Source organism: Gorillibacterium sp. sgz306347 (genome assembly GCF_059735245.1).
Window position 1 is genome coordinate 1 of the sequence record NZ_JCAPET010000001.1, and the last position, 335,921, is coordinate 335,921.

326 protein-coding genes, 2 tRNA genes, 1 other RNA gene, 3 pseudogenes and 2 other annotated features are annotated in these 335,921 nt (G+C 58.9%); of the genes and pseudogenes, 282 read left to right on the forward strand and 50 right to left on the reverse strand.

Annotation, left to right across the window (positions count from 1 at the left end; all coding sequences use genetic code 11):
- Window positions 1–170 precede the first annotated feature (170 nt).
- The 14 genes from AC6I6H_RS00005 (at window position 171) to AC6I6H_RS00070 (ending at window position 17,194) form a co-directional block, all read left to right on the forward strand.
- Window positions 171–1,064, forward strand: coding sequence for an ABC transporter permease (locus AC6I6H_RS00005; protein WP_497949060.1), 894 nt, complete (start codon window positions 171–173; stop codon window positions 1,062–1,064).
- A gap of 6 nt (window positions 1,065–1,070) precedes the next feature.
- Complete coding sequence (locus AC6I6H_RS00010; protein ID WP_497949063.1) at window positions 1,071–1,967, forward strand: carbohydrate ABC transporter permease; 897 nt, start codon at window positions 1,071–1,073, stop codon at window positions 1,965–1,967.
- Window positions 1,968–2,036: 69 nt separating this feature from the next.
- A complete protein-coding gene (locus tag AC6I6H_RS00015) occupies window positions 2,037–3,713 on the forward strand; it encodes a type 2 periplasmic-binding domain-containing protein (protein ID WP_497949067.1) in 1,677 nt (558 codons plus the stop codon).
- Between the two features lie 83 nt (window positions 3,714–3,796).
- Window positions 3,797–5,590: a cache domain-containing sensor histidine kinase gene (locus AC6I6H_RS00020; RefSeq protein ID WP_497949071.1), complete on the forward strand. Its 1,794-nt coding sequence runs from the start codon at window positions 3,797–3,799 to the stop codon at window positions 5,588–5,590.
- Complete coding sequence (locus AC6I6H_RS00025; RefSeq protein ID WP_497949073.1) at window positions 5,587–7,197, forward strand: response regulator; 1,611 nt, start codon at window positions 5,587–5,589, stop codon at window positions 7,195–7,197. The genes AC6I6H_RS00020 and AC6I6H_RS00025 overlap by 4 nt, the downstream gene beginning before the upstream one ends.
- Before the next feature lie 21 nt (window positions 7,198–7,218).
- Window positions 7,219–10,032: a DUF8487 domain-containing protein gene (locus tag AC6I6H_RS00030; protein ID WP_497949077.1), complete on the forward strand. Its 2,814-nt coding sequence runs from the start codon at window positions 7,219–7,221 to the stop codon at window positions 10,030–10,032.
- A 233-nt stretch (window positions 10,033–10,265) separates the two neighbouring features.
- Window positions 10,266–11,111, forward strand: a complete 846-nt coding sequence (locus tag AC6I6H_RS00035) for a transketolase (RefSeq protein ID WP_497949081.1) — start codon at window positions 10,266–10,268, stop codon at window positions 11,109–11,111.
- Complete coding sequence (locus tag AC6I6H_RS00040) at window positions 11,108–12,046, forward strand: transketolase family protein (RefSeq protein ID WP_497949086.1); 939 nt, start codon at window positions 11,108–11,110, stop codon at window positions 12,044–12,046. Before AC6I6H_RS00035 ends, AC6I6H_RS00040 begins: the two co-directional genes overlap by 4 nt.
- 11 nt (window positions 12,047–12,057) lie before the next feature.
- Window positions 12,058–12,786, forward strand: coding sequence for an SDR family NAD(P)-dependent oxidoreductase (locus tag AC6I6H_RS00045; RefSeq protein ID WP_497949089.1), 729 nt, complete (start codon window positions 12,058–12,060; stop codon window positions 12,784–12,786).
- Window positions 12,787–12,846: 60 nt separating this feature from the next.
- The gene (locus AC6I6H_RS00050; RefSeq protein ID WP_497949092.1) at window positions 12,847–13,323 is read left to right on the forward strand and encodes an adenylyltransferase/cytidyltransferase family protein; all 477 of its coding nucleotides are present in this window, start codon (window positions 12,847–12,849) and stop codon (window positions 13,321–13,323) included.
- Window positions 13,323–14,309, forward strand: a complete 987-nt coding sequence (locus AC6I6H_RS00055) for an HAD family hydrolase (protein ID WP_497949096.1) — start codon at window positions 13,323–13,325, stop codon at window positions 14,307–14,309. The genes AC6I6H_RS00050 and AC6I6H_RS00055 overlap by 1 nt, the downstream gene beginning before the upstream one ends.
- A gap of 20 nt (window positions 14,310–14,329) precedes the next feature.
- Entirely contained in the window at window positions 14,330–15,826 is a 1,497-nt protein-coding gene (locus tag AC6I6H_RS00060; RefSeq protein ID WP_497949098.1) for a glycosyltransferase family 9 protein, read from the forward strand.
- The gene (locus tag AC6I6H_RS00065) at window positions 15,823–16,299 is read left to right on the forward strand and encodes a hypothetical protein (protein ID WP_497949100.1); all 477 of its coding nucleotides are present in this window, start codon (window positions 15,823–15,825) and stop codon (window positions 16,297–16,299) included. Before AC6I6H_RS00060 ends, AC6I6H_RS00065 begins: the two co-directional genes overlap by 4 nt.
- Window positions 16,274–17,194, forward strand: coding sequence for a GNAT family N-acetyltransferase (locus AC6I6H_RS00070; RefSeq protein ID WP_497949102.1), 921 nt, complete (start codon window positions 16,274–16,276; stop codon window positions 17,192–17,194). The genes AC6I6H_RS00065 and AC6I6H_RS00070 overlap by 26 nt, the downstream gene beginning before the upstream one ends.
- Window positions 17,195–17,320: 126 nt before the next feature.
- Here the strand turns inward: AC6I6H_RS00070 and AC6I6H_RS00075 are convergent, their stop codons facing one another.
- Complete coding sequence (locus AC6I6H_RS00075) at window positions 17,321–18,058, reverse strand: hypothetical protein (RefSeq protein ID WP_497949104.1); 738 nt, start codon at window positions 18,056–18,058, stop codon at window positions 17,321–17,323.
- A 268-nt stretch (window positions 18,059–18,326) separates the two neighbouring features.
- On the opposite strand from AC6I6H_RS00075, the gene AC6I6H_RS00080 reads away from it, so the two are divergent.
- Together AC6I6H_RS00080 and galU are read left to right on the forward strand one after the other, a co-directional pair.
- Window positions 18,327–20,522 carry a bifunctional alpha,alpha-trehalose-phosphate synthase (UDP-forming)/trehalose-phosphatase gene (locus AC6I6H_RS00080; protein ID WP_497949106.1) on the forward strand — a complete coding sequence of 732 codons (2,196 nt, stop codon included), beginning with the start codon at window positions 18,327–18,329 and terminating at the stop codon, window positions 20,520–20,522.
- A 48-nt stretch (window positions 20,523–20,570) separates the two neighbouring features.
- Window positions 20,571–21,443: a UTP--glucose-1-phosphate uridylyltransferase GalU gene (galU, locus tag AC6I6H_RS00085; protein ID WP_497949108.1), complete on the forward strand. Its 873-nt coding sequence runs from the start codon at window positions 20,571–20,573 to the stop codon at window positions 21,441–21,443.
- A gap of 90 nt (window positions 21,444–21,533) precedes the next feature.
- On the opposite strand, the gene AC6I6H_RS00090 is transcribed toward galU, so the two are convergent.
- Window positions 21,534–21,986 (reverse strand): DUF2798 domain-containing protein, encoded by a 453-nt coding sequence (locus tag AC6I6H_RS00090; RefSeq protein ID WP_497949110.1) that lies wholly within the window; start codon window positions 21,984–21,986, stop codon window positions 21,534–21,536.
- A 127-nt stretch (window positions 21,987–22,113) separates the two neighbouring features.
- Between AC6I6H_RS00090 and AC6I6H_RS00095 the strand changes: the two genes are divergently transcribed.
- Window positions 22,114–22,527, forward strand: coding sequence for a MarR family winged helix-turn-helix transcriptional regulator (locus AC6I6H_RS00095; RefSeq protein WP_497949112.1), 414 nt, complete (start codon window positions 22,114–22,116; stop codon window positions 22,525–22,527).
- 127 nt (window positions 22,528–22,654) lie between these two features.
- Here AC6I6H_RS00095 and AC6I6H_RS00100 read toward each other — a convergent pair whose 3' ends face one another.
- Window positions 22,655–23,155, reverse strand: coding sequence for a hypothetical protein (locus AC6I6H_RS00100; protein WP_497949114.1), 501 nt, complete (start codon window positions 23,153–23,155; stop codon window positions 22,655–22,657).
- A 159-nt stretch (window positions 23,156–23,314) separates the two neighbouring features.
- Between AC6I6H_RS00100 and AC6I6H_RS00105 the strand changes: the two genes are divergently transcribed.
- The gene (locus AC6I6H_RS00105; RefSeq protein WP_497949118.1) at window positions 23,315–24,028 is read left to right on the forward strand and encodes a copper resistance CopC family protein; all 714 of its coding nucleotides are present in this window, start codon (window positions 23,315–23,317) and stop codon (window positions 24,026–24,028) included.
- A gap of 636 nt (window positions 24,029–24,664) precedes the next feature.
- Here AC6I6H_RS00105 and AC6I6H_RS00110 read toward each other — a convergent pair.
- Entirely contained in the window at window positions 24,665–27,385 is a 2,721-nt protein-coding gene (locus AC6I6H_RS00110; protein WP_497949121.1) for an alpha-mannosidase, read from the reverse strand.
- A gap of 142 nt (window positions 27,386–27,527) precedes the next feature.
- Here AC6I6H_RS00110 and AC6I6H_RS00115 point away from each other — a divergent pair, with 142 nt between their 5' ends.
- From AC6I6H_RS00115 to leuS, 22 genes are all read left to right on the forward strand, one after another.
- Window positions 27,528–28,643 (forward strand): GntR family transcriptional regulator, encoded by a 1,116-nt coding sequence (locus AC6I6H_RS00115; RefSeq protein ID WP_497949123.1) that lies wholly within the window; start codon window positions 27,528–27,530, stop codon window positions 28,641–28,643.
- Between the two features lie 644 nt (window positions 28,644–29,287).
- Entirely contained in the window at window positions 29,288–30,289 is a 1,002-nt protein-coding gene (locus AC6I6H_RS00120) for an aldose 1-epimerase (protein WP_497949125.1), read from the forward strand.
- An 85-nt stretch (window positions 30,290–30,374) separates the two neighbouring features.
- Window positions 30,375–30,578 carry a hypothetical protein gene (locus tag AC6I6H_RS00125; protein WP_497949127.1) on the forward strand — a complete coding sequence of 68 codons (204 nt, stop codon included), beginning with the start codon at window positions 30,375–30,377 and terminating at the stop codon, window positions 30,576–30,578.
- 138 nt (window positions 30,579–30,716) lie between these two features.
- Complete coding sequence (locus tag AC6I6H_RS00130) at window positions 30,717–31,583, forward strand: DUF421 domain-containing protein (RefSeq protein ID WP_497949130.1); 867 nt, start codon at window positions 30,717–30,719, stop codon at window positions 31,581–31,583.
- 28 nt (window positions 31,584–31,611) lie between these two features.
- A complete protein-coding gene (spoVAC, locus tag AC6I6H_RS00135; RefSeq protein WP_497949133.1) occupies window positions 31,612–32,076 on the forward strand; it encodes a stage V sporulation protein AC in 465 nt (154 codons plus the stop codon).
- A 3-nt stretch (window positions 32,077–32,079) separates the two neighbouring features.
- Window positions 32,080–33,102, forward strand: coding sequence for a stage V sporulation protein AD (spoVAD, locus tag AC6I6H_RS00140; RefSeq protein WP_497949135.1), 1,023 nt, complete (start codon window positions 32,080–32,082; stop codon window positions 33,100–33,102).
- Complete coding sequence (gene spoVAE, locus AC6I6H_RS00145; RefSeq protein ID WP_497950212.1) at window positions 33,102–33,452, forward strand: stage V sporulation protein AE; 351 nt, start codon at window positions 33,102–33,104, stop codon at window positions 33,450–33,452. Before spoVAD ends, spoVAE begins: the two co-directional genes overlap by 1 nt.
- Window positions 33,453–33,716: 264 nt before the next feature.
- A complete protein-coding gene (locus AC6I6H_RS00150; protein ID WP_497949138.1) occupies window positions 33,717–34,676 on the forward strand; it encodes an AAA family ATPase in 960 nt (319 codons plus the stop codon).
- A 6-nt stretch (window positions 34,677–34,682) separates the two neighbouring features.
- Complete coding sequence (locus AC6I6H_RS00155; RefSeq protein WP_497949142.1) at window positions 34,683–35,921, forward strand: DUF58 domain-containing protein; 1,239 nt, start codon at window positions 34,683–34,685, stop codon at window positions 35,919–35,921.
- Entirely contained in the window at window positions 35,918–38,182 is a 2,265-nt protein-coding gene (locus tag AC6I6H_RS00160; protein WP_497949145.1) for a DUF4129 domain-containing transglutaminase family protein, read from the forward strand. Before AC6I6H_RS00155 ends, AC6I6H_RS00160 begins: the two co-directional genes overlap by 4 nt.
- A 134-nt stretch (window positions 38,183–38,316) precedes the next feature.
- Window positions 38,317–38,808: a YqeG family HAD IIIA-type phosphatase gene (locus AC6I6H_RS00165; protein WP_497949149.1), complete on the forward strand. Its 492-nt coding sequence runs from the start codon at window positions 38,317–38,319 to the stop codon at window positions 38,806–38,808.
- A gap of 45 nt (window positions 38,809–38,853) precedes the next feature.
- Window positions 38,854–39,996 (forward strand): ribosome biogenesis GTPase YqeH, encoded by a 1,143-nt coding sequence (yqeH, locus tag AC6I6H_RS00170; RefSeq protein ID WP_497949152.1) that lies wholly within the window; start codon window positions 38,854–38,856, stop codon window positions 39,994–39,996.
- A gap of 56 nt (window positions 39,997–40,052) precedes the next feature.
- Entirely contained in the window at window positions 40,053–40,916 is an 864-nt protein-coding gene (locus AC6I6H_RS00175; protein ID WP_497949154.1) for a shikimate dehydrogenase, read from the forward strand.
- Between the two features lie 45 nt (window positions 40,917–40,961).
- Window positions 40,962–41,252, forward strand: coding sequence for a ribosome assembly RNA-binding protein YhbY (yhbY, locus tag AC6I6H_RS00180; RefSeq protein ID WP_497949159.1), 291 nt, complete (start codon window positions 40,962–40,964; stop codon window positions 41,250–41,252).
- Between the two features lie 30 nt (window positions 41,253–41,282).
- Window positions 41,283–41,894: a nicotinate-nucleotide adenylyltransferase gene (locus tag AC6I6H_RS00185; RefSeq protein ID WP_497949161.1), complete on the forward strand. Its 612-nt coding sequence runs from the start codon at window positions 41,283–41,285 to the stop codon at window positions 41,892–41,894.
- On the forward strand, window positions 41,860–42,441 hold the full coding sequence (gene yqeK, locus AC6I6H_RS00190) for a bis(5'-nucleosyl)-tetraphosphatase (symmetrical) YqeK (protein WP_497949163.1): 582 nt from the start codon (window positions 41,860–41,862) through the stop codon (window positions 42,439–42,441). Before AC6I6H_RS00185 ends, yqeK begins: the two co-directional genes overlap by 35 nt.
- The gene (gene rsfS, locus AC6I6H_RS00195; RefSeq protein WP_497949165.1) at window positions 42,438–42,779 is read left to right on the forward strand and encodes a ribosome silencing factor; all 342 of its coding nucleotides are present in this window, start codon (window positions 42,438–42,440) and stop codon (window positions 42,777–42,779) included. Before yqeK ends, rsfS begins: the two co-directional genes overlap by 4 nt.
- A gap of 2 nt (window positions 42,780–42,781) precedes the next feature.
- On the forward strand, window positions 42,782–43,708 hold the full coding sequence (locus AC6I6H_RS00200) for a CvfB family protein (RefSeq protein ID WP_497950216.1): 927 nt from the start codon (window positions 42,782–42,784) through the stop codon (window positions 43,706–43,708).
- Between the two features lie 439 nt (window positions 43,709–44,147).
- A complete protein-coding gene (locus AC6I6H_RS00205; protein ID WP_497949169.1) occupies window positions 44,148–45,107 on the forward strand; it encodes a class I SAM-dependent DNA methyltransferase in 960 nt (319 codons plus the stop codon).
- Window positions 45,100–45,681: a hypothetical protein gene (locus AC6I6H_RS00210; RefSeq protein WP_497949171.1), complete on the forward strand. Its 582-nt coding sequence runs from the start codon at window positions 45,100–45,102 to the stop codon at window positions 45,679–45,681. Before AC6I6H_RS00205 ends, AC6I6H_RS00210 begins: the two co-directional genes overlap by 8 nt.
- A 540-nt stretch (window positions 45,682–46,221) precedes the next feature.
- Window positions 46,222–46,479, forward strand: a binding site (T-box leader).
- 77 nt (window positions 46,480–46,556) lie between these two features.
- Window positions 46,557–48,260 carry a 2-isopropylmalate synthase gene (locus AC6I6H_RS00215; RefSeq protein WP_497949174.1) on the forward strand — a complete coding sequence of 568 codons (1,704 nt, stop codon included), beginning with the start codon at window positions 46,557–46,559 and terminating at the stop codon, window positions 48,258–48,260.
- A 370-nt stretch (window positions 48,261–48,630) separates the two neighbouring features.
- Entirely contained in the window at window positions 48,631–51,075 is a 2,445-nt protein-coding gene (gene leuS / locus AC6I6H_RS00220; RefSeq protein WP_497949177.1) for a leucine--tRNA ligase, read from the forward strand.
- A gap of 105 nt (window positions 51,076–51,180) precedes the next feature.
- On the opposite strand, the gene comER is transcribed toward leuS, so the two are convergent.
- Window positions 51,181–52,011 carry a late competence protein ComER gene (comER, locus tag AC6I6H_RS00225; RefSeq protein ID WP_497949179.1) on the reverse strand — a complete coding sequence of 277 codons (831 nt, stop codon included), beginning with the start codon at window positions 52,009–52,011 and terminating at the stop codon, window positions 51,181–51,183.
- A 331-nt stretch (window positions 52,012–52,342) separates the two neighbouring features.
- On the opposite strand from comER, the gene AC6I6H_RS00230 reads away from it, so the two are divergent.
- The 8 genes from AC6I6H_RS00230 to AC6I6H_RS00265 all read left to right on the forward strand — a co-directional run bounded on the left by AC6I6H_RS00230 (window position 52,343) and on the right by AC6I6H_RS00265 (window position 62,339).
- On the forward strand, window positions 52,343–53,179 hold the full coding sequence (locus AC6I6H_RS00230) for a ComEA family DNA-binding protein (RefSeq protein WP_497949182.1): 837 nt from the start codon (window positions 52,343–52,345) through the stop codon (window positions 53,177–53,179).
- Window positions 53,180–53,260: 81 nt separating this feature from the next.
- Window positions 53,261–53,779, forward strand: a complete 519-nt coding sequence (locus AC6I6H_RS00235; RefSeq protein ID WP_497949184.1) for a deoxycytidylate deaminase — start codon at window positions 53,261–53,263, stop codon at window positions 53,777–53,779.
- Window positions 53,780–53,889: 110 nt separating this feature from the next.
- Window positions 53,890–56,454, forward strand: coding sequence for a ComEC/Rec2 family competence protein (locus AC6I6H_RS00240; protein WP_497949186.1), 2,565 nt, complete (start codon window positions 53,890–53,892; stop codon window positions 56,452–56,454).
- Window positions 56,455–56,758: 304 nt separating this feature from the next.
- Window positions 56,759–57,307, forward strand: a complete 549-nt coding sequence (locus AC6I6H_RS00245) for an RNA polymerase sigma factor (RefSeq protein ID WP_497949188.1) — start codon at window positions 56,759–56,761, stop codon at window positions 57,305–57,307.
- On the forward strand, window positions 57,304–58,506 hold the full coding sequence (locus AC6I6H_RS00250) for an anti-sigma factor family protein (protein ID WP_497949190.1): 1,203 nt from the start codon (window positions 57,304–57,306) through the stop codon (window positions 58,504–58,506). Before AC6I6H_RS00245 ends, AC6I6H_RS00250 begins: the two co-directional genes overlap by 4 nt.
- Before the next feature lie 220 nt (window positions 58,507–58,726).
- Window positions 58,727–59,713, forward strand: coding sequence for a DNA polymerase III subunit delta (gene holA / locus AC6I6H_RS00255; RefSeq protein ID WP_497949192.1), 987 nt, complete (start codon window positions 58,727–58,729; stop codon window positions 59,711–59,713).
- A gap of 1,124 nt (window positions 59,714–60,837) precedes the next feature.
- Window positions 60,838–61,182: a hypothetical protein gene (locus AC6I6H_RS00260; RefSeq protein WP_497949194.1), complete on the forward strand. Its 345-nt coding sequence runs from the start codon at window positions 60,838–60,840 to the stop codon at window positions 61,180–61,182.
- Between the two features lie 65 nt (window positions 61,183–61,247).
- A complete protein-coding gene (locus AC6I6H_RS00265; RefSeq protein WP_497949196.1) occupies window positions 61,248–62,339 on the forward strand; it encodes a hypothetical protein in 1,092 nt (363 codons plus the stop codon).
- A gap of 612 nt (window positions 62,340–62,951) precedes the next feature.
- On the opposite strand, the gene rpsT is transcribed toward AC6I6H_RS00265, so the two are convergent.
- Window positions 62,952–63,224 (reverse strand): 30S ribosomal protein S20, encoded by a 273-nt coding sequence (gene rpsT / locus AC6I6H_RS00270; RefSeq protein ID WP_497949198.1) that lies wholly within the window; start codon window positions 63,222–63,224, stop codon window positions 62,952–62,954.
- A gap of 158 nt (window positions 63,225–63,382) precedes the next feature.
- On the opposite strand from rpsT, the gene gpr reads away from it, so the two are divergent.
- The 21 genes from gpr to AC6I6H_RS00375 all read left to right on the forward strand — a co-directional run bounded on the left by gpr (window position 63,383) and on the right by AC6I6H_RS00375 (window position 86,716).
- Window positions 63,383–64,387, forward strand: coding sequence for a GPR endopeptidase (gpr, locus tag AC6I6H_RS00275; protein WP_497949200.1), 1,005 nt, complete (start codon window positions 63,383–63,385; stop codon window positions 64,385–64,387).
- Window positions 64,388–64,508: 121 nt separating this feature from the next.
- Window positions 64,509–65,270, forward strand: coding sequence for an HAD family hydrolase (locus AC6I6H_RS00280; protein WP_497949202.1), 762 nt, complete (start codon window positions 64,509–64,511; stop codon window positions 65,268–65,270).
- 193 nt (window positions 65,271–65,463) lie between these two features.
- A complete protein-coding gene (locus AC6I6H_RS00285) occupies window positions 65,464–66,753 on the forward strand; it encodes a stage II sporulation protein P (protein WP_497949204.1) in 1,290 nt (429 codons plus the stop codon).
- A complete protein-coding gene (locus AC6I6H_RS00290) occupies window positions 66,750–67,310 on the forward strand; it encodes a hypothetical protein (protein ID WP_497949206.1) in 561 nt (186 codons plus the stop codon). Before AC6I6H_RS00285 ends, AC6I6H_RS00290 begins: the two co-directional genes overlap by 4 nt.
- A gap of 114 nt (window positions 67,311–67,424) precedes the next feature.
- Window positions 67,425–69,236 carry a translation elongation factor 4 gene (gene lepA / locus AC6I6H_RS00295; RefSeq protein ID WP_497949210.1) on the forward strand — a complete coding sequence of 604 codons (1,812 nt, stop codon included), beginning with the start codon at window positions 67,425–67,427 and terminating at the stop codon, window positions 69,234–69,236.
- Window positions 69,237–69,252: 16 nt separating this feature from the next.
- Window positions 69,253–70,413 carry a radical SAM family heme chaperone HemW gene (gene hemW, locus AC6I6H_RS00300; RefSeq protein WP_497949213.1) on the forward strand — a complete coding sequence of 387 codons (1,161 nt, stop codon included), beginning with the start codon at window positions 69,253–69,255 and terminating at the stop codon, window positions 70,411–70,413.
- Window positions 70,414–70,484: 71 nt separating this feature from the next.
- Window positions 70,485–70,958 carry an N-acetyltransferase gene (locus AC6I6H_RS00305; RefSeq protein ID WP_497949216.1) on the forward strand — a complete coding sequence of 158 codons (474 nt, stop codon included), beginning with the start codon at window positions 70,485–70,487 and terminating at the stop codon, window positions 70,956–70,958.
- Window positions 70,959–71,115: 157 nt separating this feature from the next.
- On the forward strand, window positions 71,116–72,147 hold the full coding sequence (gene hrcA, locus AC6I6H_RS00310) for a heat-inducible transcriptional repressor HrcA (protein ID WP_497949218.1): 1,032 nt from the start codon (window positions 71,116–71,118) through the stop codon (window positions 72,145–72,147).
- 86 nt (window positions 72,148–72,233) lie between these two features.
- Window positions 72,234–73,781: a TCP-1/cpn60 chaperonin family protein gene (locus tag AC6I6H_RS00315; RefSeq protein ID WP_497949220.1), complete on the forward strand. Its 1,548-nt coding sequence runs from the start codon at window positions 72,234–72,236 to the stop codon at window positions 73,779–73,781.
- Between the two features lie 117 nt (window positions 73,782–73,898).
- Entirely contained in the window at window positions 73,899–74,501 is a 603-nt protein-coding gene (gene grpE, locus AC6I6H_RS00320) for a nucleotide exchange factor GrpE (RefSeq protein WP_497949222.1), read from the forward strand.
- Window positions 74,502–74,547: 46 nt separating this feature from the next.
- Entirely contained in the window at window positions 74,548–76,392 is a 1,845-nt protein-coding gene (gene dnaK / locus AC6I6H_RS00325) for a molecular chaperone DnaK (RefSeq protein WP_497949224.1), read from the forward strand.
- An 18-nt stretch (window positions 76,393–76,410) separates the two neighbouring features.
- The gene (gene dnaJ, locus AC6I6H_RS00330) at window positions 76,411–77,535 is read left to right on the forward strand and encodes a molecular chaperone DnaJ (protein WP_497949226.1); all 1,125 of its coding nucleotides are present in this window, start codon (window positions 76,411–76,413) and stop codon (window positions 77,533–77,535) included.
- Window positions 77,536–79,032: 1,497 nt separating this feature from the next.
- Window positions 79,033–79,203: a YfhD family protein gene (locus AC6I6H_RS00335; protein WP_497949228.1), complete on the forward strand. Its 171-nt coding sequence runs from the start codon at window positions 79,033–79,035 to the stop codon at window positions 79,201–79,203.
- Entirely contained in the window at window positions 79,193–79,564 is a 372-nt protein-coding gene (locus tag AC6I6H_RS00340; protein WP_497949230.1) for a hypothetical protein, read from the forward strand. Before AC6I6H_RS00335 ends, AC6I6H_RS00340 begins: the two co-directional genes overlap by 11 nt.
- A gap of 113 nt (window positions 79,565–79,677) precedes the next feature.
- Complete coding sequence (gene prmA, locus AC6I6H_RS00345; RefSeq protein WP_497949232.1) at window positions 79,678–80,643, forward strand: 50S ribosomal protein L11 methyltransferase; 966 nt, start codon at window positions 79,678–79,680, stop codon at window positions 80,641–80,643.
- A 3-nt stretch (window positions 80,644–80,646) separates the two neighbouring features.
- On the forward strand, window positions 80,647–81,360 hold the full coding sequence (locus AC6I6H_RS00350) for a site-2 protease family protein (protein WP_497949234.1): 714 nt from the start codon (window positions 80,647–80,649) through the stop codon (window positions 81,358–81,360).
- A 119-nt stretch (window positions 81,361–81,479) separates the two neighbouring features.
- Entirely contained in the window at window positions 81,480–82,253 is a 774-nt protein-coding gene (locus AC6I6H_RS00355) for an RsmE family RNA methyltransferase (protein ID WP_497949236.1), read from the forward strand.
- A gap of 5 nt (window positions 82,254–82,258) precedes the next feature.
- Entirely contained in the window at window positions 82,259–83,590 is a 1,332-nt protein-coding gene (mtaB, locus tag AC6I6H_RS00360; protein WP_497949238.1) for a tRNA (N(6)-L-threonylcarbamoyladenosine(37)-C(2))-methylthiotransferase MtaB, read from the forward strand.
- Between the two features lie 25 nt (window positions 83,591–83,615).
- Window positions 83,616–84,050 (forward strand): NUDIX hydrolase, encoded by a 435-nt coding sequence (locus AC6I6H_RS00365; RefSeq protein ID WP_497949240.1) that lies wholly within the window; start codon window positions 83,616–83,618, stop codon window positions 84,048–84,050.
- Window positions 84,047–84,727, forward strand: coding sequence for a deoxyribose-phosphate aldolase (deoC, locus tag AC6I6H_RS00370; protein WP_497949242.1), 681 nt, complete (start codon window positions 84,047–84,049; stop codon window positions 84,725–84,727). Before AC6I6H_RS00365 ends, deoC begins: the two co-directional genes overlap by 4 nt.
- 291 nt (window positions 84,728–85,018) lie before the next feature.
- Window positions 85,019–86,716: a methyl-accepting chemotaxis protein gene (locus AC6I6H_RS00375; RefSeq protein ID WP_497949244.1), complete on the forward strand. Its 1,698-nt coding sequence runs from the start codon at window positions 85,019–85,021 to the stop codon at window positions 86,714–86,716.
- Between the two features lie 69 nt (window positions 86,717–86,785).
- On the opposite strand, the gene AC6I6H_RS00380 is transcribed toward AC6I6H_RS00375, so the two are convergent.
- Entirely contained in the window at window positions 86,786–87,733 is a 948-nt protein-coding gene (locus AC6I6H_RS00380; RefSeq protein WP_497949246.1) for a Na/Pi cotransporter family protein, read from the reverse strand.
- 86 nt (window positions 87,734–87,819) lie between these two features.
- Between AC6I6H_RS00380 and AC6I6H_RS00385 the strand changes: the two genes are divergently transcribed.
- From AC6I6H_RS00385 to serS, 7 genes are all read left to right on the forward strand, one after another.
- Window positions 87,820–89,184, forward strand: a complete 1,365-nt coding sequence (locus AC6I6H_RS00385) for a class I SAM-dependent rRNA methyltransferase (RefSeq protein WP_497949248.1) — start codon at window positions 87,820–87,822, stop codon at window positions 89,182–89,184.
- Between the two features lie 208 nt (window positions 89,185–89,392).
- Entirely contained in the window at window positions 89,393–93,268 is a 3,876-nt protein-coding gene (addB, locus tag AC6I6H_RS00390) for a helicase-exonuclease AddAB subunit AddB (RefSeq protein ID WP_497949250.1), read from the forward strand.
- Window positions 93,265–97,254, forward strand: a complete 3,990-nt coding sequence (locus AC6I6H_RS00395) for a UvrD-helicase domain-containing protein (RefSeq protein WP_497949253.1) — start codon at window positions 93,265–93,267, stop codon at window positions 97,252–97,254. Before addB ends, AC6I6H_RS00395 begins: the two co-directional genes overlap by 4 nt.
- Window positions 97,251–98,531 (forward strand): exonuclease SbcCD subunit D, encoded by a 1,281-nt coding sequence (locus tag AC6I6H_RS00400; RefSeq protein ID WP_497949255.1) that lies wholly within the window; start codon window positions 97,251–97,253, stop codon window positions 98,529–98,531. The genes AC6I6H_RS00395 and AC6I6H_RS00400 overlap by 4 nt, the downstream gene beginning before the upstream one ends.
- 3 nt (window positions 98,532–98,534) lie before the next feature.
- Window positions 98,535–102,101, forward strand: coding sequence for an AAA family ATPase (locus tag AC6I6H_RS00405; RefSeq protein WP_497949257.1), 3,567 nt, complete (start codon window positions 98,535–98,537; stop codon window positions 102,099–102,101).
- Window positions 102,102–102,137: 36 nt separating this feature from the next.
- Entirely contained in the window at window positions 102,138–102,758 is a 621-nt protein-coding gene (locus tag AC6I6H_RS00410; RefSeq protein ID WP_497949261.1) for an NUDIX hydrolase, read from the forward strand.
- Between the two features lie 434 nt (window positions 102,759–103,192).
- Window positions 103,193–104,503 (forward strand): serine--tRNA ligase, encoded by a 1,311-nt coding sequence (gene serS / locus AC6I6H_RS00415; protein WP_497949264.1) that lies wholly within the window; start codon window positions 103,193–103,195, stop codon window positions 104,501–104,503.
- Window positions 104,504–105,314: 811 nt separating this feature from the next.
- Here serS and AC6I6H_RS00420 read toward each other — a convergent pair.
- A pseudogene (locus AC6I6H_RS00420) lies at window positions 105,315–105,870 on the reverse strand (IS30 family transposase); the annotation flags it as partial.
- Between the two features lie 331 nt (window positions 105,871–106,201).
- Here AC6I6H_RS00420 and AC6I6H_RS00425 point away from each other — a divergent pair.
- On the forward strand, window positions 106,202–106,534 hold the full coding sequence (locus tag AC6I6H_RS00425; protein WP_497949268.1) for a PadR family transcriptional regulator: 333 nt from the start codon (window positions 106,202–106,204) through the stop codon (window positions 106,532–106,534).
- Window positions 106,531–107,889 (forward strand): FtsW/RodA/SpoVE family cell cycle protein, encoded by a 1,359-nt coding sequence (locus tag AC6I6H_RS00430; RefSeq protein WP_497949272.1) that lies wholly within the window; start codon window positions 106,531–106,533, stop codon window positions 107,887–107,889. The genes AC6I6H_RS00425 and AC6I6H_RS00430 overlap by 4 nt, the downstream gene beginning before the upstream one ends.
- A gap of 124 nt (window positions 107,890–108,013) precedes the next feature.
- On the opposite strand, the gene AC6I6H_RS00435 is transcribed toward AC6I6H_RS00430, so the two are convergent.
- Entirely contained in the window at window positions 108,014–109,795 is a 1,782-nt protein-coding gene (locus AC6I6H_RS00435; protein WP_497949276.1) for a putative bifunctional diguanylate cyclase/phosphodiesterase, read from the reverse strand.
- 246 nt (window positions 109,796–110,041) lie between these two features.
- Here AC6I6H_RS00435 and AC6I6H_RS00440 point away from each other — a divergent pair, with 246 nt between their 5' ends.
- From AC6I6H_RS00440 to rnpB, 24 genes are all read left to right on the forward strand, one after another.
- On the forward strand, window positions 110,042–110,380 hold the full coding sequence (locus AC6I6H_RS00440) for a histidine triad nucleotide-binding protein (protein WP_497949280.1): 339 nt from the start codon (window positions 110,042–110,044) through the stop codon (window positions 110,378–110,380).
- 123 nt (window positions 110,381–110,503) lie between these two features.
- Window positions 110,504–110,677 carry a 30S ribosomal protein S21 gene (gene rpsU / locus AC6I6H_RS00445; RefSeq protein ID WP_005547957.1) on the forward strand — a complete coding sequence of 58 codons (174 nt, stop codon included), beginning with the start codon at window positions 110,504–110,506 and terminating at the stop codon, window positions 110,675–110,677.
- Between the two features lie 601 nt (window positions 110,678–111,278).
- Window positions 111,279–111,722, forward strand: a complete 444-nt coding sequence (locus AC6I6H_RS00450; protein WP_497949316.1) for a GatB/YqeY domain-containing protein — start codon at window positions 111,279–111,281, stop codon at window positions 111,720–111,722.
- A gap of 212 nt (window positions 111,723–111,934) precedes the next feature.
- Window positions 111,935–112,216: a sporulation protein YqfC gene (gene yqfC, locus AC6I6H_RS00455; protein WP_497949317.1), complete on the forward strand. Its 282-nt coding sequence runs from the start codon at window positions 111,935–111,937 to the stop codon at window positions 112,214–112,216.
- 11 nt (window positions 112,217–112,227) lie between these two features.
- Window positions 112,228–113,442: a sporulation protein YqfD gene (gene yqfD / locus AC6I6H_RS00460; protein ID WP_497949318.1), complete on the forward strand. Its 1,215-nt coding sequence runs from the start codon at window positions 112,228–112,230 to the stop codon at window positions 113,440–113,442.
- A gap of 173 nt (window positions 113,443–113,615) precedes the next feature.
- Window positions 113,616–114,587, forward strand: coding sequence for a PhoH family protein (locus AC6I6H_RS00465; protein WP_497949319.1), 972 nt, complete (start codon window positions 113,616–113,618; stop codon window positions 114,585–114,587).
- A gap of 65 nt (window positions 114,588–114,652) precedes the next feature.
- On the forward strand, window positions 114,653–116,914 hold the full coding sequence (locus AC6I6H_RS00470; protein ID WP_497949320.1) for an HD family phosphohydrolase: 2,262 nt from the start codon (window positions 114,653–114,655) through the stop codon (window positions 116,912–116,914).
- A gap of 3 nt (window positions 116,915–116,917) precedes the next feature.
- Entirely contained in the window at window positions 116,918–117,442 is a 525-nt protein-coding gene (gene ybeY, locus AC6I6H_RS00475) for an rRNA maturation RNase YbeY (protein WP_497949321.1), read from the forward strand.
- Window positions 117,439–118,146 carry a diacylglycerol kinase gene (locus AC6I6H_RS00480; protein ID WP_497949322.1) on the forward strand — a complete coding sequence of 236 codons (708 nt, stop codon included), beginning with the start codon at window positions 117,439–117,441 and terminating at the stop codon, window positions 118,144–118,146. Before ybeY ends, AC6I6H_RS00480 begins: the two co-directional genes overlap by 4 nt.
- Before the next feature lie 64 nt (window positions 118,147–118,210).
- On the forward strand, window positions 118,211–118,645 hold the full coding sequence (cdd, locus tag AC6I6H_RS00485) for a cytidine deaminase (protein ID WP_497950219.1): 435 nt from the start codon (window positions 118,211–118,213) through the stop codon (window positions 118,643–118,645).
- Between the two features lie 9 nt (window positions 118,646–118,654).
- Window positions 118,655–119,551: a GTPase Era gene (era, locus tag AC6I6H_RS00490; protein WP_497949323.1), complete on the forward strand. Its 897-nt coding sequence runs from the start codon at window positions 118,655–118,657 to the stop codon at window positions 119,549–119,551.
- Between the two features lie 195 nt (window positions 119,552–119,746).
- Window positions 119,747–119,905, forward strand: a complete 159-nt coding sequence (locus tag AC6I6H_RS00495; protein ID WP_497949324.1) for a YqzL family protein — start codon at window positions 119,747–119,749, stop codon at window positions 119,903–119,905.
- A gap of 34 nt (window positions 119,906–119,939) precedes the next feature.
- Window positions 119,940–120,689 carry a DNA repair protein RecO gene (gene recO / locus AC6I6H_RS00500; protein WP_497949325.1) on the forward strand — a complete coding sequence of 250 codons (750 nt, stop codon included), beginning with the start codon at window positions 119,940–119,942 and terminating at the stop codon, window positions 120,687–120,689.
- Window positions 120,690–120,952: 263 nt separating this feature from the next.
- A complete protein-coding gene (locus AC6I6H_RS00505; RefSeq protein ID WP_497949328.1) occupies window positions 120,953–121,633 on the forward strand; it encodes a DUF559 domain-containing protein in 681 nt (226 codons plus the stop codon).
- Window positions 121,634–122,989: 1,356 nt separating this feature from the next.
- Window positions 122,990–123,880, forward strand: a complete 891-nt coding sequence (glyQ, locus tag AC6I6H_RS00510) for a glycine--tRNA ligase subunit alpha (protein ID WP_497949333.1) — start codon at window positions 122,990–122,992, stop codon at window positions 123,878–123,880.
- The gene (glyS, locus tag AC6I6H_RS00515) at window positions 123,873–125,948 is read left to right on the forward strand and encodes a glycine--tRNA ligase subunit beta (protein ID WP_497949337.1); all 2,076 of its coding nucleotides are present in this window, start codon (window positions 123,873–123,875) and stop codon (window positions 125,946–125,948) included. The genes glyQ and glyS overlap by 8 nt, the downstream gene beginning before the upstream one ends.
- A 9-nt stretch (window positions 125,949–125,957) precedes the next feature.
- Entirely contained in the window at window positions 125,958–126,794 is an 837-nt protein-coding gene (locus AC6I6H_RS00520; RefSeq protein ID WP_497949340.1) for a pyruvate, water dikinase regulatory protein, read from the forward strand.
- A 78-nt stretch (window positions 126,795–126,872) separates the two neighbouring features.
- Complete coding sequence (locus AC6I6H_RS00525; RefSeq protein ID WP_497949342.1) at window positions 126,873–127,322, forward strand: YaiI/YqxD family protein; 450 nt, start codon at window positions 126,873–126,875, stop codon at window positions 127,320–127,322.
- 64 nt (window positions 127,323–127,386) lie between these two features.
- The gene (dnaG, locus tag AC6I6H_RS00530; protein WP_497949344.1) at window positions 127,387–129,237 is read left to right on the forward strand and encodes a DNA primase; all 1,851 of its coding nucleotides are present in this window, start codon (window positions 127,387–127,389) and stop codon (window positions 129,235–129,237) included.
- 27 nt (window positions 129,238–129,264) lie between these two features.
- Window positions 129,265–130,395: an RNA polymerase sigma factor RpoD gene (rpoD, locus tag AC6I6H_RS00535; protein ID WP_497949346.1), complete on the forward strand. Its 1,131-nt coding sequence runs from the start codon at window positions 129,265–129,267 to the stop codon at window positions 130,393–130,395.
- Between the two features lie 101 nt (window positions 130,396–130,496).
- A complete protein-coding gene (locus AC6I6H_RS00540) occupies window positions 130,497–131,315 on the forward strand; it encodes a hypothetical protein (RefSeq protein WP_497949349.1) in 819 nt (272 codons plus the stop codon).
- Window positions 131,316–132,083, forward strand: coding sequence for a tRNA (adenine(22)-N(1))-methyltransferase (locus AC6I6H_RS00545; protein WP_497949351.1), 768 nt, complete (start codon window positions 131,316–131,318; stop codon window positions 132,081–132,083).
- Window positions 132,050–133,171, forward strand: a complete 1,122-nt coding sequence (locus AC6I6H_RS00550) for a Nif3-like dinuclear metal center hexameric protein (protein WP_497949356.1) — start codon at window positions 132,050–132,052, stop codon at window positions 133,169–133,171. The genes AC6I6H_RS00545 and AC6I6H_RS00550 overlap by 34 nt, the downstream gene beginning before the upstream one ends.
- Window positions 133,172–133,242: 71 nt before the next feature.
- An RNA gene (gene rnpB / locus AC6I6H_RS00555) (RNase P RNA component class A) lies at window positions 133,243–133,658 on the forward strand.
- Between the two features lie 61 nt (window positions 133,659–133,719).
- On the opposite strand, the gene AC6I6H_RS00560 is transcribed toward rnpB, so the two are convergent.
- From AC6I6H_RS00560 to AC6I6H_RS00570, 3 genes are all read right to left on the reverse strand, one after another.
- A complete protein-coding gene (locus tag AC6I6H_RS00560) occupies window positions 133,720–133,974 on the reverse strand; it encodes a hypothetical protein (protein WP_497949360.1) in 255 nt (84 codons plus the stop codon).
- A 120-nt stretch (window positions 133,975–134,094) separates the two neighbouring features.
- The gene (gene tgl, locus AC6I6H_RS00565; protein WP_497949364.1) at window positions 134,095–134,946 is read right to left on the reverse strand and encodes a spore coat transglutaminase TGL; all 852 of its coding nucleotides are present in this window, start codon (window positions 134,944–134,946) and stop codon (window positions 134,095–134,097) included.
- Between the two features lie 118 nt (window positions 134,947–135,064).
- Window positions 135,065–136,933, reverse strand: a complete 1,869-nt coding sequence (locus AC6I6H_RS00570) for a S8 family peptidase (RefSeq protein WP_497949368.1) — start codon at window positions 136,931–136,933, stop codon at window positions 135,065–135,067.
- Between the two features lie 191 nt (window positions 136,934–137,124).
- On the opposite strand from AC6I6H_RS00570, the gene AC6I6H_RS00575 reads away from it, so the two are divergent.
- The 6 genes from AC6I6H_RS00575 (at window position 137,125) to thiI (ending at window position 141,957) form a co-directional block, all read left to right on the forward strand.
- Entirely contained in the window at window positions 137,125–137,631 is a 507-nt protein-coding gene (locus AC6I6H_RS00575; RefSeq protein ID WP_497949371.1) for a DUF3907 family protein, read from the forward strand.
- 122 nt (window positions 137,632–137,753) lie between these two features.
- A complete protein-coding gene (locus AC6I6H_RS00580) occupies window positions 137,754–137,963 on the forward strand; it encodes a DUF1540 domain-containing protein (RefSeq protein WP_497949374.1) in 210 nt (69 codons plus the stop codon).
- Between the two features lie 86 nt (window positions 137,964–138,049).
- Entirely contained in the window at window positions 138,050–138,580 is a 531-nt protein-coding gene (locus tag AC6I6H_RS00585; protein WP_497949376.1) for a hypothetical protein, read from the forward strand.
- A gap of 140 nt (window positions 138,581–138,720) precedes the next feature.
- Entirely contained in the window at window positions 138,721–139,485 is a 765-nt protein-coding gene (locus AC6I6H_RS00590; protein ID WP_497949378.1) for a lytic transglycosylase domain-containing protein, read from the forward strand.
- Between the two features lie 90 nt (window positions 139,486–139,575).
- Window positions 139,576–140,712, forward strand: coding sequence for a cysteine desulfurase family protein (locus AC6I6H_RS00595; RefSeq protein WP_497949381.1), 1,137 nt, complete (start codon window positions 139,576–139,578; stop codon window positions 140,710–140,712).
- Window positions 140,713–140,748: 36 nt separating this feature from the next.
- Window positions 140,749–141,957 (forward strand): tRNA uracil 4-sulfurtransferase ThiI, encoded by a 1,209-nt coding sequence (thiI, locus tag AC6I6H_RS00600; protein WP_497949384.1) that lies wholly within the window; start codon window positions 140,749–140,751, stop codon window positions 141,955–141,957.
- A gap of 50 nt (window positions 141,958–142,007) precedes the next feature.
- Here the strand turns inward: thiI and AC6I6H_RS00605 are convergent, their stop codons facing one another.
- Complete coding sequence (locus tag AC6I6H_RS00605; protein WP_497949387.1) at window positions 142,008–142,298, reverse strand: 4a-hydroxytetrahydrobiopterin dehydratase; 291 nt, start codon at window positions 142,296–142,298, stop codon at window positions 142,008–142,010.
- 95 nt (window positions 142,299–142,393) lie between these two features.
- Here AC6I6H_RS00605 and AC6I6H_RS00610 point away from each other — a divergent pair, with 95 nt between their 5' ends.
- The 4 genes from AC6I6H_RS00610 to AC6I6H_RS00625 all read left to right on the forward strand — a co-directional run bounded on the left by AC6I6H_RS00610 (window position 142,394) and on the right by AC6I6H_RS00625 (window position 146,452).
- Window positions 142,394–143,062 carry a TerC family protein gene (locus tag AC6I6H_RS00610; RefSeq protein ID WP_497949390.1) on the forward strand — a complete coding sequence of 223 codons (669 nt, stop codon included), beginning with the start codon at window positions 142,394–142,396 and terminating at the stop codon, window positions 143,060–143,062.
- 261 nt (window positions 143,063–143,323) lie between these two features.
- Window positions 143,324–143,812 (forward strand): hypothetical protein, encoded by a 489-nt coding sequence (locus AC6I6H_RS00615; protein ID WP_497949394.1) that lies wholly within the window; start codon window positions 143,324–143,326, stop codon window positions 143,810–143,812.
- Between the two features lie 152 nt (window positions 143,813–143,964).
- Complete coding sequence (gene typA / locus AC6I6H_RS00620) at window positions 143,965–145,800, forward strand: translational GTPase TypA (RefSeq protein WP_497949399.1); 1,836 nt, start codon at window positions 143,965–143,967, stop codon at window positions 145,798–145,800.
- A 199-nt stretch (window positions 145,801–145,999) separates the two neighbouring features.
- Entirely contained in the window at window positions 146,000–146,452 is a 453-nt protein-coding gene (locus AC6I6H_RS00625; RefSeq protein WP_497949402.1) for a pyridoxamine 5'-phosphate oxidase family protein, read from the forward strand.
- 55 nt (window positions 146,453–146,507) lie between these two features.
- On the opposite strand, the gene AC6I6H_RS00630 is transcribed toward AC6I6H_RS00625, so the two are convergent.
- Window positions 146,508–147,089, reverse strand: a complete 582-nt coding sequence (locus AC6I6H_RS00630; RefSeq protein WP_497949407.1) for a YhcN/YlaJ family sporulation lipoprotein — start codon at window positions 147,087–147,089, stop codon at window positions 146,508–146,510.
- An 84-nt stretch (window positions 147,090–147,173) separates the two neighbouring features.
- Between AC6I6H_RS00630 and AC6I6H_RS00635 the strand changes: the two genes are divergently transcribed.
- Both AC6I6H_RS00635 and AC6I6H_RS00640 read left to right on the forward strand, forming a co-directional pair.
- Complete coding sequence (locus AC6I6H_RS00635) at window positions 147,174–148,505, forward strand: PhoH family protein (protein ID WP_497949411.1); 1,332 nt, start codon at window positions 147,174–147,176, stop codon at window positions 148,503–148,505.
- Window positions 148,506–148,668: 163 nt separating this feature from the next.
- Window positions 148,669–149,979 carry a sugar ABC transporter substrate-binding protein gene (locus AC6I6H_RS00640; RefSeq protein ID WP_497949415.1) on the forward strand — a complete coding sequence of 437 codons (1,311 nt, stop codon included), beginning with the start codon at window positions 148,669–148,671 and terminating at the stop codon, window positions 149,977–149,979.
- 117 nt (window positions 149,980–150,096) lie between these two features.
- Here the strand turns inward: AC6I6H_RS00640 and AC6I6H_RS00645 are convergent, their stop codons facing one another.
- On the reverse strand, window positions 150,097–151,170 hold the full coding sequence (locus tag AC6I6H_RS00645; protein WP_497949418.1) for a hypothetical protein: 1,074 nt from the start codon (window positions 151,168–151,170) through the stop codon (window positions 150,097–150,099).
- A 118-nt stretch (window positions 151,171–151,288) separates the two neighbouring features.
- A complete protein-coding gene (locus AC6I6H_RS00650; protein WP_497949424.1) occupies window positions 151,289–152,263 on the reverse strand; it encodes a hypothetical protein in 975 nt (324 codons plus the stop codon).
- A gap of 312 nt (window positions 152,264–152,575) precedes the next feature.
- Here AC6I6H_RS00650 and AC6I6H_RS00655 point away from each other — a divergent pair, with 312 nt between their 5' ends.
- From AC6I6H_RS00655 to tnpA, 65 genes are all read left to right on the forward strand, one after another.
- Complete coding sequence (locus AC6I6H_RS00655) at window positions 152,576–153,220, forward strand: RsfA family transcriptional regulator (protein ID WP_497949428.1); 645 nt, start codon at window positions 152,576–152,578, stop codon at window positions 153,218–153,220.
- A gap of 127 nt (window positions 153,221–153,347) precedes the next feature.
- Window positions 153,348–154,301, forward strand: coding sequence for a ketopantoate reductase family protein (locus AC6I6H_RS00660; RefSeq protein ID WP_497949431.1), 954 nt, complete (start codon window positions 153,348–153,350; stop codon window positions 154,299–154,301).
- Between the two features lie 288 nt (window positions 154,302–154,589).
- A complete protein-coding gene (locus AC6I6H_RS00665; protein ID WP_497949434.1) occupies window positions 154,590–156,296 on the forward strand; it encodes a peptide ABC transporter substrate-binding protein in 1,707 nt (568 codons plus the stop codon).
- Between the two features lie 119 nt (window positions 156,297–156,415).
- Window positions 156,416–157,354 carry an ABC transporter permease gene (locus AC6I6H_RS00670; protein ID WP_497949437.1) on the forward strand — a complete coding sequence of 313 codons (939 nt, stop codon included), beginning with the start codon at window positions 156,416–156,418 and terminating at the stop codon, window positions 157,352–157,354.
- A 2-nt stretch (window positions 157,355–157,356) separates the two neighbouring features.
- A complete protein-coding gene (locus tag AC6I6H_RS00675; RefSeq protein WP_497949440.1) occupies window positions 157,357–158,274 on the forward strand; it encodes an ABC transporter permease in 918 nt (305 codons plus the stop codon).
- Between the two features lie 16 nt (window positions 158,275–158,290).
- The gene (locus AC6I6H_RS00680) at window positions 158,291–159,325 is read left to right on the forward strand and encodes an ABC transporter ATP-binding protein (RefSeq protein ID WP_497949444.1); all 1,035 of its coding nucleotides are present in this window, start codon (window positions 158,291–158,293) and stop codon (window positions 159,323–159,325) included.
- Entirely contained in the window at window positions 159,318–160,283 is a 966-nt protein-coding gene (locus AC6I6H_RS00685) for an ABC transporter ATP-binding protein (RefSeq protein ID WP_497949446.1), read from the forward strand. Before AC6I6H_RS00680 ends, AC6I6H_RS00685 begins: the two co-directional genes overlap by 8 nt.
- Window positions 160,284–160,679: 396 nt before the next feature.
- Window positions 160,680–161,372: an antiterminator LoaP gene (gene loaP, locus AC6I6H_RS00690; protein WP_497949450.1), complete on the forward strand. Its 693-nt coding sequence runs from the start codon at window positions 160,680–160,682 to the stop codon at window positions 161,370–161,372.
- Window positions 161,311–162,144 (forward strand): electron transfer flavoprotein subunit beta/FixA family protein, encoded by an 834-nt coding sequence (locus tag AC6I6H_RS00695; RefSeq protein WP_497949455.1) that lies wholly within the window; start codon window positions 161,311–161,313, stop codon window positions 162,142–162,144. Before loaP ends, AC6I6H_RS00695 begins: the two co-directional genes overlap by 62 nt.
- Window positions 162,110–163,147 (forward strand): electron transfer flavoprotein subunit alpha/FixB family protein, encoded by a 1,038-nt coding sequence (locus AC6I6H_RS00700; protein WP_497949458.1) that lies wholly within the window; start codon window positions 162,110–162,112, stop codon window positions 163,145–163,147. The genes AC6I6H_RS00695 and AC6I6H_RS00700 overlap by 35 nt, the downstream gene beginning before the upstream one ends.
- Before the next feature lie 106 nt (window positions 163,148–163,253).
- Window positions 163,254–163,958 carry a hypothetical protein gene (locus AC6I6H_RS00705; RefSeq protein ID WP_497949460.1) on the forward strand — a complete coding sequence of 235 codons (705 nt, stop codon included), beginning with the start codon at window positions 163,254–163,256 and terminating at the stop codon, window positions 163,956–163,958.
- Between the two features lie 20 nt (window positions 163,959–163,978).
- Window positions 163,979–164,908, forward strand: coding sequence for an MDR/zinc-dependent alcohol dehydrogenase-like family protein (locus tag AC6I6H_RS00710; RefSeq protein WP_497949462.1), 930 nt, complete (start codon window positions 163,979–163,981; stop codon window positions 164,906–164,908).
- A gap of 28 nt (window positions 164,909–164,936) precedes the next feature.
- Window positions 164,937–166,079 carry a DegT/DnrJ/EryC1/StrS family aminotransferase gene (locus tag AC6I6H_RS00715; RefSeq protein WP_497949465.1) on the forward strand — a complete coding sequence of 381 codons (1,143 nt, stop codon included), beginning with the start codon at window positions 164,937–164,939 and terminating at the stop codon, window positions 166,077–166,079.
- Entirely contained in the window at window positions 166,076–167,572 is a 1,497-nt protein-coding gene (locus AC6I6H_RS00720) for a class I adenylate-forming enzyme family protein (protein ID WP_497949469.1), read from the forward strand. Before AC6I6H_RS00715 ends, AC6I6H_RS00720 begins: the two co-directional genes overlap by 4 nt.
- Complete coding sequence (locus tag AC6I6H_RS00725; protein ID WP_497949474.1) at window positions 167,569–169,230, forward strand: B12-binding domain-containing radical SAM protein; 1,662 nt, start codon at window positions 167,569–167,571, stop codon at window positions 169,228–169,230. The genes AC6I6H_RS00720 and AC6I6H_RS00725 overlap by 4 nt, the downstream gene beginning before the upstream one ends.
- A 38-nt stretch (window positions 169,231–169,268) precedes the next feature.
- Complete coding sequence (locus tag AC6I6H_RS00730; protein ID WP_497949480.1) at window positions 169,269–170,894, forward strand: B12-binding domain-containing radical SAM protein; 1,626 nt, start codon at window positions 169,269–169,271, stop codon at window positions 170,892–170,894.
- Between the two features lie 28 nt (window positions 170,895–170,922).
- A complete protein-coding gene (locus AC6I6H_RS00735; protein ID WP_497949484.1) occupies window positions 170,923–172,569 on the forward strand; it encodes a B12-binding domain-containing radical SAM protein in 1,647 nt (548 codons plus the stop codon).
- Between the two features lie 12 nt (window positions 172,570–172,581).
- Entirely contained in the window at window positions 172,582–174,081 is a 1,500-nt protein-coding gene (locus AC6I6H_RS00740; RefSeq protein ID WP_497949489.1) for a class I adenylate-forming enzyme family protein, read from the forward strand.
- The gene (locus AC6I6H_RS00745; protein WP_497949492.1) at window positions 174,078–175,001 is read left to right on the forward strand and encodes an NAD-dependent epimerase/dehydratase family protein; all 924 of its coding nucleotides are present in this window, start codon (window positions 174,078–174,080) and stop codon (window positions 174,999–175,001) included. Before AC6I6H_RS00740 ends, AC6I6H_RS00745 begins: the two co-directional genes overlap by 4 nt.
- On the forward strand, window positions 174,998–176,179 hold the full coding sequence (locus tag AC6I6H_RS00750) for a glycosyltransferase (RefSeq protein WP_497949497.1): 1,182 nt from the start codon (window positions 174,998–175,000) through the stop codon (window positions 176,177–176,179). The genes AC6I6H_RS00745 and AC6I6H_RS00750 overlap by 4 nt, the downstream gene beginning before the upstream one ends.
- Window positions 176,180–176,208: 29 nt before the next feature.
- Window positions 176,209–177,096 carry an FkbM family methyltransferase gene (locus tag AC6I6H_RS00755; RefSeq protein WP_497949501.1) on the forward strand — a complete coding sequence of 296 codons (888 nt, stop codon included), beginning with the start codon at window positions 176,209–176,211 and terminating at the stop codon, window positions 177,094–177,096.
- A 17-nt stretch (window positions 177,097–177,113) separates the two neighbouring features.
- A complete protein-coding gene (locus tag AC6I6H_RS00760; RefSeq protein WP_497949506.1) occupies window positions 177,114–178,178 on the forward strand; it encodes a methyltransferase in 1,065 nt (354 codons plus the stop codon).
- Entirely contained in the window at window positions 178,156–179,334 is a 1,179-nt protein-coding gene (locus AC6I6H_RS00765; protein ID WP_497949510.1) for a U32 family peptidase, read from the forward strand. The genes AC6I6H_RS00760 and AC6I6H_RS00765 overlap by 23 nt, the downstream gene beginning before the upstream one ends.
- A 24-nt stretch (window positions 179,335–179,358) precedes the next feature.
- Window positions 179,359–179,661 (forward strand): hypothetical protein, encoded by a 303-nt coding sequence (locus AC6I6H_RS00770; RefSeq protein ID WP_497949514.1) that lies wholly within the window; start codon window positions 179,359–179,361, stop codon window positions 179,659–179,661.
- Window positions 179,654–181,504, forward strand: a complete 1,851-nt coding sequence (locus AC6I6H_RS00775; protein ID WP_497949519.1) for a hypothetical protein — start codon at window positions 179,654–179,656, stop codon at window positions 181,502–181,504. Before AC6I6H_RS00770 ends, AC6I6H_RS00775 begins: the two co-directional genes overlap by 8 nt.
- A 21-nt stretch (window positions 181,505–181,525) precedes the next feature.
- On the forward strand, window positions 181,526–181,813 hold the full coding sequence (locus AC6I6H_RS00780; protein ID WP_497949524.1) for an acyl carrier protein: 288 nt from the start codon (window positions 181,526–181,528) through the stop codon (window positions 181,811–181,813).
- 84 nt (window positions 181,814–181,897) lie between these two features.
- Window positions 181,898–183,637: a hypothetical protein gene (locus AC6I6H_RS00785; RefSeq protein WP_497949528.1), complete on the forward strand. Its 1,740-nt coding sequence runs from the start codon at window positions 181,898–181,900 to the stop codon at window positions 183,635–183,637.
- On the forward strand, window positions 183,634–186,225 hold the full coding sequence (gene uvrA / locus AC6I6H_RS00790; RefSeq protein WP_497949532.1) for an excinuclease ABC subunit UvrA: 2,592 nt from the start codon (window positions 183,634–183,636) through the stop codon (window positions 186,223–186,225). Before AC6I6H_RS00785 ends, uvrA begins: the two co-directional genes overlap by 4 nt.
- A 30-nt stretch (window positions 186,226–186,255) precedes the next feature.
- A complete protein-coding gene (locus tag AC6I6H_RS00795) occupies window positions 186,256–186,516 on the forward strand; it encodes a phosphopantetheine-binding protein (RefSeq protein WP_497949537.1) in 261 nt (86 codons plus the stop codon).
- 235 nt (window positions 186,517–186,751) lie between these two features.
- Entirely contained in the window at window positions 186,752–187,915 is a 1,164-nt protein-coding gene (locus AC6I6H_RS00800; RefSeq protein WP_497949539.1) for a DegT/DnrJ/EryC1/StrS family aminotransferase, read from the forward strand.
- Between the two features lie 2 nt (window positions 187,916–187,917).
- The gene (locus AC6I6H_RS00805) at window positions 187,918–189,063 is read left to right on the forward strand and encodes a DegT/DnrJ/EryC1/StrS family aminotransferase (protein WP_497949543.1); all 1,146 of its coding nucleotides are present in this window, start codon (window positions 187,918–187,920) and stop codon (window positions 189,061–189,063) included.
- A 22-nt stretch (window positions 189,064–189,085) separates the two neighbouring features.
- On the forward strand, window positions 189,086–193,588 hold the full coding sequence (locus AC6I6H_RS00810) for a non-ribosomal peptide synthetase (protein WP_497949547.1): 4,503 nt from the start codon (window positions 189,086–189,088) through the stop codon (window positions 193,586–193,588).
- A 13-nt stretch (window positions 193,589–193,601) separates the two neighbouring features.
- Window positions 193,602–194,030, forward strand: coding sequence for a VOC family protein (locus tag AC6I6H_RS00815; protein WP_497949551.1), 429 nt, complete (start codon window positions 193,602–193,604; stop codon window positions 194,028–194,030).
- A 34-nt stretch (window positions 194,031–194,064) separates the two neighbouring features.
- Window positions 194,065–195,219, forward strand: coding sequence for an NAD(P)/FAD-dependent oxidoreductase (locus tag AC6I6H_RS00820; RefSeq protein WP_497949556.1), 1,155 nt, complete (start codon window positions 194,065–194,067; stop codon window positions 195,217–195,219).
- Between the two features lie 33 nt (window positions 195,220–195,252).
- Window positions 195,253–195,975, forward strand: coding sequence for a hypothetical protein (locus AC6I6H_RS00825; RefSeq protein ID WP_497949562.1), 723 nt, complete (start codon window positions 195,253–195,255; stop codon window positions 195,973–195,975).
- 79 nt (window positions 195,976–196,054) lie between these two features.
- Entirely contained in the window at window positions 196,055–197,236 is a 1,182-nt protein-coding gene (locus AC6I6H_RS00830) for a M28 family peptidase (RefSeq protein ID WP_497949567.1), read from the forward strand.
- Window positions 197,237–197,261: 25 nt separating this feature from the next.
- A complete protein-coding gene (locus tag AC6I6H_RS00835; protein WP_497949572.1) occupies window positions 197,262–198,722 on the forward strand; it encodes a B12-binding domain-containing radical SAM protein in 1,461 nt (486 codons plus the stop codon).
- A complete protein-coding gene (locus tag AC6I6H_RS00840) occupies window positions 198,722–200,092 on the forward strand; it encodes a saccharopine dehydrogenase C-terminal domain-containing protein (protein ID WP_497949577.1) in 1,371 nt (456 codons plus the stop codon). Before AC6I6H_RS00835 ends, AC6I6H_RS00840 begins: the two co-directional genes overlap by 1 nt.
- Entirely contained in the window at window positions 200,089–201,411 is a 1,323-nt protein-coding gene (locus AC6I6H_RS00845) for a Rossmann-fold NAD(P)-binding domain-containing protein (protein WP_497949581.1), read from the forward strand. The genes AC6I6H_RS00840 and AC6I6H_RS00845 overlap by 4 nt, the downstream gene beginning before the upstream one ends.
- A gap of 19 nt (window positions 201,412–201,430) precedes the next feature.
- Window positions 201,431–202,855, forward strand: coding sequence for a B12-binding domain-containing radical SAM protein (locus AC6I6H_RS00850; protein WP_497949586.1), 1,425 nt, complete (start codon window positions 201,431–201,433; stop codon window positions 202,853–202,855).
- 61 nt (window positions 202,856–202,916) lie between these two features.
- Window positions 202,917–203,714, forward strand: coding sequence for a MerR family transcriptional regulator (locus tag AC6I6H_RS00855; protein WP_497949590.1), 798 nt, complete (start codon window positions 202,917–202,919; stop codon window positions 203,712–203,714).
- A 30-nt stretch (window positions 203,715–203,744) separates the two neighbouring features.
- Window positions 203,745–204,734, forward strand: a complete 990-nt coding sequence (locus AC6I6H_RS00860) for an ABC transporter ATP-binding protein (protein WP_497949597.1) — start codon at window positions 203,745–203,747, stop codon at window positions 204,732–204,734.
- Entirely contained in the window at window positions 204,731–205,507 is a 777-nt protein-coding gene (locus AC6I6H_RS00865; protein ID WP_497949602.1) for an ABC transporter permease, read from the forward strand. Before AC6I6H_RS00860 ends, AC6I6H_RS00865 begins: the two co-directional genes overlap by 4 nt.
- Window positions 205,508–205,764: 257 nt before the next feature.
- Window positions 205,765–207,393: a bacillithiol biosynthesis cysteine-adding enzyme BshC gene (gene bshC, locus AC6I6H_RS00870; RefSeq protein ID WP_497949606.1), complete on the forward strand. Its 1,629-nt coding sequence runs from the start codon at window positions 205,765–205,767 to the stop codon at window positions 207,391–207,393.
- Between the two features lie 292 nt (window positions 207,394–207,685).
- Window positions 207,686–208,954, forward strand: a complete 1,269-nt coding sequence (locus tag AC6I6H_RS00875; RefSeq protein WP_497949612.1) for an adenosylhomocysteinase — start codon at window positions 207,686–207,688, stop codon at window positions 208,952–208,954.
- 150 nt (window positions 208,955–209,104) lie between these two features.
- Window positions 209,105–209,542: a division/cell wall cluster transcriptional repressor MraZ gene (gene mraZ, locus AC6I6H_RS00880; RefSeq protein ID WP_497950222.1), complete on the forward strand. Its 438-nt coding sequence runs from the start codon at window positions 209,105–209,107 to the stop codon at window positions 209,540–209,542.
- A 39-nt stretch (window positions 209,543–209,581) separates the two neighbouring features.
- Window positions 209,582–210,544 (forward strand): 16S rRNA (cytosine(1402)-N(4))-methyltransferase RsmH, encoded by a 963-nt coding sequence (rsmH, locus tag AC6I6H_RS00885; RefSeq protein WP_497949617.1) that lies wholly within the window; start codon window positions 209,582–209,584, stop codon window positions 210,542–210,544.
- 54 nt (window positions 210,545–210,598) lie between these two features.
- On the forward strand, window positions 210,599–211,015 hold the full coding sequence (locus tag AC6I6H_RS00890; protein WP_497949621.1) for a hypothetical protein: 417 nt from the start codon (window positions 210,599–210,601) through the stop codon (window positions 211,013–211,015).
- Between the two features lie 21 nt (window positions 211,016–211,036).
- A complete protein-coding gene (locus tag AC6I6H_RS00895; RefSeq protein WP_497949626.1) occupies window positions 211,037–213,361 on the forward strand; it encodes a penicillin-binding transpeptidase domain-containing protein in 2,325 nt (774 codons plus the stop codon).
- A 120-nt stretch (window positions 213,362–213,481) separates the two neighbouring features.
- The gene (locus tag AC6I6H_RS00900) at window positions 213,482–215,413 is read left to right on the forward strand and encodes a stage V sporulation protein D (RefSeq protein WP_497949632.1); all 1,932 of its coding nucleotides are present in this window, start codon (window positions 213,482–213,484) and stop codon (window positions 215,411–215,413) included.
- A gap of 62 nt (window positions 215,414–215,475) precedes the next feature.
- Entirely contained in the window at window positions 215,476–216,957 is a 1,482-nt protein-coding gene (locus AC6I6H_RS00905) for a UDP-N-acetylmuramoyl-L-alanyl-D-glutamate--2,6-diaminopimelate ligase (protein ID WP_497950226.1), read from the forward strand.
- The gene (locus AC6I6H_RS00910) at window positions 216,954–218,381 is read left to right on the forward strand and encodes a UDP-N-acetylmuramoyl-tripeptide--D-alanyl-D-alanine ligase (RefSeq protein ID WP_497949637.1); all 1,428 of its coding nucleotides are present in this window, start codon (window positions 216,954–216,956) and stop codon (window positions 218,379–218,381) included. The genes AC6I6H_RS00905 and AC6I6H_RS00910 overlap by 4 nt, the downstream gene beginning before the upstream one ends.
- A gap of 202 nt (window positions 218,382–218,583) precedes the next feature.
- Window positions 218,584–219,546 (forward strand): phospho-N-acetylmuramoyl-pentapeptide-transferase, encoded by a 963-nt coding sequence (gene mraY, locus AC6I6H_RS00915; RefSeq protein WP_497950229.1) that lies wholly within the window; start codon window positions 218,584–218,586, stop codon window positions 219,544–219,546.
- A gap of 4 nt (window positions 219,547–219,550) precedes the next feature.
- A complete protein-coding gene (gene murD, locus AC6I6H_RS00920; protein WP_497949640.1) occupies window positions 219,551–220,948 on the forward strand; it encodes a UDP-N-acetylmuramoyl-L-alanine--D-glutamate ligase in 1,398 nt (465 codons plus the stop codon).
- A 129-nt stretch (window positions 220,949–221,077) separates the two neighbouring features.
- Window positions 221,078–222,175, forward strand: coding sequence for a stage V sporulation protein E (gene spoVE, locus AC6I6H_RS00925; RefSeq protein WP_497949644.1), 1,098 nt, complete (start codon window positions 221,078–221,080; stop codon window positions 222,173–222,175).
- A 5-nt stretch (window positions 222,176–222,180) separates the two neighbouring features.
- The gene (murG, locus tag AC6I6H_RS00930) at window positions 222,181–223,296 is read left to right on the forward strand and encodes an undecaprenyldiphospho-muramoylpentapeptide beta-N-acetylglucosaminyltransferase (protein ID WP_497949648.1); all 1,116 of its coding nucleotides are present in this window, start codon (window positions 222,181–222,183) and stop codon (window positions 223,294–223,296) included.
- Window positions 223,297–223,534: 238 nt separating this feature from the next.
- Window positions 223,535–224,449, forward strand: a complete 915-nt coding sequence (murB, locus tag AC6I6H_RS00935) for a UDP-N-acetylmuramate dehydrogenase (protein WP_497949654.1) — start codon at window positions 223,535–223,537, stop codon at window positions 224,447–224,449.
- Between the two features lie 34 nt (window positions 224,450–224,483).
- Window positions 224,484–225,770: a UDP-N-acetylglucosamine 1-carboxyvinyltransferase gene (gene murA / locus AC6I6H_RS00940; RefSeq protein ID WP_497949659.1), complete on the forward strand. Its 1,287-nt coding sequence runs from the start codon at window positions 224,484–224,486 to the stop codon at window positions 225,768–225,770.
- A gap of 135 nt (window positions 225,771–225,905) precedes the next feature.
- Window positions 225,906–226,667 carry a cell division protein FtsQ/DivIB gene (locus tag AC6I6H_RS00945; RefSeq protein ID WP_497949665.1) on the forward strand — a complete coding sequence of 254 codons (762 nt, stop codon included), beginning with the start codon at window positions 225,906–225,908 and terminating at the stop codon, window positions 226,665–226,667.
- A 247-nt stretch (window positions 226,668–226,914) separates the two neighbouring features.
- Window positions 226,915–228,150 carry a cell division protein FtsA gene (ftsA, locus tag AC6I6H_RS00950; protein WP_497949670.1) on the forward strand — a complete coding sequence of 412 codons (1,236 nt, stop codon included), beginning with the start codon at window positions 226,915–226,917 and terminating at the stop codon, window positions 228,148–228,150.
- Between the two features lie 79 nt (window positions 228,151–228,229).
- A complete protein-coding gene (gene ftsZ / locus AC6I6H_RS00955) occupies window positions 228,230–229,345 on the forward strand; it encodes a cell division protein FtsZ (protein ID WP_497949675.1) in 1,116 nt (371 codons plus the stop codon).
- A gap of 196 nt (window positions 229,346–229,541) precedes the next feature.
- Window positions 229,542–230,450, forward strand: a complete 909-nt coding sequence (gene spoIIGA, locus AC6I6H_RS00960) for a sigma-E processing peptidase SpoIIGA (RefSeq protein ID WP_497949677.1) — start codon at window positions 229,542–229,544, stop codon at window positions 230,448–230,450.
- A gap of 76 nt (window positions 230,451–230,526) precedes the next feature.
- Complete coding sequence (gene sigE / locus AC6I6H_RS00965) at window positions 230,527–231,249, forward strand: RNA polymerase sporulation sigma factor SigE (RefSeq protein ID WP_497949682.1); 723 nt, start codon at window positions 230,527–230,529, stop codon at window positions 231,247–231,249.
- 117 nt (window positions 231,250–231,366) lie between these two features.
- Window positions 231,367–232,149 carry an RNA polymerase sporulation sigma factor SigG gene (gene sigG / locus AC6I6H_RS00970; protein ID WP_497949688.1) on the forward strand — a complete coding sequence of 261 codons (783 nt, stop codon included), beginning with the start codon at window positions 231,367–231,369 and terminating at the stop codon, window positions 232,147–232,149.
- 969 nt (window positions 232,150–233,118) lie between these two features.
- Complete coding sequence (gene tnpA, locus AC6I6H_RS00975; RefSeq protein WP_497949693.1) at window positions 233,119–233,550, forward strand: IS200/IS605 family transposase; 432 nt, start codon at window positions 233,119–233,121, stop codon at window positions 233,548–233,550.
- A gap of 251 nt (window positions 233,551–233,801) precedes the next feature.
- Here tnpA and AC6I6H_RS00980 read toward each other — a convergent pair whose 3' ends face one another.
- Window positions 233,802–234,122, reverse strand: a complete 321-nt coding sequence (locus AC6I6H_RS00980) for a YfjL-like protein (protein WP_497949699.1) — start codon at window positions 234,120–234,122, stop codon at window positions 233,802–233,804.
- Window positions 234,123–234,211: 89 nt separating this feature from the next.
- Between AC6I6H_RS00980 and AC6I6H_RS00985 the strand changes: the two genes are divergently transcribed.
- Entirely contained in the window at window positions 234,212–235,375 is a 1,164-nt protein-coding gene (locus AC6I6H_RS00985) for a C39 family peptidase (RefSeq protein ID WP_497949704.1), read from the forward strand.
- A gap of 220 nt (window positions 235,376–235,595) precedes the next feature.
- Window positions 235,596–236,019 (forward strand): annotated as a pseudogene (locus AC6I6H_RS00990) (ImuA'/RecA-like NTPase); the annotation flags it as partial.
- A gap of 252 nt (window positions 236,020–236,271) precedes the next feature.
- Here AC6I6H_RS00990 and AC6I6H_RS00995 read toward each other — a convergent pair.
- The gene (locus AC6I6H_RS00995) at window positions 236,272–237,510 is read right to left on the reverse strand and encodes an ISL3 family transposase (protein ID WP_497949709.1); all 1,239 of its coding nucleotides are present in this window, start codon (window positions 237,508–237,510) and stop codon (window positions 236,272–236,274) included.
- 295 nt (window positions 237,511–237,805) lie between these two features.
- The gene (locus tag AC6I6H_RS01000) at window positions 237,806–238,918 is read right to left on the reverse strand and encodes an IS4 family transposase (protein ID WP_497949715.1); all 1,113 of its coding nucleotides are present in this window, start codon (window positions 238,916–238,918) and stop codon (window positions 237,806–237,808) included.
- A gap of 336 nt (window positions 238,919–239,254) precedes the next feature.
- Here AC6I6H_RS01000 and AC6I6H_RS01005 point away from each other — a divergent pair, with 336 nt between their 5' ends.
- The 9 genes from AC6I6H_RS01005 (at window position 239,255) to AC6I6H_RS01045 (ending at window position 247,016) form a co-directional block, all read left to right on the forward strand.
- The gene (locus AC6I6H_RS01005) at window positions 239,255–239,587 is read left to right on the forward strand and encodes a YlmC/YmxH family sporulation protein (protein WP_497949720.1); all 333 of its coding nucleotides are present in this window, start codon (window positions 239,255–239,257) and stop codon (window positions 239,585–239,587) included.
- 141 nt (window positions 239,588–239,728) lie between these two features.
- Window positions 239,729–240,682: a peptidoglycan editing factor PgeF gene (pgeF, locus tag AC6I6H_RS01010; RefSeq protein WP_497949725.1), complete on the forward strand. Its 954-nt coding sequence runs from the start codon at window positions 239,729–239,731 to the stop codon at window positions 240,680–240,682.
- Window positions 240,679–241,365, forward strand: coding sequence for a YggS family pyridoxal phosphate-dependent enzyme (locus AC6I6H_RS01015; RefSeq protein WP_497949730.1), 687 nt, complete (start codon window positions 240,679–240,681; stop codon window positions 241,363–241,365). The genes pgeF and AC6I6H_RS01015 overlap by 4 nt, the downstream gene beginning before the upstream one ends.
- Window positions 241,366–241,377: 12 nt before the next feature.
- Entirely contained in the window at window positions 241,378–241,809 is a 432-nt protein-coding gene (locus AC6I6H_RS01020; protein ID WP_497949735.1) for a cell division protein SepF, read from the forward strand.
- A gap of 13 nt (window positions 241,810–241,822) precedes the next feature.
- Complete coding sequence (locus tag AC6I6H_RS01025; protein ID WP_497949740.1) at window positions 241,823–242,104, forward strand: YggT family protein; 282 nt, start codon at window positions 241,823–241,825, stop codon at window positions 242,102–242,104.
- A 12-nt stretch (window positions 242,105–242,116) separates the two neighbouring features.
- Window positions 242,117–242,890 carry a YlmH family RNA-binding protein gene (locus tag AC6I6H_RS01030; RefSeq protein WP_497949745.1) on the forward strand — a complete coding sequence of 258 codons (774 nt, stop codon included), beginning with the start codon at window positions 242,117–242,119 and terminating at the stop codon, window positions 242,888–242,890.
- Between the two features lie 96 nt (window positions 242,891–242,986).
- Window positions 242,987–243,475, forward strand: coding sequence for a DivIVA domain-containing protein (locus tag AC6I6H_RS01035; RefSeq protein WP_497949749.1), 489 nt, complete (start codon window positions 242,987–242,989; stop codon window positions 243,473–243,475).
- A 90-nt stretch (window positions 243,476–243,565) separates the two neighbouring features.
- Window positions 243,566–243,793, forward strand: a binding site (T-box leader).
- Between the two features lie 73 nt (window positions 243,794–243,866).
- Window positions 243,867–246,626, forward strand: coding sequence for an isoleucine--tRNA ligase (gene ileS, locus AC6I6H_RS01040; protein ID WP_497949754.1), 2,760 nt, complete (start codon window positions 243,867–243,869; stop codon window positions 246,624–246,626).
- Between the two features lie 60 nt (window positions 246,627–246,686).
- Window positions 246,687–247,016 carry a DUF5665 domain-containing protein gene (locus AC6I6H_RS01045; protein ID WP_497949759.1) on the forward strand — a complete coding sequence of 110 codons (330 nt, stop codon included), beginning with the start codon at window positions 246,687–246,689 and terminating at the stop codon, window positions 247,014–247,016.
- Between the two features lie 216 nt (window positions 247,017–247,232).
- Here AC6I6H_RS01045 and AC6I6H_RS01050 read toward each other — a convergent pair whose 3' ends face one another.
- Complete coding sequence (locus AC6I6H_RS01050) at window positions 247,233–247,985, reverse strand: TraR/DksA C4-type zinc finger protein (RefSeq protein WP_497949763.1); 753 nt, start codon at window positions 247,983–247,985, stop codon at window positions 247,233–247,235.
- 148 nt (window positions 247,986–248,133) lie between these two features.
- Here AC6I6H_RS01050 and lspA point away from each other — a divergent pair, with 148 nt between their 5' ends.
- The 4 genes from lspA (at window position 248,134) to AC6I6H_RS01070 (ending at window position 252,302) form a co-directional block, all read left to right on the forward strand.
- Window positions 248,134–248,652: a signal peptidase II gene (lspA, locus tag AC6I6H_RS01055; protein WP_497950232.1), complete on the forward strand. Its 519-nt coding sequence runs from the start codon at window positions 248,134–248,136 to the stop codon at window positions 248,650–248,652.
- On the forward strand, window positions 248,627–249,571 hold the full coding sequence (locus AC6I6H_RS01060) for an RluA family pseudouridine synthase (protein WP_497949767.1): 945 nt from the start codon (window positions 248,627–248,629) through the stop codon (window positions 249,569–249,571). Before lspA ends, AC6I6H_RS01060 begins: the two co-directional genes overlap by 26 nt.
- A gap of 84 nt (window positions 249,572–249,655) precedes the next feature.
- The gene (locus AC6I6H_RS01065; protein WP_497949772.1) at window positions 249,656–250,810 is read left to right on the forward strand and encodes an aminotransferase A; all 1,155 of its coding nucleotides are present in this window, start codon (window positions 249,656–249,658) and stop codon (window positions 250,808–250,810) included.
- A gap of 220 nt (window positions 250,811–251,030) precedes the next feature.
- Window positions 251,031–252,302 carry a DNA recombination protein RmuC gene (locus tag AC6I6H_RS01070; RefSeq protein WP_497949777.1) on the forward strand — a complete coding sequence of 424 codons (1,272 nt, stop codon included), beginning with the start codon at window positions 251,031–251,033 and terminating at the stop codon, window positions 252,300–252,302.
- A 136-nt stretch (window positions 252,303–252,438) separates the two neighbouring features.
- On the opposite strand, the gene AC6I6H_RS01075 is transcribed toward AC6I6H_RS01070, so the two are convergent.
- A complete protein-coding gene (locus tag AC6I6H_RS01075; protein WP_497949782.1) occupies window positions 252,439–253,590 on the reverse strand; it encodes an N-acetyldiaminopimelate deacetylase in 1,152 nt (383 codons plus the stop codon).
- 10 nt (window positions 253,591–253,600) lie between these two features.
- Complete coding sequence (gene dapD / locus AC6I6H_RS01080; RefSeq protein WP_497949787.1) at window positions 253,601–254,311, reverse strand: 2,3,4,5-tetrahydropyridine-2,6-dicarboxylate N-acetyltransferase; 711 nt, start codon at window positions 254,309–254,311, stop codon at window positions 253,601–253,603.
- Between the two features lie 460 nt (window positions 254,312–254,771).
- Here dapD and pyrR point away from each other — a divergent pair, with 460 nt between their 5' ends.
- From pyrR to AC6I6H_RS01130, 10 genes are all read left to right on the forward strand, one after another.
- Window positions 254,772–255,317, forward strand: coding sequence for a bifunctional pyr operon transcriptional regulator/uracil phosphoribosyltransferase PyrR (gene pyrR / locus AC6I6H_RS01085; RefSeq protein ID WP_497949789.1), 546 nt, complete (start codon window positions 254,772–254,774; stop codon window positions 255,315–255,317).
- A 58-nt stretch (window positions 255,318–255,375) separates the two neighbouring features.
- The gene (pyrC, locus tag AC6I6H_RS01090; protein WP_497949791.1) at window positions 255,376–256,683 is read left to right on the forward strand and encodes a dihydroorotase; all 1,308 of its coding nucleotides are present in this window, start codon (window positions 255,376–255,378) and stop codon (window positions 256,681–256,683) included.
- Between the two features lie 93 nt (window positions 256,684–256,776).
- Window positions 256,777–258,012, forward strand: coding sequence for a glutamine-hydrolyzing carbamoyl-phosphate synthase small subunit (gene carA, locus AC6I6H_RS01095; protein ID WP_497949794.1), 1,236 nt, complete (start codon window positions 256,777–256,779; stop codon window positions 258,010–258,012).
- Window positions 257,996–261,226 (forward strand): carbamoyl-phosphate synthase large subunit, encoded by a 3,231-nt coding sequence (gene carB / locus AC6I6H_RS01100; protein WP_497949796.1) that lies wholly within the window; start codon window positions 257,996–257,998, stop codon window positions 261,224–261,226. Before carA ends, carB begins: the two co-directional genes overlap by 17 nt.
- 186 nt (window positions 261,227–261,412) lie before the next feature.
- Complete coding sequence (gene pyrF / locus AC6I6H_RS01105) at window positions 261,413–262,111, forward strand: orotidine-5'-phosphate decarboxylase (RefSeq protein ID WP_497950235.1); 699 nt, start codon at window positions 261,413–261,415, stop codon at window positions 262,109–262,111.
- A 7-nt stretch (window positions 262,112–262,118) separates the two neighbouring features.
- The gene (gene pyrE, locus AC6I6H_RS01110) at window positions 262,119–262,751 is read left to right on the forward strand and encodes an orotate phosphoribosyltransferase (RefSeq protein ID WP_497950240.1); all 633 of its coding nucleotides are present in this window, start codon (window positions 262,119–262,121) and stop codon (window positions 262,749–262,751) included.
- Between the two features lie 206 nt (window positions 262,752–262,957).
- Window positions 262,958–263,569 (forward strand): phosphatidylglycerophosphatase A family protein, encoded by a 612-nt coding sequence (locus AC6I6H_RS01115; RefSeq protein WP_497949799.1) that lies wholly within the window; start codon window positions 262,958–262,960, stop codon window positions 263,567–263,569.
- Window positions 263,570–263,753: 184 nt separating this feature from the next.
- A complete protein-coding gene (locus tag AC6I6H_RS01120; RefSeq protein ID WP_497949803.1) occupies window positions 263,754–263,924 on the forward strand; it encodes a hypothetical protein in 171 nt (56 codons plus the stop codon).
- 83 nt (window positions 263,925–264,007) lie between these two features.
- A tRNA-Met gene (locus AC6I6H_RS01125) sits at window positions 264,008–264,084 on the forward strand.
- Window positions 264,085–264,129: 45 nt separating this feature from the next.
- Window positions 264,130–264,203: transfer RNA gene (locus AC6I6H_RS01130), tRNA-Ile, on the forward strand.
- Between the two features lie 162 nt (window positions 264,204–264,365).
- Here the strand turns inward: AC6I6H_RS01130 and AC6I6H_RS01135 are convergent.
- Window positions 264,366–265,586 carry an MFS transporter gene (locus AC6I6H_RS01135; protein ID WP_497949806.1) on the reverse strand — a complete coding sequence of 407 codons (1,221 nt, stop codon included), beginning with the start codon at window positions 265,584–265,586 and terminating at the stop codon, window positions 264,366–264,368.
- Between the two features lie 74 nt (window positions 265,587–265,660).
- Complete coding sequence (locus AC6I6H_RS01140; protein ID WP_497949808.1) at window positions 265,661–266,254, reverse strand: TetR/AcrR family transcriptional regulator; 594 nt, start codon at window positions 266,252–266,254, stop codon at window positions 265,661–265,663.
- Between the two features lie 251 nt (window positions 266,255–266,505).
- On the opposite strand from AC6I6H_RS01140, the gene AC6I6H_RS01145 reads away from it, so the two are divergent.
- The 5 genes and pseudogenes from AC6I6H_RS01145 to AC6I6H_RS01165 all read left to right on the forward strand — a co-directional run bounded on the left by AC6I6H_RS01145 (window position 266,506) and on the right by AC6I6H_RS01165 (window position 275,366).
- Window positions 266,506–267,711, forward strand: a complete 1,206-nt coding sequence (locus AC6I6H_RS01145; RefSeq protein ID WP_497949810.1) for a response regulator — start codon at window positions 266,506–266,508, stop codon at window positions 267,709–267,711.
- Window positions 267,711–268,724 (forward strand): HEAT repeat domain-containing protein, encoded by a 1,014-nt coding sequence (locus AC6I6H_RS01150; protein ID WP_497949813.1) that lies wholly within the window; start codon window positions 267,711–267,713, stop codon window positions 268,722–268,724. The genes AC6I6H_RS01145 and AC6I6H_RS01150 overlap by 1 nt, the downstream gene beginning before the upstream one ends.
- A pseudogene (locus tag AC6I6H_RS01155) lies at window positions 268,721–270,133 on the forward strand (glycosyltransferase family 2 protein); the annotation flags it as partial. The gene AC6I6H_RS01150 and the pseudogene AC6I6H_RS01155, both read left to right, overlap by 4 nt.
- Before the next feature lie 2,429 nt (window positions 270,134–272,562).
- A complete protein-coding gene (locus AC6I6H_RS01160; RefSeq protein ID WP_497949817.1) occupies window positions 272,563–272,925 on the forward strand; it encodes a response regulator transcription factor in 363 nt (120 codons plus the stop codon).
- The gene (locus AC6I6H_RS01165; protein ID WP_497949819.1) at window positions 272,922–275,366 is read left to right on the forward strand and encodes an ATP-binding protein; all 2,445 of its coding nucleotides are present in this window, start codon (window positions 272,922–272,924) and stop codon (window positions 275,364–275,366) included. Before AC6I6H_RS01160 ends, AC6I6H_RS01165 begins: the two co-directional genes overlap by 4 nt.
- A 6-nt stretch (window positions 275,367–275,372) precedes the next feature.
- Here the strand turns inward: AC6I6H_RS01165 and AC6I6H_RS01170 are convergent, their stop codons facing one another.
- Window positions 275,373–275,567, reverse strand: coding sequence for a hypothetical protein (locus AC6I6H_RS01170; RefSeq protein WP_497949824.1), 195 nt, complete (start codon window positions 275,565–275,567; stop codon window positions 275,373–275,375).
- A 261-nt stretch (window positions 275,568–275,828) separates the two neighbouring features.
- Here AC6I6H_RS01170 and sdaAB point away from each other — a divergent pair, with 261 nt between their 5' ends.
- Entirely contained in the window at window positions 275,829–276,524 is a 696-nt protein-coding gene (gene sdaAB / locus AC6I6H_RS01175) for an L-serine ammonia-lyase, iron-sulfur-dependent subunit beta (RefSeq protein ID WP_497949829.1), read from the forward strand.
- Window positions 276,521–277,429, forward strand: coding sequence for an L-serine ammonia-lyase, iron-sulfur-dependent, subunit alpha (gene sdaAA / locus AC6I6H_RS01180; RefSeq protein WP_497949834.1), 909 nt, complete (start codon window positions 276,521–276,523; stop codon window positions 277,427–277,429). Before sdaAB ends, sdaAA begins: the two co-directional genes overlap by 4 nt.
- Window positions 277,430–277,611: 182 nt before the next feature.
- Here sdaAA and AC6I6H_RS01185 read toward each other — a convergent pair whose 3' ends face one another.
- The 3 genes from AC6I6H_RS01185 to AC6I6H_RS01195 form a co-directional block, all read right to left on the reverse strand.
- A complete protein-coding gene (locus AC6I6H_RS01185; RefSeq protein WP_497949837.1) occupies window positions 277,612–277,779 on the reverse strand; it encodes a Spo0E family sporulation regulatory protein-aspartic acid phosphatase in 168 nt (55 codons plus the stop codon).
- Between the two features lie 249 nt (window positions 277,780–278,028).
- On the reverse strand, window positions 278,029–278,190 hold the full coding sequence (locus AC6I6H_RS01190; RefSeq protein ID WP_497949840.1) for a hypothetical protein: 162 nt from the start codon (window positions 278,188–278,190) through the stop codon (window positions 278,029–278,031).
- A 71-nt stretch (window positions 278,191–278,261) separates the two neighbouring features.
- A complete protein-coding gene (locus AC6I6H_RS01195) occupies window positions 278,262–278,465 on the reverse strand; it encodes a hypothetical protein (RefSeq protein ID WP_497949845.1) in 204 nt (67 codons plus the stop codon).
- Window positions 278,466–278,709: 244 nt separating this feature from the next.
- On the opposite strand from AC6I6H_RS01195, the gene AC6I6H_RS01200 reads away from it, so the two are divergent.
- Both AC6I6H_RS01200 and AC6I6H_RS01205 read left to right on the forward strand, forming a co-directional pair.
- Entirely contained in the window at window positions 278,710–279,495 is a 786-nt protein-coding gene (locus AC6I6H_RS01200) for an SDR family oxidoreductase (protein WP_497949847.1), read from the forward strand.
- A gap of 305 nt (window positions 279,496–279,800) precedes the next feature.
- Window positions 279,801–280,628 (forward strand): alpha/beta hydrolase family protein, encoded by an 828-nt coding sequence (locus tag AC6I6H_RS01205; protein ID WP_497949852.1) that lies wholly within the window; start codon window positions 279,801–279,803, stop codon window positions 280,626–280,628.
- Between the two features lie 37 nt (window positions 280,629–280,665).
- Here AC6I6H_RS01205 and AC6I6H_RS01210 read toward each other — a convergent pair whose 3' ends face one another.
- On the reverse strand, window positions 280,666–281,412 hold the full coding sequence (locus AC6I6H_RS01210; protein WP_497949857.1) for a restriction endonuclease: 747 nt from the start codon (window positions 281,410–281,412) through the stop codon (window positions 280,666–280,668).
- Window positions 281,413–281,585: 173 nt separating this feature from the next.
- Here AC6I6H_RS01210 and AC6I6H_RS01215 point away from each other — a divergent pair, with 173 nt between their 5' ends.
- Window positions 281,586–281,744: a hypothetical protein gene (locus tag AC6I6H_RS01215; protein ID WP_497949862.1), complete on the forward strand. Its 159-nt coding sequence runs from the start codon at window positions 281,586–281,588 to the stop codon at window positions 281,742–281,744.
- A gap of 585 nt (window positions 281,745–282,329) precedes the next feature.
- Here the strand turns inward: AC6I6H_RS01215 and AC6I6H_RS01220 are convergent.
- From AC6I6H_RS01220 to AC6I6H_RS01230, 3 genes are all read right to left on the reverse strand, one after another.
- Window positions 282,330–283,448: a tyrosine-type recombinase/integrase gene (locus AC6I6H_RS01220; RefSeq protein ID WP_497949867.1), complete on the reverse strand. Its 1,119-nt coding sequence runs from the start codon at window positions 283,446–283,448 to the stop codon at window positions 282,330–282,332.
- Window positions 283,449–283,721: 273 nt separating this feature from the next.
- Window positions 283,722–283,988, reverse strand: a complete 267-nt coding sequence (locus AC6I6H_RS01225; RefSeq protein ID WP_497949872.1) for a hypothetical protein — start codon at window positions 283,986–283,988, stop codon at window positions 283,722–283,724.
- A 28-nt stretch (window positions 283,989–284,016) separates the two neighbouring features.
- Window positions 284,017–284,217 carry a hypothetical protein gene (locus AC6I6H_RS01230; RefSeq protein WP_497949874.1) on the reverse strand — a complete coding sequence of 67 codons (201 nt, stop codon included), beginning with the start codon at window positions 284,215–284,217 and terminating at the stop codon, window positions 284,017–284,019.
- Window positions 284,218–284,311: 94 nt separating this feature from the next.
- On the opposite strand from AC6I6H_RS01230, the gene AC6I6H_RS01235 reads away from it, so the two are divergent.
- The 30 genes from AC6I6H_RS01235 to AC6I6H_RS01380 all read left to right on the forward strand — a co-directional run bounded on the left by AC6I6H_RS01235 (window position 284,312) and on the right by AC6I6H_RS01380 (window position 307,798).
- Window positions 284,312–284,524, forward strand: a complete 213-nt coding sequence (locus AC6I6H_RS01235) for a hypothetical protein (protein ID WP_497949879.1) — start codon at window positions 284,312–284,314, stop codon at window positions 284,522–284,524.
- A gap of 593 nt (window positions 284,525–285,117) precedes the next feature.
- Window positions 285,118–285,651, forward strand: a complete 534-nt coding sequence (locus AC6I6H_RS01240; RefSeq protein ID WP_497949884.1) for a hypothetical protein — start codon at window positions 285,118–285,120, stop codon at window positions 285,649–285,651.
- The gene (locus AC6I6H_RS01245; protein WP_497949888.1) at window positions 285,629–287,464 is read left to right on the forward strand and encodes a phage terminase large subunit family protein; all 1,836 of its coding nucleotides are present in this window, start codon (window positions 285,629–285,631) and stop codon (window positions 287,462–287,464) included. The genes AC6I6H_RS01240 and AC6I6H_RS01245 overlap by 23 nt, the downstream gene beginning before the upstream one ends.
- 18 nt (window positions 287,465–287,482) lie before the next feature.
- Window positions 287,483–287,728: a DUF6148 family protein gene (locus tag AC6I6H_RS01250; RefSeq protein WP_497949892.1), complete on the forward strand. Its 246-nt coding sequence runs from the start codon at window positions 287,483–287,485 to the stop codon at window positions 287,726–287,728.
- A gap of 14 nt (window positions 287,729–287,742) precedes the next feature.
- Window positions 287,743–289,344, forward strand: coding sequence for a phage portal protein (locus AC6I6H_RS01255; protein WP_497949896.1), 1,602 nt, complete (start codon window positions 287,743–287,745; stop codon window positions 289,342–289,344).
- Window positions 289,292–290,392: a head maturation protease, ClpP-related gene (locus AC6I6H_RS01260; RefSeq protein ID WP_497949899.1), complete on the forward strand. Its 1,101-nt coding sequence runs from the start codon at window positions 289,292–289,294 to the stop codon at window positions 290,390–290,392. The genes AC6I6H_RS01255 and AC6I6H_RS01260 overlap by 53 nt, the downstream gene beginning before the upstream one ends.
- On the forward strand, window positions 290,392–290,778 hold the full coding sequence (locus AC6I6H_RS01265) for a head decoration protein (protein WP_497949903.1): 387 nt from the start codon (window positions 290,392–290,394) through the stop codon (window positions 290,776–290,778). Before AC6I6H_RS01260 ends, AC6I6H_RS01265 begins: the two co-directional genes overlap by 1 nt.
- A gap of 3 nt (window positions 290,779–290,781) precedes the next feature.
- Window positions 290,782–291,816: a major capsid protein gene (locus AC6I6H_RS01270; protein WP_497949906.1), complete on the forward strand. Its 1,035-nt coding sequence runs from the start codon at window positions 290,782–290,784 to the stop codon at window positions 291,814–291,816.
- A 14-nt stretch (window positions 291,817–291,830) separates the two neighbouring features.
- A complete protein-coding gene (locus AC6I6H_RS01275; protein ID WP_497949909.1) occupies window positions 291,831–292,013 on the forward strand; it encodes a DUF7210 family protein in 183 nt (60 codons plus the stop codon).
- The gene (locus AC6I6H_RS01280) at window positions 292,010–292,330 is read left to right on the forward strand and encodes a hypothetical protein (RefSeq protein ID WP_497949912.1); all 321 of its coding nucleotides are present in this window, start codon (window positions 292,010–292,012) and stop codon (window positions 292,328–292,330) included. Before AC6I6H_RS01275 ends, AC6I6H_RS01280 begins: the two co-directional genes overlap by 4 nt.
- Window positions 292,327–292,920 carry a phage tail protein gene (locus tag AC6I6H_RS01285; RefSeq protein WP_497949916.1) on the forward strand — a complete coding sequence of 198 codons (594 nt, stop codon included), beginning with the start codon at window positions 292,327–292,329 and terminating at the stop codon, window positions 292,918–292,920. The genes AC6I6H_RS01280 and AC6I6H_RS01285 overlap by 4 nt, the downstream gene beginning before the upstream one ends.
- 2 nt (window positions 292,921–292,922) lie before the next feature.
- Window positions 292,923–293,378 carry a hypothetical protein gene (locus AC6I6H_RS01290; protein WP_497949919.1) on the forward strand — a complete coding sequence of 152 codons (456 nt, stop codon included), beginning with the start codon at window positions 292,923–292,925 and terminating at the stop codon, window positions 293,376–293,378.
- Between the two features lie 2 nt (window positions 293,379–293,380).
- Window positions 293,381–293,752, forward strand: a complete 372-nt coding sequence (locus tag AC6I6H_RS01295; RefSeq protein WP_497949922.1) for a hypothetical protein — start codon at window positions 293,381–293,383, stop codon at window positions 293,750–293,752.
- Entirely contained in the window at window positions 293,742–295,202 is a 1,461-nt protein-coding gene (locus tag AC6I6H_RS01300; RefSeq protein ID WP_497949926.1) for a phage tail sheath family protein, read from the forward strand. The genes AC6I6H_RS01295 and AC6I6H_RS01300 overlap by 11 nt, the downstream gene beginning before the upstream one ends.
- A 17-nt stretch (window positions 295,203–295,219) precedes the next feature.
- A complete protein-coding gene (locus tag AC6I6H_RS01305) occupies window positions 295,220–295,732 on the forward strand; it encodes a phage major tail tube protein (RefSeq protein ID WP_497949930.1) in 513 nt (170 codons plus the stop codon).
- Window positions 295,733–295,740: 8 nt separating this feature from the next.
- Window positions 295,741–296,076 carry a phage tail assembly protein gene (locus AC6I6H_RS01310; RefSeq protein ID WP_497949934.1) on the forward strand — a complete coding sequence of 112 codons (336 nt, stop codon included), beginning with the start codon at window positions 295,741–295,743 and terminating at the stop codon, window positions 296,074–296,076.
- Between the two features lie 181 nt (window positions 296,077–296,257).
- Window positions 296,258–298,930 (forward strand): phage tail tape measure protein, encoded by a 2,673-nt coding sequence (locus tag AC6I6H_RS01315; RefSeq protein WP_497949938.1) that lies wholly within the window; start codon window positions 296,258–296,260, stop codon window positions 298,928–298,930.
- Window positions 298,927–299,130, forward strand: a complete 204-nt coding sequence (locus tag AC6I6H_RS01320) for a tail protein X (RefSeq protein ID WP_497949942.1) — start codon at window positions 298,927–298,929, stop codon at window positions 299,128–299,130. Before AC6I6H_RS01315 ends, AC6I6H_RS01320 begins: the two co-directional genes overlap by 4 nt.
- A gap of 3 nt (window positions 299,131–299,133) precedes the next feature.
- Window positions 299,134–300,162, forward strand: coding sequence for a phage late control D family protein (locus tag AC6I6H_RS01325; protein ID WP_497949946.1), 1,029 nt, complete (start codon window positions 299,134–299,136; stop codon window positions 300,160–300,162).
- A 2-nt stretch (window positions 300,163–300,164) separates the two neighbouring features.
- Complete coding sequence (locus tag AC6I6H_RS01330) at window positions 300,165–300,371, forward strand: hypothetical protein (RefSeq protein WP_497949950.1); 207 nt, start codon at window positions 300,165–300,167, stop codon at window positions 300,369–300,371.
- Window positions 300,368–300,763, forward strand: a complete 396-nt coding sequence (locus tag AC6I6H_RS01335; protein WP_497949955.1) for a phage tail protein — start codon at window positions 300,368–300,370, stop codon at window positions 300,761–300,763. The genes AC6I6H_RS01330 and AC6I6H_RS01335 overlap by 4 nt, the downstream gene beginning before the upstream one ends.
- Window positions 300,760–301,086, forward strand: a complete 327-nt coding sequence (locus tag AC6I6H_RS01340; RefSeq protein ID WP_497949958.1) for a GPW/gp25 family protein — start codon at window positions 300,760–300,762, stop codon at window positions 301,084–301,086. Before AC6I6H_RS01335 ends, AC6I6H_RS01340 begins: the two co-directional genes overlap by 4 nt.
- Window positions 301,083–302,213, forward strand: a complete 1,131-nt coding sequence (locus AC6I6H_RS01345) for a baseplate assembly protein (RefSeq protein WP_497949962.1) — start codon at window positions 301,083–301,085, stop codon at window positions 302,211–302,213. The genes AC6I6H_RS01340 and AC6I6H_RS01345 overlap by 4 nt, the downstream gene beginning before the upstream one ends.
- Window positions 302,206–302,757, forward strand: a complete 552-nt coding sequence (locus AC6I6H_RS01350; protein WP_497949965.1) for a phage tail protein I — start codon at window positions 302,206–302,208, stop codon at window positions 302,755–302,757. Before AC6I6H_RS01345 ends, AC6I6H_RS01350 begins: the two co-directional genes overlap by 8 nt.
- A gap of 13 nt (window positions 302,758–302,770) precedes the next feature.
- On the forward strand, window positions 302,771–305,482 hold the full coding sequence (locus AC6I6H_RS01355) for a phage tail-collar fiber domain-containing protein (RefSeq protein WP_497949969.1): 2,712 nt from the start codon (window positions 302,771–302,773) through the stop codon (window positions 305,480–305,482).
- 14 nt (window positions 305,483–305,496) lie between these two features.
- Window positions 305,497–306,078 (forward strand): hypothetical protein, encoded by a 582-nt coding sequence (locus tag AC6I6H_RS01360; protein ID WP_497949973.1) that lies wholly within the window; start codon window positions 305,497–305,499, stop codon window positions 306,076–306,078.
- A 50-nt stretch (window positions 306,079–306,128) separates the two neighbouring features.
- Entirely contained in the window at window positions 306,129–306,263 is a 135-nt protein-coding gene (locus AC6I6H_RS01365; RefSeq protein ID WP_497949977.1) for a CD1375 family protein, read from the forward strand.
- Window positions 306,264–306,338: 75 nt separating this feature from the next.
- On the forward strand, window positions 306,339–306,731 hold the full coding sequence (locus AC6I6H_RS01370) for a hypothetical protein (RefSeq protein ID WP_497949981.1): 393 nt from the start codon (window positions 306,339–306,341) through the stop codon (window positions 306,729–306,731).
- The gene (locus AC6I6H_RS01375) at window positions 306,731–307,510 is read left to right on the forward strand and encodes a peptidoglycan recognition protein family protein (protein ID WP_497949984.1); all 780 of its coding nucleotides are present in this window, start codon (window positions 306,731–306,733) and stop codon (window positions 307,508–307,510) included. The genes AC6I6H_RS01370 and AC6I6H_RS01375 overlap by 1 nt, the downstream gene beginning before the upstream one ends.
- A gap of 3 nt (window positions 307,511–307,513) precedes the next feature.
- On the forward strand, window positions 307,514–307,798 hold the full coding sequence (locus AC6I6H_RS01380) for a holin (RefSeq protein ID WP_497949987.1): 285 nt from the start codon (window positions 307,514–307,516) through the stop codon (window positions 307,796–307,798).
- 41 nt (window positions 307,799–307,839) lie between these two features.
- Here the strand turns inward: AC6I6H_RS01380 and AC6I6H_RS01385 are convergent, their stop codons facing one another.
- The 13 genes from AC6I6H_RS01385 to AC6I6H_RS01445 all read right to left on the reverse strand — a co-directional run bounded on the left by AC6I6H_RS01385 (window position 307,840) and on the right by AC6I6H_RS01445 (window position 314,431).
- On the reverse strand, window positions 307,840–308,031 hold the full coding sequence (locus AC6I6H_RS01385) for a hypothetical protein (RefSeq protein ID WP_497949991.1): 192 nt from the start codon (window positions 308,029–308,031) through the stop codon (window positions 307,840–307,842).
- 38 nt (window positions 308,032–308,069) lie between these two features.
- Window positions 308,070–308,909 carry a GAF domain-containing protein gene (locus AC6I6H_RS01390; RefSeq protein WP_497949994.1) on the reverse strand — a complete coding sequence of 280 codons (840 nt, stop codon included), beginning with the start codon at window positions 308,907–308,909 and terminating at the stop codon, window positions 308,070–308,072.
- 217 nt (window positions 308,910–309,126) lie between these two features.
- The gene (locus AC6I6H_RS01395) at window positions 309,127–309,471 is read right to left on the reverse strand and encodes a hypothetical protein (RefSeq protein ID WP_497949998.1); all 345 of its coding nucleotides are present in this window, start codon (window positions 309,469–309,471) and stop codon (window positions 309,127–309,129) included.
- Window positions 309,464–309,769 (reverse strand): hypothetical protein, encoded by a 306-nt coding sequence (locus AC6I6H_RS01400; protein ID WP_497950003.1) that lies wholly within the window; start codon window positions 309,767–309,769, stop codon window positions 309,464–309,466. The genes AC6I6H_RS01395 and AC6I6H_RS01400 overlap by 8 nt, the downstream gene beginning before the upstream one ends.
- A gap of 371 nt (window positions 309,770–310,140) precedes the next feature.
- Window positions 310,141–310,473 (reverse strand): hypothetical protein, encoded by a 333-nt coding sequence (locus AC6I6H_RS01405; RefSeq protein ID WP_497950008.1) that lies wholly within the window; start codon window positions 310,471–310,473, stop codon window positions 310,141–310,143.
- Between the two features lie 574 nt (window positions 310,474–311,047).
- Window positions 311,048–311,266 (reverse strand): hypothetical protein, encoded by a 219-nt coding sequence (locus AC6I6H_RS01410; RefSeq protein ID WP_497950012.1) that lies wholly within the window; start codon window positions 311,264–311,266, stop codon window positions 311,048–311,050.
- Window positions 311,267–311,311: 45 nt separating this feature from the next.
- Window positions 311,312–311,767 carry a hypothetical protein gene (locus tag AC6I6H_RS01415; RefSeq protein ID WP_497950016.1) on the reverse strand — a complete coding sequence of 152 codons (456 nt, stop codon included), beginning with the start codon at window positions 311,765–311,767 and terminating at the stop codon, window positions 311,312–311,314.
- 83 nt (window positions 311,768–311,850) lie between these two features.
- Window positions 311,851–312,417: a CRISPR-associated protein Csx16 gene (locus tag AC6I6H_RS01420; protein ID WP_497950019.1), complete on the reverse strand. Its 567-nt coding sequence runs from the start codon at window positions 312,415–312,417 to the stop codon at window positions 311,851–311,853.
- Window positions 312,418–312,507: 90 nt separating this feature from the next.
- On the reverse strand, window positions 312,508–313,128 hold the full coding sequence (locus AC6I6H_RS01425) for a hypothetical protein (protein ID WP_497950023.1): 621 nt from the start codon (window positions 313,126–313,128) through the stop codon (window positions 312,508–312,510).
- A gap of 46 nt (window positions 313,129–313,174) precedes the next feature.
- Complete coding sequence (locus tag AC6I6H_RS01430; protein WP_497950027.1) at window positions 313,175–313,438, reverse strand: hypothetical protein; 264 nt, start codon at window positions 313,436–313,438, stop codon at window positions 313,175–313,177.
- Window position 313,439: 1 nt separating this feature from the next.
- Window positions 313,440–313,688 carry a DUF7667 family protein gene (locus AC6I6H_RS01435; protein ID WP_497950030.1) on the reverse strand — a complete coding sequence of 83 codons (249 nt, stop codon included), beginning with the start codon at window positions 313,686–313,688 and terminating at the stop codon, window positions 313,440–313,442.
- A 106-nt stretch (window positions 313,689–313,794) separates the two neighbouring features.
- A complete protein-coding gene (locus tag AC6I6H_RS01440) occupies window positions 313,795–314,007 on the reverse strand; it encodes a hypothetical protein (protein ID WP_497950032.1) in 213 nt (70 codons plus the stop codon).
- Between the two features lie 43 nt (window positions 314,008–314,050).
- Window positions 314,051–314,431 carry a hypothetical protein gene (locus tag AC6I6H_RS01445; RefSeq protein WP_497950035.1) on the reverse strand — a complete coding sequence of 127 codons (381 nt, stop codon included), beginning with the start codon at window positions 314,429–314,431 and terminating at the stop codon, window positions 314,051–314,053.
- Between the two features lie 145 nt (window positions 314,432–314,576).
- Here AC6I6H_RS01445 and AC6I6H_RS01450 point away from each other — a divergent pair, with 145 nt between their 5' ends.
- Entirely contained in the window at window positions 314,577–314,774 is a 198-nt protein-coding gene (locus tag AC6I6H_RS01450) for a hypothetical protein (RefSeq protein WP_497950040.1), read from the forward strand.
- Window positions 314,771–314,929: a hypothetical protein gene (locus tag AC6I6H_RS01455; protein ID WP_497950044.1), complete on the forward strand. Its 159-nt coding sequence runs from the start codon at window positions 314,771–314,773 to the stop codon at window positions 314,927–314,929. Before AC6I6H_RS01450 ends, AC6I6H_RS01455 begins: the two co-directional genes overlap by 4 nt.
- A gap of 34 nt (window positions 314,930–314,963) precedes the next feature.
- On the opposite strand, the gene AC6I6H_RS01460 is transcribed toward AC6I6H_RS01455, so the two are convergent.
- Entirely contained in the window at window positions 314,964–315,173 is a 210-nt protein-coding gene (locus AC6I6H_RS01460; RefSeq protein ID WP_497950049.1) for a hypothetical protein, read from the reverse strand.
- Window positions 315,174–315,284: 111 nt separating this feature from the next.
- Between AC6I6H_RS01460 and AC6I6H_RS01465 the strand changes: the two genes are divergently transcribed.
- From AC6I6H_RS01465 to AC6I6H_RS01485, 5 genes are all read left to right on the forward strand, one after another.
- Window positions 315,285–315,506, forward strand: coding sequence for a helix-turn-helix domain-containing protein (locus tag AC6I6H_RS01465; RefSeq protein WP_497950054.1), 222 nt, complete (start codon window positions 315,285–315,287; stop codon window positions 315,504–315,506).
- A gap of 2 nt (window positions 315,507–315,508) precedes the next feature.
- Entirely contained in the window at window positions 315,509–315,661 is a 153-nt protein-coding gene (locus AC6I6H_RS01470) for a hypothetical protein (protein WP_497950059.1), read from the forward strand.
- An 81-nt stretch (window positions 315,662–315,742) separates the two neighbouring features.
- Window positions 315,743–315,982 (forward strand): YolD-like family protein, encoded by a 240-nt coding sequence (locus tag AC6I6H_RS01475; RefSeq protein WP_497950063.1) that lies wholly within the window; start codon window positions 315,743–315,745, stop codon window positions 315,980–315,982.
- Complete coding sequence (locus AC6I6H_RS01480) at window positions 315,979–316,335, forward strand: YolD-like family protein (RefSeq protein WP_497950066.1); 357 nt, start codon at window positions 315,979–315,981, stop codon at window positions 316,333–316,335. The genes AC6I6H_RS01475 and AC6I6H_RS01480 overlap by 4 nt, the downstream gene beginning before the upstream one ends.
- Complete coding sequence (locus tag AC6I6H_RS01485) at window positions 316,319–316,546, forward strand: hypothetical protein (protein WP_497950072.1); 228 nt, start codon at window positions 316,319–316,321, stop codon at window positions 316,544–316,546. The genes AC6I6H_RS01480 and AC6I6H_RS01485 overlap by 17 nt, the downstream gene beginning before the upstream one ends.
- A gap of 37 nt (window positions 316,547–316,583) precedes the next feature.
- Here AC6I6H_RS01485 and AC6I6H_RS01490 read toward each other — a convergent pair whose 3' ends face one another.
- From AC6I6H_RS01490 to AC6I6H_RS01505, 4 genes are all read right to left on the reverse strand, one after another.
- Entirely contained in the window at window positions 316,584–316,925 is a 342-nt protein-coding gene (locus AC6I6H_RS01490) for a hypothetical protein (protein WP_497950075.1), read from the reverse strand.
- A 21-nt stretch (window positions 316,926–316,946) separates the two neighbouring features.
- Window positions 316,947–317,288 carry a hypothetical protein gene (locus tag AC6I6H_RS01495; protein WP_497950078.1) on the reverse strand — a complete coding sequence of 114 codons (342 nt, stop codon included), beginning with the start codon at window positions 317,286–317,288 and terminating at the stop codon, window positions 316,947–316,949.
- Between the two features lie 244 nt (window positions 317,289–317,532).
- Window positions 317,533–317,742, reverse strand: coding sequence for a helix-turn-helix domain-containing protein (locus AC6I6H_RS01500; RefSeq protein WP_497950082.1), 210 nt, complete (start codon window positions 317,740–317,742; stop codon window positions 317,533–317,535).
- A 188-nt stretch (window positions 317,743–317,930) separates the two neighbouring features.
- Window positions 317,931–318,368, reverse strand: coding sequence for a helix-turn-helix domain-containing protein (locus AC6I6H_RS01505; RefSeq protein WP_497950088.1), 438 nt, complete (start codon window positions 318,366–318,368; stop codon window positions 317,931–317,933).
- Window positions 318,369–318,528: 160 nt separating this feature from the next.
- Here AC6I6H_RS01505 and AC6I6H_RS01510 point away from each other — a divergent pair, with 160 nt between their 5' ends.
- The 31 genes from AC6I6H_RS01510 (at window position 318,529) to AC6I6H_RS01660 (ending at window position 335,766) form a co-directional block, all read left to right on the forward strand.
- Entirely contained in the window at window positions 318,529–318,747 is a 219-nt protein-coding gene (locus AC6I6H_RS01510; RefSeq protein WP_497950092.1) for a helix-turn-helix domain-containing protein, read from the forward strand.
- 64 nt (window positions 318,748–318,811) lie between these two features.
- On the forward strand, window positions 318,812–319,042 hold the full coding sequence (locus tag AC6I6H_RS01515; RefSeq protein ID WP_497950096.1) for a hypothetical protein: 231 nt from the start codon (window positions 318,812–318,814) through the stop codon (window positions 319,040–319,042).
- The gene (locus tag AC6I6H_RS01520; protein ID WP_497950100.1) at window positions 319,036–319,998 is read left to right on the forward strand and encodes a ParB N-terminal domain-containing protein; all 963 of its coding nucleotides are present in this window, start codon (window positions 319,036–319,038) and stop codon (window positions 319,996–319,998) included. Before AC6I6H_RS01515 ends, AC6I6H_RS01520 begins: the two co-directional genes overlap by 7 nt.
- Complete coding sequence (locus AC6I6H_RS01525; protein ID WP_497950105.1) at window positions 319,991–320,425, forward strand: hypothetical protein; 435 nt, start codon at window positions 319,991–319,993, stop codon at window positions 320,423–320,425. The genes AC6I6H_RS01520 and AC6I6H_RS01525 overlap by 8 nt, the downstream gene beginning before the upstream one ends.
- Entirely contained in the window at window positions 320,422–320,616 is a 195-nt protein-coding gene (locus AC6I6H_RS01530; RefSeq protein WP_497950107.1) for a hypothetical protein, read from the forward strand. Before AC6I6H_RS01525 ends, AC6I6H_RS01530 begins: the two co-directional genes overlap by 4 nt.
- Window positions 320,613–320,921, forward strand: a complete 309-nt coding sequence (locus AC6I6H_RS01535) for a hypothetical protein (protein WP_497950109.1) — start codon at window positions 320,613–320,615, stop codon at window positions 320,919–320,921. The genes AC6I6H_RS01530 and AC6I6H_RS01535 overlap by 4 nt, the downstream gene beginning before the upstream one ends.
- A 34-nt stretch (window positions 320,922–320,955) precedes the next feature.
- Window positions 320,956–321,117 carry a hypothetical protein gene (locus AC6I6H_RS01540; RefSeq protein ID WP_497950111.1) on the forward strand — a complete coding sequence of 54 codons (162 nt, stop codon included), beginning with the start codon at window positions 320,956–320,958 and terminating at the stop codon, window positions 321,115–321,117.
- Window positions 321,118–321,364: 247 nt separating this feature from the next.
- A complete protein-coding gene (locus AC6I6H_RS01545) occupies window positions 321,365–321,580 on the forward strand; it encodes a YjzJ family protein (protein WP_497950113.1) in 216 nt (71 codons plus the stop codon).
- On the forward strand, window positions 321,567–322,331 hold the full coding sequence (locus tag AC6I6H_RS01550) for a recombinase RecT (protein WP_497950117.1): 765 nt from the start codon (window positions 321,567–321,569) through the stop codon (window positions 322,329–322,331). The genes AC6I6H_RS01545 and AC6I6H_RS01550 overlap by 14 nt, the downstream gene beginning before the upstream one ends.
- Window positions 322,312–323,124: a PD-(D/E)XK nuclease-like domain-containing protein gene (locus AC6I6H_RS01555; protein ID WP_497950123.1), complete on the forward strand. Its 813-nt coding sequence runs from the start codon at window positions 322,312–322,314 to the stop codon at window positions 323,122–323,124. Before AC6I6H_RS01550 ends, AC6I6H_RS01555 begins: the two co-directional genes overlap by 20 nt.
- Before the next feature lie 77 nt (window positions 323,125–323,201).
- A complete protein-coding gene (locus tag AC6I6H_RS01560; RefSeq protein WP_497950127.1) occupies window positions 323,202–323,471 on the forward strand; it encodes a hypothetical protein in 270 nt (89 codons plus the stop codon).
- Window positions 323,472–323,641: 170 nt separating this feature from the next.
- Window positions 323,642–324,118: a hypothetical protein gene (locus AC6I6H_RS01565; protein WP_497950133.1), complete on the forward strand. Its 477-nt coding sequence runs from the start codon at window positions 323,642–323,644 to the stop codon at window positions 324,116–324,118.
- A 209-nt stretch (window positions 324,119–324,327) separates the two neighbouring features.
- A complete protein-coding gene (locus tag AC6I6H_RS01570; protein ID WP_497950138.1) occupies window positions 324,328–325,167 on the forward strand; it encodes a hypothetical protein in 840 nt (279 codons plus the stop codon).
- Window positions 325,168–325,177: 10 nt separating this feature from the next.
- Window positions 325,178–326,473, forward strand: coding sequence for a replicative DNA helicase (locus AC6I6H_RS01575; RefSeq protein WP_497950144.1), 1,296 nt, complete (start codon window positions 325,178–325,180; stop codon window positions 326,471–326,473).
- Entirely contained in the window at window positions 326,473–326,847 is a 375-nt protein-coding gene (locus AC6I6H_RS01580; RefSeq protein WP_497950150.1) for a hypothetical protein, read from the forward strand. Before AC6I6H_RS01575 ends, AC6I6H_RS01580 begins: the two co-directional genes overlap by 1 nt.
- A gap of 50 nt (window positions 326,848–326,897) precedes the next feature.
- Window positions 326,898–328,691 (forward strand): DNA cytosine methyltransferase, encoded by a 1,794-nt coding sequence (locus AC6I6H_RS01585; RefSeq protein WP_497950155.1) that lies wholly within the window; start codon window positions 326,898–326,900, stop codon window positions 328,689–328,691.
- 408 nt (window positions 328,692–329,099) lie between these two features.
- Window positions 329,100–329,336, forward strand: a complete 237-nt coding sequence (locus AC6I6H_RS01590) for a hypothetical protein (protein WP_497950160.1) — start codon at window positions 329,100–329,102, stop codon at window positions 329,334–329,336.
- 14 nt (window positions 329,337–329,350) lie between these two features.
- Window positions 329,351–329,941, forward strand: a complete 591-nt coding sequence (locus AC6I6H_RS01595; RefSeq protein WP_497950165.1) for a RuvC family protein — start codon at window positions 329,351–329,353, stop codon at window positions 329,939–329,941.
- A 75-nt stretch (window positions 329,942–330,016) separates the two neighbouring features.
- Complete coding sequence (locus tag AC6I6H_RS01600; RefSeq protein ID WP_497950169.1) at window positions 330,017–330,823, forward strand: hypothetical protein; 807 nt, start codon at window positions 330,017–330,019, stop codon at window positions 330,821–330,823.
- 27 nt (window positions 330,824–330,850) lie between these two features.
- Window positions 330,851–331,291, forward strand: a complete 441-nt coding sequence (locus AC6I6H_RS01605; protein WP_497950174.1) for a hypothetical protein — start codon at window positions 330,851–330,853, stop codon at window positions 331,289–331,291.
- Window positions 331,292–331,339: 48 nt separating this feature from the next.
- A complete protein-coding gene (locus AC6I6H_RS01610) occupies window positions 331,340–331,528 on the forward strand; it encodes a hypothetical protein (RefSeq protein WP_497950176.1) in 189 nt (62 codons plus the stop codon).
- 35 nt (window positions 331,529–331,563) lie between these two features.
- Window positions 331,564–331,890 (forward strand): hypothetical protein, encoded by a 327-nt coding sequence (locus AC6I6H_RS01615; protein WP_497950179.1) that lies wholly within the window; start codon window positions 331,564–331,566, stop codon window positions 331,888–331,890.
- Window positions 331,887–332,039 carry a hypothetical protein gene (locus AC6I6H_RS01620; RefSeq protein WP_497950182.1) on the forward strand — a complete coding sequence of 51 codons (153 nt, stop codon included), beginning with the start codon at window positions 331,887–331,889 and terminating at the stop codon, window positions 332,037–332,039. The genes AC6I6H_RS01615 and AC6I6H_RS01620 overlap by 4 nt, the downstream gene beginning before the upstream one ends.
- Before the next feature lie 13 nt (window positions 332,040–332,052).
- Window positions 332,053–332,358: a hypothetical protein gene (locus AC6I6H_RS01625; RefSeq protein WP_497950186.1), complete on the forward strand. Its 306-nt coding sequence runs from the start codon at window positions 332,053–332,055 to the stop codon at window positions 332,356–332,358.
- A gap of 65 nt (window positions 332,359–332,423) precedes the next feature.
- A complete protein-coding gene (locus AC6I6H_RS01630) occupies window positions 332,424–333,029 on the forward strand; it encodes a hypothetical protein (protein WP_497950188.1) in 606 nt (201 codons plus the stop codon).
- Between the two features lie 560 nt (window positions 333,030–333,589).
- The gene (locus AC6I6H_RS01635; protein ID WP_497950191.1) at window positions 333,590–333,853 is read left to right on the forward strand and encodes a hypothetical protein; all 264 of its coding nucleotides are present in this window, start codon (window positions 333,590–333,592) and stop codon (window positions 333,851–333,853) included.
- Window positions 333,854–334,142: 289 nt separating this feature from the next.
- Window positions 334,143–334,739, forward strand: a complete 597-nt coding sequence (locus AC6I6H_RS01640) for a dUTP diphosphatase (RefSeq protein ID WP_497950195.1) — start codon at window positions 334,143–334,145, stop codon at window positions 334,737–334,739.
- Window positions 334,714–334,881, forward strand: coding sequence for a hypothetical protein (locus tag AC6I6H_RS01645; protein WP_497950198.1), 168 nt, complete (start codon window positions 334,714–334,716; stop codon window positions 334,879–334,881). The genes AC6I6H_RS01640 and AC6I6H_RS01645 overlap by 26 nt, the downstream gene beginning before the upstream one ends.
- On the forward strand, window positions 334,878–335,042 hold the full coding sequence (locus AC6I6H_RS01650; protein WP_497950201.1) for a hypothetical protein: 165 nt from the start codon (window positions 334,878–334,880) through the stop codon (window positions 335,040–335,042). Before AC6I6H_RS01645 ends, AC6I6H_RS01650 begins: the two co-directional genes overlap by 4 nt.
- 23 nt (window positions 335,043–335,065) lie before the next feature.
- Window positions 335,066–335,527 (forward strand): ArpU family phage packaging/lysis transcriptional regulator, encoded by a 462-nt coding sequence (locus AC6I6H_RS01655; RefSeq protein ID WP_497950204.1) that lies wholly within the window; start codon window positions 335,066–335,068, stop codon window positions 335,525–335,527.
- On the forward strand, window positions 335,524–335,766 hold the full coding sequence (locus AC6I6H_RS01660; protein WP_497950207.1) for a helix-turn-helix domain-containing protein: 243 nt from the start codon (window positions 335,524–335,526) through the stop codon (window positions 335,764–335,766). Before AC6I6H_RS01655 ends, AC6I6H_RS01660 begins: the two co-directional genes overlap by 4 nt.
- Window positions 335,767–335,921: the final 155 nt, after the last annotated feature.

A 335,921-nucleotide genomic window follows, 5' to 3' on the forward strand; every position in this document is an offset into this window, starting at 1 on the left:
GGTCGCCCCTCCGTCATCTATGATGACTTTTGGGACACCCTCTTTTTTCCTTCATTTTCCTGCAAAGCAACCCCCTCGCAAGGACCAAACCAAATCGAAAGAATTCCAATCGCTGTGGGGTAGTAGGAAAGCGGTTTCCCCTTTAGTATGGAACAAAGAGGGGGATGCGTATGTTGGCGAAGCTTTTGAAGTACCGATGGCAGTATTTGATGATCCTGCCTGGAGTGGTTCTGCTTTTTCTGTTCAGCTACATCCCGATGGCCGGCATTCAGGTGGCTTTCCGGGACTTTCAGATCGGCTCCTCCATCTGGAGCAGCCCGTGGGTGGGCATGGACAACTTCCAGTTTCTGCAGGAGCCGCAGTTCTGGACCGTCGTTCGGAACACGCTCTTCATCTCGGTGCTGAAGTTTATTTTCGGCTTTCCCGCGCCGATTCTGCTGGCGCTCATGATCAATGAGGTGGCGCACGCCGGCTTCAAGCGCTTTGTACAGTCGGTCAGCTACCTGCCCCACTTTTTTTCCTGGATCGTGGTCGTTTACATTCTTCAGTCCTTTCTGACGCTGGACGCCGGACTTGTCAATCAGTTGATCACCAAGGCGGGTGGAGAACCGATTTTCTTCATGGGCTCGACCGAATGGTTCCGTCCGCTCGTGGTATCCAGCGGCTTGTGGAAGGAAACGGGTTGGAATACGATTCTCTACCTGGCGGCCATCACCACGATTGATCCGCAGCTTTACGAAGCTGCAAAGGTGGAAGGCGCTGGCAAGCTGGCGCAAATCCGGCACATCACGCTTCCGGGCATTCTGCCGACCATTTCGATCGTGCTGATTCTGAGCATTCCGAGCCTGATCACGGTCGGCATGGATCAAATTTATCCGATGATGAACTCGGCCAACCAGGAAGTGGCGGACGTGCTCGATACGTACGTGCTCCGAAGCGGTCTTCAACAGGGCTATTTCGGCATGGCGACCGCGGTAGGGCTGCTGTCCTCGATCATCAGTCTGATTCTGGTGGTCACGACAAACACGCTGTCCCGCAAAATCAACGGAGAGGGATTATGGTGAGCCGAGATGAGACAGACACTTTCCGAAAGAATCTCCAACTGGGCCATAGTGGTTTTGCTGTCCCTGCTTTGCCTGTCGGTTTTGTATCCGTTTGCTTACATGCTGGCCATCTCTTTGAACGAGGGCTCGGATGCGGCAAAGGGCGGCGTGTACTTGTGGCCACGAGCATTTACGCTCATTAACTATGAAATCGTACTCGGCAACGAGGTCATCCGGCACGCTTACCTGATCACGATCGGGCGCACCGTGCTCGGCACGATCGGCGGCCTCATCGTCACCCTGCTGGTGGCTTACGGGTTGTCTTACAAAGCCCTGCCGTTAAGGGGCGGCATTCTGACCTACATCCTGATCACCATGCTGTTCAACGGCGGTCTGGTTCCCTACTACATCCAGCTGAACAACCTGGGACTGCTGAACACATTTTGGGTCTACATCATCCCGACCTTGTTTTCGGTCTGGAACATGTTCGTCATGCTGAAATTCATCCAGGGCATTCCGGAAGCGCTTATCGAATCGGCGGAGCTGGACGGGGCGGGACCGGTCCGGGTCCTCTGGCAAATCATCGTGCCGCTGTCAAAGCCGATGCTGGCGGCGCTCGGGCTCTTCACCGCCGTCGGGCACTGGAACGACTGGTTTGCCGGCGCGTTTTACGTGAGCAAGCAGTCGCTGATTCCCGTACAGACCTTCCTTCAGCAGCTGCTTTCGGCGCAGGACATTTCGGTGGTGCTCGGTTCGAACACCAACCAGGAGGCGCTGGCCCGAGGCTCGCAAATGCAGAACATCACCCTCATGTCCATCAAAATGGCGGTCGTGATGGTCAGCGCGATTCCAATCCTGTGCGTGTACCCGTTTCTGCAAAAGTATTTTGTCAAAGGCGTGCTTATCGGATCGGTCAAAGGCTGACACGGCTTTACTAAGGGTATAAGGCAGCACTCATATACCAAAATTCGCAAAGAACAGGGGAGTTGTTCCATGGGTTGGAAAGGGAGAAAGCGCGGAGCCGCGCTGACGCTTGCGGTTGCGCTCGCCGTGATGGCGGGCTGCTCGAATTCGGGCGGCAAGACGGAAGGCGGCGGAGCGGCAAGCCCGGAAGGCAGCGGGTCCACTTCGTTTAATCTTTGGCTGGGGTGGGCGGCCACGATCAACAACGACAGCCTGGTGCAGAAATACTGGAAAGAAAAAGAGCCGGGCGTCGATGTTGAGCTTGAAGCGACGCAGGGCGATGCGATCACGGCGCTGAACCTGCGGCTGAATACGGACGGCTTCAAAGACGCCGCCATCTTCTCGCGCAGCGAGACGGTCAAAAATGCAATGGGCCGCTCCAACAAAATCATGCCGCTGGAGCAATATTTCGACATGCCGGACAAATACCCGGGGCTGGCGGCGATTCCGAAGCAGTACCTGGAGCGGATGAAGGACAAGGACGGCCACATCTGGTCCATCCCGACCTGGTTTGACCAAAACCCGGACGATCCGTGGCCGGGCTGGGCGTCGCTGTCCTGGATGGTGCGAACCGACGTTGTCGAGAAGGCCGGCATGAAGCTGGAGGACCTGGCGACGCTGGAAGGGGTCGAAGCTTACCTGCGGAAGGCGGCGGAGCAAAAGGACGCTTCCGGCAATACGCTTTTGCCCATGTCGTTCCTGATGGACACGAACGATACGATGGGCTGGAATGACGAGAACGCCATCCTGACCGCCTTCGGGGTATCCACGAGCGGCTCGGGCGTTGAGAAGAAAGGCGACGAATTCGTCTTTACCTACGACGATCCCCAATACAAGGCCGCCTATCAATGGCTGAACAAAATGTACCGCGAAAAGCTGATTGACCCCGAGGTCGTCACGGACAAGAAGGAACGGTACAAGGAGAAAAACAAATCCGGCCGCGTCGCCATGAACGTCGGAAGCTTCTTTAACGTCGACGCCTCTCTGTGGGAAGTGCTGGACGGTCCGACCGAGCCGGGCTGGTACTATCAGGTCATTCCCTTCCCGAAGGTGGAGGGCGTGGACAAAGTCGGCACCAACCAAGTGGTGAATCCGTATCCCGGTTACGATGTGTACGTCAGCAAAAATACGAAAAACCTGGACGCGATCCTGAAATTCTTCGATTATACGCTCCAGGCGAAGCCGGAAATGCAGCAGGTCATCAACGAAGGACCCGCAGGCCTATACTGGGATTGGATCGATCAGCCCCTTGGAAAATGGAAATACATCGACGATAATTACAAACAGGCTCGAAATTCCGGAGACCAGGCCCAGAAGGCAAAGGTTACGCCGGAGTTGTACATGGTTTCGTCCTACAGCAACAAATGGTATCCCTGGTGGAACGTCGGAGAGGTAGACAAGAAAGGCGCCACCAAAACCTCCGAATTTACCGAAGCGGTCGGCAAAATGGGCGGGGTCCGCAATGCCCACTCCTACGATCTGCTCGTGCCGAAGCAGGGCGGGCTCTGGGAGAAATACGCGCCGGAGCTGGAGAACATCCGCAAGGAATTCCGCGCCAAGCTGATCATGGCGAAGGACGACGAGCAGTTTGAGGCCAATTGGAACGCGTTCCGAGACGCACTGGAGAAGCGCGGCCACTGGACCGAAATGAAGCAGGAATGGATGGAAACCTATCAGGCGGACATCCAGGCAAACGGCGAATTTTAAGGGAATGGAGCAGCCCCTTCCGGGGGGGTGCTCCCTTTGCCTTTCCTTTTACGGCAGCAAGGCGGGAACGGGGGTAAGATGGGATGAAGCTGAGGCAGCGGCTGGAAAAGGCGATCCTGCGGGTCACCCGTTCCATGAGCTTGAGAAAAAAAATTGTGTTTTTTTACAGCGTGATCGTGTTTCTCCCTACGGTTTTGCTGGCGGCCGCAGCCGGATATGTGGCGCTGCAGCACGTGAGGGAAAACTATCTGATCACCGCGAAGGAAGCGGTCCGGCAGAACGCGCAGAGCATTGAATTCCGGAAGCAGAGCTACGACCTGCTGGCGAACCGGACCGCGACCGACGGAGAACTGATTTCCCGGCTGTCCCGGGATTATAACGACATGTACGAGCAGGTCGAGACGGTGGAATACGTCGACCGATCTTTTTTGTTTACGCGGCGCCATTTGCCCGGCATTGAGGATTTTCGGATTTATCATGCAAACGCTTCCCTGGTCCAGGACGGGGGGCTGCTGTGGAAGCCCGAGAACCGGGTGCTTTCCGGCGTGAACGAAAACGCCTGGTTTCAGACCCGAACCGCATCATCGCAGGCGCTGACCTGGTCCAACGCCCAAAATGACAACAGCAAGCTGGTGGTGTCCCGAACGATCATAAGCCCGTACGGGGAAGTTTTCGGCGTGGTTTACCTGCTGCTCGATTACCATACGGTTTTTGCCGAATCATTTGAGCATCCGTTTAACGGGGCGGGAGAGCTCTACATCGTGGACGGAGACAACCGGATCATCGCCTCATCGGAGCCGGACGACATCGGGGCGGGCGTTCAGGAGTCGGCGCTCCAGCCGTATTGGGAGAAAAACGAGGCCGCCTCGTCTTCTATTAACGGCAAGCTCCTGATCGAACGGAAGCTGGCGTCCGGCTGGACCGTTGCGGCGCTGATACACATCGACCGGATGGAGCAGCAGTCAAAATGGGTGTTTCTCGCCGTGGCCATTGCCGTTGCGTTCTTCCTGCTGCTTTCCATTTTCCTGATTCTGACGGTTTTGAAAAACGTGGTATGGCGCATCCGCAAGCTCGGAGCACGGATGACCGACATCTCCCAGGGGGATTTCGACGTCATGGTGCGGAGCCGGGACGAGGACGAGCTGGGCGAGCTTGAAGTGCTGTTCAATTCCATGTCCCGCCGGCTCGGCAAGCTGGTCGAGGAGAACATGCAGGCGCATCTGAATGAAAAAGAGCAAGCGTTCCGGGCGCTGCAGGCCCAGATCAACCCCCACTTCATCTACAATTCGCTCAGCCTGGTGCGCTGGCGGGCCATGGACATACAGGACGAAACGCAGATTCGCACCATCGACGCGCTGACGACCTTTTACCGGCTTGCCCTGAACAACCGGGTGAACGTCATCTGCATCCGCGACGAGCTGGAGCATTTGAAGGCATACGTGGAGATTCAACAATTGCGCTATCCGGACCGGGTGCGGGTGGAATGGGACGTCGAGCCGGATGTGCTTGATTTGTATACCATCAAGCTGCTGCTTCAGCCGATTGTGGAAAACAGCTATCTGCACGGCAGCATTACCAAGAAACCCGGGGCCCTGATCCGGATCGCCATCCGCCGCCAGGAGGATTCCATTCTTTTTGAGGTATGGGATAACGGAAAAGGCATTCCGAAGGAGCGCCTGGAGCAAATCCGGGCCGGGCGGTACAGCGGCACCCGAAACGGCTTCGGGATGAACAACATCCGGGAAAGGCTCCGCTTGTATTTCGGCGCGGCAGGCCGATTCCGGATCGACAGCAGCGAGAACGAGTGGACGTTCGTGTCGATTGAAATTCCCGTCTGCAAGGAACGTCCCGAGATCAGGATGGGGGAAGACAAATGATTCAAGCGTTAATCGTGGACGACGAGCCGCTGCACATCGACGGCCTCGTCCGTCACATCCGTTGGGAAGCGCTTGGGTACGCTCCGCCGCTTACCGCGGAATCCGGGGAAGAAGCGCTCGGGCTTCTGGCCTCCGGGCCGGTGGATGTGCTTATCACGGATGTCTCCATGCCGGGCATGTCGGGCATCGAGCTTCTTGCCGCCTGCCGGGAGCTTCCCGGTCTGCAAGCGCTGCAGGCGCTGATGATCAGCGGCTACGACGAGTTCGAATTCGTGCAGGAGGCCATCCACCTCGGCGCGAAAGGCTATGTATTGAAACCGATCAAAACCGGCGAGCTGGAGGAAAAGCTGTCCGCCATCCGGACCTCGATCGAGAAGAAAAAGCAAATTGAGCAGGAAACCAGTGAGCTCAAGGAGAAGCTGACCGGAAGCCGGGAGGTGCTGCAGGAACGGTTTGTCAACGACCTGATCGAGGGCCGGGCTTACAGCGAGGAAGGGATGGCGTCCTGGGGCAGGCTGCTGGATCTGCCCGGGGAGGACTGGAAAATCAGCTTGTTTTTATTCGGCTACGACCGCCTTTATTTATCCGGTGGGGAAGACGCGCGGCAGCGGATTCTGCTCGCGGACGGGCTGATGAAGATTGTAAAAGTGGCCTTCTCCGATTATGCCGGCGTTTATATCGGCAAGACGGGGGCGGAGGAGGCGGCGGTTGTGCTGCTGAATCTGCCGCCTGCTGATCGGGCGAAGATGGAGAAGCAATTCCCGTTCATCCGGGACATGGTCCGGGAAAAATTCGTCTCGCCCGTCACGATCGGGATCAGCCGGGAATGCCGGGCCTGGGAAGAAGCGCCCCTTTTATACAAAGAGGTCAAGCATATGATGGCCAAGGCCAGACTGGCCGGGGAAGGCCAGATTTTATATTTTGACCAGGCCGAAGCGACCGAATACAGGGATTTCCGGCTGCGTGACGAATACATACCGGAGATCGTCAAGTTTATGGAGAAGGGAGACCGCGAGCAGGCTGCCGCTTACTTCAACCATGCGTTTGATGCGCTTTTGACCCGGGAAGCGGTCGCGTTCTCCTACGTGCAGGCTTTCGGCATGGGCCTCATCAGCGAATTGGCGCGAAAATTCAAGCGCTACAAAACGGCGGTCGGCGAAATGAACATCCAGATGTGGCAGAGGCTCATCGCCTGCACCGCTGCGGCGGAGGTGCGCGAGGTTGTCCTGGAGTATCTTTCGCAGTATAAGCAGATGGAAGAAAAGGAGCAGGAAACGCTTCAGCACAACCTGATCCACCGCATTGCACAGTACATCGAAGAGCATATCCGGGACAACATGACTGTGAAGCAGTTAGCGGCGCAGTTCCACCTGAACGCGAGTTATTTGAGTGTCTTGTTCAAAAAGGAGACCGGCAAAACCATTTCCGATTTTGTGCAGGAAACGCGCATGAAGAAAGCCAAGGAGCTGCTGCGGGACCCCAATGTGAAGGTATACGAGGTAGCCGAACAGGTCGGCTTTCAAACCGCCGCCTATTTTACTTTTTTGTTCAAAAAGGTTACCGGCAGCACGCCCCAGGAATTCAGGGACTACCACTACGAAGAATGACAAAAGAAGGGACGGTTTCACATGTTGACGACGATTGATTTGGCCGGCGTCTGGGAGCTTCAGCTGGATGAACGGAAGACGGGCTGGCCGGGAGAGTACACGGATGCAATGATGCTGCCCGGCACCACTTCCTACGCCCGAAAAGGAAAGCGGAACGAAGCCGTCGAGCTTGGCGCTCTGACGGATGAATACGCTTTCGAAGGGGATGCCTGGTTTGCCCGTGAAGTCGAGATACCGGCTGCTCTGGAGGGCAGGCCGTGCTTTTTGTTCCTGGAGCGTACGCGTGTCACGACGGTTTGGGTGGACGGCCGGGAGGCCGGCATGAAGAACAGCCTGAACGCGCCGCATGTTTACGAGCTGACCGGTTTGCTCGGCGCAGGCCGGCATACCCTGACGATCCGGGTCAACAATACGGATTACCCGACCAAAGGCGGCCATCTGACTTCAAAAGACACGCAAACCAATTGGAATGGAATTACCGGCAAGATGGAGCTTCGCTTTTACGGCGACGCCTATCTGGAAGGCGTGCAGGTTTATCCGGATGCGGCAGGCCGGTCCTTCGGGATCACGGCCAAGCTTGCCGGCAGTGTGAGCGGCGGCCGGCTGGCCATCTCGGCGGCTTCCTTTAACGGGGACGCGGAGCATACGCCGGAAGAGCAGACTTTCCCGGCGGACGGGGAGACGTTGTCCGTCCGGTACGCCTTGGGGGAGGGAGCCTTGTTCTGGAGCGACCAGACGCCGAATCTGTACCGCCTGCAATTGAAGCTGCTGAACTACAGCGGTGAAGTGCTGGATACATACGAGCTGGTCGCGGGGCTCCGCGAGTTTACGGCAGCGGGCGACAAGTTCCGGATCAACGGCACCAAAACCTTCCTGCGCGGCAAGCATGACGGCCTGATTTTTCCGCTTACCGGCTATGCGCCGACCACCGTGGAAGAATGGCTTCATGTTATGGGCATCGCCAAATCTTATGGAATCAACCATTACCGCTTTCACACCTGCTGCCCGCCGGACGCCGCGTTTGCGGCGGCGGACCTGCTCGGCATTTACATGGAGCCGGAGCTGCCCTTCTGGGGCACCATTACGGATGAAACGTATGAGAATCACAATCAGGACGAACAGGATTATTTGATCAGCGAAGGCTATGCGATTCTGGAGGCGTTTGGCAATCATCCGTCCTTTGTCATGATGTCGCTCGGCAACGAGCTTTGGGGCAGCAAGCCGCGGCTCGACGGCATTCTCAAAGCATACAAAGCGTTTGATAACCGTCATTTGTATACCCAAGGGTCGAACAACTTCCAATTTGTTCCGGACATTTTGGAGCACGAGGACTTCTTTTGCGGTGTGCGGTTTTCGCGTGACCGGCTGTTCCGCGGCTCCTACGCCATGTGCGACGCACCGCTCGGGCATGTGCAAACCGACCGGCCAAGCACGCGCAAGGACTATGACGAAGCGATCGTCCCGTCCGCCCTTCCGGCGGACGGTGAGACCGGACCGGAGAGCGGCGGCACCATCCAGATTCAGTACGGCACCGAAGCCCGCACGGTAAAGGCGGAGGAAAACGCCGAAGAGCTGGTGCCGAAGGTGCCTGTTGTTTCCCATGAGATCGGCCAATACGCCACCTTCCCCAATTTCGCCGAAACCGGCAAGTATACCGGACCGCTGAAGGCAAAAAATTTCGAGGTGTTCCGGGAACGGCTGGAGGAGAAAGGGCTCGGGCACCTGGCCGAAGCCTACTTTGAAAACTCCGGCAAGCTGGCGGTTGCCTGTTACAAGGAAGAGCTGGAGGCCGCCTTCCGCTCCAGAAAGCTGGCCGGCTTTCAGATTCTGGATCTTCAGGACTTCCCCGGGCAGGGTACGGCGCTGGTCGGCATCCTCGACGCCTTTATGGATTCGAAGGGATTGGTGACGCCGGAGGAATGGCGCAGCTTCTGCTCGGATGCCGTGCTGCTGGCGCGCTTTGACAAATTCAATTACGTGTCGGAGGAACGGTTTGCGGCGGATGTGGAGCTGTGCTGCTACAGGGAAGCGGCGCTCGACCGGTTCACGCTGAAGTGGGAGCTGCAAGAGGCGTCAAGCGGCCGCATCCTTTTGAGCGGAGAGAACGAAGCCTCCGCAGCGGGCAAGGGCAATTACATCGACGTCTGCCGGCTTGAGCTTTTGCTTCCCGCAGTCGGCGCCATGAAGCGGGTTACGCTGTCGCTGTTCATTGACGGAACGGACATCCGCAAAACGTACGACCTTTGGCTGTACCCGGCGGGCATCCGCGCCGATCAGGGGGGCCTGCATATCGCGGAGGAGCTCACGCCGGAAACGCTGGCGCTGCTGCACCGCGGCGAAAACGTGCTTCTGATGCCGAAGCCGGACCGCGTCAAGCAAGCCGTGGAGGGACTCTACAGCACGGATTTCTGGTGCTACCCGATGTTCCGCTCCATCTCCGAAAGCATGAACAAGCCGGTGCCGGTCGGTACAATGGGCCTTCTGATCGACAACACGCATCCCGCGCTGCAGGCGTTTCCGAGCGAACGGCATTCCACATATGCCTGGTGGAGCATCGTCTCCCATTCCAGCTCGGTCATTCTGGACAGCCTTCCGCGCGAGCTGTTTCCCATCGTCCAAACCATCGACAACTTCGAACGGAACCACAAGCTGGGGCTTCTGTTTGAATGCCGGGTAGGGAAAGGGAACCTTCTGGTCTGCCCGCTGGACGCGGAAAAAGCGGCCGAAACGCCGGAAGGAAGGCAATTCCTGCACAGCATCCTGACTTACGCGAAATCGGCCGAGTTCCGGCCGCAGGTCGAGGTCGAAGCGTCCGCGCTCGCCGGCCTGATCTGATTTTCATCGGCTCCACTGAAAAACCCCGGCTTGGGCCGGGGTTTTTGCGTGGAATCGAATATGGCCGAATGAAAGGCGGTCAGGAAATAATATCCATCAAATTGTCATATTATGAGAATACTTAATATAGACGATGAATTTAATATGGGATAATATGAGAGATAAGTTTAAACAAAGTACATTCGGATGTATCTGTTATTTTTGTTTATCCGGACAAGAAGGGCGGACAGCGGATGGATTCCCGTCATAACACGCTGGAGACGATCGCCAGCGAAATCCGAAAAGCTATATTCCTCACCATATGCAAAGGAGAAGGAGGCCACATTGCCTCCTCTTTTTCAATTGTCGAAATCTTGACCGCCTTGTATTTCGGAGGCGTCCTCCGGTACGATCCCGGCAATCCCACCGATCCGGACAGGGACCGGTTCGTGCTGAGCAAGGGGCACGGTGCCGTGGCGCTGTATGCGGTGCTGGCCAAAGCCGGTTATTTCAGCAACCGGCTGCTGGCGGACTACTGCCAGCCTGGTTCCCCGCTGGGCTGTTTGGCCGCTCGAAATGCGGCTCTCGGCATCGAGGCATCGACCGGCAGCCTGGGTCATGGGCTTGGTTTTGCCGCCGGTGCGGCATGGACGGCAAAAACAGATCAACGGCCTTTCCGCGTCTTTACACTCCTCGGGGATGGCGAATGCCAGGAAGGCTCCGTGTGGGAGGGCGCTCTGTTTGCAGCCCAGCACCGCCTCGATAACTTGACCGTGCTTGTGGACTATAACGGACTTCAGGCCATGGATACGCTCGACACTATCATCGGATTGAACCCTTTCAAAGAGAAGTGGGAAGCATTCGGGTGGGAGACGATCGAAACGGATGGGCATGACCTTGATCAACTCGTCGCCTGCTTGTCACAGCCCCCGTCCGCCGAGGGGAAACCGCGGGCGATTATCGCCCGCACGGTCAAAGGGAAGGGGCTCCGCTTTGCCGAGAACGACCCGCATTGGCATTATCGCCTGCCGACCCCGGAAGAACGGGAGCTGGCATTCGCGGAGCTGGGCATAACGGGAAGCGGGGAGGAATTTGCATGAGAACTCCTTTTTTTCATACCATTCGGCAGTTGGTGAAGAGTAACCCGGACGTCGTGGTCCTGACGGCGGACAACGGATTTATGGAATTTGAACTCTTTCAAAGTATTTTTCCAGGCCGGTTTGTCAACTTCGGCATTTCGGAAGCAAATATGGTTTCCTGCGCATCGGGCATGGCCAGCTGCGGCAAAATTCCGTTCGCCTTTGCCATTTCCGCTTTTCTGACCATGCGGGCTTACGAGCAAATCCGAAACGACGTCTGCCTCCAGGAGCAAAACGTGAAGCTGGTCGGCGCATTCGGAGGGCTGAATTTCAGCCTTTTGGGCGCGTCCCATCACACGATAGAGGACATCGCGATCATGAGAGCGCTTCCCGGCATGCGTGTCGTCTGCCCAGCGAGTCCCCTGGAAGCCAAGGGCGCGTTTTTGGCGGCGAGCCAAATCGAGGGACCGGTCTACATCCGGCTCGGATCGACACAGGAACCGGAAATTTACGGTCCGGATTACCGTTTCGAGCTGGGAAAAGGGACCTTGCTCCGCGAAGGGCACGATCTGGCGATTCTGACGACAGGGCCGATCGTGCAGGACGCCCTTGCCGTCGCGGAAAAGCTTGCGTCCCAAGGAATTCAAGCAAGGGTGGTGCACTTCCCGACCGTCAAGCCGCTGGACAAGGATATGCTGGCCCAGGCGGCAGCCGAGACAGGAGCCTTGCTGACGGTGGAGGAGCACAGTGTGATCGGGGGGCTATCCGGGGCAGTGGCGGAGGCCATGCTGGAAATCGGCGTTCAGGGTGTGCTTTATGACCGGATCGGGATAGAGGATCATTTTCCGAAAGGGTACGGGAGTTACGAGCAGGTAAAGGAAGCAAACGGTCTGTCCCCGAAAACGATGATGGAAAGGGCGACCGCCTTGGTTAGGCGCAAACAGGAAAAAAGATAAGGGGAAGCGGGATGAAGGGACACGTAGCATTGGTAACGGGAGGCTCATCGGGAATCGGCAAAGCGGCGGCCGCTTCGTTTGCAAAGCTGGGCGCGGCGGTCATTATCACGGGCCGTTCGGAGGAAAAGGGGGTCCTTGCGGAAAAAGAGCTCCGCGCATTGGGCGCCGAAGCCGTCTGGCTGCGCTCGGATGTTTCCCGGCTTGAGGAGATCCGGTCGCTGTTCGGGGAGATCGACGCCCGCTACGGCCGCTTGGACTATGCATTCAACAATGCGATCAGCGAAGGAGGAACAAACCTGCTTGACCAGCTCGACGAAGCGGAATGGGAAAAAACGATCGGCGGCGTGTTAACAAGTGTGTTTTGGTGCATGAAGCAGGAGTTGAATTTGATGCTCCGCGGCGGCTCGGGGGCCATTGTAAACAATTCCTCCGTCAACGGCTTGCGCGCCCTCGCCTTCAATCCGGCGTACAGTGCGGCCAAGCACGGGGTCATAGGCCTGACGAAATCGGCGGCCGTTCAATATGCCCCCAAAGGCATACGCATTAACGCGGTATGCCCCGGATGGGTGCAGGAGCAGCCCGCCCGTGACATGGACCGGCTGATGAAGGCGCATCAGCCGGTCGGCCGGTACGGCAAACCGGAGGAAATCGGGGAAGCGGTCGTTTGGCTTTGTTCGGAAAAAGCTTCTTTCATGACCGGGGCGGCTGTACCGGTGGACGGAGGATATACGGCGGTGTGACCGGCAGCCAGGCATACGGCTTGAAGCGTGATTGAGGGCATGGAAGGGGAATCGGAAACGTTGAGAAACAAAGTGTTTTCCATTGACGCCTTGCTTCCTTTGTTGGACCGGCACCGGGCGTCGGGCGAGCGGATCATCGCCGCCTGCGGCTGCTTCGACATCTTTCATATCGGCCACCTGGATTACCTTTCCGGCGCCAAGGACATGGGCGGCGTTCTGACGGTTGGTGTAAATGCGGACGAGTACATCCTGCGCCGCAAAAACCGTCAGCCGACTTTTCGCGCGGAAGAGCGGTGTGCGGTGCTCGCCGCTTTGGAGTGCGTGGACTACCTGTTTGTGTTTGAAGAAGAGTCCTTCAACGCCTCCCTTGAAAGGCTGACCCCCGATATTTTCGTCAAGGGGATCGACCGTCTGCACGATGACATCCCGGAGCTCGAAATAGTCGGAAGGCTTGGCATTCGGCTGGAATATGTAGGCGATTACAAGAAATCGTCGTCCGGAGAGCTTGTGCGGCCGCTGATCAAGGAGGAGATCTGATGGAAGCCGTGCTGGAGCTGCCGGGACTCGGAAAAGTCGGAATGGATTCCGGGCTTCTGCCGCTGGAACGAAGTGCCGACCGTCTGTTTTGCGCTGGCCAAAACGGTGTTGAACGAATTCTTGCCACCAAAGACGCTAAAGTGGAGTTTATTGTTTTTGAAACCCGGACGATTGCCTATGTGAAATCCGCCCTGGGTTATCCCGCCTATTACCCGGTTCACCCGGTAGAGCTTCGCAAGCCGGTCAAAGCGGTGCTGATGGACCTGGACGGTACGACGGTCCACAGCGAAAGCTTCTGGATTTCCATTATCGAACACACGGTGGCGGGGCTTCTCGACAACCCGCGTTTTGAATTCGAGGACGCGGACATTCCGCATGTATCGGGGCATAGCGTATCGGAGCATCTGCATTACTGCCTGTCCAAATATTGCCCGGACAAAACCGTTGAGGAGGCCCGGGCTTTGTATCACCTTCATACGGGCAAAGAAATGGATGCGATTTTGGCCGGCCGGCGTACGGGAGCCGCCTTTTCACCCGCTCCGGGCGTAAAGGAGTTTCTTCAGGAGCTGAAGGGCCGGGGCATCCGGATCGGGCTGGTTACTTCTGGCCTTTACGAAAAAGCCTATCCGGAAATTTTGTCCGCCTTCCAGACATTAGGTCTGGGATCCCCCGAAACGTTTTACGATTGCATCATCACTGCCGGATATCCGTTGAAAAAAGGAAGCGCGGGAACGCTTGGCGAGCTGTGCGCCAAACCGCATCCCTGGCTGTACGAGGAAGCTTGTCGGGTGGGCCTGGGCATCGGGTTTGAAGAACGCAGCGCTGTTGTCGGCATCGAGGACAGCGGCGCAGGGGTCTGTGCTTTGCGGCTCGCGGGATTTCCGGCAATCGGCGTCCATGGGGGAAACATTGTCGACAGCGGGACCCGCGGGCTGTGCATGAGTTACTGCCAATCGTTTGAGGAGATATTGGATCAGCTCATTTAAGACATGCAGGAGGGGAATCCGTGGCAATATTCGGCAAGAACAAAAACGTCCTGCAGCGTATGAATTTGATCAAAGCCTATTTTTCGCTTGCGCGGAGGACTTGTCTTTTGGTATGCCCGGCGGAATTAAAAGAGCTGGTGCTTGAAATTCTTCCCGGCTACACGGAGCAATTTATCGGGCTGGAAATCGCCGACCGGTCGAAGCTTCCGTTTGCGGAGGGAATGGCGGTCGCCCGGCTTGGCCGGGAAGACGGAAGGGAAGCCGCCGCGGACCTGCTGGACAGTTTTTTTGGAAGCCGCTTTGAGCGGGCGGATCATGCGCTTCCGGAAGCGGGAGAAGGGTACGCTTTTTTGTTTGAGGTTTGCGAGAAAAACGACGTTTCGGCGCGAATCATCGGCTTTGAATACCTGATTGGCAGCCTTCCCGGAGAGTTTAGCCTGCGCGGCGTCCGCTGGCGGAGCCATACCTTTTGCTACTTTGAATACTCCAATTTGCGCAGGCTTGAACCCGAAACCGCTTCGGTGGACAGCAGGCCCAATGCCGTGTTTCTTTTCGACGGGGACGGCTACGGCGATTTTTGTATGCTCTACCCTTTGCTGCTGGCGTTTATCCGGGAACAGGAGGATGCCGGCCGAAAGCTGCACCTACTGACGGTAAGGAATTCGGGGCTTTTTCACCTGCTCCGCTTCTTTTTGCCGGAATGCGAAATTTACGGGTTTCCGCTGCCAAACCTGAACCACCGGCTGTACGAATCTCTTCTGGAATCCGGAGCGTATGCGGACTGCTATGCCGTCTCCCATCTGCCTTTAAAACTGCCGAGCCGTCTTCTGCATATCACGGACGCTTGGGCAATGGGACTTGGGCTGGAAAAAGATTATGACGAGCTGCAGGAAACCGCGATTGCACGCATACGGTTGAAAGAAACCATCACGAAGGAAAGACGGCAAACGGTCGACCTGCTTCTTGCGGGCAAAGCCCCGGTCGTGGGGCTTCACTTCCATACCGCGTCGAGCAAGGGGAAAAGCTGGCCGGAGCCGCATGCGCGTGAGTTGGCCAGACGCTGCCGGGAAGAGGGGGTGACGCTCATCGGCCTGAGTCCGCACGAATACGGCGAAATTGAAGGGCTGCTCGATATGAGCTGGCTGAAAATTCCCGAGCTATTCGATTTGATTTCCCGCCTTCAGGCCGTGGTGAGCATCGACAGCTGCTCGGGCCATATCGCGGCGCTTATGGGAATCCCCAACCTCACGATCTGGGGCGAATTGTTTCCGGACGTGGCGAATCCTTACGACCCAGAGCCGATTCGGAGAAGCTTCCGGCCCGTACGGATGAACTATAGCCTGGTCCCCGCTTCTACACGCAGCTCGGACATTTCCCCGGAGCTTGTCTTCCGCCGCCTGATGGAAGTGCTGGACGGAACCATTCGGCTCAAGCCAAGCAAAATCACCGCAGAGGAGACGGAGGCTGGCTTGTGGATCGAGACCGTGGGTGAGCGGGAAGGGAGAGGAGCCGTTTGAGCCATCGCTTTATCATCATCGATTGCCTCGATCCCTTGGGGCGGGCCGCCGGCGAGGCGGCCCGGATGCTGAAGGAAGAACTTGCCCGCTGGGATGGCGTTTCGCTGGCGGAAAGTCCCGGGCGGCCCGGCATTTTCATTGAGCCGGGATGCCCCTCGTCATTGCCCGCCGGAGACTGGGCTGTCTGCTCGGCGATCGTCATCGGCGACGAATCAATCATTGGGCAGGAACGCAAAGTGACGGCGGCCGAACGGGCGCTGAACCTGCCCTTCCCTGTTGACGCGCTGCTAATTGACAGCAAAGGGAAGCTTCCGATTACGGAGGGCTACACCCAATTCCGTCCGATGGTGATGACTTTTGACTGGAACGCGTTATCCTATCTGCGTTTAACCGCATTCCTGCTGAAACGGCGGCTTTGCAAATTTGATTTTGAAAGGAACGATAAATATGGCCGTACATACCCGATCTTATGATGAAAAAAATAACGATTATGAGCGCCTCTGGCGGTTTCTGATCGAGGACTACGCCGACAAAAAAAACCGCTTCATCTGGAGCATCGGCCGTTTGGGCGATTGGAGATACGGGCTTTGGCGCGAGCAAAAGTATTTTCCGGATTTTATGGGAAAGAACGCCCAGCTGTGGCTGACCAATCTGGGGGAAGTGGCGGGCTTCGTCATCTCCGAAAACTGCGATTCGTATTTTACGGCGTTTGCAAAACGAGGGCACGAATACCTGTACCGCGAAATGCTCCAATGGGTCAAAGCCAACTGGGGCAGTCGTGAAGGCGCGCTGAATGCGGACGCCTACGGGGATCATGCCGCCTGGATTCAGGCGTTGGAAGAGGAGGGGTTTACACGGCATTATATGTCGGGCATTACGCGTCAATATCGGGTGCGCGACAAGGCGGCAGAGCCGATCCGGCTGGACAGCCGCTACCGCATTCGCGACATGCACGCGCATCCTGACTATGAAGGGAAAAACCTGCTTTTCGTAAACGCTTGGGACGGCCTTGAGGAAGTGAGCAGCCTTCACCGGCTGTTGTTTGCCTATAACCGCGAAATGCCCTGCTACGCGCCCGACCTCGATTTGTCCGTCTTTGATACGGACGGGCGTCAGGTCGCTTCCTGTCTCGCGTTTGCGGATTACGAGAACAATTATGCGGAGATCGAAAAGGTATGCGTACATCCCGCCTACCGCCGCCAAGGCTTGGCGGAAGCGGTGATCCGGGAATGCTTCAAGCGGCTGGATCAAAAGGGCATCGAGTACGCCTATTTGACCGGTCCCGGAGCAGAGACCCAGGCTTTATACGGGAAGCTCGGCGCCGTGGATAGCGTGAGCTTGTATAATTATTCGCTGCAAACCGAATAAACCGCGCACAGGCGAGGGCGGCAGCCCTCTCTCCGGCCGGCTCCGGCATTCGGGGCCGGCTTTTTGCTTTCCGAAAACGTCTTTCGAAGGCCAGGTCCAGGGCCAAGGCAAAATCAGCCCGCGTGCTTAGGCCAGCGCAGTGAATGCGAGCATAACGGCGCTGTACCCCGCGACCCCCAGCAGAAAGGGAAGGATGCGGCTCTGCTGCTCTTTGGGCAGCTCTTCCTTCAGGACGTTCAGAACGATTGCGCCGGCGAGAAAAGCGAACAAACAGGCAACCGCTCCTTCGTGCAGGTCGATTCCTTGTCCCAGAAGCCAGCCGATGAGCACCCCGGCGGCCAGAAACCAGCGTCCGACGCGGTCGTATCTGGCTTTGTGCGCCTCCCGCAGGGCATGATCATTCATCACAAAGTGCAGCGTCATGGCAATAGTGAACAGAACCAGACTCGAAGCGGTTTGCTCGATCCGGTGAACAAGCAGATAGCCGATGAGCAGGTTGTAGACAAAAAAGATGCCCACGTGCACCCAGAAGATGCCGTCTCCGGAAAGAAGCCGTCCCGTTTTGGGGGAATGCAGGTGCGCATGTACCAGCCGTTCCAGGCAATAGAACAGCACCAGGCCTGCCATCGCGAGCAGGTACACATGGTGCTCCAGATAGCGCAGGGCTTCCGGCACACTGGGGGCGAGGATTTCCTGATTCTGCTGAAGCTCGGGCAAAATATGGATAAAGACATAGGACACCGAGATTCCCCCGGCAGCCGACAGGAACCAGCTCCGCGGCATAACATCCAGAAAACGCAGATGCTTGGCGAGCAAATGGGCACAGGAAATAACGAGCGCCATCAAGAAGGTTAGCCAGGTCATCGCAACGGTCCTCCCGGGCCTCTGTGCGGGTGATTATCGAGCTTATGTTTAGATAACCCGGAAAGGAGCGGCTCAATCTCCCAAGCTGACCGAATGCGTCAGGATTCCGAAAAAGAGGTAAGGATAATCCAAGCGTTTCTTCCGAGTACGCCCTTGTTTTCATCTGCCGGCAGCGGGAATGCGGCAGGCACCCGACAGGAGGCGAGCGGTCGGAGCGGGTTTTCTTTTTTATAGAAAGAGACTTTGCGGAAAAGGGAAGGAGACCGACATGAGCAAAATTATATTTGTTTCCAACCGGCTGCCCGTGACCGTAAAGAAAAGCGGAGCGGAGTTGGTTTATCAAAAAAGCATCGGCGGACTTGCGACCGGGCTCAAAAGCTACCACGAGCAGGGAAATACCGTTTGGGCCGGCTGGCCGGGCTTGCCGCAGGATGAGCTGGAAGCGGAGGAGGAGCAGGCGGTTGCCGGGGAATTGCGCGGTACATACAATTGCCTGCCCATATTCTTGACGGAGTCGGAGGTCAACGACTACTATCACGGTTTTTGCAACGAGACGATCTGGCCGCTGTTCCACTACTTCACCAGCAAGACCGAATACCGGACCGAAACCTGGGAGGCTTACCGGCAGGTCAACCAGAAGTTTTTTGACGCGCTGGAGCCGGTGATTGAACCGGACGACACCATTTGGATTCACGATTACCAGCTGATGCTGCTGCCCCAGATGATCCGGGACCGGTACCCGGACGCGAAGATCGGCTTTTTCCTGCACATTCCGTTTCCTTCGTTCGAAATTTTCCGTCTGCTCATCTGGCGCGAGGAAATTTTACAGGGGCTGATGGGCGCGAACCTGATCGGGTTCCACACCTACGATTACGTGCGGCACTTTGTCAGCAGCGTCAGAAGAATCCTCGGCCTGGAGCATAACCTTTACAAAATCATTGGCGAAACGCATACGGTGCGCGTTGACGCTTTTCCCATGGGGATTGATTACGCCTACTTCTCCAACCCGGTTCCCGATGACCGGCTGTCGCCTGAATTGACCGACTTTATCGAAAGCACCCGCAGCATTCAAAACATCCTTTCAATCGACCGGCTGGATTACACCAAAGGCATTCCGGACCGGATCAAGGCATTCAAGCGTTTCCTGGCGAGCTACCCGGAGTATCACGAGAAGGTGCGGCTGAATCTGATTGTCGCGCCGTCCCGCGTAGAGGTGGAAACCTACGACCGGCTCAAAAAAGAGATCGAGGTGCTGGTCAGCGAAGTAAACGGCCAGTTCGGGACCGTCAACTGGATGCCCGTGTGGTTCTTCTTCCGCTCCTTTTCGCAGGAGGACCTGATCACCTTCTACCGGCACAGCGATGTGCTGCTGGTGACCCCGCTCCGGGACGGCATGAATCTGGTGGCAAAGGAATACATCGCTTCCCGGACCGACTACAAAGGCATGCTGGTGCTGAGCGAAACCGCGGGGGCGGCGAGCGAGCTCGGCGAAGCCGTCATCGTGAACGCCAACGACCACGGCGCGATCGCGGCGGGATTGAAGACCGCCCTGGACATGCCGGATCACGAAAAGATCGAGCGGAACAAACGCATTCACCGGCGGCTTTCCCGTTACAGCGTAACCTTCTGGGCGGAGGAATTCATTACCGCGCTGGAGAATGCCGACACGGAGCCGCCCGGCACGAAACCGCTGCTCGACTTGTCCGATTCCTCCGTGCTGGAAATGGCCTACCGCAAAGCGGACAGCCGGCTGCTGTTTCTCGATTATGACGGCACGCTGGTCGGCTTCAAGCCGACTCCCGATCAGGCCAAGCCGGACGAGGAGCTGAAGCGGCTCCTGACGGAGCTGAGCGAAGACAAGCGCAACACGGTGGCGATTATCACCGGACGGGACCGGGCTATCATCGACAAATGGCTCGGGGACCTGGATGTGTACATTATCGCGTCCCATGGGTTGTGGATCCGCGAGCCCGGAGGCGAGTGGGTCAAGAGCATCAATGTCGGCAACGAGTGGAAGGAACCGATCCGCCACATCATGGAGATGTACACGGACCGGATGCCGGGCTCGCTGATCGAGGAAAAGGAGTTTTCCCTCGCGTGGCATTACCGGCAGTGCGAGCCGGAGACGGTCGTCCGCAAGCGCAACGAGCTGCGGGAGGCGCTGCTGTCGATTACGCAGCCGATGAGCCTCGGCGTGCTGGAGGGCAACAAAGTGCTGGAGGTCAAAGACAGCCGGGTGAACAAAGGCCACGGCGTCCATCTGATGACCCGCGAACGGCCGTATGATTTTCTGCTCGCGGTCGGCGACGACCATACGGACGAAGACATGTTTGCGGCGATGCCGGAGGAAGCCTTCTCGATTAAAATCGGCGCCGGAACCACCCAGGCCCGTTACCAGCTGAAATCGCACAAAACCATGCGCGCCCTGCTGAAGAAGCTGGTCAAGCTGAACGGCAAAGCATAACCGTTGTCCGAAGGAACAGCATGAATCAAGCACCGGGAGGAGACATCCATGAAAATCCGCAAAGCGATTATACCGGCAGCGGGGCAAGGGACCCGTTTTCTGCCGGCGACCAAGGCGATGCCGAAGGAAATGCTGCCGATCGTGGACAAACCGACGATTCAGTACATTGTCGAGGAGGCCGTGGCTTCGGGCATCGAAGACATCATGATCGTGACGGGTAAAAGCAAGCGGGCGATCGAGGACCACTTCGACAACTCGTTTGAACTGGAATATAACCTGGCGGAAAAACAGAAATGGGAGCTGCTGAAGGAAGTGCGCCGCCCTTCCGAGATGGCGGATATTCATTACGTTCGTCAAGGAGAGCCGCGCGGTCTGGGCCACGCCATCTGGTGCGCCCGCAAATTCATCGGCAACGAGCCGTTTGCGGTGCTTCTCGGAGACGATATCGTAGAGGCGGACCCGCCCTGCCTGGGTCAAATGATTGACGTCTATGACCGGTATGAATCGGCAATCGTTGGCGTTCAGCCGGTTCCGTGGGAGGAAGTATCGCGCTATGGAGTCGTGGAGGGGGAAGCCGTATCGGATCGCGTTTTTCGGGCCAAGCGTTTTGTGGAAAAGCCGAAGCGGGAAGACGCTCCTTCGAACCTGGCGATTCTGGGGCGTTATATCCTGACGCCGCGCATCTTTGACATTCTGGAGGAGGTGCCGGCCGGTGTCGGCGGAGAGATCCAGCTGACGGACGCATTGGCGAGGCTGTCGGAGGAGCAGGAGCTGTATGCGTACCATTTCGACGGAACACGCTTCGACGTCGGCGAGAAGCTGGGCTTTATGCAAACGTCAATTGCTTACGCGATGAAAAACAAGGAGCTGAAGGAAGCACTGCTTCCGTTCCTGAAGGACATTGTCGCGGCGGAATCGTAAGACGCGCGGACGCAGCAGGGCTTGCCCCCTGATCCTATCGGATGACAGGGGCAAGCCCTTTTTGCGGCACGATCCGCTTGTTCCATGAAGTTATGCGGGATACAACTGCTTGAAGCAAGCCCGCGTCAGCGGACCGACAACAGCCAGCTGCAGCGGAAGCGCGAAGAGGAAATTGAACAAGAAGACCGACGGAAAACGGGCCAGAGCTTCTCCGGAGAATCCGTTGTGCATAAGCGTGCCGAACAAAGACATGCAGAAGGCCATTCCGCACACCATAAACAGTGAGACCGTTAAGATTTTCTTGACCGGCGGATCGGCTTCCTTCAGCAGCCGAAAGGCCAGCTTCTTGGCCAGCTTGCCGACAATAAACAGATCCAAAACGAGCGCAACGGCCAAAGCCGGAAGAAATCCCGCCGCCGCGTCGCGAAGCAGGGCGCCCGAGAACCCCTGGTTGAGCCAGACGTTGTACACCGTCATAAAAACAACCATGCCGAAACACATCAATGAAGTGAAGACCAATGCTTCTTTTTTATTGCGCCCCATGTTTTCTCTCCTTTATCTCTTGAGCGGAACAAATTATACTAAAGCATCATAGCGGAAATTCGCTTATTTTGTCAACCTGGTTGACAAAATTGGATTCCGTACACGGACTGCGACAAGGAGATTGGACATGAACCAAAGGCCATTGCCGACCAACTTGATTGATCTGATGAGCGAAAAGCATGATATACTCCGGCGCAGGCTGCATGAGGAATCCGGTACGCCGCTTGGCAAAACGGAAGCGCACGCGCTGGCTCTGCTTCACCGGCATGGCCCGCAAACCGTGTCGGGGCTCGGCCGTTTCCTGGGCATTTCCCGCCAGGGCGCGCATAAATGCGTGCAGGGCTTATTGGCGGGGGCATGGGTTGAACAGCTCGCGGCGGAAGAGCATGCGCGGGACAAATATTTTGCGCTTACGTCCAAAGGCTGCGATAGCGTACTGGAGCTGGAACGGAAAAAGCAGGAGATGGAACGGGGCATTGCGGAACGGCTCGGCGGCGAGCAGGTGGAGCGCTTGAAGGCTTTGCTGCGCAGGGATTGGTAGGGGAGCGCCCGGAAAAAGCCGGAGCCAACTAGACTAAAAAAATGACCTCGTTCTCCACATGAGCGTGGGTTCCGAGGTCATTTTTGGGTTGTTTCCGTTTCGTGTTAATCCTCGGGGGACAGCCTCGTTAGGCACGCAATGAGGCGGGCGCATGGTCCCGCAGCCACTGCGAAAGCCCGGTCAGCTGCTGCTTGTCCAATTCATGGACAAGCCGCTCCAGGCTGAGCTGGTCCTCGGGAAACGTTTCATTGAACACGGGCGCTTCTCCCAGCTTGCTGTCTTTGTGCACCTGAACGCGGATCAGGCGGGTGTTCTCCAGCCCGATTTCCGGTCCTTCGACGGATAGTTTGTACGTCGCTCCGCCGTAACCCGAATCGACCGTGCATTGGGCTCCGTTTAAATCTGCCAGGGGGCCGGGATTCTCGGCAAAGAGGCGGAAAGCGGGCTCCGCTTCCTCGTAGCCCAGCTCGTCGCGGCGGTACACCGTACCGTTCGGATGAAGGCTGTACTCGCGGCCGTCCTCCGGCAGCCCGGCCAGATAATCGCCGAGGTCCTGCACGGCTTCTCCGACGCGGACATGGGTAAAGGCGTTCCGCCTGGCTTGCTCCAGCAGTTCCTCCCGTTTCATTCCGGTTCCTCCTTTGCTCCGCTGCTTCCAAGCAGCTCTTTTTTAAGTCCTTACCCATCCAGGGAAAAGTGACGCCCGGGAACGAAACAACTTCCATCTGCTTTTAGGAAGCGAATGCGCTATAATCTTGCTATGACATAAATCACACAAGGAGGAATTATGCGCAGGTTTTATTCGTTCCGCAAGTGCATTCCGGTCTTTGCTCTTTTACTTTTCGTCTCCGTGCTGCGCGGTGCTCCGGTATCCGCCCATGCCCACCCCGAGGCGTTTTCGCCCGCTGCCGACAGCACGGCGTCCGGACCGGTGACCGAGGTTTCCGTTACCTTTAATATGGATTTGCAGCCCGACGGCAGCCTGACGGTCACGGGGGATGACGGACAACCGGTTCCCGCGGCCGCCGTCAAGGTCGATGGAGGCACGGTCACGGCCGAATTGGCCGGGCCGCTGGCGGCCGGGGCTTATACGGCCAGTTGGACCGTATCCGGCGGAGACGGACACGTGATGAACGATTCCTACCGGTTTACGGTGGCGTCCGAATCGCAGTCCGGCTCCTCGGAGGGTGGCGCCGGCGAAGCTTCCGCGACGCCGCAGGAATCGGCTTCGCCCGGTGCAGGCGGGGACGCTTCCGTGAGCGCGCCGCCGGCCGGGGCGGAAGCATCCGCCTCTCCGGCGGGCAGCGCGGCGCCTGCGTCTCCTTCGCCCGAGGCATCCGCTTCCGCCACCGTCATGCCGGAAGGCGGAACGGATGCGGCTGAAACCGAAGAGGCGGAAGAAGCCGGTACCTCCGGCACGATGCTGTGGCTGATCGCGGGCATCGCCGTTTGCGTGCTCGCCATCGCAGCGGCGGTGGCTATCCGCCGGAAGCGGCGCTAATGGGGTCGAACCGGAGGAGCGCAATAGGATAGAGCCGCCCGACAGCGGTACAAAACGAAAAAGCTGTTCCAAAAGCCGCAGGTGGCCCGCCCTTGTCCAGTAGACAGGGGGATGGCCGCAGACCGGCTTGGAACAGCTTTTTTTACGACTGGCGCGTATTTTACGAAAGCTGTTTTCTATTGCACATTGCAGTTTGGAGGTCAGGCGAACGATGATCAAGGCGTGCGAGGCAAACAGGTGCAAAACGATACTTATTTCCAATGACTTTCCGTTTCGATCGCGAAATAAATCCATATAAGCACTTAATTCTTCGAAAAAGAGCGATAAGTGGAGAAAACCGAAGAAATAATTGCTTCTATGCAGCTATTCAGTCAAATATAGCGATAAGCCCCATAATAGTTGCTTTTTTGCACTTCCTGACCAGCAAAAAGACAAAAGAAAAACCGGACCGGCAAGGATTAACCTTTTTGAAACGGTGCCTCAATTGCGGGCTGTGACCCGCATGGGACGCCGTTCCTTTTGCCGGTCCGGTTGATGCACCGATTCCCGAAATGGGCGTCGGCTATTGAAGAAAGCCTGATGCGGAGGACAGCCTTATTTTTAGCCGTCAATCAGAAGTATCGACTGGGTAGAGGTTCAGCGCTTCTCGAAGCCCGCCGTAATGATTTCGAAGCCTTCCACCGGCAGCTTGACAGCGCCGTCCGTCCGGACGGTTTCGCCGGTTTTTTCCTCCAGCACGTTGCTCTTGTAAACGCCTGCGCCCGCAGAGCCGATTTCCAGCTCGGCCGGCTTGCCGGACAGGTTGAACCAGCGGGCGAACAAGCTGCCGCTGTCTTCGTTCACCTTCAGGCTCGAAAATGCCAAGCCTTCGCCTTTCCAGGCCAGCAAGCTTTGCTCGGCCGGCAGCGTTCCCTCGTGCACGTCGGTTTGGCTCGCGGTAAGGGGGACCTGGAAGCGGTAAGCGTCAATGTAGGCCCGGAACCGGTCGTTTCCGCCGTGCGGAAGGATGATCCACTCGGCTTCGTGCTCTCCGAGGCATTGCGCTTCGGGCGTCAGGAAAACGCCCCAGTCGCCAAGCTCGCCCGTGGAACGGAGCACCGTAACGGCAATTGTGTTCCGGCCGTCGCGCAGCACCTCGTATTCGTTCAAGCCTTTGTTGCCCACCGTCAGGCCGCGGCCTTCGGCATGGACATCGACAAACGCCTGCTGGTGCTGGCAGTTGCTCGGGTTTTCCCATTCCGGCGACGGCTCGATGCTGCGTTTGGCGACCTCCAGAACGGAGTCAGCGTAGAGCGAATCCGTTTGGACATCGGTCGGGAACAGCACGCGAATCCGGTGATCCTTCGCCGGGTTGTCGAACCGGACGCGGGCTTGCACGCCTTTGCTGGCGCGTTCCAGGCTGATGCGGGTCACCAGCGTAAGCGGGACCCGCTTCTTGGAACGGCCGGCGCTGCGCTGATTGTATGGAATCATCAGCTCGATTTCTTCCTTCAGCTGCTCATCGGCTTCGGCCGGAATTTCCAGCCGGTGCGTAATTTCGTACGCCGCACGGAAGGCCGTGTCTTCGACCAGACGGATCTCGGCGGCCGTGCCTTTGGTGGTGATCGGAACGTCGCCTTTTACGAGGCCGTAGATGTATTCGTTTCCGATGTCGCCCATGTCTTCATAGTGGTTGAGATCGGAAAAGGTTTGGCCCGTCTCCTTGTCGGTGACGGTCAAGCCGCCGTCCGGCTGCACGCTGACCTTCACGAAGGCGTTCTCCATCGTGTGTTCGCCGGTTACGAGCGAAGAGGTCTTTTCCGCTGCCGCCGCCGCATCCGGTACCCACGCATAGGTTTTGTAGCCCGTTGCCGGCACATCGGAAGCTTCGAAGGTGATCCGCAGGTCGCGGGTCAAATAAGGCTGGCGGAACGCATCGTCCGGCAGGTCGTAATGGAACTGCACGCCGAGGTCCTCCAGCGCGAAGTCCACGCGCGCGCCGGTGTGGTCGACCAGATAGCCGCCCGCCGTCGATACCTCGCGCACCTTCTTCACGATGTTGGCCGGCTTGTCGCCGCGCATCGCATGCCGGAACGTCTCGACGTCAAGGGTCACCGTGGCCGTTCCGGCGTAGCCGTTCGTGTTGTAGACGACAAACGGAAGCGCGTCCGGATGGATGGAGACAAAGGCCGAGGTGTCGATTTTGGCGTTCAGATAGTCGGTGCTGTCGGCAATAATCGTCTCGGTCATCTGCATGCTCTTCGCGAAACGGGTCATCATCTCGCGGTGCACCTCGTCCACGCTGCAGCCGCAGATGCTGTCGTGCGGGTGATTTTGCATCAGCGTTTTCCAGGCGTATACAAACAGCTCATGCGGATAGGCCTTGCCTTCGCGATGCGCCAAAGCGGCAAGCGGCTCGGCGATTTTTTCCAGCATCGTCTGATTCTTCTGGTTGGCCTGCTTGATGTAGACACGCGAGGACGCCGTGTTGACCAGCGTATACCAGCCGTCCGTGCGCTGGCCGCGCAGCTCGCCCTGGATCGAGCTTAACGATTCCGGAAGCTCGGAGCGGACCGCTTTGATATAGTCGTCGTAGTTGGAGTGGATAAAGTCATACTCCGGATACAGCTCGCGCGCCGTGCGAAGCGCGGCGGACAGATCCGCCTGCGGGGGCTGGTGGTCGCAGCCGTTCAGGAACAGCAGATGGGAGGTGGCGGCATACGTCGTCGCGGCCGCGATGCCTTTGTCCCAGTACGCTTTGGCGGCTTCCTTTTCCGCCGGAATTTCATTTCCGTTCGAGTACCAGTTGGCGAAGAGGATGCCGAGCACCTCGGAGCCGTCGGGGGAGACCCAGTTCAGCTCGCTGAAAGGAGACTCCAGCTCGGAGGCGTCCTCCACCTTGTTGTTGAAGCCGGTCGCCTTCACGCCGCGTCCGAACATCGCCGTGTCGATGCCGGCCTGACGGAGAATTTGCGGCGCCTGGCCCATGTTGCCGAAGGAATCGGGGAAATAGCCCACTTTGGAAACGGGACCGAATGCGCGCGCGTCTCGGTGGCCGATCTGCAGGTTGCGGATGTTGGCTTCGCCGCTGGTCAGGAACTCATCCTGCAAAATGTACCAGGGGCCGGCGGACAGCTTGCCCGCTTGGGTCAGCTCAATCAGCTTCTCCCGCTTTTCAGGGTGCACCTGGAGATAGTCGTCAAAGACGATGGTTTGCCCGTCCAGATAGAAGCTTTTAAATTCGGGATCGTTTTCAAAAAGGTCAAGCAGCGTGTCCATCGCTTTAATCAGCCGCGCGTGGTGCGCTTCAAAGGACATGTACCATTCGCGGTCCCAATGCGTGTGGGAAACGACATGGATCGTTTTCTTCTTGGTCATGATCGGCCTCATCTCTGTGGGATAATAAGAATATGATATATTATATTAAGGGAAGGATGAAGGGTTGTAAAGAAAAACTAGGGGGATACGGCTCCTTATGCTATACTTTGATTAACCGATTTCATAGGAATGGAGGGCGTCCGTGTCCCAAAAGAAAAAGCTTTACGAGCAAATCATCGACTATATTCTGGCGCAGGTCGCCGACGGAAAGTGGAAGCCCGGTGATAAAATTCCGACCGAAGCGGAGCTGACGGAGCAATTTCAGGTAAGCCGGATTACCGTCATCCGGGCTCTTCGCGAGCTTGAATACCGGGGGCTTCTCGTCCGGATCAAAAAGAAGGGAAGCTTCCTGACCGAGCCTGGCCCGGAAGCCTCCGGCAAGCCGGTTGATAATGATATATCATTACCGGTTATTGCCGTTTTGCTCCCGTTTGGCGAGGAGTATGGATACGATATCCTGCGCGGCGTCGAGAAGGTGTGCTCGGCCCGCGGGTATTATTTAACCTACCACAACACCAATTCGGACCCGGAAACCGAGCGGGCGTTTATCGCGAAAATCCGGGAGGACAACTTGCGCGGCGCAGTGATTTACCCGGTATCGAGCACCAAGAACATCGACGTGTTCAGCCGGATGGCCATTGACGGATTTCCGTTTGTGCTTATTGACCGGACCATTGAAGGGCTGGAAGCGCCGCATGTGGCATCGGATCATTTTCAAATCGGCCATTCCGTTACGGCCCATCTGCTTGCGCTCGGCCACCGGCGGATCGGTTTTGTCTGCACCTCGCTGAAGGAGGAGGCTTCCGTGGCGGAACGCTACCGGGGCTACTGCAAAGCGCTGATTGAAGCCGGCATCGCCCCCGAACCGCGTTACACGGTGGAAACGGGAAGGGGAGCGGCCCAGCCGTCCCCGCTTCCTTACGAAGCGGAGCTCAAGCGACTGATGGCGCTGGACGAACCGCCCACCGCCCTGGTGACGATCAACGACGTGACCGCGATGCGCCTGATCCAGACGGCCCGCGCCGCCGGAATTCCGGTGCCGGAGCGGCTTTCGGTGACAGGCGTCGATAACCTGAAGGCAAGCGGGTATTTCGAGGTGCCTCTTACCACCGTCGAGCAGCAGTTTTCGGAAATTGGCGCACGGGCGGCGGAGCTGCTGCTGCCGTTTGCGGAGAAGGGAACCGCCGTTCCGGCCGGAGAAGCCGTAACCCTGGGCACCCGCCTGGTGGAGCGTCAATCGGCGGCGCGCGTTTTTTAGGTTCCTTTAAGGTTTCCGTCAGGTTTTCTTAAGGTTGCGGCTTTATGATGAATTCACACCCCCCCAATGATGATAGCATTGATAAGAGGTTCCGCCCGTTTGAGACGGGCGGAGCCGGCATCATCCAGAACGAAACGTAAACCGGCCTGCCGCAGGGCCGGTTTTTTTTATTCCGGCAAGCCTCTGCCGTCCGGGCCGAAAAGGATCGCCGCCGCTGTCTGCACAGGCAGGCGTTTGGCGGTCCTTTGTGCGCGACCGGCAGCATTCCCATTTGGGCGCGGAACTGGGCCGGTCACCCGGTCGTCCGGAGGAGCGGGCGAATATCCTGGGGGAAACGGGAATTCACCCTGCGGGAGTGTGACGTATGACTTTTGACCGGAACGCGTTGCTGATCGTGCTGCTGTTTGTCCTGCTTGTGCTCCTCCTTGTCGCGTTATGCCGCTAACCGGCGCTTGCTGCCGGACGGGACGGCTGTCTCTCCGCCGCCGGACGGGGAGAGGGCCGTTCTTTTTTGCGCGGGGCCGGACCGGACATAAAGAAAGCGGATTCCTCAGATTGAAAGCGAAGGAAATATGCGGTACTCTAATACACGGATAACGTCAAGCTATAACCCGCGAGGAATAAAACAAGGGAGAGACAAAGCGATGAGCAAAGTTGCGGCCTACGAAGGTCTGTTTCACGGGGAAGAGGCGGTTTGGCTGAAGGCGGGCCGTTACGAGGCGGCGATTCTGCCCGGTGTCGGGGGGAATCTGATCGCGTTTCGCGATACGGACAACGGCTTCCGTTTTTTGCGCGAGCCGGCCGAAGCCGAGATGGACGACTTCAAGCAGAACCCGGGCGTCTACGGCATTCCGGTGCTGTTTCCGCCGAACCGGTACGAGGACGGGCGGTTTCCCTGGAACGGCAAGACCCTGCGTTTTCCCGTAAACGAGCCGGCCACCGGCAATCATCTGCACGGCTTCTTACATACAACGTCCTGGAATATTGAGCAATACGGCGTAAACGGGGATGAGAGCTTTGTTGTCGTTGCCGTTCATGTAGACGAAGCGCATCCCGTGTATTCGTACCTTCCGTACCGCTTCAGCTTCAAGCTGCGGTACACGCTGAATGCCGATACGGGCCTGCTGCAGCAGGTGACCATCCGCAATAACGGCACCGAAAAGCTTCCGTGCCTGCTCGCCTTCCACACGGCCGTCAATGCTCCGTTTGCTCCGGGCAGCTCGTCCAGCGATTGCCGGGTGAAGCTGACCGTCGGCGAGCGCTGGGAAATGAGCGACCGGATGCTGCCGACGGGACGCTTCCTGCCGCTTTCGGCGGAGGAAGAGAAGCTGAAGGGCGAAGGCGTTTACCCCTTTTTCGGACCGCTCGACAACCACTATACGGTTCAGCCGCAGAACGGACGGAATTACATGGAGCTGACCGATACGCGGCTCGGCCTGACACTGGTGTACGACGCGGGCACCTCGTACAAGCAGTGGATGATCTGGAACAACGGGGCCACGGAAGGCTTTTTCTGCCCGGAGCCGCAGATCAACCTGGTCAACGCCCCGAATGTCGACCTTCCCGCCGAGCAAATCGGCCTGTTCGGCCTGGAGCCCGAGGAAATCTGGGAGGAAACGAGCCGGCTGTACGTCAAATGGCGCTGATCCGCATCGGGTGACGATCAGGCGTTTACCGGCCCGCGGGATGTGGTAATAATGGGGAGAAGCCGAATCCTGAAGGAGGGGCCCCATGAAAGACGACAAAACCCGGCGCGACAAGGACGTTTTTGACGACAAGGGCAAATCGAACAATTCGGAAGAGATTCCTACCCCGCGCGGCCAGGAAGACCAGGCGGCGACGGAGCAAGTGCACGATGTGGTTCAGGAGACGCTTGACCGGATCGCGGACCGGCTGGACGGAAACCGCGGCCAAGACGAGAAGAACGAGGGCTGACCGGGTACCCGCTGCGGCGGGGATCCGGGCCCGCACCGGCGGACGCAGAATGCGTCCGCTTTTTTGCGTTCATAAGAACCGGCGGCCTTGCTCATACTAGCCAAAGCGTCCTTGGAAAAAAGGAGGGGGAATCCGCAAGTGAACGGGTGGATGCAAATCGCTCTTCGATCCTTGGGCGCGGTGGTGCTGCTTTTCGTTCTGACCCGCATCCTCGGAAAGAAGCAAATATCCCAGCTGACCCTGTTCGAGTACATTCTCGGCATCACACTTGGCGAGCTCGCCGGTTTTATTTCCACCGACATCGAAGCGCATTACATGCACGGCATCACGGCCCTGCTGGTCTGGTTCTCCATCCCGTTTCTATTCGAGCATCTGACGTTGAGAAGCCGCAAGCTTCGCCTGCTTCTGGAAGGCTCGCCGACCGTTGTCATCCGGGGCGGAAAAATCCTGGAGAAGAATTTGCGAAAAGAGCGGTTTTCCGCGGACGAGCTGATGGAGGAGTTGCGCAAGAAAGACGTTTTTAACGCCAGCGATGTGGAATTCGCCATCCTGGAGTCGAGCGGCGACCTGAACGTGATGCTGAAGCCGGATAAACGGCCGCTGACGCCGAAAGATCTCCGCTTGGAAACCGGGGAAAGCGCCGGCCACGATCTGGTGGTGCTGATGGAGGGCAAGATTCTGAAAAAAGAGCTTCTGCAGTGCGGGAAAAGCGAGGCTTGGCTGACGGAGGAGCTTCGGAAGAGGAACCTGACGGCGAAGGATGTTTTTCTGGCTCAATTGACGGACGAAGGCGGCCTCTACATCGATTTGTACGATGACGCGACCGGCCCGGAACCGGCGGACGAACCGGACAAAGCGGGCGAGCTGCTCGACCTTATCGGCCGGTTCCGTACGGAGCTGGCGAGCAGGGGGCAGGCCGCCGGGACGGCCAGAGAGCGCGAGCGGTACGCGCTCTGCGAAAGGGAACTGGGCCGGATGTTGAGACGGCTCGGCTCCGGCACCTGATCTTCAAAGCGATCGGAGGGAAAAGCTCGTGGCGACCAAAAGCGCACCGACCAGCAAACAGAAGGAATATAAAAAATTCGTCAAGCAAAAAGAGCCTCCCCGCCATTTGGTCCGAAACTGCATCCGGGCCTTTCTTGTCGGGGGACTGATCTGCACGCTGGGCCAATTCCTGATGAATATCTTTCAAAATTTCGGCTTCACAAAGGAAACGGCGGGCAGCCCGACCGTGGCGGTTCTGATCTTCCTCTCGTGCGTGCTGACGGGGTTCGGGGTTTACGACAAATTTGCCCAGTGGGCAGGCGCGGGAACCGCGGTGCCCGTTACGGGCTTCGCCAATTCCGTCTGCTCGGCCGCCATGGAGCACCGCAGCGAGGGACTGGTTTATGGCGTCGGAGGCAACATGTTCAAGGTAGCCGGAGCCGTCATTGTTTTCGGGACGGTGGCCGCTTTTTTTGTCGGCATTTTGCACGGATTGTTCGGGACGGGAGGGTGACCCATGCTGCAGGGGACGCAAAGCTGGCGATTTGAGTCAAAGCCCCGTTTGGCGGGATACGCCGCGGCCGTCGGGCCGGAGGAAGGCAAAGGCCCGCTGGCGGAGGACTTTGACAAAGTCAACGACGACATGAGGCTGGGGCAAAAATCGTGGGAGCAGGCGGAACGCGCCTTTATGGAGCAGGCGGCCGAGCTGGCGATTCAGAAGGCGGGCTTGTCCAAGGATGAGATCAATCTGTATGTGGGCGGCGATCTGATGAACCAGATCGTGAGCACCAGCTTTGCGGCGCGGTCGATCGGGATTCCCCACCTGGGGATATTCGGCGCGTGCTCGACGGCGATGGAAAGTCTGGCGCTGGCGGCGCAGTTCGTGGACTCGGGCGCGGCGCACTACGTCCTCTCCGGGACATGCAGCCATAACTGCACCGCGGAAAAGCAATTCCGCTATCCGACCGAATACGGCTCCCAGAAGCCTCCGTCGGCCCAATTCACGGTAACGGGAGCGGGCGCAGCTGTAGTGGGCGCCAAAGGAAAAGGGCCGGTGGCCGTCCGGGCGACTATCGGACGCGTAGTCGACATGGGCATCAAAGACCCGTTCAACATGGGCGCGGCTATGGCGCCGGCGGCGGCGGACACGATTGCCGCCCACCTGGCCGATTTCCGGCTGGAGCCGGGGTATTACGATTTGATCGCGACGGGGGATCTGGCGATGATCGGGCACGACATCGTCAAGGATCTGCTCCAGGACCGGCGGATCCCGATGGGGCAAACCGAATTTACCGACTGCGGGCTTCTGATTTTCGACCGGGAGACGCAGGGCGTGCAGGCGGGCGGGAGCGGCTGCGGCTGCTGCGCCTCGGTGACGTACGGCCATCTGCTGAAGCGGATGGAAAAAGGAGAGCTCAAGCGCATTCTGGTGGTGGCGACGGGGGCGCTTCTGTCTCCCTTGACCTACCAGCAGGGGGAGAGCATCCCCTGCATCGCGCATGCCGTAGCGCTCGAAAGCGAGGAGGTGGCAAAGCCATGATGGACTATGTTTGGGCGTTTCTGGTCGGGGGCGCGATTTGCGTCTTTGGCCAGATCATGATCGACGGGTTTAAAATGACGCCGGCCCACACCATGGCGACATTGGTGGTGATCGGAGCGCTGGTGGACGGGCTCGGCTGGTACGATCCGCTCATCGCCTTTGCGGGGGCGGGGGCGACCGTGCCGATTACCAGCTTCGGGAATTCGCTCGTTCACGGCGCGCTGCAGGAATTTGACCGGACGGGCTGGATCGGCATCCTCACGGGGATCTTCAAGATTACGAGCGCCGGCATTTCGGCGGCCATCATTTTCTCGTTCTTGACCGCTCTTGTCGCCAAGCCAAGGGGATAATTCGTCAAATCGACAATGTTTTCACGGTTTCGCGCGATTCAACCGCCGGATGCCCGGGTAACCATACCTATACCGTATGTCTTCGCAACTTGGAGATGTGCGGTATTTTTGTGCTGTCTTTTTTGGCGGGATTCCGCAATTATCGCTCGTTTGAGTGTACGAGCCCTTTCAAATCTTGTAAACTGGAGACAGACCCGTTTTAAGAGACTTTCGAAGGGCTCCTGCCGGAGCCGTTCCCACTATAAACTTACTGGAGGCTAGTGCATGGAAAGTACCCGACAGCAGGAAATGGACAAGGTACACCGCTTGAAGCAGAATCTCGAAGCTTGCATTTTGGGCAAAAGCGAAGAAATCGAGCTCCTGGTTATCGCCCTGTTGGCGCGCGGCCACGTGCTGCTGGAAGATGTTCCGGGAACGGGCAAAACCGTTCTGATCAAAGCGCTGGCCAAATCGGTCGAAGGCGACTACCGCCGCATCCAGTGCAATCCCGATCTGCTGCCCACCGATGTAACCGGCGTATCCATCTACCACCCGCGGCTGGAGGAATTCGTGTTCCGTCCCGGTCCGGTGATGACCAATATTTTGCTGACCGACGAAATCAACCGCGCCACCACCAAGACACAGGCCGCTCTGCTCGAGGCGATGGAGGAGCGCCATGTGACGGTGGACGGCGTGCCCCACAGCCTGCCGAAGCCGTTCATGCTGCTCGCCACCCAGAATCCGATCGATTTCGAGGGAACCTATATTCTTCCCGAAGCGCAGCTGGACCGGTTCATGGTCAAATTCAGCCTCGGCTATCCCGATGAGGCGACCGAGTACCAGATGCTGCAGGCGCAAAGCAAGACGCACCCCGTAGACGAGCTTCAACCCGTGGCGGGCATTGCCGATATACTGGCCATTCAAAGCCTGGTGGACGATGTCTTTCTGGAGGAGGACCTGGGCAAATATGCCGTCTCCATCGTTCGCAAAACGCGCGAGCACCCGGCGATATTCCTCGGCGCCAGCCCGCGCGCGACGCTTTCGCTCACCCAGGCGGCCAAAGCCTGCGCTTTCCTGCGCGGCCGGGATTATGTGCTTCCCGACGACCTGAAATTCCTCGCTCCCTACGTGCTGGGCCACCGTATCATTCTGCAATCGGAAGCCCGTCTGGAGGGGCTCTCCGTAGACGGCGTGCTGCAATCCGTTCTGGACCAGGTCCGGGTGCCGGTCCGGCTGCAGAGGTGATGCGGCTTGAACTTGAGCTATAAACGGCAAGACGCCAAGATGCCGCGCCGCTACTGGACGATTATCGGATTTTTTGTCGTCAGCCTGCTGTTTCTTCTGTTTCAGGGCGGAAAATTCGCCTTCATGACCTTTGTGATCGTTGCGATTTTGTGCGCTTACATCGTGCTGGGCCGGTGGAGCGGAGTGGCGAACGTCCGGGGAAAACGCCAGTTGGCGGACGAGATCGGCAAAGAGCCGCTGAAGGCGGGCAGCTCGGTCGAGGTAAACATCGACGTGCAAATTCCGGGCTTCTGGCCGATTCCGTACGTGATGGTCAAAGACACCCTGCTCCACCGCACCAAGGGCGCGACCTCCTTTGAGACGACTTTGATCCCGGATTGGAAGCGGCGCGGGACGGTCAGCTATCAAACGCATCCGCTCCGCAGGGGGCATTACGAGTTTCAGCAGGTGGAATGCTCCACCGGAGATATCTTCGGCGTGTTCGAGCATTCCGGCCGGATGAGCCTGCCTGTCCATTTCAGCGTCTTTCCCGAAACGGTGGACATTTCCGAATGGACGAGTCTGCATCAATTGATGAAAGGCATGCACCACCAAGCCGTTTCCACGCGGGCTCACCGGGAAACAACGCAATTCAGCGGAATCCGGGAGTACAATTACGGCGACCGGCTGTCGCGGATTCACTGGAACGCCACGGCGCGGACGGGGATCTGGAAGTCCAAGGAGTTTGAGCGGGAATCGGAGCTCAACGTCATCCTGGTGCTGGACCGGACCCGCGGCCACTACCGCGACGAGGAAACGTTCGAGCTGGCGGTATCGACGGCGGCTTCGCTGTTGGAGTACGGACGCAAGCAGGGCTATTCGTTCGGGCTTCTGTCGGTCGGGGAAGAGGCGGCGTACTTCGAGCCGAAAACCGGTCCCCAGCAGTACCGGGCGATGGCCGGCCATTTGATCAACGCGGAAGCGGACAGTCCGTATCCGCTGCCGAAGGTGCTCGGAGAGCGGGCGCGCAGCTTTGCCCCGGGCATGCTGGCGATTCTAATCTCGCCGGAGAAAAGCGGGGAGGCCTGGCAGGCCATGAACTGGATTCGCCAGAAGCAGATGAGCGGCTGCCAGTTTCTGATCGGCGCGGATGCCGCCGAAAGCGGCGGCCAATGGGCCCAATTCATGCAGACCAAGGGATTTCTCGGCTACGCAATCGCGTCGCTTGACGAGCTCCCCGGCAAACTGGGAAGGAGGGGACAATGAATCTCGCTCCCGCGAAACCGGGACGGGGCAGGGTGCTGGCCGGCCTGTTCGGCGATTGGCCGCGCATCTTGACCTTGCTTTTCTCGGGCCTGTTTCTTCTGTCGTTTATGCATTGGTTCGGCGAAGAGGACGGGGGCTTCCTGCCCTTGACCCGGATGCTGATCATCGTGACCCTGAGCTTTACTTTCTTGACCGAGATGTGGCGGACGAAAAGCGTGCCGATGGTGCGCACCGTCCAGCTTCTGGGCATCGCTCTCATTCATATTCTTCTTCTGGACTACAGCCCGGTCTGGGCCAAGCCGGAATCGTGGACGGAATTCTGGAATCTTCTCTATTACAACGCCGAGCAGCTGTACCCGTACTACTGGTTCAGCATGGGCGCCTGGATTCTCTACCTGGCCGCAAACTGGTGGATGCGGACCAAACGGCGCATCGTTATCGCGATGGTCGGCGGCGTTCTGGTCATGGCGCTGCGCGATTCGTTCAGCGAGGTGTACCTGTGGGACGAGGCGGCCTGGCTCATTCTCTGCTCCCTGTTCCTGCTTGTCATCCGGCGGTTTGCGGAGCTGAAGGCAAAGAACCCGGTGGGCTGGGGCTACATCACCGATTATCCGGTCAGCTTCGTGGTGCCGATCGTGCTGCTTCTTATACTGACGGTCGGAGCGGGCACGCTTTCCCCGAATGTGACCAATATCCTGACCGACCCCTATACCTTGTACAAGAGATGGGAAGGGGAGCCGATTAATCTGCCCGGCAAATCGCTCACGCCGAACAGTCCGGTCCAGCCGGGGGTGCGGACCGAGTCAGGGTACAGCCGGGACGATTCCTCCCTCGGCGGAGGGTTCAATTTTGACTATACGGAAGTCTTCAAGGTGGATACGACGCGCCGCAGCTACTGGCGCGGGGAGACCAAGTCGCTTTATACCGGGGCCGGCTGGGAGGACGGCGGCATCGAGGACGACGAGCCGACTTACCGCCTGAACGGCAGCACGGCTTCGGAGCTTGAGCCGGACACGTCGGTGAACAATTCCAGGATGAAGACGGTTGACGTTACGCAAACCGTAACCTTCACAGGCGACAAAAAATTCCCCGTCATGTTCGGCGCTTATTCGATCGCCGCGCTTGACGGCGAGGACGGCAAAAACGACGGCCTCGGCAGCCTGGAATGGCGCCCGGCGTCCACGGAGCTGCGCTGGGGACGGGGCGGCCAGCCCAAAACCTATACCGTTATTTCCAAAATGCCGGTGCTTGACGAAGCGGGCCTGCGGACGGCCCCGCTTAACTTCTCGGGCAAGCAGGCGTTCGCGGACTACCTTCAGCTTCCGGATTCGCTGCCGGGCCGGGTCGGCGAGCTCGCCGCCGATATCACCCGGGCGGAAGAGACGCCTTACGATAAAGTGAAGGCGCTCGAAACCTACCTGCGCACCACGTATCCGTACACGAACGAGCCGAACGAACAAGAAGGCGGCAGCGAGGACTTCGTGGACCGGTTTCTGTTCGAGACGCGGGAAGGGTACTGCGATTACTTTTCCACCGCCATGGTGGTCTTGAGCCGGACGATCGGAATGCCGGCCCGCTGGGTGAAAGGCTACACCTACGGAACCAGCAACTTTGACGAGTCGATTCCCGAAGAGATCATGCGCGGACAAATCAACATCGACCCGAACGGGGGCGGCACTTACACCGTTCACAATTCGAATGCGCACTCCTGGGTCGAGGTTTACTTTGAAGGTTGGGGCTGGGTTCCGTTTGAACCGACGAGCGGTTTCTCCGTTCCTTACGCCGAAGATGAAACCGCGCCGGAGCCGACCGCGACGCCCGAAATTCCGGAGACGGACGAGACGGCGCCGCTCGAAACCGAATCGGACGATAACGGCCGGACCTCGACGGCTATCCTTTTCTCCGTGCTGGGCGGGCTTCTGCTGGCGGCGGCCGTCTGGTATTTTGCCGGCTACCGGCAAGACCGCTGGACGCCTTCCTTCCTGCGGAGGTCTAAACCGGAGGCCACCTACAACCGGCTGCTCATCAAGGAATACGAGCGCCTTCTCCGCCATTCGCGGAAGCGCGGCTATCCGGTGAAGGAGTCCGAAACGGCTCGCGAAACCTTCGACCGCTGGCGCAAAAAAAGCTCCTGGATCGCCGGCGACCTGGAACGGCTGCTGGCTCTCTTCGAGAAAGCCAAATACAGTCCGCTAACCGTCACTTCCGAAGAAACGGAGCAGGCGGCCGGACTGGTCCGCAAGCTGCGGAAGGAAATGTAGAAACTTTGCGGGCGATCGCCCCGCCGCTTCGATCGCGAAGACGGCGGGGCGATTCGTTTTTTGCGGCTTTTGCGCGAAATTGGACATCTATGGTATAGTTTCATTTATAAATCGGCAAATTTGAGGTGAACGGTTTGTTGAATAAACTGGTGCCCCGCCGGCGCATCGTTACCATTTACGAGCTATCGCTGCCCGAGCTGTGGGCGCAGGGCGTACGGGGCATTATCACGGACCTGGACAATACGCTGGTCGGCGCCAAAATCCCGCTTGCCACCCCCGAGCTGGTGGAGTGGCTGAAGCATGTCGAGGAGCTGGGCTTTCAGGTTGTCATTGTGTCCAACAACAAGGAAGCGCGGGTCAGCAAATTCGCCGAACCGCTCGGGATTCCGTTTGTGTTCGGTGCCCGCAAGCCGGCGGGCGCGGCGTTTCACCGCGCGCTTGCCATCATGAACCTGGAGCCGGAGCAGGTGATGGTGCTCGGGGATCAGATGCTGACGGACGTGCTTGGCGGCAACCGGCTCGGCCTGTACACGGTGCTGGTCCAGCCCATTTCCCTTCAGGACGAAGGCTTTTTCACCCGCATCAACCGGAGGCTCGAGAAGATCGCGCTCCGTCTTATGAAATAACGATACGTTGCCGGGCTTGGCGAAGTCCGGGACCGGGAGGAACCGATGAACCGTATTAACGAAGAGATCCGCATGGATGATGAGGAAGACCTGCGCTGCGAAGGCTGCGGCGTCGCGCTGCAAACGGACGATCCCTCCAGGCTGGGCTACCTGCCCGAGCAGGCGCTCCTGAAGGTGCCGGTCGTCTGCCAGCGCTGCTTCCGGATTAAGCATTACAACGAAGTGTCGGGGGCGACGCTGAACCAGGACGATTTTTTGAAAATTCTCGGCGGCATTGCGGATACCGACAGCCTAGTCGTGCATATCGTCGACCTGTTCGACTTTGAAGGCAGCCTGATCTCCGGCCTGCAGCGTTTTGTCGGCAACAATCCGGTGCTGCTCGTTGTGAACAAAATCGATCTGCTGCCCAAGGTGACGAATTTTAACCGCGTGCTCAACTGGGTCCAGCGGCAGGCAAAGCAGTATGGGGTCAAGACGGTCGACGTTGCGCTGGTCAGCGCAAAGAAGAACATGGGCTTCGAGCACCTGCTGCAAAAGATCGACGCGCACCGCAAGAAACGGGACGTGTATGTGGTCGGGGCGACCAACGTCGGGAAATCGACGCTGATCAACCGCCTGATCCGCGATTACAGCGATCTGGAGGCGGAGCTGACCACCTCGCCCTACCCGGGGACGACGCTCGATCTTGTTCAGATTCCGCTCGAAGACGGGAAAGAGATCGTGGACACGCCGGGCATTGTCTACAAGCACCGGATGACCGAGCTGGTGGACAAGAAAGAGCTGGCCGCCCTTATGCCGGGCGGGCCGCTGAAGCCGGGGGTCTACCAGCTGAACGAGCAGCAGACGCTGTTCTTCGGCGGTCTTGCCCGCATGGATTTTGTCAAAGGAGAGCGCCAGTCGTTCACCTGTTATGTTTCGGGCGGCATGAAAATTCACCGCACGAAGCTGGAGCGGGCCGACGAGCTGTATGCGGATCACCTCGGGGAGCTGCTGAATCCCCCGGGGGCGGAGACGAAAGAGTCGCTCCCGCCCCTGGTCAAGCATCCGCTGCGCATCACGCCCGGGCAGAAGACCGACGTTCTGGTTTCGGGCCTCGGCTGGATCACCGTCCAGCCGAAATCGGGAGCCGAGCTTGAGGTCTGGGCTCCGAAGGGCGTCAAGGTTGCGGTGCGGCCTGCGCTGATCTGAAGAGAGCGGCACGAATACAAAGCGGATCACGCTTGCGAAAACGGAGGGACGGCGAGATGAAGCAGAACCGGGAGGTCGATACCGGCACCGTTCTTTTCGGCGTGTTCGGAGACCCGGTGGCCCATTCCAAGTCGCCGCTCATGCTGAACCGGGCCTTTGCCGAAACGGGCCTGAATGCCGTTTATGCCGCCTTTCACGTTCGGCCGGAACAGCTGGCGGCTGCGGCTGCCGGCGTGCGCGGCCTGGGCCTGCGAGGCGTAAATGTGACCATCCCGCACAAAGTGGCGGTTATGGAGCATTTGGATGAGCTGGATGAAAGCGCCCGGCTGATCGGAGCGGTGAATACCGTCGTGAATGATGGCGGACGGCTCAAGGGGTATAATACCGATGGGACCGGCTATATCCGGTCCTTGATGGCCGAGACCGGTTTCCGGCCGAACGGAAGCCGGGTTCTCCTGCTGGGAGCGGGAGGAGCGGCGCGGGGCATCGCGTATGCGCTCGCCAAGGAAGGGGCCGCCGAAGTGATCATTGCCAACCGGACGCTCAGCCGCGCGGAAGAACTGGCGAAGGATCTGGGCGGTCTGGGCGTTATCCGGGCCGTTGCGGCCGGGGAAACGGGGGCGTGGATCGCCCGCTCCGACCTTGTCGTCAACACGACGCAGGCGGGCATGCACCCGAACGTGGAGGAAACTCCGATCGATGCGGATGCGCTCCGGCCCGGTCTTCTCGTAAGCGATATTATTTACAATCCCCGCAAAACAAAGCTTCTGCGCGAAGCGGAGGCCAGGGGAGCCGTCATTCACGGCGGTCTGGGAATGTTCGTCCATCAGGGCGCGATCGCGTTTGAGCTGTGGACGGGCCGCGCCGCGCCGGTCGCCGCCATGCGGGAGGCCGTCGAGCAAGCGCTCGGCCGGGAATGAGCGGGCGGACCGGTTTGTTACTTTGAAGGAATAGAGGGTAAACATATGGTAAGCGGAAAACAAAAACGGTATTTGCGGTCTCTGGCCCACCATTTGACGCCGATCTTTCAGGTCGGCAAGGGAGGGGTCAACGGGCATTTGCTGCGCCACATTGAAGAGGCGCTCGAAGTGCGCGAGCTGATCAAGGTATCCGTTCTGAACAACAACGCCGACGAACCGAAGGACATTGCCGAAGAGCTTGCAAGTGGCTCGGGGGCGGAGCTGGTTCAAGTAATCGGAAGAACGGTCGTACTCTACAAGGAATCGAAGGAACACAAAACGATCGAGCTGCCGTAGTTCCGCAATTGCTCGGGAGGCGTTCTCATCATGAAGATCGGAATCATGGGCGGCACCTTCGACCCCGTTCATCTGGGCCATCTGCTGATGGCCGAACGGGCGATGGAGGAGGCGGGTCTGGACGAGGTCTGGTTTATGCCGGCCAACGTTCCGCCGCACAAACAAGGCCATTCGCGCACCGGCGGGGAGCAGCGCCTGCACATGGTGGAGCTTGCGGTACGGGGCAATCCGCGCTTTCGCGCCTCGGATTACGAGCTGCGAAAAGGCGGCACCTCGTACACCGTCGACACCATGCTGGGGCTCCGCGGCGAGCGGCCGGACGACGAGTTCTTCTACATCATCGGGGCCGACATGGTGATGTATTTGCCGCATTGGCACCGGGTAAAGGAGCTGGCTCGGCTGGTTACCTTTCTCGGCGTCGGCCGGCCGGGATACGAGCTGCGAATGGAGCAGCTGGAACCGGAGCTGCGAAGCAGCGTCCGGCTCCTGCCGTCTCCTCTCGTGGAGATTTCTTCGACGGACATTCGCCGCAGACGGGCGGACGGCCGGACCATCCGGTACCTGGTTACGGAACCCGTGCTGGACTACATTGAGGTGAACCGATTATATGAAGCTGGAGCAATTGATGGAGGCCGTACGTAAAGAACTTCCGGCCAAACGGTGGGAGCATACGCTCGGCGTCATGCGGACCGCCAAGGAGCTGGCGCGCAAATTCGGCGCCGACCCGGACAAAGCCGAGCTGGCGGGCCTTCTGCACGACTATTGCAAATATTGGCCGACCGAGCGGCAGCGCCTGGTTATTCTGGAGAGCGATCTTTCGAATGAACTGCTGCAATACGACAAGCCGCTGTGGCATGCTCCGGTCGGGGCTTATGTGGTCAGCAAGGAATTCGGCATCCGGGATGAAGAGGTACTGGATGCAATCCGCTACCACACGTCCGGGCGCGTGGGAATGACCATGCTGGAGAAGGTCGTTTGCTTGGCCGATTACATGGAACCGGGCCGGGATTATCCCGAGGTGGCGGAAATCCGCCGGCTGGCCGAAACCAGTGTCGAACGGGCGCTGATCGCCGGTTACGATTCGACGATGCACTACCTGTTGACCAAAGGGGAGAAGATTTATCCCCTGACGCTTTTATCCAGAAACGCCCTGATTGATGAAGTCAGGAACGGGAGGAAACACCGATGACAAACGAACAACTGCTGGACCTGGTATGGGATGCGGCGGATAGCAAAAAAGCGCTGGATTTGACGGCACTCGATCTGAAGGGCGTTTCGCTGATCGCCGATTATTTCGTTATCTGCCACGGGAACTCGGAGACGCAGGTGCAGGCCATCGCGACGGAAATCCGCAAGCGGGCCGAAGGCGCGGGCGCGCAAATCCGCGGCATTGAAGGCATGGACAAAGCCCGCTGGGTGCTGATTGACATCGGAGATGTCGTGGCGCATGTGTTCCACCGCGACGAGCGGGAATATTACCGGATCGAGCGTCTGTGGTCCGATGCGAAAGCGGTTGAGAAAGTATGACGATCAGCTGGGAAGCGGGGACAACCGTCGAGCTGCAGGTGGCGAAGGAAGTGCCGCCTTACGGCTATTTTGTCACCGACGGGGTCCGGGAAGTGCTGCTTCACTATACGGAAAAGACCCGCGACATCAAGGTCGGCGAGACGGTGCGGGTTTTTCTCTTTTACGACACCGAGGACCGGCTGGCCGCCACGATGAAGGAGCCCTTGATCCGCTTGGGCGAAGTGGCCCTTCTGGAGGTGGCGGACATCCATCCCCGCTTCGGCGCTTTTCTCGACATGGGGCTCGGACGCCAGCTGCTGCTTCCGTTTGCCGAGCAGCCGGAGCTGAAGGAGCTGCGGCCGCAGGTCGGCGACAAAGTGTTCGCCGTGCTGTCGCATGACAAGCAGGGCCGGCTGCTGGCCCGGCTCGCGGGCGAGCAGGAGCTGGCGCCGCTTTGTTTTCCCGCGCCAACGTCCTGGCTGAACCGCTGGCATGAGGCAAGGGTCTACAAGCCGCTGCAAATGGGAACATTTGTCGTTGTGGAGGGCGGCGTGCTCGGGTTTGGCGCGATCGGCCTGATCCACGCGACGGAACGCACCGCGCCGCTCCGGGTGGGCCAAACGGTGAAGGTACGCGCGGTCTATCTTCGCGAAGACGGCCGCCTCAACCTTTCGATGCGCCAGCCGAAGGAGCAGGGGCGCGAGGAAGACTCGGCCAAGGTGCTGAACTTCCTGAAGGCGCGCCCGGACGGGGCGATGCCGTATTCCGACAATACGCCGGCCGACATTATTCTAACCAAGTTCGGCATCAGCAAAGGCGCATTCAAACGCGCACTCGGCAAGCTCATGAAGGAAGGGCTGATCGAGCAGAAGGAAAACTGGACGCGGCTGAAGGCGGACGCTGCGCCCGGTCAGACGGAAAAACGGGAGAATGCGGCGCCGGAACGGTAAAACCGTGCCGGAACGAAACGCCGCACCCGAACGGTACGCCGCGCCGGAACGGTACGCCGCGCCGGAACGGTACGCTGCGCCGGAACGGTAAGCCGTGCCGGAACGGTACGCTGCACCGGAACGGTACGCTGCGCCGGAATGGTACGCTGCACCGGAACGGTACGCTGCACCGGAACGGTAAGCCGTGCCGGAACGGTACGCTGCACGAATAGTGCGCCCACCGGAAACCCGGCCCGGAGCCACCAGCCGCAAAAAAATGCAAGTGGTTTAGGCTGCGTGTAATGATTCTTCCGATCCTGGTAATTATGCGGCGGCAAAAGCTTCCGCTTCGGAGCCTTGCCGGTCCGGGTCAGTACGCCGCGGGTTTCGAAATAGCGCCATGCCGAACGCGCTGGCGTTATTTTTATTTTGCAGATAAAGCATGGAGGGGAAGGAAAGCATGGCATACGGACGGTTCGCCACTTATTACGACCGGCTGATGGAAGACATGCCGTACGATGAATGGCTGGCGTTTTTGGAGGAATGCTGGCGGCGTCACGGACGGAGCCCGCAAAGCATCGCCGATCTCGGCTGCGGCACGGGAAATCTGGCGATCCCGCTGGCGGAGCGCGGTCACCGCGTCTGGGGCATCGATCTGTCGGAGGATATGCTTGCGGTAGCCCGGATGAAAAGCGAGACGCGCTCCCGCGGAAGCCTTCCCGGCTCGACCGTCTGGCTGCAGCAGGACATTCGCGACTGGGCGCTGCCCGAGCCGGTGGACGCCGTTGTTTCCATGTGCGATTGCCTGAATTACATAACAGAAGAGGACGGCATCGCCGAAGCGTTCCAAGCGGCTTATCGAGGGCTGGCGGACGGCGGCTTGTTTGTGTTTGACGTGCATACACCGTACCGGCTGGAAACCTACGCCCGGGAGCAGCCCTTTACTTTAACCGAGGAAGACATCGCTTATATCTGGTACTGCTACCTGGAGCAAGAGACGTGCACCCTGACGCACGAGTTGACGATCTTTGCCCAGGAAGGGCTGTTAGGGACGTCAGCAAGCGCGTGGGGCGGGTACGGGAATGAGGCTACGTTCGAAAGCGAAGGCCTGGACCGGAGTCCCGCCCGGGGGCAGGAGCCGGACCAAAGCCAAACACCAGGTCCTGTACGGGCTAGCGAAAACGTGCAGGGAGAACGTTCCGGTGCGGATGGCGGTGCAAAAAACGAACGCTTTTTCCGGGTGGAGGAAGTGCACGAGCAGCGGGCCTATGCGCTCGATTGGCTCCAGGCGCAGCTTCATGCCGCCGGATTCGGCGAAGTAAACATTTATTCGGATTTCACGTGGACGCCGGCCGGACCGGAGACGGAACGGGCGTTTTTTGTCGCGGTGAAAGGGGAACGGGAACGCACGGATGCATAGGAATGAAGTGGCTGCCGGGAGCAAACCTGCCCGGAGAAACGGCGTTTCCCGCAAGCCGCCGCGAAGCCGGCTCCTCTGGACCGGTGTCGCCGGAGCGGCCGTGCTTCTCGTTCTGGCGCTGCTGTACGGGTACCGCGTTTACACGGAGGCCGGGCCGCGCCAAGCCAGCTTCCGCACGACGGCCAGCACTCCGCTGACCGGCGAGCGGCTCGGCACCCTCCGGCTCGGCGATCCCATCGGAGCAGATGCGACGCTGTCGCAAAGCAACGAGCTGTACACCTACTACGCTCTGGACGGGGGAGCGGAGGCGGCCGCCGGAAAGCAGGACGGCCGCATTGTGCGGGCGATCCTCGGCCCGGACGCTTCCCCGGAGCTGACGACGGCCCAAGGGATCGGCATTGGAGCGGACCGTAAGGCCATCGTCGCCCGATATGGCCTGCGCTGCTACAAACGAAGCGAGCAAGGCGTCTCGATCATCGGCTACGTGGACAAGGAAGCGGGGATCACGCTGGAGTTTTGGCTGCGTGACGGCAAAGCCGACATGATCCGGCTGGACAAGGCGGAGATGAAATAGGCTCTCCGCAAATAACCCCTATGCTTGCAGACCCGTCTTCGACCGCGCTACCCTAAAACACACTCCTATTCCCTAAAAAATACTTCCCCGTTTACCCTAAAAACACTTCCCCTTGTTATTATCTGCCTTGAAAAACGCAACTCCTTTTCAATGTCTGCGGATGGGGCTGGCAGAAGGGGATTCGCGGCTAATGGTTGCCACAGAGGCTATTTGCCCCAAAATGGGGGTTTGCAAATTGTAACGGTTGCCACCGCGCTTATTTTCGCTTTTTTGCTTGATTCGCCCCGGTTTTTCTGTAAATAAGCTCCGTGGCAACCGNTGGCCCGAATAAGCGCTGTGGCAACCGTTAGCCGTTAGTGCAAGGTCGCTCGTTGCCGGACAGCGCGGATTACGGACGGGTGCATCAGGATGAAACTCGTTTTGCCGAAACCCGGTTCCCCGAATCCTTTCGTTTCGCCTGGACGAATACACGGAAGCTCGCCTTGCGAACATTAACGCTTGCTTCCTTTACTCCGATGTAGTATAGTAGCAGCAATAATTCAAAATACGTTGAAGAGGAATAGTACGATTCCCCGAAGCGACCAGAGAGCTGCTGGATGGTGCGAAGCAGCCGCGAACGGAGTCCGAACTCGCCTTGAAGTAGCCCGCTGAAACGGATTTCGAGTAGGTGGGGACGGAGCCTGACCGTTACGACAGGAGGATATAAGGCCGCATGCGGCCCGTATCTGTCCGAGTGCGCGCCCAAACCGGCGCGAATGAGAGTGGTACCGCGTAAGACACAAGTCTTTCGTCTCTGGCAAGTGGAGACGGGGGGCTTTTTTTATTGCGCTGAACCGCCGGCCGCGATGCGAGTAAGCGAAGAGAGGATGGGGGATATGAAAAACGTCGAGAAGTATGCGAGGGGTTATTTTATGCCGCCGGTTGCCAGCCGGAAGTGGGTGCAAAAGGAGTCCATCACGGAAGCGCCAAACTGGTGCAGCGTGGATCTCCGGGACGGCAACCAGGCGCTGGTCGTGCCGATGAGCCTGGAGGAGAAGCTGGAGTTTTTTCAGATGCTGCTCCGCGTCGGCTTCAAGGAAATCGAAATCGGCTTTCCGGCCGCATCCGACACCGAATATGAATTTGTCCGTACGCTGATCGAGCAGGACCTCATTCCCGACGACGTGACGATTCAGGTGCTGACCCAATCGCGGGAGCACATCATCCGCAAAACCTTTGAAGCGCTGAAAGGCGCGAAAAAGGCGGTCGTGCATCTGTACAATTCGACCTCCGTCGCGCAGCGCGAGCAGGTATTCCGCAAGTCGAAGGAAGAGATTGTCGAGATCGCCGTCAACGGAGCCAAGCTGCTGAAGGAGATTGCAGCCGAAACGGAGGGCAGCTTCCAATTCGAATATTCGCCCGAAAGCTTTACCGGGACGGAAGTGGAATTTGCCCTGGAGATCTGCAACCGGGTGCTGGAGGTATGGCGGCCGACGGCGGACAACAAGGTGATCATCAACCTGCCGGCGACCGTATCCCTTTCGATGCCGCATGTGTACGCGAGCCAGATCGAATACATGAGCGAAAATCTGCATTTCCGCGAAAACGTCATTTTGTCGCTCCATCCCCACAACGACCGGGGAACGGGCATTGCGGACGCCGAGCTCGGCATTCTGGCGGGCGGCCAGCGGATCGAAGGGACGCTGTTCGGCAACGGAGAGCGCACCGGCAACGTCGACGTGGTGACGCTTGCGCTGAACCTCTACTCGCACGGCGTGGACCCCAAGCTCGATTTCAGCAACCTGCTGGATATCCTCGAGGTTTACGAGCGCTTGACCCGCATGAAGGTAAACGAACGCCAGCCCTATGCCGGCAAGCTCGTCTTCGCGGCCTTCTCCGGCTCCCACCAGGACGCCATCGCCAAGGGCATGAAGTGGCGGGAAGAGCGGGAGCGCGAGCATTGGACCGTGCCGTATCTGCTCATCGATCCGAAGGACATCGGGCGCGAATACGAAGGCGACGTAATCCGCATCAACAGCCAGTCGGGCAAAGGCGGCATCGGCTATTTGCTGGAGCAAAAATTCGGCCTCGACCTGCCGCCCAAAATGCGGGAAAGCTTCGGCTACCACATCAAAGGCGTTTCCGACCGGCTGCACAAGGAGCTGCTCCCGGAGGAAATCCACGGCATTTTCATGCAGGACTATGTCAACATCGAGAGCCCGGTCGCGTTCGTCAATTACCGGTTCACGCAGCACAACGATTACCGAACGGTCGTCGAGGTGCGGAGGGACGGGCGGACCGAGGAATTTGCGGGCGACGGAAACGGCCGCCTGGACGCCATCAGCAGCGCGCTGCAGAAGCATTTGGGCATCGCCTACAGCAACCTGCTTTATAAAGAACACGCGCTGTCCGTCGGATCGGAATCGCAGGCCGTCACCTATGTGGGCGTTACCGCGGAAGACGGCACCGTGTATTGGGGTGCAGGCATCGATGCGGATATCATGACGTCTTCGGTCAAGGCGCTGTTCAGCGCGGTGAACCGGATTTTGAAGCAGGCGGCGCCGGCGGAGCAGGAAGAGGCGCAGCCCGCCAAACCTTGACAATCCGAGCCGGATCACCCTATAATTTCTACAGGTTTTGACATGTAAAAAGGCATGGAAAAAGGATCAGTACTTCGCGAGCGCTTTGACAGAGAGCCGGACAGGGTGGGACCCGGCAGGCGGCAGCGGACGAACTCGCCTTTGAGCCGAAGGAAGAAGCCTGGAACCGCGTCAAGAGGCGCGAATCCGGCCAACCCGACCGTTTCGCCCGCGTTAAGGGCTTCAAGTGAGCCGCGCGCGTGTTGGCGGTTAACTAGGGTGGTACCGCGGGAATCCGACTCTCGTCCCTAGCTCTTAGCTGGGGCGGGAGTTTTTTGATGTTGCGGGCAGGTCGCCGCCATTTCCGTTCATTTCAAGGAGGCAGTTACGCATGGCGCAGGAAAAGGACAACAGCTACAACCCCCAGGTCATCGAGCCGAAATGGCAGCGGTACTGGGACGAAAACAAAACCTTCCGTACCGACGCGTCGGAGGACAAACCGAAATTTTACGCGCTGGACATGTTTCCGTATCCGTCCGGGGCGGGGCTGCACGTCGGCCACCCCGAAGGCTACACGGCCACCGACATCGTCTCCCGCTACAAGCGGATGCGCGGCTACAACGTGCTGCACCCGATCGGGTGGGACGCATTCGGCCTCCCGGCGGAGCAGTATGCCATCGACACGGGCAACGACCCGCGCGAATTTACCAAGAAGAACATTGAAACCTTCAAACGGCAGATCAAGTCCCTCGGCTTTTCGTACGATTGGGACCGCGAGATCAGCACAACCGACCCCGAGTATTACAAATGGACGCAGTGGATTTTCATCCAGCTGTACAAAAAAGGCCTCGCCTATGTCGACGAAGTGCCCGTCAACTGGTGCCCGGCGCTCGGGACGGTGCTGGCGAACGAAGAAGTCATCGACGGCAAAAGCGAGCGCGGCGGCCATCCGGTTATCCGCAAGCCGATGCGCCAATGGGTGCTGAAAATTACGGAATATGCCGAGCGGCTGATCGACGACCTGGAGGAGCTGGACTGGTCCGAGAGCATCAAGGACATGCAGCGCAACTGGATCGGCAAGTCGAAAGGAGCGGAGGTCCGCTTTTCCGTGGAAGGGCAGGCGGATATGACGCTGACCGTTTTCACGACCCGTCCCGATACGCTTTACGGCGCCACCTACTGCGTGCTCGCGCCCGAGCATGAGTACGTGGACGCCATCACCACTCCGGAGCAAAAGGATTCCGTCGACCTGTACCGCGAGAACGCGGCGCGCAAAAGCGATCTGGAGCGCACGGACCTGGCAAAGGAAAAGACCGGCGTGTTCACCGGCGCTTACGCCATCAACCCGGTCAGCGGGGCGCGCACGCCGATCTGGATCGCCGATTATGTGCTGGCGGGTTATGGGACGGGGGCCATCATGGCCGTTCCCGGTCATGACCAGCGGGACTATGACTTCGCCGTCAGCTTCAACCTGCCGATCACGGAGGTGGTGAAGGGCGGAGACTTGTCCAAGGAGGCGTATGCGGGGGACGGCGAGCACGTCAATTCCGGTTTCCTCGACGGTCTGGACAACGAAGCGGCCATCGCCAAAATGATCGAATGGCTCGAGGCCGAAGGCAAAGGCCGCGGCAAAACGACCTACCGGCTCCGCGACTGGCTGTTCAGCCGCCAGCGCTATTGGGGCGAGCCGATCCCGATTCTCCATCTGGAGGACGGCACGATGAAAACGGTGCCGGAGGACCAGCTTCCGCTCATGCTGCCGAACGTCGATTCGATCAAGCCGTCCGGCACCGGCGAATCCCCGCTCGCGAACGTCGAGAACTGGGTGAACACGACCGATCCCGAAACCGGCATGAAAGCGCGCCGGGAAACGAACACGATGCCGCAATGGGCTGGCAGCTGCTGGTATTACCTGCGCTATATCGACCCGAAGAACGACAAGGAATTTTGCTCGAAGGAGCTTCAGGAAAAATGGCTGCCGGTCGACCTCTACATCGGGGGAGCGGAGCACGCGGTGCTGCACTTGCTGTACGCCCGTTTCTGGCACAAGGTGCTGTATGACCTCGGCTATGTCGCGACGAAGGAGCCGTTCCACAAGCTGGTCAACCAGGGCATGATTCTGGGCGAAAACAACGAGAAAATGAGCAAATCGCGCGGCAATGTCATCAATCCGGACGACATCGTAGGCAAGTTCGGCGCCGATACGCTGCGCATTTACGAAATGTTCATGGGGCCGCTGGAAGCCACCAAGCCGTGGAGCGAAAGCGGTGTGGAAGGGGCTTACCGCTTCCTCTCCCGCGTCTGGCGGATGGTCGTGCGCGAAGACGGCGGCCTGAATCCGAAAATCACGGAGGACGACGCGCAGGTATCCGCTGCGTTCAAGCGCACTTGGCACAAATCGGTGAAGAAGATTACCGAGGACATCGAGGGCCTGCGGTTTAATACGGTGATTAGCCAATTGATGATTTTTGTCAACGAGGCCTACAAAACCGAAGCAATTCCGAAGAAAGCGCTGTTCGATTTCGTGCAGATGCTTTCTCCGCTGGCCCCCCACCTGGCCGAAGAATTGTGGGAGCGGCTTGGCGGCAGCGGAACGATCACCTATGCCGCATGGCCGGTCTTTGACGAAGCGCTGACGGTCGACGACGAGGTCGAGATTGCGGTGCAGGTGAACGGCAAAATCGTCGAGCGCGTCGGCATTCCTGCCGCCATGGAGCAGGAGGCGATGCAGGAGCTTGCGCTCGGACTCCCCAAAGTGAAGGAACTGACGGAAGGCAAAACGGTGGTCAAGCTTATCGCCGTCAAAGGCAAGCTGGTAAACATCGTCGTGAAATAAGCGGCTCAATGGAAGAAGGACGGAACCTCGGCGCTTGCTGGAGGTCCGTCCTTCTTTTTTTTGGATCACGCAGGAAACGGAGTATGCGGTTTGCAGGGCGCTGCGTTACCTTTTGCGGGCATGAAAGGCGGCTTCGGTTTTTTCCACGTCCTCGGCGTATTTTTTATGGGTGATCCGGATCAGCCGCGGGAATGTTCCGTTCAGCTCGTCTTCCAGCAGATGCAGCCCTTCCCGGGTAATGCCGCCGGGAACCGCGACCCGTTCGATCAGCCGGGCCGGTGACATGCCGCCAGTGGTCAGGAGCACGCCTGTGCCGAGCAGCATTTCGCAGGCCATCCGTTCCGCTTCCGGGTACGGAATGCCGGTTTCCTCGACGGCGGCGTCAATCAGCTTTTGCAGGATGAAAGAGAGAAACGCGGGACCGCAGCTGGATAAATCGGAGCTGATCCGCGTATGCTCCTCCGACACCTCAATGGGACGGCTGATCGGGGTAAGGAGCCGCTCGACCAGCCGCTTGTCCTCCTCCGTAATCCGGCTGCCGTAAATGCACAGGGCCGCTCCGCTCATCACATAGTTGGTTACGCTCGGGATCATTTTGACGATCCGTCCGGGCAGCCGGTTTTCCAGCTGGCGCAGAAGCACCGGGCTGGTAATGGAAACGATCAGCTGCTCTTCCCGGCAGACGGCTTCGATCTCCTGAATCACCTCCGGGTAATCGCCCGGCTTGACGCAAAGAAACAAAACGTCGCATGCTTCGGCCGCCTCCCGGTTGGACTTCACGACCCGCAACCCGGGATAACGCGCGGCGAGCGTCAGCGCCTTGGCCGGCGTCCGGTTGGCCGCGACGATCCGGTCGGGCCGGAAGACGCCCGCGCGGACGAACGAATCGATCAGGATGCTGCCCATGCTGCCCGTTCCGATAAATCCCGCTCTCATGACCCACCCTCCTTTCCCGTCATTGCGGCGGTCCGAACCGTCGCAGGATAGCTCTTTCAACTGTATGCGCCGAGGGTTTCGTCCCATTCCGTCAAAACCATCCGCTGCGTCTACGAAATCGGCACGCCGAGCGGATGACGGAAGGAAAGAGCAACCCCCAGGGAACTCTTTTTGCAGCTTTGCGGTTTGCTTGAACAATTCGGCGGCATGGGGTATAGTGGAAACAAATGGATCGAACGGGATGGAAGCACCGTCTCTTTTCTCCTCGCGGAGAAGGGAGGCGGTGCTTTTTGTTTGTGAAGCCGCAGCGGTCCGACAGGAGGAAGATGGCATGGGAATGCTGATCATGCAGTACCGCAAACAACTGCTGGCGGGAGCGGCCGCTTTGCTGCTTGCGCTGGGGGGGTATTGGCTCGGCCGGACGCACGGCACAGCCGAAGCCGAGGAAGGGATGCTCCGGATGAACCGCCAGGTGGAAGCGGCCCTCGGGCTGGAAGCAGCCGGGGCATCCGAGGGCAAGGAGGAAGCGGCCGGGGGCGTGAGCGCCGGAGGAACCGGCTCCGGGGCGGGCGCAGGAGCGGCTGTTGGAGGCGGCCCGGCGGGAAATACGGCGGCCGCGCAGGCCGGCGGAAATCCGGCCGGCGCCGGGGATGCCGCCGCTTTGGCCGCCGTTCCGGCCGGCAAGGAAGCCGCCGGAGCAGCAGCGGGCGCTGCGCCCGGAGTGGAAGGGGCGGGGGCAACGGTAGCAAATCCGGCGGGGGGCGTTCCGGGGGCGGCCGTACCGGCAGCCGCCGGGAACGGTGCCGCCGGTACGGCCGGAGTCGCGTCCGCCGGGGACGCCCCGGGCCGGGTGGACGACGCGGCGGCTGGAGGCGGGAGCGCCCCGCAGGCGGCAGGCCAGCCGAGCGGCGGCGGGAACGAGTCCCCGGCGGCCGCGTCCCAGCCCTACGCGGCGGTGGATACGGGGTTAATCGACCTGAACAGCGCAGGGGTAGAGGAACTCATGGAGCTGCCGCGCATCGGGGAGACGAAGGCCCGGGCGATCATCGCCTACCGGGAACAGAACGGAGGGTTCGGTTCGCCCGAAGAGATCGTCAACGTAAAGGGCATCGGGGAGAAGACCTATGAAGCCTTTCGGGATATGATTACGGCTCGTCCTTTGCGGTAGCCGTCTTCCTTTTTCATTCTTTTTGTGAGAGAATAGGCACAATTGCAGGCGGATAAGGGAAAAGGAGCGATAGATCCGGGTATGAACGCGACGCGCAAGAAGGATTGGGACACCTACTTCATGGATATCGCCTATATGGCGTCCACCCGCTCGCAGTGCCCCCGGCGGCATGTCGGGGCGGTGCTGGTGCAGGGCAAGAAGCTGCTCGGCTCCGCATACAACGGGGCGCCGATGGGGGTGCCGGATTGTTACGAAGCGGGCTGCATGCTGGCCGAAGAATATGAAATGCAGGACGTGAACGGACAGCAGACGGTGGTCAAAAAGCAGCGCTGCATCCGGACGATCCATGCCGAACAAAACCTGATCCTGTTCACAGACCGGATCGACCGGGAAGGCTCGACGGTTTACGTGACGGATCAGCCCTGCTGGACCTGCGCCAACATGCTGGCCAACAGCGGCATCAAGGAAATCGTCTACGACCGCATGTATCCGAAGGACGCGGAGAAGGTCGCCGCGCTGATGAAAGAACGCGGCATTCTGCTGCGCCGGCTGGAAGCTTATGCGCCGCCGGAAAACACCCTGACGGACGTGATCAACTGAAGCGGACTGGATCATGTCGGGGGTGGAATCATTTAAACCATGAAACGAAATGACACGAGGAAGAACCTCTCAGGCCGGAGAGGTTCTTTTTTATATAGGGGGAATGGCGGGTGAGAAGCCCGTTTGTCGGATTGACGCTGGCGTTTTTGGCGGGCCTGGCGCTGGCTGCGGCTGCGGGTCCCGTTCCGGTTCCCGTCTGGGCTCCGGGTATCGTACTGGCGGCTCTCGCCGTGGTTTGCCTGTCACTGGCTACGCACAAAAAGGCGGGAACGCTTTTTTTGCTCGCCGTTTTTGCTTTTTCCTATTACCAGGCTGCGGACAGCAGCAATCGCTCCGCCATCGTCCCGCCAGCCTCCGGACCGGGGGCCGCCGGACAACCTCAGCCGGTGCGGGCAGCCGTCCGCGGAGTGCTGACCTCGCCCGTATCCGTGGACGGCGACCGGGCCGTTTTTCTTATGGAGACGTCCTCGGTTCAGCTAAACGGCTCCGGGCCGAAACCGGTGCGGGAAAAGCTTCGCGTTGCCGTCCGCCTGCTCAAGCGGGAAGAGCAGGCCGAAGCCGCCTCCTGGCGGCGGGGCGACGCTGCCGCAATTTCCGGGCAGCTGCTTGAGCCGGAGCCCGCCCGCAACTTCGGCGGCTTCGATTATCGCGCTTACTTGAAACGGCAGCACATCCACTGGCAGCTGTCGGTAAAAGGCCTGGCGGAGGTGAAGGCGGATGCGGGGCAGCGGGGTCCCGGTCCTGCGCTCCGGCTCCTGCGCTCCGTCGACCGGGTCCGGGAACGTCTTTCCCTGGCCGTGGAGGACGCTTTCCCGGAACGGCAGACGGGGTATATGAAAGGCCTGGTGCTCGGCGTTCAAGAAGAAATCGATCCGGAGCAATACCGGCGGTTTTCCGATCTTGGCCTGACTCATCTGCTGGCGATCTCGGGCCTGCATGTCGCCGTGTTTGTCGCGGCCCTGCTGCGGCTTTTCGGTCTGCTGGGTGTAACGCGCGAGCGGGCGCGGCTGGCCGTGATGGGGCTTTTGCCGCTCTATATTTTGCTCACCGGGGCTTCGCCGTCCATTCTTCGCGCCGGGCTTATGGCCCTGCTCGCCCTCTGGGCCGCTCACAAGGGCACGCTGAAGGACGGCCTGCATCTGGTCTGCGCCACCGCTTGGGTCTTGCTGCTGTGGAATCCTTATTATGTGCTGGATGTCGGGTTTCAGCTGTCTTTTCTGGTGACGGCAGGACTGATTCTGGGCGTTCCGCCCGTGTCCCGGCTGCTGCCCATCCGGCACAAGGGTTTGAACGGAACCGTTGCCGTGACACTGGTCGCCCAGGCCGTTTCCTTTCCCTTGACCGTCTTTTATTTCAACCAATTCTCCCTGCTGTCGTTCGCCGCGAACCTTATTCTGGTCCCGGTTGTCAGCTTTGCCGTTACCCCGGCGGGAACGGTCGCCGTTCTGGCCGCATTGGTCCACGCCCCCGCTGGCCGCCTGCTCGCCTGGCCGACGGCGCAGATCAACCGGCTCTGCTTCGCGGCGGTGGAATGGCTGGACCGGTTCCCTTCTTTTCGGCTGATCTGGCCCTCTCCGCCCGCCTGGTGGATAGCGGCCTGCTTTGCGTTCGGGGGCCTTCTGCTGGCAGGCGCGGACCGGCTCAGGCGGCGACGGACGCTGGCCGCCCGGGCGGTCCGCCTGCCCGACGCGCTCCCCGGGCCGCTGTCCCGCCAGCCGCTCCTCCGCTGGACCGCGGGCGCGGCGGCCGTCCTTGTGCTGCTGGTCGGCTGCTCGTACCAGCCGGACCGGTTGGATCGCACCGGAACCGTGTCTTTCCTCGACGTCGGGCAGGGCGACTGCATTCTGATCCGCACACCGGGGCGAAAAGATATTCTGGTAGACGGAGGCGGAACGCTCTCCTTTGAGAAGCCGGGGGAGGAATGGAAAAGGCGGCGCGATCCCTATGAGGTGGGGCGGAAGCTGGTCGTGCCGCTTCTGAAGAAGCGGGGCGTCCGGGAGCTGGATGCGCTCATCGTTTCGCATAACGATATGGATCACATCGGCGGCCTGCTTGCCGTCGTCGAGCAAATTCCGATCAAACGGATCTTCTTTAACGGCACCCGGCCCGACGATTCCGCTTCCCGCGCGTTTTACCGGGCGGCGGCGGAGCGGGGCATCCCGTTGGTCCAGGCGGGACGGGGGGCGGTCTACGCCCCGGACGGCGAAACGGTCCTCCGGTTTCTGTCTCCGGACGGGCAATCCGGACAGCTGGACGAGCGGAAGGAACAAAATGCCGCTTCTCTCGTCTTTTATATGAAAATGAAATCCGCTGCCTTTCTCTTAACCGGAGATATGGACAAACAAAGGGAAAAAGCTATACTGAAAGAATTGAGGCCTTGGGCCGGTGCTGCGAACGCGGGGGCCGGACCGCTTCTGGATGTGCTGAAGGTGGCTCATCACGGGAGCAAGACGTCGACGGACCGGGAATGGGTTGCCTTCTGGAGCCCGAGGTATTCCGTGATATCCGCCGGTAAAAACAACCGGTACGGCCACCCGGCGCCGGAAGTGGTCGGCCGGCTTGAGCGGGCGCGGACGGAAATTCTCCGGACGGACCTTCAGGGGGAAATCCGCTTCCGGGTCGGCGTGAGCGGCCTCCGGCTCGAAACCAAGCTATCCGGTGCGGATCTGGAGTAACGGGAATCAGATTCCGATGGGCTGGCTGCGCGGAATGCCAAGGGGACCTGCCGCCGGCCGGCGGGAAAAAAGCCGTAAGCCGTCCGGGCAGGTGGGACCGCGCCGTGATCCGGTCTGCCGGAAAACGGTCCTTAACGCCATTTTTTGCGGTTTTTTAACCGATACGGAAGGTTCTTCCCATATGCGCGGAGAAGTAAAGCGGGAACGGCGTCCGGCTGTTGCGGCGCCAAATCTTTTTTTTAGAACAAATTGCAACCTTTTGCGCATGTCTTGCGTCTGAGGGATGCAAGAGAGGGGGACCCTTGTGGTAGCGCCTGAAACGATAAAAGCGGCACAAGCGGGCGACCGCGACGCTCTTATCGCTCTTTTGCGGGAAATCGAGACACACGTCTACAAAACGGCATTTTTTATATTAAATAACGAGCAGGACGCAATGGACGCTTCCCAGGAGGCCCTGCTTCGCATTTACCAGAAAATCGGCTCCTACGAGGAGCGGGCCCTGTTCAAGACCTGGGTCGGCCGGATCGTAACGAATGTGTGCATCGACAAGTTTCGAAGAACGAAACCTTCGGTTTCCATAGACGAGCATGAGATGGTGTTTCCATCGGGGCAAATGGTCGAGGATGAGGTAATGGCGGCCTTTGCGGCCAAAGACATCGTCGAAGCGATCGGGAAGCTGCCCGACCAGCACCGGACGGTTGTGGTGCTGCGGTACTTGCAGGATTTCAGTTACGCGGAAATCGCGGAAAGCTTGGGCCTTCCGATCAATACCGTCAAATCCTACCTGTTTCGGGCCAGGCAGCAGCTTCAAACCCTGCTGAAAGATTATCAGAAAGGTGGTGTTCGGGGTTGAGTTGTGCAGAAATGACGGAACTCATGCAGAGGCATTTGGATCATGACTTGTCGGATACGGAGCAGCAGTTCATGGTTTCCCATTTCGACCGCTGCCCTGAATGCTCGGAGCTTTTTGAACGGCTGAAACGGGTTTCGGAGCAATTGGAAGCCCTGCCTGATATAAAACCTCCTTTTAGCATTGTGGATTCGATTCTGCCTCAATTGTTTGCCGACGCGGGCGAAGCGGCTGAGCAGCCGGCGAAGCCGGTTGTCCGGCCAGCGGAAACCGCCGCTCCCGCGCCTGTGTACCGCCGCCGGAAATTCGCCTCGCGGCTCGTTTACGGCGGAACGGCTGCCGCTGCGCTTCTGATCGGCGTGCTTCTGTTCCAAATGGCGGATGATCCGGCCGGACGGCAGGCGGACAACGCCCTGCCGAAGCAGCAGGAAGCCGCGGACGGGGGAGCGGCTTCTCCCTTCTCGGCGCTGGAAGCATCTGAAGCTCCGCAGGAATCGCCGGAATCGGCGCTGAAGAGCGAGACGTCCCAGCTTGCGCCTGTCGGGGAAGTTGAAGGGGGAGCTTTACCGGACCAGGCGAGTCCTTCGGCCGATATAACCCGGAGCCTGCCGGTTCCCCAGGAGACGGCCGGCAGCGGTTCCGGCGCCCCGGAAGCGGCCGATGAACGCGGGACCGAACAGCAGCGGAACGCAGCGGGCTCCGTGCCTGGCGAGCCGCTGACGGTGCAGGACCAATATGGGGCAAGCGGTGAAGACACCAGCTTGTTCTCCGGGTCGGGCAATAAAACAAAGGACAACGCGGCCTTGCCGGGAACCGAGGCGATCTCTTCAATCGCAACCGATACGGGCCCCGCGAGCTCGGGCGTTTTCGCGGAACCGGCGACCGGCGGCTCGGACAACAGCGTGACCTTTACGCCGCCCGGTACAATTGTCGCTCCGGGCGCGGAAACCAACGACAGCACGAAACGCCTGTTGTCGGGCAGCGGGCAGAAGGAAGCCCTGGTCGAGGACGGACAAGTCGTGGTGCGGCGGAATGACGGCACCCTGCTGTTTGCTTCCCCGCTTCGCTGGGAAGCGGAGGACCGGGTCCGGCTGATGGCCTGGATGAACGAATTCCAGGTGTTTTACACGGTGTCCCGGGCGGACGGAACCGTGGCTGAATACATGATCGACCTTGCGCTGAACACGGAGATGAAAAAATAGCCGGCGGCCCGGGCAACGGCGGGCCGGGCGGCATATACTGAGAAACGAAGCAGCCGGTACGGAGCGACGAAGAGCGTCCTGACGCTCCCAACCGCTCAGGTGAAAGTTTCTAGGGCTTTCAACCGGGTGTTTATATAAAGGAACGGCGTGCAGCCCGGACGGGTTGGCGCCGTTTCTTTGTGTTATACTGGAGGGCGATAACAATTGCGAGGTGTTGGACATGGCGGTGGACAGTCCGGTGCAGGTTTGCTACGGAACGGAAACCTTTTTGCGGGAGGAGTATTTGGCTTCTTTGATCGACCGGCTGACCGACCCGGCCTTCAAGGACTTTTCGGTCATCCGCTACGATCTGGCCGAAACCCCGCTGGAAGCGGTGCTGGACGAGGCGCAGACGGCTCCTTTTATGACCGAGCGGAAAGTGGTCATCGCCCGGGGAGCGCTTTTTCTGACCGGCGCGAAGGATACCTCCAAGGCGGAGCATCGGCCGGAGGCACTGCTGGAGTACCTGAAGGCGCCGGCGGAGCACACCGTTCTGCTTTTGACCGTGGATGCCGAAAAGCTGGACGAGCGGAAGAAAGTCGTCAAGGCGCTCAAGGACCATAAGGCGCTGAAGCCGTTCGCGCCGCTGTCCGCGGAGGAGCTGCCGTCCTGGGCGGAACGCCGGGCCGAGCGGCGGGGCGTCCGTTTCGACAAGGACGCGCTGGAGCGGTTTGTGCTCTACACGGGGGGACAATTGCACGCGATGGCCTCGGAGCTGGACAAGCTCATTTTGTATGCGGGGGACGGCAAACGGATCGATGCGGCGACGGTGGAAGCGCTGGTGGTCCGGGGCACGGAGCAGAACGTGTTTATCATGATGGAGGACATCGTGCACAAGCGGATGACGCGTGCGTTCGATATATTGCAGGAGCTGTTCCGGCAAAAGGAGGAGCCGATCAAGCTGGTGATGCTGCTGGCCCGGCAGTTCCGGCTTATTTTGCAGGTCAAGGATATGACGGCCCAAGGCTACTCGCAGCAGCAGATTGCGACCCGGATCGGCTCGCATCCCTATCCCGTGAAGCTGGCGGCGGAGCAGGCGCGCAAATACGGGGCGGACCGGCTGAAGGCGATCCTGACCGACATTGCAGAACTGGACTACAACATCAAAACCGGCCGCACCGACAAAACGCTCGGGCTCGAGCTGCTGCTGCTGAAGCTGGCGCAGTAACGTCCAGGCCGTGCTAGACCGGGGGAGAACCTGGCAGCGCCGCAAAAACGCAAAACGCTAGTTTCCTTGTTTTTGTTGAATTGCCCGAACAAACTTTTGTTTTCATAACGAAACAGCAGCTTGCGAACATACGCAGACGCCCATATGTCTCTAGCCTCGGGATAATGCCGTTTGCGCTAATCTTTTTTTTTCAACAACCTTTCCTCAGTCGAGAGGTTAAGTGGTTCCAGTTGTTAAACGTAGCTTCCTCTTTTTATTGGTCAAGGGACGCCTCGCTAATTTCAGCTAGGTCTTGCCTTGCTAATTCTCTTCTTATTTCTCAGCAGGTATTAAAACTGATTTTCCCGTACAAAAGTGTACTGCTTGGCGTTCGCTTCAGTTTTGGTGCAATAGAGAAAGTTGTGCGAACTTCACGAACTTTGCTAGCAATAAAAGTGGAGTACACCAGTGAAGACAGTCTCCAGTAGCCCTTTCATAACTCTCCTGGCCGTCCACATGAACATGACGTTCTTGCGGTTGGCAATAGCCATTTCTCCATTTTGATAATACATGAATGGAAGTTTCAACTTGCTATTGATCTTCGCGAAATATAAATACCCGGAGTAAGCTCCTCTGCAGGATCCAAGGGAGCCGTAGGACTATAAGCTATTATGGCCTTAGGCTGATCAAAAGCTTACAGGCTAGGCGACTTTCTCGTCATAAAGCATCCTATTAATCAAATTATGAATCGAGTGGAAAATGATTCTAAATTTTCCTGGTTATAAATCAATATAATTACTAACCATACGCTTAGGACCGCATCAATCAAAAGAATTTCACGTTTGGCGATGGGCGTAAGAAAGTTACATCAGGCCGTAATTAACTGGAACAATCTATAAAGAGTGGTTACAAAAATCAACTTTACAGTATAAGGAAAAATATGATATTATAATCCATAATAATGAAAAACATGCCAATATAAGTCTAGAATAATTTTTGGGGTGGTTCGTATAAGAAGAAGATTAATTGTTATTATTATTGTTGTTCTTTCGCTGTCGTTTATCTATTACAAGCTCCCAGTCCCTATTAATAGGAGTTACTCCGCTTGTTCTCTCAACGGAGAAAAAATTAATGTAGTTATTAAAATGAAAGCTTACAGAAGTTTGATTAAACCAACTTCATACAAAGGGAACTTTATTGCTGACGGAGTTGTTTATAAGGCAATTAAAAGGGGGGAAACTGAAAGCTTTATTCAACTCCTCAAGGAAAAAGTAAATGGAGTTCAACATTATCCAGTTTTCTTTCTTGAGAATAAAAGCAAGGAATTGGATACAAGCAAGCTTGTGGTCATTTCATGGGCAAAGAAAAACTTCAGTAGTATTTATTTTGATTTGATATATGAAAATGAGGGAGCATTTTATGCTCCAGCAACTAATGCTTCGGAAGCAAAAAAAATAGAAATAGTAGTGCGTAAACAACTGGGGGATTAATATTACCTTTAGAGGTGAACAAAAAAATAACAACCTTGTTTTAAAAAAAAGGAGAGGTGTACCAAATGAAAAAGAATTTTTTTGTTATTCTAATCGCAGTTCTATGTTTTACTTCTACACTTTCTTCTGCAAGCGCTTCCGAATTTGCTAATGTATCAGAAGACGCGAAACAAGTTCAAATTGATAATTTGTTTGAAGAGCTTAATGAAACAGTAGCCAAACAGAATCTGTATGAATTGATTGCCTCAAAAAAAGAAATACAAAGTTCATTTGCATTGACTAAGGATGCTCTGTATGGAAAAATCATCGAAGAACAGAAAAAAGAACAATCTATTGAAAGCCAGTTAACAAATCTTGGTTTAGAGAAACTCGATCCAAACAAACAAGAAGATTTACAATTTCTGAATGAATTGGCCAATACTCGACTCAAAACTGAAGGGGAAGTTTCCGCGGCGAGTGTCCCCTCCCCTCCTGATTTGGCAGCAGTAGCAAACCTGTTTACGTTATATCGTTATCAAGGTACATATACTTATCAAAATGTTACGTATGATTACGCTTATATTCGGGTAGTGGACAATAAGGGCTATAACGCGTTAGCACGTAATGTGGAAATAAATGCAGCACCACCTAACGCAACACAAACCCTTATACAGAACTTATTACAATCAACTTTTTCTTTTGGATTTAGCCAGTTGTTAGGAAAATTTCCAGGTGGCATAATCTTAGATTGGACATTAAACTCTGCAATTCCGTCTTTGAAAAGCTATGATACTAAGTATATTGCAGGGAATGCTAATGGTTTGTATAGAATTGTAATGAACTCGGTTACATCAATGACATATTATTGGATATACTATGGTAGCTCGTGGAAATTTATGGGTTCAGACTCTAGTTATACTGTAAATAGATTTGATTGGACTGCATTTAACTATAACGGTCAACCAAAAATAGAATATTCAAATGCACCTATTACTTGGTCAGGTGAAACGGGTTATACCTGGTATAAATATATTGAGAACTTCCATGATAATGGTAGATTTAATCAATATTATGAACAAGTTAACAGAATTGGTTCGTTTACAGTTAATAAAAATGGGATACCATTTTACACTTATGCACCGGTGTTCATTGCTTACCCCGGTAATCTTATAAAATGATCGCATGTTACAAAAGTAGTTAAGTATAGATACATTAAGTAACGAGTCGTCGAAATCTTTTTCAACGAGCTGGTGGTTGTATAATAAATACAATCATCAGTTTGTTGTCGTTGATGGTCTTTACAAAATAACTATACTCTTCTTGTTTCTCAGCCAGCCTTACAGCAACTGTTTTTCCTCATTTACCGCTTGGAAGTTCGCTTCAATTTTGGTACCTTCGAGTAAGTAGTGCGAACTTCACGAACTTTCGTTAGCAATAAAAGTGGATTACATCAGTGGAGACCGTCTCCAGTATCCCTTTCATACGCTCTTCTGGCAGTCCGCATAAATATGAAGAATTTGGAAATTTATTAGGGCAATCCGTTGCGTATGACACAAATGATGACTTCTTGGATGATTGTAGCTGTCTCTTCCTCCTCCGGGATAAGTAGCGGTGAAAGTGCGGTCACCCATACGATTGATCACCCGGTTAATAACACTGATATGTGACGAAATGTTGTCCTCTAGGTCCATTGGTAGATGAAGTTGGCCCATGGTTGTTTTAAAAATTGAAAAGGACCGCCCATCTGTCATCGAAGATGACAGATGGGCGGTCCTTTTCTTGCCGGGCAATTAACCCTGTTGGGAAAGAGCGTTCAGCTTTTTCGCCAGGCGGGATTTCTTGCGGTTGGCGGTGTTTTTATGGATCAAGCCTTTCGAAACGGCTTTGTCGAGCTTCTTGGTCGCCTGTACAAGAGTCTCTTTGGCGGTGTCCACGTTTCCGTTGCCGGCAGCAGTCTCAAAAGTCTTGATTGCCGTACGCAGAGCGGACTTTTGGGAAGCGTTGCGCAGACGGCGAGCTTCGTTCGTTTTCACGCGTTTGATAGCGGATTTAATGTTCGGCATTCACATTCACCTCCTACTCGAAAAACCATACCATTCCAAATGGATCACAACTCCAAACATTCTAGCACGCCGCATATGAAAATGCAAGAGCCGGCCGGGAATAACCTGATCCTCATTCCCGCACAATAAAACCACCGAAACGAGGGAGGAACAGGCTGATGACAAACGAAGAACCGCTCTACGCGGGAAGCACCGACTTAGCGCTGGAGGCCACAGAGCTGGCCTCCCGCCGGCAGGGGGGCGGAACCGTTTCCGGGGTGAATCAAATAACCGTGGACCGGGACGGCATCAAGGTAACCCACCTGGATGTCGAGACGGAGGAGGCGTCACGCGCCATCGGGAAGCTGCAAGGACATTACGTCACCCTGGAGGTGCCCGGCCTCCGCTCCAAGGATTCGGCGCTGCAGGACCGCGTGGCGACGCGGTTTGCCGGCGAATTCGCCGCCTTTTTGCAGCGGGTGGGTATAGGGCCGGACGACCGCGTTCTCATTGTCGGCCTCGGCAACGGCCGGGTCACCGCGGACGCGCTCGGGCCGCTTGCGGTCGATAACGTGATGGTTACCCGCCACTATTTCGAGCTGATGCCGGGACAGGTCCGCCCGGGTTACCGGGAAGTAAGCGCGGTGGCGCCGGGCGTGCTGGGCACGACGGGAATCGAAAGCAGCGAGATCGTACAGGCGATCGTCGAGCGGACGCAGCCCGACCTTGTGATCGCCGTCGACGCCTTGGCTTCGCGTTCGCTGGACCGCGTCAACACGACGATCCAGATTGCGGACACGGGCATTCACCCGGGCTCGGGCATCGGCAACAAGCGCCGGGGGCTGACGGAGCCGATTCTCGGCATCCCCGTCATCGCCATCGGCGTGCCGACGGTCGTGTACGCGTCCACCATCGTGGACAGCAGCATCGACCTGATGGTGGAGCATTTCCGGAAAGAAACGAAGGGCACCGTCTCCATTCTCGGTCTGCTGGAAAAGCTGGAAGACGGCGAGCGGCTTCAGCTGGTGCGGGAGGTCCTCAGCCCGATCGGACAGGACCTTCTGGTCACGCCGAAGGAGATCGACCAGTTCATCGAAGACATTGCCAACATCATCGCGAGCGGCCTGAACGCGGCCCTGCACGAAGCGGTCGATTCGGGAAATGTGGCGGCTTATACCCACTGACGGAGACAGGGGAGGGGGCCGGGCCGGGGCCCCTTCCTTTTCTTTTGCCTCCTGTTTTGATATAGTCAGTTATACCAACAAGCAAGCAAAGCAGGCTGCCACGGGAAGAAAGGTGAACGCGATGAAACCGCAGCATATTCTGTTTGATATGGACGATACCCTGATTCACTGCAACATTTACTTCGATCTCGTGATCGACCAGTTCGCCGACCAGCTGCTGACCTGGTTTTCGGCTTACGCCCTCACGGCGGAAAAGATCAAGGACAAGCAGTTCGAAATCGATACGATGGGGGTCAATGTGCTCGGTTTTACCGAGGATCATTTTCCGGAATCATTTGTTCAGACCTACCGCCATTTTTGCGAAATGACCGGCCGCAAGCGGGATGAAGCGGAGGAAAACGCGCTCCGCGAGCTTGGAAAGTCGGTTTACAGCCGGGAGATCGAGCCGTATCCGGACATGGCGGAGACGCTCGGCCGATTGCGGGAAATGGGACATACGCTGTATTTGTATACCGGCGGCGTGGAATCCATTCAAAAGCGCAAGGTCGAAGCGTTCAAGCTGGAGGAATTTTTCGGCGACCGCATTTTCATCCGGCAGCACAAGACAACCGACACCTTGCGGACGATATTGGAAGAAGGAAAATTCGACCTCGCCCGCACCTGGATGGTCGGCAATTCGATGCGGACCGACATCATCCCCGCGCTGGAAACGGGCATCAAGGCGGTGTACGTGCCGGCGATCCGGGAGTGGGAGTACAATATGGTCGAGCTGGCCGTAAAGCCGCAGGGCGCTTATTTCACCGTTCCCGCCCTGAAGGAAGTCCCCGGTCTGGTCTCTTCCTATCTTGCCGGCCGGGGGCCGGGCCGCGCGATGGACATGTAGACGAGCTTTTATGGAATATGGAATCGAATATCGGCGGGAAAGCCAGGCTTTTCCCGTCCGGCTGCCGGGACGCCCGCCAAGGGACGTCCCGGTTTCATTTTGTCCGCAAGGTTCTATTTGAGTTGCGAGATTCATAGAGTCTACTAAACAGAGCCAAGCTCTTAACCGCATCCCGCGATCGGAGGAGTAGACGATGAAATGGACCCCGCTTATTCTCGACCTCAGTAAAATCCGCAAAGCCGTACAGCATTCGGCCGCAGCGCTTCGCATGTTTGGAACGCTGGCGCTCGGAACCCTGCTCGTGTTCGTCCTTTTGGGACTGGCCGGGTATGCCAACGAAAAGCTCGACCGGGCCCCTTTGTCCCCTGTCAAGGGATGGGCGGCTTCGATCTCCAATTCCTTTTTCCTCGACGCCATGAGTCTGGAAATGCCGCATCTCAAGGGAGAAACGCAAGGCTTCTCCTTCTCGGACGCGAATATCGTAAACCTGGCCTTCCGGCTGCTGACCGATATCAACCTCAAAGACCCGCGGACGTTTCTGGCCCGGGAGGTGCCCGGGCTGAGCGCTGAAAAAACGGTGCTGCTGCACAAATCGGGTGCGTTCGGCGACAGCGGAGGACCGGAGGATTACACGCCGGCCGATCCCGGACGGCAGCCGGAGAAAAACCCCGCTGCGCCGGCGGTTCCCTACGCCTCCCCCGGCCCCGAGGCGGGAGAAGGGGCTTCGGGAGACACCGCCACGCCGGCTCCCACGGAGCCGCCCTCGGACGGAACGGAGACGGGCACGGGCGGAGAGCTTCCGACGGCGGTTATGATTTATCATTCTCATAACCGGGAATCGTTCCTTCCCGAGCTGAAGGGCGTGACCGACCCGGATCAGGCCTACGACGGCCGGACCAACGTGACGCTTGTCGGACGGCGGCTTGCAGAGCAGCTGGAAAAGCGGGGAGTCGGGGCCATCGACTACGGCACGGACTATCAGGCGGTCGAGAAGGATTTTAACTACGCTTATTCCTACAAGTATTCCAACAAAACGGTCAAGGAGGCGTTTGCGGTTTATCCCGAGATCGAATTCGTATTCGACATTCACCGCGATTCGCTCAAACGGGATAAAACGACGACCGTGATCGGCGGGAAGGCCTACGCCCAGGTGTATTTCATTATCGGCCAGCGCAACCCGGACTGGAAAAAGAACGAATCGTTCGCCGCCGGCATTCACCAGCTGCTGGAAAAGCGGCTGCCCGGCCTGTCGCGCGGGGTATGGGGAAAATCGCCGCATGAAGGAAACGCCGAGTACAACCAGTCGCTTTCCCCCAACAGCGTGCTGATCGAAATCGGCGGCCCCTATAATTCTTTGGAGGAATGCTACCGCACGGCGGATGTGCTGGCGGAGGCGGTGGCTGAGCTGTACCATGGCGCACATGGAGCGAAGAAGGCGGACGCCCCGGCCGCGCCTGCGCCGAAGAAAGGAGCGGCCTCGTGAGACGCGCCGTTTCCCGGCTCGTCTGGGTTCTCCTGCTGATCGGCATCGGCTCGGCAATCGGGCTTCGCCAGGCGGAGCATCGGCTCGACCGGGGCGGCGCCGCCCCGGGAATCTCCGCCGCCGCGCCATGGCTCCGGTCCGAAGACGGGCCAAGCAAGGAACCGCCCTCCTGGGCCGAGATCGGAGACGACTGGGACGCGGCCACCCTGCCGGAGGGAGGGCTCTCTTCGGATCGGGAGGCGGCGGAATCCCAGGGAGCCGGGGGCGCACAGCAGGCTCCCGAAGCGGAGGCGGAACGGGAACGGCGCAATGGGGAGCAAGCCGGAGAAACTCCGGAGGCTGGTCCGCAGGACGGCGATGAGGATCGCGCTGCCGCTGCCGGAAACGCTAACGGAACGCGGCTTGCGGACGCGGAGCGGGGGAAGGCCGCCTCCCCGGCCGGAACGGGCGAATCCTTCCTCAATCGCGTCGGAAACAAGCTAGGCGAGCTGCTGGGCAGGCTCGCCACCTCCATCGTGGACGGACTCGCCGGGCTTTTCGACCGCCTAATCCGTTAAAAAGGCCTGCTTTGGCGGCCGCGGAAGGCAGAGTTCCGCCCGCCATCCGTTGATGCCGCTTCTCCGAACTGCTATACTTATTCTTATTGCGAACTTTCGGAGGCTCAAAGCTTAATGGATATCCGGCAACGACAAACCAAAATCAGAAACTTTTCCATTATCGCGCACATCGACCACGGCAAATCGACGCTGGCCGACCGCATTCTGGAGTATACCGGCGCCCTTTCGTCCCGCGAGATGCAGGAACAGGTCCTCGACCAGATGGACCTGGAGCGCGAGCGCGGCATCACGATCAAGCTGCAGGCCGTCCGGCTGAACTACAAAGCCGACGACGGGGAGGAGTATATCCTCAACCTGATCGACACGCCCGGACACGTAGACTTTACGTACGAGGTGTCCCGCAGCCTGGCGGCGTGCGAAGGCGCGCTGCTGGTCGTTGACGCGGCGCAGGGCATTGAAGCCCAGACGCTGGCGAACGTATACCTTGCGCTCGACAACAACCTGGAGATTTTGCCGGTCATCAACAAAATCGACCTGCCCAGCGCCGATCCCGAGCGGGTCAAGACGGAGATCGAGGATGTCATCGGCCTCGACGCCGGCGAAGCGGTGCTGGCTTCGGCCAAGGCGGGCATCGGCATCAAGGAAATTCTCGAGCAGGTGGTCACGAAGGTGCCGGCCCCGACCGGCGACCCGGACAACCCGCTGAAGGCGCTGATTTTCGATTCGCACTATGATCCCTACAAAGGCGTTATCGTTTACGTGCGGGTTATCGACGGTGCGATCCGGCCCGGCTCGAAGATCAAGTTCATGGCGACGGACAAAACGTTCGAGGTCATCGAAGTCGGCGCGTTCAAGCCCCGCATGACCATCGTCGACGAGCTTGCGGTCGGCGACGTCGGTTTTGTCGTCGCATCGATCAAGAACGTAAAGGATACCCGGGTGGGCGATACGATCACTGACGCTCAGCGTCCGGCGGCCGAGCCGCTGCCCGGCTACCGGCGGATCAACCCGATGGTGTTCTGCGGACTGTACCCGATCGAATCGTCGGACTACAACGACCTGCGCGACGCGCTGGAGAAGCTGGAGCTGAACGACGCCTCGCTGCGCTACGAGCCGGAGACGTCCTCCGCGCTCGGCTTCGGCTTCCGCTGCGGCTTTCTCGGACTGCTGCACATGGAGATCATCCAGGAGCGCATTGAGCGGGAGTTCAACATTCCGCTTATCACCACCGCGCCGAGCGTTATCTACAAGGTGCAGCTGACCAACGGGGAACTGATCGAGATCGACAACCCGTCGCTATACCCGGAGGTCGGCCGCATCGAGCACGTGGAGGAGCCGTACGTGAAGGCGGCGATCATCGTCCCGAACGATTTCGTCGGCACCATCATGGAGCTCTGCCAGGGCAAGCGCGGCGAATTCGTCAACATGGAATACCTGGACACGAACCGCGTCACGCTGACATACGAAATGCCGCTGTCCGAAATCGTCTACGACTTTTTCGACCAATTGAAGTCGGGCACGAAGGGGTATGCGTCGTTTGACTATGAAGTGTCGGGCTACAAAACGTCCAATCTGGTCAAAATGGACATTCTGCTGAACGGCGAGCAGGTGGACGCCCTGTCGTTCATCGTACACCGCGACCGCGCCTACAACCGCGGCAAAATCATTTGCGAAAAGCTGCGCCAGCTCATCCCGCGGCAAATGTTCGAGGTGCCGATCCAGGCGGCCGTCGGAACGAAAATCGTCGCCCGGGAGACGGTCAAGGCGCTGCGCAAGAACGTCCTCGCCAAGTGCTACGGCGGCGACATTTCGCGGAAACGGAAGCTCCTGGAGAAGCAAAAGGAAGGCAAAAAACGCATGAAGCAGGTCGGCAGCGTGGAGGTTCCGCAGGAAGCCTTCATGGCCGTTCTGAAAATCGACGAATAAAGGAGGCGGCGGACCCATGGCCTGGCCCGGACAAGCGCCGGAATCCGTCTACATTCACATCCCGTTTTGCACGAACAAGTGCCACTACTGCGATTTCAACTCCTACGTGCTGAAGGGACAGCCGGTCATGGATTACATCGACGCCTTGGAGCGCGAAATGGAGCGCACCGTCAAGGGCTTACCGCCGGGCGGGATCAAAACCGTGTTTGTCGGCGGCGGCACCCCGACGGTGCTGACGCCGGAGCAGATGGCCGTTTTCCTCCGGCTCGTGAATACCTACTTCCCGAAACGGGCGGAAGGGTTTGAATTCACGATGGAGGCGAACCCCGGCACCACCGACCCGGAAAAGCTGGCGGCGATGAAGGAAGGCGGCGTCAACCGCGTGAGCTTCGGAGCGCAGTCGTTCAACGCGGCGCTTCTTGAGCGGATCGGCCGCATCCACAACCCGGACGACGTGATCCAGAGCCTGGAGAACGCCCGCCGGGCCGGCTTCGCCAACCTGTCCATCGATCTGATGTTCGGGCTTCCGGAGCAGACGCTCCCGGTGCTGGAAGCGACGCTCGACACCGCCCTTTCGCTCGACCTTCAGCACTATTCGATCTACGGGCTCAAGGTGGAGGAGAACACGCTGTTCCACTCCTTATATATGAAAGACAAGCTCCCGCTGCCCGCCGAGGAAGACGAGGTCGCGATGTTTGGCCTCATCATGAAGCGGCTTACGGATGCGGGATACCGGCAGTATGAAATCAGCAATTTCGCCCGGCCCGGCTTCGAAAGCAAGCACAACAGCGCGTATTGGGAAAACCGGAGCTATTACGGCATCGGGGCGGGGGCCCACGGCTATGCGCACGGGGAACGCCACGTAAACATCAAAGGCGTGAATCCCTACATCGAGGCCGCCAAAGAGCGGCTTCCGCGGCTGTCCGCGGAGCGCGTCGAACGCGGGGAAGCGATGGAGGATTTCATGATGGTCGGCCTGCGGATGCTGCGCGGGGTAAGAGACGCAGATTTTCAGGCGCAATTCGGCGAATCGTTCCGGACGAGATTTTCCCGGCCGCTCGCCAAGCTGGAGAAGCTCGGCCTGATCGAGCCGACGGAGGACGGCTACCGCCTCTCTTCCAAAGGACTCTACCTCGGCAATGAAGTGTTTGCGGAATTTGTCGGCGTGGAAGTTTAAAAAAGTATTGTTTCATTATTCGGTTTCCTGTATATTTATTCGTATACTTGAAAGCGGATGGGTGAAGGCATATGGCTTCTACGGGAACGATTGTTTGCAGACAAGCGACGGAGCGCGACATCAACGCGCTGGCCGATATCATTGCGGGGTATGCGGAGCAGGGCATCATGCTGCCGCGCTCGCGTGAAATGCTTAAATATACGATCGATACGTTTGTGGTCGCCGAAGCGGACGGCCTTTTGATCGGCTGCGGCTCCTTGTGCAAGCTGGGGCAGGACCTGGTCGAAATCCGTTCGCTCGGCATCACGGACGGCTACAAGGGACTCGGCATCGGCCGGAAGCTGGTCGAGAAGCTGGTGGAGCAAGCCCGCGAGCAGGGCATTCCCAAGATTATGGCGCTGACATACCAGGACGCTTTTTTTCAAAAGGTCGGCTTTTCCGTCGTCTCCAAAGAAATCTTCCCCGAGAAGGTATGGAAGGACTGCGTGCATTGCAAAAAGCAGGCCTGCTGCGACGAAATCGCCGTTCTCAAGCGGCTGGATTGACTTGACAACCGCCCTTTACGGGTGGTATTTTTGTATTGTTGATTAGCACTCTTAACCAGTGAGTGCTAACGCATGAGAGGCCGGACGCGGGATACCGCCCGGCCGCTTCCGCTGCACCTTGAAGGCGCAGGCCAAAACGCGAATGGGGGGAACCGGGTTGTTAACCGAACGTCAAAAAATGATTTTGAATGCCATCATCGATGATTACATCAGCACGGCGGAGCCGGTCGGTTCCCGCAGCATCTCCAAGCGGGGCGACATCAAATTCAGCCCGGCGACCATCCGCAACGAAATGGCCGATCTGGAAGAGCTGGGCTATCTGGAGCAGCCCCACACTTCCGCCGGAAGGGTGCCGTCCAACAAAGGCTACCGCTATTATGTGGATCATTTACTTCGTTACGAGGCGCTTTCCGCGCATGACATGACCGTGCTGAAGTCGTTTTTCGCCGAGCGGATGTCGCAGATGGAGCAGGTCATCCAGCAGGTGGCCTCGATTCTCTCGGGTCTTACCAACTACACCTCGATCGTGCTCGGGCCGGAGGTGTTCAGCACCACCCTCAAGCACCTTCAGGTCGTTCCGCTGAACGAGCGTTCGGCGGTGGCGATCATCGTAACCAATACCGGGCAGGTCGAGAACCGGCCGGTGGACATTCCCGAAGGCATTCCGGTCCAGGAAATCGAACGGTTTGTCCAGGTGCTGAACGCGAAATTGCGCGACGTGCCCCTGTTCCAGCTTCGCTCCCGCTTGTATTCGGAAATCGGAGCGGAAATGGGCCGTTATGTGGACCGCTGCGAGGAGCTAGTGCAGGCGCTGGAGGGGGCGTTCGTCGGCCCCGCCGGCGACGAGGACCGGATTTTCCTGAGCGGCATGACGAATATGCTGACGCAGCCGGAATTCAAGGATGTGGAGAAAGTGAAGCACATTCTCGATTTGCTCGGCCAGACCCCGGCGCTTGTCCGGATGATTTCCTCTCTTCCGCAGGGCATCCAGGTGCGGATCGGCACCGAAAACAAGCTGGACGCCATCAACGATTGCAGCTTGATCACCGCGACTTATTCGGTGGACGGGCGGAGCATCGGCACGATCGGCATCCTTGGCCCGAAACGGATGGAATATGCCAAGGTGATGGGGATTCTCGATCATTTTTCGAAGAACCTGCCGGTTTTGCTGAACCGCTGGTACGCCTGAACCGGGCAGGGCGGGCAGCCGCCCGCCTGGCGGATTGAACCGAAGCAGCAAACGGCGCATGACGCAAAGGAAAGGACTCGAAGCCAATGGAACCGACAACCCAGAGCGGAGCCCGCGAGCCGGACGAACGGCACGCCGCCCTCCTCAGCAACGCGGCCGCCGTTCGCGCGGTATGCTCGGCCGTGGAAGGAACCCTTGGCCCCAAAGGGCTGGATACCATGCTGGTAGGCAGCGACGGCGACGTGCTGATCACCAATGACGGGGTGACCATTCTGGATAAAATGGAGGTCACTCACCCCGCCGGCCGTCTGCTTGTCCAGGTCGCCCGCTCGCAGCAGGCGCAGGTCGGCGACGGCACGACGACCGCCACCGTGCTGGCCGGCGCCATGGTCGCCGAGGGCGCGGCGCTGGTCGTCAAGGGCGTTCCGGTGGCAAAGGTCGTCGCCGGCATCGAGGAAGGGGCTCGCCTGGCTGGGGAATACCTGGCCGCAAGCGCCGTTCCCCTTGCCGGGACGGACGACCCGATGCTGGAACGCATCGCTTACATAGCGGGCCGCGAGCACGCGGACATCGCCCGGCTGATTCTGGAAGCGGCGCATCTGCTTGGCCCGGAGCGGCTGAAGGATGAGCGCTTCCGGCTGGCCGACGCGATCCTCCCGCTCGCCAAAGGCAAAAGCGAGGTCGTGCCCGGCCTGCTGTTCGGCGTTTCGCCCGCCGGTTACTTCGAGCGTGAAGAAGCGGCGGGCGGCGGCGTGCTCGTCCTGATGGACGCGCTGGAGCCCGAGCGTCCCACCGAGGAGGCGCTCGCCACCGAGGCCGGCTACCGCGAATACACCGCCGCGCGCGAGCGGTTCCGCGGCGAGCTCGCCCGGCTCGCGGAGCTCGGCGTCGGCCTGATCGCCGCCGACCGCGGCGTGGACGCCGAAGCCGAGCAGTTTTGCGCCGACCGCGGCATCATGGTGCTGCCGCGGCTGCCGCGCCGCGACCTTGCGCGCCTGCGCGACTACACCGGCGCGCAGCCCGTGCGCCGCGCGGCGCTCGCGAAGCCGGCGGCCGAGCTCGCCGCCGCGCTTGGGCGCGGCCGCGCCGCGTACGACGCCGCGCTCGGCCGCGTGCGCGTCACGGCCGGCGGCGGCCGCCCGGCGGTCGCCATCGCCGTCGCGGCGAGCACGCGCGAGCTGGCCGGCGAGCGGTCGCGCATCGCCGCCGACGCCGCCTCGGCGGTGCAGGCCGCCGTGCGCGGCGGCTACGTCGCCGGCGGGGGCGCCGCCGAACTGGCGGCCGCCCGCGAGCTGGACCGGCGGCGCGAGACGGTGAAGGGCCTCGAAGGCTTCGGCATCGCCGCCGTCGCCGAGGCCCTGCGCCGCCCGCTCGCCCAGATCGCCGTCAACGCGGGCTTCAACCCGCTGGAGAAGCTCGAGGAAGCGAAAGCGGCGCAGGCCGTGAGCGGCAGCGCTTCGGTCGGCCTCGACTGCGACACGGGCGAGCTGGCCGACATGCTGGAGCGCCGCGTCGTCGACCCCTTGACCGTAAAGCTTCATGCCGTGCAGGCCGCGGGAGAGGTCGCCGCCGCCGTGCTGCGCATCCGCACGGTCATCCGCATGCGGACGGGCGGCGGCGGGGAAAATGGGTAAGCACTCTTTTGCCCGTTCTTCTGAAACCGGAGCCGCTGCGAAACGTATCACCCGAGAATAAAAGCTGGGCGCACAAACGGCCCTTTTCCCGTACCTTGTTAAGGAGGTGAACCATACGTGAAACAGAACGACAACACGGAAAACGCACGCGAAGAGCAAGCAGAAACAGCAAGCGCCGCCGGAACCCCGGAAGCGGCAGCCGCCGACACGACGAAGGCGGAGCAAGCGGAAGCGCAGGCAGGGGAAACCGCAGGCGAAACGGACGCGCAAGCGGCCGAAATCGAACGGTTGACCCGCGAGCTTCAAGAGGTGCAGGAGCGCGGTCTCCGCGCGCAGGCCGATTTTGACAATTTCCGCCGCCGGACGCGCCAGGAAAAAGAAGAGTTTGCCAAATACGCGTCGTCCAAAGTGCTGGAAAGCCTGCTGCCGATCATCGACAACTTCGAGCGCGCGCTGCAATCCAGCCGCGATACCAAAGATTTCGATTCCCTGATCAAGGGCCTCGATATGATTTTCCGCCAGCTGGACCAGGTGATGGAGCAGCAAGGACTCAAACGGATGGAAACGGTCGGCCAGCCCTTCAACCCCGAATTCCATCAGGCCATCATGCAGGTCGAGTCCGACGAGCATGAAGAAGGCATCGTCGTGGAGGAAGTGATGACCGGCTACATGCTGGGCGACCGGGTGCTTCGCCCGGCCATGGTAAAAGTCAGTTCCTGACGGCAAAGATAGAAGAAGGCTAACCCAATGAGGAGGAAATAAGGAAATGAGCAAAGTCATCGGCATCGACCTGGGCACTACCAACTCGTGCGTCGCCGTTATGGAAGGCGGCGAAGCGGTCGTCATTCCGAACCCGGAAGGCAACCGGACGACGCCCTCGGTTGTCGGCTTCAAAAAAGACGGGGAGCGCATCGTCGGCGAAAGCGCCAAGCGCCAGGCGATCACGAACCCGGACCGCACCATCATCTCGATCAAACGCCACATGGGCACGAACCACAAGGAAACGATCGGCGACAAGCAGTACACCCCGCCGGAAATTTCGGCAATGATTCTCCAGAAGCTGAAATCCGACGCCGAGGCGTATCTCGGCGCGACCGTCAGCCAGGCGGTCATTACGGTTCCGGCTTACTTTAACGACAGCCAGCGCCAGGCTACCAAAGACGCCGGAAAAATCGCCGGTCTGGAAGTATTGCGGATCGTCAACGAACCGACGGCCGCCGCGCTGGCGTACGGTCTGGACCAAGACAAGGAAGAAACGATCCTCGTGTTTGACCTTGGCGGCGGCACGTTCGACGTTTCCATTCTCGAGCTCGACAGCGGCACGTTTGAAGTGCGCGCGACAAGCGGCGACAACCACCTGGGCGGCGACGACTTCGACCAGAAGATCATCGACCACCTCGTAACCGAATTCCGCAAAGAGCACGGCATCGACCTGAGCAAAGACAAAGCCGCCGTGCAGCGGCTGAAGGATGCGGCGGAAAAAGCGAAAAAAGAACTGTCGGGCGTCTTGACCTCGACCATTTCGCTGCCGTTCATCACGATGGTCGACGGCGTTCCGCAGCACTTGGAAACGACGCTGACCCGCGCCAAATTCGAAGAAATTACTGCCGATCTGGTGGAGCGCACCCTCGGCCCGGCCCGTCAAGCGCTGTCCGACGCCGGTCTGTCCGCAAGCGAAATCGACAAAGTGGTTCTTGTCGGCGGCTCGACCCGGATTCCGGCCGTGCAGGACGCCGTCAAAAAGCTGATCGGCAAAGATCCGCACAAAGGCGTCAACCCGGACGAAGTGGTTGCCCTTGGCGCCGCCATCCAGGCGGGCGTTCTGACGGGCGACGTCAAGGACGTCCTGCTGCTGGACGTTACTCCGCTGTCGCTCGGCATTGAAACGGCCGGCGGCGTGTTTACGAAGATGATCGAGCGGAACACGACGATCCCGACCAGCAAATCCCAGGTGTTCAGCACCTACGCCGATAACCAGACGAGCGTGGAAATCCACGTTCTGCAAGGGGAACGCCAAATGGCGTCCGGCAACAAAACGCTCGGCAAGTTCATGCTCGGCGACATTCCGCCGGCTCCGCGCGGCGTGCCGCAGATCGAAGTCACCTTCAACATCGACTCGAACGGCATCGTGAACGTCTCCGCCATGGACAAAGGCACCGGCAAGAGCCAGAACATCACGATCACCTCTTCGAGCGGCCTGTCCGATGAAGAAGTGGAGCGCATGATGAAGGACGCCGAAGCCCACGCCGAAGAAGACCGCAAGCGCAAGGAAGAAGTGGAGGTCCGCAACTCCGCCGACCAACTCGTCTACACCGTCGACAAGACGATCAAGGACCTGGGCGACAAGGTGGACCAAGCGGAAATCGACAAAGCCGAAGCGGCCAAGGAAACGCTGAAAAAGGCGCTGGAAGGCACCGATACGGAAGCGATCAAAAAAGCCTCCGACGAGCTGACCGAAGTCGTGCAGCAGCTTTCCGTGAAGCTGTATGAGCAGGCGGCGCAGGCCCAGCAGGGAGCCCCGGGAGCCGAAGGCGCGCCGGAAGGCGGAAAAGCCAAAGACAACGTGGTCGACGCGGACTACACGGTCGTGGACGAAGACGAGAAGAAATAACCGGGATGTGGTGAGGTTTTGAGCAAGCGCGATTACTACGAAGTGTTGGGCGTCGAAAAAGGCGCGTCCGCGGAAGAAATCAAAAAAGCATACCGGAAGCTTGCCCGGCAGTACCACCCCGACGTGAACAAAGCGCCGGACGCCGAAAGCAAGTTCAAGGAAATCAACGGCGCGTACGAGGTGCTGAGCGACGACCAGAAGCGGGCGAACTACGACCGCTACGGCCACGCTGATCCGACCCAGGGCATGGGCGGCGGAGGCGGAATGGGCGGCATGGACTTCGGCGGCTTCGGCGATATCTTCGATATGTTTTTCGGGGGCGGCGGACAGCGCCGCAACCCGAACGCGCCGCAGCGCGGAAACGACCTGCAGTATACGCTGACCGTTGAATTCAAGGAAGCGGTATTCGGGAAGGAAACGGAGATTAACATCCCCCGTACCGAAACGTGCGCGACCTGTCACGGCAACGGCGCCAAGCCGGGCACGAAGCCGGAAACCTGCTCGGTCTGCAAAGGCAGCGGCCAGCAGGAAGTGATCCAGAACACCGCCTTCGGACGGATCGTCAACCGCCGGGTTTGTCAGAACTGCAACGGCCAGGGCCAGATCATCAAAGAAAAATGCGGCACCTGCCACGGCTCCGGCAAAGTCCGGACGCAGCGCAAGATCCAGGTCAAGGTGCCTGCCGGGGTGGACGACGGCGCGCAGCTGCGCGTGACCGGGGAAGGCGAAGCCGGCACTAAAGGCGGGCCTCCGGGCGACCTTTACATTGTGATCCGGGTCAAGCCGCACGATTTCTTCGAGCGGGAAGGCGACGACATTTACTGCGAGGTTCCGATCACCTTCGCCCAGGCGGCCCTCGGGGACGAGATCGAGATACCGACGCTGACCGAAAAGGTCAAGCTGAAGATTCCGGCCGGCACCCAGACCGATACGTATTTCCGGCTGAAGGGCAAGGGCGTGCCGCGCATCCGCGGTTACGGCCAGGGCGACCAGCACGTCAAAGTGGTCGTGGTGACGCCCACCAGCCTGAACGAGCAGCAGAAGGACCTGCTCCGCGAGTTCGCGTCGCTGAGCGGCGAACAGACCCACGAGCAGTCCCGCAATATTTTTGAACGCATGAAAAAAGCGTTTCTGGGCGACTAACCGCCGGGGATCACAGCCTCTGCTTCCTGGGCGGCTCCCCGCTCCCGGGCCCGAAAGGCGTGTGGCTCACGAGTCCCCGAAACGGCGTGTGACGCATGATTTCCCGAAAGGCGTAACGGCGTGAGTCCCCGAAAGGCGTATGACGCACGAGTTCGACTTATAAGTTTTCGAAGAGGTCATGTGACGCACGAGTCTCAAAAAGGCGTGAAACTCCACGAGTCCCAAAAGGCGCGTGACGGCACGAGCTCCCGAAAAGGCGTGTGTATGAGTTCCCGAAGAGGTCATGTGACGCACGAGTCCCAAAAGGCGCATGACGGCACGAGCTCCCGAAAAGGGCGCGTGACTCAACTGGCCCGAAAGTGGCTGTTTCACTTGGCTCGAAAAACAAGCATCACCGGGCATCCGGCTTCGCGCTTCATTTGCGCGGGCCGGATGCTTTTTTGTCATTGTAGAGAGACAGCTTTGGTAGTGCTCAGCCGAAGCTTTTTCTGCCCTCTGATTTTAGCGGGCGAGGCGAGAAATTCTAACGGTTGCCACAGCGCTTATTGGCGCGAAAAAGGCTCTTTTTAAATTCTTACGGTTGCCACAGCGCTTAATGAGAGAAATAAGGGCACAAATAAGCCGAAAAGAGGGAAATAAGCTCCGTGGCAACCGTTACATTTTCCGGAGCCTCTTTTTCGGGCAAATAGCCCCTGTGGCAACCGTTAGAATTTCCGGTTCCTCTTTTTCGGAGCGTTTTTGCGCTGCGCAGCCCGGATTCTCGGACGGTTATTGGCAGTTACGCACGATCCAGCTCGGCCTAAGCGATTAGTACAATTAGTAAATCCGCCGTCCGACGCCGTTTACCCGGGGATCCGGTGCGCCGTGACCGCAACCTCCCTTTTTTCCACCGCGGGGGCGGGCGTGTGTTCCATTGGGACCTCGTCCTACACCGGCTCGAACGCCTTTTCCAAACGGGCGGGGGTGGACGGGATTTGCGCCATCAGGGCCAATCCGGGGTTCGCTGTCTTTCCAAACCGCGGGGGCGGGCGTGTGTTCCATCGGGGCCTCGTCCTACACCGGCTCGAACGCCTTTTCCAAACGGGCAGGGGTGGACGGGGCTTACGCCATCAGGGCCACTCCGGTCCTCGTCTTTCCAAACCATGGGGGCAGACGTGCGTTTGCACCATCAGGGCCTAGTCGTGCCTTGGCTCGAACGCCTTTCCAAACCACGGGGACGGCGGGAGTCTGCGCCAAAAGGAACTCGGGGGTCCTCGTCTTGCCAAACCACGTGGCAGACGTGCGTTTGCACTATCGGCGCCTAGTCGTGCCCTGGCTCCAACGCCTTTCCCAATCGCAGAAGCGGACGTGCGTTTGCACCATCAGGGCCTACGAATGGCTCCACGCCATGCTTGCATAACCCGGAAAAAGCACAACGCCGTCGTTTCGCCATCCGCGCATAGCGCTCCAGGCCGGGGATATACTAGGCAAAACAGGGTTGCCAAAGGAGGGAGTGCAGTGCCAGACAGCAACATGCACGATTTGCGCCGGGACGACAAGCTGCCGGTGGCTCATGCCATCGACGTGGAATATTCCGATGAGCTTGCGGACGCCGAGGATGTGGAAGCGGCCAAACGGGCCGATGCGGCCGACCGGCGGGCGGAAGGAGGACCCGGCGATGCCCGATAAAACGATCCTCGCTTACTTCAAGACCCGAGACGAAGCCGAATCTGCGGCAGCCAAGCTGCATATGCTGCGGGCCGTCGACGTGTCCATCGACGAATTCGGCCGGTATCCCGGAGGGGGCTCGACCATGAGTCCCTCCTGGCAGGAGAAAAGCGCAAACGGCCTGGCGGGTCTGACGCTCAATGCGGCCCCGACCTCAAGGGACTCCGGCATCCTGATGGCGGCCGATCCCGTCGCCAGCGGCCTCAGCAACGGACGAAACGATAGCGTAACCGGCCGGAACTACGTGCTGGCGGCCGTGGTGCCCGAAGAAGCGCATCATCAGTCGATGAACGTTGTGGAAGAGGCCGGCGGGTACTTCTGACGGCCGGCCATCCGAATAAACGGCCCCGCTTGCAGGAAGCGGGCCGTTTTTTTGCCCGCGCACCGGTGCTATAGTACAATAGGTTCCATATCCATCGTTGCAGGGAGGATGCCATGCGCTGGCACGAGATTACCGTACATACAACAGACGAAGCGATCGAGATGATCGCGAATTTTTTTCATGAACAGGGAGCGGGCGGGGTGTCCATCGAGGAATCGGGCACGCTGAACAAGAAGCGGGATACCTCGCTGGGGCAATGGTACGAAAAACCGCTCAACAACATCCCGGAAGGCCGGGCCGAGATCAAGGGGTATTTTGAAGAGGGCCGCAATCCGGACGAGCTTCTTGCGGGGCTGAAGGCTCTTTTTGAAGAGCTGGCGGGCTATGGAATCAACCTGACAGACACGCGGACGGAAGCCGCCGTTGTCGACGACGCGGACTGGGCGGACGCCTGGAAAAAATACTTCAAGCCTCTGCGCATCACCGACAAGCTGACGATCAAGCCGACCTGGGAGGAATACGAGGCGGGACCGGAGGAAGTTATACTCGAGCTGGACCCGGGGATGGCGTTCGGCACCGGCACTCACGCGACAACCGCCCTTTGCCTGCGGACCATCGAGAAGGTTGTCCAGCCGGGCGACGAAGTGATCGACGTCGGAACAGGCTCCGGCATTCTGTCCATCGCGGCCGCCAAGCTGGGCGCGACCCGCGTGCTGGCTCTCGACCTCGATCCGGTGGCGGTCTCGGCCGCAAACGAAAACACTGCGATGAACGGCTTGACCGACCGGATTACGGTCCGCCTGAGCGATCTGCTCGGCGTGCTGAAGGACCCCGACGCCGAGACGGGCGTGACGCTGCCTGTGCGCGTCGTGGTCGCCAACATCCTCGCCGAAATCATCCTGACGTTCGTCGAGGACGTATACAACGCGCTCCAGCCCGGCGGCGTTTACATTGCTTCCGGTATTATCACCGCCAAGGAGAAAGCCGTCGCCGACGCGCTGAGCAAAGCCGGCTTCATCATCCGCGACACGTACCGCGATCAGGATTGGGTCGCCATCGTGGCCGAAAAGGGCCGGTGACCCATGCAGCTCGGAAGTATATTCAGCCAGCCTGAGCAAATTCCCTTTCTGCTGCTCGTGCTGATGATTGCGTTTGCCTGCCATGAATTCGCCCATGCCTACACGGCGGACCGTTTTGGCGACCCAACGCCGCGTTCGATGGGCCGGGTGACGCTGAACCCGCGCGTCCACCTGGACGTGCTCGGCACGATCCTGATTTTTCTGGTCGGGTTTGGCTGGGCCAAGCCGGTGCTGGTCAACCCGAACCACTTCCGTCGGCCCCGGCTGATGAGCATTGTCGTCTCGTTCGTGGGCCCGCTCGCCAACCTGATTCTGGTTGCGCTCGGGGTGCTGTCGCTGTATGTGCTCGACGCCTTCGGCCTGTTCGAGCGCATGTCGCCCGGCGTGCTGACGGCGGTCAGCCTGTTCCTGACGATTCACATTGCACTGAACTTGCTGCTGTTTCTGTTCAACCTGCTGCCGCTTCCGCCGCTTGACGGCTTCCGGATTCTGCTCGATCTGCTGCCGCTCGGCTTGCGGATGAAGCTGCTCGGCGTTTCCCAGTGGCTGTCGTTTGTTTTCCTGCTGCTGATCTTTTTACCTCCGCTGTATGAGGTGACTTTGGGGCCGGTCTTTGATTTGCGGTGGACAATGCTTGACGGACTAGACCATTTGTTTGCTTCCCTGTTCGGCTTTTCCTTCGACTGGGGCAAGCTGGACACGACCATTATCCGATAACGCACGCGAGCGGCCGGCGGGGGATTCCCCGGCGGTTTCGCTGGCTTTTTCGCGCGTTTCGGGGTATATTGTAGGTTGGTCCCTGGGACCCTTGATCAAGCGAAACAAGAGGAATGAGCATGCAACGTTACTTTCTTCCGGCGGACCAGTTCCGGGACGGCCGGGTTGTCATTACGGGCGACGACGCCCATCATCTGGGCCGCGTCATGCGGGCCGAGCCGGGCGACGAAGTGATCTGCTGCGACGGAAAAGGCAAATGCGCCCTGGTCCGGCTGACGGCCGTCGGCAAAACCGAAGCGGAGGGCGACATTGTGTCCCTTCTCTCCACGGACGCAGAGCCCGGCATCGACGTCTGGATCGCGCAAAGCCTTCCCAAAGGAGACAAGCTGGAGTCGGTCATCCAGAAAGGCACGGAGATCGGGGCGGCCGGCTTTCTTCCGTTCCAGTCGGAGCGGACGGTGGTCCAGTACGACGCGAAGAAGGAAGAGAAGCGGCTGGAGCGCTGGCGCAAGATTGCCAAGGAGGCGGCCGAGCAGGCGCACCGGGGAGCCGTGCCGGCAGTCGAGGCTCCGGTTGGCTGGAAGGCGCTGCTGGGGCGGGCGGCGGCTGCGGATCTCGCGGTCCTTTGCTACGAGAAGGAAGCGGGGCTTCACCTCGGGTCGCTGCTGAAGCGTTCGGCCGACCGGTGGAAAACCCCGGGGGCGGACGGGACAAAACGCACGATAATGGTCATTGTCGGCCCGGAAGGCGGCTTCACCGAACGGGAAGCGGCCGAAGCGGAAGCGTCGGGCTGCGAAGTCGCGGGCCTCGGGGCCCGCATCCTGCGGACGGAAACCGCCGGCATGGCGGCTTTGGTCGGCATTTTATACGAATACGGCGAATGGGGAGGTTGATTTTTGTGCCTACCGTGGCTTTTCATACCTTGGGCTGCAAAGTGAATTACTACGAAACCGAAGGCATCTGGCAGATGTTCAAGAACGAAGGGTACGAGCAGACCGACTTTGAATCCCCTGCCGACGTTTACGTCATCAACACCTGCACGGTTACCAACACCGGCGACAAGAAAAGCCGGCAGATCATCCGCCGCGCCGTCCGGCAAAACCCGGACGCGGTCGTTTGCGTGACGGGCTGCTACGCGCAGACCGCCCCGAACGAAGTGGCGGAAATTCCCGGCGTGGACATCGTGGTCGGCACGCAGGACCGCGACAAGCTGCTGCCGCTGATCGACCGGTTCCGCGTGGAGCGCGTGCCGATCAACGCCGTGCGCAACATCATGAAGACGCGCGAATTTGAAGAAATGAACGTGCCCGAGTTTTCCGACCGGACGCGCGGGTTCCTCAAAATACAGGAAGGCTGCAACAACTTCTGCACCTTCTGCATCATCCCGTGGTCCCGCGGGCTTTTGCGCAGCCGCAAGCCGGAAAACGTGATCAGCCAGGCGCAGCAGCTGGTGGAGGCGGGCTATCGGGAAATCGTGCTGACGGGCATTCACACCGGCGGCTACGGGGAAGACCTGGACGGCTACGGGCTTGACAAGCTGCTGCGCGACCTCGACCGTGTCGACGGGATTGAGCGCATCCGGATCAGCTCGATCGAAGCGAGCCAGATCACGGAAGGCGTGCTGGAGGTGCTGGGCAGCTCCGACAAGCTTTGCCGCCACTTCCATGTGCCGCTGCAGGCGGGAGACGACGCGGTGCTGAAGCGGATGCGCCGCAAGTACACGACGGCGGAATACGGCGAGAAAATCGCTCGGATTCACGACATTTTCCCGGATGTCGCGGTCACGACGGACGTCATTGTCGGCTTCCCGGGCGAAACCGATGAAATGTTCGAGAACGGCCGCCGGTTTATGGAGCAGATGGCGTTTTCGGAAATGCACGTGTTTCCGTATTCCAAACGGACGGGCACGCCGGCCGCGCGGATGGAAGACCAGATCGAGGAAGACGTCAAGAATGAGCGGGTGCAAAGCCTGATCCGGCTGTCCGAGCAGATGCAGCTCGCTTATGCCGGCAAGTTTGCGGGTCAGACGCTGACCGTCATTCCGGAGGGGCCTTACAAGGAAATGCCGGGCAGCGGCATGATCGCGGGATATACGGACAATTACCTGCACGTCGCGTTTCAGGGGCCTCCGGAGCTTTGGCGGCAGCCTGTAAACGTCCGGATCGTGGAGCCGGGCGCAAGCGTCTCCTTCGGAACGCTCGTGCCTTCTCCGCTGAAAGCTACGGTTTAACAACAGTCGGCAGGAGGATGTTTCGATGAAAGTTATCTCCGCAGGAGGAGTCGTGTGCCGCAAACAGGCGGACGGAGCGGAGGGCTGGGAAATCCAGCTCATTCAGGACCGCTTCGGCAAAATCACACTTGCGAAAGGCAAGCTGGAGGACGGCGAAACGGTGGAGCAGGCGGCGCTCCGCGAGATCGAGGAGGAGACGGGAACGGTCGGCCGCATTATCCGCCCGCTCGCCGTGATCTCCTACGAGGACACCGTCCACCATTCCGATAAAGAAGTGCATTACTATCTGGTGGAGGCCGCGGGCGGCTCGGACAAGGTGCAGATCGAGGAAATCGCGGAGGTCGGCTGGTATACGCCCGAAGAAGCCTGGACGCTGCAAAAACAGTCCGGCTACGGCAACAACGACGAGGTGCTCCGCCGGGCATTCAAAGAATTGAAAGTGGAGGGAAGCTGGCTATGAATTACGACAACCTGACCATCGCATCCTGGATCGACCATACGCTGCTGAAGCCGGACGCAGGAGAAGCAGCGATCGAGAAGCTTTGCTTTGAGGCCATTGCAAACAAATTTCGCAGCGTTTGCGTGAACGGCAAATGGGTTAACTTCTGCGCGGATATGCTCGGGCAGTCGGACGTGAACATTGCGGCCGTCGTCGGTTTTCCGCTCGGGGCGAACCATACGCCGGTCAAGGCCTTTGAAGCGGCGGTCGCCGCGGCCGGGGGCGCCAAGGAAATCGACATGGTGCTGCCGATCGGCCAGCTGCTGGAGGGCAATCTGAAATACGTGGAAGGCGATATCCGCGAGGTGGTCCAGGCCGTGCACGGCCAGGCGATCGTCAAGGTGATTCTGGAAACCGGCTTTTTGAACGACGAGCAAAAGGTCACGGCCTGCAAAATCTCCGAAGCGGCAGGAGCCAAGTTTGTCAAAACCTCCACGGGCTTCGGTCCGGGCGGCGCCACGGCCGAGGATGTCCGGCTGATGCGGAATGCCGTTTCCGCCGGTGTGGAAGTGAAGGCCTCCGGCGGCATCCGCGACCTGGAAACGGCCGTCCGGATGATTGAAGCGGGGGCAACCCGCCTCGGCACAAGCTCGGGCGTGGCGATCCTGCGCGGACTGCAAGCCGAATCGGATTATTAAACGGCGGAAGCGCGCACCGCGCTCCGGAAGGGCTTTTTCGCCTTTCCGGGGCGCGTTTTTTCATTTTGGCGGCCAGGACCGTTATTTTTGGTCTTTTTGCTTAACAATTGGATGAATTTTGTCGAAAATATTCACAATTTCACGCAATATGTAGTAGGCAAAAAGCCTCAGGTTTAGTAAAATAATTAGTATTTAACGGAAATTTTTTGCAAGGGCCGCCCGTACAGAGAAAAAAAGCTTCGTACGAAAGAGAGATCGGCGGCCCGATCATCCATTCGGGAGGAAGCGGAAATGAAGTTCGGTCTGAAGTTTAAACTGCTTTTAATGCTGGGCATCGTCATCGTGGCCGGGAATGCGGCGACGGCGGTGTACTCCGCCCTGGAAATGAAACAAGCCACGGAATCGCAGCTGAAGCAATTCGTGGAAACCAGCTTTAAGACCGGCATGGAACTGTTGGAAGAGAAAAACCCGGGAGAATGGCGGGTGGCGGAAGGAAAGCTGTTCAAAGGCGAGCAGCCGATGAACGGAAACAACGCCATGATCGACAATCTCGTTCCGCGGCTTGGCAACGACGGCATCCGGATTTCCATCACGCAGGACGAGACGGTTGTGGCCACCAATATTGAGGAGAACGGTGAGCGCGCGGTCGGCTCAAAGGTGCAGGAGAAAGTCGCCAAGAACACGCTGCTGAACGGCGAAACCCTCGCCGATTACAACACAATCGGCGGCCAGCGTTACTATTCGTTTACGGCTCCTCTTCAATCCGGAGACGGCACGACGGTCGGCGCGATCATGTTCGCCGTATCCACGGCGGATTCGGACAAGCTCTCCGCCCGCTTCATCTCCAACCTGATTATGATCGGCATCGCCCTGGTCGTTGCGCTTCTGCTGGCCGCCTACTTCTTTACGGGCCGCCTCATCCGCCTCCTTTCGAAAGTCAGCGCGCTTACCAACCGCATCGCGGCGGGCGATCTTCGCGGCGAGCCGCTGCACGTGAAGGCGAAGGACGAAATCGGAGAAGTGGCCGCCTCGGTGAATGTGATGGTGCAGAGCCTGCGTTCCCTGATCGGAAAAGTCGATCTGGCCGCAGAAGAAGTGGACAAGGCTTCGAGCCAGCTGGCCGTCAGCGCGGAGGAAGCGAAGGCGGTCACCGCGGAGATAACGGAATCGCTGAACATGCTGTCCTCCACGTCGGACAACCAGGCCCGGATAGCGGAGGACGGGGCAAATGCGGTTTCCGAGCTGGCAAACGGTGTCCAGGGGGTCGCTTCGGCGGCCGGATCGGTTTACAGCGAGTCGAACAACATGTCGGAACGCGCGGAAGCGGGCATTTTGTCCGTCGAATCCGCCGTGAAGCAGATGGAGGTTATTTCGGTGACGGTGTCCCAAACCTCCGAATCGATCCGGCATTTGAACCGGATGTCCGAGGAAATCGAGCAGATCGCCAGCGTTATCGGCGAAATCGCCTCGCAAACGAACCTGCTGTCGCTGAACGCGGCGATCGAAGCGGCCCGGGCCGGGGAGTACGGACGCGGCTTTTCCGTGGTAGCGGAAGAGATCCGCAAGCTCTCGGGGCAAACGGAAGAATCGGCCAAGCGGATCAGCGGGCTCGTTGCGGAAGTGCTGGAAGCGGCCGGCAGCGCCAACACTTCGATGATGCAAGGGGAAAAAGAATTCGCCGAAGGCTTCAAACGGGTGGAGCGGGCGAGCGAGTCGTTCCGCCTGATTGCGGAAAGCGCGCGCAGCGTCACCGAACGGATGCAGGAGATGTCCGCCTTCACGGAGCGGATGTCGGCCAGCACCGAGGAGGTCGCCGCTTCGGTCGAGGACATCTCCGGCAGCGCCCGCCAGGCGTCCACCGGCGTTCATGGTGCGGCCGCCATGTCCGAGGAGGAAATGGCGACCATGGAAGAAGTGGCCCATTCCGCCCAGGCTCTGCAGGAGCTGGCGGCCGGGTTGCGTCAGGAGCTCGATCAGTTTAAGCTATAAGAAGTCGAACTTTCGGCCGGCGGCGGCTAGAGCCGTCTGGCCGAAAGCTGTTTTTCGGACCGAACGGGACTAGTCCGCCGTCCGCTTGCGGAGGACGGGCAGATAGCAAAGCGGGAGGGCGGCAAGCGAACAGGCCACGTTGAAAATGGTTTGGGCGCGGGCCATCTGGGCGGCCGGATCGAAGCTCATGCCGGCCACCAAGTCCGCCAGAAGCGGAACGAGCGGGTAGAACAACGCGGCGCCGCCGATGTTGAGCAGCGTGTGAAACCAGGCGACGTAAGCGCCGTACCGGCTTCCGCCGATACTGGCGATAAGCGCGGTGATGCAGGTGCCGACGTTGGCGCCGAGAATGACGGCAATGCCCAGCTCCGGCGGGAAGACGCCGGCGGCGGCAAGGCTCATGGTCATCGCAATGGCGGCGGCGCTGCTGTGAATCAGCGCGCTGACAACCGCGCCTGCGAGAATGCCCCACAGCCGGCTTTCCTGCGACTGGCGCACCAGCCAATCGAGCAGGCCGCGGGCCTCCAGCTCCGGCGCGATGCCCTGCATGACGCCCATGCCGAGCAGGACGCAGGCGAATCCGGCGGAGGCGGCGGAGGCGAACCCGACCGTTTGCGCGTGGCGTACGCGGCCGTCCAGGAGCAGACCCGCCACGGCGGCGGCCGAAGAGAAGAACAGGAGCGGCAGCGCGACCCGGCCCAGCTCCAGGCCAAGCAGTTCGGTGGTCAGGCACGTCCCGATGTTCGTGCCGAGAACGACCCCGAGCGTTTGCGAGAATTTCATCAGTCCGGCGTTGACAAGTCCGATGGAAATGACCGTGACGGCCGTGCTGCTCTGCAGCACGGCCGTCAATGCCGAGGACGTGAGCATGCCGCGGGCGGGCGTCCGGGTAAACCGGCCCAGCCAAACCGGCAGCCGCGGACCGGCAGCCCGGTTCAAGGCATATTCCATCGTTTTCATACCGAACATAAACAAAGCGAATCCTGCCAAAATCGGCACAATCAGGTGCTGGAGCATCGGACGGAAGGTCCCTCCTTCGGCCGGACAACCCGGGTTTGTACACTATATGATCAGAACGCCATCCCCATGATAGGAGCGAAGCCATGAACGGAATCTATTTGCAGCGGGCCCGCAAAAAAAGACTGGAAGAAGGGCACCCGTGGATTTTTGAGAATGAAATCGAGCGGGTGGAAGGAACGGCAGAGCCGGGCGACGTCGTCCCGGTTTACAATCATCTGGGCCGTTTTCTGGCGGCCGGCTATTACAACCCGCAATCCCGCATCCGGGTGCGCGTGATCGACTACACCGGGCAGCCGGAAATGGACCAGGCCTTTTTTGCCTCGCGGTTTGCCCGCTGTCTGGAGCACCGCCGGCGTTTTCTGCCGGATGCGGATGCATGCCGGATGGTGTACGGCGAAGCGGATTTTCTGCCGGGGCTGATCGTGGACAAGTTCGCCGGCGTGCTCGTCGTACAGATTCTGACGCTCGGCATGGACCGGCGCAGGGCGGAGATTGTGGCCGCGCTGGCGGAGGTTTTCGCCCCCGAAGGGATCTACGAGCGCAGCGACGTCTCCGTCCGGCAGCTGGAAGGGCTGGAGCCGAAGGTCGGCGTGCTGTACGGTACGGTGCCGGAGCGGGTGCGGATCACCGAGAACGGCTTGCAGATCGAGGTGGATGTGATCGGCGGGCAAAAAACGGGGTATTTCTTCGACCAGCGGGAAAACCGGGCTTCCATCGAGCCGCTGATGAAGGGCTGGGGAGCGCGGAGCGGCATTCGCGTGGAAGAGCGGCAGACGGAAGAAGGGACGGTTCGCGTCCCGGTCAATGCCGGGGGCAAGGAAGTGACCTTTCCTTATTGGGACGGAGCCACCGTTCTGGAATGCTTCGCCCACACCGGAAGCTTTACGCTGCACGCCTGCAAGTACGGAGCCAAAAAGATCACCTGCCTGGACGTTTCCGAGCATGCCATCGAAAGCGCGAAGCGCAATGCGGAGCTGAACGGCTTTGCCGAGCGGGTGGAGTTTGTCGTCGCCGACGCATTTGAATACCTGCGCGCGCAGGTTCAGGGGCTGGACGACCGCAAGGCGCGCGCGGCGGCGGGCGGGAAAAAGGTCGATACCTCCAAACCGCTCGCGCCGGGAGGACGCACCTGGGACGTCGTCATTCTGGACCCGCCCGCGTTCGCCAAAACCCGGGGCGCCGTTGCCGGCGCCTGCCGGGGCTACAAGGACATTAACCTGCAAGGCATGAAGCTGGTAAACGAAGGCGGGTATCTGGTTACCGCCAGCTGCAGCTATCATGTGAGCCCGGACCTGTTTCTGGAGACGATCGCGGAAGCCGCCCGGGACGCGGGCAAAACGCTCCGGCTGGTGGAATTCCGCGCGGCCGGGAAGGACCATCCCCGGCTTCTGGGTGTCGACGAAGGAAATTACTTGAAGTTTGCCGTGTTTGAGGTGCGAAGCAAATAGGCGTCTCCGAATCGAACAACCGAATACCGGTTTGCCTTCGGGCAGGCCGGTTTTTTATCCGCCGCCGACCGAACGCTTGTTCCATTTTTACGCAGAAAGGTCTATTATCTTTTGAAGGGCGCTTGATGCCGGCAGACGGCATTCGGGAGAGACGAAACGGAGATTATGCTAGAATATATAGAGATGCATTTTTGGAGGAGGGGCCGTTTTGGGACTGCATTTTGTGATCGGACGGGCCGGCAGCGGGAAAACCGGCTATTGCCTGGACGCCATTAACCGGCTGTTGGACGAGGAACCGGCGGGAGCTCCGCTTCTGATGATCGTGCCGGAGCAGGCGACCTTTCAGTATGAGCAGGCGCTTGCGGCAAGAAGCGGGTCGGCCGGGTTTATCCGCGCCCAGGTGTTCAGTTTTCCGCGGCTGGCCTGGAAGGGCATGCAGGAGATCGGAAACACCGCCGCCGTACCGATTAACGATTTGGGCAAAACGATGCTTTTGCAGCGTCTGATCGATAAGCACGAAGAACGTTTGGCCGTATTCCGCCAGGCGGACGGGAGACTGGGCGTCGCATCCTCCTTGAACGGGCTTTTTAAAGAACTGCGCCAAAACGGGCTGCCCGCCTCGGCGCTGCAAGCGCACGCGCCGGTCCAAACCGGACGGACGGAAGCGAACGGGACGGGGCATTTGGAGGAAAAGCTTGCGGAGCTGCAGCTGCTTTACGGCGATTATGAACGGGAGCTGGCCGGGAAATACCTGGACAGTGAAACCTTTCTCGACCGGCTGGCGGAGGGCGTGCGGCGGCTGGATTGGCTGAAGGCTGCGAGGGTGTGGGTAGACGGCTTTTTCGGCTTTACGCCGCAGGAGAGAGAGGTGCTTGCGCAGCTGTCCGCCCACTGCCGCGAGGTGCATGTCGCGCTGTGCCTGAACCGGCCTTACCGCCCGGGGGAACGGCCCGACGAATACGAGCTGTTCCATTCGACGGCGCGTGCCATGTCGGGGCTGTCCGAACGCGCGCTCGCGCTCGGGGCGGAGCTGGACGAGCCGACGCTGCTCGACGGCGGCGGGCCGCTTCGCTTCCGTCAAACGCCGTCTCTCGCCCATCTGGAGCGCCGGTTCGAGAGCCGGAGCGCCGCCCGGCGCGCGGTGTACGCCGGAGAACCCGACGGCGGCATCGTGCTTGCGGCGGCCGTCAACCGGCGTGCCGAAGCGGAGGGCTGCGCCCGGGAAATCGTCCGTCTCGTCCGCGACGAAGGCTGCCGTTATCGCGACATGTCCGTCCGGGTTCGCAGCCTGGGGGATTACGCGGATCTTCTGGAGCAGGTTTTTTCGGATTTTCAGATCCCGCACTTCCTGGATCGCAAACGTCCCGTGCTGCATCATCCGCTGGTGGAATTCATCCGCTCTTCGCTGGAGATCGTGAGCCGCGATTGGCCTTATGAAGCCGTTTTTCGCTGCGTCAAAACGGATTTGCTCCTGCCTTTGGCCGCCGAAGGCGAAGCGCAGGAGCAGGCGGACGCTTCCGCGCATGAGCCGAATGCGGACGGCGAAGCCGGTTTGACCCGGCGGAGCATGGACCTGCTCGAAAACCATGTGCTGGAGAGAGGCATCCAGGGCGGCCGCTGGAAAGACGGAAAAGCATGGGAATTCGCGCCTCCTGCGCCGCTTGACGAGCTGGAGGAAGCCGATCGTCCCGCCGCACGTGCCTTCGGAGAAGAAGAGCTGGAGCGGCAGCGCGCCATTCTCGCCGCCCGGGGCCGGATTGTCGGCATCCTCGGCGGGTTCGAGCGCGACATGAAGCGGGCGAAAACGGTGCTCGACATGGCGGCGGCGCTCTATGCGCTGCTGGAGCGGTGCGGCGTGCCCGAACGCTTGCAGCGGCAGGCCGATGCGGAAATGGAACGGGACCCGGAAAAGGCGCGCGAGCTGGCGCAAATCTGGGACAGCGTGATCGACCTGATCGACCAGCTGACCGAGGTGCTGGGAGAGGAGGAAATCGAACCGGAACGGTTCGCCCGTCTGGTGGACGCGGGGCTGGAGGACCTGTGCCTCGCCCTGGTTCCGCCCGCGCTCGATCAAGTGCTGATCGGCTCGATGGACCGCACGCGCACCAGCCAAAAAAGCTACACCTTTATCCTCGGCGCTAACGAAGGCATCCTGCCTGCGAAGCCCCAGGAGGACGGCGTGCTGACGGACGCGGAGAGGCTGCGTCTGGAGGAGACGGGCCTTGAGCTGCCCGGCGGGGCGAGAAGGAAGCTGCTGGACGAGCAGCTGCTCCTGTATGCCAATCTCTGTTCGCCCTCCCGCGCGCTTTGGGTAAGCTATTCGCTGGCCGACGACGAGGGCAAGGCGATGCTTCCTTCCGAGGTTGTCCGGCAGCTCGGCTTGATGTTCCCTTGGGCGAAAGAGGCCGAACGGGTGCTGGAAGCCGGCCCGCCGGCGGGCGCGGACGCGGAGGAAACCGCCGATTACCTGACGCACGGGGAGCGGGCGATTGCCGACCTCGGCAGCCGGCTGCGCGATTACCTGAACGGCGAAGCCATCCCTGGCGTCTGGTGGGACGTGTACAACTGGTTCGCCGCCCGTCCGGAGTGGGCGCCGCAGCTGCTTTCGCTGGGCCGATCGCTGACGTACGGCATTCCGGGCGAGCGGATCGTACCCGCTACCGCCAGGCTGCTGTACGGGGAGACGCTCCGGGCGAGCGTATCGCGGATGGAACGGTTCACGGCCTGTCCGTTCCACCATTTCGCCTCGCACGGCCTTCGCCTGGAGGACCGGAAGCTGTTCCGCCTGGAAGCGCCGGACATCGGCCAGCTGTTCCATGCGGCGCTGTCCCAGGTCGCGCGCGAGCTGCTGTCGGCGGGAGCGGACTGGCAATCGCTGCCGGCGGAGCTGGTCCGGCAGAGCGCCCTTTCGGCCGCCGACCGGATCACGCCGAGGCTGCAGGGCGAAATCCTGCTCAGCTCGAACCGCTACCGCTACATCGCCCGCAAGCTGAAGGACATCGTCGCGCGGGCTTCGGCGGTTGTGGCCGAGCATGCGCGCGGCAACGGCTTTTACCCGGTCGCGCTGGAGCTCGGCTTCGGACCGGGGCAGCAGCTTCCGGCGCTCTCTTTCCCGCTGTCCGGCGGCGCGCGCATGGAAGTGGCCGGCCGGATCGACCGGGTGGACCGCGCGGAAGGCGAGAAGGGCATGTTCCTGCGCGTCATCGATTACAAATCAAGCCCGCACAATCTGGAGCTGTCCGACCTGTACAACGGCTTGTCTCTCCAGATGCTGACCTATCTGGACGTTGTGCTCACTCACTCGGAGCGATGGCTGGGCCAGCCGGCCCAGCCGGCCGGGGTGCTTTATTTTCATGTGCACAACCCGCTTCTTTCCCTTCCGAACGGGCTGGATGCGGCGGCGGCGGAAGCCGAGCTGCGCCGGCGGTTCAAAATGAAGGGGCTGCTTCTCGCCGACATGGAAGCGATCGGGCTGATGGACGCGAAGCTGAAGAACGAAACGGGAGTCTCCGACATTATTCCGGTCGGCATCAAGAAGGACGGCGGCTTCCGCAAAGGCTCGTCCGTCGCTTCCGCCGGCCAATGGGACCTGATGCGCTCGCACGTCCGCAGGACGGTGCGCGGCATCGGGGAAGGGATTATGACGGGCGCCGCGGACATTCAGCCCTACCGGCAGGACAAGAAGCTCGCCTGCACCTTCTGCTCCTACCGGCCGGTCTGCCAGTTTGACCCGAACCTGCCCGGCGCGGAGTACCGCAGCTTTCCCAGCCTGCAGGCCGACGGCGTCTGGCAGTCGATGGCGGGAAGCGAGGCAGCGGCGGCGTCGGAAAGCCGGGAAGTGACCGGCGGACCGGACCCGGCCGGCAAACGGGAGTCCGTGCTCGGATCGGATGCGGCAACGGAACCGGACCTGAAAGCAAAACGGTACATTCCGCCTTCCGCGCGCATGAAGCCGGAGCCGGAAGGCAGATCGGCCAAAGGGGAAGCCGCCGCAAAAGAAGCCGCTCCGTCCATTGGCGGTACGGACGAGGAAGAACAAGCCGGGACACGCGAACCGGAAGAGAAAGGAGGAGACGCGAAGTGACGGATACCAAACGGGGCATTAGCCCCAAGCCGGACGGTGCGGCATGGACCGACGAGCAGTGGGAGGCGATTGCGGCCGGAGGCCGCAACATTCTGGTCGCCGCCGCCGCCGGGTCCGGAAAAACCGCCGTGCTCGTGGAACGGATCATCCGCAAAATCGCCGACGAGGACAATCCGCTGGACGTCGACCGCCTGCTCGTCGCCACCTTTACGAACGCGGCGGCCTCGGAAATGCGCGAGCGCATCCGCATGGCGCTGGAGAATAAGCTGGAGGAACGGCCCGACTCGCGCCACCTTCGCGCGCAGCTGGCGCTGCTTCCGCGGGCGGCGATCACGACGCTTCACTCCTTCTGCCTGGAGGTGATCCGCAGCCACGGGCGCGGCGTCGGCCTGGACCCGGGCTTCCGTATCGCCAACGAAACCGAAGCCGAGCTGATGAAGCAGGAGCTTCTGGAAAAGCTGGTGGACGATTATTACGCAGCCTCCGAGGAGGGCGGCGGCTTTTGGAAGCTGGCGGACGGCTACGGCGGCGAAAAGGGAGACAGCGAGCTGTTCCGGCTCGTGCTGACGCTGTACGAGGCGTCGCTCAGCCATCCTTCTCCGGCCGGTTGGCTGCGGGAAATGGCGGGACGCTTTGACGGGGAGTCGAGCGGAGAGGCTCTGGAAGCGTGGCTGGCGCCCCTGCGCGCCGACGTGCGGCTGGAGCTAGGCGGAGCGGCAGGTCTGCTGCGCGAAGCGCTGCGGGTGACGGAGCTCCCGGGCGGCCCGGCTCCTTACCGGGAAAACCTGACGGACGAGCTCGACAAACTGGACCTCCTTGCGGAGCTTTGCGGCGGGGAATGGGACAGGCTGCACCGGGCGTTTCAGGAGCCGGTTTTCGGCAGGCTGAAAGCGTGCCGGGGCGACCAGTACGAGAAGGAGCTGCAAACGGCGGCGCAGGAGCTGCGCAATGCAGCCAAGAAAGCGGTCGAGAAGCTGCGGACGGAGCTGTTCGAGCGCGACACCGCCGCGTACCTGGAGGAGCTGCGGCGGACCGCGCCGGCCATGCATGCGCTGGTCGAGCTTGTGCTGGCATTCGCCGACCGTTTCGGCGCGGCCAAACGCGACCGGGGCCTGGTCGACTTTTCCGACCTGGAGCATTATGCGCTCGCCATCTTGTCCGGCGGATTGGAGTCGGACGGGTCTCTGATTCCCTCGGATGCCGCGCTCGAATACAGGGAGCGCTTCGAAGAGGTGCTGCTGGACGAGTACCAGGACACCAACCGCGTACAGGAAGCCATTGTCGGGCTGATCGCCCGGCCCGGCGAAGGCAACCGGTTTATGGTCGGGGACGTCAAGCAGAGCATCTACCGGTTTCGGCTCGCGGAGCCCGGGCTCTTTCTGGCCAAATACAAAAGCTACCGCAAGCAGGCGAAGGAAGGCGGCCTTCGGATCGATCTGGCCCGGAACTTCCGCAGCCGCCGCCAGGTAACCGAAGGGGTCAACCTTGTGTTCCGGAAGGTGATGGAGGAGGCGGTCGGCGAAATCCGCTACGACGAAAGCGCGGAGCTGGTGTACGGGGCTTCTTATCCCGAAACGGAGCAGGACCTGTCGGTCGAGCTCGCCCTGATCGACAAAAGCGCGGCGGCGCAGCGGACTCCGGAAGCGGAGGACATGGAGACCGCCTGGCGTGAGGCTGCGGCGGCGAGAGACGAAGCGATCGCGGCGGCGGCCGGCGGGGAGACCGCCCGGGAGTCCGGGCAGGACGACGCAGCGGAGCCGGCCGAGGAGCGGCTGGAGGAGGAAACGGCCAAGCTGGAAGCGAGGCTGATCGCAGAGCGCATCCGGCAGCTGGTCGGAGCGGACGGGGGCCGCCCGTTCCTCGTGTCCGGCAAAGGCGGCGTGCCGCCGCGTCCGGCGACCTACCGGGACATCGTGATTCTGCTCCGCTCCACCCAAAGCTGGGGCGCGATTATCGCCGAGGAGTTGAAGAAACAGGGCGTACCCGTATACGCGGAAACGAAAACCGGGTATTTCGAGGCTGTCGAGGTCGAGAACGTCATGTCGCTTCTCAAGGTGACGGACAACCCGTATCAGGACATTCCCCTGGCGGGGGCGCTGCGTTCGCCCGCCGTCGGATTAAACGCGGAGGAACTGGCCCGCATTCGTCTTTCGCGAAAAGCGGGACGGTATTACGACGCAGTTTTGGCCTTTGCCGACAGCGACGACGCCTCGTTCCCGGAAGCGGAGCGGCCGGCGCTGGAAGCGGCGCAGAACAAAGTGCGCCGGTTTCTCGGCCTGCTCGCGAAATGGCGGGAGGAGGCGCGGAGCGTTCCGGTGGCCGAACTGATCCGGACGATTTACAAGGACACCGGCTATTACGACTTTGTCGGCGGCTTGTCCGCCGGAACCGAACGGCAGGCCAACCTGCGGGCGCTCTACGACCGGGCGCGGCAGTACGAGGCGACCTCGTTTCGCGGGCTGTTCCGTTTCCTCCGGTTTATTTCCCGCATGAGGGAAAGCGGGGGCGATCTCGGCGGCGCCAAAGCGCTCGGCGAACAGGAAAATGTGGTGCGCATTATGACCATCCACAAGAGCAAGGGGCTGGAATTCCCGGTTGTGTTTGCCGCCGGGCTTGCGCGTCCGTTTAACCGGATGGACCTGAACGGCGCTTTTCTGATCCACAAGGACTTGGGCTTTGGTCCCCGTTACGTCGACCAGGAGCTGCGCATTTCCTATCCGACTGTGGCGGCGCTGGCCATTCGCCGCCGTCTCCGGATGGAGCTGCTCGCCGAGGAAATGCGGGTGCTCTACGTCGCCCTGACGCGCGCCCGGGAAAAGCTGGTGCTCGTCGGAACCCTCAAGCAGCCCGCCAAGCAGCTGTCCCGCTGGTCGCTCGCGTCGCATGCGGCCGAAGGTCCGCTTCCCGATTACGAGCTGGCCGGAGCGGGCAGCTTTCTCGACTGGATCGGGCCGGCCGTTTACCGGCATCCCGATGCGGAGCCGCTCCGCCGGCTGGCCGGGGAAGGCGCGGCGGCAGCGGAGGACCGTACCTCCGGGGAGCGGGACGGCTCCAGCTGGCGGATGACGGTCCGGCCCGCGTCCGATTTTGCGGTGCGGGAGGACGAAGCGGAAACGGCCGCCGTGCCGGACAGCGATTACCGCCTGAACGCGCTGCTTGAGCTGAAGCCGGTGCTCCACACGGCCTCGGAAGCGGGGCTCCGGGCGCTGGTGGAGCACCGGCTGTCCTGGACCTATCCGCACCCCGACGCGGCGCGGATCATGACCAAAACGAGCGTAACGGAAATCAAGCGGCTGGCCGAGCGCAACGCCCCGATGCGCAATCTCGGGGCGGAGCCCGGCGAAGGAGAGGCCATTCATGCCGTTCCGGGGACCAAGGGCTTTGCCCGGACCGCTTTCCGCCGGCCGCGGTTTGCGGAAACCCGCCGCCTGACCGCCGCCGAACGGGGAACGGTCCTGCATGCCGTCATGCAGCGGCTCAGCCTCCGTCCCGGACTGGATCTGGCGGAGGTCGAAGAAACCGTCCGCCGGATGACGGAGCTGCGGCTTCTGACGCCCGAGCAGAGCGAAGCGGTCGAGCCGGCCCGGATTGCGGCGTTCTTCTCGACGCCGATCGGGCGACGTTTGCTGGCCGCGGGCCAAATCTGGCGGGAGGTGCCGTTTACGCTAAGGCTGTCCGCGGGAGAAATTTACCGGGGCCTGAACGAGTCCGACGGCAAGGAGCCCGTTCTAGTGCAGGGCGTTATCGACTGCTTGTTTGAAGATGCCGAAGGATTGATTTTGCTCGACTACAAAACCGATGACTTGAGCTTCCGTTCGGCGGAGGAACGCGCGGAGCGCTACCGGCCCCAGCTGGCCCTGTACGCCCGCGCCGTGGAACAAATCTGGAAGCGGAAGCTGGACGGTACGTTCGTTTACTTTTTCGACGGCTCGGTTACGGTGGACATGAACGCCGGCGCAGCCGGTTTTTCGGGGAGGATTTTATGAGGATTTTGCATACCGCCGACTGGCATTTCGGCCGTTCGCTCGAAGGGCGCAGCCGGCTTGCCGAGCAGGAGGCGTTCATGGACGAGCTGGTGCGGATTGTCCGCGAGGAAGCGGTCGATCTGGTGCTGGTCGCCGGCGACGTGTACGATACGGTCAACCCGCCGTCCGCGGCGGAAAAGCTGTTTTTTGACGGCTTGGCTCGTCTGGCGGACGGCCACGCCCGCCCGGTGGCGGTCATCGCCGGGAATCACGACAACCCGGAACGGCTTGCGGCCGCTTCGCCGCTGGCCGGGAAATACAACATTCACCTGGTCGGGTATCCCGAGCCGAGGCTGATCGACATCGGCATCGCCCGGACCGGCGAGCGCGCCAAGCTGTTCGCGCTGCCGTATCCTTCCGAATCCCGGTTGAAGGATATGATTTCCGAAGAGGCGGACGAAGCCAAACTCCAGTCCGCGTATGCGGAGCGGATCAAAAAGATCGTGGCCCGGCAGTGCGCAGGCTTTGCGGAGGACACGGTGAATCTGATCATGAGCCACCTGTTTGTGTTCGGCGGGGACACCAGCGATTCGGAGCGTCCCATCCATCAGCTCGGCGCGGCGTATGCGGTCGACACCGATGCGCTGTGCGCGGGCGCGCAATATGTGGCGCTCGGCCATCTGCACCGGCCGCAGCAGCTTCGCGCCCCGTCGCCGATCCGCTATTCCGGCTCACCGCTCGCGTACAGCTTTTCGGAGGCCGGGCAAACCAAATCGGTGGTCATCGCCGACATCGAGCCGGGCAAGCCGGCCGACATCCGGGAGCTTTATTTGACCTGCGGCATTCCGCTGGTCCGCTGGAAGGCGACGGGCGGCATCGGCGAGGTGTACCGCTGGTGCGACGAAGGGAAGGACACGCGGGCATGGGTCGATTTGACCCTGCACCTCGACGACACGCTGTCGATGGAGCAGATTCAGAACCTGCGCAAGCTGCACGGCGGCATCGTGAACATCCGCCCGGTGTTCCCGGAGCGGGAAGCCGAGAGCCGGCTGGAGGCGGGCGAGGCGCTGCCGGTCGACGAGCTGTTCCGCCGCTTTTACGCCCATCAGACCAAAGGCGCACAGCCGGAGCCGGAGCTGGTCTCCCTTTTTATGGACCTGCTTGCGGAAAGCGGCGGGGCGGAAGGGGAAGAAGGCCAGGCGGACCGCGATTTGTCCGGAGAGCAAGGGCGGCGGCACCCGCGCACGGCGGAGCTCGCAGAGGGCATGCGGGAAGCCGCGGCCGGAAAGGAGGGCTGACGGATGCGTCCGATTCATTTGACCCTCGCGGGGCTGCAAAGCTACCGGGAGAAGCAGGAGATCGATTTTACCGGGCTGGAGGGAGCCGGGGTGTTCGGCATCTTCGGGCCGACCGGCAGCGGCAAATCGTCGATTCTCGACGCGATCACGCTGGCCTTGTTCGGCGAGGTGGAACGCGCGCAAAAAGGCACGCAGGGCATCATGAACCATGCCGAAAAAACATTGAACGTTTCCTTTACGTTTGAACTGACGCATGCCGGCGGCGCGGAGCGCTACCGGGTGGACCGCCAGTTCAAGCGCGAGGACGAGGTATCCGTCTCCTCCTCCGTCTGCCGGTTGATCCATATCCGGGACGGCGAGCAGGTCGTCCTGGCCGACAAGCGCAACGAGGTCAACGCCCGGGTCCAGGAAATCCTCGGCCTCTCCATGGCCGATTTTACGCGGGCGGTCGTGCTGCCGCAGGGCAAGTTCGCGGAATTTTTGGCGCTCAAGGGAGCGGACCGGCGAAAGATGCTCCAGCGGCTGTTCCGGCTGGAGGAATACGGCGAAAAGCTGTCCAAGCGGCTGGCGCTGCGGCTGGAGGACGCCCGGCAGGCGGCGGACCGGCTGGCCGCCGAGCAGCAGGGGCTTGGCGACGCCTCGGAAGCGGCGCTGGAGGAGGCAAAACGGCGTTTTTCGGAGGCGGCCGAAGCGGCGAAAGCCTGCCGGGACGTCCGGCTCGAAGCGGAAAAGCGGCACGAGGAGCTGAAGCGCATCCGGGCTTTGCAGCTGGAGGAGGACAGCCTGCGGGATGAGCTTTCCGCGCTTTCCGTACGGGAGGCCGGTATGCTCGAGCGGGAAAACCGGCTGCGCCAGGGAGAGCAGGCGGAGAAGCTGAAGCCGCTGCTGGAGCGGCTGGAAGCGGCCGTCCGGCACCGGGCGGATTGTGAGGCGGCCAGCGCGTCTTCGGAGCGGCTGCTTGCGGAAGCCGGGGCGCGGCATGCGGAGGCCAAAGGCCTGTACGAGACCGCGCGCGAGGAACTGGCCGCCCAGGACGCGCCGCTGCAAGTGCGCTTGGAGCAGCTGGGGCAAGCGCTCGGGCTGCAAAGCGAGCTGACGGACGCCGAGCGCCGGCAGGCGGAGCTGGACGGGCAGCTGCAAGCGGCGGCGGCGCGGCACGAAGCCGCTTTGGCGGAAGGCGCGAAGGAGCGGGACATCCACCGCAAGGCGGTGGCCCGCCAGGCCGAGCTCAAGGAGCAGTTGGCCGCCGCCGAGGTGAAGCGGGCGGACCGCGAGCGGCTGTCCGCCGCCGAGCGCGACCGGCAGGAGCTGGCGGCGGCGGAGCGGCAGGCGGGCGAGCTGGCCGCCGAAGCGGCCGCCGGCGAAACGGCGCTCGCGCGGCTGCGCGAGGACGGGGCCGCTCTTCAGCGGCGGGCGGCAGAGCAGGCGGAAGCGGCGGAGCGGGCGCGGGCCGAAGGGGCCGCGCTCGCCGCCGAGGCGGCGGAGGCCGAGCGCGCATTCGCCGGGCTGCCCGGCGAGTGGACGGCCGCGCTTGCGCGGCTGCGGCACGGCAACGCCGAACGGGAGCGCCGGCGGCTCGCGGCGCAGCTCGCGCTCGGCCTCACGCCGGGCGAAGCGTGCCCGGTGTGCGGCTCGCGCGAGCACCCGGCGCCCGCGCACGGCGCGGACGACGCGCCGGATGAAGCGGCGGCGGAGTGGGAGCGCGAAGCCGGGGCCGCCCGCGAGCGCGGCTTTGCGGCGCAGCGGACGCGCTACGAGCTGGCGGCGCTGCTGGCGCGGCTTGATCCGGCTGCCGGGGCGGAGGGCGCGGAGCCGCTGCGGGCGGCGGAGGCGGACCCGGGGGCGCAGCCTCCGCATAGCGCAGACGGCGGCTTTGCCGCGGCGGAGGCTCCCGCCCTTGCGCATCAGCAGAGCGCGGGCCCTGCCGGCGAGGCGGAAGCGGACGGCATGTCCGCTTCCGCAGGCGACTCCGGCGCAGCGCTTGCCGCAGCGGCGCAGCCCGAGCCGCCCGCCGAAACGGCGGCCCGGCTGCGCGCCGCGTTTGCGGCCGCCGATGCGCGGCTCCGCGCCGCCGAAGGCGCGCTGCCGGCGTTCGCCGGACGCGTGCAGCCGCTGGCGGCCGGGCGCGAGCGCTGCGCCCGCGAGCTGGCGGAGCACGGCGCGCGGCTTGCCGCGTCGGCGGACGGCCACGCGGCACTCGCCCGCCGGGCGGATGCCGCCCGGGCCCGCGCCGCCGAGCTGCGGCAAGCCTGGACGGCGGCACACGGCGCCGGCAGCCTGTCGCCGGAGACGCTCGCCGCGGAGCTGGCCGCTCTTGCCGAGCGCGACCGCCAGGCGGAGGAGCTGCGCGAGAAGCTGCGCATCAGCGAGCCGTTTATCGAAGGAAAGCTGAACGCGATCGCGCGCTTGCAGGAAGAAGCGGATGCGCTCGACAAGGAGGCGATCCGTCTCCGGACGGAACGCTCCGCTTGTCTGGCGCAGACGGAGGAAAAGCGGGCGGCACTCCGGCAGCGGCTCGGTGAAGACCCCCGCCCGGCGGAGGCGCAGATCGCGTTCATCCGCGAACGGCTGGACGTGCTGCGCGGCCGGGAAAAAGAGCGCAAGGACGCCTTGTCCCGAGAGGAGCAAGCGCTGCAGGAGGCGGGGCACCGCGCTGCGGCCGCCCGCCAGGCGCTCGCCACGTCGGGAGAAAGCCTGACGGCAGCGGAAGCTTCCTGGACGGATGCTTTGGCCGCGTCTCCTTTTGCCGGAGTGGAGCAGGTCCGCGCCGCGCTGATCGATCCGGCGCTTGACCGGACCTGGCGGGAAGAGCTTCGCCAGTTCCGGGAACGGCAGTCGCTTGTCCGCGAGAAGCTGGCGGAGGCGGCGGCCAAGCGGGACGGCCGCAGCGTCGGCGAAGCGGAATGGAACGAAGCCGAGGAGCGGCTGCTGCAGGTCCGCAGCGAAGACGAAGCCGCACTGGAGCAAAGAGCGCGCGCGGAGCGCGACCGGGAAGACCTCGAAGCCAAACACGTCATTTGGCTCCGGCTGGAGAAGGCCAAGGCGGTTCTCGGCGAAAAGCTGGAGCGGCTGACCCGGCTGCAAGCCGTGCTGCGGGGCAACGCGTTTATCGACTTTGTCGCGAAGGAGCAGCTTTTGCATGTCAGCCGCGCCGCTTCGGAACGGCTCGGCCAGCTTACCCGCCGGCGGTACGCCATTGAAGTCGATTCGGAGGGCGGGTTCGTCATCCGGGACGATGCCAACGGCGGGATCAAGCGGCCCGTCAACACGCTTTCGGGCGGCGAGACCTTTCTTACCTCACTGGCACTCGCGCTGGCGCTGTCGGCGCAGATTCAGCTGAGCGGGCAGTACCCGCTGGAATTCTTTTTCCTCGACGAAGGCTTCGGAACCCTGGACCCCGAGCTGCTTGACACCGTGGTGAGCGCCTTGGAGCGGCTTCACCTGGACCGGCTGACGGTCGGCGTCATCAGCCACGTGCCGGAGCTGAAGGCCCGTCTGCCGAAACGGCTGATCGTGGAAGCCGCCGAGCCTGCGGGACGGGGAAGCCGTATCTCACTGGATACCATGTAGTAAAGCCAACCCTCAAAGGGACAAGGAGGAGCATGCATGCACGAACCGAAATGGTTGGAATGGGCCAAGCAAATCCAGGCCATCGCACAGGCGGGACTTACATACGGAAAGGACGTCTATGACCGGGAACGCTACGAAACGCTCCGCGCTTTGGCGGTGGACATTCTGGAAAGCTATACAGGCGTGGAGCGGGAACGAATCCGGCTGGCGTTCGCAAGCGAGGAGGGCTACCAAACACCCAAAACGGATATTCGCGGCGTTGTGTTCCGGGACGGCAAAATTTTGCTTGTCCGCGAGAAAATCGACGGCTTCTGGTCCCTTCCGGGCGGCTGGGCGGACATCGGCCTTTCGCCCAAGGAAGTCGCCGTAAAGGAAATCCGCGAGGAGTCCGGCTTTGAAACCGAAGCGGTCCGCCTGCTGGCCGTTCTGGACAAAAAGTTCCACAACCATCCGCCGGAGCCTTACCATATTTACAAATACTTTATTTTGTGCGAGATAACCGGCGGGGAAGCGTCGGACAGCATGGAAACAAGCGAGGTCGGGTTCTTCGGCGAAGACGAGCTGCCGCCGCTTTCCGTGGAGCGCAACACGGAGGCGCAAATCCGGACGATGTTCGAATTTTTGCGCCAGCCGGACAAGCCGGCCATACTGGACTGAACCGGACTGCGGAAAACGCCCGGCATCCGGTTTGCGCGTGCCTCAATAAGCAGCCGCGATTGGCGGACCGGGAGCCGGACCCTTCATTTGGTTTTGCAGCTTCACCCGTTGCACAACCGGTTTTAATCTGGTATAGTACATTACCAACAACCGAACCGATTTTAAATGCCGATGATGAGCATCCAACTCGGAGGCGTTTTCGTCAAGGAACGGCACCCGAGCAGCCTGCCCGAAGGCCAGGCCGCCGCACCGTATTCCCTAAGTTAACCGGACCGCCCGTTATCGCGGAACCAAGTGGTTCGAACCTTTCCGGGTTCGTTCAAGTTGGGTGGCACCGCGAGCAAGCGCTCCTCGTCCCAAACGGATGAGGGCGCTTTTTGTTTTTTTTGCGGCATACGCCGGCCAATCACGAACGGGAAAGGATGTGCTTGACCATGCTAGACCTGAAAACCATCCGGAAAGATCCGGGCAAAATCCAATGGACGGCCGATCGAAAAGGCATCCGTTTTTCGGTCAGCGAGCTGCTGGAATGCGACGAACGGCGCCGCGCGCTGCTTCGTCAAACGGAAGCGGTGCGGCGGGAGCGGAACGAAACGAGCGAGCGGATCGGAGCGCTGCTGCGCGAAGGGAAAACGGCGGAAGCGGAAGAACGGAAGGAGAGGGTCCGGGCCCTGAACCGGCAGTCGGAGGGGCTGGAAGCGGAGCTGGCGGAGGAGGAAAAACGTTTTTTTCGCCTGATGATGCTTGTCCCGAATCCGGTTTCGCCGGATACGCCGGAAGGCGCCTCGGATGCCGATAATGTGGAGCTCCGGCGGGTCGGGGAAGCGGCTCGGTTTGATTTCACTCCGCGCGACCATGTAGCGCTCGGGGAGCTGCACGATATGATCGACCTGGCGCGCGGCGTGAAGGTGGCGGGCACCCGGAGCTATTACCTGAAAGGTGCCGGTGTGCTGCTGCACCGCGCGGTACAGCAGCTGGCGATGGATTTGCTTCTGGAACGCGGGTTTACGTTCTTTGATGTTCCGCTGATGGTGCGCAAGGAAGCGCTGCTCAACACCGGCTTTTTTCCGCTCGGCGAGGAGCAGGCCTACGGTATCGCGGGCGAAGAAAAATGGCTTGTCGGGACTTCGGAGATTTCGCTGATTTCGTATTTCGGCGAAGAGATCGTCGATGTATGCCGTCCCGTGCGAGTGGCGGCGGCGACCTCGTGCTACCGGAGCGAAGTCGGTTCGGCGGGGCGCGACGTGCGCGGCTTGTACCGCGTGCATCAGTTTGCCAAGGTGGAGCAGGTGGTGCTCTGCGAAAACGACCACGCCGTATCGGAGCGGCTTCTTCAGGAGATCACGCAAAACGCCGAAGATTTGCTTGCCCTGCTGGAGCTGCCGTACCGGGTGGTGCAGGTGTGCACCGGCGACATGTCGCAAAAAACCTACAAGCAATACGACATCGAAACCTGGATGCCAAGCCGCGGAACCTATGGCGAAACGCATTCGTCATCAAATCTGGCCGACTTTCAGGCCAGGCGCTCGGACATCCGCTACCGGGCCGCAGACGGAACGCTGCAATACTGCCATACGCTGAACAACACCGCCGTCGCCTCGCCCCGGATTCTCATTCCGCTTCTGGAAAACCACCAGCGGGAGGACGGCACGATCTACCTTCCGCACGCGCTGCGGAAATACATGAACGGCGCGGAGGCGCTGTACCCCAAGCTGCGCCGGGCGGATAGCCTGACGCTTCAATAGACGGAAAAGGCTTATCGACCGGGAGCGGCTGCTTTCTTGATAAAAGATGACTTGCGTGCGGACCTGGTCTCGAGCGGATTAAAGTGAAATTACGCGTACTGCAAGGAAGATGCGGGCCGGTTTTTTTACCGGCCCCGCTTTTTATGTTACCGGGATGATCAACCGTGCAGCCGCCGGCTCGCTCCCCGGCAGATCATGCGTCCTGCTGGCACCGCTTCTCACGGACTGCGGGACTGCGGCAAAGCAATTGATAAGGAGGACCAGAATTGGAACGGCTGTCGCTCCTAATACTACCCTGAAAATAACGCAACTTCATCGTCTGTGGTGCCCGCCAGGGCATGGGTGGCTAACGGTTGCCACAACGCTTATTCGCCCAAAAAACCCCCGTTCCCATTTCTAACGGTTGTGGAAGCGCTTATTTGCTCCAAAAAGACCAAAACGCCCCCTTTCCGAGCCAAATAAGCTCCGTGGCAACCGTTAGTTTTTGAAAAGCCTCGTTTTAAGCAAAATAAGCTCGCTGGCAACCGTTAGAATTTGTCCGGCCCCTTCCGGCGCCCCATGACCAAAGCTCCCGGCGCGTGATGGACATTGGACCACGGCATAGCCAAAAAATCCACCCTGAACTAACGCAACTTTATTTTCATTTTCTGTGGTGCCCGCCAGGGCATGGGTGGCTAACGGTTGCCACAGCGACTAAACCGGCCAAAAGCGTCTTTTTTGCGCTAACGGATGCCACAGCGGCTAATCCGGCCAAAATGGCTCATTTTTTGCGCTAACGGTTGCCACGGCGCTTATTTCAGATGACGGATTGTCAAGCTAAGTGCGACAGTTCTTCCATGAACGACTCGTAAGCCGACTTCCAGCCGAGACATTTGCGGGGGCGATGGTTGATGAGGTGGAGCGCATGAGCCAATTCCTCATCGGTAACCTCAGCAAAATCGTGACCCTTTGGGAAAAAATTCTCTTAACAGACCATTTGCGTTTTCATTGGAACCACGTTGCCAAGAGGAATAGGGATCTGCGAAATACACTTGAATGTCGTAGAGGTTCTCCAACGCCGTATAGCAGGCAAACTCCTTGCCTCGATCGGTTGTAGCAGTCTGAAAGCTCCCTTGGGGATACTGGCTGGCCGCGACACCAAAGGCGATTTCCATGGAGTGGGCGGTGCGGTCAGGCATTTTCACAGCGAGGTAAAGGCGTGTCTTACGCTCAATGAAGGTAGCCGCACAGGCCTTGCTTTTCCCTCGACTGGACACAACCGTATCAAGCTCCCAATGACCAAACGTCGTACGTTTTCGGACTTCCTTTGGGCGCTGACAGATTGGAGTGCCGATAAGGAACCGTCCTCGTGTTTCCTTTGGTTTGCGCAGTTCCATTCATGGGCTTCTTTGTTTTAGCTGTCGCACTTCATATTACAATCCGTCAGATAAAAAGGTTTAAAACAAGCAAAAAATCGAAAACAGGCTCTCTGGCAACCGTTACAATTTACAATCCTTCTTTTTTCGGCAAATAGCCGCTGTGGCAACCGTTAGCCCTCCATGCCAAATCGGACACATCAAATCGAGCTCCCAAACAAACGTCTTTTCGACGGCTTACCCCATCTGCTTTATTGTTGCTATTTTCCAGGCGGAGGAGTATTTTAATACATAGATATACGATGCATAGATTAACAATGCTAGTGAAAAGGAGGAACGGCGTTTGAAAATCAGCAAGGAGTTAATGAAGGGCAGCACCGTAACCCTGGTGCTTACCTTGCTGGACCGAAAGGAGATGTACGGCTATGAGCTATCGAAGGAGCTGGAAAAGCACTCGGCCGGCGCATTTGTTTTAAAGGAGGGCACGCTTTATCCGATCCTGCACACGCTGGAGGAAGACGGCCGGGTGGAAGCTTACTGGAGCGAAGCTGAAGCGAGGAAACGCAAATACTACCGGATTACGGCCAAAGGGAAAAAACTGTTGGAGGAGAAAAAGCAGGAGTGGCGGCTGTTCCGCCAGTCGGTCGATCTGGTTCTGGGGGAGGGAGCGCCGTGAACCGGACTGCGCTGCGTCCCGAATACCGTGACTATCTTGAAAAGATCTGCGGCGGAATCCGCTTGCCGGAAGCGAAAGAATCGGTACGGCGGGAGCTGGAGGACCATCTGGTGCAGGCGGAGGAGAACGCGCTGGAAGAGGGGAAGGCAGAAGCCGAAGCCGTGCAGGAGGCGCTTGCTTCGCTGGGCGATCCCGTGAAGCTCGGCAGCAGGCTGCGCGCGGTGCACAAGCCGAAGGCGGACTGGAGCCTCCTGGCGGTGTTTGCTATTTTTGCAGGCTCCGGTCTACTGCTTGCGTTTTCACTAACTTCGGCTCCGGATTCGAGATTCCACGGACTTCTTGAATGGCGGAAACAACTGACGGGGATCGTCATCGGTGTCCTTTTGGCGGCAGGCTTGCGGCTCTGGGATTACCGCAAGCTGTTGCGGTACTCCTGGCTGATCTACGGAGCGGCCTTGCTGTTGATGGTCCTGGCCTTATACGATACTTATCGGCCCGGCCCATGGATATTTCTTTATTTCGAGCCTTATATGGATTTTTTGGTCAATGTTGCCCCGGTCTCGGCAGTGCTTTTCGCCGTTTCCCTTGCCGGTTCCTTAGCTAAAATTCAGCAAGCAAGCACTTCCCGGCTTCTTGTTATCCTTGACTGCTTTTTGGCGGTTCCCTTGGTCCTGTTTTACCTGCTGGATGCCTACGCCTATTTGGGCGTGTACCTGGCCACAGCCTCCTTTTTGCTGCTGCGCGGACTTACCGCCCGGCCGGCGCGCCGGATCGCGCTGGGAGCGGTCCTGGCCTCCATGGCATGTTTTCATTTTGCCGTGTTTTTTGGGGGGGGATACTGGGCGGAACGAGTGAAAAGCTATTTGCGCCTGTCAAGCGATCCGCTGGGCTTAAGCTATCAGGAGATACAGATGAAAAAGGCGCTTCACTCCGCAGGCTGGTGGGGCAATGGATTTGCATCCCCCTTGGACACGCTTCCGGTTCCGTATGCCGACAGTGCGATCTCCTATTTGATTTACTGCTTTGGCTGGCTTTTCGGCATCCTTCTTTTATTGGCTTTCGGTTATGCGGCCATTCGGGTTCTGCTGCTCTGCCGAAGGGTGAGAAATCCTTATGGCGGGCACTTGGCGGCCGCTCTGGCAGTTCCTTTGCTCCTTCAAGCGTTCTGGAACGCCGGGATGTCGCTCGGGGTCCTTCCGATTGTCGGCATCCCGTTTCCGTTTGTCGGCTATGGGGTTTCGCATCTGCTTCTGGAATTCGGTTGTTTGGGCCTTTTGCTGAGCGTTTTAAGAAGAAGGGGCGGTGCGGGTTCCGAAAAGATAGCCGATCGCAGCCTCGGCGAGAAGGCGGGGTAGCCCGACGTCCCTACCGTCTCAAGTGATTTCTGGCCGTACAGGCAGCCATGCAAAAGCCCGCGGATTTTGCTCGAAAGAGCGAATCCGCGGGCCTTTTGTTTTATCCGTTCACAGCCGTTGTCCGTCAAACCGCCATTTCCTTCACGAGCCAGCTTTGCAGGTCCTCCGGGTTCATCGGCTTGCCTATGTAGTATCCCTGCACTTCGGTGCAGTCCAGCTCCTTCAGAAACTCGTGCTGGGCGGCCGTTTCCACGCCCTCAGCCGTAATCTGGAGCTTGAGGGATTTGGCCATGGCGATGATCGCCCGGACGATGGCCGCGTCATCCCCTTCCCGCTCTATGCCGCTGATAAACGAACGGTCGATTTTAATGACGTCGATCGGAAACCGTCTCAAGTAGCTGAGCGAAGAATAGCCGGTGCCGAAATCGTCAATGGAGATTTTCAGGTCCATTTCCTTCAGCACTTGCAGCATAAGGGCGGCAAAATGGACGTCCTGCATCGCCGCGCTTTCGGTGATTTCCAGCTCCAGCAGAGAGGGGTCCAGCCCCGTTTCCGTCAGCACCTTGGAGATTTGCTCCGGCAGATCCGTCTGGCGGAACTGCCGGGGGGACAGATTCACGCTCATCCGGAATCCGCCGTATCCCGCTTCCAGCCATTTTTTTCGCTGAATGCAGGCGAGCCGCAGCACCTTTTCGCCCAATTGGACAATCAGGCCCGTGTCTTCCGCCAAGGGAATAAACTCGGAGGGGGGGATGAGGCCCAGTTCGGGATGCTGCCAGCGGACCAGCGCCTCCACGCAGACCAGCTCGTCGGTGTGCGGGTTAATCCGGGGCTGGTATAGCAAAATGAAGTCGTCGCGCTCCAGGGCGTGCCGCATCATTGTTTCCATTTTGAGCCGGCGGTGCCCTTTGGCGTCGATTACGGGCGAATAAAACTGGTAGTTGTTTCGTCCCTGCTCCTTGGCCCGGTACATGGCGGTATCGGCGTTTTTCATCAGGGTTTCGGGATCAAGCCCGTCTTCCGGGCAAATCGAAATGCCAATGCTCATGGTCACGAAGATTTCCTGGTTGTTCAGGGGAAACGACTTTTTCATGACGCCGAGCATCGCTTCCGCCAGAATCATCGCTTCGTCGGTATGCTTGATCTTGTTCATCAGGATGGTGAATTCGTCTCCGCCCATCCGCGCGAACAAGGTGTTCTTGGGGAGCACGCTCTGAATCCGCTCCGAGACAAGCACAAGCAGCTTGTCGCCGACGGTATGCCCCATCGTGTCATTGACGTACTTGAATTGGTCCAGATCGAGGAAGAGCACGCCGGTCTGCATGCCCGAGCTCCGCAGATCGTCCAATGCGAGCCGCAGGCTTTCCACAAACACTTGCCGGTTGGGAAGCTGGGTAAGGGGATCATGGTAGGCGAGCCGCTTCAGGCTGTCGGTGCGGTACCCGACAAAAAACGCAATGGCGCCCATGCCGGACGCGATGGCGAGCATTTCGGCCGGGACCAGTTCAATGTCCTGATAACGGTAAAAAAGAAAGAGATCGACAAGTCCAAGGCCGATCATCCAAACGGAATACAAAACTCCGAATTCATAGGCATAAACGGGAACGTAAAAAACAACCAGCCAGACCGGGTGAATCCAGTTCCAGTCAGGCAGGAGGAAGATCGCCGCCAAAAGGGCAAAATCGATGAGCAAAAAGACCCAATAGTTGTTTTTGTTATAAAACATGCTCCGGTTGCAGCGGTAAAACGCCTGCCAAAGAAGAAACAGCGCCCAGAAAAGGGAAAGAAGGGTGACAAGCATGATCCTGGATTTCTCTTGCGAAGGGTCCGCCAAATAAAGCACGGACAGGAGAATCGGAACAAGAAAATGACCCAGGGAAAACGCTTTGCCGCTCTTGAAGCTCATTCAAGCACCTCGAAAACCGTAGTGTTGCTGCCTGCCCTCTAGTATATAGCATTTCTTGACAGGATACTATAAATAATGATCGGAACCGCCGTCGCCCGCCCCGGATAAGCCCGAAACGCCGACGTTCAATCCGCGGGCGGCATCGCCGGGAGCTTCGGCCCGGGCCAAAAGACCTGGCAGGCCCCGTTTTCATTTGACTGCGAAGTGAGGTATGATGGAAGTATTCTGTTTCAGGGGGAAGCCGAATTGTCCTGTATCTTTTGCGATATTGTTCAAGGCAAAAGCCCGTGCAAGCGGATCTACGAGGACGACAAGGTGCTCGCCTTCCACGATGTGAAGCCCGCCGCCCCGGTGCATGCGCTCATTATTCCCAAACGCCACATCGCTTCCCTTAACGACCTGGGAGAAGAAGAGTGGGACCTCGTCGCCTGTATCGCCCGCGCCGCCCGCAGTGTGGCCGAGGAGCTGGGCGTGAAGGAAACCGGCTACCGGCTCGTAAACAACTGCGGCCCGGACGCCGGGCAGGTTGTGTTTCACCTGCATTTTCATCTGCTCGGAGGAAAAAAGCTCGGCCTCACCCATTAAAGTTAAGCCGCTTTCGAAGACGGGAATCTGCGGTTGACACTCCGTTTTGCTTTGGCCTATAATGGAGGTTGATAACCGTGTGTTATTCGTCTTGGACGGTCTGTTCGGAGGGAGGGAAATCTGGTGTCGGAAACAAAAGTACGCAAGAACGAAACCATCGATGCTGCTCTTCGGCGCTTCAAGCGCTCCATCGCGAAGGACGGCGTCTTGGCCGAAGTGAAAAAGCGCAAGCACTATGAGAAGCCTAGCGTCAAGCGCAAGAAGAAGTCCGAGGCTGCCCGCAAGCGCAAGTTCTAAGGAACTGCACAGCCTGGGAAAGCCCCAAGATATGCGATAGAACGAATGCAAGATTCCGCGCGATGATAACCAGGACCTTTTTAAACTCTCCGTAATCCCATCGTTCCTTTGGCGATCAAGCCTATAGAGACCGACCCTTTCAGTTTGGATGACAATGAAGTTTCGGGTATCCTGAAATCGCAAAACAAGCAGCGCTGAAGGCCCTCCGGGAATTTGGGGAGGCGAATCGGGAAAGCCCGGCGGAGCCCGCGAACGCGGGAGCAGCCGCCAAACGCCGAGTCCCTTCCGCAGGCAGGTACGGAAGAAGAAATTCAAGCCATTGTGCGGCAGACCATCCAAATAAACGGCGTTTCTTCCAAAGTAGCGGAGCTGGGCAGGGTTTTCTGCATTCCTAAACAGGCATGGCCGAGCCGTCTTCATCAAATTAGCTGTGCGGTTTTCGTTCGAATCCATAACCGACCAAAAGCGAAAAGGTTGCTTAGACATTTGCTCTAAGCAACTTTTTGTATGGGCGGAAGTCCATTCGGGGACGGGCTTGGGAATATGCAGGGCGTTTGGTATAATAAGGGCTGTGAAAGTCGTGAACAAGGGGATGAACCGAATGTCCATCAAGGAAAAGCTGAACGAGGACATGAAAGCGGCCATGAAGGCCAAGGACAAAAACCGTCTGGGCATTATCCGCATGGTCAAAAACGAGATCGCCAAACGCGAAATCGACGAACGCCGGGAACTGACGGAGGAGGAAGCCATTGCCGCAGTAACGGCATACAAGAAGGTCGTCGCGCAGCAGCTGGAGTTCGCCGAGAACGCCGGCGATACCGAGAAGGCTGACGAATTCCGGGCGGAGCTTGCCGTCGTCGGCGAGTATTTGCCGCAGCAGATGACGGCCGGGGAAGTGGAAGCTTTGGTGCGCTCCCTCATTGAACAGCACGGGTTTGCCGGGGCCAAGGACAAAGGCGCCCTGATGAAGGTGCTGATGCCCGAAGTCAAAGGCAAGGCGGACGGAAAGCTTGTAAACGAAACGGTTACCAAATTGCTTGGCTGACAAGCGGCTTGCGCCGCAAAAAAGACCTTTTTCGCCGGTTCGCCGGCGGAAGAGGTCTTTTTTGCGTTTGCCCGGCGATTCCGGGCCCGCAAATCATATTTCGAACCGGCCGGTCATAAGCATAAACGAACCGCTTGCGGCGAAGTTGTCCGTATCGCGGGACGGAAAAGCGTTGGCTGTTCCGTGCTTTGGAGAGAGAGGGAGGGCGGACGATGGCACGTTGGAGAACCCGGCTGCGCTCCTTAGCCGCCGCCATGCTGGACGTTCCCCAGGATGTGGCCCACGACCTGCCCCGGATCACGATGATCGGGGACCGGCAGCTGTATGTGGAAAACCACCGCGGCGTGCTCCATTTTTCCCAGACCGAGTTGCGGCTGTCGATCAGCCTCGGGGTGCTGGAGGTGCGGGGGAGTGAGCTTGTCATTCGCGCGATCCTGCCGGAAGAAGTGTTTCTGGAAGGGATCGTTCACGATATCCGTTATCTAAAGGAATAGGAGTGTAGCCCGTGCGTAGGTCCATGATCCGTTATTTGAACGGTTCCGTCACCCTTCAGCTGACAGGGGGCCGAATTGCGGCCTTTTTAAATGAAGCGGCGGAGCTCGGATTCCGCTTGTGGGACGTCCGCTGCCCGACGCCCGAAAAAGCGGAGCTGACGCTCCGGCTCGCCGATTTTTTCCGGCTTCGGCCGCTGTTGAAACGGACAGGCTGCCGGACCCGGGTGCTGCGCCGCCGGGGGCTTCCGTTCCTGCTGGTGCGGGCGAAGAAGCGCAAGGCGTTTGGCGCCGGACTGCTCGGCTTTCTGCTGGCGCTGTATCTGCTGACGTCCATGATCTGGTCCGTTGAGATCACGGGCAACGAGAAAATAAACCGGGGGGACATCCTGACTGCGGCACGGCAGGAAGGAATCTTTCCCCATCAATGGCTGTTCCGGCTGCGCGGACTGGACGAGCTGGCACGGGGGCTGCAGAGCCGTCTGCCGGAGGCCGCGTGGATCGGCGTGGAGCGGCGGGGGACGGCCATCCGCATTCGGGTCGTGGAATCGGCCCGGCCGGAAAAACGCGAGCTGACGGGGCCCCGCGACCTGATCGCGGACAAAAACGCGCTGGTTACGCAGCTGTTCAGCGAGAAGGGGAAGCCGCTCGTTCAGCCCAACACGTATGTCCGCAAAGGACAGGTGCTCGTATCGGGCACGCTTGGCGAAGGAGAACGGCAGCGGCTGGTCGCTTCCGCAGGACGCGTTTACGGCCTGGTCTGGTACGTGGCGACGGTGGAGGTGCCCCTGACGCAGACGACCTGGACGTACACGGGCGAGTCGTACGTTCGTTCCTATCTGGTCCTCGGCAAACGGGGGCTTCAGCTGACGGGCTATAATAAGGAAGACTATGCGGCATCGAAAAGCGTCGGGGAGCCGAAATGGCTGCATTTTCGCAACCGTGTTCTGCCGCTCGGGTGGCTGCGGGAGCAGGTGTTTGAGACGTCGTTCAAGCGGCGGACGCTGACGCCAGCGGAGGCGGAGAAAACCGGCCTTCGGCAGGCGGACGCGGAAATGCTCCGCAAGGCCGGGCCGGACGCCCGAATCGCAAGCAAGCGGGTGCTTTCGCGCACCTCTGCCGGGGGCAAGCTGCTCCTTCGGGTTCATTACGAGGTGGAAGAGGAAATCACGGCGGAACGGCCGCTTGCGGCACTGCCCGAGCAGCCGGAAGCAAGTCCTTCGCCCTGAACCCGCCGAAGCTTCCCGGGGCGGAAGCCGCCTGCGGCAACCGGCGGGCCTGCCCGCCCGGTCCGCAAGGGCTGCATGACCGGACTAGCCTTGCATCGGAGCCCCTAAATCATATACACTTGCTTATACGGGACCTATCCGATACATGAGCGAAAGCGAGGAGAACAAGCCTTTTGAATGGAAATCCGGCAACCGTCAAGATCGCGCTGGGCAATGTCGCCGAGGGACTGGCGCTCTTCGGGCCTCAAGACCGTTACCTGCATATGATCGAGCAGGCGAGCGAGGCCACCATTTTTTCCCGCGAGGCGGAAATCGTCATCCAGGGCGAAGCCCGGGAGACACAATCACTGGAGCAGCTGTTTTTGGTGCTGCTGGAATTAATCCGAAACCATTACACGCTTTCCGAACGGGATGTGGCTTATGCCCTGGAGCTGTCCAAGGAAATGAAAGCCGACCAGCTTTTGGAGCTCTTTAAAGGGGAAATCGCCACCACCTACCGGGGAAAGCCGGTTCGCATAAAGACGATCGGGCAGAAGCAGTATGTCAACCAGGTCCGCAAATCGGACATCGTGTTCGGGATTGGACCGGCCGGGACGGGCAAAACCTACATCGCCGTCGTGCTGGCTGTCGCCGCCCTGAAGGAGGCGAAGGTCAAACGCATCATTCTTACGCGTCCCGCCGTTGAAGCCGGGGAGAGCCTGGGCTTCCTGCCGGGCGACCTCCAGGAAAAGGTTGACCCCTATTTGAGGCCGTTGTATGATGCACTTAACGATGTGCTCGGCCCCGAGCAAGTGGCCAAATCGCTGGAGCGCGGCCTGATTGAAATCGCTCCGCTGGCTTACATGCGGGGGAGGACGCTCGACGATTCGTTCATTATTCTGGACGAAGCGCAGAATACGACGCCCGAGCAGATGAAGATGTTTTTGACCCGGCTTGGCTTCGGCTCCAAGATGGTGATCACGGGAGACATCACCCAGATCGACCTTCCGCGCGGCAAGAAATCCGGCCTTGTCGAGGCCGAACGGATTTTGAGCGGCATCGGGGAGATCGGCTTCACCTATTTTTCGGAGCAGGACGTCGTTCGACATACCCTTGTTCAAAAAATTATAACGGCCTATAACCAGGATCAGGACAAGCAAGGATAACAAGGGCCCGTTTCGCGACCCTCCAGCCTCTACGAAACGGACCCGGAAAGAGGGCCAAACGTTCCATGAGCCGAAAAGAAGCAACGCGAAAAAGCAAAACTCCGCAATGGATGAACGGCTGGAAGCAAAGCGCCTTCATCCGCTTTTTTTTATTCGCCCTGATCGGCGTCATTCTGTACGTGTCGCTGATTGATTATGTCGTGCCCAAAACCTTTGATATTCTCCCGGGCACGAAGAGCGAAACAACCATCGTCGCGCCAAAGCAGATCCAGGACGACATTGGCACCGAGCAGGCGCGCGAGGAGGCGGCCCGGAAGGTGCCGCCGGTCAACCGCTCCGTTTCGATGCGGAGCGATGCTTTGGTGGTCGCCCTGTTCGACCGGCTCGAATTTGCACGGGCGGACAGCGAGATGACCTTTGACGAGAAAGTAAGCTATTACGAATCCGCTTTCCCGCGCCTGTACAGCGAGCATACCGAAGATGTGATGAACAACGTCGGAAGCTCCGAGCCGGAAGGCAGCACGTTTGTGGAAGAAATGCAGAATCAGCTGTCCGCGCAGGAATACAGCTTTTCCGTGGAAGCGCTGTTCAAGCTTCCCCGGCTGACGGCCGAGGATTTGTCAGCCATGGAGCCGGTTTCGCGGGATATCGTCAGCAAGCTGATGATGGAGCCGGTGACCGATGCCGCCGCGCCGCGAGCAAAGATTACCCAGCTGGTGAACTCGTCCGCCCTCACCAAAAGCGCGCAGCGCGAGGTCGTGCAAGAAATCGCCCGTTACGCCGTGATGCCGAACCGCTTCTACGATGCGGCGGCGACGGAAAAGGCGCGCGTCGAAGCGCGCGAGAACACGGAAACCGTCTACATCAACAAAGGCGATATTCTGGTGAGGCAGAACCAGGAAATCGATCAGGCGCTTTATGACCGGCTGGAGAAGGCCGGGCTGCTTCAGACGAATCAGAACTACCGGCCGTATGCAGGCCTCGCCATTTTCACGCTGCTGGCGGTCGTGCTGCTGTTCATGCAAACCCGCCGCAGCTTTGCGGGAGCGGCCAATCCGAATGTCCAGCTGCTGATTCTGACCATTCTCGTGTTTGTAACCGTTTTGAGCATGCGCATCGTTTCGCTCGGTCAAAGCCTGGAATACCCGATGGTCGGTTACCTGGCTCCGGTGGCCGTCGGCGTGATGCTGGCGGTGATCCTGCTGGACACGCCGCTTGCCGTTTCCCTGGCCATTGTTACAAGCTTGTTAACCGCTGTTATTTTCAACACCGATCCGGACGATCTGTTCGATTTCCGGTTCGGGTTTGTGGCCCTGACGAGCTGCCTGACCGCGGCGTATTCCTTCCGCCGGGCGAGCCAGCGGGCCACAATCCTGAAGGCGGGCGTTTTGAGCTCGCTGGCTTCCTCTCTTGCCGTGCTGGCCGTAGCGCTGATGGAGAACGGCTTTGACCGCATCGCGTATTCGTTCGCCTTTTCGGCAAGCAGCGGGATCATTACGGCGATTCTGGTTTACGGGCTGATCCCGTTCTTCGAGACGGCGTTCGGCATTCTGTCGCCGCTCAAGCTGATCGAGCTTTCCAACCCGAACCACCCGCTTCTGCGAAAGCTGCTGACGGAAACGCCCGGCACGTATCACCACAGCATCATGGTTGGCAACCTTTCCGAGGCGGCGGCCGAAGCGATCGGCGCAAACGGGCTGCTCTGCCGGGTCGGGTCCTATTACCATGACATCGGCAAAACGAAGCGGCCCAGCTATTTCATCGAAAACCAGATGAACATGGAAAATCCCCACGACAGCATCGATCCGGGCCTCAGCGCGTCGATCATTACGGCGCATCCGTACGACGGCGTGGAGATGCTGAAGGAATACAACATTCCGAAAGCGATTCGGGATATTGCCGAGCAGCATCACGGGACGACGCTTCTGAAGTATTTTTATCACAAAGCGAAAAAGCAGGAAGGCGAGCATCCGGAGAAGCCGGTCTCGGAAGCGGATTACCGTTATCCCGGACCGAAGGCGCAGTGCCGCGAAACGGCGATTGTCGGCATTGCCGACTGCGTCGAGGCGGCGGTTCGCTCGCTCCGCCATCCGACGATCGAGCAGATTGACAACATGGTCCGCAAGATCGTCAAAGACCGGATGGACGACGGCCAGTTCGACGAATGCGATCTGACCATCAAGGATCTGGACACGGTGGCCAAGGCGCTGAAGGAAGCGCTGCTCGGCATTTTCCATTCCCGCATTGAATACCCGGCCGACCTGCCCGCCAAAGACGGCAAGCAGCCAGCGGCCGAAACCGGGCTAGAACCCAAAGGAGGCGCGTGAAGCGTGGCATTGCGATTGGTTTGGTCAAATGAACAGGAGCAGGTGCAGGTATCGGAGGAGCTGGTCGGCCGTCTGGAGCGGCTGCTGGAGATCGCCGGGGAAATGGAAGAAATCCCAGGCGGCGAAGTGGCGCTTACCTTTGTGGACAATGAGGAAATCCGCCGGCTGAACGCGGAATACCGCGGCATTGACCGGGCGACCGACGTGCTGTCCTTTCCCTTGTTCGAGGAGGGGATGGAGGAGCCGGAAATAAATTACGCCGAGCTTGAAGAATTGGCGGAGGAAGACGGAGAACCGGCGGAGGATTTCGACGAAGAAGAACCGCTCGGCGATATTGTCATCTCCGTGGAACGCGCCGTCCAGCAAAGCGAGGAGTACGGGCATTCCGTCGAAAGGGAAATCGGCTTTTTGTTTGTGCACGGATTTCTTCATCTGATCGGCTACGATCACGAAACCGGCGAGGAAGACGAGAAGCGGATGTTTGCCCGCCAGGACGAAATTCTCGAACGGGCCGGTCTTTCGCGGTGAGAGCGGGGCCGCGCTTTTTCCGCAGCCTTCGCTTTGCCTACGAAGGCGTCAAATATGCGCTGGCCACCCAGCCAAACATGAAGTTCCACTTTTTCGCTTCGTTTGCGGTGCTGATCTCGGCTGTGTTCTTCCGCCTGTCGGGGCTGGAGATTTTGTTTCTTTTGCTGGCGGTGACGCTGGTGATCGTGACGGAGCTTATCAACACGGCGGTGGAAAAGGCGGTTGACCTGGCGATGCCCGAGCGGCATCCGCTGGCCAAAATCGCCAAAGACACCGCCGCGGCCGCCGTGCTTGTCGCGGCGGCTTTTGCCGTCGCGGTGGGCATTGCCGTGTTTTATCACCCGATCGAACGCTGGCTGCATGCGGCCCAGAAAACGGGCGGCGAAATTACAGTGGAATCGGTCTGGGTGTACCTGCTGCTGGTTCTGCTGACCGTGATTGTGGCGGAAACGAGGTTCGGCCGTTCGGTGTTCCTGCGGCCCAGTCTGCTCTCGGCAGTTGCGGTTTCGATGGCGACCCTCATTTCCATTGCGGCGACCAGTCTGGTGCCGGTGCTCTTATCCTATTCGATGGCTTTCTTGTTTTTGGTTATCCTATACCGGAGAAAGAGCCGCACCGTGCCCGGGCTGCTCTTTGGCGCTCTCGTGGGAATCGTGATCACGCTGCTGACGTATTACCTGAACATCCTGCCGCTGGCTCCGTAATTTATTCGGCGGACCCTGCGCGGGCATAACGGCCTTTAAAGGAGACACGCCCATGTCAAAAACAATGGAACCGGAACTGATAAAGCTTGTGGAAGAAGCGAAAACGGCCATGCAGAACGCCTATGTTCCTTATTCCAACTTTTCCGTAGGGAGCGCGCTGCTCGCTTCCGACGGCACGATCCACCACGGCTGCAACATCGAGAACAGCGCCTACGGGCCGACCAATTGCGCCGAGCGCACAGCGCTTTTTCGCGCGGTGGCCGACGGTTATGCGCCGCGTTCGTTTCGCGCCATTGCGGTGACGGGCGATACGAACGGCCCGATTTCGCCCTGCGGCATCTGCCGGCAGGTCATGGCGGAGCTCTGCGCGCCGGACATGCCGGTCATCCTGACCAATCTGCAAGGAGATGTCTCCGTAACTACGGTTGCGGAGCTTTTACCAGGCGCTTTTCAATTGAACCGTGATGCAGCAGGCGGCAACCGGGGTAAAAAGGAGTAGGATGATTCGATGAAAAAACCATACAAATCCGGCTTTGTCGCTATTGTTGGACGTCCCAATGTCGGAAAATCGACGCTGATGAACCAGGTGATCGGCCAAAAGATCGCCATCATGTCGGATAAGCCGCAAACGACGCGCAACCGGATTCACGGGGTGTACACGACCCCCGACATGCAGATAGTCTTTCTCGATACGCCGGGCATTCACAAACCCCAGTCGAAGCTGGGCAATTATATGGTCAAGGTTGCCGAAGGCACCTTGCAGGAGGTCGACGCGATTCTCTTTTTGGTCAACGTGACCGAAGAGCTTGGCGGCGGCGACCGTTTTATCATCGAGCGGCTGAAAGCGGTGACCACCCCGGTCATTCTGGTGCTCAACAAGATCGACCAGGTGACGCCGGAGCAGCTGCTTCCGATTATCTCGACCTATAAGGATCTTTATCCCTTTGCCGAAATTGTGCCGGTCTCGGCGCTTCTCGGGAACAACGTGGAAACGCTGCTCGCCCAGGTTGGCCGTTACTTGCCCGAAGGCCCGCAGTATTATCCGCCGGACCAGGTCACCGATCATCCGGAGCAATTTGTTTGCGCCGAGTTGATCCGGGAGAAAATACTCCAGATGACCCGGGAGGAAATCCCGCATTCCATCGCCGTCGCCATCGAGGACATGAAGGTGGAGCAGAGCGGCATGGTGCGGATGTCCGCCGTCATTTACGTCGAGCGTGATTCCCAAAAGGGCATCATCATCGGCAAAAACGGTGCTCTTCTCAAAGAGGTAGGCAAGCAGGCGCGGGAAGACATCGAACGTTTGCTGGGTTCGAAAACCTTTTTGGAACTGTGGGTCAAGGTGAAAAAGGACTGGCGCAACCAGGAGCGGGTGCTCCGCGATCTCGGGTTCCGCGAGGAGTAAGCCGTACGCTGAACGATACCGGCCGCGCGACCGGACAGGTGCATAAATCCTCTTTCGGGTTTATGGACAGGTACATAAAACGCCGTCGCGCCGGCTGGAAGCCGCACCAACAATTGCATGGCAAATGCAGGGCTAAACCGTCCGGATCATCCAAATACTATGGGTCAATCATCACGACATGGGGAGATGGGAACAATGAAGGAATTTTATTGGAACTATTTTCATAACACCGGAAACGTGGACGCTTACCTGTTGTATAAGAACCGCCTGACGGAAGAAGAGATGCCCGACCAACGCTACGACGAAACGCTGGACGCGGCGGAGACGGGGGACGCGGAATCGCCGTACCTCTGACCGCCGGCGGGGACCGCGCCGGGGAGAGAGAACGATGGTGGAGCAAACGCAAGGAATCGTCATCCGGAGCATGGATTACGGGGAAGGCCACCGGATCGTATCGCTTTTGACGGACCGTCTCGGGAAGCTCAGCGTAATGGCCCGGGGCGCCAAGAAGGCGAAAAGCCGGCTGGCCGCCGTAACCCAGCTTTTTACATACGGGGAATACGTGATTTTCCTCGGCGGCGGGCAGATGGGGACCTTGAATCAAGGCGACCCCATTGAATCCCATCAGGAGCTGCGGGAGGACCTGCACAAGGCGGCTTATTCCGCCTATATTGCGGAGCTTGTCGACCGTCTGGCGCCCGAGCGGGAGCCGAGCGCAATGCTGTTCGAGCAGCTGAAAGCGGCGCTCGCGGCGGTCGAGGAAGGCAAAGACGCGGAGATCGTCATGCCGATCATGGAAATGAAGATGCTGGCTTTGGCCGGTTATTTGCCGCAGCTGGACGAATGCGTTTCCTGCGGCGGGGATACGGAGCCTTTTGTCTTGAGCGTGCAGCAGGGCGGCGTACTCTGTTCGCGCTGCCGGCTCCGCGACCCTTCCGCGATTGCTATCTCGCCAAAAGCGCTGCGGCTGTTGCGCGTGTTCCAGCGTACGGACCTGCGCCGGCTGGGCGCGACGGACGTGTCCAAAGAGACCAAAGCGGAAATCAAGCAAGTCATGCGGTCGTTTATGGACATTCACATGGGCACCCGCTGGAAGTCCCGCGATTTTCTCGATCAGATGGAGAAATACGGGATTTAGGCGGAGCTTCCGCACGACGTGCAGGTTGCTGTGCAGTGCGCCTCGGTTGGCGAAATGAAGCGCCTGTGAAATCATCGCCGCGACCCGTACGGTCCGGTTTGGAGTTAAGGGAAAAGTCTAACTAGAGCTGGTGCGGTTAGTTTTCCCTTTTACCGCTGGAAGATAACTGCTAGTATAATATTTAGCTCTACGTGACGAAGAACGTCCTTCATTCCTTTTGCGAATGAGGGACGTTTTTTTATTTTATATAAGGAGTGGTTAAAATGAGTTTTGCGGAAGCCCATGAACGGTTCCTGAGGGAGCATCTTCAGAAAAGAACGGGAGAACGGAAGGGGCGATTGGAAAGAGGACATGGCGAGGCGGAAAGGCTTTTCTGTGAGCAGGTGTGGTGGCCTTTAGTCGGCAGCTTTCACGGCTTGCACCCGGAGTACGAAATATTGGACTGGCGAGGGCGCTCGTATTTTTGCGATTTTGTCTGGCTAACGGATGCCGTAAAGCTAGTCATTGAGATTAAGGGCTTTGGCCCCCACGTCCGCGACATGGACCGGCAAAAGTATTGCAACGAATTGAACCGGGAAACGTTCTTGACCGGGATGGGGTATGAGGTCATTTCCTTTGCTTATGATGATGTCGCGCATCGTCCGGAGCTTTGCGTTACGCTGCTGCGGCTGGTGATGAGCCGCTACCGGTTGGATGACGCGTCGGCGGGCTTGAGAAATATAGCGGAAAGGGAAACCATGCGGCTTGCCTTTTTGCTGGGGCGGCCGCTGCGCCCGATCGACGTGCAAAAGCATCTCAAGCTCAGCCATCGCACGGCGGTTCGAACGCTGCGTTCGCTTTGCGGCCAAAACCGCCTGTCAGCTCGCATGGGACCCAGCGGAACGTACGCAGTGGCCTACGAACTTTGCTCCGGAACAGGAGGCCCGCTTGGGCTTTTCAAGTAAAGGACACCCATGCTAAAAGGCTGACGGGTGTCCAAAGAGCTTCACAAGCACAGTACGGAAAAGGTGCGAGCGGCCGGGTGCTTAGCAGAAACTCAATCGGAGCCCAACTGGAGCCTACCGCCTACAAGGAACAGAGCGCCACAGAGGCTGAATAGGTGCTTAGCTGGAGCCTCGAAGGGAACCCCATTAGGAACATTGCGCAACAGGAGCCGAGCGGATGCTCACGGGAACTGATGCTAAGAGGAGTCTAAGAGGCGGCACACAGGCGCTCAACTTTTTTCGGATTATTGTTTTTTCTGCTTTTTCTGAGGGGATGTTTAAACCAGCTGGTTATGTTGGAATTTCAAAGATCGTTCCTTATATCTAAGCTCGCCGTGAAGTAGAGCTGCTTTAAAAACGGAGACCATCTCTGTAACCGCTGAATGATGCAAAAATGCAGGATATTTCAATGATTTGCGAGGATAGCGGGATGATTAATGCAAATGTGCAGGATTATTAGCCGCAGAAGCTTATTTTGCGTCGCCGGAGAAAATAATGATGCACATTTGCAGGATTAGATCTTAAAGTTAGGAGGAGGGTAAAAGAATAATGCACAAATGCATCATTAAATAACTGGAGGACGAGGACAGGGCCGGGTTTATATTGGACGAAGAAAAGCCGGATTGAAAACACACTTTACACGTTTAGAAGGCGGAGTGTGGAATAAAACGTATACGGTCCCGACATCCGACCGATCGGAAGGAACCTTCAATCCAGTCCGAATGCCCGCTAACCGGAAAGTGCTTTTCTTCAGCAATATGTTTGATATACGATGGCTCACAGTTACCTTATCCAAAGCGGGGGCTTTTCGTTCGCAACTTCGGACATGGGAAGCAAACCGCGGCGCTTCCCAGGGAGCCAGCGGAGCGCCACCGTCCGGCTTCCGGCTTGGGAAGCAAACCGCGGCGCTTCCCATCAGGGAGCCAGCGGAGCGCCACCGCCCGACTTCCGGCTTGGGAAGCAAACCGCGGCGCTCCTCATCCGGAAGAACCCACGGAGCGCCACCGCCCGACTTGACAAGCAAACCGGCCGTGTAGTAGCATAAGTACCACGATTGCCATAGTTGGCGCCATGAGGGAAAGTAGTACGCGAAAGAAGCGGAGTCAAGCGAGCCGGGGGCGGTGGAAGCCCGGTCTCACGCGTTCGGGGAAGGCGTTCCGGAGTGCCGATACGTTTAAAAAAGAGGGCCGGCCCGTCAAGCAGCCGGTCAAGTAGGGTGGAACCGCGGGAGACGACGCTCCCGTCCCTATGTCCGGTCGCACGGGCATAGGCGACGGGAGCTTTTTGCGCATTGCACAAAAAAACGGAGGGGATTTTGTGAATTTCCAGCAGATCATTTCCACACTGCAGCAGTACTGGGCGGAGCAAAACTGCATCATCGTCCAGCCGTACGATACGGAGAAAGGGGCGGGCACGTTTAACCCGTCGACGTTCCTCCGCAGCCTCGGCCCGGAGCCGTGGAACGTCGCCTACGTGGAGCCGTCCCGCCGGCCGGCAGACGGCCGTTACGGGGAAAACCCGAACCGGCTGTACCAGCATCACCAGTTCCAGGTCATCATGAAGCCGTCGCCGGACAACATCCAGGAGCTGTACCTGGAAAGCCTGCGCCGCCTCGGCGTCGATCCGCTTCAGCACGACATCCGCTTTGTCGAAGACAACTGGGAAGGCCCGACGCTCGGCGCGTGGGGACTCGGCTGGGAAGTGTGGCTGGACGGCATGGAAGTGACCCAGTTCACCTATTTCCAGCAGGTGGGCGGAATCGACACGTCTCCCGTTTCGGTGGAAATCACGTACGGGCTGGAGCGCCTCGCCTCCTACATTCAGGACAAGGAAAATGTCTTCGATCTGGAATGGGTGAACGGCGTGACCTACGGCGATGTGTTCAAGCAGCAGGAATACGAGCATTCCAAATACACGTTTGAAGTGTCCGACGCCAAGATGCTGTTCGGACTGTTCAACACTTACGAAGAGGAAGCCAAGCGGGCCCTGGAGCAAAACCTGGTGTACCCGGCTTACGATTATGTGCTGAAGTGTTCGCATACGTTCAACCTTCTTGACGCGCGGGGCGCGATCAGCGTGACCGAACGGACCGGTTACATCACGCGGGTGCGCAACCTGGCGCGCAAATGCGCGGGCACGTACCTGGAGGAGCGCGAGCGCCTAGGATTCCCCATGCTGAAAGAGAAAGGAACGGTGCAACATGGCTAAGGATCTGCTTCTGGAAATCGGGATGGAAGAGGTTCCGTCCAAATTTGTGCGCGCCGCCTCCGGACAGCTGGCGGACAAAGTGGCCGCATGGCTTACGGAATCCCGCATCGGATTCGAACAAATCGACCGCTACGCGACCCCCCGGCGGCTGGCCGTGCTGGTGCGCGGCGTTGAAGAACGGCAGCGCGACGAAAGCGCAGAAGCGAAGGGTCCGTCCCGTAAAATCGCTGTCGCTGAAAACGGCGAGTGGAGCAAGGCAGCGCTCGGTTTTGCGCGCAGCCAGGGCGTAGAGCCGGCCGATCTGTTTTTCAAGGAAATCGCCGGCGTCGAATACGTGCATGCCGTCAAAAACCAGGTGGGCGTCGATACCGCCGAGCTGCTGGGCGCAGGCTTGACGCAGCTGGTGCAAAGCATGAGCTTTCCCAAAAACATGCGCTGGGGCAATCACGAGCTTCGTTTCGTGCGGCCGATCCGCTGGATCGCCGCGCTTTTCGGCAGCGACGTGGTAGACATGGAAATCGCCGGAACGGTCTCCGGCCGCACCACCCGCGGACACCGGTTCCTCGGCCAAACGGCCGAGCTGGCATCCCCCGCTGATTACGAAGCGGCGCTCAAAGAGCAATTTGTCATCGCCGATTACGACGAGCGCCAGAAGCTGATCCTGAACCAAATCGAAGCGCTGGCAGCGGAAAAAGGCTGGGTCATTCCGGTCAAGGACGATCTGCTGGAAGAGGTGCTTTTCCTTGTCGAGTACCCGACCGTGCTGTTCGGCTCGTTCAATCCCGACTTTCTGCACATCCCCCAGGAAGTGTTGATCACTTCCATGCGCGAGCATCAGCGGTATTTCCCGGTTCTCGACGCGGCCGGCAAGCTGCTGCCGCATTTCGTTACGGTCCGCAACGGCAATGCCGAGCATCTGGAAACGGTAGCCCGCGGCAACGAGAAGGTGCTGCGCGCCCGGCTTTCGGACGCCCGCTTCTTCTATGAAGAGGACCAGAAGATGTCGATCGAGAGCGCTCTGGAGCGGCTGAACACCATCGTCTTCCAGGAAGAGCTTGGCACGCTCGGCGACAAGGTGCGCCGCATCGTCGCCATCTCCGCCGCCCTCGCCGGCCGGATCGGGACCGACGCCGCTACTACCCGCCATGTGGTTCGCGCCGCCGAAATCTGCAAATTCGACCTGGTCACCCAAATGGTCTACGAATTCCCCGAGCTCCAGGGCACGATGGGCGAAGATTACGCGCGCAAGCTCGGCGAAGCGGAGGAAGCGGCCAAGGCCGTCAACGAGCACTACCAGCCGAGATTTTCCGGCGACGCCGTTCCGCCTTCCCTGACCGGCGCCATTGTGAGCCTGGCCGACAAAATCGACACGATTGCCGGCTGCTTCTCGATCGGCATTATCCCGACCGGTTCCCAAGACCCTTATGCGCTTCGCCGCCAGGCCGCCGGCATTGTGCAAATTTTGCTGGAGCACCGGCTTCCCGTCGGGCTGGGCGACCTGTTCGACATCGCCCTCACGGTGCTCGGCGAAGCGAATTTGCTGAAACGGGACCAGGGGGAAATCCGTATTACCTTGTATGACTTTTTCAGTCTGCGCATGAAAAACCTGCTGTCCGAGCGCGGCATCCGCTACGACATTGTGGACGCCGTGCTGGGCGCGGGATTCGATAGTATCGCCGGAGCGGTCAACCGGGCGGATGAGCTGGCGATTGCCGTGCAAAACCCGGCCTTCAAGACCGCGGCCGAGTCTTTCACCCGGACTGCCAACCTGGCCGCCAAGGCCGAAAGCGACGAGGTTCACGCCGACCGGTTCGAAACCGAAGCCGAGCGTGAGCTGTACCGGGTATGGCAGGAAACCCATCCCGCCGTCAGCGCGCATCTTGCCAATACGGAAGCGGCCGCGGCTCTCACGGTGCTGCAGGGCTGGGAGCAGCCGATCACCGCTTTCTTCGACGCCGTTATGGTCATGGCCGAAGATCCGGCCGTCCGGGCCAACCGGCTGGGCCTTCTGTCCAGGCTCGCGTCCGATGTCCGGCGCTACGCCGATTTTTCCAAACTGGTCTGGTAGGTGAACCGCATGGGAGAAGAGCAGCGCATTCCGACCGTTTTTGTCGTTTCGGACTCGGCCGGAGATACCGGAGAAGCCGTCGTCCGGGCGGCGGCGGTGCAGTTTTCGCCCGCCGTCGTCGCCATCCGGCGCATTACCTTTATCCAAAGCCGCGCCGCGGTTGACCAGGTCATCAAGGCAGCCGCGGAGGTTCGCGGCATGATCGTCTTTACGCTGGTCGTTCCGGAGCTGCGGGACTACTTGCTGGAGCAGGCATTGATGCGCAAAATCGTGTGCATCGACCTGCTCGGCCCGATTATCAGCAACCTGGAAAGCTTGCTCCATACCAAATCCCGGCATGAGCCCGGCATGATCCACGAGCTGGACGAGGACTACTTCAAGCGGGTGGAGGCCATCGAATTCGCCGTCAAATACGACGACGGGCAGGATTCGTCAGGCGTGCTGAAGGCGGACATCGTGCTGGTCGGCGTTTCGCGCACGTCGAAGACGCCGCTGGCCATGTACCTGGCCAACAAAGGCTTCAAGGTGGCCAACGTGCCGCTGGTGCCTGAGCTTAAGCCGCCCAAGGAGCTTTTTACGATCCCCAAGCGAAAAATCGTCGGGCTCCGCATCGGGCCGGATAAACTAAACGCCATCCGCAAGGAACGCCTGAAGGCGCTCGGCCTTCACGGCGAAGCCAATTACGCCAAAGCGGAACGGATCGAGCGAGAGCTTGATTATTCGGCGGAGATTATGAAGAAGCTCGACTGCGTGGTGCTGGACGTGACGAACCGCGCCGTCGAGGAAACCGCGAGCCTGATTCAGGACATGTTCCGGGCGAGCCACCAACATTTTACGGACCGGTAAGCAAACGGGCAGGATTTTTTTTCAATTGGGCGTATATTAAGTAGTAGCAATTCAAACCAGACGCAGGCGGTTAATAACATGCAGAACGCTTCTCGCAAAATTCTGGTGGATGCGGACGCTTGCCCCGTCAAAAAGGAGATCGTCCGGACCGCCGGAAAGCACGGCGTGCCCGTATGGATGGTCGCTTCGTTCGATCACCGGCTTGAGCCGGCCGAAGGCGTTTCTGTGTTTCAGGTCGACCGGTCCGACCAGTCCGCCGACCTCTTTATTGCAAACCGGATAGCGGCGGGCGACGTGCTGGTAACGCAGGACTTCGGCCTGGCCGCTCTCGGCATTGCGAAAGGGGCGACCGTGCTCTCGAACCGGGGGCAGATCTACTCCGACCGGACGATCGATTTTTTGCTGGAAAAACGGAACGAAAGCGCCAGAACCCGGCGCGGCGGAGGAAAAACAAAAGGCCCGAAGCCGTTTACGGATGCGGACCGCGAAAAATTTCTACAAACTTTGACAAAAGTTTTATCCAGCTAGCAGGAGATATTCCTCACATACGCGAATACGTTAATACGTGTCCATGAGATGCAGGTGATGGCAAATGAGCTACGGGCGCATTCCCGACGAGGTGATCGATTCCGTCCTGAAGCGTCTTGACATCGTTGACGTGGTTAGCAAGCATGTGGCCCTGAAGAAGCAGGGAAACTACCTGAAGGGGCTTTGCCCGTTTCATTCCGAGAAGACCCCGTCGTTTACGGTCAATCCGGAAAGGCAGATTTATCACTGCTTCGGCTGCCAGGCGACAGGCAATCTCATTCACTTCGTCATGGAAATCGAAGGGTATACGTTTCCCGAAGCGGTCCGCCAGCTGGCCGAGGATGCCGACATCCCGTTCGAGCGGGAGGGGGAGCCGGAAGAAAAAAGCCGGGAGCGCAAAACCCGGGACGTTCTTTATGCGGCGCATGAATTTGCCGCCCGGCTGTACCAGCACATCCTCACCGGAACCAAACAGGGCCAGAAGGCGCTGGATTATATCCGGTCGCGGGGGCTGACGCAAAAGGAAATCGACTTTTTTCAAATCGGCTGCGCCGCCGACAGCTGGGATCTGCTCGCCCGGCAGCTGGAGAAACGCGAGTTTTCCCTGCCGCTGTGCGAACGGGGGGGGCTGGTGTCCGCGAAGGCGGACGGAAGCGGCTACCTCGACAAGTTTCGCGACCGGCTCGTATTTCCGATTCACGACATGACCGGCAAAGCGATCGCGTTTGCCGGGCGGTCGCTCGGAGATGCGCAGCCCAAGTACCTGAACAGCCCGGAATCCCCGCTTTTCAACAAAAGCCGGAGCCTGTTCAATTTTCACCGTGCGCGCCCGGTGATCCGCAAAAAGGGACAAGCCGTTCTTTTTGAAGGATACATGGACGTTATTAAAGCATGGGTAGCGGGGGTTGAAAACGGGGTCGCCACGATGGGAACGGCGCTTACAGACGAGCACTGCGCGATATTGCGGCGCAACGCGGACGAAGTGATCGTTTGCTACGACGGCGATTCGGCCGGCCAGAACGCGGCGTTCAAAGCGCTCTCGATCCTGGAAAAAGCGGGGCTGCAGGTGAAAATCGCCATGCTCCCGGAAGAAAAAGACCCGGACGAGTTCATCGCCGCTTACGGACCGGCGCGGTTTATGCGGGAAATCATCGAGGGGGCGGTCAGTACCGTGAGGTACCGGCTGCATTACGTCAGAAGAAACTTCAATTTGCAAAGCGAAGACGGGCGGCTGCGTTACCTGGAGCTGGCGGCCCGCATTGTGGCCGAGCTTCCCTCGGCTCTGGAGCGCGAGCATTACGCCAAAGAGCTGGCCGGGGAGTTTTCCATCGGCTACGAGGGGTTCAAGCAGGACATGAACATGGCCCGGCAAGATTTCCTGAAAAAGACAGAAAACAGGGATAAGAACGAAAAAACGTGGAATAATGGTAGGAATAACGGGAACGGTGCGGGAAAACACCCCTCTCCGGGGCGCGCTTATCATCATGCCGAGATCCGTTTGCTGTCCGCCATGATGCACGACCGCGAGATCGCCGAATACGTCCAGGAAAAGCTGGGCGACGAATTCGTGACGGAGACCCATGCGGCCCTGGCGGCTTATTTGTACGCTTTTTACGCCCAGGGAAACGAACCCGATGCCAGCCGCTATCTGGCCGCCCTTCAGGACGAGAAGCTGGAATCCGCGGCGGGCGTCATTCTGATGCTGGACTATCCGGGCGTCAGCCAGCAGGTGCTGGACGACTACATCCGGGAAATTCAAAAATATCCCCGGCAGCAAGCCATCCTGCAAAAGAAAGAAGAGATGGTTCGGGCCGAGCGGACGGGAGATATCATACTCGCGGCGCGAATCGCAAGCGAGATCATAACCCTGGAAAAGCAGCTGAAAGCTTACGGACATGACACTGACCACGCGTGACCGATTCCGGGGAGGAGGGAATAGAGAATGGCAAACGACCAGCACACCAATGTCGAGACGGAACTGACTCTTGACCAGGTGAAAGAGCAATTGATCGAGCTCGGAAAAAAACGTTCATCTCTCACGTACAAGGACATCATGGAACGGCTTTCTCCGTTTGACCAGGACGCCGACCAGATCGACGAGTTTTTTGAGCATCTGGGCGAGCTCGGCATTGAAGTCGGAAACGAGAACGACGACGACGAAGATATGCCGATCAGCCGCGAACGGGACGAGCAGGATGGCGACGATTTCAATTTTGACGACGATCTGTCGCTTCCTCCCGGAATCAAAATCAACGACCCGGTTCGGATGTACCTGAAGGAGATCGGACGGGTTCCGCTTTTGTCGGCCGAGGAGGAAGTGGAGCTGGCCAAGCGGATCGAGAACGGGGACGAAGAAGCCAAGCGGCGGCTGGCGGAAGCCAACCTGCGGCTGGTTGTCAGCATCGCGAAGCGGTATGTCGGTCGGGGGATGCTGTTTCTGGATTTGATCCAGGAAGGAAACATGGGGCTGATCAAAGCCGTGGAGAAGTTCGACCACAAAAAGGGCTACAAATTCAGCACCTATGCCACCTGGTGGATCCGGCAGGCCATTACCCGCGCGATTGCCGACCAGGCGAGAACGATCCGGATTCCCGTGCATATGGTGGAAACGATCAACAAGCTGATCCGCGTTTCCCGGCAGCTCCTGCAGGAGCTGGGGCGGGAACCGGCGCCCGAGGAAATCGCCAAGGAAATGGAGCTCAGCACCGACAAGGTGCGGGAGATCATGAAGATTGCGCAGGAGCCGGTTTCGCTGGAGACCCCGATCGGCGAGGAAGACGACTCGCACCTGGGGGATTTCATCGAAGACCAGGAGGCGCTGGCGCCGGCCGACGCAGCCGCCTATGAGCTGCTGAAGGAGCAGCTGGAGGACGTGCTGGACACGCTTACCGAGCGGGAAGAAAACGTGCTGCGGCTCCGCTTCGGGCTGGATGACGGAAGAACGCGCACGCTTGAGGAAGTCGGCAAGGTGTTCGGCGTTACCCGCGAGCGCATCCGGCAGATTGAGGCGAAGGCGCTGCGCAAGCTGCGGCATCCGAGCCGAAGCAAGCGGCTGAAGGATTTTCTTGAATAAAGGAAGAACGACCTTTTTCTTTTCCGGGAAAGGTCTTTTTTTCCACATGGGGCTTTCGGATAGGCCCGCTCCCGATTTTACAAGCTTGGAGGCGAAGCCGCGTGGATCATGAGAAACGCGCCGTAATTGTCAAAGAAATCGAGCATTGGCGGCGCAACCGCGTGCTGTCGGAGCAAAACTGCGACTTTCTGCTGAACCTGTACCGGGAAGAAGAGACCGGCAAACGGATTATGGGCATTCCCGCCGAGAAGATCGTGGAATTCCGGCTGCAGAACTGGCTTCTAATCATGTCCTTGTTTGGAATCATTTTCTACATTGGTTTTCATTTTATCTCTTTTCCCTTCCCGATGCAAATTGCGGTTTCCGCTCTGGCCGTTCTTCTTCTGTATGCTGTCGGGGTAAGGCAGCGGCTGAAGCGGCCTGCCGCGTCGTTTGCCTGGCTTTGGGCCGGAGCGCTGCTGGCCAGTGCCGCAGGGCTCTACTTGCTGGCGTCGACCGATGCGCCGCCCGCTGCGTTTGCCGGCTTTCTCGGAGGCGTTGCGCTGTTCTGGTTTGCCACCGGTCTCACCTCGCGCTTCGCCTCCTTTCAGTTCGGGGGCCTTGTCGCGGTGCTGGTGCTGTACGGCTGGCTGTTCAGCCTGACCGCGCCGAGTCCCGACTGGATGGCCTTGCAGCTGGGCTGGATTCCGCTTGGCGGGATCATCGCCTGGATCGGCTTCCGGCTGCGGGAGGCGGGAAACCGGAGCGGCCCCGCTTACATGGGCGCAGGCGCTCTGATGGCCATCGGGCCGGAGATCTACGGGATCGCGCTGACGCAGCTCCCCGCCGGCTGGCTGGAAGCGCTGCTCGGGCTGAAGCTGCTCGCGGTCGGTCTTCTTTTGTTTGCGACAAGAAAAAAATGGACGGTGTGGTTAGCCTAAATGGTGACATTATCAAAACGGTTGGAAGCGATCGCGAAGCGTGTGCCCGAAGGCAGCCGGCTCGCCGATATCGGCTCGGACCACGCCCTTTTGCCGGTCTCTCTGGCACAGCGGGGGAGAATCGTCTGCGGCGTGGCCGGGGAACTGAACAGCGGTCCTTTTCAAGCGGCGCTTAAACAGGTCAGGGAAGCGGGACTGGACGGTGTCATCCAGGTTCGCCAGGGAGACGGGCTGACCGTCCTCGAACCGGGGGAAGCGGATGTGGTTACGATCGCAGGGATGGGCGGCAGCTTGATCCGCGACATCCTGGCGGCAAGCCCGGACAAGCTCGCGGGCGTCTCCCGGCTGGTGCTGCAGCCGAACGTCGGGGAGGACCAGCTTCGCGCGTTTCTTCTGGACACCGGCTGGTGGCTCGAGGACGAGGAGCTGCTGGAAGAGGACGGCAAGCTTTATGAGGTTTTAACGGCCGTCCGGCATCCGGAGGCGGAGCAGCGAAACCAAAGCCTCTATGCGGATCGCCCGCTCGGGAGCATTGTGGCCGGCCAGGAGCTGCTGCTGCGCATGGGTCCTTACCTGGTGCAAAAAGGCGGAGAGGTGTTCCGGCGCAAATGGGCGGGGGAGCTTGCCAAATGGGAGCGGATTCTGGACCGGCTTGCCTCCTCGGACCTGGAATCGGCCCGGCAGAAGGAAGAAAGCGTAAGGCGCGACATCAAGCAGGTTACGGAGGTGCTGCAATGCTTGTCAACGGACAAACCGCAATCGCCATGATGGACCGGCTTGCGCCGAAGCATCTGGCGGAGGAAGGCGATAAAATCGGCCTTCAGCTCGGAACGCTGGAAAAAGAAATCACGGGCATTCTGGTGGCGCTGGATGTGAACGACGAGGTCGTGGAGGAAGCCATTGCCAAAAACTGCAACCTGATCATCGCCCACCACGCCATTATTTTCCGCCCCTTGCAGCAGCTCCGGACGGATATGCCCGCCGGCCGGCTGTACGAAAAGCTGATCAAACACGACATCGCCGTCTACATCAGCCACACGAATCTGGACGTGGCCGAAGGCGGCATGAACGACTGGATGGCGGAAGCCGTCGGCATCGATACCGGCAAAGTAACGGCGATCAAGGACATCCATACCGAACAGCTGTACAAGCTGGTGGTATTTGTGCCCAAGGACCATCATCAGAGGGTGCTTGACGCGGTCTTGAACGCCGGCGCGGGCTGGATCGGCAACTACAGCCACTGCAGCTTTAATATCGAAGGATACGGAACCTTTATCCCCCGGGAGGGGACGGACCCGTATCTGGGCGAACAGGGCAAGCTGGAAAAAGCGGAGGAAATCCGCATCGAGACCATCGTGCCCATGTCCATCCGGAGCAAAGTGGTTCAGGCGATGCTGAAGGCGCATCCTTACGAGGAAGTCGCTTATGATCTGTACCACATGGATTTGAAAGGCCGCGCGTTTGGACTCGGCCGGGTCGGCCCGCTCCGGACGCCGGTCTCGCTCGCCGAGTTTGCGGAGACGGTCAAGCAAGGGCTGAACGTCAGCCATGTCCGTGTCGTAGGCGATCCAGACAAGCTGCTGCGGAAGGCGGCCGTGCTCGGCGGCTCGGGCGGCAAGTTCTGGCAAAGCGCCGCCTTCCGGGGCGCCGATGTGCTGGTCACGGGCGACGTCGATTACCACACCGCACAAGACGCGCTGGCCGCCGGAATCGCTCTGATCGACCCGGGGCATAACGCGGAGAAAATCATGAAGGCAAAGGTCGCCGATTGGCTTCGCGAAAAATTGCAGGAGAAAAAAGCGGAGACGGCCGTATTCGCCTCCGAGGTGGATACCGAGCCGTTCCGGTTTCAATAATTTCTTCGCCGGCCAGCGTTTCCCGGTTGCGCTTCCGGGCTGCGGCCGCTATAATTAGTACTATTGTTCGGGAAGTTTGACAGACAATCGCCGGCGGCTTCGGCCGCGGGAGGAAAGTCCGGGCTCCATAGGGCAGGATGCTGGATAACGTCCAGTCGGCGCGAGTCGAAGGATAGTGCCACAGAAACGGACCGCCGATGGCCGGTTCTTCGGAACCGCGCACAGGCAAGGGTGGAACCGTGGTGTAAGAGACCACGAGGGACTATGGTGACATAGCCCCTGGTAAACCCCATCTGGAGCAAGACCTAGGAGGGACGCAGGGGAGCGGGAAACCGCGCCCAGCCTTAGCCCGAGGCGCGTCCGGGTTGGTCGCTGGAGCCGTGCAGCAATGTACGGCCTAGATAGATGATTGTCGCTTCAATGGCGGGAGGGGAGACCCGATCGCACCGCCGGAAGTACAGAACCCGGCTTACGGCAAGCTTTCCGACAACCGCAAAAGCCCGTATGGCGATTACACGCCATGCGGGCTTTTGCGCGTCTTTTTGCGTTCAACGGAAGCCGGGCGGATAGTACCCTTGCGGATAAAAGCCCGGCACGGTCACGGTGCGTTCGCTGACTGTGTAGTAATGCTGGTAAACCGGAACGGTATGGATGCGGTTGATCACTTCGACCGGATGGATGACCGGAACGACCTGCGGGCGGCAGAAGTCGCGCGCGATGACGCGGGGCTCGCAAACGATCGGTTCCACGGCGGCAGGCTTCGTTTCCGGCTTCACTTCGGGTTTGCCGTTGGAATAGGCCATGCTTGGATCGGCTCCTTTACGGTTGGGATCGTGGTGCATTTCCCTATACCATATGTCATCCGGCCATACCGGGCCTGTGCGTTTGTCCGGGATGCGTCCGCCCGGCCCGCCCAAACTGCATCAGGCGGAGTGACGGTGAACGGCATCCCCGATCCGGGCGATGACGAGTCCTTCGCGGAGCGGGACGCCGTCGTCGGGAATGCCGTCGCGATAGGCGCCGTACGGCACTCCGTAAGGGAGGCGGACCCACTGCTCGATTTCCTTGTATCCCGGAGCCACGATAATATCGGACAAGAAAGCGGGGAGCATGCTGCCCGGCCGGCGGTTCCGGTTAAGCGTAGCCACAATTTGTTCGGGCGGGACGATGCCGATGCCATGGCCGAAATAGCGGCCGTCCTCCATCTTGACGGCGTTTTCCCCGATCCACCACGGTGTAAGAGGGGAGACGTCGGGATTTTCAAAATAAACGACATCGCCGGGAAAAGCGCCGTGCGCGGGATCGATCCGGCGGAGATGCAGGTCGCGGTCATAATCCCAGTCATACAGGACGAGACCGGCAAATTTTTGGTTGAATACTGCGTCTCCCACCGTTTCCAGGATGCCCATGTACAGCACAATGACCATCGCCGTGGCGCATTCGAAGGCATAGAGGTACCCATTCCGGTAAATATCCCGGATGGCGTCGGCCGGCGTCGCGCCGGGCGCCAGGCGGAAGCCGCCGTTCGGCTGGCGGATCCAGAAGGCCGGGTTGCAGACGGATTTGGCAAAGGTGGCGAATCGCGCACCGCTTGACGCCAGCCGTCTGGAAGCCGATAAAATGTTCGTCCGCATGGTCAGCTCGAATTGCAAGGAGGCGGGAGTGGCATAGCGAAAAACAGCGGGCGACGCCAGCTTTTGCTCGTAAATAAGCCGTTGCGGAAAAGGGAAATTCTCCGGGGGAACCGGCGGCGCTCCGTCCGCGAAAACAATCATGGGTCATACCTGCCTTTCCTGGGCGGATGAGATAGTCCATGATATGTGCCGATCGGGAAAATGCCACACGGATTCCGTGAAGGTTCCGGTAAGACAAACGATTCCAGCAGAAGAGCGTTCAGTAGGCGCGGAAAATGGAGCGGAAGAAGCGCATGAATGCGCCGCCCGCCGTGCTGCGGCCGGGAACCATCTCCTCGCTGCCGACATCGGCCTGCGCCGTGCCCCGGGCGGCCAGAAGCGCCTGGTCGACCGCGATTTCCCCATGCCCGAAGTAAGCATCCGGCCCGCCGTTTCCGAGATCAACGGCCGTATTGCGCATGATGTCCATCACTTCGGTGTTCTTCAGGCCGGGATTGGCCGACCGGATCAGCGCGGCTAGGGCGGCGACATGCGGGCTTGCCATCGAAGTGCCGGAGAGCGCCGCAAACTGGCCGTCGGGGTAGGTGCTGGCGATGTTGACGCCCGGAGCGGCCGCATCGATGTAATCGCCGTAGTTGGAGAAAGACGCCCGGTTGTTCGCGTTGTCGGTGGCGGCAACGGCGAATACCTCGGGATAGGCCGCCGGATAGCCCGGCTTGTTCGTGTTATCGTTGCCGCTTGCGGCTACCAGCACTACGTCGCGGTCGTAGGCATACTTGATCGCATCGTGCAAAAAGTCCGCTTGCGCATAATTGCCCAGGCTCAGGTTGATCACCTTGGCACCATGGTCCGTTGCCCAGATGATGCCCTGCGCCACATTATAGGCATTGCCCGCGCCTGAGCTGTCCAGCACCTTCACCGGCAGAATGGGGTTGTTCCAGGTGACGCCGGCGATGCCGAGCTCATTGTTGACGGCGGCCGCGATGATGCCGGCCACGTGAGTGCCGTGGCCCACGTCGTCCTGCGGAGCGGCCGTCTCGTCAATCGCGTTATACCCGGAGAGCAGCCGCCCCTTCAGGTCCGGATGGTTCAGGTCCACGCCGGTGTCGACTACGGCCACAATGACATCGGAGCTGCCCTTGGATGTCCGCCACCCGGATTCCGTGTTGATCAGGGGCAGGTTCCACTGGTACCGGCTGTACAGGGTATCGTTCGGCAGCTCTTCTCCTGCGGGAGCCGTTTCGTTGGTCATGTACAGGTAATGCGGCTCGGCGTAATCCACATTGTGCTTGCGGAAATAGCGCTGCAGCCGCTTAAACGTCATGTTCTTGGACCGGAACACGTAGCTGTAGCCCATCCGCTCGAAGCCGGACGCGCCGATTTCCTTTTGAATCTGGAGCAGCTGCCGCTCCGTCGGGGCCTTTTTGAACTTAACGATGACTTCGTTATCGTAGTAGTGGCTTTTGCTCTGGTTTTGCTCCGCGCTTTTGACGGACGTTTCCCTTCCGGGGGCTTTGCCCGCTTCGGCTGCGCGCATACCCGGTTTGCGGGCCGGATCGGGATAAATGATCAGCCGCAGGCTGCGCCGCGATTCCGCCTCCACCTTGGACAGAATGTCACGCCGAAAGATACCGAGCACGCCCTGCACGCGGTCTCTGGACGGAAAGGCGATGGCGACCGCCTTGCTGCTGCCGCTTGGAAGCGGCTCCGACCGGTACGCCGAGCCTTTGCGCATCGCTTCCCGAGCATTGGCCAGCACGCGGGCGCGGTCCTTTTCCGACAGCTCCGCATTTCCGACGCTGAACGCCCGGCCTTCTTTCAGGACATCGAGCCAAACGAGCTGCTTGATGCCCGGATGGGATTTGAGGCTGTTTGCGAGCAAGGCTTCCCTTTGCTCTGCGTCCGCCTCGAAAAGCCGCTCGGCGAGTTCGCCGAGCTCGGTCAGGTTCTGCCGGTCGGACAGCTGCTGCGTCAGGTTGACGTCCTGCTGCACCACCAGCGTTTTGGCCGTTTTTTCTCTGTAGAGCGCCGCCGTCCGTCCGGTGCGGTCGGCATCGCGGTCGGCGCGTGTGACCAATAGCACTCCGGCGAGCAGAAGCAGGGCGGCGGCCCAAGTCCATTTTCTCATCACATAACCCTCCCAGGTGGAAAAAGCGCGTTTTGCGTTAGCTTGGAAATCCGTCCGGGCTTTTATGCATGCGCTGTTTTACCGGTACCGTTTGTGTTGAAATTATGGTAGGATGAGTATGGTTCTTTGGCGATGAATGAACATCGTTTTGCGTATAGCCGACGAACGGATGCCTGAGGAGGAGCGGAAAGATGGTCATGTCCAACACAGTGAAAACGTTAGCGGAATCGACAAGGGCAAAATTGAAGGAAGCAATTGCCAGACTGGAGCAGTTTTTGAACGAGCACGCTTTGAAAGACCTTCTGCAGGGAGAGGAAAACCCGGACATGATCGAGTTTTACCGGGCGTACCTGCAGGATGCGCGCCATTTGCTGGTGTTCTGCGAAGTGGCATACGAACGGCTGGGCGTCAGTCTCCGAAGGCCCCAATTCCAGGACGCTTACGCCGAGAAAGTCCTGTATGAAATCTATCACAACTGCATCAACAACTTTTTCTACCCGAAAAACGAATGCTATTCCGAGGACGGCCGGTATGCTTATACCGGACAAGACGCCCTTCGCTTCCGGAAAAAGCCGGTGCGGGCAGTCCGCGATCTGACGGTCGAGCTGTCCAAAGTTTTTGAAGTGCTGCGGGAAGACCTGGCCTATTACGAATCCGATTACATCAACCAGAAACGGATGCAGGGCGAAAAAGTATAACCGAGAAAATAATCAGCCGGAGCGGCATGCCGCCCCGGTTTTTTTACGCCTGAAATTGGACGGACGGCGCGGAATACGGCTATTGGCCAGCGGGGAAACTGAGCAGAAGGAGGTGAGCCACGATGCCCGAAGTAAAGTGCAGCGTGTCCAACTGCAAATATTGGGCCGAAAACAACAATTGCGCCGCCAGTGCCATCATGATCGACATTGACAAGCACGCGGAAGTGAATTACGACGCCGAATTCGCGAACGACTTTGACAGCAAGGAGCACAAGGACAGCGCGAAAAGCAGCAAAAATACTTGCTGCCATACGTTTGTTCCCAAACAGTAACCGCACCTGGAGCCTGGCCAAGGCCGCAAGCAAATCAGCCGCCGCGCTTCGCCGCGGCGAAAGAAGCGAAAGGGGTGCCAGTAGCAATGGAGGAAAACAGGAACAACAGCCGGTTTCCTTCGTGCGGAACTCCTGATGTTTCCTTGGAGAAACGGCAGGAGGACTACCGGAAGCTGCAGCAGCAGATGGAATCCGGGCATTTTGACGGCAGGGACACGGAATTCGCCGCCGAGCTTGCGGCCAACCGGCAGCAGGCCGCAGCCGGCAAGAAGACGGCCGGGCCGATGCGCGCATACGGCTGGTATGCGGCGGAGGACCAGAACGCCCGGCGGGCGGCGCTGGGAGTGGAAAACAAACCGTCCGACCAGAGGCTTCAGCGGGCGGAAACACAGGACCGCGAGCCCGCAGTTCCATCGCTTGCGTCCGATACGATCGTCGGCTGGATTGCGCTCACCGTCGCCATTCTTTCCTTGTTTGTTTTGCCGGCCCCGCTCGGCATGACGGCCGTGCTCATCGGCGCTTATTCCGTCATCCGGGGCAACCGGGCGCTTGGCTCCTGGGCGGTGCTGATTGGTTTCGTCAGCTTTGTCATGAGTTTTCTGACGTCCTTTTATTGACCCCCTTACGGGGAATGCGCCGCATGCCGGAAAATCCGGCTTCTGGTACCGGGGAAATAGGCCTAAATAAGGGTGGAAGCCAGGCTAAAAAGCATGTACAATAAAAGCAACATCCGCATTTGAAATGAGGCTTAAACGTTATGAGCATGGACCCCCGCATTCTGAGCCAGCTTCTCCGGATGCAAATGAACAGCTCGTCATCCGGGCTGCCGCTCGGCAATACCGGTTCGGCCGGAAACGACAATGTTTTCGGTCAGCTTCTGGATACGCTGCTCGCTTCCGATTCCTTGTCTTCTTCCGGCAGTCAGGGTATGATTCCCGCGGAATACGCATCGTTCATGATGCCGGGCAGTCTTTACCCGGACAGTCCTTCGTACGGAGCGACCGGCGATTATGGTTCGCTTTCCGCTGCGGGAGGAGACGCGCTTAACGGACCGCTGGCTGCGCTTGGGCGATACAGCGTCCCGGCAGCGCTCAGCTCGCCGAGCGCATACGATCCGATTATCCTGAACGCTTCCGAACGGTATGGCGTTCCCGTCCCGCTGATCAAAGCGGTCATCGACCAGGAATCGTCCTTTAACGCAAGCGCGGTGTCTTCCGCCGGCGCGAAAGGGCTGATGCAGCTGATGGATGGCACGGCCGAGGGGCTAGGCGTAACCGATTCGTTCGACGCCGAACAGAACATTCACGGGGGAACCAAATTCTTGTCTTACCTGCTGCAGAAGTACGGCGGCGACGAGCAGATTGCTCTGGCCGCGTACAATGCCGGTCCCGGCCGCGTCGACCGTCTCGGCATTGCCAGCCGGGCCGACCTGATGGAAAAATACGGCCAGCTGCCGCAGGAAACGCAAGCTTATGTACGCAGCGTGATCGGGAAAGTGCCGCAGTATCAAGCGGCCGTGTAAACCCGCGCGGATTACGATTTGACCGTAAAAAGCCGTCCTTGGTGAACAAGGACGGCTTGTCATGTGTGGAGACAAAGGAGGAAAGGCCCGATGCTGTATCTGGATCACAGCGCGACCACGCCGCCCCGCCCCGAAGTGGTGGATACGGTGGCGGAAGTCATGCGCCGGCATTTCGGCAACCCGTCGTCCGTTCACGGACTGGGCGCCGAGGCCGAGCAGCTGGTTTCAAAAGCGCGCGCCGTCATCGCCCGCGCGCTGTCCTGCCAACCGGGCGAGCTTGTCTTTACGGCAAGCGGCTCGGAAAGCAACAATCTGGCGATTAAAGGAACGGCGCTGCGGCGCGGGAAAGGGCATCTGATCGCCAGCGGGATCGAGCATGCATCCGTTTACGAAAGCTGCAAGCAGCTGGAGCGGGCGGGGTACGAGGTGACGTTTCTTCCCCCCGATGATACAGGGGCCGTGCGGGTGGAAGACCTGGAGCGCGCGATTCGAAAAGATACGTTTCTCGTCAGCCTGATGATGGTTAACAGCGAAACCGGACGGATTCAGCCGGTCGCGGAGGCGGGCCGGCTGCTGAAGGCCCATCCGCGCATCCTGTTTCATGTCGACGCCGTTCAGGCTTTCGGCAAGCTGGAGGTGGACCCCGGGCGGATCGGAGCCGACCTGCTCAGCTTGTCGGCCCACAAAATCCGGGGGCCCAAAGGAGCCGGCGTCCTTTACGTGCGCGACGGACTGGTGCTGGAGCCGCTGGTGGCGGGCGGCGGGCAGGAGCGCGGCATGCGCTCAGGGACGGAAAACGTCCCGCTCATTGTCGGCATGGCGAAAGCATGCCGAATGGCGGAGGAGGCACGCCCCTCGGCCTGCGAGAAGCTTGCCCGCCTGCGCAGGAGGCTGGTCGCTGCCTTGGCCGGTATGCCGCAGGTACGGGTAACCGGCAGCGCGGAAGAGAAGGACATGGCGCCGCATATTGTGCATTTCACTATCGAGGGCACCCGCTCGGAGGTTCTCGTTCATGCGCTGGAGGAAGCCGGCATCTACGTGTCGACCCGTTCCGCCTGCGCGTCCGGCTCGGTGGAGCCGAGCCGGGTTTTGCTGGCGATGGGCATGGACGCGGAACGGGCCAAAAACGGACTCCGGGTCAGTTTCTCCGACGAGCAGACGGAGGCCGACATGGACCGGCTGGCGGCCGAGCTGGAGCGTGCGTTTGTCCGCCTGCGGAGAAACTGACCGGGCTTGATTCTATAGAAGATCGGGGTTGATGACATGCAGCCGGAGGCTATTATTGTCCGGTTGGGGGAACTGACGCTGAAAGGCCGAAACCGCCGCCGGTTTGAACAAAAAATCGCCCGGCAGATCGCCGGGCTCCTGACGCCGTATCCAAAAGCGGCCGTCCATGAAGAATACGGGCGGCTCTACATTGTATTGAACGGCGAGCCCTATGACGCGATCGCGGCGGGGCTGGACCGGATATTCGGGCTTGTCTCTTACAGCCCGGCTTTTATCGCAAAACCGGAGCTGGACGACATCCGCGAGAAAGCGCTGCTTTGGCTGCGCGGACGCGACCCGTTTCCGCGTACCTTCAAGGTTTCGGCCAAACGGGGCGACAAGCGGTTTCCGCATACCTCGCATGAGCTGGGTCATCTGGTGGGCGGCTACCTGCTGCGAAACGAAGACGGAAGGCTGAAGGTGGACGTGCACCGCCCGGAAATGGAGCTCAAAATCGATATCCGCACCGGAGAGGCGTTTGTCTTCTCCGATTCCGTTCCCGGAACAGGCGGCTATCCGGTGGGGAGCAACGGCAAAGCCATGCTGATGCTGTCCGGGGGGATTGACAGCCCCGTCGCCGGCTGGCTGGCGATGAAGCGGGGGCTGGAGATCGAAGGGGTGCATTTTCACAGCTTTCCGTACACCAGCGAACGGGCGCAGCAAAAGGTTGTCGATCTGACGCGCAAGCTTGCACTCTATTCGCCCGACCGTATTGTTCTGCACATGGTGCCGTTTACGGAAATCCAGACCCGATTGAATCAAAGCGGGAACGACTCGCTTCTGATCACGCTTATGCGCCGGTCCATGTTCCGCATTGCGGAGAAGCTGGCCGCATTTCGCAGCGCCGGCGCCATCGTGACCGGCGAGAGCCTGGGCCAGGTGGCGAGCCAGACGCTGCCAAGCCTGCACGTGATCGGCCACGGCACCAATCTTCCGCTGCTGCGCCCATTGATCATGAGCGACAAAAACGACATCATCCGGCAGGCGGAAAAGATCGGAACGTACGATATTTCCATTTTGCCCTACGAGGATTGCTGCACGCTGTTTGTGCCGAAATCCCCCGCAACCAGTCCGAGTCTGGCCCACGTCCTGCGGATCGAAAAAGCGCTGGACTGGCTTCCCGAGCTGGAAGAGCAGGCGGCTGCGGCTGCGGTCCGGCAGTATATCCGGGAGCAGGAGGAAGACAAGTTCGACGAATACTTTTGATCAAAGGGGAATACGTTTAAGCAAGAGCGCGGGGTTGTCCGGCGGAGCCGTTAACAAAGGGAACCGGCAAGGCCGTCGATCCGTTCGGCGAGCAAAAAATCTTTGCCGGTAACTCCGCTCTCGCCGGGGGTGGACAAGGAGACGGTCAGCGTATCGCGGCGAAGGAGCAGCTCGGGATAATGCGCTTCCTCCTCCGCCAGGCTCCCGATCCGGGACGCGAGGTCGAGCCCCTTGGCGTAGGCCGGGCAAGAGAAGGTTCGGGTCAACCGCCCGCCTTCATAATCCCAGCCGTCGAGCTTGCCCAGGTAAACGGCAATTTGTTCTTCGGTGAGCGCAGTCATGAGAAACACCTCTTTCATAGTTGTGGATACGCAAGACTTCAGCATTTATTACCCGGCCGGAGTGCGGTATACGCAGGGAGGGAGCGAACGAAAGCATGACGGACTGGCTCTTGCTTTTTCTGCAAATTCTTCTGATCAATGTCGTTCTGAGCGGGGACAATGCGCTGGTGATCGCCATGGCGAGCCGTAACCTGCCCCCGGAGCAGCAGCGCAAGGCGGTGTGGTGGGGGGCAGCCGGAGCGATCGGTCTGCGGATTGTGCTGACCGGCATCGCCGTGGTGCTCCTTTCGTATCCCTTTATCAAAACAGCCGGGGCGGTCCTGCTTCTTTATATTGCGGTCAAGCTGCTGGTGAGCGACGACGGGCATAACGCGGTCCGGGAATCCGCGACGCTGGGCAAAGCGGTCGGAACCATTATTTTGGCGGATCTGGTCATGAGCCTGGATAATGTGCTGGCAGTAGCCGCGGCGGCGGGAGACAACCTGCAGGTCGTCATTTTGGGGATCGGCTTGAGCATTCCGCTGATCATTTGGGGCAGCACCGTCGTCATGCGGCTTCTTGCCCGGTTTCCCTTCTTGATCTATCTGGGAGCGGGGATTCTCGGCTATACGGCGGGCGAAATGGCGCTCACCGACCCCGGGCTTTCCCGCTTTGACGGGTTTGCCGGGCTGTCCCACTCCATTCCCTATATGGCCGCCGCCCTCGTCTTTCTCGGCGGGCTGCTGTACAAGCGGCTGACTCCGGCCCCCGCCGAAAGAAAATGAGCCGGAAGGGGAGAGACAATCAGGGCGTAAACCCGCCGCCATTCCCTTTGTCCTCCTCTTCGCAAGCTTTTCTTTTTCCAAAAAATGAATGAAGCGGCCTTGGCTGAGCATTTCATCGGACTGGGGCCGTTTCGTTTGCTTTCGTAACCGCCGGGCCTTTGACCGCGCCGGGAACACTAGCCTTTGCCCGAGGTTTCCGCTAAACTGAGAGAGTATCGTTATCGGATCGTATGCTGTCAGGCGTTTGGAGGCTGTTTGGACATGAAGACGAAACAAGTGCCGGCGGTGCTGTGGATTGCTGCGGCCGCCCTGTTCCTTTTGCTTGGAAAACTCGGCGTTATCGCCTTCCTGCTGAAGCTGCTTTGGCCGCTTCTTCTGCTGGCGGCGGGCTTGGCCGCACACGCCGCCTATTTCCGCAGAGGGTGGCCGGCGGCGGTGCTGCTCCCCGGAGGCATTCTGATTGTTTATTCGCTGCTTTTTCTGTATGGCGGGTTGTTCGGCTGGCATTCGATGGCGTACCTTTGGCCCCTTTTTGTGTTCGGCATCGGCGCGGGGCTTTACGAATGGGCCTATTTTTCCCGAGGAAGGGAAACGGTTCCTTCCTGGGTAAACCCGGCCGGAATCATTCTGGCGGCGCTTTCCGTGGTGCTTTTCCTGCTGGTGCTGCTGACCCTGAACGTGGTCTTCTTCGCTTTTCTGTTTTTGGCTGCGGCCTTGACGGTTTTGATCCTCCGCTGGAGCCGGAACTAGGAGCCCCGCTGCGGGCTTCGCCCGACGGCTTCCATGAAAATGAGAGTTGCGTTTTCATACGGAATCCGATACAATATTATGTAATGTACAAGCGTCGGATATCCGGCGCTTCTTTTGTGGCTATTCCCATCATAGAAAGGATTTTAAACCGCATGCAAGCTAGGGATAAAATACGCAACATCGCCATCATCGCCCACGTTGACCACGGCAAGACGACCCTGGTGGACAAGCTTTTGCAGCAATCCGGGACGTTCCGGGAAAACGAGCATGTGCAGGAACGGGCGCTCGATTCCAACGATCTGGAACGGGAACGGGGCATTACGATCCTGGCGAAGAACACCGCGATTCACTATAAAGACTACCTGATCAACATTGTCGACACTCCGGGCCACGCCGACTTCGGCGGGGAAGTGGAGCGGATTATGAAGATGGTAGACGGTGTGCTGCTGGTTGTCGACGCCTTCGAAGGCTGCATGCCGCAGACGAAGTTTGTTTTGCGCAAAGCGCTGGAGCAAAACCTGAAGCCGATCGTCGTTGTCAACAAGATCGACCGGCCGAACGCCCGTCCCGCCGAAGTGGTGGACGAGGTGCTGGATTTGTTCATCGAGCTGGAGGCCAACGACGAGCAGCTGGAATTCCCGGTTGTTTACGCTTCGGCGCTTCAAGGCATCTCCGGTCTTGATTCGGACAACCTTGGAACGACTATGGAAGACCTTTACGATACGATTGTGGAGCGCATCCCGGCTCCGACCGAAAACCCGGTAGAGCCGCTTCAGTTTCTCGTCACGCTGATGGACTATAACGAGTATCAGGGCCGTATCGCCATCGGGCGCATCAACCGCGGGACGATCCGGCAAGGGCAAACAGTGGCCGTCATGACCCGCGAGGGCGGAATCAAGCAGGCCAGAATCGACAAGCTGCTCGGCTTCCAGGGCCTGAAGCGCATCGAGATTGAAGAAGCGGCCGCCGGCGACATCGTGGCCGTGTCCGGGATCAAGGACATCAACATCGGCGAAACGATTGCCGACCCGACCAATCCCGAAGCGCTGCCGGTGCTCAAGATTGACGAGCCGACCATGCAGATGACGTTTCTGGTCAACAACAGCCCCTTTGCGGGCCGCGAAGGCAAGTGGATTACCTCCCGCAAGCTGCGCGAGCGCCTGATGAACGAGCTGGAAACGGACGTCAGCCTGCGCGTAGAGGAAACGGACAGCCCCGACGCGTTCATCGTTTCGGGACGGGGCGAGCTTCACCTGGGCATCCTGATCGAAAACATGAGACGGGAAGGCTATGAACTTCAAGTCTCCAAGCCGGAGGTCATCGTCAAAGAGATCGACGGCCAGAAGATGGAGCCGCTGGAGCGCCTGATCATCGATGTGCCGGAGGACAGCATGGGCGCCGTTATGGAGAGCCTGGGCACCCGCCGGGCCGAAATGGTGAACATGATCAATAACGGCAACGGGCAGGTCCGGCTGGAATTCCTGATTCCGGCGCGCGGCCTGATCGGATACCGGACGCATTTTCTGACGCAAACCCGCGGTTACGGCATCATGAACCATGCCTTTGACAGCTACGGTCCTTATCAGGGCGGAAATGTCGGCGGCCGTCACCAGGGCGTGCTCGTGGCGAGCGAATCCGGCGTTTCCACGCTCTACGGCATGCTTTCCGTGGAAGACCGCGGCATTCTGTTCGTCCAGCCCGGCACGGAGGTTTATGAAGGCATGATTGTCGGCGAGCATACGCGCGACAATGACATCATCGTCAACATCTGCAAGGAAAAGCAGCTGACCAACGTCCGTTCCGCGACAAAGGAGGGCACGGTGACGATGAAGGTGCCGCGTTTGTACAGCCTGGAGCAGGCACTGGAGTATCTGAACGACGACGAATACTGCGAAATTACGCCGAAATCGATCCGCATGCGCAAAAAGCTGCTCGACAAAAACGAGCGCGCACGCGCCGACAAGCACCGGAAAATGCAGGAATCCTGATTGGCGGTATAAAAACCGGTAGCGCCCCGCGGGGCCTGCCGGTTTTTTGATTGATCATGACCCGTCTCCGGGCGTCATAGGAATACAGAGAGCAAGTCGTAAGACAAAGAGGGGCGAATGCCGCGCTGGTTCCGATTTGTCCACCTGTGGTATACTATCCGTGCAGGCCACTTCCCTACACGAGGAGGAAACCAAGCCTATGACCCAACAAGGCTCCGTTTTATCCGAGCGTTTGTTTTCCCTGCTGCAGAAAGAAAAGCTGGTATTGCTGTCCACTGTCGATGCGAAGAGAGGTACTCCGCACACGAGCGCGATCTCGTGGATGTATGCGGCCGTTCCGTCCCGGGTCCGCTTTGCCGTGGATGCCAAATCCGCGATTGTCGCGAATTTGAAGGCCAATCCCGGCGCAACCTTGACGTTTTTCGGAGAGGGCACGGTAAATGTGCTCTATGGCTCCGCGCGGGTATCGGCCGATCCGCTGGAGGGCCCGCCCATGGAATTGACCTGCTTCGATCTGGAGATCGAAGAAGTCCGCGACGGTATGTTTTACGGCGCACGGATTACCGCGCAGCCGGAATACGAGAAAATTTACGACAAGCGCGCCGCCGACAAGCTGGACGTGCAAGTCTTCGACGCCATGACCAAAGCCTAGCTCCGTCCCTGCGGAGCTAGGCTTTGCTGCTTGCAGGCTTTTCTTCCGCGAGGGGTTACCGCGCGTTCGCTCCCGGCTGCTGCGGAAGCCCGGCGTCGCCCTCTTGCTGCGCGGTATCGCGGGGCAGCTGGGGAATCAGCCGGCCGAGAATGTCGCCGAGCTCGCTGGTAAACGCGTAGAGCGGCTGTCCGTTCTGGACTTTGCGGCTGATGTCCCGGATGTTTTGGGTCAGATCGAGGTCGGCCGTCACCAGTGCATTGGCGCCGTCCGGGTCCTTTTTCAGCGCTTCCGCCACGGAATATTTAATGCTGTCGACGCGCGAACGCTCCAGGTCCGGGGCAACGTCAAGCGCTACAATGGCCAAATTGCCGAGCGTCAGGCAGTAGACGTCTTTTACCTGGGGATTGCCCTTCGCAATCGCCGCCAGATGGGACGCTTTGCTGTTGGCATCCTGTCCGGACTGGGATTCGCCGCCGGAGGCGGCATCATCCAGAATCCGCATTCCTTCATTGGCGGCTTGCTGGGCCGTTTGCCCGGCCTGCTGCCCGGCCTCCTGCATCCCCTCGCGCGGGGTTTGACCGCCGCCGCAGGCGCTGAGGAGAAGGATAACGGCCAAGGGGATCAAAATCGCTCTCATCGAAATCTTCCTTTCTTTTACCGGTTTCCCTTAGCTTGGACCGCCGGAACGATTTCTATGTATCAAACGACGGGAGTGGTTGGGATGAAGAAAATCTTTGTGCTGGATACGAATGTTCTTCTGCATGACCCCCATGCGTTGTTTGCTTTTGAAGACAACGAGGTGGTGCTGCCTGCGGCGGTACTTCAGGAGGTGGACTCCAAAAAACGGCTGGCTGACGAAATCGGCCGCAATGCCCGCCGGGTGTCCCGCCTGCTGGACGGCTTCCGTTCGGACGGCAAGCTCCACGACGGCGTCCCGCTGGAAGGCGGAGGGACGCTGAAGGTGGAGCTGAACCACAAGAGCTTTCAGAAATTGCAGGAAACCTTCAGCGAAATGTCCAACGACAATCTGATCCTGGCCGTCGCCCTCAATTATCATTTGGAGGAAAAAGCAAAGCCGGAGCCGCGTCCGGTCATTCTGGTCAGCAAGGACACCCTCGTCCGGGTGAAGGCGGATGTGCTGGGCATCCGTTCGGAGGATTATTTGTCGGACCATCTGGTACCGGCCTCCGATATGTACACCGGCTGTGTGACGCTGACGGTGCATCCTTCGGTAATCGACGAATTTTATTCGAACCGCCGCTTGGACGTTGCTACGCTCGGGCTTCGCACGCGTCTTCAGCCGCATGAGTTCGTTATCTTGAAGGATGAACTGGGAACGACGAAATCCGCCCTGGTGAAAGCGGACCGCGAAGCCAAGCGGCTGGAGCCTCTTTATACAAGCAGCGAAGCGGTATGGGGCATCAGCGCCCGGAACGCCCAACAGCGGATGGCGCTGGAGCTGCTGCTGAATGACGATATTCCGCTGGTGACGCTCACCGGCAAAGCGGGCACCGGCAAGACCCTGCTCACGCTGGCCGCCGGGCTGCTTAAAACCGAGGATGAGCACAAGTACAAAAAGCTGCTCATCGCCCGTCCGGTGGTGCCGATGGGCAAGGACATCGGGTATCTGCCGGGCGAAAAGGACGAGAAGCTGCGGCCGTGGATGCAGCCGATTTACGACAACCTGGAGTATCTGTTCGACACCAAAAAGGCGGGGGACATCGATAAAATTCTCGCCGGCATGGGGAGCATCCAGGTTGAAGCCTTGACTTATATCCGCGGGCGGTCCATACCGGGGCAGTTCATCATTATCGACGAAGCGCAAAACCTTTCGCGCCATGAGGTGAAAACCATCGTCTCCCGTGTGGGCGAAGGCAGCAAAATCGTGCTTCTGGGCGACCCCGCGCAGATCGACCATCCGTACCTGGACGCTTCCAGCAACGGCTTGACTCATGTCGTGGAGCGGTTTAAGGATCAGGCCGTGAGCGGCCACATCACCCTGGAAAAAGGCGAACGCTCCAACCTTGCCCAGCTGGCGGCGGATTTGCTGTAGTGCGCAGCCGTTCCCATCCCGGCTTTCGCCCGGTCTCTCCGACCGGGCGTTTGCTATATTCAGGACCGCAATTGGTTCGCCTCGCCGGGTTGTTTTCTGCTATGATAGGGGCAGAGAGAAGAACGGGAGAGGGGCAACACCGCGACAAAGGAGAGTCATTTGCTTGAACCGAAGAAGAAGCCTGTTCGCGACGGTTACGATTCTGGTGCTTGCGATTTTGCTGTTTATTCCTTTTATGAGCGCAACGGAGAGCAATCCTGTCCGGGTGGCGGGTCCTGAGAGCAATCAGGTGGACAAGCCGGGAGCCGACGAAGAAGGGGAAGCCGAGACGGAGCTGACGGTTTCCGTTTCCCTGACGGAGAATGAATTCGCCCTTCTGCAGAGCTTGAGCGACGACTTCATGGCAGAGCACCGGAATGTGAAGGTGACGCTTGCCAATACGGCGCCTAGCGAACAGTACGGCCAGCTCAAAAAAGCCTCGCAGATGGGCGAGGCACCGGATTTGATGCTGCTGGAGAACGGCTGGCTTCAGGAGTTTGCCGCCCTCGGTTTTCTTGCGCCCGTAAGCGAGTACTTCACCACCGACACCCAATCGGAATATGTGCCCTCCGCGCTGGAGCAGGTCAAATGGAACGGGTTTTTGTGGGGCGTGCCCAAGGATGTAGATCCTTATATCCTGGTCTGGAATGAGAAGAAAGCGCTGGAGCAGCAGTGGACCGCCGCACCCTCCAACCGTCAGGAGCTGCTGGAATGGAACCGGGCCTTTATGAAGCCGGAAGCCGATTCCTATGGAATTTATTTTGACGCAGCGGATTATTATGCGGCTTTGTCGCTTTATTCGGCTTTTGCGGAGGAGCTTCCGGACGCGGAGCGTCCGCCTTTTGCGGATGCCGGTGTTCCCGACGTGCTGCAGGAGTTCGGCGAGTTTTTGGTACCTCAGTCCAAAACCTGGGACCCGATGCAGTACGCCAAGAACTACCCCGCCCGCTCCGACCGCTGGGACCCCTGGGAGAAGCTGCGGCAGGGCAAGCTGGCCGCTATGGTAACGACGGTTTCCGCCTATGAGGCGAATTTGCATGAGGATTTGAAGCTGGCTTCGCTGCCCCTAACGGCCGGCGGCGACGTCGTTGGCTCCTGGCTGAAGGGGAGAAGCTACGCCATGTCCGCCCAAAGCGAAAACTCCGCGGCCGCCATGGAATGGGTGCGCAAAGTAACGGACCCCGGTCTCCTGGAGCGGCAGTGGACGCTTTCCCGCCGTCTTCCCGCACTTCTTTCGGGATACTCCGACACATCCTTGCTCCAGGAAGAGAAGTACGCTTCGTTTACCTGGCTCGTGCGGCACGGCAAAGTGCTGCCCTTTACAGCGGAAGAGGAGGAGCGCAACGAGCGTACAGCTCAGGCGGCGTTCTCCCTAGCCAGCGGCGCGCTTGACCTTCGGGGTTATCTCGAGGCGGTCGCGGAGGCAGCGGATTAGCCTGTTTCCTTCCCCCATATGAAAACCGCAAAAAGAGCAAGCATTCAGGCAACCATGCCCGAAGCTTGCTCTTTTTCGTTTGGCGCCGGATGCTCCATTGTCCCGGCTTCCCGTCTTTTAAAACCGGATGGAGAACTTGATGGTCAGCTTGCCGTCGTCGAGCGAGACTTCCTTGGCCCGCAGCATGGAGACGACGAGACTGGGCGTGAAGCTGAGGTCGTAGTCCCGCTCGAGCGTCCGGCACGTCGTATCGTCCAGCGGAAAGCCGTTGTATTCCAACGACTCCACATGGAACTGGAGCCGGTTGGGCTCTTCCTCCACCGTATAATACCCGACAATGGTGGCAAACACGTCGTCTTCCACGCTTTCCGCGCGGAACCGGTTGTCCGAGAAGGTCAGCGTCAAATTGGAGAGCTCGGGTTTGTCTTTTTTGAGCAGGCGGGTAAGGTCGGTGTCGCGGATGGTCAAGGCATTCCCGGACAAAAAGCGGTTCTCCTTGTCCGCGACGATCTCCCCGGGCAGCTTCTGCATCGAATCGGCCATGGCGTTAAAATACTGGCGAAACAAGGGCAATCCGCGCTCCTGCCAATCCTGCTTGAGCTCATCCATTTGCTGCGCGAGCAAATCGGCCGTATCCGGGTAATCGGCGAGCGCCTGATCGATTTCCTTCTGGAGGCCGGTCATGCGTTCCCGCTGGAGGAGGAAATCGTTTTTGAGGGAAGCCAGCTCGTTCATCGTGTTCTCCAGCTGCTCCCGGCTGCTGCGGAGCTCGTCGTATTCCTTCTTGTACAAATCCATGGCGGTATTGTCGCTTCGCGTAATGTAAGCCATGTACCGGTAGACGGACAAAAGGCGGGAGAAGGAACCGGTTTTGAATACGGCCAGCCACAACCCGGCGCGTTCGCCCTTGTAATAGGAGCGCAGCACTTTGCCCAGCCGTTCGCGGGTTTCGCCGAGCTTTTCTTCTTGGGCCGTCATGTCCGCTTTGCTTCTGGCGATTTTCAGGCCGACCGCCGTTTGCTCTTTGGTGATTCTTCCGATTTCTTCGTCAATCTGGGCGACGGTCAGGCTTTTTTGGAGCAGCGCGCGGGTTTCCTCCATGCTCCGTTCGGAATAGGCGGGCGACGAACCCGCCAGGATCAGATACAAACTCAGATAGGCCGCAAGCAGCCTCCTTGCCGCTTTTGCCACACGGGCACCCCCTCGGCTGGATTTGTCCCTTTCCTAACCTATCGCGGCTTGGCTCCAAAAATGACTGCCGGAGAGCCGCCCGGAAGCGCGAAACATCCGGCTGCGTTTCACGGCCGTTTTACTTCTTGGCTGCGCCGGCGGTCAGCAGCTCCAGCACCTCTTCAAACGGGCGGACATTTTTGGGGGTGTCTTTCCGGAAGGCCGGTGCCTCGTTGATGGCATGAAACGTTTGAGTGTACCGGATATGACGGCTTTCCGCCGCATCCGCGGAGCCGGTATACTGCACATCGATCGTTTGAATGCGGATAAAGCCCTGATCGTCCAGCGCAAGCTCAAACGAACCTCCGGTCACCTGAAAGGATGCCTGCGCCGCCGCTTTGAAGCTTTCCGCTTGCGAGCTTGAGAGCAAGCCGTCCTTGGACAGGCTGTCCGCGATTTCAGGAAGCTTTGCCTGGATCGTATTCTGGACCGCTTCCCGGTTTTTCTCGGTGATCTCCATCCGAATGACGCGCCCTTCGGTGCCGTCTTTTAACGTCACCTTCTCCTTTTGCTCGCGGAACCATTTTTCCTCCAGGTCGCCGAGCAGCGTTTGCAGCGAATTGGATACGGCCTGGTTTACATTTTTCAGCCCCGACGTGCTTAGGGCCGGACTTTGGCCTTCCGGTGCGAGCTTTTTCATATCAAAGGAAAAATACTCATCTTTTTTGTTCAGCAAGGGAATGCTCATATAAATGAGATCGTCTTTAAAAAGAACCGGGAGGGTGAACGAGGCGGACGACCCGCCCGGCGCCAGCTTGAATTCCGCTTCGACACGCAGCGGATCGGCGGCGGAAAGCCCTTCCCAAATTATTTTGCTGTTGCCGAACATGGCCAGCAGATCGCCGGTTGCCGGGTTGCTTCCCTCGGCGGCCGGTGCGAATCCCACGTTCAAATCGGCTTCTCCGGAGAATGCGTATTGCTTCATTTCGCTCTGCTTCGCCAGAGCGGCAAGCGTTTCTTCCTTTGCTTTGCTGTTATCGGTGCATGCCGTTGCGGCAAGCAGCGCCGTGGCGGCAAGAGAGAGAAGCATCGTTCGTTTCACATGTTTTTTCAATGGATGGTCTCCTTTTGGTTAGTCGTCTCTGGGCTTGATAGCGCCGTCTTCGGAAAAGAGACGAATTATATTATAGCATAGTTGCAAGCCGAAACGGGAGGGCGGGCTGAATGCACTTTTGCCGGATTTCCCTTTCCGAAAAGGCTTTTCCGTTCGGAGCGGACGTATGAGGAACGAAGAATTTGGTTATACCGGATAGTAACAAATAGATTCTATGAACTCTACCACAGGCATACAGATAAACAAACGGCAGAGTTATGCCCTGACCCCGCTTGGCGGCAGGCCATTATAAAGCGTAGGAGGAATAAAGATATGTCGGCTGTTAGACAAGACGCATGGACAGATGAAGACGATCTCATTCTGGCGGAGGTGACCCTCCGCCATATCCGGGAAGGAAGCACGCAGCTTACTGCATTTGAGGAAGTCGGCGAAAAAATCGGACGGACATCCGCGGCTTGCGGGTTCCGCTGGAACAGCTTCGTCCGTAAAAAATATGAAGCGGCTATTCAAATCGCGAAAGCCCAGCGGCAAAAAAGAAGCCACAGCCGGAAAAGCGGCGGCGCTGCCGTAAGCGCGCTGGCGGGCCTGGAAGGCTCGGAGCCTTCGCTTCAGCGGGGCGAAATAATGAGCGAGGACGGGATTTCGGTCGATTCGGTCATTCGCTTTCTCCGGCACTGGAAATCGGCCTTTCAGGAGCTGACCCGGCAGGCCAAGCAGCTTGAACGGGAGCTTCAGGAAAACCGCCAGGAGCTGCAGCGGCTGAGAGAGGAAAACGAGAACCTGGACCGGCTGGTCAACCATGCCGAAACGGACTACCGGACCGTCAATGACGACTATAAAGCGCTGCTGCAGATTATGGACCGGGCCAGAAAGCTGGCGTTTCTCGGCGAAGAGGAAGAAGAAAGCAAATCGCGGTTCAAAATGGACGCGAACGGCAACCTGGAACGAATCGAATAAGGAAACGCGGACAAGAGCCGGAGGAGCGGATTGCGAGCCCCGGCTTTTTTTGCCGTTGAAGAGAAAAGAGACTGTCCACTATAATATAGAAGGAAAAAAGCGAGAATGAAAGGCGGCGGTCGGCAGCATGCGGATTCACATTGTCGGAGCCGGTTCGCTCGGCATGCTGCTTGCAGCCAAGCTGGCCGGGCGGGCGAGCGTGGTGCTTCGCCCCCGCAGCGGTGCGCAGGCCGCTCTCCTGAAAAAGAACGGCATCCGGCTTGCCGGTCGGGACGGGATAGGAGAAATTCGCCATTTGACGGCAGTTAAGCTGACAGAAGAAGATAAATCACCCGCAGAAACGCCGGAATGGATCTTTCTTTGCGTGAAACAGACCGATATTTCCGAGTTGCTTTTGCGCCGGCTGGAAGCGGCCGCAGGGCCCGAAACGCGGATTTTATGCTTCCAAAACGGCATCGGACATCTGGATTTGCTGAAAAAAGGGCTTCCCGCCGGCAGGCTCTGGATAGCGGTGACGACGGAGGGGGCGCGGAAGCTGTCGCCATGGGAAGTATACCACGCGGGAGAGGGCGTTACCCGGATCGGTCCGGCCTTTGAAGCAGCGGAAGAGGAGGGCGGCTGGAGAAAAGCCGGTGAAGAATTGGCTCTTCTAATGAAGAATGCCGGCCTGTCCGCCCATTGCGAAAGCGGTATCGGGCAAGCCGTGTGGGAGAAGCTGGCGATGAACGCAGTCATTAATCCGCTGACGGCTTTGCTGCGGCTGCCGAACGGCGCGCTGCCGGAAACGGAAGCCCGGCTGGGACTTATGGCCCGCCTTCACGAGGAAGCGGCCCTGGTGGCGGAAGCGGAGGGGAGGCCGCTCCCGGCGGATCATTTTGCGAAGACGGTGGAGCTCTGCCGGCAAACGGCGACCAACCGCTCATCTATGCTGCAGGACCTCGAAGCGGGAAGAAAAACGGAAAACAACTGGATCGGCGGGGCCGTCCAGCGCGGGGGAAGAACGCACGGCATCCCGACTCCGGCAACCGATCTTGTGGCTGCGCTGCTTGAAGCGGCGGAGCGGGACGGGGAAGAAAGATAGAGCCGTGTTTGCCGGTTTTACGCTTTGCCGCGTGACAGCTCTACTTAGATTAATATTATTAATGGTACGTAAAAAAATATTAATACTACAAAGTCGTAGATTTTATTAACCAATGGTTGTATAATGGGTAACAAGTTGCAGATGAAAACAAGCGATTCACGGCAGATAATCTCACATGGAAAGTTTGCTTGTTTCACTTCGAACTTCTTATGGGTAAGTTTATTAGTCGGGGACAGCTTGTTGTAGTCTTGTACTAGAGAAACCATATCATTATTGGGGAGGCTTTTTATGAAGATGAAGAAGCTTTGGACTTCTGCCGCTGCCGTCGCTTTGATCGGCGGAGTAGTAGCAGGATGCAGCAACGACAAAGAAGCAGAAGGCTCCACGTCTCCTTCCGGAAGCCCTAGCGCGACGGACGGCACTGCGGCCAGCGAAGCGCCCGCAACGGGCAACAAGCAGATCACCATTCTGTACAGCGCTGAACCGCCCGATCTTGACAGCTCGAAAGCGACCACCAACGCCGCTTTCACCATGATCAACGCCTTGAACGAAGGTCTGTATCGTCTGGACAAAGACGGCCAGCCCCAACCGGGCCTCGCCGCCGAGCTTCCGCAAGTCTCCGAAGACGGCCTGACCTACACGATCAAGCTGCGCGACGGAATCACGTTCTCCGACGGCTCGCCGGTAACGGCAGCGAACTTCGTCGAAGCGTTCCAACGCACGGTTGACCCCAATACGCAAGCGCAATACGGCTTCATGATGGCATGGGTTAAGGGCGGCGACGCGGTCATGAAAACCGATCCGGCCGATACCGCTGCTATCGAAGCGGCCAAAGACGCCATGGGCGTTAAGGCTCTCGACGAAAAGACGCTTGAAATCACGCTGGAGCGCCCGATTGCCTGGTTCACCCAGCAGCTGGCCTTCCCGCTCTTCTTCCCGCAAAAGCAGGAACTGGTTGAATCCACGGGCGTTGAATACGGTAAAGACCCCGACAAAGTTATCGGCGCCGGTCCTTTCATTCTGAAAGAATGGAAACACGACCAGCAGCTCGTATTCGAGAAAAACCCGGGCTATTGGGACGCCGCCAACGTGAAGCTTGACAAAGTTGTCATCAACATTGTTAAAGACCGCGCGACGGCCGTCAACCTGTACGAAACCAAACAAGCCGACCTGACCGACCTTGCCGGCGACTTCGTTCAGAAGTACAAAGGCAAGCCGGATGAGCAAATCAAACGCGAGCTCACGAACGCGTACCTGATGTACCAAACGAAAAACGTTCCGGCCCTCGGAAACGCGAAGATCCGCTCGGCTCTGACGATGGCGATCAACCGTCAACAGCACATCGACATCGTTCTGAAGAACGGCTCCGCTCCTTCCACCGGTCACGTTCCGATCGGTACCTCCGACGGCAACGGCGGCGACTTCCGCACGACGGCTGGCGACACGCAGCCGGCGTTCAATCCGGAAGAAGCCAAGAAGCTGCTGCAAGAAGGTCTCGCCGAGCTCGGCCTGAGCGCTCTGCCGGAAATCAAAATCCTGGCCGACGACACCGAAGGCGCGAAGAAAACCCTTGAATTCATTCTGGCGCAATGGCAGCAAAACCTCGGCGTTAAAGCAATTGCCGACCCGGTTCCGCACGAACTGCGCGTAGAACGTCAGCACAACAAGGACTATGATGTGGTTATCGCTCTGTGGGGCGCCGACTACAATGACCCGATGACGTTCCTCGACATGTGGACGACGGAGAGCGACTTCAACGAAACCGACTGGTCCAATGCCGATTACGACAAGCTGATTACGGATGCCCAGAACGAAACCGATCTGGCAAAACGTACGCAAATGCTTGTTGACGCCGAGAAGATCCTGATGCAGGAAATGCCTGTTGGTCCGCTGTACTTCCGTACGAAAGTATATGCGCTGAACCCGGCTGTCAAAGGCCTTGTATTCCCGACCTTCGGTTCGGAATGGGAACTGAAATACGTCGATATCCAGTAATCCGGACTTTTGCCTGAATAGCACCATAAAAGAGGGGCCGTTCCCGCACCTTAAGAACGGCCCGTTTTTTACTGGGGAAGGGCGGTGGTCTAAACAAAATCGATTCGGGTGGTGCCTTAATGATTAAGTTCATCCTTCGCCGATTGATGTACATGGTGATTACACTATGGATCATCATCACGGCTGTTTTCTTTTTAATGAAAAATTTGCCCGGCGATCCTTTCGGAGAAGCCTCTCTGAAAATGTCAGACGAAGCAAAAGAGATTCTAATGAAGCAGCTTGGCCTCGATAAACCCTTGTGGGAGCAATATGTGAAATACTTGGGCAACGTGCTTCAGGGCGACTTGGGCCGTTCCTATCAATTCCCGACCACGAAAGTTACCGAAAAAATCGCGCAAGGCATTACCGCATCGGCGGAGCTTGGCATGTGGGCTCTTATCATCGCCATTATTGTCGGCTTGACGCTTGGTATTGTAGCCGCATTGAATCACAATAAAGGACTGGACTATGGCGCGATGTTCACCGCCGTTGTAGGCGTTGCCGTGCCTTCGATGGTGCTTGGACCGCTTCTTTCCTATTATGTCGGCGTTAGGCTTCCGGGACTTGGTTTGCCTCCGGGGCTCTGGGAAGGACCGCAATACCGTGTTCTGCCCGCGATTGCCTTGTCATTCGGGACAGTCGCAATATTAGCCCGTCTAATGCGCGCTTCCATGCTGGACGTACTTAGCCAGGATTATATCAAGACCGCCAAAGCGAAAGGTCTTTCGAGAGGAACGACAATCTGGAAGCATACGATCCGGAATGCCATTCTTCCCGTTATTACCACGCTTGGCACCATTACGGTCAACCTGATTACCGGCACGCTGATTGTCGAGCAGGTTTTTGCCGTTCCCGGCTTGGGCAAAGCTTTTGTACAGTCCATCACTTCCAACGACTACACGATGATCGCGGGGCTGACGATCTTTTACTCCGCGCTCCTTATGATAGCCTTGTTTATTGTTGACATTGCCTACGGTTTGATTGATCCGCGTATCCGGATTGCGAAGGGGAGGAATTAAGCTTGGAAGAGATCACCAAAGCGCAGTTTACCCCGGTCATCCGGGATCAGCTGGGAAATGAGAAAATTGTTCGTCCGGCGCTTAACTACTGGAAGGACGCCTGGCGGAGATTGAAAAAGAATAAAATGGCCATGGGCGGCTTGGTCATCCTGATTGTGCTGGCCATTGTTTCCATTGTCGCCCCGTTTCTGACGAGCCATACGTATGATTTCCAGGATTACAACTCGGTGGATCAAAGCCCGAATAAAAATTTCTGGTTTGGCACCGACGAATTCGGCCGCGACATGTGGACCCGGGTTTGGTGGGGCACGCGTATCTCTCTGTTCATCGGTGTTGTCGCCGCGTTTGTCGACTTGGTGATCGGCGTCCTTTACGGCGGGATTTCCGCTTATTTCGGCGGCCGCGTTGACGACATCATGATGCGTATCATGGAAATTATCTACTCCATTCCGTATCTGCTGATTTCCATCCTGCTGATCATGTTCCTCGGACCGGGCGTGACGACGATTATCATCGCGTACTCGATCACCGGCTGGGTCGGCATGGCGCGTCTTGTGCGCGGCCAGGTTCTGCAAATCAAAGAGCAGGAATTTGTTCTTGCGGCCCGTACGCTCGGGTCCAGCCCTTGGCGGATCATCCGCAAGCACCTGATCCCCAACGCGCTTGGCATCATCATCGTACAAATTACCTTTGTCGTGCCTTCGGCTATCTTTGCCGAAGCGTTCCTGAGCTTCCTCGGGCTCGGCATCAAAGCGCCGCTCGCTTCTCTCGGGGCGCTGATCAGCGACGGCATCAACGCTTTGCAGTTCCACCCTTACCGTTTGCTGATTCCGACGGTCATTTTCAGCCTGATCCTGCTCAGCTGCAACCTGCTGGGCGACGGCCTGCGTGACGCGTTCGATCCGAAGCTCCGAAAATAAGGAAGGAGATCCGAACATGAGTGAGAAGACACGGATTCTGGACGTCAACGACCTGACGGTATCCTTCCGCACCTATGCGGGGGAAGTACAGGCAGTTCGCGGTGTGACGTTCCATTTGGATAAAGGGGAGGTTCTGGCGATCGTAGGCGAATCGGGCTGCGGAAAATCCGTTACGGCCCAAACGATTATGCGCCTTGTTCCGACGCCCCCCAGCTTTATTAAGAAAGGCTCGATCCGGTTCAACGATTCGACCGAGATCACCAAGCTGTCCGAGAAACAAATGCAAAAAGTGCGCGGTTCCGAAATGGGCATGATTTTTCAGGACCCGATGACTTCGCTTAACCCGACCATGACGGTCGGCAAGCAAATTTCCGAAACGCTGATCAAGCATCAGAAAATGACGAAGCAGCAAGCGCTGGCACGTTCGCTGGAAATGCTGAAGCTCGTCGGCATCTCCAACCCGGAAGGCCGGCTGAAACAGTATCCCCACGAATTGTCCGGCGGGATGCGTCAGCGGGTTATGATCGCCATCGCGCTTGCCTGCAATCCGAAGCTTCTGATTGCGGACGAACCGACCACGGCGCTTGACGTAACGATTCAAGCCCAAATCATTGATCTGATGCAGGAGCTCAAGGAAAAAACCGAGGCCTCCATTATCCTGATTACCCACGACCTTGGCGTTGTGGCGGAAATGGCCGACCGCGTCGTCGTCATGTACGCCGGCAAGATCGTGGAAGAAGGCACGGTGGATGAAATCTTCTACCAATCCCGCCACCCGTACACCTGGGGCCTTCTGCGTTCCGTTCCCCGTCTCGACGCGGAGAACAAAAGCGACCTTGTTCCGATTCCCGGAACGCCGCCCGATCTGTTCGCCCCGCCCAAAGGATGCGCGTTCGCCGAACGTTGTCCTTACGCCATGGAAGTGTGCATGGCACACGATCCGGAGAAATTTGAACTCGGCGGCAATCACCGCGCGGCATGCTGGTTAAACCACCCGGATGCACCCAAGGTCGAGCAGCCTGTCGATGGGGGAGGCGCAGTCCATGTCTGAACAATCCGAACAATTCATTCTTGAAGTGCGCGATATGAAGAAGCACTTCAATATCGGCAACAAAAAGCTGAAGGCGGTCGACGGCATAACGTTCAGCGTCAAGAAAGGCGAAACGCTGGGCATCGTCGGAGAATCCGGCTGCGGAAAATCCACGGCCGGCAAAACCATCATCGGTCTTTACGGCATCACCGACGGCGATGTGGTTTACAACGGCAAGAGCATCAAGAACATGAGCGCCAAAGAGAAGCGCAACTATACGCGCAGCATGCAGATGGTCTTCCAGGACCCGTATGCTTCGCTTAACCCGAGAATGACCGTTGGCGATATCATTGCCGAAGGGATCGATATCCACGGTCTTGCCAAAAACCGGGAAGAACGCCGCCAGCGGGTTTTCGATCTGCTGGAAGCGGTCGGTCTGAATCCGGAGCATGCAGGACGGTTTCCGCACGAATTTTCCGGCGGCCAGCGCCAGCGGATCGGGATTGCCCGCGCCTTGGCGATTGAGCCGGAATTCATCGTAGCGGACGAACCGATTTCCGCCTTGGACGTTTCGGTACAGGCGCAGGTAATCAACCTGTTCCAGAAGCTGCAAAAGGAACGCGGGTTGACCTACTTGTTCATCGCGCATGACTTGGCGATGGTCAAGCACATTTCCGACCGGATCGGCGTTATGTACCTCGGCAAACTGGTCGAACTTACGACCTCCGAGCAATTGTATGCCAAACCGCTCCATCCTTATACCGTTTCGCTGCTTTCCGCGATTCCGATTCCCGACCCGGAAATCGAACGCACGCGCGAACGGATTATTCTGGAGGGCGAAGTTCCGAGCCCGCTGAATCCGCCGAGCGGATGTCCGTTCCGGACCCGCTGCCCGCATGCGATGGAAGTGTGCGCCAAAGAAATGCCGCCTTTGAAAGCGGCGGAAGACGGCCACTTTGTTGCATGTCATCTGTACTAATTCGCAGTCTGCATAGGCAGGCGAGCAAGAGAGCCGTTCAACCTTCGGGCCGGACGGCTTTTTTTTGCGGAAAAAGTAAAAATATAGATTTATTAGAAAATAGAGATATAGTAAATTGTCTTATGGGTTATTGACAGAAAAAGGCATTTGCAATAGGATAGAACCAGAACCTGTCCGCTCTTGTCGCAAGACAAGCTGCTGAACAAGAATCTTTTGGCTACGCCGGCGATGTTTCGGCTCACGGCGTACTGGAAGAGGACATAGGATACGATCGGGTAGTGCGGCTGCTTTCCTGCATGAAAGGGGGAAGGTATGCCCAAAAATAGGAACATTCATAGACTTCAGGAAAAGACAGCTGACAAGCTGTTTTTTTGTTTCCGAGGGGAGGAGGCTGCTATGAAGTGGTACGCCCTTTACGTCCGGACAGGCTGCGAGGAAGTCATCAAGGAGCTGATTTTGCGGAGAATGCCTGCGCCGGGAATGGAATGTCTGGTTCCGAAAAGAAGAGTTCCCGAACGAAAAAACGGTGTGGTGCGCACGGTGGAAAAGCTGCTTTTTCCCGGGTATGTGCTGATCAAAACCCGGATGAATGCAGCTCGGTACTACCAGCTCAAGCAGATCCCCGCCGTTTTTCAGGTTTTGCATCCCAGCCGCCAGTACTGCTCCACCTCTTACCGCGAACAGGAGGAATTGTACTACCAGGAAATCCCCGACGAAGAGATGGCGGTCCTGCTGCGGGTTTTGGATGAAAGTGGGGTTCTGGGCTACTCAAAGGTCTGCTGCCGCGAGGATGGGGTGGTCGTGGAGTCGGGGCCGCTGTTTAACCGGGAGGAATGGATCAAAAAAATCGATCTGCGCAAGCAGCGCGCCAAAATCTCGTTGGGGCTGCTCAACCGGGAAACGGTGGTGGAGGTTGGCATCGAAGTTACCGGAAGGAGGGAAATGAAAAAACGGCCCTGCCGGATTCAGTCGAAGCGGGCGGGGGCAGCCGTAAATTATTGCGTAAACGGGAAAGAGGAGGCGGGTTATGAGGATTGTGGCGTGTGTCAAGCAGGTGCCCGATATGCAGCGCTCCTGGGAGCCTTCTGACCCCGGCGCGGACCGGGGAAAGGCCGGGCTGATCAACAACCCCGCCGATCTCCACGCGGTGGAGGAAGCGCTCCGGATAAAGGAGTCGTTAGGCGGAACGGTTACCCTGTTGTCCATGGGCCCGCCCGCCTGCGCCAAAAACTTGCGGGAGCTCGCCGCCTTCGGGATTGACCGGGCGGTGCTGTTAACGGACAAGGCGTTTGCCGGTGCCGATACCCTGGCCACCTCCCGTACGTTGGCGGCGGCGGTCCGCAAGCTGGGCGGAGCCGATCTGTTTTTTACCGGCAAGCAGGCGATGGACGGTGATACCGCGCAGGTAGGCCCGGCTTTGGCCGAATTTTTGGCGCTGCCTCATCTGACGCAAGTGGTTGCGATAACGGAGGTGGACACCGCCAAACGGGAGCTGACGGTTCGCAAAACAACCGAGGAGGCGGAATTGACGCTTCGCCTACCATACCCGGCGCTGCTTGGCGTCACCCGGCCGATTAACGAGCCGCGCAAGCCCACGGTGGGCGGACGGGCGAATGCCCGTCTTTTTGCTGTCGAGGTCTGGTCGCTCGCGGACTTGCCGCTTTCGGAGGAGCAAGCAGGGATAAAGGGGTCAGCGACAGTCGTGCTCAAGACAAGCCGAATCCGGCCGCAAACCGTCTGCCGGACGGTGGAATACGGCAGGGAACCCGGCGGGCTCACGGAGCTGCTCGGGGAAATCCGCAGGATTGCAGGGAAGGAGGGCAAGCATGATGAGCGGCAACCGGCCGGAAGTTTTCCATAAGCGGACCGATAGCGTCCGGCCGGAGGAGGAGAGCATCCTCCTCTACGTGGAGGCGAGGGAAGGCCAGCTGCCCCCGGAGGCGCTGGAGCTGGCCGGCATCGGGAACAGCTTGAAGCAAAAGCATGGATGGCCGGTCCGAGCCGTTCTTTTGGGCGAAGGCTCGCGTTTGCCGGCCCAAGCGCTTGCGGCCTACGGGATGGATGAAATGCTTGTTGCGGACCGCCCCGGTTTGTTTTGCTGGCATGAGGATGTTTATGCCCGTCTGCTTGCCGAGATCGTGGCAGCTCATCGGCCTTCGGTTTTGCTCGGCATGGCGACGGTTCATGTCCGTTCGCTGTTCCCCCGGCTGGCGGCCCGGCTGGAAACCGGCCTCACGGCGGACTGCATCGGCATCGAGCTGGACCGCTCCGGCGGGCTGCTGGCTTCCCGGCCGGCCCTCAGCGGAAGCTGCATCGCCCGGATCGCAACCCCCTGGCACCGGCCGCAGATGGCGACGGTCCGGCCGGGCGTATTTGCCCCCGCCGTCCCGGCGTCCGGCCCTCCCGCCATCGTGACGGAATGGCCGGACGCCGCAGCTTCCGAGTCTTCCGTCTATCGGCTGGAAGCCCTGAAGCCGCTGCTCGGCGCCGCTGGCGGCGGCAGGATCGAAGAGGCGGAGATCGTCGTCACGGCCGGCATGGGCGTGGAATCCCGCGACCGGCTGGAGCTCGTCCGCGTGCTGGCGGACAAGCTTGGCGGCCAGCTTGGCGGCACCCGGCGTCTCGTCGAGGAAGGCTGGCTTGAGCCGGCGCGGCAAATCGGCTTGACGGGCAAAACCGTCGCCCCCAAGCTTCTCATCGCCTGCGGCGTGTCCGGCGCCATTCAGCATCAGGTCGGGTTCGGGAAAGCGGAGACGGTGGTGGCCATCAACCGCGATCCGGACGCCCCGATATTCGGAAGAGCGACGCACGGGATCATTGGCGATGTCGGGGAGGTCGTTCCCGAGCTTTTGCGAATGCTGTGAAGAAGCCGTTTACGGCTGTGGAAGCGAAGGAACGATTAACCGGAATAATCGAACTGGCGACATACGGCAAGGCACAGAATCATTCCTGGAGGAGGAAACGGATAAAATGGCGGATACGCAAGCGCTGCGCGAAAGCGCCCTGGATACCATTCATTCCATGATCGAGGAAAAGGTGATTCACCGGCTGGACCTGAACCGGTTTGCCGAAAACGGCGCGGAAGACGAGCTGGAGCCCGAATTCATCCGGCAGGAAACCGAGGCCTGGTACCGGGCCATGGGGATCGAGTATATCCTGGGCCGGCCGTTTCAGCTGAAGCTGCCGTATTTTACGAAAGAAGAGATGCGCGAAGCGAGGGACAAAGGCGAACTGATTCTTTGCGTGCCGCAAGGGTTAACCCGCAGGGAACTGGGCCGGCTGTTCCATCTGGACAGCTGGGCGCTCACCGACGAACTGGCCGGGAAAGCGACGGAGGCGGAGGATTTCTGGTTCAAAACCGCCAAAACTCCGGCACCGGAGCATCTGGACAAAAAAGGACAGGAAATCGAGCGCATCTACCAGCGGGACGGAAAGCTTGCCATGAGCCTGGAGCGCTATCTGGTGTTTGCCGCCCGGATGCGGCATCTGACCGGGGAGCTGCCCGACCGCCGGCACCGGACCTGGATCACGCTCGGCAAATACGACGGCAAAGGGATGCTGATCGCCGGGTTCGACAAGCAGAACCGTTTGTCCGTGCACGGCTGGCTGCCCCAGTTCCACTCGCCGTTCGCGGGCGGGCGGAGCGTCGAGATCCCGGATCATCTGTACCAGTAATCATGAGCGAATCCTACCCTATGCTGGAAAACATTCGATTGGTGCCCGGCGCCTCGGGAAAGCCCGAAGCCGCCGTGGCGCCTTTTTGCGCCGATCCCGGAGCGGACGGAATCCTGCTTCGCGTGGTGCATACGCTGACGGGCTTGGACAGGGAGCAAAGCCTGCTCCGGGAGCTGACCGAAAAAGGGCCGTTTGCGGACCTGAACGGCTATGCGAGCGTGGCGGTCGTGGAGCAAAAGGGCGCGGACTTTCCCGAGCCGGGCATCCGGCCGGGAGACGTGCTGCTGCTTCCGGCTCTTTATGAAAAATTCGTCCGGCTGTCGGCCGAAGCGGTTGCCCGCTGCCGCAAAAAACTGCTGGTGCCTCTTCCGCCCGGCCTGGATAAGGCGGACGCTTTGCTTTTTCCCCTGGTGACCGCCGCGCTGTGCGCGGTGCAGGAGCTGCAAGGGGAGGAGGCGGTTGTGCTGCACGGCTGCGGCTTGCTGGGGGTAACGCTGCTGCGTTTGCTGGACCGGGAAGCAAAGGAGATCGCCGTGTGCGCGCCAGGTCCGGTTCCCGCCGCTTTCCTGCGGGAGTGGGGAGCAAGCCGCGTGGTCCGGCGGCTGGAGGAACTTGACGGATTCGGGGACGCGGCGGTGATCCGGCTTGCGTCTTCTTCGGTGGAAGCAGCCGGTTCCCTTGAATCGGAGAGTCAGGCGGCGGAGGTGCCGGAGGACGCGGACGATTCCTTGTTTCCGGCGCTGGATTTGACCGGCGCGGACTGGCTGGCGGTTGAGCCTTGGAAGCAGTACGACGTTCGGGCGGATGCTTTGGCCCTGTTGGCGGAGGAAGGCCCGGCGCTGCGCGAGCGGCTGATCGCGGTTCATGTGCACGCGGAAACGGTCGAGGCCGTTTTGGCCGCACACGGCCGGAACGCTTATAAGGGAAAAGCGGTTGTGTTCGATTGGTGATTCGATTGATAAGGAAAGGGGAGCGGAGATGAACATTGCGCCTTTGAAAATCCGGTTTGGGGACGACGAACGGGCGGAAATCCTGAAGCGAATCGAAGAAAGCCTCCTGATGGGCGAACTCAGCCAGGGCCGCCGAGTGCAGGAGCTGGAGGAGCGCTTCGCCGCCTATACCGGCGTGCGCCACGCCATTGCGGTCAACTCGGGCACAAGCGCCATCGAGATCGCCATGCGTTATTTGAACGCGGCGGGCGGGGAAGTGCTGGTGCCGACGAACACCTTTCTGGCGACGGCTTCGGCCGTTTTATTCGCCGGAGGCACCGTCAGGCTGACGGATACCGATCCGGCAACGCTGTCCGTCAGCCTGGAGGAATTGAAGAAACGCCGGACGGAGCGGACCACCGGCGTGATTGTAGTCCATATCGGCGGCATCATTACGCCGGAAATCGAAGCGATCCGGCGCTGGTGCGACGAGAACGGCCTGTGGCTGTTCGAGGACGCCGCTCATGCGCACGGAAGTACATACGGCGGCCGGGCCGCAGGCAGCTTCGGGACGGCGGGCAGCTATTCCTTCTTCGCCACGAAGGTCATGACGTGCGGCGAAGGGGGCATGATCGTGACCGACGACGACGCCCTGGCCGCCGAAGCGCGCCTGATCCGCAATCACGGCAAACCTCAGCCCTGGGTGACCCTGAGCACCACGCTCGGTTCAAACTGGCGGATGAATGACATCGTGGCGGCCATCGCCTTGACCCAACTGGAGCGGCTGGACGCGGCGATTGACCGGCGGAACGAAATCGCCCGGCTGTACAACGCCTGCCTGAAAGAAGCGATGCCGGAGCTGACGCTGATTCTTCCAGAGGGAAAAGGAAACGGGTACAAATACACCGTTTTGCTGCCGGAAGGCGTGGACCGGGAGCCGCTGAAAATGCGGATGAAGGAGAAAGGAATCGGCCTGCAGGGCGAAGTGTACGCCATTCCGCTGCACCGGCAGCCGGTAGCCGAGCAGCTCGGCTTTGCCGGCGCGTTCCCGCAGGCGGACCGGGTTTGCGCCCGGCAGGTCTGCCTGCCCATCTATCCCGGTCTTTCCGATGAGGAGGTCCGGTATGCGGCGGAGAACCTTGTGCAGGAAATCCGGGACAGCCTGGCTTGCGCCGGGGAGGTTCTGGCATGAGCACGCAGACGGGCGAGCGCTATACCGTTTTTTTTCAACGCGCCCTCGAACGCTTTGCGGACCGGCCGGCGCTTCGCATCGGGGACCACGCGCTGACTTACTGCGCTTTGGCGGCCCGCATCGGAGAGTGGAAGGCGCATCTACAAGCAGTCGGGGTGAAGCCGGGGGAGCGGTTTTTGCTGGTGACGGATCACCGCATCGACTTTATCGCCGTCTGGCTGTGTCTATGGGAGCTTGAGGCGGTACCCGTTCCGCTGGAGCCGACGGTAAGCGCCGGCGAGCTGGCCCGGGCGCTGGAAACCGCCAAAGCCCGCTGGCTGCTCAGCGAGAAGCCGGCGCACCGCGAGGCGCTGCCGGCCGGCCCTGCGCCGGCGGATACCCTGCGGGCGGGCTGGCTGCTGGCCCGGCTTGACCCGCAGAACGATGAGGGCGCCGCTCCGGACAGCGCCTTTTTTACTTACACCTCCGGGACAACCGGGCTTCCGAAATGCGTCATGTACGAGCACCCGGCGGTGGCTGCGACGATCGATTCCCTGCTGGAGGCGTACCGCCTGACCGAGCGGGATGTGGTGTTTACCCCGCTCACTCCGTCGCTCCCCGCGACACTGTTTACCGCCGTGCTGCCTGCGCTGGCCGCCGGCGCCTGCCTGGAGCAGACGGAAAAGCCGCTGCCCGGCCAAGTGCTGAAGCGGATTTCCTCGGGGGAGGTCACGGTGTTCTTTGCCGTTCCGTATTTTTACAACCTGCTGCTTGACGCCATGCGGGTGCGGCCGGACGCGGACTGGAGCGGGGTGCGGCTGTGCCTTTCCACCTCGGCGTACCTGACGAAAAAGACTTTCGTGGCCTTTTACGAAGCGGCCGGACGGGCCATCCATTCCATGCTCTGCACCTCGGAGGCGATGTACTGCACCTTTCCGTCCGGCGACGATCCGGTCAAATTGTGCGATTCGGTAGGGCGTCCGCAAAAAGGCGTTTTGATTCGCATCGTCGATCGGGACGGCCATGAGGCCGGTCCGGGGGAAGAGGGCATGATTCTTATCTCGGGCACCCACATGTCGAGCGGGTATTTCCAGCGGCCCGACCTGCAGGAGCAGGTGTTCCGGGACGGCTGGGTGCGGAGCGGCGATCTGGGGTATCTGGACGCCGAAGGAAAGCTGACCATTACCGGCCGGCTGTCGGAAACGATCAACGTCGGCGGGTATCTCGTCAACCCGCAGGAAGTGGAGGAAGCGCTGCTGGAGCATCCGGACGTGGCGGAAGCGCTCGTCTTCGGCGAAGCGGAGCCCGCCATCGGCGAAACGGTTGCGGCCCGCGTGGTGATGAAGCCGGGAACGGCTTTTTCCGCCGAAAGCCTGATCGCCCATTGCAAAAGCAAGCTGTATCATTACAAAATTCCGAGCCGTATCGAGCCGGTCGCGGAGCTCCCCAAAAAGCGCTACGGGAAGGTGCGCCGGATGAACCGCGCGGAAGAACAGGCGGCCGGCGCCGAATGACCCCGGCAGACGGCCGGGAAAGGGGGGCCCGCATGTCCGTCGTGCTGCTGGAATGGCGGCCGGTGAAATCGCTGCACAAGTGGAATTCGGTCGGCCTGGAGTACCTGGCGGCCGCCCTGCGGCAATCCGGACGCGAAGCAAAGGTTTTTGTCTTCGAGGCGGAGCCGTTCGACGCGGTCGTAGCGGCCGTTGCGGCGGAGCGTCCGACGCTGGTCGGCATGCCGGTGTTCACGGAAACCTGCGAGGAAGCGTTCCAAATCCTCGAGGGAATCCGGGAAGCGCTGCCCGGCGTCCATGTCGCGACAGGCGGGCACACCGCCACGCTGTACGCAGCCAGGCTGATGGCCACCCGTCCGGTGCTGGACAGCATTATTTGCGGAGAGGGAGAGGAAGGCATCGTCGAGCTGTGCGAATGCCTGGAGTCGGGCTGGCCGCTGGATCGGGTAAACGGAATCTACTTCCGCCGGGAAGGCCATGTGTTCCGGACCCCGCGCCGGCCGCAGAAGGATAACCTGGATGCCCTGCCGTTTCCCGTGCTCGATACCGTCCAGGCCAAAGCCTCCGGCGGCGGAGACGCCGTTTTTGTGTCGGTGTCCACCTCGCGCGGCTGCTTGGGCAACTGCGATTTTTGTGTCGAGCACCGGGTGACGAAGGGCGAGGGCGGCTACCAGTGGAAGGGACGTTCGGCCCAAAGCGTGATCGAGGAGCTGAAGCGGCTGGTCGGCGCGTTTCCGGACCGGCGGCTCGTGGTTCATTTTGTCGACGGGGCGATGGAGGACCCGTACCCCAGCGACAAGCGGCGGTTAAAGGAGCTGGCGGACGGCCTGGAGCAGGAAAAGCTGCCGCTCGCTTTTTCCTTTTTGACGCGCGCGGAATCGTGGACCGAACGGGATGGGGAGCTGATCGAACGGCTGCGCCGGGCGGGGCTTTTCAGCGTGTCCGTCGGATTGGAAAGCGGGTCGGCCGGCAGCCTGCGGGCCTTCAACAAACGGGCGACGGTCGAGGACAACCTGCGGGTCAAACGGCTTTTTGCCGAGCGGGGCGTTCAGGTGTACGGGTTCCTCATTCTGTTTCAGCCCTATGTGACGCTGGAGGAGCTGCGCCAGACCGCGGATTTTCTGCTTGCGACCGGAAACGCCCACCGCCCGGAGGTATGGTCGCACGCCGTTTATGTGTATCCCGATACGCGGCTGTTCCGCCGGATCGCCGCCGACGGGCTGCTGACCGGAACGGACCGGACGGGCTTTCAATACGAATACGCTTATGAGGACGGACGGGTGGGCGAGCTGTACCGGTATCTGCGCAAGGTGGAAGAACTGGAATCGGCCGGAGCCTTTTACCGGATGCATGACAAAATACTGCTGGAGCTTGGCCTGTTCGGGGTTTGGGAGACGAGGCACGCCGGGCTGGCGGAGGCCCGGGAGGAAATGGACCGGCACCGGACCGTGTTCGAAGAAACGCTGGCGCGTGCGGGCAAGGAGCAGCACGCGCTTTTTCTCCGCCTCCTGGACGCCGCGGAGCGGGGGGAGCTGGCCGGGACCGGCGAGGCCGCGGTCCGCGAATGGGACCGGCTGCTCGACGACTGCCGCCGGACCCTGGATGCGGAATGGATGCGCCGGACGGTGCGTCTGGCACGAAGCCGCATCCGGCTTTTATAGCCCGCCGGATCGGCAAGAAAGGGGGAGAAGAGCAACGCATGAAACCGTTGCGGATAGTGCTGCTGGAATGGCGTTTCGTCAAGCGGTTCGAAACGTATTCCCTCGGCTTGAATTACATCGAAGCGGCATTGAAAAACGCCGGCTTTGCCGTCGATACGCTGCTCTTTGAAGGCACGCCGGAGGAAGAGCTTTGCGAAACGGTGCTCCGGCTCGAGCCCGATGTGGTCGGGATCAAGTTTTACAGCGAAACCGCGGAGACGGTTTTCCGGATCGCCCGGCTGCTCAAGCGGCGGAGGCCGGAGCTGACCCTGATCACCGGCGGGCATACCGCCACCTTGTATTCCTCCTCGGTGCTGCTGGACGAACCGGCGCTTGATGTTGTCGTCCGGGGGGAGGGAGAAGCGACCTTTGTGGATTTGTGCGGCCGCCTCTCCCGGGGAGAAGGGCTGGAGGATTGCCCGGGCATCGTGTACCGGAAAGGCAGCCATGTATTCAAAAACCCGCCCCGGAATCTGATCGAGGACCTCGATGCGCTGGCTCTGCCGGATGCGGAGGTATTCGGGCGTCCGGGCGACGGAGCGACGTTTCTGTCCTACTCGATTTCCACCTCCCGGGGGTGTACGGGGAACTGCGTATTCTGCGTCACCAACCGGGTGTTCAACGATTCCGGCAAGCGGCGCTGGCGGGGCATGTCCCCGGACAAAATCGTCCGCGAGCTGGAGGAGGTGGCCCGGCGGTTTCCGGACAAGCGGCTGAACGTCAAGTTTGTCGACAGCACCTTCGAGGACCCCGACCCGGTCGGCAAAAAACGGGTGCACCGGCTGATGGACCTGCTGGAGCAATCGGGCCTCCGTCTGGCCTTCTCGTTTTTCACCCGTGCGGAATCCTGGAGCGGAAAGGACGCGGAGCTGATCGCCCGCATGCGGAGGCTTGGGCTGTACAAAGTGTCCGTCGGCTATGACGAAAGCCGGATTCCCTACCCGGCCGAGGAATTCAGCCGGATGGCGGTGCGCGAGCAGCACCGGCAGGTGAGCGGCCTGTTCCGGCGGCAGGGCGTCATTCCGATGAATTATCTCATTTTGTTTCACCCGTTCATTACCATCGAGCAGCTTCGGGACATGGCGGATTTCATCAACCACACCGGAGACGCGCATTTCCCCGACGCCTGGACGCACGAAGCGATCGTTTATCCCGATACGCGGCTGTTTTACAAGGGGGTCGAGGAAGGGCTGCTGCTCGGCAGGGATGAAACGGGCTACGGCTTCCGCTGTGCGTACAAGGACGACCGGGTAAACGGGGTGTACGAAACGATGCAGGCGATCAAAAGCCGGCCGGAATACGATGCCGTCCGGTTCGCCCTGAGCAAGGTCGAAGCGGATTTCGAGCTTTATCAAGCCTGGCGGGGGCGGCTGGAGGAATACGACCGCATTGCAGATGAGATGGAGGAGTATCGGCAGGAAATCGGCCGCTGCTACGCGGGGCTTGGAGACCGCCAGACCGAGCTGTTTCTGGAGCTGCTGGACAGCGGCGGCGCGGCTGCCCGCGCGCGCGTAGAGGAAGGCTGGCGGGAGCTTTACGCTTCGGCCGCGCCACGGCTGGAGCGGGAATGGATGAAACACGTCGTCAGGACCGGACGCAAAAAGGTCCGTTTTCAATCCGTATGATTCTACAGGAGAGAAGGGTTGGATCAACGTGAGCGAAGTATGCCATCCGTCGGAATACCGGATCGTCTTGTTTGAATGGAGATTTAACCAGAGCATGTACAAATACACTCTTGCCCTTCATTACCTGACGGCTTCCTTGCGGGAAGCGGGCTTTACCGTCTTCGATCTTTTGTTTGAAAAAGAGACCGTGGAGCAGGCCATCGAAAAGATCATGGACCTGCGGCCGAACATGATCGGCATCCATTACTACCGGGAGATCGAAAAGGAGACCTTTGCCTTCGCCCGCCTTGTCAAAGAGCGGGACCCGTCGATTCAGATGGTGCTCGGCGGGCATACCGCCACCCTGTATGGCGCTTCCCTGCTGACCAAATGCGAGGACCTTGATTTCGTCGTATACGGAGAAGGCGAAGCCACGATCGTCGACCTGTGCCAAAGGCTGCTGGAGGGACGGGAAACCGACGACTGCAAAGGGCTCTTTTTCCGCAAAAACGGCAATGTGATGAAGACGCCGGAGCGCCCGCTGCTGCACGATCTGGACCGGCTGCCTTTTCCCGCCCTGGACGTGCTTCAAGAGAACAACCGGCTGGCCAAAAGCGTGTTTGCGGCCATTTCCACCTCGCGCGGCTGTCTGGGCAAATGCGGCTTCTGCGTGACCAACCGGGTGTTCAAATACCCGGACGCCAAAGGCTGGCGGGGCCGTTCGCCGGAAAGCGTGGTCGAAGAGCTGCTGTACCTTCAGGACAGCTTCAGGGACAAGCGGCTCGTATACCGGATCATCGACGGCTCGTTTGAAGACCCGGACCCGGTGGAGAAGACGCGGATGAAGGAGATCATCAGCCTTTACGAGCAGCACAACATCCGCATCCCGTTTACGATCCTGACCCGGGCCGAGTCCTGGTCCGAGGCCGACGAGCCGCTGATTCACCGGCTGAAGAACGTCGGCATGTACGAGGTGGCGATCGGCTTCGAGGCCAGCACGCCGGAGTCGCTGAATGTGTTCAACAAACGGGCGACGATGGAGGACAACTTCCGCGTATACAACCTGTTCCGCCGGAACAACGTGCAGGTGTTCGGCTTCCTGATCATGTTCCATCCTTACACCACGCTGGAGGAGCTGCGCTCGAACTGCGACTTTTTGCTGGAGATGGACATGGGGTACCAGCCGCAGGCCTGGTGGTCGGAGCTTTACCTGTGGCCCGATTCGCGCATGCTTCCCCGGCTGGTGGCGGACGGCCTGTTCCTCGGCACCGAGCCGCAGGGCTACCAATGCCTGTACGCCTTCGAGGACGGGCGGGTGGACAAGCTGCATAAAGCGCTTCACCGTATCCGCGACAACCGCAGCAACCTCGACTACCGGGAAAGCATCGAAAAGATGCGGATGGAAACCGTGCTGTACGACATCTGGAAGCATGACCATCCGGAGATGCGGACGATCGAGGACGACATGGAGGAGTACCGTACGTTTTATTTGAACGAGCGGAAAAAGATGGGCGAAAAGCAGTACGAGATTTTTGTGGCGCTGATCGAAGCGGTAGAGCGTCCGGATTTCGAGGAAACAAAGGAAGCGCTTCTGACCGAATGGGGGGAGCTGCTGGAATACGAGCACCGGTATATCGAACGGGAGTGGGTGCGCTTCCGGATGAGACTGGGGCGCAAAAAAGTCATTCTGATTTAAGGGGGGCGGCTTATGCAAACGGCTTCGCTTGTGGAGCGGCTCCGGGAAAGCTTCCGGCTCCACGCCGCACGAACGGCGATTGATTACGAAGGCGTGCGGCTTACGTATTCCATGCTTGGGGAGCAGGCCGGCGGTTTGGCCCGGCAGCTCCGGGAAGCGGGCGTCGTTCCCGCCTGCCGGGTGCTGCTGGCGCTGGTCCGCCCGGTGGATTTTATCGCCGCCTGGCTGGCGGCGTGGGAGCTTGGAGCGGTGCCCATCCCGCTCGGCCCTTCTGCAGGTGCGGAGGAAATCGGCCGGGCTTCGCGGTCGGGCGCATGCTCTTATATTCTGGCCGACGATAGCACGGAGCTGCGAGGGCTTGAAGCCGCGGCGTCCGTTCCGCTCGGCGGCTGCGTGCTGTACCGGCTGCCCGAACCGTGCATGACGGAGCCGCAAGAGGTAAAGGCTGCGGCGGCCGGGGAGCCGGCGCTGTTCTTCTATACCTCGGGCACGACCGGCCTGCCCAAATGCGTCGGCTTCGGACATCCGGCCATTGCGGACAACATCCTGTCCGTCGCCGAGGCGGCCGGGCTCGGCCCCGAAGATGTGCTGCTGACGCCGCTTGCGCCCAGCCTGCCGGCCGCGCTGACCACCGCCGTACTGCCCGCGCTCGCCTGCGGGGCGGAGCTGGTGCTCGCGGCACAGCCGATTCCGGGCAAGCTGCTGCGGAAGCTCGAACAGGCCGGCGTCACGGTATTTTTTGCCGTGCCCTATCTGTACGAGCTTCTGTGCGAAGCCTCCGAGCTGCGCGGCCGGGAGGTTTGGCGGAGCGTTCGGCTCTGTCTGACCAGCTCGGCGTTCCTGGAGCCCGAGCTGTTTGACCGGTTCCTCGCCGCATCCGGCCTGCCGGTCCGCTCGATCTACTGCTCCTCCGAAGGAGGGGCGATCACGTATAACGGCAGCGACCGTCCGGAGCTGATCCGCGAGTCCGTCGGACAGCCGCTGCGCGGGGTCCGGCTGGAGCTTCGCGACGCCGAAGGCCGCCCGGCCGGGCCGGGAGCGGCCGGGGAAATCTGGGTCGGCGGCACCCACCTGGCCGGCGGCTATTTCCGTCAGCCGGAGCTGACGGCCGAGGCGTTCCGGAACGGCTGGGTCCGCACCGGCGACCTGGGGCGGCTCGACGCGGACGGCTTCCTGTTTCTGGAGGGCCGGCTGGCGGATACGATCAACGTCAGCGGCCATCTGGTCAACCCGCGCGAGGTGGAGGCCGTGCTGCGCCGGCATGCGGAGGTTGCGGACGCCGTCGCGTACGCCCGCCGGGACCCGATGCTCGGCGAAACGGTGGCGGCCCGGGTAGTGCTCCGTCCCGGCTGCGACCAGGCGGAGGTCCTCGCCGCGCTGCGGGAGCTGTGCCAGCGGGAGCTTCCCGCCCCGAAGCGCCCGCGCCGGCTGGAAGCGGCCGACGAACTGCCGGTCAGCCGCTACGGCAAGAAGGTTCGCGTCTTCCGCGAACCGGCGGAGGAGCCGGTATGATTCTGGTGACTGGTTGCACCGGGTACATCGGCAGCCGGCTGGTGCGCCGCCTGCTGGCGCGGGGCGAAGCGGTGCGCGGGCTCGTGCTGCCGGAGGAAGCCGGCCGGGCGGAGACGCTTGCGGAAGCGGGCATGGAGACGGTATTCGGCGATTTGTGCCGGGCGGAGACGCTTGCGGGCCTCGCGGACGGCGTAGAGACGGTGTATCACCTGGCGGGCGGCCATTCCTCCGTCCGCCGGATGACGGAGCTGTACGTAGGCGGGACGCGAAACCTGATGACCGTTTTCGCCCGCCGCCCTTCGGTTTTGTTTGTCATCGCCGGCAACGGAGCCGTCTATGGGCATGACGGCGGGCAGGTGCTGACGGAGGAAAGCGCGCTTGCGCCGGAGCACCCGTTCGGCCGGATCAGCCTGGAGATGGAGAAGGCCGCCGGGCGCGGCGCTTCGATTCTTCTGCGGATCGGCGACGTGTACGGCGAGGGGGAACGGAATCCCGTTCTCCGGCTGTCGGCGCGGCGGTTTTCGGTGCTGGGCAACGGGCTGGCGTACAGCTCGTTTATCCGCATTGAGGACCTGCTGACGGTTTTGGAGGCCGCCCCGACCCGGCTTGTTCCCGGCGAGAGCTATAACGTGTGCGACGACCTTCCGGTTCTGCAAAAGGATTATTACCGCGAGCTTTGCCGGCATTACGGAGCCGGGGAGCCGCAATGGATCGATCCGGCGTCCGCCGAGGAGCGGCTTTGGCTGGGCATCCACGGGCTGAGAAGCCTGTCGCTGCGCATGAGCAACGCCAAGGTCATCCGCGCGGCGGACATCCGGCTGGCGTTTCCGACCTTCCGCGAAGGCCTCGGCCTGACGGACGGCGAGCCGGAGGACAGGCAGGAAATCGCGGTTGCCAGCAGGAGGCGGTTGGGAAGATGAGCGCAAGACCGAAAATTTTGCTATTGCCGAGCCCGTCCAGCGCCGGCTCCGTCGGATCGGTCACCAAAACGATTGGCATCGGGCGGGAACTGGTTCGCCGGGGCTGCGAGGTCCGGTTCGCCATGGGCGGAAAGCTCGCGGACCTGATCGAGCGGAGCGGCTTTCGCGTATACCGCCATGCCGACCCGGTCCCGGCCAAGACGACCGCGCCGATCCGCGGCGTCCCGGATGTCGTGGAGTGGACGGGAATGGCCGATCCGGCCTTCGTCCGCGCCTGCGTCGATGCGGAGCTGGCGGCCATCCGCGACTTCCGGCCGGACGCGGCGTTTGCGGAGACGCGTCCGACCGCGTCGGTCTCGCTGCCGGCGGCCGGCGTGCCGTCCGTCATGATTTGCAGCTGGCCGGGGCATCCCGCATATGGCCCGAACCTGGCTTGCCCGCCGCAGGTGGCGGAGGCTTACAACCGGATGCTGCGCGAGCACGGGCAGCCGGAAACGGAAAACGTCACCGAGCTTCTGTACATGCGGGCGGACCGCAAGGTGGCGCCGACGCTGCCCGAGCTGGAGCCGGAAATGGCCGGGGTTCCCGGCGTCCGTTTTGTCGGATACAGCCTCGACTTGGAGGGCGGCAGTCCCGGCGGCTGGTACGACGAGTGGGAAAAGCTGCCGCAGGTTTTTATCTATTTGAGTGTCGGAGCGCTTTCGCCGTCCCTGTACATCGAAACGGTCCGAGAGACGTTCCGGGACTTGCCGCTGCGCGTTCTGTGCGCCTGCGGGTTTCACTACGCGCTCGAAGACCTTCCACGGGACAACCCGCGCATCCGCTTCGAGCGGTATGTGCCGGCGAACGCGGTGATGAAGGACACCAGCCTGGTGGTGTTTCATGGCGGCCAGGATACGATGCTGAGCGCGCTTCTGCACGGCCTGCCGAGCGTGACGGTGCCCGGCCGGCATTTCGAGCGCGGCTACAACGCCGAACGGCTGGCCGCGCTCGGCGCTTCCATCAACCTGCCGGTGCAGGCGTTCCGGCCGAACCGTCTGCGCGCGGTGGTCGAGGAAGCGCTCCGGGGGCCGTACCGCGCCGAAAGCGCAAAGCTGGCGGCAAAGCTGGCCGCTTGCGGCGGGACCGGCCAATGCGCCGACATTTTGCTGGAGCTGGCGGGCGCGCCCGCGGTTTGATTCCATTCAAGGATGAAATGAGGGATTTCATGGTACAGGTACAATGCGCGGAGGTCCGGCTGCCGAACGGCATGGACATCTATTACCTCCAGAACACGCGGGGCGAGTGGGAGGTGCCCGCTTCCTACACGCACGTGGAAGAGTATTTCCGGCACGGCATCCGGGTCGGTCCGGGCGATACGGTGCTGGACGTCGGGGCCAACATCGGCATGTTCGCGCTGTCTGTTTTCGAGCGCTGCGCGGGCGCGGTCCGTTTGGTTGCCTTTGAGCCGATTCCGGCCATTTACGAGGTGCTGCAGCGCAACCTGGAGCGCTGGAGCGCAGCCGGGACGCCCTCCGAAGAGCGGCGGGACATGAGGGCGCTTCGCATCGGCCTCTCCGACCGGGAGGGAGAATGGAGCTTTACCTATTATCCGAACGCGCCGGGTCTGTCCACGCATTACCCCGTCCATATGCAGGAGGGGCTGGAGCAGATGCTCCGGCATGTGGAGGAAAACCCGGACGGCCTGCCGGAGTTTTTCGCCCGGGACGGGCAGCCCCCCGCGGGCGAAGGCAAGGAGGCCGGACGCATCAACCGGATGCGGGCGATCCTGGGGCTCAAAACGGTTTTTGTGGAAGAGGAGGTCAACTGCCCGGTACGTCCGCTTTCCGATGTGATCGAGGAGCTGGGACTGGAAGCCATCGATCTTCTGAAGGTGGATGTCAACGGAAGCGAGCTGGACGTATTTGCCGGCATCCGGGACGGGCATTGGCCCATGATCCGGCAGGTGGTGCTGGAGGTGCCGCACGGCGGAGACAAGCTCGGCGAGGTGAAGCGCCTGCTGTCGGCGCGCGGCTTTGCGTCCATCCAGGTGGAGGAGCAGCCCGCGGTTGTGAAGGGGCTGTCCTATTTTATCGTTTATGCCGGAAGGGCCTGAGGAAAGGAGTGGCGCACGTGGAGCGGATAAAGGAGGCGCCGGCGGGAGCGCTGGGCTTTGCCGACTGCCTGAAGCTGGTCGGCAGCTACAAAATATCCGTCATGTTCAATACGGCCCTGGAGCTGGACCTGTTCGCCCGGATCGGGAGCGGCACGGTTTCTGCGGCGGAGACGGCGGAGAAGCTTGGCTTCGGGCCGGCCAAAACGGAGCTTCTGCTCGATTTTCTTGCGGCGCACGGCCTTCTTGAGAAGCGCGGTGAAGGTTATGCCAACCGGCCCGGAGCCGAACGGTTTCTTTTCCGGGATTCCCGTTACAGCATTCATGCCATCGCCCGGTTCGAGCGTTATCTCAAAGACTCCGTGACGCTTGAGGAAAATCTTCTGGGCCGGCTGCTCGACAAGCGGGAAGGCGCGCCGGAGACGGCGTTCGAGGAAGCTTTTTTCGAGCCATATGTCGGAGCGATGGATCAGGTCGGGGTTTTGAACGCGGTGAGCATTGTCCGCGCCGCCAAGCTGCGGGAAGGGACGCGGCTTCTGGATCTGGGCGGAGGGCCGGGCACGATTCCGGCGGCGGTCCGGCGGATGAACCCGGGCGTCGAGGTGACGCTTTTCGAGCTGCCGGAGGTGGCCGCCAAAGCGGAACGCTATCTGGCCGAAGAAGGGCTGTGCGAAGGCATCGCGATTCAAAAAGGCAATTTCCTGCACGATCCGATCGGCTCCGGTTTTGACTACATTTTGCTGTCGAACGTGCTGCATTTTCTGTCCGACCGGGAAGCGGTGGAGCTGCTGGTCAAAGCGCGCGCTGCGCTCGCGGAGGACGGCGAGGTGCTGATTCACGATTTCGTGCTGGACGAGGACCGCACGGGACCAGCTCTGCCCCTGCTGTTTACGGTCGATTGGCTGGTGTACGGCAGCTCGTTCCACAAATCGTTCGCCGATCTCGAAAGGCTGCTGGCCGAAGCGGGATTTCCGGCGGCGGAGCGGGTTCCGATCCCGCATTTGCCCACCAGTTTAATCCGCGCCAAAACGGCCGCAAGCAAGGAAAAGGAGGCGCCACGCCATGAAGCTGTCCATCGCGTATAACGGCGATCTAACGCTCATCGACCGGCTCGGCGAAATCGAATCGGTCGCCCATTTGTACGGATCGACGACCAAACAGACGACGGGCGGGGGGCGAAGCTCTTTTTTGCTCGCTTCCATCGACCGGGATAACATTCGCGCCGCTGTGCGGAAAGCCCATTCGTACGAAATGGAGTTCAACTATGTCATGAACAGCTCCTGCATGGGCAACAAGGAATTTACCGCCGCCATGCACCGGGAAATCGTCGAGCAGCTGGATTTCATCGCCGACAGCGGAGCCGATTGGGTGACGATCGCGAGCCCCTATCTGGTGGAGGTCTGCCGCAAGCGGCACCCGGAGCTGAAAATCAGCCTGTCGAGCTTTGCGTTTGTGGAGAGCGTTCAGCGCGCCAAGTATTACGAAAGCCTGGGAGTCCGCGAGATAACGGTCCGCGAGAACATCAACCGGAATTTCGGGCTTCTGGAGGAAATTCAGCGCAGCGTCAGCTGCGGCATCCAGGTGCTGTCCAATCAGTCCTGTCTGTATCAGTGCCCCTACCAGTTTTACCATGACAATGTTGCGAGCCACGGGTCGCAATGCGACGACCATTCCTCGGACGGCTTTCTCGATTACTGCGTGCTGAAATGCACGACGCACCGGTTCACCGACCCGGCCGAGCTGGTGCGGACGGGCTGGATCCGCCCCGAGGACACGGCCGATTACGAGGCGATCGGAATCGACAAATTCAAGCTGTCCGACCGGAGCAAATCGACGGATTGGCTGGTCCGCGCCGCACGGGCGTACCATGAAAGGCGCTACGACGGCAATTTGGCGGAGCTCCTTAACCTCTTTCTCGTGAGCGACCGGGTCCGCCAATCGGGGACGGCTGCCGCTCCGCCGGACGGCGCGGAGCTCGGCGCGATGCGCAAGCTGGTGCGGGCGTTTGCCAAGCTTGACGTGCACATCGACAACCGAGCGCTCGACGGGTTCGTGCAGTTTTTTAAAACCGTCGACTGCCGGACGCTTTCCTGCGACAGCTGCGGATACTGCCAAGAGGCGGCGCGGAAAGCGGTCCGCTACCCGGACGAAGCGCTTGTCCGGAAAGCGCTGGACGAAATCGACGGCCTGCTGGAGGAAATGATGAACCGCGACCGTTCCTTGAGCGGTACGCAAGCCTAAGCCCAAAGTGCGGGGGGAAGCCGGATGGCGATGGAAACCTTGGAGCAAGTCAGGGAGCGGGTGCGGGAGCTTCTCGCCGAGCAGCTGCACGGGGATAAGCCGGCCTGGGACCGGCCGCTCGACCTCAGCTCCATTCAGATTTTGCAGGTCCTGTCGAAGGTGGAATTGGCCTTTCAGGTCGAGGTGGAGGACCGGTACGTTTTTCGCGGCTTGTTCGAACGGGCCGATACGCTGGCCGCTTACATCGGGCACAAGCTCGGCATGGCCAGTTTTCCGGCGGCCCTTGAAGCGGCAAGCGCCGCGGCGGGCGGAGACGCCCATGGATAAGGCGGCGGCGGAACGCCGGATCGGAATGCTGGCGGAGCGCTTGGCCGGAGCCCTTGCGGCGGGCGACCGGGAAGCCTTTATGCAGGCATTCGACCTCGATCTGGTCAACGACTATTACATGAAACGATGGTTTGGCGGCTACGCGGAGCAGAGCGCCCGGCCGGAAAGCTGCGAAAGCGCCGTCAGCGGCTGTGAAAAGGTGGCGTTCGGCCTCTGGACCGGCCGCATCACGCTGCGGCTGGATTACCGGGCCCACGTCCTCGAAACCGCTCATCTGGACTGCCGCATCCGGATGGAGGAAGGGTCCGGAGACGGGGAAAGCGGCAATGTGGAAGAGCCGCTTATCGTCGACCTGAAGCTTGCGCTGGAGCAGCCGGAATGGCCGGATCTGCCTGCCGCGCTCCCCGATCCCGCCCGTGAGGAGCGGGTGCTGGACGAAGCCGGCCGTACGCTTCGGGCGGAGGCGGGGGACGAAGCGCCCGGACGCCTCTGGGCGTTCGGGGAGCTGGCGGAGCTGGCCCGGAGGACGAAGGAGCCGCTGGCCGCCGGTTTCTACGCGCGGGCCGTTACCCGTTCCGTCCGCTTTCGCACCACGCACCCGGAGATCGACTGCGCCGTTCTGCTCGGCGACCTCATGTCGCTCCGGGCGGCCCGGCTGCTCGCGGCGCTCCGGACGGACGACCCCGCCTTGCTGGCCCGGCGAATCAACGCATTCGGGCTGCGGCGGCTGGACTGGAAAACCTACGACGACCTGCGCAGCAAAGACCGCAACTATTTTCCCGCCCGCGAGCTTTCGCTTTCTCCGATGCTCGGCATCGACGATACGCTCGCCTTGATGGAGCGCCACGGCAAAGCGAAGGTAACCTGCTGCGAAATATCATCCTTTTATGCCGCCCTGCTGCGTCTGGGCGGACTGGCGGCGGAGGATGTCTACATCGCCGTTCAGCCGTTTCATTACCTGGCGTTGTTCCGTCTCGAAAAAGGCTGCTACGCGGTCAGCTACAACGACGTGATGCCGATGGGCCCGAAGCGGCTTTACGGAGACACGGACGTAACGCGCGTTGTCTCGGACGGGTATTACTGGGACCGGGCCGCCGGGTCCAATATGCCGGACGTGACAAAGGAAAGCGCACGCCGGTTTTTCCGGGAGGGAACGCCCGCCTTCCGGCTGCCCGAAGGGGAGGGTGGGACTCCGCTGCACCCGGAGGATGGAGAAGATCCGTGCCTGATGACGGGGACGGAGAATCCGGAACGGTTGTCCCGTGCCATACGAAAGCGTATTTTCACTCTGAGCGCCCGTCATCCGGCTTCTTCCTATACGTGGGCGAAATATTCGCACCAGACGCTTCTGGTCGCGCAACCGCAAGCCTATGCCATCGCTTCGCTCCGGGCCGAGGTGTGCATGGCCTTCGCCGGCCGTTTCGCGTCCCCGGAGGAGCTGCTGGCCTGGATGCGGAGCCAGCTCGCGGAGCCTTCCATCTTTGCGGAGCCGGACCGGATCATGACGGCGGACCAGACGCTGCGCCATCTTCGGGGAGGAAGCAAGGACCGGGCGCTGCTGGTCTATACGCTCGCCCTGCTGGCGGGCTGGTGCGAATCGGGCGGCGTCGTTTTGACCGAAGGGGGCAGCTATGCCGTGCTGCAGGCAAAAGGGAGCCATCCGGCGATTGTGGACGCGGGGGCGCTGGTCCGGACGGACAGCCTGCGGGGCCGGGCGGTGCTGGCCTTCGACCGCGACCGCAGCTGGCGCGCCGGTGACGAGCCGCCGGCCGAATGGGAATGGGCGGAGCGGGTCATCGGCCCGGCAGGCGCCGGACTCAAGCCGGTCCGGCAAGCGGAATAAACCAGGAAGGAGGAACCCGAAATGAACCTGAACCGAAGGGAAGAAATCAAGGAGGCGCTCCGGGGCATTTTCAGCGAGGTGCTGGAAACCCCCATCGAGCCCGATGCGTTTACGGAGGAACCGGGCATGCTGGCGCGGCTTGGCATTGACTCCCTGATCGCCCTGCAGATCATCGTCCGCATGGAGCGCACATTTCAGATCGCCATTGAAGACGACGAATTTGCCATCGAGGTGCTGGACAACATCGGCAAGGCGGTGGATTACATCTCCTGCGCCGAGCAGTCCGGCGGTTTGACCGTAACCGGTTGAGCCATAAGCACGGTCCCGCAGCGGGGCGGCCGGAAGGCGCTCCACGGGACGGGAAACCGGAATACGCGCAAAGGAGGATGGCGCATGGAGGCGGCGGAGCGGTTCGTCGCACGGCTGCGGGCTGTTATGAGCGGGGGATCCTCCCGCGAATGGACGGAGCTGTTCGACACGGAGGACACGATCGCCCTGGAGGCGATGAAAATCTGGTACGAAGCCGTCCTGATCCGGGCGAAGCCTCGCCGCATCGGACTGGAGCCGGTGCGGACCGAGCGGCTTTCGGCCCGGACGCTGGAGGTGGAATGCCGGCTGGAGCTGGAATACGAAGCGTTTGATCCGGTCCGGGAGGTTCATGTGTACACGCTGGAAAAAGCCGGCGATGCGGCGGACGCAGACTGGCGGCTGACCTGGCTGGAAAAGAAGAAAACGCCGCTGCCGGAGAAACGCTCCGGCGGCGTCCCGTTCGGGTTCGGGCGGCGTTCCTATCCGGCGGACGCGCGGTGGTGGGAGGATGAAGCCTTCATCCGGGAGCAGTCGGACGACCCGCTGCTTCCCGCGTTTTACGCGCGGGCGGTTACGCGCAACGTCCGGTTCCGGGAAGCTCATCCGGCGCTGGAGTGCGCCGGGGTATTGGCGGAAATGCTCTCCTGGCAGACCTTGGGACACGCCGCTTCAATTGCCAGCGGCGATCGCCCGGATCGGCTGCATCGGCTTTACAACGCGGCGCACGACCGGATTTTCGTTCGACTGGTTCGTCCGGACCGGGACAATTCATGGGTTAGTAAATACTTGGCACCATGGTATAATATGGATGAGCTGGCGAGCCTGAGCAGCTACGGCGATACCGTGACGGGCAACTGCACGTCCGTGATGACGTTTTTTCACGCCCTGCTGCGGCTTTCGGGGTGGGGAGCGGAGGAGCTGTTTCAGGTTCGGCATCAAAACCAGGATATGCTGCTGATTCAGGCGGACGGCTGCGTGTACGGACTCGACTCGGACAAGCTGCGCCCGTTGGGCCGGCGGACGCTCTTTCCCGCGGCGGAGGCCGGCAAGGTCTTCACGGACCGCTGGTACTGGACGGCCAAGGCGGGGACGAACCTGTCGCGCTCCGACGGGGGGAAGCTGGACAGCCTTTTTGAAAGGCTTCCGCTGCCGTTTTCGCTGCCCAGCCTCGCTTTGGGCGAGCGGGCGGAGGAGGAAGCCGAAGCCGGCGAATGGCTGCCCCCGGGCATCATTGATTTCGGACGCATGCGGGAAAGCCACCGGGCGCTTAAACGCCTGGCGCTGCGCGAGAGCGCGCGCCGGCCCGGCTCCCCGTTTACGTGGGCCAAATATGCCCTCCAGACGCTTTACGCCGGCAAACCGGAGGCCTACGCCGTCTGGTCGCTGCAGAGCCCGCAGATGAAAACCGCCGCGGAGACCTGGCAAACGGCCGAGGAGCTGGTGCGGCATGCGACCCGGAACGGGCCGGAGCCGGTATTCCCCGAGCCCGACCGGATTATGACCGCCGACCAGGCGATCCGGCACGGCCGAAGCGACGCCAAGTCGCGGGCGCTGCTGCTCTCGACCTGGCTGGAGCTGAAGGGCGCCCGGGGCGCCCATGCGCTCCTGACCGACGAAGGGAGCTACAGCGTCTGCCGGTCGGACCGTTCCTGGAGCTTCCGGGACGCGGAAACCGGACGGCCGGTGGAATCGCCCTCCGGCACGCCGGTGCTCGCCATCGGCAGTTGGGGCAGCTGCCGCGCCTACGCCGCCGGACCGGACGCCGAGAAAGCCTACTTCGCCTGGCTGCAGCCTGAATCCATTGCGAAAGGGGACCATGCGTGAACAATTCCATCCTCATCAAGGGAGCAAGGGAAAACAACCTGAAGAACATTTCGCTGGAAATACCGAAAAACAAGCTGATTGTCCTGACCGGCCTTTCCGGCTCGGGGAAATCGACGCTCGCCTTCGACACGCTGCAAAAGGAGTGCCAGCGCCAATACATGGAGTCGATGGGCATGGTGACGGATTTCATCAGCAAACCCAAAGTCGACTCCATCGTCGGGCTTTCCCCGTCGATCAGCGTCGACCAGCGGCTGTCGAACCGCAGCCCGCGGTCCACCGTCGGCACCGTGACCGAGGTGTTTACATACCTGCGGATTTTGTTCGCCAAAGCGGGCGCGCGCATCTGTACCCGCTGCGGCAAACGGATCGAACCGAACTTCGAGGATACCGGCGACGAGCATTGGGACGCGGACGGCGACGCGGGCGGCGCGTTTCCGGCGGAAGGAGAAGCGGACCTTGCGGAGAGCGGGGAAGGCTTCGGCGGAACGGTGCTCTGCCCTCACTGCTTGGCGGCGCTTCCCGAGCTGACCATGACCCATTTTTCCTTCAACAAGCCGGAAGGGGCCTGTCCGTCCTGCACCGGTCTCGGCGTCATCAACAGCGCCAACCTGCCGCTGCTGATCGACGAAACCCGGAGCATTGTGGACGGGGCGGTCAAGGGCTGGGACATCCATTACATCAAGCGGAACTCCCAGGCGCTCAAAGCGGCGGCAAAGCACTTCGGCTTCACCTTCGACCCGGAACTGCCTGTACGCGAGCTCGACCCGGTGCAGCGGGATCTACTGCTGTACGGGGTGTTCAGCCCGCAAATCCGGCGCCGCTTCCCCGGCATCGTGCCGCCGGAAACGGCGTCGACGGGCCGCTTCGAGGGGGTTGTCACCAACGTGCTGCGCCGGTATGCGGAGCGGGCGCACGACGCGGAGTACCGCGAGAAAATGGAAAACGTGCTCATTCAGCGGACCTGCCCCGATTGCGGCGGCACCCGGCTGAAGGAGGAAAGCCGCAAGGTGACGGTCGCGGACGCCAACATCATCGAGCTTTCGCAGCTTTCGCTTCAGGATTTGGCGGACTGGATCGACCGGCTGCCGGCTTCCATCTCGGAAGAGGGCATGAAGATCACCAAGCCGATTCTCGCCGATATTTCCGAGCGGGTGCGGCGGCTCATTGATGTCGGAGTCGGCTACCTGACCATGGAGCGCGCCGCCCCGAGCCTGTCCGCCGGCGAATCGCAGCGGCTTCGGCTCGCTTCGCTGCTCGGCTCCGGTCTGACCGGCGTCCTCTATGTGCTGGACGAGCCGACCACCGGCCTTCACGCCCGCGACACGGGCCGGCTGATCCACGTGCTGCGGCAGCTCCGCGACCTTGGCAACACCGTGCTCGTCATCGAGCACGACCTGGAGATGATGAAAGCAGCCGATTACATCATCGACATCGGCCCGGGCGCGGGCAAGAACGGCGGCACGGTGGTGGCCGCGGGAACGCCGGAGGAGGTGGGCGCATGCCGGGACTCGGTGACGGGCCGGCACATCGCGGGGCTGGAGAGCATCCGCGTTCCGTCGGGGCGCCGTCCGCTCGGCGCCAAAGCGCTGGAAATCTCCGGCGCGCGCGAGCACAACCTGAAAAACATCAGCGTCCGGCTGCCGCTCGGCGGGCTCGTGTCCGTTACCGGGGTGTCCGGCTCGGGGAAATCGACCCTGATGTTCGATATTGTGGACAAGGCCGCGCGCCAGCGGTTTTACGGCTCTTCGGAGCTGCCGGGCAGCCACGACCGGATCAAGGGCTGGGAAGAGGTCGGCAAGATCATCACCATCGACCAGACGCCCATCGGGCGTACGCCCCGTTCCAACGCGGCGACCTATACCGATGTGCTGACGCCCATCCGCAACCTGTTTGCGGAGCTGGCCAAGACGGAGGGCAAGGGCCTTCAGCCCAAGCATTTTTCGTTCAACGTCGCGGCGGGCCGCTGCGAGCGGTGCCAAGGTGCGGGCGTATTGACGGTCAACATGCATTTTCTCCCGGACGTTCAGGTCACTTGTCCCGTGTGCAAAGGCAAACGCTTCAAGCGCGAGGTGCTGGACGTCCGGTTTCACGGGTATCATATCTCGGATGTGCTGAACATGACGATCCGCGACGCCCGCGAGCTGTTTCGCGACGTCCGCACGGTCGGCGACCGGCTCGCGCTGATGGAAGAGGTCGGCCTCGGCTATTTGCAGCTGGGCCAGCCGGCGACCACGCTGTCCGGCGGCGAAGCGCAGCGCATCAAGCTGGCCAAAGAGCTTGGCAAACGCGGCAAGGGCCATACGCTGTATTTGCTGGACGAACCGACGTCCGGCCTGCATCCGCACGACGTGCTGAAGCTCATTTCTCTCATCAACCGGCTGGTCGACGCCGGCAATTCGGTTATGGTCGTCGAGCACAACCTCGACGTCATCTGCATGTCCGACTGGATCATTGATTTTGGCCCCGAGGGCGGGCATGACGGCGGTCGCGTGATTGCGGAAGGCACCCCGGAGGACGTCGCGGCAAACCCGGTTTCTCTGACCGGACAGTTTATCCGCGAATCGCTGCGGGCTCTGCCGGTCCGATAGATTATAGTCCATATAAGGAGGCGGAATAAAATGGCGGTGTTAACCGAACAGGAAGTCAAGCAAAAGGTAATCGAGGTGCTGCGCAATTTTACGGATGATGCGTGGAAAGAGGAAGAGATCGCGATGGAAACGGGCCTGGATGAGCTTGGGCTGGATTCCTTCAAAGCGATTTATCTTCTTCTTGATCTGGAGGAAGCCTTCCAGATCCAGATTCCCGATTCGATGCTGTCCCCGGAAATCTTCGCCACCCCGACGACCCTGTACCGCGCCATCGAATCGCTGGTGCATTGACCCGCGTCTTCCGGGCCGGGGGCCCGCCGTGACGCGGCGCCTTCGCCCCGGGCCGAAAAACCGCCGGGACGAAGGCGGGCGCGGCCCGGCCGGAACGCCTTTGCTGGCAGGTCACGCGACGGGAACAAACCGCCTCCTTCATCCGCCAACGGACTGGAAAACATGCGCGTCTCGCGCATGTTTTCTTTGTCGTGCGCGCTTTTGAAGGACGGCGGGCAACCAAAGGAGGGATAGCTTGCTAACGAGTCGGCTTTCGGAAAACAAATGGGAGAACGCCCTGGCTTTCGGGACCATATACGGCGTGGAGGAAGCGTCCGCGCTCACCCGGGTGCTGAACGAATGGGCACCGACCACCCATAAGCATGTGCGCGAGTTCGAACGGCGGTTCGCCGAATTTTCCGGCGCCGGCTACGGCGTCGCCGCGAATTCCTGGGTAGGCGCCGCCCATCTGATCGCCATTCTGATGGAGCTGCAGCCGGGCGATGAAATTATTGTGCCGGCGGTCACTTTTCACGCTTCGGCCAACATTTTTGCCCGGGAAGGCGCGCGGATCGTCTTCGCCGACGTGCATCCCCGGACGTTCAATCTGGACCCGGCCAGCCTGGAGAAATGCATCACGCCGCGCACCCGGGCGGTTGTCGCGGTTCATATGTGCGGCCAGCCGTGCGACATGGACCCGATCCTTGCGCTTGCGGAAAAGCACCGGCTGCTGGTGATCCAGGATGCCGCCCACGCGCCCGGCGCGCGGTACAAAGGCCGCCGTCTCGGGGAAATGGGCGACTTTGTCATCTACAGCTTCCATCAGAGCAAGAACATGTCCACGCTCGGCGAAGGCGGCATGGTGACCGTCAACCGCAAGGAGCAGGCGGACCGGATGAAAAAGCTGCGCGGCCACGGCGGCGGACTGGCCGTCGGCATCAGCAGCCGGATGACGGAGGTTCAGGCCGCCGTCGGGCTGGTCCAGCTCGAGCGGCTGGAGACGCACAACGCCGTCCGGCGGCGCCTGGCGCGCCATCTGAGCCGGCTGCTGGAGCGGATTCCCGGCTTCACCGCGCCGCAGGAAGAAGAAAACGTGCTGCACACCTACCACCTGTACAACGCGCTCGTCGACGAGGAAGCGCTCGGCCTCAGCCGGGACGGCCTGATCCGCGAGCTGTGGAAAAAGAAAAAAATCATGGCCGTCACCCAGTATCATCCGTCCGTGCATCTTCTTCCGGCTTACCGGGAGCTGGGGTACGGCGAGGGGCTTTGCCCGCAGGCGGAGCAGGTGACGCCCCGCATTCTCACGCTCCCTCTCTCGCCCCGGTTTACGGAAGCGGACATGGAGGAGCTGGCCGCGGGCATCCGGGACGTGGCGGAGCAAAACCAGGCGGCGTTTGCCGCATCGAAGGGGGTATAGTCGTGTCCGCTCGCTTGTCCGACAACAAATGGGAGCTGGCGCAAATCTTCGGCACCACCTACGGGGTCGAGGAGGCCGCCGCCATGCTGGAGGTTCTGAACGAATGGGCTCCGACCTCGCACCGCCGGGTCCGCGAATTCGAAAGCCGGTTCGCCGAATACACCGGGGCCGGGTACGGGATCAGCACCAATTCCTGGGGCAGCGCCGCCCACCTGACGGCGATCCTGCTTGAATTGAAGCCCGGCGACGAAGTGATCGTCCCGGCGCTCGGCATGCAGGCGACCGCCAATATGTTCGTGCGGGAAGGGGCGCGGATCGTGTTTGCGGAAACCGATCCCCGTACCTTCAACCTGGACCCCGACCGGCTGGAGGAAAAAATCACGCCGCGCACCCGCGCCGTCGTCGCGGTTCACATGGCGGGCCAGCCCTGCGACCTGGACCGGATTACGGAAATCGTCCGCCGCCATAACCTGGTCCTGATCCAGGATGCGGCGCATGCGCCGGGCGCGCGATACAAAGGAAAAGGGCTGGGCAGCTACGGAGATTTCACCATCTTCAGCTTCCACCAGGCCAAAAACCTGTCCACGCTGGGCGAAGGCGGCATGGTGGTGGTCAACCGCAAGGACTGGGCCGACAAAATGAAAAAGCTGCGCGGACACGGAGCCGGCCTGTACATCGGCATCAGCAGCCGGATGACGGAAATGCAGGCGGCGGTCGGGCTTTTGCAAATGGACCGGCTGGATGCCAACAACGCCGTGCGCCGCAGGCTGGCGCTGTACATGAACGGGCTCGTCTCGCAAATCGAAGGGCTGGCCGTGCCGTACGAAGCACCGGATGTGCTTCATGTCTACCATCTGTATCAGGTGCTGGTCGACGAGGACCGGTTCGGCATGAGCCGGGACGAGCTGATCAAGGAGCTGTGGAAAAAACGGCGCATCATGGCGATTACGTATCACCCGACGATCAACTGCCTCCCTCCCTACCGGGCGATGGGGCATGGCGACGGGGAGTGCCCGACGGCCGAGGATTCCGCCGCGCGTTCGATTGCGCTGCCGATATCGCCCCGTTTTACCGAGGCCGATATGGAGGAGCTGGCGGAGGGCGTCAGGGCCGTCCGGGAACGCAAATTCGCCCTGGTCAACCAGTAAACCGTGCAAAGGAAGTGATGGCATGACGGGGGTAACCTCTTACTGGGACGTGGTCCGGAGCCTTGCCCGCACGCAGCGGGAGCTGCCGGGCATCGTGCCGGTTCCGCGCGGCGGAGTTTTTCCGCTCGCCTTTGCCCAGCAGCGGCTGTGGATTATCCATCAGCTGGACCCGGACAACACCGCGTACAACATGTGCTCGCTTTACCGCGTAAAGGGGACGCTCAGCCGGAGCGCGCTGGAACGCAGCCTGAACGCGCTGATCGCCAGGCACGAGTCCTTGCGGACGGTGTTCGGCACGGCGGAGGACGGCCAGCCCTGCCAGCGGCCGCTTTCCGGCCAAAGCCTCGCCATCGAGTTCCGCGATTTTGCCGGCTGGCCGGAGGCCGAGCCGGCCGCCTACGACTGGATATGCGCCAAGTCCCGGATTCCGTTCGACCTGAAGAACGGGCCGCTGGTGCGCTGTTCCATGGCGGCTTACGGGCCGGAGCAATCGTTTTTGCTGTTTGCGGTGCACCATCTCGTTTCGGACGGCTGGTCCGTCGGCATTCTTCTCGATGAAGTCACCGCGTTTTACCAGGCTTTTTCGGCGGAAGAAAGCGGCGGCGCTCCTGAGCTTCCCTCTCTGCCCGGGCTTCCGGTGCAGTACGCCGATTATGCTTACTGGCAGCGGAAGAGCTACGGGGCCAGCCTGATGGACGAGCAGATGGCCTATTGGCGGAGCAAGCTGGCGGATGCGCCGACGGCCCTCGAGCTGCCGCTCGACAAGCCGCGCCCGCCCGCCATGACGTACAAGGGCAATGTCATCGGCATTTCCATCCCGCCGGCCCTGACGTCCGCCGTGAAGGAGCTGACCCGCAGCGAGGAGGGCGCGACGCTGTTTATGACGCTTCTCGCCGCGTTCCGGGTGCTGCTGTACAAGCATGCCGGCCAGGAGGGCTTTATCGTCGGGTCGCCCATCACAAACCGGAACCGCAAGGAAATCCGCGGCCTGATCGGCTTCTTCGTTAACACGCTGGCGCTTTATACGCCGCTGGACGGCAATCCGACCTTCCGGGAGGTGCTGCGGCGCGAGAAAACGACCTGCCTGGAAGCGTACGCGCATCAGGACGTCCCTTTCGAGCGGCTTGTCGACGAGCTTCAGCCCTACCGCGATCCGTCCCGAAACCCGCTGTTCCAGGTTATGTTTACGTTCAACAACCAGTCGTCGGGCGGCTTCCGGTTCGGGGAAGGCATCGAGGTGAAGCCGATCGAGATCGACCGCGACGGGGCGATGTTCGAGCTGCTGATGAGTCTGACGGACAAAGGAAATGAGCTGATCGGCTGGCTCGAATACAACAAGGATTTGTTCCGGCACGAAACCGCGGAACTCTTTTTCCGCCGGTTCGTCCGGCTGCTGGAGGCGGCGGCCGCCGAGCCCGACAAGCCGATCGGCGAGCTTTCGGTGCTGGAGGAGGAGGAGCGGCGGAGGATCGTCTGCGAATGGAACGATACCGGAACGCCGTATTCCCGCGATTCCGGGCTGCACCAGCTGTTCGAGCGGCAGGCGGCCGCCCGGCCGGATGCCGTCGCGCTTGAAGGAACGCACGGCCTTGTTACCTACGGCGAGCTCAACCGCCTGGCCAACCGGATTGCCGGAAAGCTGACGGCTGCGGGCGTCCGGCCCGGGCAGGTGGTCGGCGTCTGTCTGGAGCGTTCGCCCCGGCTGGTCGCCTGTCTGCTCGCCATCCTGAAGGCCGGCGGCACCTATTTGCCGCTCGATCCGGCGTACCCGGCCGAACGGCTGCGCTACATACTCGACAACGGCCAAGCCTCGCTCCTGATCAGCGAAAAAAAGCTGCTGGCGGGGTTGGAGGAGCTGCATGAAAACCGGTGGCTGGCGGATGACGCGGAAACGGAATGCCTGGCTTTTTCGCCGGAAAATCCCGATTTGCCCGCAGATCCGGAAGCCCTGGCCTATATCATTTACACATCGGGCACGACGGGCCGGCCAAAAGGCGTCATGCTGGCCCACCGGCCGGTCGTCAATACGATTGAATGGGTGAACCGGGAATTCGGCGTTGGCGCAAACGACCGGCTTTTGTTCCTGAATTCCCTCTGCTTCGACCTGTCGGTCTACGACTTGTTCGGCATGCTGGCGGCGGGCGGCCGCATCGTCCTGCCGCCGGAAACCGCCGTCAAGGACCCGGAGCAAATCGCGCTTTTGCTGGAGGAAACGCCGGTCACGTTCTGGAATTCGGCGCCGGCGGCTCTTATGCAGGTGCTTCCGTTCCTTCGGAAACGCGCCGCCGCCCGCGCCCGCTCGTCGTTTCGGCTGATCTTCCTTAGCGGGGACTGGATTCCGGTCACGCTGCCGGACCAGCTTCGCGCGGTTTTTCCGAACGCGCGGTTCGTTGCGCTTGGCGGGGCTACGGAGGCGGCGATCTGGTCCAATTTCTTTCCGGTTGACCGGGTAGAGCCCGAATGGACCAGCATCCCGTACGGCCGCCCGATTCAGAACGCCCGCTATTACATTCTGGACACGCACGGCGGGCCTTGTCCGCCCGGCGTGGCCGGCCGCCTGTTTATCGGCGGGGAATGCCTGGCGGACGGGTACCGGAACCAGCCGGAGCTGACCCGGGAGCGGTTTGTCCCCGATCCGTTCGGCGCCGGTCCGGACGCGCGGATGTACGACACCGGCGACCTGGCCCGCTTCCGCCCGGACGGAGTCATCGAATTTCTCGGCCGGGCGGACCGCCAGGTGAAGCTGCGCGGCTACCGCATCGAGCTGGAGGAAATTCAGGCGGTGCTGAACACGCATCCGGCGGTGTCCGAGTCCGTCGTGCTGATCCGGGAGACGCGCGGCGGCGACCGGCGCCTGGCGGCTTATTACGTCGCCGCCGACGGACGCGCGCCGGACGGCCGGGAGCTTCGGCGGCATCTCCGGGAAAAGCTGCCCGACTACATGATGCCGGTGTCGTATACCGCCATTCCCGGAATTCCGGTTACGGCCAACGGCAAGGCGGATTACAAGGCGCTGCCCGAGCCCTCCGCGGAGGACCGGGGCGGCCGGGGACCGGCCGAGCCGCTGACGGAAACGCAGCAAAAGCTGGCCCGCCTCTGGGAGGAGTTTCTGGAGGTGCCCAATGCCGCGCCGGACGACGGCTTTTTCGAGCTCGGGGGCAATTCGCTGCTGGCGATCGGCATGCTGGCCCGCATCCAGGAGGAATTTGCTCCGGCGCTGACGCTTCAGCAATTTTTTGCGGCGGGCACACTGGGCGAGCTGGCGGCGCTGCTGGAGCGGGCGGATGCCGGCGGAGAGCCGGAAGCCGCCGGAGCCGCGGAGCAGCCGGAGCTGGAAGCGGATGCGGTGCTGAGTCCGGACATCCGGCCTGCAGCGCCGCTGACGGTGCAGCCGGGAGGCTCCCGGCCGCAAACCGTGCTGTTGACCGGAGCCACGGGGTTCCTCGGTGCGTTCCTTTTGCGCGATTTGCTGGAGGAAACGGACGCCCGCATCCATTGCCTGGTCCGCGCGGCGAACGAAGAAGAGGGATTCCGCAGGCTGAAAGCTTCGCTTGCGTCCCGGCGGATCTGGAAGGACGCCTATGCGGAAAGGATCGTCCCGGAGCCCGGCGATCTGGCGAAGCCGCAGCTCGGCCTCGAAGAGGAGCGTTATCGGCGGCTGGCGGCAGATGCGGACGGGGTTTATCACAGCGGGGCCTGGGTTCATTTTCTCAATCCCTATCCGGTGCTGAAGCCCGCGAACGTCGACGCCGTTACGGAGCTGCTGCGGTTTTCGCTGCTGGGGAAACCGAAGCCGGTCCACCATGTCTCGACCTTGTCGGTGTTCACCTCGGAAACATACGGAGCCGGTTTTGACGAAAACGCGCCGCTTGCCTACAGCTCCGCTCTTCTTCGGGAGGACGGGTATGTGCAGAGCAAATGGGTGGCGGACAAGCTGGCCGAGGCAGCGCGGCTCGCCGGCGTTCCGGTGTACACCTACCGGATGGGCAACATTTGCGGCGATTCCGGCACCGGCGTCTGCGAGACGGATTTTCTCATCTGGAAGCTGGTCAAGGCGGGGCTGGCGCTGAAGGCGGCTCCCGATTTCGCCCGGTCCATCATGATGACCCCGGTCGATTTCGTCAGCCGGTCGATCGTCCGCATTTCCCTGAACCCGGACGCCGCGCCCGGCAATTATCACATCGTCAATCCCCGCCCCACTTCCTGGCGGGAGGTGGTCGAGCTCCTGCAAGGGCTCGGCTACGAGCTGCCCTGGCTGCCGTACGGCGAATGGCGCCGCCGCCTGGCGCAGGAAACGGAGAGCCGGGAGGCGCATCCGCTCGCTCCGCTGCTTTATTTGCTGCCCGAGGAGCGGCCGGAAGCCTTCGCCATGCCGGAGGTCGGCTGCGTCAATGCCGTCCGAGCGCTCGGCGGCGATGCCGGCTGTCCGCCGGTGGACGCCGGTTTGTTGTCCGTATACATGGCCTATTTTCACGAAAGCGGGTTTCTGGCCGAGGCCGAAGCGCCGCATCCCATTTCCCGATAGGAGGACGAAACCGATGAAAGTGAAGCAATTTTATCCGATGCTGCTGGTGGACAACGTACAGGAGTGCATGGAGTTTTATCAAGGCGCGTTCGGGTTCGAGCTGATTTGCGGAGGCGAGGAATACGAGTATGAATACGCCGAGTTCAAGGCGGGGGCCGGCATGTTCGCTCTGTTCGTCAAGCACAAGATGACGGATGAGATGAAAACCGCCGGGCTGCCGAACGGGATGGACGCTCAGGACCGGGTCGCTTTTGCGGTGGAAGTGGAGGATGTCGACGACATGTACAAGCGGCTGGCCGAAAAAGGCGTTTCCTTCGTCAAGGAGCCCGAGGAGCAGGCGACCTGGGGAATGCGCGTGGCGTTTCTGCGCGACCCGGCGGGCAATCTGATTCAGCTGCAAACGACTGTTCAGGCGGTGCCCGAGCTGGAATTTGTCATCTGACGCACCGGCCGAGGCCGGGAAAGGAGGAAGTTCCTTGCCAACCCGCAAAGCGGACGCCGTCATTATCGGCGGCGGCATTATGGGTCTCTGCACGGCGTATTACCTGGCGCGCCGCTCGTTCGGCGACATCGTGGTGCTGGAGCGGGAGCCGGTGCCCGGCGGCCATACGACAGGCCGCTGCGCCGGCGGCTTCCGCTATCAGTTCAGCACGGCCGTCAACATCGGCTTGTCTCAGCTGAGCATGAAGCTGGTGGAGGCCGGCCGGGAGGAGCACGGCTGGCGGATTGCGCTCGACGCCTGCGGCTACCTGTTCGCCCTCACCGAAGCGGACGACCCCGAGCCGTTTCATGCGGCGGCCCGGCTGCAGCGTTCCTGCGGCGTACCGACGGAATGGCTGGACGCGGAGACGCTCCGGAAGCTGCTGCCCCGCGTCCGGACGGCTGACCTGATCGGGGCTTACGGCTGCTTCCGGGACGGCCTGATCGACGTGGACGGGCTGGTCGCCAGCTACCTCCGCGCGCTGCGCGAAGAGGGCGTCACGGTTTTGGCGGGCACCGCGGCCGAGGCCGTCGTCCGAGAGGACAACGGCTGGACGGTGGCGACGCCGCGCGGCGGCTTTCAGGCGCCTGTTCTCGTCAATGCCGCCGGACCGTGGGCAGGCCGAATCGGCCGGATGGCCGGCGTGGCCGTCCCGGTCGTTCCTTCGCCGCAGCAATTGCTCGTGACCGGGGAGCTTCCCTGGATGACCCCCGAGTTTCCCGTGGCGATTTTTCCGCACTCTGGCCTCGGCATTCACCGGGAAGGCCCGGGGCTGCTGAGCGGCCTAACCCGGGAGGATGCGGACGGCTCCTTCCGCTTCGGCGCCGACACCGACTGGGAAAGCCTTCACTGCCGGGCCCTGCTGGAACGGATGCCGGATCTGGCCGACGTTCCCCTACAGAACGCCTGGGGCGGCCTGTACGAAATGACGCCCGACTTTCATCCGGTGCTGGGAGGATACAAGGACGCGGACGGCTTTTACAGCATTGCGGGCTTCAGCGGGCACGGCCTGATGCACGGCCCGGCGGCGGGCTATTTGCTGGCCGAGAGGATTGCCGGCGGCGAAGCCCGTACGCTCGACATTTCCGCGCTGCATCCGGAGCGGTTTACCGCAGCCCCGGACCGGACGGCGGAGCTTTTGAAACTGTAAGCCCCGAAACCCTGGATGGGAGGAATGCGCAACATGGAAAAAACGAAACAAAACGTGCTCCGGCTGGTGGAGGAAATGCTGAGTCGGAGTGTTCTGGACGCCTCGGATCTGAGGCGCTACATCCGAGAGCCGCTTCTGCCGGACGACCCCGAGTCGGTTCGGCTTGACCTGGAAGCCTGGTACCGGGCGGCCGGTATTGTGAGTGTCGCCGGACCCGCTTTTCGTCTGAGTCCCTGTCCGTTTACGGCGGAGGAAATCGCGGAGGCGAGACGGTCGAATGAAATTATTCTATGCGTGCCCGGGGGCGTGACCCGCCAGCAGCTGGGACGGCTTTTCCATCTGGAAAACTGGGCGCTGGACGATCCGCTTGTCACGCCCGCTACCGAAAAAGAGGACTTGTGGTTCCGCACCTCGCTCGGCATGACGCCGAGTCTGATGAACTGGACGGGCCGGGATGTCTCGCACAAATGCGAGGACGAGCAGCTGCTGCCGTTCAGCCTGGAGCGCTATATCGTGTTCGCCGCCCGTGTGTTCTATCTGACCGGACGCATGCCCGACTCGGAATACTGGATCTGGCTGCCGCGCGGCCGGTACGACCGCTCCGGCATGCTGATCGCCGGCTTCGACCGCCACGGGCGCTTTAACGTCCACGGCTGGATGCCGCATTTTTCGGCCAGCTTCCTCGGCGCCCGGTACGGAATCCCGAAGCGCACGGCTCCGGTGCAAACCGCCGAAGAAATGACGGCGCCCGTATGAGGCGGCGCATGCAAGGCGCGCCGGCCGGACCGGCCGGCCGCCTCCCGTGCGGCAGAAGAAGCGAAAGGAGGGGACGGCCATGACGGAGCATCGTGCGGGAGAAGAAGCGTACGCCCATCTCCGCGCGCTGGCCGCGGATATCGGCCCGCGGCGGGCGGGAACCGAAGCGTGCGACCGGGCCCGCGATTACATCGCCGGCGCGCTCCGCTCGCATGGCTTTGACGTCGAGCTGCAGGAATTCGCCGCTGCCGGCTGGCGGGCGGCGGAGACGGAGCTGCGCGTCGGCAGCCGCGGCCTGACGGCAAGAGCCAATCCCCATTCGCCTTCCTGCTCGGTCAAGGGAAGCGCCGTGGCGGTCTGTACGGTGCGCGAGCTGATGCAGGCGGAGCTTGCCGGGAAAATCGCGGTGCTGTACGGGGAACTGACCCAGTCGCCGCTTGTGCTGCAGGATATTTTCTATCAGCCCGAGCGGGACGCCCTTATCGGCCGGCTGCTGCTGGAAAAGCGTCCGCTTGCCGTCATCTGCATCGCCCCGGTCCGGGGCAGCGTGGAGCGGATCATCGAGGACCCGCTGCCGATTCCGTCCGTAACCGTCGGGCCGGACGAAGCCCTCGTTTTGCTCGGCAGCCCGGAAGAGCCGTGCTTTCTGAAAATCGCCGCCGAAAGCCGGGTGGCCGGCACGGCCAACGTCATCGCCAAAAGCCCGGGAAACTTGAACCGGAGAAGACTTGTCCTTTGCGCCCACTACGACACCAAAATCGATACCCCGGGAGCCGTCGACAACGCGGCCGGCGTTGCGGCCATGCTGACGCTTGCCCGGCTGCTAACGGACGACAAGGAGTGGAGCGCCCGGTTCAGGCTGACCTGCCTCGCCTTTTCGTCCCACGAATACAGCCTCCCGGGCTCCATGATTTACGCGGACCGGACGGAGGACGATTTTGCGGACATCGAGCTGGCGGTCAACCTTGACGGCATCGGACAGCGGCTCGGCACCAACCGGCTTTCGGCTTCCGGCGAATCCCCGGCGCTCCGGCGCCTGCTGGAGCGGGCCATGGAACGCGAGCCGGGCGTGAGCTGGATGGAGTACGGCACCGAAAGCGACCATTCCGTTTTCGGCTGGGAGGGGGTTCCGGTGCTCTTTTTGACGTCAACCGGCGTCCGTTCGCTGCATCACGAAAGCTGCGACACGGCGGAATGGAGCAGCCCGGAAAAGCTGGGCGAGGCGGTCTCGCTGGTCCGCAGCATCGCATTTGGATTATAACTTGAGGGCGGGGGGACGTCTTGCCATGAAAAAGAAAGTGCTGTTGGTTTCCGTAATGGCGCCGGCCGTGGACCAGACACCCGAGGAAGAGGAGTTCTGGAAGTGGCATTACGCCCTGAAAACAAAGCTGACTTACCCGAATCTGTCGGAGGGGCAGCTGCTGAAGCTGGGAAACACCGAAAACCAGAACATCGGGCTCTTGTCCATCGCGACCGCCCTGCGGGAGCACGGAAACGAGGTCCGCTACCTGGCGCCGAGCGTCGCATACAGCCTGGAGGACCGCGAGGAAACCTACTTCCGGCACATCCTGAAGGCGATCCGCGACTTCCGGCCCGATTACGTCGGCTTTGGAACGTCGACGTGCAACCTGCCGATCGCCAAAAGCTACGCCGTGGCGGCAAAAGCCGCCGATCCGGCGATTATTACGGTCGTCGGAGGCGCGCACGCCAACGGCTGCCAGGAGCTGCCGCTGCTGAACGAGCTGGCGGAAAGCTTTGATTACGTCATCCGGGGCAAGGGAGAAATTCCGTTTCTCAACCTGGTTTCCGGCAGCGGCGATCCGGCGGGGCTGACCTACAAGCGCGGAGGGAAGCTCGTTATCCATCCAATATCAATGAAAGAACTGCCCGGCTTCCCGAAGCCGGCCAACGATCTGCTGAACGTGCGCGAGCTTCCGGCCGCCCGGGTTTTCACTTCGCTCGGCTGCCGGGGCAAGTGCATTTTTTGCGTCGACATCAACAACAAAGCGTACACCGAGCTTCCCATCGACTCCGTAATTGAAGAAATGCTGTACCTGTACCGGAATCTGGGGACGCGTTATTTCTATTTGGGCGACGAGAATTTTCTGTTCACGCGGAAAAGGGCCGCGCTCATTCTGGAACGGCTGGAGCGGCTCGGGCTGGACATTATCGTCGGCTTCCAGTCCCGGGTGGAGAGCATGAGCGAGGAAATCATCCGGCGGGCTGCCGCGTTTGGAAAATGCACGGAGATTCAGTACGGCGTCGAAAGCGCGTCGCAGGAAGTGCTGGACATCGCCAAAAAGGGGCTGCGGATCGACAAGGTGAAAACGATCTGCGAGAAGACGAAGCGGTACGGGATGAACACGCACTGCTATTTCCTGGTGGGCCTGCCGGGCGAAACGGAAAAAACCGCCGAGCACACCCTGCGCGTCATGGAGGACCTGGTCCGGGAGGGCGTGGTCGACATGCTGGAATACCGCTGCGTCGTGCCGTTTCCGGGCTCGCCGATGTGGGAGCGGCGCGATGCTTACGGCATCCGCCTGCGGCACATGGACTGGGCGCTTTACCGGGGGGAAAACGCGCCGCCGTTCGACCTCGACACGATGAGCTCGGAAACCATGTACGCCTATTATCTGGAAGGGCTCCGGATGATTACGGGGCTGTACAAACGCCGGTACGAAAAGGAATACGGAAGCGTGCTGCCCGCCGCTTCGGTTCTGAGCGCCGTGACGGAAGGAGGATTCTGATGATGAAACGCGTGCTGGTTCTGGGCGCCGGCTATGTGGCCGGCGCCTGCGTGCGGCATTTGCGCGAACGGACGCCCTACGCCGTCACGGCGGCGGACCGGGACCCGGTCAAGGTGCGCAAGCTGGTCGAGCGGATGCCGGGTGCCTCCGCGCTGGTTCTCGACGCGGACGACCCCGTCCGGCTTGCGGCCGCGGTGGCGCAAGCGGATCTGGTCGTGAGCCTGCTGCCCTGGGCTTACCATTCGCGGGTGGCCGCATGCTGCCTGGAGGAGGGCCGCCATCTGGTCACTACGTCGTATACGCGCAAGGAAATGCTTCCGCTCGCCCGCGCGGCGGAAGAACGAGGCTTGCTTTTTCTGAACGAGGCGGGCCTCGATCCCGGCATCGACCACATGCTGGCGATGCGGCTGATCGACGCCGTACGGGAAGGCGGCGGCTGGGTGGAGGGCTTCCGCTCGTTCGGCACCAGCCTGCCGGACGATCCGGGCGTCAATCCGCTCGGCTACAAGCTGGCCTGGAGCCCGGCGGGCGTGCTGCTCGCTTCCAAGCAGGACGGCCGGTACCGGGAAGCAGGCCGGGCTGTCGAGCTGCCTGAGCGGGAGCTGTTCCGGCGCTTTTGGCGGGAAGCCATTCCGGGCGTCGGCGAGCTGGAGGCCTTCGTCAACCGCGATGCGCTGCCGTATGCCGGACATTACGGGATTCCGGAGGCGGAGCGGCTTTTGCGCGGGACCTTGCGGTACCCGGGTTTTTGCGAATTCTGGCAGACAGTCAAGGACCTCGGTCTTCTGGAGGAGAACGCCCGGATTGATTTTGACACCGTAAGCCCGCGCGCCCTGCTGGCGGCGCGCGCCGCCGCCGGCCTGCCGCTTTGGCCCGAGCCCGTCCGGCGGAAGCTGGAATGGCTCGGGCTTTTGTCCGAACGGCCGCCCGGCATCGGACGGACCAGTCCGTTCGAGCTGCTCCGCCATCTGATGGAGGAGCGGCTCGGGTACGCGCCGGGAGAGCGGGACATGGTCGTCGTGCACCAGGAGGTGGAGGCGGCGTATCCGGACGGGCGCCGCGAGCGGAGGACCGCCACGCTCCATTTGACCGGCGAGCCGGCCGGGGAAAGCGCAGTCGCGCGGACGGTCGGCGTTCCGGCGGCTGTCGCGGCACAGCTTATTCTGGAGGGCGAAATCGCGGTCCGGGGGCTCCATATTCCCGTGCTGCCCGAAATTTACCGCCCCTTCCTGCGGGAGCTGGAAAGCTTCGGCATCACGGCCGATTACCGGACGGAGGCGCTGCCTTCGGAGGGAACGCTTCCGCAAGACGGCGGGCACAGCGGGCCGGAGCCGGCGGAAATCCTCGCGCGGGGTGGCGGTGCGCCATGATGCGCGTCGTGCTCCGCGCCGAGGACAAAAACGTATGGGAACGCCGAACGCCGCTCGTCCCCGGCGACCTGCGCGAGCTGGTCAGCCAAGGGGAGGCGAAGTTTTTCGTCCAGCGGGCGCCGGGGCGCTGCTTCCCCGACGAAGCGTACGAAGCGGCCGGGGCCGCACTGTGCGACGATATCGGCGAAGCCGGGCTGGTCGTCGGGCTGAAGGAGATTCCGCTTTCCCTGATCCGGCCGGGCAAGGCTTACCTGTTCTTTTCGCATTGCGCGAAAGGACAGGAAGCGGGGCTGCCCGTGCTGCGAAGGGCGGTGGAAACGGGAGCGACCCTGATCGATTACGAGCGGGTGACCGACGGAGAGGGGCGCCGGCTGATTTACTTCGGCCGCTATGCCGGCATCGTCGGGTGCGCCGATCTGCTCTGGCTGATGGGCGAGCGGTGGAAACGGCTCGGCCTCGACACGCCCTTCGCGGAGCTGCGCCAGGCGGTCGAATACCGCGATCTGGACGACCTGCGCGAAGCCCTGCGCCGCGCCGGCCGCCGCATTGCGGCCGAAGGGCTGCCCGCTCCGCTAGCCCCCCTCGCCGTCGGCGTCACCGGCACCGGCAATGTCGCCGCCGGCGCGATGGACGTGCTGGCGGAGCTCCCGCACTGCCTGGTCGAGCCGGAGGAGCTTGCCTCGCTCTCCGGCACCGCCGGGGCGGACCGGCGCCGGCTTTACGTCTGCCGGCTGGACACGCGCCACGCGGTCGAACGCGCGGACGGACTTCCGTACGACCGGACGGAATACCGGCGGCAGCCGGAGCTGTACCGGGGCGCACTCGGCCGGTATTTGCCGCATCTGACCCTGCTGGTCAACGGCCTGTTCTGGCAAAAGGGCTGTCCGCATTACATCACGGCCGCGGATTTGCGCGCCTTGGGGAGCGCGGGCAAACTGCAGGGCATAGCGGACGTATCCGGCGACGCAAGGGGCGGCGTGGAATGCACGGTGCGCAACACCGACATCGGCCGGCCGGCCTACCGCTTCCTGCCGGAGACCGGCTCCTTCGGCGACGGCCATCTTGGGGCGGGCATTGTCGTTCTGGCCGTGGACAATTTTCCGGCGGAGCTTCCGCGGGACGCGTCCGCTTTTTTCAGCAGCCGGTTGAAGACGCTTTTGCCCGGTCTGCTCCGGGCCGATTTCCGCCGCCCTCTGGAAGAGGCGGGGCTCGACGGCCTGTGGAAAAACGCCGTCATCGTCCACCGGGGCGAGCTCGCGCCCGGGTACAGCCATTTGCGGCCTTTGGCGGAGAAATCGCCAATCCATCCAACCGGTTGAGGAGAAAGAAGGAGAAACGATGCGCCTGAACAAAGAGCGGCTGCGCGTGGCTTGCGTGGCGCCGCCGTATTATCGGCTTGTGGAATCCAAGAACAACCGGCTTACGCCGGCGCTGCATTACATCGCGGAAACGCTGCGGCTGCGTGGCCACGAGGTGCTTTACGTCAACGGAGATTTCGCGGACGACGGCACCGATTACGCCGAACGGATGAGCTTGACGATGAACAGCTGGCTGTTTGAGGAACGCTACCGGAACGGCAGCCCCGCCTTCGACGAAGTGATCGGCATCCTGCGCGGCTTTCGCCCGGATGTCGTTTTTTTGTCCGCGGGCGACGTCCTGATGCCGACCGTCGAAACCGGCAGCACGCAGTCGTGCGCCTGTTTGGCCGGCCGGATCAAGGAGGCGCTTGATCCGGCTCCGGTATGCGTAGGATACGGAAATCTGCTCCGGTACGCCAAGGAAGAGGATGTGCGGCATCTGGACGCCATAATCGCGGGAGAGGGCGAGGACTGGGCGGTGCCGATCGTGGAGGAAGGCGCGCGGGGGATGCTCCCGGTGACCTGGCGCCAGGATCTGGACAGTCTGCCGATCCTCACCGGCGGCTACCTGCATCATCCGACCCGGCCTGAGGATTGGGACTACATCATGTCCATGCGCGGCTGCCCGAACCGCTGCACCTTTTGCCACCAGCCGAATTTGCGCGGCTACCACATCGCCTCCATGACGCCCGCCCGGTTTGTCCGTGAGCTGCGTTACCGGATCGAGGAAATCGGGACGCGCGGGTTTTATTTCGCCGATACCATTTTTTCGCCGGGCGCAGGGCCGCGCACGCTGGAAATGCTGGACCGGCTGGTGCGGCTGAAGCAGGACTGCACGGAATTCAATTGGTGGGCGGAAGCGCGGGTCGATACGCTCGTCAAGGAAAGCGTCGTCGGGCAGATGAAGGCGTCGGGCTGCCGGCACCTGAAATTCGGCGTGGAGATGGGCGATCCCCGGATGCTCGAAACGGTCAAAAAAGGCATCAGCCTGGACGAAGTGCGCACCGCCTTCCGGCTCACGCGCGAATACGGCATCGAGCGCACCGCTTACGTGCTGCTCGGCTGCCCGGGCTTTACCGATGACGATTACCGGAGCATGTGGGACTTTTTCCGGGAGCTCGACGCAGACAATTACGTGATCAACCTCAACGTCCCTTACATGGGAACGGAGCTGTACGAGCAAATGAAGGAGGAGCTGCACCGCTTCGGCCTTTACCGGACCGGTGAAGAGAGCCTTATTCACACCTCCCTCGACATGAAGGATTTCTGGGGAATTTCCGACGAGACGCTCGAGCTCTTTTTCAGCCTGCAGGGGCGCAAGGACGATTCCCTGTACCGGCGCTACAAACGGAAGGTTGTGGATAAAAAGCACTACCTGGAGACGCGGGAAGTCGTCTACTGCTGAGACAGGATCGCTGCTTTCCCGTTTTCAGGAGCTCCATAATTTTCTATAATAGGGAGGAAAAATGAAACGGGAGGGCCGGCAGATGGGGCACTTGCGAACATCGGATGTCGCCCGCGCGGCGGGGGTTCACCCGAATACGGTCCGTTTGTACGAGCAGTGGGGGGTGCTTCCCCATGTGGAACGGACGGCAGGCGGGTACCGCATGTTTAACGAGGAGCACGTGGAGCAGGTGCGGCTGATCCGCAAAGCGTTCCGGTTTACGTGGCTTGGCGGGGACCTGCGCAAATATGCGGCGGGCGTCATCTACTCGGCGCGCGACGGAAAGCTTCCGGAAGCGCTGGAGAACGCGCGGCTTTTGCTGCAAACGACGCGCCAGGAGCAGGCGCATACCGAAAAGGCGGTTGTCATACTGAAGCAGTGGGCGGAAGCCCGGGACTGCGAGGACAGCGGGCCGCGCCTCGGAGTCGCGGAAGCGGCAAAATTTCTTCACGTCACGCCGGACATGCTGCGCAACTGGGAACGGAACAACCTGATCCGGGTGCCGCGCGATCCGGCAAACGGCTACCGGCTGTACGGCCGCGCGGAATTGAACCGCCTGGAGATCATCCGCCTGCTCCGGCAGTCGAAATTCAGCGTCATGTCCATTCTGCGCATGCTGCTGCGCCTCGACGCGGGCGAATCGGCCGATCTTGGCGCCGTGCTCGATACTCCGGGTCCGGACGAGGACGTTTATATCGCCACCGACCGCTGGCAGACCGCGCTTATCGAGCTTCACGAAGAAGCGCTGGCGATTATCGCCCAGGTGGAAGCGCGCTTGAATCCTTCAACCCTCCATAAAAACACCAAGGTTGTAAAATAAAGGTGTAACCAACGTTAGGAGGGATTTTGAGTGTCGGACTCAGCGATTTACGTGTCCAACCTGACCAAGCACTACAAAGGCGGCGTGCAAGCGGTGAAGGGCATCTCCTTTCAGGTGAACCGGGGAGAATTTTACGCTTTCCTCGGGCCGAACGGGGCCGGCAAGACCACCACGGTGCAGATGATCGCCACGCTCATCTCGCCGACTTCCGGGCGGATCGAGGTGGCGGGCGTCGACGCCGCCAAAGACCCGCACGGCGTGCGCTGCAAGCTGGGCGTGGCCCTGCAGGAAACCGGCATCGATCCGCTGATGACCGGTCGGGAGCTTCTGGTGATTCAGGGGCGGATGTTCGGTTTGTCCGCCAAAGCCGCGGCGGGCCGCGCGGACGAGCTGCTGGAGCTGATGGGCCTGACCGAAGCGGCCAAGCAGGCGAGCGGGAAATATTCCGGCGGCATGAAGCGGAGGCTCGATTTGGCGCTCACGCTGGTCCACCGCCCGGATATTCTCATTCTCGACGAGCCGACTACCGGCCTTGATCCGGTCAGCCGCCGGGGCGTATGGGAGGAAATCCGCAAGCTGAACAAGGAATACGGCGCGACGATTTTTCTCACCACGCAGTACCTGGAGGAAGCCGATCAGCTGGCGGACCGGGTGAGCATCATCCGGGAAGGGCTGCTCGTGGCGGAAGGGACGAAGGAAGAGCTGAAGCGGAAGGTAGCGCTGGATAAGGTCGCCTTCACCTTCGCTTCCGAGGACGAGGCGGCAAAAGCCTGCGAAGCGGTCCGTTCCCTGGCCGGCCCCTGCGATACGGACGGCAGACAGCTGACGGTATACGGCGAGGAAAAAGAGACGCTGCTTCCCCGGCTGCTTGAAGCGCTGTCCGGCGAAGCGGTATACCCGCAGGATGTCCAGACCTTTGCGCCGTCCCTGGACGACGTGTTCCTTCACGTGACCCGGGATGCGCTGCCACCGTTCCCGCCGGCGGAAACGGCGGAGCCGGAAAGGAGAATGAGCGTATGAGCGGCTTTTTCACGCAAACTCATGTTATGGTGAAGCGCAGCGTCTTGCATACGCTCCGCAATCCGGGGACGTTCATGATGAGCCTCGGCATGAGCCTGTTTTTTCTCGCCATCTACTATTCGGGCTTGAGCGGCGTCACCGGCGTGCCCACCTTCGGGGAGTCGTCGGATTACCTCGCTTTTGTGCTCCCGGTGTGCATTCTGTCGGGCGCCGTCGGCGGATCGGGAGACGCGGGGCTCGTTCTGGTGAAGGATATCGGAAACGGCTATTTCAATCGCCTTTACCTCACCCCGTCCTCCCGCCTCGCGATCATTCTCGGGCCGACAATTGCCAGCATGCTCCAGCTTCTGGCCGTCTCGCTCGTGCTGATCGGCGTCGGCGCGCTGTTCGGAATGCAGCTGGCCGAGGGGATAGTCGGCATCCTGATCGTGCTTGCATTGACGATGGGCTGGGGGATCGCCTTCGCGGCTTTCTCGATCGCCATCGCACTGCGGACGGCGAACGCCTCCTCGGCGCAAATGGCGACCATGATCATGTTTCCGCTGCTGTTCCTCAGCACGACGTTTGTTCCGTACGACATGCTCGAAGTAGGCTGGATGAAAGCAGCCGCCAAAATCAACCCGATCACCTATACCTTCGAGGGAATGAGGGACGGGCTGACGGGCATCTCCGGCGCGGACGTCGGCCTCGGCTTCGCCGTTGTCGGCGCGGTGGTTCTGGTTACGCTGCTGTTTTCGGTCGCGAGCATCCGCACCGCCTTTGCCAAACGCTGAGGCGGCGGGGCTTTCGCCGGCTGCCCGCAGGAAAAAGCCTTCCGTCTTTGGGCGGAAGGCTTTTTTTACGCACCCGGACGGGCGGGAAACCAGCTGTTGAGCGGCGATTCGGGCGTTGAAGCGGTGCGGCCAGCCTATGTCTGAAACCGTTCCGGCGAGGCGGCCGGGACGCTTCGTCCGGTTGTATTTTTCAGGGCCCTTCTGTACAATCAGATGTGACGTGCCGCATGCGCGGCAAGCGAAATGGGGGCTGTTTGTTGATACGGGAACTTTATGCGCTGAAGAACGGACAGCCGCTGTCCGAAGATTATATCCGGCGGTTTGAACAAACCGCGGAGCTTTACGAATACGATCCCCGGAACGGGGCTTCGCTCGGGGAACGGGCGGAGTGGCTGGACCGGGGCGCTTTTCCGTTGGCGGACCGGGAGAAGACGGTCGACGCGCTGCTGGCCTTCAACCGGAGGATGGGCAACGCCCCGAAAGCCATCGGGCAACTGGAACGGCTGCGCGATCCGCGGGCGCTCGTCGTGACGGGCGGGCAGCAGGCGGGCCTGTTTACCGGCCAGCTGATGATTTTGTACAAAGCGGTATCCATCCTCCACGCGGCCAAAGAGGCGGAAGAGCGGCTCGGCCGCCCGGTCGTGCCGATTTTCTGGATCGCGGGGGAGGATCACGATTTCGATGAGGTCCATTATGCGCAATTTCTGACGCCGCGGCAGGAAATGGCGAGGATCGCTCTTGAGCCGAAGCCGGAGATCCGCACCTCGATCAGCCGGCTCCGGATCGCCGAATGGGAGCCGGTGCTGGCGGCGCTGGACGAGGCGCTGCTGGATACCGAGTTTAAGCCGCCGATTCTGGAACGCGCCACGGCGTTTGCGCACGAATCGGCCACGCTCACCGAACTGTTCGGCCGGCTGCTGGCCTGGCTGCTCGGCAAGCACGGGCTCGTGCTGCTCGATTCCGACGATCCCGCGCTCCGGCAGGCGGAGGCTCCGTTTTTTCGGCGGCTGATTGAAAACCGCCGGCCGCTTTCCCGAGCGCTTCAGGCGGGGGAAAGCAGGGTGCAGGCGCTCGGGTACGAGCCGCAGGCCGAGGTGCACGAGGATTGCGCCAACCTGTTTGTGTTTCGCGAGAACGGCGAGCGCACGCTGCTGTACGAGCGCGGCGGCGGGTTTGCCGACCGCAAGGGCGAGGCGCTGTATACCGAAGAGCAGCTGCTGGCGCTGGCCGCCGAATCCCCGCATTCGCTCAGCAACAACGTAATGACGCGGCCGCTCATGCAGGAGTTTCTGTTCCCTGTTTTGTCGGTCGTGCTGGGTCCGGGCGAAATCGCCTATTGGGGCATGACGCGGGAAGCGTTCCGCGCCATGGGCATGCGGATGCCGATCCTGCTCCCGCGCAAAAGCTTTACGCTGGTCGAAGGAACCGTCGCCAAGCATATGCGGAAGTACGGGTTGTCGTTTGAGGACGTGGCCAGCCGCTTTGACGAAGCAAAGGAAGCCTGGCTGAAGGAGCAGGACCGGCTCGGGCTGGAGCAGCTTTTTGCCGAAGCCAAGGAAGGCTTTCGCAAGCTTTACGAGCCGGTGGTCGAAGCCGTTTCCGGTATTAACCCGGGCATGGCGAAGCTGGCGGGCGTCAACCTGCTCAAAGTAATCGAGCAGATGGAATTTCTGGAGGCGCGGTCGACCGAAGCGAACCGCTCGCAGTTCGACGCCGCCCTCCGGCAGTGGGACCGGATCGCGCTGTCCCTGTTCCCCGGCGGCAAACGCCAGGAGCGCGTATACAATCCGCTCGGCTATCTGGTCAAATACGGGCACGGCTGGCTGGACGAACTTGCAGAAGACGCGTCGGGCAGCTTTGGCGAGCATCAGCTTTTGTATTTGTAATACGGAGTCGCATGTTTGAGCTTATATAATAGGAAATGGAATAACTTTCAGTAAGTTCCGATCGGTTCAGCAAAGCCGGGCCGGAGGGGATTTGGATTTGAGGAGCGCCAGCGTTCGCCTTTGTTTTCGATTTTCCACCGCGGGCTGAAACTTCATTCAGGAAAATTGAAAACAACAGCGGCCGAAAGTCCATATCCGCCGCAGGACCGGTTTTGCAATAACCGATAAGGTTTGTGGAACCTGCGAAACCCGACCCGGCAAGTTCATTTCATTTATTAGAAGGAGGAACGTTATGAGCACGAACGCAAAAGAAAAAAGCATCGTAGCCGACATGAGTCTCGCGCCCGAAGGCCATCTGAAGATTGACTGGGTCGACGCCCACATGCCGGTTTTGAACCGGATCAAAAAGCAGTTTGAAGCCGAGCAGCCGTTTAAGGGGCTGAAGGTCGCCATTTCGCTCCATCTCGAAGCGAAGACAGCCTATCTGGCCAAAGTCGTGCAGGCGGGCGGGGCCGAAGTCGCCATCACCGGCAGCAATCCGTTGTCCACGCAGGATGACGTCTGCGCCGCGCTGGTGGAGGACGGCATCACTGTGTTCGCCAAGTACAACCCGGAGCCGGAGGAATACAAGGCGCTGCTGATCAAAGCGCTGGAGACGAAGCCGGATCTGATCATTGACGACGGCGGCGATCTGGTGACGCTTTTGCACACGGAGCGGACGGACCTCCTGGCGACGGTGCGCGGCGGCGCGGAAGAAACGACGACCGGGATTCTCCGCCTGAAGGCGCTGGAGAAGGAAGGCGCCCTCAAATTCCCGATGGTCGCGGTCAATGACGCCTACTGCAAGTATTTGTTCGACAACCGCTACGGCACCGGCCAGTCGGTGTTCGACGGCATCAACCGGACGACCAATCTGGTAGTGGCGGGCAAAACGGTTGTCGTGGTCGGCTACGGCTGGTGCGGCAAAGGCGTCGCCATGCGGGCGAAAGGCCTCGGGGCGAACGTTATCGTCACCGAAATCGACGCCATCAAGGGCGTGGAAGCGTACATGGACGGCTTTGCCGTCATGCCGATGGCGGAAGCGGCCAAGCTCGGCGACCTGTTTGTGACCGTAACGGGGAACAAGGATGTCATCCGCGGCGAACACTATGAAGTGATGAAGGACGGCGCGATTCTGTCCAACGCCGGCCACTTCGACGTCGAAGTCAACAAGCCGGAGCTGCTGGCGCTGTCCGAGTCCAAGCGCACCGTGCGCCGCAACATCGAGGAATACCGCCTGCGCGACGGCCGCAAGCTGTACCTGCTCGCGGAAGGGCGTTTGGTCAACCTGGCGGCCGGCGACGGCCACCCGGCGGAAATCATGGACATGACGTTTGCGCTGCAAGCCCTGGCGCTGAAATACGTCAACGAGCAGTATCAAACGATCGGCGCCCGCGTGCTCAACCTGCCTTACGAGCTGGACGCCCAGGTCGCCCAATACAAGCTGGAATCCCTTGGCGCAGGCATCGACGTGCTCAGCGAGGAGCAAAAAGCTTACCTGGCCGGCTGGCAGCAGCATTAAGCGCGGACCAGGCGATATTCCGGTTCATTCCTTTATAAAGAAATCTCAAAAATCCTGCCGACCCGGCAGGATTTTTTGCTTTTCCCGAGAATACCTTATATAATCTGTGGTGCGAAGTGGGGCAAAGTGGGGGAGAGGGGCGGTCAATCGGTGTTCATGGGCGAGTTTCAACACACCATCGATGAAAAAGGCCGTTTGATTGTGCCCGCCAAATTCCGGGAAGAGCTCGGGGCCACTTTTGTCGTTACCCGCGGATTAGATCAATGTCTGTTTGTTTACCCTAACTCCGAATGGTCGCTTATGGAGCAAAAGCTGAAGTCTCTTTCCCTGATGAAGTCGGATGCGCGCGCGTTTACCCGGTTTTTCTTTTCGGGGGCGACGGAATGCGAGCTGGACAAGCAGGGAAGGGTGAACCTGCCCAAAAACCTGACCGATCACGCCAAGCTGATGAAGGACTGCGTAGTGATCGGCGTTTCGAACCGGGTGGAAATTTGGAGCAAGGACGTCTGGACCGAGTATTCGAAGCAATCGGAGGAAACGTTCAACGAGATTGCCGAGAAGCTGGTCGACTTCGACTTTAATCTGTAGCGGCCGGAAAGATTGCGAGAGAGAAGGGTGGACAAAGCCGTGTTTCATCATGTGACAGTTTTATTGGAAGAAGCGGTGGACGGATTGAACATCGATCCCTCCGGCATTTATGTGGATTGTACGCTCGGAGGAGCGGGGCACAGCGGGCTTATCGCATCGCGGCTTGGCCCCGGAGGACGGCTGATCGCTTTCGATCAGGACGAGACGGCCTTGGCGAATGCGGAGCGCAAGCTGTCCGCCAACAAAGACCGCGTCACCCTGGTCAAAAGCAACTTCCGGTACATAGAAGACGCGCTGAGGCAGCAAAACGTCCCGGTGTCGGGCGACGGCCGGCCCCAAGTGAACGGCATTCTGTTCGATCTGGGCGTCTCGTCCCCGCAATTGGACGAAGCCGAACGCGGGTTCAGCTACAACCAGGAAGCGGAGCTGGACATGCGCATGGACCGAAGCGCTTCCCTCACAGCCAAAGAGATTGTAAATACGTGGCAGGAGGCGGATATCGCCCGCATCCTTTTTGCCTATGGGGAAGAGAAATTTTCCCGACGCATCGCGGCCCGCATCGTGCAGGAACGGACGGCAAAGCCGATCGAAACCACCCTGCGGCTGGCGGAGCTCGTGAAGGAAGCCATTCCGGCGGCGGCCCGGAGAACGGGCGGTCATCCGGCCAAGCGCAGCTTTCAGGCGCTCCGGATCGCCGTAAACGACGAGCTGCGCGCGTTTGAGGACGCGCTGGAGGCCGCGATCCGCTGTCTGGCGCCCGGAGGGCGCGTGGCGGTCATCACGTTTCATTCGCTGGAAGACCGCATTTGCAAGCAGACTCTGGCTAAATACGTCGGCAAATGCGTCTGCCCGCCGGACTTTCCGGTTTGCGTTTGCGGGCACCAGGCGGAGCTCCGGCTGGTGAACCGGAAGCCGATCGAGCCGTCGGAAGCGGAGCTTGAGCATAACCCGCGCGCCCGTTCGGCGAAGCTGAGAATCGCGGAGAAGCTGGAATTGTCGTAAACAGAGAGAAAAAATAAGCCGGTTATCATTTAATCGCAGGAAAGGGAGATCATCTTGGCGTATACGCAGGGGAACTTGGCGGTAAGAGAAGCAGAGAGACAACAGGCACCCAAGACGCGCAGCAGCAAGAAACCGGCACAAGCCGCGAAAACGTTCAAGCTGACGGCGGTGGAAAAACTGTTTTACCTGGGCATCAGCACCGTATTTCTTTGCCTTCTGGGCGGGCTGGTGATGCTGAACTCGCAAATTTACGCAGTGAACAAGCAGGTTCTGGAAACGAACAAAAACATCCGCCTCGCGGAAACCAAAGCAGGCGAGCTCCGGCAGAAGCTGGGGGAAGTCAAAAACCCGCTGGCGCTGGGGCTGCAGGCGCCGGATGACGGGCTTTCGCCCGTCAAGGAAGAGCAGAAGCCGAAGACGGATGGTTCCAATACAAGCACAGCCGATAACAGCGGCGCAGCCCGCGAGTAAAAACCGTACGGAGAACCCCCAATGGAAAAACAGCTCAAAGTCCGGTCTCTATTGATCGGCATCTTTTTTTTCGTTTTGTTTTTCGTGGTCGTCGGGAAAATTTACTGGATTCAGGTCGTGCAGGCGAAGGACCTGCGCCAGAAGGCGGAGTCGGTCTGGCGGGAGGAGGAGTTTCTCCAGCCCGTCCGCGGCTCGATTCTGGACCGCAACGGCCGGGCGCTCGCCGAGGAAACGACGGCGTATACGGTCTATGTCAACCCGCAGCAGATCAACGACCGCGGCATTGCGCGCGAAGCAGCCAAAGGGCTGGCCGGGGTGCTGAAGGAGAAGGATGACGCCGCCTACGCCGCCGATCTGGAGGAACGGCTGTACACCGCCATGACCAAAAAGAAAGCGGACGGCAGCGATTTTTTGGTTGAGGTGGAAATTCGCAACGAGGGCTGGAAAATCGACGCCGAGAAGAAAGCGGAAATCGATCAGCTGGTCGAGCGGCTGCAGCAGGAGCTCAAGGAAAACAAAAAGGACAGCAAATACAAAATCGTCGGCATCTATACCCGGGAAACCCAAAAGCGCACCTACCCGAACGAGCGGCTGGCGTCGCATGTTCTCGGCTACGTCAACAAAGAAGGCGAAGCGGTCATGGGGCTGGAGAAGCAGCTGGACGAGTATCTGGCCGGCACGCCCGGCAGGCTCGTGCTGGAGACGGACCTGAAGGGCGTCGAAATCCCCGGCTCCAAAGCGACCCTTACGCCGGCTGTGAACGGTAAAAACGCCAAGCTGACCATTGACCAGAACATTCAATATTATTTGGAAAAGACGCTGCGCAAGTACACCGAGCAGTACACGCCGAAAAGCATGAGCGCCATCGCCGTCAACCCGAAGACGATGGAGATTCTGGGAATGGCCAACACGCCGGACTATAACCCCAATACGTTCTGGGAATCGGCGAAGGATCAAAGCGCCTTCCGCAACCGGGCCATTGCCGACCAGATCGAGCCTGGCTCGACGTTCAAGATCGTGACCCTGGCGGGCGCGATCGAGCAGGGGCTGTGGGGCGATCCGCACAAAAAATTCTTTGAATCGGGCGTCATCAAATTCGATCAAATGCGGGAAATCCGCGACCACAACTGGAGCGGCTGGGGCACCATCGATTACATGGAAGGCCTTGTCCGGTCCAGCAACGTGCTGTTCGCAAAGCTCGGCTACGGCGGCCTCGGAAAAGAAAAGTTCCAAAGCTACGTCGAGAAGTTCGGCTTCGGCCAGCCGACCGGCATCGACTTGAAGGGCGAAGCGTCCGGCAATACGTCGTTCAAATACGAGTCGGACTACGCCCGGGCAACCTTTGGCCAGTCCGTATCGGTCACTCTGCTGCAGGAAGCGGCTGCCTATGCCGCCATCGCAAACGGCGGGAAGCTGATGAAGCCTTACGTCATCAAAGAAATTTCCGATCCGGAAACGGGCGAAATCGTCAAATCCTTCGGGCCGCAGGAGGTGCGCCAGGTCGTGCCGGCCGAGGTGGCCCGCCAAACGGCCCTCGCTCTGGAGCACGTCATGACGGATGAGCACGGCACCGGGCTGAACGCGGCGATCAGCGGCTACCGGATCGCCGGCAAGACCGGCACGGCCAACATCGTGCCGGAAGGGCAGAAAGGCTATTCGGATGACACGTGGCTGTTTACCTTTGCCGGCTTTGCGCCGGTAGAAGACCCGCAAATCGTCATCGTCGTGATGGCGGACCAGCCGCTGCCCCGGGGCGATTACCATTTGGGCGGGGAAGTCACGGTTCCGGCATTCAAAGAAATGATGGCGGAGACGCTGACTTACCTGGCGATTCCGACCTCAACCGGAGATTCGAAAGCCACGAAGCAGGCGGCTGAAATCACCGTGCCCGCCCTGGCCAACCTGACGGCGGCCGACGCCAAAGCGAAGCTGGAGGCATTGGGGCTGAAAGCGCAGCTGCTTGGTGACGGAGGCAAGGTCACGCGCCAGCTCCCGGCCGCGGGAGCAAAGCTGAATGCCGGGGATAGCGTGATTCTGGTCGCGGGGGCCGCGAGCAAGGCGGCGGTGCCGGACCTCACGGGGCTGTCCCTGCGCGATGCCGTGGAAATCGCCGGACTGCTTCAGATGGATTACGAGGTGAAAGGGGAAGGGTTTGTCACCGGACAGAAGGTGCGGACGGAAAACGGCCGCAAAATACTGGAATTGACGCTGCTGCCGATCAGCGCGGCTCCGTCCGGGACGGACGGATCGCCTGCGCCCGATACCGGCGAAGGTTCCGGCACTGCACCGGATGCTTCCGGCGCGGCGGACCCGAACGCCGCCCAAGGCGGTGCGGGCTCCGGCTGACGGAAGCCGCCCCGGGTGCGGCACCCGGCCCGGAAAGCTTGTTCTATCCCCCTCTTGGGACGAATAGTCATGAGAAAGAACGGATCATGACCATTTCGGGACAAGGGGGGATTGCCGCCTATGCGGATATCGGGCGTTACGATCCGCCGCCGGCTTTGGGTTTCCATGCTGGGCGGGGGTGTCCTTTTCGCGGCATTGGTGATACGATTGGCGTATGTTCAGCTGTGGATGGGGCCGGAGCTGGCTGCGAAAGCCGAGGATTCCTGGAGACGGGAAATTCCCTATATGGCCAAGCGGGGCGAAATTCTCGACCGGAACGGCGTGAAGCTGGCCTACAACATAAGCGCTCCTTCGATCGTTGCGGTTCCCGCCCAGATCAAGGATAAGCGGGCGACGGCGGGCAAACTGGCCGCGGTGCTGCAAATGTCCGAGGAGAGCGTCTTCAAGGCCCTTACCAAAAAGAACAGTATGCTGGTGGACATCAAGCCCGGCGGGCGCAAGCTTTCCGAGGAGAAGGCGCTTCAGGTGCGGGCGCTGAACCTGCCCGGCGTCGTGGTGGCCGAAGACAACAAGCGCTATTATCCGTTCGGGCAGCTGGCTGCGCATATTCTCGGGTTTACCGGCGGCTACAACCAGGGGCTTACCGGTGTTGAAGCCAAGTATGACAAAGAGCTGTCCGGCGTAAAAGGGAGCGTGTCGTTCCTTTCCGACGCCGGCGGCAAGCGGATGCCCGGCTCATCGGAGGAATATACCAAGCCGAAGGACGGCTTGAACCTGCAGCTGACCATCGACAGCTACCTGCAGTCCGTACTTGAGCGGGAGCTGGAGCAGACGATGGCGCAAACGGGCGCGCACCAGGCCATGGCGATCATGATGGACCCGAAAACCGGCGAAATTCTGGCCATGGGCGGAAATCCGACGTACGACCCGGAGCATTTCCGGGATTACCCGGCGGATGTTTACAACCGCAATTTGCCGATCTGGATGACGTACGAGCCCGGCTCGACGTTTAAAATCATCACCCTGGCGGCCGCTCTGGAGGAGAAAAAAATCAGCCTGACCGAGCGCTTTTTCGATCCGGGCAGCATTGAAGTCGCCGGCGCCCGTCTCCGGTGCTGGAAGCGGGGCGGCCACGGCAGCGAAACCATGCTGGAAGTGGTGGAAAACTCCTGCAACCCCGGTTTTGTGACGATGGGCCAGCGGCTGGGGAAGGAAACCCTGTTCGATTACATCAACCGCTTCGGCTTCGGACGAAAAACCGGCATCGACCTGAACGGAGAGGCGAGCGGCATCTTGTTCAAGCTGAATAATGTCGGTCCGGTCGAGCTGGCGACCACCTCGTTTGGCCAGGGGGTTTCCGTCACGCCGATTCAGCAGATCGCGGCCGTGTCGGCGGCGATCAACGGCGGCACGCTGTTTGAGCCCCACGTGGCCAAAGCGTGGTACGACCCGGACACGGGGCGGCTTGTCAAGCAGGTGGAGCCGGAAGCCAAACGCCAGGTGATTTCCGCCGAAACCTCCAAACAGGTCCGCGAAACGCTGGAAAGCGTAGTCGCCAAGGGCACAGGGAAAAACGCCTTTCTGGACGGCTACCGGGTCGGAGGGAAAACCGGTACGGCGCAAAAGGTTGTAAACGGGCGCTACTCCGCCACCGAGCACATCGTTTCTTTTATCGGCTTTGCGCCGGCGGACGATCCCCGCGTGGTCGTTTACGCGGCCGTCGACAATCCCCAGGGCATCCAGTTCGGCGGTCTGATCGCCGCGCCGCTGGTCAAGAACATTATGGCCGACGCGCTGCGCTATTTGGGCGTTGAACCCCGGAAGGATCAGCTCGCCCGGGAATATACCTACGGCGACGTGCGGACGGTGGAGGTGCCGAATCTAGTGGGAATGACGACGACCGACCTGTACGAGGATCTGAATTCCTCCTTCCGGCTCGCCAAGTCCGGGAACGGAAACGTGGTCGTCAATCAGGTTCCAAAGCCCGGCGCGCGGGTGAACGAAGGGGCGACCATCCGGATTTTTCTGTCCGGCACGGAAACCAAAGATTAAAGGCAATCGAGAATGGAGATACAAGTATGGATAAAAGCAGGGAAGGATTGGGGAAAACGGAGATGCGGCTAGCGGATATCGCTTCTTTGTTTCCGGTCGCCCGCTTGACCGGCGACGGATTGGTTCAGATTACGGGAGTGGAGACGGATTCCCGGCGGGTGGAGGCGGGCGACCTGTTCATCTGCCTGCCCGGGTTTACAGTGGACGGACACGATTACGCAAAAGCGGCGGTTGCGCGCGGAGCGGCGGCCGTCGTGGCCGAGCGCCCGCTCGACGCGGGCGTTCCGGTCTTGATCGTCAAGGACAGCCATTTTGCTGCGGCGGCGATCGCCAGCCATTTTTACGGCTACCCGACAAGGGAGCTTCGGGTCATCGGGGTGACGGGCACCAACGGCAAAACGACGACGACCAACATCATCAACGAAATCCTGATGGATCAGGGGCACGTCACCGGGCTCATGGGCACGATCCGTACCGTGATCGCCGGCACCAGGCTGGACACGCCGAACACGACGCAGGAAGCGCTCGCGCTTCAGCGCAGCTTCCGTCGCATGGCGGAGGCCGGGGCCGGTTACGGCATCATGGAGGTGTCCAGCCATGCGCTGCACCTGGGACGGGTAAAAGGGGTCCGGTTCCGAACGGCTGTATTCACCAATCTGACGCAGGACCATCTGGATTATCACCATACCATGGAGGAGTACAGGGCGGCGAAGGGACTGCTGTTTTCCCGGCTGGGCAACGAATTTCATGCGAGCCCGGACGAAAGGCAGTACGCGGTGTTTAACGCGGACGACCCGGCCTTTCCCGAATTTGCGGCTTTAACGGCGGTTCCCTGCATCACGTACGGCATCGAAAACGAGGCCGACGTGCGGGCCAAGGATATCCGCATGACGGCGGGGGGCACGGAATTCCGGCTGGTCACCTTCCAGGGAGAAGAGACGGTCCGGCTGAAGCTGGTCGGCAAGTTTAACGTCTACAATGTGCTGGCCGCCGTGTCGGCCGTGCTTTTGGAGGGTGTGCCGCTAGCGGCGGTCAAAGCGAGCCTGGAGAAGCTGTCCGTTGTGGAAGGGCGGATGGAGACGGTCGACGAGGGGCAGCCGTTCCTGGCCGTGGTCGATTACGCGCATTCGCCGGACAGCCTGCAAAACGTGCTGGAAACGATCCGCGAATTCGCGGAGGGCCGGGTGATCACCGTTTTCGGCTGCGGGGGAGACCGCGACCGTGCGAAGCGGCCGATCATGGGCGGGATTGCGGCCCGTTACAGCGATCACGTCATCCTGACCTCCGATAACCCGCGGACCGAGGAACCGGCGGCGATCCTGCGCGACATCGAGCCGGGGGCGGCCGCCGTCGAAGGGGCGAGCTGGGAAACGGTGGAAGACCGCCGCGAGGCGATCGAAAAAGCGGTTGATCGCGCAGGCCCGGGAGATGTAATATTGATTGCGGGCAAAGGCCATGAAACCTACCAGGAAATCAACCGGGTCCGCCATCCTTTCGACGATCGGGAGGAGCTGCGGACTGCCATAAGGAGAGCCTGCAAATGATTCGCAAAACACTGGCGGAAATCGCCGAAATGACAGGCGGCGCGCTGGCGGCCGCAGGGACGGGAAACGCAGCCGGGCTGCCGCCTGGAGCGGACGCGGGTACCGGCGCGGTTCGCATCCAGGGCGTGTCGACCGATTCCCGCAAGATTCAGCCCGGGAATTTGTTCGTTCCGCTGCGGGGAGAGCGCTTTGACGGGCACGATTATCTCGCGGCCGTCATGGAGGCGGGAGCCGCGGCGGCGCTCTGGCACAAGGATCGCCCGCTGCCGGAGACGGACGCCGCGCTCGTGCTGGTCGACGATCCGCTTGCCGCTTTGCAGCGGCTGGCGCGGAGCTACCGGCGCGGGCTAAAGCTGAAGGTCGTCGGCATTACCGGCAGCAACGGGAAGACGACCACCAAGGACCTGACCGCCGCCGCGCTTGCTTCCGCCTTCCGCGTACATAAAACGCCGGGCAACCTGAACAACCATATCGGGCTTCCCCTCACACTTTTGCAGCTGGAGGAAAGCACGGAGATCGCCGTTATCGAGATGGGCATGAGCGGACGGGGAGAAATCGCGCTGCTGGCGGAAATCGCCGAGCCCGATGCGGCCGTGATCACCAATATCGGCGAATCTCATCTGCTTCAGCTCGGGTCCCGCGAGGAAATTGCCCGGGCCAAAACCGAAATTTTGCGCGGCCTGCCTGAAGGGGGCCTGTTTGTCTACAACGGCGACGAGCCTCTGATCGGACAAATCATGCCGGAAATGCCGCAGCCGAAGGAGCTGCAAACGCTGCGCTTCGGCATGCAGCAAAGCAACGATTTGTATCCGGCTGCCATCGAAATGGAAACGGAGGGCGCGCGCTTCCGCGACAACCGTTCCGAAACGGCCTTTTTCATCCCTTTGCTGGGCCGGCACAACGTGTTGAATGCGCTGGCCGCCGTCGCGGTCGCCCGCCACTTCGGCGCAACCGACAAGCAAATTGCGGAGGGCCTTGCGTCGGCGGAGATGACCGGCATGCGGATTGAACGCACTGTTACGCCAAACGGAATTGTGGTCCTGAACGATGCATACAATGCGAGCCCGACCTCCGTCAAGGCGGCGTTGGCCTTGTTTGCCGATTTAAAGGAAGGCCACCGCAAGCTCGCCGTCATCGGCGACATGCTGGAGCTGGGCGAGCGGGAAGAAGCGTTTCACGCCGAGGTCGGGCGCGCCGCAGGAGAGGCCGGAGTGGACCGCCTTTACACGTACGGCCCGCTGTCCGCGCATGCGGCCAGCGAAGCCGAGCGGCTGCTCGGGCCCGGCCGGGTCCGGCACTATGCCGATAAAGCGGAGCTGATCCGCGATCTGGTCGCCGAAGCCCGGCCCGGCGACGCCGTACTGGTGAAAGCCTCGCGCGGCATGCGGCTGGAGGATGCCGTTCTCGCGCTAATGGGCGCATAGCCGTCTTCCCCTTGAAACTTTTTATGCATCTATTATCCGGTGAGGGCATGCGGAACGCCGTTTTCGCATATGGCTGTAAGGAGCCCGGGCGGCGAGCGGGGACGACCCTTCCCGGCGCCCGCCTTTTGCGGTTATCGCCCGCTTGTCCCGCACGGCAGGCGGAAGCCGTCCGGCCGATACTTAAGGAGCTGTGTTTAACGTGATGGAACTCAAAGAGGTTTTGTTCCCGCTCGGCGTCGCTTTTGTGCTGGCGCTGCTTGCGGGGCCCCTGGTTATCCCGGTGCTGAGACGGTTGAAATTCGGCCAGCAAATCCGGGCGGAAGGGCCGCAGGCCCACCTGAAAAAGAAAGGTACTCCCACCATGGGCGGGATCATCATATTGCTGGCCCTTTCTCTGTCCGCGCTCCGCTTCAGCGAAAAGAACAGCGAGCTGCTTATTTTGCTGATCGCTTCGCTCGGCTTCGGACTGGTCGGTTTTCTGGACGACTACATCAAGATCGTCTTCAAACGCTCGCTCGGCCTGACCGCGCTGCAGAAGCTGCTGGGCCAGCTGCTTGTGGCGGGAGCGGTCTGCTATCTGCTGATCCAAAACGGGCATTCCACGGACATCGCCGTGCCGTTTACCGACTACAGCATTCCGTTCGGCTGGTTCTATTATCCGCTGATCGTGCTCTTCATGCTGGGCTTCAGCAACGCGGTCAATTTTACCGACGGGCTTGACGGGCTGCTTTCGGGAACGGGCGCGATTGCGGCCGGCGCGTTTGTCGTCATCGCCATGAAGATGCATCATCCGGAAACGGCCATCTTCTCGGCGGCGCTGGTCGGAGCGGTGCTCGGGTTTCTCGTCTACAACGCGCACCCGGCAAAGGTGTTCATGGGCGACACCGGTTCGCTCGGCATCGGCGGCGGGCTGGCGGCCGCGGCGATCATCACGAAAGCGGAAATCGCGGTGTTCATCATCGGCGGCGTCTTCATCATGGAAATACTGTCGGTCGTCATTCAGGTGGTCTCGTTTAAAACCCGTGGCAAGCGGGTATTCAAAATGAGCCCGATCCACCACCACTTCGAGCTGGTCGGCTGGTCGGAATGGCGGGTCGTCATCACCTTCTGGGCCGCCGGCATCGTGTTGGCCGGACTGGGACTCTACGCAAACGGGGTGTTTTAAAAACATGCAGCATCCGTCGACATACAAGAACCGGAACGTGGTTGTACTCGGACTGGCGAGAAGCGGAGTGGCAGTGGCCAAATTGTTCCATTCGTTTGGCGCTTCCGTCACCGTCAATGATAAAAAAGACCGAAGCGAATGCCCGGAAGCCGACGAACTGACGGCTCTGGGTATTTCTGTCGTTTGCGGGGGGCACCCGCCCGACCTGATCGGACCGGACACGGCGCTCGTGGTCAAAAACCCGGGCATCCCGTATTCCGCAGAACCGGTCGGACGCGCCTCGGCGCTCGGCATTCCGGTCGTGACCGAAGTGGAGGTGGCGGCCTGGATCTGCCCGGCTCCGATCATCGGCATTACCGGCTCGAACGGCAAAACGACGACGACGACCTGGATCGGCCGCATGCTCGACCGGGCGGGCCTCCGGCCGATTGTCGCGGGCAATATCGGCCGCGCTTTGTGCGAAGCCGCTCTCGAGGCGAAACCGGACAACTGGATGGTGGTCGAGCTCAGCAGCTTCCAGCTGAAAGGAACGGTCGGCTTCCGGCCGCGCATCGCCGTCCTGCTGAACGTGTACGAAACCCATCTGGATTATCACGGCACGATGGAGGACTACGCAGGCTCCAAGGCCAAGCTGTTCGTCAATCAAACCGAAGCCGACATCGCGGTCGTGAATTTGGACGACCCCTTCTGCCGGTCGCTCGTGCCGCAGCTTGCGGCGCGCGTCGTTCCATTTTCGATGGAGGAGGAGCTGCCGGAGGGCGTCTGCCTGGAGGCGGCGGGCGGCGAGGAGTGGATCGTTTACCGGCCCGCGGGCGGAGAAGCCGTTCGGGTTCTGCGTACGGAGGAGCTCGGGGTGCCTGGCCGCCACAACGTTCAGAACGCGCTGGCGGCAGCGGCGGCGGCGTTCTCGGCGGGCGCCCCGGCCGAAGCCGTTGCGGCCGAGCTGCGCGAGTTCCGGGGCGTGGAGCACCGCCTGGAGTTTGTCCGGGAACGCGAAGGCGTCTCATTCGTGAATGGCTCGAAGGCAACCAATCCGGCGGCAACGGTCCGCGACATGCAATCGTTCGAGCGGAGAATTGTGCTGATCGCAGGCGGGCTTGACCGCGGAATGGAATACGGCGACCTGCTGCCGCATTTCCGTGAACGGCTGCACGCGCTGATCGCCCTCGGACAGACGCGGGAAAAGCTGCTGCGGGTCGGGGAAGCGGCGGGTGTTCCGGTAGTCCGCGGAATTGATTCGGACGACCCCCGGGAGGCGATGCGGGAGGCGGTTGCCGCAGCGGCGGCCGCTGCAGAACCGGGGCAGGTCGTTTTGCTTTCGCCCGCCTGCGCGAGCTGGGACATGTACGCGTCCTACGAACAGCGGGGTAGCATGTTTAAAGAGTCCGTGCATAACCTTTAACGACGGGGCTTGACCGAAGACGAGCCTCCCCCGGCCAAGCTGCGGCGCAAAGCCGTTATGCTCCGGCGGGAAGGGGAGGCGGCCGGTTCGCGCGGGTCCCGAACAACCGTTAAAGGGGATCGAACGCGTATGGCCAAAGCCCGAAAACTGCCGGACCTGGTGCTGATGACCGCGGCGCTCCTGCTGCTGGCCATCGGCGTCATTATGGTGTACAGCGCAAGCGCCGTGCTGTCCTTCCACGACTTTGGAGACTCGCTCTATTATACGAAACGGCAGCTTTTGTTCGCCCTGCTCGGCGTCGGCGCCATGTTCGCCACCGCGCGCACCGATTATTCGGTTTGGAGAAAGTGGGCGAAGCCGCTGCTCCTGATCTGCTTTGTCATGCTGCTGCTCGTGCTCATTCCGGGCATCGGCGTGGTCCGCGGCGGCGCGCGAAGCTGGCTCGGGATCGGTTCCTTCGGCATCCAGCCGTCGGAATTTATGAAGATGGGACTTCTGGTGTTTATGGCCAAGCTGCTTTCGGACGGGAAGCTGCCGATCGAACGGTTCTGGAAAGGACTCGTGCCTTCCTTGCTGCTGATGGGACTGGCGTTCGGCCTTATCATGCTCCAGCCCGATCTCGGCACCGGCGTTGTGCTGCTGGGCGCCTCCCTCATGGTGGTGTATGCGGCGGGAGCCCGCTTGCTTCATCTGGGCATGCTCGGCCTGGCGGGCGTCGCCGGGTTTGCCGGGCTCATCCTGGCCGCACCCTACCGGCTGAAGCGGATTGTCGGGTTTCTCGATCCCTGGTCGGACCCGCTCGGGTCCGGTTATCAGATTATTCAGTCGCTGTATGCGATCGGCCCCGGCGGGTTCGTCGGCCTCGGCTTTAACCGCAGCCTGCAAAAACACAGCTACCTGCCTGAGCCGCAAACCGATTTCATTTATTCCATCATCGGCGAGGAACTGGGATTTATCGGCGCGACGTTCGTTCTGTTCCTGTTTGCGGTTCTGGTCTGGCGGGGCATCCGGACCGCCATCGGCGCGCCCGACGCGTTTGGCAGCTTTCTGGCCGCCGGCATCACGTCCATGATCGCCGTACAGGTCGTAATCAACATCGGCGTCGTGATCGGCATGTTTCCGGTCACCGGCATCACCCTGCCGCTGATCAGCTACGGCGGCTCTTCGCTCACTTTGATGCTGACCGCGATCGGCATTTTGCTTAACATATCCCGACACTCGAGGTGAACCTCATGCGAATCGCATTAAGCGGCGGCGGAACGGGCGGCCACGTCTACCCCGCCCTGTCCGTCGTGGAAGAAACGCTGCGCGAGCAGCCGGATTCCGAATTTCTGTACATCGGCACGACCGGAGGGCTGGAAAAGGGCATCGTTGCCAAGGCCTGCCCCGGGCTCCGGTTTGAAGCCGTCGAAATCAGCGGCTTCCGCCGCAAGCTCAGTCTGGACAACGTGCGCACTGTGGTCAAATTCCTGAAGGCGGTGTCCCGCGCCAAGACGCTGCTGCGCGAATTCAAGCCGGATGTCGTCGTCGGCACGGGCGGCTATGTCTGCGGACCGGTCGTCTATGCAGCCGCAAAGCTGGGCATTCCGACCATTATCCACGAGCAGAACGTCATCCCGGGCTTGACCAACAAATTCCTGAGCCGCTACGCCAAAACGGTGGCGGTGAGCTTTCGCGGGTCCGAGAAGAACTTCCCCGGCGCGCATACGGTCTATACCGGGAATCCGCGCGCCACAACGGCGGTTTATGCGGACCCCGCCAACGGGCTGCGTTCGCTCGGCCTGCAAAAAGGCGACAAGCTCGTGGTCGTCGTCGGCGGGAGCCGGGGCGCCAAAGCGATTAACGACGCCATGATTGCCATGGCCCCGCTTGCGGGACGGGTACCCGGCGTCCATTTTCTTTTTATCACGGGCGAGCCGTATTACGAAAAAACGCTGGCGGCGATCAAAGCGGGCTCGGACCGGCTGCCGCAGCGTCTCCAAATTGTGCCGTACATTCATAATATGCATGAGGTGCTCGCGGCAACATCCCTGATCGCGAGCCGGGCGGGGGCGTCGTTCCTCGCCGAAATTACGGCCCTCGGCATTCCGTCCGTCCTGATTCCGTCGCCGAACGTGACGAACAATCATCAGGAAGCGAACGCCCGCTGGCTGGAGAAGGAAGAGGCGGCGGTGGTTGTGCTGGAGCGGGAGCTGACCGGCGAACGGCTTTTGTCCGAGGTGGAAGCGATCATGAACGATCCCGTCAAACGCAGACGGATGTCCGAACGGGCGAGACGGATGGGGGAAAGCGAAGCCGCCTCCCTGTTTTACCGCGAGCTGGAACGGCTTTCGGGAAAAGCCGATTAAGCGGCAGGCGGCCAAGCGGTCCCGGCCGGGCCGGGCTGCCGAGCCTCCCGGCTCTTCGCATGCTCGCCGCCTCCGGCCTTCGGGCTCCGGAAGCGGAGATCGGCAGGGAGCTGGGCGTCTGTCACACTCTGTTAACGATTCACATAAAATACACTATAACCATGACAAACACCCAGCCGAAATTATTATGGAGGGGGAACGGCGGCGCTGCCGCCTCTGTTTGTGAAGGAGGCTACCGATGCGGCAATTGATTACCGAACTGCAGAATGCCGGGGTAGGGGAGTGCATCCCGAAGGAACCGCTTGCCAAGCACACGACCTGGAAAATCGGCGGCCCCGCCGATGTGCTGGTCACGCCCGAAACGAAGGAACAGCTGATCCGGCTGGTGCGGATCCTGCATGAACGCGGAGTTCCGTGGTTTCTGCTCGGGCGCGGCTCCAACGTGCTGGTGGGGGACGGAGGCATCCGGGGCGCGGTGATCCGGCTCGGCGGAGAGCTGGCGGAAGCCCGTTTCCAGGACGGCCTGATTTACGCGGGCGGCGGCTTCTCCTTTATCAAGCTGGCGGTGCTTGCGGGAAAGCAGGGATTGACGGGACTCGAATTCGCCGGCGGCATCCCCGGCACCGTCGGAGGGGCGGTCTACATGAACGCGGGCGCCCACGGCTCGGACGTTTCCCGGGTGCTTCAGCGCGCGGAAGTGGTGTTGGAAAACGGCGAGACGGCGGTATGGAGCCGCGACGAGCTCCGGTTTTCCTACCGCCATTCCATTCTGCAGGAGCGGCGGGGAATCGTCATGGAAGCGGTGTTCGAGCTGGAGCCGGGCGACCGCAGGGAAATCGCCGCCGCCATGGCCACGCATAAGGACCGCAGGCTGCGGACGCAGCCGCTGCAGCTCGCCTGCGCCGGCAGCACCTTCCGCAATCCGGAAGGCCACCATGCGGCCCGTCTGATCGAGGAGGCGGGGCTGAAAGGGCTTCGTGTCGGGGGAGCGGAGGTATCCTCCCTTCATGCCAACTTCATTATCAACACCGGTAACGCGACCGCCAAAGACGTGCTCGCCTTGATTGAACAAATCCGCACGAACGTACACGACAAATTCGGCATAACATTGACTCCTGAAGTTTTGGTAGCTGGCGAACTGGACGAAAGCTGAGCGCGCTGCCGTCAAGCTTACAGGAGGTGAGTTCTTGGAAAAGTTGGTGATCGACGGCGGGAGACCCCTGGCGGGAACCGTTCGGATCCAGGGAGCGAAAAATGCCGCGCTCCCCATTCTGGCCGCCGGCATACTGACGGACGGGGAACTGGTGATCGAGAACGTTCCGGACTTGCTGGACATCCGGGTGATGCTGGACATTCTGAATTCGCTCGGAGGCAAAACCGCGCTTGCGGAACATACCGTGAAGCTCGACATGGCCGGTTTGGCTTCCTCGCACATTCCCGAAGAACTCATGAAGCAAATGCGCTCCTCCATCTTTTTGATGGGGCCGCTGCTGGCCCGCTTCGGTACGGTCACGGTGTACCAGCCCGGCGGCTGCGCGATTGGCGAACGCAAAATCAATCTTCATTTGGATGGTCTTGCGGCGCTTGGCGCGAAGGTGGAGGAGAAAGGAAACACCATTGTCTGTACGGCGGAGAAGCTGCACGGGGCGGATATCGTACTCGATTATCCGAGCGTGGGGGCGACGGAAAACATCATGATGGCCGCGGCCGCGGCGGAGGGCTCCACGACCATTCACAATGCGGCGCGGGAGCCGGAGATTCAGGACCTGCAAAACTTCCTTTGCGCCATGGGCGCGCGGATTTACGGCGCCGGAACGGGCACCATCACGATTGAAGGCGTCCGCTCTTTTCACTCCTGCACCTACCGGATCATCCCCGACCGGATCGTGGCCGGCACGATGATGGTTGCGGCGGCCGCCACGCGGGGAGACGTCACGCTGGAACGGATCAATCCGGTTCACGTGGCTTCGCTGACCCATGTGCTGAGGCGCGCAGGTGTTCAAATCGCTTGCGCCGGTGATATAATGAACGTGCAGTGCCGCAACCGGCCCAAATTGATGGAGCGGATCGTCACCTCGCCTTATCCGTCTTTCCCGACGGATTTGCAATCGCTGATCATGGTTCTGCTGTCGCTGGCGGACGGGGTGAGCGTCGTCAAGGAGACCGTTTTTGAAGGCCGGTTCAAGCATGTCGATGAGCTTCAGCGGATGGGAGCCGACATTCGGGTCGATCTGAATTCCGCTTTTATCCGGGGCGTGCCCCGTTTGTACGGAGCCACCGTGGAAGCGACCGACCTCCGTGCCGGAGCCGCTCTGGTGGTGGCGGGACTCGCCGCCCACGGAACGACGGTTGTGGAGCAAATCCATCACATCGACCGCGGGTATGAGAGAATCGAGCGGATGCTCATGCGCCTTGGCGCGCGAATCCGCCGTGCGGCGCATGACGAAAATCCCCTGATCGAGAAATTGTCCTGATCCGGCGCCGCGGGTTGCGCGGCCCGGCCCGGGTCCGTTCCTTCCCGGTTTCCCGGGAAGGAGGCCGGACCAAGACCGGAGCCTCAACCGGCCCACGGCCCCATGCCGCAATCCCGAATAAAGTAGGTGGCACCCTTGCCTTCAAATGACAGCATACCGCCGCTAAAACCCGGCAAGCCCAAAAAACGCGGCAGCCGCAAGCTGCTCGCTTTGCTGGTCGTGTTTTTTATTATTCTATTCGCCTATCTTTTCTTTCAATCCCCGCTCGGCAAAATTTCCGACATCGAAATCTCCGGCCAAAAGCTGGCCGACCGGGTTCAGCTGGAGCAAGCGTCCGGGGTAACCGTCGGGCAGTCGTTTTTTACCGCAAACCCCGCGAAGATTGAAGCCGGTCTGAAAAGCGTCGGTCCGGTTCAGTCGGCGAAGGTGACCAAAACCTTTCCCGGCAAAATCGCAATCCGGGTGCAGGAATACCCCAAGGCCGCCTATCGTCTGAGTCCGGCGGGACAAACGGAAGCGGTGCTGGCCAACGGCAAGGCGTTTCCGCTGAAGGACGGCGGTATTCCTTCGGACCGCCCGATTCTCACCGGCTGGGAGGAAACCGATGAAGAGTGGGCGCTTCTCTGTCAGGCGCTTGCTTCGCTGCCGGACGAGCTGCTTGCCGATGTCTCCGAAATCAAGCCTTTTCCAAACGTATACGAAGACCGGATCAAGCTTTACACGCGTTCGCGTTTTGAGGTCGTCACGCGCATCAGCCTGCTGGCCGAAAAACTGCCGAATCTGGCTACCTATACGGAGCGATTCCAGGAAATGAACGGGACCACCGGCATTCTCTGGCTGCTGGAGCAGGACCGGGGCGTGCCCTTTGAAACCCCGCCTGCGCAGGAGGAGTCCTGAACCGGACGAATCTCTTGAATTGGACTACTAATTGCATGAAAGACATGTTAAAATTGAGTTTATGGTTGCGGTGTTCGATCAGCCTAGCGGGCCGTCCCTTCCGAACGGAAACAGGCAATAATTGGTCGTTGTATTTTTTGGCTTCAAAAAAAGGGAAACCGCAACGGGTGTGGAATAAGTAGAAATGCCGCAAGGCAATTTTTGATGCAAGCTGTTGATTTGCAATCCCTCAGGGAGGTGCCCAGGTTTGAGCGGCAACGATACCATTGTCAGTTTGGACATCGGAACCTCGAAAGTCCGCGCCATCATCGGCGAAGTGACAGGCGGTTCCATTAATATAATCGGTGTGGGGACGGCGGACTCCGACGGAATCCGCAAAGGCGCGATCGTCGACATCGACCAGACGGTCGAATCGATCCGAAGCGCGGTCGAGCACGCCGAACGGATGGTCAGCATCCAGATCAACGAAGTATTTGTGGGAATATCGGGCAACCACATATCCCTGCTGACAAGCCACGGTGTCGTGGCGGTCGCCAACGAGGACCGCGAGATCGGGGAAGAGGACATCGACCGCGTGCTGCAAGCCGCGAAGGTGATCGCCCTGCCTCCGGAGCGCGAGATCATCGGCATCGTCCCGAAGCAGTTCGTGGTGGACGGGCTGGAAGGGATTCAGGACCCCCGTGGAATGATCGGGGTCCGTCTGGAAGTGGAAGCCACCATTATTACCGGAGCCAAAACCTCCATACATAATCTGCGGCGGGTAGTGGAGAAAGCCGACCTGCGGATCAGCGGCCTGATTTTGATGCCGCTTGCCGCCGGCAACCTTACCTTGTCCAAGGATGAAGTCACGATCGGCACGGTCCTCGTGGATATCGGAGCGGGTTCTACCACCATCGCCGTTTTTGAAAACGGAACAATTGCTGCGACCTCCACTTTGCCGGTCGGAGGGGATTTAATCACGAGCGACGTCTCCATCGGGCTGCACACGCAGATGGAGCACGCCGAACGGGTCAAGCTGAAGTTCGGCTGCGCCCAGGCGGAGCTGGCGGCCAAGGACCAGGTTTTCAAAGTGCCGCGCATCGGCAGCAACAGCGAAAAGGAATTTACGCAAGCGGATCTGACAAGCATTATCGAACCCCGCGTTCAGGAGATCTTTCAATTGATCCGTAGCGAAGTGTATCATATGGGGTACGGCCATGCGCCCGGCGGCTACGTTTTGACCGGCGGAACCGTCTCCATGCCGGGGCTGCTGGCGATTGCGAGACAAGAGCTCGCCACCTCCGTGCGGATCGCCTCGCCGGAGTTTGTCGGCGTGCGCGACCCGTCCTATACTAGCGGCGTCGGCATTATTACGCAGATGGTCAAATCGAAGAGTCACCGTCAAAGCGGCGGTCCGGCCAAGCCGACCGGCGCCAAGAAGCCCAAAGCCCAGCAAACGGGCTGGTTTGAGAAATTTAAGAATTGGTTAAGCGAGTATATCTGACGAATGCTTTTATCGTGGCTTCGCCGCTTGCAAATAAGATGCCGGTCGAAGAGGATCAGTGAGGAGGAAATGAAACCTTATGTTTGAATTTGATCTTGATGTGGACCAACTAGCAACGATTAAGGTGATAGGCGTCGGCGGCGGCGGCAGCAATGCTGTGAACCGGATGATCGAGAACGGGATCCAGGGCGTCGAGTTCATCACCGTCAACACGGATGCGCAGGCGCTGAACCTCGCCAAATCCGAGCACAAGCTGAAAATCGGCGAGAAGCTGACCCGCGGCCTTGGTGCCGGTGCAAATCCCGAGGTGGGCAAGAAAGCCGCCGAGGAATCCCGTGAAGCTATTGTACAAGCGCTCAAAGGCGCCGACCTTGTTTTCGTCACGGCCGGCATGGGCGGCGGCACGGGAACGGGCGCGGCCCCGGTTATCGCGGAAATCGCCAAGGAATGCGGCGCGCTGACCGTTGGCGTCGTCACCCGGCCCTTCACCTTTGAAGGCCGCAAGCGTGCGATGCAGGCCGAACAGGGCATCGCCGCATTAAAGGAAAAAGTGGACACGCTTATCGTCATCCCGAACGACCGGCTTCTGGAAATCGTTGACAAGAAGACGCCGATGGTGGAAGCGTTCCGCGAAGCGGACAACGTGCTGCGCCAAGGCGTATCCGGCATTTCCGACCTCATCATGGTCCCCGGTCTGATCAACCTGGACTTCGCGGATGTGAAGACCATCATGACGGAGCGCGGTTCCGCCCTGATGGGCATCGGCCTCGGCACCGGCGAGAACCGGGCGGCGGAAGCGGCCAAGAAAGCTATCATGAGCCCGCTGCTGGAAACGTCCATCGAAGGCGCGCGCGGCGTGATCATGAACATTACCGGCGGCTCGAACCTCAGCTTGTATGAAGTCAACGAAGCGGCGGAGATCGTAATCGCGGCCTCCGACCCGGAAGTCAACGTCATTTTCGGCGCCATCATTGACGAAAGCCTGAAGGAAGAAATCAAGGTGACCGTCATCGCCACGGGATTTGAGCACAAAGTCCCGGCGACCCCGGCGCGCCGGCATCCCTCGGCCCAACCGGAATCCCCGGCGCAGCACAGCGAAGGCCGGGTGCCCCCGGTCCGTCCTTTCGGAACGCAGCCGTCCGGCGACCAGCTGGACATCCCGACGTTCCTGCGCCGCAAGAATAACAACGACTAAAGCAGCCGGTTCTCCGGCTTTGCGCAAGCCCCTTTCCCGCAGCGGATAAGGGGCTTGCGCTTTTTTTTGCTGCCCGCCTGACAAGCGGCTGCCCGTCTCGACAAAAAAACAGGCGGCTTCCCAGCACAATCAGACAGACTTTGAAGGTTCCGGGGCTTATACTGGGGTCATCCTCGACAGTCGGGACGGATGAGCTGTGGTTGTCTACGCCGATCTCCTGTTTTTGATCAATTTCCTGGTGGACGGAGCCCTGCTGCTGGTCACCGCCTGGACGCTGAAGATCCCGTACCGTCTCTGGCGGCTGGGCTTGTCCGCCGGAATTGGCGCGCTGTATGTCGCGTTTGTCTTTTTTCCCGCCCTGTCTTTCCTGTACACCGTCGGCGTAAAGGTCTTTTTTTCGCTTGCGATGCTGCTGACGGCGTTCGGGTTTTCCGGTCCGCGCCGCTTTTTGAAGGTGTTCGGAATCTTTTACCTGGTGAACTTCGCCGCGGCGGGCGGCCTGTTTGCCGTCACTTATTTTCTGCTCCCGTCGGACGGAATGCTGGGCGGCATCCTTTACGCGAGACTTACCGGCGTGCCGGTTCATCCGGCTGTGCTGGCGCTGCTGCTGGCGTTTTTAATCTACTGGTTTTACCGTTCGTTCCGGAGCGCCCGCGCGGGACAGCGCGTCGCCGCCCACCTGGCCGACGTCCGGGTGGAAATCGGCGATTACCGCTATCAGTGCCGGGGGCTTGTCGATACCGGGAACCAGCTGTACGACCCGTTGACCCGGACGCCGGTGATGATTCTGGAAGCCCAGGAATGGAAGGCGGTTTTGCCGCCGGCCTGGCTGGAGCGCATCCGCTCCTCAGACACGGACCGGCTGGTCTCCGCCTTTGGAGAAGAGGCCGCCTTCGGCTGGGAGGACCGGCTGCGGCTGGTCCCTTACCGGGGCGTTAACCGGGCGACGGCCTTTATGCTGGCGGTCAAGCCCGACCGGGTGATCGTCCGCTACGGCGAGAAGGACCTGGAAACCCGCCGGGTGCTGATCGGCCTGGACGGCGGAACCTTGAGCGCGGACGGAGCTTACCGGGCTATCATTCATCCGATGCTGCTGGAAGCCTGACGCGGGAGTCCGCGTTTTCCCGGACCCGGGGGACGCGGGGCTCTTTTTTACACTTTACACTCGGGAGGAACGCATCATGCCCGTCAAATGGAAACTGGCCCTGCAGCTGAACTACTACCGGCTGCTCCTGCTTCTGAAGATCAAAGGCGACGAAGTGTACTACATCGGAGGGAGCGAGGCGCTGCCACCGCCGCTCACCCGGGAAGAAGAGGAGTATCTTCTCCAGCGGCTGCCCAGCGGGGACGCGGCCATCCGGGCCATGCTCATCGAACGGAACCTGCGCCTTGTCGTTTACATCGCCCGCAAATTCGAGAACACCGGGATCAACATCGAGGATCTGGTTTCCATCGGGGCCATCGGCCTGATCAAAGCCGTCAACACCTTTGACCCGGAAAAAAAGATCAAGCTCGCCACCTACGCCTCCCGCTGCATCGAAAACGAAATTCTGATGTTCCTGCGCCGCAACAGCAAAACGCGGACGGAGGTGTCCCTGGACGAGCCGCTCAACATCGATTGGGACGGCAACGAGCTGCTGCTGTCGGACGTGCTTGGCACGGAAAACGATACGATTTACCGCAACATCGAGGAGCAGGTCGACCGGAAGCTGCTGCATAAAGCGCTTGACAAGCTGTCGGAGCGGGAGCGCACGATCATGCAGCTGCGCTTCGGACTTGCCGACGGGGAAGAGAAGACGCAGAAGGACGTGGCGGACCTGCTTGGCATCTCGCAATCCTACATTTCGCGGCTGGAAAAACGGATCATCAAGCGGCTCCGCAAGGAATTCAACAAAATGGTGTAACGCCGGAAAGGGGGGTATTCCTCTATTTGGAAGAAGGTATCCGAACTGGAATTTCCGCATAAAATGACCTGCCGGGGAGATACTGAACAGTAATGTTCTCCTCGGGAGGTTTTGACGATGACCCGCAACAAAGTAGAGATATGTGGCGTTGACACTTCCAAGCTGCCGGTCCTGACCAACGCGGAGATGCGCGAGCTTTTTGCCCGTCTGCAAACCGAAAACGACCTGTCGGCAAGAGAAAAGCTGGTGAACGGAAACCTGCGGCTGGTGCTGAGCGTCATCCAGCGGTTTAACAACCGGGGCGAATTCGTCGACGATCTGTTCCAGGTCGGCTGCATCGGATTGATGAAGGCGATCGACAACTTCGATCTGGGCCAAAACGTCAAGTTTTCCACGTACGCGGTGCCGATGATCATCGGCGAAATCCGCCGTTACCTGCGCGACAACAACCCGATTCGCGTCTCGCGGTCGCTGCGGGACATCGCCTACAAGGCGCTGCAGGCCAGAGACAACCTGACCAACAAAAATTCCCGCGAGCCGAGTGTGTACGAAATCAGCGAAGCGTTGAATATTCCGAAGGAAGACGTCGTGTTTGCGCTGGACGCCATTCAGGACCCGGTTTCACTATTTGAACCGATTTACCACGACGGGGGAGACCCGATCTTCGTGATGGACCAGATCAGCGACGAAAGAAACCGCGATGTCACCTGGATCGAAGGCATCGCGCTTCGGGAAGGGCTGCACAAGCTGAACGACCGGGAAAAAATGATCTTGTCCATGCGTTTTTACGACGGCAAAACCCAAATGGAAGTGGCGGAGGAGATCGGCATCTCGCAGGCGCAGGTGTCCAGGCTGGAAAAGTCGGCGATCCTGCAAATGCAAAAGCACGTCAAATCGTAACGGACCAAAACAACCAGGCTTTCCCGAAGCAGCCGGCGCTGCGGAGGGAGAGCCTTTTCTTCTGGGGGAGAGCCGCATCGGGGAGGTGCGCCCAAGAGAAGAGGCGAGAGTTCTGCCGTCTGCCGCAGAGGATATATGCGCCCAAAAGAGGAACGGGATTTCTGCCGTCCGCGGCTGAGGGGATATGCGCCAAAAGAGGGGGCGGGATTTCTAACGGTTGCCACAGCGGCTATTTGCCCAATAAAGAGGGGAAAAAAACTGTAACGGTTGCCACAGGGCTTATTTTAGGTTTTTTGGCCAAATTATGCCCGTTTTTTACATATAAGCGCTGTGGCAACCGTTAGAATTTTAAAAGTGGCTTTTTGGCGCAAATAAGCTCTGTGGCAACCGTTAAAGAATGATGAGATAACGGAAGAGCCTTTGAATCCCGAGTATGTTCTACAGAAAAGCGCTGCAGATCACGATGGAGTCAAGCATCACGGAGGAACCTCGCATCCCGGAAGAAGTCTGCGCACTATAGAGGTGCCCCGCATCCTGTAGAAGTCTTAGAATTACAGAGAAGTTGGCGCATTCCCCAAAAGGTCTGCACTATAAAAGAGTCCGTACGTCAGATGGAATTTTGAGTAGTGGTCGCATCATGGAAAATCTGCGCACTTGAGAGGAGCCAGCACATGCTTAGAAGTCCGCAATAAATAACGGTCCGCACGTCAGAAGGAGTTGGCAATATAGGGGGGGCACGCGCATCTTGGAAAAGCTTCCCATTACCCAGAAAAGTTCGCACATCATAGAGGGATTAAGAGGGGGGAGAAGCCTCATTGAGAAACTTTCGCGCCACGAAGAAAACGGTTACCTGTTTATTTAGTTAACAAGCTCCTGGTCTAAACCCACTGACTTTCAGTCAGTGGATTCTTTCAGAACTTGCAGACCCTTCAGTGTCCTCTGGTAAAATAGTAACTGGGTGATGCAAAAGTGAGCTATATCAAATATGGAAGTCACACGGTGTACGATATCGAGTATCAAGTGGTGTGGACAACGAAATATCGGTATAAAGTGCTGCAAGGGCGAATCGCAGAACGGCTGAGAGAGCTGATCCGGCAAGGCTGTGAAGCAAGAAATATCAGAGTCGTCAGAGGACATATCGGAAAAGAGCGTGCTCACCTGTTGTTATCGTGTCCACCGACAATCGCGCCGAGTAAAATCATGCAGTACTTGAAAGGACGCTCGTCAAAGATGCTGCAAGAGGAGTTCCCGGATCTGAGAGAACGATACTGGGGGCAGCACATGTGGGCGCCGGGATACTTCTGCAGGACAGTCGGATCAGTGATGGAAGAAATCATCAAGGAATACATCGAAAATCAGGGAAAAGAACGAAATGACGACACGTTTCGGATCGAAGAGTGAGTTTGAGGCACCGGCTTCAGTTTGCTTAAGCAAGAAGCCTTTCAGTGCACGTTCAGTGTAAAGCGTAACTTCGAGTTACACGGCTTCAGCAGGCGTTTAGCCTGAACCGCGACCTCCAGTCGCAAAATAATCCCCTGCACTTTAGTGCAGGGTGTGGTTTAGGAGTGAAGCCAGCGTCTTCAAATTAATACCTGATTTCATATGTCTCCCCTTAATAATTGTTTCAAAACGAAGGATAGTTCGAGGGGCCATTAATTGTAATGCTTTGCTGTATCAGTGACATCCTCGTAGAATAGTGCGTTACCTGATTTATCTAACTTGAGGCATATTATTATTTCTTTTGAATAGTTTGATTCGATGCTAACAGAAAATGTTCCCCGTCCAAACTCAAAAAAACTTTGAACAAAATAAATATCGTCGACATTTATCGGATAGTGCTCTGTCGCATATTCAATTGCTAATTTTTTTGCGCGTGAATGATCGCTTGGAAAACCATTTTGAAAATAATAAAAGAAGATGAAGAGTAAGATAAGAATGATCGCAACAATACTACAAATGAGTTTTTTTTTCATAATTCTAGTCCTCTCCATTTGTGACAAAATACACTTTATATTTCCAATAAATACTTTATCATGTTTCTATAACAATTAGGAGGGAATAAATGAAAAAGCATTGGGGCTATACAGCATTAATTGTATTAATTCTGTTTACACTTATGCCTCTACCAGCGAAATCCGCATCCGATTCGAACAAAGTATCACTGGAGGAAGCAAAACAAGTAGCTGTTTATTACAATGAACTGTACTCTATTAACAATGCTAATATTATCGAAAACGTTGAGAATGTCTATGATGTTGAAGACAATCTGCTGGCTTATTACTTTGTTGGAAAGGATAATTTAAACAACATTTTAATTTCGGCAAGTACAAATTATTCCCCTGTGCTTGCTTATGGTGAAGGGACAATGACAGTATCAAGTTTAGATGAACAAGGGAAGTTGTACTATACTGGCGGGATTTATTTGCTTAGAGCAACGTCGGCAAAACAACTTATTGATAAAATAAATAAAGAAGCTTTTAATTCTACTGAGCAAGAACGAACAAAAGCATCGGATGTTAAAAGTGAAAGTTTGAAGATCAGCAAAAACGAAAATGCGTCAAAAATATGGGATACTCTTAGAGGTTCAATAATTACCCCCTTTGCAGACCCAATTCAATCCAGATTAATTAGCATCGATCCCTTTACACAATGGGTACCTGAGGTGAAAGCATCATATCGTGATTCAGCTTGTGGTCCAACAACTATGGCAGCAATAATTGAATATTGGAGGACCAGAAATAATTATCCAATGTTGAGCGGGTTGAATAAATATTCAAGTAAAGGCGATATGATTAATCACTTTTATTCAAGACATTTAGGGATGCGCTTTGGTATGTCGGTTGACAACTTACGTAGTGGTTTAATGGGCCATGTTGTTAATGACAGCTATGATTCTGGCTCAGGAGCTAGTAGTCAGAAACCTTCTACTACGGTTATTGGATCTTATTGGGATTATCGTGCTCAAATTGACTCATTTGCACCAGTTGCAGTGAAATTTGATAAGTATTTTTCATTTAACTGGAGTGGTAGCTATTCCTATGATTATCATTGGACTGTGGGGGTTGGTTATCGATACGACACAATGACTAACGAAAGCTTCATCATTGTCCATGACAACGGGAAAGCTTATACAAACGGAACCTTTGAATATAGCACTACACAAGTCGTAAATTACGATGCAAATAAATCAATAATATCGATGGTTGCGTTTAAAGTGAATTACTGAGTATTCTCTTTTGATCGAAGCTAAGGACTTTCCTCATAAATAGGAGGGAGGTCTTTTTTTTCAACAAGTAGAAGCAAGATTATTAGTTAATATTAGTCCTTGAAATAAGAACGCGTGTTTGTAAATTGCACTTGGAACGTATGTTCTTATTTTCCATATGTGAGGGGGCATAATAATGATAGATGTTGATGACGAACGACATATTATTCTCGAAAAGACAATGCAGGAGATAGGGAAACGGTTTGGTTCAGGAGCCATCATGAAGCTCGGAGAATCTGATCAAATGGTTGTTGACGTGGTTCAGACGGGTTCTTTGGCATTGGACTTGGCTCTTGGCGTAGGTGGGTTCCCCAAGGGGAGAAGCACGGAGATTTTTGGATCGGAATCCTCCGGGAAGACGACGATTGCGCTACATGCCATCGCCGAGGTTCAGAAGACCGGCGGACAAGCTGCCTTTATAGATGCAGAACATACGCTTGACCCTCAATATGCCCGCAAGCTGGGGATTAACATCGATGAGTTGCTTTCTTTCTCAGCCCGATTCTGGCGAACAAGCCTTGAAGATCGCGAGCGCGTTTATCCATAGCGATGCGGTTGATATCGTCGTCATTGACTCGGTGGCCGCTCTCGTTCCGCAAGCAGAGGCGAGATTGAAAAGGCGATTCGTCATTCAGGGCGGAATATGAATTCGGGAGTTATGAACGACATTGTTGTATAAAGAACAGGTAGAGCCCCACTGACCGTTTGGTTGGCAGGGCTCTTCCTCTGTTCAGAACAGCAAGACTAGTGAAACTATAATTATTACAATTAATATCAGCATATATACCGCACAGCCACTCGCAGCAGATTTTGCTGTTTTTTTGGGGGCTCAACCTTAAATCAGTGCTTGATTATTGTCATAACACCCGATGGGGGTTACATTCGATCAGAATCCCCGCCTTGTAGCGACTGCGATTCCGTGTGAAGTAATGGCGGCGTTGAAAGGCTTTAATGCGATTATGACGGCCCTCTACGGTTGCGTTTGTCCATCGGCATTGGTGGTAATTTACGATTTCTTCTTGCCAATTGCGCATGGTTTTCAACACACTTTGCATGGCTGAATGCTCGATCTGTTCACCTTGCTTACACCAGCGTTCAAACCCCATCTTGGCAACGGCGTAGCTTGTTGAACAGTCGTACCACGACGTGAATGCTTCTTTCCATTCCCATACGCTGCGCAGCAACGGGGAGTAATTCAGGATCGCATCCAACTTCTTTTTACTTTGCTCGTCCAGCGATTCGGAGGGCGGATTCAGCAAACGATGATTCGCTTTCAAATGAGCTCTCGCTCGCGGCGACAATGCAGGCTGAACGGTTTTCCGAACTTCCTGCACGCTTTCGATCACATAACCGTGAACATGGAAACGGTCCGCGATGCGTATCGCTTTCGGAAAACACTCCCTAATCCAGGTGTGATACGCTTGAGCCAAATCCATGACCACGGCCTTGGGATCAAGCAGGAGGAAGTCTGGATGTGCTTGGGCATACGCCCGCAGTGCCTCTAACTTTCGGCCTGACAGCAGGTCGAGCATCGTCTCGCCTTTCAGGTTATGAATGCCGGTGTTATACGTATGACCCTTCTTGATCGCGAAGTCATCGACACCCAAAATCAGTTCATCCATCTCTTTTGCTGCTTCCCACACTTGGTCATACAGCGCATCGCAAAGGACAGGAACCGCCTCGTTATGCATGTGTTGTACGGTACTTGCTGGCGCTTGCTGCATCCGCGCGCTGTGCGCGGCCGTGGATCCAAGCGCTTGTTCGACCGTACGGGAACGGAAAAGCTTGCTGTAACGCTGCTTGGCGCCGACGAAATCGTATAGCCATACGAATCCGGCTTCACAACGTGTGCAATACAAACGAATGGTTGGCACATGCAGGTAGGTCTTCTTCCCAAACACGGATAGATGTCGGACGATCCGCAACCCATTGCTTCCCTTCCGAATGACCGCTTGATCCGAAGCGCAGCATGGGCAGATTTGCTTGTTGTCTAGTGGCACCGCCTCGATGTGAACCTCATCTTCATGATTGGATAACAGTTGGTGTATGGTTAGCTCTGGTATGTCGAGCAGTTCGTTGATATACTGAGTTGGCATCTGTTTATTCCTTTTTGTTGTTGGTGGGGACTTACAACAATACAGGATGAGCAGATGTTTTTCCATTTTTAGCCTTGATTCATTTCGTCAAGCACTGATTTTTGTTTTGAGCCTTTTTGGGTATTGCTTTTTTAGTTAACAAGCTCCTGGTCTAAACCACACCCTGCACTTTAGTGCAGGGTGTGGTTTAGAGATCGATTTTGTGCTGTAGCGGAGAGGAGCGAGCGGCGGGAGACTTTTTCGACTGGTGGTAAGTTGCTGGAACACTACGCCTGTTGATTTACCAGAAACTGGATTATGGCAATACTAAATGAAGGGCCAAATAAACCACCCATTCGGGAGGCAAGGCTGCCAAGCTAATCAGTCGGTCAAACTCTGCAAAAGATAATCGAGCACTTGGGTGAACCTGACAATTTCCCTGCATGTACACGTACTGAAGCAGCACGTACACAATTAATGCGGTGTATAATTGTCCGTAAACGGCATTCGGTGTTGTTCCAAAAAGTTTCAGCACATTTAAATGCTGTTTCATCCATCGAAAAAACACTTCGATTTGCCAGCGTTGTCGGTAGATTTCTGCAATTTTCTCCGCCGAGGGTCGGTGTAAGTTGGTCGCCAGAACAACGGGGTTGCCTTGGGGATCCTTCAGCTTTACAACCCGAAATCGATATCGGGTCAAGGACGCTTTTGTTCCGAGTTGGCAGGTCAAATCTTGCTCAATCGTATGGGCATAGGGACGTTTTCGTTCACGATAAACAGGCTGGTGCAGGACCGTGTTGTTTCGCAACCGGATGACAAAATACTGCCGTTGCTCCTGCTCCATGTAGGCATCAAACTGGTTATGCTTCCCGTAGGCACGATCCGCAACCAAAATGAAGCGCGCGTCTGTTACCACATTACACAGGGTCGAGTCGTGCTGCTTTCCCGTCGATTCCGTTACCCGGTGGAGCTCGCCAGTCTCGGTCAACAAAGACACGTGAAGCTTAATGCCGCTCTTCTCTCCTTTGACTGATGGTGCCCAAGGCAGCCGATTGTGACCGGCAGAAATGGTTGTAGAATCGACCGCCAGCGGCTCTTTCGGAAGCCGAAGACGTCTGCGAGTGGCGCGATTGCATTTGCGAATCAACAGATGAAGCAGTTGCTTAAAGACGCGGAACGGAACCTCTTTCGCTTTTTTGGAGATCGTAGAGTGATCCGTTTGGCGCAAGCCACAGGCGACCATTCGTTTTTCTCCGTCCCGATAGCCGTCCCACTGCCCAAGCGCCGCTTCAGCAAGAAAGACAAAGAGCTCGTAGACGGTAAATTTCCTTGCTGTATCAACATAATTGGCTTGTTGTAATAAAGGTTGAACTTCCTCGTTTGGAATGAGGGATTGAAGAATTGGGACTAACATTGTACGATGGTTCATGAGACCGTCTCACCTTCCGTAACGTTTGTAGGGGTACAAACACTTTACAGGAATGAGCGGTCTTTTTGCTACCATTTTTTTGATAATCAACAGACGTACTGGAACACAAAAGTCGCATCGCTTTACCCTGCGGCACTAGTTTTGCCAAGGCAGTTTGCTGGCTGAATTCCCGGCCCGCTCCTCGTCCGGTTGCGTAAGATGGAAAAGAGCTGCTGTACGAAACCGGCAGTGCAGGGAAAGGAAGCGCAGGAGAGAACAACGTTTGCGGAAAGGGCACAAGCCGGGCGATTGCCTCATATACATAAGACAAGGAAGGGAAGGAACAGGGGGGAGAGCGTGAAAATATCGGATTTTCAGTCCAAGGATGTGGTCAACATCGTCGATGGAAAGAAGCTGGGGCGCATCAGCGACCTGGAGCTGGATCTGCGGCAGGGCCGCATCGAGGCGATCGTGGTGCCGAATCATCACTCCCGGTTCTTCGGGATGTTCGGGGCCGGGACGGATGTGATCATCCCCTGGCGCAATATCGTGAAGATCGGCATGGACGTCGTTCTGGTCCGGCTGGACGACCGGGTGTACCGGCCGACGGAAACGGATGACCGGGAATATGCGCGCCCCTACGCAGACCGGGATCGGGAAAAGGAAAAGGATCGGGGCCGCGGCGCGTAACGGGTCGTCACGGCCGAAGAGACAACATTTTCACGCTTGTGGTAAACTGGGGTAGGATAAGCTGAATCTGGCAAGGGTCTGCCTGCAGACAGGCGGCGCGGAGAGCGCCGCATCCAACAAGCCGGCGGGAGGACACGACGAATGGAACCGTTTCACGATGAACATCAGCCGGGGAAGCCCGGCCTGTTATATTTGCGCGGCTGGATGGACCGGTATCCGGGGCTGACGGCCGGCTTCACCTCAAGACATGGCGGAGTCGGCCAACCGCCGTACGCGTCGCTGAACCTCGGCCTGCATGTGGGCGACGAGCCGGCCGATGTGCTGGCAAACCGCGGCCGGCTGGCCGAGGCCGCGGGCATCCCGCTGGACCGCTGGGTTTACGGCGAGCAGGTCCACGGAAGCCGGGTCGCCGTTGTGACCGCGGCGGACGCCGGTAAAGGCGTCCGAAGCCGCGAAACGGCGCTTCAGGACACGGACGCGTTTATTACGCGCGAACCGGGGCTTTGCCTGTCGGCACTGTTCGCCGATTGCGTGCCGCTGTTTTTCTTCGACCCGGAACACGGCGCGATGGGCCTCGCCCATGCCGGCTGGAGGGGAACCGCGGCGGAGATCGGCCGGCTTACCGCGGAGGCGATGGCCGCTGCGTTCGGCTCGCGGCTGGAGCAGCTTCTGGCCGCCGTCGGCCCGTCCATCGGCAGCTGCTGCTACGAGGTAGGCGAGGAGCCGGTCCGGCAAATCGCGGCGGCGCTTGGCATGGACGCCGTGCCGGAAGCTCGGGGGCCGGGACAAGGCATGCGGGAAGCGCATAGACCGGGAGAAGGCATGCCGGGAGTACCTATACCGGGAGAAGGCATGCCGGAAGTCCCTTTTCAAGCGCTGGGCGGGGGGAAATACCGCCTGGACTTGCAACAAGCGAACCGACAAATTATGATAAAAGCAGGAATTTTGCCGTCTTCTATCGAAGTGACTGAAAGATGCACCGGCTGCGGGACCGATTTGTTCTTCTCCCATCGCAAGGAGAACGGTCAAACCGGACGCATGGCCGCGTGGATCGGAATGCGCGCCGGGGGCGGCGACGGAGGATTAAACAAGTGACGTTTGAAGAGCGAATCAGCCGGGTCGAGGAGCGGATCGCAGCCGCCTGCGCGAAGAGCGGCAGGGCCCGGGACGAGGTTAAGGTTATTGCGGTGACCAAATATGTGCCCATGGAACAGACGGAGGCGGCCATCCGCCACGGCTTCGGCCATCTGGGCGAGAACCGGTGGCAGGACGCCAGGGAAAAGTGGGAGGCGCTGTCCGACCGGTGCGTCTGGCATTTCATCGGCCACCTGCAAACCAATAAGGTCAAGGATGTCGTCGGCCGGTTCCCCTATATCCATTCGCTCGACCGGCTCCCGCTGGCGCAGGAAATCAGCCGCCGCGCGGTCTTGGCCGGTATGGAAGCGAAGGTATTCATTCAGCTGAACGTATCCGGGGAAGAATCGAAGTACGGGCTTGCGCCGGACGAGCTGATGTCTTTTGCGGACAAGCTGCGGGAGCTTCCGGGGCTGCGCGTGGCCGGCCTCATGACAATGGCTCCGTTTGAGGCCGAGCCGGAGGACACCCGCCCGGTATTTCGAGGCTTGCGGCAGCTAAGGGATGAATTGAACGCCGCCGCCCCGTTCGAGTATCCGGTCGAAGGGCTGTCGATGGGGATGTCCAACGATTACGAAGTCGCCATAGAAGAAGGAGCGACCTGGGTAAGACTCGGATCGGTCCTGTTTAAGGATGAACATTAAGGAGGCGCCGATATGGGAGTTATGAATCGGGTATTAACCTTTTTCGGTCTGAAGGAAGACGAAGAGCCCGCGGACAAGGAAATCGGACAGGATGAGCCCGAAGAACTTGAAACCAACCCGTTCGAGCAGCGTAAAATCAAAGGAAATGTCGTCAGCATCCACTCGCAGAAGCATGTCCGCGTCGTCCTGCACGAACCGCGCAATTACGACGACGCCCAGGAAATCGCGGATCACCTGCGCAACCGCCGTCCCGTGGTCGTCAATTTGCACCGCGCCCGGCCGGAGCAGGCGATGCGCATCGTCGACTTTCTGAGCGGGACCGCCTATGCGATCAGCGGCTCGATTTCGCGGATCGGCCCGAGCATCTTTTTGTTCACGCCCGATTCGGTTGAAGTTCAGGGCACCATAAAGGAACTGACGGAAGAAGACGTTCAATACAACTGACGAGGTGAACCGTTTGAGCCTATACAATGCGATTAGTCCCATTCTTTACTATGCATATCTGATTTACAACTTCATGATCATCGTCTATTTTCTGATGTCCTGGCTCCCCAACGTGCGGGAAAGCTCGGTCGGCTACTTTTTGGGCCGCCTGATCGAGCCTTACCTGGCCCCATTCCGCAAGGTCATTCCGCCGATCGGGTTTATCGACATTTCGTCCCTGATCGCCTTGTTCGCCCTCCGGTTCGTATACTGGGGCATCGATTCGATCTTCTACTTCCTGCTGCGCAATTTCTAGAGGGCCGGAGCCATGGGAAAAGAATGGCTGAGCCATTACGGCCCCGGGGAGCGGCAGTTTGCGGAACGCGTTTCCGAGTGGCTGGAACGGGCTGCGGAACGGCATGTCGTCAAGGTGACCGATTTTCTGGATCCGCGGCAAGCGGAAATTTTAACGGCGGCAGCCAACCGGAGCACGGGGATGGCTGCCTTTCGATTGGACGGGGGCTATCCCGCAGCGGAACGCAGAAGGGCGGTCATTGTGCCCGATTACCGGGACCCGGACGAAGTGGATGCGGAAATCGCGGTGCTGTCCGTCTCGGCGGGCGAGAAGCTGGAGCACGGGGATTACATGGGGGCGATTCTGGGGCTTGGCATCAAGCGGGACAAGATCGGCGACATTCATGTGTTTGATGACGGCTGTCATTGTCTGGCGGCTGCGGAAATCGCCGCTTACCTCGACCTCAACCTCCGCCAGGTTCACCGCGCGTCGGTGACCACCGAGCTTCTGCCGCCCGGTATGCTGCGGACGGCATCGGTGGAATATGAAGAAATCAACCTGACGGTGGCTTCCATGCGGCTGGACGGCATAGTCAGCGATGTGTGCCGGCTGAGCCGCGCGAAGGCGCTGGCGCCGATTCAGGCCGGCCGCTGCCGGGTCAACTGGAAGACGGAGCAAGACCCGAGCAAGCCGCTGAAGGAAGGGGACGTGGTGTCCTTGAAAGGCTTCGGCCGCTTTCGCGTGCTGGAGGTGGAAGGCGTCACCAAAAAAGGGCGCATTCGGGTCCGGGTCGGAAAATACAAGTGAGCCGGTCAAATTTCGCGGCGGAAGTTGCAGGATTTTACCGGCTATCGTCGAATAAAACTTGAGTAGTCATGGAATCTATTTCTGGAGGTGCGACCAATGCCGCTTTCGCCATTGGACATACATAACAAGGAATTCAAGACCCGCATCGGGCGCGGGTACGACCAGGACGAGGTCAATGAATTCCTTGATCAGGTGATCAAGGACTACGAGGCCATCATTCGCGAGAACAAAGAATATCAGGCCCGGATCGCCACCCTGGAAGAGCGTCTGGAGCATTTTCAGAATATCGAGGAAAGCTTGAGCAAAACCATCATCGTCGCCCAGGAAGCGGCGGACGAAGTGAAGGGCAACTCCAAGAAGGAAGCCCAGCTGATCATCCGTGAAGCGGAGAAGAACGCCGACCGGATTATCAACGAAGCGCTCGTCAAGTCGGGCAAGATCGCCCTTGAAATTGAAGAGCTCAAAAAACAGGCGGCCATTTACCGGACCCGGTTCCGGACGCTCCTGGAAGCGCAGCTGGAGATCATCTCGGGCGACAACTGGGATTCGCTCGAAGCCGACCCGGAGCAGTCCCGCTCGGTCTGATTCCTTCCGGGAACCGAAACCCAAGGTCTTCGCGAATTGACGAAGGCCTTTTTTTTCGTTATACTGGACGTTGACATTCCCATTATTTGCGACAAAGCGATGACCGGTACGAGTACGGCGCCAAGGCTGGGACAGCGAGTTAGGGTACGGTGTGAGCCTAACCCCGGGCAGCGTTCGGAAAATCAACCGCGAGTATCTCTTGAACGGAAGTAGAGAGCATCGGCTGATCCCGTTATCGATCTTCAAGCGAAGCAGATTTCATGGCCTTGCCATGCGGCTGCTTTATTAGGGTGGTACCGCGAGTCTCTCGTCCCTTTGTGGACAGAGGCTCTTTTTTGTTCTTTCGGAACCGGTCAGCTTTTTAGAACCAAACGAAAAAGGGGCGATTGACATGGATTACGGCAAAACACTTAACCTGCCGCAAACGGACTTCCCGATGCGCGGCAACCTGCCGCAGGCGGAACCGAAGGTTCAGGCCCGCTGGGACGAAATGGACATTTACCGCAAGGTGCAAGAGAGAACGGAAGGCCGCCCGCTGTTTGTGCTGCACGACGGCCCTCCTTACGCCAACGGTGATATTCACATTGGACATGCGCTCAACAAGATCATCAAGGACATCATTGTCCGCTACAAATCGATGACGGGCTTTCAGGCTCCTTACATCCCCGGCTGGGATACCCACGGGCTGCCGATCGAACAGGCCATCACGAATAGCGGCAAAAAAGACCGCAAGCAGATGACCGTTCCCGAATTCCGCGAATACTGCAAGGAATACGCGCTCCAGTGGGTGGAACGGCAAAAGCAGCAGTTTCGCCGGCTCGGCATCCGCGGCGACTGGGACAACCCTTACCTGACCCTTCAGCCGGAATACGAGGCGGAGCAAATCCGCGTATTCGGTGCGATGGTAAGCAAAGGCTACATCTACAAAGGACTAAAGCCGGTTTACTGGTCTCCGTCCTCCGAAAGCGCCCTGGCGGAAGCGGAAATCGAATACCGTGAAAAAACCTCTCCCTCCATCTATGTCGCTTTCGACGTGCGGGATGGAAAAGGAGTAGTGCCGGAAAGCGCGGCTTTCGTCATCTGGACGACGACTCCCTGGACGCTGCCCGCGAACCTGGGCATTTCGGTTCATCCCGACTTTGATTACGTGCTTGTGGAAACGGGCGGAAAGCAATACGTTGTGGCGGAAGGCCTGCTTGAAGCGGCTGCCAAGGAAATCGGCTGGACGGAATGGACCGTCGTGAAGAAATGGAAAGGCTCCGAGCTGGAATATGTCGTTTGCCGCCATCCGTTCTATGACCGCGACTCGCTGGTCATGACCGGCGAGCACGTCACGCTGGAAGCCGGCACAGGCTGCGTTCATACGGCCCCGGGACACGGGGAGGATGACTTCCTGATCGGCCAGCGGTACAAAATCGGCGTTCTGGCCCCGCTTGACAACCAGGGCAAATTCACAAAAGAAGCCCCCGGCTATGAAGGCCAGTATTACGAGAAGGCCAACGAGCCGATCATGGAACGGCTCGCCGAAAGCGGCCATCTGCTGCAGCGCGGGACCATCGTTCACCAATACGCCCACGACTGGCGGACCAAGAAGCCGGTCATCTACCGGGCGACCGAGCAGTGGTTCGCTTCCGTGGAAAAATTCCGCGACACGATGCTGGACGAAATCAAGAAAATCAAATGGATTCCGTCCTGGGGCGAAGTCCGGCTGCACAACATGGTCGCCGAACGCGCCGACTGGTGCATCTCCCGGCAGCGCGCCTGGGGCGTGCCGATCCCGGTTTTCTATTGCGAAAGCTGCGGCGCTTATCATGTGGACGAAGCCTCGATCGAACGAGTGGCCGATATCTTCGCCAAGGAAGGATCGAACGCCTGGTTCCTGAAGGACGCGTCCGAGCTGATTCCGCCCGGAACGGTTTGCGCCAAGTGCGGCGGTACGTCGTTCCGCAAGGAAACCGACATCATGGACGTCTGGTTTGACTCCGGCTCCAGCCACCGGGCCGTCCTGAAAGCCCGCGGCCTGAAATGGCCGGCCGACCTGTACATGGAAGGCTCCGACCAATACCGCGGCTGGTTCAACTCATCGCTCAGCACCGGGGTGGCCGTTTACGGGGAAGCTCCGTACAAGGCGATCCTGAGCCACGGCTTTACGCTGGACGGAGAAGGGCGGAAGCAGTCCAAATCGCTCGGCAACACGATTGACCCGAACGCCGTGAGCGGGAAGCTGGGCGCGGACATTCTCCGGCTGTGGGTCGCTTCCTCGGACTATCAGGCCGACCAGCGCGTCTCGGACGCCATCCTGGCCCAAACGGCCGAGGTGTACCGGAAAATCCGCAACACGCTGCGTTTTCTGCTCGGGAACCTGACGCATTTCAACCCCGAAACCGACCGCGTGCCGGCGGAAAAGCTGACGGGGCTCGACCGGTACGCGCGGATTCGCCTGCACCGGATGCTGGAACGGACATTGAAGGCATACGAAAATTACGAGTTCCATTCCGTTTATCAGGCGGTTCATCATTTCTGCGCGGTGGAAATGAGCGCCTTTTACCTGGACATCGCCAAAGACCGGCTGTACGCCAGCGCGCCGGAGGACCCGGCCCGAAAAGCGGCGCAGACCGTATTGTACGAGGCCCTTACGGTTATAACTAAGTTGATCGCTCCGATTCTGCCGCACACGGCAGACGAAGTGTGGAAGTTTATTCCGGCGGCGGACGCGGAAAGCGTTCAGTTAACGGACATGCCCGCTCCGGAAACGGGGCTTTACGACCCGGCGTTCGAAGCGGAATGGGACGCGCTGATCGCGGTACGCGAGGAAGTCAACAAGGCGCTGGAGGAAGCGCGTAACAACAAAGTGTTCGGCAACTCGCTCGGTGCGAAGCTGGAGCTGTACCCGGACGAAGCGACCTTCGGGCTTCTCGGCAAATTCGACCGGCTGGACCAGCTGTTTATCGTATCCGAGGTTCATGTGCACGCTCCGGGCGAAAAGGCTCCGCAGGAAGCCATGCAGCTCAAAAAAGTCGCCGTTCAGGTGCTTCCCGCAGACGGGGAAAAATGCGAACGCTGCTGGATCGTCACCCCGGAGGTCGGACAGCAGGAGAGCCATCCGACCCTTTGCCACCGCTGCTCGGAGGTTGTGAGCGAAGAAGCTTGATCCGAAGCTTCCTGAGCAGGAAAGCCGCCATTGTCCGCCGCCGGACATGGAGGTCGCAACATGAAGGAAAGGGACCGGCTGCAGGATTACGACCGCCGCGTGCTGTACGAGCTGAATGAACGGGTCAAAAAGGTAGCCAACGAAATGGAGCGCGTTCAGATTGCCGATTACGTTCAGCTGCTCAACCGTCCTTGGAAGCTGATCTACAACAACTTCCTGGGCGGTCTGGCACGCGGCGTCGGCGTTGCCATCGGCGTGACAGTGTTTACCGCCACGCTGCTCTATGTGCTTCAATATCTCGGCGCGCTCAACCTGCCGATCATCGGGGATTACATCGCCAAGCTGGTGGAGGTTGTCCAGGCGAACCTGGAGCGGCGCACGTACCGCTGACTGGACGATGCGGCTGCGTGAAACGTTGCAGAACTGCCGACTCCGAAGCCGGCGCGGCGAAACGGTTTTTTGATTTTTGTGTGCGATCAGCTAGGCGGGTTGAAAGGCGTCCGCGGATGCGAAAAGGCTGCCCCTTTCCGGGCAGCACTTTCGTATTTGCCGGCGGAGCCGTGCGGGAGGCACCGATTGCACCCTGTGGTCTAGAGACAAGCCGGCTCAGCGGTAATCCGAAACGCCGTCGTTCTCGTCTTCATCGCCGTCCGGAACAAGCAGCGGGTCGCCTTCTTCTCTTTTGATATAATTGTAATATTCCCGGTTGCGGACAATAAACCGCTGCTCACCGTACAGATCGGTCGCCAGAAAGCTTTCGATGTCCTCCACATAGCCGTCGTTTTCGCCGTTTTCGATCTGGACGTCTTCGTAATCGTTGATCTCGGGATCCTCGGCCAGCGCCGGGGAGTTGGAGTTGCCCCAGCCGGCGACGATCTGCCAGGCATCCTCGCCGTCGAAGCCGTTCTGATCGCCGTGCTCATCCAGACTGGTGCGGCCGAAGGGCGGAGCCAAAAATTCTTCTTCGATCGGACGTCTTGCGGAAACGAATTGGCGCGGTGTATGCTGGGTGCAATAGGCGGCGGACGGGATGGCGCGCAGCCGCTCATACGGAATCGGCTGGCCGCATTCCGCGCAGACCCCGTACCTTCCTTCCGCCATACGGGTCAGGGCCGCGTTGACGTTTCCAAGCTCCCGTTCCGTGTTTTCGTTCAAGGCAAGGTCCTTGCCGCGCTCGAAAAGCTCGGACCCGATGTCGCCCGGGTGATTGTCGTAAGCGGCAAGCTCGCCGATGGAGTCGGCCAATGACTCGGACATGCCGAAGTGGCCGTTCGCGTTCAGTTCTTTTTCCAGCTCCGCTTTTTCCCGCCGAAGCGCGCGGCGCAAGTCCTGCTGCTGCTCTTGGGTAAGATGGTTCACCTGCTGTTACCTCCTCCGCGCTCGTGATACGGGTTAGTCTGGGCGGAAACCGGGGGATTCATCAAAAGAATCGGCTGTGAAGTAAGGCAACCATTGCAAACCGGAACCGGCCGAACGGCCGCCGGCACGCGAGGAGGAACTGAGTTTGATTTTTTATTTATTGATCGCCCTTATCATTTTTCTGATCGACCAGGGCACGAAATGGCTGATTGTCCAAAATCTTGACCTGTATGAACGCGTTCCGGTGCTCGGAGACTTTTTCAGCATCACTTCGATCCGCAACAGCGGGGCCGCATTCAGCATTTTGGAAGGGCAGCGCTGGTTTTTTCTGGTGGTAACGATTGTCGTCGTCGTGGGCATCGTCATTTACATGCGCCATAGTCTCAAAGAAGGCAAGCGGCTTATGGCCACCGCTCTCGCGTTCCTGCTTGGCGGCGCTTTGGGCAACTTTTTGGACCGGGCCCTGTTCGGGGAAGTCGTGGACTTTTTGCGGTTTCATTTTGAATTTTCCCTGTTCGGACTGAACGTCAACTACACCTTCCCGACCTTCAATGTGGCGGATATAGGCATCACCTTCGGCGTGATTCTGATTCTGCTGGACACCCTGCTCGAGTGGCGCCAAGAAAGGAAAACAAAAACCGATGAATCCCAATATCCCGAATCCTGATTCCGCTGAAACGGAAGAATGGACCGTGTCCCCGGCAGACGCCGGGGAACGCATCGACAAGCATGTGACGGAAGCGCTGGAAGCGGACGTCTCCCGCTCTCTTGTGCAGCAGTGGATCAAGGACGGGCATGTCCGGATCAACGGGCAAGCGGTCAAAAGCAACTACAAGCTTGCGGCCGGAGACAGCGTGGAGGTCCGCGTGCCGGAGCCGGAGGAGCTTCGGATTGAAGCCGAGCCGGTGGACATGGAAATCGTTTACGAGGACCCGGATGTCGTCGTGGTGAACAAGCCGCGGGGCATTGTCGTGCACCCGGCTCCCGGCCACTCCGGGGGTACGGTGGTCAACGGGCTGCTTTACCACTGCAAGGACTTGTCCGGCATCAACGGGGTGCTGCGTCCGGGCATTGTGCACCGCATCGACAAGGATACCTCGGGCCTTCTCATGGCGGCCAAGAACGACCTGGCGCATGCTTCGCTTGCGGAGCAGCTGAAGGAGCACAGCGTGACACGCAAATACATCGCTGTCGTCCACGGCAATGTACCGCATGACAAGGGCACGGTGGATGCCCCGATCGGGCGCGATCCGTCCGACCGCAAGCTGTTCACCGTGACCGGCAAGAACAGCAAGCACGCGGTCACCCATTTTGCCGTTCTGGAGCGGATCGGGGAGTTCACCGTTCTGGAGCTCAAGCTGGAAACCGGGCGTACGCACCAAATTCGCGTACACATGAAATACATCGGCCATCCGCTGGTCGGCGACCCGGCGTACGGACGGCCCAAGGACCGGGAGCTGGACGGGCAGGCGCTGCATGCGGCCGTTCTGGGCTTCCGGCATCCCCGGACCGGCGATTATCTGGAGTTTGCCGCTCCGCTTCCGGAGGACATGGAACGGCTTCTCCAGCGGCTCCGCAGCCTTTAACTGAGAGAAAGCGGAACAGCGGCAGGCATGCCGGCATCGCGGTATGCTGTCCGATTCGCGATAGAATGGGGAGGGACTGCAGGGATGGAAAACCGGATTAACCCCCGGGTCAAAGCGATTGAAATTTCCGGCATCCGCAAAATGGCGAACAAAGTGGCCGCTTACAAGGACGCGGTCCAGCTGACGCTTGGACAGCCCGATTTTCCGACGCCGGGGCATATTCTCGAAGCGGCGAAACGGGCCATCGATTCGGGCAAAACCGGCTATACGCCAAATGCCGGACTGCTTGAGCTAAGGGAGGCGGCCGCTTCGTTCGTAGCGGACAAATACGGCCTGGTCTACGAAGGAGCCGGCGAGGTTCTGGTCACTGTCGGAGCCACTGAAGCGTTGGAGGTCGCCCTGGCGACCCTCCTGGAAGACGGAAGCGAGGTCATTCTTCCCGCGCCGGCTTACCCGGGATACGAGCCGCTGATCCGCTTGTGCGGCGGGATTCCGGTGCTGGTGGACACAACGGATACCGGGTTTTTGCTGACGGCGGAGAAGCTGGAGCGGGCGCTGACGGACAAAACCCGGTGCGTCATCCTCGGCACGCCGTCGAACCCGACGGGCCGTGTCTACGGCGAGGAGGAATTGGCGGCTCTTGCGGAAGTCCTCCATAACCGGGAAATTTTTGTGCTTTCGGACGAAATCTATTCCGAGCTGGTCTATGCAGGCGTTCACCGCTCGATTGCAGCCGACCCGCGCCTGCGCGGCAAGACGGTCGTGATCAACGGCCTGTCGAAATCGCATTCCATGACCGGCTGGCGGATCGGCTTTACCTTTGCGCCGGAATACCTGACGCGGCAGATGGTCAAGGTTCACCAGTACCACGCCACCTGCGCGACTTCGATCAGCCAATACGCGGCGCTTGAAGCGCTGACGGCGGGCCGGGACGATGCGGCGCCGATGCGGGAAGAATACCGCCGCCGGCGCGATTATTCGCTCGAAAGGCTCCGGGGCATGGGGATGGAGGTTGTTGAGCCGGAAGGGGCGTTTTATTTGTTTCCTTCCATCGCGCGTTATGGCCTGAAGTCGGCGGAGTTTGCGGAGCGGCTGCTGGAGCGGGAAAAGCTCGCGGTTGTCCCTGGCGACGCGTTTTCTTCTTACGGTGAAGGCTATGTCCGGTTGTCTTACGCTTATTCGATGGAGGCGCTGCGGGACGCTTTCGACCGCCTGGAGCGGTTTGTTACCGCTTTGTAAGGAGGTTTTCTTCTTGGCCGGCCGGAAAGTACCGCTTATTTCGGTCCGAAAATTCGTTTGTGCATTCATCCGCACGGGTTAACCGGCTGTCCTCGCGGCTTGCTTGCCGAAGGGACAGCCGGTTTTTTTGTGCGGACCGGCGGAGGAATCGGAACAAATGTTTCTCTTTTCGGGCCGGGCGGATTATAATAGGGCTACCAAGCATCAAGGAGGAACGGCTTTGACGACGACATTACTCATCGGATCGATAGCTTTGCAGGCGGTCATACTGCTCGTTCTCATGACGCGCAAACCGGCCAAACCCGACGCCGGGCTTCGCGAGGGGCTGGCGTTTCTGGAGCGGCAGCTGGACCGGCTTGAGCGCAGCCTGGCCGAGCAGCTCGCGATGAACCGGAACGAAATGCAGGCTTCGGACCGGCGGACAAGAGAAGAGCTGGGCGTCAAGCTGGAAGCGTTCAACGGCTCGCTGCTGGCGTTTATGGACCGGCTGTCCGACCTGCAGCGCAACCAGCTCGGTACGACGGAAGCCAAGCTGGACAAGCTTCGGGAGACAGTCGATTTGCGGCTGAAGGAGCTGCAGGAGGACAACGGCCGGAAGCTGGAGCAGATGCGGGCGACGGTAGACGAGAAGCTGCACGCCACGCTGGAGCAGCGGCTCGGGGAATCGTTCAAGCTGGTCAGCGACCGGCTGGAGCAGGTGCACCGGGGGCTCGGGGAGATGCAGACGCTGGCAAACGGCGTGGGCGACCTCAAAAAGGTGCTGACGAACGTCAAAACGCGCGGAACCTGGGGCGAAATCCAGCTGGGCAATCTGCTGGAGCAGACGCTGACGCCGGATCAATACGAATGCAACGCCGTCACCAAAAAAGGCAGCGCGGAGCGCGTCGAGTTCGCGATCAAGCTGCCGGCCAAGGATGGAAACGGCGGCTTTGTGCTTATGCCGATCGACTCCAAGTTTCCGACCGAGGACTACCAGCGGCTCCTGGACGCCCAGGAGGCGGGCGACGCGGAAGCCGCGAACGGCCACCTGAAGCTGCTGGAGGCGCGGCTCAAAGCGGAAGCGAAGGACATCCGCAGCAAATACATCGACCCGCCGAATACGACCGATTTCGGCATTTTGTTTCTGCCCACGGAAGGGCTGTTTGCCGAGGCGCTGCGCCGGCCGGGCCTGAGCGAATGGCTGCAGCGGGAATGCCGGGTGGTGCTCACCGGCCCCACAACGCTCGCAGCGTTTCTGAACAGCCTCCAGATGGGCTTCCGGACGCTGGCGATCGAGAAGCGCTCCAGCGACGTCTGGCAGCTGCTCGGCGCGGTCAAAACCGAATTCGGCAACTTTGGCGATCTGCTGGACAAGACGCACAAAAAGCTGCAGGAAGCGAGCAACACCATCGAAAGCGCCGCGCGCAAAAGCCGCAACATCGAGCGCAAGCTGAACAAGGTGCAGGAGCTTCCGGCCGCCGAAGCGGACGAGCTTTTGAAGCTGGACGCCTAGTAAAAACGTAGGAAAGCTTAATTCCATTCGTGCTGCATAAGAAAACCGCCGGGAGAAAGCCGCATGAGGCTCCTACCGGCGGTTTTTTCAGTTGTTTTGGCTGCATCCTAAACGCGGGCAGCCCGGCGGTTCTTGGTTAAAGCGGCTGAGCGCTTTTCCAGGCGATGTAGCCGGTCATCGTACGAATGGCGGTTCCAATCGCCCGCTCGTCGGGCTCCAGCTTGGCGTGGTGCAGGCCGTACGGCGTGTCCGCGCCGAGCCAGACCATAAAGCCGGGAATTTGACCGAGGAAAAAGCCGAAGTCTTCGCCGGTCATCGCTTCTCGGCATTCCACCAGCTCGGCGGCGCCGTCCTGCGCCAGCCACTCCATAAACTCGCCCGTCAACGCTGGGTCGTTGTAGACTTGCAGATAATTTGCTCCGTAATCCAGCTCGGCCCGGCATTCAAAGCCGGCCTCGATGCCACGGAGAAGCGCTTCGATCCGGCTTTTGATCCGAAGCATCGACTCGGCGCTGAGGGTGCGGATCGTGCCTTCCAGCCGCGCTTTCTCGGCGATGATGTTCTGCTTTGTGCCGCCTTCGATCTTGCCGATCGTGATGACGGCCGAATCCAGCGGACTGACGTTCCGCGCCACGATGGTTTGCAGCTGGCCGACCAGATGGGCCGCGGCCACCACCATATCGTTCGCCTGATGAGGCATGGCGGCGTGCCCGCCTTTACCCGTCAGGTCGATGAACAACTCCGAGGTGTTGGCGAACAGGATGCCGGGGCGGGTCGCAATCACGCCCGCTTTGTGCTCCGGCGCAATATGCAGCGCCACGATCTGGTCCGGCATCCAGTCGCGCAGCTCCTCCGACGCAAGCATCGGCTGCGCGCCGCCCGGGCCTTCCTCGGCCGGCTGAAACAGCACGACAAGGTCGTCCTCCATCGGATGGCGCACGAAGTGATCCAGCACCCCGACGCCGATGGCCATATGCAGGTCGTGGCCGCAAGCGTGCATGTAGCCCGGATGGCCGGACCGGAACGCATAGCCCGTTTCCTCTTCAATGGGCAGCCCGTCCATATCGGCCCGGTAGCCGAGCCTTCGTTTGGGCGCCGTTCCCTTCACCAGCGCCAGAATACCGGTTCGCCACTTGCGGATCTCCAGCCGGTCCTGGGGCAGCCCCGCAAGGTGCTCCAGCAGGAGAGCCTGCGTTTTCACTTCCTGAAAGCCGGGCTCCGGGATTTGATGCAGCTTCCGGCGAAGCTCGATGTAGGGCTGAATGGCTTCCGCGGCGATGTCCTTCATGCCGCTCACCTTACAGCTGGCGAAGCTCTTGCAAAATTTCGGTCTTGGACTTCGTTTTGTCGTCCACCTGCTTCAGGATTTTGGCCGGCATGCCCGCCACGACGGAGAACGGAGGCACGTCTTCGGTAACAACGGCTCCGGCGGCGACAACCGAGCCCTCGCCGATGCGGACGCCTTCCAGTACCACGGCGTTTGCGCCGATCAGCGCGTCGTCTTCCACGACGACCGGCTGGGCCGAAGGCGGCTCAATGACGCCCGCCAGCACGGCTCCCGCGCCGATGTGGCACATTTTGCCGACTTGCACACGGCCGCCGAGAACGGCGCCCATGTCGATCATGGTGCCTTCGCCGATGCTGACGCCGATGTTGATAACGGCGCCCATCATGATGACGGCGTTGTTGCCGATGGACACCTTTTCACGGATGAAGGCGCCCGGCTCGATGCGCGCGTTGATGCCTTTTGTGTCAAGCAGCGGGATGGCCGAATTGCGGCGGTCGCTTTCGACAACATAGTCCTCGATGGAGGCCTTGTGCTCCTCCAGCGCTTTGCTGATCACGGCCCACTCGCCGAACAGCACCCCGCTCGGACCGGAGATAAACGCCTGCACCTCGGAGCCGAAGTCGATGCCGTCGAGCTTTCCTTTTACATATACTTTCACCGGTGTTTTTTTCGTGCTGTTTTTGATGAAGTCGATAATTTCATACGTGTTCATTTCACTCATCGTTGTCTCTCCTTTTAATGGCCCTTCTTGCCCGAAGGCCGGGCGGCTACATCCTTTATAGCATAACCATTGTCTTTCTATCAATCCGGGCGTTCCCTCCGCGCGGACGCAAAGGCGGAGCCGGAGCGGCAGGAAGCCGGTGCCAGTTGACAACGCCCGCGCGGAGTGGCATAATTGCCAATAACCAAACAGCGCCTTTAAAAACAGTCCCGTGAGGCTGGCAAGGTGATCGACGATTCGAAGCAGGCATATCCGCATCCGCGCTGCGCTACGTTAAAGCGAGCGCGCCGTACCGGGAATGCCTGATCTTCGAACCCAAAAAACCTCTCGCCTCCGCGGCGAGAGGTTTTTTGCTGCGAGGAAGCCCCGGCGCCGGCAGCATAGCGGCAGCCGGGGGCCATCCGCAGGCGATAAACGGGCAAGCAAGCGCGCTGCTTCCATGAATGGGAGGTTGTCAGGCATGCCAGTTCAGCAAGCGCACATCCTGATGGACGAAATGGCGGTCCGGCGGGCGCTCACCCGGATCGCGCATGAGATACTGGAGCGAAACAAAGGCGTGGATAACCTGGTGCTTGTCGGCATCCGGACGCGCGGCATCTATTTGGCCGAGCGCATTGCCGCCAGGGTGGCCGAGATCGAGAACGCGCGGATTCCCGTCGTCGAGCTCGACGCAAGCGGCTACCGGGACGACCGGGACCGCGAGCAGACCGTAACGTCCGGCTCCATCGGGCGAAGCGAGGTACACGGCCGGAAGCTCATTCTTTTTGACGATGTGCTGTATACGGGCCGGACGGTGCGGGCGGCGATGGACGCGCTTATGGCCAAAGGCCGGCCGGAAATGATCCAGCTGGCCGTGCTGGTGGACCGCGGGCACCGGGAGCTTCCGATCCGGCCGGATTACGTCGGCAAAAACATACCGACCTCGAAGGCCGAGGAAATCGAAGTAAGGCTCACCGAGGTGGACGATTGCGATCAGGTAATCATATCCCAGCGCGGGCAGGCGTAACCCGCCGGCAAGCGCGATAACCAAAGCAAAGGCGACAATATGAACACGGAGGTAGACAATGGGACTCTGGATAATTAACGGATGGCTGCAAGGCCGCGACAATCGGGAAGAACGGAGCCACATTTTCACCGAGAACGGGACGATTGTCTCCCTTCATAAAGGAAACGCGGAAGACCTCAACCTGGACGGCCACGAAGTGATCGACGCCAAAGGCAATCTGGTCGCGCCCGGTTTTATCGACATGCACGTGCATTTGCGCGAACCGGGCTTCGAGCATAAAGAAACGATTGCCACGGGGACGCGGTCGGCGGCGCGCGGCGGCTTTACCACCATCGCCTGCATGCCGAACACCCGGCCGGTGGCGGACAAGCCGGACGTGCTGAACGGGATTCGGGACAAAGCGGTCCGCGAAGGCGTGGTCCGGGTGCTGCCGTACGCCAGCATCACGGTGAACGAGCTGGGCCGGGAGCTGACGGACTTCGCCGCTTTGAAGGAAGCGGGCGCGGTTGCCTTCACCGATGACGGCGTCGGCGTCCAGAGCGCGCAGATGATGAAGGACGCCATGGCGCGGGCGAAGGAGCTCGGCATGTCCATCGTCGCCCACTGCGAAGACAATTCGCTGGTTGAAGGGGCGCCGGTGGCGGAAGGAAGCTTTGCCCGGAAGCACGGCTTCAAGGGCATCCCGAACGAATCGGAGGCCATTCACGTCGGGCGGGACATCCTGCTGGCGGAAGCGACCGGCGCGCATTACCATGTGTGCCACGTCAGCGCCGAGCAGTCGGTGCGGCTGATCCGCCAGGCCAAGCAGATCGGCGTTAACGTGACCGCGGAAGTTTGTCCGCACCATCTGGTGCTTTCGGAAGAAGACATACCGGAACCGGACGCCAACTGGAAAATGAATCCTCCGCTGCGCAGCCGGCGCGATGTGGAAGCCGTTATCGAGGGGCTGGAGGACGGAACGATCGACATCATCGTGACCGACCACGCGCCCCACAGCGAAGAAGAGAAAGCCAAAGGCATGCAGCTCGCGCCCTTCGGGATTGTCGGCTTCGAGACCGCCTTCCCGCTTCTTTACACCAAATTCGTCCGAACGGGCAGGTGGACGCTGTCCTTCCTGCTGGAGCGGATGACGGCGAAGCCGGCGGATGTGTTCGGCTTGCCGTACGGGCGTATCGAGCCCGGCCAGGCGGCGGATCTGGTGGTGATCGACCTGGACGGGGAGCGCGAAGTGGATCCGCAGACGTTCCTGTCCAAAAGCCGGAATACGCCGTTCGGCGGCTGGAAGCTGAGCGGCTGGCCGGTCGTCACGGTGGCGTCGGGGCATGTGGTATGGATGGAGCCGCATTTTGCCGGTTCGGTTTTGTAAGGATCAGACATACGAATTCTCGCCGGCCCCGCTCATCCGGGCGTAAGCCCGAGGCGGAAGGCGCGGCGTTTACTTAGAGAGGGAGTGGAAGGCATGCAAGCGAAATTGCTGCTGGAAGACGGTACGTTGTTTACCGGCCTGGCGTTCGGAGCCGAAGGCGAAACGATCGGCGAGGTCGTGTTCAATACAGGAATGACGGGGTACCAGGAAGTGCTGTCCGACCCTTCCTACTGCGGTCAGATCGTTACCATGACTTACCCGTTGATCGGGAACTACGGCATTACGCGGGACGATTTTGAATCCATCCGTCCGTTTGTGCACGGGTTTGTCGTGCGCGAGCACGAGGAGGCGCCCAGCAACTGGCGGGCGCAATACACGGTCGACAGCCTGCTGAAGGAATACGGCATCCCGGGCATCAGCGGCATCGACACGCGGATGCTGACGCGGATTTTGCGCCATCACGGCACGATGAAAGGGCTGCTCGCCACCGGCAATCAGCCGGTCGAAGAGCTGCGGGAGCGCCTCAATGCGGCCCGACTGATGACCGACCAGGTTTGCCGCGTGTCCGTCAAGAGCGTGTTCCACAACCCGGGCGCCGCCGAGCGCGTCGTCGTGCTGGACTACGGCTCCAAAAGCGGAATTGTCCGCGACCTGACGAAACGCGGCTGCGACGTGATCGTCGTGCCCCAGGACACGACCGCCGATCAAATCCGCCGGATCGCTCCGGACGGCATCATGCTGTCCAACGGCCCGGGGGACCCCAAGGACGTGCCCCATGCGGTGGAAACGATCCGCTCTCTGCTCGGGGAATACCCGATCTTCGGCATCTGCCTCGGCCACCAGCTGCTGGCGCTCGCCTGCGGCGCGGACACCGAAAAGATGAAGTTCGGCCACCGCGGCGGCAACCACCCGGTCAAGGAACTGGCGACGGGACGCTGCTACATCACCTCCCAGAACCACGGGTACACGGTGAAGCCGGAGAGCATCAAAACCACAAAGCTGGAAATTACGCACATCAACAACAACGACGGAACGGTCGAAGGGGTCCGACATACCGAATTCCCGGCTTTTTCCGTGCAATACCATCCCGAAGCCGCACCCGGACCGTTTGATTCGGGCTATCTGTTCGACGACTTTCTGGACATGATCCGCTCGTACCAGACGAGCCGCGCTCTGCCGCCGCGCCAGGCGGTCATGTACGCCGAATCCAGGAAAGCCGCGCAAAACGGCGGAGCCGTGACAGCCGCAGCCGCCCGTTCCATCAGCCAGCCGGCCAAGCAAGCGTCGACCAGCCCGAAAGGAGAACCGGATTATGCCCAAAAACAATAAGCTCAAAAAAATACTCGTGATCGGCTCCGGGCCGATCGTCATCGGCCAGGCGGCCGAGTTTGATTACGCCGGTACGCAGGCTTGCCAGGCGCTGAAAGAAGAAGGCATGGAGGTTGTCCTGATCAACAGCAACCCGGCCACGATCATGACCGATACGAACATCGCCGACAAGGTATACATCGAACCGATCAACCTGGAGTTCGTCACCCAGATCATCCGCCAGGAAAAGCCGGACGGCCTGCTGCCTACCCTGGGCGGCCAGACCGGCCTGAACATGGCCGTCGAGCTGGCAAAAGCGGGAGTGCTGGAGCGCGAAAACGTCAAGCTGCTCGGCACCCAGCTGACGGCTATCGAGAAAGCGGAAGACCGCGACCTGTTCCGCGACCTCATGCGCGAGCTGGAGCAGCCGGTCCCGGACAGCGTCATTGTGACGACGGCGCAGGAGGCGATCGATTTCGCCAACGAAATCGGCTATCCGATCATCGTGCGCCCGGCCTACACGCTCGGCGGAACGGGCGGCGGCATCGCGGCGAACGAAGCCGAGCTGCTTGAAATCGTCAGCTCCGGCATCCGGTACAGCCCGATCGGGCAATGCCTGATCGAGAAGAGCATCGCCGGCATGAAGGAGATCGAATACGAAGTTATGCGCGACGCGGGCGACAACTGCATCGTCGTCTGCAACATGGAAAACTTCGATCCGGTCGGCGTGCACACGGGCGACAGCATCGTTGTGGCGCCTAGCCAAACCCTTTCGGACCGCGAGTACCAAATGCTGCGTTCCGCTTCCCTGAAAATCATCCGCGCGCTCAACATCGAAGGCGGCTGCAACGTGCAGTTCGCGCTTGATCCGCACAGCTTCCAATATTACGTCATCGAGGTAAACCCGCGGGTCAGCCGCTCGTCGGCGCTTGCGTCCAAAGCGACGGGCTACCCGATTGCGAAGATGGCCGCCAAGATTGCCATCGGCTACACGCTGGACGAGATCGTCAACCCCGTGACGGGCCAAACCTACGCCTGCTTCGAGCCGACGCTGGATTACATTGTGTCCAAAATCCCGCGCTGGCCGTTCGATAAATTCACTTCCGCCAACCGCAGGCTCGGCACCCAGATGAAAGCCACCGGTGAAGTCATGGCCATCGGCCGGACGTTCGAGGAATCGATTCACAAGGCGATCCGCTCGCTTGAAATCGGCCTCCACCGCCTGCATCTGCCGGATGCGGTCACCCTTGATACGGAAACGCTGGAGCAGCGTTTGATGCGTCCGGACGACGAACGGATTTTCCTGCTTGCCGAAGCCTACCGCCGCGGCTATTCGCTGGAGCAGCTCCAGGAGCTGACCAAAATCGACTGGTGGTTCCTCAACAAGCTGCAAAAGATGATCGCGTTCGAAGAAGAATTGCTTGCGGAAAAGCTGTCGCCCGAGCTGCTGCTCGCGGCAAAGCGCAAAGGCTTTACCGACCGGGCCATCGCCGAAATCCGCCGGGGCGCGGATGCGAACGCAAGCTACGGCACCGAAGCGGAAATCCGGGAATACCGGCTGTCGCTCGGAATCAAACCGGTTTACAAGATGGTGGATACATGCGCGGCGGAATTCGAAGCGACGACGCCTTACTACTACTCCACGTACGAGACGGAGGATGAAGTGCAGGAAACGGCCAAACCGAAGGTCGTGGTGCTGGGCTCCGGTCCGATTCGCATCGGACAGGGCATCGAATTCGACTACTCCACGGTTCACGCCGTATGGGCCATTCGCGAAGCGGGCTACGAGGCCGTCATTATCAACAACAACCCGGAGACGGTTTCGACCGACTTCAGCACCTCCGACCGCCTGTACTTCGAGCCGCTGTTCTTCGAAGACGTCATGAACGTCATCGAACGCGAGCAGCCGGTGGGCGTCATCGTCCAGTTCGGCGGCCAAACGGCCATCAACCTGGCGGCGCCGCTGCAAAAAGCGGGCGTCCAAATTCTGGGCAGCGACCTGGAAAGCATCGACAAGGCCGAGGACCGCAAGAAATTCGAAGCTCTGCTGAAGGAACTGGCGATTTTGCAGCCGCCGGGCGGAACGGTCACCTCGGTCGACGAAGCCGTCGGAACCGCGGCGAAGTACGGGTATCCCGTTCTGGTTCGCCCCTCTTACGTGCTGGGCGGCCGGGCGATGGAGATCGTGTACTCCGACCGCGAGCTTTTGAACTATATGGAAAAAGCGGTCAAAATCAACCCGGAGCATCCGGTGCTGATAGACCACTACATGCTGGGCAAGGAAGTGGAGGTCGACGCGATCTGCGACAAGGAGACGGTCCTGATCCCCGGCATCATGGAGCATGTCGAGCGGGCCGGCGTCCACTCCGGCGACTCCATCGCCGTGTACCCGCCGCAAACCCTTTCGGCCGAGCTGAAACAAAAGATCGTCGACGTCACGATCCGCATCGCCAAAGCGCTTGAGGTGGTCGGGCTGGTGAACATTCAGTTCGTCATCTACAAAGACGAAGTGTACGTCATCGAAGTCAACCCGCGCTCTTCCCGAACGGTGCCTTTCCTCAGCAAGGTAACCGGCATTCCGATGGCGGGCCTGGCGACGCAGGCGATCCTGGGCCGCAAGCTGGCGGACCTGGGCTACTCGGAAGGGCTGTGGCCGGAGCAGGAGCATGTCTCGGTAAAAGTGCCGGTGTTCTCCTTCGCCAAGCTGCGCCGGGTGGATACCACGCTCGGACCGGAAATGAAGTCCACCGGCGAGGTCATGGGCCGCGACCGGAATTATGCCAAAGCCCTGTACAAAGGCTTGATCGGATCGGGCATGAAGGTTCCGCCGACCGGTTCCGTGATCGTGACGGTAGCCGACAAGGACAAGGAAGAAGCAATCGAAATCCTGCGCGGCTTCGACGAGCTTGGCTACAACATTGTCGCCACAGGCGGTACGGCGGCGGCGTTTGCCGAAGCGGGCCTCCGGGTGAACAAAGTCAAGAAGCTGAGCGAAGGCTCGCCCAACATCCTTGATCTGATCCGCAACGGCGAAGCGCACTTTGTGGTCAATACGCTGACCAAAGGCAAAGAGCCGGAGCGCGACGGGTTCCGCATCCGCCGCGAATCCGTCGAGAACGGCATCGTGTGCATGACTTCCCTCGACACCGTCCGGGCACTCCTGCATGTGCTGCAAACCATCAATTTCACCTCGCAATCCATGCCGGTTCCGGCGGAAGCGGGCGCACGGCCGTAAAGCCAACGATCGATCGGCGGGAGCCGGTCGATTTTGCGCGGGTAAGCCCCTTTTGCGGGCGGAACGAAAAACGGATCGGCGAATATTCGAGGAAAGCGGAGGACGGAAATGGGGAACGATTTGGTTAAAGGTGCGGACGGTTTCGCCGGGGAGCGGGCCGGCCGCGGCGAACGGGCGGGAAAAGTGATGGTGGCGCTGGATTACCCGGACGCGAACGCGGCGGAAGGGCTTCTGAAAGCCTTGCAGGGGATCCCTTGTTACCTCAAGGTGGGCATGCAGCTGTTTTACGCGGCCGGCCCGAATTTCATCCATTCGTTAAAGGAACGAGGCTACAAGGTGTTCCTCGATCTGAAAATGCATGACATCCCCAATACGGTAAAAGGCGGAGCGGAAAGCATCACGCGGCTCGGCGTGGATATGTTTAACGTCCACGCGGCCGGCGGTCTCTTGATGATGGAGGCCGCGCGCGAAGGAATGGATAAAGCGCTATCCGGTACTCCGTGCAACGCGGCGCGTCCGCTCCTTATTGCCGTAACGCAGCTGACCAGCACCTCGCAGGAAACGATGAACCGGGAGCTCGGCATTCCCGGGCCGGTCGAGGAAACGGTCGTGCGGTATGCCATGCTGGCCCGACAGGCCGGACTGAACGGCGTGGTCGCGTCACCCCATGAAGTGATCCGGATTAAGGAAGCCGCCGGCGCCGGGTTCCTTACCGTTACGCCAGGCATTCGGCCCCAAGGCGCGGAACAGGGCGATCAAACACGCATCATGACGCCGCGGCAAGCGTTTGCCGAAGGAACGGATTATATTGTGGTCGGGCGTCCGGTTACGGCTTCCGCTGACCCTCGCCTGGCGCTTGAAACGATACTGGAGGAGCTGATCTGACGTGCCGATGTTGAAATTGAGAGAAACCATTGCGTCTTCGCTTTTGCAAATCCAAGCGGTCTCGCTGCGTCCCGAGGAGCCGTTTACCTGGACCTCCGGGCTGAAATCGCCGATTTACTGCGACAACCGCTTAACGATGTCCTATCCGGTCATCCGCAATATCATCGCCGAAGGGTTCGTGCAAATCATCCGGGCCAACTTCCCGGAAGCGGAAGTGATTGCGGGCACGGCGACCGCGGGCATCCCGCATGCCGCCTGGGTCGCGGAAAAGCTGAACCTGCCGATGATTTACGTCCGGGACAAGGCGAAGGGGCACGGCAAGGAAAACCAGATTGAGGGCGTTTTGGAGCAGGGCAAAAAGGTCGTGGTCATCGAGGATTTGATCTCCACCGGCGGCAGCTCGCTGAAGGCGGCAAAGGCCGTTCAGGCGGCAGGCGGCGAGGTTCTTGCCGTGCTGGCGATTTTCACCTACGAATTCCCGCAAGCCGAGCAGGTCTTTGCCGAAAGCGGAATTCCGCTGCAAACCTTGTCCAACTACACGGCGCTGGTGCAAACGGCCGCCGCCCAGGGGTACATCAAAGAAGACGCGGTCGCCAAGCTGCAGGCCTGGCGGGAAAATCCGGCCGAGTACGGCAAATAACCGTTTTATTAGAGAGGTTTCAGGTTTCTTCGGCCTTCCATCCAAGGCGCGGCGATCCATACGGACGCCTGCCGGACGGAGGGCTTTTTTGCGTGACTCTTCGTTCAAATGGGATTACAATAAGGAAACAGCCATTATTTCCTTTTGTCTTTTTTGCCCGGTGCCTTGATCCGGGTTCGCCGTATGGAGGGGAAAGGGAGGATTTTATGAAAAGTGTCCACAGCCGGGAAGTGCATCAAGCCGTATTGCGGAAGCTTGAAGAGCGGGGCGTGAAGCTGGAGGATATCGCCGATATCGTCCACAGCCTGCAGCTGCCGTATCACCCCGATCTGCAAATGGAGCCTTGTTTGGAAAGCGTGCGCGCCGTACTGGAGAAGAGGGAGCTTCAGCATGCCATCCTGGTCGGCATTGAACTGGATGAATTGGCCGAAAAGGGCCAGCTCTCGGAGCCGCTGCTGTCGATCCTGAAAGCCGACGAAGGACTGTTCGGCTGCGACGAGACGCTGGCGATCGGTGCGGTTTTTGGCTACGGAAGCATCGCCGTGACCACATTCGGCTATTTGGATAAGCAAAAGACCGGCATCATCCGCGAGCTGGACAACAAAGCGACCGGCAAAGTCAACACATTCCTGGATGATCTGGTGGCGAGCATTGCGTCCTCGGCATCCAGCCGTCTGGCGCACCGGCACCGCGATGCGGTGGAAGCCGCTGCGGATTTTGCCGCCCGCGAGGCGGCGGCGGGAGCAGCGAAGCAGGAAACGGCCGAAGTCGTCGTGCTGAATCCGCTCGCACCGGAAGGAGAAAATGCGGCTAGCTGAGCCTGCGTCCGGGCCGCCGACGAAATCCGGTTTGGCTCCCCTATCGCACTTCCCAGATAATAAAACCGCTTGCCTTTAACCGTTCAAAAGGCACAGCGGTTTTTTTACGGTTGGGGAGCATCGGTAAAATGCTTCGCCTCCGGGCATGCTAAAGCAAGCAGCAGCAGATAAAGGAGGACGCACAATGAAATGGGTATACTGGGCTCGGCTGTATGACTCCAAATTTCAAGCCAGCTGCCTGGCCAAGCGGATGGAGGAGGACTGGTGGATTTACGGGTATGACTGCCCCAAATCGGTTGAGATTTACCGGTCGCGCAAAGGGAAATTCGGAGTGCGTTATGTCCCCGTTCCGTAAAGGGATAAATAATGATTGACATCGTTTTGCGTATGCGGTATATTATTTCTTGTGGCCGATAAAAAGGCCGCTTCGAAAGACGACGCGGGGTGGAGCAGCCCGGTAGCTCGTCGGGCTCATAACCCGAAGGCCGCAGGTTCAAATCCTGCCCCCGCAACCAATTTTACTTTCAATGTTTTGCACTTATACAATGGAATGCTCTTCAGGGCCCTTAGCTCAGTTGGTTAGAGCGGTCGGCTCATAACCGATTGGTCACAGGTTCGAGTCCTGTAGGGCCCACTTCCCAATTACCGGAACCCAGAGAAGAGGGTTTTTTTTATTTTCACTTTAAAATTGAGAGCCTTGAAAGGCTAAGGCAAGACCCGTACAAAAAAGCAGGCGTGGAGCTCCACGCCTGCTTTTTTGTGCCTATGAGCAGGTTAAAGCTGCTTAATAACGGAATTACAATTCTTGCCCGCCGCTTGCCAGCTTTCCCGCTTTGGCGGCGCGGCCGCTCCGATAGGAGAGGACCGAGCCGAGCAGAAGAACCACGGTCGCGGAGAGGAACGGATAATCCAGGTTGACGTCAAACAAGCGGCCTGCAACGATAGGGCCGATTATGTTGCCGAAGCTGGTGTAGGCGGAATTCAAGCCGGCGACGTAACCCTGCCGGTCCGCCGCCATCTTGGACATTTGCGTGCCGATGGCTGGCCGGAGAATGTCGATGGCCAGAAAGACGAGGAACGTCACGGCGGCAATGAGCCAATAGCGGTGAACAAACAGCGTCAGCAGAATGAACACTCCGGCGGCGACCAGGCAGAAGAAAATGACGCGCTTTTCGCCAAACCGGTTCAGTATCCAGCCAAAGACGGTCAACTGGACCACCGCGCCGGCAATCGAACCAAAGGTGAAAATAAAAGCAATGTCCTTGGAAGTGAACCCGAACTTGTGGTCTACGTAAAGCCCAAAGACGGTTTCGTAATTTGCCAGGCCGAAGGAAACAACAAACACGAGAAGCAGGCTGATGAAAAAGGGTTCCCGGTGCGAATGAAGCAGTTGGGTAAACAAGCTCGGTTCTTTGACCTTTGTTTCGGCCGGAACGGAAGCCGCTTTTGGCGCGACTTTCGATTCCGGGAGAATCAGAAGGGTGACGACCGCCGCAACAACGCCCGCCCCGGCGGCTCCGTAAAACGGGACCCGAAGGCCGAACTCCGCCAGGTAACCGCCGATCCCCGGTCCGATAATAAACCCGGTGGTGATGGCGGCGTTAATCAGGCCCATTCCTTTTGCCCGTTCCTCATTCGAGGTAACATCGGCCGCATAAGCCATGACGGCCGGCATAATCAAGGCGGCGCCGATGCCGCCGAGCATCCGTCCGGCGAATAGCAGCTCAATCCGGCTCGACGCTCCGAAAAGAAGCTCGGACAGGGCGAATACGATCATGCCGAGCACGATGATTTTTTTGCGGCCCCAGCGGTCGGAAAGGTTGCCCGCAAACGGGGAAAACAGAAACTGGGTCAGGGAAAACGCCGCAACCATCAAGCCGACGAGGCTTCCGTTAATATCAAGCAGCGTCATGTAAGCCGGCATGACGGGCGCTACGAGTCCGATTCCGGTAAATACCAGAAAAATATTCAGCATGAGGAGCAGAATGGCTCCCCGGTTTCGAGTCAATAGTGACATGATCGCAATCCTCCGGTTGTTAAAGAAGCATGTGTAGGGATTATAAAAAAAAGGAAGCCTCGGCAAATCCGCCGTCAACCCGAAATGCCTTTGATGAAAATCTCCATGGCCGAGCGGTACAGCTTCAGCGCCTCCTCGGCGTTCTTGTTTCGTGTCAGTTTGCCCAGTCCGACAAATAATCCTTCCAGAACGTGCGCCGCTTGCTTGGGATCGGCATCCGGCCGAAATTCCCCGCTTTGAACTCCTTCTTGCAGCAGACGTTCATTGAAAGCCAGGTGGCGGCCAATGATTTCGCTTACGCGGTCTTCGACCGGGCCGGTGATGCTCGGATCGCCGAAAAACTCGTCGGCGGCCTTCGTCAGGGGGTGATTCCGGTCGTCCAGAACAATCATTTCCGCCATGCCGGCCAGCTTTGCGGAAGCGGTCCGGTAAGACGGCTCCCGAGAAGCCCACTCTTTCTCCCATTCCGTGTCCCACTCATCCATCAAAGCGAGGAACAAGCCTTCTTTGCTTTTAAAATGGTAGTAGATGTTTCCTTTGCTGCTTCCGGTCGCTTCACAAATATCCTCTATGGAGGTAGCCCGGTAGCCTTTTTGCATAAACAGGGCTTTGGCCGCATCCGTCATTTTTTTTCGGGTTTGCTCCCGCTGGATTTGTTTTTTGTTCATTGGCACGCTCCATTCGGCGGTAAAAGAGAGTCCGGTACATACTGACCGAACGTTCGTTCAGTATTATAGCAGGCGATTCTCCGGTTGGCAACCCAACCAGGCCGGGAAATAAGGGGGAGAGCCGATTTCAAAACGAAACAAGCAAATTAGCCCGTTTTTCGCATAGTCATTCTAATCTAAAAAACGTTATACTGATATAGCACAATTGATATATCACAAATATAGCATGTCTTACCAAATAAGGTGGTCGAATGAACAAGTATCAACTGGCGCTGCTGAAAAATATGAAGGCGCAATTGGAAGAGTGGCTCGAACGAAGCCGGGAGCCGGTCGCGCATGACGAGGTCTACCGTTTTTTGCATACCCTTCGGGGTTCCGCCGGCTCCATCGGCCTCCCCGAGCTTTCGGAAACCGCGCTGCGTCTTCTGGAAAGTCTCGACAGCCGCACCGGGACGGAGTGGAACGCGGACTCCCTGAAAGGTTTCCTTTACCGGCTTCTGGAGCACTCCTATCATCTGGAGGCCCAGGCGGAGGAAGATGCGGAGCTTTCGTTTTCCCAGGGCCGTCTGGCCGAAGGCTCCCAGGCTCCGGATGACCGTCCGACCGTTTTGCTGATGGATGACGATATTCCCTTTCTCGTGTTTGTAAAGGATGAACTGGAGCGGCAAGGGTACCTGGTGCTTCCGGCCGCGAGGGCCGATCAGGCTGCCCGGTACGTTCAGGAGGACAAGCCGGATGCCGTTGTGCTGGACCTCAACATGAAGGACGCCTCCGGGTTTGAACTGGTGCGCCGGTTTGGCGAGGAGTGGAGACGGGAGCTTGTTCCGGTCACCATAATGAGCGCCGACGACCGGCTGGAAACCCGGCTGGAAGCTTACCGGCTGGGCGCCGACGATTTTGTGCGCAAGCCGCTGGAAACGGCCGAATTGCTGGCGCGCCTGGAACGGCAGCTGGCCAAGAAACGGCTGATCGATGCGTTGTGCGGCAGAGCCGCGGCGCGGGAATCCGGCATAGAGGGGCAGGAGGCGGTCAAAAAAGCCTCGCAGGCGGTGCCGTCCCAGGCTCCGCTCCGGGTTGCGATTGTGGACGATGACATGGTGATTCGCACCATGCTGTCCGAGTTCGTCAAAACCGCCCTGCCCGAAACGGGCAAGCCCGAGATCCGGGCGTTTCCGGACGGGGAGGCCTTTCTTTCCGACCCCTGGTCCCGGAACGGAGGCGCCTATTTCGTCATTTTGGACCGGATGATGCCCCGGATGGACGGAATCGAGGTGCTGCAGCGGCTGCGCGCGCAGGAGGACTCGGACCGGTATACCGTTTTGATGCTGACGGGTAAAAAAGGAGAGGCCGATGTGGCCCGGGCGCTGGAGCTCGGCGCGGACGACTATGTCACCAAGCCCTTCAGCCTGCTTGAGGTCCAGGCACGCATCCGGCGGCTGGCAAGGAGAATCGGCTGATGAGCGCGGATAAGGTGATTCCGGCCTTGATCTGGGTGCTGCTTGCGCTTGCTGTGCTGCTGCTGCTCATGCTCGGGTACCTGGTTGTTCGCAAATGGAATGAAAACCGGCAGCGGGCCGAGCTTGTCCGAAAAATGGAGGCGTACCGCCAGCCGATGTACGACTATCTGTTGAACGGGGCGGATTCCCGTCATTTTGTCCTTGCGCCATCGGGGAAACGAGGGAAGTTTCTGGCGCTGGAGGCCCTGCTGGAGCAGTTTTCATCCGTGCTGGGCGGAGAGGAAACCGTAGCCCGGTACCGGGCTTACGCCAGCAGGCATTTTGCCGAAACGTATCGGAACCACCTGAACAGCCGCCGCTGGAGCGAACGCATGAACAGCCTGTTCCGGATTGAAAAATTCCGGATGGACGAGCTTGAGCCGGAGGTGCGGGCGCCGCTTGAAGCGGGCATTGCAGGCGCTTCGGGGGAAACGGCGCAGCGCTTCAAGCTGCTGGCGAAGTGGGGATCGCCCCGGACGGTGGAGCTGCTGAAAAAGAACCGCGTTCCGCTTTCGGAATTTCAGCGGCGGCTGATCGTCAGCCAGATGGAAGACGGCGTTTTTGCGGAGCTGACGGACCGGTTGGACGAGATGGACAACCGCTGGCGGCTGATCGCCATCGACATTATCGGGCTTCAGCGCAAAGATGCTTTTTTGGACAGGCTGCACGGCTTTCTGGATGACGCCGATCCGGAAATCCGCATCCGCTCGCTGAAAGCGCTCGGGCAGTTCAGCTTTCTTCCGGCGCTCGACCGTTATGCTGTTCACGCCGATTCTTCGTCCTGGCAGGAGCGCATGATGGCGGCCCGTCTGTATGGAAAAATCGGAGATGCCCGGTATTTGCCGGTACTCGACCGGCTTGCAAACGACGCCGACTGGTTTGTCCGCTCCGCGGCGGCGCAGGCCCGGTCGGAGCTGCGCGGCGGGAACACCGGCGCGGACGAAACGCAAGGGTGGGGGACGACAATCCAATGACTACGGGACGCGACCTGCTGGACCTGGCCGTAACCGGGACAGGCTGGTTCATTTTCTTTTATATGGCGTGCATTTTGCTGTTTTATACGTTTTTTATGATCGTGTCGGCGGTTCAGCTGCGCCGGAGCTACCGGCTGGATGAGAACACGCCTTACGAAGAGCTGCTTGATCTCAGCTACGCCAAACCGATTTCCATTCTCGTGCCGGCTTATAACGAAGAGGCGGGTATTTACGACAGCGTCCGTTCGCTGCTTAGCATCCAGTATCCCGAGTTCGAGATTATCGTCGTCAACGACGGCTCCAAGGACGGAACGCTGCAAACGATGCTGGACCGGTTCGCCATGGAGCCGGCGGAGCGTTTGTTTCAGAAGCGCCTTGCGACGGAAGAGGTCAAGGCGGTTTACCGCTCCCGGCTGTACCCGAATCTGATCCTGGTGGACAAGGCGAACGGGGGCAAGGCCGATGCCTTGAACGCCGGCATCAACTATTCCGCCTATCCCTACTTCTGTTCGCTGGACGGGGATTCGGTGCTGGAACGCGGCTCCTTCCTGAAAATCATGAAGACCATCCTCGATTCCGACGGCGAGGTGATCGCGTCCGGCGGAAGCATCCGGATCGCCAACGGCTGCCGTATCGAAAGCGGCGAAGTGGTCAGCATCGGACTTTCGCGCAAGCCGCTTGTCGTCATGCAGGTGATCGAATACCTGCGCGCCTTCCTGCTCGGGAGGGTCGGGCTAAGCCGGCACAACCTGCTGCTGATCATTTCCGGCGCGTTCGGCGTGTTCGACAAGCATTGGGTCGTCGAAGCCGGCGGGTACCGCCGGCATACCGTCGGCGAGGACATGGAGCTGGTTGTCCGGCTGCACCGGATGATCCGGGACCGGAAGCTGAACAAATCCATCGTCTACATTCCCGATCCGGTCTGCTGGACGGAAGCGCCGGAGAGCATGAAGTATTTGCGCCGGCAGCGCAACCGCTGGCACCGCGGTCTTTTGGAAAGCCTGAAGCTGCACCGCGGGATGATCGGCAACCCGAAGTACGGCCTGCTCGGTTTTGTATCCATGCCTTATTTTTTGTTTATCGAGCTGCTTGGCCCGGTTGTAGAGCTGGCCGCCTATTTGATGCTGGTTGTCTCTCTGTTCGCCGGACCGGTATACTGGCCGTTTGCTGCGCTTCTGTTCTCCGTCTGCCTGCTGTACGGCTCGCTCTTTTCCATGGGCGCCGTTCTGCTGGAGGAGTGGAGCCTGCGGAAGTATCCGAAGGTGCGGGACATTCTGCGTTTGTTTTTCTATGCGATGACCGAGACGTTCTGGTACCGTCCGCTTACCGTGCTGTGGCGCGTGCAGGGGATCGCCCAGTGGTTTACCGGCAAGCGCGGCTGGGGCGAGATGAAGCGCAAAGGCGTCGCTTCTGCGCCCGCCGCACCGGCGCCGACGTCGGCTGCGGCCCCTTTGGCGCCTGCCCCTGTTGCGGCGGCGCTGGATTTCACCGCTGCCGTCGCACCGGCGGCATCCCCGGAACCGCGCAAGCGGCGCCCCGTCAAGCGCGCCGTCCTGTACGCGGGCCTGGTTCTGCTCTTTGCCGGCGGAGCGGTTTACGGAGGGATGGCACTGGTGAAACCGAAACCGAATACGCAAACGGTCCAGCTGAACGGAAGTACGATTCCGGCACGGGTCGGACCGTCTTATCTGCAGGTGCTCCGGGACGGCGAATGGACGGATCTTTTGCTGAAAGGGGTCAATATGGGCATTGCCAAGCCCGGCTCTTTTCCCGGTGAAACAGCGATTACCAAAGAGGAGTACGCGCGCTGGTTCCGGCAAATCGGCGAGATGAACGCCAATGTGGTGCGGGTCTATACGATTCACCCGCCCGGCTTCTATGAAGCGCTGGCCGAGTACAACCGGGAAGCGGAGCAGCCGCTGTATATCATTCACGGCGTCTGGGCCAACGAGGAAAATCTCGTTTCCACCGGCGATGCGTTCGCCTCCGTCAACCGGGACGAGTTTGAAGCGGAAATCAAGCGGGTGATTGATCTGGTGCACGGCAACGCCGAGCTGGAAGCCCGGCCGGGTCATGCGTCGGGGGCGTACCGCACGGATATTTCCCCTTATGTGCTGGGATGGATGATCGGCGTAGAATGGGACCCGGAAATGGTCGCATCGACAAACAAGACCCACGAAGGCATGACGGATTTTGACGGAGCTTACTTCCGGACGGAGGCGGCTTCGCCGTTTGAAATCTGGCTGGCCGAACGGCTGGAGACCACAGTCGCTTACGAGCAGAAGCAGTACGGCTGGCAGCGTCCGGTCAGCTTCACCAACTGGGTGACGACGGATCTGCTGGAGCACCCGTACGAACCGTCCGATAAGGAAGATATGGTAACGGTCGATCCGAACCGCATCTTCCCGAAGGAGGCGCTGCAGGCGGGTTATTTTGCGGCTTATCACGTGTATCCGTATTACCCGGATTTCCTGAATTACGATCCCGCCTATACGGAGTACGTCGACCACCGGGGCGAAAAAAACAACTACGCAGGGTACTTGCACGAGCTGAAGCAGGCGCACCGGATGCCGGTTGTGGTGGCGGAATACGGCGTTCCCGGCTCCCGGGGGCTGACTCACCGCAACGTAAGCGGCTGGGACCAGGGCTTCCACAGCGAAACGGAGCAGGGGCGGATCGACAGCCGGCTGTTTGAGGACATTTACACGGAGGGCTTCGCCGGCGGGCTTGTCTTCACCTGGCAGGACGAGTGGTTCAAACGCACCTGGAACAACATGGACTATGACGATCCCGACCGCCGTCCGTTCTGGTCGAACGCGCAAACGAACGAGCAGCAGTTCGGGCTGCTCAGCTTTGATCCGGGCGCGGACGGCTTTGCGGTTCGCGTGGACGGAGACGCCGGCGAGTGGGAGCGCCTCGGGAACAAGCTGAGCGTACAGCCCGGGGCGGCGGACACAACCGCCGGAGCAAGCGGCTCGGCCGGCGCGATCCGCCTGCTGGAAGCGGCAAGCGACGAGCGCTACTTCTACCTGCGGCTCCAACTGGGAGACGAGGGAGCGGGCCGGGCGCTCGACTGGTCGCAAACGAACGCCACGATTCTGATCGGGTCGGCGGAGAACCAGGGCCAAAGCCGCCTTCCGGGAGGCTCGGGCTGGACCAGCGAAACCGGCATGGATTTTGCCATCGATCTGAAGGGACCGGAAGAATCGGCGGTGTGGGTCGACAGCTATTACGACGTCTTTTCGTTTCAATATGGCAGCGAGCTGGGGCTGATTCCGTTCGATCCGGCCAACGGCAAAAAGGACAACGGTCGGTTCAGCCGCATGTTCCTGGCGTTAAACAAAGCGCTCGCCATTCCGAATCCGAACGGGGAAGCGAAGCAGCTGCCTTTTGAGGCGTACGAAACAGGCAAGCTTCACTTCGGCAACGGCAACCCGGATGCGCCGGATTACGATTCCCTGACGGATGTGGCCTTCGATTCGGCCTCCGGAACGGTTGAAATGCGGATTCCGTGGCAGCTGTTGAACGTCAAGGACCCGAGCCAGCGGAAAATTACGGGCGATTTGTGGACGGACGGCCTTCAGGCCGATGCGTTCACCGAGGGCTTCCGCATCTCCGCGTTCACCTACGACCCGGCCAGCGCCGCCGGGGATCAACCGGGCGGGGCGCGCATTTTCGATTCCCTTCCGCGCGCCCGGGACGGGCGTTTGGCGGCGGACGACCTTCCGCTCTACCAGTGGGCGGCCTGGGAGACGCCGGTTTACAAGGAGCGGCTGAAGAAGTCGTATTATGAATTGCAGGAAACCTACAAAAGATTGAGTGCGGAGGGAACGACCCCATGAAAAAGGTGCTGATTGCCGAAGACGAGCCGGTGCTGCGGATGCTGATCGCCGATACGCTGGAAGAGGAAGGCTATTTGCTGGTGGAAGCGGCGGACGGTCAGGAGGCGCTCGACAAAATCAAGGCGGATGCCTTCGATCTGCTGATCCTGGATTACATGATGCCGCTCATGACCGGAATGGAAGTGATTCTGCAAACCCGGCGGCTTCCGGAGCGAAGCGACGTCAAAATCCTGATGCTGTCCGCCAAAAATCAGGCGGAGGAGCGGGAGCAGGTGCTTCGCTCGGGCGCGGACGGCTTTATGGCCAAGCCCTTCAGCCCGTTCGAGCTGCTGGCAAAGGTGGAGGAGATGCTGAAGTGAGGCTGCTCGCCCGGTTCCGCTTTTTTCGCACAAGCATTACCCGCCGGGTGATCGCTCTGATCACGACGGCTCTGTTTCTCGTACTGTTCGGCGCCGTGTTTATGTTATGGAGCACGCTGAACATCCTGAACCGGTACGACACCCGGACGGAGCAGATCGAGCGCAAGGAAGCGCTCGTCGTGCAGATCGCCGCCCATGCCAACGAAATCATTCTCCGCGCCCGCGGGTATTACGTGTATTTATCGGATTACGAGTACAACCAGATTTTTCTGGAAAAAGAACAGCTGGAGAAAGCGCTGGCGGAAGTCCGGCAGCTGGAATTGACCGCGTCCGAGCAGGAGCTGATGGAAAACATTGAAGCCTTTTTCGCCGATTATTTCGACCGGCTCCTGCCCCAGGCGGTTTCCTTGGCTCAAACAGGAGACTATCCGGCGCTGCGCGAGCTGATTTCCGCCGGGGAGGACAACCCTGTTAACAATTTGATCCGCTACGCGGCGGAATTTGAGCGGCAGGTCCGGCAGCTGGGAGAGGACGAAAACCGCCGGCTGTTCCGCGATTTGTCGGCACAGGGGCTGATTTTTCTGATCTATCTTGTCGCTGTCATGATACTGTTCGGCTTTATTGCCCGGCGGGTTGCAACGGATATCGGAAATCCCCTGCGCCGGCTGACGGAGCAGGCAGGCTCGTTTGCGCGGGGGGAATCTTTTTTGCCGAACGGGGACGGCGACAGGCCCGACGAGATCGGCGAGCTGTCCCGCACCCTGCATCAGATGCGGCGGAGCATTCAGGACAAGGAAGATACGCTGGTGGCGCAAAACGAGGAGCTTCACGCGCAGCAGGATGAACTGCAAATGCAGCAGGAAGAGCTGCAGAACGCGCTGGAGCAGATGGCAAAAAACGAGGCGTACCTTGAGAAGCGCAACCAGCTCATTCAGTCCATATCCAACACGCTCGACAAGAAGGAGCTGCTCTCCGGCATTATTTTTCATCTGGTGGAAATCACGGACTCTGACAAGGGCATGCTGGCAATGCTGCGTCCCGCCGGCGATTACGCCGCCGTGGGCGTTTCGGAGGAAACAGCCGCCCGGTTTATGGAAACCATCGGCGAAGGCCCCGTGCGCCGCGCCTCGGATACCCGAAAACCGTTTCAGCAAATCCGGGAGACGACTCCGGCGGAAAAAGGACTGGACGATCGGCCGCATCCCGCCGGCGATCTGTATGTTCCCGTTCTCGGCTCATCCGGGGAAGCGATCGCCTGCGTGGCGTTGAGCCGCAGCGGCAGCCCTTACAGCGAGCGGGAGCAAAAGGAAATCGCCGGCATGACCGCGCAGGTGACCATTGCCTTCGAGAAGCTGGCTTTGTTTGAACAAAGCGAAGCCCAGCGGCGCCTGTCCAATGACATCCTCAATACCGTGCAGGAGGGCATTCAGCTTCTGGACAACGAGGGCACGACGCTGCACCTGAATTCGCGGATGTTCGAGCTGTTCGGCACGCTGCTTGTCGATCCGCAGCCTCTTGTCGGGCTGGAAGCGTTCAAGCATGTGCTTCGCGAGCATTTGGCGGACCCGGAGCCGGCGATCCGCTTTCTGGAGCAGGCCGGGGAAAGAAGCTCCGGTCATTCTACCAGCCTGGATTATGAAATCTCCGTCCCGGCTCATCTGATCATCCGCATGTACCGGGAGCCGCTCTACCAGAACGGCAAAAGAATCGGCACGCTGCTGGTTCACCGGGATATGACAAAGGAGTATGAAGTGGACCGGATGAAGTCGGAGCTGGTGAGCACCGTCAGCCACGAGTTAAGAACCCCTCTCGCCGGCGTACTGGGCTTCGCCGAGCTGATGCTGAACCGGGAGCTGAAGCCGGAGCGCCAGCGAAAGTACCTGGAAACGATTCATCAGGAGGCGAAGCGGCTCACTAATCTGGTCAACGATTTTCTCGATCTGCAGCGGATGGAGTCGGGCAAGCAGACCTACGGAATGGCGGAGGTAGAACTTGCCTCGCTGGTTTCCGGAGTGGTGGAGGTTACGCGCGCGTCCTCCCCGGACCACCGGTTTCAGTGGGACGGCGGGCCGGACGGAATGACCGTCCGGGGAGACGCCGCCAAGCTTCACCAGGTATTTGCCAATCTGCTGGGCAACGCGGTGAAATATTCGCCCGGCGGAGGCGAAATTACCGTTACCGGCTCCGTTACGAACGACCGCGTCTCCGTTCGTATTGAAGACCGGGGGTTGGGCATCCCCCGGGAGTCCATTCCCCGGCTCTTTCAGAAGTTTTACCGGGTGAACAACACCGACCGGCGGGAGATCGGCGGCACGGGGCTCGGCTTGTCCATTGTAAAGGAAATTATCGAGCGGCATAACGGCCGGGTAGAGGTAGAGTCCGAGCTTGGCAAAGGGAGCGTTTTTACGGTTTCTCTGCCCCGCGCCGGCTCACCCGATTGACGTTAGCTACCAAAGCCGGAACTCGCATATGTCCCGGGCATAACGAATGCCTTTGACGGTGACCGCAGCGGCTTCGACGCGTTCGATAACGCCGCCGGGAGCGATCTGCCGGCCACGCTGCCAAACGGAAACCGGAATTTTGCCCCAGCGGGCGGCGGCCAGATCGGCCGTAGCGGTTAAAGGATCGCCGGGCTTCAGCATGTTGTTTTTTTCCTCCTGTTGCTTGTGGATGGCATAGCGGCGGTTCTCCTGTGGAGAACCGCTTTTTTCAGCATGCCCCTTCGGGCCGCAAACGTTCCGTCCGTTCCCCGCTGCAGGTGAGCTTTCCTTCCATATCCTGCTCGAAAACATGCATTCTTCACGAAAATGCCCTTCCTTTTCGGGGCGGCAAGCCGTAATATAAGGAAGGGATTCCGCCGGGATTGCGGCGGACACACATCAGGAACCAAGGAGAGTGCAAGGTTGCGCTTCAAGGACGTTTTTTCCATCATCGGGCCGGCAATGGTCGGCCCATCCAGCTCCCATACGGCGGGGGCCGCCCGGCTGGGCAGAACAGCCCGGCATTTGTTCGGCGAGCAGCCGGCTTCGGCCGATATCGTTTTGTTCGGTTCCTTTGCGGATACGTACCAGGGACACGGAACCGATTTGGCGCTTGCCGGCGGCCTGCTGGACTTTGCCACCGACGACCCGCGCCTGCCCGATTCCCTTGCACTTGCAGCGGAAGCGGGGATGAGCGTGACGTTCCGCCGGGGAAGCGCGACGGTGGGCCATCCCAACACGGCCAAGCTTACCCTGTCCGGCGGAGACCGGACGCTGAGCGTAACCGGCGCCTCCATCGGCGGCGGCAACATCGAAGTGGTGACGGTGGACGAATTCGCCGTTAAATTCTCGGCCATGTATCCGACGCTGGTCATCTGGCACCGGGACCAGCCGGGCATGATTGCATGTATTTCAAGTGTGCTGATGCAGCACGCTATCAATATCGGCCATATGGCCCTGGACCGCAAAATGCGCAACGGCGACGCGCTGACCGTTATCGAGGCGGACGATTGTTTTTCGGAAGAGCTGATTCGGGAGATTGAGGCGATCGAAGAGGTCCGTCTCGTCAAGAAGGTCGAAATTGGCTCAAACGCCGAACCGGAAGAGGGGCACGAATGAGATTTCGGACATTGCAGGAGCTCGCGGCCTGCTGCGAGCGAGAGAACAAGAGCATTGCGGAGTTGATGCTGGAGGATCAGGCGCAGGAGTCGGGCCGCAGCCCCGAGCGGGAGTTCCGCACCATGGCGGACTATTACCGCATCATGAAGGAAGCGGTGGAGCGGGGGCTGAACGAGGATACCACTTCGCGGAGCGGGTTGACCGGTAACGACGCCCGCCGGGTCATGGGGCGCCTGGAACGCTCGCCGTCTGCGCTCGGAGACGCTTCCGGGCGTGCGATGGCTTATGCGCTCGCGGTTTCGGAGGTCAACGCTTCGATGGGGCGGATCATTGCGACGCCGACCGCGGGCTCGTGCGGCATCATTCCCGGCGTGTTTATCAGCACCCAGGAACGGTTCGGCTGGACGGACGATCATATGGTGCGCGGGTTGTTTGCGGCCGGTGCGATCGGGTACGTGATCGCCAACAATTCCTTTGTCTCGGGCGCGGAAGGCGGCTGCCAGGCGGAGGTCGGCTCCGCGATCGGCATGGCGGCCGGAGCGCTCACCGAGCTTATGGGCGGCTCGCCCGCGCAGGCGGTTCACGCCGTCGGGCTTGCGCTGAAGAACACGCTCGGGCTGATCTGCGATCCGGTAGGCGGCCTGGTGGAGATTCCGTGCATCGTCCGCAACGGCTTCGGCGCGGTCACCGCGCTCGCAGCGGCGGACATGGCGCTGGCGGGCGTCCGCAGCGTGATTCCGTCCGACGAAGTGATTCAGGTCATGTACGACGTGGGCGTATCCATGCCGGAGAAGCACCGGGAGACGGCCAAAGGCGGCCTGGCCCAAACGCCGACCGGCAAAGCCATCATGAATCAGCTGTACCGCAAGGGCAAAAGCGGAACCGACCGGCCGGACGGGGAATAGGCGCGGAGCGGAAAAAACAGCCTGCAGACGAAGCCGGGCTCCGTCCGCAGGCATAGAGAAACGGACATGACCAGCAGTCATGTCCGTTTCTTCTTGCTTGGGGTTTCCCTTTCCGTGTCCGGTGCGGGAAAGCACTTCCTCCGGCCGGCAACCGTCCGGAGGAAGCCGGCATTGAAACGGCATCAGGCCTTGGTAGTGCTCTTCTTTCTTAGAATCCGGTCGTATTGATTGAGCGCGGCGTCCAGCATCTGACTAGCCGTCACCAGGTCGGGATCGGTAAAAGACTTGGTTTCCGCGAGGGCAGCCAACCGGTTTCTCAAGTTTTCAATCTGCCTGATCACTTCGTACATTTCCTGTGACATCCTATCGCTCCCTGTAGCCATTGGCTGCCCACAAGCGTACAAAGTCTTTTCCGGCGGAAATCTATTTCAAGCAGCGCGCCTGCGCGCTGGCGACTGCGTTAACGGAGATTTCGAAGCGAACCGGATTATTCGCTCCTTCCCAATTCGACACTCAGGAATAAATTACCTTTTTCTGTCGAAAATCTTCCGTCCGCCGCCGCAGGTTCGAATGTATTTCCGGGGCAAGCGCTTCGTTTCCTACCGCCGTTTCTTCCGGGAAGCCGCCCAAAACGCCAGTGCGATCAAAGGCAGCGCAATAAACCATGGAAAGACTACCGTTCCGCCCACCATCGTGGAGAATACGGCCAGCGCCAGGATCCCCATCACAATGTAAAATATGCCTCGTCCAAACGTCCCCATCCCGTCACCATCCTTCTGCGTACCTGCCGATCCGTCCTGTATCCGCCAAAGCGAAATCTTTCCGTCTTCCGTTAATCGTTGCGTATGACCAGATAGACAATGAACCCCAATACCGGGAAGAAGAGCGTCCCGATCAATGCCAGCAAGCCGAATTCCCGGCTGCGGCCTCTTCCCACGGCATCCCGGTACACCCAAACGCAAACGGCGATATGAAGCGCAAGCAGGACAAAGCCGATCATCAGCATGCCCAGCAGAAAAGCAAACCCGATCGCCAAGCGAGGTCCCTCCGTTCGTTTTAGCGGTAATACGCAAAGAAACCGGTTCCGTTTCGTTTGGTTTACCATCGCTTGGAAAATTAATGGGAGATGTGGCTATTCTTTGAACCTTTCGAGAGGAAAATACGCCGGAAACGGGATGTTTTGCAAAAACGGGGTAAGTATGCAGAGAGGAAGCCGGGGGACCTGGCAGCAGGTCCCCGCTTTCACAGTCCAATGCGAGTCATACACAAGGAGGATCAACATGAGCAAACGAGTGGAAGGACTGGTTGCCGTCGTGACGGGCGGCGGGTCGGGCATCGGAAAAGCCGCGGCGATCAAGCTGGCCCAGCAGGGCGCAAAAGTTTGCCTGCTGGACCGCACTCCGGAGGAATCGCAAAAAACGGTCGACGAAATCAAGGCCGCGGGCGGAGAAGCGTTCTCGGTGCAAACCGATATTTCACAGCCCGATCAGGTGGAAAAAGGCATCCGGGAAGCCGTGGACCGGTTTGGCCGGCTGGACATTGTTTTCGCCAACGCGGGCATCAACGGGATGTGGGCGCCTATTGAGGAGCTGCCGGTCGAGGAGTGGAACAAAACCATTTCGATCAACCTGGGCGGAACCTTTTTCACGCTTAAATATGCTATCCCGCATCTGAAAAAGAACGGCGGCAGCGTGATCATCACGAGCTCCATCAACGGCAACCGCAAATTCACCAGCTTCGGCGCGAGCGCCTACAGCTCCAGCAAAGCGGGCCAGGTGGCGTTTATGAAAATGGCGGCGCTTGAGCTGGCGCAGTACAAAATCCGCGTCAACTCGATTAATCCCGGCGCCATCGAAACAAACATTGACGAAAATACGGAGAAAACGGACAGCGTCGAGCACATCGCCATTCCGGTCGAATTTCCGGAAGGCTCGCATCCGTTGGAGCAGAAGCCCGGCACCTCCGAGCAGGTGGCCGATCTGGTGCTGTTCCTGGCTTCGGAGGAATCGTCCCACATTACGGGCACGGCCGTTTACATTGACGGCGGGGAATCTCTGTTGATGTAAGGGAGCCGGGTCCGCAATGGGCTTGCGCCGCCGTCTTCACTGCTTGTCCGGCGGCGCGCAAAAGGAGTTAGAGCGCATGCCCAGCCGCGCGGCCAGGCATGCGGCATGAAAGGGGATGTCGCTCCCGGTCGGGAGAGGCGTCCCCTTACTGCTTTGCGGGCGAGGGGGCAAGCAGCTCCATCCAGACGGGATGGATGGCCCTGGGGGCGTGCAAATTGGACATACGTACGATCGGAAACTTATACTGGAAGAAAGCAAAGCGGACGGGTAAGTTTGCCGCATACCCAGAGAGGAGTGGTCGCTGCATGGCTTCTTTTCAATTGCTTGTGGAGGAAGGCCGGGTTTTGCGCGGGGACGTGTTTCCCGCCAGGGAAGAAAGCCGGGGGACGGTTGTCATCTGTCACGGCTTTAAGGGCTTCAAGGATTGGGGCTTCTTTCCGTACCTTGCGGAAAAGCTGTCGGTCTGCTACGACGCGGTTACGTTTAATTTTTCCTATAACGGGGTGGGGGATAACCCGCTGGAATTTAACGAGCTGGACCGGTTCGCCAAGAACACGGGGTCCCGGCAGCTGGAGGACCTGGCGTTTCTGCTTGCCGCTTTGCTGAGGGGAGAGCTTCCGGAAGTGGAAGGAGCGGGAAAGCCGTTGTTTCTTCTGGGCCACAGCCTGGGCGCGGGTGCGGCGCTGCTCCATGCCGCCGAGTTTCCGCAGGCCGTAGCCGGTGTCGTCAGCTGGAACGGAGTGACCGACCTGAACATCTTTTCGGAGCAGGATCAGGCGGAGATGCGCCGGAACGGACGGGCGTACGTCAAGAATGCGCGAACCGGCCAGGACATGCCGCTCGACCGCGAAATTCTGGACGACCTGGAGGCAAACCGTGAACGGTTCGACATCCGCGGCCGCGTCGCCGCGCTGCCGGCCCTGCCGGTCGTGCTGGTGCAGGGCGACCAGGACGGAGAGCGGCTGCGCCGCGGCTCGGAGGCGCTCGTGAAGCTGCGCCCGGACATTCCGTGGCATCTGGTGCCCGGCGGCAACCATACCTTCGGCGCGGTTCACCCGTTTCAAGGGACTACGCCGCAGCTGGAGGAAGCGATTCGCCTGACATTAGCCTGGCTGGACGAACGAAGCTCGTGAAAACGGGCTTCTTTTTGTTTGACCTCGGCGCTTTTATTTATTTTATCTGCTGAATATGCCTACAACCAGGGAAACGGCTGCACCCGTAGAATTCGCCTCTCGGCCCTTTCCGGCGGACCATGTTACTGCCGCAACGAGCACAGGTTATGACAGTCTGCGGGTTTTCTTTGATTACTTGCTGCGGAGAAACGGGCGGGGCAGAACGGTTCAATTGTTGCGACTCGTTCATCTGAAGCATCATCTCGATTAACTCGGAGCGGCCGATAAGCCTTACCTGGTTAGACTCGGCGAGGGTCACGGCTGCTGCGGTATAGTCAGCGTTTGAAACTACCCAGGCTTCCGACGCTCCGTAATGAGCTTTGGAGGCTTGGGCTTCTTGGACGGATTTGATGCCCACGTTCTTGCTGTATCGTTTGGCCTGGACAACTACTTTGCGGTTCCCCTTTTCCAGAATGAGATCGGCGCCGAAGTCTCCTGCCGCTCTTGTAACGTTAGCTTTGTACCCTTGGAATTTGAACAAATGTCCCAGGTAATCCTCGAATTGTACTCCGTCCATCTTGTCGATTTCCTTTATTCCAGAGCGCTTCAATCGTTCTTCGCGCTTGATAGCGGCGAAAATCAACAGGGCAACAAATACACCAATTCCCAGCGCAGTTGCTGCAATAGCCAACTCCATAGACCCGGTTAATTCGTGAGTCCCGAATCCAATAACGAGTACGATTAACCCTAACGCGGCTTTGATCGCTTCGTCTTGCTGCTTCGCTTTGCTTTTCCCTCTGGCCATGGATAACCTCCGTCGCACGATATAAGGAAATATTCGACAAAACGAAGGGGATTCCTGTAACAAATTGCTAAATATATATACTAGGTGGGTGGGAAGCTTTTGTGCTTCTTTGCGGAACCCGCTCTCATGATCTTCGTAAGAAGGAAAAACGATCAGGAAGAGGGGAATGAACGGTGCCGGAAAATGGATATGTTGTTGGATGGGGAACGCTCGCCTTGATTAACGCCGGATTGGCGCAAGGAAAAAATCGCAGCGGCCTGAATAGGTTTCTTTTGTCTATTTTGCTTGGGCCGCTGGCAACCTTGCTGCTTTTGTTTTTGCCAAAGCTTTAGAGGGGGACGGCCAAATTCTAACGGTTGCCAGCGAGCTTATTTTGCTTAAAACGAGACTTTTCAAAATCTAACGGTTGCCACGGAGCTTATTTGGCTCGGAGAGGGAGCGTTTTGGTCTTTCTGGGGCAAATAAGCGCTTCCACAACCGTTAGAAACGGAAACAGGGGTTTTTTGGGCGAATAAGCGCTGTGGCAACCGTTAGCCACCCATGCCCTGGCGGGCACCCCAGGCTATGAAGTTGCGCGCGTTATTTTGAAGGTAGAAACTGGATAGTATTTTATTTGAAACAACTCACTTTGCCTAATCGGCAGGTGGGGTTCTGATAACGGGCCTTTTGTCGCTTCAAATGAAGCTTTTTTACAAGCAAACAAAAAACCCTTACGCTGTAAGGGTTTTTCTCAAGTGATCTGTAGTGGGCTCGAACCACTGACCCCCACCCTGTCAAGATTTCCGCGCCAATTATCCGCGATGATCCAATATGCTCAAATCCTTATGAAATAAGGGTTTATCGGCTGCATAGGTGGGATGCGGTTATCCCCTGTTTCCCCTGATTATTTAGAATTTCGCGCCAAAATTCGCGCCAAATTAAGTCCTTGTGCGGTAGAACATTTCACCGAAAGCGTCAGCCGTTTCCTGTTGCATGTGCGGGACGATGTGGGCATATTTGTCGATCATCTTCACGCTGGACCATCCCAAGCGCTCGGCGATCCGCTTATTGTTTTCTCGCATCTTTAGGAGATAGACAACATGCGTGTGCCTCAGATCGTGGAAACGAATTTTCTTTACGCCAGCTTTTTCGATCAGATTGTAGAAAGATCGGTTCAGGTTACGGGGAGAAAGAGGCGTTCCAAGCGTGGTGCATATCACAAGGCCGTAATCCTGATATATTTCGCCGGCGGCGATCTTCTCCTGTTTGTACCGAGTATGAAGTTTCTTGAGCGCTGCAATGGTCACCTTGTCCACGCCAATCGAACGATTACCGGATTCAGTTTTTGCTCCGGTCTCAAATGATTTCCCGTTGTGGGCGAGAATCTGCTGAATTGAAATTGATCGGCTGTCGAAGTCTACATCTCTCCAACGAAGCCCCAATATCTCGCCCTGCCTCATACCAGTTGTTAAGGCGAGCAGGAAGGCGTGATAATAGCGATCTCCCTGGGCGGTTTTGAGGAAGGTCTGTACCTCCTCATCGTCCCAAAAAAGCATTTCCTTTTTCCGTGCACTCGGACGATCTACAACCGCAGCCGGATTCTTGGAGAGCATGTCCCACGATACGGCCTTATTCAGGGATTCGTTTATGAGGGTGTGAACCTTCTGGATGTTTTCGTCGGAGAGGCTTTCATTCTCAAAGAGCGTGTTATACAAGTCTTGAATCATACGAGGTGCGATCTTAGAAATTTCATTTTCTCCAAGGTGTGGGATTATGTGATTGTTAACCAGTCCGGAATAGGTTTCAAGCGTCCGGGCTTTTACCTTTGTCCGCTTGTCCTTCAAGTAATCGCCCAGGAAATCCTTATACTTCACCTTTGATGGCTCCACATAGGTCCCTTTGTTGACTTCGCTCTGAAATGCGACCATGGCAGCCTCGGCAGCCTTCTTTGTTTTAAATCCCCGCTTCTTCTTCTTTTTGTATTTACCGTTATCAGTGTAGTTAACTTCGAAGAACCAAGGATTGACATTTGCGCTCTCATCCTTATAAACAGGCATGTGACTCCTCCTCGAATGATCCCCATCCTTTCTTGCATTGTAAAATAAAGGTACGGAAGAAGCAACGGGAATTATACGGGATAACAGAATGCACAAAGAAATAACGCAAGATAATTAAAGGAAAAGCATAAACCATTTTGTTAAGCATGAGGTATATTTATATCATCGGAAATGAAAGAGAGACGACAACCGCGCCGGAGCGAAAACGCTCCATGTCGCCCGAGAGGCGAGCTGCGCGAGATTGATCGTCTCTTTATTGTTTCCTGTTGAGTTTTACGCGTTGGGGAAGCGAGTTGCCCGTTGGTTCTGGAACACTTGAAGAAATTCCGGTAATTCCGGTTCATTGGTTATGACAATTTTCTCTTGTCCGTAACGTTCAGGGAAATAAAACGTGTACTCTCTCTCGGGATCGCCAGCGGCATTAACATCTTCGAGAGGGTATCTAACAAGTTCATGTCCTTGCGCATCGTAAATGAAGAAGTGTTCCTCACTGATTGCATATTTATTATTTCTATAGTCCAATGTTGCAAGAATAGACATTGCCATTCCTCCTGAGTGTATGAATTATTTACCTTACCTTAAATTGGTACTGGCTGCGCATGTAATGAACGCCATTGATACACACGCTTTCAGGGGCAACCTGCTCGATCTTACCACCATAGTCTTTTATCTGGCCGTCACGCCAGACGGAGACGGGGACAGCGAGAAAGTAGGCCGCGCCGAGTGCGCCAGTGGAGTCGAGTGGTTCGCCTGATATAAACGTTGGCATGCTTGTTCACCTCCTGCAAATTGCTTCGACAAAAGGAAGGTATTTCCTTCGTGGTTGTCGAAATTAGCTACATCATAGGGGGGGAGGTGGGCAGATGTCGGATCGGTATCGACTTTATATCTATTTTGACAAGGAACAGCGGCTAGAGTTCATGAATGTGAACAAGGTAGAGAAACACGAAATAGACGCTCTCATTCAAACAAAAGAATGGGTGGAAGTCAGAGATAAAGTGATTAATACACGCGCCATTAGATATTATGAATTTAGGGAAACTCGCTTGGAATCAATCATTCGCGAACTTGAATAGACAGGATAGGCCACTCCATCCGGGGTGGCTTTTCTCATACATGCGGCGCGCAGCGCCAATGGGGGAGAGGGGGAACAAAAAGAGAGCCGCACAGCGGCGGCAAGTGGAGAAGCGGTGTTACATGTACTGCGGTTCTCTGTTTGCCCGCACCACGAGCCAGATGAACAGGCCCACTGCAGCGGTGACAAGGATACCGATCTTCAGTCCATCGTGTCTACCTTTTCCGTATACCCGTTGGATAGTCGTTGCCATGAGAATCACCACCTTCCTATTAATTTCCATCACAGCATAGCACCAAAATAGGAGGCTGCCTAGGGGGCTCCAAGGGCTTCTGTCCGCAACTGTGAGTAAACGTGAGGAAGTGTTGGGAAATGTGCTGAAATGTCACGAAGCGAACGCGGGTCCCTCTGGGGTAAAGTTTGACTGCGGGTGCGCGCGAGCCCGAAAACCGTTCAGTTTTTTTGGTTGAAATTTACTTTCGCTTTCCGCTTTCCGGGTGACCTGGAAGGTGGTTTTTATTTTTTGCTTCGAATTGATGCATTCAAATTTAGTAATTCAATTTGACCATTTAAAACGAAAGTGAGGCGGTGATATTGGCGAAACCGAAGGCGATAACGGTAAAAGCTGCAGATCAGGAGATTTTGACATCGGAGCTGGCGCAAGTCATCGGGAAAACGCCGCAATGGATTCGCGAATTGACCCGTAAGGGGATTCTCACTCAGACCGGGCGGGGGAAGTATTTACTCGGGGAGGCTGTGCAGGCGTACATCGAACACGTTTCCGGGGGCAAAGAGGACGAAGGAAAACCGCGACTGGTTGATTATAAGACGGAACACGAGCGGATCAAGGCCGAAAAAGCAGCGCTTGAGTTGGCCGAAATGCAAGGAAACCTGCATTCTTCCGAAGACGTGCAAGTCCTGATGAGCGATATGATCGTCACGGCAAAGACAAAACTGCTCGCAATCCCCGCAAGGATCAGCTTGCAATTGGATGGCGAGCCGTCAACGGTCGTCGAAAAGGTCCTGTCGCGAGAAATCAGCGCCGCCCTGTCCAGCCTGACCGGCTACAACCCGGCACAGTTTGGAGATAAGGCGGGTGATGAGGATGATCCCGAAGAAGACGGCTGACCTATTCCGGGAGATCGCCCGGCTATGGGAACCGCGTCCCCCGTTGACCGTTTCCAAGTGGGCAGACGAACACCGCATCCTTTCGCCGGAAGCTTCGGCGGAGCCCGGGCCGTGGCGAACGGAGCGCGTCCCATACATGAGAGACATTATGGATGCCGTGAACGATCCTCAAACGGAAGAGATTGCAATCATGGCATCTGCCCAGGTGGCGAAGACGGAATTGCTTCTGAATACGGTCGGGTACTTCGCCGATCAGGAGCCAGGGCCAATCATCTACATGCTGCCCGACAAAGGGCTGATAAAGGCGGCCAGCCAAGAGCGGATCACGCCAATGATAAACGCCAGCCCACGGCTGAGGAGGGTGTTTGCTGCGGCCAAGGGGCGGAGCGCATCCAATACAATCGCCAAAAAAAGCTTCCTCGGCGGGTATGTGGCTTTGGTTGGTGCGAACTCACCGGCGGCCCTGTCTTCGCGTCCGGCCCGTGTGGTGCTGGCCGATGAGGTGGATCGGTTTCCGGCATCGGCTGGGAAGGAGGGTGATCCGATTGATCTGGTCACGAAACGGACCACGACATTCCATAACCGGAAGCATATCTTTGTCTCGACACCGCTTTTGGAGGAAACGTCGCGCATCAACAAACTGTACCAGGACAGCACACAAGAACAATGGTGTTTGCCGTGCCCATCATGTGGCGAGTTTCGGGCGCTTGACTTTAGTTGCCTGAAATTCACGCGGGACGATGCCGGCGAAGTGGAAAGCGTAGAGGCAGCGTGCAAGGTATGCGGCTCGATCAACTCGGAAAAGGCGTGGAAGAGCGGAGTCGGCCGATGGATTGCACAGAAGCAGCATCCGAGCAGGCGGGGGTTTCATCTCAACCAGATCGTCAGCCCTTGGGTTACCTGGAAAAAGATCGTCACGGGGTTTCTAAAGGCAAAGGATGACCCTGATATGCTTCAGGTCTGGACCAATACGGTCATGGGTGAGACGTGGCGCACCATCGGCGAAAAACTGGACGAGTCCGAACTCATGCAGCGCGGCGAAGTCTACGATGCCGATGTCCCGGAAGGCGTTAAGATTCTGACGGCTGCAATCGACACCCAGGACAACCGGTTTGAGATCGAGGTCAAAGGGTGGGGAGCGGGCCGGGAGTCGTGGGGCATCCGGTACCATGTCATTCACGGTGACCTTGATCAGCCTCGGGCATGGCAGGAGCTGGATGAGTTCCTGCAGCGCCGTTGGACAGACAAGGAGGGCCGAGCTTTCCGGATCGTGGGGGCGTTTATGGACTCTGGCGGTCACTATACCGACGCGGTTTACAAGTTCTGCGCGGCCCGTCTTGGCCGGCGTATCTACGCCATCAAAGGGGAGGCCAAAGAGTTTGGCGGGTACATCCCGTTTTACAACGGCTTTTCTCGCAACAACCGGTACAAGGCAACGCTGATCCGGCTGGGGGTAGACGACGGCAAATATCGCGCGTCGAATGACCTCAGACGGAAACGGTACGGACCCGGGTACTGCCATTTCCCAGCCAACCAACCGGGCCATGACAACCGCGGATATAACGAGGATTATTTCCTCGGCCTGACCGCCGAGACGTTGGTCAAAAAGAAAAAGATGGGCGTCACGTATCAGGTATGGCAAAAGATTCGGAACCGAAACGAACCGTTTGACCTGCACGTCTACAACCTCGGTGTGCTGGAATTACTCAATCCGGATCTGGACGACATGCTGCCGATTGCGTCCGGTCAGGAGCAGCGGCCGAAATCAGGCCAGCAGAAGAGCCGCAGGCGGGGCACATCAAGCAGCATATAGGGAGAGGAGGTGAAGAGGATGCCCGATTACAAAGCGGAGCTTGTAAAAGCCCGCACACATTTAGCCGCCTGGGAAGCTGCGGAACTCGCGCTCGCGACATCGCAGTCATATACCATCGGAACGAAGTCGTTGACCCGCGTCAATCTGCCGGAAGTCCGCATCCAGATTGCTACTTGGACCAAAAGGGTCCACGAACTGGAGCGCCTGGCCGCCGGCCTTCGACCGCGCAGCCGATTGCGTCGGTACGTCCCGACTGATCTATGAACAGGCTCGACAAGATGATTGCAGCCGTCGCACCGGGTATGGCAGCAAAGCGAGAGCGGGCGAGGGCCAGTATCGCAAGGGATCAGGCCGTCCAGCGGGTGCTTAATCAAGGGTACGGCGACCACGGCGCGAGCCGGAAAAAGAATGCTCTGAAAGAGTGGAACCCGGTCGGTGGCGATCCCGAGGAAGACATCCACGCAAATCTCGAAGCTTTGCGGCCGCGAGCGCGTGATTTATTTATGGGCGGTTCGCTTGCAAATGGGGCGCTCAAACGCATGAGGACCAATGTAATCGGCACAGGATTGCGGCTCAAGCCGTCATTCGACGCCGATTATTTGCGTCTGTCCGATACACAATCCCGCGAATTGCGGAAGCAAATTGAGCGGGAATTTTCCTTGTGGGCTGATTCCAAGGACTGCGATGCCTCGGGGTTGGGTAATTTTTACGATTTGCAGCAGCTCGCATTTTTGTCCTGGCTAATTTCTGGAGACGCCTTTGTGTTGCTACCGCTGATCCCCCGCAAGCATGCCTTATATGACCTGCGGATCAAGATCATTGAAGCCGACCGCTGCAGCACGCCGACCAATCGGGATGGGACGGATACCAATAAGATCAGCAATGGGGTAGAGGTGGACAAAGACGGCATAGTCATAGCCTACTGGTTTTCCGACAGGCACCCGGGCTCGTATCTGGCTACGCCCGGGAAGTGGGAACGCGTAGCATGCATTGGTGAGAACAGCGGCCGGCGGAACGTGCTGCACCTGATGGAGCAAGAGCGGCCGGAGCAGCGCCGTGGTGTGCCGATCCTAGCCCCCGTTATCGAGTCTCTGAAGCAGTTGGAGCGGTACACGGAAGCCGAGCTTATGGCCGCCGTAATCAGCGCCATGTTTACGGTGTTTATTGAGAATCCGGGAACGGAAACGGACCAGTTCGGGCTGACGCCTGAGGAGATTGATAATCCCACGGGGGAGCCCCTTCCAACGACGGGGAATGACCTCAAACTCGGTACCGGAGCTGTGCAGTTCCTCAACCCAGGGGAAAAGGCTACCTTCGCAGACCCGAATCGGCCGTTCAGCGGTTTTGACCCATTCGTTACGGCCGTTGTCCGGCAGATTGGTTCGTCGCTTGAGATCCCGTATGAGCTGCTGCTCAACCATTTCACCAGCTCTTATTCTGCCTCCCGAGCCGCGTTGCTTGAAGCGTGGAAAATGTTCCGGATGCGCCGGGTGTGGATGGCAAGCAGCTTTTGCCAGCCGATTTACGAGGAGTGGTTTGCCGAGGCGGTCTATTCCGGGCGTATTGATGCACCGGGAATATTTGATGATCCCCGGCTTTTTAAGGCGTACACGCGGGCCGAATGGCACGGACCGGCACAAGGACAGCTTGATCCGGTCAAAGAGGTTACAGCGGCCGATCTGCGCGTCGCAGGTGGGTACTCCACGCGGCAGCGAGAGGCCGCAGAACTGACCGGCACCGAATACGAGAGCAACGTCCGGCAGCTCGCCTATGAACGTAAGCTGATGGATCAATACGGATTATCCGGCGGGGGAGGTGATAAACAAAATGCCGATGACAGCGAAGACGACTCCGATCTTCAACGCGAAGAGGATCAATAACAGCACCGGAGAGCTCACTGTTTACGCACCTATCGAGGATGAGGAGTCCTGGTGGTATGACTCCGTATCGCCCAAGGGTGTTATGCGGGCGCTCAAAAACATGGGCAACGTTGACGAGATAGTCGTCCGGATCAACAGCCCGGGCGGCAGTGTGTTCGCGGGCCTCGCCATTTACCAGTACCTTAAAGACCACAAGGCCAAAGTAACCGTCAAAGTGGACGGCCTGGCCGCGTCTGCGGCATCCGTGATTATGATGGCGGGCGACACAATCATTATGGGCACGGGTGCGATGGTCATGGCACACAACCCCTGGACGATTGCGATGGGGGAGGCCAAGGATTTTCGCCAGACGGCCGACATGCTGGACAAGACACAGGCATCCATCATCAGCGTTTATAAAGAGCGCACGGGCAAAAGCGAGGACGACCTCAAAGCCATGATGGACGCCACAACGTGGATGACGGCTGACGAGGCGGTTTCCCTCGGATTCGCTGATGAGGTTGATCGCCAAACGAAAGTTTCGGCCTCGATCAAAAACGGAATCGCCACATTCGGCAACCAGCGTTTTGATATGAGGGCGTTTGCCTCCATTCCGTCGCTACCCGAGACACCGGACGAGGAGCCGGAGGAAGAACCCGCGCCACGGAGCGCAAAAGGAGATGACAGCGAAGTGAAAGACCTGGAGGAACTGAAAGCAAAATACCCGGACATTTACCGGGCCGCCATGAGGCAGGGGGAAGAAACTGAGCGTGCCCGCATCAACGATCTGAACGCGCTGGCCGGAGCGCCCGGCGCTGCTGAAATCGTAGCAGCGGCAATCAAAGACGGAAAAACAGCGGCGGAGGCGGCTATCGAAATCGTCAACGCTTCGAAAGCTCGCTTGAATACGGAAGCCAAAAACAGGGTGAACGATGCCAATGTGAGCGGTGTAAACGACGTTACGCCTGAACCGGCACCCCAAAACAAACCGACGCAGGACGTGGTTTGCCAAACGGAAGCTGATGAGATCCTGAAAGAAATCAAAGCCATGAAGGGAGGTCGGTCCTAATGCCGGCATACGAAAGCGTTCCTTACGATAACCTGATCGCGGGCATGGTCCAGCCGATTGTCACACAATCCGTCATCATTGAGCAGGCGACCGGGGCGGTATTTACTCGCGGCACCGTACTGGCCCGCACCGGGTTTGCAGAGGACGGAACTTGGATTTGCACCATTGTAAACTCGGCGGGCACAGGCGGGGCGATGACTCCGGTCGGCGTGTTGGCCGACGTGGAAGTCGATGCAACCGCCGTAGACGTGCGAGCAACGGCCTACACGCAAGGGGAATTTAACCGCGCCGCCTTGAAATTTGGCGGTACGGACACCATCGAAGACCACGAGGCGGCGCTCAACGACGCCAAACTGTACACCAAAAGAGTAGTAGGGGAGGCTTAATCAATGGCAGTTAAGGACATTTACGCATTTCCGACGCTGATCCGGGTTGTGCGGGCGTTGGAAGCACCGAGTACCTACATCTTGGACACGTTTTTCCAAGATGGAGAGACGTTCGACACCGATACTGTCGAAATTCAGACGGTGAAGGGTAACAAGCCGATTGCACCATATGTTTCCGAATTGCAACCCGGCAAGGTCATCGTCCGAACGGGTTTCACGGCCAAGCAGTACAAGCCTGCTTTGATCAAACCGTCACGGGCTATTACTGCCATTGACCTCAAAGTCCGGTCGGCCGGGGAGGACTTCTTAAACCCGGACACCCCGGAGACCCGCGCTCGCAAACTGCTGGCAAAAGACATCTTGGAACTGCGGGATACGATCACCCGCCGGCGCATCCAGCAAGCTGCCGAATTGATGTTTACCGGCAAGGTGACGCAGGTCGGCGAAGGGGTTTCCCAGGTCATCGACTACGACTTTGAGAACATTGTTACCCTGTCCGGCACGAGCCTCTGGAGTAACCCGGATTCCGATCCGATTTCCTTTCTGATGGGCCAGCGCAAGCTTATCTTGGACGCAAATGCCCCGACTCCGAACGTCATCCTTGCGGACTACAATGCGGCAGTCGCGCTTATGCGGCATCCTAAGATTTTGGAACTGGCAAATAATCGCGGGGTTGACGTGGGCAACATCGACACGACCCTGATGCCGGACGGCGTAACTTATCACGGCCGACTCCGCGATGTTGGGCTCGATGTCTACAGCTATATTGGTACCTATACCAACGACGATGGCCAAGACGTGCCGTTCATTCCTGCCGGGACGATTGCGGTACTGTCCACGCGCGACAAATTCACGTTCCTGTATGGCGCGAACACGATCATGGACCCGCGCACGGAGCAATTTGTTACCGTTCGTGGCCAAATCACGCCGCAATCGTGGGCGACCATCGAGCCTCCGCAACGTTGGCTGCAAATGTTCTCGCGTCCGCTGCCCGTGCCCCCGAATGTTGGCGGTTGGACCGTCGCTAAAGTTCTGTAAAGGAGGATAAATCCATGGCACTCATCGCAAAAACTAAGGTAATCCACAGCGGCAAATCTTACAAACCCGGCGACAAAATCGACGGGCTGAAAAAAGAAGAAGCCGACCGTCTGATCCAGTTGGGAGCAGCAGAGGAAGATGCGTCGGCCAAGACCGAGCGGAAGAAGGACCCCGCTGCCGGGGATGATGCAAAATGAATTTTAAGGCTCAGGCCGCGATTGATGCGTTTGTCTTCATAAACCCCGAGGAATTTGGGGAATTACACACGGTTGACGGCCGGGAAATGCTAATCGTCATCGACGACGACAAGCTGCAGGAGCGAAAGTCCAGCACCACCAATCCAACGGATGGGGTGTTTGAGGCATCGCTCCTTTTTTATGCCCGAAAAGCGGATTTTACAGAAAAGCCGGTCATTGGAACGAGGATGGATGTGGACGCCGACACGTTTGACGTGACGGATGTGCAGGAGGACCCGGCGTTTTACACGATCACGTTGTCGGGTAACCGGTCATGATCCGGGTAGATGAGGAGAAAATCCGGGAGATTGAGCGGAGGCTCGGAAAGATCGCCAAAAAGATGCCCACGGCGGTCTCCCGGGCGCTCAATCGGACCGCCCAAAATGTCCGCACCAATGCCGCACGCAAGGCCCGAGAGCAGTACACGGCGCGGGCCAGAGACATCAACGAGACCTTTGTCGTCCGGCAGGCATCCAAAACCAACCTGCAGGCCACGGTCACATCAAAGGCGGGATCGCTGGGGCTGGACAAATTCAAAGTCCGCCCCCTGGTCCCCCGGCACACCAAGCCCCCGAAACAACTGCGGGTGCAGGTTAAGCGGTCCGGCGGTGCCAAGGCGCTCCTTCGGGCCTTTGTTGCGTCCGTCAACGGAAACAAGGTGTTTGAGCGGGAGCATGGCGGATTGACACGCCACCAGAAGCGCTCAGACGGCCGCTGGACGGAGTTGCCGATCAAACGGATGTTCGGTCCGCCGGTTCCCGAAATGGTCGGCAGCCGGTCCGTGCGTGAGTTTGTGGAGCAAGAAGCGGCCAAGGTCTTTGACCAACGTCTTGATCACGAGATCGGCCGCATATTGGAGGGCAACTGACCATGACACCATATCTTTTGCAGGATGCACTCGTCCGGGAGATCAAGGCGCTGTTCGCGGATACGGTTTTTCAAAACGCGCTCGGCGAGCCTGCTGCTCTTAACGTCTACCCGCAAAACCTGCCGGTTAAAAAGACGGCGAAGGACCTGGAGCATTTTCCGTACTGCCTTGTGCGCGTAACGGACGGAGGGGCCACGGCCATTGATCAGGCGGCCTCTTGCTCGATCATGATTGTTTTCGGTGTGTACGACCAAGCCGACGATAACCAGGGTTACAAGGACGTTATGAACGCGCTGCGGAAGCTGGAAACACACATCTTCCGCAAGCGGATCATCGAAAGCAAGTATCGCATTGAGTACCCGTTTGAGTGGTCCGTGGACGACGAAGACGTAAGGCCCTACTTTTTCGGAGGGGCAAAGACAAATTGGTCCATCCCAGGGATCAGTGAGGAGGATTGATGATGGCAAAACGAGACGAAAAAGAAGACCTGAAGCCGGTCGAAGAGGTTGATTTTGTACCTGCGGAGCCGGTCATTTTAGCTTCCGAAGCCCCTCAAAGCGAGCCGCAACCGGAGCCCAGAGAGTCGGAACAGATCATTTACGCCGGGCCCAACCTCGAAAGAGGCCGGCTGTCGCAGTACACGGTGTTTCGCGGCGGGCTGCCGCGCCATCTGGACGACCTGATCGTTAAACACCCGCATATCAAAGACCTGATGGTCCCGGTAGCGGAACTGCAGGCGACGCAGGCGCGTATTGCCCGCGCCGGAACGCCCGAACATCAAGCATATGCCCTGCTGAGCGGGGCGAGAAAGGAGCAATCCAATGGCATTTAAGCATGGCGTTACCATCCGGGAGGAGGCGACAGCAACGCTCTCCCCGGTCGAAGCAACGGCCAGCCTGCCGGTCGTGTTTGGCACGGCCCCGGTTAATCTCTCGACGTTGGCCGCAGCTCCGGTTAATCGCCCGGTGCTCTGCTACAGTTTCGCGGAGGCGGTAGCTGCCTTTGGCTACTCGGACGATTGGGAGTCCTATACGCTATGTGAGGCGATGGACGCCCATTTCCGGCAGTTCGCCCTTGCCCCCCTTGTCCTGGTCAACGTACTTGACCCGGCTCTCTCGGGGCACAAGACGGCCGTTCCGGCGGCCACGCTGCCCGTATCCGACCGCATGGTCATGGTAGAGGCGGAGGGCGTCCTGCAGTCCTCTGTCGTGGTCAAATCGGCTGACGGGGCGACGACTTACGTCAAAGACACGGATTATACGCTCGCCTTTGACGAGGATGGGCAGATCGTAATCGCTGTAAAGTCCGGCGGAGCCATCCCGACCAACGCCACACAATTGAGCGTGGCTTACAGCAAACTCAATCCGGCAGCGGTGACGGCATCGACGATTATCGGCGGTGTGGACGGAGACGGTAAATCTACCGGGCTGGAGCTGCTGAATGCCGTTTTCCCCAAATTCGGACTGGTTCCTGGGCTTGTATTGGCTCCCGGTTACTCGCAGGACCCTACGGTCGCAGCCGTAATGACCGCCAAAGCGGGCAACATCAACGGCAATTTTAAAGCTATTGCATTGACCGACATGGACGCGGCGACGGTCACGCAGTACGCGGACGTTCCGAGCTGGAAAGGCGACAACGGATACACCACCAGCAGGCAGGTCGCACTCTGGCCGCAGCTTGCAATCGGCGAGCGCAAATACCGCTTTTCGACGCTCCTGGCCGGTGCAGTCGGAACCACGGACGCGGCAAACGGTGGCATCCCTTACGTCAGCCCTTCAAACAAGAGCCTCAAGGCTACCAGCGCCGTCCTCGCAGACGGATCTGAGGTGCTGCTGGGTATGGATCAGGCCAACTACCTTAATTCGCAAGGCGTTACGACGGCCCTGGCATTTGGCGCCGGCGGCCTTAAAGCATGGGGCAACTATACCGGGGCTTATCCGGCTGCGACCGACCTGAAAGAGGCGTTTCTGCCGATCCGACGCATGTTTGACTGGATTGGCAACAGCCTAATCCTGACCTATCATCAACAAGTCGATACGCCCATGACGCGGCGGCTTATTGACGGCGTGACCGACAGTGCAAATATCTGGCTTAATGGCCTTGTCGCAATGGGGGCGCTGCTTGGCGGGAGGGTGGAGTTTAGGGAGTCGGACAATTCCGACGCTGACCTGATGGCCGGGAGATTGGCGTTCCGAGTATTTATCACTCCGCCGGCCCCGGCTCAAGAATTGGAATTTATCCTCGCCTACTCGGCCGAGTATCTGGCCGCGTTGGCAGCGTAAAGGAGTGGGACATGTAGATGCAAATTCCTTCGGCGGTAAAGAATTTTAAAGCCTATACCGGCAGTACCCACCTGGGCGTGACTGATGTTAATCTCCCTGATCTTGCTCCGGGGACCACAACGATCAACGGTGCTGGTGTTGCCGGTAGTGTTGAAATGCCGATGATGGGGGCTTTTGATTCCATGCGGATCACGCTCAACTGGCGCAACTTAGACCGGGCGGCTTTCAAAGTCGCTCGACAAGAGGTGCAACCCCTTGATTTTCGAGGGTCGATCCAAGCAATAGACCAAGCAACGGGCCTGTTTAACGAAATTCCGCTCAAAATCACCGTGCGTGCGGTTCCCGCCTCCTTCAGCTTCGGGACGCTGGGCGTGGGAGCAGGGACGGAAAGCGCCAACGAGCTTGAGGTTACTTACCTCAAAATTGTCTTGGACGGCGAAACGCTTACCGAAATTGACAAATTTAACATGGTGTGCGTGATCGACGGCGTGGACTACTACGCCCAAACGCGCAAAAACCTGGGAATGTGAGGCGTGGAATGAGCGACAAAGTGGACGAAAAAACGAACATCGAGGCGGCCGAGGAACGGGCTTACACCCTTCTTCGGCCGATTGTTTTTGAGGGTGACGAAATCAAGGTGCTAACATTTGATTTTGACTCCCTTTCCGGATCAGACCTGATGAAATGCGAGACAGTTGCACGCGGCATCGGCGGAGGGAGCATCCCGTTCATGCTTGCTACGTGGACGCCTTATCATGTGGCGGTCGCGGCCAAGGCGGCCGGCGTTGTGCCGGAGTTGATCCTTGCGCTCAAGGCCAAAGACTTCACGAGGGTGACGGTGCGGGCGTCAAATTTTCTTCTGCTCTCGGCATAGGAGACGACATAGGCCAGGGTATTCGCGAATTGGCGATCTCCCTGGCTTACTCCGTACCGGGATCAACATTAGAGTTTTGGCTCGGTCAGCCCGTTACGTCCTATTTTAAATGGATTGACGCAAGCAAAGCAGTGCATGAACGGAGGCAGAAACAGGCCACCAAGAAGGCGAGGCGGAAATAGTGGCCGGTAGAGGAAAAACATACGAAACAACATTTGAGCTCGGCGGTAAACTGGACCCCTCGCTCGAACGAGCACTTGAAGGAGCTGAGAAGGCGGCCAGGGGTGTTGGTAAGGGTTTCCGAGAGATGGAGGCCCAAGGCCGGGACGTTCCGGACGTATTTAAAAAGGCGGCCGGAGCTGCTGCCGATTTTCAGGACATCCTCGGGCGCGTGGCTCAATACTCCGGGGCCTTTGCCATCGTGGATACGGTCAAAGACTCGTTTACCGACATCGTTGGTACTATAGGCGATTTTGAGGGCTCCATGAAGCAGATCGAGGCGGCCACCGGTGCGAGCCGGGAGGAAATGCAGCAGATGGAGCAGGCTGCAAACGACCTGTACCGGAATAATTTTGGGGAAAACGTCGAGGACCTGTCCCAAGCACTCATAACGGCCCGGAACATCACCCAGCAGCAAGGAGACGCACTGGAGGAGACGGCCAAAAACGCGATCATCCTCCGGGATGTGTTTGCCTACGACATCCCGCAATCGGTCAAAACAACCGATACGATGATGAAAAATTTTGGCATCAGCTCCGACGAAGCCATGAATCTGCTCGCCCAAGGGGCGCAAAATGGCCTTGATAAGTCCGACGAGCTGCTGGATACAGCCAACGAGTACGCACCACAATTTGCGGCTTTGGGTTTTAACGCGAATGAGATGTTCGATGTTTTTTCGGCAGGTTTGGAAAATGGCGCGTGGAATCTGGACAAAGTTGGCGATGCCGTCAAGGAGTTTAACATCCGGGCAAAGGACGGCTCAAAAACAACCGCCGAAGGCTTCCAGGCCATCAACTTAGACGCCGAAAAAATGGGACAAATCTTTGCTCGCGGCGGACCGGCAGCGCAAAAAGCCTTTAAGCAAGTCGTGTCTGCTCTCTCGGCCATTGAGGACCCGGTAAAGCGCAATATCGCGGGTGTCAACCTGTTCGGCACTCAATTCGAGGACCTGGAGACTGACGTCATAAAGGCAATGGGAACGGCCCGCAGCCAGTTTGACATGACCAAAGCGACCATGGACGAGATCGAGGCGGTCAAATACGACACTTTGACCAAAGACATCCAGGCTTTAGGGCGCGAGACAATGCAGGACGTCATCATGCCGATTGGAGAGGATTTACTTCCGGTCCTTCGGGATTTGACGGAATGGGCGAGCGATAACAAAGACACGCTCGAAGCGATTGGCCTGGCCGTCCCTGCGGCGATGATCGGCAAAAACGTCTATAAGATTGGCAAAGGCTTCGCCGACCTTGCTTCGTCCGCCTCTAATGCGTCCCAAGATGTCGGTTTGATCGGCAAGGCGGCTACGTTTTTGACCAACCCTCTCGGGATCGCGGCCGGAGCGATAGGTGCTCTCGGTCTTGCATGGGTGACGTACAAAAAAAAGCAAGAGGACGCTCGTCAGGCGCTTATCAACATGGGCCCCAAACTGCAGGAGACCGCAGACAATTATCAGGAGGTTGCTGACAAGGCCAAGGTTACAAATGACCTGGTTTGGGAGTACGAAAAGCTTTACTCCATTGTTAGCGACAATACGGATAGCTCGCGTGATCTTTCCGGCCAAAAGGAAAGGCTTCTCGACATCGAGCAGCGGCTGCAGGATATGTACCCACAAATCCTCTCCAATTACGATTTGGAAAACGGGAAAATTCGCGAAAAATTGGGGCTGACAAAGGAACAGGCTGACGCTGACGCAGAAATCGCCAAAATGCGCCTGGAAAGCGAAGTGGCGAAGGCAGAAGAAGACCGACCAAGATTGGAAAACCAAATTTCCTCTCTCGGAGAAAAGGGCGCGGATCTGACCGGACAAAAAGATGCCTTGGATAAGGCAATCGCAGCATTCCAGCAGTATCAGGTAGAGTACAACAAAATCCTTCAGATGGACGATTCCGATCAAAAAATTGCCCAGCTCGAACAGCTACGCGAAAATCTGAACAAAGCGGGCGAAGCGGTCGGAGAACATTTCAACCTCAATAGCCAAATGCAGATGATCGGCGAGTCTATTGACCGGATGAGCAAAGAGCGGGTTGACGTACTCGGCGACCGTGTTACCACCTTTGAAGAGTTGGAAAAGGCGAAATCGAGTTATGACGAATTGTACGAATCCCAAATCAAACTGATCGAATTGAGTCTCGGGGCAGGGGAAACGATTGAGGGCCAAGCGGCCAAGTATAACAGCATGACCGATGCCGAAAAGATTCGGTTTGACGAAGTGCTGCGGATGATCAAAGAAGTAAATGCCGAAATGGATATGATGCCCACCAGTAAACAAATTAACGTGGACGTGATCACCCGGCAAATACAGCCCAAATTTTCCGGCCACCTCGAAATGTTTGCGGCAGGCGGAATCGCGACGCGCCCCTCTATCTTTGGAGAGGCAGGCCCCGAAATGGCGATCCCTCTCGACAACTCCGACCGCAGCCGGTCGCTGTGGGAGGCTACGGGGCAACTGCTGGGGATGGGCAGCACGACAAATAACCAGTCCACGTTTGCGCCGGTCTATGCGCCCAAAATTATTGTCCAAGGCAACGCCGACAGGGCTACAGTGGAGCAGGCGGTCCGGGATGGGCAAGTCAGTTTTGATAAACAAATGCGCGGATATATGCGCCAACGTCAGCGGGTGAGTATGTCATGACCTACACAACCATCCAGGGCGACACCTGGGACAGCATTGCTTATCAGCTTTATGGCTCGGAGCGCTACCTGACGCTACTCATCGCAGCCAACCCGGATCACGCTGCGGTGGTCGTATTCGGCGGGGGTGTTGTGCTGGTCGCCCCGGAGCGTCCGGTCGAGTCGTCCACCACCCTGCCACCGTGGAAAAGGGAGGGTTGATCCGTGGTCCGATACATGCAAGACGCCCGGCGGGCCGCTCCCGTCATCATCTACAACGGCCGTGATATTACAGAGGAGTTATCAGCCGATGCGTTGGGCATGACCTATACCGACGCCATATCCGGTGACCTGGACGACCTGCAGATTACACTGCAGGACCGGGAACGGAAGTGGCAGGGCTCATGGTCGCCGCAGGAGGGTGACCAAATTGTCGCGGAGATCAAAACGCACAACTGGCATCGCGGGGGCGGGGAGTTTGAAAAACTGCCCTGCGGCACGTTTGAGGTGGACCAGATCAGCCTCTCAGGCGACACCGTGAGCATTGGGGCGACCTCCCTGCCGATAGCCTCGCTCGCGCAAGAGGAGCGTTCGCAGGCGTGGGAAAAAACCAGCCTCAAGGCCGTCGCCGGAGACATCGCCAAGCGGGCGGGCCTGACGCTGCTCTACACCACAACCGACAACCCCAGCTATGACCGCCTGGAGCAGACGGAGACCAAGGACATCACCTTTATTTTTGAGCAGGCCCGCTCCGAGGGAATTGCGGTAAAGGTTACGGGGGGCCAACTGGTCCTCTTTGACGAAAAGGAGTTTGAGGACCGGCCTGCTGTCCTGACCATAAAGCGCGACACCGACAACGTACTGGATTATGAGTTTACCTGGAGCGCAAAAAACCGCTCGTATCGGGCAGCCGAATTGACGTATACGGAGGCCAAATCCAAAAACGTCATCAAGGTTACCTATACGCCGCCGGGAGCCCCGCAGAGCGGCCCTGTATTGCGCATGAAGGAACAGGTTGACTCGCAAGCGGAAGGGCTCAGGCGGGCGCGGAAGGCACTCAGGGAACGCAACAAAGAGGCCGGGCAGGCAAGCATGACCCTCATGGGTGACGTGCGAATCGCGGCTGGCATCACGATCAATGTGTCCGGCTGGGGGCGGTTTGATGGCAAATATCTGGTCGAGTCGGCCCGGCACACCCTTTCCGGGGGCGGGTATACGACGGAAATCGAAATACGCAAGGTATTGGGGTGGTAGCGATGATTAAAACGGGATTTGTCTCATCGGTGGATGTCGGTGCGCGGGCGGTCCGGGTTGTTTTCCCGGAGGATGAAACGGTATCCGCCCCCCTGCCGGTTGTCGGCCCGCCGGAGCTCTCCCTTCCCGTGGTGGGGGACAGTGTGCTGGTGGTCTACCCGGATACCGGCAACCGTTACGGCTACTGCGTGGGGGTGATCCCGTCATGATCGGGACGCTCGGGCCTGTCGTTTTCGAGGTTTCCCCCAAGCTAGTCCGCACTTTTACGGATTTCAGCCGATCCTCGGCCGGCCGGTTTGCGTCTCACGACATCCTCGGCCAACGGCCCAAGCATCAATGGATCGGGCCGGGGGCCGACTCGATTTCCTTCTCCATGCGCTTCGACGCCAACCTCGGGGCCAACCCTCGCAAGGAGTTGGATTTGCTCAAGGAGCTTGAGGTCGTCGGCAAGGCGGTCCGGCTGGTCATCGGCGGCAAGATGATAGGCAAGTCGGGTCTGTGGGTGATCACGGGGCTTGACCAAACCTGGGAGCAGATCGACAACCGGGGCAACCTGCTCGCGGCATCGGTCAACATCAATCTGGAGGAGTATGTGCCATGATCTACACCATAACGGAGACCAGCCAGGCGGTAGATTTTGCGCCGGCGGACGTCGCCGCAGAGGTCGCGCAAAACATCCGCACCATCCTATCCACGCCCCTCGGCACCGCTCCGCTCGCCCGGGGGATCGGGACGGATTACTCGTCGCTGGATCAGCCCCTGCAGGTTGCTAAGGCGCTCCTGACGGCTGCGGTCATTGAGGCGATCAGCACCCAGGAGCCTCGGGCGCGGATTGTTGAGGTCCAGTTTGTCGGGACAGATGTTGCCAAGCTGCAGCCGGTCATCCGGTACACGCTGGAGCAGGAGGGAGATGAGTCGCTATGACGGCGTTTTCCGATTTGCCGGACATCCAGTTTGCAAGCGAGGATGTCACGGAGCTGCAAAATCACATCATCGCAGTTTATGAGGGCTTGACCGGTCGGACGCTGTATCCAGCGGACCCGGTGAGGCTCTTTTTGTTGTCGCTGGCGCAGATCATTGTTCAGCAGCGGGCGTTGATCAACCAGACGGCCAAAGGTAACCTGCTGCGGTTTGCCCGCGGGCTGGTGCTGGACCACATGGGAGCATTCCAGGGCACCGAGCGGTTGCCAGCAGCGGCCGCGCTGACAACCATCCGTGTCACCCTGTCGATGCCTCTCGCGTCCGCGCAGCTCATTCCGGCAGGTACCCGCATCGGACCGGCTGGCGGGAACGGCAACCTGTACTATGTCACGTTGGAGCCGCTGGAGATACCATCCGGCGGGTTGACCGGCGATGTGCCGGCGGCCTGCTCCGTACCTGGAACGGTGGGCAACGGCTTTTTGCCGGGGCAGATCAATGTCTTGATGGACCCGCTGCCCTACGTGCAGAGCGTCGCCAACCTGACAACCAGCTCCGGCGGAGCGGAGGCGGAGAGCGATGATGCATACCGGGAGCGTATCCGGACGGCCCCGGAAAGCTTTTCGACGGCCGGTCCGGAGGGAGCCTATCGCTATTACGCGATGCGGGCAAGCTCCGCGATCATAGACGTGGCCGTAACCTCGCCGGATGAGGGAGAGGTCCTTGTCGTACCGCTGCTGACCGGCGGGACGATCCCGGGGGAGGACGTGCTGCAGGCGGTCGGCGACGCCCTCAACGACCGCACCATCCGGCCGCTGACCGACCTGGTGACGGTTGCTCCGCCTACAGTGGAGCTCTATGACATTACCCTGACCTATTACGTGGACCGGGAGCGGGCGGCCGATTCCGTCGCCATTCAGGCGGCCGTCAGTGATGCAGTGGCCGCCTTTAGGCTGTGGCAGCGGTCCAAGCTCGGCCGAGACATCAACCCATCGGCGCTGATCTCGCGCGTCATGCAAGCGGGGGCGCTGCGGGTAGATGTGACCGCGCCAACTTATCTGGTGCTCTCGGAGACGCAGGTCGCGCAGGAGGACAAGGTGACGGTGACGTATGGAGGGCTGGCTGATGATTAATCTCCAGACGGTCAGCATGCTCGATATCCTGCCGCCCAGCCTCCGGGCCGATCCAGCGCTCGCGGCAGCAGCCAAGGCGATTGACGGCGAGCTGCAGGCGACAACGGACATGATCCGGCTGCTCGATATCTTTGGCCGGGCAGACGAGTGGACGGACGAGGAGACCGACGAGCTGGCTTGGCAATATCACGTCGATTACTACGACCCGACCCTCCCGCTCGCGCAAAAGCGGCAGCTTGTCAAAAACGCAATCCCGTTTCACAGACGCAAGTCGACGCCCTCGGCGGTGGAGGAGTTGGTCCGTATCCTGTTTGGGGAGGGCCGCGTCGAAGAATGGTGGGAGTACGGCGGGGAGCCGTATCACTTCCAGGTTTTGACCAACAACGAGGATGTAACGACCGGGCGGGCGCAGGAGTTTATCCGCGCGGTTAACTCGGTCAAGCGACTTTCTGCCCGGCTGGACCGGGTAGCGATTTCGCAAATTGAGGACCTGCCGCTTACCGTCGGCGTGGCGCTCCATATCGGAGACAATATGACAGTTTAAAGGGGGAGTGGGCATGGCCGCTTTTGGCGGGCTCACAGTAACAACGCGGGGCATTGCCCTGCAATCCAAGGCACAGGCCGGCGCACAGCTCCAGTACACGAGGATCGCTGTGGGCGATGGACAGCTTGGCGGGCAGTCCATCGTCGCCCTGACAGGACTGATCAGCCAGCGCAAAAGCCTTGCGATTGATAAGCTGCGGTTTCAGTCGCCCAACAAGGCGATTGTCGGGGCTGTACTCTCCAATCAGGACATTACGGCGGGCTTTTACTTTCGAGAGATCGGAGTTTTTGCTACCGATCCGGACGTCGGCGAAATCCTATACGCATACGCAAACGCTGGGACCAATGCGGAGTACATCCCGGCCGGGGGCGGACCGGACATCATCGAAAAAACCATTGACGCGGTTGTGACCGTTGGTCAAGCGGCCAACGTGACGGCTGTCATCGATGAGTCGCTTGTCTTTGTGCGGCTCTCAGATTACAACACGCATAAAACGTCGGTTGTGCTGGACCACCCGGACAAATCCGTAACGGCCGCCAAACTGGACGATGGGGCTGCAACGGATAGGGTCATCGGCGAACGAACAATGTCGGACGTTACGGCCCCAACCGGAGACGCTGGCATGCCTACAACGCTGTTTGGCTGGTTGGCAAACCGCATCAAGGCGATCACCGGGAAATCTTCGTGGCGGACAGCTCCGGCGATTAACCTGGAAGAAACCAGGAGCCACGTTGACGCGAGCACAGCCCACGGCAGCACCGCAGCAGCTACAGGCGGGCGCATTGTACAGCGGGACGCATCGGGCCGGGCAAAGGTCGCCGCACCGGAGGCCGCTGACGACATCGCCCGCTTGGCCGAGGTGGAGGCGGTAGAGGAGCAGGTCGTCGATCTGGCAGCCGACATTTCCGCCGACCTCGACTCTGCGGCTGCCGTCCCGGTGACACTCAAGCCGGGCACGCAGACCATTAATGCGCAGCGGGATGCCCGCCTGTCTGGCTTTGGCTTCCCGGGGCGGACGCTGGTCAACCTGCTCGGGCGGACGACAACCGGCCAGCGTATCCGCGCGGTGGCCCTTGATTTGTCTAAAAAGTACGTACTGATACCGGACCCCGTTATCCCGGTTTTGTACGGAGGTTACCTGCGGACTGCTCCGACGGTGATACACTCGTCGGGAGGTACGACAGGCTTTAGCTGGGAGACAGATGGTGCACGTATTGCGTTATACGAGATTCCGGCAGCAGACCCATCGCTCCCGGCTGCGCAGCTGGCCGCCAAATACCCGTACACCGAGGGTATTCAGACGGTCGATCGCGTATTTGTCCATCGCAAAGACGGCGATACCATCACGGATGCCATGTACTTGTGGGACGTACAGGCAGCGACCGGCGACACGGTTTACCAGGACGCCGACGGCCGGATGCGGATCAACCGAGCGCGGCGGACGATGGATTTGACGGGGGAACTGGGATGGAAGCATGTAAACCCCGTTACTGGTGGCAAACGAGTGATGGTTACTAGCCTGGCAGCAAACGTATATGACACGCCAACCAATCTGCTTGTAAAGTACGACGGAAAACCACTGAAGTACGCTTCCGATCCAGCCGCAAACGATGAATTTGTGCTAAATGGCATTGGGAATTTTTATGTGGTGATCCCCAACGCCGACAGCGGATGGGGGCCGGATTACACTCCGTCCGATGACGAGATCAAGGCGTATTTTAACGGTTGGAAAATGTTTACCCAAACTCTCCCGGTCACAAGTAACTATAATGGCACCGGAGATAAAGGGTGGGTTAGTAATTTATACAAAGGCAGCGATGTTGCGCCTCCCGGTGGTTGGACATCGGACAAGTTGACATTAACGCTTCCCACATCAACAGCGCCTGGTACCACACCCTACCGCCTGCAATACCAACTCGCGACACCCGTTGACGAGCCGATCAGCCAAGAAGGCGCGATCCGGCTCCGAGAGGGCGACAACGTGCTGGAGATGGGTACGGGGGCAATCGTGCGGGAGCGGGCGCATCCGGGGCTGTACGAAAATGCAAATATCATCAACGACACGTTATACGGTCAGCATCTTAAATATCGCGTTGGTGCTATTTTGTCTGTATTTACCAATCAAGTGAGGGACAAGAGATGGACTATCTACAGCTCCGTCAACCAGTACGGGAATCAAAAAGCATGGATATCCACTGCCGATTACGATCCCTCAGCCGTCTACGCGGTTACCTATCTCTCACTCGACACGCACCTGACCGGGCTGGCTCCGTTAGAGATTACCGCCCAACATGCGTCCAACCTGCGGGGAGCCGTAGACGGAGCGCTCGCAGATGTAACAGTGCTGACCGGCCGGGTGGACGTGCTGGAGGCGAGCAAGGCGGACGCAGAGCAGCCAGAATGGATCACGCCGACGCTGCTTAATGGGTGGGTGAACTTTGATCCATCGGCTGAGGGGATTAGCTATATGAAAGACGAGTTAGGCTTTGTACACATTCGCGGGCTGATTCGTTCGGGAGTGTTTGGTGGGCCTGTCTTTATGTTGCCCAAGGATTATCGACCGAATCAAGATCATTCGGAAGTCGGTGTTGCGTACAACGGTACTAATCAAATCTTCTTCCGTCTTGGTATCGGTAAAGATGGGGCGGTAGGTATTGACGGCGGCAGCAGCGCGTCGACGATAGCCTGGGCCGTTATATCTGCGCATTTCCGGGTGCACCAGTAAAGGAGGCATGACATATGAAAGAAGCAATTATCACCGATCCTACCGGATTCTATGCTGACGTCGCGCTCGTAGCCGATACGGAGACCGGCGTTACACCGCTGTATGAGACGCCCGCGCTTGACCCGGACGGCGAGCAGCCGGAAACACCGGAGCCGGTCCTGATCGGTTACCGTGTGGCCGTGCCGGTTACTCCGGGGCTGTACAAGCCGCGCTTTGACCTGGCCGCGTGGGAGGCTTACGAGCTGGCTGTTGCGGAGGCGAAGGAGGCTCACGCGCAGGCCGTCGAAGCAGCGCAAGCCGAATGGTCCGCCGCTTATGAGGATTGGGCGGCCCGGCCGGAGGACGAGCGCGGCGATCCGCCGGAGTATACGCCACCCGCCTACGCTCCGCCGGAAGCTCCGGAGCTGTGGGTGGAGGCCCTGACGCCGGAGGAGATCGAGGCGCTGCATCCTCCCGCCCCGGAATCCGATGCCGAGAAGCTGCAACGGCTGGAGCAGGAAAACGCGCTCCTCAAAGCGCAGATCACAGCCAGCGCCGACCGCCAAGAGTTTATCGAGGACGTTATCGCCGAGCTGGCCGCGCAACTCTACCAATGATCAGGCGGCTTTTGTATTGGCTGCTATCTATCACGGAGGGAGGTGATACTATGGTGGTCATGTTTTTTGCGCAGCGCGTCATCCTTGGAAAAACGGCCTTTAAGGATGTGCCGTCCTCGTTGCAAGCCGGGGTCCGCGAGATCCTGATCGATAGCGGCGTTGATTTCCTTATCGACGCCGAATAACCGCGCCGCAAGGCGTCTTTTTTATGCCCTCGGAGTGATCCGGGGGCTATCTTTTTACAGGACGGAGGGGCGGCGATGCCCGATACGGATCAAGCCGTACTCATGGAGATATTGCAAAGGATCACCAAAATCGAGACCAAAATCGAGGCACTGACCAACCTGGACCGGGTAGCCGCTGACGCTTACCGGATCGCAAACGAGGCGCTCCAGTCTACCAAGTCTGCGCATCACCGGCTGGACACGGTTGCATCGTCTGGAGACGCACAAGAGGCTGCGCTGCTTTTAGTCAAGGAGCAAGCGGCGACGGCCGAGCGTAAGGCGATGGAGGCTTTGGCCCAGCTCGCAGCCAAGGCCGATGACCTTAAATGGTTTAAGCGGACGTTTTACGGCGCTACTCTTGGGGCGATAGGCTCGTCGCTGGTCATGACGATTATTGCGGCGGTAAAAGTGTGGGGAGGTGGCGGCTGATGAAATACCGCGTCGATCACATCCCGCGCAGCGCACCGCACAACCGCCGTCCGGGCCTGCCGATGACACCGACAACCATCACGATCCACAACACGGGCAATCCGGCGTCTGGCGCAGCGGGTGAGCGGGCATGGCTGACCAATCCGAGCAACACACGCACAGCGAGCTATCACGTCGCCGTAGACGAGCGCGAGGCCGTGGAGGTCCTGCCACTTAACGAGGTGGCTTGGCACGCCGGAGACGGCAATGGACCGGGTAACCGAGCGTCCATAGGCATTGAGATATGCGAGAGTGGCAACTACGCCAAGACGCTGCGAAACGCCGCGCAGCTGGCCGCCAAGATGCTCCGGGAGCGCGGGTGGGGCGTGGATCGGCTCCGGCGTCATTACGATTGGTCCGGCAAGATTTGTCCGCGTCTGATGTACGACAGCGGCCGGTGGACCGGTTGGGAGGAATTTAAAAAAGCGGTGTCGGCCGAGCTGGCCGGGAAGGGAGAGGATGCACCGATGACAGCAGAGGAAAAACGGCGCATGGAGGCGCTGGAGCGGACGGCCACGGAGCTGGAGCAGACGGCGGTATTGCTCCGGAAGATGCTTTTGGAGCAAAAGGAGCAGATCAAGGACCTGGAGGAGCGCCTGCGCGAAAAGCCCGCGCCGGAATGGGCAGCTCCGGCCATGCAACGGTACGGTCCGTACCTGACGGATAAAAACGTCTCGCGGGATCTGGCGCGTATTTTGACCGTGCTGGACAAAATGGAAAAAGCAAAGGAGGGAAAATAACCAATGGATAATCAAAACCTTACCGATGTGCTGGCGTTTGCGAGCCTGCTGGCCGTGTTTGTGCTGGCGCTCGTGCAGCTCGTAAAGACGACCGTCAACCTGCCGCGTAACATCGTCCCGCTGGTCGGCCTGCTGATCGGGCTGGGCGTCGGGGCGGCGGCTGTGCCGTTTACGGAGCTTGGGCTGGTGCTGCGGCTGTGGTCTGGCGGACTGGCTGGGTTGTCGGCCACGGGGTTATTCGAGTTGGCGTTTCGCAATCGGCCGGGAAATACAAAGGACCCTGAGTAAAGACAAAACCCCGCTGGCCTATTCGGCTGGCGGGGTTGTAATTACACAAAAAGCGATTGGTTGAGGTTTTTTATTAGCTTTTCCTTTTCCTGTTTTTCCGTTTCCCTTTGCTGCCTCTCCAATTCCTGTAAACGACGGAGTGCGGACACATATTCCTTCCGGTCAATTGTTTGGTCGTTATAAGCTCTCATGAGGGATAGTTTAACCAAAGAAATTTGATCGAGTGGCAACATGATTTCCACCTCCTACAAGTATCATACCCAACTTTTTCCTAATTAGCAATATCATTTGAGTATCCCAAATCTTCCATATCGATACCAGCATCAAATAACTCTTTGTAACTCTCTACCTCTCTAAAAGCTTCATCATGATTTTGAACGGCCATCTCAATAAGCACTCCGTATGTCTCACCGATTAATTCGCATTCCTCATCCATTGTATGCTTTCCATCTATAGTTAGTACGCCAAATTCGCCTAACGGGATACAAATAAGGGCTTTGTACCGTTGTCGCTCTACGGTAGGGTCGCGTTTATAGTCCTTATCGGCTAGAACATCAGGTATGTTTAGAGTTTGTTTTTTTAAGTATGTCCGTCCGGCAATTGTGTCATTAATACCGAGCTCTTTTTCACCTTTATAGTGTTTTGGAAAACCCGCACTACATATTATCAACTTAAGGGATTTACCCTCTTCGTTTTGAATCCAAACCCCGCATCTGTGTTCTCCTCCAGCAAGGGTTTTGATGTCCGTTGAGAGATGGTCCAGCATTTTCTGAATTAAGGAAAGCGACTCTGTCAATTTAATATCTGGGTTAGTTTCATTAGAGAGATCATTTAAATTTGATATATAAGATTTTACATGAAGAAGCGCAGAAGTTACTTGTTGGGCCTTTTGTTTGTTACAGCGATTTTCTTCGCTTAGGGCACTACACTTCTGCTCCAGGTTTGCCCTTTCATCTACGCCAATAAGTGAAGAGACGGATTTTGAAAAACGCCTAAGACCAACAGATGAAAACCAAAAAAACGCAATAACGCAGACGATGAGACTTGCACTCATAACATGAAAGAACCAGTCAGGCAATTTATTGAGTAGTTCTTTAAAGAAATCTCCCATTGTAAAATCCCTATCTTTCCACACTAGTTATGATGGTAATTCTACCATAAAAAATGGGAGGCAAGTAATTTTTATTGAAAAAAATACCTTTTCATGGTGCCTCTGATACAGAACGTAAAAAGCAAGGCTGTTTAGCTCTGCTCATAGGTATGTAAAATACCCCACCGCCCATTAGACATGGTGGGGTCTTTTTTCGCCAAGCAAAACGCCTCGCTGCCTATTCGGCGGTCGAGGCGTTTTTTGCGTTTTCGCGGGTTATGCGGTACCGCTCGATTTCTTCCGGGTCCCAAAGGCCCGGAGCAACCTCCCGGGGAAAGTCTCCCCGGTAGCCCTCATTGCGCGCAGATCGGGCCAGCTTAACGACACCCGGCCGGCTGATCCCGACGACGCGGGCCACGTCAGCAGCCCGCAGAAGCACCTTGGGCGTACCTGTGATATCCCCCGGACCATACGCCTTGCCTGCCGGATCGACCAGCACCAGCTGTCCGTAGCTGCTGGAGGTATGGTCCGTTGTAATCCGCCAGCCGGACCATGCGCCGGAGCCTATCCATTGGTCACACATCGCGTTTCCTCCTCTTCGCCAGCTCGTCGATATAGGGCTGGTGATATTTCTCCTCTCCGGCCTTGCGGGCTCGGACCGCCTCCTCAATCGTCTTAAATCTGCCGAGGTAGCGATATTTGCCCTTGATCGTAATTGACGCCACATAGACCGGGTTACCCTTTTTATCCACGCGAAGGCTGACGCCTTTAACCCCTGTCTGGTTATCCGGCCTCACCTTACGCTGCAAATAAGGGACGACCACGCCGTCGACAGCAAACTCCTCTTTTAAGGTTACCCGCGCGTCCTCGATTACGTCCAACCGCTTGCAGCCACAGGAGGTCACCATGCCATTTGTAAGGCGATGCGTCGGGACAACGGTCTCGCGGCCGCACGCGCACCGACAGCGCCATTCCACCCTTCGGCTGCCGGGTGTGGAGGGGAGGCGCTCCAGGACCGTCAACCGGTCAAATATACGTCCTCTGAGGTCGGCCGAGTTTGCCTCTGATGTACGTTTCCTTTGGACACAACCGCATGAGGTGGAGTGCCCACCCCGGAGACTCGACATGGTCGTGGTTATCATGTTGCCACAATCACAACGGCAGAGCCAGCGGCGGGTATACCCCCGGCGCTCCGCCTCCGATACGACGACAAGACGACCGTAGCGGTCGCCTGTCAGGTCGATTAGTTTCTTCATGCGCCGAAAGCTTCGTCGAGAGCGGCGGTTTGGGCGCGAATCTCGTCCATCAAGTCATTTTCGTTAACGTCCGCCAGAGCCTGTTCCACGGCTTCGGCCCCGTGAGCTTCCTTCAGCTCTGAGATCCGGTCGGACAGCTGCTGCTGTGCAGCAACTGCCTTGGACCACCACTCAAAGGTATCGGCGTCCGTGGTGTACTCGTCGGTTTGTTCGTCGCGGGTGAAATCCGCGAAACCGCCAGCGTTACCGATAAAGTCGCTTACCCAATCAATGCCGTTTGCGTCAACAAGTTTAAGCGTCTCAACATTTCCGTTCACCTTTACGTTCATTTCATTTACTCCTTTCGCCTCACCCGGTATCTCCGGTTTGTTGGCCGCCGTGTCGTCCCTTGCTGTGATTTAAATATACCACAAAGGTTAACATTTGTTAACCGAACAAAACACGAACGAACTGTGACGATTTTGTGATAGGAAAAACCGCCATTGACTCCGAAGAGGATGGCGGTTAATCTGATGGTGTCGCCGGATCGCTCCGGCGTGGATTGCAACAAACTTGCTTATACAGAGCACTCCGGCCCCCTTTGCCCATGACGCTGTTGCAGCGGCGCGGGGCATGGTTTGAGGGGCCGGGCGAAAGGGTCGAGCGCTTGCTCGGCTCTTTTTGTTATCGCCTGTCCTCGCTGTTAGGGTAAAACCTTTTACCCACCCAAGAGGCCTGCTTGCGGATCGAGTCCGCATGGGCTTTTGATATGTTGATGATACTCCCACCAGTGCCGCAATTGGCACAGGGGATTTCGCGCTCGCAGGCGCTGGACCCGGATGTGCCAGTCGGCACAATAGACCCATCCAGGTTAGTTGCAAAGCAACATACACAAAAATCAACCATCTCCACTTTTACTCCTCCTCACTTAAGGCGACTGAGCAGATTGATGATCAGCTCATACTGCCCGATCAACCCCAAGCGATCAGCGTTGTCCTCCGGTTTTTTGGACATCGCCAGTTTGCGCGCGCGCTCCTGCACGTCCCGAGCGAGCGCCTCCAGCACCTTTTTGAGGTCGATCAGGTTACCGATCTCCGACAACCTCAAAAGGTCCTCATGATCCAATCGTTGCTGCAAATCCATCTAATCACCTCCCACATACTCCCAACTGTATCACGGCGGACGAAATCAGTCTACCGTCCCGTAAACAACCTTATAGTCGATGTCCGGCCATTCATCGTCCGTGAAAGCGACGATGCTTTTCAAGTCCTTAAGCCGCTCCGGATGACGGAGGATAGACGGAAACCGGACGCCCTCCGGATCGTCATCCCCGTTGTCGTAGCGCACGTAGGCTACGATCTCATTGTCACAGATGGAGTACACCACATCACAATCAAATTTGCGGAACATTCCGCTGCCCGACTCTTCGAGTTTTAAACGGAACGTTCCGCCCTTGAATCGGGCCGTTCCGATTTTTTTCCCACGAAGTCCCGGTCCCCGGTCGATCGACACGGTTATGACCTCGGAAGCGTCCTGCGATTGCAGAAACTTGCGGACAATATCGTGCGTCCGGAGCATCTGGATGGGTTTGCCGCCTTGAATTACCTGCACCCCGCAAAACTGATCCAGGAAGGAATGCCTCATAATTTCGTTTTCGGCCTCTTGGAGAGTGGCGAAAACGGAGTGGATCGAATCGCTCCTGTTCGTTATTACGATGTATGCCTCCATCAGACCACCGCTTTCACGCGGATCGCCTGCGCTGCGATCTGCAGCCGGTCGCGGATCTGATCGCCGGAGAGGTCGCCATCCGTTGCGGCGTTGTACCCGGAGATCGAAGCGGACGTAAATGCGCCAGCCGCGGCCACCAGAAAGGGCGGCAGGACACCGACCACATGCTTACCGGCCACGTCGGCCGCCGACAGATTGCGCGGGCTGCCGTCGGGGTTACGCTGCTCCAGCACCTCGGCCTCCGGGTACATCCCGGCCAGCACGTCGAGCGTGGCCTGATGCTGTGTCGTAATGGCAACCGGCATCCCGGCGGTGTCCACCGTCTCGATGATGTACTGCTGCACGTCAGGATCTGCGGCGATCACATCCTCCGGCGTGTCAAACTTGGCACCGCGCGGCATAACCAGCGCAAAGTAAGTGCTGTAGCCTTGGCCGTGCAGGACGGCCGCCGGGAGCGACGACAGGACAGCCGGGACCTCTCCGGTGCTGTGCGCACCGAGACCGGCGATGGCCGGAAACCCGGACGATACGACTTTGTAAGATGCGAGCAGCTGGGACAGTTTCATAATTGCATTCTCCTTGTGGCCCACGAGGGCCGGTATAGTATGCCTTGCGGCACCCATCGAGAGGCGAGGGATCGCCCGCTCTAGCGTGTCTCAAGAATTAGAGGCCAACAAATCTCTGTACCGCTTTAAGTTTGGTTTTTTGTTGGGTAAAGGAGTGACCAACTCAAAGCAATCCGTTACAGCCAAAACAAACCTGGCAAAGCCCACCTCCCCGAGCGCCTCCCGAATCTCTTCGGAGTTCAAAAATTCCTCTAGCACGCTGTATATTTTATAAATGAGGCCCGCGCGAGGATACCGATCTTCCCCTTTCGTCGGAGCCTTAATCGTATACAACACCCGGGAAACACCATAGTCGGAAGCCTTCTTAATACCCTCCAGTTCCTTGGTTCTTTTTTCGCGCTCTACCTGGTCCGCATAAATGCGTTCCATGTCCGCGAGTTTAATCCCGCTGCTTTTGGCGGCCGAAATCAGCGGACCAAGAACGGTGCTGAGACGTGTTATCGCGCCGCCGCCGATACCATACGAGAGTATCTCGTCAATGGATACGTATTCAACAGGCGATTCCGCCCTATACTTCTCAACAGCGGCGACCGCTTGCTCGTGCGCCGCAATAATGCTGCCGAAAATATCCTCCACGGCAGCATGGAGAACGAGCAACTGCTCGTCGGTTACCTCGGGATTGCGCAGGGAGAACACTTCTTTCTTCCTCATGATTTCCTCCTGTCCGCTGCCTCCCCGAAGGTGAGGACTTATGCGGCTACCTTTCCTTGTGACCTCCGCCGAAAGCCTCCAGAATCGCGGGTATCAAATCGCTCGGGATCGTTACGCCGCGAGTGGTTTCTTCTTCGCCTTCCCATTTTTCGGCCACAATGGCAGCCAAATGACCGAGAGACGTTTTGTACAAGACCCAACGGCGGGCGCAACCCTCATCCTCGTTATCTGTGCGATCCGCGATCAGGCTGCCGTGCTTCAGGGCCGGATGAGACATCATTTCTTTTTCCAATTTCGGGAACATGGTCATTTCATTTCTCCCTTCCTGGCACCCGGCCGGTTATCTCCAGCGCCTCGATTCGGGCGCATATTTCGTGCTGCCATTCGACGTCCGCGGTCTCGCTGGCGAGCAGGGAGAGGGCTTCCAGCTTGATCCTCTCCCACACGAACCGCGCGTTGGCGGCCAAACAGTGCGCGACCTCCTGCAGTTCCTCCGGCGAGAGCTGGCGACGCTGGTTAATCGTGTGCAGCTCCGCCAGCCGCTGGTGCGCCGGGATCACCGGCGGCCACGGAGGGCTTTGATAAGGGCGGCCACGGCCAGCAGAGCGCCAGCACCGATAACAATCCAGGTGAGATTATTCAAGGGCGATTCTCCTTCCGGGTAGATTAAAGAACCTCGATGCGGGATTCTTGGAAGTAAACTACTTGACCGGCGCGGAATTTTCCGCTTTCCACTTCTGTAATACGGATTTCAAACAGCCTGTTTCCTTGGGGAAACATGGGGCTTTCTTCAATATCGATCACGTCTCCCGTAAAAATGTCGATAAGGTTATCGAACTTGATTCGGTAGATCGGACATTCCTTCATATCGTCTTCCATAGCGATCCCCCTCGCGTTCGGCCGCCGCCTGAGTGTAAAACCCTTACGCCACGATAGCTGCAACTTCCGATTCCTTGATCCGGGAAACCTCACCGCCCCGGACGATAATGTAGCGGCGATTCCCGCGCTCGCAGACATCGTAGATGCCGTCTGCCAGCGTGTAGATTTGGTCTTTGTACTCGTCAACCGTGTAATCCATAAACTCGCGATCATACCGGTACGTTTCGTGCGGCCCGACGATCTTGGCGACCCAGGAGCGGCTGCGCTTGTTTGTGCTCAGCTCGACGATGGCTTTCTTCGGGCGGCGGGCTTCAACCCACGCCTGCCGGAGGGCACCGGCGAGATACTCGCGAACCTTACCACCAAACCGTACAACCGCCGCCTTTGCAATCTCCCACGCCCGAACCATTACTTGCTTTTCCATCGTCATTCGCTCCCTTGAATTCATTTGATTACCTTATGTATTCATAATAGCATGTTTTGAATATGTCGTCAACTAGTTTGAGTAAAAAATATTGCGTTATGAATGATAATGATGGTATATTGAATGCAAAGGCGGTGAACAAGCAATGGCACGCACCACGGTTAGCATAAATGAAGATACGCGCGAGCTGCTCAATCGCGTAAAAATAGACTATGAATTCAAAAGTGACGATCAGGCGGTAAAATACCTGTGCCAGTCTTTTCTTGATGATGCTAAGGCACAAGTATTGCAACAATACCTTTCCGTAAAAGGCAAACGGGAGCAGGAGGAGGAAGGACGATGAAAAAGCGTCGTCGTCAATACTTGGATTACGCTGTCGCGGGTAATGTTCTGATCCCGATGTTGCTGGTGGATCATGAGCAGTTTCTCGCCCTTGTAGACGCCAGCGAGCGCGGGGAAGTCGAGATGATACACGCCCGGCCGCGCCGTCGAGCCTAAGAAAAAGAGGAGCCTTTCGGCCCCTCCCTCTTGCTTACTTGCTGTTGCGTTTGGTACGATTGATGTGGTTTTGGTAAGCCCTTTCCTCCGCGTCCGTCAACGCGTATTTCTGGAGGATTGCGGCTTGCTCTTCCCGGAACGCCTCCCGCGTAATGCGCTTGAGACCCATTCTGTCCCGAGCCACCCGCAGGAGGTGTTCCCTTTTTTCTAACTTTGCGAAGGCTTGCATCGTCAGCTTGTCCATGTGTTTCTCACCTCCTTTCTGATTTAATTATACAACGAAATTCGTTGAATGTCAACGAAAAACGTTGAACTTTTTTGCTTATTGTTGTATGATGATATCGAGGTGATAAACATGTTCCGATTGAAAATTTCTGAGTTAAAAAAGGAAAAGGGCGTTTCGGTGAATGAGATCAGCGAAGCAACCGGCATTCGATGGAACACGGTAAAGGATATGGAAGCCGGTACTGCCCGCGCTTGGTCGCCGGACAACCTGGAAAAGCTGATGCAGTATTTCGGGCTGAGTTGGGTTGAGGACTTGATCGAATACCAAAAGGAGCAGGAGGAGGAGGGATGAGGATGACGTTAGAAGAGATTTATGAGACTTTTCAAGGGTTGGACGAGATTGATAAGCGGGGGTTTTTCGTTTTCCTCTCCGGCCGTTTGGAGAAAGGAAGCTTCGAAAAGTACTTCGCAGAATACCTGGCATTACAAAATGAGCAGGAGGGATAACCTCGCTGCTCTTTTTTTGTTCTTGAAACAAGAACATTCGTTCGCATATAATGGACGTATCAAAACACGGGAGTGATCAACATGGCAAAGACAGCAAAGCGGCCGTCGCGAGACGAGTTTGAGCTGGAGGAGATCGCGAACCAATTAAGCGAGGCAAAGGAGGCGGACAGCGCGGTTACGCTGGCCGTGTGGGGACTCGCGGAACCGGTGCAGGGCCGCATAGCGGATATGGACAGCCGGACAAAGATGATCCATGTATCGGGCCGTGACGGGATTGTAAAGGTGCCTTTTTTGGACATTATGAAGGTGAGCGGCGTATGAAACAGCGGCGGAAGCTGGAGGGTAACGGCCTGTGGGAGTCGATGCGGATTATCCTGCCGGAGCATAAAGAGCGGATCAATGAGCATTACCACAACCGCAACCGCGTTACGCGTAACCAGCTCGGCCCCGACAAGATCGAGGAGATCGACGGCATGCTCCGAGCTGCGCGGGCTGACTGCGTGCCGGTCACGGTGGATGTTTGGACCGACTTTGGGCCGCGGCCGGTCTCGGGCCTCGTCGCATACATAGACCAGCGGCTCCGGCGGATTAAAATCGAGATGGAAGACGGATTTGAGTGGATAGACTTCGCGGAGGTCGTAGGGGTGAGGTTTAACGATGCTTACGGATTTTGAGCGCAAGCTGCTGCGGATCGTGTACAACTACTTTACGAAATACCGGCGGATGCCGACTTACGCGGAGCTGTCCACGATGACCGGCCGGGATCGCCGAGACATCGCGGCGGGGCTTAACGGCTTGCAGGATCAGCGGTATGTGGAGTGGGACGGGCACAGCCTTGACACCATCCTGATAAAAGAGGGCTGGGAGCGGCCGCCGATCAAATAAAAAAAAGCAGGGAGGGGTTACCTCTCTGCTTTTGTTTTTAAGACAAGCCGCCCATTTTATAATCGCTCAAGCTGTCGAGCGACATTTTAGATTGGCCCATTGGTGTTTTCGGGGCTTCTTTAGGAGTTGCAGCACGTTCCATCCTGCTCAGCCGTGCATTTATCTCCTCTATATTTTCCAGGTGAACGGAGTATGCCCAAATCAATATTGCTCCGACAATACCAGCGACCCACCACGTAAGCGCCGCAGCCCAACCGAATCCGGGATCGTCGCGCCAATCAAACTCCGGCGCAACCGTAAAGGTGTTCCCGGCCGAAATCCCTGCAATGACCGCCAGCACAAACGCTGCAACCGCAAGACCCCGCAAAACTTTGACCATAGTATTTCCCCCTAACATTTATCACTCTTTTACGAACTGGCTCCAATTACGTACGCGCTCACGGGCTGCTTTATCTTCTTCTTTCACCGAAGAGGTTTCCGTAACCTCCTGCCGCGTATTCTGCTCGATCTTTCGGAGAATTGCGTTTGAATCCTCCAGATGCTCAATAATGACGGAGATCGCTCCGATCATAATTCCCCCGACAATCCCGGCAATCCACCACGCAAACGCAATAGCCCACGAAAATTTGGGTTCTTCCAAACCAAGCACAGATTCCATGTTTGGTGAGTCCCCGGCTGATATCCCGGCAATAAAAGCGCAAATGACCGTTGCAAAAGCGAGGATGCGTAAAGCCTTAACCATGATAGCCCTCCTAAATCTTGATTGGTCAATTTTACCACAAGGAGAGTTTGAGACAAAAGCCCTGTTTTAGTAGATGGATTACAAAAATGTGATAAAAAAATTAAAACTTATGTAATGCCTTTAACTTTCGACAATCTGCGACAGTTTGCGCGTGTCGAAAGTAGTAAGCTATGTATGAGAGAGGTTTAGAAGTTATTGTTCTAACTCGTTGTAGGGCGGGCGTAATTTCGCCCGGCGGTGCGTCTTAATTCCACTCGTAAAGGTCCTCCATGTGGCATCCCAACGCCTGAGAAATGGCATACATCGCATCAATGGACATGCGTTGCTCATTGTGGATGTAGTACGATATCATCCGCTGCGAAATGCCTGTCCGGCGCGCTAATTCCGTTTGGTTAATGCCCGCATCTTTGAGGAGTGGACCAAGCTTGCACCTCCCTCTACGAGAGAGAGCCATTTAACCTCCGTATCACATTAGTATCATTTTAGCAAACGTATGTTCTTGTTTTGGGGTGCGTATGGTATAATCATCACATCGTATATCGGCAATTACATCTGAGGAGTGATGCGATATTAACAAGATTAAGATTCACGTCAGTAATTTTTCCCTTGTTTGCGGACAAGACTTCAGATTTTTGGAAGCGGTTATTTCCGGCCGTCACGATACAGACGTTCGGCCCGAACCGCCGCAATCATGCGCTGAAACTCCTCAGCCGTCAAAGTGTGACCATCAATTGCAATAAATTCATATTTCGATTGAATTTCCTCATCCGTAAGATTCAAGACGTTGTCAAAAAGCTCCTTCTCTTTCTCCAAAGGGTCGGGGTTTTTGTTTTTCCCCGCTCCATAAACATCCGTCCCTTCAACCAACTTCGTCACGGGCACATCCAGCGCATCGGCAAGATCGCTCAGCCGATCCATATCAATTTTGATGTCGCCTGTTTCGTATCGCTGAACGGTCTTTTTTGTTACTCCCACTTTTTCCGCTAGGACTTGCAGGCTGTAATTTCTTATTTCCCTGTACTTTCTTAGGTTTTCTCCTACCACTTCATAAAAGTTTATTTTTTCCTTTGAGCCAGTCATTTTAATTCCCCTTCATCTAATGGACTGAGTACAGTTAACCACAAAAAGACACGGAATACAACTTTTTTATTTTTTCGTGTCTTTTTAGGGTTGACTCTAAACTTTTAGGATGCTATTCTGTGTGTGTCTCCTAACGACACGACAGAAATGAGGTGATTGGATGAAGATCACTGTCAAGGCAGCGAGGGTTAATTCGGGGATGAAGGTCGAGGAAGCAGCGAATGCCCTTGGCCTTTCTAAAGGCGGTTATTCCAAGAAGGAAAACGGCCACACCAAGTTTTATGCAGATGAACTTGCTCGCCTGAGTCAGATTTTCCAAGTTCCTTTCGAAAATTTTTTTGAGGCGGAGTGTCCTGTTACGACACGATCAAGCGAATGACACTCCGCTGATCCTAGCCCTTTGAAAATAGAATAGCATCGCACCAAAGCGAAAGGAGGCCACCATGAACATCATGGTTGACACCATGGAAAGGATCGTCGCGGAGCCTAAACTCCGGGCATCCAAGGCCATGCTGACGATGCCGGCCGTTATGACCGAGGATCAGCTCGACGGCCTGCAGCATTACTTCAAGACCCAGTGTATCGGCCAAATATTCGAATGCACCTATATCTCATTCATCCACGCAGTTCGGAATGGGATATGGCCGCCGTTGAAAGGGGCGAAAGAATGCTAACCAAAATCAGCACCATCAACATTGGTACACGCATCCGGGAGGACATGGGCGACATCGCCGGCCTTGCGGAGAGTATCCAGGCGCGGGGATTGCTCCATCCGATCATCATCGACGAGATGGGTAACCTGATCGCCGGGCACCGGCGGCTGGAAGCGCACAAGTTGCTGGGGCGGGAAGAGGTTGAAACCCGGACGATAGCGGACCTATCCGAGAAAGAAAAGCGCCTGATTGAGCTGGAGGAGAATACGAAGCGCAAGGCGCTGACGGAAATTGAAGCATCGAAAAACCTCGCGGATCTTGTCGAAGCAACGAAAGAAATACTCCGGGATGAATTTCCTTCACCGAGTGAAGGAAAAGAAAACGGCAGTAAAGGGCGGCCAGGTAAGCCTGATTCCGAGGAGAAGGTCGCTGAACGTTTGGGTGTTTCAACGGGAGCAATATCCGAAGCCCGTCAGCACGTCGCCGCCGTTGAGAAGTACCCGGAATTGGAGGCGGTCCCCAAGAAGGAGGCCATCAAAACGGCCAAAGACCCGGAAAAAGCGGAACTTTACCAAAAGGCCGTGGAAGAGTTTCCGGAACTGAAAGAAGCTAGGCTGCCGGTTGATATGGTCATCAGTGGGGCCGAGAAATTGAGGAAAGCCCCTCCGGAAGTAGCTAAGGCGACGCTTGACGCCGTGATGGAAGTCGATAGGCGGTCCGTTTTGAAACAGCAGTTGATTGACGAGCAATACCGGCAGAAAAAACTCATTGACAATTTGATTGACTCCGCGGTCCGCATGCGGGGCGTCGTAACGGAAGAACGAATGGCCTCCTGGCTGGAACTGGTGCATGGCCGTGACGACATCGAAACGGCCATCAGCCAAATTCAGGGCGGCATCAACGAGTTTGAGCTTCTGAAAGCCAAAATGAAGGATTCCTTGAAAGGACCTCGGAAGGTGGTGAAAGGCCGTGGCTAAAACCAATCTTAGCCGTGATGACCGGACGGATTTCATTATCGACTACCTAAGCAAGGAATTTTCCATCGAAGAGGTGGTCGCCTTCCTGCAAGAGCGGATCGTCCTGGATGAAAAGAAAGTCCAACAGGATGCATGGAAGGCGAAGGCTAGGCGGTTGATCGGGAGTTTTCGAGACTCCGATGGACTCCGGCGTATGGCAGCATACAACGCCGCACCTGATGGAGAACCACGGCGCATGCGCTATCAAATGATTGATAGCTGCAACGATCTGAAGGTGTTGGATAAGCAAATCCGCCAAATGGTAAAAAACCGCGATGGGTCCGCGAAATTGATCCAGAAAGCGGAAGACCGGAAGCAGAAGGTAGAAGAACAAGGCGATTTGTTCGAACTGATCGACTTTGATTTTGGGGAGGAAGCGGGAATATGAAAAATCTGTCCGTCAAAGGCTCGCAGATCAACGCAGTTTGCGAAGCCATGAAACAAGCGAAAGGCGGGCCGTACCGGCGGGAAAACGTGTGGGTGAAGCGGGGGCTGGGCGGGGGCATCATCGACGTTCAGGACAAGGTTCCGTTCGGCTCAGCCTTTATACCCGACGACGAGGACGGTGAGGGCGAATGAGTGCAGCACTTACCCGGGCGCAGTATCGCGAAACGGTCATCCGGATCGAAGAGCTGCTGAAAATGCGCCGTGCCAAGGATCTCGGCCAACGCATCCTTCCGGATCGTGTGGATCTGGTGGATGGTCTCATCGCTGAGTCCAAAGCCGGCGTCGGTCCGGTCGTCGCGGAATGCGGGCTGACAAAGGGGTGCTTCGTGCATCCCCGAATCCTTCGGGAATGGAACGGAATCAAAGCTTGCCCGGCTTGCATTCGCCGGGAGAACGAAGAATACGAGGCTATTTCGGGAGCGTTGGTGTTCCAATAATGGCCGATAGCCACGAAGGGAGGTGAGCAGGAGCATGAAGCGCGAGGACTTGATCGGAAAGACCGGTAGCATCATGCGGACGGTTACTGTAATCGACGCAAAAGAGGATGATCTGGGAGAAGTTGAAATCCGGGTTGCCGACGAAGCGGGAAATGAATACTGGACCGCCTTGGACAGTGATGTCGATCTGTATTAAAAAAGAGCCGTTGCACCGGCCCTTCTGGAATTACACGCACTCATTATAACACGAAAGCGAGGAACAGCAATGGCGAAATTCATCACGATCTCGCTGCGGTCAACTTGCGTCGCTCAGTTGTCCGATAACGGAAGCCTGACGCTCTATCAAAGCGAAACAGAGGCGGAGGGGCATCTTTGCCCGGCGCAAAGCCTTTACCTCTTACCCGCCTCTGTAGCGACTCTCAGGCGGCTCCTGAACGGCGAATATGTCCCGGACGAAGAAAGGGGCGTCCGGCTTGAGTAAAGCCTACACAGCCCCATTCATCGCGTCCAAGGACGATCAAATATTGCTTGTTGAACATGGCGGGTCCATTGTCTTCCGAGGCGACAAACCCGTCTTTAATTTTCCCTCTTGGGAGCATTACCAGCTTTACATCAAAGCCAAACAGCAAAGGGAGGACACAATTCATGGCAGCACCTAATCAGCAACTGCAAATAATTCATGGCAATCTCGACAAACTGCTTGAAAACAAGCGCGAGGCGATGCCGAAAAACTTCAACAAGACAAGATTTTTGCAAAACTGCATGACCGTCCTGCAGGACACCAAGGACATTGACAAATGCGATGCGGCCAGCGTCGCGCGAACGATGCTGAAAGGTGCGTTTCTCGGACTCGATTTTTTTAACAAAGAGTGCTACGCGATCATCTACGGCGGCAGCGTCCAGTTCCAGACGGACTACAAAGGCGAGATCAAACTCGCCAAGAAGTACAGCGTCCGGCCGGTTCAGGACATCTACGCCAAGCTTATCCGCGAAGACGACGTTTTTCTTGAAGAGGTCAAGGACGGCCGTCAGGTGGTCCAGTTTACGCCAAAAACCCTCAACGATGGTCCGGTGCTCGGTGCGTTTGCGGTCGTGCTGTTCGAGGATGGCGGCATGGCCTATGAGGTCATGACGGCCGCCGAAATCGAGACAACGCGCAAAAACTACTCCAAGCAGGCCAATGGTCAGGCTTGGACCAAGAGCGCCGGTGAAATGTACAAAAAGACGGTCCTCCGGCGGCTCTGCAAAAACATCCAGCTCGATTTTGACTCCATCGAGCAAGCGCAGACGTTCGAGGAAGCGTCAGACATGGATTTTAGTCCGGAGCGCAAACCGGCCCAACGCAGCCCCTTTAACTCCGTAGACGCCGAGTTTGAGGAGGTAGCGCCGGATGAAGCTGACCAGGGATAACTATTACTCCCCGGAAGCCAATCGGGAGTATATGAGCGTCAGCCAGTTCAAGGGCTTCCTGCCTGCTTTCGGCGGCTGCGAGGCGGCGTCAATGGCGAAACTGGCTGGGGATTGGGTTGATCCCCCGAGCACGGCGTTCATGGAGGGCCATTTCGTCCACGCCTGGAACGAGGGAACGCTCGCCGAGTTCAAGGCCAATAACCCCGACCTGTACAGCAGCCGTGGCGCGACGGCCGGGCAACTCAAGGCCAACTTCCAGCATTGCACCAAGATGATCGAGACGCTGGAGGCAGACCCGTTGGTCCTACAGGTGCTGGGCGGGCAAAAAGAGGTCGTCATGACCGCTGAGCTGTTTGGCATCAAGTGGAAGGTCATGTTGGACAGCTACCAGCCGGAAAAAGGAGTGTTTGCGGACCTCAAAGCCCTGAAAGAGATCGACGGCAAGTGGTGGAGCCAGTCGGCGCAATGCTACGAAAACTTCCTGGAGCACTACGGCTACACGATCCAAATGGCCGTTTACGCCGAAGTCGAAAAAATCGCGAATAAGCGGGAAAACTGGCTGCTCCCCCACATGGTTGTGGTGACCAAACAGGACCCACCGGATCATGAAATCCTGTACTTCGACTTTAACGACATCCAGGCGGCGCTCAACATCGTCGCCAACAACATCGAACGCGTGATGCTGGTAAAGTCGGGGGCCGTCCCGCCGGAGCGCTGCGAGCGCTGCGAGTATTGCCGGAGCACGAAGCAGATCAAGCGGATTCGCCATATCTCCGAGCTGGCGCTGTATTGATGCCGGTAGGCGAATTTAATCCAGTCCCAAAGCCCTCGCACAAGCGGACCAAAAAGACAGCTAAGCAGCGGGGCCAAGTGACCGCCGACGTCTACGCAGCAGCTTGGGCCCGTTCCGGCGGCCGCTGTGAGCGCTGCGGGCGCTCGGCGCGGAAGGTTTGGACGCTGGAAGGGGCTCACGCGGAGAGGCGCTGGAAATACGGTCAGGAGGGCGTGACGGCGGCGGATATCATCATCCTATGTGGGCCCTCCTCCGACTCCGGCACCTGCCACCATTGGGCGGACAGCACCCGAGAGGGCCGTGAATGGCTGCTCCAGCAGCGCGAAAAGAACAGACAAGGGATGTGATCCCATGCAGGTAACCATCATCACACGCCGCCCGGAATGCCAATTATGCGACACCCCGATCAACCCGCAGGCAGAGCGATATTACAAGGGCCTCCGGCTCTGTCTCCGCTGCTTTGCGGGCTTGACGGGCAAGACGATACGGTCCGGGCGGCTCAAGGAGGTAAAGCGAAATGCTTGTGAGAGTGGATAACACCGTTTACGGCATCAGCGATAAAGGAAAAATGGGCTTTTTCCATCAAGGTGAAATCCTTGACGTGGTAGATGAAGGAGCTTTGTACCGAGTTGTGAGCGGACGCCTTTCGGGTATCCGATTCCCTGCGTATCATGCCGGAGTCATTACGGACCGAACCGCTGAACTGGAACAGCGACTCGGGGAGGCTATCGAAGAAGCGTTCGCCGCAGAAACGGCCTATGAACGGCTACGGATCGAGCATGAGGCTTTGCTGGGAAACCTCCACAAAATCATCAAGCCGGAGCAAACGCCCGAGGACATACTGCTTAACATCTACCGGGAAATGTATGCAAAAGGCGATGATGCGGGCGTGGAAATGTTGGAGCAGGCCGCCGACAAGCCCGGAACGTATGAGCTCCGGGATAAAATGATCGCAATCCGCGCGGGGGTGGCAGAAGATGACCTCCCCTTCTAAAACAGGAACGGAGCTGCGGAGAGGAGAGAGAGCATGGGTAAAACCAAGCGGACAACGTGGATGTGCGGAGAAGTGATTGCCATTCACAAATGCGATAACTGCAAAGAGTACATCGACGGTCTCCCGTATTACCACTGGCAGACCAAGAACTTCACACTCTGTTGCTACTGTTTACGGGATTTGGCGAAACAAACTGGTGGGTGAGGTGAATGCAACATGAGGGGCCGGCCATTCCTGGCGGATACATCTTTCTGTCAAGGAAAATCATCGAAAGCCAAATATGGCAGAAACCCCCGCTCTACCTGAAGGTTTGGATTTACCTGCTGGCAAGCGCTCAACACCGAGATTACAAAAAACTCAAACGCGGACAACTGCGAACCTCAATTCCCGAGATCATCGAAGCTTGCAGTTGGAAGGTTGGATTTAGGACAGAGCGCCCCAGCAGGGACCAAATTTTTCAGATTTTGAACTGGTTGAGGGAAGTGGGAGAAGGGTCGCACGAAGCCGCCGCGAGAGCAACGATGATCACGACGACGAAAGCAACGCACGGCATCCTGATAAACATAGAGAACTACTGCTTTTATCAGGACTCTCGAAACTACGAGAGCAATGACGAAAGCAACGATGAAACCCTTACGACCCCCACTAATATAAACAAGAATGATAAGAATGTTAAGAATGAAAGAATAAAAGAAGGAGATATGCCCCCTATGGCTGAGGAAAAGCTGAAATTCCTGGACACGGTATTCCTGACCCTCAAACAATACGAGACCCTCGTAAACGAATACGGAAAATCTCGTGTTGATCTTTACATCGAAAAGCTGGATGAATGGCAAACCAACAAGAAGCCCTCTCAACACAAAAAGGACCATAACAAAACGATCCGGGTTTGGATTAGGGGTGATATGGCAAAGCAGAGCGAATTCCAGCAACAGCGGAACCTTTCTCCCTCGGAACGGGAAGCAGAGATTCAGGCGAAGGCTGCGAGGGATCGGGAGAAAGCGATCAAGGCCGGAGAGGAGATCACGGTTCTGCCTGACATCGACTGAGGAGGACACCATGAACGAACCGTATGAGGACAAAATCTTAGAGGCCGAGCAGATGACGCTCGCGGCGGTGCTGAAAAAGCCCGACCTGATGGACGATTTCCTTACCCTTATTACCGAAAATGATTTTTCCATTCCGCTGTACAGGGCGATTTTCGCGGCGGCGACCGACCTGCACAACCACAATAAGCTGGAATATTTCGCCCTGCGGCAGCGGCTGCGGGATTCTGGTGAGCTGATTGCCGCCGGCGGAGCGGGGGAGCTGGCTCGGATTCGGGATGCACTGCCGTCGCTCGCCCTCGCAACCTATTACGCCGAAAAGGTGAGAGATTACAGCATCCTCCGGTCAGGCATTCGAATGGCCGAAGAGGTCCGGGAACTGTCGCTCAACCCGCCGGAAAACATCGACGAGTACATCACCGCCGTTAATGCGCGGGTCAATGGATTCGGGCTGCAGCGGCGGCGGCAGGCGGCTCCAATGGCGACCATCGCCGGGGAGTACATTGACCAAAAGCTTTCCGGCCATGTTGTCCGCTCTCCTATGCTGGGGCTTACCGAAATTGATTTATGGATGCGAGGGATTGGTCGGGACCGATTGATTTCCGTCGCGGGGCGACCTGGGGCAGGCAAGACGGCGCTTGCCTTGCGGAGCGCTCGAAAGATATCCGTGCAGGGGTTTGGTCCGGTCTACTTCGCCAGTATGGAGATGGGCAAGTATGAGTTGCTGGACCGGATGGCGGCAGACATGTTGGGTATCCCCTTCGGGCGCATCCAAACGGGTGAGCTGCAAGACCAGGAAAAGAAGCGCATGAAGGAAAGCCGCAGCCGGTTTGAGCAGTATCCTCTCGTAATCGACGACACGCCGCGCATGGATGTGCAGCACATCATGAGCGAGTGCAGGAGGATCAAACGGGATCACGGTAAGCTCGGGGCAATCATCATTGACTACTTAGGGCTGATCCAGCGGCCTCATGTGCGAGGTGAGACGGAGGCGGACGCCCTCGGAAAGATTACGCGGGAACTGAAGCTTTTTGCGAAGGAAATCGGCTGCTCCATTATCCTGCTCGTCCAAATGAGCCGGGACATCGAAAAGCGGAACACCAAAAGGCCCGTAATGTCCGACCTTAAAGGCTCCGGCAGCATTGAGGCCGATTCGGACATGGTAATCTTCCTGAACAAAGACGAGGAGCAATCCAGCTACGCAGAGGCAATCGTCGATTTCATCGTCGCCAAGGGTCGGCAGACGGGCGTCCGGGACTTCAAAATCAAATTTATCGGCCAATATCAACGGATCGAGGATAAGCGCTGATGGACGAGAACACCGAGAAACCGGTCGCAGAATTTCTGTCGGACGCTTTTGTCCGGTTGGTCGAAATCCTGATCGAGCGCTATGAGCTGGGCCCGGACACGGAAGACACGATCATCGAACTGTCCCGGAGGGCGAAAGGGACGCTGGAAGACCTGGACCTCATGTTCAACACCCTCGGCAAACTGGCGGAGTTGCTAAAGCGGATTGACGACGGGGAAAAGTACCTGTCCCGCGATAACCTGACGGCAGCGCAACAAACCAAGGCGGCCAAGACATACGAGGCGCTTACTCAGGAGCTTGGCCGTCTCATTGAGCGGCTGCAATCATCATCCGACCACCTGCCACCCCGGAGGCTTGATCCGTGGGAGATTTAACAGGCACAGCAGAAACCCGGCCAGAGGCCGGAGGAATGAGAGGTGGCATCATGCAGGAAATCATCATAGATAATTTTGCCGGAGGCGGAGGGGCCAGCACGGGGATAGAGCTGGCGACTGGCCGAAGCGTGGATATTGCGATCAATCATGATCCGGCTGCCATCGCTATGCACAAAGCAAACCATCCCGACACCGTGCATTATTGCGAATCAGTTTGGGACGTGGACCCGAGGGAGGTAACCGCAGGGCGGCCGGTTGGGTTGGTCTGGCTGAGTCCGGACTGTAAGCACTTTTCGAAGGCAAAGGGCGGCAAGCCGGTCGAAAAGGGTATCCGTGGCCTTGCATGGGTGGCGGTCCGATGGGCGGCAACGGTCCGGCCCCGGGTGATCATGCTCGAAAATGTTGAGGAGTTTACCACATGGGGGCCGCTCACGGCGGACGGTTATCCAGACAAGCAGCAGAGGGGCCGTACGTTTCGGTCATTTGTCAATGCCCTCCGTCGCCAGGGATACCGCGTCGAGTGGCGAGAGCTGCGGGCCTGCGACTTCGGAGCACCGACGATCCGCAAGCGTCTGTTCTTGGTAGCGCGGCGGGACGGCCGTCCCATCGTCTGGCCGGAGCCGACGCACGGCGACCCGACGAGCGAGGCGGTCAAGTCCGGGAGACTCAAACCCTGGCGGACGGCGGCGGAGATTATTGACTGGTCGATTCCATGCCCCAGCATTTTCGAGCGGAGCCGGCCACTGGCGGAGAACACCTTGCGGCGGATCGCTCGGGGGATTAAGAGGTTCGTTATCGACTGCCCACAGCCTTTTATCATCAAATTCCAGCAAAACAGTATCGGACAAAAGACAGACCGACCGCTCGATACTGTAATGGCCGGCGCGACGCGATTCGGCATGGTAACACCGGTTTTAGGAGTAAACACCTCCGGACATCCTGGCAGCCGGCCAGATGAACCATTGCGAACGGTCACAACCGGCAATCATCACATGCTGGTAAGTCCTACACTTATTGAAATCGGCTACGGCGAGGGCCCGGGCCAAGCACCGCGCGTGCCGGGGCTGCAAAAGCCGCTGGGAACCGTGGTAGCTGGAGGTCGCAAGCATGCTCTCGTCTCCGCCTTCCTTGCCAAACATTACGGCGGAAACTACACGGGACCCGGCAGCAGTTTGGTCGATCCGGTAAGCACTGTCACGACAACCGACCATAATGCGCTGGTGACTGCTCACATCACGAAATTTCGCGGCGGAGCGACGGGTCACCCGATAGACGAGCCTTTGCACACGATCACAAGCGGAGCGGGGGCGGCCCGGCCGGCCGGCGCGCCTCATGCGCTCGGGTTGGTCACTTCGCACCTGGTCAAGCTGCGCGGCACCTGCGCGGACGGACAATCGGTCACGGAGCCGATGCCAACTATAACGGCGGGCGGGCTCCATGTCGGAGAGGTCCGGGCATTCCTGCTCAAATACTACGGCAGCGCCGACAACGGGCAGACGCTGGACGGCCCACTGCATACGGTCACCACAAAGGACCGCTTTGGGTTGGTGACCTTGCATGGTGTTGATTACCAGATCGTGGACATTGGTATGCGAATGCTGGAGCCGCATGAATTGTTTGCAGCACAGGGGTTCCCGGATAACTACATCATCGACCGGGACGCGGGAGGGAAACCATACAGCAAAAGCGCGCAGGTGGCACGATGTGGCAATTCAGTTCCACCGCCCTTCGCGGAGGCCCTGGTTCGGGCTAACTTGTCGGAAATGTGTACCGGTGCGGGAAAAGCATTGGCGTTTGAGCGATACAAGCAGATAGCTGCCGGGCAACTGGCGCTATCGTTGTGAGGTGCTGCATGAGAGCCCCAGGTATAACGTTCGGAGGAGACTCGACCGAGAAGGAGCGGCGCCGGTTAATACGCCAAAGCATACTGGATACGCGCCAGATATATCCGAGGATGTCGGACAAACAGATCGCTGATAGGTACAACAAAAAATACGGAATTGCCCCGGAAACTGTCCTCCGGGTTTTGAGGGCTGGGAAATGAGCAGCAGCGCACGAAAAGCCCTCTATCTGGTCTGCATGGACGGCGACCTTGAGCCTCATATCCGTTGGGATGCGCTACAGCAGCTTCGGTTGATCCCTCGACCACAGCAGGAGGTTCGCCCTTTCGGCGCGGATAAAGAAGCGGCGGAATTCCTTCAGCGAACGGCATCAAGGCGGGCGAAAAACAGGAAACGGAGGAGGAAGGGGAAATGAAATGCCATTATCCAGGCTGTAGGGAAAAGGCTGTGGCAAACTGGGCGCTTGTGCCGTTATGCGACGGGCACCGCGACAGCATCGCGTCCGAAACCGCACAATACTACGAGCGGAAAATCCAACATGACGAGCGGGAATTATACTTCAACATCGCCAACAAAGTGCCTTTTGCGAGCGAACTGACCAAAAAGCACGTACTGGCATTAACACCTGAACCGCAGGCGGTCATTTGAGGAGTGAGGACATCATGAGATTTGTGGGCATTGACCCCAGCACCAAAACAGGCGTCGTCATCCTGGATTCGTCCGGGGAGTTGATTGACTCTTGCGAAATTACTGCCGGTGGAAAGGACCCCGGCCGGATGATGAATATCATCGACGATACGATAACCAGCGTCGAGCCGGGGGATATCGTCGCAATCGAGGGATTTGGCTTTGCCTCAACATCTGGATTCCTGCTCGGCGGCATTGGTTGGGGCATGCGGATGCGACTCTTTGAAAACGGCATTCAATATGCCGAGGTCGCACCCTCCGCGCTGAAAAAGTTCGCGGGCGGGAAGGGCAACGCCAAGAAAGATGAACTCGCCGTCCACATTTTCAAGCGCTGGGGATTTGAACACCGTTCGGATAACGTCCGGGACGCTTACGTTCTGGCGCAGGTGGCCCGAGCGCTCTATTACCCGGAACAGCTCCTGCAGCCTCAACGGGAGGTAATTGCGGCCATCCAACATCCCGAAATCGCCAGAGAAAAGAAGAAGGCCGCCAAGGATCGGAAGAGGCAGAGGAAGAATGGCATCACAGCCACGCCGCGAGGAGACGTACAGGAAACCTTGTTTTAGCGGGTGGCGCGTGATTATACGGCTTCGTGCTGCCTTTAAACCGAACGTATGTACTTATTTTTTGGAGGGAGAGTATTGAAACAAAAAATCCGATCCGACGAACTGAAGCACGCACTCTCCAAGCGGCACACTGACGACCTGTTTCTCACGGAGGTAAAGACCGGAGCGACGAGTGCGCGTGGCTGGAGCAACAAGGAACTGCTGATCTTTGACGCTTTGGCTGTCAAAAAGAGCTGGGCGAATCCGTGCATAACCGGTTACGAGGTCAAGGTCGCCAGGTCTGATTTCCTGCAGGACCAGAAATGGCCGGGATACCTGCCCTACTGTCACAAATTTTCGTTCGTCTGCCCGAAAGGACTGATCCAGCCGGAAGAGTTGCATGAGGATGTGGGCCTGCTCTGGTACTACCCGGACAGCGGGGCGCTGGTCAGCAAAAGGACGGCCAAGCATCGGCTGATCGAGCTGTCGCACGACCTGCTCTATTACATCCTGCTTTCCCGGGAGTCTTCCGACCGGCATCCGTTTTTCAGCGACCGCCGCGAGCTGTGCGAGGCTTACGTGGCCGACAAGGACGTTCGCAAGCTGCTGGCGAGGCAAGTTCAGTCAAAGTTGTGGGCTGAGAACGAGCAGCTTCAAAAATCTCTGGACCAGGTTCTCAAAAAGGAAAGGAATCTGGAAAAAGAGGGCACGCGGTACACCGAAATCGTCAGCCTCCTTGCCGAATACGGGATCGAGGTAGACGGCTGGAATTTTTGGCAGCGTCAGCTACGGGAACGACTGGCCTCCGGCTTTGACCCGGCAGCGGCCCGGCTTATTACCTCCATCGCCCGAGACGCAGAAAAGCTTGTAAATCTGATGCAACCGGCCAATGCCGACGCATAAACCAACACCTGAGAGGAGCAACAAGACATGCAAACGACGATCAAAGCCGGGTTTAACAAACAAACCAAGGACTCCAAAAAGGAGCTCGTGCAATTTTACGTAAAGGGAGACGACGAAAAAAAGCCGGAGCTGGATTCGATGTGCCGGTCCGTGGTAGAGCTGCGGATCGAGGGCGTCGAGCGGGCGCTGACGGCTGAATTTACGAAAAAGACGAAGGACGCCAAGAAAACGGTCCTCGAATTTGTGATCAAGGGCGACACGTCGGCGGAACAGTCTTATGAATTTTACAAATACGCAGGCGACGACGTAATCCTGAGCATCGCCGAGTCTCAAATGACCATCGAAGAATTCCGGGGCGAGGACGACGAGGGGATCGAATACACCCGGAACCCGGACGGGACGGTAGATGTGGACCCGAATCAGCTCGGGCTTGAGGATTACGAAGACGACGGCGAACTGCCGCTTTAAGGAGGGCGGCCCGGTTTCTGCCGGGCCTGTCTCCGGGAAGGAGGAACTATGAATCTGCTTGATGCCTACGTAAAAAAGGTACTATCGGAGCCGGAACGGATGGATTACGAGGGCCTGACATGGTGGTCCGTAAAGGTGATTTATGACTGCTACGGAGTGAATGGAACGCGAGAGCTGGCTTTTGACACGCAAGAACAGGCTGCGCAGGTCGCACCGGGTTATCACTTTTTAACATAAACACGACTCCTACGGGGCTTGAAAGGAGAAGAAGCATGAACGTAAAGGACATGACAGACGAACACCTTAACATAGCCCTGTCTAAATTAATGGGCCGCACAGATTCAGCAGCAACGGCGGTCAACTATGGCTTGATCGCGAAATATTGCTCCGATCCTGCCGCCTCTCTGGAGGTACAGGCAGCAGCGATTGCCAAAAACAGAGACCGTTATATTGAGACGTTAAGACCGATAGCGTCTGGTCTCCATGGAGAATTGAGCAGTGAACAAGAGTATGAAGTTGAAGCAGCTATGCTCACCGCCACGCCCCGACAGCGGGCGGAAGCGGCATACCTCACTTTTAAAGGAGCGGAAGGAGCATGACCTACTACATCCGAAACAAGGAGACAGGCCGGGACGATGTTGTTACGGATATCGACGTTGCGCGCGGCGTGGTCAGCACGGAGGACGGCGAAGAAATCCGGCTTGTTGATGTGATTGAGAATTACGAATTTCGTTACGACATTTGGTGAGAGGAGTCGAAGCATGAGACCAAAAAGGAAAAAAGAGATCGAGCGCATGTTTGGTCCGGATGTTGCTGAAATCGAGGCATTTGTAGACGCGGGGCACGATTCCCCTCAGGATTTTATTGATTTGTACGCGGCTGGGAAAGAAGTATGGGGCGATTTGAAAAAGGCTCAGCAGACCATAGCCCGACAACGGGAGGCGCTGGAGTTTTACGCAGACGAAAACAATTGGTGGATGGATGCTCCGGGGTTCATTGATACGTCAATTGCGGCAAATGATGGCGGGAAAAGAGCGAAGAAAGCCCTGAAAGGCAGCGCCCCATAATGGGCCCCGCTTTGGTGGGTGATTCGCGGTAGACACATATTACGAAACAACAAAGGAGACTTAATATGAACGAGAAGTATACAAAAGTTGAGTTTTTTGCGGGCAATACGATTGATAAAGCAGTTAACGAGCTATTAGACTTCAAGGCCAAAGACATACTGGCCTGCGGCGATTTTAACGGAATAACTCTGTACTCGGATACAGTTACGATGGACGGAGCGTATAAAGCAATCACCGGGAAAACAAAATCCGAATTTGAGGAATATCAACGCAAAGAGATTGAGGAAAGCAAGAGAAAAAGAGCGGTACATCAGGCAAACATACCGTCACTTTGCAAGGAGTGGAGCGCAAAAGGCAGAGATGTTCTCGACGAGGAGAAATGGGAGTATTGGGACAGAATCGTACCTATCAGGTTGGGCGATTTATATCATGGCATGGAGCTTGGGTGCTGTTTAGAAATTGCAAAGATACTGAATACCAACGGAAGCCTTGACGATGCGCAGAAGGAGATTGAGAGTCAAGGTCACTCGGGGATGTCGTTCGGATTGGTCTGCGCCATGGTCAAAGAGTTTTGCGATAGAGGAGAAGAATTCATTAATTACGTGAGTTTGTCGCAGTACGAAGATATAATGCGCTTGGTCGCAGGCCATCGACCGACCGAATCCGCTTAGGGCGTAGCCCGGAGGCCGTATATCGGCTCTCCCCTATAACAAGGAGGGATACACAAGATGAAACTCAAGTACGAATGTCCAAAATGCAACGTGAACTCGTATTCACGGGACTGGAATACAGCAACTCGCGCTAAATACGAAAATCATGGTATGGGAATCTGTGAGATTCAAGAATGTGAAAACAACTCGTTCCACATCTGTCCAGCATGCGGGGAAGAGTCGGAAATGTTTAAAGGTAAATTACTTGAGGAGGTAAACCCCCAATGACCCAACAAAGGTGTGCAAGAAACATCTCGAAAAGCCAGCGCGCATTTACGGACAATGCATCGGATGCGAGATTGAGTATTATCAAAACAACATAAATCAGTTGGAAGGTAAATTGATGTCGGAGAAAGCCCGTGCAGATGCAGCAGAGGCAAGGGAGGAGCGGCTGAAAGAAGCCATTCGCGGCATCATCGACCCTTTTATTATGGGCTATTCGGATTATTGAGTTGAAACGAAAAATTCAAAATCCATTATTTCAAGAAAATGGATGCTACTGAACATAAGGAGATGAGTGCATGGAACTAAACGAACAGAGATTAGCAGATATAGAAAAGCGGGCAACGGTCGGCGGGTTCACCTTCCTTTGGCCTTCTGAAGTCCTCGCCATGATCGAAGAGATACGAAGTTTACGCAAGCGACTCGATCAAGCGGAATGGAACGAAGAAATGGCCATTATTGCACTCGAACATGCTTGTAAAGAGAAATCGATAACCGAGGAAACGAAGCATGAGATTGAACATACTGTTCGGAGATTAATACGGCATGAAACTGGAAATTGAAACACCCATTTCAACCATAAAATCCGAATACCCTTATTATGGAAGACTTCCCAAATGGCCCGGACGGGGGGTATTGTGCCACCACCGAATATACAGAGGCTTACCGGCGTCTGCTGGAAGTTATCAAAGATTCTCCGTCTGAGTGACCGGATCGCATAAAGACCGCACTCGGCGTATCAGAATGGCGCAGGAGGGACGTGACCGACCCCGGATGACCAATGGGGAGCTAGAAAAGGGGAACGCCTGTACGGGCCTCACAGGAGGTCACACAACGAGAGGGGATAAAAGCATGGAAATTGAAAAGCTGTACGAAATGCAGAAGGCGCTTGACGCCCGGATCATCAAGGAGAAGGGCCTGGAGGGAAAGGACCTGCTGCCGAACACGGTGCTGGCGCTGCAGGTCGAACTCGGCGAGTTGGCGAACGAATGGCGCGGGTTTAAGCACTGGAGCAACGACCAGAAACCCCGATACGAGAGAACGTCGGTCGGGTTTGCTGACCACGAAGACGGCACGGGAAAGGCGTTTGCTCACACGTCATACCCGCTCCTGGAAGAATACGTCGATTGCCTGCACTTTTTCCTTTCCATCGCCCGGCAGCTTGGCCTTCCGGCTGATGATCTATACTGCTATGACGAGTACGCAGAAGGGGAAACGTCCGTGCTCTTTACGGAAATCCTTCACGGTGTCGGCATGATTGTAGGCGATAGGTTTCTCGCGGAACCTGGAAAGGACTTTGACAAGCATCGAAGACACTTTTTCAAAGGCGCTCTCTACGCCTTTTATGCACTTGGAGAGCAGCGGTTTGAATTTACCTTTGACCAAATCGCGGAAGCGTATGTCGCCAAGAACAAGGTGAACCATGACCGGCAATCAAACGGATATTGACCTGAAGACCGGCCACTACTACGACGGACAGATCATGGTCATCAAAATGAAGAAGGGAAAGCCGACCGTGATCGCATTCGGAGGCCGCATTTATAGCTGGATACCGGATGATATGTATCAGCGAGGAGGAAAACGGACATGAGACTCCTGATCATCCCCAAAGAAGGCCGATACGAGCTTTGGCTCTTTGGCCTGGACCGGATGCAGATTGGCAGCTTCGGCAGCCGGCCGGAGGCACAGGAAGGGGCGCGGGAGTTTGTGCGCCTGATGGCCGGCGAGGCGAACCGGTTGAGCGAGGAATAGACTCCGAAAGGGGCGAGAAAGACGTGCAGCACTCATTTGAGCTTCCCGAGTTGGATCGGAAGCGGACGCAGGCAGCCGTAGAAGCTGCACTCGAAAAATACCGCTTGTTTAAGTACCTGGAATTTGAGGAAAGGGAAGCGACGATTACGGCAAGCTATGAGCTGAGAGAAGGTGGCGCATCAGGCCGGATCAGCAACCAGACGGCCGACATCGCAATCCACAATACAGATTCACAGATTGCCCGTAAAGCATACTGCGAACGGATTGAGCGTTCCGTGAACAGGCTTGCTCCTAAAGAGAAGAGGCTTATTACGGAGCGGTATATGAAAGAGGACTACATCTTCGACTACCAAATCTATAAATTCATTCTGGAGGTCAGCGAGTCCACATACTACAAAATCCGGTGGCATGCCTTTTACAAACTGGCGCTCGCCTTGCATATAGCGGTAGTGAAAGAACAAAGAGAAGGGAGTGATACAAGATGACCCACCCGTCGGATTACGACACGCTTCCTGACTCCTTGGAGGTCAGACACATCCAGCAAATCCTCGGGTGTGGTCGCAAACAAGCATATGAGCTTGTAAATTCGAACGCCTTCCATGTCGTCAGGGTAGGGACTAAGATAAAGGTTTCCAAGAGGGTGTTCTTCGAATGGTTTGAGGGGAAAGAGTTCACTGAATTCGTAGAGGCTAAGAGGAATCAATCGTTAACGGCGAGAGCATAGCGCTCTCGCTTTTTTAATTCGCGCCAAATCGCGCCAGAAAGTCATTCGCGCCAAATTCGCGCCAAACGGTAAAATTCGCTCCATAAAATGAGCCGGAAAAGAACTCCAGACAAACAAAAAACCCTTACGCTGTAAGGGTTTTTCTCAAGTGATCT

What these genes read in the sequence shown, in the direction of transcription:
- ftsZ (WP_497949675.1), top strand. Translation starts at nt 228,230, where the DNA reads ATGTTTGAATTTGATCTTGATGTGGACCAACTAGCAACGATTAAGGTG.
- AC6I6H_RS01555 (WP_497950123.1), top strand. Translation starts at nt 322,312, where the DNA reads ATGAAGCTGACCAGGGATAACTATTACTCCCCGGAAGCCAATCGGGAG.
- AC6I6H_RS00435 (WP_497949276.1), bottom strand. Translation starts at nt 109,795, where the DNA reads ATGAGCTTCAAGAGCGGCAAAGCGTTTTCCCTGGGTCATTTTCTTGTT.
- rpsT (WP_497949198.1), bottom strand. Translation starts at nt 63,224, where the DNA reads ATGCCGAACATTAAATCCGCTATCAAACGCGTGAAAACGAACGAAGCT.
- AC6I6H_RS01210 (WP_497949857.1), bottom strand. Translation starts at nt 281,412, where the DNA reads ATGGCCAGAGGGAAAAGCAAAGCGAAGCAGCAAGACGAAGCGATCAAA.
- dnaK (WP_497949224.1), top strand. Translation starts at nt 74,548, where the DNA reads ATGAGCAAAGTCATCGGCATCGACCTGGGCACTACCAACTCGTGCGTC.
- AC6I6H_RS00815 (WP_497949551.1), top strand. Translation starts at nt 193,602, where the DNA reads ATGAAAGTGAAGCAATTTTATCCGATGCTGCTGGTGGACAACGTACAG.
- AC6I6H_RS01300 (WP_497949926.1), top strand. Translation starts at nt 293,742, where the DNA reads ATGGCATTTAAGCATGGCGTTACCATCCGGGAGGAGGCGACAGCAACG.
- AC6I6H_RS01635 (WP_497950191.1), top strand. Translation starts at nt 333,590, where the DNA reads ATGGAACTAAACGAACAGAGATTAGCAGATATAGAAAAGCGGGCAACG.
- AC6I6H_RS00550 (WP_497949356.1), top strand. Translation starts at nt 132,050, where the DNA reads ATGCTTGTCAACGGACAAACCGCAATCGCCATGATGGACCGGCTTGCG.
- AC6I6H_RS00030 (WP_497949077.1), top strand. Translation starts at nt 7,219, where the DNA reads ATGTTGACGACGATTGATTTGGCCGGCGTCTGGGAGCTTCAGCTGGAT.
- spoVAE (WP_497950212.1), top strand. Translation starts at nt 33,102, where the DNA reads ATGGACTATGTTTGGGCGTTTCTGGTCGGGGGCGCGATTTGCGTCTTT.
- murB (WP_497949654.1), top strand. Translation starts at nt 223,535, where the DNA reads ATGCGGCAATTGATTACCGAACTGCAGAATGCCGGGGTAGGGGAGTGC.
- recO (WP_497949325.1), top strand. Translation starts at nt 119,940, where the DNA reads ATGGTGGAGCAAACGCAAGGAATCGTCATCCGGAGCATGGATTACGGG.
- AC6I6H_RS00400 (WP_497949255.1), top strand. Translation starts at nt 97,251, where the DNA reads ATGAGGATTTTGCATACCGCCGACTGGCATTTCGGCCGTTCGCTCGAA.
- AC6I6H_RS01150 (WP_497949813.1), top strand. Translation starts at nt 267,711, where the DNA reads ATGAGCGCGGATAAGGTGATTCCGGCCTTGATCTGGGTGCTGCTTGCG.
- AC6I6H_RS00780 (WP_497949524.1), top strand. Translation starts at nt 181,526, where the DNA reads ATGAACCTGAACCGAAGGGAAGAAATCAAGGAGGCGCTCCGGGGCATT.
- AC6I6H_RS00585 (WP_497949376.1), top strand. Translation starts at nt 138,050, where the DNA reads ATGGAGGAAAACAGGAACAACAGCCGGTTTCCTTCGTGCGGAACTCCT.
- AC6I6H_RS01420 (WP_497950019.1), bottom strand. Translation starts at nt 312,417, where the DNA reads ATGAAACTGTCCCAGCTGCTCGCATCTTACAAAGTCGTATCGTCCGGG.
- AC6I6H_RS00405 (WP_497949257.1), top strand. Translation starts at nt 98,535, where the DNA reads ATGCGTCCGATTCATTTGACCCTCGCGGGGCTGCAAAGCTACCGGGAG.
- AC6I6H_RS01030 (WP_497949745.1), top strand. Translation starts at nt 242,117, where the DNA reads ATGGGAAAAGAATGGCTGAGCCATTACGGCCCCGGGGAGCGGCAGTTT.
- AC6I6H_RS01495 (WP_497950078.1), bottom strand. Translation starts at nt 317,288, where the DNA reads ATGGTTAAGGCTTTACGCATCCTCGCTTTTGCAACGGTCATTTGCGCT.
- AC6I6H_RS00900 (WP_497949632.1), top strand. Translation starts at nt 213,482, where the DNA reads ATGCGGATATCGGGCGTTACGATCCGCCGCCGGCTTTGGGTTTCCATG.
- AC6I6H_RS01550 (WP_497950117.1), top strand. Translation starts at nt 321,567, where the DNA reads ATGGCAGCACCTAATCAGCAACTGCAAATAATTCATGGCAATCTCGAC.
- AC6I6H_RS00785 (WP_497949528.1), top strand. Translation starts at nt 181,898, where the DNA reads ATGGAGGCGGCGGAGCGGTTCGTCGCACGGCTGCGGGCTGTTATGAGC.
- AC6I6H_RS00410 (WP_497949261.1), top strand. Translation starts at nt 102,138, where the DNA reads ATGCACGAACCGAAATGGTTGGAATGGGCCAAGCAAATCCAGGCCATC.
- AC6I6H_RS00020 (WP_497949071.1), top strand. Translation starts at nt 3,797, where the DNA reads ATGAAGCTGAGGCAGCGGCTGGAAAAGGCGATCCTGCGGGTCACCCGT.
- AC6I6H_RS00315 (WP_497949220.1), top strand. Translation starts at nt 72,234, where the DNA reads ATGGAACCGACAACCCAGAGCGGAGCCCGCGAGCCGGACGAACGGCAC.
- AC6I6H_RS01285 (WP_497949916.1), top strand. Translation starts at nt 292,327, where the DNA reads ATGATCCGGGTAGATGAGGAGAAAATCCGGGAGATTGAGCGGAGGCTC.
- AC6I6H_RS00055 (WP_497949096.1), top strand. Translation starts at nt 13,323, where the DNA reads ATGGAAGCCGTGCTGGAGCTGCCGGGACTCGGAAAAGTCGGAATGGAT.
- dnaG (WP_497949344.1), top strand. Translation starts at nt 127,387, where the DNA reads ATGAGCTACGGGCGCATTCCCGACGAGGTGATCGATTCCGTCCTGAAG.
- sdaAA (WP_497949834.1), top strand. Translation starts at nt 276,521, where the DNA reads ATGAGATTTCGGACATTGCAGGAGCTCGCGGCCTGCTGCGAGCGAGAG.
- AC6I6H_RS01445 (WP_497950035.1), bottom strand. Translation starts at nt 314,431, where the DNA reads ATGGAAAAGCAAGTAATGGTTCGGGCGTGGGAGATTGCAAAGGCGGCG.
- AC6I6H_RS00010 (WP_497949063.1), top strand. Translation starts at nt 1,071, where the DNA reads ATGAGACAGACACTTTCCGAAAGAATCTCCAACTGGGCCATAGTGGTT.
- AC6I6H_RS00120 (WP_497949125.1), top strand. Translation starts at nt 29,288, where the DNA reads ATGAGCAAAGTTGCGGCCTACGAAGGTCTGTTTCACGGGGAAGAGGCG.
- AC6I6H_RS01330 (WP_497949950.1), top strand. Translation starts at nt 300,165, where the DNA reads ATGATTAAAACGGGATTTGTCTCATCGGTGGATGTCGGTGCGCGGGCG.
- AC6I6H_RS00260 (WP_497949194.1), top strand. Translation starts at nt 60,838, where the DNA reads ATGAAAGCTTACAGAAGTTTGATTAAACCAACTTCATACAAAGGGAAC.
- AC6I6H_RS00080 (WP_497949106.1), top strand. Translation starts at nt 18,327, where the DNA reads ATGAGCAAAATTATATTTGTTTCCAACCGGCTGCCCGTGACCGTAAAG.
- AC6I6H_RS00495 (WP_497949324.1), top strand. Translation starts at nt 119,747, where the DNA reads ATGAAGGAATTTTATTGGAACTATTTTCATAACACCGGAAACGTGGAC.
- AC6I6H_RS00110 (WP_497949121.1), bottom strand. Translation starts at nt 27,385, where the DNA reads ATGACCAAGAAGAAAACGATCCATGTCGTTTCCCACACGCATTGGGAC.
- AC6I6H_RS01515 (WP_497950096.1), top strand. Translation starts at nt 318,812, where the DNA reads ATGAACATCATGGTTGACACCATGGAAAGGATCGTCGCGGAGCCTAAA.
- AC6I6H_RS01065 (WP_497949772.1), top strand. Translation starts at nt 249,656, where the DNA reads ATGGAAAACCGGATTAACCCCCGGGTCAAAGCGATTGAAATTTCCGGC.
- AC6I6H_RS00375 (WP_497949244.1), top strand. Translation starts at nt 85,019, where the DNA reads ATGAAGTTCGGTCTGAAGTTTAAACTGCTTTTAATGCTGGGCATCGTC.
- AC6I6H_RS01405 (WP_497950008.1), bottom strand. Translation starts at nt 310,473, where the DNA reads ATGAACGTAAAGGTGAACGGAAATGTTGAGACGCTTAAACTTGTTGAC.
- AC6I6H_RS01500 (WP_497950082.1), bottom strand. Translation starts at nt 317,742, where the DNA reads ATGGCTCTCTCTCGTAGAGGGAGGTGCAAGCTTGGTCCACTCCTCAAA.
- AC6I6H_RS01280 (WP_497949912.1), top strand. Translation starts at nt 292,010, where the DNA reads ATGAATTTTAAGGCTCAGGCCGCGATTGATGCGTTTGTCTTCATAAAC.
- gpr (WP_497949200.1), top strand. Translation starts at nt 63,383, where the DNA reads ATGACAAACGAAGAACCGCTCTACGCGGGAAGCACCGACTTAGCGCTG.
- spoVAD (WP_497949135.1), top strand. Translation starts at nt 32,080, where the DNA reads ATGCTGCAGGGGACGCAAAGCTGGCGATTTGAGTCAAAGCCCCGTTTG.
- AC6I6H_RS01305 (WP_497949930.1), top strand. Translation starts at nt 295,220, where the DNA reads ATGCAAATTCCTTCGGCGGTAAAGAATTTTAAAGCCTATACCGGCAGT.
- AC6I6H_RS00070 (WP_497949102.1), top strand. Translation starts at nt 16,274, where the DNA reads ATGGCCGTACATACCCGATCTTATGATGAAAAAAATAACGATTATGAG.
- AC6I6H_RS01185 (WP_497949837.1), bottom strand. Translation starts at nt 277,779, where the DNA reads ATGTACGAAGTGATCAGGCAGATTGAAAACTTGAGAAACCGGTTGGCT.
- AC6I6H_RS00605 (WP_497949387.1), bottom strand. Translation starts at nt 142,298, where the DNA reads ATGACTGCGCTCACCGAAGAACAAATTGCCGTTTACCTGGGCAAGCTC.
- thiI (WP_497949384.1), top strand. Translation starts at nt 140,749, where the DNA reads ATGCAGCCGGAGGCTATTATTGTCCGGTTGGGGGAACTGACGCTGAAA.
- AC6I6H_RS00725 (WP_497949474.1), top strand. Translation starts at nt 167,569, where the DNA reads ATGACCCCGGCAGACGGCCGGGAAAGGGGGGCCCGCATGTCCGTCGTG.
- AC6I6H_RS01120 (WP_497949803.1), top strand. Translation starts at nt 263,754, where the DNA reads ATGAAATGGGTATACTGGGCTCGGCTGTATGACTCCAAATTTCAAGCC.
- AC6I6H_RS01200 (WP_497949847.1), top strand. Translation starts at nt 278,710, where the DNA reads ATGAGCAAACGAGTGGAAGGACTGGTTGCCGTCGTGACGGGCGGCGGG.
- AC6I6H_RS01575 (WP_497950144.1), top strand. Translation starts at nt 325,178, where the DNA reads ATGAACGAACCGTATGAGGACAAAATCTTAGAGGCCGAGCAGATGACG.
- AC6I6H_RS00855 (WP_497949590.1), top strand. Translation starts at nt 202,917, where the DNA reads ATGAAACGGGAGGGCCGGCAGATGGGGCACTTGCGAACATCGGATGTC.
- AC6I6H_RS00980 (WP_497949699.1), bottom strand. Translation starts at nt 234,122, where the DNA reads ATGAAAAAAAAACTCATTTGTAGTATTGTTGCGATCATTCTTATCTTA.
- AC6I6H_RS01590 (WP_497950160.1), top strand. Translation starts at nt 329,100, where the DNA reads ATGAAATGCCATTATCCAGGCTGTAGGGAAAAGGCTGTGGCAAACTGG.
- AC6I6H_RS01170 (WP_497949824.1), bottom strand. Translation starts at nt 275,567, where the DNA reads ATGCTGAAGCCCGGCGATCCTTTAACCGCTACGGCCGATCTGGCCGCC.
- AC6I6H_RS01580 (WP_497950150.1), top strand. Translation starts at nt 326,473, where the DNA reads ATGGACGAGAACACCGAGAAACCGGTCGCAGAATTTCTGTCGGACGCT.
- AC6I6H_RS01450 (WP_497950040.1), top strand. Translation starts at nt 314,577, where the DNA reads ATGGCACGCACCACGGTTAGCATAAATGAAGATACGCGCGAGCTGCTC.
- AC6I6H_RS00765 (WP_497949510.1), top strand. Translation starts at nt 178,156, where the DNA reads ATGAAGCTGTCCATCGCGTATAACGGCGATCTAACGCTCATCGACCGG.
- AC6I6H_RS01350 (WP_497949965.1), top strand. Translation starts at nt 302,206, where the DNA reads ATGATTAATCTCCAGACGGTCAGCATGCTCGATATCCTGCCGCCCAGC.
- AC6I6H_RS00265 (WP_497949196.1), top strand. Translation starts at nt 61,248, where the DNA reads ATGAAAAAGAATTTTTTTGTTATTCTAATCGCAGTTCTATGTTTTACT.
- AC6I6H_RS00655 (WP_497949428.1), top strand. Translation starts at nt 152,576, where the DNA reads ATGTCGGCTGTTAGACAAGACGCATGGACAGATGAAGACGATCTCATT.
- AC6I6H_RS00700 (WP_497949458.1), top strand. Translation starts at nt 162,110, where the DNA reads ATGATGAGCGGCAACCGGCCGGAAGTTTTCCATAAGCGGACCGATAGC.
- AC6I6H_RS00210 (WP_497949171.1), top strand. Translation starts at nt 45,100, where the DNA reads ATGCATAGGAATGAAGTGGCTGCCGGGAGCAAACCTGCCCGGAGAAAC.
- AC6I6H_RS01415 (WP_497950016.1), bottom strand. Translation starts at nt 311,767, where the DNA reads ATGAGGCATTCCTTCCTGGATCAGTTTTGCGGGGTGCAGGTAATTCAA.
- holA (WP_497949192.1), top strand. Translation starts at nt 58,727, where the DNA reads ATGGCGGTGGACAGTCCGGTGCAGGTTTGCTACGGAACGGAAACCTTT.
- AC6I6H_RS01275 (WP_497949909.1), top strand. Translation starts at nt 291,831, where the DNA reads ATGGCACTCATCGCAAAAACTAAGGTAATCCACAGCGGCAAATCTTAC.
- AC6I6H_RS00380 (WP_497949246.1), bottom strand. Translation starts at nt 87,733, where the DNA reads ATGCTCCAGCACCTGATTGTGCCGATTTTGGCAGGATTCGCTTTGTTT.
- AC6I6H_RS00720 (WP_497949469.1), top strand. Translation starts at nt 166,076, where the DNA reads ATGAGCACGCAGACGGGCGAGCGCTATACCGTTTTTTTTCAACGCGCC.
- lepA (WP_497949210.1), top strand. Translation starts at nt 67,425, where the DNA reads ATGGATATCCGGCAACGACAAACCAAAATCAGAAACTTTTCCATTATC.
- AC6I6H_RS00865 (WP_497949602.1), top strand. Translation starts at nt 204,731, where the DNA reads ATGAGCGGCTTTTTCACGCAAACTCATGTTATGGTGAAGCGCAGCGTC.
- AC6I6H_RS01235 (WP_497949879.1), top strand. Translation starts at nt 284,312, where the DNA reads ATGTCGGATCGGTATCGACTTTATATCTATTTTGACAAGGAACAGCGG.
- AC6I6H_RS00150 (WP_497949138.1), top strand. Translation starts at nt 33,717, where the DNA reads ATGGAAAGTACCCGACAGCAGGAAATGGACAAGGTACACCGCTTGAAG.
- AC6I6H_RS01390 (WP_497949994.1), bottom strand. Translation starts at nt 308,909, where the DNA reads ATGGGAGATTTCTTTAAAGAACTACTCAATAAATTGCCTGACTGGTTC.
- AC6I6H_RS00610 (WP_497949390.1), top strand. Translation starts at nt 142,394, where the DNA reads ATGACGGACTGGCTCTTGCTTTTTCTGCAAATTCTTCTGATCAATGTC.
- AC6I6H_RS00850 (WP_497949586.1), top strand. Translation starts at nt 201,431, where the DNA reads ATGCGCCTGAACAAAGAGCGGCTGCGCGTGGCTTGCGTGGCGCCGCCG.
- AC6I6H_RS01460 (WP_497950049.1), bottom strand. Translation starts at nt 315,173, where the DNA reads ATGGACAAGCTGACGATGCAAGCCTTCGCAAAGTTAGAAAAAAGGGAA.
- AC6I6H_RS01650 (WP_497950201.1), top strand. Translation starts at nt 334,878, where the DNA reads ATGAGACTCCTGATCATCCCCAAAGAAGGCCGATACGAGCTTTGGCTC.
- AC6I6H_RS00305 (WP_497949216.1), top strand. Translation starts at nt 70,485, where the DNA reads ATGGCTTCTACGGGAACGATTGTTTGCAGACAAGCGACGGAGCGCGAC.
- yqfC (WP_497949317.1), top strand. Translation starts at nt 111,935, where the DNA reads ATGGCACGTTGGAGAACCCGGCTGCGCTCCTTAGCCGCCGCCATGCTG.
- AC6I6H_RS00230 (WP_497949182.1), top strand. Translation starts at nt 52,343, where the DNA reads ATGGGAATGCTGATCATGCAGTACCGCAAACAACTGCTGGCGGGAGCG.
- AC6I6H_RS01045 (WP_497949759.1), top strand. Translation starts at nt 246,687, where the DNA reads ATGAAGGAAAGGGACCGGCTGCAGGATTACGACCGCCGCGTGCTGTAC.
- AC6I6H_RS00595 (WP_497949381.1), top strand. Translation starts at nt 139,576, where the DNA reads ATGCTGTATCTGGATCACAGCGCGACCACGCCGCCCCGCCCCGAAGTG.
- AC6I6H_RS00575 (WP_497949371.1), top strand. Translation starts at nt 137,125, where the DNA reads ATGGTCATGTCCAACACAGTGAAAACGTTAGCGGAATCGACAAGGGCA.
- AC6I6H_RS00615 (WP_497949394.1), top strand. Translation starts at nt 143,324, where the DNA reads ATGAAGACGAAACAAGTGCCGGCGGTGCTGTGGATTGCTGCGGCCGCC.
- AC6I6H_RS01430 (WP_497950027.1), bottom strand. Translation starts at nt 313,438, where the DNA reads ATGACCATGTTCCCGAAATTGGAAAAAGAAATGATGTCTCATCCGGCC.
- AC6I6H_RS01470 (WP_497950059.1), top strand. Translation starts at nt 315,509, where the DNA reads ATGACGTTAGAAGAGATTTATGAGACTTTTCAAGGGTTGGACGAGATT.
- AC6I6H_RS00525 (WP_497949342.1), top strand. Translation starts at nt 126,873, where the DNA reads ATGCAGAACGCTTCTCGCAAAATTCTGGTGGATGCGGACGCTTGCCCC.
- AC6I6H_RS01540 (WP_497950111.1), top strand. Translation starts at nt 320,956, where the DNA reads ATGAAGCGCGAGGACTTGATCGGAAAGACCGGTAGCATCATGCGGACG.
- AC6I6H_RS01640 (WP_497950195.1), top strand. Translation starts at nt 334,143, where the DNA reads ATGGAAATTGAAAAGCTGTACGAAATGCAGAAGGCGCTTGACGCCCGG.
- AC6I6H_RS00095 (WP_497949112.1), top strand. Translation starts at nt 22,114, where the DNA reads ATGAACCAAAGGCCATTGCCGACCAACTTGATTGATCTGATGAGCGAA.
- typA (WP_497949399.1), top strand. Translation starts at nt 143,965, where the DNA reads ATGCAAGCTAGGGATAAAATACGCAACATCGCCATCATCGCCCACGTT.
- AC6I6H_RS00905 (WP_497950226.1), top strand. Translation starts at nt 215,476, where the DNA reads ATGCGGCTAGCGGATATCGCTTCTTTGTTTCCGGTCGCCCGCTTGACC.
- AC6I6H_RS01340 (WP_497949958.1), top strand. Translation starts at nt 300,760, where the DNA reads ATGATCTACACCATAACGGAGACCAGCCAGGCGGTAGATTTTGCGCCG.
- AC6I6H_RS00105 (WP_497949118.1), top strand. Translation starts at nt 23,315, where the DNA reads ATGCGCAGGTTTTATTCGTTCCGCAAGTGCATTCCGGTCTTTGCTCTT.
- yhbY (WP_497949159.1), top strand. Translation starts at nt 40,962, where the DNA reads ATGGTAAGCGGAAAACAAAAACGGTATTTGCGGTCTCTGGCCCACCAT.
- AC6I6H_RS00835 (WP_497949572.1), top strand. Translation starts at nt 197,262, where the DNA reads ATGAAAAAGAAAGTGCTGTTGGTTTCCGTAATGGCGCCGGCCGTGGAC.
- AC6I6H_RS01375 (WP_497949984.1), top strand. Translation starts at nt 306,731, where the DNA reads ATGAAATACCGCGTCGATCACATCCCGCGCAGCGCACCGCACAACCGC.
- AC6I6H_RS01565 (WP_497950133.1), top strand. Translation starts at nt 323,642, where the DNA reads ATGCTTGTGAGAGTGGATAACACCGTTTACGGCATCAGCGATAAAGGA.
- AC6I6H_RS01630 (WP_497950188.1), top strand. Translation starts at nt 332,424, where the DNA reads ATGAACGAGAAGTATACAAAAGTTGAGTTTTTTGCGGGCAATACGATT.
- spoVE (WP_497949644.1), top strand. Translation starts at nt 221,078, where the DNA reads ATGGCCAAAGCCCGAAAACTGCCGGACCTGGTGCTGATGACCGCGGCG.
- AC6I6H_RS01295 (WP_497949922.1), top strand. Translation starts at nt 293,381, where the DNA reads ATGGCAAAACGAGACGAAAAAGAAGACCTGAAGCCGGTCGAAGAGGTT.
- AC6I6H_RS00685 (WP_497949446.1), top strand. Translation starts at nt 159,318, where the DNA reads ATGTCTGAACAATCCGAACAATTCATTCTTGAAGTGCGCGATATGAAG.
- AC6I6H_RS01020 (WP_497949735.1), top strand. Translation starts at nt 241,378, where the DNA reads ATGGGAGTTATGAATCGGGTATTAACCTTTTTCGGTCTGAAGGAAGAC.
- AC6I6H_RS01115 (WP_497949799.1), top strand. Translation starts at nt 262,958, where the DNA reads ATGAAAAGTGTCCACAGCCGGGAAGTGCATCAAGCCGTATTGCGGAAG.
- AC6I6H_RS01385 (WP_497949991.1), bottom strand. Translation starts at nt 308,031, where the DNA reads ATGTTGCCACTCGATCAAATTTCTTTGGTTAAACTATCCCTCATGAGA.
- hemW (WP_497949213.1), top strand. Translation starts at nt 69,253, where the DNA reads ATGGCCTGGCCCGGACAAGCGCCGGAATCCGTCTACATTCACATCCCG.
- AC6I6H_RS00995 (WP_497949709.1), bottom strand. Translation starts at nt 237,510, where the DNA reads ATGCCAACTCAGTATATCAACGAACTGCTCGACATACCAGAGCTAACC.
- AC6I6H_RS00705 (WP_497949460.1), top strand. Translation starts at nt 163,254, where the DNA reads ATGGCGGATACGCAAGCGCTGCGCGAAAGCGCCCTGGATACCATTCAT.
- sigG (WP_497949688.1), top strand. Translation starts at nt 231,367, where the DNA reads ATGACCCGCAACAAAGTAGAGATATGTGGCGTTGACACTTCCAAGCTG.
- AC6I6H_RS00185 (WP_497949161.1), top strand. Translation starts at nt 41,283, where the DNA reads ATGAAGATCGGAATCATGGGCGGCACCTTCGACCCCGTTCATCTGGGC.
- AC6I6H_RS00745 (WP_497949492.1), top strand. Translation starts at nt 174,078, where the DNA reads ATGATTCTGGTGACTGGTTGCACCGGGTACATCGGCAGCCGGCTGGTG.
- AC6I6H_RS00910 (WP_497949637.1), top strand. Translation starts at nt 216,954, where the DNA reads ATGATTCGCAAAACACTGGCGGAAATCGCCGAAATGACAGGCGGCGCG.
- AC6I6H_RS00775 (WP_497949519.1), top strand. Translation starts at nt 179,654, where the DNA reads ATGGATAAGGCGGCGGCGGAACGCCGGATCGGAATGCTGGCGGAGCGC.
- AC6I6H_RS01140 (WP_497949808.1), bottom strand. Translation starts at nt 266,254, where the DNA reads ATGAACAAAAAACAAATCCAGCGGGAGCAAACCCGAAAAAAAATGACG.
- rsfS (WP_497949165.1), top strand. Translation starts at nt 42,438, where the DNA reads ATGACAAACGAACAACTGCTGGACCTGGTATGGGATGCGGCGGATAGC.
- AC6I6H_RS01075 (WP_497949782.1), bottom strand. Translation starts at nt 253,590, where the DNA reads ATGAAGGACATCGCCGCGGAAGCCATTCAGCCCTACATCGAGCTTCGC.
- AC6I6H_RS01035 (WP_497949749.1), top strand. Translation starts at nt 242,987, where the DNA reads ATGCCGCTTTCGCCATTGGACATACATAACAAGGAATTCAAGACCCGC.
- AC6I6H_RS01440 (WP_497950032.1), bottom strand. Translation starts at nt 314,007, where the DNA reads ATGGAAGACGATATGAAGGAATGTCCGATCTACCGAATCAAGTTCGAT.
- AC6I6H_RS00840 (WP_497949577.1), top strand. Translation starts at nt 198,722, where the DNA reads ATGATGAAACGCGTGCTGGTTCTGGGCGCCGGCTATGTGGCCGGCGCC.
- AC6I6H_RS01345 (WP_497949962.1), top strand. Translation starts at nt 301,083, where the DNA reads ATGACGGCGTTTTCCGATTTGCCGGACATCCAGTTTGCAAGCGAGGAT.
- AC6I6H_RS01410 (WP_497950012.1), bottom strand. Translation starts at nt 311,266, where the DNA reads ATGGATTTGCAGCAACGATTGGATCATGAGGACCTTTTGAGGTTGTCG.
- AC6I6H_RS00385 (WP_497949248.1), top strand. Translation starts at nt 87,820, where the DNA reads ATGAACGGAATCTATTTGCAGCGGGCCCGCAAAAAAAGACTGGAAGAA.
- carA (WP_497949794.1), top strand. Translation starts at nt 256,777, where the DNA reads ATGCAAGCGAAATTGCTGCTGGAAGACGGTACGTTGTTTACCGGCCTG.
- AC6I6H_RS01455 (WP_497950044.1), top strand. Translation starts at nt 314,771, where the DNA reads ATGAAAAAGCGTCGTCGTCAATACTTGGATTACGCTGTCGCGGGTAAT.
- AC6I6H_RS01265 (WP_497949903.1), top strand. Translation starts at nt 290,392, where the DNA reads ATGCCGGCATACGAAAGCGTTCCTTACGATAACCTGATCGCGGGCATG.
- AC6I6H_RS01335 (WP_497949955.1), top strand. Translation starts at nt 300,368, where the DNA reads ATGATCGGGACGCTCGGGCCTGTCGTTTTCGAGGTTTCCCCCAAGCTA.
- AC6I6H_RS01465 (WP_497950054.1), top strand. Translation starts at nt 315,285, where the DNA reads ATGTTCCGATTGAAAATTTCTGAGTTAAAAAAGGAAAAGGGCGTTTCG.
- AC6I6H_RS01205 (WP_497949852.1), top strand. Translation starts at nt 279,801, where the DNA reads ATGGCTTCTTTTCAATTGCTTGTGGAGGAAGGCCGGGTTTTGCGCGGG.
- mraY (WP_497950229.1), top strand. Translation starts at nt 218,584, where the DNA reads ATGGAACTCAAAGAGGTTTTGTTCCCGCTCGGCGTCGCTTTTGTGCTG.
- AC6I6H_RS00520 (WP_497949340.1), top strand. Translation starts at nt 125,958, where the DNA reads ATGGGAGAAGAGCAGCGCATTCCGACCGTTTTTGTCGTTTCGGACTCG.
- AC6I6H_RS00795 (WP_497949537.1), top strand. Translation starts at nt 186,256, where the DNA reads ATGGCGGTGTTAACCGAACAGGAAGTCAAGCAAAAGGTAATCGAGGTG.
- AC6I6H_RS00680 (WP_497949444.1), top strand. Translation starts at nt 158,291, where the DNA reads ATGAGTGAGAAGACACGGATTCTGGACGTCAACGACCTGACGGTATCC.
- AC6I6H_RS01360 (WP_497949973.1), top strand. Translation starts at nt 305,497, where the DNA reads ATGAAAGAAGCAATTATCACCGATCCTACCGGATTCTATGCTGACGTC.
- AC6I6H_RS01480 (WP_497950066.1), top strand. Translation starts at nt 315,979, where the DNA reads ATGAAACAGCGGCGGAAGCTGGAGGGTAACGGCCTGTGGGAGTCGATG.
- carB (WP_497949796.1), top strand. Translation starts at nt 257,996, where the DNA reads ATGCCCAAAAACAATAAGCTCAAAAAAATACTCGTGATCGGCTCCGGG.
- AC6I6H_RS01595 (WP_497950165.1), top strand. Translation starts at nt 329,351, where the DNA reads ATGAGATTTGTGGGCATTGACCCCAGCACCAAAACAGGCGTCGTCATC.
- AC6I6H_RS01365 (WP_497949977.1), top strand. Translation starts at nt 306,129, where the DNA reads ATGGTGGTCATGTTTTTTGCGCAGCGCGTCATCCTTGGAAAAACGGCC.
- AC6I6H_RS00635 (WP_497949411.1), top strand. Translation starts at nt 147,174, where the DNA reads ATGAAGAAAATCTTTGTGCTGGATACGAATGTTCTTCTGCATGACCCC.
- AC6I6H_RS01610 (WP_497950176.1), top strand. Translation starts at nt 331,340, where the DNA reads ATGAATCTGCTTGATGCCTACGTAAAAAAGGTACTATCGGAGCCGGAA.
- pyrR (WP_497949789.1), top strand. Translation starts at nt 254,772, where the DNA reads ATGCCAGTTCAGCAAGCGCACATCCTGATGGACGAAATGGCGGTCCGG.
- loaP (WP_497949450.1), top strand. Translation starts at nt 160,680, where the DNA reads ATGAAGTGGTACGCCCTTTACGTCCGGACAGGCTGCGAGGAAGTCATC.
- AC6I6H_RS01230 (WP_497949874.1), bottom strand. Translation starts at nt 284,217, where the DNA reads ATGCCAACGTTTATATCAGGCGAACCACTCGACTCCACTGGCGCACTC.
- AC6I6H_RS01570 (WP_497950138.1), top strand. Translation starts at nt 324,328, where the DNA reads ATGCAACATGAGGGGCCGGCCATTCCTGGCGGATACATCTTTCTGTCA.
- comER (WP_497949179.1), bottom strand. Translation starts at nt 52,011, where the DNA reads ATGAGAGCGGGATTTATCGGAACGGGCAGCATGGGCAGCATCCTGATC.
- AC6I6H_RS00560 (WP_497949360.1), bottom strand. Translation starts at nt 133,974, where the DNA reads ATGGCCTATTCCAACGGCAAACCCGAAGTGAAGCCGGAAACGAAGCCT.
- AC6I6H_RS01545 (WP_497950113.1), top strand. Translation starts at nt 321,365, where the DNA reads ATGTCCCGGACGAAGAAAGGGGCGTCCGGCTTGAGTAAAGCCTACACA.
- AC6I6H_RS01135 (WP_497949806.1), bottom strand. Translation starts at nt 265,586, where the DNA reads ATGTCACTATTGACTCGAAACCGGGGAGCCATTCTGCTCCTCATGCTG.
- AC6I6H_RS01395 (WP_497949998.1), bottom strand. Translation starts at nt 309,471, where the DNA reads ATGTGTGACCAATGGATAGGCTCCGGCGCATGGTCCGGCTGGCGGATT.
- AC6I6H_RS01270 (WP_497949906.1), top strand. Translation starts at nt 290,782, where the DNA reads ATGGCAGTTAAGGACATTTACGCATTTCCGACGCTGATCCGGGTTGTG.
- cdd (WP_497950219.1), top strand. Translation starts at nt 118,211, where the DNA reads ATGGAACCGGAACTGATAAAGCTTGTGGAAGAAGCGAAAACGGCCATG.
- AC6I6H_RS01355 (WP_497949969.1), top strand. Translation starts at nt 302,771, where the DNA reads ATGGCCGCTTTTGGCGGGCTCACAGTAACAACGCGGGGCATTGCCCTG.
- AC6I6H_RS01645 (WP_497950198.1), top strand. Translation starts at nt 334,714, where the DNA reads ATGACCGGCAATCAAACGGATATTGACCTGAAGACCGGCCACTACTAC.
- AC6I6H_RS01310 (WP_497949934.1), top strand. Translation starts at nt 295,741, where the DNA reads ATGAGCGACAAAGTGGACGAAAAAACGAACATCGAGGCGGCCGAGGAA.
- leuS (WP_497949177.1), top strand. Translation starts at nt 48,631, where the DNA reads ATGGCGCAGGAAAAGGACAACAGCTACAACCCCCAGGTCATCGAGCCG.
- AC6I6H_RS00340 (WP_497949230.1), top strand. Translation starts at nt 79,193, where the DNA reads ATGCCCGATAAAACGATCCTCGCTTACTTCAAGACCCGAGACGAAGCC.
- AC6I6H_RS01490 (WP_497950075.1), bottom strand. Translation starts at nt 316,925, where the DNA reads ATGGTCAAAGTTTTGCGGGGTCTTGCGGTTGCAGCGTTTGTGCTGGCG.
- AC6I6H_RS00710 (WP_497949462.1), top strand. Translation starts at nt 163,979, where the DNA reads ATGCTGGAAAACATTCGATTGGTGCCCGGCGCCTCGGGAAAGCCCGAA.
- prmA (WP_497949232.1), top strand. Translation starts at nt 79,678, where the DNA reads ATGCGCTGGCACGAGATTACCGTACATACAACAGACGAAGCGATCGAG.
- AC6I6H_RS00695 (WP_497949455.1), top strand. Translation starts at nt 161,311, where the DNA reads ATGAGGATTGTGGCGTGTGTCAAGCAGGTGCCCGATATGCAGCGCTCC.
- AC6I6H_RS00005 (WP_497949060.1), top strand. Translation starts at nt 171, where the DNA reads ATGTTGGCGAAGCTTTTGAAGTACCGATGGCAGTATTTGATGATCCTG.
- AC6I6H_RS01220 (WP_497949867.1), bottom strand. Translation starts at nt 283,448, where the DNA reads ATGCCTGTTTATAAGGATGAGAGCGCAAATGTCAATCCTTGGTTCTTC.
- AC6I6H_RS01625 (WP_497950186.1), top strand. Translation starts at nt 332,053, where the DNA reads ATGAGACCAAAAAGGAAAAAAGAGATCGAGCGCATGTTTGGTCCGGAT.
- pyrE (WP_497950240.1), top strand. Translation starts at nt 262,119, where the DNA reads ATGTTGAAATTGAGAGAAACCATTGCGTCTTCGCTTTTGCAAATCCAA.
- AC6I6H_RS00895 (WP_497949626.1), top strand. Translation starts at nt 211,037, where the DNA reads ATGGAAAAACAGCTCAAAGTCCGGTCTCTATTGATCGGCATCTTTTTT.
- AC6I6H_RS01520 (WP_497950100.1), top strand. Translation starts at nt 319,036, where the DNA reads ATGCTAACCAAAATCAGCACCATCAACATTGGTACACGCATCCGGGAG.
- AC6I6H_RS00075 (WP_497949104.1), bottom strand. Translation starts at nt 18,058, where the DNA reads ATGACCTGGCTAACCTTCTTGATGGCGCTCGTTATTTCCTGTGCCCAT.
- AC6I6H_RS01380 (WP_497949987.1), top strand. Translation starts at nt 307,514, where the DNA reads ATGGATAATCAAAACCTTACCGATGTGCTGGCGTTTGCGAGCCTGCTG.
- AC6I6H_RS00355 (WP_497949236.1), top strand. Translation starts at nt 81,480, where the DNA reads ATGCAACGTTACTTTCTTCCGGCGGACCAGTTCCGGGACGGCCGGGTT.
- AC6I6H_RS00470 (WP_497949320.1), top strand. Translation starts at nt 114,653, where the DNA reads ATGAGCCGAAAAGAAGCAACGCGAAAAAGCAAAACTCCGCAATGGATG.
- AC6I6H_RS01605 (WP_497950174.1), top strand. Translation starts at nt 330,851, where the DNA reads ATGCAAACGACGATCAAAGCCGGGTTTAACAAACAAACCAAGGACTCC.
- AC6I6H_RS00280 (WP_497949202.1), top strand. Translation starts at nt 64,509, where the DNA reads ATGAAACCGCAGCATATTCTGTTTGATATGGACGATACCCTGATTCAC.
- AC6I6H_RS01255 (WP_497949896.1), top strand. Translation starts at nt 287,743, where the DNA reads ATGATTGCAGCCGTCGCACCGGGTATGGCAGCAAAGCGAGAGCGGGCG.
- AC6I6H_RS01535 (WP_497950109.1), top strand. Translation starts at nt 320,613, where the DNA reads ATGAGTGCAGCACTTACCCGGGCGCAGTATCGCGAAACGGTCATCCGG.
- AC6I6H_RS00670 (WP_497949437.1), top strand. Translation starts at nt 156,416, where the DNA reads ATGATTAAGTTCATCCTTCGCCGATTGATGTACATGGTGATTACACTA.
- galU (WP_497949108.1), top strand. Translation starts at nt 20,571, where the DNA reads ATGAAAATCCGCAAAGCGATTATACCGGCAGCGGGGCAAGGGACCCGT.
- AC6I6H_RS01585 (WP_497950155.1), top strand. Translation starts at nt 326,898, where the DNA reads ATGCAGGAAATCATCATAGATAATTTTGCCGGAGGCGGAGGGGCCAGC.
- AC6I6H_RS01660 (WP_497950207.1), top strand. Translation starts at nt 335,524, where the DNA reads ATGACCCACCCGTCGGATTACGACACGCTTCCTGACTCCTTGGAGGTC.
- AC6I6H_RS01000 (WP_497949715.1), bottom strand. Translation starts at nt 238,918, where the DNA reads ATGAACCATCGTACAATGTTAGTCCCAATTCTTCAATCCCTCATTCCA.
- rpoD (WP_497949346.1), top strand. Translation starts at nt 129,265, where the DNA reads ATGGCAAACGACCAGCACACCAATGTCGAGACGGAACTGACTCTTGAC.
- AC6I6H_RS00810 (WP_497949547.1), top strand. Translation starts at nt 189,086, where the DNA reads ATGACGGGGGTAACCTCTTACTGGGACGTGGTCCGGAGCCTTGCCCGC.
- pgeF (WP_497949725.1), top strand. Translation starts at nt 239,729, where the DNA reads ATGGAACCGTTTCACGATGAACATCAGCCGGGGAAGCCCGGCCTGTTA.
- AC6I6H_RS00350 (WP_497949234.1), top strand. Translation starts at nt 80,647, where the DNA reads ATGCAGCTCGGAAGTATATTCAGCCAGCCTGAGCAAATTCCCTTTCTG.
- AC6I6H_RS00285 (WP_497949204.1), top strand. Translation starts at nt 65,464, where the DNA reads ATGAAATGGACCCCGCTTATTCTCGACCTCAGTAAAATCCGCAAAGCC.
- AC6I6H_RS00545 (WP_497949351.1), top strand. Translation starts at nt 131,316, where the DNA reads ATGGTGACATTATCAAAACGGTTGGAAGCGATCGCGAAGCGTGTGCCC.
- AC6I6H_RS00040 (WP_497949086.1), top strand. Translation starts at nt 11,108, where the DNA reads ATGAGAACTCCTTTTTTTCATACCATTCGGCAGTTGGTGAAGAGTAAC.
- dapD (WP_497949787.1), bottom strand. Translation starts at nt 254,311, where the DNA reads ATGAGTGAAATGAACACGTATGAAATTATCGACTTCATCAAAAACAGC.
- AC6I6H_RS00450 (WP_497949316.1), top strand. Translation starts at nt 111,279, where the DNA reads ATGTCCATCAAGGAAAAGCTGAACGAGGACATGAAAGCGGCCATGAAG.
- AC6I6H_RS00875 (WP_497949612.1), top strand. Translation starts at nt 207,686, where the DNA reads ATGAGCACGAACGCAAAAGAAAAAAGCATCGTAGCCGACATGAGTCTC.
- AC6I6H_RS01530 (WP_497950107.1), top strand. Translation starts at nt 320,422, where the DNA reads ATGAAAAATCTGTCCGTCAAAGGCTCGCAGATCAACGCAGTTTGCGAA.
- AC6I6H_RS00770 (WP_497949514.1), top strand. Translation starts at nt 179,359, where the DNA reads ATGGCGATGGAAACCTTGGAGCAAGTCAGGGAGCGGGTGCGGGAGCTT.
- AC6I6H_RS00825 (WP_497949562.1), top strand. Translation starts at nt 195,253, where the DNA reads ATGGAAAAAACGAAACAAAACGTGCTCCGGCTGGTGGAGGAAATGCTG.
- AC6I6H_RS00160 (WP_497949145.1), top strand. Translation starts at nt 35,918, where the DNA reads ATGAATCTCGCTCCCGCGAAACCGGGACGGGGCAGGGTGCTGGCCGGC.
- AC6I6H_RS00025 (WP_497949073.1), top strand. Translation starts at nt 5,587, where the DNA reads ATGATTCAAGCGTTAATCGTGGACGACGAGCCGCTGCACATCGACGGC.
- AC6I6H_RS01190 (WP_497949840.1), bottom strand. Translation starts at nt 278,190, where the DNA reads ATGGGGACGTTTGGACGAGGCATATTTTACATTGTGATGGGGATCCTG.
- AC6I6H_RS01370 (WP_497949981.1), top strand. Translation starts at nt 306,339, where the DNA reads ATGCCCGATACGGATCAAGCCGTACTCATGGAGATATTGCAAAGGATC.
- pyrC (WP_497949791.1), top strand. Translation starts at nt 255,376, where the DNA reads ATGGGACTCTGGATAATTAACGGATGGCTGCAAGGCCGCGACAATCGG.
- AC6I6H_RS00100 (WP_497949114.1), bottom strand. Translation starts at nt 23,155, where the DNA reads ATGAAACGGGAGGAACTGCTGGAGCAAGCCAGGCGGAACGCCTTTACC.
- tgl (WP_497949364.1), bottom strand. Translation starts at nt 134,946, where the DNA reads ATGATTGTTTTCGCGGACGGAGCGCCGCCGGTTCCCCCGGAGAATTTC.
- AC6I6H_RS01485 (WP_497950072.1), top strand. Translation starts at nt 316,319, where the DNA reads ATGCTTACGGATTTTGAGCGCAAGCTGCTGCGGATCGTGTACAACTAC.
- AC6I6H_RS00740 (WP_497949489.1), top strand. Translation starts at nt 172,582, where the DNA reads ATGCAAACGGCTTCGCTTGTGGAGCGGCTCCGGGAAAGCTTCCGGCTC.
- AC6I6H_RS00570 (WP_497949368.1), bottom strand. Translation starts at nt 136,933, where the DNA reads ATGAGAAAATGGACTTGGGCCGCCGCCCTGCTTCTGCTCGCCGGAGTG.
- AC6I6H_RS00365 (WP_497949240.1), top strand. Translation starts at nt 83,616, where the DNA reads ATGAAAGTTATCTCCGCAGGAGGAGTCGTGTGCCGCAAACAGGCGGAC.
- AC6I6H_RS00985 (WP_497949704.1), top strand. Translation starts at nt 234,212, where the DNA reads ATGAAAAAGCATTGGGGCTATACAGCATTAATTGTATTAATTCTGTTT.
- AC6I6H_RS01620 (WP_497950182.1), top strand. Translation starts at nt 331,887, where the DNA reads ATGACCTACTACATCCGAAACAAGGAGACAGGCCGGGACGATGTTGTT.
- murD (WP_497949640.1), top strand. Translation starts at nt 219,551, where the DNA reads ATGCAGCATCCGTCGACATACAAGAACCGGAACGTGGTTGTACTCGGA.
- AC6I6H_RS00235 (WP_497949184.1), top strand. Translation starts at nt 53,261, where the DNA reads ATGAACGCGACGCGCAAGAAGGATTGGGACACCTACTTCATGGATATC.
- era (WP_497949323.1), top strand. Translation starts at nt 118,655, where the DNA reads ATGAAAAAACCATACAAATCCGGCTTTGTCGCTATTGTTGGACGTCCC.
- AC6I6H_RS01160 (WP_497949817.1), top strand. Translation starts at nt 272,563, where the DNA reads ATGAAAAAGGTGCTGATTGCCGAAGACGAGCCGGTGCTGCGGATGCTG.
- AC6I6H_RS00755 (WP_497949501.1), top strand. Translation starts at nt 176,209, where the DNA reads ATGGTACAGGTACAATGCGCGGAGGTCCGGCTGCCGAACGGCATGGAC.
- deoC (WP_497949242.1), top strand. Translation starts at nt 84,047, where the DNA reads ATGAATTACGACAACCTGACCATCGCATCCTGGATCGACCATACGCTG.
- AC6I6H_RS01290 (WP_497949919.1), top strand. Translation starts at nt 292,923, where the DNA reads ATGACACCATATCTTTTGCAGGATGCACTCGTCCGGGAGATCAAGGCG.
- AC6I6H_RS01060 (WP_497949767.1), top strand. Translation starts at nt 248,627, where the DNA reads ATGAATCCCAATATCCCGAATCCTGATTCCGCTGAAACGGAAGAATGG.
- AC6I6H_RS01320 (WP_497949942.1), top strand. Translation starts at nt 298,927, where the DNA reads ATGACCTACACAACCATCCAGGGCGACACCTGGGACAGCATTGCTTAT.
- AC6I6H_RS00205 (WP_497949169.1), top strand. Translation starts at nt 44,148, where the DNA reads ATGGCATACGGACGGTTCGCCACTTATTACGACCGGCTGATGGAAGAC.
- murG (WP_497949648.1), top strand. Translation starts at nt 222,181, where the DNA reads ATGCGAATCGCATTAAGCGGCGGCGGAACGGGCGGCCACGTCTACCCC.
- AC6I6H_RS00830 (WP_497949567.1), top strand. Translation starts at nt 196,055, where the DNA reads ATGACGGAGCATCGTGCGGGAGAAGAAGCGTACGCCCATCTCCGCGCG.
- AC6I6H_RS00175 (WP_497949154.1), top strand. Translation starts at nt 40,053, where the DNA reads ATGAAGCAGAACCGGGAGGTCGATACCGGCACCGTTCTTTTCGGCGTG.
- yqeH (WP_497949152.1), top strand. Translation starts at nt 38,854, where the DNA reads ATGAACCGTATTAACGAAGAGATCCGCATGGATGATGAGGAAGACCTG.
- AC6I6H_RS00590 (WP_497949378.1), top strand. Translation starts at nt 138,721, where the DNA reads ATGAGCATGGACCCCCGCATTCTGAGCCAGCTTCTCCGGATGCAAATG.
- AC6I6H_RS01615 (WP_497950179.1), top strand. Translation starts at nt 331,564, where the DNA reads ATGAACGTAAAGGACATGACAGACGAACACCTTAACATAGCCCTGTCT.
- AC6I6H_RS00505 (WP_497949328.1), top strand. Translation starts at nt 120,953, where the DNA reads ATGAGTTTTGCGGAAGCCCATGAACGGTTCCTGAGGGAGCATCTTCAG.
- serS (WP_497949264.1), top strand. Translation starts at nt 103,193, where the DNA reads ATGCTAGACCTGAAAACCATCCGGAAAGATCCGGGCAAAATCCAATGG.
- AC6I6H_RS00750 (WP_497949497.1), top strand. Translation starts at nt 174,998, where the DNA reads ATGAGCGCAAGACCGAAAATTTTGCTATTGCCGAGCCCGTCCAGCGCC.
- AC6I6H_RS00625 (WP_497949402.1), top strand. Translation starts at nt 146,000, where the DNA reads ATGACCCAACAAGGCTCCGTTTTATCCGAGCGTTTGTTTTCCCTGCTG.
- AC6I6H_RS00045 (WP_497949089.1), top strand. Translation starts at nt 12,058, where the DNA reads ATGAAGGGACACGTAGCATTGGTAACGGGAGGCTCATCGGGAATCGGC.
- pyrF (WP_497950235.1), top strand. Translation starts at nt 261,413, where the DNA reads ATGGTGGCGCTGGATTACCCGGACGCGAACGCGGCGGAAGGGCTTCTG.
- AC6I6H_RS00215 (WP_497949174.1), top strand. Translation starts at nt 46,557, where the DNA reads ATGAAAAACGTCGAGAAGTATGCGAGGGGTTATTTTATGCCGCCGGTT.
- AC6I6H_RS00015 (WP_497949067.1), top strand. Translation starts at nt 2,037, where the DNA reads ATGGGTTGGAAAGGGAGAAAGCGCGGAGCCGCGCTGACGCTTGCGGTT.
- ileS (WP_497949754.1), top strand. Translation starts at nt 243,867, where the DNA reads ATGGATTACGGCAAAACACTTAACCTGCCGCAAACGGACTTCCCGATG.
- yqeK (WP_497949163.1), top strand. Translation starts at nt 41,860, where the DNA reads ATGAAGCTGGAGCAATTGATGGAGGCCGTACGTAAAGAACTTCCGGCC.
- AC6I6H_RS01225 (WP_497949872.1), bottom strand. Translation starts at nt 283,988, where the DNA reads ATGTCTATTCTTGCAACATTGGACTATAGAAATAATAAATATGCAATC.
- AC6I6H_RS00845 (WP_497949581.1), top strand. Translation starts at nt 200,089, where the DNA reads ATGATGCGCGTCGTGCTCCGCGCCGAGGACAAAAACGTATGGGAACGC.
- AC6I6H_RS01250 (WP_497949892.1), top strand. Translation starts at nt 287,483, where the DNA reads ATGCCCGATTACAAAGCGGAGCTTGTAAAAGCCCGCACACATTTAGCC.
- AC6I6H_RS01510 (WP_497950092.1), top strand. Translation starts at nt 318,529, where the DNA reads ATGAAGATCACTGTCAAGGCAGCGAGGGTTAATTCGGGGATGAAGGTC.
- AC6I6H_RS00715 (WP_497949465.1), top strand. Translation starts at nt 164,937, where the DNA reads ATGAACATTGCGCCTTTGAAAATCCGGTTTGGGGACGACGAACGGGCG.
- AC6I6H_RS01145 (WP_497949810.1), top strand. Translation starts at nt 266,506, where the DNA reads ATGAACAAGTATCAACTGGCGCTGCTGAAAAATATGAAGGCGCAATTG.
- AC6I6H_RS01245 (WP_497949888.1), top strand. Translation starts at nt 285,629, where the DNA reads ATGATCCCGAAGAAGACGGCTGACCTATTCCGGGAGATCGCCCGGCTA.
- AC6I6H_RS00090 (WP_497949110.1), bottom strand. Translation starts at nt 21,986, where the DNA reads ATGGGGCGCAATAAAAAAGAAGCATTGGTCTTCACTTCATTGATGTGT.
- AC6I6H_RS01425 (WP_497950023.1), bottom strand. Translation starts at nt 313,128, where the DNA reads ATGAGGAAGAAAGAAGTGTTCTCCCTGCGCAATCCCGAGGTAACCGAC.
- AC6I6H_RS01260 (WP_497949899.1), top strand. Translation starts at nt 289,292, where the DNA reads ATGCCGATGACAGCGAAGACGACTCCGATCTTCAACGCGAAGAGGATC.
- glyS (WP_497949337.1), top strand. Translation starts at nt 123,873, where the DNA reads ATGGCTAAGGATCTGCTTCTGGAAATCGGGATGGAAGAGGTTCCGTCC.
- AC6I6H_RS00665 (WP_497949434.1), top strand. Translation starts at nt 154,590, where the DNA reads ATGAAGATGAAGAAGCTTTGGACTTCTGCCGCTGCCGTCGCTTTGATC.
- sigE (WP_497949682.1), top strand. Translation starts at nt 230,527, where the DNA reads ATGCCCGTCAAATGGAAACTGGCCCTGCAGCTGAACTACTACCGGCTG.
- AC6I6H_RS01505 (WP_497950088.1), bottom strand. Translation starts at nt 318,368, where the DNA reads ATGACTGGCTCAAAGGAAAAAATAAACTTTTATGAAGTGGTAGGAGAA.
- AC6I6H_RS00630 (WP_497949407.1), bottom strand. Translation starts at nt 147,089, where the DNA reads ATGAGAGCGATTTTGATCCCCTTGGCCGTTATCCTTCTCCTCAGCGCC.
- AC6I6H_RS01475 (WP_497950063.1), top strand. Translation starts at nt 315,743, where the DNA reads ATGGCAAAGACAGCAAAGCGGCCGTCGCGAGACGAGTTTGAGCTGGAG.
- AC6I6H_RS00660 (WP_497949431.1), top strand. Translation starts at nt 153,348, where the DNA reads ATGCGGATTCACATTGTCGGAGCCGGTTCGCTCGGCATGCTGCTTGCA.
- AC6I6H_RS00125 (WP_497949127.1), top strand. Translation starts at nt 30,375, where the DNA reads ATGAAAGACGACAAAACCCGGCGCGACAAGGACGTTTTTGACGACAAG.
- AC6I6H_RS00730 (WP_497949480.1), top strand. Translation starts at nt 169,269, where the DNA reads ATGAAACCGTTGCGGATAGTGCTGCTGGAATGGCGTTTCGTCAAGCGG.
- AC6I6H_RS00035 (WP_497949081.1), top strand. Translation starts at nt 10,266, where the DNA reads ATGGATTCCCGTCATAACACGCTGGAGACGATCGCCAGCGAAATCCGA.
- AC6I6H_RS00580 (WP_497949374.1), top strand. Translation starts at nt 137,754, where the DNA reads ATGCCCGAAGTAAAGTGCAGCGTGTCCAACTGCAAATATTGGGCCGAA.